The following is a 461373-nucleotide window of genomic DNA, read 5'->3' on the forward strand; positions in this document are numbered from 1 at the left end:
GGTTTTTGTGATCGGTTGGTTGATCTTGGCGTTCCTCCAAAAGGATGAATTCAAGGTTCGCGTTCTGAAACCGCTGACGGTTGTTTGCCTCTGCTTCTTTGCAGGTGTAGGGCTAGGAACGATCATCGAAGCGGCTGCGGAAAACGCTCATGGAAACGGCGAAGCACACGCTTCGGTCGCCCATGGCGAACATGGAGATGAAGCCGGACATGGCTCGCATGATGAGGAAGGTCACGAAGATCACACGGTCGCTGCGGATGGTCCCATTCTTGCCTCCGATGATGACCTGATCGGGTTGGACGTGTTGGCCAAGGACAGCAGCAACCCTGGTGCGAAGGACAACCTTCGTGCTTTGAAGTCTCAGTCGGCTGCCTCGAGTGGGGCTGTGTTAACGGGCGACGAAAAACCCGTTCCGAATGCGACGGAAAAACGAGACATTAATACTCCCAAACAAGCTGGGATCTTCTTCGGCATCTATTACTGCATGACCGGAGTTCACGCGATCCACATCCTGGCTGGGATGGGGGTTATGGTTTGGTTGCTGATTCGGGCGGTTCGAGCTGAGTTCAACGAAAAGTACTTCGGCCCTGTCGACTTTGTCGGGCTGTACTGGCACTTGGTCGACCTGATTTGGATTTATTTGTTCCCTTTGCTATACCTGATTGGTTAATTGATGAGTGCTTCTTCCGAACATCCCGAGCACGGCAGCGACCACGGTTTTGCGCACCCGCAATCGATCTCGTCACTGTTAACCGTATTTTCGGCGTTGGTTATTTTGACCATCATAACGGTGTTGATCGCCAATTTTAAACTTGGCAACGCTGAGATCTGGATCAGTTTGTTTATTGCTTCGATCAAAGCTTCGTTGGTCATGTATTTCTTCATGCACCTTGGGCATGACAAACCGTTTAATGCTTTGATCTTCCTGTCCAGCGCGTTTTTCTTAGCATTGTTTATGGGCCTGACGATGATGGATCGAAATGCCTACCGATCTTCATTGGAACCCATCATCGATGCTCCCTATGTGAACGAGGCTCTTGAAGAGATCGAAGAGGTCGTTCCGGCCTTGGAAGATCCTGCGGTTGCTGACGATACCGGGGCGATAGAAGGACCGTCGGTCGTGGATCCCCCCGAAGCTCAATAGAGCGTCGCATAGGCACCATCGGATTGCTTCTTCGTTTGGTACCATCCCTATTAAAAATGAAACGTCAGCTTCCAATGCTGGCGTTTTTTTTGTGTTCCCTGCTCTTTAATAATCCACTTTCCTGATATCGAGTCATTGCAATGAAAGCGGTCGCTGTCACCCCCGGAAAACCAAATAGCGTGCATTTGGAAGAGATCTCCAGACCCTCATTGGATGACATTTCAGGAGGGACCGGTGTTCTGGTCCGGACCTTGAAAGTGGGCGTCGATGCAACCGATCGAGAAATCAATGAAGCCCTCTATGGGAACGCTCCCGAAGGGGATGAATTCTTGGTGATCGGGCATGAATCGTTCGGTGTGGTCGAAGAAGTGGGACCGAACGTTCGAAACATCAAGGTCGGCGATTATGTCACCCCGACCGTTCGCCGTCCGGGGAATTCGATCTATGACCAGATCGGAACCTACGACATGACCAGCGAAGAAACCTATTACGAACGCGGTATTAACCTGCGTCATGGTTTCTTGACGGAATACTTCGTCGACGATCAAGAGTACATCGTTCGCGTTCCCAAGGGCCTAAAACACCTGCACGTGTTGATGGAACCGATGAGCTGTGCCGCCAAAGCGGTTCACCAAGCCTATGAAGCTCAGCGGCGGATGAAGGTTTGGCGCCCGCGGGTCGCTTACGTGTTCGGAAGTGGGCAGATCGGATTGTTGACCACCTTGATTCTGAGGCTTCGCGGCTTGCAGGTACACACGGTTGCTCGTGCCCCCGGCCCTCATCTGAAGTCATCGATCGTCGAAGGTTTTGAAGCAACCTACGTCAGCACGAAGGAGCGTTCGCTGGACGATTTGGTTGCGGAAACCGGTCGCCCAGACTTGATCGTTGACGCCACCGGACACAGTGGCCTGGCCTTCGATGCGATGAAGTATGTTGGGCACAACGGGGTGGTGGTCTGGACCAGTATTACTGGTGGTGATCGTCAGATTGAAATTCCTAGCGACAAAATCAACATTGATTGGGTGCTGGGGAATAAACTGTTACTGGGAAGCGTCAACGCCAATCGTGACCATTTTGAAATGGGGATCCGCGATCTCGCGTTGGGCGAGATGATGTTCCCCGGCGTGATCGAGAAAATCCTGACAAGTCCTGTCGATGGACTCGATCAGTACAAAGAGATGATGCGGTTATTGGTGGAAGACGACGACGCCCTGAAAGTCTATGTAAACGTCGCTGAAGAGTAGGGCCAGCAAGGGTACGAAGGTGAGTTGAAACGATGAATCAAATGATCCTTCTGTACCTGCTGATGAGCCTGTTGGTTGTGTCCGCGTCGACAATGGCGGGGACATCCAGGCGGTTCCGGCTGGCGGTATTGATTCCGCTTTCGTTAGCCATTGTTACAGTTGGGTGGCTGTTTGGTTTCGGAGCCAAACAGGATTTGCCCGGCCTTGGGGCCCCTGCGGCGTGGGGCTGGTTCCCACTGATCGCCGCTTGGGTTTGGAGCACGCTTGCGAACCCTTCGCGATGGGTCTTTCCTGTATCGATCTTGTTGGCTTGGTTCACCCTGTTTGGGTTTATGGCGGTCAATGAGCCCCTTTCGGTTCGCTTTCTTCTAACGACCTTGCATCACACGCTGATCGCGGCGCTGGCGGCATTGGCTTGGCTGGGGTTTGCTCAGCTTGTGCGACTGGGGGCCGGAGGTTTGGATGTTGAAAATCGCTTTCCCGCGAATCTTGGTTTCCTTGTTAGACTATCTGCAGGACTAGTGATCGGCCTGCTGACTGTTTTGGCTGGCTTGTTCTTAGTTCCGGGAAAGCCACTGCAGTTGCAGTTGCCACTGGCGATGGTGGTTGCAGCGGCAGAAATGTTGGCCGCCTTCTGTGTTTGGCGAGGTTTTGGGGAATTGGCCCGTTCGGGATTCCCACAAACCTCGAAAGCAAAGTGGGCGAACGGGCCGGTTTTGCTGGCCGTCTTTGTCATTGCTGGCTTCAGCTTTGCGTGGATTCCAATCATTCTGACCGGTGCCACGCGGCTAGGTCAGTGAACTCGAGGAGAGAATGGACGTAGAGCGGAGGCGGATTCAAGATGACCTGCGAGGCAACCTGAAAGGAGAGGTGCTGTGTGACGATGTGACTGCACAGTTGTACGCAGGGGACGCCAGTATTTACCAACTTCGTCCGTTGGGAGTGGTGCGCCCGCGTAATCTGCAAGATGTGGTTACCTGTGTTCGGTATGCTTCGGAACATCATCTAACCATCCATGCCCGAGGAGCTGGAAGCGGCGTTTCCGGCGAGTCCTTGGGGCCTGGGTTATGTCTCGATTTTTCTTGTTATCTCCGACGCAGCGAATTGTTGGACGATGGCGCGCGGGTTCGCGTGCAGCCCGGGGTCGTACTGGCAAACCTCAACCGTGAATTGGGGTCGATCGGGCGCATGTTTGGACCCGATCCCGCAACCCGTAGTGTGACCACGATGGGGAGCGTGCTTGCGGTCGATGCGTCTGGCAGTCATTACCTTCGCTATGGATCCGCGCGGGATACGATTGAATCGATGCAGGTCGTTACCGCTGAAGGCGAAGTTCTTGAATTGGGGCAGCATTCGCCAGAGGAACCGGGGACCCCGGGCGTTTGGGCAGCAGGCGTGCGGCGAGTGATTGACCGCAATGCCGCCGCGATGGAAAAACTTCAAATGGAAGGGCGGCAGCTGCGTGGCGGTTATCGAATCGATGACTGCTCCGCAGGAGAGAAAATTGACCTGGCGAAGTTGACCGTCGGTAGCGAAGGGACGCTTGCACTGATCACCGATGCAACCATTCGTACGGAACCGGTTCCCGGGCATCGCGGAGTCGCATTGCTCTTCTTTCATCGCTTGGAATTGGCGGCTCAAGGGGCAATCGCCGCAGTGCCTCAGGGAGTTGTTGCGTGCGACCTGATGGATCGCCGTTTGCTGGAAATCGCACGCGATATCGAACCCCGCTATGAGGAATTGATTCCACGCGATGCCGAGGCGATGTTGCTGGTCGAAATGCAGGGTGATTCATTGTCGGAACTGCGGGATCGATTAGCCGCTTTGGTGAAAGAACTGCGTGATTCGCTGGGGCTTGCGTTTGCCGCGGTGTCGACGGTCCAGCGAAGTGAACGGAATGTTTATTGGCGGCTTTGTCGACGTGTGATCCCACGCGTCTATCGCCTGAAAGGGAACTCGCGGCCGCTGCCGTTTGTCGAAGATCTTCTGGTTCCGCCTGCTTCGTTGCCCAAAGTCCTGACGGAGATTCAAGCGGCGCTTCAAGCCGAACAGACGACGGCGTTCATGTTCGCGCATGCCGGGCATGGGCAGTTGCATGTTCGTCCGTTTCTTGATCTGGCAGACGCACAGGATCGGATTCGCGTGCGGGCGCTCTCGCAGCGAATTTCCGAAGTCGCCTGGAAACATGGCGGGACTTTATCCGGGGAACATGCTTCGGGGCTAAGTCGATCTTGGTTGCTGCCCAAACAGTACGGCGAGTTTTGGCGTGCAATGCCGGAGATCAAGCGCTTGTTTGATCCTCGTAATCGCTTCAATCCAGGGAAGATCACCGGGGCCAGCATGCAGCAGGTCAATGAAAATCTTCGGCCGGTTGAAGCTTGCATTCAAATTGATAGTGAATGGAAAACCGAAGGCGAAGCGGTTGAGGTCGAAACGGTCGCTGAAATCCAGCCTGCCGAACCTCCCAAGCGGTTGCCTGTCCTGCAGGTCTGGACGGGCGAAGAGACCATTGACCGGGCCGCTCGCGAGTGCAACGGATGCGGTCGCTGCCGCACGAACGCTCCTGAACAACGGCAGTGTCCGGTGTTTCGCGCCTTCCCTATCGAAGAGGCTTCGCCTCGGGCCAAGGCGAATCTGCTCCGTGGCGTGCTTACCGGGGATCTGGATCCGGCCGCGCTTTCCAGTGAACGGGGCAAGGAGGTCGCTGACCTCTGTTTTAATTGCCATCAGTGCCGGCTGGAGTGCCCTGCTTCGGTCAATGTCCCCAAACTGGTGAATGAGATCAAAGGGCAGTATGTCGCGACCAATGGGCTTCCGTTGTCGGACCTGCTGCTGTGCCGATTGGATACGTTGGCACCGATCATGGCCCGCCTGCCTTGGCTGAGCAACCGTTTGCTAAGCAATCGGTTGTCACGTTGGATGTTGGAACGAATGTTTGGGCTGTCCGCGGCTAGGCGTCTGCCCGAGGTCGCAAATCGGACGTTCCTGCGATACGCGTCACGCCGCAAACTGACTCGGCCGATTCGGCAAAGTGGACGGAAGGTCGTTTACTTCATCGATCACTTCGCCAACTACCATGACACCTCGGTCGGAAAAGCGCTGGTCGAAGTCTTGCTGCAGAATCGAGTCGGGGTCTATGTTCCGCCAAAGCAGCTTTACAGTGGGATGTCCCACATCTCTGCTGGCGATCTGAAGACGGCCAAAAAACTGGCCGCACAGAATATCCAATTGCTGGCCGATGCCGTGCGGCAAGGTTATCAAGTCATTGTTTCGGAACCGGCCGCTGCGTTGTGTTTGAAGCGTGAGTACCTGAACCTGATCGACAATGAAGACGCACAACTGGTCGCTGACAACACGTTCGAGGCCTGCCGTTATCTGTGGGATATGCACGGCCGCAATGAACTGACGCTCGATTTTCGGCCCGTCACTGCCACCATTGCCTACCACCTTCCCTGCCACATTCGCGCTATGGACGATGGACAGCCTGGCCCGAAGTTGATGGGCCTGATCCCGGGATTGATGGTGAAATCGGTCAACGCGGGATGCAGCGGGATGGCCGGAACTTGGGGGCTGCAAAAGAAAAATTACCGCAAGAGCCTCCGGATCGGCTGGCCCATGATTTCGGCAATGCGTGACGCGAAAGCTCAGATTGCCGCAAGTGAGTGCAGTGCATGTCGAATGCAGATTGAACATGGGGTCAATCAGGCAGCGGTGCATCCCTTGAAACTGCTCGCCTACGCTTATGGGCGGATGCCCGAAGTCGGTAATTTGCTGGTTTAAAAGCGACGTTGACCTTTCTCGGTCGTTTGCGGACAATTGAAAGGGTCGAAAACTCTTACTTTTTACACATTGAATGGGATTACTTAATGGCTACGGCCGCAGCTTCCGATCTTCAGACGCATTGCAGCACCATCGCTCAACGGGCTCACGAAGCCTCCAGAGAGCTCGCAGGCTTAGACACGGCGACCAAGAACGCTTGGTTGCTGGCTTCTGCTGACGCTCTAGTCGCGGGTTCTCCGTCGATTCTGGCAGCCAATAAACTGGATATCGAAGCCGCCCCCTCGTATGGGCTGAGCGACGCACAGGTCGATCGCTTGGTGCTAAATGACCAGCGAATTGCAGGGATTGCCACCGCTTTACGGGAAATCGCAGCCCTGCCCGATCCGTGTGGAGAAATCATCGAGGGGCAAACCCGTCCCAACGGTTTACAGATGGAAAAGGTAAGAGTCCCTCTGGGGGTTGTCTTTTTTATCTACGAAAGCCGCCCCAATGTGACTGCGGATGCTGCTGCCATTTGCGTTAAAAGTGGCAATGCGGTGATCCTTCGAGGTGGGAAAGAAGCGGCCCATAGCAGCCAGGCGATTGTTGAAATTCTGCAGCAGACAGCCGCGACGCACGGGGTTCCCGCCGGAGCTGTCCAGTTGGTCGATACGCCAGACCGCGACGCGGTTGGGTATTTCCTCAAAATGGATCAGTGGATCGATGTGGCTATCCCACGCGGTGGCGAAGGCTTGATCCGGCGAGTCGCTTCAGAAGCGGCGATGCCTGTGATCAAACATTTCGACGGCAATTGCCACGTCTATGTGGATGCCGACGCCGACCTGGAAATGGCGGTGAATATTACTGAAAATGCGAAGTGTCACCGGATGGGCGTCTGCAACGCTTGCGAATCCTTGCTGGTGCACCAAGCGGTGGCCGAGCAGTTCTTGCCGCTTGTTGCCGAGCGATTGAAGTCGCGTGGCGTGGAGCTCCGTGGCGATCAACGCGCATGTGCGATCACTCCGATGACCCCCGCCAGCGAAGAAGATTTTGGCGCTGAATTCCTCGGGCCCGTGATCAGTGTGGCGGTCGTGGATGACCTGCAGCAGGCGATCGATCACATTGATAAGTATGGGTCCCATCATACCGATGCAATTGTCACCAAGGACCTGAAAGCGGCTCGGACCTTTACGGCAGCGGTCGATAGTGCCGCCGTGATTGTCAATGCAAGCACCCGTTTTAACGACGGTGGCGAATTCGGCCTGGGGGCAGAGATCGGGATTTCAACCGATAAATTCCATGCACGTGGACCCTGTGGTCTCCGTGAGTTGACGACCTATAAATATGTCGTTTATGGCGATGGTCATATCCGCGGATAAGGGTGCCTTCATGCTAGATGCAAAGAGACAACGGAATGTCTGAAGAAGAACCACTCAGCAACAGCCAAGTCGAGAGCTTGCTCAAGCAGATGGAAACAGATGCTGGGGAGCCTCCGCGCCCTGGCGCCGGAGACCCCGAAGCGGCCGCACAAGTCGATTCTCCGGAAGAGGCTTCTGCCGGGGTCGGTGTTGCCATGCCCGGGATGCCGCAAGTACGAACCGTTAACTACGATTTCAAACGCCCGGAGCGAGTTGGCAAGGAACAGATGCGAGCGATGCACAGCCTGCACGAGGGGCTGGCTCGTAGCTTTGGGGCCACGGTGTCGGGGATGTTGCGGACCATGTTGGAGGTCAAATTGATCAGTGTCGATCAATTGACTTACAGCGAATTCGTCTTCAGTCTGGATAACCCAAGTTGCTTCAATGTGCTCAAGCCAGAGCCACTTGAAGGGCACTGGATTCTTGATATTTCGCCTGTCTTGTCGTACGCGATCATCGACCGAATGCTTGGTGGTGACCCGCATCCGGTGGAAAGCCTGCGGCGTCCGCTGACCGAAATCGAAACCCGTTTGATTGGGCGACTGGTCACCGCGTTCAGTGTCGAATTAACCGAGGTCTGGCGGAACATTGTTCAGTTGGATCTGACGGTGGAGAGGGTCGAAAGTAACCCGCAATTGGTCCAGATCGTCCCTCCCAACGAGGTCATAATTCTGATCGGGTTGGAGGTTTCACTGGGAAGGAATCGCGGAATGATGAACCTGTGTATTCCCTTTAATACGATCGAACGCTTCAATTCGCAGCTTTCCAACAACGGTTGGGTCGGGTACAGCAAGAGTCGTCCCAGCGATGAATCGCGTCAGCAAGTTTCGCAGTTCATCGACGACGCGGTCGTCGATATTGTGGTCACGCTAGCCAAGTCGCGGATCAAGACCGGCGAATTGTTGGACCTCTCGGTCGGTGACGTGATCACGACCGAGAAGGACGCGCAGTCACCGCTCGAACTGTCCGTCCAGTCGGTGCCGAAGTTCACCGTAAAGCCTGGGGCTCATCGAGGCAAGAAAGCGGTGCGGATCGATTCGATCATCGAAGATTAGTCTGTGGGGCGTTCTGGTTGCCGCAGCGGATCTCGCTTGCTTTTGGGCAGAAAATAGGGTGGGAGATTTGGCAAGAAAATAGGGACAGGAAAATGGTGTCGCCTGCGCCGTGGGGTAGGTGCCTATTGGTCCGGCCTGCATGGTTCCCCATGTCTTGTCGCTTGTTGGGCATGAAAAAACGCTCGCCAGAGAAGTTCTCTGACGAGCGTTTTGGTTGACCGTTGCCGGGTGGCGGGATCGTTATTTGGATCCAACCAGATCGGCTTTCTTCTTGTCTTCGATGATCTTTTCTTGGACGTTCGAAGGCGTCTGAGCGTACTTCAGCAGTTCCATCGAGAAGGTGCCCTGACCTTGGGTCATACTTCGCAGGTCGGTGGCATAGCCAAAGGTTTCTGCGAGAGGCAATTCACACTGAATGATGCTGTTTTCGCCTTGGGTGTCGGTGCTGGTGATCAAACCACGACGCGAAATTGCGTCTCCAACGACGGGACCTTGGAACGATTCGGGGCATTCGATTTCGACGTGCATGATCGGTTCCAGCAGGACGGGGCCTGCCTTCTTGAAGTTCTCACGGAAGAACTCTTGTGCACACGTGTAGAACGACTTTTCCGAACTGTCGACATCGTGGTAGCTACCATCGTCCAGTTCGATCTTCATGCCTACCACGGGGTATTCGGCAATCGGGCCTTTGGAAAGCGAATCGCGGAAGCCTTTTTCGACGGCAGGGATGTACTGCTTAGGAATACGTCCACCGACGACCTTATCTTCGAATTCGAAGCTATCTTCGCTGTCCGATTCGATAGGGATCAGTTTGCCAACGATGTGAGCAAATTGGCCGGAGCCCCCGGTCTGCTTCTTGAACTTGTGGTTAAAGGCAAGTTCTTTGGTGGGAGCTTCGCGGTAGCTCACTTTAGGAGCACCAACTTCGACATCGACTTTGTATTCACGTCGCATACGTTCGACGTAAACTTCCAAGTGCAATTCGCCCATTCCGCTGATGAGGATCTCTTTGGTTTCCTCGTCGGTGAAGACGCGGAAGGTCGGATCCTCTTTGCGGAAGCGTTGTAGGGCTTTGCCCATCTTGTCCGAGTCTGCACGGCTGACGGGGTTGACCGACATCTTGATAACCGGTTCAGCGATGAACATCGATTCAAGGGTGCAGGCGTCGCGCCCGGCTGCGTAGGTGTCACCGGAAGCGGAATCGATACCCATGACAGCGATAATGTCGCCGGCGGAGGCCTTTTCGATTTCTTCCCGTTTGTCCGAGTGCATTCGAACGATACGGCTGAAGCGTTCTTTACGTCCGGTACGTTGGTTGACGTAAGTGCCACCCTTTTCGATCGTACCTTGGTAGATTCGCATGAAGGTCAACTGACCAAACGGATCGTCAGCGATCTTGAAGGCCATGCCAACGAAGTCACGCTCCGGATCGGGAAGCAGTTCGATACGCTTCGTTTCGTCCTTGGGGTCACGGCCGCGGATTTCGCGATCGAGTGGGCTAGGAAGGTACTTGATAACGGCGTCCAGCAATGGCTGAACCCCTTTGTCTTTGTAAGCGGTTCCGAGGTATACCGGAGTCGCACCCGCAAGAACGGCTTCGCGTGTCACGCGTTCCATCAATTCGGTGCTGACTTCTTCTTCGCTGAGCAGCAGTTCCATCAGTTCATCGCTGAACATCGAAAGCGATTCGAGCATGTGAGCGCGAGCGGCTTCGGCTTCTTCTTGCAGGTCAGCAGGGATTTCTTTTTCGGCAACGATTTCGCCGCGATCCCCTTCGAAGTACAGAGCCTTCATTTTCTGCAGGTCGACGACGCCGCGGAAGTTTTCTTCGGCTCCGATGGGGATCTGCATCAGGAACGCTTCGGCACCCAGTTTTTCGCGAACTTGAGCAACCACTCGGTTCGGGTTGGCTCCGGTTCGGTCCATCTTGTTGATGAAAGCCAGCCGTGGAATTTGATAGCGTTTCATCTGGCGGTCGACCGTGATCGACTGACTTTGAACGCCACCCACTGAACAAAGAACCAGTACGGCTCCGTCCAGTACGCGAAGCGAACGTTCCACTTCGACCGTAAAGTCAACGTGGCCCGGGGTGTCAATCAAGTTGATCGGATGGTTTTTCCAGGAAACGCTCGTCGCGGCACTGGTAATCGTGATACCACGCTCACGTTCCAGTTCCATATGGTCCATCGTGGCCCCGTCGCCATCGCCTCGAACTTCTTCGATCTTATGGATTCGGCCGGTATAAAACAGGATCCGCTCCGAGAGGGTCGTTTTACCCGAGTCGATGTGGGCACTGATACCAATATTACGCAGTTTCTCCAGACTCATTCGTACACCTGAACAACATTTGGTTTCCTGGAGCCGTATACCACGCTGGTCACGAACTTCGGTTAACCGGTACTTATAGGGGGTAAGACACGCTAACCGCTGAAAAGTGACGACGGCGCATGAAATTTTTGGGTGATTTATCGGCAATATCGCAAACAAGAGGCCTGTCGGAAAGGGCAAAAACGCGGATTTTTAGGGGTTATTCCATACCTCAGGACCAGCGATTGACGAGTTCCCTCGCTTAGAAAGTCGCGGACCGAGGCGTTTTGTGCGAACGAAGGGGGCGGGGCGGCAGGAGACACGGGGGGATGCCCGTTGTACTGGGCAGCAAAATCCCAGCCCGACGCACTCGCCCGCTTTTTTCGCTTTTCCTCCAGAATGGTCTTGTGGTCATTGCCAAGGAATAGGTACTAACCGCCTGCTGTATCAGCCTACCGTCATCAGGAAAGGAGTCCGGAATGCCGCTCAGGCTGGCGATATCCCTAACGTTTAGTGCGTCCCTATTCTTCCTCGCTACCACTGCGCTTGCTCAGTTCGGTGGAGGTGGTGCTGGAGGAGGAGGCGGCGGAGGTGCGCCTCCGCCAAACGAACGCCCTCGCTTCTCTGACCATGTCAATGAGATGGGAGGACTGCGCGTTCGCCGTGAAAAGGGGACCGCAATTGTGGCGGACGTGCAAATTCGGGGAAACCGATTTGTTAGTACCGCGGCCATTCTGCAAAAGCTGGAAACCCGCGTCGACCGCTTGTTCGATGAAGAGCTTGTCATGAGCGACATTCGGGCACTGCGAGAATTCGGGGCCTTCTCCGATGTCCGCTTCCGGATCGAAGACGCTGCGAACGGCAAAGTCGTGATTTTCGACGTGGTCGAACTTCCCACGGTTTCGGACGTTATCTACTTCGGTAATCGCGGGTTAAATGATCGAGAGCTAAAGGGACGTTCTGGGTTGCAACCGAAGGACCCTCTGAACGAATTCACGATCGAATCGGCGGTTCGCCGCTTGGAAGATTTTTACCGTGAAAAAGGTTTCAATAATGCGGTGATCCAATCGGTGATCGGGCATGATAAGGATCCCCGTGCCGTGATCTTTCGGATCAACGAAGGGGAACTGGAGCGGATTGCCAAAATCAATATGGTCGGGAATGAGATCGAGGGTGACGCTCGGCTGAAGAAGGTCATTCGGTCTCGAGAACCCTTTATGCGTTTCGGGTATTACATCAACAATCCAGCGAATCTGAAACAGATTGATGAGGATGTCGACATCCTCACTCGCTATTACCGAAACCTCGGGTTCCTGCGAGCTCACGTTAGTCGTCAGATCGAGTACGACGATTCTGGGCAGTGGTTAACGGTCACTTTCGTGATTGTCGAGAACGAACGATACATCATCAACGATATTCAGATCGTAGGAAATGAGTTCGTCGATGAAGCTCAGCTTCGCGAACGTTTGACGCTGAAAGCGGGTGACTACTTCAGCGGCATGAAAATGAATTTGGACGTCAGTGAGCTGACTTACTCTTACGGAACGCTTGGGTTTATCTACTGCGAAGTCCAGCCCCAGCCGGTGATGCGAGACGAGCCTGACCGCGTCGATTTGGTCTACAAGATCAGCGAAGGCGATCGCTGGAAGATCGGTCAGATCTTTGTCAATGTGGAAGGTGAGCCGCATCTGATGCGGGAAACCATGTTGCTAAATCAGTTGGATTTGGTGGAGGGGCAGTTCATTGATCGCCGCAAACTGGAATCAGGACGCAATGTCTTGAATCGTTTGCAGCTGTTTGAAAATAACCCAACGCTTGCCGATCCACCGGACATTAAAGTGGTCCCTCAGGAGGGAAGCTTTGAATATTGATATGAATACAGCTCCGACTTCTAAAGCTCCTCAAACCTCTGGTTGGTCACCTGTGCGAACCGCATCGATGTCGCTTCCGTGCCGTCCGATTTCAAGTCGGCTGGTCGTCTGGGGGGCCAGTTGCTTTGGGCTGTTGGTCCTTGCGACCGGCTGTTCTCAGCTGCCGCAGTCGAAGTCTCCGGCGCCGTTCACCAATTCGGTTGGTTCGAGCGGGCAGGTGTCGCCTGCAACCGATTTGGTTGCCCAGGTTGGAACCCCTGGTGTCGTTCAGCCCACCGTTGGTGGGCAAACGGTAGCCAGCGGGCAAGCGGTTCAGCGACCGGCAGATCCGTCGGTTGGAATCGTACGGGCTCAAGGGGGTGGTTATGCCACGCCTCCGTCTTACCAGTCGGGTGACACCCTTCCACCTCCTCAGCCTTACAACGGTGCACCTTACAATGGGCCACCGGTAAGTGCGGTCCCCGAGGCGGCAGGAACCGTGTTTGCCGATCCTGCCTTCCACGGTACGGACTTTGCCCCGCCGCCACCGATGCCTTATGCCCCTCAAGAAAACGTGGCCGACCTCTATATCAATGGAGCTCCGGGACGGACCGGCAAGATTATGATTGGTGGTGCGGTCAACAGTGACGCAGGGGTGACCGGTCAGTTTACGATCGACGAGCGGAACTTTGATATCCGCCGATGGCCGACCAGTTTTCAAGACATGTTTAGTGGGACGGCATTTCGTGGTGACGGGCAGACGTTCCGTTTGGAAGCCGCTCCCGGTACCGAGTATCAGCGTTACAGCGTGCAGTTTGGTGAACCGAACCTGTTTGACACAAACGTCAGCATGAACCTGTCTGGGTTTTTGTATAACCGGCGATTTCAAGACTGGGATGAAGAACGGATCGGAGCTCGGTTAGCACTCGGGTATCGCCTCACTTCTGACCTATCGATGTCGGCCGGCCTGCAAGGTCAAAGTGTCGAACTGTCGGATCCTTTGATCCCGATTCCGGAAATTACGGACTACGTCGGCCAACATGACCTGTTCGCCGGACAGTTCAAACTTACCCATGACACTCGCGACAGCCCTTTTGGGGCGAGCCAAGGTCACATGTTGGAGTGGAGTTTCGAGCAAACGTTCGGCGATTATGTCTATCCGAAGGCGGAGATCGACTATCGGCGTTACTTCCTGGTTCGTCAGCGAGCCGATGGATCTGGCAAACACACCCTCACCTTCGGGACGCAATTTGGCGTAAGCGGCAACGAGACACCCGTTTTCGAGAACTTCTTTGCTGGTGGTTACGCGACGCTGCGTGGGTTTGAATTCCGCGGTGCGAGTCCAATGATTTCGGGAGCTCAGGTTGGGGGCCGTTTCAGCTGGATCAGCTCGGTCGAATATATGGCTCCGATCACGGCGGACGATGCCTTTCGGGCGGTCGCCTTCGTCGACTTCGGGACCGTGGAACGGGACTTCGATATCAATGCTGACAACTTCCGCGTTGCCCCAGGGTTTGGTATCCGAGCCGCGATTCCTGCGATGGGCCCTGCTCCGCTGGCATTTGACTTTGCGTTCCCGGTCGCCTATGCCGAAACGGATGAACGTCAAGTCTTCAGCTTTTACATGAGTGCCGCACGATAATGGGGCATTTGGGGGTCTTCCCTTGGAAGCCGGTTTGGAGGAATCTATGGGATTCCCCTTTCATTGCCATCGGATCGATCAAGTGGGCGGTTTAAGCTCGCTTTGTCCGCTGGCAGATGGCGTTCTAAGTTCTAGGTTTTTGCATGCTCCCTCACAGCGAATTGGCGACGGCCCTTGAAACCGGTGATTTAGTGCAAGCCAAGGAATTGCTTGCTGCACATCCCGAAATGCTGAATTCGGTTGAATGGACGCCCCCACCGCTCCACTGTGCGGTCCTTGCCGATCAGTTAGAGATCGCTGAGCAGTTGCTGGAAATGGGGGCCGATATCGAACTTCGCGATCCGGATCGTGGGACGACTCCACTGCGTTATGCCGTGGTCTACTGCAATCTTCCCATGATCGAAATGCTGATGGAAAAAGGTGCAAACGTCGGCCCGATCGAAGAGGAAGGGACGACCGCTCTCGAATTAGCATTGGCCGGCGCCGACGGTGCCTTTGAAGAATACGATGATCTACCCGCCAAAGGCGAATTTCTCAAAGTTGTCGAATTGCTAAGTCGCTAGTTTCCAAGCACGCTGGTTTTGAAGTGGTGCTGGCCGGCTAGGTCAGCAATTCGTGGACGACTTTTCCGTGGACGTCCGTCAATCGATAATCACGTCCCTGGAAACGATAAGTCAGTCGTTCGTGATCGATTCCCATCTGGTGCAGCAGGGTCGCTTGCAGGTCGTGCACGTGGACCCCATCGCTGGCGACCCCAAACCCTAGTTCGTCCGTCGCACCGTGCTGATGTCCGCCGCGAACTCCACCCCCAGCCATGAAAATGCTGTAGCAGTCGGGGTAGTGATCGCGTCCCAGAACTTTGCTTTTGGCGGTCCGTCCTTCACGGAAGGGAGTCCGCCCAAATTCGCCGCCCCACAGGATCAGGGTTTCGTCTAGCAGTCCTCGTTGGCGCAGGTCTTTGATCAATGCGGCGACCGGCCGGTCCATCGATGCCGACTTGGTCCGCAGGCCGTCACCAAGTCCCGTTCCCGCGCTGGTGCCGTGGAAATCCCAGCCCCAGTCGAACAACTGCACGAAGCGGACGCCCTGCTCCACCAATCGACGCGCCAGCAGGCAGTTGTTGGCAAGGCTGGATCCGCCGACGGTGGCCCCGTAGTTTTCCATCGTCTGAGCGGTTTCTCGCGAGATGTCCATTGCCTCCGGAACGGACGCTTGCATCCGATAGGCTAGTTCGTACTGAGCGATTCGTGTCAGTGTTTCTGGATCTTGAGATTGTTGCATCTGCAACTGGTTCAATTCGTTGAGGGTGTCAAGGCTTTTACGCCGCAAGGATCGTGTCATTCCTGGAGGGTCACTGACGTATAAAACCGGATCCCCTTTCGATCGACACTGGACGCCTTGGAATACGGACGGCAAGAAACCGCTTCCCCAGGCATTTTTTCCCGCACTCGGCTGAGTCCCGCCCGAAATGAGGGCGACGAAACCAGGCAGGTCTTGGTTCTCGGATCCCAAACCGTACGTCACCCAAGAACCCATCGAGGGACGCCCCTGGCGTGGCGATCCGGTCAGCAGCAGCAACTGCGCGGGGGCGTGATTGAATTGATCGGTATACATCGAATGGACAAAACACAACTCGTCGGCCACTTCGCGCAGGTGGGTGACCGTGTCGGACATCCAGTGTCCCGCCTGGCCGACCTGTTCAAATTTGTGAGGCGACCCCATCAAGGTTGGCGTCCCGCTTGTAAACGCGAACTTTCTGCCAGCTAAAAAGGAATCAGGGCAAGGCTGCCCGTCCAAACGGTTTAGCTCCGGTCGGTAATTGAACATGTCTAGCGTTGGAGGTGAGCCCGCTAGATGGATCGAAATGATGTTTTTAACTCGAGGGGGGAAATGGGGGGCACGAGCGGTCAACGGGTTGGTGACCGACGCGACTTCCTGGCCTTGGGCAGCGGGTGCCGGAAGCATCAATCCTTGGGATGCCATATACAGACCTCCCACGCCCAACGCGCCACCGGAAAGGAATTGCCGGCGAGTTTGCTGCAGAACGGAGGCCGAGTGCAGGTTGTGGTTTTGTTTTCCAGGATGATTCATGGTTTATCGTTTTTGTAGGGTTTCATCCAAATTCAACATCACATTTGCCAGCACGGTCCAGGCGGCTAGCTCACTTGACGTCGCGGAAATGTTTGCTGGGATGGGGCCCAGTGGGTTGGTAGCCATCGCATTCGCTTCGGTTTCTCGCGATGCATACCATTCGGCCGTTTCTTTAAAAAGCTTGTTCAGGGCCGCTACTTCGTCATCGGAAGGAGCCCGGATCAGGCACCGCCGAAACAGCCAGGTCAGTCGGTCGTCGTGGGAATTGGACGCTTGCCAAGTCATCCGTGCCAAGCCCTGCGAAGCTTCGATATAGACCGGGTCGTTCATCGTTACCAGGGCCTGCAGCGGAGTGTTGGTGGTGCCGCGGTTTAAAATACAGACCTCTCGGCTGGGCGCGTCAAACGTCGCCATCGAAGGGTACGGCATCGACCTCCGCCATTCGGTATACAAAGCACGTCGGTAGCGATCGCTGCCCACGCTGTCTTTCCAGTCGGTGCTTCCTCCAAACGCAGCCTTCAAGCCCAGCGTTGGTCGAGGCGGTTGCACCGAAGGCCCGAACATCGTTCGTGAAAGCAGTCCGCTAACGGCCAACGCTTGGTCGCGAACCGCTTCGGCAGAAAGCCGGAACCTTGGGCCGCGGGAAAGCAGCCGGTTCGTTGGATCCCGTTCCAGGGACAGCTGCGAGACGTCCGAAGATTGTTGATAGGTTGCGGAGAGCACGATCTGGCGAATCAAATGTTGCAGGTCCCAGTCGCTTTCCATCCATTCAACCGCTAGCCAGTCGAGTAATTCTGGGTGGCTGGGGAGTTCGCCTTGCGATCCAAATTCTTCGCTCGTTGCCACCAGCCCGATTCCGAAGAACTGTTCCCAGACACGATTGACCATCACGCGTGCGGTCAACGGATTTTGCCGATCGACCAACCATTCGGCCAGTCCCAGACGATTGGCGACGTGTTCGTCTGGAAGGTCGTGGAAGACGGCGGGAACTCCGGGCTGAACCGCTTTTCCGGGCGATAAATAGCTGCCTCGAAGGTGAATGTTCGTTGATCTTGGCTCGGGCAATTCTTGCAGTACAGGGACGGTTGCCCGCGGCGTGATGTCGGCGATTTGTTGCTGTATCGCGTCCAGTTGACGCTGCCAAAACACTCGCCCAAGCCGGTCTTGTTGTTCGGCATCCCGCTGGTCGGCAGGGATTGCGACGATCGCAGCCAATTCGGCAGGGAGGCTGGTGATTGCGAATCGCTGTTGCTCAGCGGGTGCCTGCTTAACGGTTTCGCTAAAGACAACCTTCTTGTCAGCATCAAGCAGACTAATCCGGAAACCATCCAGTCGTTCACGCATGCCGGGGCCCGTGCGGTTCCAGATTTCGATCGCTTCAACAGCTTGGGGGCTCCCCAAATCCAATTCCCACCAGGGCGATTTTTCTTGGTTGTTATGGGTGACACTGTTGTTGTCATAGTTTCCGTCTCGATTCCCGTCGATGGCTCGCTTCGCTTCGCCGCCGTAGCCGGTCGAGGATTGTTGGGCCTTTCCAGTAGGGGCAATGTTCTGCCCCGCTTGCCAGACTTCGACTTCGGCGAGTGAGAGGAATCGGTTTTCTCCGGGAAGGTCAATTCGCACGTACCGGCCCTGCGGTTGTTGCGTGCTGATCGACTGTTCCCACTCGGTTTGCTGCGGCGAGGTGGGGATTTTGTCTGCGGAAAGTCTTGTTTCAATGGGACGCCGTTGTGCCGAGAGAACCGATTTTTGTATTTGCTGCGACGCCGTAAAGAATGGCTCGGTCGGCGATTCATCGCGGCGATCCGCATCGGCGGTACTGTTCAAAATGGCGTAGACCTGGAAGTACTCCTCGTGGGTGAACGGATCGTACTTGTGGGTATGGCACTGCGCACATGCCATGGTCGATCCCATCCAAACAGCAAAGGTCGTGTTGACGCGATCGACGATCGCAGCACTGCGGAATTCTTCATCGTCGGTGCCACCTTCGCTGTTGGTCATCGTGTTGCGATGAAACCCGGTCGCTGCGACGGGAACATTGGTCTCGGGAGGCAGTAGGTCGCCAGCGATTTGTTCTACGGTGAACTGATCAAACGGTTTGCTGCCGGCGAAGGATTCGATCACATAATCGCGATAGGGCCAAATGGTTCTCGGTGGGTCGTCGGCGTAGCCAGCACTGTCGGCGTAGCGAGCAAGATCTAGCCAGACGGCCGCCCAGCGTTCTCCGGCGGCGGGTTGGCTGAGTAAGCGATCGACCATCCGTTCGACCTTGTCTGGAGCGGTGTCGCTTTCGAATAGGTCCGCTTCCTCTGGAGTGGGCGGCAAGCCGGTCAGGTCAAGGGAAAGTCTACGCAGCAAGAAAGCGTCGGACGCTGGCGGACTGGGTGGCAGTTTTGCCTCTTGTAAGCGTTTTAAAATGAAAGCGTCGACCGGGGTTTGGGCCCAGTTGTCCGCTAGGTCCGTTTGCAGGTTGAGAGGCGGTTGGGTCGCTTGCGGCGGAATGTAGGACCAGTGCGGTGCATAAACCGCGCCTCCCTCAATCCACCGCTTAAACGCGGCCCGCTCCGATGGACTTAATGGGTCCCCCATGCTGGGCGGAGGCATCACCGCATCGGGATCCTCGGACTGAATCCTGGCCCATAGCTCGCTTTTCTCTAACGAGCCCGGCGTGACCGCTGAGTAGCCTCCAAGGTCCTCGAACGCACCCTCCTGTGTGTCCAACCGCAGGCCGGCTTCCCTTTGCTCTGGATCGGGGCCATGGCAGGCAAAACATCGATTCGACAAAACCGATTTTATGTCTCGATTGAAATCGATATCTTCGGCTGTCAGGCAGAGGGACGCTTGAAAAGCACATCCCAGCAGCATCAGGTAGCGGAGGGCAATCACGATGGTGTAAACGCCGAAAGGAAGGGAGCGATGGAGGCGTCCCTATTGTAACCGATCGATTGCACGGGAGTGGAGAAGTCGAGTTTGTAGAGGACGGTCCGCACCGACTTTTGGGGGGCCGCTTCTTCTTTCCGTGCGTTTACTTTCCGCAAAGCACCTGAGAGGAAACAACGAATCGTGACTTCGGCGAATCTTCAAAACGACTGTGAAATGGACGGAAAATGGCGCGGGCGCTGCCGGCAAGAAGCACGGCAGTCCCAGCAACGGCCAGCATTAAAATCAGCCAACCACGGTAGAGATCCGGGATCGGAAGAGAAATGTCGGTGAAGGCGACCCGGTAGGTTCCCCACAGCAGGCCGCCGCCCACAAGGGCCGCCAGGATGCCGACGAATCGGTGATGGGTTGAGACGCCCCGTAGCGGAGCGCCAAGCAGCGACGCTAAACCAAAACCGAGTGGATTCAGAAGATAAAACCAGCCGACTTGGGCGGGGGACAATGCCCCGATGAAAATAAATCCGATTGCCGTAACCATAATCGCAGGGAACGCCTGAGTGATCGCTTGGACGGCATTGGGCGGTATCGGTGCATGCGAGAGCAAGCTATTGGTATTCAACCCGATTTGCTGCACCGATCCGGATTCTAGGCCGGCGATCGCTTGGTTCGGCTGCGGTGAAATCAATGGCAATACCGATTCCAGTGATCCATAAAGCATGTACAGACCGACCGAGCTTAAAATCAGTCCAATAAATTGACAGGACAGTCCGTTGGAGCGTGACGTGGTCATCGAATTGCCTAGCGTGCCGAAGTTGCAGGAGAGATTTCACAATGCGGTGAAATCTACGACGTAACCTGCAATGCTCGCGATTCCGATGAACGCGCAGCCCGTAAACCTTCACTTTCGAGGATGTCTAGATGACCTGTAGCGTTTGTAGTGAGAGCGGTCCGTGTCGGCGGAAACTTTACTACTGCGTATCGGCTTGCGGAGCGGGCTGGGAACGGTCCTGTTGAACCGGAGCTTCTTCGACTTCGGCAGCCGTTTCGAATTTAAACGACGCACTGTTCATGCAGAACCGTTTGCCCGTCGGTGCCGGGCCGTCATCAAAGACATGTCCCAGATGCGATTTGCAGCGTGCACAATGGACTTCGATTCGAGGAAAGACCATTTTCCAGTCTTTCTTGACGCCGACGACCTGATTGGAAAGCGGAGCGTAGAAACTGGGCCAGCCGGTCCCCGATTTAAATTTTGTGTCGGAGGTAAAGAGGGGGAGTTCGCAGACGACGCAGCGGTACAAACCTTTCCGCTTATTGTTCCAGTACAGGTTTCGGAAGGCCGTTTCCGTACCCGCTTCCTGTGTGACGCGGTACTGCATCGAATTCAGATCGCGGCGTAATTCGCGTTTGCTTTTGGGGCTGTACTCTGGGACCAAAAAGGGAACGTCGAAGTCGTTCGCCTGTGGTTCTTGCGATCCGTCCGAGAGGGAATCTTCTGCAAAGACTGAAATGCCCACTAAACCGCCCGCGCAGGTTGCGGTCAGGAACAACGCGTTGCGGCGAGAGATACGACTGGCACGGCAGGTCATCGGATGATTTCCTTTGAAAGGTGGAATCGGCGAACAAGCGAGGGCAAACAGCGTCGGTCGCGGGGCATCAATGGTGCGTGTCTGGTCTTACAATGGTTCATTGTAGATTTCAGCCGCCTGTTTTTCAGCTTGAATTTTGTCCACCTGTTCCTGGTTTTGAAAGAGTTAGTCGTTTGCGTTCCCTGGAAATCGAACAATTGTCGAAGGAATACGGAAAGGTTGTCGCTCTCGATCAATTGAGTTTGACGGTTCACGAGGGAGAGCGAGTCGCATTGGTTGGAGCCAGCGGATGCGGGAAAACAACTTTGTTGCGATTGATCTCCGGCTTGGAAACCGCCTCGCATGGAAAGGTAAAGATCGCCGGTAAAGATGTCACCAACGCCTCCCCACGCAACCGCGATGTGGCGATGGTTTTTCAAGACTTTGCGCTCTATCCCAGCCAAACGGTGAAACAGAATCTGTCACTGGGGATGCAGTTTCAGCATCAGCCGAAAAAGGTCATCAACGACCGCATTGCGGAGACTGCCGAAGCCTTTAATTTGACCGTTTTGTTGGACCGATACCCCGAACAGCTTTCCGGAGGCGAACAGCAAAGAGTCGCCGTTGCGCGGGCATTGATCCGTCAGCCGTCGGTCCTTTTGCTGGACGAACCATTCTCAAACTTGGATGCGAGGTTACGAGAAGATTTTCGGTTTGAACTTTTGCGACTGCACCAGCAATTTGGCACGACGATGCTCCATGTCACGCACGACCAAAATGAAGCGATGTGGATGGGGAACCGTATCGCGGTGATGGAAGCGGGCAAGATTGTCCAGCTAGGGACCGCCGATGAACTGTACTACCAACCGGCCAGTCGGTTTGTCGCGGCTTTCTTCGGTTCGCCTCCGATGAATTTTTTCGCTTTGAACAGGAACGGCGACCGATGGCAAACCGGAGACTTTTGCTGGCCAATGGATGTTGCTGTTTCTCAAGACGCCTCCGGTGCGGAGGTTGGTATTCGTCCCGAGGCGTTTCAGATTGACTTGCCCGGGGAAGGTTTTTCCGAGGCGGATCCTCTGCTGTTTCACGCGACGGTTGTTTCGGTTCACGCTCTGGGACCACAGTTGTGTCTGCAGTGTGAATGGCAGAAAGAGCAGCTGTGCGTGATTTGCGATCGATCGGCGACAACCCGGCCGCTGCCACTTAGCGGTGACGATGTGACGTTAAGAGTTAGCAAGCAGGACCTGCATTTGTTCGAGGGAGAGCAACCGTAAACGACACTTTCGCAGGGGCGCGAAATCGATTCGTGAATGTTTCCGAACAGGCTGGTTCGTTGGCGGCAAGGCCTCAACAGATCCCAGCCCACTGCGCCGGCCAGGGAACGCGTCCAGTCATTACAGTCCTTAGTTGACGTGTCGAGTCGGAATTTAGTCAGCCTGTGGACCGATTTACTTGCCGGTCGGCGCACGCCGATCGGCAGATTCATGGGATGTCCACCGCCATTGCCGGACGGCTCGCGCCGTTCCGCTTAGAAAGTAGTGGGCATTGGGGGCAAGCCCTGAAACGGAACCCTTTCTGCAGCCTGAGGGCTCAAAGCGTCCACGCTAATGATTCCAAGCCAAGTGGGGCGGAAGCAAACCAAGTTGAATTAGTGACAGGTTTTTATCACTTATGGATTTCATCTCCCGAGCGAAAAGGCGGCACAAAAGAAGGCGACATTAAACGCAAAAGTTTGCTCAGTCTCTTGCGATCGGAGACATGCAGTACCCGAAGATCCCCGCTCCAGTCGGTCGGTGGTTGCCACTCTGCTTTAGTCCGGCCCATGCCTGGCATGAATCGATTTCACTTGGCGTCCGATTCCAGGTCGCGATTCCGGTGGGGACTTGCTTTGCAAACGTGTCAAACATCGTGGGATCGCCACCGAATAGGCTGGCGGCCAATCCGTAATCGGTTGCAGCCGCTCTTTCAATTCCTTGCTGGAAATCGCTAACCCAGTAAAGCTGTAAGAGCGGGCCAAACCATTCTTCATCCACGGGGTCATAACAGTCGGTCATGTCGGTCAGCCCGGGACGGACGAGGGCTCCGCAACCTTCTGCGACGGAGCTTTCAACGAGGGCTTCGCCGCCGTAGGCAAAGAAATTGGCTTCCGCTTGCTGGAGCAGATTGGCGTGCCTGGAGGAAACCAAGGGACCCATCTGGGGCGTGGTCGGTTCTTTGGGCAGACCCGTTTTTAGTTCGGCAATCGTCTGTACAAATGCATCGACGAACTGACGCCCGGCGGCGTCGTCGATAACGATCAATCGACGTGGTGCCAAGCATCGCTGGCCCGCTGTGCGGAATGCGGATTCAGCGATTTCGGCAGCCACTTGCTGCGGCGATTCAGGGGATGCGATGAGGACCGGATTGTTGCCACCTAGCCGCATCGCTAGGAGGACCTCGGGCCGTCCACCCAATTGACGATGGATCGCCTGTCCGGTGGCTCGGCTGCCCGTGACAAACAGGCCGTTTAGACGCGTATCATCGATCGCTGCGCGGGCGACCGTTGCGTCCCCCTGAATCAAATTGATTACCCCCGCTGGCAATCCGGCCGCCAACAAGGAATCAACGATCCGTCTGCCGACCGCCGGGGTGAGCTCGCTCGGTTTAAAAACGACCGAATTTCCCGCGAGGATGGCCGGGATAATTTGCTCAAGAGGAAGGCGGATAGGGTCGCAGTAGGCTCCAATGACCAGCACCACGCCAATCGCCCGAAAGTGAATCGATCCATGCCCAGTCGATTCGGATGGGACATTGGCCATCGTTTTCTGGATCTGCGCGATGGTCTGCAGTAGGTGCTCACTGGCGAATTCGATTTCTGCGTTTGCTTCGCTGGAAAATTTGCCGATTTCGGTTTCGACTTGCTCTGCGATCGCAGTGGCGTCGAGTCTCAACCGGGCGACAAATTCACTCAGGATGTCGGCTCGATCTGCCAGTTTCGTTTGTTCCCAGCCCGCTTGAGCTTCGTGAGCGGCAGCGAACGCCTGCTGAATTTGGTCGCCGTCAGCCGATCGTCCGTCGAAAACTAAAGAACTGTCGGCTGGATTGCGACTGGTCAAAGAATCGCCGCAGCCGTCAACGTCGTTGCCGTTTATCGAAAGCTTGGTATTAATCATCCGCATAGGATACCGAGATATTCGATTCCTAGCAGGTTGGTATGGCGACCGCGGCGAGGGGAAAGCCGATTAAACGGCCCATTCCAGGCCGGTCATGGTGCGCAGGCGGTTTTCGAAGTTTCCGATTAATCCGCCAACCAGTCGCCAATCGGCTTTAGCGCGAAGTTCAATTTCGCCATACTGGTTGACCCGCAAGATGGAGTCGCCTCGGACTCCGGCAGCGTGCAGTTCGCCTAAGTCGATCTCTCCTTCATTGACAATATCCAACAAAGTTTTGCCAGTCAGTTCGATGAAGCCCATGATCACACTCGTAGAAAAGAAGAATCGTCTGCCTCCCATTCTAGTTGCCATTGGGCTGGCGCCATTACCGTTAGCCATTTGTTTTCGCCTCAAAGTGAAGAGCTCTCCATGACCTCCGTTTCTCTAGGACTTGATTTCGGAACCGAATCGGTGCGTGCCCTGTTGGTCGATACCGAAGGAAATCCGTGTGGTATTGGCGAGAGTGTTTACCAGCATGGGCAAATTGTGGATTCGTTGCCGCATCGTGATGTTCCCCTGCCACCTCGATACGCTTTGCAATCGCCGGACGATTGGTTGAATTCGGCTGCCGAGGCGACAGGAAAGGCACTTCTGCAGTCAGGGTTGAATGCGGAATCGGTTGTCGGGATTGGAGTCGATTTTACAAGTTGCACGATGTTGCCGACTTTGCGGGATGGGACGCCGCTCTGCTGTCTGGAACAGTGGGCGGATAAGCCCTTGGCGTGGCCCAAACTTTGGAAGCATCACGGTGCGATTGAGCAGACGGCCCGAATGAACGCGGTGGCGCGAGAGCGGGCCGAACCGTTTCTCCAACGCTATGGAGGGACGATCGGTCTGGAATGGTTTTTTCCAAAAATGCTGGAAACCATTGAACAGGCTCCGGAAGTCGCCGAAGCCGCTCAGGTTTGGCTGGAAGGTGGAGACTGGCTGGTCTGGCAATTGGTTGGTGGCGATGCCGAAAATCTGACTCGTTCGACATGCCAAGCCGGCTATAAGGCGATGTGGTCCGCGGCGGATGGTTATCCGTCGGCGGATTACCTCGCGGCGCTTGACCCTCGGTTGGCCGAAGCGGCAGCCCAGCGGATGCCTGGCATTCTGCGAGCCCCCGGTGAACTTGCCGGAGGATTGGATCCTGCGATGGCCGATAAGTTTGGATTGTTGCCGGGGACTCCTGTCGCAGCCGCCATTATCGACGCTCACGCGGCCGTTCCCGGAGTCGGCGCCGCTTCGCCGGGGACGCTTGTGATGGTTCTGGGAACAAGCAGCTGCCACATGCTAAACGCTACGATCGAGCGAGATGTTCCAGGAGTCGCGGGGATGGTTGCCGGAGGAATACTGCCGGGGTTGGTCGGTTATGAAACGGGGCAAGCGGCCGTGGGGGACGCCTTTGCTTGGCTGCGGAAATTGCTTGGCCTGGATTCGTTTGAAGGATTGACTGCCGATGCCATGCGGTTGCCGCCCGGAGCCGAAGGGGTTCGCTGCGTGGACTGGATGAATGGATGCCGGACCCCGCTGATGGACGGGAACTTGCGAGGCATGTTTGCGGGATTGGGGCTGAATCACGGGCCTGCCCATTTGTATTTGGCGTTGTTGGAAGCCTCCGCTTTTGGGCTTCGCTGGATCGTCGAACTGTTGCGTGAAAACGACGTCCCTATCGACAGTTTTATTGCCACCGGTGGACTGCCGCATCACAACCGTGCGATCGTAGAAGTCTACGCCGACGTCCTCAATGAAACGATTGAAATTCATCCTTCCAAACAGGGCCCCGCGACCGGAGCCGCGGTCCTGGGGATGATGGTTTCGCAATCCGATCAGGTCCATTTTGCCTCGGTAAGCGAAGCGGCGACCGCGATGGCTGCGGTTCCTGAATCCGAACGTGATCTGGTTTCCGCTCGACCCGAAAGAGCGGCTGTGTACGACGACTTGTACATCCAGTATCGTCGCTGGGCAGAGATGTTAACAAAGATGGAATCCTAAACGGAGCGAGATTTCAGGATCGCCTCCTTGCTTTACAATTGAATCCGGCCATCTGTTTGCTGTCGGTCATCAAGTCACTCTTTCGAACAAGATTACTCATGTCAAAACCTCTTTCGCCGGTCACCCTTATCGCGTCCGGGGACCTTCGTGAATCGGCCAATCAGGTTTGCTGGCCCGCACAGCAAGCGATGGAAGAAGCCCTCACCGCAGCGATCGCAAGTCATGGCTGGGAGGTGCACCGCGCCCACGCCTATGACGATTCACGAAAGCATGGGTTCATCGCTTCCCAGCGAGAAGGAATCGACGTTTTTAAAACGATCGATCCCGCGGCGCCTCTGATCGTCGCCGAAGCGGTCTGGCAGTATTCGCATCATGTGTTGGCAGGTTTGATGACCCATCATGGTCCGATCCTTACGGTTGCCAACTGGTCGGGAGAATGGCCGGGGTTGGTGGGGCTGTTAAACCTGAACGGATCGTTGACGAAGGCAGGCGTTTCTTATGATTCGCTATGGAGCAAAACGTTTAGCGATGCCGCATTCCGTGATGCTTTGGGAGGCTGGTTGCGAGGCGAAGGGATTCAGCACGACCTGTCCCACGTTCGACCGTTTCAAGCGGGGACCGCTAACGCGGAGGCTTTTTCGGTTGGAAATGCTGTCGCGGAAACATTGCTTCATGACAAAGCGATCATGGGAGTCTTTGATGAAGGGTGCATGGGAATGTTCAATGCGATCATTCCCGATGCACTCTTGAATCCGCTGGGGGTTTTTAAAGAACGGCTAAGCCAGTCCGCTCTCTATTACGAAACGAAGCAGGTCCCCGATGCCGAGGCTCAGGCGGTTCGTGATTGGCTGGACCAGCAAGGGATGCGGTTTCATACCGGAGCGGTTCACGCGACCGATTTGACCGACGCTCAAATCTTGGACCAGTGCCGGATGTACATCGCTGCTTTGCGGATCGCGGATGATTTTGGCTGTGATACGATTGGCATCCAGTATCAGCAAGGGCTTAAGGATCTGTTGCCAGCGAGCGATTTGGTGGAAGGGATGCTGAACGATTCCTGTCGCCCACCGGTGCGATCAAGAGATGGAAAAAGAACGTTGCATGAAGGCCGCCCCCTGCCCCACTTCAATGAAGTGGATGAATGTGCCGGCCTGGACGGTCTGTTGACGTGCCGCGTTCAAGAGGCACTTGGACAACCTGTCGAAAACACACTGCACGATTTGCGTTGGTCCGATCAAGATGCTTCGGGGACCGTTGACGATGAAGTCTGGGTTTTGGAAATTAGCGGAGCGGTTCCCGCGTCCCACTTTGCCAACGGATGGGCCGACGCCGAGGGATTCCGGCAGCCGGCGATGTACTTCCCCGCAGGCGGAAGTACGATTCGCGGGATCTCCAAACCGGGGGAGGTGGTTTGGTCTCGCGTCTATGTTGAAGAGAATCGCTTGAAGATGGATTTAGGACGAGCGACCTCGGTCGACCTGCCTCGCGCTGAAACGGAACGGCGGTGGAATGCGACCACTCCGCAGTGGCCGATCATGCATGCCGTCTTGCACGGAGTCAGTCGAGACCAAATGATGGCCCGCCATAAGGCCAATCATATTCAGGTCGTCTATGCGAATTCAGCCGCCGAAGCCGATACGGCGATGCAGGCTAAAGCGGTCGCGGCGGTCGCCCTCGGGATGGAAGTCGCGATCTGCGGAGTTTAAGAGAAAAGGAATTTCAATGCCTCAGCAAACACGAAATGTAACGCCGGGACCCCATGAACATGCGGTTCGTGATGGTAGCGAAGTCCTTCTGGTCCCGCGTGACTGGGAACTGCTGCCCCCCGGTGACGCTGGAATGACCCGCCGCGTGAAGGCGGGGGGACCGACCTGGACGGTTCAGGAAAAGAAAGGACGCCGTACCTTTTCGCGAGGGGTGTGGGCGCCTGCCGCTAGGATCGCCGCGGTTAAAAAAGATTTGGAGATCGAGCGAGCGAAACCGGCCTATGCCAAACGACGTCAGGCCGATGCCGTTCGACGCGACAAGAAGCAAACGGCATACGTCGAAGATTTTCATGGAGCGGTGTTTGCGTTCCTGAATTTCGCGTCGGATTATGAATCACTGGCAAATCGATTGGCGACCGCGGTCACAAAACATGCCACGCCCGTCGGCAGTGGCACCGTTGCCCGTACCGAAAGAATCCCGATTGAACGACGAGCGGAATCGGCGGTGATCGCCTGGATGAGGCACCAAACGACCAGCTACGACGACATGAAAATCGCTCGCGTCAAAGGTCAACGACGCGAAGTCCGCCGGATGCTGGCGGAGAAATCTAGACGTTTACTGGTCTCTTATCGGGCAGGTCGGCCCGTTGACGCGAATTCTTGTCCGCTCCAGCAAGCACTCGTTAAGAAATGACTACAATAATGGAGTCCATCCGGCTGACGACCGAATACCCCCGCCTCATTTCTCGAACGAGCATCTGCTGTGCAAGCGAGATTCTTCTCAACGATTGTGGTCATCCTGGTCGTGCTGCCCGTTGCCGCTGAGGACGTTCGGTTTGATCGCGACGTCCGCCCGATCCTTGCCGATAAGTGCTATTTCTGCCACGGCCCGGACGCGGAGCACCGCCAAGCCGACTTGCGGTTGGACCTAGAAGAAGAGGCCCGGGGGGCGGTCGGTGCGGGGGATCCGCAGACAAGTGAATTGATCCTGCGAATCCTGGCTTCGGATCCGGCGGAAATCATGCCTCCGCCCGATGCCCATAAAGAACTCTCCAGCCAGGAAATCGAAATTTTAACCGACTGGGTCCGCCAGGGCGCCGTCTGGTCCAAACACTGGGCCTTCGAGGCTCCGCAGGCGAACGTGAAAATAGAGAAGCCCTCGGTCGATGCCTTTATAAAAGCAAAACTGGCCGAACATTCGCTGGAATGGTTGCCTGAAGCTTCGCGTGAAAAATTGATCCGCCGCGTCACATTCGATTTGACGGGCCTGCCACCGACTATCGAAGAAATTGACCGGTTCCTGGCAGATGATTCGCCGCAGGCCTATGAGTCTTTGGTCGATCGTCTGCTGGCGTCGCCGAGGTACGGTCAGCGGATGGCCGTGATGTGGTTGGACGCGGCCCGATATGGCGACACGAGTGTCTACCACGCCGATGGCAATCGCGATATGTGGGCCTGGCGCGATGCGATTGTCGATGCCTACAACAGCAACATGCCGTTTGACCAGTTCTCAATCAATCAGTTGGCCGGTGATCTGATTCCCGACGCAACTTTCCAGCAGCAGTTGCTGTCCGGTTTCAATCGCAACAACGGGACGACCGACGAAGGGGGAGCCATCGCCGAAGAGTACCGTGTCGAATACGCGGTTGACCGAGTGCGTACGACGTCCACGGTGTGGATGGGATTAACCATGGAATGCGCTCAGTGCCACGACCACAAATACGATCCGATATCGCACGAGGAATATTTTCAGTTCTACGCTTACTTCAATGTCAGCAGCGATACGGGAATGCAGACAAGGAACGGGAACGCCGAACCTAAACTAGATATTCCCGTTCCACAAAAGGAGCAGCGACTTGCCGACGTCGCCAAAAAGCGTGCTCATGTTGAACAGGAACTGGAAGCGGTTTCGAAGCAAAGCCAGCCTGATTATGAGGCTTGGTTAAAGGCCCGTCAGGCCGCAGAAAGAACGCTCGCTTCGTTGCCCAGCGGATCGATTGTGCAGTTGACGCTCAATGAGGGAAAAGGGACCGATGTTGAAGATCTTTTAAATCCCGACATCCATGGGGAGGTCGTTGGGAATGCTGTTTGGGTCGATTCTCGCGAGGATACGGGATTCCAATTTGATGGTAGTAGCTACATCGATTTAAAGGATGTTGGCAATTTTGAACGGACCGATTCCTTTTCCTACGGAGGTTGGATTCAACCGCAAAAAGGTGCCAGCGGTGCCCTCTTGGCGCGGATGGATGATCAGAATGCACACCGTGGTTATGACGTTCTTGTCGGCGATGGAGTGATCTCGGTTCATTTGATTCACACTTGGCCGACAAACGCGGTCAAAGTGGTTTCAAAGAAGAAGTTGAAGGCCGCTGAATGGCAACACGTCTTTGTGACTTACGACGGTTCCAGCAAAGCCGCCGGAGTCAAGATTTATGTGAATGGTGAGGAATGGGAATGGGTAATCGAGCAAGATCGATTGTCCGAATCGATTCAAACCGACAAAACGCTGTTCGTTGGAAGTCGCAATCCGGGGGCGCGCTGGAAAGGAATCGTCGATGAAATTTCTGTGTTTGAACGGTGTTTAAATTCGGATGAAGTCAAAGCCGTAATGGGACACTCTGCAATCGAGTCTCTCTTGGCTATCGATCCCGCCGAGCGATCGCCGGAACAGAACCAAACGCTCCGCAGGTTCTATTTGTCTACGGAGAATGAAGCGTATCAGGAATTAGAAAAACAACTTGCGATACTAGATGCCGAGCGAACCGAAATAGAAAAACCGATCACGTCGGTGATGGTCATGGGGAATATGGACAAGCCTCGTGAAACGTTTGTGTTGAATCGTGGGGCGTATGATGCTCCTACCAAAGTGAAGGTCCAGCCCGGTACCTTGGCGGTCCTTCCCCCCATGGCCGCCGATGCCCCTGCCAATCGTTTGGGGTTGGCGAACTGGTTGTTCCGCGAGGATCATCCGTTGACCGCTCGAGTTGCCGTCAATCGTTATTGGCAGATGTTATTCGGCCGCGGACTTGTGGGGACGCCTGAAGATTTCGGGGCCCAGGGCGAATACCCCAGTCATCCTGAATTGCTTGACTGGCTGGCGGTCGATTTTCGCGAATCGGGGTGGGATGTTAAACGCTTTATCAAACAGTTGGTGATGTCCGAAACCTATCGGCAGACATCTGAGGCCGGTCTGGAAAGTTATCAGCGCGATCCGGAAAATCGCTTGTTTGCCCGGGGAGCTCGCTTTCGACTGCAAGGCGAATTCATCCGTGACAACGCATTGGCGATCAGCGGTTTGTTGAATGAATCCTTTGGCGGGCCGGGAGTCAAACCGTATCAGCCGCCTGGGTTGTGGGTAGAGGTTGGTCTGAGTGGGAAACCAAGTTTCGTTCAGGATCATGCGGACAAACTTTATCGACGCAGTCTTTACACCTACTGGAAACGTTCGGCACCGCCACCATCGATGCAGATCTTTGACGCGCCGACGCGTGAGGTTTGTGTGATTCGAAGGGCGCGTACGAACACTCCGTTGCAGGCTTTTGTGACCCTCAACGATCCGCAGTTCGTTGAAGCCGCACGTCACTTCGCAGAACGCATTCTTGTGGAAGGGGGCGATTCGCCAGAAGCGAAACTGGAGTTTGCCTTCCGCACGGTGACGGCTCGGAAAATGGAAGACCAAGACCGCAGTGTGCTGGACGAAGTTTTACGTGGTGCCCGTGAACACTATGCAGCGAATCCGGATGCTGCAAAAGAATTGGTTTCGATCGGCGAATCGGTGACGCAGTCGGAACTTGATTTGACTGAACATGCCGCTTGGACGACCCTCGCTAGTGCCCTCCTCAATTTGGACGAAACCTTGACTCGTGAATGAGTCTTTGTTTTGTAGAAAATAGAATCATGCATCCATTAGAAAAATACGAACTGCAGATGACTCGGCGACAACTGTTGTCGCGGGGACGTGGGTGTTTAGGCGTAGCCGCCCTGGCGTCGCTTATGCAGCAGGACCAAGCCTCTGCGCTGGCAGGCAGCCAAGGGGTTGTTGGTGGTTCGGGAAATGCTGGCGGGGTGCCCGGATTGCCCCATTTTCCCGGAACGGCAAAGCGAGTGATCTATCTGTTTATGGCGGGAGGTCCAAGCCATATCGATATGTTTGATTACAAGCCTGCGCTGAAAGAGATTCACGGAACAGAACTGCCGGAATCGATCCGAAATGGACAGCGTTTGACCGGTATGTCGAGTGGACAGTCGACGTTTCCGTGTGTGGCCCCGATGTTTAACTTCAAACGCTACGGAGAACGTGGGACTTGGGTGAATAGCGATCTGCTGCCCCATACCGCTTCGGTCGTCGACGAAATGACGATCATCAAAACGATGAATACCGAAGCGATCAACCATGATCCAGCGATCACGTACATCAACACGGGGACTCAGCAGTTAGGTCGCCCAAGCATGGGGTCGTGGCTGAGCTATGGGTTGGGAAGCCCCAACGAAAACCTGCCCGCCTACGTCACCATGATCTCGGTCGGGGCGAGCCCCGGGCAGGCGCTGTTTTCAAGGTTGTGGGGAAGTGGGCCCCTCCCTTCAAAGCATCAAGGTGTGCAGTTTCGCAGCGGTGGAGACCCCGTGCTGTATCTGAATAATCCGGCGGGCGTCGATGCGGGAATCCGACGCAAACTTTTGGATGCCGTTGGCAAACTGAATGAGACTCGCTTCGATGATGTGGGGGATCCAGAAATCCAAACCCGGATTGCTCAGTACGAAATGGCCTATCGGATGCAAACGTCTGTTCCGGATTTAATGGACATTGAATCGGAATCGGAAGCGACCTTCCAAATGTACGGACCCGACGCCAAAAAGCCGGGGTCCTTCGCTGCGAATTGCATATTGGCGCGCCGGTTGGCCGAACGTGGTGTCCCTTTTGTGCAGCTGTTTCATCGCGGTTGGGATCAGCACGGCAACCTGCCGCGTGAACTAAAAAAGAACTGCCAGGGCGTCGATCAACCCGCTGCCGCTTTGATCAAAGATCTAAAGCAACGAGGGATGCTAGAGGATACGGTCGTGGTGTTCGGCGGAGAATTTGGCAGGACGATCTATAGCCAAGGGAAATTAACAAAGGACAACCACGGGCGCGATCACCATGGGCGTTGCTTCACAACCTGGGTGGCTGGAGGCGGTTTTAAGCGTGGCTTCGATTATGGAACTACCGACGACTACAGCTACAACATTGTTGAAAACCCCGTCCATATCAATGATTTCAATGCTACGTTGTTGCATACCCTGGGAATCGATCACCGCCGGTTTACGATCAAATATCAGGGGTTGGACTTGAAATTGACCGGAGTCGAAGAAGCGAAGGTTGTTCGTGATGTATTGGCGGCCAGCTAATGAATACGGATTCCAGTAGTGATGAAACGAAACCTAGCGAATCGGCCGACACCACTCCCGATCCCCAATTGATCGCGACCGCGTTTCACGAAGCCGGCCATGCCGTCATGGCAATCATGTTGGGACGCTCGGTCGAAAAGGTCACGATCACTCCTAAGCGGATGCCTGTCGAAGGAATTCGTTTAGGTGTCTGCAAAATTCAAAAAGGGAAAACCAAAGCTTCGCGAGATTGGATGGAGGATGAAATTCTGATCCTGTTGGCCGGAATGGTTGCCGAAGAGAGTGTGACTGGAAGGTACTGCGAATCGGGCGCCGCAAGTGATTTGCGTATCGTGCGAGGTCTGCTGCGAAATCGTCCTGGAAGCGAACGCCAGTTAGCAAAAATCGAGAAGCGACTGTTGGAGAAGACGGTCTATTTGCTGGATGATGATGAGCATCGCCAGGCTATTGAACGGATCGCTAAAGAGCTGCTGATGAAGACAACCATCAGCGGTCGAGCGGCTCGCCATTTCTACAACATGTCGGTCGCTAGTTAAGCGATACTGTCGGCAAGGCGGCGGGCGGATGAGGCGAAAATTGTTTGCGACGTCCTGTCGGCCTCTAATCAGCTCGGCTTGTTTCCGCTCCGTTAGTTGGGTGACTGCGCAGACTTTGACGATGATACGTGTCTCTGTTGGCGCGGCTGTGCCAGATTTGCCGATAGCAGGAGTTGTGCTGGGAACGATGCGGTTCCTCTGCGGTAGACCTGATGGAGCCCCTGATGCTAGCGAGACTGTCCAACTGGAACTTGGCTCTGAAGTGCCCTTGGGGGCATTTTCAGGTCCGTCCGCTCCAAGGGGATTTCATGCGCACTCAGGGGACGGTTCGGTTCGCGTTATTGGCCCTAATCGTTTGTGTCTACCACGTTTTCGCGATTGGGCAAGAATTCACGGAGCCCCCGCTGACGATTGAGCAGTTGCAGGTTCAATTGAATGAACAAGCGGCCCAGATTAAGGATCTCCATCGACGTCTGGAGGAGAGTGACGGACCGTTTGGCTTGCAGCCTGAATCGCTTGGTTCCGGGTGCACTCCTGGGATGGTCGATCGAGTTCCGTTGGCGGCAGACGTCCCCAGCGAAGCGGAATGCGATACGTCTGAGGATGCCGGCAAAGTTAAAACGCTGAATTTTTATGCCGATTACGACCGTGGTTTTGTGATCCGCCCGTTTGATGCGAAGAAGCATCCATTCGAATTGAAGGTCAAGGGTTGGATTCAGTTTCGTCATCATGGTTTTGCTCGAAACGCGGACTCCTGGACCGACAATTCGGGAGTCAGGCGTCCTATCCGAAACCGCAACGCGTTTGATATTGAGCGGGCGCGAATGACGTTCTCCGGGCATGCTATCGACCCGCGGTTGACCTACTTTCTGCAACTGGATGGCGACACCGATGACGGTCATGTTGTCGATTTTTTTGACTACTGGTGGGCTTGGCAATTCACCGATGCTTTCCAAATTCAGTTTGGAAAACGGAAGGTGCCGGCGGGCCGCCAGTGGTTGCTCGGTGCCCGGCGGACTCGGTTGGTCGACCGTCCGTTGGCGGTCGATTTCTTTCGCCCGGACCGGACCGTGGGAATTTTTGGAGTCGGGAAATTTGCGCAGCACGGGCACTATGAAGTGATGATTGGAAACGGGTATCGAACCGCAAACCTTCCCAATTCCGAAACCGACAATAACTTTACGTATGCCGCGACCAGCTATATCGATCCTGCTGGCGCCTTCGGCGGTCAATTGGTGGATTTCAATCAAACACCGACGTCGCTATGGCGACTGGGGCATTCCTTTTCCTTTTCGCCGCAAAGATCAACGCAAAATGGAAGCTCTCTTGAGGAAGCCGACTTCGTGCGACTTTCCGACGGGACCCGTTTGACGCAGCCTGGTGCTTTACAGGCAGGTGTAACCGTTTCCGAATTCGATCTTTGGCTGTATGGGATCGATGTCAGCTGGAAACGTCAGGGGTGGAGTCTTACCTCGGAAGTCTTCCTGCGATGGTTAGACAATATTGAGGGAAATGGTCCCATCGCTAACGACAATCTGTTTCAGAACGGGTTTTACGTTGAAGGAGGAAAGTTTCTGGTCAAGAAAATGCTCGACTTCAACGTGCGATATTCGTTCGTGTCAGGGGATTATGGAAAATCGAACGAGTACGCTGCTGGATTTAATTATTATCCACTGGCGAAGCCACAGTTAAAGCTGTCGTTTGATGTGACGCAATTGGACGGTAGCCCAAATCAAAATCGTGCCAGCGATATTTTGGTGGGCGACACCGGAACCTTGTTCCGGACTCAGGTTCAAGCCGAATTCTAAGTGTCTGACAGAACGCATCGGCCGTAGGGACTCGGGGCCTGTTGCGGCGATTCGGTGGTGGGCGATCGCTATCGTCTATACAACTGGGATCGCTTTCTGGTGGGGCCGTTTTGGTTTTTGACCACGGCGGCATAAAAAAACCACAGAGGCGGAAACTTGACCGGTGCTTGGTCGGTTCCGGAGCCTCTGTGGCTAAGAGCTGAGTCCGTGCGTTGTTCAAATTTCTCGCTTGTTTAGCGAGGGTTCTTGACCATGTCGAACTTAAGGTTTGAATCCCCTTCGGGCGGGACGGTAACCTTGATCAGAAAATTGTCGGTGTTCCCGTACAGCGGGTGGATTTGGTTGACCGCCCCCACGTCCGCTGCGCTGGAACCTTCAGGGATTGGCGATCCGTCGGGCTGCGTGAATTGCTGCAAGATGACGCCGTATTCCCCCGGTGGAATCCCTTCTTGATCGGGGCTGACTTGAATGGTGACATTCCCGGAGCTGTCGGAGACACCGTATGCCCCTTTGATACCGACATCGGAGATTGGCAGAAGGCTAACCGACACCCCTTCAAGGGGTTTGCCGGCCATGCTAACTATGCCTGCGGCAGGGACCGTTTCGACATTGGTTCCGTCGTCACAGCCTTGCATGACACAGGCGGTTAGTGCAATGAACGCAGTGAATGCTAGTTTCTTCATTATTCAGCGTACTCGTGTAGAAAACGGATTGCTTCCCTTCGCGGGCCGCTAGTGTGGAAAGCGGGGGGGCGAAGGTAAGGTTTTAGGAGTCAAAGGTCCGGCATGGAAAATCCGGAGTGCTACCGGCGTTTTGCCCGTTTCACTCCGGATTCAGAAGTTGTTAAAGGAGAGTGGATCAATACTCGCCGACAGGCTGTCCGTCCCCGATGTAGGTCAGACGCTGCAGGACGGTTAGGTTGATCGTCTCGCTTAGGAATTGAACCGAGCCGTCACCCAAGGTGAAGTTAGCACCCGCTGGATGGATACTTCCCGCGGTTGCCCATTCGCCAAGACGTGATGGCAGCGGGGTCTGGCTGTAAGCAGGCGACTGCCATGCACAACATTCGTTGTCGTTCAGCCCTCGAGCCCATGCTGGGTCGACGCCGTTGCCAACGTGTTTGGTGTATCCCCAAGTTTGGGAGACTCCGTCATAGGTGTTCCGCAAGGTCTCGGCGATCGCAATGGTGTTGCTTAACCCGTCGACGACGGCTGACATTTTGGTGCCATCATCATGTCCAAACATTCGCCGTGTTTGCAGCGAGATCGAACTCCAACGGTCCGCGGAGCTGCTCGTTCGAGCGGCACTGAAGTCATAGTTCGTAAACGCACCTTGCAATGTCGTCGTTCCCGGCGAAATCGAATAGGAAGTTGAACTGATGGTTGCGTACTGTTCCGGGTTTGGGTCGGAAGGACAGAGGAACGCGGCAAGGACGGTGCTGGCAACCACGTCATTGGCATTTCCTACTTCACCTGGAAGTGGACCATCGATCGTATTGGATCCCGACTGGCGAACTCCAGCGGCGTAACGGAAATCAAACAGGTCGTACAGGTTCTGCTGCTCGATGTATGGCAAGACCATCACCCAGCCTTTTTGGTTTCGAGTCTGCCCTGGAGCTGGGGTAGCTGTGCCGCTGGTGATGCCACCCATTCCCGTGACGGCATACGGCATCGTCTTGTGCGTGTCGTGGTAGTTGTGAAGTGCCAGCCCCAATTGTTTGAGGTTATTGGTGCAGGACATTCGCCTGGCAGCTTCGCGGGCCGCTTGGACTGCAGGCAAAAGCAAACCTACCAAAACACCAATAATCGCAATCACTACTAACAGTTCTACTAATGTAAAGCCGAGCCGGCCGTGCAAGTGTCTCTTTTTCATAACATCGCTCCGAATGAGGAAAAACAGCAGATAACCAAACGTATCAATCCGTTCTAGAAAATGCTAATTCATAATTCGTGATTTTTTGTCGCGGGAGAATAAGGTCTGTTAATGACTCGCAGTGCGCGGTTGATCACCCGTATCGAAAAAGTAATTTTCCCAAAGACGCCGTTTCGGACGTCCCACTTCCGCAAGGATTGGGGAAGCCCCGTTTGATTTGCGCAAAAAAAGGGGGCAGGTCTCTTTGGAGTTCCAACTGAAACAAAGAGGCCTGCCCCCTTCTGCTTGGGGCTTCATTTGGGTTAAAGCAGGGGCTGCGGACGGGCAAAGTATCGCCCGTTGGCAGAAATGTATCCGTTCGCCGGACTAGGTCGTGTGGATGCAGAGCACGTAAAGGAGTGCCACTTGGAATCCGAGGACTCCCATCGCGACGGGAAGGACCTTTCGCGATCCTGCCATCCCCATCATTCCGATGACCGAAAGGACGACGACGTTGCCGGCGAATTTCAGCCCGAGAAACAGGCCGATGCGCGTCATGTCAAAATGGTCTCCGTCGAGTCCCATAATCTTCCGTGCGACGAAGTTTTGCTCTAGTTCTGGCAGAGAGCTGAGAGTCGCAATGGTTAAATAAAAGTCATAAGCCGAAACCCATCCGATTCCGAGCATGGCCGCGCCAAGGATGCCAATCCGGTTTTTTGCAAACCAATTGGAGGTTCCAAATGCAATGGTTCGAAACAGTCCGATCCACGTGGCGAGGGGCGAAATTGGACGGCAGTAGCCTTCCATATCAATCATTGCCAAGGTAAATACCTCCGAAATGGGAATGGGGTGCTTTTTCTTCACACCAACCGTTGACATAAACTTGTCCATCGACTTCGAGTTTGAGCACCCTTAAGGAATTGTCAATCGTCGCGTCGATGGCTTTTTGTGTCAAAAATGGCAATGGTAGATAGTTCGCCGCTAAGGCTCGCGGTAAAGCTTCCCAAACACCCCACAAATCGAGACTTCTTAGGATATTTATTTTTGGTTTTTGCAAGCCGGTTGCCAAATAACCGATTGTTCCGCTTCTGGGAGTGAAGGAGTGAAGGAGTGAAGGAGTGAAGGAGTGAAGGAGTGAAGGAGTGAAGGAGTGAAGGAGTGAAGGAGTGAAGGAGTGAAGGAGTGAAGGAGTGAAGGAGTGAAGGAGTGTTTGCTTTGGTGGGTTGTTTGTGGGGGGGACGCGATGGTTGTGTGAGCGATTGATCTTGGCGTTTTGCTTGTCTCGCTGATCGACGGCTGGAGAGAAGGCTTGCTGGCCGCAAGGATGCCGTTTTGGAACGCATTGGGTTGCTGGAAATTTGGACGTGCTGCGGCAATTCGATGTTTGCGTTTAACGCCAAAGAGCTCCTGGTTCGTCGCCCGCTGCTAGGGAGAGTAAAGTCCCACAGTTGCCGCTGCGATGCGGTGGGGGGCCGTCGGAAAACGGTTGTCGGTGCCTGCCTGCATGTGTTGGCTCGGTGGGGCCGCAGGTGGAAGCAGACAAGGACCGTTTGACGCGCCAGAGTGCGTCACTCATCCATTCTCCGTTCCCTTGGTTTTCGTCTTCCGCAGCGTGGTGCCGGCGCAAACGATTTTAGATGGGCCGAGTAGATGTTGGGCTTCTATGGCCCGGGGCGGAGAGCTGGAGGGCCGCCAGCCAGTGGTCTTTGGGGGACCTTAGCTGGGGGCAGAAATCCTTCAGGTTATTCGTTTTTGGGGATGTAGCCGCTGGCGTGGTGCCAGTCGCTGATCGCGATATCGGCTTCATTGTTTCTTGTCGTGAGGATCACCACTGGGATCGATTCCAGCCCCTCGGTTTGTTTGATTTTTCTTGAAACTTCACAGCCATCCTTGCGGGGCATGTTTAAATCCAAGAGGACTTAGCTCGGCCGCGGGGCAGTGGCATACGGAGGCGATTTGCTTAGGAAATCTAGGGCTTCGGTACCATCTTCAACCCGGCGAGCGTTGTTTTTTTGATCAGCCGAACGTCATCATCGTCACCCTTAACCAACAGTATGGTGTGGGTCTGAGGCCGCAAGGAATCCGTTGGTGGATGGTTCCTGTGAGGGAGGAAAGGCGATTGCATGCTTTCGGTCAGGAGGGCTTGGTTTCGGAAGGGTGATCAGGAAAGTGCTTCCTTGAGGCGCGTTCGGTTCAACACGAATCGTCCCCTCGAATCGTTCCACGATTCGTTTGCACACGGCTAAACCGATTCCGGTTCCCGAGTATTCGCGGCGATTGTGGAGCCGCTGAAAAATTTCGAAAATACGTTCTTGGTATCGGGGGGCGATGCCGATTCCGTTGTCCTTGATCGTGATTTCAATTTCCTGTCCTCGGTCGGTCGCTTCGATTTCAATAACCGGTGGCGTCTCCGTCCGGTACTTCAACGCGTTGCCGACAAGGTTCTGAAACAGCATGATCAATTGACTTTGATCGGCGAGGACGGCTGGCATTCGATCAAAGGTGATGGTCGCTTCGCTTTCAGCGATCGAAATTTCCAAACTTTCAATCGCATCCTGAAGGCATTGCGTGGTATCGACCGGCTCCATCGTGTCGCCTCGACGCCCGATCCGTGAAAACGCTAACAGGTCCTGGATCAAGTGCTTCATTCGCGAGGCACCATCGACGATGACATGGATATAGGCTTGGCCATCTTCGTTCACTTCGTCTCCACATTCCTCTTCCAGCAAGGAGGCATAGGAGGAGATTTTTCGCAGGGGTTCTTGGAGGTCGTGCGAAGCGACGTACGCGAACTGTTCCAGTTCACTGTTGCTTTGACCTAGGTCGCTGAGCAGTTTCTCGGTCTCGGCTTCTTGTTCTTTCAGTCGAGAGATGTCACGACTTTCCATCACAATGAAAATGACATCGCCTGCCGCGTTGGTGATCGGCGAAACGGAGACGTCGACTTGGACGGTCGCCTGGTCTGCGGAATCGGCAACGGGGTGGACGGCTTCGAACCGGTCCGCTTCCCCAGCGGTCGCTAACCGGATGGCATCGCGAAGGCGTTCCTGAAGCGCTGATGAATGAGACCACCAAATCGTATTCCAGCAGGGTTGGTAAAGCACTTCCTTTTCGTTGGCGCCAACCAGTTCCAGTGCAGTACGGTTGATTTGAAGTAACGTGCCATCAAGGGCCATCAAACTGATGAAGTTAAAGCTTTGGTCAAAAAGCCCCTGCAGCGTCGTGCGAGATTCTTCCAGCGAAGTGTTGATTTCACGTAGTCGGGCGTCGGTCGCTTTGCGCTCTTGAATTTCTTTTTGCAATTGCTGGTTGTTGACTTCTAATTGCCGTGTCATTCCTTCGGCATAGGAGTGAGCCATTTGGGAGGCTTGGGAGAGGGTGACAAAAACAACCAGTAGCAACAGATCGATCAAAATCCCGGCGATCAAAATGGCATGCGGCTGACTGTCGTTGGCGCTTTTACGAAAGGACTTGGCGCTCCAAATATCAAATTCCCAGGTCCGACCGTACATTTCGACCAAACGGGATTCGGTGAACAGAGGGGAAGGGTCGTAATCCGCTTCGCTGGCAACATGTTCGTCATACAGGATGGTCGTGCCGTCTGTCAGTCGCAGCCCAACCGAACGGTTCTCTTTTCGCAGCACCCCTTCGAGTAGTTCTTTCACGATAAACGGAGCGTAGACCATGCCGGCAAAGTTGGCATTTCTTTGTTCGAGCGTTGCGTGTTGTTGGTCTCGGTAAAACGGGGCGTAGAACAAAAAACCAGGCGTCTTCTCGCTGTTTTGAACCAAGTGAATCGTGCCGGTGACCTGAGCCGCACCCGACTCTTTCGCTTTAAGAGCGGCTCGGAACCGGTTCGGTTCGTGTGCCATATTCAAACCAATTGCCTTGGAATTAGGCTTTACCGGTACTATGAAGCTGATCGGTAATAGCGTCTCTTGGTTTTGCGCTGGGTGGATTTGGAATTGCGGGGTTTCCGCTTTCCGTTTTGCGAGGTAGTTGGGCAAAGATGGGGTGGGGACCGAGTGAATGATTCCCAGTCCGTTAATCCCCGGATACTTGGAATCCAGGTTCAAGCTCTCTACATAGCGTTTCCACTGCTGTAGACCGATTTCCTGGTCCGAAGCGTCCAGCATCGCCACCCCGCTCCAGAGCGCGTCTTCGTATTTCTGCATCCTTTCTTTGACCAATTCAACGGTCTGGTCGGCTTCGCGATCAAACAGTGCCTGGATGCGTGCATCGTGCTGGGATTTTGAGTAGTGCCATGCGAAGAATGTTAGCGCTAACGAGACCCCCAAAACCAGCCAATGCATTCCGCGAATCGCCGTGCTCCGTTTGGAACGCGTCTGCGGAGGAGCGATGGTTGAGGGGCGGGTTGTCATCGGGGGCGAAGGGGTTCCATGTGGCAAAAAGGTAAAATCCGTTGAAGCGTTGCATACGATTCGCTGTGACGATGCAACGCAATGTCTTGCCGGTACCTTGAAGCGAGCGAAACCATTGGTGTTCGTTCTTCTGTGCGGGTCGTTCGGGTTCTGCTGGTTTCGTCAATTCTGAAAACATCCGTGGCGGCAAGGAACGGTTGGGTGCTTGTCGGCCCCGTACGCCTAATGGGGGTGGCCAACGGGCCGGGGATGTCCCGCAATCCTCGCAATCGGCATGATCCGAGTTTTGATGGGCGAATGTGACGAAAGCGACGGTAACTGTTGGTTCGCACGCGAGTGACAACCAATAGTTGTCTGTTCGAATCAGACGCAACAGGAAGACTTTATGCGAATTTCAAGACAGTTTGCCGCGCTGGAGCAATTGATTGCTGCGGATGAAGATAGGAGTGTCGACACAGGTAATTCTTCGTCGCACGGTTTTGTTGGATCCGGCAATGATTCCTCATTTAGTGTTTTGTTGATCGAGGATGATGATGCCGATGCCCTGCTGCTGAAGCGTCTTTTGAAGCGAGCTCCCCATGCAACCTTCACGATCACGCACGAATCGAGTCTGGTCTCGGCACTCAAGCAAATCAAACAGTCTGATTTTGATGTAGCGATTGTCGACATCAATTTGCCGGATGCCCGCAATGCTGAATCCTTTGAACAGATCCGAGCCTTAGATTCGCGATTGCCGATCGTTGTTCTAACAGGCGACGATAGCGAGGAACTAGCGATTTATGCGATTCGATGTGGGGCCCAAGACTACCTTACCAAAGGGGAGGTTTCAGGCCCGACGTTGGCTCGAGCGTTGCGTTTTGCGATCGTTCGGCATCGAATGGTCCTGGGGCTGCAGACCGCTGCGGGGCATGATCAGTTGACCGGATTGCCAAATCGAAGGCACCTCGATTCTCAGTTTGCCCTGGCACAGGTCAGTGCGACGGAGCAACAGAATTTGCTTCCGGTTTGTCTTTTGGATTTGGATTATTTCAAGCAGGTCAATGACCGCTACGGTCACTGCATGGGGGACGCTGTTTTGAAAAAAGTGGCGCAGCATTTAAGCCAGCAGATTCACGAAGAAATGTGGGCAGGACGGTTTGGTGGCGAAGAGTTTATTCTGTTGATGCCCGGGTTAGGGCCCTCCGCGGCCAACGACATGGTCGAAGGTTTGCTAGGGACTTTGGAAGCCATGCCAATCGTCCTGGATGGCGTCTCCGTTTCAGTCACCGCGAGTGCTGGTCTGGCGATGGCCGGCCCCACCGACGCATGGGAAGATGTCTACGCTCGCTGCGACAGTGCCCTCTATCAAGCCAAGCAGAGTGGCCGCAATCAAGTCGCATCCATTGACTTCCCCATGAAACACTCCACACCTGTCGAGTAAATCACTTTCCTGTCGGCCGGAAGTTGTTCAGGCGAGGGGCAGCGAACCTTTCATTCTCTTCGGTGCGTCTCAAGCCTTGGCGGTCGTCATCGTCTGCATGAGTTCGTGCCGCAGTCCCCGCACTTAACTTCGAACGAAAAGGTTCATGCCTTCCGGCCTGAGCTTTGCTTTAGTTTGGAAGGCGTTGTTGGAGGTCGCGGACTATTTCGGGGTGTTCGGCGGCGACGTTTTGGGTTTCGTGGGGATCGGATTGATGGTCGTATAGCTCCTCCGCTAGTAGGTTGCCATCTTCGATCGATGTCCATTGGGTGTAACGCCACCTTGCTGTTCGGACCGAATGGCCCCAGGCTTTCCAGTTTTTGCGGGAACCGTAGAAAGGATGCTGGTGCTGGGTGAATGCCTGGTTCTTTAGGGACTGATTGGGGTCGGTCAGAAGGGAGGATACATCGGTCCCTTGCAGGTCCGGACCGAGGGTGCCGTTGATTCCGGCCAAGCTGGCGAGTGTCGGATACAAATCAACCAGTTCTGTCAGCGACGCGGTACTTTTCCCTTGGCTGTTGGGGGCACGCGGATCGGCGATAACAAAAGGTACGCGAGCATCCAGTTCGAAATTGGTCGTTTTGCCCCAAAGGCTTTTTTGCCCGATGTGGAAACCATGGTCGGAAAGAAAGACGACGATCGTGTTGTCGCGATGTTCGCTTTGGTCGAGGGCGTTCAGGATTTCGCCAACCTGTGCATCTAGGAAGCTGATCGAGGCGTAGTAGCCGTGCCGCAGATGTTGGTTTTGTTCGGCTGACAAATCACCTTCTTTAGGAATCCCGTCGTAGCTACGCACTTCGCTTGAAGAGTGCATCGCAATCTCTGGAACGTTTTCAGGCGGCGTCTGGGGGAAGGGCTGGGAAAGCTTGGCGGGATCGTACAGGTCCCAGTATTTCTTGGGAGCTACAAAGGGGAGGTGCGGTCGCCAGAACCCGACCGCCAAAAAGAAGGGCTGAGGGCCGTCTGGAAAATCGCGGATCATCGCCGCCGCTAGGTTCGCGATCTGGCCGTCGCGATAGGCCACGTCCGAAACGGGAAGCGATTCGGTGACCGGAGCTTTGCTCAGTCGGCGTGTTCGCGCTGCTTCGGGAGTGTTGGTATGGACGGTGTCGGCCGCATGGGTGCCGCGATGAAGCACCTCGTCGATCGACCAAGAACGACGGTCCTGCGTCTCTCCCATGTTATGAAAAATTTTGCCGATGTCTTGGCAGAAGTATCCGTTGTTTTTGAAGTGTTCAGGCAGCGTGACAAGCGTTGATCCATTGGGCGCCGTCTTGCGAAAACTCTTGCGTAGATCGTCCACTCCCACAGTCCCCGGACGCAAACCGGTTAGGAAGGATGAACGCGACGGATTGCAAACCGCTTGTTGGCAGTAAGCGCGTTCAAACACCAACCCACGCGCTGCAAGCGAGTCCAGGTGCGGGGTGACGGCGGAATCATCACCGTAGGGGCCGATCGCACAATTTAAATCGTCGGCGATGATCAAGAGGACATTGGGACGCCGAGAATCGGTCGCTGCGCCCACGTTGCAGAACATCGCGATCGTCAGCGCTATGCAGAGGCCGCAGCACATTTGAAGGCAACGACCTGAGGAGTCCAACCGTTTCCAAAACATCGGCAAAACCACTGAACGAAAGAGAGAGAGGGCCAGCCAGCAGTCCCTTCGGCTTGCGACCGAAGGGAGCGGCAGGCGATTTTGGGGTGTCCGTCCGGCTGGCGGTTAGCTGTTGGCGCGGACGATTTCAGAAACGTCCAGCAGGTGCACTTGTCGCCCGCCTGCGTGAGGGCTGTCGATCGCGACCGTCAGACCATCGTCGCTGCTGCGAGGATGGGTGTCGCAGCGCCACTCGCCGCGGTATTTCAGGCTGGAGGGGAAACGCCCCAGGTCAAAACGTCGTTTGCTTGGAATGTGGTAAAGATAAACCGTCTGCTTGGTCGTCTGTTTGGACGGGTAGGTGTCGTTCAGGATCCAGTCGCTATAGGGAGCCGGCAGGTAGGTGTTGTGTCCATTGGTTGGCATCGCGGTCGCATCGATCAGCGTTTCGCCTGGCTGGCGATCGGTAAAGCGATAGAAACCGCTGGGGCGACCGGCAGGACGCGTCCACATATCCAGTTGCTCGTCATTTTTCCAAATGAAGTGTGACGTGTATCCCGATGGGTCGACGTTATGGAGGTTCTTGCCGTCCATGTCGGCAGAGAACATGCGAGTTACGAACCCGCCTTTGAACTGCAGGGTCTGTGGATCAAATTTGGGCCGATAGCGGTGTAGGAAAACAAATCGATTCCCCGACGGGTTGATCAGCAGGTGATTGAAATAGTGCCAAGCATCGGTGTGGAGTTCGCCATCGGGCCAAGCGATTTTTGTGACGTCGGCCAAAGAGATGATCAGTTGGCTTTCGCCGGTTTGTAGGTCGGTTCGCCAAATACCCTCTTCCGCAGGGGCGCGTTGATCGACGTACGGATCGGCCAGTCCCGCATAACCGTAACCCGGGCGAAGGTTATTGATTCGGCGAAAGTCAGCCGAAAGGCCATAACGTCCGTCGGCGGAAATCGTGTAGATGGGGCGTGGGATGGTGCGAACGGATTTGTCCGCAACCGTCATGATTCGGCAGACAAATTGATCCCCTTGGCGATCATTCCAAAGGACCCTTTTGCCCTCTCCGCCAACCCACTGAAGCATGCAGCCCTGCTGCCAGCCCCAAGCGTTGCTGGTGCCGATTTGCACAAAGCGGTTGTTGTCGTCGCGATCGACCCAGCCGACCTGGATTTGGTCTTCAGCCTTTGGCGATCGGTGTTCGAAATCGACTTGGTTGGTCAGAACTTTGCGGCTGGTCGGATCGAATTCTCGTTTGTCGTAGTACCCGAACCAGTGGTGCTTCGGGCCGCTGGTGATCGTTTCGACGGGGACAAACGTTTCCGGGGTGGTGTTTGCGACCGAATCAGCCGCTTGGGAATCTGCGGCCCATCCCAGGCTGGCGAGCCCCGCCAGCGATAGTTTCTGAAAGGCTCGGCGGGAAAGGTTCGTATTGGTCGTTGGAAGGGATCGCATGGTATTAGTGTCCTCCACCCTCTTTTTTAGCGGCGCGGCGTTGTAGTTCAGCAGCCAGTTCGTCGATTTCGTCGCTGTCAATTTCTTCAAAATCGATTTTGGCCTGCTCTCCAGAAACCGCCAGGATAAACCAAACGGCAGCGGTCCAGTTCCAGATCGCGAAAACTCCGCCGATTACTAGCGGCACAATCCAGCTTTCGATATCGCTGAAATAGAAAAGCAGTCCAAAGGCCAACGGATTGAAAATGAATTCTCCGACCGCAATCATGCATGCGTTGCGGCTGGTTCGGTGCCAGAGATTTAGCGAGGCGATGATCGATTGAATCCCGCCGCCGATGGTGAACCCTGCAAAAATCAGCAAGCGAACCGACAGCAGGCCAATCGCCAACGCCATCCCGTCTTCCCCGGCCAAGGCCGTCCTGACGATTCCGATGATCAGCAGGATGACTAAAACTAATGCGGCCGAGATATTTAGCCCGGAAGCGACCATCCCGACGATCGCTGGAGTTTTATAAAACGAGTCAGCGCGTTTGGCCTTCGCTTTGGCTTGAGGGATGTCCGGGCCGCTGGGCTTTTTCGATTTGAATGGATTGTGGCTGTCAAAGTCCGATTGCGTCAGCAGGTCATCATCCCCAAATTTGGGCTCGTCCGATTCAAACGGCGAGTAAGCATTTGAGGGAGTCGGAGCGGGGGACGCGGGGCGCTGAGCGGGAGGCCGCTTGGCCGCAGATTTGGGGGCAGCGGCTTTGGGGGCAGCGGGACGCTGAGCTGCAGATTTCTGGGCTGGTTGAGCCGCGGGGACTGCAATCACCGTTGCACATTTAGGGCATTTGACTCGTTTTCCTGCCGCTTGATCGGGGGCCTTGATGGCAGTCGAGCATTGAGGACAGCGGATTGAAATCGGCATAGAGGCTGCTGGAGAGGCTGGAAAAGAAGCGAATGAAACAACAAAGGGGGAGGACGTCCGTTGAACCTGCTGGTGGTCTCCTCGGTCCAAGTTCTCCCCGGATGCCGGCGGTAAGACGTCGTTCCGCGGGGCAGCAAGGAGCTTCGGCCCTTAATTTTAGGCCTTGAAGCGGGGCTCGCGGAACTCGACCAGTCGCCCTACTTTAACCAGGACAAGCAACGCGAGGGCACGTCGAGGCGCGTCAACTGACTGATTTCAGATAAAAATCCAGGAGCCTCTTGCCGAAAAGACCGACGATTGGCATACTGCGGAGCTTAGAAAACGTATTCAACCCACTCCCGTCCTGACTATCCGAGAAGTTTATTCGATGGCACCCCGTCCTCTCAGTAATCGTAGCCGGGCCCGCAAACGTTCACGCGTTCGCTCGCGGACCAAGAAGCGTGATCCAATCTTCGTCGATGGCCAACGCCCACGTCCGATGTACATCGATTACAAGGACGTTGAATTGTTGAGCAAACTTGTCAACCGTCACGGTCGAATCGTCGGTCGTCGCAAAAGCGGTTGCACCGCTGTGAGCCAGCACGCCGTATCGGCAGCTATTAAGCGAGCCCGCTACATGGGTTTGATGCCCTTTGTTGGCGAATAGTCTGGTCGCTTGCCGGATGAATCTGCAGGTTTAGCGGGTTTGGTTGCCAAAATGATTGAAGGTAAATGACCAATTCGTCGTTTCCAATTGTCTCGGATGGTTCGGATGAGCCATCCGAGCCTTCGTTTGTGACCAAGCGACGCGTCGAGTTTCGAGATACCGACGCGGCTGGAATCGTCCATTTTTCAGCTTTCTTTCCGATGATGGAATCAGCGGAGCACGCGTTTTTGCGGGCGTCCGGGCTTTCGGTCATGCAGGAACAGGAATCCGGAGGCAGTCTTACCTGGCCTCGAGTCGCCGCAAGTTGTGACTATCTTTCCGCAGCCCGGTTTGAAGATGTGCTGCAGATCGCCCTGTTTGTCGATCATCTGGGGACTAAGAGCGTCCGCTATCGGTTCGAGTTTTCCCGGGATGGTCAACCGATTGCGGTCGGGAAATTGACCGCCGTCTGCTGTCATTTTCTTGCGGGCAAGCTGACATCGGTCGTGATTCCGGATTCGGTACGGGAAGCGATTTCGACGCCAGTTCGCGATTCTTAGCCCTCGCTGGCTGTCGCGGGGCGGTTTCCGTGGAGGGCTTTTTCACGCTTTCTTTGGATGTCGATCGGCTTCGTGCGGAATTCGTCGTTTGCGGCCTCTTTGGAAGTGAACCCTCGCGCGATCGACTGCGTACCAACAGGCAGTACTCCTCTTTCTCTATAGCCTTGGTGACGCTTGATGCTTGACGGCGCTTTGAATTCCGCTCTGCCTTTTGCCATGATTCCGATGGACGTTATGGAGTGGTTACCTGTTTGGATCACTCCATTTTGGTTGATCGCCGTCGGTTTGGCGTCCGGTTTGGCTTTGTTGGCGGTCGTTTACGGTCTGCTTGCAGCCCTCTCGCTCGTCCCCGCGATCGGGACATTGGCTGAGAACCGGCAGCTGGCGACGCCCGTGGCGGGGGTTCTGTCAGCCGTCATCGCTGGGCTGCTCTGCTGGCAATATGTCCCGCAGGTAGAGCCGGCGAAGTATCAACTGCACTTGGTTTTGCCTTTGATCGTCGTCGGCGTGTTGTGCGGCTGGGGGATCGTTTACGGAGCTTGGCGGCGAACGCGTCAGGAGTTCTTTCTGATTGCCAAAGAAGGCCCCCTCCCCTACGTGCTGGGGACCGCCGCCGTTGTCATGGTCGTCGGATTGGCCGGCACAAAATTAGTCGAGAACCCAAGTGGGATCTTGGAATCGGTCAAACAAGTCAATTGGCTGGATGATGGTACCGAGGTCATCTCTGTGCAGCTTGATGGCGTGGGTGCCGATCTGCAGGCCGACGAAGCGATGTTCGTCAAAATTCCCGATTTGCGCTACGATGCAGGCCGATTGACCGAAGTCCGGATCGTTGCGGACAAATTTGTCCGGATCGCGGATGCGGAACGTCCCGCTGATTTTCGTATGGCACCCGTTCCTCTGCAGCCGGGCGAAGAGATTTATCATCGTTCAGGACAGATGGAATCCCCGCCAATTCCGCCAGACAGTGATAGTGTCTACGTCCAAAATACAGAAACCGACCCTGCTACGGTCACGTTTACGTTTGTGCGTAAACCGATCGTATCGCAGGCTTGGACCATTCCGTTTGTGGCAGTCGCGTTTGCGTTGATGATTTCGGCTTACATCACTTTCCGCCAAGCTGCCCCGCGAATTGCGGCCGTGGCAATGTCGACTGCCAAGAGCGAAATGGCCCAGCCGTTGTACCTGGTGCTGTTGTCGCTGGGGATCGTGGTGATCTTGGTTCTTACGATCGTCCCGTTCCATACGATGGGCGACGATATCAAGATGATGAAAGACTGCTGCATGACGCTGATCATGGTTCTCTCGCTGGTCCTTTTTGTTTGGTCGGCCGGTTCGACCGTTTCCGAAGAGATCGAAGGGCGAACGGCGTTGACGGTGCTTAGCAAGCCGATCAGCCGAAGAGGGTTTTTGCTTGGGAAATACACGGGGATCTTGATGACCGTGTTGGTCCTGTTTGTGATCTTGGGAGCCCTGCTCGCTGCGACGGTCAGCTATAAACCGATCTATGACGCACGTGAGAATTCGTCTGAGGATCCGATGTGGCAGGTGACCCATGAAGAGGTGATGAGCACCCTTCCGCCGCTGACGCTGTACTTTATGGAAACAATGGCCATCGGTGCGATTGCGGTCGCGTTGGCGACTCGCTTGCCCCTTTTGCCTAACTTTATCTTCTGCTTCGTGATCTACGTCATCGGTAACTTAACGGCTCCTTTGGTGAGGTCGTCTGCGGGGGAAAATGCGCTTGTCGGTTTTGTCGGCAAGCTGATCGCGGTGGTGGTCCCCAACTTGAACTCGTTCAGTGGCCAGGCGGCGGTCGATGCGGGGATTTCAATCCCCCCGATCTACTTGGCCGGAGCGTTCAATTACTTGGCCTGTTTCTGCGTGATGATTTTGATGTTTGCACTGCTGCTGTTCGAAGATCGCGACCTCGCTTAGGGAGTTTCACTGGTCCTTAGAGCCTTGCGTTTCCTGCATTTTGTTTGGGACAAGAAAATGCAGGGGCACCGTTGCAGGGCTGTAAGGGGGCTGCGGTTTCCGTAGTGATTTCCGTTTTAAACATCATGTGTAAAAAGCTTGCTATGGCCGAATAGTATTAGTAGGCTTGCGAATGACCGAGGAGCGGAGGTCGTTGGAGTGATCCTATCTGGGTGGCTCCGTCCTCAACATGCTCCTGTCCTCTCGACGGGATGTTTGAAACATGGCGACAGAATTATCAGATCGCGTAGAGTTTTCAACTTTGGGGTCACAATTGGTGGCGAAGCTGATGGACGCTCGGATTGTTAGCGGCCGGGTCGCTACTCAAATCCGTGAACGCCTGACGACGGCGCTTGATCGTCAGGGATCCGCAGTTCGCTCGGTTCGTATCGATCTAGCGTGTGTCGAGATGATCGGCAGCGCAGGGCTAAACGAGTTAATCGGTTTCCGAACTCGAGCTCGTGGACAAGGGATGACGGTCGAGCTGACCGATGCCCAGCCTCAGGTCCGCGAAGTCCTGATCATGACTCGTTTAGACAGGGTCTTTGATGTGCCCGATGTCTTCCACGAAGAGGATCAAACCTCTTGAGTCGATCGCGTCCTGAATTTTTCCGACCTTGGCCACAGAGCGGGCGTTCACGTCCTGAGGTGGTCATATTGGGAGTTCCCGGACGCGAGCAGGTTTTGCAGGAACTTCAGCGGTTAAGACCGATCATCGCTTCGCGGGCAGATATCGCCGCGATTGATTTGGAATTCAGCTACGATTTCACCGACAAAGATCACGATCTGGTGATTGTCCTTGGCGGCGACGGTTCGATTTTGCAGGCCGCACGCCAGATGGGCGAAAATCAGATTCCCGTCCTGGGAGTCAACTGCGGAAAATTGGGATTCTTGGCCGCCCTTTCCCCCAATCAATTTTTGGATGTCTGGCCCGAGGTCTGCTGCGGAGGTTTCGAGATCGTTTCGCATCTGATGTTGAGGGCGACCTTAACTCGTGATGGCGAAGTCTTGGGTTCGCATCTCGGATTGAATGAGGCGGCCATCTTGGGTGGGCCGCCCTATCAGATTCTTAGTATCGACATGTTCGTCGATGGGCAGTTGGCGACGACCTATCGGTGCGATGGGTTGATTATCAGCACCCCGATCGGCTCGACGGCTCATAATCTTTCAGCGGGTGGGCCGATCCTGCACCGAACGCTTGACGCGTTCGCCATTTCGCCGATCAGCCCACATACGCTCACCTATCGTCCCGTGGTCGATAGCGCAGACCGCATCATCGAACTGACGGTGGCGGTGCCAAACGAGTCGACCAGCATTGTGGTGGACGGTCGTGTGCTGGGGCGGATCGAGGCGGGGGACCGAGTGGAAGTACGCCGTTCGGATCACGCTTTCTGGATGCTGAACGTCCCCGGTCAAAACGATTACCGCACCTTGCGGGATAAACTGGGGTGGGGCGGCAATACGCTTCCTAAGAAATAGCCACGAAGGGTTGCTGCGTTCAATCCCGGTACCAGAACGTCTTGGTCATTTCGTCGGCATTTCAATCAGGTGAACGTACAGTTCCGTTGGTGCCGTAGTGCCGCCCGGCGAGTCGTCTTTCTTCATGGGGGCAGCGTTTTCGGTGCTCGGTTCTTCTTGATGGATTGCCCCTTCCTGTTTTTGGACGAACTGAATCCATACCTGCCGGAATTGCTTCACTGCGATGGGCGGGCCTTGTACCAAAAAGATGATTGGGCGAGGTTCGGCCTCCAGCGTGGGGGCAGCGGCTTTTTCGGGCATTTGCACCTGGAAACGCTCTACCAGCCAGGTTGTTGCCATCGTCACCCGTCCTGCGGGGAAGTGGCTGATCAAACGATTGGAAGGATTGGAGGGCGGAATGCGATTTGCATTTCCCTGCCCAGGAAACTCCTGGGAAACGAAGGAAACGCGGAGCGGTTGGGCAAGGTTGTCTCCGTCAGCCGGTGCAGCGGCGCCTCTTGCTCTAAGGGCAGGAGCAGCGGCAGCGGACATTGCCGCGCCCGTCGCATCGTCCGCTGCAAACGAAGCGGCCGGAGGTGGGGCGGCACGTTTTTGCGTAGCGGCGGCTCGCTGAGCCGATTTTTGCATTTCCGGTGCGCTGCGATTTTGAGATTGTACGCTCCGCATCATTCGTGACGGTTCGGCGCGGAGGGGGGCGGCGCGGAGGGAGGGCTGCGGGATCGCGGCCGATTCAGGGGCCATGGCAAGCTTGTTTTCAGCCGTCTCGGGCGATGGCATTCCCCTGCCCCCGAAGCCAAAGCTTTGGGCTTCGGGCGCGCTCGCACGCCCTAGCTTAGGCGAGTTCACGTTTTCGCTGTTCTTTGCTTCCGGGGCCGAACGTTGCATTGGCAGGCTTTTCAGCATCGGCGCCGGAGCATCGGAGACGGCGGCTTCGGAGCCTGCGGATTCGGAGGCGACTGCATCGGGGGCAGCCATTCCAGCGGCCATATCGGGTGCAGATAATTCAAGGGAACTGGGCGAATCGGCGCGATCCTGCGGTTCCGCGTTTTCGGGTGGGATCGGTCCCGGAGCGAGGGCGATCGATGTGTTCTTGGTGTTCGGTTTGCTGACGTGCCAGAGCGACCAACCGACCGCGAGTAAAACGGTTGCGGCCAAAGCCAAGGTCGACAGATGCTGAAGCGTCACAATGCCGGACCCTGGTCGTCCAAGGTGGCCCGCCGCCGGTTGCGCATTTTGAGCTTGGGCTTGGGCGATACGAGCTCGAACAGCCTCGCGAATATCGCTATCGAAACTGGGGGTCGGGAGGCTTTGCAGGGCTTGGCGAATCGCTTGGATGTCTTGCAGTTCTGCCCGAAGGTCGGGGGTTTCCTGCAGAGCCGTTTCGACCAGCGTTGTTTCTTCCGCGGTCAATTCACCATCCACGTACCCACTGAGGAGCGAGCGATCAAACGGATTATTCATCGCATGCCTCCGGAGTTGGGAAGGGGGTGGGGAGTGAGTAGCGGGACATCAGCTCTTTCAGGTCATTTCGGGCTCGATGCAGACGGCTGCGGACGGTCCCTTTGGGTATTTTTAGGATTTCAGCAATTTGGTCATAGTCCAGGCCGTCCATATCGCGGAGGACCAGTACGCTGCGTCGGTCGTCTTCCAGTTGGGCAATCGCCTGCCGCATCTGCTGGACCAGTTCTTCCGTTTCCGCCACCGAATCGGGAGTGTCGCCATTGGAGGATGTGCTTGTCTCCTCCAGCGGAATCGACTTGTGGGTCGTTTCGATCCGGCGTTTGCGGTGTTTACTGATCGAGAGGTTAACGGTAATTCGATAGATCCATGTGAAAAACGAGCTCCGCCCTCCAAAGCTATCGAGCTTGAAAAAGGCGTTTGCGAGCGCTTCTTGAACCAAGTCTTCGGCATCTTGATGGTGATTCACCAGCCCATAAGCCATTCGCGTTAAGCGAGGGGCGTAGCGGCTGATCAATATATCAAAAGCCTCCGCCTCACCTTCCAAAGTCCGGGAGATGATGGTTTCGTCGGTCTCTTCGGCACCTAGTGACGACGGGGAACCCGAAGCGTCAGAAGGCTGGTTGGGCGGTCTATTATGGGAGACGCTCACGCGGTTGGCTCAGTTCCCGGAAAAGAGTCCCTGTCGGAAAAGACCTACGGCGAATGCGGGATGTCGCACCGAACCAAGGACAAAACAGGGCGGAATGGATTACATGATCAGTCTATGCATTGTAACGCCCAATGGTGAATTTGGCGCGCGCCGAATGCTCCCCAGTTTCACCAACTTTTGAAGCGGCAGACGATACCGAGTAAACCAGGCAGCCAAAGCCGCTCCGTCCGCTGTATCGCGGGCTGTCGATTTAGCGATTGTCGCCTTTCGCACGTCCCCCGCGATTTATAAATGAAGAAAGGCTGGCTCCCCTCGCCCCTGAGCGAGCTCTTTGTTGCGGAACGGTGTGGGCCGTCCGGCAATCGCATCGTAAACGCAATGAATTTTCCGGTCGGCTTGTGCCGACCGGAAAGGAAATTCGCCCTCTGATGCCATCCCTCGCTTGCTTTGCCGGATGACCCGGTCAGCTCGTTCGGGGCTGCGGCGCGTTTATCGCTCGCGGGCACCCAGGTTGCCATAGCGATGGTAGTCGTGCGAGATCGATTGCTCGCGGACAAACCACAAGCATTCGATACGTCCATTTTCGCTGATCGAGCGTCGGATCGCCGGTACAAAGGCGGTCCCGCAGGCCCGGAGTACCGCTTCTTCGAGGTAGTCTTCGGAGAGCAGACGCAAGCGGTCGATCGCTCCCGATTCGATCGCTTGAATGAGTTCGGCGTTGGATTCTTCCAGTAATTCAATCCGTCCGGCCCAATGTTCCATCACCGTTTGTAAAGTTTTTACGGTCTCCGAACAGGTGTCGGGAGCGTAAGAGAAAACGGCCCGGCAACCGACTTCCGCTGCCGCCATCGCCGCGATCAGTGCCGCGACAGGTCGGTCGCTGTTTTGTAGGCGGACACGCAGATGGGGGACGGCTAGGTAGCGGTGGAGGTTGTCTTGGCCCAGCAGTTTTAGTGGATCATGGACCTGCCCGAATTCCTCGGCGACCGCGCGGCGAATCGATGTAGCGGCGACTTGCAAGCTTTCCCGGTCGTCGGCCGACAGGGTGGCGGCCGAGGTCAATTCGCGGAGAGCTTCGTGCCAGGATTCTAACGGCGATTCCCCGCTGAAGGAGAACGTTTCCGGAGTCGGCAGCACATCGGAAATCGGTTCGCTTGATTCGGCCGTGACGGTTGGTTGGTCTTCGACAGAGCGATCCGCGGACCGTTTGGGGTGTCGCATCAGACCGACGACGTAGTTGGGGCTTCCCGCTTTCAGTCCGGCTCCGAAGGCGCTTGCTCCCATTCCACCAAAGGGTTGTCGCAGCACGATTGCGCCGGTGGTCGGACGGTTGATGTAAAGGTTGCCAGCGCGGATGGTTTCTCGCCACAGTTCTTGTTCTCGGTCATCCAGGCTTTCCAGGCCGCTGGTCAGTCCGTAGCCGGTAGCGTTCACGATCGCGACCGCTTCGTCCAGTCTGCGGAATGGGATGACTCCAAGGACGGGCCCGAACAGTTCGGTCCAGTGCGTGAAGCTTTCCGGCTGGACGTTCCATTTGACTCCGGGCCGGTACATTCGGGGGTTGTCTCCGACATGTTCCGGAATGACCAGCCAAGATTCACCCGGCTCCAGTTCCTTCATGCCTCTGGCAAGGTCGTCGCTAGGTGGACGGATCAGGGGACCCATTTTGTTGGTCAGGTCCCAGGCTTCGCCAACGCGGAGACTTTTGACGGCGTCGCTTAAGGTTTCCCGGAAGTGCGGGTCGTCATAGACCTCTTGTTCAAGCAGCAGCAGCGACGTGGCACTGCACTTTTGTCCGCAGTTGCTAAAGGCCGAATGCAAGACATGTTTGATCGCAAGGTCGCGGTCGGCCATGGAGGTAACGATCGTCGCGTTTTTGCCGCCGGTTTCCGCCAGTAGGTCTAGGTCAGGACGAGCATCTAACATCGCTTTCGCCGTGGAGGTTCCTCCGGTCAGGATCACGCTGTCGATACGTGGGTCGGGGATCAGATGTTCCCCGGCCAGCCTGCCTTGGCAGGGAATGAACTGGAGGGCCGTCCGTGGGATTCCGGCATCCCAGAACGCTTGGCAGATTCGGTATGCACAGAGGACCGTATCGCTAGCCGGTTTCAGGATGACTGTGTTTCCCGCGGCAAGCGCCGCGGCGATCCCGCCGCAGGGAATCGCCAGCGGGAAATTCCAGGGGCTGATGACCGCGATCACTCCACGTGGCTGCGAACCGTTGGGATCGGATTGGTAAGGGACCGCCGTCAGTGGATAGAATTCGGCAAAGTCGATCGCTTCGCTAACTTCGGGGTCGGTTTCCAGTACCGTTTTGCCACCTTCGGCGACGGCGGTTGCGATGAGGTCGCCGCGTCGTTCTCGCATTTTTTGGGCGGCTTCGCGGAGCCGTTCGTGGCGATAGGAAAGCGTCGTTTTTCGCCAGCCGTCCGGATCATCGGCTGCGGTTTGAATCGCTTTGCGGATATCGTCGGCAGTCGCTTCTAGAAAACGGCATGAAACGGTTTTGGGCCGCGAGGGATCGAACGATTCTCGCAGCGTTCTGCCCGCTTGCTCCTTGCTGTCGGAAGCCTCGATTGTTTCGCCGCCAACGACCACGGGGACGGTGGGAGCCATGTCGTTGCAAAGCAATTTATGTTTTGCCAGTAGGCCTGCGATCCACTCGCCGTTCTGCGGAAGAGACCAATCGGTGTCCGGTTCGTTGATGAACGATTCCCAGTTGGGGGCAACCGGCGGCTGGGCGGGAGGTTGGCGACGATCCTGAGTGCGGCGTGGTAGCGCAGAGACCTGATCGATTTGTTCGTATGATTTTAGAAACCCAGCGACCAGTTGGTCCCATTCCGGTGTGTCGGGCTGAAGCTGGAAAGTGTGCCGGAGGAAGTTGTCTTCGCCGGTGTTCTCGTCCAGGCGACGAATCAGATACCCGATGGCGTGCAGGAAATCTTCTTGGCGGCAGGCGGGGGCATACAGCAGCATGCTTCCGGTCGCTTCAAAAAGAGCGCGGCGTTGATGGTTCGCCATTCCCTCCAGCATTTCAAACTGGACCGAAGGGAGGACTCCTGCCTGATTGGCCCAGACCATCGCCAATCCGATATCGAACAGGTTGTGCGAGGCGACGCCGGTCTGGACGGCGTTTGCAACTTCGGGCTGAAGCAGCAGTCTTAGCATCCGTTTGTAGTTGGCATCCGTTTCCCATTTGTGCAGATAGGGAGCCTGAGGCCAGCCTGCGACCGAAGCTTCGACTCGCTCCATTTCCAAGTTGGCTCCTTTGACGACTCGGATCGTCACGGGATGCCCGCCTGCTGCGACCCGTTTTTTCGCCCATTCAACAAGGGTCTGCAGGACTGGATAAGAGTCCGGGACATAGGCTTGGAGTGCGATCCCGGCGCGGACCTGTTGCAATTCTTCGCGGTCCAAAGCTTGCATCAGGCAGTCGGCCGTCAGATGCAAGTCGCGGTATTCCTCCATGTCCAAGTAGACAAATTTTGTTGTTTCCTTGCCGTCGGGGCGAATATGTTTCGTGCGAGCGGCCGCCCGGTAGAGCAATTCCATCCGATCGGCCACGACATCGACCGTATGTTGCCTGGCCAGAGGCGAAATCTGTGAATAGATCGTCGAGATCTTGACCGAGATGCACTCGATTTGCGGGTCGGCCAGAGCCGCTAAGTAGACCTTCAGTCGGCGTCGTGCTTCGCGTTCTCCGAGCAGGGCTTCACCAAGGAAGTTGACATTCATGCGGACCCCCTCCTTGTGGCGTTGGCGGAGATGCTCGTTAAGCAGTTCCGGTTCGGCAGGGAGGATCACATTGGCGGTTTCCCGGCGCATTTTTTCTTTCACCAAGGGGATGGCGACCCCAGGCAGGTAGCTGCCGAAAGACTGGAATCCGCGGAGGAGCGTGCGGTCGAGCGGGCTGAAGAAACGGGGGACCCCTTGGAGATCCAGGATATGCGTCAATTGATCGGCGACGCGGGCAGGGACGTGGGTCCGGAAAGCCTGGTCCGTCATCGCGACCAGCGTCGCCTTGTCCTCGCGGCGACCGATCATGCGGTCCAGTTCGGCCTGCTGGATTTTCTCCGCCGGAGAAAGCAGCGAACGCGAGCGGAGGAGCAGTTGCTTGGCAATTTCAATCGCCGCACCGCTGTCATCCGAAGGGTTTTCGGATCCCTCTCCCGCCTTCAGTAGGTCGTTCTGTGAAAGTGGCGCAGTTGAATCGAACATGACAATACTCTTGCTTGAAGGGCAGGGTAGCGGCGCGGATTGACTAGTTTTGCTCGGTTGGGCTTGCAAGCGGGCCGAATACTGGCATACTAGCCCGTTTTCCATAGCGGAATATACCAAACAACCCCCTTTCGACGACAGAATGACTCTTCCGGGTCAGGATCGTTGCTCGACACCCCGATTTGCAAATAATTGGACAGGCGAAGGAATAGAAAAGACGATGGCTGAGGTTCTTAACGTCGAAAAGCGTGAAGCATTTGGTTCTGCGGCAACAACTCGTATCCGTCGTGAAGGTCGGGTTCCTGCCGTTTTGTATGGGCACGGTCAGGAGACCCAGCATCTATCGATTTCGCAAGGCGAAGTAGATGCCCTGATCCGTCACCACGGACGAGCTGTCGAATTGAAAGGGGCGTTGCAAGATACCGCCATGGTCAATGACGTACAGTGGGATCCATTGGGGATCGATATCCTTCACCTCGACCTTCTGCGGGTTAATCTTCAGGAAGTTGTGGATGTGACGGTTTCGGTTCACCTGCATGGCGAAGCCCCAGGCGTTCGCGAAGGGGGGATCTTGCTAGAATCGGTCCACGAGGTCGATGTTCGCTGTAAAGCGGGTAGCATTCCTGAAAGTGTTGAACTTTCCGTGGCAGAATTGCACGTGGGCGAAAGTGCTACTGCCGCTCAGTTGATTCTTCCTGAGGGAGTCGAACTGATCACCGATCCTGAAACCGTACTGGCTCGAGTTGAAGAGCCTCGTGCTGAGAAGGATCCTGAGGACGAATTGTCGAGCATCGGTGCAGAGCCCGAAGTTATCGGCGCCAAGAAGGACGAAGAGGACGGAGACAAAGGCTAATCCTTTGTTTTTGCTGACTGATACAAAAGTTCCTGAGTTATGAAATTAGTTGTAGGACTGGGAAACCCTGGTCGGCGGTATGATCAGACCCGGCATAACGTTGGGTTTGCAATGGCCGCTGAATTCGCCAAAATGATTGGCGGGGATTCTCCTCGGGGACGATTTGATGGCGACTGGATCGAAGGATCTGTCGAAGGAACTAAAGTGGGCTTACTCTGCCCTTTGAAGTACATGAATGCCAGTGGCCTGAGCGTACGCCAAGCGACTGATTTTTACAAATTATCGGCAGCCGATGTTTTGGTTGTCTGTGATGATATGAACCTTCCTCTCGGAAGACTCCGGATTCGTGCCGGAGGTTCGGCGGGAGGGCAAAAAGGACTTGCTGATGTTATTCGGCACCTGGCGACTGATCGGGTGCCAAGACTGCGAGTTGGGATCGATCCGCCTCCAAGTGGGTGGAATGTGCCGGACTACGTGCTCAGTAAGTTCAAATCAAGCGAACAGGCAACCGTTGATCAAGCGGTTCAGCGAGCCGCCTTTGCTGCGGCAGACTGGGTGCAGCATGATCTTGCGTTTTGTATGAATCGCTACAATGGCAAAGATGAGTCCGATTGACCTGAGGTCAGGTTAGCGGCAAAATTGACAACTTAATTGAGCTGTCGACCGAAACGTTCCACACATTTTTAGACATTCCTGTTGGAGGCCGTGCCACCGTGGCATTAAACGTATACGAAACGCTGTTGATTCTGGACAGCAATAAGTACGCCCGCGACCCAGGTGGGGTTGCGTCCGCGTTGAGTGATCTGATCGCAGGTATTGACGGTGAAGTCCTGGCAAGTCGCCTTTGGATGGAACAGCGTCTTGCCTACCCTATGGACGGACATCAAAAAGGAACCTACTGGTTGCTTTATTTCCGTGCTGAAGGCAAGCGATTGACCGATTTGGATCGGGCACTTCACCTGCACGAAGGGGTTATTCGTCAGATGACCCTTCGCATTGATCCTCGTTTGGTCGAGCCAATGTTGGCGAATGCTCGTGGCGAATATCGTCAAGAGGACGCCGAAGGCGAAGATAAGCCTGAAGAAACGGCAGATGCCGAAGCAGCCACCACGGCTAGCTAAAGCTTTTTAGACCCCCTGCTTGCGAGGATATCTTTCATGGCCAGTTACAACCGAGTTGTATTGGTAGGGAATATTACCCGCGATATCGAACTTCGGCACACGCCCGGTGGGACCGCTGTGACCGATATCGGTATGGCCATTAATGACCGCCGTAAAGGGCAGAATGGAGAGTGGGTCGAAGAAGTTACGTTTGTGGACGTTACCCTCTGGGGACGGACCGCGGAGGTCGCCGGTGAATACCTCGGCAAAGGTGCCCCTATCCTTGTGGAAGGTCGTCTGAAACTGGATACCTGGGAAGTCGAAGGGCAGAAGAAATCAAAGCTACGGGTCGTCTGTGAACGGATGCAGATGCTCGGTGGACGCAGTGGTGGCGGAAGTGGAAGTGGCGGAGGTGGCTATGAAGAACAATCAAGTGCCCCACGCTCAAACCCTCCCGCTAATTCGCCTGCTTCCCAATCCAGTAACGGTGGGTCAGGCTACGGAGAAACGGATATCCCGTTTTAGTATTCTACCGCTGGTCTGATTCAACTTTATACACTCACATTTATTAAACAGCGCCGACTTGTTGTCGATATTTCAAGGTTCCGAACCATGTCCAAAACCAAAACTCGCCGCAGTAGAAACTCCATCTTTAATCACCTCCCACGCGGCGAAAATGGCGGAGTCCAGTTGCTGTTGATTCACAATGTTGAGCACCTTGGAAAGCAGGGCGATATTGTTGAAGTCAAACCAGGGCACGCCAATAACTTTTTGCTTCCACAAGGCTTGGCGACCGTCGCTACCGAACATCACATGCGGATGGTCGAAAAGCATCGTGAAAAATTGCGTCAGTTGGAACTGGAGAAATTGGTCGAGTACCGCTCCCGTGCAGCTGAAATCAGTCGCCAGTCGATCACCATCGAAGCGAATGCAAACGACGAAGGCCTGCTTTACGGTAGCGTCGGACCTCAAGATATCGCCGATGCCCTCAAGGAAGTTGGAATCACCATTCCTCAGGATCAGGTTCGCCTGCAAGGTCCTTTGAAGGAACTTGGTTTGTACACCGTTTCAATTCACCTTCACTCCGAAGTCGATGCAGAATTGAAAGTCTGGGTCGTTCCAACCGTTGGTGCCGAAGAAGAAGCTGCACGAATTTAGAAAGTTGCTCTCGATTTAATTCGGCCTGTAGTGTAAATTACATGCCGAATCGCCCGGGGCTGTGGCGGAACTGGCAGACGCGCTAGATTTAGGATCTAGTTTCTTCGGAAGTGCAGGTTCAATTCCTGTCAGCCCCATCAAGTAGGGATCGCAAACCAAACATGGTTTGCGGTCCTTTTTTTATGTCCGTAAGAGAGAGGGGCTTCGTCTTCTTAGCGGACGTGCGATTTAAAAATGAAGGAAGTCTGGCTCCCCTCGCCCTCAAAACAAGCTCGCTTAAAACAGGTTTGATACTGAATCAACGGTTCGCCAGCTAATGCAATGAGGTGCGATTCAATGGCTTGTTTTGGGGGAGAGGGGCTGGGGAAGAGGGGCTGGGGGAGAGGGGCCGACAGCGTTGGACAAGGTGTGGCATAATCGCTTGAGATCCGAGGCGTTCACCACCTCTTGGCTGCAAAATCGTCGCCTGGAAATCTCCCCCTCTCCCCCAAGCGAGCTCCTCTAAATCAAACAAAGAGGCAGGGATCACGCAATGAGCTAGCAGAGATTTCTTCCGCAATAAGGATCTCGCTTAGGGGCGAGGGGAGCTAGGCTTTCTTCATTTGTAAAACGCACGCTTCTAGCGGATCGACGCAAACTCAATGCCATCAACTTTCTTAGCGGAACGGCGCGAGCCGTCCGGCAAACGGGTATAGAAAACAGCATGAATGGGCCGGACGGCTTGCGCCGTTCCGCTAAGATTTTTGCACCTGGATTGGTTGAGGGCGCAGAGCGGTTGGTGATGGTTTGGTTTTAGGAGACGCTGGCCGGACGGCTTGCGCCGTTCCGCTAAGATTTTTGCACCTGGATTGGTTGAGGGCGCAGAGCGGTTGGTGATGGTTTGGTTTTAGGAGACGCTGGCCGGACGGCTTGCGCCGTTCCGCTAAGAATGTTGATGGCTTCTGGACTGGTTGGGTGGACGCGAGGCGTTCCGCTTGAGGCTCTTTTGGATGCGTTGTTTCATTAAAAAAAGCCCGCGACTTTTGTCGCGGGCTTTGGTGATTGGCCGGTTTGTTGGCTGATCGGTTCTACTTGTCCTGGACCTCGGCGGTTACCAGAGCTCGGGCAGTCATTTGACTGTCTCCGGCGGTGGTGATGACGATCGGGCCGCGGAATTCACCTGCCTGGTTGGTGGCGGTCAATCGGACGCTCAGGAGGTGAGTCGTTTTTGCTTTTTCGGGAGCGTCGAATTCAACTTCCCAGCCTTCGCAGGTGATCGTGTCGATCAGGAAAGGTGTTGCACCGCGAACGACAAGCCGTTGGTCGACCGTTTCGCCCGGTTTGACTGCTCCGATAGCGATCGCTGAAGGAGAGATCGTCAGGCCTGCTTCAATTTGCCCTTCCACTTTGATCGGGACGCGAGGCATCGACTGGTCGTTGGTGACCAAGACCAGGTTCTGCTGGACGTAGCCAACCGGTGCTTCCGGAGTCAAAGTGACGGTGAGGTTGTAGTTGACCCGCTGTCCACCTCGGTTCGCCTGTTCGACGTTCGCTTTCAGGTACTGGGATTCGCCTTCGATGTCGACAATTCGCCAGTCCGATCGGCCTGCGTATGCGATCGATGCTTTCTTTTCGCTCTCGTTTCCTTGCCGTACTTTTCCGAAATCGATTGAACCAGGGTTGAATACGATGTCTTGGCGAATGTAGCCATCGACTCGTAAACGAACTTCGGCGTAGGCCGGTTTGTCGATGACCACGGTCAGGGTTGCACCCTTTTTACCGCGAAACGTTCCTGTATTGAACGTTGCCAAAAGTCCGCCAGTCTCGCCGGCTCGGATCCAGTTGCTTTCGAGCGTCGGGGTCGTGCACCCGCAACTTGCTCGGACCGTGGAAATATGGATGTCTTGTTGAGTCTGATTGACGATCGGAAAGCGGAAGCTGGTGTCCGACGCGACCGCTACTGAACCGAATTCATGTGTCTTGGTAGGAAAAAGACCACTTGCCCAGTCGGCCGCTGTGCCCGCAGAGGCAATCAGAACGCTGCCCGCAAAGACAAGCGAAGTGACAGTGAGGTGTTGGATGGGCTTGATATTCATGGACTTAAACCTTTTGGCGGAAAAGCAACGTGGGGCCGGTGGTGGTCGGCAAACCATTCTAGGGGGTTTGGAAACGCTCGGCAGCGCCTGTTCTGAGGAAAGGTAGTTCTTTCCAGATCAACAAGCGAATCTGAACGCAATGTTTTTTTCCAAGTTACGCAAAAATGGGGCCAAAGGTATGCCGGTTTTAACGATTGCTAGCTATTTGGTTAGGATCAATTTGCCCAGGCGGGTTCTTCGTAAACGATAGAGTTGCCCATCGTGCTCAATCCAGACTTCATCCCCGCATCGAGCGAGGTCGTTAAATCGCACGATCTTGGGCAGGAGGGGCGATTCAGGGGCGGCGGCCGTCTCTTTTTGAGCCACTTCGTCTTGAATTGGTCGGTCTTGAGGTTGGTTCGGCATCGGCCGGGCACGCTGGGTAGGAGGCTAAAATTGCTTTTTGCACATCGATTCTTGCGGAAAACCTTCCGCTCTGCAATACTTAATGAGACTGATTCGCAATATCACGTACGGCGGTTGCCGTGTTTCGGGTTGCGGTCTAGTAAAACGCAGCAAGCCATCGAGGATTCTTTTGCCTCCAGCCAGCCACGTTCAGGAATCTCTGCGCGGCCGATGCCAGCGTAGGTTTTGTCATTGACGCTTTCCATGAACCGGGGAAGCCTCCCCCACTTACCGAGCATTCTGCGAGGAAACAAAATGAAGAAGTTGACGCGTACGTTTTTACTTTGGATCGCCTCCGGCGTTGGTTTGGCCTTCGCCGCATCAACCGCTGAAGCCCACTTTCCCTGGTTGGATAAAGCCGCCGACGGAAAGGTGGTCCTCTTTTTTGGCGAAGACCTGACCGATCGGACTTACCATTTGCCTGAATCCTTGCAAGCCTTTCCGCTTCAGCACCATCAGGATGGGCAGGTGACTGATCTGAACCTGGTGGCTGTCGATACGGATGCAATGGTTGGTTTGCAAAGTGCTGACCAGGCGGCCGCGGGCGGATTGGTTTACGGTGAAAAGGTCTATGGAGATTTTCGAGGATCGACGCTGGTTTATTACGTCCAGCATTTCCTCGGCGCGGACCCGCAGGCTTGGAGCAAATTGTCTGCCGAAGGAGAAGGCTTGCAGGTGTCGTTGGCACCGGCCGACTCCGGTTTGGCGGCAACCGTGTTGTGGCATGGGAAGCCATTGTCGGATGTCGACGTCAAGCTGTTTTGTGCAGACGGGCATGAGGAGGCAAGTAAAACGACAAACGCTAAGGGAATGGTCGCGTTTACGAAGGGCGACCTGGAGAGTGGTCTGAACGCGTTGATGGTAGGATTGACGGAACCGGCTTCCGAAACACCGAAACGTGCAGCTTCGATGAATTATCTGACCGCTACGTTTTACTGGGAAGCTGAATCCGCAGCCGGAGCTGCGGAGAAAGCGGATGGGACAAAAAAAGTGGGTTCGATGAAAAAGAAAGCGGATCCGCCGATTGCCGACAGCGGGGTTGCCGTGGTCGCGTCGGGATTGCCCGAGATGCCTGCTGAGCTGACCAGTTTTGGAGCGGCGATCGCGGGGCGTACGCTTTTTCTGTATGGCGGGCACACCGGCAGCGCGCATTCGTATTCGACCGCCGAGCAATCGAACCAGCTGTGGAGTTTGAATCTGGACAAACCGGCCGCATGGGAAGCGGTTTCGACTGACGAACGTTTACAGGGACTGGCCTTGGTTCCTGCCGGTGCCAACAGTCTGCTGCGTGTCGGTGGATTCACCGCGTTGAACGCTGAAGGTGAAGAGCATCGGCTTCAGTCGCAGGATGAAGTCAAACGCTATGACGCCGAGAAAAACGAATGGACCGTGCTGCCAAGTCTGCCAGAGCCCCGTTCGTCGACGGCGGCCGCGGTGATTGGGAATGAAGTCTATGTGGTTGGGGGGTGGCAGCTATCGGAAGGTAAACCGAATTGGCTGAAGACCGCTTGGAAATTGGATTTTGCGGCGGCCGAGCCCAAATGGACCGCGATCGCGGCCCCCGGATTCCAGCGCCGCGCGATCGCCGTGGCTGCGCATCAAGGACAGATCTACGTTATCGGCGGGATGACAAACGAAGACGGCCCATCGACCGCTACCAACGTCTACGATCCGCAGTCGAACACTTGGAGTGAGGGACCATCGTTGGTGGGAGATTCGATGACCGGTTTCGGTTGTGCGGCCTACGCCGTTGGCGGGCGACTGTACGTCAGCACGGTCAGCGGAAACGTTCAGCGATTGAGTGCCGACGGCAAGAAGTGGGAAATTGTGGCCGAATACGATCCTGGTCGTTTTTTCCATGCCATGCTTCCCGACAGCGGGAACTCGCTGTTAATGATCGGTGGTGCCAACATGTCGGTCGGCAAGTTCACCGAGCTTGACCGAGTCACCGTCGCCGACAGCGAATAGTGAATCGTAAATAGTGAAAAGCCCTCTGCGATTCGGCCCTCCGTGAAAACGAGGGCGAATCGCCGCGAGGGATCGTAGTCTCTCGCTTGGGACGCGAACTTTATCGGGACGCGAACTTTATCGGTGACGAATTAAGCCCTGCCCATCGGAGTCTGAGTGCAGTGCTTTTAGCCCAGCGGGCGGCAGATATTTGCCGTTGGCGTAAGTCAACGGAAACCTAGCGTGCGCAGTTAAGCCCAGCGGGCGACAGACAAGGTTGGTTCTGTCGCCCGCTGGGCTTTCCTTTTGCGATCCGTACTCCGGCGGTTCGCGCCGCCGGCAGGTATCTGCCGGCCTCCGGGCTACCTGTTCACTCGGCCCCATGTAGGACTCGTCGACGGCTGCAAACCCTTCATTTTTAGACTTCACGTCCCCCGCGAAAGGAGATTTAAAGGGACGTTCTTTCGCAGAGCGAGCGGCGACAAAAAAATTGCACGTCCCCGGGAAAGGGACGTGCAAGGTTTGCGTGCTTCTTAGGTTCGCGTGCTTCTTAGGCAGGTTGTCGGCTGGCGACACGTTCCAGCAATTCTTTGCTTTTGCGGATCCCTTCGTATTCGCTCAATCGGCCTCCTTCGTATTCGATACCGACATAACCGTGGTATCCAAATTCGAGGACGATATCCATCATCTTTTCGTAGTCGGTCGATTTCTCGTTGCCAGCTTCATCGAAGTCGTGCGTTTTGGCGCTGACGGCTTTTGCGAAGGGCATCAGTTCACGGACTCCCTGGTAGCGATCGTAAACTTCAGGGTTATCGCCACGGCGGATCGTGAAGTTGCCGAAGTCGGGCAGGGTTCCGCAGTTGTCCATGTCGACCGTTTCGATCACCGACGAGAGCCACTTGCCGTTGCTGCTTAGGCCGCCGTGATTTTCGACGATCACGTTCAGGCCGTGTGGTTTGGCGAATTCGCTAAGTGCACGCAGGCCTGCGGCTGCGCGTTCTTGTTGTTCTTCGTAGGTCCCGTTGGAAGCGGCGTTCACTCGGATCGAGTGGCAACCGAGGAACTTGGCAGCTTCGACCCATTTGTAGTGATTTTCGACAGCTTGTTGGCGGCGTTTAGGATCGCCATCGCCTAGCTTGCCTTCACCGTCGCACATGATCAGCAGGCTTTCGACCCCTTCGTCGGCCGCCCGTTTTTTCATTTCAGCCAGGTACTTCTGGTCGTTGGCTTTGTCTTTGAAGAATTGATTGACGTATTCAATCGCGAGGATGCCGAATTCTTGTTTGGCCGTTTTGGCGAAATCAAGATTGTCCAGTTTGCCGCTGCGGAGCGTACGGTGCAGGGACCATTCAGCCAGCGAGATTTTGAAAGGGGGTTCGCCTGCGGCTGGTTTATCGGCCCAGCTGCTAAGGGCGATGGAGCTGAGGGAGGTCGCGGCGACGGCGGCGGTAGAACATCGAAGGAAATGGCGACGATCCATAACGGTGATCACTTTCTCTATAAAGATATTGGATGGGGTGGGGGGATTGGAGAAACTCCTATTGTAACGACTGCGGGCGGTTCCGGTTGCGGGTTTTGCGGAAAGTAATTGCGGTAGGGAAGGCTTTTGGGTTGCGGGCTTTTTTTCGGGTAGTTGAAGTGTGCGGGAAACGATTGCCGGCCGATTTCATTCAGTAAGCAGCTGGTTCCTATCGGGGGAACCACTGGACGAAAGAGATATTGCGGATGGAACCCCAAGTCAAATCACTCGACAGGAGAAAGTCCGTGGTCGCATTCCGTCAGTTAACTGAAACCTCCCCAAACCTTTCCGATCCGGAGTTCGCTCCGGCAGGTCTCTTGGCCGAAGAAGTCGTCGCCAACGACGAATCGCAACCCCTTTCCGAATACTTGCTCGTATGTGAAGCAATCCCCGCGTCCGACACGGTAGGAACCTGGCGATTTTCGCTGGAAACCGCCGCTGGCGAGTCGTTGTTGGATATCCAGGAAAAGGAGTTCGGCGATCCGAAACGCTTGGCACTACTTGCCATGGTCCGAGGACTTGAAGCGATCGAAGGAGCTGCCAGCGTGACCTTGATCGCCACCAGTCGCTACGTGATCCGCGGATTACGCGATTCCCTCCATCGGTGGCGAGAGAACGGTTTCATGTGGGAGCACTTTGGTCGCATGATCGAAGTGGAAAATGCCGACCTGTGGCGCCGCGTCGACCGTGCGCTTCAGTTCCATCAGGTACACGCCTGCTTGGTGTCGGCAACGAAGGTTTCAGGCTACGAAGCGACCACGGATCGGGCCCCTGCGGCAAACGATTCCCTCCCCGTTAGCCGATCGCGAAGGCCCCTTGTCCCTCCGGCGGACCGTTTACGGCGTTGGTTGCTTTCCCAAAGCGGAAGCAGCAACCATCCGAAACGCCGCTACGGACCGGCTGATTTGGCTTTGGCGTAGTCCATCTGACAGAGCGTCCAGTCGACGGAGTCGCAACCCTCCCGCGTGCTCCGTCGGCTGCCCCCCCTTGCTAGAACCCCGTTTCACCTCCCAAACTCGGTGTAGCTAAAAGCTACGGATTGCCATGCACACGCAACTGACGCTCTCGCAAATTGGTAGTTTAATAGAAGGTCACTGCTCCGATCCCGGTTCCATCCTTGGTCCGCATCATGTGGACTATCAGGGATCTCCGGCCGTCGCGGTACGTAGTTTCCTGCCGGATTCGAGAGCGGCCTGGGTGGTGGATCATGCCGCCGGAGTTCGACGCCCAATGCGTCGTATTCATCCTGGAGGTGTGTACGAGGCGATCTGTCCAGCGAATGTGGCACCCAATATTCAAGGCAAAGAAACGTCCCTTTTTGACTCCTGTGATTCACCCGGCTATAGCCTTCAATTTGCACGACCCACTGGCGAAATCGTTGACATGCAAGACCCATACGCTGCTCCCTCTGTCCTGACCGATTTTGACCGTTACCTGATCGGGGAAGGTAAGCATCACGAACTGTATAACCGCATGGGGGCACACTGCCGTAAAGCGGGAGCCAATTCGCCGGCGGGTGTCAATTTCGTTGTGTGGGCACCCAATGCCCGAACCGTGCAGGTCGTAGGCGATTTCAATAGTTGGGACGGCCGCAAAACGACGATGCGAGTTCACCCGCATCTGGGGATTTGGGAACTGTTTGTTTCCGATGCCAAAGTCGGGGATCGCTATAAGTACCGGATCCAAACCGAGGGTGGAGAATGGGTCGACAAATCGGACCCGGTTGGCTTTGCTGCGGAACTGCCCCCTCTGACCGCGTCGATCGTTGCCGATCTATCGATCCATGAATGGGAAGACCAAGCGTGGATGGAAAAACGGGCCAACACCGATCCGTTGGTCAAACCGTTTAACGCTTATGAAGTTCATCTCGGTAGCTGGCAGCAGGGACCGGGCCGGGCTCACGGTTGGTTGGATTACCGCGACCTAGCACATCGCTTGGTCGATTACTGCCACCGTATGAACTTTACGCATGTCGAACTGATGCCGGTCAGCGAGCATCCTTTCACCGGGTCATGGGGCTACCAAACGGTTGGCTACTTCGCTCCGACCAGTCGTCATGGATCGCCCGAAGATTTCATGTACTTCGTCGACTATCTGCACCAGAATGATCTCGGTGTGATTATCGACTGGGTCCCTGCTCACTTCCCTAAAGACGGGCATGGACTCTACCGGTTCGACGGTTCCCCGCTGTACGAACATGCGGATCCTCGGCAGGGAGAACACCCCGACTGGGGAACGATGATCTTTAATTATGGACGCAACGAAGTCCGTAACTTCTTGGTCGCCAATGCGTTGTTCTGGCTTGATAAGTACCACATCGACGGACTGCGCGTCGACGCGGTCGCATCGATGCTATACCTGGACTACAGCCGTGAAGGGGACAACTGGATTCCCAATCAATACGGTGGCCGCGAAAACTTAGAAGCGATCGAATTCATTCGCGAATTTAATGTCGCCGTCCACGAGAAATTCCCCGGAGCCGTGACGGTCGCAGAAGAGTCGACCGCGTGGCCTGGAGTTTCACGTCCCATCTATGACGGCGGACTTGGGTTCACGTTCAAATGGAATATGGGATGGATGAACGATACGCTGCGGTACATGCGGGATGAACCGATCCATCGCCAGTACCATCAGGAAGAACTGACATTCAGTCTGATCTATGCGTTCACCGAAAATTTTGTCCTTCCCCTTTCGCATGACGAAGTGGTCCACGGCAAAGGTTCGCTGATCTCTCAGATGCCGGGAGACATGTGGCAGAAATTCGCAAACCTGCGTCTGCTGTACTCCTACATGTGGACTCACCCCGGGAAGAAATTGCTCTTCATGGGAGGCGAAATCGCTCAGTGGACCGAGTGGCATCATGACCATGGCCCTCAGTGGGAGCTGCTCGATTTTGAAACGCACCGCGGCGTTCAGAACCTGATTGCCGACCTAAATAAGTTGGTCATCGATAATCCAGCCCTGCATGCCTGTGACCACACGGGCGATGGATTTGAGTGGATCGATTGCAAGAATAAGGACGCAAGCGTCTTGGTCTATCTTCGCAAAGCCGAAGGTTTCCCGACGATGTTGGTATGCTGCAATTTCACTCCTGTCCCTCGCAAGCAATACCGCGTTGGAGTTCCGACCGCAGGGTATTGGACGGAAGTTCTCAATAGTGACGCCGGGTTGTATGGCGGCACGAATGTTGGAAACCATCCAGGCCTTCAGACGACGGGAGTTCCGTCTCATGAACGACCCGACAGTGTGTTGGTCAACATGCCGCCACTGGGCGTGTCGATTTTCCGCCAGGAAGCTTAAAGGGAAGGCCGCCACGCGGCCAGATTCCTCACGGCACCACGAAGCCAACCGGAACGGTGCAAACCGTCCGGCGACAGAATCAAACCTAGCGGAACGGCGCAAGCCGTCCGGCGACAGAATCAAACCTAGCGGAACGGCGCAAGCCGTCCGGCCCGGGCATACGTCCTTGTCCAGGCCGGTCGGACCAAGCCCTGTTTTGTGCGGTGCAAACCGTCCCGCGACAGAATCAAACCTAGCGGAACGGCGCGAGCCGTCCGGCCAACGCGCGAATCCTTGCGTTACTTCACTACGCAGACGTCGAGTAAACAGGCCTGCAAATTGCGGTCTCGTAACGACTAAATATACGACTATTGATTTTTGACAATTTGGTTAAAAGCGTAAGCGAAATGACTCGTGGATCTGTCGCCGTACGGAAAGTAGAGCGAGGGTTCGATCAATTCCAGTTCGATTAATGCGAACCGGCCATTGGCCAAGCGAACCAGATCGACGCGGGCGAACAGTAGTCTCGCTTCGATTTGCGAGAGGATCTGTTCAGCAACCTTGGTCATTTCGTCGGTCGCCGGGACGGCGGAAATTTGGCTGCCATATTCTTCTTGGGATCGGTAGTCACCCGCTTTCGGGCGTTTCAGGATGGCGTGGCTGAATTTTTTGTCGAAGTAGATCAGCGAATACTCGCCTGGATCAAGAATGCTGTCCAAGAATGGCTGGACCATGCAGGGGCAATTTGCAAACGCATCGACAGCAGCCGTGGCATTGGCGATTGCTTCCGGCGTCGTTCGGTCACGATCGATCCGGAACGTGTTGATGGCTCCGGCCCCTAGGGTCGGCTTCACGACGATTTGATCGGTTTTTAAATCGTCGAAAGCCTGGTCCAGTTGACGGGTATCCAGGCGCGAAGGCCACAGGGTCGGGACGATGTCGATCCCGGCCGCTTCCAGTTCGCGGAGGTAGTTTTTGCGAAGGTTCCAGCGGACGGTTGCCAGGTCATTTAGTAATCGTGTGCCGCTGGCGTCGATCTGGGCAAGTACATCGAGGAATTGCTCGTGACTGTGCTGGTAATCCCAAGGGGAGCGGATCACGACGGCTGCAAATCGCGACCAGTCGACGTAGGCTGATTTCCAGGGGACCATTTCCACCTGCCAGCCGTTCGCTGCCATGGGGATAAGCGTCTGCTCGTCGTAGGTGACAAATCCTTCCGGATTCTCCATGGTCAGAAAGGCGACCGGCTTCATGCTTTAAGATCCTGTCGATCAAGCGGTTGCGGCTCGTTCGCCGCCAGGGAACGCGAGCGTCATCGGAGAATCGGCAGCGGTGTCACGGAAATGAGTGCCGGCCGGACGATGCGCTTTATTTACAGTAGGTCTGGCCGATGGAATGGTTCCCAAAGTCCGGCGGACTCCGGCAACCTGTTCTGCAGACAGTTCGATTCGACTCTGTACAAACCATCCGACCGCAGGGCTGAAGGTTTCTTGGCGCATTTCCACCAAGTTTCCGGCCCCCGCGGGATTCATTGCAATCACGGTCCGAGCATGGTCCGTTGCTCCAGGCAGGACAGACAAAATCGTTTCCGGCCGAAGCGTTTGAGCAGAAGCTGGCATTTCCGTAGCGTTCCCTAAAGAATCAAGGCCCAAAAAGATCAGGACCCAAAATCATTTGACTCATCTATTATTGTCAAAAAAGGACTTAAGATCAATCGCTATTGAGACCGATTCTCAATCAAAGCAAGAAAACAAATTTGATTGCGATATTCCGTCAGATGGCACTTGCGGGTTTGCGGACGCTTCCTATAATTTCCGCTTCACACAGCGATTTCTATTGCAGAGAACGCTCCAGAGGGCTCGATCGCAGTGAATCGATTCGTTGCAAGACATCGGATCGAATCATCAGCGGCTGTAGCTCAGTTGGTAGAGCACAACGTTGCCAACGTTGTTGTCGTGGGTTCGAATCCCATCAGCCGCTCTTTTTCCCCTCTGGTATAACGGTCTCTTCTGCGTTTCCGCCCCACACTCCACGCACAAGCGAAAATCCCCGGATGTCGACTACGGACCTTTCAGACGGAATCGATTCTGCCGCCCCAGCTGCGACTCTTCAGTTGGATATTAAGGTGGAAAGCCCACAGGCCTGTTTGCGGCACGTGGTCGTGACCATTCCGCGGGCAGAAGTCGAACGCTATTTGCAGAAGGAGTACGACGAACTGGTGCCTGAGGCTCAGGTCCCGGGTTTTCGTGCCGGTCGCGCTCCCCGTAAGTTGGTCGAAAAGCAGTTCAAAGAACGGGTTATCGATCGTGTGAAGGGCTCGCTCCTGATGGACAGCCTTAGCAAGATCACTGACGACGCTCCCTTTTCGGCGATCAGCGAGCCTGATTTCGATTACGATTCGATCGATTTGCCAGACGATGGCGATTTCCGTTTCGAATTCAAAGTCGAAGTTCGCCCTGAGTTCAAGACTCCAGAAATCAAAGATCTGGAACTGACTCGTTCGGTTGAAGAAATCACCGAAGATGAAGTTTCGGAATCGCTAGACAGCCTGCTGCGTCGTTATGGTTCCAGCGAACCGACCGATGAAGCGGCCATTCTCGGCGACAAACTGTTGATCACTGCCAAGTTCAAGAAAGATGGGCAGGTCGTTACTGAAATGGAAGAAGAGACTGTCGATCTGGTCGACGTGTTGACCTTCTCCGATGCTCGGTGCGATGGTTTTGGCGAACTGATGACCGGAGTCAAAGAGGGCGAAAGCCGCACTGGCAAGGTCACGATCGGCCAAGGCGTCGACGACGAAGAGATGCGTGGTCAAGAGTTCGACGTGGAATTCCATGTTGTCGAAGTGACCCGCTATACCAAACCTGAAATGACTCCTTCGTTCTTGCTCGATCTGGGCGATTTCGAATCGGTTGATGAACTGCGTGATTTTGTCCGCGATTCGTTGACTCGTCAGGCAGAATACCGTCAGCAACAAGATCTTCGTCAGCAGGTTACGCAAACCTTGACTGCCGATGCCGCCTTTGAACTGCCACCCGATTTGGTTCGGCGTCAGACTCGCCGTGAACTGGAACGGAAGGTTTTGGAATTCCGCCGTAGCGGTTTCAGCGAAGATCAGATCCGTAATTTTGTCAACGCACTGCGTCAGAATGCTCAAGCAAGTACCGAATCGGCACTTCGGGAACACTTCATTCTTGAGCAGATCGCTGAAGAGCAGAAAGTGGACGCCGACGAATCCGATTACGATGACGAAATCGAACTGATCGCGGAACAGAGCGATATGCCTCCTCGTCGCGTCCGTGCTCGTTTGGAAAAATCTGGCCAAATGGATGCCCTGCGGAATCAAATCGTCGAACGTAAAGTCGTCGAAATGATCACCGAGCAGGCCAAGATCACTGAAAAGCCAGCCGAAAAAGAAACCGAGAAGAAGGCAAACGAGTTCGCTGTCTATCACAACGTTCTGCGTTTCAAGGATTCCGAAGCGATTCCTGAAGCCAAGTACGACAACAATCCAAATGAAGAAAAGGATTCCAAGGACAAAGATAAGTCCTAGGGATCGCAGGCAGCTTCATTTGAAGAAAAAACAAAAACCCTTCCGGAACCGGAAGGGTTTTTTTATGGCTGGATATTCGCTAGCACGAAGTACCAGCACGAAGCGCCAGCGAGTATTTGGTACAGACGCGCAAGCGATCCAATCGGGGCCGTGTTGGCGAGTCTTTTATTTTGCTCGCTTGCGCTTTTTGGAGTTGCGCTTTTGAGGTGATTGCTGTGGTTAATCGTCGGGATTTCCGTACTCTTGCTGATACCTCAAACCATTCGGCTATTCCAGCACCTTTTTAGCTCCAAGTATCGAGAGTTCCGTTTCCGGGCTTGCCCCGGCGGACTCGCAATTGGCAGCTACCTTATTGGGCGATCAAAAGGCTGTTCTCCGCCAGCCCCAAATCGCCTAGGCGATTTGGGGCTGGCGGAGAAGGATGAAATAGCAAAGAGGCATGGGGGTAGCTGCCAGTTGTTGCCCCGGACCGGGACAAGCCCGGCGGAAGCAAAGTAGCCCACCTCAAAAAGCGCAACATGAAAACTTGCGCTTCGTGCTTGTATTTGCTTGCTCGGTTGCGATTCGAGTGGGCGGCAGGTAGTCCACGCTCTGGAGAGCGTAGCTGCATCTGCCATCGCCTTCGGAATGCCAAGATTGCCCGCCTGGCAGATCATCCCGCTATTTAGGGTTGATCATCTTCAAACGTTTTAGCCAGCTTTCACAAAGACCTGGCCATTGCTTGGCACCTTCGATGCTTTGCGCCAGTCCCAGGCCGTGTCGCCCTTCGTTAAATAGGTGCATTTCGACCGGGACCTTGTTGGCGACACATGCTTGGTAGTACTTCAAGCTGTTTTCTACTGGAACGACCGTGTCTTCCGCTGTATGCCACAAGAAGGTTGGGGGCGTTTCGGGTGTGACCTGAGTTGGATTGTCCAGAGAAGCCAACACTTCTGGATCAGGGTTGGCACCCAGTAGGTTTCGCTGACTTCCTTGGTGGGTGTATGGCTGTCCCATCGAGAGGACCCCGTAGCAGCAGATACTGAAGTTCGGGCGTGAACCGACGCGCTGGACGGGATCGTCGGAATCTTCGATCGGTTCGGCGAAATGCGTCGAAACGGTTGAGCAAAGATGCCCGCCGGCGGAGAATCCGATGACTCCAATGCGATCGGGGTCGATGTTCAGTTCTTTGGCTCGAGCCCGCAGGGTTTGGATTGCGCGTTGGGCGTCCTGCATCGGTACCGGATGCCCGTAGCCTTTGCCGTTATTCCCTTTGCCGCGTAGGCGATAGGTGCAGATTGCCGAACTGATGCCCATCGAATGGAACCACTCTGCAAATGCGTGCCCTTCGTGACCGATCGCATGCCCACCATAGCCGCCTCCGGGCAGGATAACGACCGCGGCCGTTGGTCCTTCGGATTCGACTTTCGTGATGATCAATTGAGGATCGTCTCCTTCACCCTTCCCTTCGACGCCCGGTGCCCCATCCGGCCAAAGCGACTCGGTGTGCGATGGTGGCTGATCCGCAAACAGGTGCGGGTTGCCGATAAAAATGGCAACAATCAGTAGGCTGCAGGAATATCGGAGTTTTGGCAGGAGTTGTGGCATGAGCTGTTGGGTCTAGCAGGTGGGGGATAGGAGGCGTTTAGCGGCGCCGTACCGTAAAAATCACCGTCCGGCCTAAATCCGTCGGGCGAGGGATCGGATTGCCTCGATAGTGTTGGCGACGTACTGTATTGCCATAGAAATGAAATGGGCGATACGGGCGTTGCTCGATCGGAGTCGCTTCAATTTGTTCGCGGAATTCTCCACGAGCAATCACTTGAGGTGACCAGCTAGGTTCGTTGGCCGACGCCGTCGAGCTTTCGCTCCAGATACCGAAAGTCAGCAGTAGAATCCAAATCCCGTTAGATTTCATAAATCGTTGCATTGTTAATTCCATGTGTATTGTAATTGCCAGCTCGGACTACCTTTTGCTCCTACCGGCTTCCTGAGATGAAAAATATACCTGATAAAAAGGCGTTCGTCCGTGGTAAGCGTGCCAGCGGGAAGCGAAAAATGTCGGCGGCAGGGTTGGTTGGCGCAATCTTATTGGTTTTGTATGGCGTCGCGCGGCCGCACATCAATGAACGTTTCGGTTTAGATCTGCCTGCTTTTACCTCGGCGGACGGCCAGCACGATAAAAACCAACCGCCAATCGTGAAACCACCGGTTGTCGTTGCCTCTTCGGGCGATGCGGCGAGTGGTTCGGGGGGGGCTGGTTCCACCGCTTCGGATAGTTTGAATGGATCCGAAACCAATCCTTCAGCTGTGGAGTCGACGCAGACTTCGGCGTCCCCCAAAATCGAGAGCGATTCCAATCTGAAATACGGGTTGCTTCGCGACCTTGGAAAAGAACGTTTTCTCTCGCCAGCAGGACTGCTTTACACGCCGGGAAGTCAGGAAGGGCACCGCCTAAAACACCTGGAACGGCATACCGCAGATCAACCAAGTCGACCGGGAAGCCATGGCGTCTTTGATGGTGGAATGGAAGCAGCGTTGTTGGTCCTTGATACGGCGTATGCCAAAGCCGAGAAAGGAGGTGCGGGAGTGACCAAGTCCGAAGATCAGGACCGTACGATTTACACTGTCGATATGGGGAAACGGATCGGTTACGTGGGAGGTAGGGATGGTAACCGACGACGAAAGCCGATGGCTCGGCGGGTCCGTATTGTCTTGGAAGGCAACCGTGTTATTACCGCTTATCCGCTTTGATTGCTAATCGCTTTAGGTGACTGACTGTGATTCCTGAACACTCCATTGATTATTGTCCGATTTGCGGCGGCGGGTTATGTGGGATTCGTATCTGCGGCATTGATACGAACGCCCCGCATGGGTTGGTTGTTTGCGACGAATGCGAAGCGATCTGGCTATCGCCAAGTATCACCGCTCCACATCAATATCCAGATTCGAGTAATGCCGCCTGTCCGATTTGCCTTGCACCTCTGTGGGGCGACCAAAGTCGTTGGGCGACCTATGAGGATTGTGTTGTCTTAGGCTGGGAACATGCGATCGATCCCGAATTGGACCACGTGAACGAATCTTGACGGTAAACTGGTGCGCAAGGCAGAGTACCTGTTATTGTGCCACGTCAGTCTGCTCAGGCTGATCATATTGTCTTTTTCACTGCATGGACTGCAGTCGGATTCTTTATAGGCTGCGTCGTTGTTATGGAATTGCATTGCTTGGGTACCGCGGGATACCATCCTAATGAAACGCGGCATACGTCTAGCTATTTCATCCCGGAGGCAGGTTTGCTGCTGGATGCGGGGACCGGTTTATTCCGTTTGCCGCCGCTGATCCAGACCGACCGCCTCGATATCTTGCTTAGCCATACCCACTTGGATCATGTGGTCGGGTTGACCTTTCTGTTGGGGATCCTGCATCAGCATCCCGTGCAAACGGTCCGTGTTTGGGCTCGACAGGAAAAGATCGACGCGATTCAAAATCACCTGCTGGATCCTTCTCTTTTTCCTGTGCCATTAGATGTTGAATGGATGGCGTTAGAAGAACACACCCCTGATCTGCTGGGCGGCGGGAAACTAACTTGGTTTAGTCTAGAGCATCCGGGAGGTTCCACCGGGTTTCGGATCGATTGGCCGGGGCATTCATTGGCTTATGTGACCGATACCATTGCCGATCCGATCGCCGATTACGTGGGGAAAATTCGTGGCGTGAATCTTTTGCTGCACGAGTGCAATTTCCGCGATACGCAGCGTCAATGGGCTGAGCTGACCGGACACTCGTGGACGTCACGCGTTGCAGCGGTCGCAAGTATGGCCGCGGTGAAGCAGTTGGTTTTTGTGCATCTTAATCCACTGGAAACCGACGGCGATCCGATCGATCTGCAGGCGGCTCAGTTGCTTGTTCCCGGCGCGATGATCGCCGAGGATAAGCAGGTCCTTCAGTTCTAAGGATTTGCGAAGGCGTGCTTCTGGGCGGTTCGTCCGGTACCGGTTAACAGGCGACACCGGCCAGTAGGTGGTGTTGCGTTACCGTTTTCGTTTCGCGACCAATTTCAGGTCCGGTCCGAATGTCTCGAAGCGGACGTATTCGAATTGCCCCTGTGAAGGGATTTTGGCTAGCCCATCGCCCCCGATCGGTCCGAGTGCCCCGGTTCCTCCAACCAGTTTCGGAGCGATATAGACGTGGCATTCATCGATCAAATCGGCAGCAAAGAAGTTCGCCAGCAGTTCACCACCACCTTCCACCAGCACGTTCGTCATTCCGGCTTCTCCACATTTTATTAATGCGGATTGCAAATCTTCGGTTGGACTGTTTCCGGGAATCGGACAGATGGTTACACCGGCGTCGGCAAGGGCGTTGATGACGTTTCCGTCAGCGGCGGTAAATAACCAGACCGGGCCTTCATCGATTGTCTGGACCAGTTTGGATTCAAGTTTCAAACGACCTGACTTTGAAATCACGATTCTTGTGGGGATGCGAGGCCCTGGCGGTCGCGCGGTAAGTGTTGGGTCATCTTTGCTTGCGGTGCCGCCACCCACAATCACCGCATCGCAGCGTCCCCGAGTCGTATGGACATCGGCGCGTGATTCAGGACCCGATATCCATTGGCTATGCCGCTCTTTGGTTGCAATCTTGCCGTCCAGCGTCATCGCCCATTTGGCGATCACCCAGGGGCGTTTTTGTTGCAGGCGAATCAAATAGGGTTGGTTCAAATTTTGAGCGTCGCTTTCCAGTATCCCGCAATCGGTTTGAATTCCCGCAGCGGACAGCAAACGCAAACCGCCGCCGTCCACCTTGGGAAACGGATCCCGCATGGCGACAACAACCCGGGCCGGGGCGGACTGCAGAATGATGTCGGTGCAAGGAGGCGTTTTGCCGGTGTGGCAACATGGTTCCAGCGTCACGTACCAAGTGGCCCCGGCAATCGCCTGCTTGTCGGCAACCGAAGCAAAGGCAGCCCGTTCGGCGTGTGGACCGCCGAATTTTGCGTGATAGCCCTCTCCGACAACTTGCCCGTCTTTGACGATCACGCACCCAACCATCGGGTTGGGTTCCACAGAACCTTCCCCTTTCGCCGCAAGTTGCAGCGCACGTGTCATCCACCGTTCGTCATCGGATGTTCTCGATGGGGTGGCTTGGGGGGGAGGATTCGCGGTCATGGGAATGGTGCAAAAGCGGGAAGAACTAAATCAATGGATCGGGCGACGTTTTTTAGAAGCAGGTGTCGACCAGTCCGCCTTCGCAGCGCATCGCCGCTCCGGTGGTGGTCGCGGCAATTTCACTACACAAGAAGGCGACCATCGCAGCCACTTCTTCGGTTTGCCCAAACCGAGCGATCAGCGAACCGGGACGCGACTCACTGAAGAAATTCTCTTTGAATGCTTCGATGTCGCGATCGCCGGCAAGTTCTTTAACAAAATCCTGCACCCCTTCGCTCCAGGTCGGTCCAGGAAGGACGCTGTTGACCGTGACGCCCGACCCCGCGAGCGATTTTGCAAGGCCTCTGGAAACGGACAACTGAGCGGTCTTGGTCATCCCGTAGTGGATCATTTCAACGGGAATGTTGATCGCCGATTCACTTGCAATGAAGATGATTCGACCCCATCCGCGTTCCTTCATCGTTTGCGTGACCGCTCGAGATAAACGGATGCCGGACATCACGTTGATGTTGAAGAAGCGTTGCCAGTCGGCATCACTGATTTCCTCGAACGGACATGGTTCAAAGATCCCCGCGTTGTTGATCAGGATATCAATCGGAGCAATCTTAGCGGCTTGTTGGATCAAGGAATCGCACCCTTCGGCCGTCGAAAGATCGGCGGGAATGCCGACGGCCTGATCACCTAGTTGCAGTTCCGCAAGCGTGCGGTCAACCGATTCCTGGCTCCGTCCGTTAATAATGACTCGCGCCCCTTCGGTGGCGAGCGTGTGTGCGATTGATTTTCCGATTCCCGACGTGGAGCCTGAAATCACTGCAAGTTTTCCGTTTAGTTTCAGATCCATGGTTATCGCTTTCGAATATCAGGCGGCAATGGGAAATAAAGTCGATCGGTTCAGGAAAACATAGTCGCCCGCATACCATCGGGAAACATCTAGTATCTCTTGGGACGTGAAATCGATTCGTGACGTATTGCCGGTCTGTCCACGCTCTGTCGAGCGTCGCTACGTGACTTCCGTCGCGACCATCGACAGATGGTGGTTCCTGTTGCCGATATTGTCAAAACGGCACTCGTTGCGACGCTGGCTTGCAACCCCACTGGGAAACCGTCAATTATTGATTTCACGTTCCTTGAGATGGTTTTGCAATCGTTCTTTCCACCGTGGCTCAGCAGGAATGTTCTTCGCGGTTTCGTGTGTCTCGTCGTGATGCTTCTTTTTTGCCGTTGTGGAAAGGGCCGTGGTTTTAGGCTCACTCGTTTTGGTGGTTTTTGAACTTTTGCAGATTGTCCTACTTTTCGCATTGCGCGAAGGGTTACAGGTATTTGCCGGTTTCGCTGTCGGCCGCGTTGCGGATTGTGTCGGGGGGACCTTCGGCGATCAGAAATCCGCCAGCCTCGCCACCGTCGGGGCCAAGGTCGATCAGCCAATCGCATGCTCTTGCGACGTCCAGATTGTGTTCAATGACGATCACTGTGTTGCCTGCTTCGGCTAGCCGCCGGAGGACCGTCATCAGGCGAAGCACATCTTCGAAGTGCAGGCCTGTGGTCGGTTCGTCCAGGATGTATAAGGTCGAACCCGAACTGGAACGCGCCAGTTCCGTCCCCAGCTTGATCCGCTGCGCTTCGCCTCCACTTAGGGTTGTGCTCGGTTGGCCCAACCGGAGGTAGCCCAGGCCGACGTCTCTCAGAGACTGTAAGATCCGGTCGACTTTCGGGATGTTGGTGAAAAATTCAGCCGCTTGATCGATTGTCATTTCCAGGATGTCGGCAATCGTTTGTCCTTTGAAGCGAACCTGGAGTGTGGCTTGGTTATAACGCCGCCCGTTACAGGCACTGCAGGTTACATACAGATCACTTAGAAAATTCATTTCGATTTTCTCTTGTCCGTATCCTTTGCACTGAGGGCACTGTCCGGCGGAGGCGTTGAAACTGAATCGGCTGGAATTGAAGCCTCTCGTCTTGGCTTCGCGTGTGGCGGCGTAGACTTTGCGGATTTCGTCCAGAGCTTTGGTATAGGTTGCTGGGCAGCTCCGCGGTGACCGTCCGATCGGGGCCTGGTCCATCCGGATCAGTTTGTCGATCGACTTAGCCCCGGTCAATTTTTTGTAGGGGCCACTGCGCGGCGTCACCAAGCCCAGTTGTTCAGAGATCGCTGGCGAAAGGGTGTCGTTAATCAACGAACTTTTTCCGCTGCCGCTGACTCCGGTAACCCCGATCAACGTGCCAAGAGGAAAGCGCGCGGTAACTTTTTTCAGGTTGTTGGTTTCCGCGTCGTGGAGCACGATCGCTTGATTGGGATCGAAAACCCGAGCCTCAAATTCGGGTGACTTTGGGGTCTGCCCACTGAGGTACGGGCCGGTCACGGATTGCGGATCTTTGGCGACTTCGGCGGGCGTCCCTTGGCTGATGATATGGCCTCCGTTTTTGCCTGCGCCGGGGCCCATGTCGATCAGCCAATCGGCAGCCCACATCATGGCTTCGTCGTGTTCGACGACGAGGACGGTATTTCCTTGTTGCTGAAGGTCTCGCAGTGCGCCAATCAGGCGGTCGTTGTCACGTTGGTGCAATCCGATCGAAGGTTCGTCCAGCACGTAGCAGACGCCGACGAGTCCCGAACCGATGCTGGTCGCCAAACGGACTCGCTGTAGTTCGCCTCCGCTAAGTGTGTCGGCCGGGCGGTTAAGGCTGAGGTAACCGACGCCGACGAGGTTTAGGAACTGCAATCGTTTAGAGACTTCATCGCTGATCGGTTTGGCGATTTTTGCGTCCGCCGAATTTAGGTCAGGCATCCATGTCGAAAACCAATCTTGGATTTTTGAGATTGGCTGGGATGTCAGCTGATGGATGTTCTGGTCGGCGACGGTGACGCTTAACGATTCGGGCCGAAGCCGTCCTCCCTGGCATCCGCTGCAGAGCACTGAACCGCGGAGTGGCCGCAATTGGTCTGCACGTTTTTCACTGCGAGTCGTTTCCCATTCTTGCTCCAGCAGCGCTAGTAGGCCTGGGAAGCCGGTGGATTCGTCCCCATGCAGAAGACGCTCGCGTTTTGGGGGACGCAGGGTTCCGAGCGGCTGTTGCCAGGAACCACGGTTTGCCACTAGGAAGGGCTCGACCGCTTCACGCATTTTTCGTTTGACTGCCGCGGTCGCGCCTTTGTAGGCAAGTAAGCCCCCCTCGTCGGCCGATTGTTCCCAGTCGACCAAGCTGTCCGGCTCAAATCCTTCTAGGACGCCCATCCCATGGCACTGTTCGCATGCGCCATAGGGGCTGTTGAAACTGAAGGTCCGCGGTTCCAATTCCGCGTAGCTGACTCCACATTCGGGGCAGGCATAAGCGGTGCTGATCAGCCGTTCTTCCCATTCGGTTTTGCCCGGCAACTGCGAAACGGCAATCAGCAGGCCGTTGCCTAGTTTGAGCGTATGGCGGATCGACTCTTCCAGGCGTGACTGGATTTCGTCGCGGATAACCATCCGATCGACAACCGCTTCGATCGTATGGTTGCGCCGTGGTGCCAGGTCGGGCAAGGCGTCCAGCGGATACAGTTCACCATCGACGCGTGCCCGCACGAAACCGGCTTTACCGATTTCTTCAAAGACGTCGGCATGTTTGCCTTTGCGGCCGCGGACCAGAGGCGCCAGCAGCATCAGCTTCGATTGTTCCGGCATCGTCAGGAGTGAATCGACGATATTTTCCGGGGATTGCTGGAGGATGGTGGTTCCGCAGTTGTAGCAATGCGGCGTCCCGATGCGCGCGTACAGCAACCGCAGGTAGTCGTAGATTTCGGTAACCGTTGCCACGGTGCTTCGGGGATTGGTTGTGCCCGGTTTTTGATCGATGCAAAGGGTCGGTTCAAGCCCATCCATCCAGTCAACATCGGGCCGTTGCAGCTGATCGAGAAACTGTCGCGCGTACGAGGAGAGGCTCTCGATGTATTGCCGCTGTCCTTCCGCATAAAGCGTGTCGAAGGCAAGCGAGCTTTTGCCGCTACCGCTGACGCCAGTTATGACGGTTAGACGATCGCGAGGGAGGTCTAGGTCGATCCCTTGTAGGTTATGGGCTCGGGCACCACGGATTCGAATCACTCCCTCGGCGCCAGTGGGATGAAGATTTTTGTTCTGTCTGGGAATGGTTCTGTCCGGGGTTCGTTTCACGACCTAGAATCACAATAAAAGGACCGCCCACAATTCAATCACTTGGCCCCATCGTAGCGGAAGACTTGCGTTTTCCGGATTTTCGCGACCCGACGGTTCGCTTGAATCCGCTAGATTGGTACCTTCAATAGACCGGCAAATGCCGTTCCGTTTGATAGTGGGTGTTGTCCAGTAGGATAGACGACTCGACAACCTGCCCAACTTCATTTCAAATCCATTGATGACCAGCATTCCACAGGCAGCTGAAATCGTACGCAATCCCCCTTCTTTTCGATGGAGCGTGGATGCCCTTGATTCGGTGACGCGCCGCGAGCATTTGATGCTTGCGTCGTACGCGACTTTCAGCCGTGATTCGGGGGGGCGAATTCACGCTGAACCCGAACACACCTACCGCGGACCGTTTCAGCGAGACCGCGATCGTATCCTGCATTCGTCTGCGTTTCGCCGATTGTCGGGCAAAATGCAGGTTTTTACGGGCGAAATGGGCGAGTACCATCGGACCCGCCTGACGCACACCTTTGAAGTGGCATCGATCGCACGAACGATCACTCGAGTCCTTCGCCTGAATGAAGATCTGACCGAGGCGCTCGCGCTGATGCACGATATCGGCCATCCGCCTTTTGGTCACTGCGGCGAAGATGTGTTGGATGAGTACATGGTGTCCGCTGGCGGTTTTTCGCACAATGCTTTTGCATTGGTGATCGCTGAAGAACTGGAGCAGCGTTACACGGGGTATCCGGGACTAAACCTCTCGTCTGAAATCCTGGAAGGGCAAACCAAACGAGCGATCAAACGTGACGGAGTTGTCGAAGCTTCGGCGAGGCTGGAAGTTCAGGTTGTCGATATCGCTGACTCGTTGGCCTACGACGCGCATGATATCGATGATGCCCTGCAAATCGGTCTGTTGTCGATCGAAGCGCTCAGTCAGTTGCGATTGGTCCGCAGAGCCCTCGATCAAATCGAACAACACTACGGACGCTTGTCGAATGCGAAATTGCGGCCAGCCCTCGTGCATGAATTAATCGATTTGCAGGTGGGTGATTTCTTGGATCAGGCGACCGGTCAACTGCAAAGCTGGGGTGGTTGCCGGAGCGATGAACTGAGCATGGCAGGTGTCCAGTTGCAGCACTCGCTTCAGTTACGAGACGAGCAGTCGGAGCTTGAAGCGTACTTGTTTCGCAATGTTTACCGTCACCCGAAATTGATGAGTGTTCGGAAAAAGGCAGCGGATCGATTGGGACAATTGTTTGACCAATTGAGCAAAGACCCCGCAAGGTTGCCGCTTCGTTTTCGGCAACGAATCGACGGCGTCGGACACGTTCGAGCGGTCGGCGAATATCTGGCAGGCATGACCGACCGATTTTGCAACCGACAGTACGAATTCCTTGTCGCCGGAACCGGGCCGCTTGCCGACTGGTAAGGAGAGTGGGTGATTGCGTGCTGGTGATCGCCGCCGCTGCTTAAACCTCTTTCTCTTTTCGACGCTCTTCGATTTGTTCGAGGTTGTATAGTTTGCCGACTCCGCTTCCGGGGCAGACATCACAGGCCTCTTTCCATGCCTTTTTGCTGCTCAGGTTGCTGTCCCAGAAAGGCCATGTGCGGCATTGAATGGGTCTGGATTTATAGACCAAGCAGCGTCTGGATTCAGGGTGTAAAAAAATGCAGTCTCCGTCGGGGTATTCGACAAGGCTTTTTCCTTCCGGTTCCTGACGCACAAATTTGCGTTCAAAGGCTTCCAGATCCATCTCCATCTCTTTGGCGAGCGATTCGATTTCGTGGTCGTCGACCCAGACGTACCCCGGTTCCCCACTGCAGCAATCGCCGCAGCCGGTGCACTCGAATCGAAGCCCTTCTTTGTACCACGGTTTCTTGGAATTGGTTTGCTTCTTGGAAGCGCCTGCCATCGGAGCTTGTCCTGTTGGTTAATTTGAATAGAAAACGTGGTTAGGAAATTTCGCTAGCGATCGCGGATAACGCGTCGATAGCCAAGGCGATTTCGGACGGTTGGGTTTGGTGCCCTGCACTGATTCGAACGGTCCCTGTTGTTTCTGTGCCGAGGTGTCTGTGAATGCCTGCGGCACAGTGTAACCCCGTTCTTGTCTGAATCCCGAATTCCGCATCGAGGATCGCTCCAAGATCGGACGCAGGCAGATTCTGCAGGGTTAGGCTGCGGAGCGGCAAACGGTTGCCTTGCCCCCAGAACTGTACGCCAGGTATTTTACTTAACCCTTCATCCAGTTGGGTTGCCAGTTGTTGCAGTTGCTCCAGCCCATCGTGTTGTTCTTCTAGCCATCGCAGTCCGGCCTGTAGCCCTGCAATTGCCGGAACATTCAGATTGCCCGCTTCCAGCCGACTAGGAAGCCGCGCCGGCATGGTCAGCTCTGCAGAATTGCCGCCGGTGCCGCCCCACTGACTTGCCTGTAAATGGGGATCCGCCTTGGAACTGACCGCCAAAATGCCGATTCCCAGGGGGCCTAACGCTCCTTTATGTCCGGGCGCAGCGAGTAGATCGACATGCCATCGTTGGACGTCAATCGGCAGGTAGCCCCAGGTTTGGGCAGCATCGCAAAGAAATAGTGCGGGATGGTCTGCAAGGGCTAAACCAATCGCTTCGATCGGTTGTTCGGTGGCCGTCACATTGGACGCGTGACCAATCGCGACCAGTTGCGTCTGCGGCTTGAGTGCACGGGCAACCTGGGCGGCTTCGATCTTGCCTTGTCGGTCGCACGGCAGCTGTTCCAGGTCAATCATGTCCGAATCGGCCAACGCTTGCAGTGGTCGCAAGACGCTGTTGTGCTCGGCAGCGGTGGTGAGCACGTGTGGTTTAACCGAGGTCTTGCGGTTTGCAGGGAACAATCCCAGGATCGCTAGGTTCAGCGCCGCCGTTCCATTGCTGGAAAAGATAATTTGCTGGGGGGATTCGGCGTTCAGCGACCTCGCTACGATTGCTCGGGTTTGGGCGACTTGGTCCGCCGCCTGTACCGCGTCGGAGTAACTGCCGCGTCCTGCGGAGGCACCGACCGATTCCATTTGGAAACGCACCGCTTCGTAGACGCTTGCCGGCTTAGGCCAGCTGGTCGCCGCGTTATCCAGGTAGATCCGCTGGGGAGGCGAATCCGATTGGTGGGAAGGTGTCATGGATGCACCCATTCCTCGGCCCCATCCTCGAAGCGTTCTTGTTTCCAAATCGGAACACGCTGCTTCAGTTGGTCCATGATCCAGGGCATCGCTTCCATACAGGCCGCACGGTGTGGGCTGGCCAGGGCGATGGCGATGCTTGCTTCTCCGACTTGGACCTCGCCGATGCGGTGGATGCCGATCAGTTTCCGCAGCGGCCACTTTTGAGAGGCTTCGTACAGAAGGTCTTGCAATTCTTTGATCGCCATTGGGCGAAAGGCTTCGTAGCTTAGGTTTGCCGTTAGCAGAACCTGGGCGGCCTTTTCGGTCGCTCGGCGTGTCCTCCCGACGAAGACCAGTTGAGCTCCACAGTTGGGATCAGCGATCGGGTCCCACAAGCCGTTTAGGTCGATCGCATTTTCAACCAATTGGACATCGATCATCGGTTCGCTGGCATCGGTCGGCATATTGCTTAGCCTCCGCTGACCGGTGGGATCAGGGCAAGCTCCGCCTCGGGGGCGATGATTGAATCCGCAGCCATGTAGGTCTGGTCGGCGACCAGACGGCAGGTCGGCAGCAGTGCCGATAGTTCTGGATGTACGCGCGCGATCACTTGGAGAACTTCGGCGGCCGAAACGTCGCGTCCCAGGCGTACTTCGATGGCATCGCAGCCAGCGGCTTCACTCGCTCCAGCGAATAGCCGAACGGTTCGCAGGGAGGTTTCCTGCTTTGGGGCAGTTGGTTGATCGGGCGCACGGCGGTTCATCGCAAAGGACTCCGGCGGGATCACAACAAGGTTAGGAAGGTAGTCGATCGCGAGTCTTCAGAAGCGTCCGCCCTCCTTAAAAGAAGAGTCTTGCAAATGCAGGACTCTTCTTGGCAGATCCATTGGTAACCAGCAAAAAATCCACGCTGATGGGAGCGTGGATTTCAGTTGAAGGTTGTCCTAGACTTCTTTTTCGTCGATCCAGGTCATCATTTTTCGCAGGCTGCGGCCAACGGTTTCCAGCTGCAGATCGCGTTCGCGGCGACGGGTGGCTTTGAAGCCAGGAGCCCCTGCACGGTTTTCCAGGATCCAGTTGCGAGCGAACGTGCCGTTCTGGATTTCTTCCAGGATACGTTTCATCTCTGCACGGGTTTCGTCGGTGACGATCCGAGGTCCCGAGCTGTAGTCACCGTATTCCGCGGTATTGGAGATACTGTAACGCATGTAGCTGAGGCCACCTTCGTAGAACAAGTCAACGATCAGCTTCAGTTCGTGCATGCATTCGAAGTAGGCCATTTCTGGTTGGTAGCCGGCGTCGACCAAAGTCTTAAAGCCTGCTTTGACCAGTTCGCTAACGCCGCCGCACAGAACAACCTGTTCGCCGAACAAGTCGGTTTCGGTTTCTTCAGCGATGGTGGTTTCGATCACGCCACCACGGGTGCCGCCGATACCTTTTGCGTAAGCCAAGCCGATTTGTTTGGTTTCTTCCGATGCGCCTTCGCCCAGAGCGATCAAGCTTGGAACGCCGCCACCCTTAACGAATTCGCTTCGCACCAAGTGCCCAGGGCCTTTTGGAGCGACCAGCAAGGTGTCGACACCTGCAGGAGGTTCGATCTGGCCGAAGTGAATGTTGAATCCGTGGGAGCACATCAAGATGTTGCCCTTGGACAGATTGTCTCGGATCGATGCTTCGTAGATCGGTCCTTGGACTTCATCTGGAAGCAGGATGTTGATGACGTCGGCAGCTTTCACTGCGTCCGCGATCGACATTGGCTCGAAGCCGTGCTCTTTGGCTAGGTCGTAGTTAGGAGATCCAGGACGTTGCCCGATGATGACATCGACGCCACTGTCGCGGAGGTTTTGCGCTTGGGCATGTCCCTGCGAACCATAGCCGAGGATCGCAACTTTCTTGCCTTTTAGGTGAGAAAGATCGGCATCGGCTTCGTAATAAATCGTGGCGGCCATTGTGTCATTCAGTCCTAAAAATCGTGAAATAGTTACTTCAGAAGTTTGTTAAAAGCTATCGGCTCGGGCGGTTTCACGTCAGAGCAGATAGGAGAGAGTATCGCGAACCCCGAAGGTTCGCATTATTTCGCGTTATCGCATTATTTCGCGTTAGCGGGGATGTCGTGCGTTTGGTCGGAGTCTTGCTGCAGTTTCCCGTTGATGCTGCGAACCATGGCGATACGCCCGGTTCGAACCAGTTCGGTAATCCCGTAGGCTCGCATGCGGTCGATAAACGCTTCGATTTTATTTTCGCGACCGCTGATTTCGACCATGATTTCTTCCGGGCCAACATCAACGATCCGGCCGCGGAAAATGTCCACCAATTCGCGGATCTCGCTGCGGACGCTTCCCGCTGGGGCTTTTACCTTCAGCAGAATCAGGTCTCGTTCAACGAAATCGCTGGCGCTGACGTCTTCTACCTGGACGACCGTGACGATCTTTTTCAGTTGCTTGCGGACTTGGTCCAACACATAGGCATCTCCGACGACGACAAATGTCATTCGCGACAGGTTGGGCAGATCGGTTTCTCCGACTGCCAACGAGTCAATGTTGTACCCGCGCGAGGCGAGCATACCGGAAATGTGAGCCAGAACGCCGGGAACGTTCTGGACGAGCGCTGAAAGCACGTGACGCATAGTAAAAAGGCCTTATCACCGGACGAATACCAAAGCGGCATAATAATTCTGCATCCTCAAACCAACAAGGCCCGCTGTCTCTTGCATTCTCCGCTGGATGCTGCGATTGTGGAGGCATCATGGCATTCCGTATCGAATTACCTGCATATCGCGGCCCCTTAGACCTGTTGCTGTATTTGGTACGGCGACAGGAATTGGACGTTACTGCGCTCTCATTGACCCGAGTTGTCGACCAGTTTTTCGAATATTTGGATGTTTTGCAAGAATTGGACCTCGGCGGAGTCGGTGAATTTATCGATCTGGCCAGTACCCTGGTCGAGCTGAAAAGCTTGGCGGTCCTGCCGACGCCGGTTTCCGAAGAAGAGGAGGTCGTCGAAGATCCGCAGGAAGAATTGGTCCAACGCTTGCTCGAATACAAGCAGGTTCGAGACGCCGCCAGTGTGCTGGATGAAATGGGCGATCGCTGGCAGCAGCATTTCCCGCGTCTGACCGATAGCCTCCCCCCACGCCAGCTCGATCCCGGTGACCAACCGATCGCCGATCTGGAATTGTGGGATTTGGTGAGTGCGTTTGGGCGAATCATGCGGGAGGCGAAAGGGCCCCCCGTGGCTGAGGTCGTTTACGATGACACTCCGATTCACATCTATATGCAGCGGATCCACCGGCGACTGTGCGATACCGATCGAGTCGCCTTGGCAGATCTGTTGGACGGAGGCATGCACAAGTCTTCCCTGATCGGCTGGTTCTTGGCCATGCTGGAATTGACCCGTCACCATGGCTGTGCCGCCGAAGAAGAAGCGGGCACCGGCGATATTGTCTTGGTGCGAGGGACCAACTTCTCGTCCAATCTGAACGTCAACGAAGTCGATAACTACGACGCCTCGGCGATTAAAGACAGCAATATGCCGGTCGCCGGCCGCTAATCATTGCGAGCCGGCTGCCGATTGTCTAACGCGTCACGGGTTGTCGTTTTGTCGCCTTTCACGGCGAACGTAAAAGTAGGCCGGACCAAAGAGCGATAGCGATGCCGTTCCGGCGACCGCCGGCCGCTAATCATTGCGAGTTGGCTGCCGATTGTCTAACGCGTCACGGGTTGTCGTTTTGTCGCCTTCCACGGCGAACGTAAAAGTAGGCCGGACCAAAGAGCGATAGCGATGCCGTTCCGGCGAACGCTCTGGTTCCGGCGAACGCTCTGGTTCCGGCGAACGCTCTGGTTCCGGCGAACGCTCTGGTTCCGGCGAACGCTCTGGTTCCGGCGAACGCTCTGGTTCCGGCGAACGCTCTGGTTCCGGCGAACGCTCTGGTTCCGGCGAACGCTCTGGTTACGCGGGCGTTCTTTCGCGGGGAACCAGCGAGCTGTCGGCTATCCCTCGCCAACGGCTTCACTGTGGGCTTCCCCCATGCCTTCGCTTCGATTTACCTTGGCAACTGCCGCGGGTAAGGCGGATTTTCACTTTTCGGCGGTTCCATCGAATACCGTTCCTGCCACTGCCGACGTTCGACAGCCGAAGCGTAATACTTCAGCCAAGTCGTTTCGTCCTCTTCGTCCAGGCATCGCCAGTGGAGGTAATTCTCCGGCAAGTCCACCTTCTTCTCACAGCGGGGCATGATGTCCCGGTAGATGATGGTGTACAGCTGGCGGTCGGAAAGGTGTTCCGTGCACTCCAATATCACCTGAACCCCATGCAAGCTCTTAATCGTTTGATTTAGAAGCTCGCTGAGGGCCCGATCCTTTAGCGAATCGGGGTGAGGCAGCTGGAGCGGTGGTTGAAACCAATTGGCAATTGGCATCGCGGGAGCTCGCTCCCATGCCAACATAGAGGCCAAATACTCATTCTCGACCGACAAGGGCATGCCGCTCGCGCTGTCTACCGAATCATCGATATACGGCTCCAACTCATCCCGCAATCGGGCGTTGTCTAGCAGTAAATCGACTTCGTCAATGTAGGGTTGCGTATCGCTCATTTTTCGAACGCTTCTCATCATTTGTTGTTCCACAACGGGCCGATCCCATCCATCACGGGCAACACACCCGCGGCGAGCAGCCACGTTTCTGATGTTATCCATCGCAGCGACTTGCTCAAGCTTTTCTGTAGCAAAAAAGCAACATTGGACACCTTTTCAGAAGGGTTACCCTGCCCTGATCGTTACCAGCGGCACGGTTTAACGCAGTCGGCTTTGAGCTAGCTAAATCACGCGTCCGCAGACTCCGTGCAACCGTCAAAGTCGCTTTCGGAGACGAACGATCCGGAGGTAGTTTTTTAAAAACGGTGGCGAAACGTTGTTTGTGACTTAAGGTCGCCGGGCGAAATGAAGGGCGAGACCCAAGACGCGGAATGAATTAGTGTCGAAAGTCTGAATCGCCTCTTTCTCGTACGCCCGGCCTGTTGAAAATCGTTCCACGTTGGATAGCTGGCCAGGTATGGCGGGGTTGGTTGCCATGAAGCTGGCTAGCGGGCGAGGGGAATTGGAAATTGGAAAATGGCTGTCCTCGCTGGGGATTTTGCATTTTTCATTTTGTAATACTCCTTTTTCAATCTGCCGTCTCTCTCACGCTGCTATTCGCATCTCCTGCCACGCAACGCGAGAGAAAGCGAATTCGATCTGTGACGAAAGTCTTGTTTCCTCTCTTCTAAGCCTGGCCTGATGAAAATCATTCCCTATAGGAGGGCTGGCCAAGTGTTAGCGGGGGCGGGGGGCTGCGAAGCTGGCTCGGGGGCGAGAGGAATTGCAAAAGTTGAAGTGGAAAATGGAAAATGCAGAATGGCTGTCGCCGCTGACGATTTTTCATTTTTCATTTTGTAATACTCCTTTTTCAATCTGCCGTTTCTCTCTCTCGCCGCTATTGGCATCTCCTGCCACGCATGCGAGAGGATGCCCGGGGGGGAAAGCACCAGGGGCGGCTCGTGAAAGGATCGCCTTAGGAAGCCGCCAGCGGGCGGCCCTGCAGGTCGGACCGCGTTCCATCTCAAGCATCTTTGAACCTCTCCTTTGGGGGGAGTGGCTGGCTATCTTGCCTAGCTTGCCAAATGGCGGTTTTGTCGTCCGATTTCGCTGCGGTGTTAACAACCCCTGAGGGGCCTCTTTTTTTGCTAGCAAATCTACAAAGTGTTATGTGTTAAGGAGTTGCGATTATTAAAGTCTCGTGAATTTGACTGAAGTCCAAATCTCTCGACAGCTTTTCCACCGAACGTCAAAGTGCCTCTTCAGCTAGGTACCGTCGATTGCCGACCTTTGAAAACTAGGGCTTTGCAGGGTAGAACGCTCCGCCACCATGATCTCTCAAAAAACGATTCGGTCTCAGTTTGACTCCTTTGCTAGCTTCCCTACAATTCCGCCCTGTCGTCACCCAGTACAGGAATCGATTGAGGGCATCATTGCCGCCCAGCGGAGCTCGGTTGTGCGTTTCTAGCCTCCACGCTTTTGGCTGTCCTCTTCCTCAAAACTGGGTTCCTATTTCGCTTCGGGCCATCGTCCATGAGGGAGGGTTGCGCTACCGGTATGCATCAGCTGAACAGAGCAGGTGGCAAGGATGTCGCTGATGAAATCAAGGAAGTCTTGCGCCTGCAGATGGGAGATGGCCGCTACAATTTGTGGTTCGGTCACGATGTTGGGTTGCAAGTGGAGCCAGGGACTGCCGAATCTTCGGCAGTGGTCACCGTTACGGCATCCAGTCCGTTTGCTGCGGAGCGTTTACGAGCGCGGCACGCGGGGGACATTCGCTCGGCATCCAAGTCGATTTGCGGAAACGATGTTGAAATCCATATATTGCATAGCGAACCGGCCGCGGCCGTATCGCCTGCGGCGGATCAAGCTACCGAGAATGCTGCACCGTCCTCAGGGGATTCAGCCTCCCCTATTGAAACGAATAATGGCCTGAAGTTGCGATTTGAAGACGAGTCCTCTGTACCTGATAACCTCCCCGCGGCGGCTCGCCGTTCGGGTTCGGCTGGTGCACGTCCCGTCTCCGCAGGCTCTCGCCGCCGCACAAGGGGGCCTCGCCCGATTGGGAATCCTCTATTCCGGGAAAAACCGGCTGAGGAAGCGGGCGAAACCGCCGGCGATGCATCGGGGGCGGTTCCCGCGCCGCCTCGCTGGGCGATGACTCTGAATCAGTTTGTTGTCGGTTCCTGTAACGAATTGGCTCATACGGCAACAAGAATGGTGGTCGACAACCCTGGGGCGGCCTCCCCGATTTACTTTTGGGGACCTTCGGGGTCGGGCAAAACTCATTTGGTTACGGCGATCCGCGATTCGCTCCGCCGCAAGCATCGCCTTCGCCGGGTGATTCAATTGACGGCGGAAGATTTTACGAACGATTTCACGACCGCTTTGCGTGGCAGTGGTTTGCCGGCTTTTCGTCGTCGTTACCGCGACGTCGACGCGTTGATGATCGATGATGTGCAGTTTTTTGGTGGGAACAAGCGAGCGACGTTGCGGGAATTGCTGCACACGGTCGACGCCCTGCTGCGGACTCGAAAGCAACTGATTTTTGCGGGCGACCGTCCGCCGATGGAAATTGAAGGGATCCCCGCCGAACTGGCGGGCCGTCTGAGTGGCGGGATGATGTGCGGGATCGGGCCGATGGATGTCGCCACCCGGCGGGCCGTTTTGGAACAATTTGCCGCGATGGTTGGCTTGGAATTGCCAGCAAACTTGCTCGACACGTTGTCGGAATCGGTCGCCGGCGACGGACGTGTGATGTCGGGACTGGTCAATCAGATTTGGGCACTTCAGCAGATGCGAGGTAAAATGCCGACCTGGCAGCAAGTCCTCGATTCGGCCGCTGGTGACATTCTGCGAACCTCGGCCCCGATCATTGGATTGGCGGATATTCAGAAAGCCGTTTGTGATACATTTGGACTACCCAAGGGAACCTTGCAGTCGCGTGGACAGCAGCGAAGCGTCAGCCAGCCCCGCATGTTAGCGATGTACTTGGCACGTCAGCATACCCGAGCCGCGTTTAGTGAGATCGGTGATTACTTTGGGAACCGCAGCCACAGCACGGTGATTGCTGCGACCAAACGAGTCGCCGGTTGGCTGGACAATGGCGAGAACGCTGCCGCGGAAACTGCGGAGCGACAGCGAATGAAACAGGCCGCCGCCGCGATCGAGAATTTGCTGCGAACCGGTTAGGCAGCCCTCATTCACTTTTCGGTTTTTAAAGAGGGACGGAGTGTTCGGAGTGTCGCCGTTCGCACGTCCCCCGCGGAAGAACGAGTCCCTACGCATTGCCGAACGAAAGAGGACATTGCTCAAGCGGCGTCCCCCTTCCAATACTCATTACTCTTCACTCTTCAAAACTCTTCAAATTATATTTTCATTGCGATTCCAACGGAGTGGTCAACATGGTTGCTGAAGGCAACGAGCGGGAATTTCCGAACAAGAAGAAGAAAAAGAAAACGACCGCCAGTGAAATCTTGCAGCGCGAGCAACCATTTGACCTGGAAGCGGAGATGGGCGTGCTGGGAAGCATCTTGTTGCTTCCCGATGTTTGCGACGATTTGGCGTCCGTTTTGAGGAACGACGATTTTTATAATGACGCCAATCGGAAACTGTTCACTCATCTGCGCGAGATGCATGATGAAGGGGATAAGATCGATGTGACGTTGTTGGTCGCACGACTCCGCAAAGCCGAAGATTTCGAAGCGATCGGCGGCGCCGCCTACCTCGGCCAGTTAGCGACTTCGGTACCTAACGCCGCCCATGCGGTTTACTACGCAAAAATCGTTGCCGAGAAAGCGACCTACCGGAAATTGATCGAAGCTGGGACCGATATCCTTCGCGATGCTTATGAGCAGTCGCACGAGGCTCGCGACCTGGTGGCTCAGGCGGAGCAACGGGTCTTTTCGATCATGGATGGTCGGTCGACTCAGTCGGTCAATAGCATCAGCGACATCCTGCACCATGCGATGGACCGTATCGATGCACGTATGTGTAATGAAGATACCGAAGGGACGGTCGAAACCGGCTACATCGACTTTGATGCGATGACGGGTGGTTTTCATCAAGGGGAACTGATCATTTTGGCCGCTCGACCCAGTATGGGAAAAACGGCCTTCGCGATGAACATCGCCGAAAATATCTGTACTTCGTCTCGCGAAGCGGTCCTCTTTATCAGCTTGGAAATGTCGGGGATCGAATTGGCTGACCGTATGCTTTGTTCACTCGCACGCGTCAACGGTCACAAACTTCGTGCCGGGGATATTACCCAAGAAGAACGGGGACGGTTGGTTCAGAAGGCAAACGAAATCAGCCAGGCACCCCTGTTCGTGGATGATTCGCCCAGCCGAACGGTCAGTGAGATCGCCGCAGGTGCAAGGCGTATTGCCCGCCGCGATGGCAATCTGGGGCTGATCGTGATCGATTACTTGCAGTTAATCGAACCGGATAATCCACGTGACCCTCGGCAGGAGCAGGTGGCGAAAATTGCTCGACGCCTGAAAGGGATGGCTCGTGAAATTAAAGTGCCGGTCCTCTGCCTAAGCCAATTAAACCGGCAAGCGGAAGATAGCAAGGATCACCGTCCACGTTTGAGTCACCTGCGGGAATCGGGTGCTATCGAGCAGGATGCCGACGTTGTCATGTTTGTTCACCGCGAGGAGTACTACCAGCGTGGTGAAGAACGCGAGCAGTACGCGGGTCAGGCTGAAATCATTATCGCGAAACAACGTAATGGTCCGGTCGGCGAAGTCGAATTGACCTGGGAAAAGAATTACACCCGGTTCCAGAACAAGGCCCCCGATCGCCACGACGAATTCGACGAATACGCCGAGTACCAAGCTCCGAGTGGATTCTAGGGAACGTGCCGTTTGTGAGTGACCTGCTTTTGGGTCGCCGGAACGGTTCCATTTGTTTCCGTCAGAGGTGGGGGCCAGGAGACAAGATGGGCGAAGCCGGCAGCCTGCGTCGATTGCTGGTTGGCACACTGGCTGGCATTTGAGTCTTTCGTTCAAGTGTCGGTCTGCGGAAAATCGTTGTACGTCCGTCGATTTAGCGATTGTCGCCTTTCGTTCGGGACGTGCGATTTATAAATGAAGAAAGTCTGGCTCCCCTCGCCCCTAAGCGAGCTCTTCGGTGCGGAAGAAATCTCTGCTAGCTCATTGCGTGATCTCTGCCTCTTTGTTTGTTTTAGGGAAGCTTGCTTGGGGGAGCTTGCTTGGGGGAGAGGGGGAGATTTGCAGGCGACGATTTTGCGGCCAAGACGCGGTGAACGCCTCGGATTTCAAGCGGTTAAGCCGCGCCTTGTCCAACGCTGTCGGCCCCTCTCCCCCAGCCCCTCTCCCCAAAAACAAGCCTTTGAATCGCCATTAAGTGAATTAGTTGGCGAACCGTTGATCCAGTATCAAACCTGTTTTAGGCGAGCTTGTTTTGAGGGCGAGGGGAGCCAGACTTTCTTCACTTATTCTTTTCAAGCCCCCTGCGAAAGAACGTCCTGTTGGAACCACTTTCGTGGAGCGAAAGGCTAAATTAGCCGGCTGGCGGCAGGTAAATACTGCCGGAAATCCGCGGTTAAGCCTTCTCAATCACTCCGTCCTGAAGGTCCTTTGCACCGGGAAATCTTCCTGTTCGCGATCTCTTCTTTAGTCCTTCATGAAATTACTTCACTTAAACGCTTGCTTCTCACTTGGTACCTCCGGATAATGTCGGTTGTGATGGCGGATGATCTTTGCGATTGGTCATCCTCTGCTTACGTGAACGTTTCCTTCCTAACGTCCCCCGGTTCAGCCGGGGAAACTGGAGAATTTGAAGATGGTACGAGCAATGATGTTTGCAGCGACTTTGGCCGCTGTTTGTTTCACTGGAAATCTGCAAGCTGCGGACGGCGATAGCGAATGCCTCGCTAAAGGTGATCCGATCGGCGCGTTTTACGTAACCAAAGTTGCAGGTGCAAATGAAGATGGCGTCGAGCCAGGTGACGAACTTTGCTACCGCTGCCGTTACGGCCAAAGCCCCATGGTCATGGTATTCGCCCGCAAGAACAGTGACCAACTGACCGCCTTGATCGGTGAACTAGACAAAGCTGTTGCGAAAAACAGCGATCACAGACTGAAAAGTTTCGTAACCCTGGTTGGTGGCGATGGAGCCGCTCTACAGAAAGAAGCTAAGAAGCTTGCTTCTTCCACAACCGTCAGCAACGTTCCAGTTGTCGTTGCCAAAGACGCTCAGAATGGCCCACGAAGCTACAAGCTTGACCCAAGCTCGGACGTCACCGTTGTTATCGCCAACAACAGCCAAGTGGTTGCAAACCACTCCTTTGCCGCTGGCAAAGTTGACGCCGCTGCTGTCCTGAAAGACGTTCAGAACGCTATTCAGTAAGCGACGCAAACTGAATTTGTGAACAACAGAAAACCCTCCATGCGATTTCGCATGGAGGGTTTTTTATGCGCTGGATACCTGCAGCGATCCGTCGTTGCCGGTTTGGATCGTTTTGCCTTTTGCGCCGCGAAGGTATCGTCCGTACACGCCCCTTTCGCGGAGCGAAGGGCGACCCTAGAAGAATCACTACCTCGCACGCTCTGCAGGGGACGTCCTACTGCAGCGCTTTGGCGTTGGCGTCTGGATTCCCCTGTAATTGTAGGATCTGTTTGGCTCGCTCCCGTGCCTTTCTGGACAGCGGGTGATCTGGATCGGGGGCGAGTAAACCGACGCTCAACCACATCGCTAACGCTCGCTCTTGCTCCCCGGCAACTTCCAGTCGCTCGGCGATCGCTGCCATTGGTCCCCAGGCGACCGATGGGGGGAGGCTATCGATTTTTTGCAGCCAACGCTCGACATTGCGTTTGGTCTCGACAGGCGTTGCCATTCGCCACAGCTGAGCATCAGCCATTCTCGCCACCAACGGACGTTTGGCATCAGCCGATAGATCGGTCAGTGTTCGCTGCGCCGTTTGTTGGTGAGGCGTCCCTATTAGCAGGCTGGCGGAGGCGAGCCGGACAAGAGGTTCGGCCGCTTGTAGGTCGTCGTTTGCGGCTGCAACGGCCGCGTCGCCCGACATGCCTCCGACCCATGTAATCGGGAGCAATCCAACGACGGGAGCGGAGAGCGGTTGTCGATCCAGCTGAGCGATAAGTTCTAACCCGGCAGGATAGCGATTGGCTTGGAAGGCGGCATTGGCCAGTAACGCGGACATCCATTCTTGACGCCACACTGGAGGCCTCGCTTTTAAGCCTTGCAGCAGCTTAGCTATCGCCAACGCCCAATCCTCTTCAGCGTAAGCCGTGGCTCCTGCTTGTGCTTCCGATTCCTGCCAACCCGGCCGCAGCCAAACAACTCGATCGACGCGAACGAAGGTTGTTTTGGTTTCGTCCCCGACGCGGATTTCAATTTGTTTGGGATCGAAAGCAACGATTTCCCCGCTCAGGATTAATAGGGGCTGTGGCAACCAAGAATTTTGCGTTCCCGTAGCCGGCGTTGTCCGGACCGCAATCTGGTCTGGCGTTTGCCCGGCAGTCGTCGACGCGAGTAGCAGGCTGCAAACGAATCCGGCAAAGATGGCTGGCAGCGATTTCATGATTCTGGTTGTCCGTCCCATTGCCCATCCTGACGAAAGCTGCGGACATCCAAGTAACGATATTGGCCTCCGTTCTGAGCCGCCAATTCTTGCAGAAAACTATCGCTCGGCGAGGCTCCGTCAGCACCGAATTCAATCGCATGAATGGTCGTTCCCGCTTTGCTTGCTCGGGCGCGAATCGAACGGAGTTGCAAACCGGTCAGCCGGGGGACACGTGCATCGGTAAGGAAGAAAATCACGTCGGGTTTTAGACGCAAGGCAAGTTTGATCGCGTCTTCATGCTGGGTACCGCCAAACGCTCGCATCCCTTTGACGTATTTCTCTGCACTCGCTTTGATTTCGTCGCTGCCGACCAGCATGCTGTTCATCGATCCGATCGGGCGGAATGGTGAAGGGCGATTGTTGTAGAAAATGATTTGGAATTGCTGTTGTTCGCCAAGGGTGCGGAGGCTCTTTAGAAGCTCGGTTTTGGCGGCTTGTAAAGGACGCCCGCCATACCCATTCATGCTGTCGCTGCGATCGAACACATAGACAAACCGAGACCCTGTCCCCGAAACTCCGAAGACTTTGGTTGTCGTTGGTTGGGATCCGCCGTCGCCCAGTGGATTGGTCCCAGGTCGCGTTGCTTCGCTGGCTTGCAAAGCGTCGCCGATCGAACCATTGGAACCGGGCATCGGCGTTGCACTCAGGTCTGCCAGGATGCCTTGCAGGTCCAGTGGCGCGTTCAAACCTGCGGGGGGAGCGGCGGCCGAGAGGGCTGCGACACTGGCGTCGTTCGCTTCGCCTTCGACGGCCACCTGACGTTGTTGGTCAGGCTGGATCTGATATTTGTCGCGGTCCGGCATCGCCTGAACCAAAGCGATCCCGATCGGGCGATCGATTTCCTGTTCCGTTCCCTTTTCGCTGACCGCGAACATCAGTCCTGCGGTCGTCATCAAGCAGACGTGCAAAAAGATCGACATCATCCAGGCGGGCATCCCCCCACGCGAACTGGATGCGAATGGCGGGGGAGCCTCTGCGGTCGTCGGAGTGGCCCCTAAGGACGACATTGAATTCACAGGAAAGAGAAGGAAGTAAAGTGCATAGCGTGCGTCTCCTCTTTATTGTACCTGCAAATCGCAATTACCGATGCTGGTTCAGCAATTGCCGAAGTTCAGCAGGTGGGTCGTCCAGCGTAATCATTCGCTTCTGACCACCGTCGTTGTAGATCACGATCATTTGCTGATCCGCAGCCGTTCCCGTCGGTGCGCCCACCGGGGCAGTGTTACCTGCGTCCATTGGTGATGGGTCAGAGGGGCCTAAGCTTGCCAGTTTGCCGGGGCCTGCCCGGTTTAGTTCTGCCAGTCGGTTGCCGCTGGGGGCCGATTGTTGGTAGAGCTGCGAAAGGTTGACCTGATCAAGTTGCCAGTAGACCGAACGCGGGCCGGTATAGATCCCAACATCCCCTTCGTGGTCGGCTGCATTGCAGACGGCAATCAGTCGGCCTTGCTCATCAAACAACCCGCCACCGCTGCGTCCGTCGATTGGAGCTCCAGCGATTTCGATGTTGGAGGCTCCTTTGTTTTGATTGTATTTGTCGACGCCGGTGACACGGGTGTCGCGACGACTGGGGTCGGCTCCACGGTCGCAGCCAAAACTGAAGACCGACTGACCGTTGCGGACGGTTTCATTTTTAGGAAGAACCTGAATCGGTTCGATGGGAACCCCCGGCTGAATCACGACCAACGCGATGTCACGATCGCCAGCGTCGTAGCTGAGGACTCGCCCTGGGACCGTTTTGATTTGGCCCGCATAAAAAATCTCCGCTTCGACTTTTCCTTTTCCGCCTGAATCGCGGAACAGGTGGCCGCAGGTCAGCACCAAAGCGTCTTCGCCATGCTGGTCGATGATGGTTCCGGTCCCGACGCCAAACCCTTGTTCGTCATGAACGCGAAGGCGAACGGTGGCCGCTTCAGCCCGTTGGACGGCATCGGTCAGAGACATCGATGGCATCGCTTCGGATCCGCCCGTGGCACTCGCCAGCCGGGTTTCCGGGACGGGGGGCGCCGGTGGCTGAACCGAGCGAGTCGGCGTCAGTTGCGGGGAAGCGTGACTATGGAGGGCGCGTTGAAGTTCCTGCAGCGGTTGAGCGCCAACCAAACGGGTTTTTTCCGAGCCACCCGAAACGATCACAAACGTTGGGGTGCTTTGAATTTTGTAGCGGATCGCCAGTTCGCGTTCGCGATTGACGTCGACACGCCGCACCGGCACGCCTTGTTTTTGCAATTCGGCAATCACCGGTTGCATCGTTTCGCAGTGCACGCACTGCGGCGAAGAAAATTCAATTAATATCGCGTCACTCGGGGGGGCAGTGACAGCAGATAACATCAGTAGCAAGGTAGCTTGGACCACGGTTCAAATCCCTCCCTGGATTTGTATCTGGTTGCGGAACGCCTCGGTTCGGGCCGGATAGTCGTCGGAGAGCCGGGTCTGTGCCAAGACCAAGTCACTGCCGGAGCCCCCTTTTCCTCCCTGTTAAGTTCCGGCGGTTTCGGTAACCTACTGTTCTGCCAATAAGTTAGGGCCAGCGAAAGTTTTTCCGTTTTTTATGAACTTAGGCTCAAGTTGGCGTGTCGTTTCGGTTTTTGTTGCGTTCCCTACAATACCCGCTCGCAAATAACTCGCCGCAATTCGTTTCCTTGCCACCGGTCACGGAAGTCCCTCATGAGCTCTCGTCGTATCCTTGTCACCAGTGCCCTCCCCTACGCTAACGGGCCGATCCATATCGGCCACTTGGTGGAGTATATCCAAACCGACATTTGGGTCCGCTATCAGCGTTTAGTGGGCAATCGATGTGTCTACGTCTGTGCGGACGACACCCACGGTACAGCGATCATGATCCGAGCTCGTCAAGAAGGGCGTACCGAGGAAGAATTGATCGCTGCGACGCAGCAGGCGCATCAGCGGGACTTTGATGGCTTCGACGTTCAGTTCGATCACTACGGAAGCACCCACAGCGATGCAAACCGCGAATTGTGTGGCCAGTTCTGGCAAGAACTCCGCAAAGCCGGCCTGATCACCGAGCGGTCGATTGACCAGTTGTTCGATCCCGAAGCCAACACCTTCCTGGCCGACCGATTTGTCCGTGGGACTTGTCCTAATTGCCAAGCGACGAATCAGCCTGGGGACAATTGCAGTAAATGCGGTAGCACCTACAGCCCGGCCGATTTAATCGATCCGAAAAGCACGCTCAGCGGGGCGACGCCCGAGCTGCGGTCGGCAACGCATCTGTTTGTCGAACTGGAGCAGTTGCGGCCCTTCCTGACCGACTGGGTTGCTAATAGCGGAGCCCTACAGAGTGAAACCGCCAATTATCTAAGTGGGTTTTTCTTAAAAGAGGCCCTTCGCGACTGGGATATCTCGCGGCCAGCCCCTTACTTCGGTTTTGAAATTCCGGATGCCCCAGGCAATTATTGGTATGTCTGGTTTGATGCACCGATCGGCTACGTTGCTAGCACTCAGGAGTGGTGTCAGCAGCAAGGGGAATCGTTGGACGATTGGTGGCGAAGCGAAGATACCGAAATCCATCACTTCATCGGCAAGGACATTACCTATTTTCACACGCTGTTTTGGCCGGGCATGCTGAAGACGGCCGGTTATCAGTTACCGACCAAAGTCCACATCCACGGCTTCCTGACCGTCGATGGTGAGAAAATGGCGAAGTCGGTAGGGACACTGGTCACGGCTGAAACTTTTTTGCTGCACCATGACCCGGCCTACCTGCGTTATTTCTACGCGACCAAACTGACCGCAAGGGTGGAAGATATCGACCTTGGGCTGGAAGAGTTTGCCGATAAGGTCAACAGTGATCTGGTTGGCAAGGTCGTTAACCTAGCTAGCCGAACCGCAAAGTTTGCTGGCAAACTTGGGCTTTCCCCAACCTACCCCGACGACGGCGGGCTCTTTGAAGCCGCCGCCAATGCGGGGGACGCGATTTCCGCTGCCTATGAGGCGGGCGACTACGCCAAAGCGATGCGGCAGATCATGGAACTAGCCGATCGAGCCAACCCGTTTGTCGAACATGCCAAGCCGTGGGAAATGAAAAAAGATCCCGCGCGACAAGACGAACTGCGTGATGTCTGCACGGTCGCATTGAATTTGTTCCGACAACTTTCCATTTACCTGTCACCCGTGCTGCCTCGCCTGAGTCAGCAGTGTGGCGAATTGTTGGGGGACCCGATTACAAGCTGGGAGCAAAGTCGCTCTCCGTTGGTAGGGACCCCCGTTGCCCCTTTCAAGCACATGCTCAAACGTGTGCAAATTGAGGATCTGAAGAAGATGATCGAAGAGAGCAAGCCAAGCGAAGAAAACACTCCGGACGTCCCCGCAGTCACTTTTGAAGACAGCGATCAACCGCTCAAGGACGAACCGATGTCCGAAGAGATCACGATCGATGATTTTGTCAAAGTCGACATGCGGGTCGCTCGGATTGTCGCTGCCCAACATGTACCCGAAGCCAACAAGCTGTTGCAGCTGACGCTCAGTCTGGGCGGCGACGAACGTCGCAATGTCTTTGCCGGAATCAAGGCGGCCTACGAACCCGAAGCACTTGTGGGCCGATTGGTCATCATGGTTGCCAACCTAAAACCACGCAAAATGCGATTTGGTTTGAGCGAAGGTATGGTCGCCGCAGCCGGGCCAGGCGGAGCCGAGGTCTTCCTGTTAGGCGTCGACGAAGGGGCTCAGCCAGGGCAGCGAGTCCACTAAGCGACCCGCAAGTCAAGCAAGTCGTGCCGGTTCCCACCGGCCGCCTCAAACCGAAACGGACGCGAGGTCACCGGTCCAGAGCGATCTCCGTCGGCTATCGAGTCGATTCATCCGCCGGTTGCAAGTTCGCTCGGCAACACGCACGGACGAAGCTGCCGGACGGCTCTCGCCCAATGCCATCTGCTTTGGCATCGCCGGGCGGGGTTTCTTAGCCGATCGGCAAATTCATTGTGTTTTCTATGCGATTGCCGGACGGCTCGCGCCGTTCCGCTAAGAAAGAAGATGCATCGGGCTCGCGCCGTTCCACTGCGAACACCCTAATTGCTAATTGCTAATTGCTTTTCTCCGGTGTACTGACTGGATGGTTAAGACCACCAGAGTCACGATCGTTATCGGTATGACAAAGTACAGCATCGCGGTATGGAAAGCTGGAAAAGCTTCGTGCCGTGTGGCCAGCAAGATCGCATAGGTCATGTATGCCGCGTAATAGGCGAACAAGAATCCGCCTTCCCATCGCGAAATGACGCCTCCGGTGAAACAGATGGGTAAGCAGGCGAATGCTACTGCAATCATCAGTGGCAGATCGACGGAGAGGATTGAAGGCACCACCTCAATCGACGTGGGAGCAACGAGGGCGGCCAGTCCAAGGACCCCCAAAATGTTAAATAGGTTGCTGCCAATAACATTCCCAATGGCGATGTCACGCTCGCCACGTAAGCTTGCCACGATCGATGTGACGACTTCCGGAAGAGAGGTTCCCGCAGCGACGACGATCATCCCGATGGTGACATCGCTGACCCCAACGTACTTGGCAAGACTTATGGCACCAGTGACAAGCCAGCGCGATCCGAGCACCAGTAGAGCCAAGCCGGCCAGCATCAATACAACGTTTGCAAACGCAGAATGATTTTCGCGCTTTTTAGTTGCCTCGTCTGCCGCTTCGTTTTCGGCTGGAATCTTGCGACCGTGGTAGATCAGGAACCCTGTGTAAAGAAGTAACCCGGCAAAAAGTATCAAGCCATCCAGGCGAGAAAGACGGTGATCTAGTGCCAATAGAAATGCGAGCACCGAAGCTCCGATCATCAATGGGATGTCGAAACGTATCAATTGCTTGGAAACAACAAGAGGGCAGATCAGTGCCGACAGTCCCAGGATAAACAGGACGTTAAAAATATTGCTGCCGATGACGTTGCCAACCGCGATATTCGCCTGATCGTTGAGAGCCGCTTTCAAGCTGACGGCAAACTCGGGGGCACTGGTTCCGAAGGCGACGACCGTTAACCCGACAATCAGTGGCGGCACACCGAACGAGCTTGCCAGTCTTGATGCGCCGCGAACCAGAAGTTCCGCCCCGCCGATCAGAAAAACCAGTCCAACCAAAAACAAGGCTATATGCATCGAGTGGTCATCTGTTGCTAAAACCGGACAACGAAGGAGCGTGTTGCATTGAATCTATCCTCTTTTGGTCAGAAGAAGCGACGCTTCCTCCGAAAAATGGTGAAAATTAGTTGCTGCAGTACCGACCACCGCCCTGCTTGGATGTTTCGGCAGGAAAATGGGGGCAGGAAAATGAAGAGGGATCGATTGGGCCTGTCAGCCGTGTCCCGCGAAGACCTTGCGACGCTGCCTCTGCGGTCCTAGGTGCCAGACCCCAGGACCGAAGACGCAATCGTATGGAGGCCAAGATTGCGGAATTGCCTCTAATAAGAAAACGATTCCAGGTCTTCTTTGGGGGCAGCTTGGTAGCCGTGCGGTTCCATGCTGCTGCTCGCTCGCCCTTGGCTTAGGCTTCGCACTGCACTGGAGTATCCGAACAATTCTTTCAGCGGCGCGTAAGCGACGATTGTGGTTAAATCGCCGTAGACATCGGTTTTCCCGATCACGCCACGCCGCTGTTGGAGGTCTCCGACGATATCTCCCATGTACTCTTCGGGCGTCGTGATTTCCATCCGCATGATCGGTTCCAGCAGCGTCGGCTGTGCCGCTTCGATCGCTTGGGTGAACGCGTCGCCGGCAGCGATTCGAAAAGCGACCGGATCGCTGTTCTCTTCATGTGCCTCACCGCCGGTCACATTCAACCGCAAACCCATCAGAGGGAATCCCGCGATCAATCCTCCGCCAGCGGCTCGTTCTCGCAGTTCGTCCACGGCGGCCGTCCGCATCTCGCCGACAATGGTTGAATCGGGCGGGATGCGGTCGAAGACCTGCACTGGAGAGGCGGGGTTTTCGAGAGGTTCGACCGAAACGTCTAGGCGCGCAAACATCTGCTGGGCGCCCATCTGCCGGTTGCATTGACCGGTGACCGATGCAGGCTTGGAAATCGTTTCGCGGTAGTTGACTCGAGGCTTATAGAATTTGACTTTCATGCCAAAGTCACGGGTCAGGCGATGCTGGATCACCTCCAGATGCAGTTCCCCCATTCCACTGATCAGGTTCTGCCCGGTTTCTTCGTTCTCGACGGCGTGGAAAGTTGGATCCTGCCGTTTGAGCATTTCCAGCACCTCGTTCAGTTTTTTCCGATCCGACGTGTTTTCCGGTTCGATCGCCATCGATAAAACCGCTTCTGCGAACTTGATGCTGGGCAATTCAATCTGGTCGCGGGTGTCGCAGACCGTGTCACCGGTGATCGCCCAACGCGGCCCGATCACGCAGCAGATGTCGCCAGCGTTGACCTGGTCGATCTGTCCGTCTCGCTCCTTTTTGCTCGCGTGGATTTGCCATAGCTGGGCGATGTTCTCTTTCTTGTCGCGGTTGGGGACGTGGACTCGAGAGTTCTGTTTTAATTGCCCACTGTAGATGCGTATCCAGTAGTTGTCCCCCGTTTTGGCCGGAAGGATTTTGAAGACCAATCCGCAGAAAGGTTCTTTCTCGGAAGGAGCTCTTTCGATTTCCGAATCGGGCTTGTTGGGAATGATCCCTTTTACCGGAGGCCGGTCGGCAGGTGAGGGAAGGTAATTTCCAACCGCATCGAGCAATGGTTGGACTCCCATTCCGTGGAGTGCGGACCCGCATACCAGCGGCTGGATTTGACGCGTCAGGCAACCTTGTCTGAGAGCGGCACGGATCATTTCAGGGGGAACCGGCTTCTCTTCCATCGCCAGTTGCATCGCTTCTTCGCTCAGTTCATAAACCGATTCCAGCAGTTGCTCTCGCCAGATCGTAGCATCATCCATCTGGTCTTCAGGAATTTCGACTGTCGAAACCTTTTTGCCTTCCGATTCCGGATCAAATTCCAGCATTTTCATCTCGATCAAATCGATCACGCCCCGGAAGGGATCACTGGTGTGAGCCGGTCCTAGTCCAACGGGGATTTGGATCGGGATCGGTTTGCCATTTAGGCGTGGCCCGATTTGCTGCAGAACTTTTTCAAAGTTCGCTCCCTCACGATCCAATTTGTTGATGAATACGATTCGTGGAACGTCGTATCGATCGGCTTGCCGCCAAACCGTTTCACTTTGGGCTTCGACTCCTTCGCGTGCTGAAAAGACCACCACGGCCCCGTCCAGGACTCGCAGGCATCGTTCAACTTCGGCGGTGAAGTCAACGTGCCCAGGCGTATCCAACAGGTTGATGTTGTAATCACCCCAGTGAAATTTGACGCAAGCCGAGAAAATCGTGATCCCCCGTTCCTGTTCTTCCGGATCGTCATCGGTGTCGGTGGTCCCGTGATCAACACGTCCAACGCGATGTTTCGCACCACTCAGGTAGAGCATCCGCTCGGTGACGGTCGTTTTTCCCGCATCGATGTGAGCGATAATTCCGATGTTACGGAGATTTGCTATGTCGGAGGGCATAGGAGGGGGCCGAAGGGTGAGTGGATTTTAAGGGGAATCAAGTCCGCAATATTAAAGTCGCCAAGGGAAAACAGCAACGGCGTGCGGAGCGTTTTCGTGACACCGCGGCGCAATCCGCCCGGTAATTATGTGGAGGGGCAAGCAAATGCTCGCGGACGGCGTGCGCCGGGCCACCCGAAAGCCGCTCGATTAAGAACCGCTCGGTGAAGAAAACGTGCATTCGTCGCGCACCCCCAAAATTGACGGCTCCACTCCCCATTCCGAATCCCTGGAAATCATGGTCGGAATGGGAGGTCTATACGACCATTGGAAAGGCCGTTTTAATATCAGCCCAGAATCACTCGCATTTTCTTCGCTCTTTTAGGTGAATCGAAACGATGGCCGGACTCGCTCACTACGTATTTTTTACGCTGCACGACAGCAGCCCCGAAGCAATCGACGCGTTGGTGAATGACTGCAATCATTACCTGGATGGGCACGATGGGTGCACTTCCTTCCTGGTCGGACGCCGCACCCCAGACCTGTTGCGTCCAGTGAATGACCAGACCTTCCACGTTTCCCTGCAGGTGACGTACGAGTCTCGTGAAGCGCACGACGTTTACCAAACGCATCCGCGGCATCTGGAATTCATCGAAAAGAACAAGCCCACCTGGGCTCAGGTTCGCGTGTTCGACAGCAATTTGTAGTTCTAGACGATTCTCGATAGTGGACGGTGGGTGATGGACAACGCACAGATTTCGGCAGTCTTCGATGAATTGGCGGACTTGCTAGAATTCAAAGGCGAAAATCCGTTTCGAATTCGAGCTTACCGCAACGGTGCACGGGCGATCCTTGACCTTGATGAATCGGTCGCCGCCATCCTCGCCGACAAGGATCGAAAGTTGGCAGACCTGCCAGGGATCGGGAAAACCCTCGCGGAAAAATCGCAGGTGTTGCTGGAAAGTGGAAGCCTTCCGCAATTGGATGCACTGCGTGAAGAGATTCCGGTCAGCGTCCTGGAAATGGTCCGAGTTCCCGGACTGGGGGCTAAAAAAGCGGCCGCCCTGCACCGCGAACTGAGAATCGAAAACCTTCAGCAGTTGGGGGACGCCTGCCGACAGGGGAAGGTCAAAGGTCTGAAAGGTTTTGGAGCAAAGACCCAGCAGATGATCCTTGAAGGCCTGGAGATCGCTCAGGCGGCCAACGAACGCTTGCGTTGGGTCAACGCGGACGAAATCGTGCAACGCTTGCTAAGGCACATGAAGAGTTGCCTTGGGTTGGAGCGTCTGGAGCCGGCCGGCAGCTATCGCCGAGGCCGCGAAACGGTGGGCGATGTTGATCTGTTGGCGGTTGCGACTGATCGAGCTGCCGCGATGGACCATCTGGAAAGTTTCCCGTCTAGGACCGAAACGATTCTCCGTGGTGACACAAAAATCTCGATTCGAGTTGGCAATGCGTTCCAGGTCGACATGCGAATCGTTGAAGCCTCTCAGTTTGGAGCGGCGCTGCAGTATTTTACGGGATCGAAAGAGCACAACGTGAAGCTGCGTTCGTTGGCGAAACAACGCGGGATGAAAATCAATGAGTACGGCCTGTTCCGCGATGGAAGCGAAGAACCGATCGCAGGAGAAACCGAAGAATCGATTTACGCTGCCCTCGATCTGCCCTGTTTCCCGCCGGAAATCCGTGAAGCACGTTTTGAATTTCAGTGGGCTGAGGATGGACCGCTGCCCGAATTGATCACATTGCCGCAGATCCTTGGCGACCTGCACATGCATACCACAGAAACCGATGGGCAGGCGACGATTCGTGAAATGGCGGACGCCGCCGTTGAGCGAGGTTTGCAGTACATCGCGATCACCGACCATTCGCAGCGGGTTGCGATGGCAGGGGGATTGGATCCCGATCGCCTGCGAGCGCAGTGGAAACTGATCGAACAGATCCGTCCGGAATATGAGGGCCGCCTACAAATCCTGAAGGGAATTGAATGTGATATTCTCGAAGACGGACGGATGGATTTGCCCGATGATTGTTTGGCGGAAGGGGACTGGATTATCGCCAGTATCCATTACGGCCAGAAACAACCGAGAGAACAGATCACCGACCGAATTCTTGGAGCCCTGGCTCATCCCTCCGTCAATATCATCGCTCATCCGACGGGCCGCCTGATCAATCGTCGACCACCCTACGACGTCGACATGGAAGCCGTCATTCAGGCCGCCGCCGATCATGGCAAAATGCTGGAACTGAATGCCAATCCGGCACGGTTAGATCTGAATGAAGTGCACTTAGCTGCCGCTCGCCGAGCCGGTGTTCCGATCGTCATCAGCACCGACGCGCACAGTATCGATGGGCTGGATGTGATGCAGTACGGAGTCTTGCAAGGCAGGCGTGGCGGATTGGCGGCGAACGACGTCGCCAATACTCGCCCTTGGGATGATTTTAAAGCAAGCTACCTGTCGCCCCAAACAAGCTAAGCTGAGGTGGTGCCGGTTTTGGGGGCCACCAGGAAGCTAAAAATTTGGTATGACTATCAACCACAAGCTCCTGGGGATCATGGATGGCCAAGAAAGCAAAAACGCGACGGGTTTACGATGAAGACTTTAAGCGAGAGGCAGTTCAAATGCTCCTCGATGGGCACTCCGCAAAGTCGGTGGCAGAACGTCTGGGCATTACCTGCCCAACCATCGTCCGTCGGTGGAAACAGCAGCAGTTGACAGCCGCAGGCCCGGTGGCCGACGCGATGGATGATCGGGTCAAAGAGCTGGAGAATCAGTTGCGTCGCGTCGAGCGGGAGCGCGACGTCTTAAAAAAAGCGTTAATCATTTTCGGCCGCAACGAGTAGCCGAAATCTATCCCGCTGCCGCGTCGATTGTCCAGCTGCAGATAGCATCCGAGCGAGAGGTCTGTGATTTCCTATCGCTCAATCGGTCTTCCTTTCAAGCCTGGCAGCGTTCCGGAGGCTCGGAGCGCGATGAGTCTGATGCCGCGTTACTGCCGATCGTCACTGCGGTCTTCCGAAAGCATAAACGCCGCTATGGCAGCCGTCGAATCGTTGAGGAACTGAAGACAATGGACATTCATTGCGGCCGTCGCAGAGTGTCAAAACTCATGGAAGATGCAGGACTTCGCGCGATTCAGCCGAAATCGTTTAAGCCGCGAACCACCGAAAGTCGACATCGGCTTGGGTACAGTCCTAACCTTTTGCTGGATCTGCTAGAACCGACCACCTTTGGTCAACTTTGGGTAGGCGACATTACGTACATTCCCGTCGATGGTATTGGTTTTGGATATCTTGCCACGCTGATGGATCGCTATTCACGCCGGATTGTTGGATGGGATTTCCGCGATGACATGACTGAACAACTCGCTGTGACAGCTCTTCAGCGATCGATTCGAGCTGTGCAGCCTTCGGCAGGATTGATTCACCACACTGACCGTGGTGGCCAATATGCAGGAAAGCGGTATCGTGGAATTCTCTCTCGTGCATCAATGCGACAGAGCATGAGTCGTGCGGGCGACTGCTACGACAATGCATTTATGGAATCATGCTTCGGAACTCTCAAGACTGAAATGGGTATGGCCGAATACCTGAGTATGGCGATCGCAAAACGCGAGTTGACTGAGTACATCCAGTACTACAACACCGATCGCCGACATTCATCTCTCGGCTACCTCACGCCGACACAGTACGAAGCCGCCGCATGAGCGGCGCAAGCTTCCCGGTGGCCCCCAAAACCGGCACCACCTCAAGCCGCCACCGTGGTAGCTACGCTCGCCAGAGCCTGTCGTGGGTCTGGGCGAACGTAGGGCGTTGGCAAGGCAGTTGGTCAGCCACGAAAACTTACTGGCCGGGCTTCGGCATCATCGAACCGACCATCTGCTGGACCGATTCGATCACTTGGTCAAACTGCTCTTGGGTTTGGGCGGCTGCCAGTTGTTGAACAGGAGCCCCCACCACCATCAGTCCCATGTTGATCTGAGCCATTTGCTGCTGACCTTCTGGTGTCTTCAGTTTTTCAGCCGTCGCTTGAGCTTCGGCGATCGATTCTTTCCAGTTGGCCGCCATGTCGGCGGGGACCCAGCGGTTTTCAACCTTGGTGAAAGCCTGTTCGGTCACCTTTTCACCTGCGGTGATTTGGACCATCGCTTCGTTGTCGGTTTCTGAAAGGACGACCACTTTAGGGACGTCTGCCATCCCGGTGAATGGAGTCCCCTGCAGATCACCGGCGGACGTCGACAGTTTCTGGAAGGCCGAGCGGATATCGCTAAAATCTTCAGCCAGGAGAGTGGAAGTATCGAATTCCAGCATGGCTTGACGGTCGGTCAAAGGGCTGCTGGAGATCGCCAACAGCAGATCGCCTGACGCGGCGAGTGTCTGGTTGGTTTTGGGGTCTGCGGGCAAGATTGCTTGAAGCGTCGGATTGTTCATCATCAGTTCCTGCTTGGTTTGCAGGATCGTCCCCAGTTGCTGGATCAAATTTTTGATCCCGTTCCAGGTGTTCGCATTTACTGCCGCGACTTGAAGGCGGACCGTGGCGGCGACATCCTGCTGATAGGTCGGTGGCATGCTGTCCCATAGCGTGACCAGATCGAAATCGGCGGCCGCTTGGCTAACGACCTGAGCGGTTTCGGCAGCGGTTGGGTTTGGCCCCAGTTTTGATTGGGCGGCGGTTGCATTTCCGGCGGGCTTCGTCGCTCCATTTGCGGTTCCAGGATTTGCTGGAGCCATTTTAGCTTGGTTCTGTTTCGCCAGGGCCGCGCTAGCTGCATCCAGCCGGTTCAGTGGAACGGACAGGAGTTTGCCTTCCGGAGTGCGAATATGGACGACTCCGTTTTCAAGGCTCTCAAACGTCCCTTCAACGCGGTACTTGCCCGTGCTGTCGGTCCAGGTATCCGCAAACGCGAGGGGCGCGCAGAGCATCAAGCCAAAGGCAAGCAGGAACGCGGGGCGGCGGTAGGAAAGGTTGTGCATCGTGAATCTCGGGCAGGCTCGGGAAAGGAGGGCGGGTATCAGCGTTACTTTTTCACCAAAGACCAATCGCGTCGCTGACGACTACTGGGGATTCCCATTTTTTTACGGTATTTGGTGACGGTTCGGCGAGCAACGGTCATGCCCGCTTTCCCCAATTCTTCGACTAGATCTTCATCGCTTAGTGGTTTGCTTTTGTCTTCTTTGTCGATGACGGTTTGCAGTTTCAGGCGGATCGTATCCCAGGCAACATCTTCGCCATCTTCGTTTTGGGTCCCGCCGACGAAAAACCGTTTCATCGGCAAGATGCCCCTGGGCGTCTGCACCCATTTATCGTCGACCGCTCGGCTGACGGTGGTCACGTGCACCCCGACCTTGTCGGCGATCTGCTGCATTTTCAGCGGTTCAATCGCTTCGGGGCCTTCATCGAGGAATCGTTTTTGGTGTTCGACGATCGCTTCGGCGACTTTCGTCAAGGTGCTACGACGTTGTTCGATCGAATCGATCAACCATTGGGCTCCGTTGATTTTCTTTTTGATGAATTCTCGTTCTTCATCGGTGCTGGTTGGGTCTTGCAGGCGTTTTCGGTAGTATTCGCTGATGTACAACTGAGGGACGCGGTCATCATCCAAGCGGACTTTGTATTTCCCGTCTTCGTCCTGTTCAACGATGACGTCGGGAGTGACGTTGGGAACGTAGGTTTTGGTGAAGGCGTTTCCCGGTTTCGGGTTCAGTTTGTGCATCGTCTCCCTGGCGGCCTGGATGGCGTCGATCGTCAACCCTGATTTCCGCTGGATGATCGGCATTCGGTTTTCGGCCAAATCCTGAAGATGCCCGCTGATCAGCGTTTTCATCTCTTCGTAGTACGGCAGGTCCGGCGTCAGTTGTAGGAGCAAGCACTCACGCAGGTCGCGGGCAGCGATACCGTTTGGTTCTAGGGACTGCACAACCGCCAACGCTTCCTGAGCCAGTTCCAGGTCTTCTTTGGTGTGGTTGGCTGGCAGCAAGTCATTGAGGGGCATTCTTAAATAGCCACCGTCGCGTGCATCAAGCGTGCTGATGATTCGCTCGGCCATCTGTTCGACGCGATCATCGATGTCCATTTCCGCCAGTTGATGCAGGAGGAAATCATTTAGCGATTCGGGACGCATTTCTGCGTTCGCCATCAGGTCATGGCGGCGATCGCCTTCTTCCTGGATGCGGTTGCTGGACCGTCGAAACGAATCGTCAAAAGTGTTCGGCAGTTCGCCGTCCATGTTCAGCAAACGTTCGAAATCATCTTTGTTGTCGTGGTCGTTATCGACGACCAGTTCTTTTTCCGATTCGGCACGAGTGTCGGCGGAGGGTTCGTTGGAATCGTCGCTCTCGTCCGGAGCCAACGGATCGCTCTCCTGGATTTCAAGCAGAGGATTCTCGTTGATTTCTTGCTCGATTCGCTCCTGCAAAGCAAGCGTCGGGAGCTGCAGGATTTCCATTGACTGGATCATCCGCGGGGCAATCTTCTGAACTTGCAGTTGCCGGGCTTCTAGCCCCATCGACATGCGCATCAGAGTGGACTCCAGTTAAATATTGTGAACACCAATGCCCTTGCGGAAGATTCTAAAGCGATTCGTCCGAGGGCAGAAAAGTGAGGCAAGCGAACTACAGTTTTTGGCGTCCCGTGAGGGCGTCGGCCAAGATTTCTTTGTTGGCATATTCGAGGATACTGCCCGAAGTGATGCCGCGAGCCAGTCGAGTCACCTCGACGGGATACTCGCTTAACAGATTGGAGATAAACAGAGACGTTCCATCTCCCTCCAGGGTCGGATTCGTCGCCATGATCACTTCGTTGAAATTTCCTGTCCGAACGCGATCGATTAGCGGATCGATTGTCAGTTGGTCAGGGCCAATTCCATCCAGTGGAGCGATCCGGCCCAAGAGTACATGATACAGACCTTGATAGACGCCTGCCTGTTCCAGGGACATTAAATCGCGAGGCTGTTCCACAATGCACAACCTGGATTTATCGCGATTCGGGTTGCGACAGATCTCGCAGGCTGGCCCCTCCGATAAATTAAAACAGGTTTCGCAGTAGCGAACGTTCTCACGAACATTGGTGATCGAAGCGGCCAATGCCAAAGCTTCGGATTTGGGGACGCGGAGCAAGTGATAGGCCAGCCTTTCGGCCGATTTGCGACCGATTCCAGGTAACCTTCCAAGTTGGTCGACCAGTTCGACAACGGCTCCCGATTCTTGGGAAAACACAGCCTATTGCCCACCCGTCAAAGAGGCGAGTGCACCATCGAGACCCGGCAACCCATCCAGTTTCAAGCCGGCCGCCACTTCCTGCATCGCAGCGGCATATCGCTGCTTTCCAATCATGTGGCCTTCGCTGGCCGCCGCTTTCACCGCTTCTTGCAATACGCCACTCTCGTGCGCTTGACCATCGAAATCGATCGATACCATCTCGCCGATCCCGTTGAACTGAGCCACGACGATCCCTTGGTCGATTTCGACCTCAAAGCGTTCCTCCTGCAGTCGAGCGGTCATCTCGGTGATCGCTTGTGGCAATTTTTGCAAATTGCCCATCATGGCTGCCAGATTTCCAAACTTAAACATCGACGTCCTTATGGGGTACCGAGCTGCAACTAAGAGGGGCGCGGGTCGTCGACCCGAACGACTTCTAAATCAAACAATTCCATGCACTTCTTGACATATGGGTCCGTCTGCAGTCCCCGGTGTCTCTGCTTACGCTCCGCCGATGTACTGACCGGTTGAGCTCGCGGCTGGGAAACCACATTTTTGTCGAAGCCTGATTCTATCAGCACATGGCGTGCCGCGACGACTGCTAAAGCCTCTTCTAGCTTACTTTTTTGTTCTGGTTTGTCGCAACGGGATTTCGTCAGTTTCAAATCGGCTGGAAAAAGGACCCGGATTCGGCCCTCTTCGACCAGTTCCACCTTGCTGTATTGGCGCGCAAGGTCCGCCGTCAGATCGTCCAGCCTTTCAATTGAACGCTTCCAGAGCACCAAGACTCCTGCGGGGGTCCATTCCGGGGGAGGATAGGACGTGGGCAGCTCTTTGGGGGGCGATGGTGCTTTCGGCGTCTCGCTGGCGGTCGCTGCGGCGGGAGCTGGCGTAGCGGCCGGTTCCACACGGGGTGGAGGTGGTTTGGAGGTTCCAATTGTCTGAGGCGTCGCGCCGACCGGTTCCGAAACGTCCGCGGGCCCAAGATTTTCGATGGAAGGAGGGGGCGGTGCAGAGAGGGCTGCCGGCGGAGTGGTGGGGGCCGGCGGAGTCGTGGGCGGTGCCTGGGTAGCGGCAATCGCAGGTGCGGTTGCCGGAGTTGCAACTGCGGTTTGCGCTGGAGCAGTTTGCGCCGCTGCGGTTTCTGCTGGAGCGGTGCTCTCTGGCTGAGCCTGCGGTTCCTTCGGGATTTCCGCTTGCTGCGATAGCTCTGGAACCGAAGCTGGTGCATCTGCCGCGGCTGGCTGAGCGGTGGCGGGAGTGCTGGCCGCCGGAGCGGCTGCTAGCGGTTCAGACTTTTTTTTTTCGCCTGTCGCAGAAATGCGGGCAGGCGTGCTCTGTTTCACACCCGCCATCAAATCCGCCATCCGCTGCAGGTCGGGGAGCTGACAGATCTGGATCAAAGCGATTTCAAGCAGCACTCGCCCGTGAACGCTTTGTCGAATCCGAACCAATGTCTGATCCAGCAGGGAAACGACAGCGAGGATGGTCGCCACGCCCCACGAGGAACCTCGTTTTTTCAGTTCATCGTGCATCGATTCGCTGCAGAACCGGAGCATTGCGGGCTCGCAGCCCACCGTGGCGATCAACAGGTCGCGGAAGTGTCCGAGTAACTGTTCCCCCAGTTGGCCTGCGTCGACTCCGGCCTGAGTCGCCAAGTCGGCTTGTTCAATCGCCGATTTTGCATCGCGTTCGATGAGGGCGGTCGTCAGGTCGTGCAATCGCTGGTCATCGGCCGTCCCCAGCATGCTGTGGACGGTTTCGACGGTCAGCTTGCCAGAACTGAAGCTTAACACTTGCTCCAGCAGTGACTGGCTGTCTCGCATCGATCCTGCGGCGCGGCGCGACAGCAAGCGGAGAGCTTCGTCATCCGCTTCCGCTTTTTCGGAATCGATGATTTCTCTCAGCCGGCCCATGATCTCGTCGGCATGGACCGGAGCAAAATCGAATCGCTGGCAGCGGCTCAGGACGGTGATCGGGATTTTTTCCGGATCGGTCGTGCAGAAAATGAATTTGACGTGTTCGGGAGGCTCTTCAAGCGTTTTCAGCAGCGCGTTAAACGCCGCTGTCGTCAGCATGTGAACTTCGTCGATAATGTAGATTTTGTAGCGAGCACGGCTGGGGCGGACTCCAACCCCGGCTCTTAGCGAGCGGATTTCATCGATTCCGCGATTGCTGGCTCCGTCGATTTCCAGCACATCGATATCTTCGCCTGCGTCGATTGCCTGGGAGATGTCGCTATCGTTGTCTGGAGTGGCTGTCGGCCCTTCGGGAGCGTTCAGTGCCTTAGCGAAAATCCGAGCGGTGCTGGTTTTTCCGACCCCGCGAGCCCCCGTGAACAGGTAGGCATGTCCGACACGATTGGTTTCAATCGCATTTTTTAGAGCTTGTCCGACGTGACCTTGGCCAACCAGCTCGCCAAAACTTTTGGGCCGGTAACGTCGTGCAACCACGACGTATTTATCAGAATTGGGGTCACTTTGCAGATCGGAATCGGCCATTGGATTTGCTGTCGAAATGCGGACTGCGAAAAAGAAAATTGCCTGCCGGAGGCGACCCCCACACAAAGGTACCCCGCTTATGGCTGCTCCAGTTAAGGCCTGACCAGGTTCACGGTTCCCCATCGCAAGGGCCGCCACCGCCAGGCAATTCAAGCCGAACCCAATCCAAAGGTTGGTCGTTCAGTCTTACGCCGCGCTGTAGGTGACTCGCTTCTGCTGCTTATGCGGCATCGCTTTGCCACACACCAACAGGCTTGATTCTGTACCCGATCCGCCTGGATGTCAAAGGGGGAGGCCCACCTCTTCAGCGACCGAAGTCGCACCAATCGATCGCGAGCCCGCAATTATTAAGGGAAAGGATAGTGAACGGACAATCGGTGGCGAAAAAAAACTTCCAGTTCCAGCAACCAGTTTCCGTCGCGCCACCCGTTGGGAGTTGGGAGTTGGGAGTTGGGAGTTGGGAGTTGGGAGTTGGGAGTTGGGAGTTGGGAGTTGGGAGTTGGGAGTTGGGAGTTGGGAGTTGGGAGTTGGGAGTTGGGAGTTGGGAGTTGGGAGTTGGGAGTTGGGAGTCGGGAGTCGGGAGTCGGGAGTCGGGAGACACGGAGACACGGAGACACGGAGACACGGAGACACGGAGACACGGAGACACGGAGACACGGAGACACGGAGACACGGAGTTGAGTGCTTAGGTCTTATTGAGGGGATAAATCCATAAACGAGCAAATCCCAGCTATCAACGCAGCAATCACAGACTGCAATCCCAACGTCTCAGTGGCACCTTATCTCCTTCTCTCCTTCTCTCCTTCTCTCCTTCTCTCCTTCTCTCCTTCTCTCCTTCTCTCCTTCTCTCCTTCTCTCCTTCTCTCCTTCTCTCCTTCTCTCCTTCTCTCCTTCTCTCCTTCTCTCCTTCTCTCCTTCTCTCCTTCTCTCCTTCTCTCCTTATCTCCTTATCTCCTTATCTCCTTATCTCCTTATCTCCTTGTCTCCTTGTCTCCTTGTCTCCTTGTCTCCTTGTCTCCTTGTCTCCTTGTCTCCTTGTCTCCTTGTCTCCTTGTCTCCTTGTCTCCTTGTCTCCTTGTCTCCTTGTCTCCTTGTCTCCTTCACTCCTTCACTCCTTCACTCCTTCACTCCTTCACTCCTTCACTCCTTCACTCCTTCACTCCTTCACTCCTTCACTCAACTTCACCGATCACCATCAAGGCTGCTACGTACCAAGTCTCTCCCTGATACTTCTCAGGATGCGCCTCTAGGTCTGCTCGATTGCGTTCGAACAGAATCTTATGTTTGTCCAGATTCTCCGGAGTTAACGTGATCTCCACTTTGTGGGTTCCGGGCGTTAACTCGGTCCCGATATTCAGCTTGGACATTCGGTGGTAGGTGCAGTAGCCATCGATTCGATTTCGCGTCGATGGCTCGGCGTCGTCCAGCCGAACGCTCAACGAACCACCATCGGGGCCGACGATATCGAATACGCCGACCGCCGTTCCGGTAAACGTAAACGATAGTTTGGCACCCGGCTTGGTAGCTTGATACAGATCCGGCATGTTGCGCTGGAAACGTTTGGAAAGCGTATGCTCGGTTGGCAATTTCTCCCAACCGCCACTTAACATGTCGGGACGAATCGAAACCAAGTGTGCGTCCTGCCAGTTATCCGTTCGCAGTGGATCTACCAATCGGTGATCGCCCGGTTCGTCACCGACCTGCTGCAATTTGGGCCATGACCGTGCGATCGCCTGCACGTAGAGTGGATGTCCGGTTTCGATCAGCGGATGCACGCCATCGGTGGAAAATAGCAGCGGCTTTTCAGCGTCTGCTTCGGTGTTGGTTTTGGGTTTAGTGCCTTGGAAGATCAGCTCGCCAGCCGCCTCCATCCGCGCGACCTCGACGCCGAAGTGGATGGAGGGAATGCCGTAGTGATCGGCCAGTTCTTCCATGGCACTGGCTGCCCGTGGCATTTTGCCAGCTTGCAGGTCCGGCAACATGCTTTTGTTTAAGGTGTAGACGAAACAGATGTCGGTGCGTGGATTGGCCAACCAGGTTTGCCGCACGATGCCTTCCATCGCCTTGTGAATTTGTTCGGGCGATGCGCTTCCATCATTGACCGCAAATTCCACGAACAGCAGATCGGGGTTGTGCTGTAGGGCGTCTCGTTCCAGTCGATACACGCCAAGATCGGATCCGGTGCCTCCGATCGCGGCAGGGATCCCCGCAAACGATGCCTCGGGGTATTGCTGCTGCATCCACTCAAGCGACTGGACTCGCCAGCCCGGCGCTGCGGTAATGCTGCCGCCCAGGTAAGCCACTTTGACCTCTTCCCCTGCGTCCACTTTGCTCAGGAAGTTTGGCAGACCATCTCGCGGATGGCATTCCACGGCGTTGCGAAGCGGGTAATCTGCCAGGGCAATGGTTCCGCAGGAAAAAATAACTGCGGCAACGAGGGCTCGTAAAGTATGCATGGAATCTTGTGCTGGGAGGGGCGGGCGGTGAGCCATATTTTACTTGCAATTCTGGCTCATGCGGGATGTCGATGGAGGCGATGATTTTTCGCCGCTCTATTTCGGCTGTAATAATCGGGCACGAATCGCTCGATTGTGGCTGTAGATAGGCGCGCGACTCGCTGAAATGTCGGGCATCGATTCGGCCTGTGAAACAGTTAGAATGTTTGCACTAATGGGGGAACCGATTGCAAATTTGAAAGGATGCCAGCCGTGGAACCGGAGAACTCGATGCAGGCGATGGAGATAACGAAAGCGGGTGGCCCCGAGGTTTTCAAACTTTGTCAACGTCCGATTCCAAAGCCTGCCCCCGGCGAAGTATTGATCAAAATCGCATACGCGGGCGTGAACCGTCCCGATGCATTGCAGCGGGCGGGGAAGTACCGTCCGCCGCCTGATGCCAGCGACCTGCCCGGTTTGGAAGCTGCTGGCGAAATTGTCGGATTGGGAACCGGGTGCCAACGGTGGAAGCTTGGTGATTGGGTCTGTGCATTGCTGCCTGGAGGTGGCTACGCTCAATACGCTGTGACTTCCGAGTCCCATTGTTTGCCGGTGCCGACAAACATGGATTTGAAGTCAGCAGCCTGCCTGCCTGAAACCTATTTCACCGTCTGGTCCAACGTTGTGATGCGCGGTGGATTGAAACCGGGTGAACGGTTCTTGTTGCATGGCGGATCCAGTGGAATTGGGACGACCGCGATTCAGATCGCGAAGGCTTTGGGGGCGGAGGTTTTCACAACATCGGGAACCGCTGAAAAATGCCAAGCCTGTAGGGAACTGGGGGCTGATCGGGCAATGGATTACAAGCGAGAGGACTTCGTGGCGATCGTCAAGGCCGCGGGAGGGGCTGACCTTATTCTCGATATGGTCGGCGGCGATTATGTGCCTAGAAACATCGACGCGTTGGCCGAGGAGGGACGCTTGGTGCAGATTGGTTTTATGAAAGGGGCGAAGGGTGAAATCGATTTGATGCGTGTGATGTCAAAACGTCTGACCATTACGGGGAGCACGCTGCGGCCGCAAAGCAAAGCGATGAAAGCCCGCATCGCAGACGAACTATTGACGAAGGTCTGGCCGCTGCTTGATGCCGCCAAAATAGCCCCCGTGATCGATTCCGAGTTTCCGCTGACCGAAGCGGCCGTCGCACACCAGCGAATGGAGTCTGGTGAACACATCGGCAAGATCGTCTTACGTATTTAAACGGCCGATCGTAGCGTCCCGTATGTCGGGTAGCCTATGTCGCCTTTCGCTCGGGAAAGAACGCCCCTTAAGCCTGTTATCGCTCGGGACGCGCGATAAATAAGTTGCGAGTGTGGCAGGGAGAAAAGGCCCCATGCCAGCTTGCCTGGCATGAAGCCAAGATTTGAAATTAGTTCGCATGGCTCTAGAAAAACGCTTCCCGTTCGGATTGCCGCTTTCAGCGGCAATCCGAACGGGAAGCGAAAACCGTGGGGACAACCACCTCTAATTTCAAATCTTGCGTTCCTGTCGGGTAAACCGACGAGGGGACGTGGCGCTTGGATGTCTGGGCAGGTGCCAGCTGCTGTCAAACCGTCAACTTATATATCGCACATCCCGAGCGAAAGGCTACAAAACCGTCCCCTAGAAACTTCACGTCCCTCGCGAAATGCGGGCACTTTCCCGGCGGGCGCATTTGAGGTCGAGGTACCGACCTCAAATTGCGTTAACCAATAGTGAGATAGATCTTAGACGGTTGAATTAAACGCCTTCGATCTCGTATCCGTCGCGGTACTTCCTTGTGAGGAATGCATTCGCTTGATCGTCACCGACGATCTGTTCGTTGGCGGCGTCCCACTTGAGGGTCCGTCCACCGAAGCGAGCGGAGATGCCAGCCAAGTGGCAGATGTTCAACATTTCCATGTGAGAGTGAACGTCGGAGATCGGTTCCAATCCCTCTTTGTGGCAGTGCAGGAAACAAGCCCAGTGGGCGGCACGTGCGTTGCCGACCATTGGCAGGTTTTTATAAACCTTCTGGATGGCGTCTTCGGGCAACGGGTTGTCTTTGAGGGCGTCGACCGGAGCACCAACCAGTTTGCCTCGATTGACAAAGATTCGGCCTTTGTCTCCTTCGATCATGACGCCATTGTCGGTGTCATCGCGGATGATCATTTCGGTGCCACCTGGGAAAGCGACATCGAACTGGAATTTGGTTGCCGTGTTGTAGCGATCGTTTTGCTTCGGGTAACCGTTTTCGTCGAATTCGACAGGGTGCTGCACTGAGCCGCCAATCGAAAGCGGGCCAGCGGTCTGGCCGTTCAATTTAAGAGCCCAGTTTGCGATGTCGACGTGATGGGCACCCCAGTCGGTTAGCTTGCCGCCACTGTACTCGTACCACCAGCGGAACTCGTAATGGCAGTTCGTCGCTTTGCCTTCGTGGCGGTAGTCGACTTTCGGAGCCGGCCCAAGCCAGCGATCCCAGTCGAGGCCTTCCGGGATATCGGCGACCGGGATTGCCTTGCTGGTCGGAGCTCCACCGATGGCAGCTTGAACCTTGTGGATATGTCCCAGGCGTCCATCGGCAACAATCGCCATCGCTTTGGTGAACAGCGGGAAGGTACTTCGTTGTTGAGTCCCAACCTGGACGATTCGCCCTGTTTCCTTTTGGACTTTGCGAATCTGTTTCCCTTCGTCGATTGTCAGGGTCAGCGGTTTTTCGCAGTAGATGTCCTTGCCTGCCAGCATGGCTTCGATCAGCGGTTTGGTGTGCCAGTGATCGGGCGTGGCGATATGCAGTGCCTTGATGTCATCGCGTTCCAGGATTTCGCGATAGTCCGAGTAGAGATCGGCTTTGCCGCCACCGAGGTCTTTGTTGGCTTTTTGAAGACGATTTTGATCCACATCGGCGATAGCGACGACGTCGACCCATTTCGCTGCCGAACGCATGTTTCCCGTGCCCATGCCTCCAGCCCCAATCAGACCGATCGGCACTTTGTCATTTTTCGAAACGGTTTCTTCACCCTGAGCTGTTTGTGCGGTGAAGAAATAAGGGGCAGCCACCGCGGCCGAGGCAGCGCCAGCCGATTTCTTCAGAAAAGAGCGGCGTGATTTATTCGAAGATGGATTCTGTGACGTCATTATTCGTCCAGCCCTGTGCCGAAAAGAGGAAGAGGTGATGGTAAGTAATGGGTTGTTCGAGGCCCAAAATTGGAACTGAATAGTGGCATTCTACACCGTCGGGCACCGCGTTGCACTTTTCGCTTCCTTTGTAAACGCCCAGCAGAAAATCGCGAGCAGGCGTCGGACTTTATCACGCGTGGAGGCCGGAATATGGGGGAGGCAGTCTGCCTGGCGAACCGAGCAGTCAGGCTGCTGACTCCCGGTTCTAAGCAATCAACGGATTTTCTCGAAAGAATCCTCAGCCACTTGTGCGTATGCCCTCGCTTGCTGGTGCGAAACCGGAACGCTGACCCGTTCCGGCCGATTAAATCGTCTCTCCCGGCGGGGCACCTCGTCATTGATTTCGTGCGTGGTTAAACTGGCCCGGACCCGGCTTTTCTTCAGCCAGATATTTTGACCTGGGGCCAGAAGCCTTTTCGTTCGCGTGCCGGATAATTTGGGAAGATTGTAGATGCTTGCTAAACGTGTCATCCCCTGTCTCGATGTTGCTCAGGGGCGCGTTGTTAAAGGGACCAATTTTGTCAATCTCCGCGATGCGGGGGATCCGGTTGAGGTGGCCCGGCGCTACGAAGCGGAGGGGGCCGATGAATTGGTTTTTCTGGATATTACCGCCAGTCACGAGAAACGGGACATCATGATCGATGTCGTTCGCCGGACGGCGGAGCAGGTTTTCATGCCTCTGACGGTCGGTGGGGGGATTCGCACCATCGACGACGTTCGAGCGTTACTTTCCGCTGGATCGGACAAGGTTTCCATCAATTCGACGGCCTGTACCGACCCCGATTTTGTCCGCCGTGCGGCCGATCGCTTCGGCAGCCAGTGCATTGTCGTCAACATCGACCCCAAGCGAATTCAGCGAGACGGTCGAGAGGTTTGGGAGGTCCACATCAACGGGGGCCGCAAACCGACGGGCCTGGAAGCGGTCGCGTGGGCCCAGGAAGTGGAACGATTGGGGGCGGGCGAGATCGTGCTGACCTGTATGGACGCCGATGGAACGCGTGACGGATACGACCTGGAAATGACTGCCGCCGTCAGCGAAGCGGTCTCGATCCCGGTCGTTGCCAGCGGAGGGGCCGGAAAACCGGAACACCTGACCGATGCAATTTTGATTGGAAAAGCCGATGCAGCCCTGGCTGCCAGTATTTTTCATTTTGGACAGTTTACAATTGAAGAGACCAAGCGTTCGATGCGGGCGGCCGGAGTTTCCGTTCGCTTGTAAGCCCGAACGCTTGCAAGACCGGGCGTTCGCTTCCCTTTGCACATAAACAACTTGTTCTTTCATCCTCTTCTGGAGATGTCCCAATATGGCTCACGCTGCCAAAGCCAACGCTGCCCCGAAAACGACCGCTGGTATGGAGGGGGGCCGAGACGCAATTGTGCGGCGTCTGAAGGAAAGTCTGACGGTTAAACGAGATCCGCTGGATATCGACAAGATTTTTCGGGCGCTTGTCAAATTGGAAGGGTCTGACCTTCACATGAAGGTCGACCGCCCGCCGATGGTCCGCGTCGGTGGCGAGCTGAAACCGCTGAACCGAGGACCGGTCGACAATCAAGAAATGATCAACTTGCTTGTTCCGATGATGGATGAGCGGAACCTGCATATCTTTGAGGAAGAGGGGGGGGCTGACTTCGCGTATGTTTGTGACGTCGACGGGGTCTCCTGGCGTTTCCGTGTCAACCTGCTGAAGCAGCTGGGCAAAATCGGGATGGTCGCTCGGCGAATCAATAACTTCATCCCCGACTTCAAGGGCCTCTACCTGCCGCCAAGTGTGGAAACCTTGTGCCACTATGAACAAGGCATGGTGCTGTTGGCTGGGGTGACCGGTTCGGGGAAAAGTACAACCATCGGGTCGATGTTGAATTACATCAATTCCATCTATCGGAAACATATTCTGACGCTGGAGGATCCGATCGAATTTGTTTACACCGAAGACAAGTGTTTGGTGAATCAGCGAGAAATCGGTCAAGACGTGATCGACTTTGCTGTCGGTATGAAGCACGCTGTGCGTGAAGACCCCGACATCATTCTGGTGGGGGAATTGCGAGACGAAGAGACGTTTATGACCGCGATCCACGCGGCCGAAACCGGTCACTTGGTTTTTGGCACGATTCACGCAGCGAGTGCATCGACGACAATCGGCCGTATTTTGGACCTCTTCCCCGAAGAAATGCACGGAGCGATTCGCTCAGCGATCGCGTTTAACATGAAGGGAATCGTTGCTCAGAAATTGCTGCGGAGTATCAAACCGGGCGTCTCGCGGGTTCCGACTTGCGAGATCATGACGTTCAGTCCGATGATCCGAAAACTGGTTCTAGAAGGTCAGGATAGCAAGCTGCCCGACGCGATTCGAATCGGTGCAGAGGATGGGATGCAAGACTTCACCATGAGCCTCAAAGGGTTGATCGACGATGAACTGATCGATCGGCCAACCGCGTTTGCTGTGGCGCCAAACAAAGACTCCCTCAAGATGGCTCTCAAGGGAATCGATGTCAAAGCTCCAGGCATCATCTAGTCTTCCTTGACTTTGAATTGATAGAGCGTCGTCTGCGAATAGGTTTCCCCCGGAACCAAAATGATGGAGGGGAAATCTTCGTGGTGGACGCTGTCGGGGTAGAACTGGGTTTCCAGGCAGATGGCGCTTCGGTGTGCGTAGGTCTTTCCTCCTTTACCCTCCTGTCCTTTTAGGAAGTTACCGCTGTAGAACTGCAGTCCCGGTTGGTCGGTCACCACATGGATCATCCGCCCGTTGCTTGGATGCTCCAGGGTGGCAACTTTGCGGACCCCGCGGTTTTGGTGGTTGAGGACCCAGTTGTGGTCGTAGCCAATCGCGGCCGTTTTATCGACCGCCGCAATCCGTTCTCCGATCACCGTTGGTTCACGGAAATCGAGAGCGGTCCCTTCGACGTCGGCGAATTCTCCGGTCGGGATCAATTCGTCGTCGGTCGGCGTGATCTGGTCCGCATCGATCTGGAGGATATGGTCAAGGACCGTCTCCGCACCTGCTCCGGACAGGTTGAAGTACGCGTGGTTGGTCATGTTGATCGGCGTTTCCATGTCGGTGGTCGCTTTATAGGAAATCGCCAATGCGTTTTTCTCTGTCAGCGAGTAGCGAACCGAAAAATGGACGTTGCCCGGAAATCCTTCTTCTCCGTCGGGACTGAAGTAGGTCAGTTCCACCGTGTTTTCTTGATCCTCCGGAAGAGAAGCTTTCCAGACCACTTTGTCCAAGCTCCTCGCCCCACCACCATGCAGGGTGTTGTTTCCATCGTTGGCATGCAGTTTGTAGGTTTCCCCAAATAGTTCGAATTGAGCATTGCCAATTCGATTGCAGACGCGGCCGACGGTGCAGCTGAAGTACTGGTTGTCTTCTGATTCGTAGCCGGCGACGGAATCAAAGCCAAGCAGGATATCTTCTAGCTTGCCCTCTTTGTCAGGGACGATCAGCGACTGAAGCGTCGCCCCTCGAGTGATGATATTGACGGAAAGTCCGTGCGAATTTGTAATGGTAAATTGCTGAACCTTTTCGCCCGTTGCGGTTTTCCCGAAGGGGGATTCCGTGACCTTTGCGAGGGCCGGCGTCGTTGAGAAGAGCAACAGAAAGCACAATACGGGCAGCATTCTCACGTTTAGGTCTCCGCGAAGGGGGGGCTAGATAAGGTTTCCATTGTATCTCACTCGTGGTAACGATTCGTATCTTTCCGGCTTTGCGGGTGAACAACGGTGCTAGAATTTGGTTTAATAGCTAGGGGCTCTGCCGCAGGGCCCTGTAAATCTCTTAGAAAACATTGACAGGACGGAGTAGCATGCAAGGTCGATCATTTTCCGTATTCGCCAAATTGAGCAGCTGGACGCTTGCGTTTGGTTTGGTTCTGGGCAGTTCGAACCTCTTGGCCCAGGTCGCTATCGACCAGGATTCAAAAGCGGAAGTTCCCGATTTATCCGTTGTGGAAGGAGTCGACCAACCTGCCTTGGTCGTATCGCTTTCCGGGATCGGAGGAATCCGCGACGGTTTGCTGTATGTCAGTGAAGCGGTCGGGCAACCAGCCGTTGGGGGAATGTTTGCTGGAATGGCAAATATCTACACCGCAGGAATCGATCCCGAACGTCCGATCGGGATCACCGTCAATGTCGTTGATGGCGAAATGGTTCCCGTCCTGATGTTGCCAAGTGACGACATCAAGATGTTCCTCAAAAATATCGAAGCTCAGACCGGGCCCGCAGAGGCTTTGGAGAGCGATCCCGACACGTTGGTGATCACCGCCGGCCCCAGCCTTCTGTACATCAAGCAGAAAGGAAAGTGGGCATTTGCATCCTCCAATCGTGATGCCGTCAAAGAACCTGCTAACGATCCCGCAGCCCTGCTGGGGAACCTGCCGGAAATCTACGATATCGCCGTACGGTTGAATGTTCAGGCAATCAGCCCCGAACAACGCAATGCCTTTATCGAAAACTTGAAGCGAGGTTTCGATCAAGGGATGGCTCGTCGCGGTGGTGAGGAAATGGACAATGCTCGTGAGATGGCTGAACGCAGCCTGCAGCAAATCCAGGATCAGATCGCGTTTACCGACACCTTGCTTGTCGGGTTTGCGATTCAGCCCGAACGCGAACGATTGTTCTTTGACATCGTTTCCACCGCGGTTGAAGGAAGTGAATTGGCTGAAACCTACGCCAACACGATGTCACTCCCCTCGAAATTTGCTTCGGTGATTTCCTCGGACGCAGCGATGTACTACCACGCGTCAACTTCGATCAGCCCGCAGGCTGTCGAGCAAGCGGAAGCATCGATCGAACAAAGTCTGCAAGCGATGCAGGCGCAGCTGGATAAAGACCAACGCATGGGCGACATCCAAAAAGAAGAACTGATGTTGTTGGTGCGTCGTTTTGTTGACTTGACGGTCGACACGATGAAACAGGGCAAACTAGATATCGGTATGCAGCTGGATCTGTCGGGCGATCAGCCATCGCTGAAGGGTGGAGCCGTCGTTGCGGATGGTGCGGAGATCGAACGCATGGTCAAAGAGTTGGCTGGGAAAGTTGCCAATGACCCCCGTGCACCCAAATTCACCTTCAACGAATCGAAATACAAAGAGGTCGATTTGCATTCGATCGTTATCGAAATCAACGACGATAAAGCCCAGAAAACACTCGGCCCCAAGTTCGTTATTAAGCTTGGAACCTCAGCCGATGCGTTGTACTACGCCGCCGGTAATGATCCTGAAGCAACGTTGAAGAAGCTGATCGATTCCTCTTCGGAAGATGCTGACGGTGCAAAACGCCCATTGGGGCAAATGTACGTTTCGGTTCTGCCGTTCGCCAAAGCCGTAGGCAAGCAGGTTTCCAATCCTGTGGTCGACGCGGTCATCGATTCTGCAAACAACAGCGAGCAGACCGATCGCGTTTTGATCCTCACGAACATGATTCCTCGCGGTCAATCGAATCGCATTATCGTCGGTGAAGGCGTGCTGCGTTCTGTCGGTGCCGGGATCGAAGCAGCCAAACGTCAAGGTGCAGGTCGCGCAGAGTTCTAGTTCTGCAAAGCGTTCGCCGTTTTAAAAACAAAAACCTCCTTTGCGGTTTGCCGCGAGGGAGGTTTTTTTATGGCCAACGTCGCTGCAACGCAACGCTGTTGTTCGTGGTAGTGCGGTTGTGCTGGCAGGCCGTTTTGACCCGGCAAATTCGATCGGTGGCGCCCGGAAGGGAAGACTATTCTCTTGCCTCTCCCCTTTTTTGCGTGTTCGAGGTCGCGAGTTGGGGGGCGAGGGCGTGCGGTAGATAGTCCTTAGACCACACGATCGATCGGTTCACGCTTGGTTTTTGGGCTGTTTCCGAGTCCGATCCTCGTTATCCGTGTTGAAAACACTATAATGAGTCTGCCCGCCTCCCTTTCCTGCCTTCATTTTTCTAATGGCTTCTATGGATTTGCTTCGCATTCGCATCGCGTTTTCCTGTTTGAGTGCGGCATTGTTTGCCTTTGTCGTGATTTCGTTTGCACCCTGTTCGGTCGCGGAATCGGCAGAACCGGCCGTGGCTGTGCCTCCGACCATTCGTGCATTTCTTAACGATAATTGCCTTGATTGCCACGACGGCAAAGATGGCGAAGGTGGTTTCGACCTTGGCGAATTCGAAGCGGGGCTGACTTTGCGGAATATGGACCGCTGGGTGCGCGTCTTTGACCGTGTCCATGATGGAGAAATGCCCCCTGCTGATTACGGCGAAGTCGACACGCAAGCCCAGGCGGTTTTTGAGCAGCAGACGGAAAGATGGCTGCGGGCGAATCAGCAAGCTCATATTAATCATGTCGGCCGAGTCCAAGGGCGTCGCCTGACGAACCTACAGCTGGAACGCTCGTTGCACCAAGTCCTTGGGATCGATATTCCACTGGCAGCTCGCTTGCCTGACGAGCCGCGGACCGATGGTTTTTCGACCGTTGCCGATGGCCAAGTGATTTCCCATTTCCAATTGGAACAACACCTTCAGATTGTCGATAAATCCCTTGACGAAGCTTTTTCCCGCGCGCTCGGCGAAGAGGAAGACGTACGTCGTGATTTGTCGGTGAAGGATATCGTACGAGAAAATCCCAAACGACGTTGTCGGGAACCCGAACTTCTTAACGATGCAGCCGTTGTCTGGATGGGAGGAGTCATCTTTTATGGGCGGACTCCCGCCACGAAGGCTCGGTCCGATGGCTGGTACCGTTTTAAAATTCGTGCGTCGGCGCTGAATCAACCGAAGGATCATGGCGTCTGGTGTTCTGTGCGAAGTGGGCTGTGTGTTTCAAGTGCTCCGCTGCTAGCCTCGGTTGGCAGTTTTGAAGTAACCAATGAACCTCAGGAGTGGACTTTCGAGGGCTGGCTTCCTAAAGGCCATATGTTAGAGATCCGTCCAGCAGACAGGACATTGAAATCGGCTTCCTTTGGTGGCGGGCAAATTGGAACGGGTGAAGGTGAGCCACAGAACGTCGCTGGTCTTGCCATTCACTCCATCTTGATGGAGCGGATTCACTATGGGCCCGACGACAAAGGAATCGCCAATCTGCTGTGGGGCGACCTGAAACTTCGACGAACCGCGAAGAGCCAGGATTCGAAAAAATCAAAGGATGCGAAGAACCGCAAATCATCAGGCGATTCGAAAGCAAGTGAAGTGGAATTGGTGGCCAAAGATCCGGTTGCGTCCGTTGAGGAACTGGTGCATCGATTTGCCACGCGTGCTTTCCGGCGTGATGTCACCTCCGGCGAAATCAAGCACTACATCGATGCGGCAAAGGCGGACTTGGCCGCTGGCGAACCCCTGCTAAGTACTCTTCGGCGAAGCTATCGAGCCCTCCTCTGCTCGCCTCATTTTCTGTATTTTCACGAACCGCCTGGGCGTTTGGCAGGGCATGATCTGGCGAACCGGTTGAGCTATTTTCTGACCGCTTCACCGCCGGACGATCGGCTCCGCAATCTGGCCGCAGAGGGTCGGTTGGCCGACAATAAAATCCTGCGCAGCGAAGTCGATCGCCTGCTTAGCGACGGTGCCGACGAACGGTTTATGCGTGACTTTGCCGCCCAGTGGCTTGATCTTGCTTTGATTGACGATACTCAACCCGATCGACGTCTGTTTCGTGAATTTGATCGCGTTGTCAAAGAGGCAATGGTCGAAGAGACCGTGCAGTTTTTGACCGAAATGCTGCGTGCGGATGAACCAGCAGCCTACTTGGTTAAAGCTCCGAAAACCTATCTGAACAGTCGGCTTGCTCGATATTACGACGTGGAAGGTGTTTCCGGCGACGAAATCCGCGCCGTGTCGCTCGATCCAGCATCGCCGCGAGGTGGTTTGATCACTCAGGGCGCTTTGTTGAAGGTGTCTGCAAATGGGACGACCACGTCTCCAGTGATTCGAGGTGTTTGGATTTCAGAGCGGATTCTAGGGCAACCGATTCCGCCTCCGCCCCAAAGCGTCGCTGCGATTGAACCGGACATTCGCGGAGCCAAATCGATCCGTGACATGTTGAACAAGCACCTTGCTGATAGTTCTTGTGCCAGTTGCCATGTCAAAATTGACCCTCCTGGATTTGCGTTGGAGAATTTTGATCCCGCGGGACAATGGCGGAAACACTATGGGCAGCTAGGGAATGCGAAGAAGAAGGGGCCGGAAATTGATCCCAGTTACCACTGGACCAGTGGCGAAGGGTTTGATGATTTATCCGGATTTCAGGATCATGTCCTGGCCAATCCCGATCGGTTGGCGACCAATTTGGTGCACCACTGGATCGCCTATGCGACGGGGGCTCCGATTGAATTTGCAGATCGGCCAGAGGTTCGCAAAATCGTGAAAGACTGTGCCGATTCCGATTACGGGATGCGGACACTGTTCTATCGCACGATCACCAGCGACCTGTTTCTGAATAAGTAGAATCGATTACAAATCTCGATAAAGGGGAATACAGATGTCTTTTTTAGCAATGAAGAAATTGCCGCGTCGAACCCTATTGCGTGGTGCAGGGGTATCGGTTGCCGTGCCTTGGCTATCGGCGATGGAAAAGGCAACTGCTGGCGCAAAGGGCTCGGCTCCGTTGGCACCTCAACGATTCGTTTCGATGACGCTCGGTTTGGGATTGTTGGCAAGTGAATTGAACCCCGAGGAAGCGGGACGCGATTACAAGCCTTCGCAGTACTTAAAAAAGATTGATGACATCCGTGACTCCTTTACGGTGATCTCCGGTTCCTCGCACCCCGGTGTGAAAGGGGGCCACCTTGCCGAGGCCAGTTTGCTGACCGCAAACCCTGCCGGTGGGACCGGGGGAGCACGCAATTCGATTTCGATCGATCAGTTGATGGCGAAACATCTTGGAGATGCGACTCGCTACCCTTCGTTGGTGGTTGGTAGTGCGGGCAGCAATAGCCCCTCATACACCGAAAACGGGGCGATGATTCCCGCGGAGACTTCGCCGTCGGCCGTCTTTGCAAAACTGTTCATCGACGATGCCAAAGATGAAAAAGCGCAGCGAGTCCGACGCGTTCGGCATGGACGAAGCATCATGGACTTGGTCGCGTCGGACGCGAAGCAATTGAACAGGCAGTTGGGCGCCGGTGACAAGCGACGATTGGACCAATACTTCTCTAGCGTTCGTGATCTGGAAGTCCGACTGGCAAAATCGGAGGCGTGGGCAAAGCGTCCGAAACCCACGGTCGATCGTAAGCGACCGGTCGATATTGGGAATTCCAATGATTTCATCGGTCGGCAGAAATTGATGAGCGACATGATTCGGTTGGCGTTGCAGACCGATTCGACTCGCTTTATCAGTTACCACCTCGGAGGATCGGGCGGCGTGTTGCCGATCGCCGGAGTCGAAGAGGGATACCATGCCTTAAGCCATCACGGCAAAGACGAAAAGAAGCTAGAGCAGTTGACGTTGATCGAAACGGAAATTGTGGCCACCTGGGGACAGTTTCTGCGTGACCTCGCGTCGGTCGAAGATGCGGAAGGGAATCTGTTGAATAACACTTCGGTGATCCTGACCAGCAATCTCGGCAACGCGTCGAACCACGACACTCGCAATATGCCAGTCCTACTGGGCGGTGGCCGTTTCCGTCATGGTCAGCACTTGGCTTTTGATCAAAAGAATAACTATCCATTGCCCAATCTGTACGTCAGCTTGCTGCAGCGGATGGGGTTGCCAATGGATCAGTTCGCCTCGGGAACCAGCACGATGACCGGTTTGGAAATGACCTAGGAAAAACTGTTGGCAACCATTCGCGAAGTCTTGCAGCACGCTTGGAAACTCCATCAACAGGGGAAACTTGCTGCAGCCGAATCGATATATCGACAGATCCTTGCGCAGGCCCCGGGGAGCGCGGAGGCACATGTCTACTTGGGCATCGCCCTCTTTGACCAGCATCGGTTCGAAGAATCGGTGGCGTCTTACCGAGCCGCATTGAAGATCCAGCCGCAGTTTCCGATCGGTTGGAATAATCTTGGCAATTCTCTGCGGATGTTGAATCAGATCGAGGAAGCGGACGCTTGCTTCGCAACGGCGATTCAGCAGCAACCAGATTACCTCAGTCCCTTTAAGAATCGAGGAACCCTGTGGATCTGGAACGGAGACGTCGAGCGGGGACTGCAGTGGTATGAAAAAGGGTTGCAGTTGTCGCCACAGGAACCGGAACTCCATCGCAATCTAGGAGTGATCTATCTGTTGCTGGGGGACGAGGCGAAGGGCTGGGAGGAATATCGTTGGCGTTGGCAAATGCCCGGCCTGCAACGCCCAGCGTCCGCGGCTCCTTTATGGCAGGGAGAGCCTTTGGAGGGTAAGTCAATCTTTCTATATCCTGAGCAGGGACTGGGGGATGCGATCCATTTCGTCCGTATGGCCAAGCAACTTCGTTCGCTCGGTGCGCGGACCGTGCTGGGGTGCGAATCGAAAATGGTTCCCCTGCTCTCCTCGGCTCCGGGAATTGACCAAGTTTGTCCTAGCGGAATGATCCCCGCAAATGTCGATTTTCAGGCTTCGTTAATTGAAGCTGCCGACCACGTGCGATCGCTCCCAGTGAAACCCGACCCGGCGGTTACGCCCTATTTGTCGGTCAGCGATTCTCTGTTGGAGTACTGGAATCAGAATCTTCCGGCACGATCGAATGAGGCGTCCAAGCGGATCGGGATCTGCTGGCAAGGGAATCCGAACCATCACGCGGATATCTACCGTTCGGTTCCGCTTCAGGAATTTGCTCCCTTGATTGAAAGTTCGAATTGCGATTGGTTCAGCCTGCAGCATGGGGTAGGAAGCGAACAATTGTCGGAGTGCGATTTTGCCGATCGAATTCAACGGCTGCCGGACAGCATCGACCAGACGGGCGGAGCTTTTCTCGATACGGCCGCGATCCTCTGTCAGATGGATCTAGTGATCACGACAGACACTTCCACCGCCCACCTTGCCGGTGCGTTGAACGTGCCGGTCTGGGTGGTTCTGGGAAAAGTTCCCGACTGGCGTTGGGGCCTGAAGGCAGAAACGACGCACTGGTATCCCAGCATGCGACTCTTTCGGCAAACAACCACCGGTGACTGGGGCTCTGTCTTTGCAGCGATTCGGCGTGCGCTCGATGCGATTTGACCGGTGACATCCGCCCTGCCGCATAAATCTTAGCGGAACGGCGCGAGCCGTCCGGCCCTTTTGCGAGCGTTGGTTTCCGGGCCGGAGGGCTCGCGCTCTGCCGCTAGGAGTTTGGCGTCGCTCGTTCTCTTTATCGGGCGACGACTCGATGGAAGTGCAATGCGATTTCGCGGTCGACGACACGGCGGACTCCTTCGGCCAAACAGATTGGTTCGTTTTCGGTTTCGCCTTGAGCAATGATTTGCGGTAGCGGAGTACCTGGATTTACGGAGAAAGTCCGTTGGTTGATGATCTGATTTCCCGCGTCCAGTTCCGGAATGATGAAATGGCATGTCGCCCCGTAGGTCAGCATGCGGACGGCATTGGCGTCGTGGTAGGGACGAAAACCGGGGAAGCCGGGCAATAAGCCGTGGTGCAGGTTGATGATTCGCCCACCGGCAAATTGCCAGCAGGTGCTGGCCGGGAGGACACGCATGTAACGTGCTAGGACGACGTAGTCGACGTCAAATTCATCCAGAGCATCGACCATGGCCGCATCATCGGCCGCCCCTTCGCTGTCGCCGATTAAGCGGAACGGAACGTTGTATTCTTCCGCCAGAGCCTGCAATTTTTTGCGGTTGCTGATCATCACCGAAATCTCGGCGTCGATCCGCCCACTTCGGACGTTTTCCAGGACGGCCCTGGGGGTGTGCGACACATAGGTCCCGCAGAGGGCAATACGGGGTTTTCCTTCTCGTGCATCGCGGCTCCAGACCCGGATCGCTAGCTTTTTATGTTCGCCGATCTGTCGCATCGCCGAGCGAATTTGCTCGTAGGTGGTATGCTGTGGATCAAAATCGGCTCGGCAGAGCATCGCAAATAGCTGCTCTTCATCATGGTCGTCCATTTGGATTTCTGAAATCCGTGCTCCTTGACCGGTCAGATAATGGATGATCGGATCGGCCAGGCCAGCATTGTCGGGGCCAAGTGCGGTGATGACGACTTCCATGGAGTGGTTCAACCCTGTTCGATCGCTGTCGGCTGTGCTAGCCTTCGCAGCGAAACTATAAAGTAAAATCGGATGACTGCGATAAGTTATCGGATTGGGAGCAAACAACACAATGACGATCACGAAACTCCGCCCCGGCGCGGGCAAGCCACGCCGTTCACAGGTCCCAGTGGGGGAAAGCCTGTGTGAACACTGTACGGCCAAATGTTGTCAGTATTTTGCCCTCCCGATCGATGTCCCAGATTCCCGCCGGGATTTTGACTTTATCCGCTGGTATTTGCTGCATGATCGCGCGAGTGTTTTCGTGGACGGAGGGGACTGGTACCTGCTTGTCCACACGACCTGCAAGCACTTGCAGGCCGATAATCGGTGCGGAATCTATGAAACTCGCCCACAAATCTGTCGGGATTACACCACCGACAATTGTGAATATGAGGATGACTGGGTCTACGAAAAGTATTTCGAATCCCCCGAGCAAATTGCAGAATACTGCGACGCTCGCTTTGGCCCCGATTCCGGCCAAGGGTTCCGTAGTCCCAGGCCGACCGCCTTGCCTCTGGCCTAGCCCATTCTCCAACTTCTATTACTTCCCCAATCCACTTACGGCGAATCCGTCGATATGATCACTCCCCGTACGCTGAAAGGTTTTCGCGACTATTTGCCTCAGGTAATGATTCCTCGCGAACAGGCCATGCAAACTGCCCGCACCGTCTTTCGACGTTACGGGTTTGCTCCGATCGATACTCCGGCTTTGGAGTATCTGGAAATCCTGACGGGCAAAGGGAGTGACGAAACCGATCGGCAGCTCTACCGGTTTACCGACCATGGTGGACGTGAAGTGGGACTGCGGTTTGACCTGACCGTTCCGCTGGCTCGGTTTGCCGCCCAGTACATCAACCAATTGGGGACGCCTTTTAAGCGATACCATTTAGCCCCCGTTTGGCGAGGCGAAAACACGCAGGCCGGCCGCTATCGTGAATTTGTGCAGTGCGATTTTGACTGTATTGGCAGCGAGAGTGTTGTTGCCGATATTGAAACCTTGTTGATCATCAATGACTTGATGGAATCACTGGGCTTTGATGGTTTTAAAATTCACATCAACAATCGCCAAATCCTGACCGGGTTGTTGGAAAGCCTTGGCCTTGTTGAACAGTCGGTCCCCATTCTCCGTTCGCTGGACAAACTGGCGAAAATCGGTCCTGAAAAAACAGCGGCCGAAATGGAATCCGCTGCAGGCGTCACCGCCGATCAGGCACTCAAAGTGCTTAAATTGACGGAGTGCACCGGAACCCCTGCCGAAATTTTGGAGCAACTGCCTGCGGTCATTGGCGACGGCCCGACCGCAACCGCTGGAATCTTGCGTTTGCAACAAATCTTCGAGGGCGCGGACGCTGCAGGAGTTCCTGCTAGTCGGCTTCAGTTGGACGTTTCGATCGCGCGAGGCCTGGATTATTATACCGGAGTCATTTTCGAAACCTTCCTTGACGACCTGCCAAAAATCGGCAGCGTTTGTAGTGGCGGTCGCTATGACAACTTGGTTTCGACCTATAGCAAGCAGTCGCTCCCGGGCGTGGGAGCGTCCCTCGGTCTGGATCGTTTGCTGGCCGCGATGGAACAATTGAATCTGCTGCCTGAAGTGAAAACGCCAGCGCCCGTGTTCATCCCCTATTTTGATAAAGACTCTTCTTCCGCCTACATCAAGATGGCGACGCTACTGCGAGCCAGCGGCATCGGCGTTGAATTTTATCCTGAAAGCAGAAAACTGGGGGCGCAATTAAAGTACGCCGACAGCAAGGGCTTTCGGATCGCTTTGATCGCCGGAGGGAATGAACTCTCAAGCGGAGTCTGCCAGGTAAAGGATCTGCAGAATAAAACGGCTGAGGAAGTCGAATACAATGGAGAGGATGCGACCGCCCTGGTGGCTGCGATCCAAACCGTGCTGGGGACTGCGTAACTAAGATTCCCAAGGAGCTCCACCGATGATGAATTCGAAATGTCTGACGTTCATCGTCTGGTGCGTGTCACTTGGTTTCAGTTGTGGCGTGGCGACGGCAGAGGAACTGCGTACATTGCAGGGACGCTGGATAAAAATCGTCACCGATCTTCCGTCCAGCCCGGCAACGGACAGTCTGCCGCAATCGGTCGATGCCGCGGTCCCGCAGTGGATTCGATTTTGGAAACAGCCGGCCAGCTGCGTGGATGGCTGGCAGTTGACGCTCTACTTGATTAAAGATCTGCCAAGGTTTCGTCAGGCGGGCCTGATCCCTCGTAGCCTTCCCGATTTTCCACACGGGTTTCAAAGTGGCAAAGAGGCGTGGGCGATTGTGCAGCCCTCGGACTATTTCACGCGGCACCTTGTTTTGCATGAATCCTTTCACGGGTTTGCCGAGCATGTCTTTGGCGGGACAGGCCCTTCGTGGTTCGCCGAGGGGACGGCTGAGATGATGGCAACCCACACGGGATCGGCCGGCACGATTCGTGTCCCGATTATTCCCGCCAGCCGGGAAGCAGCACCCTACTGGGGACGCTTCAAAATTATCAACCAAAGAAGGGACGAGCATGTCGTTCCTGCGATCGAGACGATTCTTGGGCAACGCAACGCGCTCTACGCCGAAGTCGAACCGTATGTGTGGAGCTGGTCCGCAGCCGTTTTGATGACGATGTATCCGGAATACCGCAGCGCTCTAACCGCCGCTTCAAAGCGTGTAGCGGATCGTTCGCCAGGTTTCGCGTCGGCCTTTCGCGGGGACCTTGAATCGGAATGGCCCGCGCTCCGCACCCGCTGGCAATTGCTGATGGAGGACTTTGATTATGGTTACGACATCGCACGAAATCGAGCCGACTGGAAGACGCCCGATCTAGACTGGACGGGAAGCGTTCGGACGATGAAAGTCGCCGCGAACCGTGGTTGGCATTCTGCCGGAGTGAAGATTCCTGCAGGGGCGGAAATTCAAGTCAAAGCTACCGGCCGGTACTCGCTAGGAAATCAGCCACGCCCCTGGATCTGCGAACCGCCAGGCGTCACCGTTCGCTACCACCGCGGCCACCCGCTGGGAATGGTCTTGGCTGCGTTGGTTCCGATCGCCGACGGTGAGAATGGAGTCGTTCGACCACTGCAAGTCGAGAAAGTCGGAAGCCGGGCAAGCATTGTCGCCAAGCAAGATAGTTGGCTCTATTTCCGAATCGGCGACGATCCCAGCGAACTTGCAGACAATCAGGGCGAGGCAACCGTTCAGTTCGTCCAGCCGGCGCCGTAGCAAAGCCGTAGCATTAATTGACGTAGTGGACGAGGCAACGAGTCCTGCAATGCGGGACTCGTTGCCTCGTCCACTACATAAGTGATGCACTTCATCTCCCTTCCTGGAGCCTTGGCTCGAGCGGAAGGCTTATCCGGTAAACGAGCTGAGGGAAAGCTTTGGGAGTTTGAGCAGCGAGGGAGATCGGTAGAGGTCGAACAGATCCCAAGTGACTCGTTCTGGATGGCGGTGAGTTGAATTCCAGATCGGTTTTGGTTTGGTTTGAAGCGGCCCACGCAAGATGGTTTTCTGAGGCCGGTCCAGCAAATAAGTGTTGTGCACAAAACCGATTCCGCTTTGTGCATCTTGCAGATTGGAACTTGGGTACCCGCCCCATGGCGGTGACATTAACGCGAACGATAACGCCGTCCATTGATTGATCCCAATCGTGCCAAATCGAAGCTTTTGCAACGCGGCATCCAAGGCATCCGCATGCGATTGTTGGAAGGCATCGGTCACGGTCAAACTGGCCGCTAAGGTTCCCCATATTTGGTCGTTCATGACGTCGACGGATTGTTGCAGAAAACTAAGTTCGGAATCGGCATCCAGCACCAGTTCCGCACAGACCGGAGTGAACGATTCCTCTTGCAACAGATAGGGAGCCTCCTGCGGATTGATATCCTTGAGAAGGGTCCAGGGGAGCTGTTCGGTATTCTTGACTTCACTGCCGGTAAACTTCACAAATCGTTCCGCGGCGCCAGGGTAGTAGGCATACCGTTGGGGAATTGAATGAAGTAAATCGTCAAGCAGTTGATGAAATTGCGATCGTTGCGGCCAGTTGCGGGAGGTAAGGATGACCTTCGTGCCAATGCAGTTGAACGAAACGTTATTCGTGATCGAAGTTGCGATCAGTTCGACTTGCGAGCGTAGTTCCGCGTCCGTGTATCGTCCCGGCAGCACTGCCCATGGTGAGACGTTACCGAGTTCGCTTGTGATTGTTTTGTTCAACACTGGGCGATTTTCGCGCCGCCGTTGCTCGCGATCCTCACCGGTTCCCCAGACAATGTTGTCGTGTGAGGCAATCGATCCGGTGATATGCACGCTGTTCGTTTGCGAATTTTCGATCAGGTCTCTTCCTGCATCGACTGCACCGTAGACCAATTGAAGCAGATTGGCTTGGAATAAGGGAGTCAGTCCTTTTTCGAAGATCGGACCAAGGTACTCGTTGACCGGATTCATCTTGAGGGCAACGACATTGTCTTCGATAAAGATTTTGGTTAACGCATCGGTAGCCGGAATCGACGACACGTTGCCAGCGCCCAGGACGGCCACGATTTGTGGATCACGTTTCTCGCCAAAGAGTTTAGCAGTGCTTGCGGAAGTTACGGCGTCTGCTTGAACGTCAGGATGCAGCCACGTTTCGGCGGTCATTGGGCGAAAGAGTAGCGAATCGTACAGGAGCGGCGTCGGGAAGACTTGGATTCGACATTGATCGGCAACACGGTGAACCGTGCCGGGCAATCGAGGGGCCCCGTATCGTTCGAAATCTTTGTACGTTTGAGCGACTAGTTGCAGGAACCGCACGGTTGCCAATGGACCCGCGGTGACTTCTTCCGTTCGGGCGGGACTGGTGCGGGGAATTTGTTTGGCATCGCAGGCAGCTTCGACCCATTCGCGTGCGACGCTGCCAATCCCCTCAATACACTGTTCGATCAAACCTATTCGGTCTCGAATCGACATGGTGGTCAATATCTTCGCACCGCTTGCCAGTCGAGTCAGTGATTCGTCGATTTCCGCGGTGCTTGAGGGAGCGTGTGCGATCGGCAATTCAAATTCCTTTAGCGCTGCGAACCTCAGTCCAAACCGAAAACGAAATTTCGCAAGAGATTCGTAATGTGCATTTTGGGATGCGCGGTAACGTTACGTCGCAACGTCATTGTACCGCGTGCAACCGATGCCGTGACGGCATGAATACAAAGCGTATGAAGAAGCTACTTCTTAGTGGAACGGCGCAAGCCGTCCGGCCCTTTTGCGAAGAAGTGGTTCCTGGGCCGGAGGGCTCGCGCCCTGCCGCTAGGAATTTGGGGCACGCATTCTCTTAGCGGAACGGCGCAAGCCGTCCGGCCTTTTTGCGAAGAAGTGATTCCTGGGCCGGAGGACGCGCGCCCTGCCGCTAGGAATTTGGAGGCACGCATTCTCTTAGCGGAACGGCGCAAGCCGTCCGGCCCTTTTGCGAAGAAGTGGTTCCTGGGCCGGAGGGCTCGCGCCCTGCCGCTAGGAATTTGGGGCACGCATTCTCTTAGCGGAACGGCGCAAGCCGTCCGGCCCTTTTGCGAAGAAGTGGTTCCTGGGCCGGAGGACGCGCGCCCTGCCGCTAGGAATTTGGAGGCACCCATTCTTTTAGCGGAACGGCGCAAGCCGTCCGGCCTTTTTGCGAAGAAGAAGTTGCCGGGCCGCCATGCTATTCAACTGCACAGACCGGTACGTTTACCCGCGTCGCAAGAGGCCGTAATAAAAAATGCACCAGATCGCTCGGACTCCATCTTTCCAGCCGATCTTCTTGCCTTCGTCATACCAACGCGGACGGTAGCGGATGCTTCTTTCGGCGAAACGTAGTTGGAGTCTTGAGAGGTAGGCCGTTGCTTCGATTTCGATACCAAATCGATTCTCTCGAAGCCTCGGTGCAATTTGTTGCCACGCGTCACGGCGAGCCATTTTGTAACAGGTTTCGACGTCGCTTAGTTTCAAACCGATGGCCATGTTCATCAACCGTGTGATGACTCCATTGCCCGTTTGATGCCACCATCCCGATACCTGTTTGTCGACGCCTCCATAACGCGACCCGTAAACCACGTCCGCTTCGTCCGCAACCAATGGTTGCAACAGTCGTCGAAAGTCTTCCGGATCATACTCTAAGTCGGCATCTTGAATCACGACGTAGACGCCCGTGGCGGCTTGCAAACCGGTTCGCACGGCGGCACCTTTGCCACGGTTCTTGGCGTGATGGATCACACGAGCCAAGCCTTCGCCTGCCAATCGATCCAAGACATCCGCACTCCCGTCTTCACTGCCGTCGTCGACGAGAATGATTTCAAGTGGCAAGCCCGTTTGGTTCAAGCGTGAAACAACCGCAGCGATCGTTTCCGCCTCGTTGTAAACGGGAACGATTACCGAAAGTATGAATCCATCGGGCAGCGCAAAGATGCCAAGTTCACGGCAAACCGCAGGCCCCAGTAAGTTCTGGCATTGTTGGACGTAGGCATCGCTCCACTGAACCGTTGGATCGGTAGCGGCAGTCAGAGGTAGATGCGTCATTTCCAATTCAGGAGTGTACGAGTCAATTGCCATTTACCAATGATAAGCCAGATCAGGGGAATGCAACGCGGACTCGCGGTTCAATTCGGAGTCGATCACAAGATGGCAGAGGCCACCGAGTGGCATTGTAGACCATCATTGTGCAGGTTGCGGAGGCGTTGTCTTTGTTACGAAGTCGATAGCATTGAAGTTTCCGTAGACGTTAAAAAACTTTTCTTGCTCAACAACTCCAGGAATCATTAGTTAAAGTTCGTCACCTGTCAAAAAATGCGAGATCGAATTTGTCAAAATGCTTGACAAATCTTTCTCTCGCGGCAGAATCACGCAGGTTGTCACCGCCGTTCGTGCTTTGCCCCCCCATCGCATTGAACACATTTCCGATCATCCGTTAATGCCAGGACGCATGGGATAATTGTCGAGATGAGGAGACAACGGATCCGTGCGTCTTTGGCAGGAAGCCAAAGTCGCCGGTTTTTCTTTCTTGCATTCTGCAGATTTCACCACGCGGCTACCTGCTCCGCCAGTTCGGTTTAACGGTTCGGTTCGACGGTTCGGTTCGACGGTCGATGTAAGCGACACCAAAGTACTTTGTGATTGGGGAAGCGGTGTGTGTACTGGATGTTGCGGCGCGTCATGCGTTGTGATCGCTGCCATGAAATGGGTAACCCGACGTGAACGAGGCGCAGTCCCTTCTGCCTTGCCCGTGCGGTGTGTCTTGCAAAGCGACAGTGCAGGCTGCGCGTGTCGTTGGTCAACGCAGATAAGCCGTTAACATGGCACCAAAGTGAATAACGGTCTGCGTCGTCTGAGTTTCTGGTCTTGCTGGCTACTTTTTCGGTACCACCTGTGGGTGAAAGTCGTGTACGATGGGGGCACACCTGTTCCCGCCAAGTCGCCGCTATGGGCGTCAGGCCTCCCTTCAGTTGAAGGGTAGGTCCTCGAACCTGCCGTCCGGTTTAGGTTCGAACGCTTTAAAACGCTTTCATTCGACCGAGTTTCGCGATGTTCTTTCCATCCGCTCCGTTTCGAACCTCTTTGGGTTGCATTACTTTTGCCTTGAACGCAGCTTGGATTGTGGCTTGTTCCAGCCCAGTCGTTGCAGCGGACAAATCTGAGCGCTCGTCGGCTGTGGGGATGGAGATCTTTGAAAGTAAGATTCGTCCAGCATTGATTGAACATTGCATCCGATGCCACGGCGCCGAAAAGCAACAAGGGGGGCTTCGTTTGGACGCCGCGGAAGGATGGAAGGAAGGAGGCGATACCGGGGAAGCGATTGTTGCCGGGATGCCCGCTGCAAGTCTGTTGCTGACCGCAATCGAATACGAAGATTCCGGGCTTGAAATGCCTCCCAAAGGAATTCTACCGAAAGAGACGATCGAAGCTTTTCGCGAATGGATCCGCTTAGGAGCCCCCGACCCTCGAACAGTGAATGCTAGTGAAGGCGACGGCGATAACCGCAATGAGAAAACAGGCCCGCCCAGCGTGGAAGAGGGACGGCAGTTTTGGGCCTTCCAGCCACTGCGTCATCCGGAAGTGCCTGCTGATGATTCGGACCAATGGTCTGCGACCCCAATCGACCGGTTCATCCGCCGAGGGCATCTTGCTGCAGGAATCCAGCCGGTACCGGATGCTTCGCGTGAGGCCCTGTTGCGACGCGTTAGCTTTGATCTGACGGGCTTGCCACCTTCGGCAGTAGAAGTCGAACAGTTCTTGCAGGATGAATCGCCGGATGCCTATGGCAACTTGGTGGACCGTTTGCTGAATTCGAAAGCTTATGGGGAACGCTGGGGACGGAACTGGCTAGGAGTCGTCCGGTATGCTGAATCAAGTGGAGGGGGACGGACGCTGTTGTTTCCCGACGCTTGGCGGTATCGCGATTATGTGATCGACGCATTTAACGATGACATGCCATACGACCAATTTGTCAAAGAGCAAATTGCCGGAGACCTGCTGCCAGCGGAGAATTGGCAAGACCGGCGTCGTCAATTGATTGCGACGGCATTCTTGCTTCTCGGACCGACGAACTACGAACGGCAAGATAAAGATGTCCTGGAAATGGATGTCGTCGATGAGCAGTTGGACACGCTTGGAAAAAGCATGTTGGGAATGACGATCGGCTGTGCACGCTGCCATGATCATAAGTTTGATCCGATTCCCATGAAGGATTACTACGCGATGGCGGGGATCCTCAAAAGCACAAAAGCGATGATCCATTCCAATGTCTCGCAGTGGAATAAGGTCACCCTTCCTGTTTCCCCCGAAGAAGAAGCTGAAATCTCGGTCCAGCAGAAAAAACTGGATGAAGCGATCAAAGTATTAACTCAGATCGACAAACAGATCGCTGAGGCGAAGGTCGCCCTGGTCGCCGCGGGAGGGACGCTTGAGGAGGAGAACGCTCCGCGAAAAAACCGCAGCTTTTCTCCTGACGAGCTGACCGGATTGGTTGTGGATAATCTGCAAGCTGAATTGATAGGCGAATGGATGGAATCGGCACACATCAAATATTTTGTCGGTGAGAATTATGTCCACGACCAAAATGACGCGTTCGGCGAAAAACGTATCCGCTTTCGCCCTGAGTTAAAACAAGCTGGCGAATACGAAGTCCGAATCGCGTATAACTCCGATTCAGGACGCACGAGGAAAGCTCAGGTGGAAATCGAACACCAAGGGGGCAAGACGCTGATTGAGGTCAACCAACGGAAAACGCCTGAGATCGATGGAGTCCTGCATTCGCTTGGACGTTATTCATTTGATCCTGCGGATGGTCCCTCGGTCACGCTTTGGAATCATGCCAAAGGTGGTGGGGTCTTGATTGGGGATGCGGTGGTCTTTGTTCCTGTTTCACAGGAGGAGCAGGTTGCGGAACAGGAAGCCGTTGAAGTTCCTGCCAGCGAAGCCCTGGTGATGGCGAGGAAGAAATTGACGGAACTGGATGCCGCCCTTAAAAGGCAGCGTTCGGCTGTGGATGCCCTCAAGGCACATTTGCCACGACGCCCCGTTGCGATGGCCGCCGTCGATGGGGAGGACGCTGGCGATATTCATCTAGCGATTCGAGGCGTCGTTCACAATCAGGGGGCGTTGACCCCGCGCGGTGTGATGCAGGTCGCTTCCGATCAGCCTTGCCCCGAAATCCCCAAGGGACAAAGTGGGCGAGTCGAATTGGCTGAATGGATTGGCGATCCGCAAAATCCTTTGACGGCGAGGGTTATGGTAAACCGAATTTGGGGATGGTTGTTCGGAGATGGGATCGTATCAACGGTTGATAACTTTGGCAGCATGGGGCAGTTGCCCACCGATCCGGAACTTCTTGACTATTTGGCGAGCGAATTCATTTCCGAAGGTTGGTCGGTCAAACAGTTGGTCCGGCAAATGGTAATGTCTCGAGTCTACCGACTGGGAACTGCACGCAGTGCAGACCAGCTTGCAATTGATCCAGATAATCGGTTGCACTGGAGGATGGATCGCAAGCGACTGCGTGCTGGCGACATTCGCGATGCTTTGTTGGCTGTCAGCGGGCAGTTGGATTTGACTTATGGCGGCAAAAATATGAAACCAGGCACGTCTTCCGAATATGGGTATCGATTCGAAAGTCCGCGACGCAGCGTTTATGTACCGGTCTTTCGCAATACTCTTCCGGAGATGTTCGAGGTCTTCGATTTCCCCGATCCAAACATTCAGACGGGGGCTCGCAACGAAAGCACAATCGCCTCTCAAGCGTTGTTGTTAATGAACCATCCGTTTGTAATTGAGCAATCACGTTTGGCGGCTGAAAACCTGTTGCAGTCGGGACCTTCGGCAACCGAGCAACGTATCGATCAAGCGTTTCGGCAAGTCCTCGGACGTTCCCCAAGCGATGCGGAGATGTTATTGATGGGCGAACCGCTTGTCGACGCAATCGATGGGGAACAAGCCAGCGACGATGAAAAGAGTCTTGATCGTTGGACAAGTTTGTACCATTTGCTTTTCCAGAGTGTCGATTTTCGATATCTCCAGTAGCCCCAGGGAACCATGATGCTGACGAACTCGCTATCCCGACGTCACGCCTTGAAATCACTCGGCTGTGGATTTGGATTCCTGTCGGCCGCCGCATTGGCCAACCAGCAAGCTCAAGCCAATCCCGAGGCTTTGGCAAAACTGCAGGCAGGCGGCGGACCGCTGAATCCGCTTGCCCCTCAGTTGCCTCATTTTGCCGCGCGTGCCAAGCGAGTGATCTTTGTTTTTATGCAGGGTGGGCCCAGCCATGTCGATACGTTCGACTACAAACCTCTTTTGGAAAAGAAGGACGGCGAATCGCATGTGTTTGACGATGCCAGAGTCCTCGCCAAAACAAAAAAGATAACCAAACATCGTGTCTTTCGGTCTCCTTGGAAATTCAAACAGCACGGGGAATGTGGGCAGTCGGTGTCTGAGTTGTTTCCCGAAATCGCAAAGCACGTGGATGACCTTTGCTTCTTAAAGGGGATGCATACCGACGGGGTTGCCCATGGTCCTTCAACATTGTTTCTGCATACGGGATCGATTAACTTGATCCGCCCATCTGTCGGGTCATGGGTGCTGTATGGTCTGGGAAGTGAAAACGAAAACCTGCCGGGGTTTGTGACCATCCAGCCCTCGATGGGCAATGGTGGCCCGCGAAACTACAGCAACGCCTTTTTGCCCGCGCATCTGCAAGGGACGGCTGTGGGCCGAGCCGGCGTTTCCGCCGAACAAGCGAAGATCCGGAACCTGCAAAATCATATTCTTGCGGCGGACGATCAGCGTCAGCAATTTGAACAACTGAGGCAACTAAATCGCCTGCAGTTAGCCGGCCAGCCAGGGGCGGATGAACTGGATGCGGTTATTCAGTCCTACGAGCTGGCTTGGCGGATGCAGCAAAATGCTCCGGACACGCTGGACATTTCACAGGAACCCGAACATGTTCAGAAAATGTACGGGATCGGCGAAAAGGGAACCGACGATTTTGGCCGGCAATGTCTGATGGCCAGGCGGATGGCGGAAGCGGGAGTCCGTTACATCCAGGTCAATTATGGAGACAACACCAACAACCCTCGGTGGGATCAGCACTCCAATATCGAACGGCATCAGACCCATGCCTTTAATACCGATAAACCGGTCGCAGGCCTGCTTGCTGACTTGAAACAACGGGGGCTGCTTGAAGACACTTTGGTCTGGTGGGGTGGCGAATTTGGGCGTACCCCGTATGCTCAAGCTAATGGAACAGGGCGTGACCATAATCCCTATGGATTTACGATCTTTCTGGCTGGTGGCGGCGTCAAAGCTGGCTTTAGTCATGGGCAGACCGATCCGTTTGGGCATCATGCGATCCAGGGAAAGGTGCACATGCACGATTGGCACGCCACGCTGTTGCATTTATTAGGAATGGACCATGAACGCCTGACCTATATGCACAACGGTCGCCCCTTCCGTTTGACCGATGTGCATGGGGAAGTCGTTCACGAAATCTTGGCTTGATCGAATCGCGCGGTAGACCGCATTGCGATTCGCGTAGGAGTGAACCGCTATGTTGAGTCGACGTGCTTTTTGGGGATGTTGCATCTTTTCGGCAGTCATGGTCTTTGGCTGTGTACCCAAACCTGCCGGGGAGGTCGTTGTTTACAGTGCCCTCGATCGTGAATTCGCTGCGCCTATTCTTAGTGCGTTTCATCGCGAAACGGATAAGCAGATCACCCCCGTTCCTAAGTATGACGTGGAATCGACCAAGACCATTGGGTTGGTCAATCGGATCCTGGCCGAGCAGGAGGCGCCTGTCTGCGATCTGTTCTGGAACAATGAAATCCTGCATACCGTACGCTTGCAAAAAAAAGGATTGTTGCAGCCTCATGACTGGAAAGTCGGTTCCGATTGGCCTCCTTCGATGCAGGCAAGCGACAAAACCTGGTGCGGTTTTGCGGCTCGTGGCAGAGTCTTGATCGTCAATACCGACCTGCTTCCCGATGAATCCGAGTGGCCCAATTCGGTTTCAGAATTGGCCGATCCGAAGTGGAAAGACCGATGTGCGATCGCTCGACCTCTTTTCGGGACGACCGCAACACATGCCGCGATCCTTGACGTTTCGATGGGAACTGAAGCGGCGGCCGAGTTCTTCAAAAAGGTCGCTGCAAACGCCTATGTCCTTTCTGGAAATAAGCAGGTGGCACTAGGGGTTGCAGGGGGGCAGATGGCATGGGGCCTGACCGATACCGACGACGCGATCATCGAACGGGATGCGGGAATGCCGGTCGCTATTGTTTTTCCCGACCAACAGCCGGGGCAGCCGGGAGCATTGCGAATTCCCAATACGCTTGCGATTCTAAAAAATGCTCCTCATCCTGTGGCTGCCGCTAAGTTGGCCGATTATTTAATGCAGGCCAAAACCGAAGATCGTTTGGCCATGGGATTAAGTGCCCAAATTCCGGTATCCAAGGAGGCGGAGGTCCGCCCCCACGTGTTGCCCGACCGTCCTGTTCGCTGGATGGAGGTCGACTTCGAATCCGCTGCCGATCGTTGGGAAGGTCTTGCTCCGCAGTTGGAAGTTATCTTTACTTCCGTCGACGAACTATAGTCGCGATCGCCGCAGCCGGGATTCCCTTTTCCCGCCGGCCAGATGTCCGCGTTTTGAATGTCGTTTTGTTCGGCCTAGCTGATGGAAAAGACTTTTGTCACAATTGGGGATTGGGGCAGGTCGGATATCCGGTAACCAGGGCAGGAACCGAAAATTTGAAATAGCCTGCGGACCCGTTGGTTCGGGGGTCTTGTCCTCGCTGCTGCAGTGGATCGAAACGTCCATTTCGGGCGCAACACTCGAACGAAAAAGGGGTAGCAATGAAGACTTCAGAATCGCTTGACGGTGCGCGGTCGGTGCTCCGTGATCGCTTTGGACTCTCGGATTTTAAACCGGGACAACAGAAGGTTATCGAATCTTTGCTTGCGGGAAGGAGTGCGGCGGCCGTCTTCCCGACGGGAGGAGGAAAATCACTTTGCTATCAACTGCCAAGCCAGTTGTTTCCGGACACCACCGTGGTTGTCTCTCCTTTGATCGCCTTGATGAAGGACCAATGTGACGCCCTGCAGGCCCGAGGCATCTCGGCAGCACGATTGGATTCATCGTTGTCCCAGGAGGAATGGCGGCAGACGATGGAAGGGATTCGCAGCGGGCAAACGAAGATCCTTTATGTTGCACCGGAGCGGTTTTTCAACGAGCGATTTCGCGCCACATTGGAAACGCTTAAAATTTCTTTGTTCGCAATCGACGAAGCCCACTGCATTAGTCAGTGGGGGCATAATTTCCGTCCCGATTATCTGAAATTGGCGGAACTGACGAAGGAAATGGAGATCCCGCTGGTCTTGGCATTGACGGCGACCGCGACTCCGGAGGTGCTGTCTGATATCCAAAACGCGTTTGAAATCAAAGACGTGGATGCCGTTCGAACGCCGTTCTATCGTCCAAATTTACAATTGCGAAGCAACGTGCTGCCTAGCGAACAGCATTACCCTGTGTTGTTGGAACGGATTCGCGGGCGCGAACGAGGCCCGACGTTGGTCTATGTCACCGTGCAAAAGGCGGCTGAGGAGATCGCTGAGAAACTAAGCCAAGATGGATTGAATGCGACGGCGTACCACGCGGGGATGGATACCGCCGATCGGACGCGTATTCAACAACAGTTTCTTGAGTCCGACGATGGAATCGTTGTCGCCACGATCGCCTTTGGGATGGGGATCGACAAAGCGAACATCCGTTATGTCTACCATTACAATCCGTCTAAGTCACTGGAAGCATATGCCCAGGAGATTGGCCGGGCAGGACGCGACGGTAGTGATTCGATCTGCGAAATGTTGCTGGTGCCAGAGGACCGGATCGTTTTGGAGAATTTCACCTATGGCGATATCCCGACCGCCGGTGCGGTACGAATGCTGTTCGAACGGATCGCAGGGCAGTCCGAATCCTTTTTCATTAGCCACTACAAACTTTCCGCTGAAACCGATGTCCGGATGTTGGTCCTGCGAACCTTGCTGACCTATCTGGAACTGGATGGTTACCTCAAAGGAACATCGCCCCGATACGATTCTTACGAATTCCGTCCCAAGGTGACGTCCAAGTCGATCTTGGCTCATTTTGAGGGAGAGAAAAGGGAGTTTATCACCGGGATTCTGGCTTCAAGTGTCAAACGTAAGACATGGTTCGGTTTGCCTCTGGCGGTGACAGCACGGCGATTGAAGACCGATCGCGCCCGGATTGTCAAAGCGGTCGATTTTATGGCCGAACGCGGGTGGATGGAGGTCCGCGTTTCTGATTTGGTCCATGGATATAGCAAGTTGAAACCGATCGAAGATCCCGAAGCGCTTGCGGATCGCTACTACGAACGTTTGCAGCAGCGGGAGGAAAGTGAAATTGGTCGGTTGGGTCAAGTGCTGGACCTTGCTACCGCTCAGGTTTGCCAGGCGCGAACGCTTTCAGAGCATTTTGGAGAAACGCTAGAGGAGGATTGTGGCCGCTGTTCTGCGTGTCTGGGGGAAGGTCCGTTAGCGCTGCCCGTCTCCCAGGCACAGGGAATCGGCAGCAGCGCTTCCGACGCGATTGCCAGGATTGTTGATGAACATCCCGATTTGCTTTCCGATCCTCGCGCCCAGGCTCGGTTCCTCTGTGGCCTTAGTTCACCCAAATTTGTTTCGAAGCGACTGACCAGAGACCCACACTACGGCGTCTGTAACCATGTGCCGTTCGCACGGGTGCTTGAGGCCCTGCGGCAATAGATTTAGATGGTGCTGGCGATTCGGTTCCGTTTTTTGTGGCCGTTTTTCGGGATAGGGAACCGTCCGGACGCGGAGACCCGCTTACCCAGTCATGCGAAACGGAATTATCGTTTCCACTGGACCGGGTGGGAGGTTGTGCCGATAAGGAAGGTTAGAGAAGCAGCGTGGCTGGTTCTCTTGGTTTTACCTTTCGATCCTCTCCGTTTTTGTGGAGTCCTCACCGATGCCCGCTTTGCGCCTTTGCGTTGGATTCCTCGGCGGCTGTTTATTGGCAGCCACGGTCGTGGCTCAGGCTCCACAGCCCGTTCCGCTGGGAGCTCATGCTCCTCAAGGTGCTGGTCAGCCGTACGTGGTGCTAACCGAACCGAATGATTGGCTGACGGCGGACGGGCCGACGGCGCCACGCAGGGTGCCTCACTTGGTTCTTCGTGAGCACGCTCCGGCACGTCCGGATGGCTGGCAAGACCCGACGGCAAAGCACCAGTGTTATCCAGGTCAGCACAAGTTAAAGCACGCGTATCACAAGCATCTTCTGCAGGAAGAGAACGCATACGTGACGAATCCACGGGCTACGGTGCCGCAGGCCAATACCATTCAGCAAACCAAAGTGCCCTATTCGTATGGTTACTTCGGAGCGGGTAACAATCGTCACTGGGCATTGCATTATGGTGCAAAGCAAAATATGACTCGCTGGAGCAAGCGTTAGGCTGGTCGAATCCAGTCGCGGGCATGCCTGCACGGTTTGCTGAGCCAAGTAGGCCGGATCAAAGAGCGACAGCGATACCGCTCCGGCAGTCACTTTTGATTCATCATTTGCCGGAGCTTTGTCGCTATTGCTCCTCGATCCGGCCTACACGACTGGTCGCTATTCCTCGCTTACGCATTTTGATGTTGCGTTATCGAGGTGATTGCTGTGCTCAACCGTCCTGATTTCCGTACTCTGGCAGAGAATGATGAAAGCCAAGTAGGCCGGATCCAAGAGCGACAGCGATACCGCTCCGGCAGCCACTTTTGATTCATCATTTGCCGGAGCTTTGTCGCTGTCGCTCCTCGATCCGGCCTACGCGACTGGCCGCTATTCCTCGCTTACGCATTTTGATGTTGCGTTATTGAGGTGATTGCTGTGCTCAGCCGTCCTGATTTCCGTACTCTGGCAGAGAATGATGAAAGCCAAGTAGGCCGGATCAAAGAGCGACAGCGATACCGCTCCGGCAGCCACTTTTGATTCATCATTTGCCGGAGCTTTGTCGCTATTGCTCCTCGATCCGGCCTACACGACTAGCCGCTATTCCTCGCTTACGCATTTTGATGTTGCGTTATCGAGGTAATTGCTGTGCTCAACCGTCCTGATTTCCGTACTCTGGCAGAGAATGATGAAAGCCAAGTAGGCCGGATCAAAGAGCGACAGCGATACCGCTCCGGCAGCCACTTTTGATTCATCATTTGCCGGAGCTTTGTCGCTGTCGCTCCTCGATCCGGCCTACACGACTGGCCGCTATTCCTCGCTTAGGCATTTTGATGTTGTGTTATTGAGGTGATTGCTGTGCTCAGCCGTCCTGATTTCCGTACTCTGGCAGAGAATGATGAAAGCCAAGTAGGCCGGATCAAAGAGCGACAGCGATACCGCTCCGGCAGCCACTTTTGATTCATCATTTGCCGGAGCTTTGTCGCTGTCGCTCCTCGATCCGGCCTACACGACTAGCCGCTATTCCTCGCTTACGCATTTTGATGTTGCGTTATTGAGGTGATTGCTGTGCTCAGCCGTCCTGATTTCCGTACTGTGGCAGAGAATGATGAAAGCCAAGTAGGCCGGATCAAAGAGCGACAGCGATACCGCTCCGGCAGCCACTTTTGATTCATCATTTGCCGGAGCTTTGTCGCTGTCGCTCCTCGATCCGGCCTACGCGACTGGCCGCTATTCCTCGCTTACGCATTTTGATGTTGCGTTATTGAGGTGATTGCTGTGCTCAACCGTCCTGATTTCCGTACTCTGGCAGAGAATGATGAAAGCCAAGTAGGCCGGATCAAAGAGCGACAGCGATACCGCTCCGGCAGCCACTTTTGATTTATCATTTGCCGGAGCTTTGTCGCTGTCGCTCCTCGATCCGGCCTACACGACTGCGTGCGAAAAACGTAGGCGAAATAGACCGGCTAGAAAATCGCTGGAGATACAATCGAAAAAACGACGTGATTTTGAGGGTGCTCAAAATCTAACTCGCCTGCTTCGCCAACTAAATCGACAGCCTGCTTGCCCCGGCGGAAGCAAAGCAGCCAACGCTAAAAATCGCGACATCAAAACTTACGCAGGGGGTCGGGATATTGGTCTTTTGTTAAACCGCTGCAGGCCGCCCGGAAACCGCCAACTAATAAATCGCATGTCCCCCACTACGCTAAATCCGCTCTGCTGAGAAACACGGATCTATCGCTTAGTTCTCGGGGATCTTGTGTCCCATTTTTTCCCGCTTGGTTTGCAGGTACTTTGCGTTGTGCTCGTTTGCGGTCGGCAGGATTGGGACCTGATCCACGACCTTCAGATCGAAACCTCTCAGATTGAAGGCTTCGGTCTTTTTCGGGTTATTGGTCAGCAAGCGGATTTCGCTTAGTCCCAGGTCTTTTAGGATCTGTAGGCCGACGCCGTAGTCGCGGATGTCGGCTTTGAAACCGAGCGCATGGTTGGCTTCGACCGTATCAAGGCCTTGATCTTGGAGGTGGTAGGCGCGAATTTTTTGTGCCAGCCCGATGCCACGTCCTTCCTGAGGCAGGTAGATCAACGCGCCACGCCCTTCGGCGCTGATCATTTGCAATGCCATTTCCAATTGGTCGCCACAGTCGCAACGCAGCGATTCGATTAAATCACCGGTGAAGCAACTGCTATGCATTCGAACCAGCGGCGGAGGCCCGTCGGCGGTTAGGTCGCCGGTGATCAAAGCGATCGGTTCCTGGGCTTCGTAGTCCACGTCGTAGACGATGATCGTAAAATTGCCGTATCGAGTCGGCAGTTTGGCTTCGGCGGCTCGTTGGACCAATTTCTCACTGACGCGTCGGTGAGCGATCAGTTGTTCGATGCTGATGATTTTTAGATCATTTTTGGCTGCGATTTCGCGAAGGGTGTCGCGAGTCGCCCGTTCACCGTTGGAATCAAGGATTTCGCAAAGGCAACCGGCGGACGTCAGCCCCGCCATCCTCGCTAGGTCAACGGCCGCTTCCGTGTGCCCTGCCCTGCGTAGGACTCCGCCCTCTTTGGCGAGCAACGGAAAGACATGTCCGGGCCGCACGAAATCGGCAACAGCCGCTTCCGGGTTGGCCATTTGGCGGATCGTTTGAGCTCGTTCGGATGCGGTGATCCCCGTTTTCGCTGAGCGGATATCGATTGGCGTCATAAACGCCGTATGCAGGGGGGCATCGTTTTGCGAGGCGACCGGGACTAATTCCAGGCGTCGGCACACTTCGGGCAGTACCGAAACGCATAATTGGCCGCGGCCCGAAAGCATGAAGTTGATCGCTTCCGGTGTTGCTTTTTCGGCGGCGCAGATGAAATCCCCTTCGTTTTCCCGGTCTTCCGCATCGACCACGATAACGACTTCGCCATTGCGAATCGCATCGACCGCTTCTGGGACAGAGCTGAAAAGGCCATCGGACGAATCGGAATTCAAATCAAGCATCGAACAACACAATTGAAAAGATAGAAACAGAGCTGGTCATTGTACCGCGCTGGAAAACATTGGCGAGCCGAGAAGCGATGTCAGGGGGAGAATGGCGGCTGCTAGAGCCTCGCAAGCCGGTATTGGTTCACCCTCTGGCGGACCTCTGGCGACTGGCAAGCCAACCCCTTGTCCGCCGTAGGTCCCCCCGAAAAAACTGGCCGCCTAGCATCCGTTTCCTCGTAAGTGACCGCGAAGAGCGACAAGGCCTTACTCCCCTTCGACGGGCGAGAATTCTGCGTAGATGGGCAGGTTTGGCGTTAGCTCTTCACATTCTGCGAGCGTCAGGTTGTGGATTCGCAGAAAATTGACGATGCCCGCGCCACCCAAGAATTCGGTCGTGGCGCCGCGTGGAATCAGGAGGTTCTGCGTTTGGTGCCGGCCAAAAATATCGGTAGGAGTTGCCTCGACCGCCGCGACCATTCGAGATTCGCCAAGCGTGGGGAGGAGGTAGGCATCGTCGGCTTGAAACAGACCGATCAGCAGGGTGTCGTCTTCGTTGCGGCCGTCTTGGGAGACCGCGGTGTAGACGGCCGGGAGGGCCGCGACCTCACGCCGGGCGGCCTCCACTTCGATCCGTACGTTCACCAAGGTGAAGGTCCAGGCTTTGTCGGGGCTTGGACCAACAACACGGAACCAGCCCACGATCGGATCGTGAGTCAGCGCTTGGCCAGGATCGTCGACGGTATAGAACTGGCTGCGGTCGGTAACGATTTTTTCGGTGTCAAATACGAACGCCAGTTGCTCTTCGGCTCCGTACGGATTGCTTCCTCTGGCGGCTGGTGGACCGATCAGAAAATCGTATCGCCGGCCCGTGCGATTGACATGTTCGATGATTCGAGGCAGGAGGTCACGCTCCCGGCCGGTCAGCTGCTGGATGGCGATGACATCGAACGTCCGTAGGACTCGGGCAAGCAAATCCATCACATGGGGCTTTGCCGCTTTCTCTTCATTGAAACCGCCCAGGCCCCAGGATGCGATCCGGACGCGCCGCGAAAGTCTGCTGCCACCGGTATCGGAGGTGCCAGCGTTTGCGGCGGCAGGCGAGGTGACCGGAGTTCGGGGCGACGAGGAACTTGCTAACCAGTTGGAAGAAAAGCCTTGCTGGTTCGAATCGGTCGAGGTCGTCGGAAAGGCTCCCGAGTTCTGTCCGCCGGCCGCCGGAGTTTGCCCGCCGCTTTGGGCCTGCCATGGTTTCGAACTGGTCAGGTACCCTGTCAGGTCGTCTTGCGGATCGGAGGCCGCAAGTTCGGCTTCACCACGCGACCGTACTTTTAGCCCTTCCAGGCCATCGACCGTGAAGTTTCGAAAGAAGTAGACGCCGGCAGCAATGCAGACGATCAGGACGATTACACTCCGCATGGGTACCTCCTTCCGGCAGCGGTTGTCCGCAGACAGGGGGCCGGCGGCGCATGGTGACCCTCTTTCAATCGTCGAACCATCCGCACCGCATTGAAACCAAACGTGTGATCGATACGAAATTCAGTCACTGGCGGACGAATTGTTCGGTTCGCTCAGAATATCAGGGTCAGACAATCCTACGGGAGGAGGGCTGACGGACGTGAAGGCCGGCTGGGACGTGTCGAAACCGGGGCGAAGAAAAGTTGTGGGGGCCCAACTAAGATTGCGGCTGGACGCACATCGCAGGTCACTGCATTCTGGCTAGTCGATCTTCGAAGTAGGCGCGGGTGTGTTGCAAGACCTGTTCGTACGGGAGCGGTTCGACATCTTCGCCAATGAGTTCGACTTCGTAGTAACCGTCGTAACCCGATCGCTCTAGCATCGTGATCAGTTCTTGCAGCGGAACGCGTCCTTCGCCAAGCAAGCATCGATTCTGTTCACCCAAGGGCGTTTGCCTTGCGTCCCCTAGTTGGACTAGGCGAACCATCGGCAAGACGTTTTCCAGAAGGTCAAGCTCTTCCTGCGAATTGATGTTCATCGCCAAGTGATAGGCGTCCAGGACCAAGCCGACATTCGATTCGGGCATCGATTCAACAACATCCAGCGTTGTTTCGATGTCGCCAACGAACGACCACTCACTGCCGCAGCCAGGATGAATCGGTTCCAACGCGATCGAAAGATCGGTCAGTGCGGCTTCTTCGCAGATCACTTCCAGTCCGTGCCGGAGCAATCGCATTGCATGGCCATGGATATGATTGTTGTGTCCACCGGCCAAGACAATCAATGTGTCGGCACCAAGAATCTCGGCCGCCCGAACCGCTTCGATCGCATCCTCGATCGCTTCGTCGTGGCCTCGCCCATCGCTACCGGTGAAACCACCAGCCCACGATAAACTGGAAACCGACATGCCGTTTTCAGCGAACAGTTCGGCAGTCTTCTCGATCCCCAGTTCGTCCAGTTTGGGGCGCCAGAGACCCGCGGCCGAAAAACCGTGTCGGCGATAGGCTTCAACGTCTTCTTCGGTGGACCAACGTAATGTGGTCAATTGACTGATTGCTAGCTTCATCGTCCGTGTTCGCCATGCTGCGGTGTTCGAAAAGAGCAGCAGCGAAGTATGCAATGCAAGACGCGCCGTGTAAACCTGAGCGGTCGCGGATTTTGTTAGCTAGCAAAGGCAATAACCTGTCGAAACGGATTACAGTTGCCCATCGGCAGCGGGAGCGATTTCGCTGCCCGGACGGTTGTGGCTGATCTTTGCACGGGGGACTTTGCTGGCGGTTCCTGGGACGACAAGCGGTCCGGTGCTGTGTTGCTGAATGATCTTGGTTAGTTCCTCGCCATCGATCGATTCGACTTCAAGCAGTCGCTGGGTGATCGCTTCAAGGGCTTCGCGGCGAGCTGACAAAATCTCTCTGGTTTGAGCAATCGATTCGTCGATCAAGCGACGTACTTCGGTGTCGATTTCTTTCGCCGTTTCTTCGCTATGCAGGCTGGTGTGTCCCGCATCCCCACCGAGGAATGAAGTATCGTTTTTTTGTCGATAGTTGACCCGTCCCAGTCGGCTCATCCCATAGTCCATGACCATGGACCGCGCAATTGCCGTGGCGCGTTCCAGGTCATTTGAAGCGCCGGTGCTAATGTCTTCAAAGATCATTTCTTCGACCAACGTCCCGGCGACCAGGACTCGCAGATCGCTATCCAGTTCACTTCGGGTTCGCAGGTAGCGGTCACCGCCGGAGCGTTGCATGACATACCCGAGGGCGCCGACGCCACGCGGGATGATGGAGACCTTATGGACGGGGTCGGTGTTCGGGAGCGCATCGGCGACCAGTGCGTGTCCGGCTTCGTGATACGCGACGCGGACCTTTTCGTCCTCGTTCATGACATGGTTTTTCTTTTCCAGTCCGGCAGTGACGCGTTCAACCGCCTCGTTGAATTCGATCAAACCAACCGATTCTTTATCACCACGCGCGGCCAACAGTGCGGCTTCATTCACCAGGTTGGCTAAGTCGGCACCGACGAATCCGGGGGTGATCGAAGCCACTTTTCGGAGGTCCAGGTTCTCGTCTAGTTTAACGTTTTTGACATGGACCTTGAGGATCGCTTCTCGCCCGCCGACGTCGGGTCGGTCGACCAGCACGTGGCGGTCGAAACGTCCTGGTCGCAGGAGTGCTGCATCCAAAGTTTCCGGACGGTTGGTAGCAGCGATGATGATGACGTTGGTGTCGGAATCAAATCCGTCCATCTCGACCAGCAAGGCATTTAACGTTTGCTCCCGTTCGTCGTGCCCTCCGACCACGGTCCCACTTCGGCTTTTGCCAAGAGCGTCTAGTTCGTCGATAAAGACAATGCAGGGGGCGCGGCTGGCCGCTTGCTGAAACATGTCGCGGACGCGGGCAGCGCCAACGCCGACATACATTTCGACAAAATCGCTTCCCGACAAGCTGAAGAATGGCGTGCCAGCTTCGCCTGCGATGGCTCGAGCCAGCAGCGTTTTTCCGGTTCCCGGAGGCCCCACTAATAGGACTCCCTTTGGGATCCGGCCGCCCAGTCGTTGGTACTTCTCCGCGTTCTTTAGAAAGTCGACCACTTCGCGAACTTCTTCGACCGCTTCGTCGATTCCCGCGACCGCATCGAAGGTGATCGCCATTTCGTCCTGAGCATACAGTTTACCGCGGCTCCGCGAAAAGCTCATCGGCGAACCGACGCCGCTGATTTTTCGCAGCATCATCAGGCCAAACCCAAGCAGGATCAGCATCATCAACAGCATTAGGCCGTGGTCTGCCAGGAAGGTGCTGGGGCTGTGCTGATCCCAAACAACATTCGACGCTTGCAAGAGTTCCGTGAGGGCCTCTTCCTGTTGGTCGTTGCGAACCGTCCGCTCGGTCGAAAACGTCACTTCGGTTGGCTTGGTTTCGGTTTTTCCATCCGTCCCCAGTTGGCGATAGTGGACGCGGCCGGTGACGCCGGTTTGAGAAACCTTGATGTTTTGCGGAAGGCTAAATTCGACGGTCGCTTTGGGATTGTTTTCCGAGGGGACGACAATGACGCCGGTGGTGTCGGCGACCAGTTCATCGGAGCCATACGCTTCGTATTTTGTGGCTTGGAGAAGGCGTTCCAGGTCGGGATATCGCAGGCGTTTTGTATTGTCGCCGATCAGGTAGGCGCACAGGATTACGACACCAACGATAGCTAGCAGGACAAGCAGGACGCTTCCACCGCGGGATTCGTTGTCATTTGAATTGTTTTTTCGTCGATCTGGATCGGTCATTTAGGGGCCATCCACGGGGCGAATTTTAAAAAGAGGGCTGGCCGTTCGATCAAGCAGAACAGAAGAAATAGCCAGCAAGCCGTTAAAAAAGGTTAGCGAATAAAAAAGGGAAGCGAATCAGCGTGAAATTTCTGTTTCCAGACCTCCCGGGGGGGATCGGTGGTTGGAACAGGCCGATGAAAGTGCTACTTTCCCAGCAGATCTATTCTTGCAGGCAATTGTTCGAGGGGAAGGTTGGCTTGGCAACCCACAGCGAATGGATCCGTTTCCCGGTCAGTCCCTAACGAAAGAAACGACTGTGAGCCCCATACAAGTGTCCATTTTCCTGCCGCCGGAGGATGTTGACTGGCTGGGCACCTTCGATCGGCTGCCCCTAAATGTTGTTGAGGGATCCGCTCTATGAACCGCAATGTCGCGATTTTAGGAGCCACCGGCAGTATCGGCACGGCGACCATCGATGTTCTCGGTCAGTTGGCGGACGAGGGATGGCGTGCGTGGGGAGTGTCGGGGCATGCCAATTTGGACGCTTTGGCGACCGCCTGTGAGAAAATGTCTCTGCCACCGGAATGGATTGTCGGGTCCGATCCGGGCTTGGCCGCTCAGTTCGATTCGCGGCGCTGGCCATCGAGTAGTCGCTTTGAATCAGGGGCCGAGCGATTGGTCGCTTTGGCTTCGGCTGACGAAGTCGGCGTGGTCGTCGCAGCGATCGTCGGTCGTGCCGGACTGGAAAGCACGTTGGCTGCGGTCGAGGCTGGCAAACGGGTGGCGTTGGCAAATAAAGAGACGCTGGTCGTCGCGGGGACCCTGGTTTGCCAGGCTCAGCAGGTCAGCGGAGCCGAAATATTGCCGGTCGACAGCGAACATTCGGCAATTTTTCAGTGTTTGCAGGCAAGCCAGACGCCCGCCGAACGAATCATCCTGACGGCCAGCGGGGGGCCTTTCCGTGATTGGACGCGGGAGCAGATGGAAGAGGCCTCGGTGGCCGCGGCGCTGAATCATCCGACTTGGAAAATGGGGCCGAAAATTTCGGTCGATTCCGCTACGATGATGAACAAGGCTCTGGAAATCATCGAAGCCCGGTGGCTGTTTGATATTCCCGCGGAGTCGATTGAGGTTATGATCCACCCACAATCGGTGATCCATTCGATGGTGGAATTCGTCGATGGGTCGGTTGTGGCTCAGTTAAGTCCGCCGGATATGCGGCTACCGATTCAGTATGCGTTAACGTATCCTGACCGGGTGGCTTGCTCGGCACCACGGTTTGATGTGACGCAACGTTGGGATTTGTCACTGGAACCGGCCGACCGGGATCGGTTTCCTGCGTTAGAATTAGGGTTTGAAGTCGCAGCGGTGGGCGGGACGGCCGGTGCCGTCGTGAACGCCGCAAATGAAGCGGCTGTAGCGTTGTTTTTAGATCAAAAAATTCGGTTTACAGAAATAGTGCCTGCATGTCGCAAAGCACTTGAAAATCATTCATATGAACGGCACCCCACACTCCAGCGATTGATTGAACTGGACGAGTGGGCGCGTGCGGAGGTACAGCGGTGGCATTGTGGTGCGAATTTCTGACTCTTTGGGCCGGATTGTCCGATCCCAGTTTTGTGGCTTGGCTGGGAACTTTGGCGAATTCGCCAACCATTCTGGCTGATACCACCGAACCTAGCTTGATCAGCCGAATCGGTTCCCAGGTCTACATTTGGGGAAGCGTTGCCGTTGGTTTGGGATTGGTCATCTTTGTCCATGAACTAGGGCACTTCCTCGCTGCCAAGTTGTGCGGCGTCAAAGTTGAAAAATTTTACGTTGGATTCGACGTCCCTTTGCAATTGGGGCCGATCAAATTCCCGCGTACTCTGGGCAAATTCCGTTACGGCGAAACCGAATATGGGCTGGGAATCCTGCCGCTTGGTGGGTACGTGAAAATGCTCGGCCAGGATGATGATCCGCGTAATATGCAGGCCGAAGCCGAGCGAATTCGTGGTGAATCCGTCGCCGGCGACGAGGATGACGAACCGACCGAACAAGTGGCTCGGCAAGAACTCGATCCGCGGAGCTATCCTGCCAAATCGGTCGGACAGCGGATGCTGATTATCAGTGCCGGTGTGATCATGAATGTGATTACCGGAGTCCTTTTTGCCGCCTACGCCTACGGCGTTTTAGGGGTCGAATACACTCCGGCGGTTATCGGAGCGACCTCGCCTGGCGATCCCGCATACGACGCTGGGATTGAACCGGGTGGTCGAGTCCTTGCAGTTGACGGAGACGCTCCAGACCCGCAGATGCATTTCTCGCGGATGACGATGAAAATCCTGACTCACGGGATCTCCGATCCTGATTCTCCGGTCAGTTTGGAACTGGAATACCCAGAGGGTACCCGTACCGTCGAATTGCAGACCGCCGTTGATCCTTGGAATCCTTCGCGCCGAGTCGTCGGGATCAGTTCACCGGCGTTGGCACGCCTGGGCGACAAAGTCTTTGCCGAACCGGAAACCCCCGCATCCGATGTTTTCACAGCAGCCGACGCAAACGCTGATATCGTCGCGATCAATGGCAATGAGCTGAAGGTGAATCCGCTACTGGATGTCACGCTGAATGATCAGGTTGCCAAGTACTTGCTGAAGAACAGCGATAAACCCGTGACGCTCTCACTGCGTCGCAAGGACAGCACCGAACTGCATGATGTGACGATCGCACCGCGAGTGATGCGAACCCTAGGATTCGCGTTCTCCGTCGGCCCTATCGAATCGCTTGTTCATGATGGACCTGCGGAAAAAGCGGGCTTGAAAAAGGGTGACCGGATTGTGGCTGTCACCGGACTGGACAATTTGTCGGCGATCGATTTGCCCGCTCAAGTTGCCAAACTGGACGGGACGGTCCATCTGACCGTGCAGCGTGGCGAAGGCGAACAGGTTGAAACGCTGGAGTTCGATGTTGAACCGGAAGCGGTGAATGCAACCCTGGCACCCTTCGATAGTCCCACTGGAAAGATCGCCCTCTATCCACTCGGCTTGGCTTATTATCCCGAACCGATTGTCAGTCAGTCGGCTGTCGATTCCTTAAAACCAGGCGATGTGATTAGCAATGTCGCGGTTGTGTGGGACGGCGATACGGCACCCGAAGCGCTTCAGGACAAGATGCTGCGTCCTTTCATCAGCCGATTGGAAGATGGTTGGGATACTAAGGAGCAGCCAATGTTGACCAGTCTGATCCGCTTGATTCAAAAACTACCTGTCGACACCAAACTTCGTGTCATCGCGGAACGTCCGCCGGAAAAGCAGGTTGTCGATACGACGGTCAAAGTGATTGTCGGCGATTCTTACTGGCCGGACCGTGGAATCGTTTACGCCCCCGTTCGGTTTACCCGGTACGCGGGCTCGACCGGTGAAGCGTTGGCGTTAGGCCTTCGGGAAGGGAAGTGGAAATTGACCGAAGTGGCTCAGTTTTTACGCTTGCTGGTCACCGGGAAAGTCAGCCGCAATCAAGTTGGCGGGCCGCTGAAGATCGCCGACATCGCAGCGTCGCAGGCCGAGCAGGGCTGGTCCCCGCTTCTCCTGTTCCTGACCATGTTGAGCATGAACCTTGCGATTTTAAACTTTTTGCCGATTCCGGCGCTCGATGGAGGACACATGGTCTTTCTGATCGCCGAAGCGGTGATGGGGCGTCCTGTCGATGAACAATTGCAAATGAAATTGACGATGGGGGGAGTGCTGGCACTCCTGTCCCTGATGGTCTTCGTATTTGCAAACGACATCCTGACCTGGCGATAGTCCGGTCAGTGGGGCCTTGGTTGCCTTCGCCGAACCTGTCTCGGTAGAGGCAATCAATCGCATCAGACGAAGCGATAAGTGGTTTCGAGGACAACGCGTCAAATGTTGGTGACGCAACCGATCGATGATTGGGACGCAGCGCTGCTGGCCTGATCAAAACGTGTCGGTTACCGCGACGGACTGACTCCATCGCCGTATCGTTCGATCGCGTTGCTTAATTCGCCGATGAAGATTTGATGAGCGTCGGTGATTCGCTGGACCAGTGGAAGTAGTACCGCCCACTGCTCGCTTTCAGCGGTCTGTTCCAGTTCTTCGCACAGAAGGCGTAGTTGGCCGGCTCCGAACAGATCGACCGATCCCTTCATCGTGTGGGCGGCTCGGCGAAGTTCGGCGGGCGTTTGCTGTGCCAATGCCCGTTCCATCTGTTGCAGTAGTTCGGGCCCCTCAAGTGAAAACGTTTCAGCCAATTGGGTAACGATTGCTTGTTTCCCGCCAAACCGTTTTAGCAGTGGGGCGAGATCAAGGACCACGGCCGTTTCGCTATCTGCAGGTTCCATTCCCGTGGCATCGGCGGCAGGTTCTTGAACGCTCTCCGCAGGGGCCCGCTGGAATTTCACTAACAGTTCATCAAGTAACTGCGGGTCAACCGGTTTCGCGATGTATCCATCCATGCCGGCTTCGAGGCACAGTTGGCGGTCATCGGGCATCGCACGAGCTGTCATCGCAATGATAGGAGTGTGCCGCGACCGATGCTCGTCTTGTTCGAACTGGTGGATCGCGGCGGTCGCTTCAAAACCATCCAGTTCAGGCATCTGAAGATCCATCAAGACCAAGTCGAAATTGCTTTTAGAAAACAATTCGACCGCTTCACGTCCGTCGCACGCCAAGGTGACATTGTGTCCTCTTAGACGTAGTAGTTCGATCGCGACACGCTGGTTGACCAGCCCGTCTTCCGCCAGCAAGATCTGCAGTCCAGGCAGTTTTGCGGTCGCAGAATCGGCGGGGCCTGTCTGGGGCTCGGGTGCATCCGGCTGTGTCTCTTCCGGGGTAAACGTTTCCAAGATCGCGTTCAAAAGTTCCGAATGGACAAACGGTTTCAGGAGGTATCGTGTGATGCCCGCGGCGCGACAGCGTTCCAGGTCGGCTCCATGTGCTAGGGACGAGAGCATGATGACTGGAAGGTCGGCGAGCGAGGTTTCGTTGCGGAGAGTTTCCGTTAACATCAGGCCATCGACATCGGGCATCATCATATCGAACAAGCCAAGCTGAAACGGTTGGTCCGCGTCGACGGCTTGGCGTAGTTCTGCGATCGCCTGAGAGGCACTGCTGACGGCGGTCGGTTTTAGGTTCCAGTACTCCAGCAGTTCGATCAGAACCTTACGATTGGTTGAATTGTCATCGACAATCAAAACCGGAAGATCGACAAGGTTTGTGATCATGCTGGAGAAGTCCGCGTTACCCCCTTCAAGTTCTCCCGGGGTCATCGGCAGATCGAAGTAGAACGTCGTTCCCTGACCGAGTTCACTTTCGACTCGCAGGACGCCCCCCATCAATTGGACGAGTCTGTTGGAGATGGCCAAGCCAAGGCCGGTCCCACCGTAACGTCGGGTCGTTGACGCATCGGCTTGCGTAAAGGCTTCGAAGATATGTTCCAGTTTGTCGGCAGCGATGCCAATTCCCGTATCTCTTACCGAAATCCGTACTCCAAAGGCGCCGGGGATATCGGAGGCTTCGCTTTGCTGGAATATTGATTCCGCGGTTGAGGGAAGTGGTTGAACTTCGACGACAATTTCACCATGTTCGGTGAATTTGATCGAATTTCCCACCAAATTAACAATCACCTGCCGCAACCGATTGGGGTCTCCCAGCATGACGTTTGGCAGTTCGGGATGGACGCGGCAGGCAAGATCGATCTGTTTGGACTCGGCGCGAAAAGCGAGCATTTGAATCGATTTGGCGATCGTTTCGGACATCGTGAACGGAGTCGATTCCAGTTCCATGTGCCCCGCTTCGATTTTGGAAAAATCGAGAATGTCATTCAGTAAACGAAGCAGCGATTCGCCCGATTGCTGGATCAGTTCAACGTAATCTTGCTGCTGTTGGCTGAGCGATGTGTGCGTTAAGAGTTCTGCCATTCCGAGGATACCATTCATCGGAGTTCGAATTTCATGGCTCATGTTGGCCAGAAATTCTCCTTTGGCAGCGTTGGCCGCATTCGCCGCGTCTCGAGCGTCACGCAGTTGCAGCTCAATCAGTTTTTGAGCGGTAATGTCTCGTGACATTCCAAACGTGCCAACCACGTTTTTGTGCTTGTCCAGCAAAGGGAGTTTGGTGGACGAGCACCAGCTATCTTCGCGATCGGCCCATGTTTCCTTCTCGACTCGCGCGATGATTGGATTGCCGGTCTTCATGATGGTCAGTTCATCACGCCGAGTTTTTGACGCATGTTCTTGCGTAAAAATATCGGCATCCGTTTTACCGACGGCGTCGATAGGGGACGCTAATCCATGTTTCTTGGCCATCCCGACATTGATTTTCAGGAAGCGGCTTTCTTGGTCCTTGAAATAGATTGCATCGGGAAGATTGTTTAGGAGGGCGTGCAGGTAGGCTCGTTCTTTGTCGAGTTCCGCTTCGACATTTTTCCGTCGGGTTACATCCCAAAACAGCAACTGGACGCCGATAATGTTCCCGTCCACATCTCGGGCGGGGCCTTTGATGCGTTCGATCCAGCGGTAATCGCCGGCTCGCAGTGGCAGTCGTTCGATGTCTTGAATCACTTCGCCAGAATCGATGACACGTTGATCGTCTTTTAGGAACGCGCGAGCGGTGGCCGCGGGAAAGAGGTCGTAATCCGATTTTCCGACCACATCGGCTTCGCTAACGTCATGGAGGTCTAAGTAGAAACGGTTAACGAAAATCCGTTCCCCTTGCAGATTTTTTACGACCAGAGCTAACGGCAGGCTATCCAGGAGGTTTCGAAAGGTACCGGCGTGGTGCCACTTCGAAGGGAGGACCGGATCACCTGATTCGGGAACGCGATCCTTGTCGCTAGAAGGAGTCATTAGATGCCTTGAAAGCCTTTGCGGACGGACAACGGTCGTCAGCCTTCGTAGCGAGTACGATCAGACGGCTATTTGACGTTGACAGTGCTTGATCATTACCAATTGATGCTGCGAAGGATCGACGGTCACTTCGTCCATGAAACTAGTGATTAACGCGATCTCGTGCCCGTGTTCCTGCTGCATTGCAGATTCGACAGAGGCGGATAACAACGCGGCGTCGAACCCTCGTCCCTCATCGGCTAGAGCGCATTCGATCTTGTCTTCGGAAACTTGAATGTCGACTTTTAGTCGACGTTCATTGTAGGGATGTTCGGCTCGCCGCAGTTCTATCGATTCGGGTTCGACCCCATCGCCGCATGATTCTCGAAATTCGGCGATCTGGGAATCGGATAATTCTAGGTTGCCGTGGAGGATTCCGTGTAGCAGAGCGTGGTCCAACGCATTGCTGAAACGAATCAATTCGTTGTTTGCCATCAGGTTCATCCCCGAAACCATTTGGACCACAAAATCGACAAGCGGGGCGACCAGGAAAGGATCATTTTCCAAGCGAAACTTGAAACGATTGTAGGTCAACGAATCGATCAGCCGCGCGTAGCTTTGGTCGGCGCGTAAAACTCCTAGAACGTCACGAATCGTGGTATGCAGTAGCATCGCCAACATCGTTTTCGGAACATAGGCCGCGGCTCCGCGGCGGAGCGTTTGAACCGCCAAGGTTTCGCTTCCCTGAGCGGTAATCAGAATCGCTGGTACTTGCGGGCATTCGGCCTGCATCGCTTCGACCAATTCCAGACCGGACATCTCGGGCATTTCCAGGTCGGTGACGACCACTTCGGGGCATTCTTCGCGGAGCGATTCCAATGCCGCCTTACCGTTTCCAACAACGGTGACGTTGTGTCCTCGCTCCTGAAGCATTAAGCGAATTTCCATTGCCTGGGTTGGGCTGTCCTCAACCAGTAGAACTCGGGACATCGCAAAGCTCCTTTTTAAGTCGCTGAAAAACCAGGACATGGACGACACGGGACGGCATGCATCTGACTAGCAAATAAGGGAGGTGTCCTCGGTCAGGGGGAACACCGAATTCATTCTATCAGCTTTCAGCCCCCCAGGTAGCTAGATGGTCGCTTCGCGTTGGCTGCGTCGTTTCAGGAAGGCACGAAGAATGGTTGCCATTTCCGCAGACGTCTGAAATCGCTTGTCTGGATCCTCGTGCAGTGCTTTCATGATTATTTTTTCCAGCGTCTTGCTGAACTTCGGGTTCAGCGAAGTTGGGGGCTGAACGTTTCCCTCGGCGATTTGTTTGATCGTTTCCCAGCGTTCCTTGGAAATCAATTTTAGCGGATGCTTGCGGAGCAACATCATGTACAGCACAACCCCCACGCTGTAGACGTCGCTGCGTTCATCGATCCGCTCGTTCTCGCCCCGTGCCTGCTCGGGAGCCATAAACAATGGGGATCCGATCACGGCGCCATCAAGCGTCTCCGCTGAATCCTCTTCGGTGGCAGGCCAGAACATGGTTTTGCTTAAACCAAAGTCGACCAGCAGGGGCTGTTTGTCGGTCCCCACCATGATGTTGGATGGTTTTAGGTCGCGATGAATGACCCCCTGCTGGTGCGCATGCGATAGGCCGTCGCAGACCGAGGCGATTATTTCGATGATCTCGTGTCCGGAAGGTTTGCTTTTTTTGACATATCGATCAAGGGTTTCGCCGTCGATCAAATCCATTGCGTAATAGCCCAGGCGATGATCGATGCGACTGTCATAGACATGGGCAATGTTGGGATGGTCCAAACGTTTCATGACTTCGATTTCGCGAGCGAAACGACCAAACACATCTTCGGTTGCCAGATCGACTCGGAGCACCTTCAGTGCGACTTTTCGGTCGTCTTCGTCGCGTTTCGCTTCCCAGACCGTTGCGAAGGCACCTTTGCCGATTAGACGCTCGACCGTGTAAGAAGGGATCTGCGGTTTTGTCCATTCTTTGGGAGGAACCGCTTCGACGATTCGCCGAGCCGCGGTCAAACGGCTCCGAAGAATGGTGGGGTCGATGGGCTTGACCAAGTAGTCATCGGCTCCGGCATCCAGGCCGGCAACCATGTCCTCCGTTGCACTCCGGCTGGTCAGCAAAATGATGTAGGTAAATCCGCGGTTTTCGTCACGTTTGATCCGGCGGCAGACTTCGATCCCATCCATCTTTGGCATCTGCCAGTCCAGGATGACCAGCCGAGGCGCATCGGGACTGCGCATTAAATCCCACGCCTCCTGACCGTCTTTGGCTTCGTAGTAATCAAAACCAAAACGTGCTAGATGCTGGACGAGGACTTTGCGCCAAACTTCGTTGTCTTCTGCGACAAGAACCTTCATGCGTTTTTCATGTGTGCGGAATTACCTTTCAGTGCCCGTCAAACCCCGCTGCGATACTGGCGATAGCCCAATGCCACTTACTTTAAGTCTATTCGGGGGGTGGAGGTTGTTCGGTTTTTGTTTTTTTCTTCTTGCGCAATGACTTTTGGAACTTGGTGGTTTTGGGGCGGCGCGGGTGGGCGATCCGTGGGTAGTTGCGTGGCTCCTTGCGAACTGGAAGCTTGCGTTTGGAGGCGCTGATTAACGCGCTCGTGAATGCTAGTTGCCACTCCTCAAATGTATCGCAGGACTTGCGCAGCAAGTGATCTTGGAAGCTCAGCCATACGCCGCTGAAGCTCAGACGTCGGGGCGTAACCTTGGCAAGTTTCGCCGCACTTCTTCGGAGCTGAGACACCAAGTTGTACGCGACGACCGAGCCCATCAGCTCTTTCATTACCATGTCCACGCTCTTGGCACGGATGTCCTCAGTGTTCATTGTCACTTTGGCATCCCGTATGTCGAACTCCACGTCGTACCGTCGACGATAAAGTTCTGCCAGGCAGGTCGCGTCGAACTCCAGCGAGCTGACCATCGCCAAAGTCGTGCCTCCTTCGAGCTGGACCTCGTGAATGAATACATCCAGGCATGTCCCCGGAGGGATATCGGGATTGCCTTTCAGATCTTTTTTTGTTGGAGTCCATTTGAGCCGGTAGCTCTTGTAGCCTTCGCCTTCATCGACCAGTTCCGCTTTTTTGCGATACGACTTGTACCGCGTCATCGACAGGCGAAACAAGAAATCATGTTTTGCCACACGTGTATGATAAGCCACGCCATAGATGCCAAAACCACTGTCAGCAAGCACAATGCTGTTACTGGGTAGTTCGCCAACAATCTCGCGAGCTTGCTTGGCTTCGCTGGAATTATTGGGTCCGTACATTGGGTCGATTTTGGGGACCAAAATGCAGCCACTTTGCATCTCGGCAGCGACCATTAGCATCGCCACTGGCCAAACCGATTCGCCGTACTGGTTGGTTGAAGGTGGAAAAGCTTTTTTCAGTTCTGGTGTTGGTGGCAGTGTGATCGTGGTTCCGTCGATAATGAAGACGCGGCGGTCATCGAAAGCTCTTTCGGCAGTGCGTCCTAAGTAGTCACAAACACATCGCGAGAATCGCTGGATCGCTTCGAGCGGCAGACGGGTGCGTGCCTTGGAGAACGTGGAAGTATTCTCTCCCAATGTTCCTTCGCGGACACGTTTATTGTCCGGAAAGAGGTCGGTTTGATGGTTCACGGCTTCGGAGACAACTTGACTCAGCGAAGCGCCACCACGTAACCGCTGGAGTATTAACAGCCAGATGGTCGCAGCTTGGCTGTAGACCATTCTGGTGTTGGGGCGATCATCGATATCGAAGATGTTTTTGAGCTCAGGAACCCGCAGGATCTGATCGAGAAGTGCCCTGGCAGCGACGAATTGCTCATCAGGCGGATCGGAAGGGTTTGGCGGAATAAGCATGACAGACCGTCAGAATGGCAGGGAATTGGAAACCTCCTGCAATAGCGCAAATTTTGTTCCATTCGCTCTGTTTGGCGAAATTTTCTCCAAAGGAAGCGGCATTGGGCGATAGCCCCCTGTTCACTATTCGGCATTATAGACATGCCGCGTGGTCGGTGGGTCGCCGGCGGAAGATTGGACGGCAAGGAAAACGCACTCTCCGTTTTGGCTGGTGGGGCGGGTCTGCCGGGGGGGAGTGTGGGGGCGATAGGAGCTGTTTTCGCTGTGGTGGCTCCGGTCGTAAACAGACGAATCGGTGTCGAGGGTATCGAGTTACAATGTGTAGAATCACGCTTGCCCTGATCTCCGATGGGGCTGGCATCCGAGCTGGCCGTTTGCCGCTTGCCGTATCCTCGCACCGTTTACTCTGTCGCAGAATGGTTATGAAAATGAATCGGTCTGATTCGCTCTATGTCGCGTTCGCAAGGTCCCGAATTTGTCGCTGGACATTGCTTGTCGGCGGGCTGGTTGTTGGGCTGTTAATGGTTCCCAAGGCGGCCGCTGCGGAGGCGACTGCGCCGCCAAATCTGGTCGTGATGATCGCCGACGATATGTCGTGGGATGACTGCGGTGCCTACGGGCATCCAACCATTCAGACGCCGAATCTGGATCGTTTGGCGGCTTCGGGGATGCGGTTCGATGCGGCGATGCTGACGTGCAGTTCCTGCAGTCCCAGCCGAACCAGCATTCTGACCGGACGCTACCCAAGTGCCACCGGAGCACGCGAACTGCATCAACCGGTTCCCGCCGAAAGGACGCTGTTGACGACGCCTCTGCGTGCGGCTGGCTACTACACCGTGGCAGCAGGGAAATGGCACCTTGGCAATGCAGTGGTCGATCAGTTTGACCAGGTGATGCAGAAGGGGAGCGGTCCCAGTGGTTGTGAACGCTGGATCGAAGCGATCCGCGAGCGTCCGAAGAACAAACCCTTTTTTGCATGGCTAGCTGCCTTTGATCCGCATCGTGACTATCAGCCCGGTACATTTGATCCGCCTCATGAACCGGAGGATGCTCGGGTTCCACCCTATTTGCTGGATCATCCGGAAACCCGAGCCGATCTGGCAGCCTACTACGATGAAATCGCACGCTTCGATTCCTATGTTGGTGAAGTGCTTGACGAGCTTCAGCGTGAGGGGATTTTGGATAATACGATGGTGGTCGTCATGAGCGATAATGGTCGCCCGTTCCCTCGCTGCAAGACAACGGTCCTTGATAGTGGCGTCCGCACCCCGTTTATCGTGTCGATGCCTGGAACGGTTAAAGCGGGGACTGTCTGTGAGCAATTGGTCAGCAGTATCGACTTGGCGCCAACGTTGCTTGAAATGGCTGGCACGCACGGCGACACGTTCCAGGGCGTCAGCTTCCTCCCCTTGCTTCAAAATCCAGAAGCGTCGATCCGCCCCTACGCATTTAGCGAGCATAACTGGCACGACTATCGAGCCTGTGAGCGGAGCGTTCGTGGGCCTCGTTTTCGCTATGTCAAAAATTGGTTGCCAGAATTGCCGCTAACCCCTCCGGCCGACGCCGTCCGCAGTCCGACCTACGTGCAAATGTTGAAGGCGGCGGCAAAAGATGGTTTGAACGAAGACCAAGCCAGGCCTCTGCAGCAACCTCGCCCGGAAGAGGAATTGTACGATCTGCGTTCCGACCCTCATGAACTGCACAATTTGGCCGGCGACCCTGCCTACGCGGCGGAACTTGAAAGCTTGCGAAAGGCGATGTCCGCCTGGCAGGCCGAGATCCAAGATCCATTGCTGACCGGGGCCTCGCAAGACGGATTTGACCGGACAACGGGAATCCGCCTTCCTAAAAAGAAGTAAAGGTTGCAGGCCATTTCGTTGCCGTCGTGCGTCGTTTTTTCGGTGCCGGCCTTGGGGATCAGAAGAGCCAGACTTGCGGCAGGTAGGAGCTTCGCGGCCGTACCGGTATGGAGGCCGTCGAAGCTTACTGTTTCGCCGGGGCCGTCGTTGCGATCGACCAGTGAAACGCCAGCGGGCAAGTGAGGACTGCACCCAACCAAGCCAACGCGAGGTCTTTTTGCGGGTCCCACACATCGCCCTGTTGGCCGTTGTAGGCCTCTGCACTTGCTGGCGATAGTCGTTCTGCGAGTTGCCATTCGAGGACTTCATACATTGCCCCGATCGCTAAGATGACGGCAATCGCCATCACTGCGGCGCCGCGAGACTTCATTCCCGTATGGCGTTGTAGTCCTTCAGATGCGGGAAACAGGAACAGCACGCCCGATGCGAAATGGACCAAGCGGTCATAATGATTGCGTTCCCACTGGAAACGCGACGAGAGCGATTCGCCGGTCAGGTGTTCGGTCCATGTGTCATACGGGACGTAGGAGTAAATCCAGCGTGCTCCGAAAATGTGAATCCACAGGAATAACATGATCGAGAAATACGATTGCCAGCTGAGTGGGAATCGTTGGAGGTAATAGGCCAACCCGGCCAATCCCAGCATCGTAGGTAAGTGCTGTAAACGCTGCTCGCTTGGGTACGGCGCGTCCACGAAACTGACGGCGGTCACCACCGCGGTCACGACGATTAGTAAGTGGTACCAGCGATGGGCGTTGGATTGTGGAATGGAAGAATTCCTTCGTAACCGTCGATCGTCTTTGCCGATTGCCGATTGCAAGAAACGCTGGCTAATCGGAATCTTCGTTCGGCTCTGGTTCGGGATCGGGAAAGAAGACCGGTTTTCCGGTCCGCTCTTCAATCAATGCCTTGATTTTCTTGCGCACCTTTTCTCGCTCTGTTTCGTCCCCTTTCTTGAATCCGACTGTCGTGGGGTCAAAGGCAGCGATCGGATGCTCGTTGGCGTCCGCAAATCCAATCTCTTTCAGCGGTACCTTGTAAAGGTAGGCGATCCCAGCCATGGCGACATCGCTGGTGCGAACCTCGAGGGTGGCTTCTTTCATTTCGGCTTGGGTGAGTGGATCGTTATCGGCGAAGAAAGGAATGAGCCAGGAAACGTCATCCGCGGCGCCAAATTTGGCTATCCCCACGATGCCAGCATGGATGTTGACCCGCTCACGTGACTGGAAGGCGGCACGCTGCGCAAGCACCATGCCTTCCGATTCCAGGTTCCACTGCATCGCCAGCATCAAAGTCATTTCAGCGTATTCGACTGGCGAACGCCGGACCCAGCTACCGACCAGGCGTCGGAAAGGAGGCCCCAGTTGTGCATCGGTGCGAAGTTCGTTGGCCGCCGCTTTGTTCATCAACGAGAGGCATAGCTTGTGGACATCCACAGAAATGGGGATCCTCGGATCGGCCAGCGTCCAAATAAGAGGCAGGACGTCTTCTTTTGTGGGGACCTGTGAATTGTCGTACATCTGCGTTCGTAAGCGATGCGCCAGTAGGTCCAGTTCCAAGCGTCTAGCTCGGGAATCCCCATCAAGGGCTTCCATGGCGCGGGGGTGGCGGCGACTGGTTTCCAGAAAAAGTTCACGAAGTTCGGGGCAGTCGTCCATGACGGATTGGACATATTCCCAGCCCGGAAAGTTTTCGCCGATCGGGTCGCCCGCCATGAAAGCTGCCGCACGGGCTTCGAAGTCGCCGTCGACGACGCGGGTGTAAAGGGCATTCGCTCGAGCCCGGACCTCTGGATCGGGGTGCGATTTTGCAGCTTCCTTAAGTGGGCCGATGATCTTGATGCCTTGTTGGCGAGCCCGCTGTGTGGCCTCTTCTCGCTCGGCAAATACAGGGGAACCGAACGCGTCGATCAATTGACGCTGTTCCCCCTCGGTCAACGCAGGCGTCTCCTGCCCGACAGCAATGCCTCTGGTCCCCCCCCACAGAAGAGAGGCTGAACAGATGCCTACGCAGAGCATGAGATTCGGCCAGCGGTGCAACAGAAGCAAAGCAACCATGGAGGGATAAATCGGTTTGAGCAATATAAAAGGGTCCGGCAAGAATAGTCGGTCCTACTACTCTTGTACGCTGGCGAAGCCGATTCGGAAAGGTTTCCCGAACAAACCGTTGTCGTTCTGGTTGGCAGCGGCTAGACTTCAAGGGTACAGGGATTTGCGGCCGCTTGCAGCCTTCACTGCTAAAGAGCCATCCTGCCAGACTCAACCTGATCGTCTTTGCTGACGAACGATCGTCCACGGAACTAGGACAATCGAGGTTAATGTTCAGGCATTTCGGCTTACCTGCGGTTTTCGCGGTCTCTGCACAACGCCCCGTTCTTTGCGATCTTTGCGAAATTTTTTCGTGATGCTTGCAATGAGGTTCCCTATTAAATCGCATTCCGTTCTTTATTGAGGACAGGATTACTATGGCCACAGGACTGCCGACTGAAATGGATTCAAACTCCCCATCCAAACCGGAAGCCACTGGCAAACCTTCAGGTTCCCGCCGCCACGTCCCCTCCAGCACTCAGGGGATGTCGACTTCAAGCGTCCATGCGGGGGAGCAGCGTCAGAAACCGGGGGATTCGATCACCGATCCGATCTTTTGTGCGTCGACATTCACTTTTCAATCGACTGCCGATCTGCTGGAATATGTGGAAGGACGCTCCGAACGCGAAGAGTACGGGCGTTACGGCAATCCAAACGAGAAAAGCGTCGAAGGAAAACTTGCTGCCTTGGACGGAGCCGAATCCGCGATCGTTTACAGTTCCGGGATGGCGGCGATCGTTGGGCTGCTGATGGCCAAACTGAATGCGGGGGACGAGATTGTCTTCTTTGATCAGTGTTACCACCGCAGTCGTGAATTCTGTGCAAAGCATTTGGCTCGTTTTGGTGTCGTGACCCGGCAGGTTCCAACAGGCGATTTTGCGGCAATGGAAGCGGCTATCAACCCTGCGACCAAGATGCTGGTCAGTGAATCCCCTACTAACCCCCATCTGACAACTGTCGATTTAGAACAGTTCGCTGCGGTTGGCAAAGCGCACGAAGTCGAAACCTTGATCGATGCCACGTTGGCGACACCCTACAACATTCGGCCGATTGAATATGGAGTCGACTACGTACTTCACTCAGCGACCAAATACATGGGGGGGCACAACGATTTACTGGCAGGCGTGATCTGTGGATCGGCAGAGAAACTGGAATCGGTCCGTTCGCTGCGAGGCATTTTGGGAGGCGTCAATTCGCCGCATAACCTGTACCTGCTTGAGCGGGGGCTGAAGACGTTTGAACTGCGGATGCAGCGTCACAACGAAAATGGGCAACGTATCGCCGAATTTTTGGAAGCCCATCCACGGGTCGCCCGGGTCTACTATCCCGGACTCCCTTCGCATCCTTCGCACGCGACGGCCGTTGCCCAGATGCGTGGGTTTGGTGGTTTGATCACTTTCGAAGTCGCCAACGCGGACTGGAAAGAAACGTCCAAGATTGTGGATGCCGCCCAGTTGCCGCGGATCGCTCCAAGCCTAGGGGGCGTCGAATCGCTGATTGAACAGCCACTTGTGATGAGCTACTTCAACTATTCCGCAGCCGAACGGAAGGTCTTTGGGATCGCCGATAACATGATCCGCTACTCCTGTGGCATTGAAAATTCTGACGATCTAATCGCTGACCTTGAACAGGCCCTGAAAGCATGAGCACCGAAAAAACGGACCAACTGAAATTTCGGACCCGAGCCATCCACGTCGGCAATGAAGTCGATGCGGAAACCGGGGCTGTCGTGCCGCCGATTCATATGGCCTCCACTTTTCAGCAGCCAGGGGCTGGGGAATGGGGTGAATACGATTACTCCCGAAGCGGAAACCCAACACGCGCGGGCCTGCAAAGAACTTTGGCGTCGCTCGATAGCGGCTGTGGCGCATTGGCCTATTCAAGCGGGATGGCTGCCATTCATGGCGTCATGATGCTGCTGGAACAAGGCCAGCACGTCGTCGCCGGTTGCGATCTTTATGGTGGAGCCTATCGGCTGCTGCACAAAATCTGCAGCCGATCTGGAATCGAGGTTACTTTGGTCGATCTGACCGACCTGGATGCCGTTCGAGCCGCAATCCGTCCTGAAACCAAGCTGTTGTGGGGCGAAACGATCGGGAATCCCTTGCTGTCGATTCCGGATTTAAAAGGTCTGGTGGCAATCGCCAAGGAACAGGACATCCTGTTTGGTGTCGACAACACGTTTGGAACCCCCGCGTTGATTCGGCCGTTGGAAATGGGGGTCGATATCGTGATGCATTCAGCGACGAAGTATTTGGGCGGGCACAGCGATTGTTTGGCGGGATCCATCGCCGTTTCCGATCCCGATTTGTTTGACCGTTTGTATTACATTCAAAATGCAACCGGTGCTGTGCTGGATCCGATGTCTTGTTTCTTGTTGTCGCGAGGGCTGAAGACCCTCGACCTGCGAGTTCGCGAGCAAACGAAAACGGCGGGACAACTGGCCGCTTGGTTGGAAACCGTTCCCGGTGTCCGCCGCGTCCTCTATCCCGGCCTGGAATCGCATCCTCAGCACGCGCTGGCAACCAGCCAGTTCGATGGTCACGGAGCGATCGTCTGTTTTGAAATTGATGGCGATTTCAAACAGACTGCGAAAACGTGCAAGGCAACCGAACTGTTTCGCTTGGCTGTCAGTCTAGGAGCGGTTGAATCTTTGATTGAACAGCCCGCGTCGATGTCGCACGCCAGTTACGATCCTGCAGATCGTGAACGATTTGGGATCACTGACCGGTTGATTCGATTAAGCGTCGGTCTGGAAGCGGTAGAAGATCTGCAAGCCGACCTGCTGCAAGCGATCAAGCAGGGCCTGGCAAGCTAGAAATGCGGTGTGCGATCTATTAGCTGGCGGTTTCCTAGCGGAATGCTGTGGGAGCAAGAAACGTCGGCCCCCCACGTCCCCTCGTCGGCTCGTCCGACAGGGACGCAAGATTTGAAATTAGAGATGGTCGCCCCCAGGTTATCGCATCCAGTTCGGATTGCCGCTTTCAGCGGCAATCCGAACTGGATGCGTTTTTTTAGCCATGCAAACTAATTTCAAATCTTGGCGTCATGCCAGGCAAGCTGGCATGGGGCCCATTCTCGCCGCCAAAACGACCATTTATAAATCGCACGTCCCCAGCGAAAGGCGACAAACACTAGACCGACACCCTGCTTGCCCGGGCGGATTCACCATCGGCGGCCGCTCTCCTGCTCGCGCCAACTACCGTCGCTCGTTTTTAGAAACGGCGTTCGATCGCAAATCGGGCGAAGTCACTTAGCAGTTGTTTGGCTGGAGAGTCCGGGAGGGCGGTCAGCGACTGGAGTGCTTGATCGGCGAACGCTTGGGCTCGGTCTTTTGTGTAGGATCGAGCGTCACTTGCCTGCAGCAACGGTTGCAGTTGGGACAGTCGCGATTCAGCGGGCCCCCGCAAGATTTGGATGATCTGCTGGTGCTGCTGCGGTGAACTGGTTTCAAGCAAGCGGATCATTGGCAGCGTCATCTTGGCTTGCAGTAGATCGGTCCCCAGCGTTTTTCCTGTCCGCTCGCTATCGCCCCATAGATCCAGGTAGTCGTCGGCGATCTGAAACGCGATCCCGAGTGCGTCGCCGTATTCTGCCAAGGCCGTCACATGCTCGGACGGGGCTCCAGCATACGCGGCACCCAGTCGGCAGGCGACTCGGCAAAGTTCGGCGGTCTTGCCTTGCACGATGCTCAGATAGTTTTCTTCGTTCAGGTCCAGTTCGTCGCGGCTGTGAACCTGTCGCAGTTCCCCTTCGCAGACGCGCCGTGCCGCTTCACCGATCCACTGGCAGGCAAGCGTATCTTTCAGGGTGGCCGCCAAGTAAAAACTTTGGGCAAACAGGTAATCGCCGACCAAGATGCTGGTCTGAGAGTCCCATTTGGCGTTGACCGTAGGGACGTGTCGACGGGTCGCCGCAGCGTCCAAGACATCGTCATGGACGAGGGTCGCCGTGTGGACCATTTCCATCACCGTCGCGATTGTAATGTGATCGTCCGTTGGCTCCCCGGCTGCATTTGCGGCCAGAAGTACCAAGGCGGGTCGCATCCGTTTTCCCCCCAGCATGGTCCCATGCTGAAGGATCGGCGTGAGCATCTCGAAGCGGCTTCGCAGTTCCCTGCGAAGGCGGGATTCGACCAGTTGCAGCGGTTGCTGGATCAAATCGAGTGAGACAACAGCCTGCGCACTGCGGAAAAGAGTGCTGGTCGATTTTTCGCTTTTCATCACCGTGTCCATCCGTTTATCCCGCAAGTGGAATGATACCGCCCTGGGGATAACCGAGGATTTTGCGGCCAGGCAACTGCCTAGCCGCAAGAAAGGCGTCCGATACAAATATTGGCGAGCAATTCAGTTGCTCAGCGGTTTTATTCTTTAGCGATTTGACGACCTATCGAGACTTTTTTCGCTTGGTCGGTTTCGCGACGCGTTTGCTAACCGCTTTTTTCTTGACGGAAACCTTCTTTGCAACCTTTTTGGCGACCTTTTTCGAGGTAGCACGTTTCTTGGTTACGGCTTTTTTGGCAGGTGATTTTTTCGCAGCGACCTTTTTGGCAACCGATTTCTTAGCCGCAACTTTGCGAGTGGTTGTCTTTTTCGCGGCCTTCTTTTTAACGCTGGCCTTTTTCGTGGTTGTTTTCTTGGCAGCTACTTTCTTTGACGCTTTCTTTGCCGTTCGCTTCGAGGCAGTTTTCGAGCTGGCTTTGGCATCCGAGAATGCGGCTGCCCAGCCTTCAGAATAAGCAGCATTAGTTCCGGTCCGCAGAATTGTCATCGTGTCGCAGGTATTGGGTTGGAGTTTAAATCGGTTATGGCCATTCTTTGGCCAATGTTGTCAAAGCGGTATCCTCTCAAAAGCATGGTTGTGCTGGCAAGGTGCCTGATGGAGAAAGTACGATGGATGTAGCAAAAAAAACGATGTCGTTGCCAAGATGCCGCTGATTTGAGCGAATAACCGCCGCCGACCCGGTTTTTTTGCCGTGGTGGTTGTTGCGGATGGCTGTACTGCAATGCGATCAGATCCTTATTGTTTCCCTCTTCAACTCTTGCGGATGTTCGTTTGATGCAAACTCCGTTGAACGATTCAGGCTCTTCAGAACGCGCACCCGATGACGCCGTTGCCGACGCCGTTGCCGACGTCGTTGTACACGGCTCCGGAAAGGACGCGTTCCCCGTAAGCAAGCGAAGCCGGTTGGCGAATCGTTTAAAGCCCTTCGCTCAGTGGGGAGTCATGTTCGGTTTGGCGGTGGTCGCAGGCGGCTACGTGGCAAGTGGACTGGGGACCCCCGCGATGCCGTACCCCGATCGATCGGCTGAAACCGAATCCGGTTTGCCGTTAGAAACGCAGCCTGTCAGCGTAAACCAGCAAACCGAGGGAAGTATCCAGGCGACCGCCAACGCAATCGATTCGGAATTTCAGCGACACTGGGCCGAACGAGACGTCCAGGTCGCGGAACCGGCTGACTGGCGAACGGTCTGTCGACGAATCGCATTGGCAACCGTGGGGGCGGGGCTGTCCATTGAAGAACTTCGATCCCTGGAAGGAGTCCCTGTAGAGGATCGTGTCGAGGTCTGTCTGAATCGATTGTTGGCGGATGAGAGGTTTGAGCACTACTGGGGCGAGCGACTGACACGCACCTTTCTCGGAACGGCCGAAGGGCCGCTGTTTGTCTATCGACGGCAGCGGTTTGTCAGCTGGGTCCGAGAGCAATTGCACAACAATCGGCGATACGATGCGGTCATTCGGGACATGGTTACCGCGGGCGGGATCGGCAACGACCAACCTCAGGTAAATTTCCTGACCGTCACGATGCAGGAAGGCGAAGGGGGCCAGCCCGATCCGATCGCGCTGGCGACGCGGACGACTCGGGCATTCTTGGGGATGCGGATCGATTGTTTGCAGTGCCATGACGATTTTCTTGGGACGATGGAATTTGGAAGTTCCAGCGACATCCGGCAGGGGACTCAACAAGATTTCCATCAATTGGCTGCGTTTTACAGTCCCGCACGATTTAGTGGTTTGCAGGGGATTCGCGATAAAGCGAATCCCTATGAGTACCAATATTTAGATAGCGACGAAGTCGAAGAGGTGCCGCCGATGGTCCCTTATGCAAGGGATCTTGTCGACGAAAGTTTGCCTCCGCGAAAGCGGTTGGCCGCATGGATGACGCATCCGGAAAATCGCCAAACCGCACGCTGCGTGGTGAATCGAATCTGGGCGTTGATGACCGGCAAGCCGCTGGTCGATCCGGTTGATGACATTCCGCTGCACGGTCCGTTCCCTCCCGCACTGGAAAGCTTGGCGGACGACTTTATCGCAAATGATTGGGATCTGCGGCGGTTGATCCGAGTGATCGTCGCGACAAGAGTTTTTCAGTTAGATAGCCGAGCCGATTTTCCGGTGACCGAACGGAATGAGCAGGCTTGGGCCCTCTTCCCCGTGACGCGTTTGCGCCCCGAGCAGGTTGCCGGATGCGTGATCCAAGCCAGTCGCGTGAAGACGGTCGACGCGGAAGGGTCATTTATTGTCGAATTGCAGAAGCTGCTTGAATCCAATGAATTTGTAAAGCGATACGGCGATAATGGAGTGGACGAATTTGATCTGGATGCCGTCACGATCACTCAGCGGTTGCTGATGTTAAATGGCAAACTGGTCGATGAGCACGTTTCAGAGAATCCAATCCTCAACGCTTGCACTCAGATCACGATGTTTGCCACGTCGAATGAAAAAGCGGTCGAAGCGGCTTACTTGGCATCGCTGAACCGGCTTCCCTCCGCGGCGGAAAAGAGTCTGTTCGTGAAACGCCTGGAAGAAAATTCAAAGCGGCAAGCCATGGAAGATATGTTTTGGGTGTTGTTGAACAGTAGTGAACTGGGGTGGAACCATTAGCGAAGCCAAGTACGTCAACGTTACTTAGCGGAACGGCGCAAGCCGTCCGGCAGGCTTCTTAGCGGAACGGCGCAAGTCGTCCGGCCTCTTTGATTCACACGTTTTTGCCGGACGGCTTGCGCCGTTCCGCTAAGGAGGAGGCTCCTGACGATGAAATTTTGCCTTGCCGGCTATTTGAATGAACGAACTCGCCCTGTCGTTTTGCGGACGTTTCTCCTCGTTTAACTGCGGACTAAAAATCATGCTTTGCAATCCTCGACAACACCTTTCCCGTCGTTCGCTGATGCGGTTTGCCGGCGGGGGGCTCTTCCTTTCGCCGTTAGCTGACCAGTTGGCATTCGCGGCGGAATCGACAAAGGGTAAGGAGCGTCCTAAGTCGGTGATTCTGCTTTGGATGCAAGGGGCACCAAGCCAACTGGAAACCTTTGACCCGCATCCTGGTACCGCGATCGGTGGCGAGGTTAGCGCTATTGCGACGACGACCAAAGGGCTGGAAATTTCGAATCTGTTGCCTCAAACCGCCGAACAGATGCACGTTGCCTCGTTGGTTCGTAGCGTGACCGGCAAAGAGGGAGACCACAAACGCGCGGTCTATAACATGAAGACCGGGTTCCGTCCGAATCCTAGTTTGACCCATCCATCGATCGGATCGGTCGTTTGTCATCAATCTCAAACCGGGGCCGATATCCCGCGTCATGTTTCGATCCTGCCCGCGGAATTGCCCGCGCGAGGAGGCTATCTAGGGCCGACCTATGATGCCTTTAAAGTCTACGATCCCGCTTCGACGATCCCTGACATCGAACGTCGGACCAGCCCCGAACGTTACCAACGTCGCGTTGAGGATTTGTTGGGAACGGTTGAAAGCGAATTCACGCGAGGCCGTTTGGCCAACATGGAACGCGAACGAACCTTGCACGCCACGGCAACGCAAGCGGCACTGAAGATGATGGACAGCGAGCAATTGAAGGCTTTCGATGTCGCGTTGGAAACGACCGATACGCAGCAAGCTTTTGGAGAGACGCCCTTTGGTCGTGGTTGTTTGGCGGCCGCTCGGTTGATTGAAGTCGGCGTTCGCTGTGTGGAGGTCACGCTGACCGGATGGGATTCTCACATCAATAACCATGAACTGCAGTCGTCCGCTTGCGAGACCCTCGATCCCGCGTTGGCATCCTTGCTGAAAATCCTGCAGGAACGTGATCTGTTGGATTCAACGCTTGTTGTCTGCGGCGGAGAATTTGGGCGGACGCCTGGCATCAACCCCGTCGGTGGGCGAGACCATTGGCCTCACGGGTTTTCGACGTTGTTGGCCGGTTGCGGGATCCGCAAAGGGGCGGTCTTCGGAGCAACGTCGAAAGATCCCGATTTGAAAACCGACAAACCTGTCCAGAAGAATGTGGCCGATCCCGTCACCGTCGCCGATCTGCATTCAACGATTCTGGCCGCGGTCGGAGTCGACCCCGAAAAGGTGATGCAGACACCGATCGGGCGACCGATGTCGCTAAGCGAAGGTAAACCGATCGCCGCAATTCTAGATGCTTGATCACACAATCAAGTTCGCAGCGGCGATGGGTTGGGAGTAGGCAATTGAACCTGGGCAATCGCATCAGGGCAATTGCGACAAGCATTGTGATGAGCGTCGCCCGCCAGCGTCGCTACCGTCGCCAGACGGTGGGATTGCCGGCTTGCCCAAACGCTGGCGAGCATCGCTGCTTCGCCAAGCGGTGGGCTGTCACTTCTGCTGTTGCTTAAGCACGATCCCCTAGACTTCTAGGAAAAGTCTTGCTGGATCTTCCATCACATCTTTGATGGTTTTCAAGAAGGAGACCGCTTCGCGTCCGTCAACGACTCGATGATCGTAGGTCAGGGCGACATACATCATTGGCCGGATCACGACTTCGCCACGTTCGGCAACCGGTCGTTCCTGGATGGAGTGGAGTCCCAGGATGCCACTTTGTGGCGGATTGACGATTGGCGTCGATAGCAGCGATCCGTAGATCCCGCCGTTGCTGATCGTGAAGGTTCCGCCATCCAGGTCGGCTGGTTGCAGTTGGTTGGCGCCTGCTCGTTCTGCAAATTCGGCGATGCTGTTTTCGATTCGAGCGAAGCTCATCTCTTCAACATTGCGAAGGACAGGAACGACCAAACCTTTTCCGCCGCCGATCGCGATCCCAATATCGTAGTAGTGACGCATTACGACGTTGTTGCCGCGAACTTCTGCGTTGACGGCAGGGAAGCGACGCAGTCCTTCAACGGCCGCTTTCGCAAAGAAGGACATGAATCCTAGTTTGACGCCATGCTTGTCAACAAAGGCGTCGCGGTACTTCTTGCGAAGTTCCATGACCGGACGCATGTTGATTTCGTTGAAAGTTGTCAGCAGGGCGGCGGTCTGTTGAGCTTCGACCAAACGGCTTGCGATGGTGCGCCGAATCATCGACATCGGCTTGATTTCTTCGCCTCGGTTGTGCCCGCCAGTGGTCACCAAAGAGGCGTCACGTACGGGTTGGCGAGGGGCCGCAGGAACGGCGGCCGGAGCTGCGGGGGGAGCGGCAGGTTTTCCTTGGCCGCTTCTCAGAAATGCCTGCACGTCTTCTTTCAGAAGGCGTCCGCCGGGGCCGGTCGCTTGGACTTGGGAGGCCTTCAGGCCAAAATCGTCTAGCATCCGCTGTGCGGCCGGCATGATTTTGTCGCCGTCGCCGGGAGCGGAGCTGGCTGCAGGGGCGGGAGCCGAAGCGGAGCCGCTTGCCGCTGGGGTTGCTGGAGCGGAATCGGCCGGGGCTGCGGTGCCGGGGGCTGCGTCGTTCGGAGCGTCGGCAGGTTCGATCGATGCGATGACATCGCCGACAGTCGCGAACTCTTCTTCTTGCTTAAGGACGTTTCGAAGGTATCCGGAAACCGGCGCCAAAATCTGGACAGAGGCTTTTTCGGTTTCGATTTCGACTAGGTCTTCGTCTTTGTTGACCCATTCCCCTTCCTGTTTCAGCCATTGGCCCACTTGGACTTCGCTGATCGATTCACCGACGGTCGGGATTTTGACTTCAATCACGTTAAACACGCTCGTGCTGATGGACTGGGAACGAAAAAACCAATTAATATCAAAAGATACCGGTTTTTGCTCAGCCAGCCCAGCCGTAGTGTTCCGCCAAACCCAGTTGGACGGTTTTCGCGATTTCAGCAAGCCGGAAAGGTTTTCCGATGATCCGAAAGACTCGCATCGCCGCAGCTTCGTGACGAATCGATTCGTCCAGGGCCGCTGACATCAAAATGCAAGGAAGCTGAAGCTGCGATTCACGCAGCCGCTCGATTAACTGCAGGCCCGACAGCCGAGGCATATGCACGTCAACCAAGGCAAGGTGGACAGGTGTGACCGCTAGCACTTCAAAAGCCTCCTGCCCATCGGCGGCAAGGATTACTTCGAAACCGATTCGCTCCATTGCCTCGGCCAAAGATTGGCGAAGCGCTTGGTCGTCGTCGGATATTAAAAGTCGAGGTGTCACGGGCTGACTCGCGGAAAGCCGAAGGGTATCATCGTCGCATGAGACACTGCCGCGATGGCAGGTTCGTTGCCGTCAAAGTGCGGTATGAACGTGAAGAGCAACTGCCGTGCCTTAACCGCATTTGGTATTGGCTCCTAACTACAATAGCCTAACGCTCAGCATGGCGACGTGAATAAATTTAGGAATCCCTTGCCTTGCGAAGCTGTCCGCTTTCTCTAGGATTGGTAACACGATCCTCAATGTCTTTTATCCCGACACCCGTCCTCTGATCTGGTTGCTGACGCGTGACCGAACCTACAAATCAAGATAGCTTTTACTGGCGGCATGAATTTGCCATCCGTCGTTTGCACTCGTTGACAGGAATTGTTCCTTTGGGGGCCTATATGGTCGTCCATTTGGCTACCAATGCCAGCGTTTTGAATGGTGCGGAGACATTTCAGCGAGCCGTTTATGGAATCCACTCGCTTGGCAAGTTGTTGCCAGTCGTCGAGTGGGGATTCATCTTTGCCCCCCTGCTTTTTCACGGGTTTATGGGCGTCTGGATCGCCAAAAACGGGCGGAGCAACGTCAGTAATTACCCGTACACGAACAACCGACGGTATGTTTGGCAGCGAGTCACCGGGGTGATCGCGTTGATCTTCCTGCTGACGCACGTTTTCCATCTGCACGGCTGGACCCATTTCCAATTTTGGCTGGACCAAGTGGCCCATCCGCTGGGGATGGCTCAGTTTCGGCCCTATAACGCCGCCTCCTCGCTAGCAAGAGCGATGGATAACTGGTTCTGGCCCACGTTTTACCTGCTGGGGGTCCTCTCCTGCGTTTTCCACTTGGCCAACGGTTTGTGGTCTTCTGGGATCACCTGGGGACTATGGATTTCGGCGGAAGCTCAACGCCGGGCCACCAAGGTTTGTGCCGTTTTTGGCCTGATTTTGACAGTTGTTGGTGTCAGTGCTTGGTGGGGGGCGATCTCGCTCGATCCTGAGAAGGCTGAAAAGATCGAAAACCGTATGTATCCCGCAGCGGTAGAAGCCGGTTTGGTTCCTTTCTCTGTCGAAAAACGGACTCAGCCCGATCCGGCTGCCGATGCCATCAAAAAATTCGATGGTATCGAATCAGAGGATGCTGCTGAAGAAACCGAAACGGCAGATGACGCCGCTGAGACGGAAAAATCGGCCGAGTAAGTTGTTGCTGTGCTGGCCTGCCAATGGGTGGCCGCACGCTCCTTCGAAAATATTTGTAAATCCATTTCAATCGTTTAAAACCCCCTGTGGGGCGTTCTATGAGTGCTCATCGAGTTGTAGTTGTTGGCGGCGGCTTGGCAGGTTTGTCGGCCACGATGAAACTGGCCGAACTAGGTGTTGCGGTCGACCTGATCAGTTTGACCCCGGTAAAACGCTCTCACAGCGTCTGTGCTCAAGGTGGGATTAACGCCTGCAATGACCAGACTCGGCAGTTGGGTGACACCGAGTGGAAGCATTTGGATGACACGGTTTACGGGGGCGACTTCCTGAATCATCAGCCTCCGGTCAAGGAAATGGCCTATTGGGCCCCCAAGGTCATCGAACTGATGGACCGCTTGGGAGTCCCTTTCAACCGGACCGGAGAAGGGTTCATCGATCGCCGGCGATTTGGCGGAACCCTTTATAAGCGAACCGCATTCTCGGGGGCCACGACCGGTCAACAGTTGCTGTACGCTCTGGACGAGCAGGTCCGTCGCCGCGAAGCCGAAGGCTTGGTCCGGAAATTTGAATTCTGGGACTTTTTGGCTCCCATTCAAGACGAATCCGGACGCTGCCGCGGTGTGGTCGCGCAAGATTTGAACAGCATGGAAATCCGGTCTTTCCCAGCCGATGCGGCGATCGTCGCATCGGGTGGTTGTGGCCTGATTTACGGTCGCAGCACGATGAGTGTCTTCTGTAACGGAAGTGCCGCAAGTCGCTGTTTCCAGGCAGGTGCCAACTATGCCAACGCCGAATTCATCCAAGTTCACCCAACGGCGATTCCCGGATCGGACAAACTTCGCTTGATGAGCGAATCGGCTCGCGGCGAGGGAGGCCGCGTCTGGGTTCCTCGCAAGCCACAGGACAGTCGCGATCCGATGCAAATTCCGGCTGCCGACCGGTATTATTTCCTCGAAGAACATTTTCCGGAATACGGGAACCTTGTCCCTCGCGACATCGCGACTCGCGAAATTTTTGACGTCTGTGTCAATGAAGGGTTGAGCGTCGAAGCCGATCGAATGTGTGTTTACCTCGATTTGACTCACATTGAACGCAAGGAACTGGACCGCAAACTTGGCGGGATCTTGGAAATTTATGAAAAATTCCAAGGCGTTAATCCTCGTGATACCCCGATGAAAATTTTCCCGGCCGTTCATTACAGCATGGGCGGGCTTTGGGCGGACTATGTTCGTTCCGCCGATGGTGGCCTGGAACCGGGCGCGCCGCGTAACCAGATGACCACGATCAATGGTTTGTATGCCATGGGTGAGTGCGATTATCACTACCATGGTGCCAACCGTCTGGGAGCGAACTCGCTTCTTTCCTGCATCTTTACCGGATTGTTTGCCAGCCCCTCGGTAATTGCACACGCTGAAAATGCAGGCGGGTCTTATAAAGACATTCCACAGTCGGTCTTGGATGGTGCGGTTGCCAAAGAAACCGAACGGCATCAGAGCTTGCTGAAAGGCGACGGAGATGAAAACCCCTACCTGATTCATCAGGAATTAGGGGATGTGATGACCCGTGCAGCAACGGTTGTCCGTCGCAATGACCAGTTGCAAGATGCGATCGGCAAGGTCGATGACCTGCATAAGCGAGCTAAACGGGTTCACTTGTCCGATGACGGTTCATGGACCAATCAAAACGTTGTGTTTGCAAAAGCACTGCAGGATATGTTCCCGCTGGCTAAGTGCGTGCTCGAAGGGGCGCTTCGCCGCGATGAATGTCGTGGGGCTCACTTCAAACCGGACTTCCAGAAGCCAAGTTTGACTTCCGAAGAACCAGCCGAACGACGTCGTCAAGCCGAAGAATGGTGCGACGCTTTTGAAGAAAATAATCGTAAATATCTAAAAACGACCGTCGCCAGCTGGAACGCCTCGACCGATAAACCCGATTTGACGTATGAAGATGTTGATACGTCACTGGTTCCGCCTCGGCCGCGCCTGTATGGCTTGGTCGGAGCTGAAGAAATCGAAAAAGTATGGCAGGAACGTGCCGCCAAGAAAGCGGAATCCTCTTCCAATCCCCCCGTCAACGCGGGCTAACAATCGCATGAACGACTCAAATAAAAACGCCCCGAGCGGTGCCAAGGCCCAGTTGCTTAAGGTCCGAGTCCGCCGGCAAGACGGACCTGGAAAAGAACCTTATTGGCAATTGTTTCATGTTCCACGCGAACCTGAAATGAACGTCATTAGCATTCTCCAGCGGATCGCTGCCATGGCCGAAACGGTCGATGGTAAGAAGGTTTCGCCGGTTGCTTGGGAATGTGGCTGCCTGGAAGAAGTTTGCGGCTCTTGCACGATGGTGATCAACGGACGGACGCGGCAAAGCTGCAGTGCGTTGGTTGTGAACCTACTGAAAGAGCAGCCCGACGAGATCGTCTTGGAACCGATGAGCAAGTTCCCGGTCGTTCGAGACCTTCTGGTGGACCGTTCTCGCGTCTTTCAGGCGTTGGAACGCGTTAAGGCATGGGTCCCCGTCGACGGATATTACGATATGGGCCCTGGCGAACGCCAAACAATGGCTCAGCAAGAACAGAATTATCCGCTTAGCCAATGCATGAGTTGTGGCTGTTGCCTGGAAGCTTGCCCTCAGTACGGGAAGATCGAACTGGAGCAAAAGTCGGGTGAATCGGATGAAGATTTTGCCGCTCGCAAGCATGAAGCCAACGACAAGGGATTCATCGGAGCCCACGCGATTTCGCAGGCCGTATTGTTTAACAACAATCCGGTTGGAAAAGTCCTTGCGAACGAACGGGTCGACGCGTTGACCAAAGCAGGGGGCGTTCAGGTTTGTGGCAATGCCCAAAACTGTGTCGCTGTCTGTCCGAAAGAGATTCCGTTGACCCAGTCGATCGCTCGCGCTGGACGTGCAGCAACCGTCCGAACCGTCAAGAAATTCTTCGACCGCTAGGGCGGATCGTTTGTGAAGTTCGCTGGTTTGGCTGTGGAGACACCGCCAGATTGCAATTGTCGCCCTTCGCTCGGAACGTGCGAAAGGCGACAATCGCTGAATCGACAACCCGCTTTGCGCCCTGAAGCAGAACCATTGCAGCAGGCGACGTATCGCTTTTAAGCATGCGAAACGCTGCTCTGGCGTTTCTGGATCGGCTTCTTTCGATCCCTTACGCGGCCGGATTGATCTTGCTTTTTAGTGCGAATGGTGCGATGGAATCCAATCATGGGTTATTGGAAAAATCGCATCGCTCTAATTTTGTTCGCGTTGGTACCGCTGTGCGCGGGCTGCTCACGCTGGACGGTTGGTGAGCGTCTAAGCCGCAGCCTTCCAGACGCCCTGAGAGGCGAACCGCAGCAGAATCGCCGCTGGCAGCCTCAGTTGGCTGTTCTTCCGTATGCGGAAATGACTGCAGAGGGGGCGACCATTCGCAACGTTCGCCAGTGTCGCTGGAAATCGGGTACCGAAGCGGTGGTCAAGCACCGTGACTGGAGAATTCGCTGGGACGATGTGGAGACAACCGATTTCATCATGGTTCCGTTTCCTGATTCGCCTTACCTGGCACACACCATGTTCAGTTTCGGCCTAACCGGTGGCCGTCAGATTGTCGTTTCGGTAGAGGCTAGGCTGGAAAAGGGGGAATCGTTCGGAGCCGTTGCAGGATCGGTTCGGCAATTCGAACTGATGTATGTGGTCGCTGACGAGGTCGATGTCCTTGGTCTGCGAGCCGAACAGCGCCGGGACGATGTTTTTTTGTATCGGACGGTCGCCACGCCAGAGCAATCGGTCGAGCTTTTGCGGAGCATGCTTCGCCGAGCGAACGGGCTGGCGGAATCACCGGAATTTTATGACTCGGTCGTCAATAATTGTATGACCAATTTGGTGGATCATCTGAACGCCGTAAAACCGGGAATGGTTTCGGCGTCTGTTGTCGGTCTGCTGCCTGGAACGAGCGACGCCTTTGCCTACGAGCTGGGGCTGTTGGAAACCGATCTGCCGTTCGAGCAAGCTCGTCAACAGGCAGCCGTTACACTGCGAATCCGTCAGTACATCGACGACCCCGATTTCTCGCAAAAAATCCGCCGTTAAGGTAGTCGCGTCGCTACGCTCGCCATAGCGTGGGCGGTGTGCGGGCCCGAAAGGGGCGACGTTAGAAATCGTCACGAATGAAATTCACCTTCCGAGCGAAGGGCGACAATCGCTAAATCGATGCCCGGGGGGGGCAAACGCATGCAATGTCGTGAAAAAAGCTTTGCAGACGAGCCAAATCATGGTTTTTTGAACCATTTAACTTCGTCATCCGTATAATACACGTGTTCTTGCTTGCGGCTTTGAATTGCTGTAGCACGCTGGCCACAATTGGTCTAATATCCAAAATTATGGATTCCCGTCGTTTCATTGCCGTGCTCGCGCTGAGTGCCTACCTCTTTGGAGGATGGCTGCTTCCGCTGACGCATAGGCATGATCATCAGGCCCATTTTCATGGGGTGGATGGCGTTTGCCTGACGGCCGACGGCTCCGATTCGCATGCGGGGCATTCCCATTCGGCAGCGGAATCCTGTCTGTCCGTTTGCAGTGCGGCCATCGATGATTCTGGGGCGGAATCGTTAGGTTCCGTCGGACAGCAACTTGCATCGCACGCAGCCTGCGAAGGGTTGTGCGTTCTCTGCCAGTCATCAACAAGGCAGTTTGTTGGCTCGCACGCTCTCGCCAGCCATTTTGTTTTGGTTCCGCGAACCGAATTTTGCTCATCTGTTAGCGATTCGGTCAAAATCTCTGCTTTCTCTTGTAGCGATCGACCTCGAGGCCCTCCTGCTCGATTGGTTTGAACTCTTTTGCGGCGATCGTCCGCGCTAACCAATCTGTTATTTTCGCAGGATTTATAAGATGAACTCAGGACCTCGTGCGCGCGGTTTTACTTTGGTGGAATTGTTGGTGGTAATCGCCATTATCGGCATTTTGGTCGGTTTGTTGCTTCCCGCGGTCCAGGCGGCTCGCGAAGCGGTGCGGCGAATCAGTTGCCAGAGCAATATGAAGCAAATCGCTTTGGCGTCGCATAACTATCACGACACCTTCGGGCGTTTTCCCGCCGGTTGGGAATCTGTCGGAACTTCAGGTTCGCCCGGTTGGGGGTGGGCTGCTGCACTGCTTCCTCAAATGGAACAGACGAATGTCCACGACCGAATTCAATTTTCGCTCCCCATCGATCATCCCGTTCATGCTTCGTTGCTTGAACAGGTGATTCCCTCCTATATCTGTCCCAGCGATCCAGGTCCTGACATCTTTTCGATCGGTGAATCCGAAGGGGATGGTCACGGCCATGGCCATGAGGACGAAGACGAACATGAAGAGGAAGGGCACGAGCACGAGCACGAAGTTGAAAACGTGGATCATACCGATCCGTTATTCCGAATTGCCAAAGCGAACTATGTCGGCGTTTTTGGGACCTTCGATTTGCATGACAATCCTTATGCCGGAGACGGATTGTTTTATGGAAATAGTGCTCATAAGTTTCGCGATGCGATCGATGGACTTAGTTCAACGCTGATGTTTGGCGAACGGAGTAGCAAGCTGGGTGGAGTCGTCTGGCACGGTGTGATCCACGAAGCAAATGCTGCGGAGGCTCGTGTCGTCGGAGTTGCGGACCACGTTCCCAACGATGCCGTTGGCCACTTCGAGGATTTCAGTAGCCAGCACCCATCAGGGGCGAACTTTTCGTTGGCCGATGGTGCGACTCGTTATCTTGCGGACACCATTGATTTAGAGGTGTTTCAGGCGTTGTCGACTCGTAACAATTACGAAGTGATTTCGGCAAACGATTACTAAAGAGGCGGCTCGTTCGAAGAAGGCTCTTCCGGGCCGGTTCCGGTCCCCTCGTGGGACAGGTATTGGCTGGTTGGGAGGCGGGTTAAGGGCTGGTTATGTCACCTCATGTGGCATTAATGGAATCCTGCCGGTCCCTTGTTGAGAAAGTTTTGGTTTTTTGAATCAAGAATTTGCTTGACGGCGGGGGTGCGCGACTCTTACGCTGAGGTTCTTGTCTGGGTGCATCCACCCAGGTTCCCGCGTTCGGGTCACCTTGGAGGACTCTTATCATGTCAGTGAAAACTGCCGTTGGAATCGTTAACGCTACGGTCACGGTCAACCCAGCCTTTTTGCAAGAGATCAAAGACAGTAACCTGGATCTCTGGCGGACCCGCGATGAAATCCACGCATGCTTCGAATCGATCGAGCCGCGTGCGAAAGTGGCAAGTCAATTAGTGCGTTTGCTGGATGACCTTCGTGATCATCTGGCTCTTCAGTTTGCACTGGAGGAGGCGTATGGTTTTATCACAGTCGCTCAAGAATTGGCGATGCCTGAAGCGGCCAACGCGAAACGCCAGCACTGCGCTCTCTATCTTGAGATTAGTGAACTCTGTGAGCGCGCCGAGGAATTACAATATCGAGGATTGGCGGCCGAGCAATTCGCGTTGATTGTTGAAGAGACGCGGCTATTTGATGCTCGCTGGGATGCTCATGAGCGTTTGGAGAGGCGGTTGGCGGACCGTTCTTGCAGTCGCGCATCACTTTAGTCCTGTTTGGTCGGCCCCCCGGTTCTCTGGAGACGTCTGCGAATGTTTATCGAATCATCCAACAACAAGCCGATGGAAATCCTTCTTGTTGAAGACGGGTTGTTAGACGCCCGGATCACAATCCATGCATTGCGTCGGAGCGGCGTTCGGCATCGTTTGACGTTGGTGCGTACGGCAGCTGAAGCGACGGCGTTCTTGGAGTGCGAAGGGGTTTTTGCTCGCGCTCCGAAGCCCGACCTGTTGCTGCTCGATCTGACGCTTCCCGATGGAGACGGAATCTCGATACTGCAGGCGATGCGAGACAAGAAAGGGGACCATTTGCCGCCTCCGCCCGTGGTGGTCCTGAGTGCTTCCGATGATGCGGAAACTCAGGCACGTTGTGCCGCGATGGGGGTGGATGACTTTATTGGCAAACCGGTCAATGAGGACAAGTTCCTGGAAGTTGTCAGGACTCACGAGAACCTCACCAAGTTCAGTGAACGGGAAGTTATGAGTGTCTGAGTGGTCGTTTGACACCGTTGGCACGCCTGTCATGGCATAATCGCTATATTCGGCAAGGCCGATGGTCGCTGCGTGATGCCGTATTTTTCAGCCTTTTTGCGAATTCGCTCCTATCGTTTCCAGGGCTGGTCCGTTACTGTATCTCCTCGTAACGAGCCAATCGAAGTATTCACAGCTTCGAGTTGAATCGCGTCTTGGTATGGATCAAGGCCGTTTGACTGATGCGAGACGTTTTCGCATCCACGCACCTAATGGGCTCGCCGGCGACAAGTCTTCTATGCATTCTCTCCGATTTCGGTCGGTTTCAGCATCTCCGGATACCCTCCGGTTCTGCTTGGTGAACGAAGCGAGTCGCTGTTTGTGCAGTGATTCGTGAACCGTGTCCGCTCATCGAGCCGCCAATAATGAATGCTGAAAATACGCCCGTACCGCAACCTGAAAGTGATATCGAACAACTGCTCATCGAGCTGGGACTTCGTGATCCTGTGGAAGTAGAACCTGCCGCTCCGGTTGCAAAACAAGCTGCTGCTCCGGTTGCTGAAGCCGCCGCTCCGGTTGCTGAAGTCGCCGCTCCGGTTGCTGAAGAAGCCGCTCCGGTTGCTGAAATCGCCGCTCCGGTTGCTGAAATCGCCGCTCCGGTTGCTGAAATCGCCGCTCCGGTTGCTGAAGTCGCTGCTCCGGTTGCTGAAGTCGCTGCTCCGGTTGCTGAAGTCGCTGCTCCGGTTGCTGAAGTCGCCGCTCCGGTTGCTGAAGCCGCCGCTCCGGTTGCTGAAGAAGCTGCTCCGGTCGCTGAAGAAGCTGCTCCGGTCGCTGAAGCCGCTGCTCCGGTCGCTGAAGAAGCCGCTCCGGTTGCTGAAGTCGCCGCTCCGGTTGCTGAAGTCGCCGCTCCGGTTGCTGAAGTCGCCGCTCCGGTTGCTGAAGCCGCTGCTCCGGTCGCTGAAGAAGCCGCTCCGGTTGCTGAAGTCGCCGCTCCGGTTGCTGAAGTCGCCGCTCCGGTTGCTGAAGTCGCCGCTCCGGTTGCTGAAGTCGCCGCTCCGGTTGCTGAAGTCGCCGCTCCGGTTGCTGAAGTCGCCGCTCCGGTTGCTGAAGTCGCCGCTCCGGTTGCTGAAGTCGCCGCTCCGGTTGTTGAAGTTGCTGCGGAACCTGAAGGGTTTGCGGCCATCGCCTTGCATCCGTCCGTTCAAGAGGCTGTCGAGAAATCGGGTTATACAATTCCGACCGACATTCAGGCCCAGATTATTCCTTACATGTTGGATGGCCGCGATGTTTTGGCTCAGTCCCAAACGGGAACTGGCAAGACGGCGGCATTTGCACTTCCGATTCTCTCTCGGATCGACACTCAGAAGGGGATCCCGCAGGTCTTGGTTCTGGCTCCAACGCGAGAGTTGGCGATTCAGGTTGCTAAGTCTTTTTCAACCTATGGCAGATTCGTTCAGGATTTCCGTGGCGTCGCGATTTACGGCGGGCAGGACTACGAAGCTCAGTTTCGTGCCCTTCGTCGTGGCGTGCAGGTTGTGGTCGGGACCCCAGGTCGCGTGATCGATCACGTCAAGCGTGGGTCGCTTGATCTAAGCCAGATCGAATGCTTGGTCTTGGACGAAGCGGACGAAATGCTCAACATGGGATTCTTGGAAGACGTCCAGTTTGTCTTGGACCAGACTCCCAAAGATCGCCAAGTCGCTCTCTTCTCGGCCACCTTGCCCGCTCCGATTCGCAGTATCGCTCAGCGATACCTGAACAATCCAGCGAAGGTCACCGTTGAGCGGAAGACGATGACAGCGGAATCGATCCGCCAGCGTGCGGTTCTTGTTCCTGTCCGCAATAAGATCGACGTCCTGCTGCGATTCTTGGAAATCGAGGCGACCGACGGCGTGATTGTCTTTACGAAAACCCGTGAAGCAACGCTTACCGTTGCAGAAGAATTGAATCAGGCCGGCCTGAAAGCGGTAGCTCTTAATGGAGACATGCCGCAGAAGACTCGTGAGCGTACGATCGACCAGCTTAAGAACAAGCAGCTGGATATCTTGGTCGCGACCGACGTTGCAGCTCGAGGGTTGGACGTGCCGCGAATCAGCCACGTCTTCAATTACGACCTGCCGCACGATGGCGAATCTTACGTTCACCGTATCGGGCGAACCGGACGTGCTGGCCGAAGTGGCGAAGCGATCATCTTTCTGACGGGCGGCCAGCGAGGCCGATTGTCCGGGATCGAGCGTTTGACCAATCAGCCAATCGAAATCGTGCAGGCTCCATCGGTTGATGAAATCAACGCTCATCGTATCGAACGCTTTAAAGAACAGATCACTGAAGTTAGTGCTTCGCAAGATCTGTCGCTCTTTAAAAAGATGATCGCTGAGTACGCAGAGGAAACCGAAAAGCCGCTCGACATGATCGCAGCAGCACTTGCTGAAATCTGTCAGCAGGGGCGTCCGTTCCTGATGAAGCCTCAGCCGAAAGCAAAGAAGAAGCAGCGAGAAATGGAAGATCGCGGCGGCCGCTCTGGTCGCGAGCGAGGCGAATTCCGTGGCGGGCGACCTGCAGGGAGACGTGTTGGGCCACCAGCAGCGGGCATGACTCGTTACCGGCTTGAAGTTGGAGCTCGCGATGGTGTTCAGCCAGGCAATTTTGTCGGGGCCATTGCCAATGAAGCCGGGATTCAAGGGAATTCCATTGGGCCGATTTCGATTCACGAAACCTACAGCACGGTTGATCTTCCCGAAGGAATGCCACGCGACATTTACCAAACGTTGCGGAACACTTGGGTCAGTGGCCGGCAGTTGCGGATTCGTGTTGCCGGAGACGAGGGAGCCGAAGGCGGTTTCGCTGGAAAGTCCAGCCATTCAAAGCCTTCCCATCATCAAGGCAGCGGGCATGGCGGAGGTGGCAAAAAGCCATTCCGAAAAAACAAAGCCAAGACCAAGGGACCTGCTCCGCACGCCAAAGCCAAGTTCCAAAAAGGCAAGGCGTAACCGCAGGAGGCCTAGCCTCTTAATCACGCAGGAGAGTCAGGCGGCGTGCCTCCTACTCTCCGCAAGCATCGTCCGGAGCGTCCGGACTTTTGGGGTGGGGGGTGCTGCGGCGCAAGTTCGGTGCCATCCTCTTTCTTAGCGGAACGGCGCGAGCCGTCCGGCCGCGCAACCTTTGATCGCCAGCGCAATCGAAACGTTCGCGCCGCGCAGCCAAGTCCCCGGGAAACGCCCGCTTGCTTAGGGGACGGGGATTTTCGCGAGGCGATTTTGCGGGGAGTGCTTATTTAACGTTCGGTATTTTCAAGCCGTTGAGTCGCTCCTTGCTCTGTCTCTGTCTGCCCCTCTCCCCCTGCCCCTCTCCCCAAAAACAAGCCCTTAATTTGCAGTCGATCGGCCGGGCTGACGAATGGATGGTCCGAGATCAAATCTGATGCAAACGTGCTTGCTTTTAGGGCGAGGGGAGCCAGGTTTTTATCCGTTGTAAATTCCAATAACCAGTCGCGCCACTTCTTAGCGGAACGGCGCGAGCCGTCCGGCCGCACAACCTTTGAACGCCGACGCAATCGAAACGTTCGCGCCACGCAGCCAAGTCCCCGGAAATCGCCCGCTGCTTGGGGTGAGGGGATTTTCGCGAGGCGATTTTGCGGGGAGTGCCTATTTAACGTTCGGTGTTTTCAAGCCGTTGAGTCGCTCCTTGCCCTGTCTCTGTCTGCCCCTCTCCCCCTGCCCTTCTCCCCAAAAACAAGCCCTTAATTTGCAGTCGATCGGCCGGGCTGGCGAATCTATGGTCCAATATCAAGCCTGATTTAAACGAGCTTGTTTTTAGGGCGAGGGGAGCCAGGTTTTTATCCGTTGTAAATTCCAATAACCAGTCGCGCCACTTCTTAGCGGAACGGCGCGAGCCGTCCGGCCGCGCACCCTTTGGTCGCTGGTGTAATCGAAACGTTCGCGCTATGCAGCCAAGTCCCCGGAAATCGCCCGCAGCTTGGGGGGAGGGGATTTTCGCGAGGCGATTTTGCGGGGAGTGCCTATTTAACGTTCGGTATTTTCAAGCCGTTGAGTCGCTCCTTGCCCTGTCTCTATCTGCCCCTCTCCCCCTGCCCCTCTCCCCAAAAACAAGCCCCTAATTTGCAGTCGATCGGCCGGGCTGACGAATGGATGGTCCGAGATCAAATCTGATTCAAACGTGCTTGCTTTTAGGGCGAGGGGAGCCAGGTTTTTATCCGTTGTAAATTCCAATAACCAGTCGCGCCACTTCTTAGCGGAGCGGAGCGGCGCGAGCCGTCCGGCCGCGCAACCTTTGATCGCCGGTGTAATCGAAACGTTCGCGCCACGCAGCCAAGTCCCCGGGAATCGCCCGCAGCTTGGGGGGGGGATTTTCGCGAGGCGATTTTGCGGGGAGTGCCTATTTAACGTTCGGTATTTTCAAGCCGTTGAGTCGCTCCTTGCCCTGTCTCTATCTGCCCCTCTCCCCCTGCCCCTCTCCCCAAAAACAAGCCCTTAATTTGCAGTCGATCGGCCGGGCTGACGAATGGATGGTCCAATATCAAACCTGATTCAAGCGAGCTTGTTTTTAGGGCGAGGGGAGCCAGGTTTTTATCCGTTGTAAATTCCAATAACCAGTCGCGCCACTTCTTAGCGGAACGGCGCGAGCCGTCCGGCCGCGCACCCTTTGATCGCCGGTGTAATCGAAACGTTCGCGCCACGCAGCCAAGTCCCCGGGAAACGCCCGCAGCTTGGGGTGAGGGGATTTTCGCGAGGCGATTTTGCGGGGAGTGCCTATTTAACGTTCGGTGTTTTCAAGCCGTTGAGTCGCTCCTTGCCCTGTCTCTGTCTGCCCCTCTCCCCCTGCCCCTCTCCCCAAAAACAAGCCCTTAATTTGCAGTCGATCGGCCGGGCTGGCGAATCTATGGTCCAATATCAAGCCTGATTTAAACGAGCTTGTTTTTAGGGCGAGGGGAGCCAGGTTTTTATCCGTTGTAAATTCCAATAACCAGTCACGCCACTTTTTAGCGGAACGGCGCGAGCCGTCCGGCCGCACAACCTTTGATCGCCGGCGCAATCGAAACGTTCTCACCGCAAAGCCGGTTCCCCTGGAAGGCACCCGGTATTGGTTCCGTCCGGTGGGAATCGCTCCTGATGGCGAGTCCCTGGTGCGTGGGGCCTGTTTCGTGTGGGCGTAAAAAAAGAGGACGCATGGATATGCGTCCTCTTTTCGTCGTTTGGGTTCATGGCTTGCTCGTTGAGCAGGCTGAACTATTTAGCAGCTGGAGCTTCGACCTTAGGTGCAGCTGGAGCTTCGACCTTAGGTGCAGCTGGAGCTTCGACCTTAGGTGCAGCTGGAGCTTCGACCTTAGGTGCAGCTGGTTTAGCTTCGGCTTTAGGGGCAGCTTTGGCTTCGGCTTTAGGAGCTGGTTTGGCTTCGGCTTTAGGAGCTGGTTTGGCTTCGGCTTTAGGAGCTGGTTTAGCTTCGGCTTTAGGAGCTGGTTTGGCTTTAGCTTCTGGAGCTGGTGCTGGAGGAGCTTCTTCGCTGGTTGCTTCTGGAGCTGGAGCAGCTTCTTCGACGACAACCACTTCGCCTACGATCGTTCCTTCCATGATGACTTCTCCACCGCAGCAGCTTGGCTGTGGTGCAGGAGCAGGTGTGCCGCAGCAGCTGGGTTGAGCAACTGGTTCGCAGCAGCTGGTGGTCACTTCGCAGCAGCTAGGTGCTGGTGCACAAGCGGATGTGTGGCAGCCGCCTTTTAGCAGTCCGCCGCCACAACCACGCTTGAACAAGCCGTGGCTGAATAGGCCGCCGGCTTGAGCTGGGGCGGTTAGGAGGGCTGCAACTGCAAACATGGCGACAAGGGTGAAAGCTTTACGACTCATTGGATTTTGTTCTCCAGAAAGGGAAAAAATTGGCGTTGGTTGCTTGGGCGGCAGTCCGTGCCAAAAATATGCAAGAGCCTGTTAGCGGCTCGCGTCCCTAGAACCTCAGGTGTGCATATGGTCAGTTCCTGAAGTCCAGGCGACCAGGATTCTTCGTAAACTTGCCCTAATGAGGTCAATCCTCGGTAGGTGGGGCAAGATAGGCAGCATGGAACGGCCGTGCTGCCTGTCAGTTAGGTTAGCGGCCAAGTCGTTAAAGTCAATCACGCACCGTTAGGTATTGGAAAAACAACCGAATTTTGAGTTTCTTGGGGTTCGGATGGTCGAATTAAACGTTCTAATTGGAACGCGATGCATAACCCGGACTAGCCGGAAAGTTCTTTGACATTGCTTAATCAACTCGTTACAATGTTCGTGAAACACCTACCAACTGGAGGGCAGACCACGGGAGACTGTCGAAGTCTAAACCACCAAATGCCCCTTCAGAAAAGTGCCCCGCCATACGACTGCGACCCCTTCTCGCAGTAGCCTGCCCAGCCGCTCTGGCAGTTGTCAGCCGCTTCCTTCGACGTAAGGATGCGAATGACCTAACTGAGACGCGGTCGAAGACTGTGATGCTTCTGTTAAGAAGCTTGTCACCGTCTTTTTATTCACAAGACAGCAATCAACAACCCACCTTACGCTGATCTTCTGTTTTCGAGGTTCAGCCCTGCCGACCGTACGGGAGTTTTGACAATGAATCGTTGCTCAGGAAATGTGTTTAGCCGCCGTGGATTTCTAGCCGCTGGAGCGCTCACCGGTGCGGGGCTGACTTTAGGTGATTTGATGATGGCCCAGCAAGCTCGGGCTGATCAGAAAAGTTATGAGTTTATTGAAGCGAAAGCGAAGAACGTTATTCATGTCTTTTTGCCGGGCGGGCTGCCTCAGCATGAGTCCTTTGATCCGAAACCTTACAGCCCTCTTGAATATCGAGGGGAGTTTGGGACGGTCAAGACCAATACGGGCGAAGTCTTTTGTAACTCGGTGCCCGGTTTGGCCAAGCGAGCCGATAAGTTTGCTATCATTCGTTCGATGACTCACGGCGAAGCGGCTCACGAACGTGGGACGCATAATATGTTCACTGGGTATAAGCCCAGTCCCGCGTTGATTTATCCAAGTTTTGGTTCGGTTGTCAGTCACGAGTACGGCCCTCGTAACGATTTGCCACCCTACGTTTGTGTCCCCAATGTGCCGAACGAGTTTGCCGGAAGCGGGTACTTAAGTAGCTCCTATGGCCCGTTTGCCTTGGGGGACGATCCTAGTCGGTCGACTTTTAAGGTTCGGGATTTGAATCTGGCGAGTGGTGTGGATGCTGAGCGTTTTGCTCGGCGGCGTGCCGCTTTGGATGCCGTTAATGGGCGCTTCACCGGGTCGGTGTCTGCGGACAATGTCGATGCGATGGGGACTTTCTACGATCGTGCGTATGACTTGCTCAACTCGCCAAACGCTCGAGATGCTTTTGATATTTCGAAAGAAGATGACAAGCTCCGTGACCGCTACGGTCGTGATGTTGCTGGGCAGCGGATGCTGATGGCCCGCCGATTGGTCGAGGCAGGGTGCCGGATGGTTACTTTGACCTACGGTAGTTGGGACATGCACGCTCAGCTGACCGCTGGGGTCAAGCGAAGCATGCCAGCTTTCGATCGCTCGCTGAGCACATTGCTGGATGATTTGTCTGAGCGAGGTATGCTGGACGAGACCTTGGTGATGGTCACCACCGAGTTCGGTCGTACGCCGAAAATTAATAAAGATGCTGGGCGAGACCACTGGCCAAAAGTGTTCAGTGTGATGATGGCGGGTGGCGGTATTAAAGGTGGTACGATTTACGGCGCTTCGAATGCGACCGCCTCTGAGCCCGAAGATAATCCTGTCACCCACGCCGACCTTGCAACGACCATGTATCACTTGATGGGCATTGTTGCCGACAAAGAACTGATGTCGCCTGGTGATCGCCCAATCGAAATTGTCGATGGTGGCGAAGTGATCAAGGGCATCTTGGCTTAGTCGCTCGCGTCCTCCCCTCCCCCCACTCCCCTCCTTTTGTTGGCGCATGGAGTCATTTATGACACGTATCGCTTTCCTTCTGTTAGTAACCTCGTTGGTGTCGGTTTCGGGCTTCGCGGCTCAACCGGTTGTCACTCGTGTGGAGCCGTTTGGTATCCAACGCGGAAAGACAACCACCGTCGTTATGCATGGCGCTCGTCTGAAGGATGCGGTCCAAGTGCTGGCCGATCTGCCTGGCTTGACAATTGACGAAGTCAAGCCGCTGGATAATGCCAAGGTAGAGGTGAAGATCACTGCGGCTAAAGAGATGGCCCCAGGGCTTTACCCTTTCCGGTTGGTGACCGAAACCGGGATTTCCAGTTTGCGTTTGATCGGAGTGGGGGCTCTGCCTGTGGTGAAAGAAGTCGAACCGAATAGCGACTTCGAAACGCCTCAGAAGATCGAAATGAACACAACCGTTGAGGGTGTGATCACGAATGAAGACCAAGATCTTTATGCGGTAGAACTAAAGGCTGGGCAGACGTTGTCGGTGGAAATCGAGGGCGTCCGCTTGGCTAGCAATCAGGGAAATCGTTTCCTTGATCCTTATGTTGCGATTCTGGATGAAGGGCGTTTCGAGAAATCGACTCGTGATGACATCCCTTTGCTCCAGCAGGATGGACTCTGTTCTTACACCGCGGAAAAAGACGGGACCTACACCGTGTTGGTTCGCGACGCTTCCTTTGGTGGTAGTAACGACGCTTATTATCGCGTTCATATCGGCACCTACCCTCGCCCCATCGCAGTCGTGCCCGCTGGAGGGCAACCAGGTACTTTGTTGACCGCGAACTTGGTCTATCCCGATGGTTCGTCCGCCGAGGCTCAGATTCAGTTGCCAACGGAGCCGAACGATCTGTTCCCTGCAGTCACCGAAACAGAGTTAGGGGTTTCTCCGTCGCCGAACTGGTTGCGAGTCAATGAATTGCCTGTAACCCTTGAGCAAGAGCCTAACGAAGACCTGAAGACCGCCCCGCCAGCCGTCGCTCCAGGGGCTTTTTGTGGAGTGATTGGTGGTCCCGGAGATGTCGACTACTTCGCCTTTGATGGTGTAAAGGGACGCAAGTATCTTGTCCAGGTTTACGCCCGTGAAACACTTCGCTCCCCTTTGGACAGCGTGGTAAATGTCTACGGTCCCGATTCCAAGCGAGTCACAGGTAACGATGACAGTGGTGGTAAACCGGACAGTTATTGTGAATTCACTGCGGCTGCCGACGGCAAGTACTACATCCGTCTGAATGACCAATTGGGTCAAGGCGGCCCAGGGTACAACTATCGCTGCGAAGTGACCGAAGCGAAGCCCCGGATGGATATGGATCTGGCAGAGCTGGATCGCTATCAAGCCGTCGTGTGGCCGGTTCCTAAAGGAGCTCAGATGGCTGTGATGGTGAATGCCGCTCGGAAAGATCTGGGGGGAGAACTGAATATCGAAGCTTTGAATTTGCCTCCTGGTGTCACCGCGACCGCTTATCCGATGCGAGCCGACCGCCCGACGGTTCCCTTGTTGTTGTCCGCCGCAGCGGATGCCGAAATTGGGGGAAGTCTGGTCGACGTTGTCGCCAAACCAAGCGACAAGAAATATGCTCACGTCGAAGGTCATCTGCGTCAGACCCATCAGTTGGTCCAAGGTCAGAACCGTCGTAATATTTGGGTGTGGAATACCGACCGCGTTGCGGTTTCGGTAGCTCAGCCCGTTCCCTTTAAACTGACGGTCGTCCAGCCTGAAGTTCCCATCGTTCGTAATGGATCGATGTCGCTAATCGTTAAGGTGGAACGCAATGAAGGGTTTGAGGGAGAAATCTCTTTGAGGTCGCTGTACAACCCACCCGGTATTACGGTGAACAACAGTCGTAAGATCGCAAAAGACAAAACCGAAGTAGAGGTTCCGATGACGGCCAACGGCAGTTCAGCGGTTGGTGAATGGCCGATGTTTCTGGTGGCGACAACCGCTAGCGATAACGGAAGCGTTCGAATCACCACGGAACCGATCAATGTGGACGTCCAGGACGTCTTCTTTGGTTTCGAATTTTCTAAGGCCGCAGCCGAACAGGGGACGGAATCGTCCATCCCTGTTGGGGTCAGTGTCTCGCGTGAGTTTGTCGGTGAGGCTGAGGTCGAATTGGTCGGCCTGCCAGCTGGGGTTACTTCTTCAGCACCGATCCAAAAGGTAACCGCAGAGACTGAGAAAGTGGTTTTCCCAATTACAATTGCTAAAGATGCTCGGCCGGGGACTCATAAGACCCTGAACGTGCAGGCCCGGATTATCAGCGACAAAGGAGTTATCACCCAGACGCAAGGGACGGGTGAGCTGCGGGTTGATAAGCCTCTGCCTCCTAAGGTTGATGAGCCTAAGAAAGAAGAGAAACCCAAAGCCGAAGCGAAACCGGCACCGAAACCTGCTAAAGAAAAACCGCTCAGTCGCCTCGAGCAACTGCGGCAAGCTCGAGAGAGCAAATAATTTATAAGTTCAGTCCGCCTCGCTAAGCAGCGAGGCGACTGAAAATGATTGCGACAAGCGAAACTGCTTGTCGCCTGCCCCACCTCAGTTCCCCCCTCGCCAGGCCCCGAACGATTATGTCTCATCGAATTCGATTTGCGTTCAGTTCACTCTTATTCGGCTTGATCGCTTCGGTTGCGATCGGTGTTGAACCAGAAGCTTCCGTACCAGCACCCGCCGGTGGTCCAGCGGGATCGTTGGCCGTTTACCCGACCTCGGTTTTGTTGAACTCAGCCCGCGATTTTCAGTCGTTTGTGGCCGTTTTAACGCGAGAAGATGGGGTTACCGTCGATGTGACGGACCAGGTTGATTGGAAACTTGCCGCCGAAGGCTTGGCCAAGCGAGATGGGCATCAGTTGCTGCCGATCGCCGACGGCGAAACCGAACTGGTTGCGAAACTGAACGGACAGGAAGTGCGGGTCCCCCTGAAGGTTCAGAATGCGGCTGAGCGCCCAGCAATTAGTTTCAAAAAAGACATCATGCCTGTTCTGACCCGTAGTGGTTGTAACACGGGCAGTTGCCACGGAGCCGCCCGCGGCAAAGATGGCTTTAACCTCAGCCTGTTCGGGTTCGATCCCGATGGCGATTATTTGCGAATCACTCGCGAACTTGGAACCCGCCGAGTCAATTTGGCGGTTCCTGAAGAAAGCTTGTTTATCAAAAAAGCGATTGGCGCCGTTCCTCATACCGGTGGCAAATTGTTTGACACCGATAGCGATTATTATGCAACCGTTCTTGAATGGTTGGAAAATGGTGCCCCGATTGACCCAGCGGACAATCAACCTCCCGCGGTCGCTTCGGTAGATTTCTATCCTCCACAAGCAGTGATCGAGGGTGCCGAATCAACCCAGCGTTTTGTCGCCGTGGCAAACTACGCTGACGGAACCACTCGCGACGTTTCTCGCCTAGCGGCATTCGCGACCAACAACCCAACGTCAACGACCGTGGATGCTTTTGGAAACGCGGTTGCCGGAGCCCGTGGTGAGGCTTTCATCATGGCACGCTTTGATACCCATACAGTTGGCAGCCAAGTTCTGGTTCTGCCAAAAGGGTTGGAGTACACCGCTCCGGAAATCACGGGGAATTACATCGACCAGTTGGTTGGAAAGAAGATGCAGCAACTGCGAATCCTGCCGAGTGAGATCTGCAGTGACGAGGAATTCCTTCGCCGGGCGACGATCGATATCACCGGGATGTTGCCGACAAGTGAAGAGTACACTCAGTTCATGCAGGACGCCGCTCCTGATAAACGTGCTGCTTTGGTCAACCGCCTGTTAGAACAGAAGGAATTCAGTGAAATCTGGGCGATGAAATTTGCTCAGCTGTTGATGATCAAAAGCAGCAACCAAGTCAGCTATAAATCGGCCTTCCTATATGCCAACTGGTTGACCGACAAGTTTGCCCGGAAAGTTCCCGTCGACCAGATGGTACGCGATCTGTTGACCGCAGAAGGGGGAACGTTCAATACGCCTCAAACCAACTTCTACGAAATCGAACGCGACACGTTAAAGACGTCGGAGAATGTGGCCCAGGTCTTCATGGGGATTCGGACCCAATGTGCACAGTGCCACAACCATCCGTTTGACCGCTGGACGATGGACGATTATTACGGGTTTGCTAGTTTCTTCTCGCAGATCGGCCGTAAGACCGCAGAAGATTACCGCGAGCGAATCGTTTACAACCGCAATAGCGGAGACGTGCGACATCCCGTTGGCAATCGTGTCATGACTCCGACGTACCTCGGTGACGGCGAAGCGGACACCAAGGGGAAAGACCGCCGTGCGGTAGTCGCCGAATGGTTGACCGCTCCGGAAAATCCCTACTTTGCGAAATCGCTTGCCAACCGCGTCTGGAAACATTTCCTCGGCGTTGGTGTTGTCGACCCTGTCGATGACATCCGAGTCAGCAACCCAGCAAGTAACCCCGAATTGTTCGATACTTTGGGTGACAAGTTGGTCGAGTATGAATTCGATTTCCGCCAATTGGTTCGGGATATTTGTGCCAGCGAAGCTTATCAGCGTTCGGTTGTTGCAAATGAAACGAACAAAAATGATACGCGTAACTATACTCATGCATTACCGCGACGAATTCCAGCGGAAAGCATGTTGGACGTCATCTGTCAGGTGACCGAAACCAAGGACAAGTTCCGTGGCTTGCCATTGGGGGCTCGTGCGGTGCAGATTGCCGACGGGAAAACTTCCAATTACTTCCTGACAACGTTTGGACGATCGGCTCGCGATACCGTTTGTGAGTGTGAAGCAACGACGGACCCATCCCTGTCGCAGGCGTTGCATCTCCTGAATGGTGCGACGGTTTCGGGAAAGATCACGCAAGGCAAAGTTGTTGAACGAATGCTGAAAGATGATGGTTTGACACCGGAGCAGGTGATCGACCAGCTTTACATTCGTTGTTTGTGTCGAGTTCCGACCGCTGAAGAAAAGAAGGCGTTGTTGGTTTCGCTTTCCGAAGCGGCCAATGAGCAGCAAGGTCTAGAAGATGTCTTCTGGGCGATTGTTAACAGCCGTGAGTTTGTCTTCAACCACTAGAATTGATTCATGCAAAGCGATTTGATCATGTTGCGATATGCCCTTTCCACTCTGATGATTGCTTCGTTGGTATCCACCGCCGGCGCCGCGGATGCGGCTCCTGCGGAAAAGGCCGCCGCGAAAATCACCTATGAAGATCACATCAAACCGATCTTTCGAGAGAAATGTTTGACGTGTCATAACCAAGGCGACGCCAAGGGCGGTTTGGCGCTTGATACGTATGCCGGCACGATGGAAGGTGGAGGTAGTGGCGAAATTGTCTATGACGGAGACGCTGAAAGCAGTCGTCTTTGGCAATTGGTGGCTCACGAGGACACTCCGGTGATGCCTCCGAACCAAGACAAAATCGATGCTGCGAAAATCGAAATGATCGCCGCTTGGATCAACGGTGGGTTGTTGGAGAACTCCGGATCGAAAGCAAAGAAGAAAAAGAATTCGCTGGCGTTTTCTGCGTCCGGCAGCGGACGACCCGAAGGGGATGCTGCGATGCCGCAAACCGTGCTACAGCAACCGGTGGTTGTTAGTGGTCGTGCGTCGGCCGCTTCGTCGTTGGCCGCCAGTCCTTGGGCTCCACTGGTTGCCGTTGGCGGGCAGAAGCAAATTGTGCTTTACAACACTGACACACTTCAATTGGCAGGTGTCTTGCCATTTCCCGAAGGACTTGTCCATTCGTTGCGGTTCAGTCGCGACGGTGGATTTATCATCGCCGGTGGTGGTGAGGGAGCCGCCCTCGGAATCGTTGCGGTTTATGACGTGAAGACCGGCGATCGCCTGGCGGTCGTAGGCGATGAGCTCGATGCGGTTTTAGGGGCCGATGTAAACGATAAAATGACTCAGATCGCTCTTGGCGGTCCGCAGAAAATGCTTCGTATTTACGATCTTGGCAGCGGCGAATTGCTGTTTGACATCAAGAAGCACACCGACTGGATTTATGATGTTGCCTTCAGTCCCGATGGGATTCTGTTGGCTTCCTGCGATCGCGCTGCAGGCTTGATGGTATGGGAAGCAGATACCGGTCGGAATTACCTGAATCTGACCGACCATAAAGGGCCTATTAACGCGCTGGCATGGCGTGACGACAGCAACGTATTGGCGACCGCTAGCGATGATGGAACCGTCAAACTTTTCGAAATGAATGACGGCAAAGCGATCAAAAGCTTGAATGCTCATGGTGGAGGCGTGATGGATGTTGCGTTCGATCACCAGGGCCGGTTGGTGACCTGCGGAAAAGATAACCGAGTCAAACTGTGGGATGCGACAGGTAAGGAAATTGCGAACTTCCCTGCGATGGCAGAGGATGTTTTGGAAGTCACGATCACCCATGATGGCAAGCGTGTCATCGCTGGAGACTGGACCGGAACCTTTAATGTCTTCAATAGCGATGACGCCAAGAAGGTTGCTGGGGCGGTTGCCGCCAATCCACTCTCTTTGGAGCAGCGTAGTGAAGCTGCTAAAGCGGAAGTCGCGAAACTTTTGCCGCCGGTTCAGGCTGCGGAAGCGGCTTTGGTAGCCGTGCGTGCTCAGGTAGATAAAGTGACTGCCGAAAAATTGGCGATGGTCAATCAGCAGACGGAAAAAATGAAGCAGGTTGCTGCAAAGGATGCGGAAAAAGTTGCCGCTGAAAAACTGGTTGCAGACCTCACCGCCCAGCGCGCTCAGCTTCGTACTGTGGCAGACCAAAAGCAACAGGAATCAGCCGCTGCCATCAAGGCTTTGGCTGAAGGCAAATCGGATGAGGCGAAAGTCGCTGCCGTCGAAACTGCTTTCGCGACAGCCCTCCAAGCCGTCGCCGCTAAACGTACCGAATTGGCCGCGGCACAGGCAAAGGTTGGACCTCTTGTTGCTGCAGCCAAGGCCATGCGTGCCGAAGCGGATAAGCAAGCTGCCGCGATTGCTGCTGTCGATAAAAAGATCGCGGAATTGACCGCGAAAGTGGCTCCCGCAGAACAGACGCTTGCCGCCGCTAAAACGGCTCATCAACAAGCGACGGAGAAACTGCAGCAGGTCAACACCGCACTGGATCTATTTAAGAAGCGTGGTGCGGAACTGAGTGCTGCGGCGGCTGCCGCAGCCGATGATGAAGTGGGAGGCCGTGTCAAACAGCAAGCCGCCCTCTTCTCGACGGCGTACCAGCAGTAAACCACTTTTATCACTCCTTGCGGCACGTTGCTTCGTGCTGCCATTGCTAGGACAATGCGGCCCCCACAGGACCGCATTTTCGCAATGGATTTTTTCAAGGAGTTCTCGATGCAAGTGGACGCTACCCAAGGTCGTTTGAAGCAGTCGGTATGTCAGTGGTGCTACGGCGACCTGCCGCTTGACCAGCTGGCAACCGAAGTCGCACAGCGCGGCATGGCAGGGATTGATCTTCTAGGTCCCGACGATTTTCAAACGGTCAAAGATCATGGCCTGATCTGCACCATGATCACCTCGCACCCCTTAGAGGAAGGGTTGTGTGATCCTCAGTTTCATGACATGTGTCTGCAGAGCCTGACCACATCGATTGAAGCGGCGGCCGCGGAAGGCTGGCCGAATGTGATTTGCTTCACCGGCAACGCGCGTGGTATCGATCGTGAAACCGGGATGCAAAACTGTATCACCGCCCTGGATAAGATTCTGCCGCTGGCGCAGGCAAAGGGGGTGACGCTTGTGATGGAATTGCTGAATAGTCGCGTCGATCATCCGGACTATATGTGCGATCAATCCGCTTGGGGCGTCGAACTGTTTCGCCGTCTGGGGTCGAAGAACTTTGGGCTGCTGTTTGATCTTTACCATATGCAGATCATGGAGGGGGATTTGATCCGCACGATTGGGGATCACCACGAAGCATTCGCTCATTACCACACGGCCGGCAATCCTGGACGACATGAGCTAGATGATCAGCAGGAGTTGTATTATCCTGCGATTGCTAGAGCGATTGCGGGTACCGGCTTTCAGGGATACCTAGCACACGAATTTATGCCGAAACGGGATCCATTGGCTGCGTTAAGTGACGCGGTCCGACAGTGTATTGTTTAGAATATAAACTCGCTCTAAAACGTATTTTTCTTTAATAGGATAGAATAACGATGATGTATCGGTTTCTCGGTCTTTCCAGCATGGCGACCGTCGCCCTGCTGTGGGGCTCGTTTTTTTCCAGCCTTTCTGCTGCCGGGCTAGGGGCGACTCCTGCCGATTCGGTTCGAGTCCCTGAAGGATTTAAGGTGGAACTTGTTTATGAAGTTCCTTCCGATTCAGAAGGGTCGTGGGTCAGTCTGACCGTGGGCCCCGATGGGCATCTGTTGGCTTGTGATCAGAATGGTGGGCTGTTCAAAATCACTCTGGCGACCGACAGTGAACCCGTGAAGGTTGAGCCCGTCGAAGCGGCTATTGGAGGCGCCCAAGGTTTGCTGTATGCCTTCGATTCGCTTTACGTCAACGTCAACGGTGGCAAAGACGAAGGAGGCGTCTATCGTCTGCAAGATAAAGACGACAACGGCAGCTTCGAATCGATCGAACACATCCTTCCGTTGAACAAAGGTGGGGAACATGGTCCTCACGCTTTGATCCTCAGCCCCGACGGAAAGCAGATCTATCTGTGTGGAGGAAACAACACGATTCTTCCTAAGGAAGTTCCTCACAGTCGCGTCCCTCGCGTGTGGGATGAAGATCATCTGCTGGGCCGTATGCCAGATGCTCGTGGCCACAATGCGAACCGATTGGCTCCAGGCGGTTTCGTCGCCAAGATGGATCCTGACGGTAGCAATTTCGAAGTGATCGCGACCGGATTCCGAAATGAATACGACATCGCCTTCAATTCCGTCGGTGAATTGTTCACCTACGATGCCGACATGGAATGGGATGTTGGTACTCCGTGGTATCGCCCGACACGTGTCAATCATGTTGTGAGTGGCGGCGAATTCGGCTGGCGCAATGGAACCGGAAAATGGCCTGAATATTATGTCGACAGTGTCGGCGCCGTTGTGAATATCGGACCAGGTTCGCCGACCGGCATCTGCTTCGGAACCGGAGCCAAATTCCCGGCGAAGTACCAGCAAGCCCTTTATGTCTTGGACTGGAGCTACGGCAATATCTTTGCGGTTTACATGAAACCCGATGGCAGTACCTACACCGGGGAATACGAAACTTTCTCGACCGGTTCTCCTTTGCCGGTTACCGACATCGTGATCCATCCCAAAGATGGCAATATGTATTTCACCATCGGAGGACGGAACACTCAGTCCGGACTGTATCAAGTTAGCTATGTCGGCAAAGAATCGACCGCACCAGCTCCGATCATCGATACCGTTGAAGCCAAAGAACTGCGAGCCCTCCGGCATCGCTTGGAAGATTTGCATTTCCATCCCGAAGCCAACGCGGCCAACGTCGATTTTGCGATTGAAAATCTGTCGAACGCCGATCGTCAGATCCGCTATGCCGCTCGAATTGCTCTCGAGCATCAACCTGTGGAATCATGGCGAAATCGGTTGTCCGATTTGGACTCGCCGAATGCGAAAATGGCTGCAGTGGTGGCGCTCGCTCGAACCGGTGAAAAAAGCGATTCCAAACTCGCTTTGCAGACCTTATTGTCGATCGATGTCGATGGTTTGGATACGGCTGGGAAACTTGATTTGTTGCGGGCCTACAGCCTTAGCTTCATCCGTCTTGGAGCCCCTGATGAGGATCAGAGAGCCAAGATTATCGCTGGCATTGATAGCCACTTCCCAAGTTCGGATCCACGGCTTAACCGTGAAATGGCTTTGGTCCTGATCTACTTGAATGCTCCAAATGCGATCGATCGAGTGGTCGATCAATTGGTCGGAGGTCCTTCCCAGGAAGACCAAATTCACTATGCGTTTGTGCTTCGTGATGCCAAAGAAGGCTGGGATGAAAAGAACCGTAAACGCTATTTCCGCTGGTTCAAAAACGCCGCGTCCTCGCGTGGTGGAATGTCCTTCGGAGGATTTTTGGAAAACATTCGTCAGGCTGCAATTTCGCACCTGGACGATGCAACCAAAACCAGTCTCGGAAAGATCTTAGACAAACCTGAGGTTCGTGATCCACTGGCCGATTTGGAACCTCGCGAGATGGTCAAGCAGTGGCACATGGACGACCTTGTCGATGTCCTGAACGATGACGAATTTGCGTACGATTTTGAGCAAGGCAAGCAGATGTTTGCCGTTGCACAGTGCTATAAATGTCATCGCATTGGCAATCAGGGAGGGGTCCTTGGTCCCGATCTGACGGGAGCCGGAGGTCGCTTTAGTCCCAAGGATTTGCTGACCGCCGTTATCGATCCTAACCAGTCGATTAGCGATCAATATGCAGCGACGCAGTTCCTGACCGATTCGGGGCAGGTGATCGTTGGCAAGATCGTTAACCTGAGCAATAACGACATCCGCGTGATGACCAACATGCTTGATCCCAGCCAATTGGCGACGGTCAAGAGTGACGAACTGGAGTCGGTTGAATTGTCCAAGAACAGCATGATGCCAGCCGGATTGCTAGATTCCTTAACGGAACCTGAAATCCGTAATCTGATGGCTTATCTGCGTGCCGGTGGCAATTCAGAACATCCTCTGTTCAAAGCAAAGAAATAGCCTTTGTTGAATCGGTAGCCGGGCGGTTTAATCCGCCCGGCTATTTTTTTGCGCTCGCAGCCTGCGTCCGTACCCCGCTCAGCTGGAATGGGGCAGCTGGAATGGGGCAGTCTCCATTTCGGGGGGGCTGTCGGTTTCGTGCGTGTTGCCATTGCAGAAATTTGGCTGCCCCGCGTCAGCCCGGTGCCACCTGCCCACCGCGGGCACGTTTTCGTTCGGGTTTACTAGGGCTCCCACGAATGACTGTGGGGGTTTAAAGTAAGGACTAACTTGCTCTTTTCCCCCGCTTCCCGACGATTGCCATGGCCGCCCCTCGCGTACTAATTCTCCGGGCTCCCGGTACAAACTGCGATGAAGAAACCGCCTACGCCTTTGAGTTAGCAGGCGCCGAAGCGGAACGTGTTCACGTAAACCGCCTGATTGAGAACCCCGCACTCGCTGCTCGGTACCAAATCGTCTGCGTCCCCGGTGGATTTAGTTATGGGGATGACATCGCCGCAGGCCGTATTTTGGCCGGACGGATGCAGCGACATCTGTCGACGATGCTGCAAGATTTCTGTGGTGAAAACGATCAGCGATTGATGCTGGGAATCTGCAATGGGATGCAGGTTCTGATGCGACTGGGCGTGCTTGCGTCTCAGTCGGGCGAAGACGAATCGGAAGCCTCTGCCAGTCTTGCCTGGAACCACCACGGTCGGTTTGAAGATCGCTGGGTCCACCTGAGAGTCGATGCCGATACGCCCTGCGTCTTCTTGCGTGGGATTGAGAAGATGTACTTGCCGATGGCACACGCAGAAGGTCGCTTTATCACGGCCAGCCAAGACGTGTACGACCGCTTGCAGCAACAGGGACGCCTTGCCCTTCGTTATAGCAATGACGCTGGAGAGGTTGCTGAGGAAACACTACCCTTCCCTGTCAATCCAAACGGAAGTCAGGGCAACGTCGCCGGAGTCTGTGATTCGACGGGACGCGTTTTTGGGTTGATGCCTCACCCTGAACGCTTCGTTGACCCAACGCAGCATCCCTGCTGGACTCGGCAAGAACCCCTGCCTGAAGAAGGCCAAGGTCTGGCCATGTTCCGCAATGCGGTGCAGTACTTTGCATAAGACTGTCTGAAGTTGCTTCGAACCAACAAGGAATTGCATTGAGCTCCCTATTCTTTAAGAATGCACAAGTCGTATTTCCTGATCGCGTTGCAACCACAAACGTCTTTGTGCGTGATGGTGTTATCGTCGATGTCGATGCTCCCGAATCGACTTCGGCCGATGTAACGGTCGACGCACAGGGACGGTATTTAATGCCCGGCGTCATTGATGACCAAGTTCATTTCCGCGATCCAGGGCTGACGCACAAAGAAGACCTCGCAACGGCTTCGCGGGCTTGCGCCGCCGGAGGCGTCACGACCTTCTTGGAAATGCCCAACACGCGGCCCCCAGCGATCACGATGGATGGGATTCGCCTGAAGGAAAATCTTGCGGCGGAAAAATCGCTGGTCAATTACGGTTTCTACATTGGCGCGACCTCCGAGAACGTTAGTGATTTGCAGCAGGCGACCAATGTGCCGGGGATTAAAATCTTCATCGGCAGTAGTACGGGGAATTTGCTGGTCGACGAACAGCAGGCCCTCGAGCAGATTTTTGCTCAGACCACCTTGCCGATCTGTGCACACTGCGAAGACGAAACAATGGTCCGGGAGAATACAGCGAAGTATGAAGGGGTTCATGATGTTGCAGTCCATTCAAAGATTCGTGACGTCGACGCCGCTGTGACCGCGACCAAGCGAGCGATTGATTTGTCACTGCGGCACAAACATCGCTTTCATGTCCTGCATGTTTCGACCGCAGCTGAATTGCCGCTGCTGGCGAATACGCAGCCTTACGTCACGGCTGAGGTCTGCCCTCATCACCTGTTTTTCAACGTCGATGACTATGAACGTCTGGGAACGTTGATCCAAATGAATCCCTCGATTAAATCAGCGGAGGACAACCGCCAGCTGTGGGAGGGGCTTTTGCAGGGGGCCATCCAGGTCATCGCAACCGATCATGCACCGCATACCTGGGAAGAAAAACAGGCCGAATATCCGAGCAGTCCCTCAGGCCTGCCAGCGGTTGAGAACAGTTTGGCGTTGATGCTAAACCAGGTGAGCCAAGGGAAATGCACATTGACTCAGGTAGCCAGCTGGATGTGTGACGCACCGGCCAGGGTTTGGGGAATCGTCGGCAAAGGGCGAATCGCAAACGGTTATGACGCCGATTTGGTGTTGGTCGATATGGAGCAACGCCGTGAAATCGAAAATGCTAGACAGCATACGAAATCACGCTGGTCTCCGTGGCACGGGACAACCTTAACAGGATGGCCCGTCGCGACTTGGGTCAATGGCCAACAGGTTTACGGTGAGCATGGATTTGACGAATCGGTGCGGGGGGCAAAACCGCAATTTGACCACCAACGTGGCGGTTTCTGGGCTACCCCGGATGGGATTGGATTGCGGTAGCGTTACAAACGCGTGGGAGAATTGATTACAGTAGGGGCTCCCTCCTACATATCCCACCTCACGATCCCAGAGCTATCATGACCCGCTCAGCCTTTTCGGCAGCGCTCGGTTTCTTGCTGCTTCTTGTAGCAGTCACAGGCCACGCTGCTAGTCCCGCGGCCCAGACCGATGCGGCTTCTGCCTCGCAGCCTGAATTGAAATTAGCCCGATTTGACATCGATGCGACCCCGCCTGTCGGATACCGGATGTCTTATGACACGGTTATTCGCGTCGATGCACTTGGCCTTCGTTGCCGGGGAATTGCCATTCTTGGGGCTGGGCAGCCGATCGTCCTCTGTTCTGTCGATTGGCTGGGAATTGCGAACGAAAGCCATGATGTGATGAAAGCAGTCCTCGCGAAGGCTGCAGGTACGACCGCCGATCGGGTTGCCGTTCACACGGTCCATCAGCACGATGCTCCACGGGCTGATTCGTCCGCCGAACGGATCATGCATGAAGCGGGGATTAGTGAAATGTTGGCCTTTGACGGCAGTTTGTTTCGGGACCTGTTGCGGCGTTTGAAACCGGCAGTGACCGATGCGATCGCCGCGGCAACGCCGATCACCCATGCCGGGTTCGCCAGTGCGGTTGTCGAAAAAGTGGCGTCGAATCGACGGATTCTGGATGACACCGGAAAGGTTCAAATGGTCCGCTTCAGCGCCGCTCCTAATCCCAAAATTCGTGCCGCGCCCGAGGGGACGATTGATCCGGAACTCAGTTCTCTCGCTTTTTGGAATCAAGATAAACCGGTTGCCGTCCTCACCTTCTACGCTTGCCATCCCCAGAGTTATTACCGCACCGGAGTCCCCAGTACCGATTTTCCGGGAATCGCTAGGCTGATGCGCGAGCAAGATGTCCCCAATACATTACACGTGCATTTCGCCGGAGCCGGCGGGAACATTGGTGCGGGGAAATACAATGACGGGAAACCGAAAAATCGGATGACTCTTGCCGGACGGTTGGCCGAGGGGATGGAAACCGCGTTTGAGAATACCAAGCCGATGCCGATTTCCGCGAAGGATATCCGCTGGACCGTCGTCCCCGTTCGCTTGCCGCTCGCGCCGCACTTAGCGGACGGCCCGGCGCTCTCGGAGGTGCCCATCGAAAATGAAAAAAGTGAAAACCTTCGTGCCCGTCCACGAAAGAGAGCATGGATTCAACGCTGCCAAAGCGGGCATGAAATGCAACTGGGTTGCCTAGGAGTTGGGGATGCTAGGGTGCTCTTCATGCCGGGCGAGCTGTTTGTGGAATATCAACTGGCTGCCAAGGCGATGGCTCCCGATCTGCAGGTTGCAATGGCAGCTTATGGGGATCTGGGAACTAGCTACATCGGTACGAAGGTCGCCTATGGACAAGGGGGCTATGAAACCAGTCAGGTCGCGTCCAATGTCGCACCGGAATGTGAAGAAGTTTTGATGGATGGAATTCGGAAGCTGTTAGAAAAATCAACGGGAGAAAGCGAATGATTATTGGTCAGTGGATAAAAGGACGACGGGTCTTAGGCCTGCTCGCACTGCTCGGATGCTGTGCAACGCTGAATGCTCAGGAGGATTACTCGTCGGAATTGCCGCGGATTCCCCCGACCGCTCCGGCAGATGCTTTGGCAAAATTTCATGTTGCCGACGGATACAAAATTCAAGCCATTGCAACCGAACCGTTGGTGACCAGTCCGGTCGCCATCGAATGGGATGCCGAGGGCTATCTGTTTGTCTGTGAGATGCGTGGGTATAGCGAAGACCGTGAAGCGGGGATTTCCCGCATCACGCGACTTCACGATACCAATGACGACGGGCTGTTTGACGAACGAACCATTTATGCTGATGGGCTTCTGTGGCCGACCGCTTTGTTTCCCTTTGACGGAGGGCTGTTCGTCGCCGACGCGCCAAACCTCTATTACTTCAAAGATACCGATAACGATGGCGTCGCCGATCAAAAGAAGGTCGTGCTAACCGGTTTCTCAACCTCCAATGTTCAGGGATTGTTGAACTCTCTGCGCTGGGGATTGGATAATCGAATCCATCTTGCATGCGGAACCGTGGGTGGCAAAGTACGCCGCGCGAGCGACCCCGAATCGGCAGCTGTCGAAGTTCGTGGACGGGACTTGGCGTTCAATCCTTGGACCTACGAGTTCGAACGGACCAGTGGTGGAGCCCAGCACGGCATGAGCTTCGATGATTGGGGACGCAAATATGCTTCGTCCAATAGCGATCACATTCAGCAAATCATGTACGAAGACCGTTACATTGCAAGAAACCCTTATCTGCGGGCCCCTTCGTCCCGTTTAAGTATCGCCGCCGATGGCCCTCAAGCCGAAGTTTTTCGCGATAGCCCCATCGAACCTTGGCGTATTGTCCGCACCCGCTTGCGAGTGAATGGAACGGTCCGTGGAGTCGTCGAAGGAGGCGGGCGTGCTGCCGGTTACTTCACCGGAGCCACCGGAGTCACGATCTACCGCGGTGACGCATTCCCGGACGATATGAAGGGAGTCGCTATTGTCGGGGATGTCGGGAGCAATCTTGTCCACCGAAAAACGATCGAAGGCAACGGCGTGCCTCGCTTGGCCAAACGCATCGATGAGCAATCCGAATTTGTGACTTCGGAAGACATTTGGTTCCGCCCGGCTCAGTTCGCCAATGCACCCGACGGATCATTGATTCTGATTGATGTTTCTCGCGAAGTGATCGAACACCCTCTTAGCTTGCCTCCTGAAATCAAGAAGCATCTTGATTTGACCGCCGGGCGTGAATCAGGGCGTCTGTATCAAGTGATTCCAGATGGTTTCAAGCATCGCCCCACGCCGAATATGCGAAAAGCGACGACGGCTCAGTTGGTGCAGTGGCTGGATCATCCTAATTCGTGGCACCGTGAAACCGCTTCGCGGATGTTGTACGAACGTCAGGATCCTGCCGCCGTTCCCGCCCTGCGGAAATTGGCAAAAGATGCCGTTCTTCCTCAAGGACGGCTGCATGCATTGGCTTCGCTGGATGGTATGAAGGCATTGGAGGAGAGTGATTTAATCCCGCGTCTGCAGGATTCCAATCCACACGTGCGGCGTCATGCGATTCGTATGTCTGAATCTAGTTTTGATTCGGAGGCGGTTCGTAGCGCTCTGCTGGATAGGGTCGAGGATGAAGATATCGAAGTCCGCTACCAGCTGGCTTGGTCCCTTGGATACGTTCCCGCACCGCAGCGAACCGAAGCCTTGGCAAAACTTGCAAAGCGCGATTGTAGTAGCCGTTGGATGCGAGCCGCTGTGCTTAGCTCGGTCGGCGATGACGCGGATGATCTGTTGTTGGCATTGCTGAAAGACGATTCATTCCGTTCCCCTGCCGCCATCCAGTTTTTGCAAGAATTGACCCCGCTGGTCGGCCCGCTTAGCGGAGTCGAATCGGCGTTGGCAGCCGTTTCCGAATTGCCTGAATCCGAGGCCGCTTTTGTCGTGCCTGTGATGGGGCAGTTGTTGCGTGGTCAAACGACCAAAGCGACGACACCCGAAAGCGTGGCACAGCAAAAGAAATTTCGGCAGTCGATGGACCGAATGATTGTTGGCCTGATCGCCAAAGCAAGTGATCCGCAGACGCCGCTTAAGGAACGAGTGGCAGCGATCGACGCCTGTCGCTACGGTGCTTTCGATTCGGTCGAAGATGGTTTTGTTGATTGGCTTGAAACGCAGCAGCCCGACGCGGTTCAACGTCAAGCGTTGACGGTCATGGGCCAGTTCAATAATTCGGAAGTTTCCGACATTGTCCTCGACGCCTGGCCTCAGTTAACACCAGGATTGCGAGGGGTTGCGAGTGAAATTTTGTTCGCTCGACCCGAACGGACGCTTGCCTTGTTGGACGCGATCGACGCAGGAGAAATCCAGCCGAGTGCGATCGGGAAATCTCGGTTTCAAGTAGCTGAGAAATCGAAGGACGCCAAGGTTCGCAGCCGAGTAACCGAGCTGCTAAAACAATTCGGAAGTCAAAAGCGTCAAGCCGTGATCGATCGCTATCAAGATGTTTTGAAGATGGCTGGCGATCCTCAGAAAGGCCGCGAAGCTTTCGCAAAGCACTGTGCAAGCTGCCACAAAATGGATGGCGTTGGTCATGAACTGGGGCCAAGCCTTGCGGCGATTCAAACGCGTGGCGCCGAAACGATTTTGGTCAACGTGTTGGACCCCAATCGTGAAGTGAATCCTCAGTTTCTGAACTACGTTGTGTTGACGCAGTCGGGGCAGGCGGTGACCGGAATGATTACGGCCGAAAGCGCCACTAGCGTGACGGTCAGTCGCGCCGCGGCCGCTGCGGATACCGTGCTTCGCAACGAGATCGATACGATGCAAAGCACCGGAATGTCACTAATGCCGGAAGGATTAGAGGAAACCATCGATCAGGATACGTTGGCAAATATCATTGCCTACCTGATGGAACCTCGAACCGTGACTCCGGCCAGCAAGTAGGCGTTTAGTCATCCGTGTGTAGTTTTTCGATGCAGGTCGCGATCAATGCGGTCCAGCCCGTTTGGTGGCTGGCCCCCAGGCCGCGTCCTGTATCGCCATGGAAGTATTCGTAAAACAGCACGTTCTGATGCCAGATCTTGTTCTCTGGTGATTCTCCTTCGCCAGCCAGACAGGCTCGTGGCGAGCTTGGAGTCGGTCTGCGAAACAGGTTGCCCAAGCGACCGTAGATCTCTTCAGCAGCTTGCTGCAGGTTCACTAGATTGCCTGAACCTTTGGGGCACTCCACCTGCAGATCATCCCCATAGAAATCGTGGTAGCGTTCCAAAGCCTCGCATAGCAGGAAGTTGATCGGAAACCAGATCGGCCCGCGCCAATTTGAATTTCCTCCAAACATCCAGCTGTCCGATTCGCCGGGAACGTAGGCGACGCGTAGTTTTTCCCCGCGAAACTGGATTTCGAAAGGTTCGGTTGCATGCCGCTTCGACATCGACCGAATTCCAAAATCGGATAGGAATTCGCTTTCGTCCAAAATCGTCGCAATGACTTCTTTTAATCGCTCTTTCGAAGGAATCGACAGCAGCAGACTGGTCTTACGGTTGTCTTGTTCAGCAAAGCTGATGTGCCGTACCAAGTCGTGGCGATACTTCAGGAACCATGCCAATTTTTCCTTGAATGCCGGCAGTTGATCGATCAGTTCGCGGTCTAATATTTCGACCGCAATCAAAGGCAGCAGCCCCACCAACGAACGCACCTTTAGTGGCAGGCTTTGCCCGTCGACTTGCAGATGGTCATAGTAGAACTGGTCGTCCTCGTTCCATAGTCCCGTTCCGTCAATCGTATTCATCGCATCGGTGATGCGAATAAAGTGGTCCAAGAATTTAGATGCCATTTCTGCATAGGCTTCGTCTTCGCGGGCCAATTCCAGGCTGATCGACAACATTGTTGCACAGTAGAACGCCATCCAGGCGGTTCCGTCAGCCTGTTCCAGTTGAGTGTTCTCGGGCAGACCAGCGGAACGGTCGAAGACGCCGATGTTGTCCAGCCCAAGGAATCCTCCAGCGAAGACATTGTCTCCGTTGCCATCCACTTGGTTAACCCACCAAGTGAAATTCATCAACAACCGTTGGAAGGCGGTGGCCAAGAACCGACGATCCGGTTTTCCTTGTTTGGCGGTGATTTGATAGACCCGTAAACAGGCCCATGCATGAACCGGTGGGTTGACGTCTCCGAAATCAAATTCATACGCTGGCATCTGCCCGTTCGGATGCATATACCATTCACGCAGCAGGACCGTCAGTTGCCGTTTGGCGAATTCAGGATCGATCTTTGCCATCGGAATCATATGGAACGCTAAATCCCAAGCAGCGAACCAGGGGTATTCCCATTTGTCTGGCATGGAGAGGATGTCTCTGGCATACATATGTTGCCAATGGTGATTCCGCCCTTGTTTGCGTGCTTCCGGTGGGTGGTCGATGTCGTCATCACCGTGAAGCCAGTCTTCGACGATGTAGTGGTAGAACTGTTTGGTCCACAGCAGCCCTGCATATGCCTGACGCGAAATTAACCGTTCGTCATCGCTGACGGTTTTAGGGATGACGGTGGCATAGAACTGGTCCGCTTCCGCGATCCTGTCTGTGAAAATCTGCTGGAAATCTTCGTCAAACGGAGTCTGTGATTCGTGGTCGGTCCGCTGCCAGCGGATTCGAATTTCACGGCTCTCTCCCGCCGGGATGTTCAAGCGATACAGCCCCGCAACTTTGGTCCCGCGGCGTTTGGGGTTCACCGCTGCCAGTTCGCCATCGACCACGTATCGGTGGAATGCGTCTTTGGTGTAGGGACTGAAATTCGGAGTATCAAAAAGTTGTTCTTGATTCGTTTCATTTTCGGTGAACAACATTTCGACGGTGTCGCCATCGGGATGCGGTCCAAATTCGCCAGTGAATGGCTCGAGGGTTTCATGTTCCGTCTGAAACTGAAGGTCTCCGCTCGCTTCAATGCGTGGTTTCAGGGAACACCCTTCGTGTCGGCATCCCCATACCCAGGTGTTACGAAACCACAACTGAGGCAACACGCAAAGCGAATGCGCGTCGGGACCGTGATTGGTAATGGTCAGGCGAACAAGAATGTCGTCCGCCGATTTTTTCGCCGTTTCCATCTGAACATCAAAGAAGCGGTTCTCCGCAAAGATCCCCGTATCATTAATCTCGTACTCCAGTTCACTCAGCCCACGATCCGCATTCACACGCTTGAGTTCCCCGTACGGGTATTCGGCGTGCGGGTAGCGGTAAAGCCCTTTGCAGTAGCTATGTGTCGGAGTCGAATCGAGGTAGTAGTAGCATTCTTTGACGTCTTCGCCATGGTTCCCCTCGGGGCCTGTCAATCCGAACAGTCGTTCTTTAAGAATCGGGTCATTTCCATTCCAGAGAGCGATCGAAAAACAGAATCGACACTCTCGATCGGTCAGCCCTAACAGCCCGTCCTCTCCCCAGCGATAGGCGCGGCTGCGGGACTGTTCGTGCGAGAAATCTCGCCAGGAATTGCCGCCCTCCGAATAGTCCTCTCGTACCGTCCCCCACTGTCGCTCCGATAGATACGGCCCCCAACGTTTCCAGTTGACCTCGCGCGCTTCGTTTTCTTGTAGTCGTCGGTGCTCAGGTGTCATGCGAGATCCAGATCAGATGGCAAGCGGTCGTTCCAAGGCATCTTAGCCGATTGCGTCGAATTCTTTCGACGTTCCGGATCAATGCATGTCGTTTAAGATCAACCGGGGGGGCTGGCGTCGGCTTTTACTCGATCCGAAACCGGTTGTAGTGATTGCAAGAATCCGCACGTGGGAATCGTCAATCTACTATGTAATCGGCATTTTTTTCGCCGCCCTCCAAGAGAACGCAATCCATATAGAGATGGTGCATCCGCGTTTTTGTGTGCCAATCAGTTCAAAACCTTTGGGGGACACAGAGCGATGATCAGCAATCAAGAGCGACCAACGACCGGGCGGAAAGCACTTGCCGTTAATCTTGATCCACGTCGATATGGATCGTTTGCGGAAATCGGAGCCGGGCAAGAGGTTGTTCGCTGGTTTTTCCGCGTTGGCGGTGCGGCCGGGACGATTGCGAAAAGTATGTCGGCGTACGATATGGCCGTCAGCGACGCCATTTATGGGCCCTGCGATCGATATGTCTGCCGCCAACGGCTAGAAGACATGTTGGATCATGAGCATTCACTCAATCTAGAACGCTTACGTGAAAGTCGCGGCGATACGACCGCCTTCTTTTCGTTTGCCGATACTGTTTCCGCTCGGAATTTCCGCGGAACAAACGATTGCCATGGCTGGATCGGGATTCGATTCCAGGCCCACCCCCGCGATCAAGATAGCCAAATTATTTTGCACGTCCGGTTGCTGGACAACGAAAACGCTCTGCAACAGGAGGCACTGGGAATCGTTGGCGTGAATCTTCTGTACGGGGCATTCTTTTTGCATCATGAACCCGATCAATTGATCGAATCGTTGCTGGATGGGTTGAGTACTCGGCGAATCGAAATCGACATGATCGAATTTTCCGGGATCGCTTTCCGGCATGTTGATAATCGCGTGATGAGCCTCCGTTTGGTCCAGTTGGGGCTTAGCAGCGCTGCAATGTTCTCGGCAACTGGCGAAGTCCTGCAGCCATCGGAAGTTTTGTACAAAAAGCCTATCCTGGTCGAGCGAGGTAGTTTTCGCCCGTTGACGGATGTCAATTTGGACATGCTGCGAGCCGCTTCGGAAAAATTTGAAGACGAAGCCGACGTCGATGCCAGCGAAGTGGTGACGCTGGCCGAAATCACGATGCGGAACCTAAGAGCGAACGGAGAAATCGACTTGAGTGATTTCCTTGCTCGTGTTGACATCATGGCAGCAAGCGGAATGACCGTCCTGATCTCGGACTATTTCGAATACTATCGCTTGGCTGCCTACCTGGCGCGTCACACAAAAAAGAAAATCGGGATCACGATGGGGGCGGGAAGCCTTGTCGAATTGTTCACCGAAAAGTACTACACCGAATTGGAAGGTGGGATTCTAGAATCGTTCGGTCGACTGTTTAAGAACGACCTGAAACTGTACATCTATCCGCTTCTCGATCCTGATTCGGGAGATTTGACGACTGTCGGTAACCTTGAAGTTGCACCCGAGCTTCGCAAGCTGTATCGCTACTTGGTCGACAAAGGCTGCATCGAACAACTGGATAATCACAATCCGGAATGCTTGAGCACGTTTTCTCGCCAGGTGTTAGCGATGATTGAAGCCGGCGACGATGGCTGGCTGAAGCATGTTCCAGCGGAAGTCGCAAAAGTTATCCAAGACCGTGGGTTCTTCGGATACCGCAGGCCTCTGGAAGCAAAGCTAACCAAGAAAAGCAAAGCACCTGCAACCGTCATCGCCCCGCTCGATTCGCCAACGGGATCCGCCATCATGTCGTACAACGGCGCCTCACAGTAAGGCCGGTTCTTAGCGAGAGCTATCGGCAAGTTTTGCAGACGGCTAAAAGAGTTTCGTTTCCGACCTGGACGATCCCAGCGGAAACGAATCGCGACACAGCGGTTGCCGGATTATTGATTGTCGCCTTTCGCTCCAAACGTCAAATCGAATCTTGACGTATCAACGATCGTCGAAGCGGTTTGTATTGCTTCTGCCCCGCACATAATGCGGCCGACTCTCCGGGCCCGCAGGCCATCGAAATCCCAACCCGCTGCGTCAGCGAGGGATCGCAGACCAAGTCTCCGGTATCGAAATCGCAGCCCGCTGCGTTAGTTTTAATGTTGCGTATTTGGGAGTTGACTACTTTGCTTCCGCCGGGGCAAGCCCGGAAACGGAACTCTCGATACTCGGAGGCAAAAAGGTGCTGGAATAGCCGAATGATTTGAGGCATCCGCAAGAGTACGGAAATCAGCACGATTGACCACAGCAATCAAAGCGGATCGCAACTGCGACAAGAGCAGGGGGCGGTTGAAAGAAGGCACCCTTGCTCTGCAATGCTTACTGCAACACCTATCGCAATCGCTGCAGCACGACTTCTAGGGTCTTGCGCAGGTTCGTTCCGCTATTGCGGATCCCTTGAACCTCTTTGGGCCACAGGTCGATTTCTAGGCGATCGACGACACCTTGGCGTCCGACGATGGTCGGTACGGAAAGGGCTACGTCCCGAATGCCATAACATCCGCGTTGAATCGAGCTAACCGGCAGCAGACAACGGCGGTCCAAAGCGATCGCTTCGATGACGTCGCGAATCGCGATGCCCACGGCGAAGCCAGCGCCCCCTTTGCCCTTGATCACTTCCGCTCCGCTTCCCTTCGTACGCGTGAACAGTTCGTTCGCTAGTCCGGGATTCCAGCCTGGGAATTGGTCCAACGGCAGCCCACCGATCGTTGCACTGCTCCAGATAGGGACCATGGAATCACCATGCTCACCTAGGATCAAAGCTTTGGTTTGCGTCGGGGATGCTTTTAACTGCTGAGCGATCAGGCTGCAAAAGCGGATCGTATCCAGCTGAGTCCCCAAGCCGAGGACTTGTTCTTCCGGCAACCCCAGTCGATGAGCGGCGACGTAGGTCAGAATGTCAACCGGATTCGAAACGACCAACACAATCGCGGTCGATTTCGTCCCAACCTTCTTGATTTCGTCCAGGATCGAGACAAACAGATCGGTGTTTCGATTGATCAGGTCCAAACGCGATTCATCCGGCTTACGCCGAAGTCCCGCCGTGATGCAGATCACATCGGAATCGGGAATGTGTTCGTACCCACCACCGCTAATGCATTGGTCGGCGACACTTGGCGAACCGTGCATCAAGTCAAGGGCTTGGCCTTTTGCCATGTCCTGATTGACGTCCAGCATCGCAATTTGACGAACGATTCCGCCACACTGCAATGCATAACCGGCACAGGAGCCAACCAATCCGCCGCCACCAATAATCGAAACTTTCATCGGAAACCTATCGTGTTGTCTAATCGAGTGAAGGAATTTGTTGCAAATGAAGTGGAGCTTAAGACTTCATCTGACGCATTACTTCGGCGGTGATCAATTTCACCAGTTGTTCTTCATCCATGCCATTGGCACCGGCAGCTTTGGCAGCGGCGGCCTTTAGTGGAGGCGGTGCGTCAAACGCACGGCGTTGGACTCCGGCACCTTCCCAGCTGTCGCGGAAGATATCGTTGGCACAGATGTCGCAGTTCTCAAATTCCTTCGTGTTACGAGGGTCCTTGTATCCCCACTGATCTTTCAGGTCCAGCAACTCTCTTGATTTCTCTTCATTCAGGTAAGCGACGTTTCCTAGCTGGCGAGCCAGCATCAGCATCCGGCAGTAGGAATCGAGGATTTCCGTCCACCAGTAAGCTTGTTCAACCGATTCGCCGTAGCTGACCGTACCGTGGTTTGCCAGAATCATAACATTCGTTTTTTCGACAAATGGGATGATCGTGTCGGCAAACGCCTGCCCACCGGGAGTTTCGTACTTGGTGATCGGAACATCGCCCAAGAAGACTTCAACTTCGGGCAAGACACACTGTGGAATTGGCTCGCGTGCGATCGCAAACGCGGTCGCGTGAGGTGGATGGCAGTGGACAACGCTCTTGACGTCTTCACGCTGCTTGTAGATTTCCAAGTGGAGCAACGCTTCGCTGGAGCGTTTTTTGCGGCCACTGATCTGTTTGCCCGTGCCATCGATCGTTGCGATGTCGTCTGGCTTTAGGAATCCCTTGCAGTGCAAGGTGGGAGTGCAAAGGAATTCGTTTTCACTGATCTTTACAGTGATGTTGCCGTCATTTGCTGCAGCGAACTGCCGGCTGTAAATCCGACGCCCGATGTCGCAGATGTCTTGTTTGATTTGATGGATATTTTGCATGGTGATACTCGTCTTCGGGTCGTAGTGAAAAGGCAAAATGGAAGAATTGAATTTTTGAAAACACTAAAAAGAGACATGCTCTCGTTAGTCGATGTCGTCCAGCACGGCGACGATCGCGGCGTCGACGGGGACGACGGTCGGTAGTTTGGGCGCGGCCGCTTCGGGGCCTTCGGCTAGGGCAACGCGATCCCCGATGCCGGAACCGCAGTAATCCCAGGCGACGATGGTTTCGCCGCCGTAGATCGGTTTATCAACATCGTCGATCGTGGCGAGTTCCTCGACACAACGTAGCGATGCTCCCTTTAAGGATGGATGCATTCTTGCGAGCGTCACCGTACCGATGGTTCGTGCGATCTTCATCGAACGTCTCCTGGTGAAGGTAAGGAATCAGGGGCCTGCATTCGCAGACACCGTCCAGCAAGGAAGACCGCTAGGGGCAGCGTCACCTGGTTCATGTCGATGACCCACAGGTTGGGCTGTAACCCTCTTTCGATCCGTTGTAATTCTGCCAGGGAGCGAACGGCGGCCGCGCAGATTCGGCGGTGTTGGCACGCTTGGTAAACCACCTTCGCCGGCAATTCCGCAAGCACAACAGCACGTTGCAAAGGATGTTTGTCCAGATGCTGGAAGAGGACGGGTAGGCCGATGTTGGCAACCTTAAGCCCGCTTGCCGCTAATTGCTTTTGGACGGAATCGGCTCGGAGGGAATCGTCTGCATCGCTGAACAGTCGGCCCGTGGGGTCGATGACCGAATCGATAGCGATCGCGGCGTCGGGTGACGTTTCGGCGCGGGTTAAGCGGAGGCCACGTTCCTTCAGTAAATCAAAAGCAGCGGGGGTGACCACCGTACCTGGACGCACCACGATCTCTTGCACACCCGCTGGCAACGAGCGAAAGGAATCGCAGGTCACCAGGGTTTCTGCGATCGAAATAACCGAATGATTTGACGCCTTTGCCGCTGGAGCCGCGGCGGAAGTGCCCGCGGATGGATTCTGCAGTCGCGCAATCACTTCACGCACAACCGCTTGAATGCGGTGAGAATCGATCGTGGAAGTGGGCTGAGACATGAAGGCGTTTGGTTCTTTACGAACCGCTGTGATTGGAAATTTCGGAAATCAAAACAGGAAAATAGTGGCGGGTTCGCTAATTGCTGGGATCGACCAGCCCCATCACGGTCCAGCGGGCCGGCGTGTTCTTGTGCCCCAAAAAATCTTGAGCATACGAGCCGTCGCTGGTGATGATGACATGGTCCCCTTTGCGGGCTCCCATCGGATCGATTGCCAACAGCGGAGGTCCGTCGGCCGTGTCATTAACGCCTATTGGCTGCAACACCACTAAACGTTGCCCGGTCAGACTGATGTCTTTGACCGTGGCTCGAGCCTTACCGAGGATGATCGCTGTCTGCATAATTCTTGCGTTGGGTTTATAGGACGTCGGGGCTGCCGACCACGTTAAGTGCATCGATCATGCTGCAGCGTCGTTCGCGGGTAAACGTAACCGGGGTGGTGACCCCTTCGCCCGTTGGCCCTGCGATCGAAAAGGAGAGGTATCCTTCGCCACCAAGACCTAGACCAGCCATCGACGGACCATTTTTGATAAACAAAGTGGTGTCCAACGCGCGTCCCATTTTGGTCATGTTACGAACGTTGCGAGAGTGCAGGATCGCGGTGTGGCGGAAGCCGTGTTCGTACGTCTTGGCCAACGAAATTGCATGGTCCACATCGCGGGCGCGAACAAACGGGAGGAAGGGCATCATCTGTTCGACGGTCACAAACGGATGGTGTTCGTCGGTTTCTCCAAAGACCAGTTCAACGGAATCGGGAACCTGGACTCCGGCTGCAGCGGCAAGTACCGAAGCGTTTTGTCCGATGAAGTCTTTGCAGGCCGCGTCATGATTGTCGTCGCCGACTTGCACGATCGCTTGCTTGGTCAGTTTGGCGATTTGAGCCGCATCCAGTTTGACGGCACCGGCCCGTTGCATTGCAGCCATCATCGCATCGAAGACGCTGTCGACAACAAAGACCTCTTTCTCTGCGATGCAGAGTAGGTTGTTGTCGTATGCGGCACCCTGGATGATCGAGCGAGCTGCCAAATCCAGATCGGCTGTTTCATCGACGACGACAGGAGGATTGCCTGGCCCGGCAACGATCGCTCGTTTACCGCTTCGCAACGCGGCACGTCCGACAGCGGGGCCGCCGGTGACGCAGATCAACGCGATATCGCGATGGGCGAACAGGGCGTTTGCCGATTCCAGGGTTGGTTCGGCAATCACACAGATCAGATTGTCGATTCCTAGTTCGCGTTCGATCGCTTCGTTGTAGCGACGGACCCCTTCGACAGCGACGCGTTTCCCCGAAGGGTGTGGGTTGACCACGACCGTGTTGCCACCTGCCAGCATGCTGACAGAGTTTCCTGTGATCGTTGGAAGACTGTGAGTGACGGGGGTGATCGCCCCGATTACACCAAACGGCGCCCGTTCGATGATCGCTAGACCACGGTCTCCGGAAAAGGCAATTGACTGAAAGAATTCGGTCCCGGGGCTTAATTCACCCAGCGTCTTTAGTTTTTCAATCTTATGTTCCGGGCGTCCGATCTTGGTTTCGTCCATCTCCATCAAGCCCAGTTCTTCGCACTGGCTGATGGCGATTTCTCGAATGATTTCGATCACGCGGCGACGTTGTTCGATTGTGAAACGCGTGAATTGTTCAAACGCGTAACGGGCGGCAGCCACAGCTTCGTTGACATCGGTAAAGATCCCATGCTGTCCGCCACGAGAGCGATGAGGATGGGCGTTGTTGCCGTTGGCCGAAGGCATTGGGCCCACTTCGGACAAAACCTGGGCGACTACATTGCGGATTAGATTCTCGTCGTATTGCATGGTTTTACTCAATTGTGTTCTTAGCGGATTTATTTTCGATGTTTGGTCGGGGATCTTACGCGGCGAAATACAAAGTCCGTTAAAGTCGCTTAGGTGCGATCGTATACGCTTAGTTTGTCGATTCGAACGTTGTCGACGATTCCGATCACGACGGCGTCAATTGGCAGTTTGCTGGTCTCGGGGGTCAAGCGAGCACTGCTGCCCTGGACAACCAGCACATAATCACCTTCCCCTGCGCCAAGCGTATCAACCGCCACAAAAGTGCGACCAGTCGTCACCAAGGCATCACGCGACTGTTCGTCCAACCGATAAGGTTCAACGATCAGCAATTTATGGCCGGTCATCGACGCAACTTTTTGCGTACTGACAACCGATCCGGTCACGCGGGCGATAAACATAAGTTTTCGATCATTACGACAGGGGGAGTTTCGTTTTGAGGCTGCTGATCTACTGATTCTGGTCTTGCAGCAATTGGCAACATTGCCGAGCCACAATCAATTCTTCGTTCGTCGGAACAATCCAGACCGAAGTTCGACTGGAATCGCTGTGAATGGTCGCTTCACCGAGTGCATTGGTATCAGGTTGCGCGTTTTTAACGGTATCGATTTCGATTCCCAGGTCGCTCAACCCTTCACACACTGCGGCCCGAATGGCGTCTCCGTTTTCTCCGATTCCAGCGGTAAAGCAAATCGCATCGGCGCCACCCAGTGCGACAAGCATCCCACCTAAATGCCGACGAATCTCAGCAACGTATACATCCAGGGCTGCCTGGCAATCGGCATCCCCTTCCGCAGCAGCCTGTTCAATATCGCGGATGTCGGCGCTCTTTCCACTTAAACCCAGCAGCCCACATTCATTGGCTAGTCGGCTGAGCGTTTGCTCAAGCGTTTCGCCGGTATGTTGCATGATGATGGGAAGGGCAAATGGATCAAAATCTCCGACACGATTGTTCTGAGGAAGTCCCGTTTGGGGAGTCATGCCCATGGTGGTGGCCATGCTTTCTCCATTTTGGATCGCACATAAGCTGCTGCTGCCACCTAGGTGACAAGAGATCACTCGTGCGTCCGGTTTCCCCAACAGTTCACTCATTCGAGTGGCGATGTAACGATGGCTTGCGCCATGAAATCCCCACTTCTGGATCTTCCAACCATCTGTCCATTCTCGTGGGATCGCGTACGTGCGTCGCGATGCGGGAATCGTCAGATGAAATCCTGTTTCAAAAGCGGCTACTAAAGGAATCCCAGCAACCTTTTCTGCCAGGGTACGCATCGCTGCAATGTAGGGAGGGTTGTGTGCTGGGGCGGCCGAATTCATTTCAGACATCGCGTCTAAAACGTCGTCGTTTACCAGTTGAACACCCGAAACCCGGCCTCCGTGTACGGCTTTGAAACCGATGGCGGATACTTCCGACGGATCCTTCAAACAACCATGTTCGGGATCGGTCAGTTGTCGTAAACAGGCCTCCACTGCAACGCCATGATCGGGGACCGGCATTGTTTGTTCGTCGGACCAATCTCCAATCGCCACGCGGCAGTGACTACTCGCTTCTCCGATTCGATCCACAGCACCTTTCGCTAAACATGACTCATCGGTCATGTCGAGGACTTGGTACTTGAAACTGGTCGATCCGAGATTTGCAACTAAAACTTTCATGGCTTCCTTTCTCGTGAAAAATTCCTATCACAGTGGGCCTGGTTGGCAGACACTTCGTCCGCGCTGCAGGCATCCGGTTTTGAAACAGTTAGGACTACGCCAAAAATGCTTCTGCCAAACCTTCGGCTGGGCGGGCGATCACGTGGCTACTGATCAGGCTACCGACCTGAGCTGCAGCAGCACTGCCTGCTTCGACAGCGGCACGGACACTGCCAACGTCACCGCTGACGACGGTGGTTACCAAGCCACCACCGATATCGATTCGTTTGACAATTTCGACGTTGGCTGCTTTGGCCATGGCGTCGGTGGCTTCGATCAGTGGGAGCAATCCATTGGTTTCGATCAACCCAATTGCTTGATTCATCTTGGTTTCTCTTTTGGTTTCAGTATTGATTTTTGAAGCGGATTTCTGAGCTGTAGCTTTCTTTGCCATGAGAGGTCTCTGGGGCGAAGGCGGCGGACTAAGCGGTTGGCATTTTGGTCTTCAGAACCTTGCCGATGTCATCATGAGGCCGAGCGATCACTTGGACGCTGACGACTTCACCAATTCGACCAGCTGCCGAAGCTCCGGCGTCCGTTGCTGCTTTGACGGCAGCGACATCGCCCGAGACAAACGCGCTGACCAAACCACTGCCAACTTTGTCCCAGCCCAAAAATTTCACATTTGCTGATTTCATCATTGCATCGACCGCTTCGATCAATGTGACGAAACCTTTGGTCTCGATCATGCCGAGAGCCTCGTTGTTGTTAGCCATCAAAAAACCTTTCAAAGGGGAGGGTTAACGGGAAAAATAAAACGTAGTGAGTAAAACTTGAATTCGATTCAAAAAGATGCCGATCAAGGTGTCCGTTACCGGGCAAAGGTGTCCGTTACCAGGATTGGCTTGGGCATCTGCGGGCCACGATAATGAATTAGCCGTGGCACTTGCAGCCGCCATCCTGCGGTTTTAATTCAATCGACTCCGCGGCATCCAGGTGACAGGCATTGCCTTCGTCGGTGTCGATGTGGACTTCTAGTTTGGCCGCTTTGTCGGCCCGCACCAAAAGGTCGTCAAAGGTGACGCTGCAGGAAGGGCTTTTGATCGCCAGTTGCATCATGTCACCGTTCTTGACGCCGTAGTATTCGCAGTCATCAAAGTTCATATGGACGTGGCGAGCGGCGCGGATGACACCTTTCTCTAATTGCACCGTTCCTGCCGGACCGACCAAGACGCAGCCGGGCGTCCCCTCAATGTCGCCACTGTGGCGAGTCGGAGCATCGATCCCGAGGGAGATCGAATCGGTCAAGGCAAGTTCGACCTGGCTGTGATTGCGAGTGGGGCCGAGGACGCGAACGCTGGGAAGCATCCGGCGACGTGGGCCCACCACCATCACGGTTTGCGCCGCGGCGAAAAAGCCGTCTTGATACAAAGGTTTTTCAGGCGTTAGCGTCGCCCCTTTGCCAAACAAGATTTCGACATGCTCGTCGGTAAGATGGCAGTGCCGGGCCGAAATGCTGACACGCAGGTTGGGGCGTCCATCTACCCAGCCCAACGGGGAGGGAGAACTGGACGTATCGCCTGCACCCGAATGCATCGCGGCTTTGACAGCGCGGCGGACAAGTGATTCTATGACGGCTGGATCGGTCATCATGCGGTTACCGTTGCTTACGGTTAGGACGGAAGGATGGGAAATGTTTGGATCGTTGGATCGAAGGAGGGGCGATGGTTTACACCGATTCGTCGCCCCATACTAATTGCGGACCTGCTGTTTGAAGTCTCTCGGCCCACTCAGGTGCTAATTTCTTGTCGGTAACAATGCAGGAGACTTCTCCTAAACCGCACAACCGTGACAAACTGGCTCGACCAAATTTGCTGCTGTCGGCGACGACAATCGATCGGTCTGCCGATGCGATCATCGCTTGCTCGGTTTCGACTAGCAGTAAGTTGCTGTTGTAAAAGCCCCTTGGATCGATCCCCGCGACCGACAAAAAGGCTTGGCTGACATTTAGTTTGCCCAACATCTGATTCGCAAACGGACCGATCGCAACACCCGTTCGGTGATCCACGCAGCCGCCGATCAAAACCAAATCGGAAGCCTCGCTGGCCGCGAACAAGTTGGCGACCGGCAGACTATTTGTCACAACCTGCAAAGGCCGACCCACCAGTTGTCTAGCCAATTCATAGGTCGTGCTGCCGCCGTCCAGCAAAATGGTTTCGTGGTCCGAAACCAGTTTTGCCGCCGCTGCGGCGATCACACGCTTTCGCTGCCAATGGGAATCCTCACGGGTTTCGAATAACCGCATGCTGGTCGGGGATCCGGTCCAGAAAACGCCCCCATGCGTTCGCTTGGCGTCTCCCTGCTCTTCCAAGTAATCCAGATCACGACGGACCGTCGATTCGCTGACGCCCATTCGCTCGGCTAGGTCGCCCAATGCGACAAATCCGTGCGCCTGCAGCGTCCGCCGAAGCTCCTGGCGGCGCGTTTCCAATCGACTCAGATCGTTGCCGTTGACGCTGACCATAAAACTCAAAAGAGACCGTGTATGTTTCGTAGATGTCGTAGCTTACCAGACTCAATCACCAGATTATGGCAGAGAAATGAAAGAAAACAATCGATAAGTGAAAGAATTCTTCCATAACGATGTTCCCTAGGATGCCTACACCGACTATTTGTACAGATGTGGCGCCCAGTGAATGACCAAGAGAGGGGGGCGGGCTGTTTCTGTGAGAGGCCGGAGATGAGGCCCATCCTGTCTGGCGATGGACTCGGTAGGCGCCATACTTTCCCGTTCCGATTCCCGCTAAGAAGCCGCGGGATCGCTTTGGGCGGAAGAGGGGGGAGATGCGATCTGAACGCCCAGTATCAGGGCGATCGGCTGGCCCGTTTGCCATCCATTGGAGCGCCGTTCACCATTGCGTCGAAGATACCGAAGCAAGGCGTGCGTGGCACACGATCTAATTATCGATCGAGCAAAACTGTGGATAGGATTTACACGTTATTGGAATCATCGCTGCCGTCCGCTTTGGATGGCTGTTTAACGTCACTGGAAAGCTAAAAGTAAAAGGTGCTTCCTGCCTCAATGCCTGCTCTCTAAATGGATTTCAATCTCGGAGCCTGGATTTCTCCACTCACGATCAATATCCTTGGACGACTCCTGGTTTTCGCGGAAGTTCTTTTCTTGGTTCCCGCTGAAGTTCTCTCATTGGTTCCCACAGAAGTGCTTGCCGGATCGCTGCCTGTTCCGCTTGGATGGCACGTTCGTGAGGATTGATCCGAGCACAGGTATCGATGTCGTTTAGTGCCCTCTGCAAGGTCGTTTTGTACAGTCTTAGTTTGGTCGGGTCGGCTTGGACTTGGTTTTGGGTTGGTGTGAGTGCTACGAAACATTTGGATCGATTTTGAATCGCGATGATATCGCTGGAATCGATTCGGATCGCCGTGGACAAGACTTCGATGGCATCTGGGTATTGTTTGCGGTGCATGAGGCCCAACGCCAGCATGCGGTAACCGGGGCCGAAATCTGCATTGCTATGAATCGCTTGATCGGCATCTTCCATGCACCGATCGACTTGTCCCGATCGATAGTACGATTCGGCTCGCTTTGAGAGAGCTTCCGCTCTGAAATCTCGATTCGAGTTGCCAACTATACGGAGAGAGATTGAGAAGTCGGCGATGGCTTTTTCGAACGCCTCCGACTGCAACCAGCAATTGCCTCGGTCGAAGTATGGATCTGGATCTTCCGGCCGAATCTCGATCGCTTTGGATAGATAAGTAATCGCAGCAAGTTTTTTTCCCGCGTTGTAGGCTAGGTGACCGCGGAGTGCCCAGGCGCCAAAGTGGTTTGGGTTCAAGGCATTCGTTTCTGCGAAGAGTTTGTTTGCCCCCGCATTATCGCCTTGATCAAACTTCTGTCTCCCCAGTCGAAATTTTTCTTCAGCGAGTTGCGAATTGTCGGGGGGTGGAGGTTTGGGGTTCGGGGCCGCACTGAGGGCTGGTTTCGGGGCCGGATTCTTGGGGCCGACCGGTGGATCCATGGATAGCGGTTGGGGGCGCGGCGTTGTCTCTGGGGTATTGCCCGAATACGAAATGAAGTCGAGAAGCTCCTGTCGGTGTTGGTCCAATGGGAACGGCAGTAGAGATCTGGACGGAGAGCCTGGAGGTTCCGTCGTCCCCTTTTCTTCCATTCTGTTCGCTTTGTTGTTTTTTTCCTCTTCCAAATCCTCAATCTGGGTTTGGAGGTTTTGTTTTTGAGGGTCGTTCGTTTTCGTCAGAGTGCGGATCTGGGTTTCCAGCACCGTCTTCGCTTTTTCGAGCTGAGTGATCCGGACTCCTTTTTCGATGATTTCATGCGACAGGTCGATCGCTTGCTTTGATTTACTTTGCCCATCGCGGCGCAGCGATTCTAATCGAGCTGTTTGTTGCTTGCGTTCCTCGGTCAAGCGGTCGAGTTCTTCTTGTTTGGGATTGAATTCAACCCGCTGGTTTTGAATCGCAGATTTTTCCGTTTGGAGGATGCTCGCCAAAGCGGCTTTTAGCCTCTTCAGTTCGGAATCAATTTCGGTGGCTCGTCGTTGCCAGGCTTGGGCGTCTGGTTCCGAATCCGTTTCGGAATTGGCATTCATCGTTTGGTCCAGCCCGCGATTGAAGGCTACTAGATGTTCTTTCGATAGTTTCCCGCTAATTTGTTTGCGGAGATCGGCAGGTGGGCCGCCCATCAAAAGTCCGACAATGTTTCCCATCCGTTTGGCTGTATCTAGGCTGGCGTGAGTTGGCGTTCGATTGCCATAAAGGCCTGCCAGCCCAACCATGTCCTTAACGGCTTGTGTTGTGTTGTCGGTTTTGACATTGCCCCACAACCGGCCCTCGGCGGCTCGATCCCATACAAATGAGCCATCACGATTACGGAGCGAAGATCCAAAGTGTTGCAAACTCGCTTGCAATTGGGCTTGGTTGGCGAGGACGATTCCCATTGCGTAATCGACAAGCGGTCCTTTGGGGTTCGCTTGTTTAGCTGCTTGGAAATAGGTTTGGGCCGCCTTTGGATCATCCCAGCCTTTTGTCAAAAGCATGTGTAGAGCATTTTCAAAAGCGGCGTTTCGTTTCGTCAACGCTACCTCTAACGGTGGGACACCGGGGATGACTTCGATCGAAAGCATGCTGGAGGCAAACCCTTCGGCCGTCACTTTGACTTTGTAGCGACCGGTGGGTACTTCATTTTGCCGGAATTCTCCTTGATCATTAGTGACCACATTCGGCATCGGGTTGTTCGCGTCATTTTCCAGCGGTGTCAGTGAAATGGTTGCACCGGTAATGGATCGATCACGGTTGCTTGACTCGACGACTTTGCCACTCAGGAAGGTCGCACCCATTGTCTTTGAGCTTAATGGAATCGTTTTGTCGACGTTCGATGCGTTAAACATAACGACGTCACTGTACGGTTCGAATTCGGATGCATTTGCGAGGATCTTGTATTCGCCCGATTGCGGAAGTTCTAACGCGGCTTTGCCTTCCTGGTCGGTTTGGACCGTCATGGCGTCGGAAAAGGATTGCCCTCGTTCAGAACTCCAAACCGAGACACGAACGTTGCTGATCGGTTGTTGGGTTTGACTATCTTCCGCCAGGAAGTTCAGTTGGGGACGAACAGGCTGCATTGTCGCATCCAACACGGTTTTGGAGTCGAGCAAGACGGATCCAGTGGGAACGCGATCTACCGAATACCCGAGCAATTCGATTCGTGCCGATACGGTCGAACCAATCAATGGCTGTCCCTGTCCCAAATTGCCTAGAACGCTTTGCAGTTCGTCTGCGGTCGCTTTGCCAAGGAACCATGTCCATTCATTGGCTGGATAGTTTGCCAATGGAATTCCCATGCCTTTCAGATGGGTTGGCGAAACCGTCGCGATGTTTTCAATCGGAAGTTCCGCTGTCAGCTTGGCATGTTTCTTTCGTTCTCGCATGGTCGACACGGTATACACTTCCCCTTCTGAATTGATCTTTTCGATCGATTCTGGAACCTGTTCTGTAACTTCGAAGGTATTTTCGAATTGGGCGACAATGGTAGGGGATCCAGAGATCGGTGTTTGTGAATGACGGACAGCGACCAACACGTCCAGTGCTCCAAACGGAGTTTTGTCCGGTGCAAGTTTTTGAAGACGAGCGGTGCACGTTTCGCTATGCCCCGCGCGAAGCTGGATACGGCGAGCGTGTTGGTAGGGTTCAAAGCCCTCTTTTTGGACGGAGACTTCCCATCGACCCGGCAGTACATCGAATTCAGCCGGTTGTCCGTAGGTTGTTACGCTTTGTTCGACGCGGCCGGATTCGATACTACGGATGCTTACCGAAGCGTCCGTCACCATTTCTTCGCCAGGCTCGGCCAAGACATTAACGAATAGCTTGCCCGGACCCGTCGATGGTCGGTTGCTGAGTTTGAGTTCGAATGTTGGGGACGTCGCTGCGGTCACGATTTGGGGAGCGGTTTCGTCCCCGCTATATTCGGCTAATGACGCCGTAGCAAAAAAGGTTCCTTCCGTTACCGATGTCTTTGAGCGAGCCCAGTACCATTTGGTTCCCGAGGTATCATCTATGCCCAGACGCTTTGCGGCATCCGAATCAAGTGGATTGACGATTGCATCGATCGGTTCAGGCGAATCGCCAGGGGCTCGACTTTCCTGATGGAATGAAACTTTCGGAAGGTTGTCTGCTGCGGGATAGGTCAATAGCCCCATTAGAGAGTGTCGTGGGCTGAGCAGCAGAGAATAGACAGGACGCGGTGACACGGGCGCGGTATCGTAGACGGTGGAATCGACGCGAACCAACGCCTGGAGGGTGGTCTTTGTGGTATCGCTTTCAGGGGCTAGCGGGATGTCTAGTTGGATTTGGCCATCGCACCCGACGACAAGGCGGATCGGTTGATTCGTTTGATAGCCTGGCGCCGCCGCCGTTACCCAGTACCAGCCAGGATTGATTGCTTGGTCTTCAAAGGATTTCAGGGAGATGGGACTTGCCAGCGGATCTTGGCTAACAAGTTTCACCGTCGCGTCGAGCATGTCACTGGAGCGTAACGCTGCCAGCTGTTGTTCCAGACTTTGGTAAGCCTTGGTGTTGTCTTCCGACCATTGTCGTGTTTCGTAGAATGTATCCTTTGCCAGTTTGATCTGTCTGTACTGTTTGATCTTTGCAGGGCTGGTGGATTGAGCCCATACGCCAATCGATCCCCGGGCAACGGTCCGAGGAAATTCGAAGACCAGTGAAAAAACATTTGGCGTCTGTTCGCTTAGTTGTTTTGGTTGCGACTGTTGCTCCTTTTCGCCAATCGTGGCAACCACCTTCCAGTTTCCCCCGCCCAAAGGAGTGCTGGGGGTTGCTTGAAAGACCTGTTTTTCGTCCGATTCGGATAACTTCTTGATGTTTCCAGGAACCTTTGCGGAATGATCAAGCGATACGAACTGAACAGCCGGCGCCGGCGGCGAGCTGCACATCGGGCCATTGTCATAGACGTCAAGCAATGCAAAAGCGGTAGCCGCGGGCGACTGTTTTTCCAACGGTTTCAGGGCGACTTCGGCAACCGCTTGTTTTCCGGATATTAATTGCACTGCTTGAGGCGCACTGTTGTGAAAACCCTTGGCTTGGGCAATCAGCCAAGCTTCCCCAGGAGGAACCTTTTCGGGACCGGCAATGCCGCCAAAGACATGAATATCTTGACGTTCATAGCGACGGATCAACTGAACGCTGGCGGTTTTAAGAAGCGACTTGCTGCGAGCGTCGACGATTCTTACCAGCAAGCTTGAATCGCTTTTTTGTTCTGGGTGTAGCGTCAGCAAATATCGGGTGGTCCGGCCTGGTGTGACCGCTTGGGCTGCGGTTTTCACCGTTTCAAAACCTGCAAGGTTTGCAGAGGCGGATACCAAGCCCGGCGGCAGAGTGATCTTGGCCGTGTACCACTGATAACCGGTCATCTCGTGGACGCCTAATCGCTCCAGGTCCGCTGCTTGAATTTGCATTGCCGGTCGGGAATAGATCAAGCCATTCTGAGCGGTAAAGGATACGCTTGGCGATGGACTGTCGGTTGACGCAAGAGGGACAGCAACGATTGCAACCAATTCCGGTTTCAGCGGTTTTGTTTCAGCGGAATGAGTAAAGACAAAGTTGTGGGTGAGGTTGGCAGATTTCGGAACGGATATTCGTTTCGGAGTCGCGGAGGTTAGCTGAGCCTTTTCTGCAGGTGGAGTCGCGCGCGCCCACCAGTCACCGGGACCAAGCACAACGGAGTAACGCCCATTGGAATCGGTTGAGACCGATTTTCTTTCCTGATTTTGGATGCTCTCAAATTGAACCTGCGAGTTTGGTAGTAACTGTTTTTCGCCCGATTCGGTCGCCGTCCCCGCTACATAAAATGTCTGGTCCTGTGGTGTCAGGGACAGATGAAAAATTGTCGTTCCGCCGGATGAAATGGTTTGGGTTGAACTGGACGCAAGGGGATAGTTTGCCAGTTTTCCTTCCGCGTGGTAGTCGCCTGGAAGGACCGCGTTTTCCGTCTGTGCCCAATACCAATCGATTGGTGTCCCTGTGTCCAATGTCAGTGCAGCGATGTCCGCTTTGTCGACGGGGGACAGTTTTGTCGAAATGGAAGCCGCATGTTTCCCGTTGGGCACAAGAGCGACACTCGGCTGAGTCGCTGACTTGTCGTCGGTATCTCGTGCCACGCTGACCAGGACACGTGCATCGCTGACCATCGGTTGCAAAATAATTTTTAGCGTGGTCTGATCGCCTTTCCGCAAAGTGATTTGCTGGGCCACGCTGTCTACGAATCCTGGAGCGGACGCTGAGATCGAGAGAACTTCCGGTTTGGCTTCAAACCGATAATCTTGGTGAGGTTTCAGTGAAACGACCTGACGATTGTTGAAGCCTTCGCCGTGCTCAATGACGACAGTGGCGTTTTCGACGCGGGTCGATTCGCCTGATGGACTTTCTTGCCAAACTCCGATCGCTAACTGAGTACGTGTGTCGGTTGGATCCTGTTTGGTCATCATGAAGTCGAGGACTTGAGGTTCCTCCGTCGACTTTAGCTCAAAACCTCGGTCACTATTTTCGCTGGTGTAATTCTTCGCATGCAATCGAAATTTTAGTTTCGCTGAAGGAAGATGGTTGAATTGGTAGTAGCCGTTGGCATCGCTGACCGTCGTAGCCAGGATCACTCCGGTTTCAAATTGCATCAGCTCGATGGTTGCGTTGGCGACCAATCCTAAATATTCCCCCTCAGCGTTAACTCCTTCAACTCTTCCGTGCAGCGATCCGCTATTGGCGGCCAGCGGTGCTGGTACCTTTTTCAGTTGCAGCTGGAAAATCGTTGACGATCCATATTGGACTTGCTGGGATTCACTTTGGACAGGTTGTGAACCGTCGGACGTCCCACGTACCAGAATACGGGTTGCATCGAGTGGTTCGGGGGGCGTTGCCATGAAGTACGTCCATCCGTCGCGATAATCACTTGCCAAACGGGTTGCATTCTCCGCAGATAACGGGTTTAGGTTTGCCTCGGTCCCCTGCTCGTGCTCCGGAGAATGAAAGGTAATCACGGGAAGAGCCGAGCCAAGATTTTCGACGCCAACGATGGCGAACGCATCGGTGGTCAGAGGCTTTTGAGGCATAAGTTCCAGATGGAACGTCGTCGGTTTACCGGCCGTTACATCGATCAGTTTTGCTATGGAAGGGGAATACCCGTCCGCCGTCGCTGTGATCATCCAACGCCCTTCACTGATTTCGGGAAGCGAGAAATTGCCATCTTTTTCTTGGGTAATTTCCTCAGCGGTTTTAGTCAGTGCGAGATGAATTTTTGAATTTGGGATTGGCTGATTCGTCGTGGCATCGACGACCTTGCCAAGGAGAGAGCCACTCGATTTTTGGGGAGCCATTTGCAGGTGGAAGAATACTTGGCCATCACTGGTTTCTTTGCTGCTGGATCGTTGGTCATGATACTTTTCCAGCGTGGCAGCGACGTGGTAGGTGCCTAGACCGAGCGGCTGGACCGGTTCCGTCAAAAACCATGCTTGGCCTCCTGACATGGTGGCTGGAATTCCCAGTTCTTCCAATTGCGCGCTGGTCAACAGCTTTGTGCTCCCATCGATGCGAAGCAGAGACTTCACGTCATCTTCGGGAACCGATTGGTTTGTCGGTTTGGTTGCCGACGGCACCGAGGCGGGCTGGCGAGGCGTGGAGTCGGCGACGAAGGTGACCGTTGGTGGGATCGAAGTGGGGTCTTCGCTATTGCCGTCTTTGGCCGGTAAGCGTTCGACTCCGACAATTGCATAGTGGCCGGATGGAACGATCGATTCGATCGATTGGGAAAGATGGATGTCGTGTGTTGCGTCGCTTCCTTTGCTGGCAAGGATCGGGACGGGAGGTGAGGAAACCAGTTCCCTCGCACTGACAGGCTCGACAGCCTGAACCCACCACAGGCCCGGCGACAACAGCAATTCGTAATCTCCATCTAAATTGCTGGTCGTTTTCCGCGTTGTTTTCTTTTCCGAATGAATGGCAACGATATCCCAGCCAGCCAAGGCTTTCTGCGGGGGCGTCGCGTCACCTTCGCTTTGGGGTTCGGTTTCTGGTGATGGTTCTTCCTCAGAGTCTTCAGGGAGAGCTTCGATATCTTTGGTCAGTCGCCCGCTTAACTTGCCAAGTTCCGATCGTGACTGAAGGGACAGATGAAAAATCGTCAGATCGGAGTAGGAAAGGGATTCGGTTCCACTGGTGGCCGTGGGCATTCCTGCGAGTCTCGCTTCTGCGAAAAAATCGCCCGGCGTAAATCCTTTTCCCTCCGCCCAGTACCACTTCAAACCGTCGACATTGCCGCTGTCAGTGATTTGAGCCAGTTCCGATTGGTCGACGGCGGTGACGGTGGCATCAATGCGAGTCGACCGGTCTTTCGAAAAGAACGTCACTTCGGGGAGTGTCTGTTCGGCTGCGGCCAGATTTTCCGAGTCAAAGTGTTGTACCGAAACAAGCGCGGACGCCAGCGACCCAGGAGTTACGGCAACATGCTGGAACCTCAGTTCGATTTCCTTCAAGTCGCCGGATTTGATTTCAATAGGATTGGGATACTGGCTGACATTGCCATTCCAGGATGCCGAGACATTCCAGGTCCCGGGGACGAGCATCAGGTCCTGCTCGCTTTCCTGTTGAGAATAGGGCGACAGGCCTTGGACCATTTGGCCCGTCGTAACCTCTCGGGCGATCACCACCCCGGAGACCTCTCTGTCGACTGCAGCAAACCGATGGAATAGTTTTACCTTTAAGACAGCGGACGGTTGAATTTTGTCGGCAGGCTTTTTGAGGACAAAGTTGGTTGTCTCGTTGCGAATCGAACGCGTCAGTTGAATGGCTCGTCCGTCTTTCTGTGATTCATACCCCTCCGCCGATATTTCAAATATCACTTTTTCCAGGGGCAGGCCGGAGATGCTATAGAAACCATTGCCGTCGGTTGTCGTCGTCGCAAGCGGCACCGGCTTTTCTGCAACCCGGCCAGCGTTGGAGTTATCAGAAAATAACCGAATGCTTGCTCCCGCAATCGGGATTTGATGTTTGCTATTGGTATTCAGTTCGGTAACACGACCACGGAGCGCGGTTTGCCCGTCGGCTTGTTCGGGTAAAGCGTTGAGTAAAAACGAAACGAAGAGCAGCAAAATGGTTGTGCGAAACATATCAACGCGTCAGGTTGAAGGATTGAAGAAGGAACTGTCAATTTGCTGGAAACTACGGTTTCGGTTCCACGATTTTCCATTGAGAATTGTTGTAGCCGATGTAGTCGTCTTCAATTGGTCCAACTTGTTCTTCTTTCCATAGGGCAATAATCGTTATATAGTCACCAAAACGAATCGCGCTCCCTGGACTTAATGAGCTACCTCGTTTGGTGATTTGGTATCTATAGTCACTTTTACTTTCATCACCTGGGGCATATTGAATGATCGAACGTTTTTGGTACCAAGATCCGTAGGTGCCCCGTGCGCCGCCGTATTTGATTGTAAGTTTGTCGTTTGAATTTAAGTCGCTGCCGTCGCCAAAGAATCGAAGGTTGTCTGCTGCAGACTCGCTTCTGCTCATCTTGGGATACGTGGTCCCCTCGTCCGACGCATAGATCCATCCGCCATTGGAATTTTGGAGTCGAAACTTCCCGTTTCGTTTGACAACTTCACCGTATTCGCTTTCCTTGTGTACGACGCTCTTCGCGATTTCTTGCTTAATTAGTTGTTCAAGTTCGGCTTGCCGAGCGGTTGTTAAACCTGGGAACTTCCACAATGGGATCAGCCCGTTACTGGAGTTTCCAAAATCGACCAATGCTTGTTGATGATCTTTAGCGACTTTATCTTTCCAGTCGCGATAAGACTCTACGTCAATGCTCGATTGTTGGTTAAGTGTGCCTCCGCCTCCATAATTACTGAAGGTCTGGTTCTCTGAAATCGTCTTGGTCAATGTCGAGGACTTTGCCGTAACGTTGGCAGCTGCATTGAAAATTTTGTATGCCGCTTTAACTCCGGTTTCGATGCTTGATGTCGTCGCTGTTTCTGTTTCGTCGATGTAGGATTCAAAGGAAATTCGCCCGCCAAAATCTGCTTCGTTGATGTAATGAGTGCCGTATAAATCGATAATGTTACGCACATCACCTTCTTCGATTTTCTTCAATGCTGCTTTTAAAGGTGTTTTGGTTTTGAGCGTTGCAGCGTAGATTTTTAAGACATCGTTTAACATCACAAAAGAGGTTTTCGTGGATCCCGAATTTGAACTGTTTACGCCAACAGAAACGGATGCGGAAAAAAGACCTAAACCGACGCCTGCTTCTACGTTGGATGCTAATGAATTCGAATATGAAGATGCGTCGGTTCCACTCCGCACGTTGATTTCAGTTGCTCCGCCAGCATACGGTCGGTAGAAGTAATCTTCCCGACTTTTGAGATCAAAAAGCGGGTTTTTAACTGCGGTTGGATCCGCATACTTTTTTGTTGCGTCGTAGCCACGCCCCAAGACCATTTGGATGGTTTCGTCGTGGGCCGTGAGAGGCGGTGTTGGAGCTGGTGTCGGAGCGGTTGGAGTTACAACGGCCGAGATGTCGGGCTGTTCGGAATCATCGACTATTTTCAACCCGAACAAACCGAGAGCTTCCTCTCCTTCGTTTGTTTTTAGTTTCAATGTGAGGCTGACCAATGCTTGCTTCATCGGCTTCAGCGGCAATGTCGATTTGGGATCGATCTGCCAATTGTTCAGCAGCGAATCGACGCCTAGTTCTGTAAGCTTCTTTTCATAGTCTTCTTGCAAAAGCTCCAGTGAAATCGGGATGTCGATCAGCATCATTGGGGTTTGTTCATTCACCTTGGTGTAAGTGATCGGTGCGGACGTTTCTAGCCGTAGTTCTTTCGTCGCAGAATTCGCTTCCGGCGAAATCTCCGTATTCGATCCGTCGGATTCTCGGACGATTAGGCGAACTTCGATGGTGGCTTTGCTTGTGGAGGGCTTGGGGGGCGTTGGCGAGGGCGCAACGCCAACAGGTTTGGCGGCGGTCGCTGACGTCGATGCGTCATTTGCACTTTTTTGCTTGGCATCAACGAACCCCAGATGGCCGATAACACGCAAGTTCTTCGATAGGGAACGCTGCGAATCAAATCGGATGGTTAGATGTTTGATATTGGAAGCGTGACTACTAATCCCTATGGAGTTTGATAAATGGTCAAAAACGCGCGCGATATGGGTTCCCGTTGGTTCATCGAAATACCCGACGTCGGCGCCGTTGCTTTGGAGGATTGGCGAAAGCTTTTGCCACGATTTTTTGGACAGGCTTTCCAGTCCATCGCTGTCACTTTGGAACGCGATTAAGTCGAAGATGGAAGGAGCCAGGTCCGTTACAGACCGCTTGGGGAATAGCGGTACCAGGGGACCCTTGGCCGCGATTCCAGTGCTGATCACCTGGTCGTTGAGATCAAAGGTCATCAGTTCCGGCTGCACGAAGTACTTAGCGTGTTCGGATGCCGGAATATTGACGTCTGCCAAATTGATTGACGGCAGTTCGAGCGATTTCGCCGACGCTTTTTTACCGGATTCAGCAAGTAGGATGGGCTGCGATTTTGTGTCATGAGGCTTGATCCCCCACAGTCGACCTTGAAAGTTCTTTACCTTGTCATCGTTCTTCGCCTGCCACTCCACGACAGGTTGCATCCCGACTCGGAGGCTTGCTGGCGCCCGTTGCAGGCGGGTAAGGGCGGTCTGGCTGACCTCGAGAACATCGGTTGGAGTGATTTGAGGCGGTGTGCCAGTGGCAGCGTTAGTCGTCGAAACGGCTCCGGATCCAGGGCCTGTCGCTGGCTGGTTTGGCTGGCTGCCAGGCCCTTGATTCCCCAGGGACGTGGAGGAATTGCCGTTCAATTTGGCAAGTAACGCAGCGAGGATTTGCTCCACGATGGGATGCGACGCTCTGGACTTCGGTGTATTGGCTAGGGAAGTACCAGACGGAACGTTTCCGCCGCCACTCGGCGTTCCTCCACCGCTCTGCGGGCCACCTGCACCTGGCGGTCTACCGCGAATGGGGATTGGAAAGAATGAAGGCTGATTTCCCTTTGGAGTCGTATTATTGACCAAGGTGGTTGGATCGACGCCTGGACTGCCGTCGTCATCGTCTTCCTTTGGAGGATTCGCTGGCGCTGGGGCGGGTGGTTCGGGGAGTATTGTTTCGGGCTCGGGAGTCGCTGGCGTCGGAGGTACGGTAGGATCGCTGTTTGTAGCTGGCAGTTCCAGGCCTGGGTGCCATTGAAATCGCTGCAATGCCGACGGGGCATTGACCACCACTTTTCCGGTTTCGTCGCGGTGTGCGGGAGGAATCAGACGGATTTCGTTCAGCGAAGTACGGTCCAGTTGGCTGTCGATACTGTCGTAGACGACCACGTCATCGACCTCCAATGTGACTCGCTGCAATGCGGTTCGGTCGGGGATAGCGTTGAATGGTTCATTGCTACCGATCACACCAATTTGAAACGCGTTAAGCTGTCCATCGGCAAGCCCGATTTCCACCGGATCGTTTAGCAGGTCGGCTTCGCTTAATTCAAACGTCTGCATATTGCTTGAATCTTCGAGGACCGAATTTTCTGAAGAGAGCAGAAGTTTGCTTCCACCAAGATCAAGAAACAACGGATTTTTGGTTCCTGCACGGTCGCTTGTTGCCGCAACCAAATGGACTCGCACACGTTTAGCGCGTTTGTCAGCCTGGCGTTGCGTTAACGGGGCGAGCCCTTTGTGGTATTCAACCAGACTTGGGTAAATTCCAATGAATTTGCCACCAATGCTTTGTATCCGGTCGCTTAGAGAAAGGAGAGCTTGCTGTTTGTCATCTAGTTCCCTGGTTTCATCTGGACTGGCTAGTCCCGTCTGAATGAGCGCTTGCAATTGGTCGACTTCATCTGCCAATACATCTCTGGAAGGGAGAAGACTTGTCAGTATTTCTTGGTTGTTCGTGTTTTCCAATTGAGCGCTCTTGTTGAACTGAGCATTCGATGCGAGCAATTGGTCATTGACGTCGATCTTATATCCAGCAATTTCCCAGTCGGATTCTCCTTTGGCGGCAAACCCGATTTGTCGAATGTCACCGACTTTTAATCCCGTTAATAAAGTGGACGAAGTCTTGAGGAGGTCGGAGGAATCAGCCGGGGCCGTTGCTGAAAATTCAAAGATTCGGCTTTCCCCAGCGGGGATGCCCCGTTCCGCCGAGCTTGAAGACGTGTTGGGAAGTGCGGCATAAAAAGGAATTCCAGCGGGGATTTCGCTTTGCAGTCGCAGCGGAAACCCCAGTCCCAGATGCAGATCGACCAGTTCGTCAATCGGTGCATCGGGACCTGCGGTGATAGTCACCCGGATGTTCTCAATAGGTTGATCAAAGGGAACATTGCCAAGAACGAATCCCTGCTTATCCGCTTCGGTTGCTTCGGAACCGCCTGTGGGGACCGAACTGGACAAGCCGTTTCCGGCAATCTGCGAAGGCTGATTCGTTTTGTCAGCGTTCAGTTGTTGCCAGCCAAAGTAACCGCCCGCCCCGATGGCTCCTGCCAATACCGCAGCGCCGCACCACTTCAGCAGTCCACTACCCGATGCTGGGGCAGTGGAGGCAATCGGAGCGGCGGCCTTTGGGGCTCCAGTCGGTCCTTCAATTGGTGGCTGCTGCGGCGATTCCAATCCTCGCGCAAGCTGACTGACAACCATGCTGCAGTCGTCGCAAACGGCGACATGAGCTGCAACTTGAGCATGAGCGGAGGCGTTTAGCTTCTTTGCGACAAATGCCTGCAAGTACTTAGGTTTCGGGCAACGTGGCATTTTTTCAGTCATAGAGAACGCTCTGCAGTCGGATGGGATCCGTTTGGATTTTGTCGGGGCAGTTCTTTCTTGGAGTGTCCTTTGGCCGCAAATCTTTAGCGGCGAAGGGCAGTCCGTCTGAGCTCTACGTGTTTACCATCCGAGGGATGCGAATCGTCGCCCAAGAAATTGGAAAAAAGAATAAAGAATGTGAAAAAATGTTTTCACGTTAAACGCAGAGGCTGATAGTCTCGGTTTGTGAATTTTTCCTCCGGTCGTCGACAGTGAGCCCTGTTTGGTCGTTAAGCTACCAACATGCCAGAGCACAGCCCCACCGCAGAGAGACTACTTCAGCAGGCGCAAGCCGGAGACGATTGTGCACTTGCATGTCTGTTCAATCAGCACCGCGGGCGGCTGCGGAATCTGCTTGCCTTTCGGATGGACAAACATTTGCATGCTCGTTTGGATCCCTCCGATATTTTGCAGGAATCGTTTCTGACGGTCGCCCGGCGGATAGGCGAATACGACCAGGAGACGAAGGTCAGTTTTTTTGTTTGGGTGCGAGCGATTACGATGGATCGGTTGCTATATGCCTATCGCCAGCACATCACCACGCAGAAGCGAGACGCACGCCGCGATCTCTCTCTTGAGTGTCAGGTTGGCGAAAACGCGACGAGCATGTCGATCGCCGTTGCTTTGCTTGCCAATGGGACGTCTCAACTTGGCCAGCTGATCCGGAAAGAGCAGACGGCAAAGCTGCTAGAGCGGTTGTCCGAAATGGACGCGGTGGATCAGGAGATTATTGCGATGCGAGTTTTTGAGGGGCTGACCAACGGCGAAGCGGCCGAGGCGCTTGATATAACCAAGCGAGCGGCCAGCAAAAGATTTGTTCGTGCGATTCGCCGTCTCCGTATTGTGATTTCGGATATTCCCGGAATGAAAAAGGTGCTTTGAGATGTCCACCGCCGGGGATGATTCGGATTTAGAGAACGAAATTGAAGTTCTGGTGGAACATTACTTGGAGATGGCGAGAAACGGCGTTGCGCCTTCGATCACAGAATTCGTCAATAGTCATGCTGAGTGTCAGCCCGAATTGCAGGAGATCTTAGAAACCGTCCATGCTGTTGGTCAGTTGCGGCCAGCCCTCTCCGCTCCGCCACCGTTGCCAATCCCCAAGGCTCCATCACCCGAAGTCGTTCCCGAAATCGATGGATATCGGATTTTGCGCACCGCAGGTCATGGTGGCATGGGAGTGGTATACGAAGCGATTCAGGTCTCCCTTGACCGTCGTGTTGCCTTGAAAATTCTGCCCAGCCGGCTGTTCCAGAACCATCACGCACGGGAACGGTTCCAAGTGGAAGCGAAAGCGGCGGCAGGTCTTCACCATAACCATATCGTCCCGGTTTTCGAAGTTCGCACACAAGGAAGTCATGCCTTTTACACGATGCAGTTCATCGAAGGCGAATCCCTGGACGAAGTGATCGTGCAACTGCGAAATCTACGGGCTGGTGCTGAAGGAAAGCCCAGCCGTGTCGATCGGCGCGAGCCTGCAGGAGCCGTCGATCTGGAGCCCTTAAACGCCGCCGTTACGCTGCGATCGGAAACGTTGGCCAGGACGTTGTTTGCCAAGCCTTTTTCCTCGAATGGGGATGACGCAGAAGTTGCACGTTCAAGTGATCGGAACCGCAAAACGACCGTTTCCCATATCGGCGCGACGACGAAGATCGATCGCCCACCCAGCAGTTCTGGATTGGTTGAACCGAGTAACAATCGCCTTTTCTTTCTAAACGTCGCTCGAATCGGAGTTCAGGTGGCTCAGGCGATTCACCATGCGCATCGACATGGCGTCATCCATCGTGATATCAAGCCATCGAACATCATGGTCGATTTGGATGGGAATGCATGGGTTACCGATTTTGGTTTGGCAAAGGTGGATGAACATGACTTGACCGGCGAAGGGGATATTGTAGGTACCCTGCGGTACATCGCTCCTGAACGATTTGCTGGAGTGTGCGATGAACGGAGTGACGTCTATTCCCTTGGGTTAACGTTATATGAGCTGATTTGCCAGCAGCCTGCCTTTGTGCAGAGTGATCGAATGGAGCTGGTTAAAAAAATCCAAGAAGGGAAATCGGACTCGCTGAAAATACTGAATAGCAAAGTCCCGCGGGACCTGCAGACGATCATCGAAAAATCGATCCATTCTGTACCTTCGCGCCGGTATCGATCGGCTGACGTTTTTGCAGAGGACTTGCAGCGTTTCTGCGAGGGGCGGCCGATCAACGCTCGACGTGTTGGTTCGATCGAAAAGTCTTGGCTGTGGTCTAAAAAGAATAGCGGTTTGGCCGCTGCGATTGTCATCGTCAGTATGTTGCTGGTCGTGGGGACCGTCGCATCGACCATGGCGGCCTTTCACTTTCATCGTCAGGAAGAAATTCAAAGCAATCTGGTCACCGTGACTCAAAAATTGGTTGCGGAAAAGCAATTGCTGGTGGACGCAAAACAACAGGAAGCGAATAAGGCGAGGAAGCTCCGCAATGAAGCACTCCACGATGCTTACATAGCCGATATTCGCCAGGCAAGCGTCGACACGCAAACCGGTCAAATTTACCGCCTGTTGACTTCGCTCAAGGGATACCTTCCCTCTGAATCCCAGCCCGATATCCGTGGATGGGAATGGCATCATCTGATGTCACTTGCCAATCAGGCGGACGCGACTCTTTTCGATTTCGAAGGGGCGGTCACGCAGATTAAATGGTCCGCCGATGGAACAGAGTTTTACAGTTGCGGAACCGATGGCAAATTGAGGACATGGGATCGGAATGGAAAACCGGTAAGGCATATTTCCATACCGGGGTTGAAACAATTCTCCGTCAACGCAGAGAACACTCAGTTTGCGACCGTGAGCGATGATCCTGTCGTACGTTTTTGGGACGTCGAAAGTGGCGAACTAAAACAAACGATTCGCGTCGGCGACCGACCATTGACCAGCGTGGCTTGGAAATATGGCTCCTTGGTTGCGGTGGCAAGTCCTCCGGGAAGCAACCGATCCGCGTCTGAAGTGATTCTGCTTGAACGTCACACCGAAGCGATTCTATTCCGGCACGCAGGGAATGAAACGGAGGTCGATTGGCTGGAAATCAGTCCGCAGGGGACCGGTTTGGCGATCGCCGGACACGGGATGGGCGTCGCCATTTCGTTTCTTGGCCAGAAAACCCCCGTCGTTATCAACGGACCATTTGTCAAACACTGGAACGATACGACCAGCATCGCCTGGCATCCCGACGGACGCCGGTTTGCCGTCGGGTTCGATACGCGCGGAGTCGTCGTTTATGAGATTGATCGTTCTGCGTACCATCCGACGCAGCTGTTTCAGTTGGATGAAGACTCGACGCCCGATGCGTTGGAATTCACTCCTGACGGGAAATCACTAATCGTTGGAACCCGCAGCCAACGGATCGATATCTATGATCTGGAATCAAAACAAAGGACGCGGTCGTTTCCCGGCCATTTGCGCAGTATCTCGGATTTGGCGGTGCATCCAACCGATCCGTTGGTCGTTTCCGCCTCTGGCGATGGAACGATTCGATTTTGGAACCTGGATAACGAACCGGAACGCAACATCGTTGCGGATGATCCAATCGAATATCACAACCAAGGAGAAAGTCCCGACAAGCAATGGACCTGGAAAATCGAAAAGGATGTTCTCTCGGTGTACGAAGCAGGGTCGGATCAACCGGCGTCGCAAATGTTTGTAAGAGCCGATGCCGCGAGGGCGATGTTCTTGCCCGATATCAATCAGGCAGTGTTCTGGGCCGACGGTGGAAGTTCTGGGCCACGATATACCTCGGTGGTCGATTTTAAGAATGATTCCGTCTGGTCGTTGAGTGGGTTCGGCGGAGCAAGGCCGTATGCGGATATCAAAGGTGGTTTTATGGTCGTCGCCATGCATGCAGACATTTATCTTTTTAACCTGCTTGATGGAACGATGAATCAATTCTCTGCGGCAACGACACAGGATGGTGCGGTGTTTACAGACGTGGGGGTCGCATTGAGTCCCCTGGGGAAAATGTTGGTGACCGGTTCGGATGGAGAGGTCAAAATCTGGGACACGGAGGAACGTCGCGTATTGGCTAGCTTGTACGGCCATCAACCCGGAACGCCTATGTCGATCATTGTCTGGAGCCATGGCAGCCCCTTGTTTGCAACGGGTAGTCGGGATCAGACCATTTGTATTTGGGATTCCATGGAGCGGCGGTTGGTGCGAACCTTGCATGGCCTGCAGGGGCCACCCTCCATGGACCTGTTCGGTTTTGATGCCAGCAATACACGTTTTGCTTCGGCGGATGGGACGCATTTGAAAATCTGGGAAATCGCTTCGGGCCGCGAACTTCTTTCGTTGCCGCTGGACGAAGATGCCTCGAGTGTTTTTCATGCCTTTCAGACGCAGCCCGCAGCGGATGCGAAATCGGTCTCCAATGAAAAATTGCAGTTTGCTGTACTCGATAAGTGCGATTCGATCTCGGCCGCTGTCAGTGAACGGGAGGAGTTTGAGTTTCGATCCGCCTATCGGCTGGCAATCAACTTGCTCGCCAAGTCTAGGCTGCCGACCTATGATCCGGTGCGTGGCTTGACGCTTGCAGAACGGGCTTCGGAGCTTCGTCCGCTGCTGTGGCAAACGTGGTTTCTTCGCGGGGTGGCAAATTATCGTTTGGGGCGTTGGGAAGAAGCACGCCGCGTTCTAAAAATGGCAATCGATTCAGATGGCGAACATGACCAGGTCGGATTTTTGTTGGATCAATTGTGTGCAAGTGAACTTCGTAAATCAGAAACCCCGGTCGACGCTGTGGAGATTGCAAGTCGGATGTGGAGCAAGGCGTCAGCCGCAGGCGACGAACTGCGTCCCTTGGTGCAGCACCTTGCACGTGAAATCATTGCAGAGGAGGCGGAGCCCGCCAAGCATTCTGAACAAGTTGTGACCACATTGACGGATGAGCTTGATTTTACGAATGACGATCTGTCGATGCGCGAGGCGTTCTTTTTGACGCCAGAAAATGGGGTCATTACCTTCGGTGTCGAAGGGACCATCGAACTGACGTTGGGAACCATCAAAATGGATCGTTCGGTCGACCTTCTAGGTCCCGGTAAAGATCGCTTGCACATTAGTGGAGCGGGACGCACGACTCTCTTCGAACTGAATAATTTCGACCCTGATGAACTTGCTGAAGTGCGAATGGCTGATCTGCATTTGACAAGGGGCTATTCCGGCGATGCGGTTGCCGGAGAAGAAAAAAACAATATTGGCCGTGGTGTGATTCATGTGCATGAGTCTCTGCAGTTAGAGAATTGCTTGTTGGATGACCATCGAACACCACGCGGTTTGGGAGGAGCGGTTTACGTTTGTAAAGATGCAAAACTAGAAGTGAGCGGATGCTCGTTTCGTAATAATATGGCGACCGCTGGAGGCGCGATTTTCTCATCGACTCAGAGCTCGATAAAAGTGCAGGACTGCACTTTTATCGGCAACAAGGAAGTTCTGAAGCGCGCCGAAGCGGGGAGCGCGATTCGAGGGGGGGGCGACGTCCATCTGGTTAACTGCACCTTTGCACGCAACCATGCTGGAAATGGCGGGGCGGTTAGTTTGACGACGCGGGAAAGTACCGTGCTTATCGAAAATTGCACGTTTTCAGAAAACGTTGGTGGGGGAATTTTTTCGTACCGGTATCCGACTCCGCCTCAGACTTGGGATTTGTCGGCGACAAACTGCATCTTCTATGGGAATGTTTCCGAAGAGGGCGAACCCCTGGATATCTGGTCAAACGATCAAGTGCATGTCAAGGTTTCTTATTCGATTGTTGGTGCAGACCGCGGTGGATTTATCGATGCCGGCGGCAACGTGCGGGATGCCGATCCGCTTTTGCAAGCGTTGGGGGACAACGGAGGATCGACGTTGACCTACGGGTTGGGCAAGGGAAGCCCCGCTATTGATGCGGGAAGCGAGATCCAGCAGAAGTATGATCAACGTGGCTCCGCTTATGCACGCCGGGTCGATGGGGATTTGGATGGTGTTGAAACGACGGATATCGGAGCGTTCGAATATCAACCCGTTGAAGAATCGTCCGACAGGGCGGAAGCGGACGCCCCGTAAAATATCCTGCAACGGCCGATTGCGAGAAGACTGGTTTTGCCACCGAAACGTGCCGCTGGCGATTCCGCTCAGTTGGCAGGCTGCTTAGTGTGCCCCAAGCAGAACCACCCGAATTAAACGCTCGCCCAAACACAAAGCCATTGCGAAACCAATGACCGTGAAACCGGGACGGTCACTGCGTTAACTCGCCTGGGGGGATGGCGTTTGAGAGTCGCTCTTGGAGGAGCCGCAGATCGCGGCCGCTAAATCATCGTCCTGGTTGACGTCGACCCAGCGAAGATCGACCACGATCGAATCGCCATCGGCTTCGGTCAGCAACGCGGGGGACTGCGACATCAGTTGCTTTTGCCATTCCAACGCCGACAGCTGCGAATGTTTCAACCGGAGTTGATAGGAGGGGAGCTGATAAGGTTGTCCGGCAACCAAGCTGGCTGAATCGTTGGTTATCTTGCACTCGCCAATCTTCCCCCCCTCTTGTTCGGTCGACGCGGCAAACCGGATCGCCAAGTTTTGAGCTCGATGGTTAAGGTTTTCCTGGGACACTTCCAACATGTCCGACAATGGAGTTGGCTGTTGCAGCGCCGTTAGCATCATCGCCCACGTCGAGTGGGAGCCACAGACGGCGGGCCACAACGGGGAGGCCGCGAGGTCCTGGATCGCCTGTGCCGAACCGCAGATGAGGCCGCATTCGGGGCCGGAAATCAGGCCGTTTCCTGAAACGATCACCACGTCGGATTCGCCCGCAAGGGTTTGTGCGATCGTGGGTGGGGTTGGCGAAACCGATTCCGGCAGGGGATGCACTGTGGCGTCGGCCAAGATTCGGACGACCAAGCACTTCCGTTCTTTTGCGGGCAGTTCCATTTTGTCCATGTCACCGGCGACGATGATGATGTCCCCTTCTTTGGGGGCGGCTCGCTGCCAGTCCGCTGTTGTCGTTCCTTCGCTGGACCCTAGTTCGCGGACTTGTGTTTTCGAAGCTGCCAGCAGGTCGGGCAGAACAATTCCGCTGGGCATCTGCAGTGCACAGCATCGCGGAATGAAGATCGTCGCACCGGATAAGGAGGCTAGGTTTGCGATCGCTAGGACCGCTCCTTCCACACTGCCCGCTACGAGTAGGTCTTCGGATTTGATTTGTTCGCATGCGCGCTGTGCCTGCATTTTCCAATACTCATGCGCATTGGTCCGAGCCGCCCGGAAAGCTGCCAGCGGTTCCGTTCCAGCAGCGATGACCGCTGGAAGCAAAGGAGGCCCTTCGACATTGCCCCCCTGAGCGATCCCGGATGCATTGATTAAGGTTCCGTCCCCCAGCGAAAACCGCCGTCCCCATTGTTGTTGGACCTCCGATTTCGCTTGGTCCCAGACACGCGTAGCCGCTTGCGGCAGTTCCTGCAGCAGTGAATTCGCACGGGTACGGAATTGCCGGACGGTGTCAGGGTTCGTTAACTGTTCCGCGACGTCGCTGAGTTGGCGTTTCAGTAAATCGACAGTCCAGTGCGGGATCGCCATCGGATTGTGCTCGTCTTTCATGGAGGCCGGAAATAATTCAGTTGCCCGTAAAGGGACTGTGGGGACATCCCATTGTAACTGAAACGGTAAAAAAGACTTCTCCCCCCGTGAAGCGGACGGAGGTAACCGTTGTTCCGGTTGTGAAGTCTTGGTTCTCCCACGGGAGGGGAAGGAGTAAGTGATGGTTGCCGCAGACACCGTTCGTGTGCGGCAAGGCGTCAGAAGAATGATCTGAAATTAGAAGTGCCCACCCTCAGCGTGTTGCCTCCGGTTCGCCCCCCCCCCCGTCTCAAGCCAGCGGAACAATTGGGCCGATTGTTCGAGACTGCTCGTTGCCCGAGCTTTTTGGCTGGCGCATTACGTCGATTCCATTGCGGAAGCTCTCTGTTTTGCCGGAAGCAAGTGACAGGTCGGAAGTGTCCGCCGGAGCGGCATCGCTGTCGCTCTTTGATCCGGCCTACTTTTATGCTTGAGGGAGGGCCAGCCCGCCGGAGCGGCATCGCTGTCGCTCTTTGATCCGGCCTACTTTTATGCTTGAGGGAGGGCCAGCCCGCCGGAGCGGCATCGCTGTCGCTCTTTGATCCGGCCTACTTTTATGCTTGAGGGAGGGCCAGCCCGCCGGAGCGGCATCGCTGTCGCTCTTTGATCCGGCCTACTTTTATGCTTGAGGGAGAGCCAGCCCGCCGGAGCGGCATCGCTGTCGCTCTTTGATCCGGCCTACTTTTATGCTTGAGGGAGAGCCAGTCCGCCGGAGCGGCATCGCTGTCGCTCTTTGATTCGGCCTACTTTTATGCTTTGAGGGAGAGCCAGCCCGCCGGAGCGGCATCGCTGTCGCTCTTTGATCCGGCCTACTTTTATGCTTGAGGGAGAGCCAGCCCGCCGGAGCGGCATCGCTGTCGCTCTTTGATCCGGCCTACTTTTATGCTTTGAGGGAGAGCTAGTCCGCCGGAGCGGCATCGCTGTCGCTCTTTGATCCGGCCTACTTTTATGCTTGAGGAGGGCAATTGGGGCCTTACTCATTTGCTGCCATGGCACTTCAGTTTCCAGCAGCGGTGAATCCGGCGGTTTCGGTAGTCTTCGGGGACTGTCTGTTGACTGATTTCGTGTTCGCTGGCCAGCTGAAACGGAGTGGGATCCCACTTAAAGCCGCGGAAGTTGTTGCTGAAATAGATCGTGCCGCCAGGACGCATCCAGGTGATCAGTTGCTGCAGCAATTGCACATGGTCGCGTTGTACATCCCAGTGTCCTTCGATCCGTTTGCTGTTGCTGAAGGTTGGCGGGTCAACCACTGCGATGTCGTAGCCGTCAACGACCGCTGGATTTTGTTTCATCTGTTTTCGGTCGGCGAGGAATTCAGGGACGCCGATTCGGTGGAACGTGTGATGAGGTTGCTGGAATCCGTTCAACGCCATATTTCTCTTAGCCCAGTCCAGATAGGTCCTGGACCAATCGACCGTGGTTGTTGAAGCGGCTGCCCCGTCGGCGGCGTAGACCGAAAAGGCACCCGTGTAGGCAAACAGGTTGAGGACGTGTTTCCCCTTCGATTCATCGCGGACCATCCCACGGGTGATCCGGTGATCGAGAAACAGCCCGGTGTCAACGTAATCCGAAAGATTAACGATAAACTTCAATCCCGCCTCGCCGACGATTTGTTCGTAGCGTTGGCCGTCGATCACTTCGTGCTGAGTGGTCCCTTCCTGACGCGAACGTTGTTTCAGGAAAGCATGTTCGGGGGCGACGCTCAAGCATTCCGCTGCGGCTAAACGGAGCTGTTCCAGCCAGTGGGCATGCTGAAACGGGGTGCGGGTATGAGGCCGCTCGTACTCGGTGATGTGCAAATGGTCGTCGTAACGGTCGACTACCAACGGAATTTCTGGAATATCTTTTTCGTATAAGCGAAAGCAATGGATGTCGCGGCGGGCTGGCCACCGCCTGAAGTGTCTTGCTCGTTTCACCAAGCGATTCTGGAAAGTCTCAATTTGAGAGGCTGTTTTTGCTTGTAGTTCTGCATTCTCCGAAGCCTCCGCAGAATCTTCGGGCTGGGAGCTGGCGGGTAAATTGGGTGGGTTGTTCGGGTCGTGCACTGAAAAAATCCTAAGAAGCCGAGGAAGCGACGTTATACCCTGCCGCGGCGCCATTGTGTTTCGCATTGTTTTTGTTACCATCCGAGACTCGCCGCGTGGCAGTTCCACGCGATTGCTAGCCAATTTTCCCGGAGACAGATGCTGGTGGGTACAAAACGAACAGGTAAGGGTCGCCGCAAAGTGGGTCGTAAGAAACGTCGTATGCGTGCAAAGATTCGTCATCGCAAGAAATAAGATATTTGTTGGTTAAGGGCTGCCCTGCGGTGGCCCGCTGTCTTTCCGATCGCTTTTGCTTAACGCATTCTGCGTCGACAGTTACTCGCCGCCCTTGTTCTGTTATTTCTGGTGCCTCATTTTATATGGGGTGCCAGCGAATTGCAGGGTGTGCGATTTGGCTGCGCGCTGGCAGGTGTGGTGTTGGCGTCGAGAGCATGTAACTGTTGCGGATTTTTTTGCTGATTTTTCTTTGATGTATGTGAGGGCGCTGTCTCTATCGGCGTCCCTTCCGCCCACTTGATATGTAAGGTGCTGCCCCAGTGAGTTCAGATCCATTTGGTGCCCGCGATACGTTTGAAACTGGTAGCGGACCTGCTGCTATTTACCGTCTTAGTCGCTTGCAGGACGCTGGCCTTGGCGAGATCGATCGCCTTCCTTTCTCGATCCGAATTCTGCTGGAAGCGGTCCTTCGCAATTGCGATGGATTTGCGATCACGGAAGAGGACGTGAAGAATTTGGCGGGCTGGAATGCCGCTTCGCCTGCCAAGCAAGAGATCCCTTTCAAGCCGTCGCGGGTCGTTTTGCAGGACTTCACTGGCGTTCCTGCCGTTGTTGACTTGGCTGCGATGCGGAGTGCCATGCAGCGATTGGGAGGCGATCCTGAAAAGATCAACCCTCTGATCCCCGTCGATTTGGTGATCGACCATAGCGTCCAAGTCGATTTCTTTGGCTCCGACGGAGCCCTTAAGAAGAACGTCGACATCGAATTTCAGCGGAACCGTGAACGTTACGAGTTCCTGAAATGGGGCCAGCACGCTTTTGCGAACTTCCGTGTGGTCCCTCCGAATGTCGGGATCGTTCACCAGGTCAACCTTGAATACTTGGCCAGCGTGGTTTCGCTGCGAGAAACCGGTGATGGATTGGTCGCGATGCCCGATTCGTTGGTCGGAACCGACAGTCACACCACCATGATCAACGGCCTGGGCGTTTTGGGCTGGGGAGTTGGCGGGATCGAAGCCGAAGCAAACATGCTTGGCCAACCGCTGTACATGCTGATGCCCGAAGTGGTCGGTTTTGAATTGACGGGATCGATGCCTCCGGGAACGACCGCAACCGATCTGGTTCTGCAAGTGACTGAAGTCCTTCGCAACGAAGGCGTCGTCGGTAAATTTGTCGAATTCTATGGTCCTGGCGTCTCTCACATGAGCTTGGCCGACCGGGCAACCCTGGCCAATATGGCTCCTGAGTATGGGGCCACGATGGGGTTCTTCCCTGTCGATGACGTCACACTTGACTACCTGCGGATGACAGGACGTGACGAAAAGCAGATCGAACTGGTTGAACGTTACACCAAAGAACAGGGACTGTTCCGTCGGGATTCGGACAAACCACTGACCTATACAAAAACTTTGGGACTGGACCTGGCGTCGGTCGAGCCAAGTTTGGCTGGCCCGAAACGGCCGCAAGATCGTATTGCCCTAAGCAATATGAAGAAAGACTTCAACGATTCGCTGACCGCACCTGTTGGGGCGAAAGGCTTCGGACTGAAAACCGAAGAATTGGAGCGGACCGGAACGCTGGAACAAAGCGGTACGAAGAGCGAATTGCATCATGGAGCGGTTGTCATCGCTGCAATCACCTCCTGCACCAACACCAGTAATCCTTCGGTCATGATCGGAGCGGGAATGGTCGCCAAGCGGGCGGCTGAAAAAGGCCTTCGGGTTCCTGCACATGTAAAGACAAGTTTGGCTCCGGGATCGCGAGTCGTCACCGATTACCTGGATCGTGCCGGGCTGACCGAATCGCTTCAGGCATTGGGTTTCCACACCGTCGGTTACGGATGTACCACCTGCATCGGTAACAGTGGGCCTCTGCCAGAACCTGTTGCAAACGCGATCACGTCGGGAGACTTGGTCGCTTCGGCCGTCCTCAGTGGCAACCGCAACTTTGAAGGTCGCGTCAATCCTCTGACTCGAGCTAACTACTTGGCAAGTCCTCCATTGGTCGTCGCGTATGCTTTGGCCGGCACAACCGATATCGATCTGACCACCGATCCAATCGGGCAGGATCAAGACGGAAAGGATGTCTTCTTGAAAGATATCTGGCCGACCAACGAAGAAGTGACCGAGGCCGTCCGGGCGTCGGTTTTGCCCGAAATGTTCGTCGATGAATATTCCAAGGCCGTTGCCGGCGACGCACACTGGAACGCAATCGAAGTCGAGCAATCGGCTTTGTTCGAGTGGAAAGATTCCAGCACCTACATCCAAGAACCTCCATTCTTGGCGGAATTGACCGACACCGTTCCAGACATTGCTCCGATCCGTAAAGCTCGAGTTTTGGCATTGCTAAATGATTCGGTCACCACCGATCACATTTCGCCTGCCGGAGCAATCGCACAAGATGGACCCGCAGGTCGTTACCTACAAGAAAAAGGTATCGAACCACGTGAATTCAACAGTTTCGGTAGCCGCCGTGGGAATGACCGCGTTATGGTTCGCGGAACTTTTGCAAACATCCGGATTCGAAATCAATTGGCACCAGGCACCGAAGGTGGAGTGACCCGCAAGTTGCCCGGTGAAGAAGTGATGAGCATCTACGATGCGGCACAGAAGTACGCAGAAGAGGGAACTCCGCTGATCGTCCTGGCTGGCAAAGAGTACGGTACCGGCAGTAGCCGTGACTGGGCGGCCAAGGGGACTTTCTTGCTGGGGGTTAAAGCGGTCATCACGGCAAGTTATGAACGTATCCATCGCAGCAACTTGGTCGGCATGGGGGTCCTCCCATTGCAATTTGCCGATGGTCAAACCTGGGAGTCTCTCGGGTTGACCGGGGAAGAAACCTACGACATTCCAGACCTTTCGAATGACCTGGAACCACGTAGTCAGGTCACCGTTACGGCAACCGCTGCGGATGGATCGAGCAAGGCATTCCAGTGTGATGTCCGTATCGATACTCCCGTCGAAATGCAGTACTACCGCAACGGTGGTATCCTGCACACGGTTCTGCGAAGCCTAGCAAAAGAAGCTTAATCAAGCCGCTTTAGCGGTCTGGTTAGAATCTTGCATATCGATTTAAAAACAAATGCCGTCGCATCGCGACGGCATTTGTCGTAGATAGCCTTCCCTGGTCCGCACTGTGAACATTTCTGCCATTCGTCATGTGGTCACCGGACGTTCAGGATTGCCGGCGGAAGAGCCCTGCAGGTTCGCTCTACTCACTCCGGTTGTTCACTGCCCTGCATTCGCGGTCAGTGGTCCTTGATTGGCATTTGCGGCAGTGAAGAACGCTGTCGGGCCCTGTGCAATTGCTGTCGGTGGGGACGTGAATCAATAAGTGACGGTTTCCGAGGGGAATTGCTGCTGTGCGGCAATGCCATCAGAAATCCCAACCCGCTGCGTCAGCGAGGGACCGGGAACACGGTCTGCCCTCGCTCGCTGACGGACTCGTTGATTTGATCGAAAGCGGAATAGTTTGTCGCCTTTCGGTCCGCGAAAGTAGCTTTAAGGGAGCGTTCTTTCACGTCTCTGTTCGTTGAAGTGGTGGGTGCTGGAAGCACTTTCCGTATCATCCATGTAGTTGATAGAAACCGACTAATGTGACTTCACGCCCTGAGATGTGAACACGTTTTGCGTGTTGAATCGCAATGCCCCAGTTAAGGACGTCTGGTTGAACCGGAACCTAGGGCGGTTGATTTGTATATTGGGTTCAAACCTTCTTTTTCGAACATGCGGAGAAGATCAAGTTTTCATTTTGGCAAGGCCTTACTGATAAGAGCGTGCTATTTTTGATGACCGGATAAGACCGATCATGTTATTGGTAGCCCACTTGTTGGTAAGTCATGAATTTTTTGCGTCAACGTTTATCGATTCTTCCATTTGTAGCAGCGACCCTCTTGGGGGCTTTTCTTGTTTTTCAAGTTCAGCCCGTGATCAGTAAGGCGGTGCTCCCATGGTTTGGTGGTTCGCCGGCAGTCTGGACCACCTGCATGCTGTTTTTTCAGGTGGTATTATTCGCGGGCTATCTGTATGCGCATTGGCTGGTCACCTACGTGCCGCGTCGCTATCAAGGAATCTTGCACGTTGGCGTGTTGATGGCCGCGGTCGCTTGTCTGCCGATCCAGCCCAGCGATGCTTGGAAGCCAAGCGGAGACGCTTCGCCGGTTCTTTACCTGCTGGCTCTGTTGGCCGTGCATGTCGGTTTGCCCTATTTCATCCTGGCAAGCACCGGTCCGTTGGTGCAGGCTTGGTGGGCTCGCCGTAGTTCCAGTCAGCGCGTTTACCGTCTGTATGCGTTTAGCAATATTGGATCTCTGGCAGCACTGGTTAGTTATCCGTTCTTGGTCGAACCGCGATTGTCGGTCGATCATCAATCAACAACTTGGTCGCTGCTGTTCTGCACCTTTGCCTTGTTTCAAGGTGGGTTGGCGATTTGGCTAGGGAGCCAAGCCCCAGCCGATTCGACATCAAACGCCGGGGATGTACCGCGGACGTTGGCGTCCGTCGCGCCATCATGGCGTCGCATTCGATTATGGATTTTACTTCCCGCCCTGGCGTCGGCAACTTTGTTGTCGATCACAAATCATGTCTGCCAAGATGTGGCCGTGATTCCATTCTTGTGGGTGCTGCCACTTAGTTTGTACTTACTTAGTTTTATCATTTGCTTTGATCGTCCCGCTTGGTACCGTCCTCGAATGATTGCAAGTTCGGTCCTGGTGATCACTGGTCTGTTGTTTGTTCTGTATCGAACTCCCTACTGGGGTTGGGGCGTTACCGAAGTGGTTCTGCAACTGGCGTTGTTGATGGCGGTTTGTATGCTTTGCCACGGCGAAGTGGCTCGCCTGAAACCGAATCCTGCTCGCTTGACTCAGTACTACTTGTGTCTGTCCGCTGGTGGTGCCGTGGGTGGACTGGCCGTTGGTTTGCTTTGTCCGCTTATTTTTAACGGGTATTTCGAGCATGCGATCTGTCTTGGAATCGCCGCAACGGTGGCCATGGCCGTATGGATCGGGTACCGCGCTTCGCCAACGGGAACAACTTTTTCACTTCGTCGAGTCAAAAGTTTGCGTTTCGGCTTGGTCTGTTTCGCCGCGTTGGTTATGTGGTTGTCGCACGACCATGGGCCTGCGGATGTCAAAGTCGCAGTGCGAAACTTTTTTGGAGTCCTCCGAGTCGCTCACCTTGGTGAGAATGTCGTCATGCTGCATGGCCGAATCATGCATGGAGCTCAGCGTCTTGATGGAGATATGGAACCGACCACGTATTATGGCCGGCAAAGTGGGATTGGATGTGTCTTGACCGCTTTGGGACGTGACGATGAATCGTTAAACGTTACCGGAGTTGGACTGGGGTGCGGGACATTAGCCACCTATGGCCGTCCCGGTGATCAATATGAATTTGTTGAAATCAATTCTGAAGTGATCCGGTTGGCACAAAAGTATTTTGGCTTTATCGGCGACTCGAAGGCGGACGTCCAACTGACACAAGGTGATGGTCGGCTGGTTTTAGAAAACCGTGCGGACGGGCAGGTTGATGTGCTTGCTTTGGATGCCTTTAGCAGCGACAGTGTTCCCGCACACCTGCTAACACTGGAGGCTTTCCAGTTATACAAAAGCTGTCTGAAGCCTTCTGGCGTTCTTGTGGTTCACGTCTCCAACCGCTACCTGGACTTGCCGCCGGTCGTCCACCGTTTGGCGATTGAACAAGGTTGGAAGAGTGCTGGCGTCTACTCCAAAGCGGGTGAGGATACCGATACGATCGCAGCCAAGTGGATTGTGATCGCTGCATCCGATCACGCGATTTGGGAAGCTCCGGAATTGAGTGATGCGTTGATCCCGACGGATGCCGAACGAAAAGCCGGACTGCTCTGGACCGACCGCTACCATGATCTGCTAAGCCTAGTGCGATTCAACGCACCGTAATCGCTTCGTGTACAGCCGGTGGATCGCCGGGCATTGCCACGGCACAGGGGGTGCCGTGCGGCGAAGGCGGGCGAGCCACTGACGTCGCTGCGGCCAAGCGTTAAGACTTTGCATGCTTAATACTCCCGCGACCTCGCCAACCTTGCACTAGCAACAGGCCGTTCAAGCGATCTTATTCGTTACGGTTGCTTTTGCCAGGGAACCGCACCGCCTGCTTGAATGCGGAGCCGCAATCGTGCGGCAAGTCGATGGTAGTCGCTGCGATCTTGATTCTTGCGATCGACTTGTTCTTCGGGATCTTCGTCCAGATTAAATAGTTGCATGGGTTCAAACGGCGTGTTTTGCACCAGTTTCCATGGGCCCGATCGCAATCCTTGGATGGTCAATCCGCCAAATGCCAGTCCCCCTTCGCGGCGGACGTAATAGACTTCTCGCTGGGGCCAATCCGCATTGGGGTCACTTAGTAGGGGGAGTAAAGAGACTCCATCGATATCGTCGGGGATCGTGGTTTGGGTTGCCTCGCAAAGGGTTGGCAGAAGGTCAATGGTGGAACCGATACGAGTGGTTGTCGTGCCCGGTTGCGTATGCCCGGGCCAACGGATTGCTGCGGCGACTCGTAACCCTCCTTCGTACATCATCCCTTTGCCACCACGCAGCGGGCCGTTGTTGGCTCCCACCGAAACCTGGCCTCCGTTGTCACTGGTGAAAACGACAATCGTGTTATCGGCTTGCCCCGAATCTTCCAGAGCTTGCAGGACTTTTCCGATTCCATCATCCATGTGTTCGATTAAGGCAACCAACGCTGCTCGATCGTCGGTGATCCCCGGTTGGCGTTTCTTTACTTTTGCCAGCCAGTCCGCAGGTGGTTGGATCGGAGTATGAGGAGCGTTGTAGGCGAGGTAGAGCATCCACGGTTTGTCGGAGGACGATTGTTCACGAATAAAAGTCGATCCCCATTGCGAAAACAGATCGGTCGCATGTCCTTCTGGATCGATTTCCGTGCGTCCGTTTCGCATGTAGTTGATCCCGTGACGACGATGGTTGAAATAGTCGTCCATCATGTCTCCCAAGAATCCGTGGAAAGACTGGAAACCACGTGAGAGTGGATGGTTCTCCGGTTCAAGTCCAAGGTGCCATTTTCCAACAATCGCCGTATGGTATCCGTTGGCAGCAAGGGATTGAGGCAACGTTTCTCGGTCCTGCTGTAGATAGCCCCAGTTATTGTCTGTTATTGTGCGGATGACTCCGGGCACGCCGACGCGGTCGGGAGAGCAACCGGTCAGCAACGCGGCTCGCGTCGGCGAACAGACGCAGCAATCTGCGTAGAATTGCTGTAGGGCTAGCCCCTCGTCAAATAGTTGGTCGATATGTGGCGTCTGTAAATCGCGGGCGCCATCCGCATGGACGCCTTGGTATCCAAGATCGCCATAACCCAGGTCATCGGCCAGGATCAAGAGGATGTTTGGCCGTTCACCTGAGTCCGCCTTGAGTGATGGTGGATACAGGGTTTGTGTGAAGAGGACCGTGCAAAATGCGAAGGCGAGTACCGTTGTTCGGTGTTGTAAATGACGCGAGAAAGCTCGGCGGCAGCCGAATGTTGCTTTACCAATTGCCAGCGATTTGGCAAAGATTTTGGACACGTTGAATCCCCTTCTTTGAATGGTAGATGCGGTTGCGCATTGAGTAAGTCGTTTCGCCAGCGTAACTGTGGGCCAGCACGAATCAATGCGAAGCAAAAAAATTAGGGACCAGAGCCTACACATGGCGCCCGCCGTGATCGAGAAACGTGAAAAAATGCGTGAGGAATTTTTGCATGCGTTGATTTAGATCGATCGATTTCGCCTTGCCTTTTCTCAAGCCGCGATTTGAAGAGGATAGGTCGATTGGCGAACGTGATTTTTTACCAATTGATTTCGTTACCCACATGTCGGCGAAACGTAGGGGATACCTGGCCGTCGCCGATATTCCGATTTTCGGGGTCGTGAACGATCAATTCGATTGTTGGCGAATCACTGGCCAATACAGCTGTCACGATGGAAAGAGTCGACTGCATGTCGAGCGGTTTTGCAATCAATGCGTTGCCACCAAACTGCTGGATCGTTTCTGCTAGTTGACCATCATGCAAGCTGGTGATGACCAAAACGGGGATTGTCTTTATTTCACTCGAATCGCTTTGACGAACTCTCTTCAGTAGTTCCAAACCGCAACAGTTCGGCATCGAAATATCCGTGAGGATCAAGTGAGGGGGATTGCTCTGGATTTGTCGCCAAGCTTCGTTGCCGTCGGCAGCAATCACGCATTCAAAACCTTGTCGCGTCAACCATGTTGAAACTTTTTCGCGTGATGCGCGGACATCGTCGACGATTACGCATCGTTTGCACATGTTTATTTTGCCCATCGAATTAGCTTTCCATTGAACAGGAACGAAGCGGCCGCCATGCTGATTTCTTTGGTGATCGCAAAGTTTAAAAATTAAACAGCGGCATCAAGACGGACGATTCGCAAGTAGTCGGTTTCTAAAAAGGTCGGTCAGTTTTAACGCTTCGTTGAATCTGTGTCCTATCGCCAAAATACTGAAAAACTTGACGACTTACGGACTGCCGCTCGAAGGCTTTACCCGCTTGAATTCTCGCGTGAAATCAATCTGTGGTAACGGATAAAACCTCTTGGGCCTCGTGGTCGTCGTAGCCGGGGGGACGTGAAATCAACTGATGACGGTTTCCGAGGCAGTCACGTGGCTACGCTCGCCAGAGCGTGGACAGACAGAAAAGTACGTCGCCTATAAATTTCACGTCCCGTCAACGCTACCAGGGAATTTTCTCCAGAAGTCTCTTTCGTGTAAGTTTTACAGGACCGTTCCAGGCAATTTCTATTCGGTAACCTGCGTTCCCGGAGGATCCGCTCGTGTGCCAATGCTGTGATAGTTTCGTAGACGCATTGAGTCGCTCAGGCGTACGCACTTCGCAGGCTCGGAGCCGTGGCCGAACAGCAATGCATCCGTTGATTATGACGTGGTCGTTTGCAACCAAATGATTTCGGAATGAATCACGCATCGTATTGTTTGCTTGGTTTCGAATCATGGTTCTTCCTTTATTGCGACGATGGTTGAAATTGTCCCTCGCGGCAGATCTTTCCGAGCCTTCCGTTCCTTCAACAAATCGCAGTTCTTAGGTCTTTCTGCCTCTTGCTTCCTACTCGATTCGTCCTTGCAATCCTTCCTTCCCGTTTTCCCTTTCCCGTTTTCCCTTTCCTTCCTTGCAATCCCCATGCCGGCGCGGTTTGGATTTTCAAATAGTCGGTATGATTGCGAAAAGTGACGGGGCTCTTGGAATTGCGTCCCCATCAACGTTCAAATCCTTGCTTGGGGGCTATGGATGCTACCTTGGGGTACGGTTGGATGGCGGCCGGTGATTCAAGGCCATCAACTTCGGAATTGCAGGCAATCTTTTCTGGTCGATCGGCGTGAGACGTCGGGTTTATAAGTGAAGTAAATCTGGCTCCCCTCGCCCTCAAAACAAGCTCGCCTAAAACGGGTTTGATACCGGATCAACGGTTCGCCAGCTAATTCAATCGAGTACGATTCAAAGGCTTGTTTTGGGGGAGAGGGGCTGGGGGAGAGGGGCCGACAGCGTTGGGAACGGCGTGGCATAATCCCTTGGAATCCGAGGCTTTAACCGCCTCTTCGCTGTAAAATCGCCGCCTGGAAATCTCCCCCTCTCCTCCAGCCCCTCTCCCCCAAGCAAGCTCCACGAAATCAAGCAAAGAGGCAGAGATCACGCAACGAGCCAGCAATGATTTCTTCCGCAACAAAGAGCTCGCTTAGGGGCGAGGGGAGCCAGACTTTCTTCATTTACAACTCGCAAGTCTCTAAGCCGATCAGCAAATTCTGTGTGTCTTCAATACGCTTGCTCGATGTTTTGCTTCGTTCCGCCTTTTGCGTCGTTCTGTTAAGAAAGTAGAACGCATTTGGTGGGGCCTTTGCATCCACGACTTGAGGTGACGAAGTCCGTCGTTTCGCGGCGTCATCGCGGCGGCCAGACGGGCAAATTGATATTCATTGGAAGTAAATACGATTGCGGTCGCCAAGGTACTGTCCATCGAGGTCACTTCTAATCCGCTGGGCACTCCCTTGCTGCGCCGTGTGAACCGTCCGGAAATGTAGGCTTGTAGGAAATTGTGGAAGGAATTGAACCAAGCAATCAATAATGGGCGACTATCTCTAAGCGTGTCTCCACTGCTTCTGCAAACGCCACAGCCACCAAGTGAACATTCCTAGAATGACCGCTGTGCTTACCCAGCTGAGCGGGCCAGAAAGCTGGGCGTAGTTGTCGCCCAGCCAGTAGCCGATTCCTGCCAATAGCGTTGTCCAGAGAACGGTTCCAATCGCGGTGAAGAAACTGAATCGCCCCAATTGCATTTCAGCGAATCCGGCCGGGACACTGATTAACGTTCTTAGCCCAGGGATCATCCGACAGACAAGCACGGTGACTGCTCCCCATTTATTGAACCAATCATCGACACGATCTAGGTCACGTGGAGCGATCGTCAGCCAACCGCCATGTTTTTCGATCCAGCCTGACAATTTTTCTTTTCCGATCCATCGACCGACGTAGTACCAAAACATGGCTCCAGCAAAGGAACCGGCACTACCCGACGCGACGACCGCCAAGAAGGACGTACCCCCTTGGCTGACCGAATAGCCCGCCCAGGGCATGACGATCTCGGATGGAATCGGAGGAAAGACGTTTTCCACCAGCATCAATGCACCAACACCGGCTGCCCCGAACTGTTCAAGAAAATTTTTGATCCATTCGTCCATCATGTTTTTCTTTTAAAAGAATTTTTTGCGGGCTTGAGTAGGGGGACGCTGCAACCCGCGTTCCACCCTCGCAATTGATGGACGAAGCGAAATCAATAATGCCAAGCGGCATATGATTTGCATCTTGCTTTTAGCTAGAAAGCGGATGGAAGCAATTTTGTCCCTAGGACGCGCCGGTCGGTCCGTATGCTTTAAGCCTGTAGATGGAGAGAGAAAGATGAACGACACAAATCCAGAAATTGAAGAGCAGCTTTCCGCGCTCGCGGAGATTTGTTGTGAGACTCTCAAAGGTGACGATACTGGGTTGGCTGGTCGCAGCGATGCCTTGCTTAAGGCGTTGCTGATGAGCGGCTATGTACGAAAGCATGGTAAGAACATTACTGCCGAATTGGAGGCGCGAGTCAAAAAAAGGTGCCCCGAGCCTGCGATGCATCGTGGCGGCGCGTTATCCGGAATCACTGAAAATTTGCAACAGAAGCTGAACAAACTCGCCCAGTGGGAATCGGAGCTTCCGCAGGAGCGGACGCCGCCCAAAGCAGCAAATATCAGTTCCACAAGCAAAGCCTAGCATGGCGTAATTCCTCCTCCTTGCGATTGCAGGTTAGGCGAGTGAGGGAGTCGCGCGAAATTGGAGCAAAATCATGTCAAACTGTGTGATCGCAGAATACGAAAATACTGCCGCTGCAAAATTTGGTCTGGAGGTTCTCCGGAAGAGCGGGTTTGCCTTGGACCAGGTATCCGTTGTCGCTAGTGCTGACGACCCCGCCGCCAAGCACGTGAGGAATTTGCACGCGGACCCCCAAAGTCAAACGGCTTCCGCAGTCGAAGGGCGTGGTGCCTCGCTGGGGATGCTGATTGGCGGGACGGTCGCCGCGCCGATCGCAGCAGGGACGCTGATCGGTCCGTTCATCATCGCGGGGCCGCTGGCTGGAATTGCGATTGGGGCTGCGGTAGGCAGCCTAGTGGGAATGGAAAGTTGGGGCGTTGCCCACGATGTCAGCGCGGACTACGAGGCCCGCGTTAAGTCGGGATCCGTGTTGGTGATCGTTCACGATGCCGACAAGCTTGAACTTATCCATGCGGAATCGTCGCTGGAAACGACTAATCCAAAATCACTTAAAAGCATACGTCGATAGAATTTTCCGAAAGGCGGAGGCAATTAAAATGGTTTCAGCGCACGAAGTCCGTGGCACGGTATATGTCGAAAAACTTGCACGTTACGAGCAGCGTTTGGAGATCCCGGTGGTTCCGGGCGAATTGATCGATTGGCTTGACGCGGTAAGTCGGGTGGCGACCGATGTTGCAGTCGACTTTCGGCAACGCTTGCGAAAAGCTCATGCAGAACTCTTTGCGGTCATTCTGGAACGTGATCTTGCACTTGCCGCTCGTGTTGAGGAAATGAAACACGAAGGCGTCAGGCTGGCTCAGCAGGCCCGGAGAATTGCCAATGCATTTGAGCGACTTGCCAAAGACTGCAGGGCTGAGGAACCTGATGAAGCGAATTTACTTGAAGAAGTGCAACGCTATTCCGCTGAAGCGTTATCAATGATTATCGGCGTTCGAAAACTCGATTCCGCTGTTACGACTTGGTACATGGAAGCGTTTGACCGTGACCGAGGAATCGTCGACTAGACGCTACGCAAGTCTACACATGAGGAGATCAGTATGAACTTTATCCGGCTTTTAATCGTATTCATTCTACCGCCCGTTTCTGTCTGGATGCAGTTTGGAATCAGTAAGTACTTTTGGATCAATTGCCTGTTGACGTTGCTAGGGTTCGTGCCAGGGGTATTGCATGCGGCCTATATAATGGCTTCTCGCCCGCCAGGGTTAACGAGATTGAACTGATGTTTTTGGCAAGTCAGGTCGGTTCTCCGGCAGCCCTCCCTTTTTTGATACACCACGTCCAATCTCGATCCGCCGTTGGACACGTTGGTTTTCCAATGGTTAAGTACTGGAATGTGGCATCGCGGTTTCTTGATTTGATTTTCGCGAGAACCATTGTGCCTGAAATCCGTGCCACGGCCGTTCCGTGCCACGGCCGTTCCGTGCTACGGTTGAACGGACGACATCGATGCTTGGAGAGTTGTTTGCCGTTCAGCAAGCGGACATCTAATGGCCGTTCCTTTCCACTGTACTGACCGAAGTGAAAGAATCCCCGTTTCATCTGCTCCGGGCCTACATCGCGGCTCAGGCAAGTACGAAACTAAAATGACTCGGTCGACCGGCAAGGAAATCGAAATCGCTAGACTTCCTCGTCCACAAAAATGATGTGGCGGAAGTAGTGTTGTGACTCGAAACTGGCCCCGAGTGCCCCGATCAGTAGCCCCAGCGAACTGCTTAAGATACACATTCGCAGCTTTAACACGAATCCGACTTCGCCTGCGCTTAATTCCGAAGAAGCTGCCCAGGATTTGATTAACGTTGCCCCGAATAGAGAGCTGCTGATCGTCGTACCAATTAGCAGTAGGCACAGCCACATCACAATCATACCGATTAGGACAATACCGTTTGCGGAGGCCATGGTAACGATTGTTTGCTCGCTGGGCCGATGCCCGTGGTTCAGCAGCAACTGTTGTCGAATGATTACGTAGCCTGTCGTTAGTAACCAAGCCGCAGCGGTCAGCAACGCAAGACTGGACCAGGTTTGCGCTAATGCCAAATCCCACGCTTCGGCGGTCATCAGTAGGACAACGACGGTTGATACCGATGCGAGCGTCAACCCGCTCAGTCGACGCGGAAATTGCCAAGGGCGTGCGGCGGCAATCGCTTCGATGATCTCGCGGCGGTTGATCCATCCGGCTCGCATCGCAAAGGCTGGCACACCCATCCGAAGACCGTCCGCATTTGTTTCTTCCAGCCTTTGGTCGGCGACTTCACTGAGTGAAATTCGTTGCTGTTCGATCTGCTTTTCAGTGAGTGAATCCATCGCATCGAGCCTGTCGGCATCGTCAGGGTGTGACATCAGGTTCGTCAGGTCATCGCTGCTGTTGAGACCCGACAAATGCGAGAGCGAGTGCAGCATCAACCGGCTGAGCCGATGAGCCACGCGACGCACCCGCGTTGCTTCATCGGTTGTCTCGCCAAACGCGACCGGATCAATCAACGAGAAAGAAAGCACCGCCGCATCGAGTGGTCGACTGAGTGCAGCCAAACAATGGGGCGTGTAGTAACTTGCAAGGTCAGCGGCTGTCAGCACAAGGGAGTAGTCCCAATGTCGTGAATCGCGTTCTTTGACGGCTTGTTGCAGCAGGACGCTTGGCTGCACGACACTTGCATCAACCAATTCAGGTCTCCGGACAATGAACAAGTTGAAATCGAAGTCAGGAAAGTGTTCTTGCAGATACTCTTTTGAAGTCTTCGTAGCGAAATGGGTTGCCCGCTCGTCGACTTCGTCTAGCAAGCCGGCGATGATGATTCCGATTTCGATTAGCGGCTTGGATTTCGTCATGCTGTTTGGTGGCCATGATTGTCCCGGTCACGAGCGTGTGGAGGGAGCGGGTTTGGTGACAACCTTCCTACACTCGCTCACGCCAAGCGATAGGCGGAGTCGATGCTTCATTCGGAATCAGTGCGATCATTAATAGAAACAGTCCGACGACGATGTGATTTTGATGCTCAAACGGCGGAGGCGTTCCCGCGAATCGTCCCCAAATGATTAAGCCAACGGCGACCAACAAGGTCAATAAATGAGCGTTTCGAGTGGGATGCCAGTAGGATAATCCGGCAAGGAGGGCGATCAGGAACGCGACACCCAGATCGGCAGCCATCAGTAACTGGTCTGAAGATGCGTGAAAAATCCAAGGGCTCATCGCGAGCCAAACCGCTGTCATGATTTCGACCACTCGTCCCCACATCACGCCTCCTCCCTCGCCAACAGCGTTTCCGCTGCTCGCTCAAACGCTTCGTCGCGATATCCCCAAAAAGCGCGCCATAGTAGTCGCCTGTCGTGATTCTGTGTCCAAACGAGCTTCAGATACATTAAAGATGCTCGGACCTCATCCCAAGCCCAATAGACCAGGATCAGCGAGATAAGAGCAGTGACCAAGCAAAGAAAGCACCAATCGCCAACGATGAACGCTTGGCATAACACCAAGATTACGCTGACGATGCCCAGGGGAATCACATCGATACCAAACAAAATTACCAGCCACGGTCGGTATTGCCATCGCCGGGGCGACCCGGCGAAACCAAGGATCGCGTCGCCGAGGTAGGCGATCACGCCGAGCGCCGCATCATGAATTCCCAAAATTCCGTACATCTTTTTCGCTGTATCGGATTTCAGCACGTGATTGCTACCCTCGCCGAAGACCGGGTCCCATGAACTTTCGATTAGGCCCCACTGATACATTGACAGATGTGTCGAAATCGCCGCCGCGACGAATGCAAGCAGGCAAATCGGAATCCGCTGACTCCAAGCCGATGGATTGTGTTTGTAAGGTGGGACGTGTGCGTTAAGGTCGGTCATTTTTCCAGCCCGTTCATCTGGTACCAATGATCGGGGGCATCCATCAGTGATTCGGTGATCTTCGGCAATGTCGTGGCGAGGGCATGCTTTGGTTCCCAGCCGAGCAACTCTTTCGCCCGCGAGATATTGAGAGCGTAGTGGTCATCGGCCATGTCGACCATGAACGGTTTGATAAATGCTTCGCCACCGGACAGCGTGTCGGTGACCGCCGCCCCCGCTTTGGCAACGGGTTTGGGGACATGCAACGTCGTCCACTCGTGTGCGTGTAGCTGTTTCCCGATCAGGTTTTGCAACGTTTGATAGGCGATCGGCTCGGCTTCGCCAATTAGAATGGCGGTCTTCGGGGCGATGGCATCACGTCGCTCGACTGTACGGCCGATAGCGTCCACCACATCGTCAAGGTGGACGACCGACTGTCCCGCGTCGGTATTGCCGGGAAAGAAGTGCCCTTGAAAATCGTTTTCGTAAATCCGTTTGACTTGCTGGACAAGCGTTGGTTGACAGCCGAAGTCCGTATAGATCCCAGCGATCCGCAGAAATACAGAACGGACATTGGGGTGGCCGTCTCGAATCAATCGCTCGGTTTCGATCTTGCTTTGGGGATAGGGCCATTTAGCCTCTTGTGGATCGTCTTCACGGATATGATCGCCGATTGCACAGGGGGCATGTACCAGCATGGTGCTGGTGAAGACAAACTGATCGAATTCAAAATCTTCCAGTTCATTGAGTAACCGGTCGGTTCCATTGATTGTGACTTTTTCGTACAGGTCGCTATCCTCGCCCGAGAAATCATAATAAGCCGCCATATGCACGACGCTTGCCAGTTTGCCTCCCGTCAACCGTCGAACCTTTTCCATTGCCGCTCGAACGGAAACCGAATTGGTGACATCACATTCGATGTCGCGAACATGTTCTTGGGCCTTCGGAGGCTCTGGCCAGCCGACGCGATCGAATCCGAAAACTCGGTACCCCAGTTCGGTCAAGCGAGTGCAGACAGGACGACCAAGCAGACCGGAGCTGCCGGTAACAATTACGGCGGGGCGAGTTTCAGACATCGTTTCCTTCCACGTTTTAAAGAATGAACGTATCCGGTGATTTCGCAAGTTTTATGCCATGTCGTTTCGCTTGCTTCCAGCTTTCGAAACCAGGATTTTCTCAGTCCCGTGCGTTCCGCGTAGATGTCGACGTAGCGACTTAGTTTCGTTCCCGCGAACCAAATAGCGGTGGCTGCGATTGCAAAGACGATCGCATTGGTCGCTAACGATTGCTCGGAAAAGTGCATGGCATTCAACGGTTTAATCGTCTTTCGATCCTTTGGTTCCCGGCTGTCGCTACCGCGTCCCTCCCGGCGTCCGTTCCGGTGTCGCCGCAATCCGTTATCGCCGCAATCAGCGTGCCACACGGCATAGCATTTGCGATGCAGCGATGGCGGTTGCGGTGAAGAACGCCGAAGCGAAGGTTTGCTCTTTGGATATTGAATATTTGCCCTCTGAATAATGAGATGATGATGATGACGACACTACATCATGTTGCTGTTGCTTCGCTCTGTATTGCGATTGCGACGATAGTCGGCTGCGATGGTTCGGCTGATTTGACTGAAGACTCGACTCGGTTGGAGGTCGAGGTGCCCAAGGTTGAAATCGGTGAGGAACCGGTCGACATGGATCTTGGTACTGACGACGACGTAGATATCGATACGCCCGTCAGTGGCGACTCATAGACGCTGGCATGCTTGCAGCGGCCTCGCGGAAAATTTCAATCTTGCGGAAATCGATGTTTCGAGCCCTCTTGTTGGCGCGACGATTGACCGCTTACGCACCACGCCGAACGAAAATCAAACAGCGACATGAATGGTTCGGCGTCTCAGTCAGCACTTGATACTGCGGGGAAGGGTGCGGAGAAAATTTCCGAACTGTTTTACTGGATGGCCGGTGGCGCGTCGGTGATTTGGATCGTCGTGATCGGATTAGTGATTTACGCGATTTATTCGCGACGCGAACATCCCCTGCGGATGACTCGCTGGTTGGTAATCGGCGGCGGTGCTGTCGTGCCGGTAATCGTCTTGACATTGCTGCTGAGTTACGGGCTTGCGCTGCTGCCAGATCTACAGCGCCCCGCACCGGCAGGAAGTCCAGTCATCGAGGTGGTGGGCGTGCGCTGGTGGTGGCGGGTCATTTACCGTGACGCGGCTGGCGATCGTATCGAAACCGCGAATGAAATCTACTTGCCGGTCGATCAACCAGTCGAGTTTCAATTGACCAGTGAGGACGTGATTCATTCGTTTTGGATTCCGACGCTTGGCGGGAAGGTGGATATGATGCCAGGACGCACCACTCGCTTGAAACTCCATCCAACGCAAGAGGGAGTTTTTAGTGGAGTGTGTGCTGAGTACTGCGGTACGGCCCATTCGCAAATGCGTTTCCGAGTTGTCGTCACCGATCAGGCAAGTTTCGAAGAGTGGCTCGTTAAGCAAGGAAATGATCTCGCGGTGCCCCGCGACCGGTCCGGTGGTTCCGGACCAGAGCGTTTGTTGCCTGACGCTACAAGTGCGCCGACGGCCCAGGGCGAGCAAGTTTTCCTGTCGCGGGGCTGTTCCGCCTGTCATGCCATCCGGGGCACATCCGCCGACGGGAGCGTCGGCCCCGATTTGACCCACTTTGGTTCACGGCTATCTATCGCTGCTGGTGTGCTGGATAACACGCCGGAGAATCTTGCCTTGTGGCTTGAGGATACACATGGAGTGAAGCCTGGTGTGGAGATGCCTGAGTTCGAAGCCCTTTGCGACACTGAGATTGATTTTTTAGTTCAATTCTTAGGATCATTGCAATGAACGGACAGGCCCAGCGGTTACTGAATGCGTGGCGTAAACCGAAGGGGTGGCGGTACTGGTCTGCCGTAAATAATTCCGAAGTCGGACTTTGGTACACGATTACCGCGTTTGCCTTTTTTCTGTTCGGCGGTCTGCTCGCGCTAGCCATGCGAATTCAACTTGCGGTTCCCGGCAACGATTTTCTCACGGCGGAGCAATACAACCAAGTTTTTACGATGCATGGCAGCGTCATGATGTTCCTGTTCGCCGTGCCGATTCTTGAAGCGATCTCGATCCTATTGCTTCCCCAGATGATGGGAGCAAGAGACCTTCCGTTTCCTCGTTTGTCAGCGTATGGGTTCTGGTCGTTCTTGATCGGCGGTGTCTTCGTTTGCGGTTCGTTGTTCTTTGGTGCCGGACCACGCGGCGGATGGTTCATGTATCCGCCAATGACGACTCAATATCAAACCGACGTAGGAGCCGATATCTGGTTGCTGGGATTGTCGTTCATCGAAATTGCGTCCATTGCGGCGGCAGTCGAACTGATCGTCGGCGTCCTGAAATGTCGCCCACCTGGAATGCGATTGAACCTGATTCCACTTTATGCTTGGTACATTCTGGTGGTCGCGGGAATGATTCTGTTCGCCTTTCCTCCGTTGATTGCCGGGGACCTCTTGATGGAGTTGGAACGGGCACTCGATTGGCCGTTCTTTGACGCATCCCGCGGCGGTGATCCAATGTTGTGGCAGCATCTGTTTTGGATTTTCGGACATCCTGAAGTCTATATCGTGTTCCTGCCATCGATCGCATTGGTGGCGATGATCGTGCCGACGTTTGCTCGGACACCGATGGTCGGGTACAGCTGGATTGTGCTGGCGGCGGTCGGCACGGGGTTCCTGAGTTTTGGGTTGTGGGTTCATCATATGTTCACAACCGGTTTACCGGGGATCACAATCGGGATCTTCTCTGCCGCATCCGAAGCGGTAGCAATTCCAACCGGGGTGCAAATATTTTGCTTCATCGCTACGCTGCTGGTTGGTCGAGTGACAAAGTCAGTCTGTTTGCTATTCGTATTGGCGGGACTTGCGACGTTCATTATCGGCGGTCTGACGGGAGTGATGGTCGCGGTCGCACCGTTTGACTACCAAGCGCATGACACCTATTTCATCGTTGGACATTTACACTACGTCTTAGTTGGCGGCACGATCTTTCCGATTGTTGCAGGCTTCTACTACTTTTATCCCCTGATCACAGGGAAGCTGCTTTCTGAGCGACTTGGCACGATTGCGTTTTGGCTAATGATGATCGGCTTCAACGTTAGTTTTTTTCCGATGCATCTAACTGGATTGATCGGGATGCCGCGGCGAGTCTATACGTATCCCGCAGAGATGGGATTCGATAACTTGAATTTGCTCTCGTCAATTGGAGCTTTTGTATTGGCGGGCGGTTTTCTGGTTTTCTTGTGGGACCTCCTGCGGCCCAAGCGTAAACAACCTGCCGCGCCCAGGAACGTGTGGAATGCCGGAACGCTCGAATGGTTGGCTGAGGTTCCCGACCAACCGTGGGGCGTCCGCAGCATTCCTGTCATCAAGTCCCGATATCCGCTCTGGGATCAAGAGAACTTCGTTCGTGATGTCGACGAGGGAAAATTCTACCTTCCGGACGCTGAGGAAGGTCTGCGAGAGACGCTTGTGACCTCAACGGTTGAGGCGACGCCAATCCTGTGCCTACGAGTTCCCGGCCCAACGTTTCTGAGTTTTTGGGCGGCAGTCTTCACCGCAGGAGTGTTCGTCTTCAGCACGTTTCATTGGTACGTCGCCGCGGGTGTCAGCGGGGTTTTCGCACTCTTTACCATCCTGCGATGGCTTTGGACCGGCACCGCGATCATTCCCAAAAAGACCGAGAAGGATGTTGGCTTGGGGCTGACACTGCCGACTTACGTTTCGGGACCCGATGCGGTCGGCTGGTGGGCCATGTTCATTACGATGCTTGGCGACATGACCGCGTTTATGTCGCTGGTATTTGGCTATTTTTTCTACTGGACCGTTCACGAAGATTTTCCACCCAAAGGTGTTCAAGGTCCTGGAATTTTCTGGCCGATGATTTCGCTGGCTGCTGCCTTGGCGGCCTGGGGGCTGATGCTGCTCTCGCGAAAACTTAATCGTCGGAAACAAGCTGGCGGATTTTACATCAGTACATTGGCGTCCGTTGCTTTGGCATTTGTGGTTGCCGGTACGCTGGTCGCCGGACCTAGGCTGCACAACATGGACCCCACGCAGCACGTTTATCAAGCCTCCGTTTGCGTCTTGGTTTTATGGACGGTGGTGCATCTTGCGGTCGGGATTGTGATGCAACTGTACTGCATCGCAAGGCGGGCGGCAGGGAAGATGACGGACCGATTTGATGCCGACATTGTCAACGTGACACTGTATTGGCATTTCATGATGTTGACCGTAGGTATCACGGGACTGACGATTGCCTTGTTTCCGCTGGTGGCGTGAGGAGTATGAATATCAAAGATTCGGCTGCAGCAGAACGCAAACACTCCGATCGCACGGAGCGGTACGGTTTGCGCTATACCCCAAATCTATGGTGGCTTACGTACTCGCCACTCTGTTGGGCAGCCCATTTTCTGGCCAGCTATTTGACCGCCGCGATTTACTGCGCCAAGGGTGGTTCGGCGGATGGCGACGCATTGCCGGTCCGGATCGCCGTTGCAATCTTCACCATCATTGCACTGTCGTTGATCGCGTCGGTAGGCAGAAGAAGTTTGCGAGTGCATTGTGTGGGACAGGCGACGCTGCCACATGATGATGACACGCTGCTCGATGAGCAGCGTTTCCTCGGATTTGCTGCGTTGCTGTTGTCGTTGCTGAGCGGTATCGCAACGCTCTACACAGCACTCGTCTTCGTTTTTATGGAGACTTGTCACTGATGCGATTGGCGACTTGGAATCTTGGCTGGATTTTGCTCGCGTTGGCGTGGATGGGGCCACTTCCGCGATGGGCCGAAAGTTCGTTTGCCGCGCACATGACGCTGCATATGTTGATCGTCGCTGTAGTGGCACCGCTCCTCTCCATCGCGATGGCGGGGCTGCGTTTTGATCCTGTACGCAAAGCTCCTGCCTTGTTTTCGCCAATCCCTGCTTCTGTGGGCGAGTTACTGATCGTGTGGGCGTGGCACGCTCCGGGATTACATCACTGGGCACGCCATGACCTGTTCGGACTGATCATCGAGCAGGGAATGTTTCTGGCTTCTGGAATGTGGGTGTGGCTGTCCGCATTCGGTGGTAGTCAGCCACGCAGCCGCGCGCGAGCGGCTGCCGGAGTCATTGGCCTATTGCTGACTTCGATGCACATGACTTTCCTGGGGGCGTTGCTTGCGCTGTCGCCACGTCTGTTGTATCAACACCATCATGCGGCATCAGGACTGACGCCGTTGGTGGATCAACATCTCGGTGGCGCGGTGATGCTGGTGGTCGGTGGGATTGCCTACCTGGCTGGCGGACTTTGGTTGACGAGAGACTTGGTCCGTGAGGTAAATTTCCAGCCAGCTGCCAGGTCCAAAGTGCCCTCAACACAAGCTGGAAGCTTACGCCAGGAGGTGGTTCAATGAAACGACGACTAGGAGAGCTGACAATCTTGCTTGCCTCGCTGGGGATACTTGGCGTGATGGTACTGGTGTCGGGAATCGTGCCGATCAAGGCCAGCAGCGGGCATTGGCCGATGACACGGTTGATATTGGATTTCGCAAGCGATCGATCGGTGGGGTTGCACAGTGCTGGTATCGAGGTTCCGCCGCTGGATGAACCAGGAATGGTCCAGCTCGGTGCGGCAATCTTCGACAACAATTGTCGTTGGTGTCACGGCGCACCAGGTTTCCCGTCGCCGCCCGTCGCCGCACAGATGACTCCTCATCCGCCCAAGTTGGCGGAAGCGGTCGAGACCTGGGACGATGCCGAGTTGTTTTACATTCTGAAACACGGAATCAAGTTTACTGGGATGCCTGCATGGCCGACACAATCGCATGGTGAAGAAATTTGGCCTGTCGTCGCTTTTTTAAGGGAGTTGCCTGATACCGACGCCGACACCTACCTTGACTTGATTCAATCCGAGGTTGCCAAAACCGATGCGATCGAAACGCCGATCGCCTATGAAGTTGCAACGTTGTGTGCTGCGTGCCATGGGATGGCGGACAGCCGACCAACAAGTGATCGAGTTCCTGTTTTAGCCTCCCAAAACGGGGCGTACCTAAAAAACTCCTTGTTGGCCTATGAAGCTGGCGAGCGAGGCAGCGGTGCGATGATGCCGATTGCACATCGCTTAACGGACGACCAAATCAGTGAACTTTCTAGCTACTACGCCGAGCAAATTCGCGAACCGGCGGTGATGAAAGACTCATCTGACGAAGAACTGATTGAAGCAGGTCGTCTACTTGCTGCTAACGGTGATCGGTCCGGCAAAATCCCTTCGTGCGTCGACTGTCACGGGCCAGGTGAAATAATGCGCAGCAGGGATTACCCAAGACTAGCTGGTCAGCCCGCTCGTTATCTGCAACAACAACTTGTGTTATTCGCCGAAGTGAAACGTGGCGGCAGTGACAACGCCTCGTTGATGGACTCCATCGCCGACAAACTAAGCGATGCGCAACGGCTTGCACTTTCTGCGTACTACGCTTCGCTAAACGTCGACCGAAAGGAATAAGCATGCTTTCGTTCACCAAGCCCAACGCTGACAGCATTGCTCGATTCCTGGATCAGCAAGCAAAGCTGGATTTCAACTATCCCGATGTCGGCGCGACTGACGGTGAATTGCCAAGTCACTACGACCACAACTCCATTGAAGAAGAAGTCGGACGTCGCGCGACGGATTTTCAAGAAGCAAAAGCAGCTATGTTGGCGTGGAAACACTTCAACGTTGGATGGGCGGCAGCCTGCCCGACGACCACGCCAATTCGCGAGGGCGAAAATGTTGCAATCCTCGCTCGCATCTCGGGTTTATGGGCGCTGGCAGCCTGCCGAATCATCGAAGTCTTGCATGAAGAATCGCCAACAAGCAAACGCTTCGGATATTCATTCGGCACACTCCCCGGACACCCCGAACAGGGAGAAGAACGATTTGAGGTTCGATGCAGCGCTAACGGTATCGTCACGTACCGCATCACCGCCTTTTTTCGGCCCAATTGCCTGTCCGCGGAAATTGCCTGGCCTTACTTCCGGTACCGTTTCAATCAGTTTCGACGTCAGTCAGTGGACAGGCTACGCCGTCATGTCCAGGATTCATCCTAAGCGGAGTTGAGGCAGCGTGATCACGATTTTGATGCATCGACAACCGTCTTGAATCGACGATGAGGTTCCTCTGCAGCGTGGATCTGATTCGGAGGCCGGAAATCAATGAACCAAATCGAATTGATTGAAGCGCTGCGCCAACACTGATCTGTTGTTTGCATTGCAACGGCACCTTCCTCTTCACATTAACGTCTATGAATTTAATCCGATGAACGGAAATTTGAATCTGAGCTCACACGTCACGTCGCGGTCACCGCTTCTAAAAGGAGAACGATAGATGGAAATCACGCTTGAAGGTAAAGTGGTTTGGGTCACGGGAGGTAGCGAGGGAATTGGTCGTGCGATTGCCGTGAAGGCCGCCGATTGTGGCGCTCGCGTCGTCGTGACTGCAAGAGATGCTGACTCGGTTAACGCAGTTGTGTCTCAAATTGAAGCGAAGGGCCGCACTGCATTGGCGGTGACTGCGGATGTAAGCGTCCCAGACGAGATGGAAAAGGCCGTCAACCAAATCATTGCCGAGTACGGTCGGCTGGATGTCGTTGTGGCGAATGCCGGGACGAACGGAACTTGGGCACCGATTCATGAACTCTCACACGATGAGTGGACGAAGACGATTTCGGTCAACCTGACCGGTACCTACTTGGCGATCCATCATGCCGTCCCACATCTGAAAAACGCCGGGGGAGGAAGTATCGTCATTATGTCTTCGGTCAACGGCACAAGAATGTTCAGCAATGAAGGAGCGTCGGCTTACGCCGCGAGCAAGGCGGGGCAATTCGCTCTTGGACAAATGTTGGCTCTGGAATTGGCGCCGTCAAACATTCGAGTGAATGTGATTTGTCCGGGGGCTATCGAAAGTAATATTCACGGGAAAACGGAGAAGCAGGACTTAGCGACCATCGAAACTCCTGTTGAATTTCCCGCAGGCAAGATTCCCCTGACCGCTGGGAAAAAGGGGAAAGCCGAGGACGTTGCAAAACTAACCATTTTCCTTGCGAGTGACGCTGCATCGCATATCACTGGGACTCCAGTCTGGATCGATGGGGCTCAGTCACTTTTGCAAGGATGAGGCGGTACGAGGATCGGGGAACTGTCGATCCCAAGCGGTTTGCTGGGATGGCATGGATGGGATTTTTTAAAGCGGGAGGCAAGTTGCTGGTAGCGGACTAGGTTCCTTGGTTCACCGAGTCTAGCCAAGACGCCACTTCGCTCGCTTCGGGTCGTTCGCAGAGACGGAATTTTTTTAGGCTCCCGTCGGCATCGTCGTACATCAGCATGGTGGCTGCGGTTAGGTCGGAGGCGATCGGCGTGTCGATCAAATTGGCCGAGTCCGCTGAACTCATCCGTCCAAGCAACCGAATTTCAAGATCATGGTGCACCGAACGTGGCAACCACCGCGTCAGCGTTTCGGCGGTCTGGCAACAGAGGATCGTATAGACCCCTGCTTGCGGACCATCTTTTAGAATGCTTTGGAGGGCATCGGACCCGCTGAGGGTTTGTTGTTCGTTTAGAGAGAACTGATAGGAATCGGATTGTCGTAGTTCACGGAACCGTTCCAGCGGGGTGATGACGATCACCGTAGGTGGTTGATCTTTGATCGCTTCGTCTCCCTCGGCCAAGCGTTTCGCGACCAAGGCGTTCAAGCGATTTAATTCGCTTTCGCAATCCCGCGGCGACACCGATTCGATGGTTAATCCGGTTGCCTGCAACCAATCGCTTGGGCGTTCTCCTCCTTCTTCGGAGATTCGATTTCCGTCCAATAAAACGATTTCAGGGGATTGAGAGTAGCGGTCTTGCCAGTCCGCAAACATCGAAGAGAGGGCTACTGTTAGAACCGACAGCGTTGGTTCCGCGGTCGCGACAACAAGTGCGTTGCGACCGGTTTGAGGCTGAAAACGAAGAAGCGTTGGCGGCCCGATTTCGATCGATTCTCCCAGCAGTCCTCGTAGTTGACGGGCCCCTTCCGGTTTGGATTGGAAAGCGGCCTGAAGCAATCGCGGAGTCCACTTGGTTGGTCGATTCCCCTCAAAAATGACCACAGGTTCGTGATCTTGCTCCGCTTCCCATTTGGAATCCCTGGCGGTGATTTCCGCCAACATTCGTTGTTGCTCGTCGCCCGAAAGCCAAGCGATTTGGAAAGGTTGATTGCCTTCGGTTAACCCTCCGGCATCGTTGTAAATCGCTTCTCCGGGGCGGTTGATCACGCGGGCCGCTGGATTGTCGTCGGCCAGGATTAATGCTGCATCGGCTTCGCTGGACTGCAGGGCAATTCGGACAGCCATTTGTCCCAGCGTTGCCCGTGGCAACGCGTAGGAGCCTGCCAGTGATTGGCTACTGAGGATGACGTGCATGCCAAACGAACGCCCTTGCCGCACCAAGCGGTCGAGGTACATCGCGCAGTCGGCAGCAATTCGATCGTCATGAAGGAAGATTTCTTGAAATTCATCGATTACCAACAGGATTCGCGGTAGCGACTGATGGGTGGCTTTGCGGTAACCGCCAAGATCCTGAACGCGAGCTTCCCGGAATTGTTCGCCGCGTTGTTGTAGTTCGGCGTCCAAACGTTGGAGGACACTGCGTCCGAACTCCCTTTCGCTTTCGATCCCGATAACGCGAGCATGGGGAAGAGGCCCATCCGCGTAGGCTTTGAATTCAACCCCTTTCTTAAAATCCAGTAAGTACATCTGTAGTTCCGCGGGCGTGTAAAGCATCGCTCCCGCGGTGATGATCGTATGCAGCAGCGTGCTTTTTCCCGACCCCGTTTTACCGGCGATCAAAACATGTTGGCGAACGCCTTCCCCTAGTTTCAGTGCAAGGCTGCGGTAGGCGCCTTGGCTGCCGATCGGGATTTCCAAAGTATCGGACGACTCGGACGTTCCCATCGAACCGGCGGGAAGGATTTTTTGCAGAGGGATTTCGACGCGATTGGCTGCGACCGCCGCTTGCCCGATAACCTCGGTCCAGCCCAGTTGATCGGGAATTGGAGGGGGAGCACAGGGGAGGAACGCGTGTTTTGAGAACGAATGGTCTAGGTAGCTCCACTCGTTTTCGGAATCGATCCGCATGCGCATCAGGCGGGGGTCCTCCAACGAGGGGAATTCCTTCGGCCACGGCAGCGTTTCGTCTCGGACAAGAATCAGGAACGTGCCACATCGGCGTGCACTGTCGACCATCGCCCGCAGATGATTCGCCGATTCGGGGGTGATTCCGCCGGGCAGTCCAACCCCGGCGACGATTCGATAAGGTTCGGCGAGGGATCCCGCGATTTGGTTATAATCTTCGATCGTATCGAATTGGTCGCGTAAGCAGGATTGCAACACGTCTTCATTGTGCTGCGTCCATTCGGCTAACCGAGTTTCAATCTGTGCGGGAGCCGTCCAGACGCGGTTGTTTACCAATGTTCCGTCATGATCGGACAGCGCGATCAAACCCGCAAAATGCTGGCCGCGTCCGATGGGGTCAAGCAATGTCGCTTGGCAACGTCCGGGAGTGACGCCTCGGAAGGCATTCCACAGCAGGGAATGAACCAGTTCGACCGCCTTCTCTGTTTTCTCTGGCGGGCAGTCGATCACGATTCCTGCATGCAGTCTGCGATGGAGGGCAACGGGTAACCACTGGGGCAGCGCTTCGGATGCGGAATCGGGTGAACCTTGGACCCCGGCGTAGGTTGCCGACTGCCCCATCACTTGGCGAAGCGGATCGTGGATATCGATCCGTCCGACAGGAAGGTAATCAAGCGTACTGGAACCGGAGCATTGCGGCGGTGTCTGCCAAACGGGAAAACGTTCTTGCCAAATGCGTTGATAGTCGCGGATGCGTTGTAGCCCGCGTTCGACGGTGACCGTGAATCGCTGATTGAAATGTTCTATTTCGCTTTGGTTCTTTTCGAGTAGCCGTTCTTGGCGAACGCTAAAATCTTCTTCAACGCGCTGCAGGCGGGTTTGGATCTGGGCTGTCAGTTCTTCTGCCTGGGTGTGCATCTTTTGATCGACAGCATCCATGTTCCGTTGGAATTCCATCCCGATTTCGATCTGTTTTCCTTGCAGTTGCTCCCGTTCGGTCTTCTCATGTGCTGCTAATTTTTCATTGGTTTCGGCAATGTGTTCACGCTGCCACCGTTCGGCTGCCTTCAGGTGGAAGTCGCGGGTCTTGAGCAGGTCCTGAGCAAAAGCTTGGGCCTTTTTCTTCGCAATCGCTCGCCCTGTTTTTGCCGCGCGTTCTCCCATCGCAGCGAAGTGTTCGGCCGCCGGGTAGTCGCGACGCGTCTGTCGCCGCAGTGGAAACTGCAGGATCGCAAGGACGCTGAAGAACAGAAACAAAGCGGTTCCCAGTCCTGAAAGTAGTGCGATCAGCAGGTGTTCTTCGACAAACAGGAAACAACCGATTGACCAGCAGAGTACAAAAATGGCCGCTCCTAATGGCAGGATCCAAAAAGTATCGACCAGTTTTGAGGGAGTACTGCTGTAGAGTTTGCGAAGGTTTTCGCGGATCATTCGGTTGGCGGTTTCGATCGCATCGACCGCTTCTTGAACCGATTCCGGTGCTGCTTCTTGATCGGATTCCGGGATTGGGGGGACCGTCGGCAAACCGCTTAAACGCCTAGCCGTCACATCGCGGACCTCGTCCAGCGATTCCACTAAGGGGAGCATCGCTTGATCCAGCCGCGATTCATGCTTTAAGCGTTTCTCGGTGGGTAGCGGTTTTTGCGTTTCGTATTGATGTTGTACCGCAGCACACCGAGCACGCACTTTATTGGCGATCGCTTGATGTTCTTCTTTCCGCTTCTGTTCGAAACGGACGGCCAAGCGTTTTAATTCGGTTCGCAGTTCAACGGTTTCTGTTTCGTATTTTGAAATCAACCGTTCGTTTGCGTCGTCCCACGTGCGTAGAAAGTTGTTTCGTTGTTGACGGCAATCTTGAAGCGTTTGTTGTCGCAGTTGTGCCGCTTGCTCTTGCTCATTTTTCAATTCTGCTGCGTGATCTTCTGCTAGTTTCTCGCGTAGCTTGTCTGCATTGGCCGCGCGGTCCATCAGACCGCGCAGCAGTCGCTCCTGGCGCTGAGGGGAAAGCAATCCTGTGGGGGCCGGAAGCGTTTTCGGCATGTTGTTATTCCTGGTTGCGGTCGCGTAGATCTTGTTCGGCCGTCTGCAGTACATCACGCAATTCTGTTAGTACCGCTGACAGCCGATTCAGCGAAACAGGAATGGGAGCTAGGTGTTCGTCTTCAAAGCGAGTGCGTCGCTGGTCCTGCCAGTCTTCTTTGATTTCGCTCCATAGGCGGGCGAAATCGCGCCAGTCGCGGCGACTTCGGTTTTCGCAGTCGGTCAATTGTCCGAGAGTGGTTTGGATGCGGGCGCTCATGGCTCTGGATCGACTGGAGGAAGTTTGGTTTGACTGTATTGCTGGAGGACGGAGAGCATTTGTTGCAAATCGGAACGGGCTCTTGGAATCCCCGTATCAAGCGTCTGTTGCATGTTGCCGATGGGGCCGGTCGCCGCATTGAGTGCCGATTCAATTTGCAGGCGATGGTGGCGGCAGCGAAGCTGTTTTTCGCGACAAAACGCCATCCGATTTTTTGCCGTCGCAACCCGCTTTTTGGCTTCGGTTGCGGGGGCACGATCCCCAGGGCGGGTGGTCGATTGTTTTTGCTGAAGGTCATCGAGCGCGGCGTTTAAGTCCCGCTCGGCTAATGTGGTTTGTTGTTTCCAGTACGCAGGCTGATCGCTGGTGATCCATTCTTGGGCATGCTGTAGGGCGTGGCGAATTTCCTGGACCGATACATCCATGGCGTGAGCCCATTTCAGCAGTCCCCCATCAAGACGCTGTAGAACTTCTAAGTCACGGACATTGCTTTGCATAAGGATCTCAACCGCGCAAATAGGATTCGATCTGATCGGCTTTCCGTACCAGATAGGGAAGGTGTTGCTCGGTGGCCGCAAGCAAACGGTTCATCTGCCGAAGTTGCTGTTCAAATTCAGAGGCAAATTTTCGTTGCTGTTCGTCACGCCAAGTCTGCTCTAATTCGTGCATGTGACTGGCCAAGGCAGCGTGGCGTTGCTTCATATCTTCCGCATAATCGCGCAGATGGCTGGCGAAACGACGCAGTTCGTCGGGGTCGGCAATGGCTTGGTTCATGAACGTGCTGGGGAGTTGGAGTTGGCTGCAAGGTCTCGTTCGGCGAGCGCCATTTTGAGAAAACGTTCGTATCGCTTCAATGAGGCTGGCAGACCGACATGGGACGCTAGGTCGACTGCCGCCTGAAGGGCGGTGATCCGCGTAGGAAGGTCCGCCGGAACCGCACGTCGCATCGCTGCCGCCCGGTATTCGGGGAGGGCTTTCATCGGCTTGCCAAGGGCTTGGTAACATTGTCCCCGCAGCAAATAAGCAGCCGGGGCAAGGGCATCGATTCGGGTAGCCGTTGCCACTGCATCGATCGCTTCTTTGAATTTTTCCAGATCGCGGAGGGCTTCGCCTAGCACAACCCGCAATGCCGTATCTTCTGGCGATCTTGCCAGTCTTCCGCGGCAGACCTCGACCCGTCGCGCCGCCCAATTGACTTTGGCTCGTTCCAGTTCCAGTTCCGAATCGACCGTCTGGTACCGGATCGCAAGTTCACGTGCGGAGCGGAGGTGTTGTAGCGATTGTGCTAATTTGGCTTCTTCGAATTCCCACAATAGCCTGCGATCGTCGGGCTGGACCTGCAGGCCTCGCTGAAGCGTTTTGCGAGCCTCGATGGGGCGATTTTCGGTTCGATAGATTTGTGCCAATTCTAAATAGGCGTCGACGTCCGCAGGATTGGGCTGTAGGAAGCGTTCTAGTTCTTGCCGACGTTGAAGCTGGACCGCTGAATCGACAGGTTGAGGAGATTCATCACTGGGATCCTCGGCAACGACGCCACGGCGGAGCAATTCTTCCGGTTGAACGGGTCGCCACGGTCCACCCTCCAATGGGCTTAATTGGATGGAAGGATTGTTATCAGGGGCGTCTTCAGACATGGCACGCCTCGATTCTGCTAATAAGACTGAAAGAAAAGAGTCAATAATTAAGTGTAACTCGTTTTCCCCAACGGTGTCGAAACAACGTTCGGGAAAACGTCAGGTACCGGTGCCAAATAAAGCCCGCTGCGGATGGCGTCTTGGGGGGCGTTTCACATTGATGGAACTGACGCTGGTCCTGATGATTCCGCCGGTTTGCTGGTTGGAATGCAACAGGGTCGCTGAATGCGAGCAACGCAAAACGGGTTGAAAACCGTTCGCTAACCAGCTGTTTGGGCTATGCCGTTTATAGCGGCATAACGGCAGCGCTGTTTGGTTCGCGTTGCGTGCGTGAAACGGAACCCTCTCGCCGCGTGAATCTTTATTTCGTCTGTTGACTCGTCTCGACGCCCAGAATGCCATCGTCGCCATTTACTGCCGCCCATCGGTTGCTGGGCGGGAGAGTGATCGCGGGGCATTCGAATCAGAGAAACCGACCGGTTACTGTTGTGGGCGGATGACCACTTTCATCTGGCCGGGGTCTCCTGCGTACAGTCGTTCAAACCACTGCGGCCCGTCGGCAAGAGAGATTTGCTGGGTGATCAGGGGGGCAACCTGGATCGCTCCGCTGCTCATCAATGCGATGCAGGCTGGGTATTCGCCGTTGCAGCCACACGTTCCTTTTATCGTTAGTTCGCGCGTGACCACGGACTGGAGAGGCAGATCGATGGTGGGGCTGACATTCCCAACCAAAGTGACATGCCCTCCTTTGCGGACCGATGCGATTGCGGACTGCACGGTGGCGGTGGTCCCCACGACTTCCAAAGCGATATCCGCACCACGGCCGTTGGTTAGTTCTGCGACTCGGTTTGCCACATCTTCATCGTTGGCGTTGATGGTGTATGTGGCTCCCAGTTGTTTGGCGACGGCCAATCGTTTGTCGTTGACGTCAACGGCAATCACGCAGCTCGCGCCCGCCGCTTTAATCGCTTGCACGGTAAGCAGTCCGATCATTCCGGTGCCGACGACAACCGCGGTGTCGCCCAGTTCCACATCCGTCACATTGGCGGCATGGACGGCGACCGATACCGCTTCGACCAAGGCTGCGTGTTCGAAAGGGAGGTCATCAGGAAGGGAGTAAACGATATGCTGAGGAACCGCAATCCGTTCGGCGAATGCCCCGTGCTGCCGGTATTCGCCACAAGAGACGCCAAGGACGCGTCGGTTATCGCAAAGGTTCGCATGACCCTTCCGGCAAAAGTGGCAATTGCCGCAGGAGACCATCGAATCAAACGTGACCCGGTCCCCGATGGCAACTCCGGAATCGACTTGGTCGCCGATCGCAACCACGATCCCCGCCGCCTCGTGTCCCATGACCAGGGGGGGGATGCGGCGGCCGGTACTGCCATCGTATCCATGGATGTCACTGCCACAGATCCCGCATGCTTCGACCTGGATAAGGACATCGTGAGACCCGACTTCTGGCTCTGGAACTTCCGACAATTCCATCTTCTTGTATTCAGTTAGCAGTAACGCTTTCATAGTGTTTTGGTTGGGGCAAGGAGGTGAGGAAGAGGAAGTGTCCTGCAGGTGCCGATCGGTGGCAAAATATATTTGCGACATTCTAGCACTGCGATCACGCGTCTGACGATCCCCGCGTTGCCCGATCGGCTTTGCAGGTTCCGCCAATTTCTGCCGCATTTTGCGTGAGAGTGAATTCCATTTGCCGCTGCTAAGGGCCTAGAATAGAACCCGAAAGTAAAAACCCACCCTTCCGGAGATCCTCTGCATGTCGAAGTATCGTAGTTTTGGCCTCACCATCCTCCTTGCCTTGGCAGCGACCAGCGGGTTTTCAGCGGAGCCGCTAAAAGTGTTGCTGGTCGACGGACAAAATAATCACAACTGGAAGGAAACAAGCCCTCTTATTGTCCAGGTTCTTGAAGGAACGGGACAATTTGCTGTGGATGTTGCGACCAGCCCAGCGAAAGGAGGGGACATGACTTCCTTCCAGCCAGCTTTTAGTGACTACGACGTTGTGGTCTCTAACTACAACGGACAGCCATGGAGCGAGGCGACTCGTAAAGCCTTTGAGGAATATGTCTCCGGCGGCGGCGGGTTCGTTTCCGTTCATGCCGCGGATAACGCCTTCCCGGGATGGGAAGCTTACAACCGGATGATCGGCCTAGGCGGCTGGGGCGGACGAAATGAAGAGAGTGGTCCCTACGTGCGTTGGCAAAATGGAAAAATTGTCCGCCAAGCTGACAAAGGCCGAGGCGGTAGCCACGGACGCCGGCATCCGTTCTTGGTTGTCGTCCGTGACACCAACCATCCAATTACTAAGGGGCTGCCCTCTTCTTGGATGCAGGCGGCTGATGAACTGTACGCGGAACTTCGCGGACCTGCTGAAAATATGCATGTTCTGGCAACCGCTTTCAGCAGTCCCGACACGGGCGGGACCGATAAGCATGAACCGATTCTAATGAGTGTCGCTTATGGCGATGGCCGCGTGTTCCACACAACGCTGGGACACGACAACGAAGCGATGAAAGGGGTTGCGTTTCAGGTCACGTTGCAGCGAGGTACCGAATGGGCCGCCACAGGAAAAGTCACCACGCCACCTGTTAGTGAACAGACTCTCACCAGCGAAAAAGCTGCGTTGCGGGATCCTGCTGAAATCGGGGGCAAAGACACCGCGGCGATCGATTTTGATGCGCCTCCCGCCTTGGATGCCCCGGGCTGGGTAAAAATCTTTAACGGTAAGGACCTGACCGGTTGGTCACAAAAGAATGGCACGGCAACCTATCGCGTTACAGACGGTATGATCATCGGCAAAACCGCTGTCGGTAGTCCGAACTCGTTTATGTGTACCGACAAAGAATACGAGGACTTTGAATTGACGTTCGAAGTCAACGTGGACCACGGCCTAAACTCGGGCGTCCAGATCCGCTCACGCAGTTTGCCTGATTATAAGTCGGGCCGAGTTCATGGGCCTCAGGTCGAAATCGAATCAAGTCCCGGTGAATCCGCTTACATTTACAGCGAAGGAACCGGTCGTGGTTGGATCAGTCCCGAACAACCGATCAAGAACTCTTACAACAAAGACAAGTGGAATCGCTTTCGCGTAAGGGCCGTCGGGGACCGGATTCAGACCTGGGTCAACGACAAGAAAATCGAAGACCTTGAGGATGAGAAATCGTCTCACAAAGGTTTCTTCGGGCTTCAAGTTCACGGTATCGGAAAGGAGCAGGGGCCTTACGAAGTTCGCTGGCGTGACGTCCAGGTTCGTGAACTGAAGTAACGAACGCTTGCTGTCGGGCCTCCGGTCCTATCGCCCCCATTTAACCGTTCCGAGTCCTCTGCCTTATTCAGGCGGATGCTCGGAACGGATTGCGAATTGGGGAGCCTCTTTTTTACGCTGACGCATCCAGGTCGAGCAACGATTTGGCGATCGGTTGCAGGATCTGCTCCTGTTCGGGCGTCAATTCGCTCAGCAGCGGCAGCATCGGGCCCGTTTCTGCGATTCCTGCTAAATCGAGAGCTCGGTGTAGGACGCGAATCGGATGGATCGAATTGCGTTGGTCTTCCAAGCCCTCGAATTCTTGGCGAATCGACTCCGCAGTGTCGTAATCCTTCGCTTGGATCGCCCGGAGCATCGCCATGCTCTTCTTGGGGGCGACGCAAACGCAACCGCTGGTAAAGCTGCCGACTCCGAAGTCACGCATGTGGATGATCGCTGGTTGTTCGCCAATCCCGCTAACCACACGATCGCCGGGAACCGCGTCCAGCAATTCCTGCAAGTATTCGTCTTCGGACGGATCGTCGCGGACGACCGCATATTTGATCCAGGAAACCAAACCGTCGTCCAGCAGGGAGGCGACGGTTTGTGGAGCCAACCAGCGGTCAAATTTCAGGTAGACGACAACCGGTTTGCCCAACGCCTCGGCAGCTTTACGAATTCCTGTTGCGATCCCTTCGGCGTCCGCGACATCGCGGGAGGGAAGGACCATCACGGTTGGAAAATCGAAATCTTTAAGGACTTCGACTTGGTCCATCATGGTTCCGAAGGCTGGTCCGATCGAAGGGACCACGCCGGTTTGAGGACCGGCGATGTCGGTCAGCATTGCCAACGTCTGAGCATATTCCTGCATCCGGATATGGTAGAAAACCGCATTTCCACCATAAAGCAACAGGTTAACCCCACCTGCTTCCAAGTGTGAGACGATCTTCTGATTCTGCGTAGGGCATACCTGAAGCTCGGAATTTCGAGCCATCGGAGGGACGGCAAAGACACTGGCAGCAAGTCGTTCGGGGGTCTGAGGCGAGGTATCCATCAAGCGAATCCGGCGGGAGTAAAAGAGTGCGAAAAAGGACCGTCCACAAATAAGTTATCCATATTCAATTGTAGCGGAAGGGCGTAGGCACGCTGGTGGTTGGTTTGCGGTTTTGTCGATGAGCTGGGGAGGCTGGATGCGGGCTCGAGATTGTACTAGCTGTGTGAGAAGTGAGAAGTGAGAAGTGAGAAGTGAGAAGTGAGAAGTGAGAAGTGAGAAGTGCTTAGCAGGGACAGCCATTTTGTATTTTGCAATTTTCGCTTCTCATTTTGCATTCCCCCCCACACACCCGCCAGCCATCTTCGTGGCGGGCACCTCGTCGTCGCCTGCTCAGCTAGTCAAGGTGGAGTGGTTCTCGCCAGGCCAAGTTGGCGACGGGACCTCTCAGCAGGACTTGTTCGGGTGCCTTTGCTGTTTCGGAGGCTCGGGCGCCAGCGCCCTTTTACGCTAGATCGTGTTAAGGGAGCGTACTTTCTCGCACCGGAGGACGAGGGCATTTACTCGAATACGTTTGCATCGATCATTGCTACAATGGCAGTCGCATGTTTGTTCTTTTTCACTGAGCATTATCGACGCTGAACTGTTCTACTTATGCGATTAATCGACTGCGTTGATACCCATACCGGAGGCGAACCGACTCGCGTCGTCTTTTCCGGGGGCCCCGATTTAGGGACAGGGACCATGGCGGAACGGGTGGTGCGATTTCGCCAGGATTTCGACCATCTGCGCACCGCCTTAATCCATGAACCGCGAGGCTGCGACTGGGTCGTTGGCGCTTTGTTGGTCCCTCCGCGAGAACCCGAATCGGCGACAGGCGTTCTCTTTTTTAATAACCGCGGCTACTTGGGAATGTGCGGCCATGGACTGATTGGCGTGGTTCGTGCGTTGGCCCACCGCGGTTCGCTTGTCGCGGGAAAACATGTCTTTGAAACTCCTGCAGGTATGGTTTCCGCAACCTTGCATGATGACGGTGCGATTTCTATCGAGAACGTGATTAGTTATCGGTCAGCGAAGCAGGTTCTTGTGTCGCTTCCTTCCGGAGAAACCGTCCTCGGAGATATCGCTTATGGGGGAAACTGGTTTTTTCTCGTCTCGTCGCCGCCACTCGACTACGCGACTCGCGATGTTCATCTCGCCCGCTGCAAGGAAATCAAACAAGCTTTGCAGCAGCACGGGGTGACCGGCGATGAGGGGGCTGAAATTGACCATGTTGAACTGTGTGCCCCCTGGCCTGGTTCCCAAGGTCCCGGCAGTCCGCACAGCCAGAATTTTGTGTTGTGCCCCGGCGGAGAGTATGACCGCTCGCCATGCGGTACCGGTACGAGTGCGAAATTGGCATGCTTGGCTGCCGACGGCCATTTGCTGCCTGGAGAAATTTGGCGACAGGCTTCCATCGTGGGAAGTCTGTTTGAGGGGACCTATCGACCGGCAGAGAATGGGATTCGCCCCACGATCACAGGGCGGGCCTACGTGACCGCAGAGATTCGGTTTGTCCTTGGCGAGGACGACCCGTTTCGGCATGGCATTGTTTCGCAGTCTGGCATGCCAGCCAGCCTGCCTGCCGATAACTCCTCAAGAATGCCATGAATTTGGATCGATCCGCGAATCTTGAAAACGCTACGGCTTCCCGCCGAACGGCCATTGTCGTTGGCGGAGGCTTGGTTGGCGGTTGGAGTGCCTTTTACCTGCAGCAGGCAGGCTGGCAGGTTCGCGTCTTCGAGCGTGATACGTTTGGCAGTGGAGCCTCTCATGGAAATTGCGGCTACATCTGCCCCAGCCATGTGCTGCCACTTTCGGGACCTGGAGTGATCGCAAAAACGCTCCCTGCGTTGTTGACCCCGGGGGGCGCATTGTCGATTCCCCCGCGGCTGGATCCCACTTTGTGGAAGTGGCTATATCGGTTTGCCAGAGAATGCACCGAAGCGAAACAAAGCATCGCGGCGGCTGGCCGGCATGCTCTTCTGGTTTCGTCCGGCGATCTTTACAGGCAGTTCCTTGCCGCGACCGACTGCGATTGTGAGTGGCAAGAGAACGGGCTGATGCTGGTCTATAAATCATCGCACGAATTTCAAGCGTACACCACGACGGCTGATTTGCTGCGGGAGAAATTTGGCTTGCGGATCGACGCTTATCCAGCAGAGGCTTTGTCGGAATTGGAGCCCGCTCTGAAAAAAGGGTTGGGAGGAGGTTGGCACTTTCCTGATGATGCCCACGTTCGACCCGACAAATTGCTGAAGGGCCTGCGGCAACAAATCGAAAACGCTGGGGGGCATATTCATGAACACTGCACGGTTCAGTCGTTGCGGATTGAGAACGGAAAACTGCTGGCGATACAGACCAATCAAGGTACGTTCGATTCCGAGGTGATGGTATTGGCGACCGGTGCAGAGGCTCCGGAGTTTGCGAAACCGCTCGGGTGTCAGATCCCGATCCAGCCTGGCAAAGGGTATTCGTTTACGATGCCCGCGTTTGCAGAACAGCCAAGAATACCGATGATTTTTGAAGAAAGCCACGTCGCCGTTACTCCGATGCAGTCCGGATTTCGGGTTGGTTCGACGATGCAGTTCACCGGTTACGATCGGTCCTTAAATCGCAAGCGATTACAACTGCTGCGACGATCGGCTGAAAGCCATTTGGCCAAGCCGCTGCCGACCGAAGTGAGTGAAGAGTGGAGTGGGTGGCGGCCAATGGTTTACGATGGCCTCCCCTGTATTGACCGTGCTCCGGCTGCTTCTAATGTGATTGTCGCCGCTGGCAACGGGATGATCGGTTTAGCCAGTTCGCCAGCGACGGGAAAACTGGTCGCTGAAATCGCTTCGGAAGTGACGCCACACATTGACCCCTATCCTTATTCTCTTTCGCGATTTAATGGCTAGCAATCCATAAGTTGCGTGTTCCTGTTTCTACTCTTTTATTGGTTGTCGCTGATGGATACCACGATCTTTCAAGGCTGTATTCCAGCCATCATGACCCCTTGCCACGAAGATCGTTCGCTGAATTTCCCGGCGATGATTGCGACTGCCCAACGTCTGATGGCGACTGGAATGCAGGCGGTAATCTATTGTGGATCGATGGGGGATTGGCCGTTGTTGACCGATGCGCAGCGACAGCAAGGTGTGCAGGAATTGGCGTCGGCGGGAATTCCCGTGATCGTGGGAACGGGGGCTCAGAACACTGCATTAGCAGCTGCCCACGCTGCCCACGCGCAGCAGGTTGGAGCAAGAGGGTTGATGGTCATTCCGCGTGTTCTGTCTCGCGGTACTTCACCCGCCGCCCAACGAAACCATTTTGCCGAGGTTCTGGGCGCAGCCCCCCGGCTTCCTGCGGTGATCTACAACAGCCCCTATTACGGGTTTGAAACCAAAGCGGATCTATTCTTCGACCTTCGTGCTGAATTTCCAAATCTGGTTGGATTTAAAGAATTTGGTGGGGCACAATCGCTCAGTTATGCCGCGGAACACATCACTAGCGGGGATGATGATCTGTTGCTGATGGTTGGGGTCGATACGCAGGTCTATCATGGCTTCCTTCACTGCGGAGCAAAGGGAGCGATTACGGGAATTGGGAATTGTCTGCCCAACGAAGTTTTGCAGTTTGTCAGACTGTGCCAAGCGGCCGCCGCAGGGGACGCTCAAGCCAAACAATACGCCCAAGAACTGAGCGAGGCTTTAACCGTTCTGTCCAAGTTTGATGATGGCCCTGATTTGGTCCTCTACTACAAACGCTTGATGGTCTTGGAAGGAGATTCCGCGTACGAACGGAATTTGAATCCCACGGACGCCCTCAGTCCAAGCCAACTTGGTTTTGTGATGGCCCAGTACCAGCAATTTAAAACATGGTGGAGCCACTGGGCGGGAAAAGCGTATCGTTCAAGTACAATGGGCTAACGAAGATCGCAAGCAACCGTTCGCGAGGCAGAAGTCCAAGACACTCAACCCTTAAATCCTTTTTTTGCTCGTCGTCCCTCCTTAACCATTGGAAACTTGATGGATTCTCGAATCAGGCGTACCACTTTGATTGATCTCGCGAGCAGCCGAAAAGGGCTTTCCCTTCACTTCTTGTTGGTACCGATAGCGATCGTAGCGAGCGTCTGTTTGCCAGGAGGGCTCCATGCTGAAGAGAGCGAGGCTGCTGCGGTGCCCGTTTTCAAAGATGGCGAAGCTCAAGTCGTCCCAGCGTTCGAGGATCCTGATCGCTGGATCCGCCACGATCTTTGGGTGGAAACCGAGTTCGATTCCGACAAGGACGGGAAACTGGACCGAGTTCACGTCGCTGTCACACGCCCTCAAGAAACCGAAATCGACGGTCTGAAATTGCCCGTTGTCTATGTCACCAGCCCCTACTTTGCGGGTACCGCTGGCAATGACCTTGAGTATTTCTGGGACCCCAAGCATGAGCTGGGCGAAACGCCACCGGAGCATAAAAAGGGGCCTCGATTTGAACGCAAAGGGCTCCGCCCGATCATCGCGAAAACGCACTTGAAAGAATGGGTTCCACGCGGCTATATCGTGGTCCATTCGTCTTCTCCTGGAACGGGGCTATCGCAGGGGTGTCCCACTGTAGGTGGTTCGAATGAATCGCTGGCGCCTAAGGCCGTGATCGATTGGCTGAATGGTCGCGCTAAAGGATTTACGGCTCCTGACGGGGGCGAGCCGGTACTTGCCTACTGGACGACCGGCAAAGTTGGGATGACAGGCACGTCGTATAACGGAACGCTACCCTTGGCGGCTGCCACAACGGGAGTGGAAGGACTGGAAGCAATTATCCCGATCGCTCCCAATACGTCGTACTATCACTACTATCGCTCGAATGGATTGGTGCGCCATCCCGGTGGATATTTGGGAGAAGATATCGATGTCCTGTATGACTTCATTCACAGCGGCAACCCGGAGTTCTGGGAAGCCTGTAACTGCGATGTTCGGGACGAAGAAATGGGCCCTGGGATGGACCGCGAAACCGGAGACTACAACGATTTTTGGGCCGGTCGCGATTACCTGAACCAGTTGGAAAAACTGCGTGCCCCCGTCTTAATGGCTCACGGGTTTAATGACTGGAACGTGGTTCCCGAGCACAGTTACCGGATCACCGCTGCGTTGAAGAAGAAGGGGAATGTTCCCGTGCAGATTTATTATCATCAGGGCGGCCACGGAGGCCCTCCACCAATGAAGATGATGAACCGCTGGTTCACGCGGTACCTACACGGAATCGAAAACAAAGTGGAAGAGGATGCCAAGGCATGGATCGTTCGTGAGGCTGATGAAAAAGGGGAACCGACCGCTTATCCCGATTATCCACATCCCGATGCGCAACCTGTCGAGCTGAAGTTGCAGGGGAATGCACCGGAACAAGGGGCTTTGACGCTTGGATCGGTTTCACCCTCTAGTCCGGCGACGGAAATGTTGGTCGACAATGTTTCATTCGATGGAAAGACGCTTGCCAAGGCTGAATCGACGAACCATCGCTTGATTTACGTCACACCGAAACTAGCAGAGCCTGTTCATCTGTCAGGCGTTGCCCGTATCTCGGTCCGCGTGGCGAGCAGTAAACCGGCAGCCAATCTATCGGTCTGGCTGGTTTCGCTTCCCTGGAACGATGATCCCCAAGCAAAGATCACCGACAACATCATCACCCGTGGTTGGGCCGATCCTCAAAACCAAGAATCGATGCGGAGCAGCCAGCCTCTGCAGCCAGGTCAGTTCTATGACGTCTCCTTTGATCTGCAGCCCGACGATCAAATCATTCCTGCCGGTCAACAGATCGGATTGCTGATTATGTCCAGCGACCGGGAATTTACGCTTTGGCCTAAGCCGGGCACGGAGCTAACGTTTGACCTGCGAGCAACAAAACTGATGCTCCCAGTCGTCGGAGGCGAAGCCGCGATCAAATTCGAGAGCGCCGCCGCGACCGAGTAAAGGCGACAATCACTAAATCAACAAGCCGTCACGCAGCGGGTTGTGAACCTGCCAGGGCCAGCCCGGAAACGGACCTTTTGCTGCGGGCTTGTGCGCTTGGAGTGTCGACGCAACGAGTGTTGTCGTGGCGGTCATGCAGTCGGGCCCACCGGCTGGCGACGGTAGCTACGGCAATGACGGAGCTACGCTCGGCAGAGCGTGGGCAGACCGGCAATGCGTCCCTTATGAACTTACCACTCCAGTCAGTTTTCTATCGGTTCCAGCATTTCGGCCGAGTCTTCCGTGGGGGCGAGCGGACCGATTTCCTCCAGCAGCACTTCCTCCTCTTCAAATTGGTGGACCGGTGGAGGGAGATCAATGATGCGGCCGTCGTCCATCACCAGCTGCACGTTCTCCGTGCCGTCTTCGTCGGTGCCAATGATCAGGGTCCCCTTTCCTTTGGTCCCGATAACCCTGACTTCAAGCGAAGCGTTCTCCTCGTCCGAGGACATCGAATCGAAGTCGATTTCGGTCGATACGACTTCGCCAAGTGCTTCTCGCGATTCGGCGTTTTCGAGATAGCGATCGGCAAGCGAGCCCGACATTGCTTCGGAAATGGTCTCCGATGCCTTCTGAAAGACAAAGTACCCTGCTGTCATGATTCCGCCACATACCAGCATTACCATCAGCAGCAGACCCCCGACAATGATCAGTACGATCTTAAGCGTGTTGTCCGGGCGAGGGGGGGCCGGGGGAATGGAGCCCGGTTCGGAATAAGGGGAATTGGACATAGCGATTGATATTGAAAAGCGGTACAGGTGGGCGACGTACAAGCGAATGGTCAGTCCACAGTCTACCGCTGTCGGTGGGCTAAATCGACCAGATGCAAGTGGAGGGTTCTATCCAGTTTTCGTGATTGAAGCGGACAAAAATCGATTTCCAGCAGAGCCCGAGCGCGGTTGGACCATTAAAAAAACGCCACGCGAAGGTTCGCGTGGCGTTTTTGTTCAGCTTTGAAGGATTCCCCAAAGGGTTCTTTGGGCATCCTATTTTGATTCTAGGAATCGCAACGCTTGTTCAGCGTTTTTTACATGTTGCCGAATTTGGAGACCAAGTCGGCGGTGCGGCTGCTGTAGCCCCACTCGTTGTCGTACCAGCTGACAACTTTGACCAAGCGTCCGGAATCACCCAAAACTTGGGTGAAGTCCGAAGCGAAGATGCTGCTGTGTGGGTCGTGAACGATGTCACTGCTGACGATTGGGTCAACGGCGTAGAAGAGAATTCCCTTCATTGGACCTTCAGCAGCTGCTTTGATCGCGGCGTTGATCGACTCTTTGGTCGCGTCTTTGCCGAGGTTGCAGGTCAGGTCGACAACGCTTCCCGTAGGAACAGGAACTCGCATGGCGATACCGGTCAGTTTGCCTTGCAGTTCTGGGATCACCAACCCGACAGCCTTTGCAGCTCCGGTCGAGGTTGGGATGATGTTCAGGGCTGCGGCACGTGCACGATAGAGGTCGCTGTGCGGTTGGTCCTGGACGTTCTGGTCATTGGTGTAAGCATGAACGGTTGTCATCAGGCCCGATTCGATACCAAACGTATCGTTCAGAACTTTTGCGACAGGAGCCAAGCAGTTGGTCGTGCAGCTTGCGTTGCTGACGCACTTCATGTCGGCGGTCAGTTGGTCGTCGTTGACGCCCAGAACGCAGGTCAGGTCGGCACCGTCTTTGGCTGGAGCGCTAAGGATGACCTTTTTAGCTCCGGCAACCAAGTGACTGTCGTAGCCTGGTTTTTCGCCAGCGGCACGAGCGGTGAAGAAACCGGTCGATTCGATCACGACGTCGATTTTGTGATCGCCCCAAGGAAGATTGCGTGGGTCACGCTCTGCCAAGGCATGGATTTTTTTGCCGTTAACGATCAAGTGCTGGTCGTCGTAGTCGACGGTTCCATCGAAACGGCCGTGGATGCTGTCGTACTTCAGCAAGGTTGCCAAAGTCTTGTTGTCGGTCAGGTCGTTCACTGCGACAACTTCGAATTCGCTTCCGCGTTCTACCAGATTCCGAAACGTCAAACGTCCAATACGTCCAAAACCGTTAATGGCAACTCGAATGGTCAATTTAGTTCTCCCAAGAAAGTATCGCTAAAAAATGTCTTGGCGCCGGTGCGCCGACTGGATTGGCAGAGATTAGGCTGTGGACGGATCGACCGCAGCGGTCTGAATGCGGAGCAGATTATAGCGGCCCGTTTTCCCGCCTAGCCAGCCCCCGACTTTTTGAACTCGAGTTTCCCCTTTGTCGCGTCCACCCCTTTGGCAATTGCCCCCCGGTGTTTCCCCTGGTATCTGGGATTACACCCATAGCGAATCGATCGCGGATAACTATCAACAATTCCTCGCGGAAACTCCGCTGGTTCGCTTAGATTTGGAATTGCTCCCATCGGTCCTGCCGGCTCCAGTGCCGGGTAAGAGGACCTCTGTGGTCGATCTAGGGTGTGGAAATGGCCGTACGGCGATCCCGTTGGCTGGCTTGGGATATCAGGTTTTGGGAGTCGATCTCAGTCAACCGATGTTGGAAAACCTGGCGGCTGAGGCTGCCAAAGCGGCCCTTTCCGTGGCTGCCGTCCGTGCCAATCTGGTCCAACTGGACTGTTTCGCGGACGAGTCTGTGGACCATGCGATCTGCCTTTTCAGCACTCTCGGGATGGTCCAAGGGAAAAAGTATCGTAAAAAATTCTTGACGCATGTCTGCCGAATCCTTCGACCAGGGGGGATTTTTCTGGTCCATGCGCACAATCGGGGGGCTTGGCTGCGACATCCCGGTGGCTGGCGAAGGCTGATGCGGAGCCGTTGGCTTGGCTGGACGACCGCCGATCATGATTTCGGAGACCATGTCTACGGGTACCGAAACCTAGCCGACATGTTCCTGCACTCTTTCTCGCGGCGAGAATTGTTGTCGGCCCTTCGCGGCGCGGGATTCAAGATTGAACAGGTCGAGCGAATCGACATTCGAGGCACACGTTTGTTGTCGCCGTTCGTTCCGACCATCCCCGGTGGCTTCTTCGTGATCGCAAAGAAGGGGTAACGCATGGGCGATTTCCGCGAGACGATTTTGCAGCGCAGATGCGGTGAACGCCCCGTATTTTAAGCGGTTATGTCACGCCTTGCTTGCCTCTGTCAGCCCCCTCTCCCCCAGCCCCTCTCCCCCAAAACAAGCCTTTGAGTCACGGTCAATTGAACTAGCTGGCGAACCGTTGATTCAATATCCAACCTGTTTTAAGAAAGCTTGTTTTGAGGGCGAGGGGAGCGAGATTTTGTTTGCTGACGCAAGTCTGGCTCCCCTCGCCCCTAAGCAAGCTCTTTGTTGCGGAAGAAATCTGAGCTAGCTCATTCCGGGATCTCTGCCTTTCTGCTTGGTTTGGCGGAGCTTGCTTGGGGGAGAGGGGGTATTTCCAGGCGGCGATTTTGCAGCGCAAGCCCAGTGAACGCCCCGTATTTCAAGCGGTTATGTCACGCCTTGCTTGCCTCTGTCGGCCCCCTCTCCCCCAGCCCCTCTCCCCCAAAACAAGCCTTTGATTCACGGTCAATTGAACTAGCTAGCGAACCGTTGATTCAATATCCAACCTGTTTTAATCAAGCTTGTTTTGAGGGCGAGGGGAGCGAGATTTTGTTTGCTGACGCAAGTCTGGCTCCCCTCGCCCCTAAGCAAGCTCTTTGTTGCGGAAGAAATCTGAGCTAGCTCATTCCGTGATCTCTGCCTTTCTGTTTGGTTTGGCGGAGCTTGCTTGGGGGAGAGGGGCTGGGGGAGAGGGGGTATTTCCAGGCGGCGATTTTGCAGCGCAAGCCCAGTGAACGCCCCGTATTTCAAGCGGTTATGTCACGCCTTGCTTGCCTCTGTCGGCCCCCTCTCCCCCAGCCCCTCTCCCCCCAAAACAAGCCTTTGAGTCTCGGTCAATTGAACTAGCTAGCGAACCGTTGATTCAATATCCAACCTGTTTTAATCAAGCTTGTTTTGAGGGCGAGGGGAGCGAGATTTTGTTTGCTGACGCAAGTCTGGCTCCCCTCGCCCCTAAGCAAGCTCTTTGTTGCGGAAGAAATCTGAGCTAGCTCATTCCGGGATCTCTGCCTTTCTGTTTGGTTTGGCGGAGCTTGCTTGGGGGAGAGGGGCTGGGGGAGAGGGGATATTTCCAGGCGGCGATTTTGCAGCGCAAGCCCAGTGAACGCCCCGTATTTCAAGCGGTTATGTCACGCCTTGCTTGCCTCTGTCAGCCCCCTCTCCCCCAGCCCCTCTCCCCCAAAACAAGCCTTTGAGTCTCGGTCAATTGAACTAGCTGGCGAACCGTTGATTCAATATCCAACCTGTTTTAAGAAAGCTTGTTTTGAGGGCGAGGGGAGCCAGGTTTTCGCCCCGCCCCGCCCCAACCTCGCATCCCAACTCCAACTCCAACTCCAACTCCAACTCCAACTCCAACTCCAACTCCAACTCCCACTCCCACTCCCACTCCCACTCCCACTCCCACTCCCACTCCCACTCCCACTCCCACTCCCCACTCCCCACTCCCCACTCCCCACTCCCCACTCCCCACTCCCCACTCCCCACTCCCCACTCCCCACTCCCCACTCCCCACTCCCAACTCCCAACTCCCCACTCCCCACTCCCAACTCCCAACTCCCAACTTCACGTCCCAAATCTCTGTCGTCGCGGCGTCGCTGGATGCGCAATAAAAAACTGCACGGTCTCTTCGCAAGAAGAGTTTCGTGCAGTCTTTCCATTGGGGGAATCACTGGCAAAGAATTCCTCACGCATCGATCGTGATTAGTTCGCGACCAGTTGGCTTCCCATGGTGATTCCAGGGGCTGGCAGGCTGCTGTGCCCACGCAGGTAGATATCGATTGCCCTGGCGGCACCACGACCTTCGTTGATCGCCCAGACAACCAAGCTTTGCCCTCGACGGCAGTCACCTGCTGCGAAGATTCCTGGAATGCTGGTAGTGAATTCGCCGTGTTTGGCTTCGAAATTACTTCGTGGGTCGGTGGAGATACCAAGCGCTTCGGCGATCGGTTGCTCAGGACCTAAGAAGCCCATCGCCAGGAGGATGACTTGGGCTGGCCATTCCTTCTCGCTTCCTTCGACTTCCTTCATGTTCCAGCCGCCTTCTTCCGTTTTGGTCCACTCGACCTGGACGGTTCGGATCCCTGTTAGGTTTCCGTTTTCGTCACCGAGGAACTCTTTGGAGAGAATTTGGTAGGTGCGAGGGTCCGAACCGAATTTGGCTTCGGCTTCTTCGTGACCGTAATCGACTCGGAAGGTACGCGGCCATTCGGGCCACGGATTGTCGCCGGCTCGTTCGGCCGGTGGCTGTGGCAGCAATTCAAAGTTGACCATGCTTCGGCAACCGTGGCGGATGCTTGTTCCGATGCAGTCGGTACCGGTGTCACCGCCACCGATGACGATCACATCTTTGCCTTCGGCGCTGATGAACTGATCGGTCAGGGCGTCGCCGTGGACTTTGTGCTTGGTATTCGCGGTGAGGAAATCCATCGCATAAGAAACCCCTTTGAGGTCTCTGCCGGGGATCGGCAAATCGCGAGGTTTTGTAGCTCCGCAAGCCAGCAATACAGCGTCGTTCGCTTCGACCAATTCTTTTGCATCGACATCTTGGCCGACGTTTGCGTTGGTGACAAAGCGAATCCCTTCGGCGGTCATTTTGTCCAGCCGCCGCTGCAGGACATCCTTATCCAATTTCATGTTGGGGATGCCGTACTGCAGGAGGCCGCCGATGCGGTCGGCCCGTTCGTACACGGTGACCTCGTGGCCGACTTTGTTCAGCTGGTCCGCGGCCGCTAGGCCGGCAGGTCCGCTACCAATAATCGCGACCTTTTTCCCGGTCCGTTCTTTGGGGGCCGAGGGGACGATCCAGCCTTCTTTCCAGGCCCGGTCGACGATCGCGTTTTCGATGTTCTTGATCGTAACCGGTGGGTTGGTGATTCCCAACACGCAAGAACCTTCACACGGAGCCGGACAGACTCGACCGGTGAATTCCGGGAAGTTGTTGGTTTTGTGCAATCGTTCAATCGCTTCTTTCCAGCGATTGTTGTAGACCAGATCGTTCCATTCGGGGATCAGGTTGTCGATTGGGCAACCGGTTCCGGACTGGCAGAACGGGACGCCACAGTCCATGCACCGTGCGCCCTGCTCACGCAGTTGGTCATTTTCTGGTTCGGTATAAATTTCGCCGTAATCTTCCATGCGAACGACGGGCAATCGCCAAGCGACCTTCTTGCGATCAAATTCTTTGAATCCTGTGGGCTTTCCCATGTCAGGGGCTCCGGGCTGTAAGTAAATGTGGGAATGAAATGGCGGGAGCGAGTTAAACCGAAGCGGTTTCACCTGCAGCTTCTTCAGCCATTTGTTCTAGGACTCGTTTGTAGTCGGTCGGCATAACTTTGACGCATTGCTTGAGGAACGTGTCCCAGTTCCCCAGCGCTTCGGCAGCAACCGTACTGTTGGTCAGAGTTTGGTGTTTCTGGATCAGTTCCTTGACTTCGTTTTCTTCTTCGGGGGTACTGATCGATTCCAGGATGACCGTTGCCAGATTGCAATTCAGGTTGAAGTCCCCGTCGCGATCCCAAACGTATGCGATCCCCCCCGACATCCCGGCAGCAAAGTTGCGTCCGGTTCGTCCCAGGATGACCACGCGGCCACCGGTCATGTATTCACAGCCATGCTGCCCGACACCTTCGATAACGGTCCGTGCACCACTGTTACGAACGCAGAATCGTTCGGCCGCCATTCCTCGCAGGAAGGCTTCACCGCCGGTCGCTCCGTACAAACAGACGTTTCCGACCAGGATGTTGTCTTCCGCGGCGTAGGTCGCTTCGGTTGGTGGATAGATCACAATGCGACCACCGGAAAGGCCTTTTCCGACGTAATCGTTTGCGTCGCCTTCCAGTTCGATCGTGACACCATGAGCCAGGAAGGCACCGATGCTTTGTCCGGCTGAACCCGAAAATTTCAGACGAATCGTATCGTCCGGAAGGCCTGCCTGACCGTGACGTTTGGCGATTTCGTGACTGAGGATCGTCCCGACGGTACGGTTGATATTGACGATCGGGGATTCGATGGTGATCGGCGTCTTGTTCTCGATCGCCTCTTTTGCCTGTGGCACCAAGACGGTGACGTCCAGCGATTTTTCCAGTCCGTGATCCTGAGCCTGGGTGCAGCGGATGCCAACGTTGTCGTGAGCTCGTCGCGCCGGTGCAAGGATTGCGGACAGGTCCAGCCCGTCTTTTTTCCAGTGCTTCTCAGCCGCTTCGGTTCGCAGCACATCGGTCCGTCCGACCATTTCGTCGATCGTGCGGAAACCCAGTTTGGCCATGATATGCCGTGCTTCCTCGGCGACCATGAACAGGTAGTTCACAACATGTTCCGGTTTCCCCGAAAACTTCTTGCGAAGTTCAGGGTCCTGGGTCGCGATTCCGACAGGGCAGGTGTTCAGATGACACTTCCGCATCATGATGCACCCCATGGTGATCAGCGGTGCGGTTGCAAACCCAAATTCTTCAGCGCCCAGCAAGGCGGCGATGACGACGTCGCGGCCTGTTTTCAGACCGCCGTCGGTCTGCAGGACCACGCGGCTGCGGAGGTCATTCAGTACCAAGACCTGGTGGGCTTCAGCGATCCCAAGTTCCCAAGGCAGGCCAGCATGTTTGATGCTGGTCAGCGGTGAGGCACCCGTTCCGCCAGTGTCCCCTGCGATCAGGATGTGATCGGCGTGGGCTTTGGCAACCCCGGAGGCAACAACCCCGACGCCAACTTCACTCACCAATTTGACACTGATCCGAGCTGCTGGATTGGCGTTTTTAAGGTCGTGGATTAATTGGGCAAGGTCTTCGATCGAATAGATGTCGTGATGCGGCGGAGGGCTGATCAAGCCGACGCCCGGGGTGCTGTAGCGGATTCGAGCGATCGTCTGGTCGACTTTGCGTCCAGGCAGTTCGCCCCCTTCACCCGGTTTCGCACCTTGCGAAATCTTGATTTGGATTTCGTCGGCGTTGGAAAGGTACTCGATCGTCACACCAAAACGTCCACTAGCGACCTGCTTGATAGCCGATCGTTTGCTGTCGCCGTTGGGCATGGTCTTGAAGCGTTCGGGATCTTCGCCACCTTCACCCGTATTGCTTTTTCCACCTAGGCGGTTCATTGCAATCGCGAGTGCTTCATGCGATTCCGCACTGATGCTGCCGAAGCTCATCGCTCCGGTGCAAAAGCGTTTCACGATCTCTTCACGCGGTTGAACTTCTGATAGTGGGATCGCAGGTCCTGCAACACCTTCGTTGAATTCAAGCAGTCCTCGCAGAGTGCAGCGAACCTGATTGTCATGATTCATCGTCTGGGCGAACTTCCAGTACGCATCCTCATCATTGGTCCGAGCGGCGATCTGCAGGCTGGAGATCGCTTGGGGGCTCCAGGTGTGGTTTTCGCCTTCGGCACGCCAGTGGTACTCGCCCATGTTGGGCAATTCGGCAAGCTTTTCGTCTTGGCGATCGGGGTACCCAAGGGAGTGACGACGCAGTGCTTCTTCGGCCAGGATGTCGAAGTCGACACCGGCGATTCGGCTTGCCGTCCCTACAAAGCACTTGTCAATGACATCACTCTTCAAGCCCAAGGCTTCGAAGATCTGAGCACCTTTGTAGCTTTGCAGGGTGCTGATGCCCATCTTGGCCATGACTTTCAGCATTCCCTTGGCAACGCCCTTGCGATAGGCGGAGACGACTTTGTCGTCCGTCATGGTGTCAGGCAGTAGGCCGTCTTCATGAGCTTGCCAAAGGGCTTCGAAAGCCAGATACGGATTGATCGCATCGGCTCCATAACCAATCAGCAGGCAGTGGTGATGGACTTCGCGTGCTTCGCCCGTTTCGATCACCAAGCCAACTCGCGTTCGTTTGGCTTGCTTCACCAGGTGATGGTGCACGGCGCCAACGGCCAACAAAGCGCTAACGGGAACACGTTCGGCAGAGCATTTGCGATCCGATAGAACGATGATTTGAATCCCGTCGTCCGCTGCCGCTTCGGCTTCGGCTGCAATGCGGTCCAAAGTCTTTTGTAGGCCAGCTTTGCCTTCGCTGCGATCGAACGTGATGTCGATCACACGGCTTTGCCAACCCTGGTAGTTGATGTGTTCTAGAGCGGCCACTTCTTCGTTGGTTAGGATCGGATGTTCGAGCAATAGTCGATGGCAATGCTCCGGAGTCGCTTCCAGAAGGTTTTGCTCTGGGCCGATGTAACACTCCAGCGACATGATCACTTCTTCCCGAATCGAATCGATTGCGGGGTTCGTCACCTGGGCGAACAGTTGCTTGAAGTAGTCATAGATCATCCGTGGTTTGTCGCTCAGGCAAGCCAAGGCACTGTCGTTGCCCATCGAACCGACGGGGTCACGTCCCTGTTCGACCAAGGGGCGAAGCATGAAGGACATCGTTTCCAGTGAATATCCGAACGCCTGCATCCGCTCGATCAATGAATCCGGATCAAAACCGTGCGGTTCTCCATCCGGGTTTAGATCGGAAAGTCGAATGCGTTGATCGCGAAGCCACTGGCCGTACGGTTTGCGTTTGGCAAAGCCCAGTTTCAGTTCATCATCGGGGATTAAGCGACCTTGCGCAAAATCGACCAAGAACATACGACCTGGTTCCAGGCGTCCTTTTTCTTTCACGAGGCCTGGGTCAACAGGCAAGACGCCAACTTCACTGGCCATGATCACGCGGTCATCATGGGTGATGTAATAACGACTGGGGCGAAGACCGTTGCGGTCAAGCGTTGCACCGATGCAGTGACCGTCGGTAAAGGCGATCGAAGCGGGCCCGTCCCACGGTTCCATCAGGGACGAGAAGTACTCGTAGAAGGCTCGCTTCTCTTCCGGCATGGTTTCATGTTTTTGCCATGCTTCGGGAACCATCATCATCATCGCCTCTTGCAATGTCCGACCGTTCATCAGAAGGAATTCCAGGACGTTGTCAAACGTTCCGGAATCGCTCAAGGCAGGTTCGACGACGGGGAACAGCTTTTTCAGGTCTTCACCGTAAAGCTCGCTGGCGGCGGACCCTTCACGAGCCTGCATCCAGTTCTTGTTGCCGCGGAGTGTATTGATTTCTCCGTTGTGGCTCATGAAGCGGAGCGGTTGTGCACGGTCCCAGGAAGGGAAGGTGTTCGTGGAAAACCGGCTGTGGACCATCGCCAGGTGGGTTTTAAAGTCCTCGTCCCGCAGGTCGGGATAGTAGGGAAGGACCTGAGCTGGGGTGAGCATCCCCTTGTAGATGATCACTCGTGTGCTGAGCGAACAGACATAGAACATCAGCGCTTGCTTCAGCGAATCCGAACCACGCAGTTGGTGGCTTGCCTGCTTGCGAATCAAGTACAGCTTGCGTTCGAATTCGGCAGAATCGATCCCGTCAGCGGCAGCGACAAACAGCTGCTCGACGAAAGGTTCGCTGCGTCGAGCTGTCGGACCGATGTCGGCTAGGTCGGTCTCTTGAGGGACGTCTCGCCAGCCCAGCAGAGTCTGTCCTGTTTCGACGATCAGTTTTTCGACCGCTTCTTTACAGATCGCGCGTTCTTTGACATCGGTCGGCAGGAAAACCAGACCGGCAGCGTAGCGATTCTCTTCGGGCAGTTCGATTCCTAGATCACTTTTGGCGACCTTGCGAAGGAAAGGATGTGGCAAACCACACATGATCCCCGATCCGTCGCCCGTATTCGCTTCACAGCCACAGGCACCGCGGTGATCCATGTTCTGCAGGATGACGTCTGCATCCAGGACGATTTGATGGCTCGGTTTCCCTTTGATGTGGGCAATAAATCCAACGCCACAGGCATCTTTTTCGTGCTCAGGGTCATACAAACCGTAAGCCTCTGGAAAGTGGTGGTTCAACACCCTTGGGTCTGGTTGGTTCATCGACATTGCCTCTTCTGAAGTCGCTTGTGGTAGTGATTTCGTTGTGTTCGTTTTGGAATCGGATTCGATTCCTATGGAAGTCGGCAGCGGTGGCGCTGACTTTTTTGCGGTGGAAACCGCAGTACCTGTTGATGGATAAGCCTGCCCGGAGGGACGGCTAAGTCACCGATTTGGGAGGTTCTAGCGGTTTGCCGAGCAGCATTTCTGCAAACTCCGCTGCCGCCAAACTGACCTTCCCGGATCGTCGCCAGACGATCCCTAAAGGTCGCTGTAAAGATAATTCGCTACACGGTACCACTTTTAAGGTACCGCTAGCGGTCTCGCGACGCACCGAGGCTTCCGGGAGGATCCCGATTCCGGCGTTTGCCTGGATCGCACGAATAATGGAATCAAGGTTGTCGTATTCAAGACAGTATCGAGCTCGGACATCCTGTCGCGACAGAAATAGATCGATTTCCCTGCGTACCTTCAAAGTCGTTTCGAAGCCGATCATTGCTAAATTGTGCAAATCGGTTAAATCCACTTCGCCTTTGCCAGCGAGCGGATGTTCGGGGGCAGCAATCAGGCACATCGGCTCTTTCTGCCAGTGGGCACTCCGGATCGATCGAGTCCCTTTGCAGTAACTCATCAAACCGAGGTCGGCTTCCCCTGAGGCGGCCAGTTCTAAGACTCGAGTTGGCGAAGCCGGTTCGATCCGGACTTCGACGTCTGGGTGCAGTTGTTGGAAGGCGGCGGTTGCTTCGGGCATGTAACTTGCCCCGACCGAGTAAATCGCGGCAATTCGCACGATGCCTTGCAATCGACTGGCTAGATACCGAACCTCTTGCTCAAGGGCTCGGTAATCCCCCAGTACTTTACGCAAACCGGTGTGGTAGACGGTGCCGGCGTCGGTAAGACGCAGTGGGCGTTTGCTGCGGTCGACAAGGCGGACACCCAGGTTCTGTTCAAGCTGCAGGACGGCTTGGCTGGCGGCACTTTGCGTCACGGCATGCGCGTCCGCTGCCCGCGAAAATGAGCGGAGCTGAGCGACTGAACAGAAAAGTTCGAGGGAGCGCAGGTGCATGCAAAACCATAAAGAAAACTAATCCTGGGGCGGCCATAAATCGCCGTTCTTGAGAGCTGAGAATAGAAGGCGATCAGCCTCCCGTCAATAAGCAGGATTACGATTCCAATTGAGAGTTATATTTTCGTGTCGGGACGGGTGGAAACAACGCTTTCACCATTGTTGGCCCAGGTTCACTGAGGGTGATTGCAGAAATGCCGTGTTTTGCAGGGTTTCTTGGGTCGTCATTTTCGCGGTAAGCGGTGTTGCGGTGTGTTGTTGTCCCTTGGTGGTGTCTTTGTGTCCGCGAGGCGGCGTTGGTGGCATTAAGATTCCTAATACCAAAACTGTTTTAAAATTTGATGAAGAGTGGGGTGCAGCGGCCGTTTTTAGAGGTGGCTGGGAGCCGCTTTGAATCGCTTACTCAGCCGGGCTCTGGCCCCAGCGCTTCGGCAGGTTGACCGCATACAGGACGACGACGGTTCCGCCGCTAAGCAATCCCCAGGGAAGCCACTCGGCAGGTTGCCAGATTTTGATTTGAGCGGCCTGCGGCATCGTCGAGTCAGCAAACGCGGCCGAGGAGGCCTTGCCCGCTTTGTAAACGGCGGCACTGTCGATTAATAGGCATTCGACCCCCAGGATGATCATCATGATCCCGACAGCCAAGAAAAGTGAACGCCACATGATCGGTTTCCTTTAAGGTCGAATAGCAGACAAGAAGAGCCGCTTCCCTTGCTAGGCTCCTTCTTCATCTTGTATCGACCAGCCCCTGGGATGAACTTCAAAACCGCTGGTCGCCCTATCGTAAACCGCACGCTAAGCACATCCGGAACCAGCAGCGAGGCAAGGATTGGGGGATTGTCGCCTTTCGCTCCACGAAAGAACGCTCCCTCAAAGCTCCTTTCGCGGAGTGAAAGGCTGAAATCTCTCTCCGCTTCCGATTAAAATGGCCAGCCCGATAAGCGGCAAAAGTTTGAGTTTCAAAAGGGATTTTGGTAAGCTTTTCTCTTCCTGCTTCTCTCTCTAGAAGCCTCTGTTGTCTCTTCGAAAGCCATATGCAATGACCGGAAGTCCTACTCCAGAAAATACGAACGTTAACGTGACCTCCGGTCCAACTGGCTCGGGGCCTAGGAGGGAGTTCTTGAAGACATCGGCAACGGTGGCGACCGGGGCCGCGATCACGGGGCTTTCGGCTCGCCAAGCCGCTGCGGCCGAGGGGAGTAATTCCCGGTTGCGAATCGGATTTATCGGGCCTGGGGGCCGTGGTTTTGGGGCTCATGTGAAATCGTTGGCAAACCTTCACAAGGCGGGCCGGAAGATCGATTTGGTCGCCGTCGCTGAAGTTTACGAATTGCGGCGTGACCAGGTCGCGGAATACATCGAAAAAGAAACGGGGACGAAGCCGGCCAAGTACGTCGATTATCGTGACATGCTGGAAAAGGAAAATTTGGACGCCGTATGCATCGGGACGCCCGATCATTGGCATCACAAGCAAACCGTCGATGCGCTGAATGCAGGGCTGGCGGTCTACTGCGAAAAACCGATGTGTAAAACGGTTGAAGAAGCCTTCGATGTTGAAGCGACATGGAAGAAGACCGGGATGGTCATGCAGGTCGGTGTGCAGTCGACCAGTTTGCCGGTTTGGGATCAGGTCCGCGAGATGTTGCAGGAGGGCAAGATCGGCAAGGTCCTCGGGTACCAAACCGAATACTTCCGCAATTCATCGATGGGGCAGTGGCGCTATTACAAGATTGAAAAAGAGATGACCCCCAAGACGATCGATTGGGATCGCTGGTTGGGTGTGGAGGAAGGTTTAGCCGAATCGGTTCCGTTTGACCGTGAAGTCTATCGGCAATGGCGTCGTTTCTGGCCCTTTGGTTCAGGGATGTATACCGACCTGTTTGTCCATCGGACTACCGCCATGTTGAAGGCAACGGGGCTTCGCTTGCCAGGACGCGTGGTTGGGGCTGGCGGTCTGTATATGGAATACGACGGGCGCGATGTGCCGGACGTCGCAACCGTCGCAGCCGATTTTTATGAAGGGGCACAGGGGTTGGTAACCGCGACGATGTGCAATGAAGAGTCCCGGATTCAGCAGCTGATCCGCGGACACAACGGGACCATTGTGTTCGGCAATAACGAGAACTTTGATGGGTTTGATTTCATCCCCGAACGCCCGCAGGTGACTCGGATCCGCGATCAAAAAGAAGAGCGGATCGCCGTTGGAAAAGTCGGAAACACAACGCTGGCTCACTTTGAAAATTGGTTAGACGCGATCGAAGCCGATGACCCCATGATGTGTAACAATCCGCCCGACTTGGGAGCCGCAGCGATCGCCATCGTGAACCTGGGAGCCAAAAGTTATCGGGACGGAGTCGTCTACTTCATCGACAAAAATACTCGCGAGATTAGCACGACCGATCCAGGTTGGGCCAAGCATTGGGAAAAACGAAGCCATGAGCGAGGCGAAGTCTCTCATATTCCGGGCTGGAAAGCTGGGGATACGGGAAGTGTCTTGGAAGAGCCTGAGTACATGAGCCTCGGTGGCCCGTGGATCGATGGCAAGGATCCGGCAAACGGATAGGGAAAGAAGCGGCCGCCAGCGTTACTTCGCCCCAGCAAAAGTAGGCCGGACCAAAGAGCGATAGCGATGCCGTTCCGGCGAACTCGGTGGCCATTGGATCGATGGCAAGGATCCGGCAAACGGATAGGGAAAGAAGCGGCTGCCAGCGTTACTTCGCCTCAGCAAAAGTAGGCCGGACCAAAGAGCGATAGCGATGCCGTTCCGGCGAACTCGGTGGCCCATGGATCGATGGCAAGGATCCGGCAAACGGATAGGGAAAGGAGCGGCTGCCAGCGTTACTTCGCCTCAGCAAAAGTAGGCCGGACCAAAGAGCGATAGCGATGCCGTTCCGGCGAACTCGGTGGCCCGTGGATCGATGGCAAGGATCCGGCAAACGGATAGGGAAAGGAGCGGCTGCCAGCGTTACTTCGCCCCAGCAGAAGTAGGCCGGACCAAAGAGCGATAGCGATGCCGTTCCGGCGAACGCTTCAGTATGTTCATTTCACGTCGCGAAGCGACAGCTTCGCGATAGCCTAGGTAACGATCTCCATATCAAAAACATATCGCGGATCATATTCGATTTCGTGTTTCTTTAAACATTCGAGATATTCTGTCTCGAATGTTTGCTGTTGGTGATGTTCTTTCTGATTGGCAATATATTTCCGGACGGTATCCGCCATTGACTGGCTAACGGAGAACGCGCCGTACCCGCGTTGCCAATGGAATTTTCCCCGAATCTTCCGTTGTTCGTTGATCCATTTGGAGGAATTCGTTTTGATCAGCTGCAGGGTTTTGGAAATCGCAAATTCGGGGTGAATCCGCAGCAGCAAATGAACGTGGTCTTCAATTCCGCCCGCTTTCAACAGGGATCCTTTGTGATCCTTAACGGCTCCACCGATGTAGCCGAACAGTTCGTCTTGCCAGTGTTCTGCAAGGTAGCGTTTGCGATATTTCGTCGAAAAAATAACATGCAGTAATATGCCATGATGGGTAGACATCGGGCAATCTCCTGTTGTCGCTTTGCGACTCTGGTGGAACGGGTAAATCCAGCAACCGCACAGAAGCTCCCCGGCTTTGCGGTTACCTTCATTGTATGCCCTGGCCGGGTGGTATGGTCCTACCGGTCGAGCCCTGCCCATTTCAATCGCGAAGCGACGACATGCGATAGCCTGGGACGCAAGTCCCAGGTCAAGCGGACCGTTTTAGTCGCGAAGCGACGGCATGCGATAGCCTGGGACGCAAGTCCCAGGTCAAGCAAAGAAGTTCCCCGTTCAGTCGCGAAGCGACGACATGAATGGAACGCGCGGGCAATCGATCACGCGGGTTCCGGTTTGACGGTTTGACGGTTTGACGGTTTGACGGTTTGACGGTTTGACGGTTTGACGGTTTGACGGTTTGATTGCGGTTTGATTGCGGTTTGATTGCGGTTTCACGGTTTGATTGCGGTTTTGCGTTCGTCGAATGTCATGCCGTCGCTTCGCGACTTTGCGGTTGTGTGGTGCATGTACCTGGGACTTGCGTCCCAGGCTATCGCATGCCGTCGCTTCGCGACTGTTGTGTCGGTACCTTTTGTGTTTGCTTCCAACCGTCTGCGATGGCCGGATGGTTCGGTCCTTCCGGCCGAGCGCTGTCCGTTTTAATCGCGAAGCGATGGCATGTGAAAGCCTGGGACGCGAGTCCCAGGTCAAGCAAAGAAGTTCCCCGTTCAGTCGCGAAGCGACGACATGAATGGATCACGCGGGCGGTCACGCAGTTTTCCGGTTTGATTGCGGTTTGCGTTCGTCGAATGGCATGCCGTCGCTTCGCGACTTTGCGGTTGTGTGGTGCATGTACCTGGGACTTGCGTCCCAGGCTATCGCATGCCGTCGCTTCGCGACTGTTGTGGTCGGTACCTTTCGCGTTTGCTTCCAACCGTATGCGATGGCCGGATGGTTCGGTCCTTCCGGTCGAGCCCTGTCCGTTTTAATCGCGAAGCGATGGCATGTGAAAGCCTGGGACGCGAGTCCCAGGTCAAGCAGAGGAATTCGCCGTTCAGTCGCGAAGCGACGACATGAATGGAGCGCGCGGGCAATCGATCACCCGGTTTTCGTTTATCGGTTTGATTGCGGTTTGGGTTCGTCGAATGTCATGCCGTCGCTTCGCGACTTTACGGTTGTGTGGGGGATGTACCTGGGACTTGCGTCCCAGGCTATCACATGCCGTCGCTTCGCGACTGTTGTGAACGGTACCTTTTGCGTTTGCCTCCAACCGTATGCGATGGCCGGGTGGTTTGGTCCTACCGGTCGAACGCTGTCCGTTTTAATCGCGAAGCGATGGCATGTGAAAGCCTGGGACGCGAGTCCCAGGTCAAGCAAAGAAGTTCGCCGTTCAGTCGCGAAGCGACGACATGAATGGAACGCGGGCAATCGATCACCCGGTTTTCGTTTTCCGGTTTGCGTTTGTCGAATGTCATGCCGTCGCTTCGCGACTTTGCGGTTGTGTGGTGCATGTACCTGGGACTTGCGTCCCAGGCTATCGCATGCCGTCGCTTCGCGACTGTTGTGGTCGGTACCTTTTGTGTTTGCGTCCAACCGTATGCGATGGCCGGGTGGTTTGGGCCTTCCGGTCGAGCCCTGTCCGTTTTAATCGCGAAGTCGAATGTCATGTGAAAGCCTGGGACGCGAGTCCCAGGTCAAGCAGAGAAGTTCCCCGTTCAGTCGCGAAGCGACGACATGAATGGAGCGCGCGGGCGGTCACGCAGTTTTCCGGTTTGATTGCGGTTTGCGTTCGTCGAATGTCATGCCGTCGCTTCGCGACTTTGCGGTTGTGTGGGGCATGCACCTGGGACTTGCGTCCCAGGCTATCACATGCCGTCGCTTCGCGACTTTGCGGTTGTGTGGGGCATGCACCTGGGACTTGCGTCCCGGGCTTTCGCATGCCGTCGCTTCGCGACTGTTGTGTTGTGGGGGAACGATATCTGGGTTTTGCGTCCTGGGTTATCGTCTGTCGTTGCTTCGCGATTTTTTGTCTTTGTCTTTCAAGTGCTGTTCTAGGAAGCGGGTGACCATTTGCATCATGTGGTGCTCTTGATGCCGTTCGCGAATGGCGTGGGCGGCGCCGGGGTAGATCATTAGGTCAAATGTTTTGCCTGCCATTTGCAGGGCTTTGCTCAGCTGCAATGTGTTGGCGGGGTGGACGTTGTCGTCTAGTTCGCCGTGAATCAATAACAGCTTTCCCTTCAGGTGTTGGGCTGCTGCATTGACCGACGTTGCTTCGTATCCTTCCCGATTCTCGTCAGGTAAGTCCATGTATCGCTCGGTATAGATCGCGTCGTAATTGCGCCAGTCGGTCGGGGAGCCGCCTGCGACTCCGGCTGCGAACGCGTCGCTATGCGTCATCGCGTAGGCGGTCAGGAATCCTCCGAATGACCAGCCTCGGAGCCCGATTCGTTCTTTTTCAACCCAGTCTTGTTTCCGAAGCCAATCGACAGCCGCAAGCGTGTCTTCAAGTTCGATCTCCCCTACCCTGCGATAGATCTGCCATGTGTCGGCAATCCCTTGGCCGGCGCTGGAGCGATTGTCGACGACCAGCACCGCGATCCCGCGGTGCGCAAGCATCTGACGGAATAGGTAGCGTGACCCCTGCCAGCGGTCGACCGCTGCTGGTGCTTGAGGTCCCCCGTAGGTTTCAACCAGGACTGGCAGTCCGGTTGCAGGAGTCTTCGTTGGTCGGATCAGGTAGGCGGGCAGAGGCTGTCCCGCCGCCGACGGTATTGTCAGCCATTTCACGGGAATCTGGGAAGCCGTAAGTTCGTATCCTTTCTGGAGGGTGCGGGGCGAAGGGTTGGGGTTTGCGGCAACGTCAAGGGAAACCAAGTCCAGTCGTGGTGGCTGCGAGACGGTGCTGAATCGATCGACCATCCACAATCCATCGGGTGAAATTTCCGCGTCGTGCCAGCCCTTTTCAGTCGTGATCGGTTCCATCAGGCTGCTTGGCGGTTCGCCCGCTAGATCGTCAAATTTCAATTGGATTCGATAGATCTGTTGACCGACGGAGCCCCTCTCGGCATCTCCGTTTACGTACACCGTTTTTCCGTCGGAGGTCATTCCGATGATGTCGCGAACGTCCATGTCGGCGGGGCTGACGGCGCTGCGCAGGTCACCATTCGCCGAGACCCACCAGACTCGACGACGCCCGACCGGTTGATCGCTCAGCCATAAGAAACTGCCGTCGGGTAGCCAGCGTGGTTCGCCAAGGACTTCGACCCATGCCGCCGATTCGTCACGCAACAAATCTTTGCTGGTTGTGCCGACGGATGATGTTGGGTCGGTCAGGTCGCTGCTTTGACGCAGTTCGATCCAGTTCTGGATTCGGTTGGTTACTTGGTAGACGACATGTCGGCTGTCGGGGTGCCAGCCGACGCGGACAATCAAAGGTTCCTGCTGCTCGATATCCTCCAGTTCAGCGGCGGGATCTGCGATCAGGGTGCGATTTCCAGTCAGGTCGGTTACCCACAACTGTGCGAGAGGAACCGGGTCACCGACTTTGGGGTACCGAGCGGTTAGGACTTTGCCTCGTGGGGTGTCGCTGTCGGCCAAGGTGTAGGTGTGAAGCCGCGAAATGTCCAATCGCAAGAAAGCAACCCGTTGGCTATCGGGGCTCCACCAAAGCGACCGGAAGTTACCGCGGCCGTAGATCTCTTCTTGGTAGGACCAGTCCAGGATTCCATTCAGGGTGGTCGCGGAGCCGTCATCGGTGATCCGTCTTCGCTGTCCGGTTTGAACTTCAAAAAGGTATAGGTCGTTTCCTTCGACGAATGCAATTTTCTGGCCGTCAGGGCTGAGGGTCGGATGGTTCCACTGGGAAGCATCACGAGTGATCCACTTCGCTTCGGCATCGGGGTGAAAAAGGACCAGACCCTTGTCGACCCGTTGCAAACCGTTCGGAATCGATGCTTCACCGCTCCAAAGGGTTTCTTTGCCTGATGCTGGGTTTAGCAGTTGCCAGCCAGTTGGTCGTTGGATCGCTAGTTTGGTCTGGCCGTCGATTTTCACCCACTTGGTTGCCGCAAGGTCGGGCCCGTCGTAATCAAATCGATCGGTCGGGTGGAAGAGGGAGCGCACTGTCAGCGGAGGGGCGGTTGCTGATTGGCGGTTCGGGGGGGGAGCCGGATTGGCATCTTGCGCCACGATCATCGAACAGCAGACTGAGCAGGCAAACGCTCCGATCGCGATGCGCAGTTGGTTCGATTTCATCGGTTTCCGCCTTGGTTGAGAATGGTAGCGCGTCGAACGGCAGTCCGGCGACAAAAAAAAGCCAGCAACGAATCATCGTTGCTGGCTAATCTATTTGGAGCAATGCCGTTAGGCAAATCTGTGTTCCGCAGTAGGCGAACCTAGTTGCCTCGCATCATTTCTTTTTCGCCTGCAACATACTCAGGTTCTTCCAGGGCGGCAGGGTCGTCGTTGCTTTCAACCCCAAGTGGTTCGGTCTCAACGCCACATCCGGCGAATGGCAGAACCAGCAGGCATGCGACAAATGGAGCGGCAATCAAACGGGCAAATTTCGAAATGGACATGTCACACAAGTAAAATCAAGGAAGGCCACTCGCGGAGGCAAGTGGCTGAAACACAATTTTCTAAAACGTATTCGCGACCGGGGATGTCAGGCAAGTTTGCTTGCTTGCCTGACTTTAATCGCAGGCTGTAGAGGCTTACTCGAACTGAGCAGGCACTCCGTCGAAGCTACCACCAAGGGCACGGTAAGTGTCCAGGTTGACGGTTTCCGACATGAAGCGAACGCCACCGTCGCCGACACCGATCAGGACACCACTTGGGTGCTGCGAACGAGCTGCGTACATGGCCCAGCCGGTGTTGCTATGGCAATCCCATTGCTTGGAGTTTGGAGCCATCAGGGTGGTGAATGACATGTCCGATGGGTCATAGCCTTTCATCCAGCTGTTCCCGCGACCGCGTCCGGTGCTGCTGCTTTGGGACCCGGCACAGGTGTTGTCAGTACCAGTGTAGGCAGCCAATTGGGCTGCGTAGGTTCCGGTCCCTGATCCGGTTGGGTTCGCATCGATCCGAGGGAAACCAATCACACCTTCGGAAAGGGCGATCGTGTTGGATAGGCCGTCGGTGATGTTGGCGAAGGAGCCAGTCGAACCGCGGTCGCTGAGGCTTCCTGCACTCATGCCATTGAAGAACCCGAGGCTAGCGCCGTTCCAGCGAGTCTGCGAATCGGGGCCGGTCGAGGCAAAGTAGTTGGTCGCTGCATAGCCAGCATCGGTTGGACGACCTGTGTACCGGGTGCCTGTCGAATCCGTCCAGTTTACGTTCCCGTTGCCACCGTCGCTGGGGCAGCGGAAAGCTGCTAGGACGACGCGAGCTGCGGTACGGTTGGGGGTTTCGCTGTTCCACCAGAGGTAGTTGGAGTAATCGATCTGGTCGTGCAGCGCGTTCTGTTCAATGTAAGGAAGCAATCGTGGACGCCAGCTGAGGGACTGGGTGTTCCAGGATGCTGACGGGTTGGCTGGAACAGTCCGGTCGCGCAGTGGCGGTAGGGCATTCATCGTGTCGTGGTAGTTGTGAATGGCAAGCCCCAATTGTTTGAGGTTGTTGCTGCACTGCATACGGCGAGCGGCTTCACGTGCTGCTTGGACGGCTGGCAAAAGCAGCCCGACAAGAACTCCGATGATGGCGATTACCACCAATAATTCCACCAATGTGAAGCCTCCGCGGCTTCGAAGTGACGAGTTTTTCATGGAACATCCTGGGCGATATGAAAAGAAAGAGAACACTGCAATACATTAGACCATCCGATGCCACCATTCGTTCCAGTCAATCCCCTCAAGGCAAACGAGGTATTGGCGGTTAGGTGTTAAGGACGGCCCCTTATCCGGCTCACAAGGATAGATGTGGCCTACCTTAAGTCAATATCCTAAACACCGTTTCATCCGTCGCGGTTTCGATGATTGGGAAGTGCTGTGCTCTGTTTTCTTGCTTTCTCTCTGCAATCGATGGTGGTTTGAATCGCCTTTGGTTAAGGTGACGTTAAGGCTTGGTTAACGGCGCAATGTGCCCCTCAGTTGGTGATTGAGGCTTGGTGAACGCCCTTTGGTGGCCCAGGTTGGTGGTGGTCATGGCTTAGAGGAGGGGGCTTTTTTGTGCGGCCATGGTGGGGGACGTAAGAGGTTCAGATGCAATGGGTTAGGCCTGTTTTGCTGGCTTGGCGAAGACATCCGCCGTTGAAGCTTGGGTTGTTTGGCCCTGTGGGACGCAAGCGAATGCTAGGCCGTCGGTTTGCAAGACTTTTGCCGGCTGTGCAACCTTAGGACGCTATGAACCGGTCGGCAGTTGAGGCGGTTTACGGTGCCTTATCCACCATCACGCTAGCACGAAAAAACCTCCTGTTCTCCGTGGAGGGAGGCAGGAGGTTCGCAAAATTATTTTCGTGGCAGTTTAGGAAACTGGGTTAGATTCCCTCTTCACCTTCAATGTACTCGGGGTCTTCAAGCATCTCCTCGTCATTGCTCTCGATGCCTATTGGCTCGGATTCAACGCCGCAGCCAACAAAAGGAATTGTCAAAAAGGTGGCCAAAAGAGCAAACATTAACGTCTGGGGTAAATTCGTAAGTTTCATTGCCTGGGAATCTTAAAAGGAAACGAGCTAAAAGCCTCGTGCTCTTCACAAAGACGGTCCCGCCGAAAAGAGTCGGCGGAACGTCGAACTGGTTTTGGACGTTCGATCAATCGAACTGAGCTGGTATACCGTCAAAGCTACCACCAAGGGCTCGGTATGTGTCGTAGTTGACCGTTTCCGACATAAACCGGACTCCGCCATCGCCAACTCCGATTAAAACTCCACTTGGATGCTGCGATCGAGCAGCGTACATGGCTCTGTCGCTGTTTGCGTGACAATCCCAAAGTTTGGAGTTGGGGGACATGTGCGTTGAGAACGAAAGGTCGTTCGAACTATATCCTCGCAACCAGCTATTTCCCCGAGCGTTGCCCGTGCTTGTGCTTGAGCTCGTGCCGGAGCCGGGATTGGGGTCAACGCACAGGTTATCTGTTGATGAAAACAATGCAAGTTGAGCTGTATAGTTCCCGCTGCCGCTGGAGGTAGCATTCACGTTCAGGCGAGGGTGACCGATCACACCTTCGGAAAGGGCGATTGTATTTGACAAACCGTCAGTGATCGCTCCGAAGTCTCTGGTTGCTCCCCTGATCGTTGCACTCTGGCGACGGATCGAATCAAAGAAACCTAGTCCTGTACCGTTCCATCGCAATACGGAGTCAGGTCCAATGCAAGCAAAGTAATTGGTTGTTGCATAGCTTGAACTTGTTGGGTGCCCGGTATTTCTTGCTCCCGAAATATCTGTCCAATTCACGTTTCCGTTTCCGCCATCGCTAGGGCAGCGGAAAGAAGAAATGACAATGGGGGCGATGTCCCAGTTTGAATTAGGGCGGTTACCCGACGACCACCAATTTGGGATCGAATAGTTGACCTGGTCGTAAATCGCCTGCTGTTCCATGTACGGCAGAATTCGGGCACGCCAGCTAATGATTTGCGAGTTCCAAGAATCACCTGGAATCGTGTCATCACGGTCTCGCAGCGGCGGGATCGCATTCATCGTGTCGTGGTAGTTGTGGACCGCAAGTCCCAACTGTTTGATGTTGTTGCTGCACTGCATGCGGCGAGCTGCTTCGCGGGCTGCTTGGACAGCGGGAAGCAAAAGTCCAACTAGGACTCCGATGATGGCAATCACCACCAATAATTCAACCAGGGTGAAGCCTTCGTGGCTCCGTCGTTTCATGACTTTCATATAAAGCCTCCGACAAAAAGAAAATAAGAATAGAAAAGCGGCATCTGCGTTAAGCAGGTGCTTGGGCGGCGGAGTTTTTTGATGTCCGCCATCGACCACTAATTGGCCAAATCCTCTGATAAGGTTTAACGCCTATGGGTACGCCATCAGTCGTTAAGTCCCGGTCATGGTAGGGGAGTCAGGCTTTAAGTCAACAGAAATTTGTTTTGTTAAGTTCTTGTTTAGTTGCTCGGTCAGGAATTTGGCAAACAAGGGCGTCGTGCCCGTTTTGTGTTTTTCCCTTGTTTTTGCAGGGTTTTAGGGCCCGGGGGGTGGCTCCTCCACAGTGCGGTAAGCCGGTGGTGCGCGGGGGGGATTTTTTTGCTGATCTAGCAAAAAAAAGCCAAATCTTGGCAAAGATTTGGCTTTTTGCGAAACTTTTCGGCGGCGTTGAGGTTTGCCGTCCCGCAATTGCAAATGGAGGCGGTCTGCTTTCAAGCTGAGGAACTGCGAAAGCAAATGATTCGCAACGACGGCCAGCTATTCGTGGGACCGTCGGATCCAGTGGTCGGTGAATTCCAGCCCTTCACCGGCTGCTTTTTTCGGCATGTGGCAGTCGATGCATGACGACGAAAGAGGTTGTTCGGAGCAAGGAATCCGCGGGCTTAGCGAATCTTCATCCTGTCCCAGCTGGGGTTCGTGGGGCGTGTGGCATTCACGGCACGTGACGTTGAAGGATTCGGGATCGGAGCGAGTCGGTAAATGAGGATCGTGGCAGGAAATGCAATCGAATCGCGGGTAGTGTTTCTGTCCCTCGGCTGAATTGGATTCAAGGAAACATGGACTGAGGGCCAGACCAACGGGCGCAAAGCGGACGAGGTGGGAATGCTGTGGAGTCAATTCTTCTTCGGTCATCTCGTCGGCTCGGCGGTGGCATTCTCCGCAGCGATTGATCGATTCGAGTGCGGTCAGATCTGCCCAGGAAAAATCGAGCGGTTCGGATCCATCCGATGCGGCGTGCGCCGCCGCTCCGCTGTGGCACCGCGAGCAATCAAGGTTGGGGACCATGTTTTCAAAATCAATCCCACCATGGCCAAAACCATCAGGGCCTGTCACTTCTCGCTGAGGCAGCCAGCTGACGTGGCATCCGAAGCAGCGTTCGGTTTCGTCGGCGTTCTCCGTTCTTCCCAGTCGTAGTGGGGTGGTTCGGATGCGATCGCTGCCGGGCGTCAGATGGATCTGGTTATCGGAATACCAGGAAAGATGCAGTTGGGTTAAGCGGTCGATCCCGTCGGGATCTTTGTCAAGCGAAACCGGAGTCATGGCGTGTTCACCAGAGCCGAACACCCAGTCAACGCGACGGGCGTAGTCCAGGTCGTCTGCTGCGAACCAAAGTTCCTTATCCCGTTGGAAGAAACGGAAGGTCCTCCCGTCAATTTCGGTTTCAGTGTCGACGAACCGGGATTGGACCGTGGGGTCGGTCCCCGGTCGAAGCGTCCTTGAATGGGGGGCGGATTGGAATTTTTCGGCGATTTCCGAGTGGCATTCGTTGCAGGTTTGGGTTTGAACTCGCAGCGTGCCAGCGGTGACGACCGATTCGGCGGGGTAATTCTTTGCGGTGATTGCATACAAAACAGCGCAGACAAGGATCAAACAGACGCAGGCAAAGAGCGATTTCTTCATGCTACTTTTCTCCTTCTTTACCTGAGGTATCGACCGCTGGGGATTCGTTAAATCTTTCCGGTCGGTATTCAATCTCTCTAGCAAGTACCAGTTCCCGGATCGGACTGGCGAGCGGTTGCTGTTTCAGTTGGAGCACCAATTGATCGGCTAGGTCGTATGCCCCGCTTTCTAAGGCGGCACACAAGCAGCCGTAGAGAAACTGCGGTGATGCTTCATTGTAGGCTTCTTCGGCATAGTCGCTCAGCATCGCGGTCGCCCCCGATTGGATGTAGGTGTCGACCAAGATTTGCAGTGGTTCTGCCGCTGCTGGGATGTCATCCGACGTGATTGGTGGATCCGATCCTTCCATGAGTAAAAACGACGAATCGTCCGATGTGGAATTAGGCTGGTCGGTGGTGTCTGCCGCCAGGGACCGAAACCAACTGGCGGATCCGGCATCGATTCTTTCTTGGTCTGCCAGTTCCCGTTGACAGCGAAAGAAAGAAGCTAACAAGAATGGATCGCCAGGAAAACGTGCGCGGCCAACGGTCAGGACTCGGAGGGCCGCATAGTGCAAATCCATTGCCCGGAAGACTTCGGCCTGTTCAAAAATCGCTTGCGGCGAAATGGAATCGAGGGCCCCTCCAAATCGATCCCGGTCGAAAGCGGAGCCGGTCGAAGTCGGCGGTTCATACTGCCAGTACCGGTGTTCAATCGTTTCTCGATTCTGAAGGATTTGGATCATACGGCGGACGTAGCCTTCGTCGCCAGCAAACGCAAAAGGAAGTGTTGCCGAGTCGAGCGAGAGCGGTTTCCAGGGGGTTTCCTCTAGGCCTCGGATCAGATCTAGGTTGTGGTTGGATATGCAGAGAAGCGAGGTGTCTCTTTCGGCAAACGTCAGCCAGTACCCGCCCGCCGATCCGTCGGTGCGCCAGTATCGCATCAGTCGATTGCGTTTCAGATCGCTCAGCAAACGAATGTGTTGCTCAAGGCGTCCTCGGCGGACGGCTCGCAGCGGTATGTCTTGCAGTTGCAGTTTCTCTTGGCCTGCTAGAGGTGATGGAAGTTCGGGAAGGACCCACGCCAACATTGCCGCACTGCGGGTGGTGTCCGCAAACGCAGTCCCATGCGGATGCGTCTCCTGCAGGCTGTTGCGCAGGAGGCGGTAGTCCTGACGTTGATCGACACCCCAGCCAAACGTCGCAAAAAGCCCGCTGCTCCAGGCTGCAGCGAACAGGAGGAGTATCGGGATTCCCATACGCTTTATCACAGACCCGTCCGGCGATAAGTCGCCTGTGCATTGCACGTCCCCAGGCGACGCAGCGACCGTCTCGATCCCGGCGATTGGGCGACGCCAGCGGAAAGCCAGGTTCCCCGTCATCCAGAGAATGGCCAAAGGGAGGTTTTGTAGCGAGGCCCAGGCAAACCACTGGGCGACTGCAAACGAGAGCAGGTCGAAGCGGTTCGTCCGCCGATTATCTGTTGTGTTGATGAAGAGGTCGACGATCCAGGTTGCGGTCAGCGCCAAGAAGTAAAATTCTTGCCATCCCCAAGCGTTTTGCAGCATCGATCCCCACTCAGTGCCCGCAAGGACATACGTTGGGTTTGGGATGAACGGAAGCAGGGCCTGCAGTGAGTCGTTCCAGGCGAAAATTCCGCGAGGATTACAGCAGCCCCCGATGGTGATCGCGGCTAAACACGCGACGAACCATTTGCTGGAGATCACTGTCTGCTTCCATGCATCGAACAACGCCAAAACGCAGAGGATTCCACCGAACGCGATGCCCGCTGCGAGGTTGCTCCAGACCGCGAATGCCAGCAGTAATCCCACAAACAAACTTTGTGGTGGAACATCGGCCGCTGGTTCGTCCGCGGAATCTTTTGGGGCCGTTGTGCGAAATCGATAGAGGATCCAGAGCGGTAAACCTGCGATTCCGATTAAGTCATAAACCACCGGCTGAAGGCTTAGCGATTCGGAGAGCGTGATCGTCGTCAGTCCCAGCAGGACCAAAAGTCTTGGCGTTAGACCTTCCTTCGATCGCTGTTTCTTCCAAAGAAAACCCCCAACGATGGCAAGAAACGCCAAGCGGAATAGCATCCAACCGTTGAATCCTAAGGTTTGTTGGACGGCATAAAGAGGCAGTCCACCCAGCCAGTCAGCTTCGGATCCGGATTCCAGCGAAAGAAGTGAAGCACTGGGCTGGGGCTGCCCCTCCCAAGCCGCACGCCCACGACTCATTTCCCACCAAAGTCCATCGCCACTGATCGGTTGGCAGACGATCAAAAGCAGCAGTGCGACGAGGCATACAAAAGGAAGCCACGCCAAGCGATCGCGAGCCGTCTTGGACGCAAGTGGATTTGCGGACGATGAGGCTTGTTCAGCAGACGGGCCCGAGTGAGCGGAACTTCGAGGCCGTGAAACGCGACGTTTCGACAAAAGAAACCTCCGGCAAAATTCGCAAAGGAAGACAAGAACAAGAGGTTTTAAGAATGCGACGTCAACGGCGCGGACGCGACCATCCATCATCGCACAGATTCTCAGCTGGTTCGAGTCCGCCGCAGAATCTTTTCTGCGCACTCCGTTGAGCGGGAAAGATGCGGTGGTGAATTTAGGAAAAGTAGAAAGTAGGCCGGACCAAAGAGCGATAGCGATGCCGTTCCGGCGAATGATCGCTCCTCGTAGCTCCGCCTCTCCGAGGCGGAGAGATCCGTAAGCACGAGTCTCGGAGAGACTCTACTACGTGCCTGACGTGTAAACCGATGAGGGGATTCCGTGCGATGCCGTTCCGGCGAATGATCGCTCCTCGTAGCTCCGCCACTCCGGACGTGCGATTTATTAGTTGCGGTTTCCTTGCGGAATGCAGCGGAAGCGAGAAACGTCGGCCCTCACGTCCCCTCGTCGGCTTGTCCGACAGGGACGCAAGATTTGAAATTAGAGCTGGTCGCCCCCAGGTTATCGCAATCCGAGCTGGATGCGTTTTTTTAGCCATTCAAACTAATTTCAAATCTTTGCTTCATGCCAGGCAAGCTGGCATGGGGCTGATAAATCGCACTCTCCGAGGCGGAAAGATTCGCAAGCACGAGTCTCGGAGAGACTCTACTACGTGCCTGACGTGTAAACCGATAAGGGGATTCCGTGCGATGCTGTTCCGGCGAATGATCGCTCCCCGTAGCTCCGCCACTCGGGACGTGCGATTTATTAGTTGCGGTTTCCTTGCGGAATGCAGTGGAAGCGAGAAACGTCGGCCCTCACGTCCCCTCGTCGGCTTGTCCGACAGGGACGCAAGATTTGAAATTAGAGATGGTCGCCCCCAGGTTATCGCATCCAGTTCGGATTGCCGCTTTCAGCGGCAATCCGAACTGGATGCGTTTTTTTAGCCATTCAAACTAACTTCAAATCTTTGCTTCATGCCAGGCAAGCTGGCATGGGGCTGATAAATCGCACGCTCCGAGGCGGAGAGATCCGTAAGCACGAGTCTCGGAGAGACTCTACTACGTGCACCCATAAATTTTACGTCCTGAGCGAAAGGTTACACTCTCCGCTGCCGTATTCGATCGACAGCCCGGTTACTCAACGGCTGCGTATTTTCGTTTTCTGTGAAATCTGCCGCAGGCAAATCCTGCGGCTCGCAATTGATCTACAATAGGCAAAACAGCCGCACTAAGATTCCCTCCTTATTATTGACATGGCTCTTACATCATGTTCCTATCTTGTTTACGGTTCGTCAGCGTCACCTGTTTGCTTGTGGTTTTCTGGGGGCAACATGCCCGCGGCGAAGATGCGCTAACGGAAGCCGTCGGAACCGAAACCCCCGAAGTTGGGGTGTCCGCTGCAATCGCTCAGGAAGCTCTGGTCACGCCGTCTGAAGTGAAGGTCGAATTGGCCGCTTCGGAACCGGACGTGGTCGATCCCGTGGCAATTCGCTTTGATGAACAGGGGCGGATGTGGGTCATCGAAATGCGAGACTACCCGCTGCCGATTCCGGGCAAACCACCTACGGGCCGGATTAAGGTTTTGCAGGATTCGGATCATGATGGAATCTATGAAACAGCGACGACCTTCGCGAAGGACTTGGTTTTTCCAACGGGACTGCAGCCTTGGCAGGATGGGGTTATTGTCACCGTTGCCGGGCAGATTCTTTTCCTTGCGGACGAGGATGGCGATCTGAAAGCGGATCGAACCGAAGTCTGGTTTGAAGGCTTTGCTCAAGAAAACGAACAGCTTCGAGCTAATCACCCGGTGGTCGGCCCCGATGGACTGGTCTATGTCGCCAGTGGTCTGCGTGGCGGCTCGGTGGTTAGCAAAAACGAAAAATGGGAATCCGATGCCCCGGTTGATTTGCGTGGCGTCGATTTCGCTTTTGATCCACAGGGTGGATTCTTTGGCCCGGTTTCTGGGAACAGCCAGTACGGACTGACGATCGATGACTTCGGGGTTCGCATCGGCTGCAGTAACCGTCGTCCTGCGATTCAGGCGGTCCTTCCGCTGGACGCGATCCGATCCCGTTCGGGAATGGCTCCGGCCGATGCCCTGCATGACGCCGGATTGTCAGGGGGCGATTCCGAAGTCCGCCCGATCGCTAAGGCTTGGACGACCAGCAACTTGCACGCCGGTCAATTCAGTGCCGCCTGTGGTGTCTTGCGAGGTTGTGGTCCGGGAATGCCAGCGGAGTGGCGTGATTCCTTGTTCGTCTGTGAGCCGACATCCTACTTGGTCCAGCGGCAACAACCGGTGGGAGATCGAGCCGTTTTGCAGTTCGAACGGAGCCCCGGGATCGAATGTCTGGCGAGTAAAAATTCGTGGTTCCGCCCTGTCGATTTAGCTTATGGCCCTGATGGCTGTCTGTACGTTGTCGACATGATGCGTGCAGTGATCGAACATCCGCAGTGGATGCCCGAAGAATTAAAGACACGTGCCGATATGCGATGGGGAGACACCCAAGGACGGATTTGGCGATTAAGTGCCGCCGATTTCGACGGGGCCTCAGCTGGCCGTTTGTTAGGCAATACGAAAGACGTTGAAAGTTTGAAAACGGGGGCGTCCGGTCGATCTGCAAGTGCTGACGGTGAAGCGATGGGTGCGATTGCCAACTTGGGTTCCAATGACCCGTGGCGAAGAGAGTTGGCATCGCGCAAGTTGTGGGAAGCAGCAGCGTCCGCGGATGGGAATTCCCTTGAAGTTCTGATCAGCCATTTGAATCAGTGGATGCTTAGTGAAGCCAACGCTCCGGAAGGGCTGGCCCGTGCGATTCAGTTTATGGATCGGCAAGACCAATTCACGGCCGATTTGCAGCAGCGGTTTTTGAAGCACGATGATCCTCGCATCCGAGCGCTGGTTGTTCGCTTGCTGGAATCCAAACAGGCTTTGCCAGAGGAAATGGCGTTGGCTCTGGCCAGCGACGTGAGTCCGTTGGTTCGGTATCAGGTTGCGATCGCGTTGACAAACCATCAGCCGATGGCTCCAGCGCAAATCGCTGCCTTTTCGGCGATCGCAGCGGAGGACGCCGGCGACGTCTGGTTTGACAAGCTTTGTTTCGCGTTGCCGGCTGAATCGGCTGCGAAAGTTTTGGAAAATCTATTGGCCAATTCCGAGGTCGATCTTCCGTTATCGTTTTGGCAGGGGCTTGCCAAACCAGCCGGTAAGGCTGATCCAAAGTCCTTGGTTTCACTGTTGGAAATCGACGACTCGTCCGCTCCAAAAGGATTGGCTGTCTTTGCTGGGTTGGCGTTGCCCGCCAACTGGAACGCAGACTCTGCCGATGCAAAAAAGAAGATCGAAGGCATTCAGCAATTGGCCGAAGAGCGAGCCTTGGATGCGGAAGCGGACGCCGCGGTCCGCCAGCTGGGGATTACGATTCTGGGACGGGCCGCGGACAAAACGGCAAAGCTTCGTCCGCTGCTAGACGAAAGCACGCCGCCTGCACTGCGGGCATTGGCGCTGGGGCACTTGATGCGTAACGATCAAGCCTGGACGTTGGAATGGCTGGGGGAGAATTTTACTTCGCTTGTACCTGTTGTCCGTTCGGCAGGCATTCAAGGATTGATGCGTAGCTCCGCTGGAATTCAGTGGTTGCTTGACCGAGTCGAAGAGGGAGAGATTCGCGGCAGCTTGATCGGAATCAGCAATATCCAGCGTTTGCAGGCTTCCAAGGATAAGGCGATTTCAAAACGCGCCAAAGAACTGTTCGCGGCCAGCAATGCCAACCGAACGCAAACGATTAAAGAGTATGCGGCATCGCTGATCGGCGACGGGCATGCGTTGAACGGCCGAAAGCTGTTTGTGCAGCACTGTGCCAATTGCCACAAAATCGACGACATCGGGATCGATGTTGGTCCCGATATCTCCGACAGCCGCACCAAGACGGCTCCTTATCTGCTGACAGCCGTGCTGGATCCCAATGCGGCGATCGACGCGGCCTACAGCCGGTACACGCTGTTGACCGTTGATGGCACGGTTCATGATGGACTGCTTTTGTCCGATACGGGGGAGGCTGTTATTTTGCAAATCCCGGGTGGTGAGCGGGTGGAAGTTGCACGCGATGAGATCGAATCGATGACGACCAGCGGCGTTTCTCTGATGCCCGAAGGGTTTGAGCAACTGGTGAATGTCGATCAAATGCGCGACCTGATCAGCTTTTTGAAGAACTGGCGATACCTGGACGGAGCGATTCCGATTTCCGACCGTCGCTGACAGGCATGCTTCCGTGCGATACGATTGATGGAGTCTTGGCAACGGTCTGGCGGACCATGCGGTGCAACCGTTGTCGTCGGGCGAACGATCGGCATGGCAGATGACATCAGTAGTTGACGGTTACGCAGAAATCGACGGAATTCGGCTGAAGCTATCGCATCCGCATACCTCCCCAGCACAGTGGATCGGGCAGCGCGAGATTCTGACCCAGTTATTGGCATGCTGGGTGATGTTGGACGATAGCGATCTGCCATTGACGCCACGTTTGATCGGTTCGCCAGGAATCGGGAAAACGCAGCTGGCGATCGCTGCGGCGCAGACCAGCCAACGGCCTCTGTATATTTATCAGTGCACCGCGGATACCCGCCCCGAAGATCTATTGATCACGCCCGTCTTGGCTCAAGACGGAAAGATCGCCTACCACGCATCGCCGTTGGTCACCGCGATGCTTTGTGGCGGGGTCTGTGTGCTGGATGAAGGGAACCGCATGAATGAAAAGTCGTGGGCCAGTTTGGCTCCGCTTTTCGATCAGCGTCGCTATGTCGAATCGATCGTGGCGGGGATTTCGATTCCGGCGCACCGTGAATTCCGCGCCGCGGTCACGATGAATCAAGACGAATCGACGTTCGAAATTCCCGATTACATCCTCAGTCGTCTGCAGCCAACATTGCCGGTTGGGTTTCCGAATAAGCAAGACGAAATGTCGATCCTGCAGTACCACCTGCCATTTGCCGAACCTGAGATGTTGGCAATGACGGTTGAATTTCTGCAGAACGCTCATGAGCTGAAACTTGATTTTTCACCTCGCGACGGGATCAACCTGCTCCGGTTTGCTTTGAAGCGGATGGCTCAGGATTCCGATCATCCGTTGTCGCGTGATGTCGCCTGGCGTGAGGCTTTGGAGCGTTGTTTGGGAGAAGACGCCGTCGATCTAGAAGCGTTGGCAGAGCGGCAGCGAAGAACTTTGGGAGGCGACAACGTTCCCTTGGGGCTGGGAGACTTCTTTTTTGATGCGGGGGACCCGCTGCACCCCGACTGCGATGACGATGAAGAAGATGACCAGTTAGAGTAGCTTCCTCCGGCTTTTTGCAGCGGCCCTTTCAGGTCGCTATGATAGTCCCTTCCACTGTCCCACCTTTCAAAGTTCCCGCCATGCTAAACCTTTCGTTTTCTGTCACCCGTCGCAAGTCGATCCTGACTTTTCTTGCCGTGGGGTGTGTTTGTGCTGTTGGGCTGGCGCTGAAGCCTGCCGATTCGCCCGCGACGAACATGCAGACCTTTGCCGTTTCTTGGCTTGATTCCCTTTCCAAGGAACAGCAAGCAATCGCTCAGATTCCTTACGATTCTCCAGAACGTCTGGGCTGGCACTTCATTCCAAAACCGGAACGCAAAGGGGTCCCCTTGCGGGACATGAATGACGCGCAACAAGCCTCTGCACTGCGATTGGTTCGCGCTGCATTAAGCGAAATGGGCTACAACAAAGCGCAGCAGATCATGTCTCTGGAAGGCGTCCTGCGTCAGTTGGAAGGTCCCGGCAGCGAGCAACGCCGCGACCCGCGGAAGTATTACGTGACGATTTCCGGCGATCCTCGCAAAACCGATGCCGATACCCCTTGGGGCCTCAGCTTTGAAGGCCACCACTTGTCATTGAATTTTGTCTGCCGAGGCGACCAGATCGTCGACAGCACCCCGCAGTTTTTCGCCACCAATCCTGCCGAATTGAAGACCGAAGTCAAAGGACCGATCCGCAAAGGAACACGTGTGCTGGCCGCGGAAGAGGAACTTGCTTTTCAGCTTTACTTATCCCTTGATGAAGCTCAGCAAAAGTCCGCTTTGATCGCTGAAGAGGCGTTGAAAGAGATTCGTTTCGCCGGCGAACCGCAGGCGGAAGTGTCGGCTCCCGAAGGGATCGCATTTGGCAAACTGAATCCGGATCAAGCGAAGCTGTTGGTAAACTTGGTTGACGTCTATCGGAACGCCGTTCCAGCCCCCGTCGCCGAGAAGCGGCAAGCTTTGATCAACCAGTCGGGTTGGGACAAAGTTCACTTCGCATGGGCCGGAGCAAGTAAGCCAGGAATCGGGCATTACTACCGCATCACCGGTCCGACTTTCTTGATCGAATTTGTCAATACACAGCCCGACGCATCCGGAAATCCCGCGAACCATATCCACTGCGTATGGAGAGATTTGACCGGCGATTTCGACCTGCCGATCAAGTAGAAGCTGTCGCAACGTTTTGAAGTCGCCGAGATTGTCGGGGACTGTTCGGGGCAAGTTCTCTTGCTTGCCCGTACGCTCGAAAGAGATCGCCTGGGGGAGCAGACGCTGCGGATCTTTCGGATCCCAGCCCGCCGCGTCAGCGAGGGATCGCGTCTCGTTCTTAATATTGCTGGCTTACGCGTTTTGATGCTGCGTTATTTGGATGCATTCCCCTCTGTCTTTGTGTCGGCCCTTCGGGCCTTTTCGCTGGCACTTTTTCTCATTCCGGGGGCTTCACCCCCGGCAGTGACTGTGTCGACCCTTCGGGCCTAGAAAGTATGGGAGCCTTTGAGGCTTTGCCGCACGACAGTAATTGCCATTTATAAATTGCACGTCCCGAGCGAAAGGCGACAATTCCTAGCTCAATAAGCCGTGACGCAGCGAGGTGGGATTTCGGCAGACTTCGGGGGCTCCCCTCTCTTTTTGCTAGCAATTATAGGAGTTGTGCTCAGCTTGCCGGTGAGTCTTGGGCGAGCTCGCTTCTTGCGGCGCGTTTTGCTAACGTTCCCTTCGCCGATGCACGATTGGTTGATGATGGGTTGGCAGAATTGGGGTGAACGCATACTAGAGGCTTAATACGTTGGAACCACAAAAATCGGTCATCGCTAAGGGGCCGGGAAAACGGTCCGGTTCGGTTTTGGTTTATGATCCGAACCCACTTTCCCTGATCGCAATGGCCGGAGTGTTAGACTCCGAGGGGCTTGCCTGCCATTGTGCACGATCTGCGGATGCGGCACTCAAAGGAGTCCAGCCTCCTGCTGCGATCGATTTATTGGTCGTGGACGTCGCCGACGACGCTCCTGCGGCGCTGGAGCTGGTCAAGCAGATCCGCGAGAATCCGGCGACCGAGAGCCTGCCTGTGGTTTTGATCGCCGATGCCCAGTGGGCGGGTCTTGAGAAGAAGACGGCCCAGCAGACCGCGGTCCACTGTTTGTTTAAGCCGATCGACCCGACCGCCTTGATGGCGGTCGTGGATCAGGCGATGTGGATGCCTCATTTGGTCAACCAGCATCGCCGCCGGGGAAGTCGTCCTTCGCGTCCCGGTTGGGTTACGCTTTAACGCGTAAACGAACGACATTACCGCAGACTTCTGGCAGCCCTTCAATGGCTGTCGCCGCACGGCCAGCGGCCCCTTCGGGGGCCTCGTGGGTCATCACCACAAGGGGAACCGTCGTTCCATCGCCGCGGCCATCGGGTTCATGCTGGATCACCGAGGCGATCGAGATGCCCTGTTCTCCAAGGGCTCCCGTGATTTTCGCAAGAACGCCTGGTGAATCGGCGACATGCAGGCGGAAGTAGTATCGGCCAGGCAATTCGTCAAAGGCACGCAAGCGAACTCGTGGAGGCCCTGCGGAGGAGAACAGTTCCAGGGTCTGGAATGTCAGTTTGGTCCGTCCGACGGCCGTGTCGATGATGTCTGCAACCACGGCGGAGGCGGTCGGCATTTGGCCTGCTCCCAGTCCGTGGTAGAAAACGGGACCGACGGCGTCCCCAACAACCGCGATCGCATTGAACGCGTCTTGGACTTCGGCCAGAGGCAGCCCTGCGCGAACGAGCGTCGGGGCGACGTGCAGTTCCAGACCCGCTTGATCTAAGTGGGCGGTCGCCAGCAGTTTGATGCGGTAGCCAAGTTCGCGAGCGTACTGCAGGTCGGCGGGGTCCAGTTGGTCAATTCCGACGCGTGGGATGTCTCGCCAACTAACATGAGCTCCGAACGCTAGGTGGGCCAAAATGGCCAGTTTCTGAGCGGCGTCGGTGCCGTCAACGTCCATGGTCGGGTCGGCTTCCGCATACCCTTTTTCCTGAGCGATTTTGACAGCCTGATCGTAGGGCATGCCCAGCCGGTCCATCTGAGTCACGATGAAGTTGCTGGTTCCATTCAGGATGCCTTCCAGAGAGGACAGCTGATTGGCCGACAGGCATTGGCTGATATTTGTGATGATCGGAATCCCGCCAGCGACCGAGGCCTCAAAGGCGATACTGCGGCCAAGCTGTCGAGCTTTTTCGAAAAGCTCGGGGCCATGTTCGGCGAGCAGGGCTTTGTTGGCGGTGACAATATCTTTGCCCGCTTCCAGCAATTGCAGCATGATCGAGCGAGCCGGTTCCAGGCCGCCGATCAATTGGGCGACGACCGTGATGTCCGGATCGTCCAAGACATCTTGAAGATTGTCCGTTAGGACGTCCTCTGGCAGGTCGGCTAGGCGAGCTTTGGATTTGTCGCGTACGACAACTTTTTCCAGCCATAACACGCGGCCGGCGTGACGTGCCGTGCGGTCTCCGTGGTCAAGAAGCAGTTGGGCGACTCCACTACCGACGGTTCCCATTCCGACGATGGCGACTTTGGTTTTTTGCATAGCTTTGACGCGTTCCGAAAATCGAAGCGAGGTGGGCTGAAAAGGAAAGATCTGAGCGAATGCCTGCAATCGTAACGCCTGACCGGTACCTGCGGCACCTCCCATCCGTTCAACCCTTTTTCACTCTTTCGTTCTCCGCTACATTTTGCTCCGCTACTCTTTTCCCTCTCTGGCGGAATGAATTCGATGGACAATCTGGCACATCATCTCTTTACCCTGCTAATGCTGACCCTTTTGCAGGCCGTATTAGGGTTCGATAACCTGCTTTATATCTCGATAGAATCGAAGCGTGTGCAGCCCGATAAGCAGTCCTTTGTGCGGAAATGGGGGATTGGCTTAGCCATTTTGCTAAGAATTGTGCTGCTCTTCATCGTCGTCGGAGCGATCGAGAAATTCCAGGCTCCTTTTTTCTCACTAGCGTACGAAGGGATTGTTGAAGCGGCCTTTAACGTCCACAGCTTTATCGTGCTGATGGGGGGGGCCTTTGTGATCTATACGGCGATCAAAGAAATTTCGCATATGTTGGCGGTCGACGAAATTGAACACGACGACCAGAAAAAGAATTCGGTCGGCAAGGCGATGTTTTGGATTGTCGTCATGAACTTGGTCTTTTCGTTCGATTCGATCCTAAGTGCCATCGCGTTGGCAGGACGCAAAGACGAAGTGACCGGAGCTCCGATCATCGATACCGCGGCCATGGTCGTGATGTCGTTGGCAATTGTGTTTAGCGGATTGATGATGATCCTGATGGCCGACCGAGTCGCAGAATTTCTCAAACGGAATCGACTGTTTGAAGTTCTCGGTTTGTTCATCCTCTTCATCGTGGGGATCATGTTGGTATCGGAAGGAGGCCATCTGGCTCACCTTTCCTTCTTCGGGCATCCTGTCGAAGCAATGGAAAAAAGTACTTTCTACTTCGTGATCGCAGTGCTGGTCGTCGTCGATCTAGCCCAGGGCCGGTTCCAAAAGAAGTTGTTAGCACAAAAGCAACGAGAGATCGCCACAAAGCACTAAACACGAACGCAACAAAGCAAGTACGGCCGGTTCCCACCGGCCGGGTCAACCATCCGACCGGTGCCCCACAAGGAACAGGCGGCGAGGCCGGTGCTTACTGCTTTCTTAGCGGAACGGCGCGAGCCGTCCGGCAATCGCGTTGAATACACAATGAATTTTCCGGTAGGCATGTGCCCGGTGCGATAGGAAAGCCGCTCGCAGATTCCAATGAGATGGTATTGGGCTCGCGCCGTTCCGCTAAGAAGGTTGGCCGTTGGCGGCGCAAGGCCAAGGCAGTCAGGTTCCCACCGGTCAAGTCAACCGCCTCGCAATCCGCGCGGAGCCCCACAAAGTACTAGGCAGCAAGGCCGGACGGCTCGCGCCGTTCCGCTAAGAAGGTTGGCCGTTGGCAACGCAAGGCCAGGGCAGTGGTCAAGTCAACCGCTTCGCACCTCGCTTGGAGCGCCACAGGGAACAGGCAGCGAGGCCGGACGGCTCGCGCCGTTCCGCTAAGAAGGTTCACAAGCATCGAGCCCAGCGGACGACCTAACTGCCCGCCCATTCCACTCAGACGCCCGCAGCCCACAAAGAACTCCTTCACTCCTTCACTCCTTCACTCCGTGTCTCCGTGTCTCCCTGTCTCCCCCTCTCCCCCTCTCCGTAAAATAAATCAGGGGAAAAGGTGAAACCGTTGCCCCGTGGCTTGAATGGGGGGCCGTGGTATGCGATTCTTAGGAACCTAATGTCGCGGGCTATGGCCTGCGGACTCCCGTTCCTGCCCGATCTGCGATCTTTCCAACCATGCGTTCTCTCCTCGCCATCCTGATCGCTCTAATCCCGATGGCCCTTTCGGCCGTTGCTCAAGAGGTGACCGAAGCGGTCGCCACTACGGATTCCAGCCAGTACCCATTGCTAATCTTGGTTGTCGGCATCGTTTCGGTGTTGGGGCTGATCATTGGCTTTCGCATGAACGCCTTCTTAGCGTTGATCATCGCTGCATTGATTATCAGCCTGATGATTGTCGGCGACGATGGGTTTGATATGGCGGAAGCGGGCGTTCGAATGCATGCCGTGGTGAGTGCCTTTGGCGATTCCGCCGGCGGGGTTGGGATCGTGATCGCGATGGCGGCGATCATCGGTAAGTGCATGCTGGATAGTGGGGCTGCCGACCGCGTTGTCCGGACCGCTGTCCGGATTACGGGGATTGAAAAGGCATCCGTCGGTTTGATGGTCAGCGGGTTTGTGCTGGCGGTCCCTGTTTTCTTCGATACGGTTTTCTATCTGTTGGTGCCGCTGGCACGCAGTTTATTTAAACGAACCAACCGCAACTATTTGCGATATCTGATGGCGATTGCGACCGGTGGAGCGATCACCCATACATTGGTTCCTCCCACGCCAGGGCCGCTGTTGGTCGGTGCGAACTTAGGGATCGACATTGGCACGATGATGTGGGTTGGAACTCTGGTGGCGATTCCGGCAGCCATCGTCGGGTTGTTGTTCTCGATTTTTGTCGATCGCTTTATGCCGGTTCCGATGCGGCCTCTGGGGCCCGGGGAAGAAAAGCACGAAACCCTCCGCGACGATCAACTCCCTTCGCTTGCGCTTTCATTGTTGCCGATCATCTTGCCGGTCGTTTTAATCGGAATGGGGACTTTGGCGACCACCCTTGCAGACAAGGAAGATCGTGGTCGACTGGTCGCATCCGATCTATTGGCGCCCGAGGAATTACGAACCGAACTGCGGGCGGATTACCAGTCAGATGCACCTTCCCCTGGCCGGCAATTGTTGGATTCGGCCGTTTTGTCGGAAGATCAACGATCTTTCCTGATGGCCGAGGGGCCGGTCAGTGAAGTCGACCGCCAGCGAATGGCGGACATTTTGAACGAGGTTTTCCTGGCGAAAGATTTCTATTCCGAAGGGGCCTACCTTGGAATTGCGATCTCCGATGTCGCCAAAAGCCAATTGTCTGCGGACCAGGTACGTCTGAAGCCCGTCCTGCGTCGCCGCATGAACCGAGCTCTCTTAGAGGACGCCTTTCCGACGCTGATTAAGCCCCATGAATGGAACTCGCCAAGTCGTTTGTGGGCTAATCGCTTGTCGTTGTGGAGCAATGCAAACTTCGCCCTATTGTTGGCCGCGTTGTGTGCGATTGCAACATTAAAGGTCGTGCGTAATCTGACGCTAAAAGACTTGGGCAGCGAAGTCGAAGAAGCTTTGATGAGCGGGGGAATGATTATTCTGATTACCGCTGCCGGAGGTGCGTTTGGGGCGATGCTAAAAGACGCTCAGGTCGGGACGGCGATTCAAGGCTTGTTCGCTGGATCAAGTGGCGGCGGTATCAATCTGCTGCTGCTGGCCTTTACAATTGCCGCTGTCCTGAAAGTGGCTCAAGGGAGTAGCACCGTTTCGATGATTGTTGCCTCGGGAATGGTCGCCGGAATCGTGACCGGACAGGACCTTGGCTACCATCCGGTTTATCTGGCTACGGCCGTTGGATCGGGGTCGTTGATGGGGAGCTGGATGAACGACAGCGGGTTCTGGGTATTTGCTAAGATGGGCGGATTAACCGAAGGTGAAGCACTACGAAGTTGGACCCTGTTGCTGGCGGTTCTCTCATTGACCGGGCTGGTTTCGACAATCGTGTTGTCAATAATCCTCCCTATGGCCAGTTGAGCAGATTCGCTTGGAACAATTCACAGACCCTCCAGAAGCAGGCCATTCGAATGGAACGCCTGCGAGGCTTGGCTGTTTTCCCGGTTGCCTACCGATTGCCGGGATTACGATCGCCGCTGCCTTGTTGCTGTATGTCAACGGAGGCGTCGTCAAGGCCTGCTACGATGCACTTGCCGAGCAGTACCCAAGGACCTTTGGAAAAGAGGATGTCGCACAGATCGTGATGTTCGTCGCACCGGTCCTCCTGCTGATCGTCGAATGGACCACCTTGGATTTCTTGCGTCGAATGCTCTTTTCGCGAAGAGCATAATGCGTTGGCTTCCGCGGGCGTAAGACGTCCGGTAGCGACGTTTGCCAGGGTGTGGGGTAAACCGCTAGGTTCCACCGTCTGGCGATGGTCGATAGGTGTTGAATCGGGAGCTTTAATTTGCGAACAGCGTGCTGCGGACTTCCTGGTCCAGCGTCGCCCGTTCGCTCATCGCTTGTTGGAAGGATTTAGCGTCCAGCGTGTAAACGACCGCGTCGGTAAGTGCATCGACGTGAGCATTACGCGGTTCTCCTGTCAGCAAAGCGGTCTCGCCAAAGAAATCACCCGGGCCGATAGTCGCGACTGGTTGATTGCCTGGGTCGCGTCGTACTTGTAATTGACCGTCTCGAATCAGGTAAAACGTCTCTCCTGGAGCTCCTTGCTGAATGATTCGCGTTCCCTTCGCATGTTTTTCGACCTTCATCCGGTCTGCCAATTGAGTCATGGTCCGGATGGTGACCCCGGAGAAGATATCGCATCGTGAGAGCATTTCGCCGATTTTGGCAGCTTCGCTAACTCGGGTATCACGGGCGATATGTCCGAAATCCATTTTGACGATCCGGTCGGCAACATCCAGGATTCGATTGTCATGGGTGACAATCACGATCGCGGTCCCGCGTTCTCTAGCCTGTTGCTGGAACAGCGTCACCACTTGTCGCCCCGATTCCTCATCCAGAGCGGCGGTCGGTTCATCGGCCAGCAAAATATCGGGTTGATGAACCAAGCCGCGTGCCACGGCCACTCGCTGTTTTTGTCCACCGGACAGGCTGCCCGGTTTGTAATGAATCCGCTCCCCCAGGCCGACCGCTTCCAACATTTCCTGACACCGTTGGTTTTCGGTACGTCGCGGCGACCGATTCGGCTGCAGTTCCAGAGCCATCCGCACGTTCTGCAGTGCCGTCAAAGATGAAAACAGATTATGGGCTTGGAAGATAAACCCTAACCGCCTGCGTAGCCGATTGATTTCAAGGGTGGTCGAATCATGGAGGGGCTGCCCGAGGACAAACAGCTTGCCTTGCTGGACACGCCTGAGAGTTCCAATCAAGGTAAGGAGTGTCGTCTTACCCGATCCACTTTGCCCCGTCATGATGACAATTTCGCCTGGCCGAACGGTCAGGCGGTTATCGAAAAGCACCTGTTTCCTGGCATCTCCCATTCCGAAATGATGCTGCACGTCGCAGACTTCAATCGCTGGCTTTGTGCCGGCTTGGGCGTCGAACTGCGTGGCAGGAGCGTTTTCTGTCATACTATTTATTCATCATTTCAGTTGCTTACTTTTCCCATCTGCAGACTTATTATGGATCATTGTCCGCTATCGATCGGCAGTCGCTGTCGTACTGTTTATCGTAGCACACATCCAGTTGCGATCGGGGTGGTCCTCGCCATCGTATCGGCTGGTTGTCAACCGAAATCCAGTCCAACGCCCGCTCGCACCGAAGTCGTCCGCTTGTCCTCGTTATCGGCTTTAGGAGCGGCACCAGGAAAGGCAATTGTTTCTCAGGGACAATTGCTTCCAGAAAGTGGATTGATCGCTGTTGCCGCGGGTCCTGGGGATCGTTTGGCCGAACTATCGGTACGAGAGGGACAAGTGGTAAAGGCGGGGGAGTCGATTGGTCGGCTGGCCAGCCAGTCCGCTCGAGAGGGTGAATTGGCTGTCGCGGAAGCTCAATTGGCCGAAGCAGAGCAGCAGTTCGCCGCAGGTCAGGCGGTTGCTCAAGCCGAATTAAGCGTCGCTGAAATTGGTTTTCGACAAGCCCAACTGAAGGTTTCGCAGGCCGAGGAAGAATACGCGCGTGAACAGGCCGCCGGAGGACAGTTGCAAACCTTGACGCAGCAGATTGCTTTCGGCGAAGAAAAACTGAGCCAACTGCGGCGAGCGGCGAATGATCCGGATGCTGGAAATCTGGTGACCGCCAACTCGATCCAGCAACAGGAACTGACGGTCAATCAGGCTCGAGCCAATCTGCTGTCGGCCAAAGCGGAGGCGGAAGATCTGATCAAAGCGGGACGGCTGGCGGTTGAAGCGGCTCAGCAGCAGCTGGAAACGGCCAAGTTGAAAATCGAATCCGCCGAGGTTTCGTCCGCTTTTGAATCGCTTGCTGAGCAAATCAAACTTCTGAAATTGCAGGTCGAAGCCAGCCGACTGCTCAGCCCCATCGACGGGACGGTGGTGACGGTTCAGATGCAGGCAGGTGAACCGACGCGGGGGACGCCGATCGTACAAATCGCCAACCTGGACAAAATGATTTGCCGGGTCGAAGTGAACGTTGCCCAGTTGTCTGAAATTGAAGTCGGATCCCAGGCGGCGATCACCAGCCCCGCCTTGGCAACCGCACTCCGGGGGAAAGTGCAGTCCGTTAGCCGCGTCATCGGATCGCCTCGCTTGCCCGATCCCAACCCGCTTGCTCAGACCGATTTTCGTACTGCCGAAGTCGTGGTTGTGATCGATCCCGAGGACGTTCCTCACGCCGCCGATCGGATTCAATTGCAGGTGGATGTCGCTATTGAGAGTTCAGGTCAATGAGGCAGACGCCGATCGCCTGGAAAAATCTGACGCACCAACCGGCCAGGACGGTCGTATCGATTGGTGGAATTGCGTTTGCGATTCTGTTGATGTTCATGCAACTAGGATTCCTGGGCGCCGTCGGCGATACGGCGACAAAGGTCTACTCGCGGCTGCCTTATGATCTGATCGTTCGCTCTCCAGAATACCTGCACGTCTACGATCCAAGGTCGATTCCGATTGCGTTGGAAATGCAGCTTGCCAGCCTCCCAGCGGTCGCATCGGTGAAACCACTGAATCTGGGCGTGACTAGCTGGCAGAATCCGTTGAATAAGGAATTTCGAGTGGTGGCGGTCGTCGGAATCGATCCCAATGACAGTCCGCTACAGTTGCCGGAACTCAAGCAGCAACTTCATCTGCTGCAGCACCCGGAGCATGTCATCATGGATCGCACCAGTCGGTCCGATTTGGGGCCGCTGGATCAGCATCGTTTTTCCGACGCCGATATCGGCCGCAATCCAAGTATCAATGATCACGTGGCGACGATCGTTGGAACGGTCGAAATGGGGACCGGGTTAGCTGCCAACGGGCAGGTCATCACGTCGGCGGAAGGTTTTCAAGGTTATGTCCCCGGCAGTGATCCGGACCGCACTTCGATGCTGTTGGTGCATTTGCGCGATGGGGTCGAACCTGAGGCGGCTCAACAACAACTGCGTGACCACTTGCAGCGTTTAGGGGGCGAGAACGCTTTCATTCAAGTCCTTACCTGGGATCAGGCCGTGCAAGCGGAACGGACACGCTGGTACTGGGAAACGCCGATCGGAATCATTTTTGCGATGGGAGTCGCTTTGGCGGTCGTGGTCGGAGGCGTGATTTGTTACATGGTCTTGGCCGCCGACGTGTTGGCTCATCTGCCTGAATACGCCACGTTAAAAGCGATGGGCTACAGCAACCGGTTTCTCGGACGCGTCCTGTTGTCCCAGTCCGCACTACTGGCGGCGGCCGCCCTGCCCCCTGCCCTGCTGAGCGCACTTGCACTCTATGCGCTTACTTCGGCTTTGGCGGGTGTGTCGATTCAGATGACCGGGGAAAGGGTCGCTTTGGTCGCCCTGCTATCCCTTGTGATGTGTAGTGTTGCCGGGATTGTGGCGCTGCGAAAATTGGCGAATGCGGAACCTGTGAACCTGTTTTAGTTTCCTTCAACTGATTGTTCTGCAACAAGATGTCGCGCACACCCTTAGCATGGAAGAATTTGACCAGTGACTGGCGTCGGCTGTTTCTGGGCGCTGCCGGAGTCGGTTTCGCCGCCGTCCTGATGTTCATGCAGAATGGTTTTCGAAATGCACTGCTGGATAGCCCAGTGCAGATTTTGAAAGCGGTCGATTGCGATTTGGTCGCGACCAGCCGAGCTCGATTTTCGTTGACCAGTGAGCATCGGTTCTCTTACGACTTGCTGAACCAAGTCGCGGCCGATCCCGACGTGATTTCTGCGATTCCGATTTACATCGAACGGGCGCGTGCTCAAATCCGAGTCGTTGGCAATAAGCGTCGTCCGATTCGAGTGGTTGGGATTCCACTAGATTTAAATCGGTTCTCGCTTCCGGAAATCCATGATCAATTGTCGGCGTTGGAACCGCCCCGCTCTGCTCTGCTTGATCGGCGAACACGCAGCCAATACGGGTTTGCTGTCGATGATCTTGATAAGTTAGCAAGTCAATCGGTTGAACTGCTGAATAACGATATTCGGATGGTCGGAACGTTTGGGCTTGGGACGGACTTCGCCAATGATGGGACGGTCCTGCTTAGTCAGGATAACTTTGCCCACTACTTCCCGTTTCGAGGATCCGGAGATCCTTTGTCGGTCGTCGATCTTGGGCTGATCCATCTGAATCCGGACGCCGATCCGGTGATGGTTGCCAAACGCCTGCAGTCGCTTGCCCCGGATGTTTGGGTGGTCACGCCGCGAGAGGATTTGGTTCAACGAGAAATTCAGTTTTGGAATACGCAGACGCCCATCGGAATGATTTTCTTTATCGGTTCGATGATGGGATTCGCGGTGGGAGTCATTATCTGTTATCAAATTTTGTTCACCAGCATTCATGATGCGATGCCAGAATTTGCGACTCTGAAAGCGATGGGGTATCCCAATCGGTATTTTTTAGGATTGGTGGTCCGGCAATCGTTATACCTGTCATTGATCGGGTTTCTCCCTGCCCTGTTAGTCAGCTGGGGACTGTTCCAGGTGCTGCAAACGACGGTGGGATTACCGATGTTGATGGACCCTTGGCGGATCGGTTCGGTGCTGGGGCTGACCGTTTTGATGTGTTTGGTTAGCGGGATTTTGGCCCTGCGAAAATTGATCACTGCCGACCCTGCCAGCCTGTTTTAAAGGGGAAGATGGAAGCGCCAGAGACTGAGCAAGTAGACGATTGATTATCGCCTTTCGCTCGGGATGTGAAGTTTATAGGAGGCACGTAGCACGAGTCTCTCCGAGACTCGTGCTTGCGGATCTCGCCGCCTCGGGGGACGTGCGATTTATGAATGGTCGAACTTCAGGTATCCATACGGAGTCGGCCACATGCCAGCTTGCCTGGCATGAAGCAGAGATTTGAAGTTAGATCAAGTTCTGAATAGCTCGCGCCTCCGGTTCGGCTTGCCGCTGAAAGCGGCAAGCCGAACCGGAGGCAATGCGATGAGGGGGACCGCTGCTAATTTTAAATCTTTTGTTCCTGTCGGATAAACCGACCAGGGGACGCTGTTCCATCGCGTTTAGGCGGTCAACATTGGTTGCACCTTTTGGGGACAAGCCTGGAAGAAGCAGAATGACCAACTCTAATAATCGCAACTTCAAAACTTGCGTCGTGGAGTGGGATTCCATCGGCGCAGCGAATTTCAAACCTGTCATTTATAAATCGCACATCCCGAGAGGCGGAGCTACGAGGCCCGGTCATTCGCCGGAACGGCATCGCTATCGCTCTTTGGTCCGGCCTACTTTCTGGTTCCCCGCGAAAGGCTTTAATAAACGTCACCTATAAATTTCACGTCCCGAGTGAAAGGCGACAACTTATTAAAACGACAGCCCATTTAGACGCTTCGCACGACGACGCGTGTGCCGCTCTTTTTGATGATTTTCAGTGATTGGTCGGGATCGATAAAATCCCCTTCGGTAACGACGTCGACAAATTGTTCGCCGAATTGGGCTTTTCCTGATGGCCTGAGTGCGGAAACGCTTTGCCCTAGGTCTCCGACTTGCACGATCGACCAGCCGGGAGCCTCTGGGGTCGAAGCTGCGATCGATGCCACACTAAGGTCCTCCGCCGAGGGGGGCTTGAGCGCAAATCGACCGAGCGGCCCTGGCATGTTTTCCGAATACGTCAGCATGAAAATCCCCAGTACCGCACAGGCTAGTAAGGACATGACAACGGTCCCCACGCTGACCCCTAAGTGCTGCCAATCGAATGAATTTTCAGGGATGAAAAAATGCTGTGATGCCATCACCAGCGAAACGAGTAGCATGGCTATCCCTCCCACCCCAGCGATTCCGAACCCGGGAATGACGAAAAATTCTAGCCCGATGAAAGTCAACCCAAGGACAAACAGCAGGACTTCCAGCCAGCCGCTTGTCCCGCCCAAAAAGCGGCTCCAGAAAAAGGTTGTGAAACAAAGCGTTGATAGGAAAGCACCAATTCCAATCCCCGGAGCACTCAGTTCGAACAGCAGTGCACCGAAGCCGACGATCAGCAGCAACGCGGTGACAAGCGGATGGTTTAGTACGACCACCGCAGCATCCCAACGGTCGGGTCGGATGGTGGGGATCGGCGATTCGATATCCAGAAGCGTCGCCAATTCATCCAGGTCTTCTGCCGCGTCATTGGCGACGCCTAACTCCACGGCTCTTCTTCCGTTCAGAGTGAGGAACCTGTTCTCTTTTGCTTCAAAAACCGGTTTTCCTTTGGTCCATTCGTCGGAATCAGGAATCGATTCCCATTCATCCGTAGTGAAGAATGCACGTTTCCCATCGGTCTTGTGGGTCCCTTCGAAAACCGTAACGTCTTTGTCGACCATCGCCTCCGCAAGTGCCGGGGATCGTCCGGAAGCTTCCGCGATCGCGCGAACCTGCGCCACGAAGACGCTTCTTGCTTTGGCATCGACATACCGGAACGCCGAATCACTTCCGGCGACAATCGCTCCGGCATCACCAAAACGAGCCGAGGAAGCGATCACAATCCGATCGGTTGCCAAAGCCGTCAGCGCGGCTCCGCTGATCGCTTCGTTATCGATGTACGCGACCGTCTGGATGTCTTTGGTTTTTTGTAGGCGATCGATCAGTTCCATCGTCGTGCTTAGATAGCCGCCTGGACTGTCGATATGCAGGATGATCATGTCTGGATTTTTCGCGACGGCTTCGTCAAATTTCCGCAGCCAGATCGCACCGCTGAGTGGGGTGATCATCCCTTCGATGCGGATCATCTGTGCGGTCAGCAAAGGTCCCTGCGGTGACGGTGATTCCTCAGCCGCTGGTTCGGTCGCCGGTGTTACATCCGGTTCCGCTGCCCAGGAACCACTGGGCAGCACGATTGCCGAGCAAACAATCAAGACGCAGTAGGCGAACAAATAGTCGATCGAGAGCTTACGCAAACGAAAGCGAACCATGCGAATCTCCCTCTAATAAATGCCCTCGAACAGGACAGAAACAGTGAACAACGTATTTTAGCAGAATTGGCGTGGACGTTTTTTGATTCGGTTTGGCGGCGGAATCAAACTTCACCCTTCCCGTGGCGGCCTGCCGAGCTAATCGAAAGGCGACCATCACTAAATCGACAAGCCGTTGGGCATTGGTGTCGACGCAAATCTTGGGGCCTCGAATCACGCTGGCGGAGAGGGATCGAATGGGGGGAGGCATTCAGGTAGCTGCCAGTTGTTGTACCGACCGGGACGAGCCCGGCGGAAACAAACAAGAGCAGCCTGAACGGAAATCGTCAACTTATAAATCGCACGTCCCCAAAAAAACAGCATTCCACGAAATCAACGCGAGGCCGAGGGGAACGGTAAATTCTAAACATCGGCCGACCAAGCCGGTGCTAACGAACGGCTTCTTCGGAGTCTGTCGGTTCGCCCTTGGGTTCGGGAGCGGGCATCGCTAGTTCGTCCGCCTTTGTGGCTGCTTCGCCATGACGACGATCCGATGCATCTTCTTGTGCGGCGGGTAAGATGGCATCGATGTAATTGTGGATGCTATGATCGCTAAAGTGATCGATCTTCCAACGCCGCAGTCCTCTCGCGAATCCTCTGGCTCGATCCATAAACCGTCGCATTCCGGTTAGTTTTCGGATTATTCCATTGCGGTTCAGGTAGACTTCTTGGCCCGCGTGTCGGTATCCCAACCAGGCCGGTGGGACTCGCGTCACGATATCGTTGTTGTTGACCCAGCGGTAATGGTCCAGTTCGACGTAGTTGACGTAGGCGTTGTCACCGACTCGTGGGCTGCCGTAGGTAAACAGTGCCGAAGGATTGCAGGCGATATGTGAAAGAAAGCAACGGCCTGCCGAAATGGTTGCCATCGCTCCGCCCAACGAATGTCCGCAGAACCATAGTGGAAGATCATTGTCGGTTAAAGCGGTTTCCAGTTCCGGCCATAGATCGTCCACCTCTTTCTTAAAACCGCGATGGACCTTACCGACGGTTTCGGCCAAGACCGCCGTCGCGTCGACGTCGGCTTGGATGTCGTTCCATTCGTTTGGTTCGGTACCCCGGCATGCGATGATGCAATCGTTGTCGTTGCGGAATCGAAAGGCCTGTGAACCGTCATTGTCAAACAGAGTGACATCGGGGAAACCGATCGCGATTGCCGCGCGAGTCGCCTCCGCTTCGTCGTTGTAGGAAACCATTGAAAGTTCGGCGAACAGCAGTGATTTCTCGAGGAACGACAGGTTCTCCACCGGTCCGGTCACTTTGGAATGAACCACCAACGGGACTTCATCATGGTCCTTGATCAGGCTTGGCATGGAATCACCTCTATCGATCCAAAGTGGCTTTGTTGCGTAAAATATGATGGTAGTGCTGAGCGAAACGGTGGGATTCGTCTCGCACGTATTGTAGTAAACGGAGCGCGAAGGCGGACCTGCTAAGTCGTAGCGGTTCGCTTTCACCCGGACGGAAAATCTCTTCTTCCCGTTTCGCCAGGGAAATTAAAGTTGGCGGTTCGATCTGTTGGTCTCGAAAGGCCGCGATCGCCGCATTCAGTTGTCCCTTGCCACCGTCGATAAGGAGGATGTCTGGGAAAGATTCCTGTTCGTCCGCCAGTCGCCGAAACCTTCGCGAGACAACTTCGTGAATACTTCGGTAATCATCAATCCCTTTGACATCCTTAATTCGGTAGCGTCGATAGCCCGGTTTAAAGGGAAGCCCGTCGATGAATTGGACCAAACTGGCGACCGTTTCTCCGCCACCTAAGTGAGCGATGTCGACTCCTTCAATCACACGCGGTGTTTCTTTTAGGCCAAGCACTTTGCGGAGACCGTTCAGTCCCTTTTTCGGATCGATGTAGAAAACTTCGGGTTGGGCGTGTGTTTCCAGTTCGCCACGCTCATCCAGTTTTTCCAACATCTTTAATTCATCGCGCAGGACCGCGGCTCGCTCGAAATCGAGGGCTTTACTTGCGGTCAGCATTTCCGTTTTCATTTCATTCAGCAATTTTTGCTTGCCGCCATCCAGGAAAGTCTGTAAACGCCGGATGTCGCGGCGATAGGCTTCCTTGGTGATTCGCTGGTTGCAGGGGGCGGTGCACTGCTGGATGCTTGCCAATAAGCATGGCCGAAACCACTTCCAACGCTCGTCATCTTCGTGAATGTCGAGCGTGCAGGTGCGAAATTTGAAGATCCGTTGGAGGACTTGAATGGCACCTCGCAGGGAGCCCGCACTGGTGAACGGGCCGTAAAGTTTGACCCCTTTTTCTCTTGGTTGGCGGGTGACTTCGACACGAGGGAATTCTTCGTGCGTCGTGATCATTAGGTACGGGAAGGATTTGTCATCCTTCAAGTCTTTGTTGTGCTGCGGCTGAATGTCTTTGATCAGACGAGCTTCCGCCAGCAATGCGTCGACTTCGCTATCGCAAGGCATGAAGTCAATGTCAGCGATCTCGCCAACCCAGTCGGCGGTCCGTGAATCGGCGGCCGCTGCCTTCAGAAAATAGCTGCCGGCCCGGCTCCGCAGGTTTTTTGCTTTCCCTACGTAGATGACTCGCCCGGCGACATCTTTCATCAAATAGATCCCGGGCGTCTGTGGAAAAGACTTAACCTTTTCCGCTGCGCGTCGGTTGCCAATTCCAATTGGCGGTGTGGGATCCTGGGGTGTCATTCAAAAACCTTTTTTAGGGCTATTATCAGGCAGCGATCCCTAAAGGCAAGGTTTCCCGCTCAGAGAGAGAAGGAATCCGAACCGATTGGCGGGAAGTGACCAGCCCCCAGAAAACGATTTTCCAGCCGCACGGCAGAAGGGCCAAGCGGATTTTTTGACAGCCCCCCAATTCGGTTTAAGGGCTGTCCTGTTTTGCCTAGGTCAGATGGCTAGCAAGCGAATTGATTCCGCCGGCTAGCCACTTCTGTTGGCGTCCGAAGGGTTGGTAGGGGAATGTATTGATAGGAACACCCCCTACCGCTCTATCGTAGCGAACGCGGTCACCTGTCGGTTACTTCTCAGCCTGCGGTGCTTCTGCCGCTTTCTGGAAATCGCCCGCAACGGCGATCACCAATTTGTCGACGTCGATGAATTCGCGTAATGCGGCATTCACCTGGTCGACGGTCAGGGCTTCGATGCTCGCTTCATTTTCCTGGTAATAGTCCATCGTCCGCTGATTGAAGATCGTGGACATTAGGGTGGATGTCAACGATTTGTCGTTGGTGCGTTGGACTCGCTGGCCATCTAAGTAGGCTTTTTTGGCGCGAGCCAATTCATCCTCGGTGACACCTTCTTCCAGGACCTTGGCGATTTCTTCCCGGATGGCGACAAGCAGTTTGTCTTTGTTCTCCGGATTGGTGATCGCGTACAGCGTAAAGTCGGTGCGGTCATCCCGTTTGCGGCCCGAGACCATCGAGCGAATCGTGTAGGACAATCCATCTTGCTGGCGAACGCGGTCGGCCAAGCGGCTGCTTAGCGAACCCCCACCTAGGATGAAATTCCCCATCAACAGTGCAGGGTAGCGTTCGTCATCATCCATCAATTCATATTGTTGTTGAGCGAACAACATGGCATTCGATTTGTCCGGCGTTTCGATCTGAGTGACACTGCCGGGAACTTTAGGGTGGGCAGGTCGGCCGAATCGTTCATAGCGATTCGGGACCGCCCAGTCGTCAAGAACGCTGCTCCATTGCTCAGCGGCTTGTTCAGGATCAAAGTCGCCAACCATGACAATTTCGCCTGCGTGATTGCCGATGTAGCCTTCGTAAAGTTCCCGAATCTGTTTGATGGTGACATCTTTATACATCTGAATTTCTTCAGGGATGGTTCGTACGTAGCGGACGTTATCGCTTGAGTACGGAGACAGCTTTCTTCGGACTTCCGTCGGTGCCAGTGCCTGAGGTTCGTTTTGCGAAGCTTCTAGGCTGGTGACGATTTGTCGCCGGAGGACTTCCAGTTCGTCGGCACTCAGGCTGGGGCTTCGCAGTACCTTGCCAACCAAAGCGATGACTTCGGGCACAAATTCTTTTGTCGTGCTGACGTCAACGGTTAACAGCCCAGGGACCGAGTGAATGCTTAGGTCCGCACGTAGACTGGTCAGTTGGTCCTGCAGTTCGCTGTAGGTTAGGTCCGTGGTCCCACGGGCCATCAAAATTCCAAGCAGTTCCGAGGCGGCAATTTTATCGACCAACTTTGTTTCGTTTCCAAAACGCAAAGTTAGTTTCATGTTGACGCTGCCTCCACGAGTCTTTTTGGGGAGAAACGCGTATTGGATGTCTCCGCTTAAAGTGCCGCGTTCGGTTCGTTGTTCGATAACCGCTGGATCGGGATCAAAGGCTTCGCCTTGTTCGATCACTTCGCGACCTTTGTAATCCGCCAATTCGGCCGATAGATTCGGAGCCGCAGGGATATCGATTCGGTCACTTTTTTCACTTGGGATAAACAGACCCACGGTCCGGTTGTTGCGAGTGAAATATTTCTTGGCAGCCGCCTGAACTTCTTCGGTCGTCATGTTTTCAATGCGGTCGCGGAAGAGGAAGTAAAGCCGCCAGTCGCCCTGTGCTGCCCACTCCGAAAGGGAGACTGCGATTTTGTCGCTGTTGGTCGCTTGCAGTTCCCGGTTTTTTAGGATTTGTTGACGGGCGCGATCGACTTCTTTGTCGGTAATCGGGTTTTGCTGCAAATCGGTTTCGATGATTTCCAGCATCTCGGTGCGAACGGCTTCAATCGAAGCGTCGGCCGGAATCTGCACCAACGTCATGAACAAGCCAGGGTCATGAAACGCATTGGCCATTGCGTAAACGTTGCTGGCCATTCCGGTTTCAACCAGTTTGGTATACAGCCGACCGCTCGGTTTATCACCGAGGACATACGTCAGAATTTTCATCGCCGCGAAATCTTCGTGGGCGCTTCCTGGAATGTGGTAGGCAGCTCCAACCCACGGAACATCGCCAACGCGACGCAATACAACGGTTCGCTCGCCGTCCTGAGCCGGTTCCGTGGTGTAGGTTCCATCGATCGGCGTTTCGGGGCGAGTCAGCGACCCGAAATGTTCCTGAATCATTTCCAGGGTACGCTCCGTATCGAACTTGCCGGCAACCACCAGCATCACATTGTCGGGGCGGTAGTATTTTTTGTAGAAACGACGCAGGCGAACCACAGGTACACGTTCGATATCGCTGCGGTTGCCGATCGTCGATTGACCGTAATTGTGCCAGTCGTAGGCGGCCGATTGAATTCGCTGCATGAGTACGCCCGAAGGGGAGTTCTCGCCGCGTTCAAACTCGTTGCGAACGACCGTCATTTCACTTTCAAGGTCTTCACCTAGGATATTGCTGTTCAGCAGGCGGTCGGCTTCCAACGCGATCGCAAAATCAAGATTCTCTTCGGTGGCAGGAAGGGTTTCGTAGTAGTTGGTACGGTCCATCCAGGTGGTGCCATTGAACGTGGCCCCACGATCTTGCAGCAATTGTGGGATGTTGGGACGCGCGGGGGTCCCTTTGAACAACATATGTTCCAGCAGGTGAGCCATTCCGGCTTCCCCGTAACCCTCGTGACGTGAACCGACGAAGATCGTCATGTTGACGGTGACAAGTTCCTTGGAAGGATCAGGAAAGAGGAGGACTCGCACCCCGTTTTCCAGCTTGTATTCAGAAATTCCTTCTATCTGTGCGACTGGTTTCGGTGCCTGCATCGATGCCTCTTGCGCGCTCAAGCTAGTGGTGAATAAAATTGCTGCAAGCAATACCAACATCTTCCTTCCTACTCGATCTATAAAATAATTGGAGAGATCGATTACAAGATGGTTCATGGCAGCCTCCTGATTGGGTATTTTTCTACACTGGAACAATTTGAATTGTACCGCCCCCAGCACATCCTCAAACCCTACAGCATTCATGACGGCCCCCACCCAGACTCCCGTATGGCGTCGAGCATGCGAAGGTCACGAATTATTGGACTCCGCGGCGATCGAAGTGGTTGTGGAGGGGGCCGTACTGGCGATCTTCCGCGAGCAGCAGACGCTTTACGCTCTCGATGCGATGTGTGCCCACCAAGGAGGCCCAATCGCCAAAGGAGCCGTTCACAACGGTTGTGTGACCTGTCCCTGGCACGGGTGGCAGTATGAATTGGCAACCGGAAAGCAGACGATCCACAATCAGAAACTGCTGGAAACCTATCCGGTTAAAGAAGAAGCGGGGGCGATCTGGGTTCAAATATAAGTGAATCCAGTCGTCCAGCCGTTCGGTGATACCGCGACCGAACGACTTGCTTTTTTTATCGAATGGAAAGCAAGACGGGGCGATTGGCTATAAATCGTTGTTCCGCACGTCGGCCAACTTTTCTTTCATCCGTTTTTTCATCTCCGCGACCACGTCCGCGTGTTCTGGTGATTTCGCTAGATTCGTGAACTGCTTGGGATCATTGTCCATATCGAACAGCTCGATGCCTCCGGAAGCGTCTTCTTTGTACTGGATGTAGGACCAGCGGTCGGTCCGCAGCAAGAACCCTTTTCGCATCGGGGCGACGCTAAACGCTGCATCGCGAACTTGATATTCGGGATTGTCGAACATCGGTGAGATGTCCTTCCCTTGAACATGATTAGGGACCGGTAATCCACAGAGCGACGTGACGGTCGGATAGAGATCAAGCAATTCGACAAAGCTGTTGCAGACAGCCGGTTTTTTTCCGGGAACACGGATGATCATTGGGACCTGAGCCGATTCATCGCGAAGGGATACCTTTGCCCAGAAATCGTGCTCGCCAAGATGGTAACCATGGTCGCTGGTGAAGATCACGATCGTGTTGTCCAGTTCTCCCGATTCACGCAGTGCGGTCATTACTTTGCCGACTTGAGCGTCCATGAAAGCAACCGAAGCGTAGTAGCCCCCAATCGCTTTGCGCTGTCGTCGTTCGTCCATCTTCATGTTGACACTGGTCTTGTAATTGATTCCGGCTTTGGGGGTGTCGTCCCAGTCGCCGGCGACTCGTTCTGGTAATTCCAGTTTGCTGTACGGTTTGAAAGGAGGGAAGTAATTGGCCGGGGCGACAAACGGGACATGGGGGCGAACGAAGCCGACCCCTAGCCAAAACGGTTGGTCCCGTTTGGTTTCCAGTAGTTCCACCGCTTTGGCGGCCGTCATCCCATCGGAGTGGACCATGTCGTCCCCATCGGCTTCGACAACAACAAACGTGTTGCCGCCGACGACAGGTCTTTTGCCATCGGGATTTCCCTCCAAAGTTTCCCCGTCCCCTTTGGCTTTCCATTCGGGGCCCAAGCTATTGAATCGCTCGGTCCATGAATGCACGTCGTCGGCACCATTGCCCCCGTCGTGATCCCGTCCATCGCCCCCGATAAGAACTCCACCAGGAATCCCCATGTGAAAGATTTTGCTCACGCGAGCGGCGTAGTATCCGTTGTCTTTAAATACCTGTGACCAGGTTTGGCGATCGCCGATTTGCGGCCGAGGGTTGGTGTAGCCCAAGACTCCTGTGGCATGGGGATAGTATCCCGACATCAACGATGCGCGAGAGGGGCCGCAGTAGGTGCCCTGGCAGTAGGCCTGAGTAAAACGTGTCCCTTCCGCAGCCAATGCATCGATGTTTGGCGTTTCGCAGACCGTGTTGCCATAACAGGAAAGGGCCGTCGAGGTCAGGTCGTCTGAAATGATAAAGAGGACATTCATCGATTCCTTGGCGAGTGCCTGTCCGGCAAACAGGAGGCCAAAAACGCAACTAAACAACATCGTTCGCATGGTAAAACTCGGCAAGAGCAGCAGGCGTCAAAGGGGCTAACGGTCAAAAGCTGAAATAGAATTATAACGAGAGATGACGCTGGGATCGCGAAAGAAAAGTCTCGCGATATTTTCGCGCCTTTTCGGGGAGAAAACATGGCTACAAGAAAGCATGGCTACAAGAAAATATGGCAACCACCGCATCCCTTTATCGGCATCGTCCAGGGGGGAGCGTGGGACTGGACCGTCAAAAAGAAGGCCGTTTTGGTAAGCACGGTAAAAATTTGGATTGGAAGCTGCTACGAACTTTCGTATTGGTTGGTTACGAAATCTCCCAAAGCGAAGGAACGCAACAGCGATGGCATTATTCACAAATTCTCTCGGTCAGTACAGCTCATCTCTTTATGAAACCGCACGCACATTGCTGCGAAGTCGAAATAATCAGGCTGTCAGGGCTGAACGGATCAAACAAGAAAATCGCCAGTTACGAGCTTCTCTTGAGCAGCAGCAGCGATGCCTCGACCAAGCGAAGCACGATCTGCGAGAGGCTCACGCTGAGATCCAATCACTATGCGAGCAACAGCGGCAATGCCGCAACAGAGTTCCAACGCTTCGGGGCGATCTACCATTGCCAGGACATCAATACGGTGCTGCGACGATCGCCTTGTGCTTGAACCTTGCTCGTCGTATCGGCTTTCGACCAGCGGTGTCCGCTCTTCAAATCGTCTTTGAAGCCTTTGGGATCATCAGTAAAATCCCCACGGCAGAAACCATCCGTACATGGGCGTGCCGCGCCGGAGTGGCAGTTCTCGGGGAACCTCCGGAGGAGGCTGACGATTGGATCTGGATGGTCGATCACTCCAACCAAGTCGGACAAGAGAAGGTTTTACAGGTACTCGCCATCCGGGCCAAAGATTTACCGCCGCCGGGTCAAACACTCGCTCGTGAACAACTTCGACCACTGGCCGTTCGCCCGGGAATCCAGTGGAAACGCGACGACATGCGGCAAGTGTATCGCGAGCTTCAGGCGATCCACGGCACGCCAAAATTCTTGCTTAGCGACGGGGCGGTAGAACTACGTGAGAGTGCGGATGTACTGCAAAACGCAGAAAGATCAACCATCGTACTGGGTGATTTCAAGCACTTCGCCGCCAATGCATTGGAGCGAATTTTGAAAAGCAACGATCGCTTCCAAAGCTATCTGAGCTGGTTAGGCCGCAGTCGCTCTACGGTACAACAGACCGAGCTGTGTCACCTCACACCGCCAACGCTCAAGACCAAGGCTCGCTTCATGAATCTTGGACCAGTTCTGCGTTGGGGACAGATGTTGTCCTACCAAGCGTCGCATCCGCGGTCGAGGTCTCGGCAAGGTGTCACAGCAAAACGCTTCAATGAAAAATTCGGTTGGATTCGTGGCTATCGGGAGGACTTGTCGATTTGGAGTCGATGCCAAAGGGTTATTCAGATCGGCCTGCGATTGATCAACCGAGAAGGGCTCGCTCATGGAACAGCGAAGAAACTTCGCAAGGCGTTTGAAGACGAATGCCAAGATCAGCCAGCATGTGAAGTATGTGACAGATTAATCGAAACGCTCATCGAATTTGTGCTGGCTAACGAATCGAAGCTAGCCACGCGAGATCGCGCCTGGTTATCAACCGAAAACATGGAGTCAAGTTTCGGCGCATTTAAACAACTCGAAGGTCAGCAGAGCAAAGGCGGATTGACCAGTTTGGTATCGGCGATGCCGATGGTGCTTCGTCGCTGGGACGCTTCGTCAGTGCGTACGTGTCTGTCGTCTATTTCAACCAAGCAAATGCGTGCCTGGGTGGAGGATAATCTTGGTCAGACGCTTAATTCGAAACGACGGATCGCCTTTGCCGAAGCATCCCTGGAATCTCTCGGGTAGTGCAAAATGCAGCACCAAACCATTTTTGACAGTCCAGCGTGGGACACCCTAGGAAAGGAGCCCCGTCGATCGCATCCACTCGCACGCCGCTTCGGGGGAATTCAGTTCTTCGTCTAGCTGAGCTGCCCGCACCGCCTGCAAAATTTCGCGAAAACGGGGGCCTGGTCGCAAACCCAATTTCTTCAGCGTTTGCCCGTCGATCAAAGGTGGCGGGTCCAATTGTTCTTGCGGCCAGGAAAGTCGTTGTTCGACAAACCGTATTCCTTCTCCTTTGATGCCGGATAGTTCGTCCGTTGCCCGCAGGCTTGCCGCCGCCACTTCCAGGGCTGTCTTGCTGTCGCGATGAACCAGCAGCGGTTGGACGGTCGACCAGGGAAGTTTGTCGGCTTGCGCGAAGTGGGAATAGTTCGACGCAGCGAACAGGGCGGCGTCCCGTTCGTGAGTCGACAATTTCCAGGTATGAAACAACTGCTGGATGATGGAGGCTGTCTGGTTTTGGTCGTAGGCATGACGATCGGGGATCCCCAGCATTGCAATCGCCGTAGCGGTATCGGGATTGCGGCGGGCCTGTAACCAAGTCAGCCACTCCTGGGAAACTTGCCCGCTGCGTGCTGCCGTCGGAAGCAGATGGGGGGCGAGTTCCAATTCCTCCAACGCCTTGATCGCATGGTTCGCCCTTGGGCTGGCAAGCATGCGCCGCATTTCGGCTCCGATACGTTCCCCGCTGACTTGGTCAATTTGCGGCGCAAACTGTCGAACGGCTTGAGCGGTTGCCGGTTGCAAGCGGAATTGCAGCAACGACGCGAAGCGGACGGCTCGCAACATTCGTAGTTTGTCTTCTGCGAATCTTTGGTCGGCGTCGCCGATGGCGCGGATCACTTGTTCCTGTAAATCGGCTTGGCCGCCAACAAAATCGATTACCTTGTCGGCCAGCGGATCATAAAAGATTCCGTTGATCGTAAAGTCGCGGCGAAGGGCATCTTGTTCGGGATCGCCAAAGTGAACGGAATCTGGGCGTCGGCCATCCGAGTACGTACCGTCGCTGCGGAAGGTTGCGACTTCCACAGGCTGGCAAAGGCTCCCCTTGTCGGGAAGCACATTGATGACCCCAAAAGAAGCTCCGATCGCTAGGGTTCGTCCTTTACCGAAAATCTTCTGGACGCGAGTGGGCGTAGCATCGGTGGCAATATCAAAGTCTTTGGGATGTATCCCTAGAAGTGCGTCACGCACGCAGCCGCCAGCAAGGAACGCAGTGTGGCCAGCGGTTGCCAATTTTTCGAGAACTGCAAACGCGTGCGCCGAGGATTCGTCGCGACGAATAAGCATGGGTAAAACCGATCAACAATTAGCAGCGAAAGAGAAGGGCCGATTTTATCGTGTTTGCCAGTTTTGTTTACCGCAGAGAACCATTGAATCGGCAATAATCTTGAATTATCCCCGCCGCAGTCGGTCGATGAACTCCAGTTTTCGGGCGACCGGCGGGGTGAAAACTTCCGGGACCAAATCAAGCATCCCCATGTCCCGGTTCATTTCGTTTGCGGCGACGCCAACGCGTTGGTAAGCGGTAAGCATCGATTTGAAATCATGGGGGTCAAATTGACTCCAGCCAAAATGCTGCGTCGTGTTGAGGAGTGCGACAATGTCTAAGAAGGTTCCGAACGTTTCAGCGAAATCTTCCCAGGGATGCATGGTCGCATATTCCGACACAAATTCCTGCTGCCAGTGCTCGTTCGTATCGGAGGCATAATACGCATCTTTGGCAACCGAATAGCGGGGCTGTCTCTCGTCCCCAAAGGCTTTACGGAAATCCTCAAGGCAATTGGAGGCGACGACCACTTCCCAGTAGTAATGCCCCAGTTCGTGACGAAGGTGACCGACCAGAGTTCGATGGGGTTCGCGAAATTTCACGCGAATTTTTTCGCGGTGAACACTATCGGCTTCCGCTAGATCGACCGAAACACAGCCGTGCGCGTGGCTGGTCGCCCCCGATTTGAATTCAAAATACAGCTCCGGATTTTGCCCGTGGAGCGGGAACCCTAAACCTTCTAGGTCGTAGAGGACGCGATGCTTGGCCCGCTCAAGTTTACGCCACTTCTTCAGATTTCCTGTGACGGTCAGGTCGGGGAGCACCCGGTTCAGTTGACAGTAATTGCAGAGTTCATTTCCCGCTTGCACGACGCCGCGGTTGCAGAAGGAGTGTTTTAAATAGTTTTTGCATGCCCGCAGTTCGACGGCACAGCTTGGATTCCCGCAAGCCCACGGTCCGTCCGTCTTCCCCGCAGAGGTAATCTGTCGGCAGAGGGGGCACATGCGGACACGGTTCTGGCAGCGTACGCAGTGAGTACTTCCAAAGAAAAGCTTGTTGCCACACTGACAGGGGAACGTAATCATCTGCGAATCGGGTCTTTCAAAATGCGGTAACGGCAATTGCGGAGTGAGCAGCAGGGGGGCGTTCCCTCAGCGGGAATCACATCCCCCGACGGAATCGGCCCTGTCCCGCACGAGCCCGTCGTATACGATGTTGTAGGGGTAGCAGGTCATCTTATACAGCCTTTCTCTTCTTCGACGGTTCACTATGTCTCGACACTCACTTGCCGTGCTGATCGTGGTCGCTGGCGCCATGGTTTGGTCTCCGGTTCATGCTTTCGCTCAACGGGGACAACTTCTGGAAGGTTTGTTTCGCTCGGTCGTCGAAGCGGAGCTTGAACGAGCTCGCGAGCAAGAGGAAGCGGCCCGCAGGCGAGCCGCCGACGCGGCAAATCGTCCGCTTCCCAGCGGTCCGCCGCCCCACCGGCTTCCCGATGCGCCTCCTCCGCGTCCTCGCCCCAATTCTGCAAATTCAGGGCCAGATCGGAAGCGTCTTGAATCTTTGCGGGATTTGCTGGATCGTTTTTCGCATCATTCCAGCGATTTGGCTACCCAGCTTCGGCAGCCGTCGAACCGGATTCCTGGGGTTCGTGAATTGGTTGCCCCTGCCCTGCACCTGCAAGCTCATGCCGACGCGTTGGCCCGCCAAGCCGCTGCCGAAACCAATTATCGAAACCTGATCGGAAACTATGAGGAACTGGACGGCGATTGGCGACAGCTCTCGTTCTCATTGCGATCCTTGAGCGGGTTGTCGGCCCAGACGCGACGAGACGTCGATGCCTTGGATGACTATAGCAATCAAATTTGCCGGATTCTTGGGATCGAAACCCAGTTCAATCGTGAGCGAATGCAGGACTTATTGGTCGCTTGCACCACCTATATGGAGGTGCTGCTGGACGATTTAAGGTACATGCGTTCGGTGCCAGGGCAGGAACGTCTGATTCAGGACGGCCGTATTTTGGAAGAACGTTTACGGCGAGAAGCGACGTTCGTTTCCAAGGGAAGCTTGGGCGAAATCATGCCTCGGTTTCACCAGTTTGTCACCGAATGGCGAGTCTATTCGGCCCGTTTGTATGATTTGAATGACCCGTACATCGATCGTCGATTGGAACGGATCCGCCACTGTGGCAGCGAAGTCTTTGCACTGTTGTCGATGCCTGCCTCGCCTGACATGGGGTACTTCCAGCACATTGCCAATCGGCTTCACTCTGAAGTTTTGCAGCTGATGGATGGGCTTTCGATTCGAGCCCTCGCACGCTTGCCTCGCGAACAGCAGAACCGCATCCTGGCCGATACAAGGCAACTGTACCGAGCAAGTGATGATTTGAAAAAACATGCCGATGAAGGGGACGACGATTTGGCGCATCTTCGTGAAGTGGTTAACGATATCGATCGTCGCTGGCATGCCTTGGAATCTCAGATCAGCGGGCTACCAAGTGTTCAGCCGAACAATCTGGCTGCGATCAATCAGTACACCCATGAATTGTTGGATATTGTTGGAACGCACCAGGCATTGGATCGGGCCCAAGCCATTCAGTTGGCCGCTGCACTGGAAGGGGAAGCGGAGTATCTGTTTGCGGATATTCAGCGGTACCGTCGTTATTACACGCCGGCTAGTTTCGCGAGTAGCTTTTTGGGGAATTCAGACCAGTTTCTGCAGCTTTCCCGTCGCTTGCATTCCCAATTGGCCAACGATGCAAACCTAGGTGCCCTGCAAGAGACCGGGGGCTTGCTGCTAAAGACTTGGGATCAGCTATCGGGCGAAGCGAGCACGCTATCGCAGCATGGATTGGCCGGGTCACGTCCTGCCAGGATTCAGAACGGGATCCGGGAGACCGCAAAAACGATGGCTGATCTGGCGGCGATGTTGATGGAATAAAACCATAACCGGTTTTCGGTCGCCCTCTATGCGGCGACCGTTGCAGGTTTCGGTCCCCTTTTGGTCGCCCCCGCGAACATCTTTACAAAGCTGACGACAAACATCCAAGTGATTGCATAAAATAGAACCAAACCGGTCGTCGCCCACCAAACCGGTGAATCCTTCGGCACGATTTGCAGAACCATTTCCGCAACCGGGTGATGGATCGCATACGCGACTAACGCGTTTTGTCCAAACAGGGCAAACAAGCGGAATCTCATGCTGCCAATGTCGCAGGCCAACACAAACATCGCATAAACCAGACAGGTAAACCCTGTCGAGAACCAAATAAAGCTTTGTGTGACGACTCGTTTATCCATCATCCAGTAGTTCAGTTTTCGTTGCTCGGTTCCCGCCGGGACGGTAAACGGTGGTTCTGCCAGCAGGGAACGCCAGGAACGATCGGTGGCGTTTGCCCAGGGGGGGACGACTGGCGATTGGGCAAATTTGTCGTTCGCCTCATTCGCTACGGGAATCGAATTTTCTGGGCGGACATCGTAAAGCGTCGTGAGGCAGGATGCCGCATATCCCAAAGACATTAACCCGATCCCCCAAAGAACAAGGGTTGTTGCGGCACGTCGAATCGACGCAGCGCTTGTCATCAGGTCGTAGGTTAGCGTTCCCGCAAGCATCACCACGCACCAACTGATAAGCCCAAACAGTCCGCCATCCCAGGCACGGCGCCCCGTGGTCCCCAGCAGTTCGTCCAGCCAGTTTGGTTGCCCGTAGACAAACCAATAGTTGAACCAATCCGAAAGGAAGATGTGCAGCAAGGAAAGAGTGATCGCGATACCTAGCCGCACTTTCGGCGACGTTTCAATGATCGGTAACAGCAGTAACTGTGCGACGCCAATGATCGCCAGAACCTCCCACAGGTCTGCCTTGATCATTTCGGCAACAAATTTTTGCACCGCGGCGGTATCGATCGCTTGCCAGGAATCGAATTCATTGCCAAGTCCGTAAAGCACCAGTGACAGTAGCACCAAGCCTAGGGAGCGGCGGACGATCGCCGTCCAAACCGCGACGCGTCCCAGTTGAGGAAGTTTTCTCAGTACCGATAACCGGAACGAAAACCCACAGGCAAACAGGAAGCCCGGCATGATCGAATCGGCCCAGCTGAAGTGGGTGTTGTTGTGCTTGAGCACCTGATGGGTCACTGCCAACCCGCCCAGGAAGTTGACAATAAACATTCCCGCGACCGCATAGCCGCGAAACTGGTCCATTGACACGACGCGCGAAGGAGAGGCCTCCGCTGTGTTTGGTGTTGGCGGAACGTTTGGTGCTGACGATGTTTTCGACGAGTTTTTCGACGATGTTTTCGATGCTGCGGTCAAAATCGACATGTTGATTTCCGAAGTGGACAAATTCTTGCCGCGTTACAAGCGAAGGAAAATCTTCTGTTTCTCTAAGCTGCGAACAAATGTCCAAGTGATTAGAAAAAACAACAACAATCCCAACGTGACATACCAACCGGGGGAATCTTTGGGGATAAAAGGTTTCACCGCTTCACCGACCATTTCGTGCAAGACATAGGCAGCCAGCGCGTTGGTGCCAAATGTTTGCAGAAAGGAGGAATGGAATCCTCGTTGGTCGCAGGCCATGTAGAACAGCAGATAAGCCAGCACCGACACTCCTGCACTGAAGGTCATGTAGGAGAGCGTTCCTCCACGCTGGCTCATCATCCAGTAATTCCACTTGCGTTGTTCTTGGTCAGGTGGAGCCACAAAGGGGGGCTCTGCAAACCAGTCGCTCCAGTGCTTGGCAGATGCCCAACGCTGGAATTGTGCCTCTGTTGGCAGGACAGGGTCGCTGGCAAGTTTGGAATCGCTGAGGGACGACTGCAAGTTCGGAGGGACATCGTAGAAACGTGTCCCGCAAGAGATCAGATATCCGGCCGCCACCAAGCAAAGTCCCCAGCATGCCAGGCGTCTCCGTGGCACCTTGTTGATGTTGGCAATGATCAGGTCGCAGGTAAACGTTCCCATCATCGCTGGAATCGTCCAGGTTAGGAAAGCCAAGGGCCCGCCGTCGATTCCATTGGGACTGGTGTTTACCCATTCGAAGTTAAACCAGTAGGAAAGCAGCACGTGTAGTATTGCGCTACCGGTCATCCAGAGGATTCGGACCTTGGTTCCTGCCGCAATCACCGGTAGCAGCCACAGAGACGTGACCGCAATGTGCATCAGTGTTTGAAACCAGTTTCGTTTTACCAGTTCCGGAAGGATTCCCCCCGGCCCAAGCGCCACCAGTTCTTCCCAATTACTTGCTCGTGCTGAAACGTTATAAATCACCACGGATACCAGCATCAGGCCAAGCAGTCGCCGCACCATTCTTAGATTGGCGGCGGTCGCCCCGTCACGCTTGATTCGCCGTCCGAAAGTCAATCGAAAGGCAAAGCCAACCGCAAACAGGAACTGCGGCATGATCGTATCGGCATAACTGCAGTAGTCATGACTATGTTTTAGGACCGCTGGGGAAACGGCAAAACTGGCCAAAAAATTGACCAGCAACATGCCAGCGACCGTGTAGCCACGGAACTGGTCAAGCGACAAAATGCGTTTCCTACTGACGTCCTTTTCGGCTTCCGCCGAAGGTTGGTCCTTCGCTGCCATCATTTCTGCGTTCCCTCTGCCCGTGGAAAAAATAGGTCCGCTGGGCGGTAAGGAACCTATCGCGACCAGGAAAGGTTGGTCGGACTTTTACGGCAACTAAGGTGCCGGCTTTGCAGCCGCTTGAATTGCTTTGATTGCGGCTTCGGAATCGGTACGTACTTTGTCATCCTTTGTTGTTTTGATGGCTTTCTGCAGTTCAGGGATCGCTGATTCAGCGGCTGCCCCCATGTTGCCCAGTGAGCGAGCTGCTTGCGCATTTTTCTTTAAGCTGTTCTTGCGATGTAACATTTCGATCAAATATTCGATTTTTTGATCGTCGGTTTTCGCCATCTGGGAAGGCGATTGAGGTTCCGTGGCGGTTGGTTCGGGATCGCCGCCACAGCCCATGATCGAAAGAGTGCTCACGAGAAGAAGTATTGAAAAAACAGATCGCAACATCCACGAATCTCCTGAATGTCAAAAGGTTAAAGACAGTGTCGAAAGAGTTTCGACACTGTTGTGAAAAGAGGTGCCGGTGATCGTTGCTATCGGAACCGGCTGGGATCGATGCCTGGGTTACAGGCCGTTGGTTTCGCCGCCACCGATGGTTGAGCTATTCCGATAGAGCACCATGTCGACGGTTTCGCTGACAAACCGTACGGCCCCGTCGGCGAACACGAACATCCCACCGCTAGGGTGTTGGCTGCGGAAATTGGAAGTACTGTTTAGGCCGCCGTTGGCGCTGCTGCGCGTATCCCGCTGTTGGGATGCGCGGTCGCCGCCAAGCGCCATGTAGCTGTCGGTGACTGGCCACTTGTTTAAACGTTCCATTGTGCAACCGAAGGCGTTGGTTCCCAGTACATCGGGTTGGTCTTCGTCGCCCGGTTGTCCAATCAACCAGCCGGTATTTGCTGGAAAGCGTTGCCCATTGAAAACAGGGTCGGTGCAGTTAACGCCTCGGCAAAGTGGCCAGGCATCGCCGCCTGCTGCTTCCCCAATCGCGAAAGTGTTGCTTGTCCCGTCGGTAATTTCGGCGAACCGAGTATTGGATGCTCGGTTGAACATTCCTTTTTCCGAAGCCGGGATCGGTCCGTTCAGGTAGCCTTTGCGAGCCCCTTTCCCGCGACGTCCGTCGGCGGCCAAAACGAATCCTGCAGCCTGTTGGTCGGCGCGATCCCAGTCGACAGCCCACGAGTCATTAATGCCTTTGCAGAACGCATAGTGCATGGCCCCAAATTGAGGCACACCAACGCCGGGGCTATGGATTTCATCGCCCGAAGGTCCCCATAAATCAACAGGGTTCCGTGGTCCGTTGGTTGCCGATGGGCAGACCGTCGATGGAACCACTGTTAGCTCTGCATCCGAACTTGCCGCTGCATCGTACCAGTCAGTGGAGACGTTTGGCGTGTCCTTGAGATTTGACTGTTCCATGTAGGGTAGCAGTGAGATCAACGCGTGCGATTGGACATACATGTAACCATCGCCTGCGGCACGCGGTGAATCGCCTCTGGGAAAGGCGTTAAACACATCGTGGAATGTATGCAACGTAAGACCTAGTTGCTTCATATTGTTGCTGCACTGCATTCGGCGAGCGGCTTCGCGAGCCGCCTGAACCGCAGGTAGTAGCAGACCGACCAAGACACCAATGATCGCAATCACGACCAACAATTCAACCAGTGTGAAGCCTCGTTTCAGATAACGAGAATCTGCAGCAAGCGCCATAGCATGGCTCCAATTAGAAAAGGACAAGCGCCAACTGAAAGTTAGCGAAAAGCAATCGCAAGCGACGAACGTCACTTCAAATGTGCTAATTCACGTTGTACGGTGCGGCGAACCGCAAGTCAACTTTTTTGTTGCCGTGGAAGTTAGTTATCTCGTTAAGATTTCTAACCGAGGGATAGAGACGTTTCGCGGGTTCGGTGGCGACTGTGCTCCGGTGCCTTCGCAAGGAGCATGCTCCGGTGCCTTTGCGAGGAGTGTCCCCCGGTGCCTTCATAAAGAGTGTGCTCCGGTGCACATCGGGCATCGCTTGTTGGCTGCTTGCCGCTGGCGAATTTGCCACGCTAAAACAAGAAACGATCCGAGAAAGGGCAAACGCATTCGTTTGCCTTGATCGTGGAAACAGCGGTATTCGCTGGAGATAAATCGCTAGGCGATTTTTAAGCGTCTGATGCGCTGGAGGTCATCGTGAACTGAGGTTCAAATGCGGTGGCAAAGTCGTACGCATCGTTAAAATCTTCGCGGCGGTCCGAATCACTTTTTTTCATCTGTTCGATGTCGATCAGGTTGTAGACCAGTTCACCGAAATCGCCGGTGCTGTGCAGGCCCCAGCGATTGAGGACTAGGCGAGCCATATACCCGTATTGGTCCAGGGCATAAATCCGGCAGGCTTCGCAGAGCTGTTGTCCGGAGATGTGTCGGGCTTCGTCTGAATCGGGAAGACCGGATTCGTGCATTCTCAGCACGTCATGAGCGTAGGCAAGGGCCTCGCGAATGAACTGGTACGCTTCAACCTTGTACCTTTGGTCCCGGTCTAACAACTCGGCAATTGCATGAATCGCGCTCATTTGTCTTTATCCTGCGGTTTCTTTTGTTTTGCAACTTTTGCTGGTTTTTTCGAGACGCTTAGGACATCTGCCAGCACTACTAGGACACGTCGATGGTCTTCTGTCTGCGCCAAAATCTGTTGAGAAAGAATCTCGTGCCCCAGAACTTTAGCCCGCCCTTCGGCCGTGACGATTTCACTTCCGATCGGCGGCAATTCTCGCTTCAATTCTTCGTATGTATCATACTCGTACCTCAAGCAACACTTCAGTCGGCCACATCTTCCCGAAATTTTCGACGGATCGAGCGTCGCCTTTTGCAATTTCGCCATTTTCATTGAAACGGGCGGCATTTTGGACAGATGAGTGTTGCAGCAAACCGGTTTCCCGCAGTCTCCGTAATCCGCTAGCAATCGAGCTTCATCACGGACGCCAATCTGTCGCATTTCGACGCGAGTCTGGAAGTCTGAAGCGAGGCGTTTTACCAGTTGGCGAAAATCGACCCGACGTTCGGCCAGGTAATAGACGACGATCAATTCTCCACCAAAGATGTGTTCGACATCGACCAACTGCATCTCCAGCTGGCACTCAGCGATCACTCTCTTGCAGGTCTGGAACTCTTGTTCGGCTTTGGTTTTTAAATGGGCCAGTTCGTTTTCGTCGACTGCGGAAACCTGCCGCATGACCTGCCCCTCGGGGGGGGATTCCAGCAGCGAAGTTGCCTGGGGCGTCGCTTCGCAGAGGACTTCTCCCATTTCCACCCCACGCGGTGTACGGCCGATGACTCGGGCTCCGTACCGCAGGTTCTGCTGGGATTTTAGGATGCAGAGGGTCCGCATCGCACCGCAACGGACGATATAACGCCCGCCTGCCGGTCGTTTTTCAGCCAACTCAGACGCTGCCGGTTCCTTCGAAGTCATCCATCCGTTCCGTGAAATAAGGCGGCGTAGGCGATACAAGAGATCACAGCCTTCATTATACGCTAGATCTCCCTTTCCCGGCGGTCATTGGCACCGAAGTTCGCGGGATAGACGCGTTATTTGGCCTTGGGAGTTGTCCAGTCCCAGGATTGTCGAATGGAGAGCAGTCCATTTTTTCGCGTTCCGACCAATAGTTCGGACCCGTTTTGCCAATGGAGGGACCAGATGCCACTTGGGGCGGCTTCGGGGGAAGCGACGATCGTTCCGTCGGCGGTCATGATGTGAATCTGTCCGTTCAGTTCCGCTGCGGCGACCAAGCCTGAGGAGGAGACCGCGATATCGGAAACCCAGTCTTTCATCTTGGCGATTTCGACCGAATCCCCTTCCCCGTCGGGGCAGCGGAAAACTCGATTGTCGGCGGTCCCTACAATCCATTGATCGCCACTGCGATCGACACACCAAAGGGCTGCTTCACAGACCGTCTGGACCGCGGTGCTTTCCAGGGAAGGAAATTTTAGCAGGTGTAATTTTCCACTGCCGTCGGCAACGGCAAGGTGGTCTCCCTGCGGAGCTAGTTTCAGGTCCATTACCGCTTGCGGGCCTAATTCCACGGAATGGCTTATTTTCTTTTGTTCCAGATCCCAGATCATGACTTTGCCAGCTTCGTTGCCAGCGATCAGTTGCTTGCCATCTGGCGAAAATGCCAAGGCTCGTGTCCAACGTTCAAAAGCTCCTTCGTGGACTTGATCCTTGCTGTCTTTCAAATTGCGGATGACCAGATTGCCACGGTAATCGGTGCTGGCCAGTTGGCTTCCGTCAGGGCTTGCTGCGACAGCCCATACGCTGGCGGGCTGATTGTAGGCAACCGCTCGATCGGACGCATCGGATTTGCCAAGGGCGACGGCACCCTCTCGCAGCAACAGTCCTTGGGCCGTAGCCACCGCGATATCGCCTGTTTTGCCAATGCTGGTGACCGAGGTGACCCACTGGCTGGTTTCGGCTTGTTCCGGAGCCGGATCGGCGGGAGCTTCTGTGGAGTCTTCTGCGATCAAGGCGGACGTGCTGGCTGTCGCTAGCCATCCACAAAGAAGAAAAACAGTAAGGCATTTGGAAAGGGAAGACTGAATCATGGTTTTTTTCTGAGGCATCTAAGGAGGGAAACCAAGTTGAATTGGAACGCTGATTTTTTAGGCGGGATTCAGCATTGACCGAAGAGGCTATTTTAAGCCCTGTTGAATCGCCGATCCAGTTCGAACCGCCCAACGGGTTAAATAGACTGGAATTTCGTCCACCGCTAGGCTTACATCGATGGCATTTCGTTCAACAGCCGCTCGAGGCATCCCGTAAATGATGCAGCTCTCTTCGTCTTGAGCGACCGTATGCCCACCAGCGGCGTGCATGGCAACAATCCCATCGACTCCATCTTGTCCCATTCCTGTCATGATGATTGCCAGGGAAGATTCAGGGCGGGACATCGCCAAGGTGTTAAAAAGGTGGTCTCCGGCTGGTCGGAAGCCACCGATTGCATCGCCGTCGGACAATTCGATACGTGAATGGGGATCGACTCCAACGTGTCGACCATGGGGGGCAATAAAAACGACACCCGGTTCAAGAGGTTCGCGGTCGATCGCCGTTTTGACCGTCAGCGGCGAAACGCTATTCAGCCAATGCACAAAACCGTCGGCAAATGCCCCCACGATGTGTTGGACGACCACGATACTTGCAGGGAAATCCGGCGTCAGCCCTCGCAGTAAAGTCGCTAATGCCGGTGGTCCTCCGGTCGACGCGACGATCCCAATGCAGGGGATTTCCGCCCCGGTTCGCTGTTCCGCAACCCGTTGCACTTCGGCTTCAATGGCCGGTACTGCCGCCGACGGGGTCTCACGCGTACGGTGGTGCCGGATCACAACGACATCGGCAAGGGCTTTCACGTGCTGAATGATTTCAGCCGCCTGGTGTTGAAAATCTGCGTGAAAGACGCCCGTTGGTTTGCTCAGGACCGTCAGGGCACCTGCCTGCAACGCTTGCATGCTGCATTTGATTTCCCTCGCTTTTAGGCTTGCCGAAATGATCACGATCGGGGTTGGACATTCGATCATGATTTCCTTGGTGGCTTGAAAACCATCCAGATCAGGCATGTTGATATCCATGGTGATCAAGTCCGGTTTTAGCCGCATTGTTTCGGAAATCGCCTGCCTACCGTTTGTTGCGAAGCCAACGACCTCAATGTCCGCGTCCGACTGCAAAATCGCAGCCAACATCTCTCGTGCGGTCGGAGAATCATCAGCAATTAGTATTCGAGGCATCTTTCAAAATCTCTAAAGCAACTGGTGAGCGGTCTTAAGTAAAATTTGCTGATCAAAACTTCCTTTTTCAATATAAGCGTTCGCCCCAACGTCGATGCCACGTTGCTTGTCGTGATCGCTTCCTCGGGCGGTTACCAAGATAACCGGAACCTCGGAATGCGAGGGCTGTTTCCGGACCCTATCGGTTAATGTGAACCCGTCCATTTTGGGCATGTCGACATCACTGACAATCAAGTCAAACGACTGTTCCTGAAGGATTTGAAGGGCGTTTTCACCATCGGTGGCTCCGGCAACATCGAAACCGGCTGTCTGGAAAATGTTGACCATCAATGTTCGCGTGGTGACTGAATCTTCGACAACCAGCACTCTTTTGGGCGGAGAGAGCTGCAGGCCGCTGGCAGAGTTTACCACGGAACGCGTTTTTATTCCCAATGCGGTTCGCGTGACATTGGTTGCATTGATGACCAAGGCAACCTGCCCAGAAGGGAGCAGTGTGCAGCCGGAAAAATGACGAAGACGCCGGACGCGAGCCCCCAGGTTTTTCACCAAGACCTCCTGTTCGCTATGGATTTCGTCAACGGCCAGGGCGACGCGATGTTCGCCGACGGCAAGGATTACGGCCAGACGCTTAGCATTTCCAGGGGGAGGCGGTGGCGTCAGTCCCAAAGCGGTTCTCAGGGCGACCAGACGTGTGGGTTTGCGATTTCGAATGAAGACTTCGTTGCCGCCGACCATTTTTAGGTCGCTGGCATCAAAGCGAATCACCTGTTCGATGACGGGCGTCGGGATCGCGAACTGTTGCTGATGCGTTTCCACCAACAACGCCCGGATGGTCGTCAGCGTAAGTGGAACCAGTAGCGTGAATTTCGTTCCTTGCCCCTCGGTGAATTGGACGTCGACAGACCCATGCAGTGATTCGATTTGGTTTTGTACGACATCCAGTCCGACCCCGCGGCCGGATAGGTCGGTCACCATCGGAGCGGTCGAAAAACCTGCTGCGAATACCAGCCGAGCTTGCTCGTGCGGGGCATCGGGGATATCGATCCCGTGCCGTGTTGCCGTTGCGCGGATCTTTTCGAGGTCAAAGCCACGCCCGTCGTCACGGACCACCACCTCCACCTGCCCGCCTCGCAGCGATGCCGAGATCACGATGTTTGCTTCGGGATTTTTACCCGCTGCGATCCGTTCAGGGCTGCTTTCGACTCCATGATCGGCCGCATTGCGAACCAGGTGAATCAACGGATCCTTCAGGCCTTCCAGGACGGAGCGATCGACTTCAACGCCGTCAAATTGCAGGTCCAGGTGGATTTGTTTATTGGAGGAACTGGCAATATCACGCACGACCCGTTCCAGGCCGCTACATGCTGCCGCAAAAGGGAGCATTCGGACATTGTAAATTTCGTCATCAAGGACTTGGCACGTTTGCTTCAGGTGCCGGACGTCGTTGTCAAATCCGCCCGCGAGCGATTCTAGTTTGGAAGTTAATGCTTGAATGCGGTCATGCGTTAATGACAAGGCTTGCAGCGGCTGGCGATTTTCATCGTCGGCGATCGGGTCTTCAAATCGATGGAGGGTTTCCCGTAACAATGCTTCGGATTCACGCCACTGTTTCCGCAGTTCATAGGCTGAATCACGCAATTCCGAAGCTTCCTCGACGCGGCAAGCAAATCGGCCTCGAGCGACCAACAGTTCTCCGCTATGGGCTAGCAGGGCATCCAGTTTTTGTGATGAAACCCGGATGGTTGCGGCAGTCATATCGCGCGACGGTCCCGCAGCGGGAGCGGAGACGTCGGCGGGGGAGGTGGCGGTTTGCTGTGCGGGGGCGAGTTCGGAGGCGGTCGGTTCGTTCGATGTCGCTGAGGGATTAGCGTTCGAATCGACGGACGGATTTTGCGAGAGCTCTGTTTGCTGCGAAGGGGTTTTCTCTGCAGGGGCTTTCTCTGCAGCTGGGGTTTCAGATGGGGCTGAGGTGGCACCTAGGTCAACGGCTTGTTCTTGCTCGATCGACAGTTCGGACAGATCGTTTAACAGTCCGTGAAGTGGGGCTTCTGTCAAACGATCGCCGGCCCGCATTCGTTTCGCGTAGTCTTCGATGGCGTCGACACTCGCCAGCAGAACCGACGTCTGTTGTTTGTTTAGATCGGTTTCCCCTTCACGCAGTTCGCTAAACAGATCTTCCATCGAGTGACAGGCGTCACGAATTGGATCGGCATGGACGACGGCGGCAGCCCCTTTCAGGCTATGGGCGGCGCGGAACAATCGAGCGATCGCTTCGGATCGTTCTTCAGGCGAGGGCTTTTTTTCTAGCGTCAATAGATCTTTGCTGAGGCCTCCAACATGTTCTTGGAGCTCATCTAAGAAGGTTCCCATCAGCAATCGTGCTAGTTCTTGCCTATCCATGGGCTAACGATCGCCCTCGGTCAAGGAAGCGAGTTCGGTGCTGACACCGTTCAGATTTTCTGCAGCAGCTTGGATTTGGCGGATCGATTCGACGCTGTGTTTGATCACCGTGTCGATGTTGCGGACACCGTCGGTCAGTTGTCGAACGCCTGCGGCCTGTTGATTGGCCGAAGCGGAAATCTGAGTCGCGGTACGGACCGATTCGGCAAGCGTGCCGGCGAGTGCATTGATGGTTTCGCCTGCTTGCGTGATAACTTCGTTGGCATCGGCTACCGTTCGCGTTCCATGTTCGGTGGAGAGCACCGCATCGTTGGTCGCTTTTTGGATTTCGTTCAGGATGGTTCGGACCTGAGCGGTCGCTTTCTTCGACTGGCCTGCCAGCGATTTCACTTCCGCAGCGACGACCGCGAACCCTTTGCCATGCTCACCGGCTCGAGCCGCTTCGACGGCAGCATTGAGGGCGAGGACGTTTGTTTGTTCAGCGATGTCGTTGACCGTCGCCGTTATTTCGCCGATCGCCTGAGCTCTTTCGGCCAGCATCAGCATGTTCTGGGCGATCGATTCGACTTGCTGTTTCACATTTTCCATCGAATTGACCGCTCCATCGATCGCGTTACGACCGGCGGTCCCGACTTCGTCGGTGTGGCGTGCGGACTGAGCGACCTCGTTGGCTCGCTGCGCAGCCTGCTGCGCACTTTGGGCGATCTGTTCGGTGGTCGCTACGACTTCGGCGACCGTCGCAGCTTGTTCCTGTGTGCCCGTGGCTTGATCGGAGGTCTGGGTGAGGATCTGTTGACTGGCATTGGCCAGTTTTTGCACCGCATTGCGGATCGATTTGAACAATTTTTCGCGTTGCTGTTCGTTTTCGACTCGGCGCGTAATATCCTGGGCCGTCACGATAAACAGCAGTTCCCCCTGGTAGTTCATCTCGGCGATTCGAACCGCAAGCGGGAAGTGGGAACCGTCACGTCGACGTCCTTCGACCTGCAATTCTTCACCAAGCAGACGGACCTCTCCCGGTTGCAGGATCACATCGTCTTTGCGGTCATCCGAATGTGCCAGGAATGCGGAGAGTCGACTGACGTTTTGACCAACGATTTCTTCTTTTAGATATCCGAAAATTCCGGCCGTCGCGGAGTTGCATGAGAGGATCGTGCCTTGCGGATCGAGCGTGAACAAAGCATCCGCAGCCGAATCGAGAATGGCTTGTGTCCGAGCTTCATCGGCACTCAGACGTGTGATGGTCGTCCGCAGATTATCGGTCATGCGGCCGAACGAGGAACTGAGAGTCGCGACTTCGCCCAGTCCTTTGTTGCTTGGCAGTTCGCACTGCAAGTCGCCTCCAGCAATGGCATCGGCGATCACCGACAGGTTGGTCAACGTGGAAGTGATTCGTCGCGAGAGGAAATAGGTCAGTGCAGCGGCCAAAGCCAAAACCGCCAATCCAATCCATAGGAACCCAGCCGCTAGTCGACGCAAGGATCCCAGCGCCGAAACCGCGTCCTCGCTAACGGCCACGACCCAGTAGCGACTGTAGTCTTCGGGGGCGTTGAAATAGATCCGCCGATGGGTGACGACCAACGGTTCCGACCGGGACAACTTGTTGGCAGGGATGTAGGCTTGGTGCGAGTCATGTTCACGGTTATACCGTCCCGACGAATCGGATTCTTTTAATAGGTTGCCGCGAAACTTTCGCCGAAGATCAAATCGATCGGCACTAAAAGGAGCGACATCACTATTGGGGTTCGCGTAAAGGAACCGCATTTTTTCGTCGGCGATTTCAATCACCAATTCTTGGTCTGCTGTGTCTTCCCCGTCGCTGGCACTGGTGGCGGCTCGCGTGAAGACCTCGGTGGCGTTCAAAACAATGCAGTACACTCCGCGAAATGCGGGTGCCGAAACGCTGGTTGGGGCGGAGAAATAGGGGGTGCAACACCGGATCAACGCGTTCCCCGTTTCCGGGTCTTGATAGGTCGGCGATAGGTAAACTTTTCCTGTCTGGAGACCCGAGGCGGCTACAAAAAAAGCTTCGTTCTGAACGTTGGTGCCGATGTTGGTCTGTTGCCGAGGACCTGCCGGTGTCCGGATCATTTGGAACACCTCGTCGCCATTCTGATCGTAGAGGATGCAGGCCGAACGTTCTTTGGCCAAGTTCATTTGGGCCGCCAAGACCTGTTTCAATTTGTCCAGCCAAAACGCGGTGTCGGTCCCTTCTGCAGTCGGATCGGCACCAGGGGTTTCCTGGTTATCGCGGGCTCGCACAATCCCGGCGATCACGGGAAAGCTGGCCATGTTCAACGCATCGGCTCGCGTCACATCCAGAGTGTGCTGCATGCTGCTGGCGATCTCGTTGGTTTGCGCCATCATGCGGCTGAGCGTCATCTCTGTGACGATCTTGCGGCTTTGCTGGAAAGCCAGGTAACCCATGAACGCAAGCGATGTCAAAATGATAATACAAGTTGCAATCGTGATCTGCAGACGGAGCGACAGCTGGCTGAGGCGATTCTTAATTCCCATGTCGGATTCTCGCGAGAGCACCTATTCGATTTCGTCGATTTGTAGTTTGTCCCACTGCAGTAATTTCATGCCATCCAGAACGATACGTCCGTCCGGAGTACAGCCTAGCGTCCGGTCTCGGAAAACCGATGGACTGCAGTGAAAGGGAAGTAGGTCGTGGCGGTGGAGGCTTTGAACTTCGTCGACCTCGTCTACTACGACCGCTAGCGAGGGCGATTCGGTTCCCAGGACAAGCAGTCTCCAGTCGGATTTGGGAGGCCACGGGACGCCAATTAATTTTGCCAGATCGACGACCAAAACCACGTTGCCACGCAGGTTGGTCAGTCCGGTGAAGTGGGCCGGGACCGCGGGGATAGGGGTGATCGAAGGCATTCGCATGACTTCGTTCACGAATTGAGTTGCGATGGCAAACCGTTGATCCGCGATTAAAAAATGGACAAATTCCAAAATGTCCTTTGGATTCGCCGCGGCTGCGGGAACCTGGGCAAGCCGGTCCGCTCGCGCCGCCAGGATCGCTTCTTCCCGGGATTGAATGTCGGGCTGACGAGGATCAAAAACCATCTAGCAGCCTTCCGGGGTCTCGGGGTCAAATGGGGTGTGTGACTTCGATCTGATCCATCTGACGCTGTGCCGTTTCCATCATTTCGGCAGCCGTTCCTTCGCTAAACGGTAGTATCGCGTCCTTGCCAAGTTCTCGAGATAAGTCTCGAGCATTACGGAACTGGCGCCATGCTGCCGCGTGGTTCCCTCGTCGCTGTTGAATCGTCCCGAGCAAAAATTGGGGATCGACTAACGATCGGTCCAAAAATACGGCCCGTTGCACCGAATAAAAGGCATCTTCGGTACGACCGGAATGAAACAACAAGAGGGCATATCGATAATGTAGCTCGGGGGACAACGCGTGCTCGGCAATTGCTTGGGGAAATTGCTTTAAAGCTTGAGCTACATCTTGAGTCGCCAGCAATTTTAAATCGCGAAGATAGCTGGCCAATGATTGCTTGTTAGAAGCGGCGGCAGAGGAGACGTTTGGATCCGGTGAGGGGGCGGATTGAGCAGGATTGATCGGATTTGCCGTAGGAACCGGAGGAACCGGATCGATTGGCGGCTGCGGATTCCAGAGCGGCGTGGTTTCGGGACTGAAGAAGCGGCTCGGTTTGGTAAGCGTGTTGTCATGCTTCACACCCAGGCTTCGATAGAAAAATCCTCTGTCGTTCGATATCAGTTCGACAGGAAGATCTCTGTCGAGTGGCGGATCGCCCGACGCGGTGATCAGGACCCCGCCGTCCGCTAGGCATTCGACCAATCGCCGGGTCACCATCTTGATCATCGATGGAGAGAAATAGATCAGGACGTTTCGGCATAAAATCAAATCCTGTTGTGCCGTCCCATTTCCGACATCGGGGTAGGGGCTGGTCGCCAGGTTGAGAAATTGGAAACGAATTTGTTTTGCAAGATTCGGGTCGACGACGTACTGGTCGCCCTCCTGGGAGAGAAACCGGCTGGTCCGTTTTTCGGCCTCGCCTCGCAAAGACCACTTTCGGTACCTACCAAGTCGAGCCCGCTGCAAGGCATCGTGGGAAATATCCGTGGCCAGGATTCGTGCCCGGTCCTCCAGTCCCTGCTGTGCCAGAAGCATCGCTAATGAATAGGCTTCCTCGCCGCTCGAGCAGGCAGCGGACCAGATCCGCATCGGACGGTGTACGCTCCTTTCGGGAATGATTTCAGCAAAAACCTCGTCGCGGATAAATTCAAAATGTTTGGGTTCGCGAAAGAAGAAGGTTTCGCCAATGGTTAGCTGTTCGATGAAAGCGGTCATCGAATCCTGGTCGGCAAGCAGGGCTGCGGGGAGGTGTTCGGCTTGTTCGATTCCCATTTGCTGCATGATTTTTACGGCGGCGGTGGTCACCGACGCCTGTTGTTCCGGACGGAATTCCAGCCCACTTTGATCATGGATCAAACGGAGAATGCGGCTGTAAGTTGAATCCGCCCAGGTTAGGTGCACTATCGGGGTTCCTGTGTCGCGGCACGATCGGCCAGTTTCTCATGCAGGCAAGCAAACTGCTCCGCCGATAAGATCGCCTCAGGGTCGGTCAGATAGACAAGTCCGTATTCGGTCTTGGCCACGCCGGTTATCCAGGAGGCATGTTCGCATGGAGTGCTAAAACCTGCCACTCTTTTGTCATCCGATTCCGGTTCCGGAGGCTCGGAATCGCGATTTAGAGCATCAAACCTTAAGGGAACCAAATCGATTGCTTTTGTCACTCGCAGGGCAAGCGACTGGTTCGATAATCTTACGACGACGAAATGTTCCTCCGCAGAAACCGGAGTGACGGTTTGGTCGATCAACTGATTCAACGATACGACGGGAACCAGTTCGCCTCGCAGATTCAGCAGCCCTTCGATAGGGTCGGGGGCTTCCGGGAAGGGAGTCAGTTTCACTGCCCGCAGTACTTCACCGACAATCGAAGCGGGGAAGCCAAAATACTGCTTACCCGCTTTGACAACCAATATCTCGATATCCACAAGCGATACTCCTGTCCCAAAAGAACTTTAGGCATCAGACAAGTTTCTCGCAGAATGCCCCTTCATTGATGGTTGGACGTTCTGGCCGCCCTTTATGAATATAGGTCAGTTCCATATTGCTCAACCCAAGCAAATGCAAGATGGAGGCGTGTAGGTCATGGATGTGCAACCGATCTTCGACAGCATGCAGCCCTAAATCGTCTGTCGCCCCGATCGTTTGACCTCCACGAACACCTCCTCCCGCCATCCACATTGTGTAGCCGGTTGGATTGTGATCCCGACCATTGCCCGCTTCGGACATTGGCGTACGACCAAATTCACCTCCCCAAACTACCAAGGTTTCGTCCAACAAGCCACGTTGTTTAAGATCTTTCAATAAAGCGGCGACTGGTTGGTCGGTCTGTTTGCACAGTTTCGAATGGTTGCGTTCGATGTTGGAGTGTGAATCCCACTTGCTGCCCGCTCCATGGTAAAGCTGGACGAACCGGACTCCACTTTCGGACAATCGCCGAGCCAGCAAGCACATTTTGCCGAATTTCGCCGTTTCTGGCTGATCCATCCCATACATTTTTTCGGTTTCTGCAGTCTCCTGAGACAGGTCGATCGCTTGAGGTGCTTCGGCCTGCATGCGGAATCCCATTTCATAGCTGGCGATTCTCGCTTCCAGTTCCGATTGCTCGGGGTGTCGGTCGGCGAACTGCTGATTGATTTGGTTTAAGAAATTAAGTTTCCCCATCTGTCTGCGGTCGGTGAACCCTTCGGGCGCCGTCAGGTTGGGGATCGGTTGACTTCCCTCGCTAAAGCGGACCCCTTGGTACAGGGCTGGCATGAAACCGGCGCCCCAGTTTCGTGGTCCATTGACGACGGAGGAACGCGTGTCCTGCATGACCACAAAATTGGGTAGGTCAGCATTCTCGCTCCCCAGGCCATAACTAACCCAGCTGCCCAGCGACGGCCGTCCACCGAGGATCGAGCAGGTATTCATTTGGCAGACACCCGAGGAATGGTTAATCCCTTCGGACCAGCAGGATCGGATCACCGCCATGTCATCGACACATTCGGCCGTATGGGGCAACCAGTCGGACACCCAAGTACCCGCCTGTCCGTGCTGCTTCCATTTTCGTTTGGATTCCAGCAAAGGAGAGCGGGATTCACCCATCGCCGTAATCACTTCGCCGAAACTATCGGGAAGCTGTTTCCCATGCAATTTGTTCAGTAGCGGCTTGGGGTCAAACATGTCGATATGGCTGGGGCCGCCTTCCATGAAAAGGAAGATGACCCGTTTCGCTCGAGGCGTAAAATGCGGGCTGCGAGCGGCTCGGTTCAGGTCGGCGACGTTGATCCCAGGTGCAGCCGCTTGAACCTTTGGTCCCGCCATCATGCCTGCCAATGCGACCGCTCCGAACCCCGCGCCGCTTTGAGTTAGGAAGGCCCGCCGAGACGTTGGGATTTCGATGATTGGTTTTGCCATGATGTTTCCTCGCTTTATGAATCGTTTGTTCTGAAAAGTGACCGGTTTCGCGTTCGATAGCGTGGCTAACGAACGTAGAGAAACTCATTGGAGTTCAGCAGCGAATGACAAAAGTCGATCAACGCGGCGTCGGCGGGGGTGCCTTGTCCTGAGTCACTGACGCTGGTTTCCAGGTCAAATTTATTATTAGTGCTGTCTTTCAGGACGCCGGGCTGGGCCTCGAATTTCCAGTAGGCAACCGTTGCAGGGAGTGGATTGGGGGCAAACAGCATGAGCTGCTCTTTGTTGAGGGTTGTGTCCGAAATCCGCACGTCGTCGATCAGGCCATCAAACCGGCCTCCTTTCCCGTTGGTCCGACCGCCGATCGTCAGTGGTTCCGAATTGCCCAGGCCGCCGACAATGTCGTGTTCGATCACGGCGATGTTCATAGGCTCTTCTTCGTTGGAAAGATCCTTCAGGTAGAAGGTCACGGTCCCTTTGGAGTCTTTGGTTGCTGGCTGAAACGCTGCGGCAACGAAGTAGGGTGTATCCAGTTTCACGTCTTGGTCCGAAAAGACCGCAGCCTCACCAAAATCGCCGGAAACTTTCTCGCCCCACATGTGCAGGATCAGTGTCCTTGGTTTTCGACGCGACCCTTCGCCAGAAACTCCAAACGACCATCCCGGCTGCTTACTGTTGGGACTCCATTTGGCCATCAGTGGACGAACCATTCCCGAGGTATAAACGCTGCGTATCTGGAAGAATGTTTCGATGGTCATGTTTTTCATGTCCAGTTCGGGATCGTTGCTGCGACGTGGCAGTAACAGATCCTTTTGGTCCATCAATGCAACCGCTTGACCATCGCGGTAAGGCAGGCGAGCGGCCACCAATGTCGACGTGGATTCCGTATCATCGGCTTCCAGTCGCTTTTGCTGTTCTTTGAGGAACGACAGGGACGCTTCCAGTTCGTCGGTGGTTGGTTCCCGGCCGCTGATCAATCGCCAGGCCAGCCGAACACGTTCGCTCGGGTTCTGCTCGGCTTTGCGGATGCGACTGGCAAACGCGGTCGCATGTTGCAGATAGATGGGGCTGTTGATTAACAACAAAGACTGGATGGGGGTGGTCGTCCGATTTCGTGAGGATTCACTACTGAAGAACTGCGGCAGGTCAAAGACATCCATCAGTGGATCGCGAGCGTTCCGCATCACGCGGGTGTAGATACTGCGTCGTGGGACATCGGAAAGCGTGCTGGGGCCGCCGGCTCGTTCATCCAAACGTCCACTGACCATCAAAACCGAATCGCGAATCTGCTCGGCGTCCAAGCGAAGAACGTTGCCTCGCCAGTACCGTTCATTATGCGGGTCGATTTCCTGAAACGCCTGCATCTGAGGATGTGAGGAGGATTGCCGATAGGTTTCCGACAGCACAATCTGACGGTGAAGCCACTTAAAGCTCCAACCGTTTGCGACGAACTGCGTCGTCAGCCAGTCGAGTAATTCGGGATGGCTGGGAGGACCGCCTAAGCGACCGAAATCACTTGAATTTGGAGCAAGTCCCCGGCTGAAGTGGTATTGCCAGATGCGATTGACGATGACGCGAGTCGATAGCGGGTTATCGGGTTGCGTTAGCCATTTTGCGAAGGCGGTCCGTCGACCTGTCGACTGAAGTTCTGTATTGGGGGTGTAATCGAGCGGCGAAGGATCAAGGATCGTCAGGACGCCCGGTTCAACCGGATCTTTGGAGCGTTTGGGAATCAAGACCGGCGGGGCTTCGGTCCCTAGATCCTCGATCGTCATCGCGGTCGGTAGTGGCTTCGGTTTCTCCGCCTTCATTTTGCCAAGTTGTTTCTTCAGTTCCAGAACTGCAGTCTTGTCTTCTTTCTTGAGGCGTGATTCCAAGCGGCTGTATTCAAACAAAACCTGGCGGTGCACCAGTTCATGGATCTGGTGTTCGTAGGGCGAGCGTTCTTCGCTTGTTTTGTCCATGATCAACTGAACGTCCGCGGGGAATTTGATGATCGCTCGTTTGGCCGCACTCACGCGGTAGGGGGCTTCGATTTTGTCGATTTTTGCTTGGATCGAGGCGGTTTTCTTTTCCCAAATGGCTTGTTGTTTTGCGTGTTCGGCAAGCTCTTCTGGGGAAGCAACCACGGTCCCATCTTTGGGAAGGACCGCGGCAAAGACCGCTCGCAAGCGAAAATAGTCACGCTGCAAAATCGGATCGAATTTGTGATCGTGGCACCGTGCACACTGCATGCCCATTCCTAGAAAAACATCCCCGGTGGTGTCGGTGATGTCGTTCATGATCAGGTCCCACTGACCACGAGCATCGCGGCTGTTGTATTCGTAAATCCAGTGCCGCAGGTATCCCGTTGCGATCAATGCGTCGGGATCGTCCGGGTACATTTCGTCTCCGGCGATCTGTTCGGTGACAAAACGGTCGTACGGTTTGTCTTCGTTCAGCGAGCGGATCACGTAGTCGCGATATTGCCACGCATCGGGACGGTAGAAATCGGCTCGGTAGCCATCGCTGTCGGCGTATCGGACCAGATCCAACCAGTGCCGTGCCCAACGTTCACCATACTGGGGCGAATCAAGCAGCCGCTCGACAAGTTTGGGGTATGCGTCCGGCGAACTGTCTTCGATGAATTCTTGGACCTGCTCGGGCGTGGGAGGAAGTCCGGTCAGATCATACGACAGCCGGCGAAGCAACGCCGCACGATCGGCCGGAGGCGCTGGCGATAGATTGGCGGCTTGCTGTTTTTGTAATATGAACGCGTCGATCGGATTTTTGCTCCAGTCCTCGATGCGATACGAAGCGGCCGCCTGGTCGCTCCCCTGAGTGGCGGGAGTGGGGATTTCGACAACTGTCGGGACCGGCGGGTTGGTCAGCGGCTGGAACGCCCACCACTGGCGATCTTCTTCGGTTAGTTTGGGTTTGTCTGTCCGAACGGGGGCCGACGGATCGGCGCCCGGCCAAGGGGCTCCAAGCGAAACCCAACGCTCAAGGATTTTAATTTGCTTGTCCGGCAATTTCCCGGAAGGTGGCATTTCGAAGCCTTCGTAGCGGACGGCTTCAATCAGCAGACTTTCGTCAATTTTCCCCGGGACCACGGCCGCTCCCGATTCGCCCCCCGCCAAATGGCCACCAAGCGTGTCCAGACGCAGGTCTCCACGCTGTTTCTCTTCGCCGTGGCAAGAAAAACACTTTTCGGCAAGCAAAGGGCGAACCTCCACTTCGAAGAATTTTGCCTCTTCGGGCGAAATGGGCGAAGGTGAGCCGGCGAATGCGGTTAGCCCCCCAAATATTACAAAACAAATAAGGAGGGCTAATAACATTGACAGGGTTTTAGGCGGGATATTCATGCCCTTAGTATGACTGATTTTGCTGGCAATTGCCAACAACGATTGCAGCTGTTTTTGGCTACAATGTTCAATACCTGACCGTAATGTCTCTCACCATGGTTACGAATCCACCGATGAAAAAACTGATATCACACAGTCGCGACCTAAAAGCCAGTCACGGCGCTGAAGTGAATTTCTGGAAGCAAAGGGTCTGTCGAATCGGACTGTGGGCGCTGGCCGTCGCATTTGTTTCCTCGCACGCGATGGCGGCCCCACCGGTTCGGAATTACGACGTTGTGGTTTACGGAGGAACTTCCGCGGGCGTCGCGGCGGCGATTCAAGCCAAGCGGATGGGCAAGACTTCGGTGATTGTCTGTCCCGATCTCCATTTGGGTGGATTGACCAGCAGTGGGCTGGGGTGGACGGACAGCGGGAAGAAATCGGCCGTTGGTGGGTTTGCACGCGAATTCTATCAAAAATTGAAGGCTCACTACGATCAGCCGTCGGCTTGGCGACAACAAAAAGCGAGCGAGTACAGCCGCTACAGTGCTGACCAGGATGCGATGTGGGTGTTCGAACCGCACGTCGCCGAAGCGGCTTACGAAGCGATGATCGCCGAAGCCCAGGTTCCCGTTTATCGTGATTCCTGGCTGGACCGTGAATCGGGCGTCAAAAAGGAAGGAACACAGATCGTTTCGATCCGGATGCTGGATGGGCAGGTCTATGCAGGGAAAATCTTCATTGACGCCACCTACGAGGGTGATCTGATGGCGGCTGCCGAAGTCGATTTCCATATCGGCCGCGAAGCCAATTCGGTTTATGGCGAAACCTTAAACGGCATTCAAAAGGTTCGTACGACAAAACATCAGTTCGATTATGCCGTCAGCCCCTACGTTGTCCCCGACGACCCTCAAAGTGGTTTGTTGCCACGGATCCACGACAAACCGATTGCCGCGGATGGTGAAGGCGACAATGGCGTGCAGGCTTATTGCTACCGCATGTGTTTGACGAATTTCGATGACAATCGTGTCCCTTTTCCGAAACCTGATAATTACGATCCAATGCAGTACGAACTGCTGGCACGCTACCTCGATGGCGGTTGGCGTCAGGTTTGGCGGAAATTCGATCCCGCACCAAATCACAAAACGGATACGAATAATCACGGAGCGTTTTCGACTGACAACATCGGGATGAATTACGACTACCCGGCTGCCAGTTACGAACGCCGCGAAGAAATTTTGCAGGAACACCGGGATTATCAGCAGGGACTGATGTGGTTTTTGGCCAACGACCCGCGGACCCCTGCGGACGTTCGAGAGCGGATGTCGAAGTGGGGATTGTGCAAGGACGAATTTCAGTCCAGTGGCCACTGGCCGCACCAGATTTACGTCCGTGAAGCTCGCCGGATGGTCAGCGATTTCGTGATGACCGAACTTCATTTAACCAAGAAAAAACCGACTCCTAAATCAATTGGTCTGGGATCCTACAATATGGATTCTCACAACATTCAGCGTTACGTCGACGCGAGTGGACACGCTCGGAATGAAGGGGATATCCAGGTCAGCCCCGGCGGACCGTATCAGATCAGCTATGAAGCGATCATTCCCAAGTCCGAACAATGCACCAACCTGTTAGTGCCGGTATGTCTTTCGTCATCGCACATCGCCTATGGATCGATCCGGATGGAACCGGTCTTCATGATCCTTGGTCAGTCGGCAGCGACCGCCGCGGCGCTTGCCATCGATAGCGAGCAAAGTGTTCAGGAAGTTCCCTACGAGCAATTGAAAAAACAGTTGCTAGAGGACAAGCAGGTGCTGGAATACGACATTAAGAACGAACCGCCTGCCGGGTTGCTTCCCAAGGCATTGCCGGGGTCGGTCGTGGACGATACGGCTGCGACCCTGTCGGTCGGTTGGCAGACGAGCGGTTCGGTGAAACCGTACGTGTTGTACGGGTACCTGCACGATGGCAATGAACGGAAAGGCGAATTGGAGGCGACCTATACCTCCGAATTGAAACCTGGACGCTATGAGGTTCGGGTTTCTTACACCGCCAATCCAAACCGTGCTTCCAACGTTCCCGTGGTCGTATCTCACGCCGACGGCGAAACCGAAAAGCAAGTCGATCAGCGGAAGTCGCCGGAATCCGAAAACGGATTTCACTCCGTCGGAACCTATCGGTTTGACAAGACCGGAAAAGTTCAGATCAGCAATTCCGGAACGACGGGACACGTGATCATCGACGCGGTACAGTTTCTGCCCCGCTAGAGGTCTTCGTAAGCCATATCAAAGGTGTCCGCCTGACTGAGGTCACCTGTTTTTAAACCAAGGCTAAACCAGCGAATCCGTTGTTCGCTGGTTCCGTGGGTGAAGAGGTGTGGTTTAACGGTCCCCGTCGCTTGCATTTGCAAACGGTCGTCACCGATCGCGTTGGCGGCGTTAAGGCCTTCGGCAATATCGCCTTTCTCAAGGCTGCCGAATCGCTTCTGTTCGTAATGAGCCCAAACGCCAGCGTAGTAGTCAGCCTGCAGTTCTAAGCGAACCGAAAGTTGGTTGTATTGCCGTTCGCTAAGGCGAGCGCGCTGCTGGTTCATCCAGTCGGTTCGCCCGAGAAGGTTTTGAACGTGGTGTCCGACTTCATGGGCAATCACGTAGGCTTGAGCAAAATCGCCTGACGCCCCTAGTTGTTGGCTCATCTGATCAAAGAACGAAGTGTCCAGGTAAACCTTGGAATCGGCCGGGCAGTAGAAGGGGCCCGTCGCTTTGGTCGCTTGGCCGCAGCCACTGTTGACCAGATCTTGAAAGAGGACCATTTCAGGGGGCTGGTATCGTTGGCCGCTGTCAGCAAATAGCGGAGTCCAGACATCTTCGGTGGATGCCAGGATCACGGTCGCGAAATTTCCGGCCGCCTTTTCTCGTTCGCTTAACGGGGCCGGTTCGGCGCCGGGGCCAACGGCGGCGCCTGGCGGCGGAATATTGTTTAGTAATTTTGCGGGATCCCCTCCCATCAACATGACGATGACCGCCACGACCAGAATTCCAATTCCACCGGTGGCGGCTACTTTGGGCGCTCGTTTTCCGCGGCGATCGTCCACGTTCGAACTTTGCCGTCTTCCGTCTAATCGCATCGCAGCTACCCTTCAAAAATATTTTGGAATTGAGACCGGCTTTGTGATTTCATTATTGTCCCCCACCGGCCGGTGGCACAGGCCCAGTACCTTGTCAAACACTTGGTTTTTGTCGCCAAACGGTGTGGCTGCACAAAAAGGTTTTTTTGTCTGGTGATTGGCCCGAGGCGGTGTTTGCAGCACCATACCCCCGCAAAATCGATTCCTGTTCGAAACGGTTTTCAGGAAAGTTTCCGATTTCTGCCATCGCTAATTGACCCCGAGGATCGGTTTGGCTAAATTCTGGGCTCCGATACGGTGGGTGTAGCTCAGTTGGTTAGAGCGTCGGATTGTGATTCCGAATGTCGGGGGTTCGAGTCCCCTCACTCACCCTTGCTTTCTACTATTTAGCAAGCCATCTAGCGGTGTAACGATGCTGGTGGTTTTTTAGTACGGAAGCGTTGGGTTGGCCGTGGTGGGGTTCGTTGGAATTCTCCCCCGTTTCAGCCGCTGCTCGAGTGGAGGATTCAATGCGAGTCGCAACCGCTAGACGGCACAGTGGTTTAGAGCTGCGGATGACGCCGATGATCGACGTCGTTTTTCTCTTGTTGGTCTTTTTTCTTTGGACCAGCAGCTTTAATGAGCCCGAATTTGATTTGCCCAGTTCGGTTGCTGCTGAACAAACGGCCGCTGCAGAAGCTCGAGGCCAACAAACCAACCAGCCGGAAGCCTTTGATGAAATAATCATCTTGGTCTCTCCGCCCGATTCCCCCAATCCGCTTCAATTGAACGGGCAACCGGTCCAGTCGTTACAGATTCTGCGAGATCAGCTGGCGGAAATCGCTGGTCTAAGTGCCGATCCTTCGGTGATTGTGGACCCCACCGAAACGACCGAGATCGGACGTGCCGTCGCGGTTTACGATATCGCGCGATCCGCCGGTTTTAAGAAGGTTCTGTTCGCTGCGAAGTAACGCCAATACTTGGCGGGTTCTGCCCGACTCGCTAGGTTGCTAGCTTCGCAAATGTCGTTTGCGGCTGCCTGCGGTGGCTTTGGCATTCGGTTATTGACTCCCCCCTTTTTCTGGAGCTCCCCTCGTGTCGGTTGAACTTCCTAACGTCCTTGCTTCTCGCTACGCCAGCGATGCGATGGTTCATCTCTGGTCGCCCGCCAATAAAGTTGTTCTCGAGCGGGAGCTGTGGGTCGCTGTCATGGAGGCGCAGTCCGATCTGGGAGTCCCTCTTTCCGATGACGTCGTTCCCGATTACTTGCGAGTTCTTTCGCAGGTCGATCTCGATTCGATCGACGCCCGCGAACGCGTCACCAAGCACGATGTCAAAGCGAGAATCGAAGAATTCAATGCATTGGCAGGGCACGAGCACATCCATAAAGGAATGACTTCTCGCGACCTGACCGAAAATGTCGAACAGCTGCAAATTCGTTCGGCGCTTTCGCTGGTCCGTGACCGTACGGTTGCTGCTTTGACTCTGATCGGCGAACGGGCGGCGGAGTACCGGGAATTGGCGATCGCTGGACGAAGCCATAATGTTCCGGCTCAGGTAACCACTGTCGGCAAACGTTTCGCTTCGATTGCCGAAGAATTGTTGATCGGTTTGGAGCGGATTGAACAATTGCTCGAACGCTATCCGCTTCGCGGAATCAAAGGACCTGTTGGGACTCAGCAGGACATGCTGGATCTGTTCCAAGGCGACCCTGCCAAGCTCGCCGCATTGGATCAGCGGATCGCTGAGAAACTTGGGTTCAGCAACTGTTTTACATCGGTCGGGCAGGTTTATCCACGGTCTCTGGATTTCGATGTGGTGTCGGCTTTGGTGCAGCTTTCCTCGGCGCCAGCTAATTTCGCTCGGACGTTGCGGCTGATGGCAGGCGCGGAACTGGCAACGGAAGGGTTCAAGCCCGGCCAGGTTGGATCGTCGGCAATGCCGCACAAAATGAACGCTCGGTCTGCGGAACGAATCGACGGTTTTAGCGTGATTCTAAGAGGCTATTTGAGTATGGTCGGTGGGCTGTTAGGCGACCAATGGAACGAAGGGGATGTCAGCTGTAGTGTCGTGCGCCGCGTTGCCCTTCCCGATGCGTTTCTCGCCATCGATGGTCAGTTGGAAACGTTTTTGACCGTTCTTTTGGATTTCGGGGCTTACCCTGCAGTCATCGAGCGTGAACTGCGCCGCTATCTCCCTTTCCTGGCGACGACGAAGATTTTGGTTGCCGCCGTCAAATCGGGCGTCGGACGCGAAACGGCTCACGAAGCGATTAAAGAACATGCCGTCGCTGCGGCACTCGCAATGCGGGATAGCGGGCGTGATGACAACGACGTTATCGAACGGCTGGCGGCCGATGATCGGATTCCAATGGACGCCGCAGCTCTGAGTGCGGCCATCGGTTCACCGGCGTTGTTCATCGGAAATGCGGCAAACCAAGTCGATCAGGTTTTGGGAAAAATCGAAAGTGTCGCGGCAAAGTATCCGGACGCTGCCAAGTATCGTCCCGGTTCGATTCTGTAAGTCGACGCGGCAAATTGTTGCGGTTATTTTCGTGACGGACGTCAAGTGGTTCGCGGTTTGTTGATTTAGGGATTGTCGCCTTTTGTTTCGCGAAAGCACGCTTCTTTTGAAGTTACTTTCGCGGGGGACGTGAAACTTATAGGTGACGATTTCAACCCTGCCCATCCGAGTCTGAGTGCAGTGCTTTCAGCCCAGCGGGCGGCAGATACTTGCCGTTGGCGTAAGCCAACGGAAACCTAGCGTGCGCATGAAAGCCCAGCGGGCGACAGACCAGGGTGGTTCTGTCGCCCGCTGGGCTTTCCTTTCGCGATACCCACTCCGGCGGCTGACGCCGCCGGCAAGTATCTGCCGCCCTCCGGGCTACCTGGTTACTCGATCCCATGTAGGCTCGTCAACGGCTGCAGACCCTTCGTTTATAGATTTCAGGTCCCGAGCGAAAGGCGACAATCTTTCTCCGCTTTCGCTTCAATCGACAATCCGCTCGCCCTGTTCCGTTACGAAGATTTTCCATGACCATGACCATGACTATTGGTCACAATCTTTTGCACTACGTTTCTCGAAACCAGTTTCCGTCATTCGTCGCTGGTTCGATGGTGCACTGCAGGGAAGCGAAGGCAGAGACCAGTTCCTGTACGGCCCAGTCTTCGTCGTCAATTTCCAGCCGATATTCCGGCCAGTCGCCGCCGGTTGGCCACATCTGATGGGGCGCTGGCCAGCGATGTGCCGCGGCGGTTTGCTGTAGACGGACGACCAATCTTGGCCAGTCGGGGCGCCAGGTTCGTTCGGGTTCGTCGGCAGGTAGTTCCTGCCGGGATGGAAGTTTCGGTAGGGAGGCTGCGATCCATGGTCGGTCGGATGGTGCGTTCCAACCTTCGTCTGCACGGTTGAGCCCCGCCGACGACCAGTCGGTTGTGTGAAGACTGTCCGGAGTCGGGGCGAAAACCGCGTTTGGTAAATCCTCTTCATCGGGTACCGATTCGGACAACGCCGAGGCTGGGAGCGACTGAATCTGAAGCTTTTTGGCAACCCTGTTGCAGATGCGATTGCGTGTTTCTAGGTCTCCACCGACAAGAGCCAACGACGGCGGGGCGGCCTGTAGGTGGTCGACCATGCGTTGAATCGACCAGCCGAATCGTGGGTCTTTCCATTCGGGAACAACGTCGCATGCAGGTTTCAAGACAAACATACGGGCGGTGTAGCGGGGATGGGGAACGATCAGGTCGGATCCGCCGCCCGTTAAATCACCGTACAGGACGACGTCCAAGTCGATCGATCGAGCATCCCAGCGGATCTTTCGCGTCCGCCCCAGTTCCGTTTCGATCTGCTGCAGCCAATTTAAAACTTCGCGTACCGAAGCGTCTGTCTGGAAAGCAGCCACCGCATTTAGAAACGGTTCTTGACCGCCTGGACCGCCGATCGGAGGCGTCGTAAATAATCGGCTGGCCCGGAAATTTTTGATTTCTGGATGCTGCGACAGTCGCAGTGCCCCCTCGGACAATAGCGTCAGACGATTGCCTAGATTGGATCCTAAACTGATTAAGCAGTAGGGCATTTCTTAGGATCTTTGCCAGTCATTGAGGAATGCGATTCTTGTCACTTGGCGTTATCGTTCTTTTCGATCGCATGCCAATATTGCATTCGCTGACGGATTTGATCCAGGGGGCGAGGCGGCAAAGAGGCGGCACTCGCTTCACGCACCCCGGGAAATCCATCTGCGATTTTATAAGCCGCTGATTTCAACCGGAGCGTGAGTTCGATTTCTCCACGCCACTCGAAGACCGCATGTTTGCGGCCGAGTGGCTTTTTCTAAGAGCCTTCCGGAAAGGATTTAGAAGGAGGTCGGAGGAGGCGCTTGCTGGCTATTTCCGAGGTATCGTGCATCGCCAAAGCCAAGGATCGGAAAGAAAATCGGCCCCAGGAAGGCAAGTCCCAGTCCAAAAGCCTGACTCTTGCCGAAGTATTTGGCGACATCCAGGCTGACCAAAATGGCGATGATGAAATTCACCAACGGGATGAAAAACAAAACAACCCACCACAGAGGTCGTTTGGCGATTTCAAGCAGGACAATGATGTTGTAGATCGGCACGATTGCTGCCCAGCCAGGTTTGCCAGCTTTGACAAAAACCTTCCACATGCCCGCGATCACCAAGATCAGCACAGCAATATAAATAACGAAGATAACTAGGCCGCAGATTGCGCCCACAATTCCTGCAGCTGCGTCACCGTTGTTTAGTTGTTGGTCCATAATGAAATTCCAGTCGAAAGACTTTAGCGATAAGAGAAGGAGAAGGGGGGTACGATCGCACCATGATAGCAATACGGGGTGCAGGTTTCTAGATCGATCTGAAAAGTCCAATCGAGCGTTCTATGGGCAATGGGCTTGTCGGCAGGTAAGCTTTGAACAGACAGCGAAGCGGTTTTTTAACCGTTGTTTAAGCCTTCCTTTTTTCTGTTGATTATGCGTAACCCCGATCGTTATGACCGCCAGCGGCGATTCGCTCTGGTGGGGGAAAGTGGTCAACGCCGACTGCTGGAATCCCATGTTGCGGTGCTGGGGTGTGGTGCCCTGGGAACGGTTGCGGCTGAAATATTGGCTCGAGCGGGCGTCGGCCGGCTTCATTTGATCGACCGCGACACGGTGGAGTTGACCAACCTGCAACGCCAGAGTTTGTTCAATGAAGCGGATGCCGAAGCGGGCCGTGCCAAGGTGGATGCGGCGACAGAACGCCTGCGAGCGATCAATTCTCAGATCGTCATCGAACCGCATCTGGTCGATGTCCGAGCCGACAATATTGCAGCGTTGCTTTCCGGTGCGGACCTTGTGATTGATGGCACCGACAACTTTGGAGTTCGGTTTCTGCTGAATGATTATTCGCTGGAAACAAAGACCCCTTGGGTTCACGGCGGGTGTGTGGGGGCCACCGGGCAAGTCGCATTTTTCACAGGCCGGGGATCGCCCTGTTTTCGTTGCTTGATCCCTTCGCCACCCGACCCTTCGACCGTTCAAACATGTGACACCGCCGGAGTGATTGGAGCCGCAACGCATACCATTGCCAGTTTGCAGGCGATGCGGGCAATCCGTTTTCTAAGTCACGATTCGGCCGTTGGTGAACAGGACGAAGCGACGTCGGCGGACGCATCGGAAGTCCTCTCGCTTGATATGTGGCGAAACCGCATTCGCACGCTAAATATTGCAGATGACAACTGCCCTGCTTGCAAACAGGGCAAGCGAGATTTCTTGCATGGGACGATGTCTGCGGTGGCGGATCAAAGTGCGGTCCTCTGTGGACGCAACGCGGTGCAGATCCATCCGCAGGGAAATTCGCCAAACCACCGCATCGATTTTGACCGTATGCAGAAGGCTTGGCTGAACATTGGCTCGCTGGACCGCAACGCGTTTTTTATCCGTTTGCACCTTCCGCAGGACCAATCTTTGACGCTCTTTCGCGACGGACGAGCGGTGGTCGGTGGTACGGAAGATCTAGCGATTGCCCGTTCAATCTACGCAAAATATGTGGGAGGCTAAGAAATATGGCAAGCAACCACTTCGGTCCCGATGGGCAGGCACGGATGGTCGATGTCAGCGAGAAAGCGGTGACCGTCCGAACCGCAACCGCCGAGACGATCGTCCTCATGCAACCGAAGACGATGGAAATGATTCAGGCCGGTACGCATCGCAAAGGAGACGTTTTGGCGGTCGCACGTTTGGCGGCGATCATGGGCTGCAAGCAGACCGCCAGTCTGATTCCGCTGTGCCATGCGATCCCGATCGAAGGGGTGGATGTCACCTTCGAACCCTTCGAGGAACCAACGGCCACCGAAGCGAGACTTCGCTGTCAGGTGACGGTCCGCACGACCGCGAAAACTGGGATTGAGATGGAAGCGATGACGGGAGCGTCGATCGCTGGTCTAACGCTGTACGACATGTGTAAATCGGTCGATCGCCGAATGGAGCTGGAATCGATCCGCGTCGTGGCTAAAGCGGGTGGCAAATCAGGCGACTGGTCCGTCGATTAGGTTAGTTTTGCCAATTCGTTTGCGACCAGGGTCGGGTCGTCTTTTTCTTGCAAATAGGCGACTCGGTCGGCTGGCAGCCCTGCTTTTTCCAGGTGTCCCGCAAGCCGTTTCCAGACCGATTCTCGTTTCTTGCCTTCGCTTAAAAATAATTCAGTCACCAATTCCTGCGATTTTTGCAATGCAATCGCATCGCGGTTCTTGTAGTAGTTCTTGATAATCTTCTCTTGGTGTCGAGAATGATTGGCCATGAAAGGGCTCTTCATGAAGGAGATTCGAAATGGGCAAGTTCCGCAGCCAAAACAGACGGTGCGGGGGGCTACGTCATGACGGGACGTGGCTTATAGTAGTCTATCGTCAAATGCCGCTCGGCAATCAAGTTCCTGTGGCCGATTTGCCAGTTCGGCCTTAAACGTACTGAATTTTCCTAAGAATGTCTGTTCAAAACGAACCCTCGCCGGAAAGGCGCTGGATGTGTCGCGGAGTCCGTGGCGCGACAACGGTTTCAGCCAACGATCGCGATGAGATTCTGACCGCGACGCGTCAACTGTTGGCTTTGGTGGTCCGCCGCAATTCGATCCAACCGCGTGATGTCGCCAGCGTCACGTTCACGGTCACGAAAGAACTGGATGCCGAATTTCCCGCGTTGGCAGCCCGCCAATTGGGTTGGAACGACGTCCCCCTGCTCTGCAGCTACGAAGTTGCGGTCCCAGGATCTTTGCCCAACTGTATTCGGGTCATGATCCTCTGGAATACCGATCGGGCGCAACAGGACATTCAACATGTTTACATCAAAGGGGCGAAAGCGCTGCGCCCTGATCTTTCCAAGCTGCCTCCGGTCGACTTTGATGAATTGGAAAGTTGGATCCAGCAGCATATGAACGACAATCAACCCAGCGCCTAAGCAGGCCTTTACACAAGCGTGACATGACGACGATCAAGTGGACCCATAGTGCCCCAGGCAGCGTGCTTTATGCCGCGGGTGCTGTTGCCCTGAACCGGCCGATCAGCGATCCGGAGGTCGATGCCCTTCTGATCGGGCCCGTTACCGATATCAACAGCCAAATCGGTTCGACGGACCTGGAACTGACGACGTTTTGGGAAGCTTTGATCGCGGCCGGATTTGAAGATTCCGACGACCCGAAGCGGTGCGAGCAAGCGCTGGCCGCCGCCGGTTGTTCCCCTCTGGCACTCGATACCTTGGCACGTGCGGTCGCCGGTAAACTGACCGAAATTCGACTTGCCTATAATGAACGGTTTCCGAAGTTAGCCGAACAGTTGCCTCTTCGCGGACGTCCCCTGCAAACGGCTTGGGATGAACGAGGACGTGGGATGTTAGTGCAAATCGGCCAACAAACGCATGCCGATCTGTTGCCTAAGAAGGTGGAGATTCGACTGGTGCAGCCGGTCAGTGGCGGAGGCGGTTATGTCGATTTTCAGCATCAAGCGATCTGGGTCGAAGCGATGCTGACCAACGTCGATCCTCAAGTCCCCGAACTGTTGCGAATCGCCTGGCTGGTCGCCCGTTTGGGGATTGGACAAGGGGGCGCGAACCGGATGGTCGAAGCGACACACCTGCCGGTTGTCGCCGCCCTCGGTCTGATTCCAATCGTGCTACAGGCGGGGCAGAATCTGGACCTTGTGCCGCCGGGAGAATTGCCGATCCAACGGACTTTGGACCTCTGGCAGCAGGGGGCCGCGCCCGCGACAACCCTCGTCCTGCAAGATTGGTGGCGTCAGGTGAACAGCGGTTCAACCCCCTTCCCCGTCGCTTTAAAAGCACTGGACCGGATGCTTGCGTCGGAGTAAATGTCTGCTCCATTGCTCGCCACATCCGATCGCCACATCCGATTGCCAAAAACGCTCGGACGGCCGGCTTTTAAACGCTTTTCTTTTTCATCATGTGGAACAACCATTCCGGTGAACCGTGTCGAAGTTGGTCGACGATCACGGCGATAATGATGATCCCACCGATGATGATATGGGTGTAGGTGTTGGGAATCGCCAGTTGGCTACAACCGCTCCGGATGACGGTAATGATCAATGCCCCGATCATCGATCCCCAGATCGACCCCCGTCCACCACTAAGGCTGCCTCCCCCTAGCACGACCGCCGCGATGATCTCCAGTTCCTTGCCGGTGCCATCGGTCGGGTTCCCGTTTTTGACATCCGCAAAATAGAGCAGTCCCCCAAGTGCCACAAACAAACCGGCCAAGGCGTAGACCGATACGGTCATTGCGGGAACATTGATTCCGCATAATCTGGCGGTTGATTCGCTTGATCCAATCGCAAAAATGTTTCGCCCGAACACCGAATACCGCATCATCAACCCCACCCCAAGCGCCAACAGCCCCGCGATAATCACACTGCTGGGAATTAGCAGTCCCGGAATCAGGTAGTGGCTGGGATCGGAACCGGTGTAGCAAAGGTATTTAAGCCATTCGGGAATGTTCTCCTTCGGCGCATAGACCGTCGAAGAATCGGACAAGATCTGCCCGATCCCCAAAAAGATGGTCATTGTTCCCAGGGTCACAATGAAGGGAACGACTCGGGTCAGGCTGATCAGAAGACCGTTGGCTAAACCACATAGGCATCCTGCAAAAATGGTCGCCGCCAGGGCGGTCCCCATGACCATCGCAAACCCTGGATCTGCAGCGGCCACTTCCGAATTCTTCAGTTGCAGGGCGAGGACCGTCCCGGACAACGTCAACGCGGTCCCTGCCGATAGATCGATTCCTCCTGCGATGATGATGATTGTCATTCCGCAAGCGGGGACGGCAATCAACGCGGCGCTGCTCATCATCACGCGCAGATTTCGCCAGGACAGAAAATAACCTTCACTCCACATCCGGTCCGCCAGAACGAACAGAACGTAAATGACGATCAGTGCCACAAAGGGGCCCATCGCGCCGCCCCATTTTTTTATCAGTCGAAACATAGTCTTCTTTGTCTAAATCGTATCGGTGCCAAGGGCAACGGCAGTGGTCATGATTTCGTCTGCCGTCCAGTCCGCGGCATCGCGAACCTCGCGGACTTCGCCACGTGCCATCACGCCAATCCTGTCGCAGACAGCAAGTAATTCCGGAAGATAGGAACTGACGAAGACGACGGTTTTTCCTTCCGCGGCAAGGTTGCCAATCATTCGGTAGATCTCGGCTTTTGTGCCAACATCGATCCCTTTGGTCGGTTCGTCTAGTAGTAGCAGCTCAGCTCCTTGGTGCAAGATTCTTGCCAGCGCAACCTTCTGTTGGTTTCCGCCGGATAGTTGGGAGACCGGCTGAGTGGCGGAAGCTGCTTTCACTTCCATCCGTTTCATCCACTCGGTCGCCGAGCGGTGTCGCTTTCGCAAATTCAGCCATCCCCAGCAGGAGTAGGGTTGCAGGGCACCCAGCGTAATGTTTTCAAGAATCGATAAATCTTGAGCCAGCCCTTCGCCTTTGCGATCTTCAGAGAGGAATCCGAATCCGGCGGCACGTCTAGCTCTGACGGAATTGCCTACGACTCTTTGATGGACCAGGATCTTCCCTTTATCGGTCGAATCCAATCCAAAAAGGGTCCGCAGCAATTCGGTTCTACCGGCTCCCACCAACCCCGCCACGCCAAAGACTTCACCGCGATGCAGTTGCAGAGAAACGTTTTGAGGAGTTGGGTTGCCGGATAATTCTTGGATTTCGATCCACGGTTCAGCGACCGAATGAGGCACTGCCGGATAAAGCTCCTTCACGTCGCGACCGACCATTAAAGAAACAATTTGATCATCAGAAATGTCGTTGATTGATCCGTCACCGACGTTTTGTCCATCACGTAGTACCGAATAAGTGTCCGTGATATCGCGAACCTCTTCCAAAAAATGGCTGATGTAAACGATGCCGATTCCACGATCTTTCAGCTTGCGAATGATATCGAATAAGCGGGCAACATCCGCTTGGGGAAGGGAACTGGTCGGTTCATCAAACAGAATGATCCGGGCGTTGCTGACCAAAGCACGCGCGATTTCGACCAGTTGCTGCGTGGCAACGGATTGTTCGCCGACAATGGCTCGGGGATCTAGGTCGCTCAGGCCGACCGTCTGTAAGGCTTCGCGGACTTGAGGACGGTCGCGATGTCGCAGCAACAGTCCGAAACCGCCCTGCCCCAGTTGAAGGTTATCTTCAACGCTCAGCTCGGGTGCTAGGTTCAGTTCCTGGTAGATCATTCCGACGCCTTGGCGTCGCGCGTCGGCAGGTCCCGCAGGTCGAAAATCCTTGCCGTCGATTTTCATCTGTCCACGGTCGGCAAAGTGAGCACCACTCAGCACTTTTAACAAAGTGCTTTTACCGGCTCCGTTTTCACCGATCAACGCTAAGACTTCCCCAGCGCGTACCGTTAGTGAAACATTGCGAAGCGCCTCGGTCGGGCCAAACCGCTTGCATACGTTCGATACTTGAAGTAGCTCCGTGGACATTTATTTAACAACTTCCTCGCTGAAAGACTGAGGGATCATCCAATGCTTATTCTAGGATTTTGGGTTTAAGCAATGATTGGATCTCTGGCTCCTTCATGTTTTCAGGGGTCGCAACATGTTCACCGGTATTGATGACCGCTTCGGTCGGCTTGCCGTCCAGTTCGGCTAAGATTGCTTTCACCGCTTGGTAGCCCATCGCGATGGGGTCCTGAAGAACGACGCCGCTGCAAGACCCATCCGACATCGCTTCGATCAGGGCATCGCTTGTATCAAACGCGACAAGTTTGACTTTGCCATTCAGCCCTGCGTTTCGCAGGGCTTCTAATGTTCCGTTTGCGTTTGGTTCACAGACTGCAAAGATTCCGGCGAGGTCTTTGCCATGTTGTTGCAGCAATTGATCAGCCATCTGTTTGGCCGTGGTGGCACTTTCTCCCGCATACTGATCTGACGAGACGACTTTGATTTCTGGGAAGTCTTCCAGGCCGGCAAGAAAGCCTTCTTCGCGCTGTTCGGTACTCTCGCTGCCAGGTAGATAGCGAAGCAGAATCACGTTCCCTTTTTCGTTGATCGATTTTGCCATCTGTTGGGCAGCCAGTTTGCCACCGTGGTAATTGTCGGTTGCGACGTAGCTGATGATTTCGGGCCCTTCATCCAGCCCGCTGTCAAAAATGACGACCGGGATTCCTTCGGCGATCGATTCCTCGACCGCGTCGACCAGGCCTCCTTTTTGATTAGGGGCAAGCACGATTCCGTCAACGTTCATCGTGATCATGTTCTTGACCGTTTCGATTTGGCTGCCGGTGTCGCTTTCGACAACAGGTCCACGCCAAATAATTTCGACGTTCCCTGCTTCGTCAGCAGCCTTTTGGGCTCCGAAGTGAACCGATTTCCAGAATTCGTGACTGGTTCCTTTCGGGATGACAGCGATACGCCGCATGCCGTCCGCGGTTGAATCCGACACTGTGGAGGAGGACGAACCGCAGCCAATAAACAAGAGAGCGGACAGACTGAGCAAGGTGAAACGCAGAGGATTCAAAACAAGGGCTCCGCTGATGAGGCAAAAAGAATGAAGCAAATGGACGTCAAGGGCCGGTTGAGTGACCGAAGCTGCCATAATAGTAATGGATGTTGCCCCTTGCCTGTATCTTTTCTCGATGCGTTTTTGGAGGAATTCCGAATGAATGGCGTCCGACAACCGACAGCGAATCCAACGATAGGCCAATACCTTATCCAACGCTTGCAGGACTACGGTATTCGAGACATCTTCGGGATCCCGGGAGATTACGTCCTTTCTTTTTATGGGCAGCTGGAACAGAGTGATTTAAACGTCGTTGGCTGTACCCGTGAGGACTGTGCAGGGTTTGCCGCCGATGCGTATGCCCGTCTGAATGGAATCGGGGCGGTCTGCGTAACCTACTGTGTGGGGGGATTTAGTGTCGCGAACAGCATTGCGGGGGCGTTCGCTGAAAAATCACCCGTCGTTGTGATTAGCGGTTCGCCGGGAATGAACGAACGTCAGCACGGAACTTTACTGCATCACAAAGTCCGAGACTTTCGCACTCAATTGGAGGTTTTTGAAAAACTGACCATCTGTGCGGTGGAATTGTCGGATCCTCTGGAAGCGTTTGCTTTGATCGATCAGGCGCTTGAGGCAGCCGATCGGTATAAACGCCCCGTCTATATCGAATTGCCTCGAGACATGGTGCATGTCGTCCCACCGATGAATCATGCTTCTCACCGGCCCCCTGTGGAAACCCATCCGCAGGCGCTTGACGAAGCGATTCGCGAAGTGGTCCAGCGACTGCAGAAAGCAGAACGCCCGCTGATTTTGGCGGGAGTCGAAATCCACCGTTTCGGTTTGCAGGATTCGTTGTTGGCGCTGGCCGAGGCGACGCGGATTCCCATCGCAGCGACGATCCTTGGAAAGAGTGTCGTTAGTGAACAACATCCCTTGTTCGTCGGTTTGTACGAAGGGGCGATCGGGCATCCCGAAATCACTCAATATGTCGAGGAGAGTGACCTGATCTTGATGCTGGGGACTTTTTTGACCGACATCAATATGGGAATTTTTACGGCGAATCTAAAACCGGACCAGTGCGTGTTGGCAACCAGTGAGCAACTTCGGATCTCGCATCACTACTTCCACGACGTTCCGCTTGAGCCGTTTTTACAAGCCTTGATCGCGGAGGATTTGTCTCCTACCACTCGCCAGGTTCCGGATCCACTGCGCGCGCTAAGAAGAATGAAAGCGATCGAAGTCCAGCCGAATGAACCGCTGCGAACCAGCCGCATGATGTCGCTGCTAAACCGTTATCTCGATCCTCAGACCGTCGTCATCGCGGACGTGGGGGACTGTTTGTTTGCGGCAACGGAACTGGTAACCCATGATCGAGGTGAATTTCTTAGCCCCGCCTATTACACGTCGATGGGGTTTGGAATCCCTGCCGGCTTGGGGGCAGCGGTCGCGAAGAGCGACCATCGAATTGTGATTCTGGTTGGCGACGGCGCCTTTCAGATGACCGGCCAAGAAATGTCGACTCTGATTCGGATGGGCGCTGCCCCGATTGTGATCCTGTTGGATAACCATGGGTACGGAACCGAACGGTACCTGCACCCAGGTGAATGGAAGTACAACGAAATTCAACCTTGGAATTACGCTCGGTTACCAGAGATCTACGGAGGTGCCCGAGGGACGCTTTGCACGACGGAAAAAGAATTCGAATCCGCCTTGACCGTCGCATGGGATGATCGCTCGAAGTTGCATTTGCTTCAGTGTCGGCTGGCAGAGAACGACGCAAGTGAGACGCTGAAAAATATCGCGGCCCGAATGGGAGAGCGAGTCGGTTAAGGAGAGAGGATCCCGTGCAAATCGAACCGGCAGAACTTACGTCGCTGCGAATGCACCAGCGAGAAAGGGGGGCTGAGGATTCGAAAGCTGCGGCAGATTTCTGGCCAGGCTACACGTCGGTAATGCGCCGGCGAACGGTTGGGGCTGGGCTAGGTGGTGTTTGACGCGTTTCAGTTGCTGGAGTATTGACGTTGAAATGAGGCGCCGGGACCGTGGGCGCTGGTGCCTGCCGAGTCGCTGCGCCATCCATGTCTCCCAGGTATTCTTCGCGGACTTGCGGATGGCGTTTGACTTCATCCGGACTGCCGTCGATCAATACCTGTCCTTTGCTGATCACATAACAGCGATCGACGGTTCCCAAGATTTCGCGAGCCGCATGGTCGGTGATTAAAACGGCAATCCCGGCGTCTCTTAATTGGTGGATCACGCCTTGGATCGATTGCACCGTTACCGGATCGATTCCCGCAAAGGGTTCGTCCAGCATCACGATCCGTGGTTGTGATACCAGGCAACGGGCAATTTCTAATCGTCGTCGTTCTCCACCGGATAGCCCGGACGCCCGGCTCCGGCGGATGTGGGTGATGTTGAACTCTTCCAGCAGCTGATCGGTCCGCATGTTGCGTTCTTTGCGGCCGACGCCCAGCAGTTCGAACAGCGATGAAATGTTTTGCTCGACGGTCAATTTGCGAAAGACGCTGGGTTCCTGTGGCAGGTATCCCATGGCTCCGTCGCGGGCTCGCCGGAACATCGGCCAGTCGGTGACGTCTTGGCCGCTTAGAAATACGCGTCCACGGTCCGGTTCGACCATGCCACAAATCATCCGGAAGCTTGTCGATTTACCCGCCCCGTTGGGCCCCAGTAAACCAACAATCTCCGCTTCGCCGACGTGCAAACTAACGCCATCGACAACGCGCCGGCGGCCATATGTTTTTTGTAAATTGACTGCTTGAAGAATCGGTTCGTGCATCCTGCTTTACCTTACTTATCGAATCAATTTGATCCGTTTGACATTCGGAGTAAACGGGACAGGGCGGTTCCAAGGATGGGGCCAGAAGACCAGCAACGCTTTGCCGACCAATAGATCACGTGGCACAAAGTGGCTTCTGGCAAATTTATAAGCGTCTTCATCGGGGACCGGTGGGAATTGATAGGAGACCCAGCTGCGGGCGTCTTTGCTTTCCGGGCTGTTGTCGCCCATCGGAAAGAACTGATCGGCCTCTAGTTCGAATTCGATGATCCGCCGTTGGCTGAACAGATTGGTTTCGGCCCACAATTGTGGTTCGTCCATAATGCGATGGATTTGATTTGTGCTCGGCGAGCTTTCATAGTCGTTCATCTTCATGCCACCACGACTGGCGATGTAGTACTGGTCGCGGTACAGCCGAAATCCGTCGACCGTGGCGGTTCCCCCGGCAACGGCGATTCCGACAGGGGCTGCGTCTAGTGGATCGGCGGAAGATGTGTGGGGACGGTCTTCGAAGGAGCTGCCATAAGTGGCTGGGTCAAAGGTCGCCAAGCGATCAAATTCAATGGAAGAACCATCGACCCAAAGACGTAGCTGATTGTCGATGTTGGAAAACCGCAAAGTGTGGCTCTGCCCTGCGAGGACGGATGTGGTCGCTGTGCGATTTTTTTCCCCATCGTCGAATGTATAGGGTTCGCTACCATCAATCGAAAGGGTCGCGGTTCCCGAGGTTAGATCGATTGTGCATCGATAATGAACGCCCGCTTCGACGATCTGTAAGACCGCTTCTTTGACATTCGCATCCGTTTCCAAATCGACTTCAAACGTCAGGTCGCCAACCCAGTGCAGTCCGCCTCTCAATAGACCGTTATCTGACGAACCGCGAGGAAGCACCCCGTCGCTGTAACCTAAACTGAAACCGTTGGGCCCGCGGACTTCGCCACGATTGGCGGTAACGTAAGAATCGTATTGATAGAAATCGGTGATCGCTGTGCTGTGATATGGGGAACCGGTAATTTCCCCGCCATCATCTAGTTGGGCTCTCTGTACATCGGACAGGACGTTGTGGAAGTATCGCAACCACTCCAGTTTGTCATTCGCCTGTACCGTTGCCGTCAGGCCCTCTTTCGATTGCTCGATCTGCCACGAATCGGTTGGTGGTTCGGTCGCATCCAGACGCCATGGTTGCAGGCGACTAGGGAAGCCTGCCTCTAACAAGTCGGTCGCCTGGTAGGCCGAATCGTAAACGATATGAGCCGTTGGCATCACCTTGTAGTCTGGTTTCCGAGCGATCGAGAAAACATCCGAGCCCAGTGGACGGGTATAGATGTCGCCGCGGTCGACTCGCAATGTTTCTTCAGGAAGACCAACCAGTCGTTTGATGTAGTTCTGTTTTGGGTTGCCCGGATATTTGAAAACGATCACATCCCATCGTTTCGGCTCTTGGATCGCGTACGCAAACTTACTAACCAAAATTCGGTCGCCGCTAAAAGTGGCATCATTTGCTTCGGCTTGAAGGCTGAGGATGTTCTGTTTCCGACAGATCGGGCAACGTCCGGCGACAACATCTTGGGAATGGCCCATTTGCCCGCCGTAGGTTTGTGGATCCAGGTTTTCGACACTAGCGCCAACCCGGAAATTGTATCCACACTCTTCGCAGAAAAGGTCTTTATGGGCTCCCATCAGGGTCGGAGCCATCGAACCGGTGGGAATCACAAACGCTTCCGCTACGAAGCCGCGAAAGAGCAACGCCAGGATAATGGCGACGCAAACCGATTCGACCGATTCGCGGAGCCCGGCAACGGAACGCTGGTAGCGCTTTTGTGCTGCTTGATCGGTTGCGTCTCCAGCAGTCGACTTCGAGCCGGATTTCGTAGAAGTTGCCATGACAAAACTAAATAATGAAAGGTTAGGGGGAATTGGAAGTTTAGTAAGTTCCCCCAGCGAGCGATACGCCGAAAGAGCTCGATCACGGTCGGTGACCGCGAGACCGGAAAGCGGTGTGGAACCCTTTCCTTTTCTCGCATCGAGGCAAAACCTCCTGAACGGAAATTCCCGTCCGTGCTCGACTATCTCCTGCACAGCCATTCGTAAGTTGCAGATCACATGTTCTTGCGATATTTCGCAAAGCGGGCGATCCATGCGTTGGTTTTGATCAGGTCCCGATTCCGGTCGCAGAGTGCCCCCCACGAGGGGATTTCCGGCCAAGCATCGGTGAACTAACAGGTTCTACCCATGAATGGATTCGATCGCGCGGAAGAAATCTTGGACATTTGCGAAATCTCGATAGACGCTAGCGAACCGAACGTAGGCGACTTCGTCGATCGGCCGCAGCCGGCGGAGGGTGATTTCCCCGATCTCCTGACAGAGGATTTCCTGGGAATTGCGCAGAAGGACCTCGCTCTCGATTTCCTCCACCACCAATTCGATACGCTCGGTGCTGACGGGCCGTTTCCAGCAAGCCCTTTCGATCCCGCGACGGATCTTTTCCCGATCGAACGGCTGCCGGCTCTCGTCCCGTTTGACGACGCGTAGGCTTAGTTCTTCCAGCCGTTCGTAGGTCGTGAACCGTCGATGGCAGGAACCACAGCTCCGGCGTCGCCGGATCATGAATCCATCTTCCATCGCCCGGGTATCGATAACCCGGTCGTTGTCACGTTTACAGAAAGGACATCTCATCGATCAATCCTCATTGCGATTGTCGCTTTGGATCGACGGAGGAATGGGTAATGTGCCCTCGGATTTGAGCGGTTACTTCTACTGGAGAGAGTGTCCCGTCGATGGTCCGCAGGATCCCGTGCCGTTCGTAGTAATCAAGCAGCGGGGAAGTCGTGGTACGAAAAATATTCAGGCGAGCCGAGATGGCGTCCGCGTTGTCATCCGCTCGGCATTCGATCGTCGCCCGCTTAAGCAGTCGTTTGACCAGCTCTTCCTGGGGACATTGCAGATAAAGGACTAGATCGATTGCGTCGTCTAGTTCCTGCAAGTGTTCGTCCAACAACTGAGCCTGAGGAATGGTTCTGGGGAAGCCATCGAATAGACAACCCTTTCGGCAGTCTCGATCACGCAGTCGCTGCTTGACCATTCGCATCACAAGATAGTCGGGGGCAAGATTCCCGCCGTCGATGTAACCAGCGATTTGCCGGCCAAGAGCCGAACCTTGCTGTAGAGTCTCCCGCAGCATCTCTCCAGTCGAGAGATGCGGGATCTGGAGGAACCGGATCAAGCGATCACATTGGGTCCCTTTACCAGCACCCGGCGGTCCGATGAAAACAATCCGCATCACGTACTTTTGAAGCCGAGGTTGTTAATACCGGATCGCCGTCGCCTAAAAGCATTCTAGCTTTCAAGCATGCCACGATAGTTTCGCATCACCAAGTGACTGTCGATCTTCTGGATCAAGTCAAACGCCACACTAACAGCGATCAGCAGTCCAGTACCGCCATAAAAACCGGCGATCGAATAAGGCACCCCAAGGGAAGCGTAGACGATCGTGGGGACGATTGCGACAATCGCGAGGAAGGCCGCTCCGACGTAAGTGATTCGAACCATCACCCGTTCCAGGTGATCGGTCGTGCGTTTCCCGGGACGATACCCAGGAATGAACGTTCCACTCTCCTTCAACTGGTCAGACATTTCCTTCGGATTGAAGGTGATCGCCGTCCAGAAGTAGCAGAAGAAGAAGATCAGCAGAATGTAAAGCATGTTGTAGAAGTAAGACGTTCCGTCGCTCAGCGTTGTGCTGGCACGAAGCATCATTTCACTGGTTCCACCCTCAAACCTAGCCGCCAAGAAACCCAACATCACACCGGGGATCATCAGAAGGCTACTGGCGAAAATGATCGGCATCACGCCGGCTTGGTTGATTCGAAGTGGAAGGAACTGTTTGGTTCCGCCGTAGACGCGGCGTCCACGGGTGAACTTCGCACTTTGAGTTGGGATTCGTCGCTGTCCCAAGGTGATAAAGACCACCCCGAAGACAACACTCACGAACAGGACAACGAGGATGATCAATGTTTCGACACCGATCGTTCCACTGCCAAGTCCAACCAAGTTGTATTCCATATTTCCGATCAGCTCGTAAAGCGCGATCGGCATCTGAGCAAGAATCCCGGCCATGATCAACAAACTGATCCCATTGCCGATCCCGTACTCGTCGATTTGTTCTCCAAGCCACATCAGGAAGACCGTGCCGCAGGTCATCACAAGGACCGCGACGACTTGCCAACCTATGCCTAGACTGCCGTTGACCAGGAAGTCCGGATCGATTCGATCCCCTCCGACCAACATCAGGCTGAGGTAGAGGTAGCTTTGCACCAAACAGATGATCACTGTTAGGTAACGAGTGTATTCGTTCAGCTTTTTCCGTCCCGCTTCGCCTTCTTTCTTCAGTTCTTCGAGAGGTTTCCAGACGCTACCTAGCAGTTGGAAAATAATCGAAGCCGAGATATAGGGCATAATGCCCAGGCCGAAGATCGTTGCGTTACGCAAGTCACTGGCGGCGAAGATACTGACTTTTTCAAAGAAGTCCGCTGCCCCGCCACTAGGTTCCGCGCCATCCGAAGCGGCGATCATTGGGAGAGGGATGTGAAAACCGATCCGATAAATGGCAAGCAAACCAAGCGTCAGCAAGATTTTGCGTCGCAATTCAGGGATTGACCACATGATGCGAAGCTTTTCGATCATCGCAAGTTGTCCATTCGTCCGACGGGAGGACTGTCGCAGCGATCAAGCTACGTGTGAATTATGAATTACAAAAAAAGGCGACCGCCATCGGTCGCCAACAATTTACTGTTTTTCAGCAAACGAAGCGAGACGAGTTAGGCTTGCTTTTGTTCTTCAGCAAGAGCCGCAACACGTTCTTTCGGAGTTCGCTTCGGGGCGATCCGGTTAACGGTACCGCCGGCAGCCTTGATCTTTTCTTCAGCCTGCTTGCTGAAGCGATGGGCAGTCACGGTAAGTTTCTTGGTCAGTTCGCCTTCGCCCAGGATTTTGACTTCGTCAAAAGTTCCTTTAGCGATGTGCTTTTCAGCTAGCAATTCGATGGTGACTTCTGCACCTTCGTCGAACGATTTGTCCAAGTCGCCAACATTGACTGCAAAGACTTCAACGCCCCATTTATTGTTGAATCCACGCTTTGGGATTCGACGAATCATGGGCATGGCACCCCCCTGGAAAATTGGATTCCGGGAGTAACCACTGCGGCTCTTGTGACCCTTGTGTCCACGAGCGGCTGTTTTGCCCGTACCGGACCCAGGTCCACGACCAATTCGTTTGCGCGGTTTGTGCTTCAGAATACCGCGATGGACGTCTTCAAGATTCATTGGATTGTCTTTGGCTTACAAATCTAAAATGGGAACGGGCAATCGCCTAGGCGGATTGTACCGGCGCGGCAGCTTTAACGGGAGCCGACGAGGTTTCGCCTCGAAGCTCATCCGGATCCAGTCCACGCAAAGCAGCAACTTCATCGCGGGTTCGCAATTTGCTGAGTGCATCAATGGTCGCTTTGACCAGAGTGACAGGATTGTTGGTGCCGTAGCTTTTGGTCAAAATGTCGTGGATGCCGCATGCTTCGCAAACCGAACGAACGGCTTGTCCAGCAATGATACCGGTACCAGCACCGGCAGGGATCAACAAAACCTTGGCAGCTCCGAAACGTCCCCAAACTTGGTGAGGGATCGAACCCTCAACAACAGGAACGTTGATCAGACTGCGGCTGGCTTGCTTCTGGCCTTTTTGGACGCTTGGTGGAACTTCGTTGGCTTTACCGTAGCCCCAGCCCACGCGACCTTTGCCATCACCGACGACGACCATTGCTGCGAAACTAAAACGGCGACCACCTTTAACAACGGCGGCACAGCGTTTGATTTTCACAACGCGGTCAAGCAATTCGCCTGGTTGGTTTGATTGCGACACGATCGACTCAAATGTTTGTTGGAGATTGGCTTGTTAGAACTGCAAACCAGCTTCGCGAGCTGCATCCGCAAAGGCTTTCACACGACCGTGGTAACGGTTGTGTCCGCGGTCAAGCCGCACTGATTTAATTCCTGCTGCAATCGCTTTTTCAGCGACAGCTTTCCCGACAGCAGCAGCGGCGTCGCAGTTTCCACCGTAAGGACTTGCGTCCCGGCCGGCTTGATCACGAGTGCTGGCAGCGACCAAGGTCTTGCCTGCGGTATCGTCGATCAATTGACATGCGAAGTGCTTCAAGCTGCGTTCGACCGACATACGCGGCGAATCGGCAGTGCCACGCAACTTGTTACGAGTGTGGCGACGTCGACGTAGCCGACGTTCGTTTAATTTCTTTTGTTTATCCATCGTCTTATCTCGCAGCGAACCGGTTGAATGATCCGTTCTTATTAGGTGCGGGTTACTTACCGGCTGCCTTACCTGGTTTCAGTTTGATTTGTTCGCCTTGGTAACGAACGCCTTTGCCCTTGTAGGGTTCAGGTTTTCGCAGCGAGCGAACTTCTGCGGCAAACTGGCCAACCTGTTGTTTGTCACAGCCGCGAACCACCACGTGGGTTTGATCGGGGCAGGTCACGTCAAGGTGGCCAGGAATCTTCTTGTGCAGTTCGTTAGCATACCCAACTCGCAGCTGAAGGGTATCCCCCGAGATTGCTGCCAGGTAACCGACGCCTACGATTTCCAATTTCTTTTCGTAGCCCTCGGTGACACCGATGAGCATGTTTTGGACCAGAGTTCTAGTCAGTCCGTGGAAGGCACCCGCTTCGCGGGTTTCCGATTCACGGACGACGTTGACCTGGTTGGTTTCGCTGTCAACGTTGACCGAAACTTCGGGTCGGTGTACGTATTCCAGCTTACCCTTCGGTCCTTCAACATTAATCGTGCGCCCTTCGACGGAGATACTTGCTCCGTTGGGAATAGCGACAGGTTTTTTACCTAAACGACTCATAACAACTGCAAAGGTTTATAAGGATGAAGGAGGTCAGTTGAACGATGAACCCATTGGGATTTGCTTAAGCCACTTCGGCCAAGACTTCACCACCAACGTTATCGCGTCGAGCTTCGCGATCGCTCATGACACCACGACTGGTGCTAATGATGCGGATCCCTAGGCCACCCAGGACGGGCTTAAGCTCACGACTGCCGGAATACAACCGACGGCCTGGTTTACTAACGCGTTTGATCGTTTGGATCACGCGTTCACCATTGGGCCCATATTTTAATTCTATTCGCAGGATATTAGCCGGCGACTCTTCGACATCCTTCCAGTCCCAGATGAAACCTTCGCGTTTAAGCACGTCGGCGACACCTCGTTTTACACGACTGGTCGGAATATCCACAAAGCGTCGTTCTACGCGAACGGCGTTGCGGATTCGGGTTAACATGTCTGCAATCGGGTCGGTCATCATGGTATAAGTTCCCCTACCAGCTGCTCTTACGGACGCCTGGAATTAAACCCCGGTCGGCCAACTGGCGAAAGCAAATCCGGCAGAGGCCGAACTTGCGATACACTGATCGCGGACGTCCACAAAGGTTACAACGGTTTTCACGACGAGAGGAAAACTTCGGTTCTCGTTTCGCCTTGGCGACTTTTGATTTGCTGGCCACTGGGCGGCTACCTATCGGTTTCGTATCAAATGATTGGCGGTAAACTACGCTGCGGAGCCTTTAGGCTTCGCTTCGCGGAACGGCATCCCGAGGGCACGCAACAATTCGCGGCCGTGCTCATTGGTCGTCGCTGAGGTGACGACCGTGATGTTCATTCCTTGAGGCCGGGTGAATTTATCCGGATTCAATTCTGGAAAGACCAACTGCTCAAGCAAGCCCATGCTGTAATTGCCACGGCCGTCAAAAGCGTTTGGATTCACTCCGCGAAAGTCACGAACTCGTGGCAGTACGACAGAGATCAAACGGTCCATGAATTCGTACATCCGTGAACGACGAAGAGTTGTCATACAACCGATCGGCATACCTTCACGAAGGCGGAAATTCGAAATCGACTTACGGGACAAAGTAAAGACTGGTTTCTGACCAGCGATCTCTGTCATCGCTTCGTAAGCGAGGTCCAAGTGCTTCTTATCTCCCACAGCGGAACCGACACCCATATTAATGGTGACTTTTTCCAAGCGGGGAATCTGATGCGAATTCTGGAACGCAAATTGTTCTTGAAGAGCGGCGCGAACCTGCTCTTGGTATTTTTGCTGTAACCGTGGTATGGATGCCATGGTTGGGGGTTCTCGTTAATGTGCTCGGCGATAGTGGTCGAGCGGGGTGGAAAACGTGTCTGCCGAAGCAGCCAGCAGGTTTAAGCCTGTTGGGCGTATTTTGGATTGGGAGGGCTGATTTCGCCAAGTCCGGTGTTGGACTTCTTAGCGTAACGTTCTTTGCTGCCGTTGCTAAGGTACCGGATGCCGATGCGAGTCGCTTCGCCGTTGGTTGGGTCAACCAACATCACGTTCGATGCGCTGATCGGCATTTCTTTGCTCAGCCGCCCACCCTGTGGGTTCTTCTGGCTGCGGCGAACATGTTTGTATACCCGAGCCACACCCTCGACGATCACCTTGTTTTTTTGGCGGTCAACCTTCAGGATCTTGCCTTTCAGGCCACGGCTGGCTCCGGCAATCACGACGACTTGGTCATCAACGCGAAACAACATTGCAATACTTGAGGTGAGTAGGGTAATTCTGTGTGGAATACGAACAATCAGGTAGAAGCGTTTTAAACGACTTCGTTGGCCAGACTGACGATCTTCATGTAGTTTTGCTCACGCAGTTCACGAGCGACCGCACCAAAGATACGAGTCCCGCGAGGCGACTTATCTTTGTCGATCAGAACGACGGCGTTGCTGTCAAACCGAATGTAACTGCCATCGGCTCGGCGGGTTGGCGTTTTGGTGCGAACGATTACCGCTCGAACGATTGCCTTCTTTTTAACGTCGCTGCCCGGGATCGTGCTCTTGACACTACAAACGATGATATCACCGATCGTAGCGAAGCGACGCCGCGTACCGCCCAACACTTTGATGCACATTACTTCACGAGCACCCGTGTTGTCGGCGACATTCAGTCGTGTTTCTTGCTGAATCATGGATCTACGCTGCGCGAGGCAACTTCAATTAGTTAAAAATGGTTTAGTATCGTATTTTAGGAGTCGCTGGATTCGCCAGCGGCTTCATCGTCACCGATGTGAGCGGTTTCAATCGCTTCGGCTTCGGCAGCGTTCTTACGAGCGGCACGCAAAGCGGCAACATCGACTGCGGTGCTCTTTTCGATCACGCGAGTCAATTCCCAACGCTTCAGTTTGCTCATCGGTCGTGATTCGATCAGTTCCACCAAATCACCAACCCCGGATGAATTTTCTTCATCGTGAGCGTAACAAACCGAACGTTTTTTGACGAACTTCTTGTATTTGGGATGCTTGACCAGGCGGTCGATTTCGACACGCCGCGTCTTGCTCATCTTGTCGCTGGTGACGACGCCGGTAACAACGCGCTTAGGCATAATGGACTGACTGAATCTATAAAGTGAATCGGAAAACGACCTGGGCAACTAAGCCTTGGTACGTTCGGTTTGGATTGTCTTGATACGAGCGATTAAGCGTCGATTCTTCCGCAGTTCGCTGGGAACATCCAGTCGTTCGGACTGGGATTGGAACCGCAGTCGAAACAGCTTTTCGGCTGTTTCTTTGCTGGTCAGTTCCAGCTGTTCGTCGCTCATTTCGCGAAGTTCAGCGGCTTTGGTCATCGGAATGTCTCAATGTTCACAAATGAATTGGGTTCAAGGCGTTGCCGCCTTGACTTTGCTTGCCTCCAGTTTCTCGCTCCCGAGGGAGACGAGGTCTGGTAATCATCATCGACGTCCGCTACGCGGGTCGTCGACTAACGAATCGCACTTTAACCGGCATTTTGCTGGCGAGTCGTGCAAAACATACTTTTGCTTGTTGTTCGGTCACACCGCTTAATTCATACAGGATCGTCCCCGGTTTTACCGAAGCAGCCCAAAAGTCGGGCTCACCCTTACCCTTACCCATCCGGGTTTCTAGCGGAGTGCTAGAGACGGATTTGTCTGGGAAGATGCGAATGTACAATTTGCCTTCACCGCGAACGTATTGCTGAGCAGCGATACGGCCTGCTTCGATCGTCGTGGCTTTGATCCAACCCGGTTCCAGAGACTGGATACCGAAGTCGCCAAAGACCACGCGATTTCCGCGAGTCGCGCTACCTTTTATACGTCCTCTTTGGCTTTTGCGATGCTTGACCCGTCGCGGCATCAGAGCCATCGGCTTCGTCTCCGTAAGTACCTTGGTTGACCCACACTTGAATACCGATGTGCCCCTGTGGCGTCATCGCTTCGGTGAATCCGTAATCGATTTTTGCGTTCAATGTGCTCAGCGGGATCGAGCCGCTGCTCTGCTTCTCGCGGCGGGCCATTTCTGCCCCACCTAACCGGCCTGCCAACTGGATCTTGATCCCTTTGGCTCCGGCATCCATGGTCTGTTCCATCGATCGTTTCATCGTGCGACGAAAACTGGAACGTTTTGCCAATTGCTGAGCGATATCCTCGGCCACCAACTGGGCTTGCAGTTCGGGACGTCCCACTTCTTCAACCTTAAGGTTGACGCGACGACCGATCAGGTTCTGGACCTCACCTTGCAGGACTTCGACTTCTTGGCCTTTCTTGCCAATGATCAAACCTGGGCGAGCGACGTACAGGATGACGCGAACTTCATCTCGCGTTCGTTCGATCTCAATGCGATCGATTCCTGCATTTTTGTATTGTGTTTTCTTGGGGTGCTTCTTGATGAAGTTACGGATTGTATGGTCTTCCAGCAACAACTCCGCGAAGTCCTTCTTAGACGCATACCAGCGGCTGGACCAGCCACGAGTGACGCCCGTACGGAATGCAATTGGATTGACTTTTTGTCCCATAACCTTACTCGTTCGTTCTTGCCGTTAAGAAAAGGCGGTAGTTTAGCTGAGTTCGCTGATCGGCGTCAGGCCGACAGTGATGTGACTGGTTCGTTTTTTGATCATAAAGGCCATTCCGCGAGCTCGAGGTCGAATTCGCTTGAACATCGGGCCTCCGTCGACGCGGACGTCCGTCAGTACCAGTTCTTCGATTCGAAAGCTCTGGCCGCCGTTCTGATCCGCATCGGCCGCGTTGCCAACAGCACTTTGAATCACCTTCTCCAAGAAGCGAGCTCCGCGTTGCGGTTGGTACCGCAGCAGGTCAAGGGCTTCGTCGGCATATTTGCCCCGTACCATGTTGGCAACTAAGCGTACCTTTTGGGCACTCATACGGGCGTTTTTGTGTCGAGCTGTAAAAGTGGTCATAGCTATCTGCCGCTTACGCGGATGTGTGATTCTTGGACGGGAAGGTGTCTCTAGCGTTTGTTGCCCTTGCCACCGTGACCTCGAAAGGTGCGGGTGGGAGCAAATTCGCCCAGTTTGTGGCCGACCATGTCTTCACTGATCAGCACTTTGACGTGTTTCCTGCCATCGTGAACCATGAAAGTCACGTTGACAAACTCAGGGACGATCGTACAGGATCGAGCCCAAGTCTTAATCGGTTCAGATTTGCCGGTTTCGGCCTGCTTCTGGACCTTGAAATACAGCTTGGGGTCGACGTGGGGCCCTTTTTTCGCGCTGCGACTCATGGCAATTGTGGGTGCGGGTGTAGTTATCTAGTAAATTTCGACTTGGCATCCGGCGGACGTCGGAATGCGGCTTACTTGTGCAGCTTCAACTGACCGTTACGACGGCTCTTGCGGCGTCGAACGATCGAGCTGTTGCTTGGTTTACGCTTCTGGCGAGTTCCGCCACCCTTGGCACTCTTGCCTTGAGGACTGACTGGGTGACGACCACCCTTGGTCCGACCTTCACCACCACCGTGCGGGTGATCGACCGGGTTCATGGCGGTACCACGAACATGCGGACGACGTCCCAACCAGCGTGAACGACCGGCTTTTCCAAGCCGAACCTTGCTGTGGTCCGTGTTGCCAACTCGTCCAACGGTCGCTCGGCATACCGATGGTACGCGACGAACTTCACCACTTGGAAGTGACAGCTGAGCCCAGTCCCCTTCGCGAGCCATAAGCAACGCTTCGGTTCCTGCTGAGCGGCACATCGAAGCACCGCCACCAGGGCGAATTTCGATGCAGCTGACAGTTGTTCCCACGGGAATGTTTTTCAGTGGCAAGCAATTGCCGGTTGTTGCAGGGGCTTCCGGGCCGTTCATGACCTGGTCGCCAGCTTTCAGGTGCACAGGAGCGACGACATATCGCTTGTCACCATCGGCGTAATGCAACAGTGCAATGCGAGCCGATCGGTTCGGGTCGTACTGGATCGAATCAACCTTTGCAGGGATTCCATCTTTGGTGCGACGGAAATCGATGATTCGATATTGCCGTTTGTGACCACCACCGCGATGGCGGGCGGTGATCTTACCTTGGTTGTTGCGTCCACCATTTTTCTTCTTCGGAACCAAAAGGTTCCGTTCCGGTTTCGCACCTGGCGTCAGTTCAGCGAAATCGCTGACCGAAGCGTTGCGTCGCCCGTTGGTGGTCGGTTTGTATATTCGGATGCCCATGGCTTTACCTGTTAGTCAGTCGGAGCGGTTTCAACATTGGCCGAGCAGAGTCCTAAAACCCTGTCAGACTTAGAAGAAATCGATGCGATGCTCCCCGTTCAAGGAAACGATTGCTTTCTTCCAAGCTCCGGTGCGGCCGATCCGCTGCTTAAATCGCCGAGCCTTGCCCTTGCGGGTTTGGGTGCGAACTTTGGCAACCTTAACGTCAAACAGCGATTCAACAGCTGTTCGGACGTCGGTTTTGGTTGCGTCTTTATGAATTTCGAATGCGTACTGATTGTTCCTGGAAGCGCGATGGACGCCCTTCTCGGTAACCAAAGGCCGCAGGAGAACCTGATGCGGTTCAAGCTCGAGCCCGCCTTCGGGTTTCACAGGAGGTTGAATTCTTTTCATTGATTCGTTCCTTAACCTTGGCTGTCGCTTGAGGAGGAAGCGAACGTACCATCTTTAATCTTGTCCAGGGCGTCGCGGGTTACCAACAACCGGCGAGGCTTGAGGACCGAAAGGGCATTCAGTTCGCGAACCGGCGATACGCCGACTCCGCTAATGTTTCGAATGCTTTTGTAAACCATGCCGTCAAGTCCGGCCGTTGCAACCAGCGTGGTGGTGCTTTCAAGGCCAAGAGCCTTGAGGACCGCTACCATCTGCTTGGTTTTTGGCTCGCTGAATTCCAGTTTGTCGATAACGACAACCTGTCCATCAGAGATCTTGCTGGCGATCGCCATACGAGTCGCTAGGCGAATTGCCTTTTTCGGCAATCGATAGCTGTAATCGCGAGGCTTGATCGTGCGAGCAACACCACCACCGCGGCGGATGTTCGTTCGCTTGCTACCGGCTCGGGCGTTGCCCGTACCTTTTTGGCGATACATCTTCTTAGTGCTACCGCTAACCTGTCCACGAGTACGCGTGTTATGCGAGCCCTGGCGTAGGTTAGCCTGGTACATAACGACAACGTCGTGCAGCAATTGCTTGCTGATTTTAGGCGCGATCGCGGCGGGATCGATGTCGTAAGAACCGACACTCTCTCCACTGGCATCATATACCGTCAAAGTGGCCATGCGAACAAAACTCCAAATCCAAATATTCTTAAGCGGGGGGCAATCAAGCCGAAACCAAAACTAGCGAAGACGATTCGTTTCCCGAATCGAAACAAAGCCACCATTGGGGCCTGGAATCGCACCACGCACTAACAGCAAGTTGTTTTCTTCATCAACACGGACAACCTTCAGGTTTCGTGTTGTGATCTGAGCAGCTCCATAATGTCCCGCCATTTTGCGACCTTTGAAGGTCCTTGATGGCGAAGCACTGCAGCCCGTACCACCAGCGTGGCGGTGGACTTTCTTGACACCGTGAGAAGCACGTTGCCCTTGGAAATTGTGTCGTTTCATGACCCCGGCAAAACCGCGGCCCTTGCTCGTTCCGGTAACATCGACGGCGTCGATGCCTTCGAAGACGCTGACGGTAATCTTGGTACCGACTTCATCAGCGGTTTCGCCGCGGAACTCACGAATGAACTTTTGTGGTTCGCAGTCGGCTTTCGCGACAGGCTCAACCGACGCACGACCTTTTTGCCGCTTGCTGTCAAGCTTAGCAACGTGGCCGCGTTCGCTACGGATAGCTAAACGTCGAGGCTTGTCTTCAAAGCCGATTTGCACAGCTTCGTAGCCATCTCGCTCCTGGGTGCGCACTTGCAATACATTGCATGGCCCTGCCTGGATAACCGTTACCGGCACGGCAGTACCGTCTTCCAAAAAGACTTGCGTCATCCCGACTTTACGGCCGAGGATTCCCCGTGGCATATCTAGTGCCTTCAGTAAACAAAGTTAGTGGAGCGAGTCGCCTCCCGAACCTGGCCGACACTGGTGTGTCAGGGGTTATCGGGACGGCTTCCGTTTCAAATGGAATACCGCACTTGCGAAACTACAGTCCGTTAAACCAATATATTGCTAACCCAAGGCCCCTACACAAGGCTTGGGAGGTCATGGACCCTTGCGGATACCATGTGGGTCGAAATCTTAACGTGGAACGTCTGGGCTGATAGCCCTAAAACGGAGTTTCCAGCAAGTTTCGAGTGATTCTTTTGCTCGGCCGCTTTTCAGGGCGGTCGAAATTGACTGGCGAAGACGAAGCGTCTTGGTCGGTCGTAAGTTTATCAGCGAGCTGAGGCTTTGATCTTGATGTCAACACCTGCAGGCAGGCTTAATTTGTTCAGTGCTTCAATTGTCTTAGCGGTTGCCGAAACAATATCGATCAGCCGTTTATGCGTTCTGATCTCGAATTGCTGGCGAGACTTCTTGTCGACAAATGGTCCTGACAAGACAGTGTATTTCTCGATCCGAGTTGGCAGAGGAATTGGTCCATGGACCTCACTGTGAGTACGTTTAACCGTTTCCACAATGTCCTGTGCACTCTGGTCTAAGACCGAGTGGTCGTACGCTTCCATACGGATGCGAATGACTTCGTGCGACCCAGCCGCCACGGCAAATACCTAATTTACAAGTTCTGAAGCGTTCTGAAGCAACGGCACGGTGTGAACTGACCCGGTGGTTCTGGATCGGCCTGAGATTGTCTGGCCGCCAAGAATCCGACATTGCTGTCGGGGATCAGCACCCTTTGTGGACGCTGCTTCGTTAAGAAGGGGAGAATCTAGCCGCACCCATACAGTCGGTCAACGGCTGAACGCTTTTTTTGAACTGAAAATTCATGTTTTTCTTTGCATGTTGGTGAACCTGGCCTGCCGTACCTTCTCTAAACTGCGCCGTCGGTAGAGGACGTCCCGCCGCTTGAGCCCGGTTTTCTACCCCATCTTTACCGAAAAAGGGGCGATAAATGCTAGCAATGGCGATGGGCGGGGCGGCAGGATGTGGCGCGCCCAGAATTTCTTGCGTCGGTCCTGAATCCGCCGATGGTTGGTTGATTAAAAATGTTTACCAGCATCGTTGTTGGTTCTTGATAGGCATTGGATGGCTGCATGGGGAGCCGATTTCGGCTGGGCGATTTTGGCGATCGGCGTGTGATGTCCGTAGAAATCGGGGCCGTTGGTGCGTTGTTTCTTGTTGCCTTGTCTTGCTTTGGTCTGCGCTTGTGGTTTTGAAATGGGCTGCTTTTTTGGTCAGAAACGGCAGGGATTTGTTGCCTTTCGATTAAATCAGCAACCCGGTAAGCGAGGGATAGCGGGTTGCGTTTTCGGTCCCTCGCTTACGCGGCGGGTTGGGATTTGGCGGCCTGTGGCGTTGCTCGCAACTTATTGGTCGCTCGTTCCCCGCGGAGGTCGTGTTGAGGGGCGTTTTTCGTGGAGCGAAAACGGGCATTCACTTGATCGACAGTTCGGCCACGCCTGACGGGGATCGTCCGGGCCTGTTTGTCGTTCGGCAATTGGCGACCGACGTCCCGGTGTGGTTAAACTAGTGGCTTCCTTCCCGGAGATTTCTCCATCTTCGTTTGCCCCCGTTTCGCGAGCCTGCCGATGCCTTTCCTTTGCCTGCCCGATCGTCGATCGATCTTTCCTCTATTGCTCGGCTTTTGCCTGTTCAGCGTTTCGGCGCAAGCTCAGACAACGGAGCCTGCGGAAATTCCGCCAGCGGACAATGGTGAATTGGCTGGAAATGATGAAGTGGCTCGCGTGATGCGTGAATTTAAGGGGCGAGGGGATTTGGGGGATGGTTCGCAACCTGCGACGCCGCTGGAAACTTTGAAGCGACTGAAGACACCGGAGGACGTGCAGGTGGATCTGGTCACGGCTGAATCAACGATCGCACAGCCTTTGCACATCCATTTTGATTTTCGCGGCCGGATGTGGGTGGTTCAGTATCGTCAGTATCCGTTTCCTGCCGGGCTGAAAGTCGTGCGATACGATCAGCATCTGCGAGCCGTTTTTGACAAAGTGCCTCCCGCTCCGCCGCACCATACGCCAGGAGCCGACTGTGTGACGGTGTTTGAAGATACCGACGGGGACGGTACCTATGATTCGCATCGCGATGTTATCACGGGGCTGAATATCGCTACCAGTGCAGCCGTTACACCGGAGGGGATTTGGGTGATGAATCCTCCTTACTTGCTGTTCTATCCCGATGCGGACCAAGATGCGGTCGTCGATGGTGATCCTGAAGTTCATCTAACCGGTTTTGGTATTGAAGATACGCATGCGGTTGCCAACAGTTTACGTTCGGGGCCGGACGGTTGGTTGTACGGTGCGAATGGTAGCACGACCACGGCATCGGTTCGTGCTCCGCTTTCAGAGAATCCAGAGCAAGCGACCTCTTTTCAGGGACAGTGCATCTGGCGGTACCATCCCCAGCAACATCGTTTTGAGGTATTCGCAGAAGGGGGCGGCAATACCTTTGGGATGGAGATCGATGCGGCGGGGTTGACGTTTTCGGGCACCAATGGTGGTTCGACGCGGGGGATGTTTTACCCACAGGGAAGCTATGGGCATAAGTCCTGGGGGAAGCATGGTCCACTAACCAATCCGTATGCGTTTGGCTTTTTCCCTCACATGCGTTTTGAGGGGGACACCCGGCGTTTTACGCAGGCATTGGTTGTTTATCAGGACGATGCGATGCCCGAACGCTATCGGAACCAGATTGTCGCAATCAATCCGCTGCAACGTTGTGTTATCAGCAGTAACTTGGAGCCCGATACATCGACGTTTCGTACTGCTGATTTTGAGCAAACGGTCGAGACCGATGACCGCTGGTTCCGACCGGTTGCGATCGCCGTGGGTCCGGACGGAGGCGTTTACTTGGCGGATTGGTACGACACTCGCTTGACCCATGTCGATCCTCGAGACAATTGGCACAAGACAAGTGGGCGGGTTTACCGGTTGAGCGGAAAAGAGACGCCTGCAGAATCGAAAGCTGAATTCGAAGCGATTCTTCCTTCTCGGACACGTTTCGATCTGTTGGCTATGGAGACTTCCAGTCTGTTGGAACTGCTGAAACACCCAAGCCGGACCATCCGGTTTTTGACGTTGGACGCCATCGTCGATCGCGACGATCAGGCCGCGATCCCGTCGGCGAACGGTACGCAGCAGACGCTTGATCAACAGTTGCAAGCGATCATCGATGATTCGGCGGATAGTCGTCGCCTTTTGGCGTTATGGGCATTGGAACGTCGTGGGGCTTTGACGGAAGCGACATTGGTGGAACGCCTGAGTGCATCGGAGTCCGGTCCGGATCTGCGGCGATGGGCGATTCGAATTCTCGGAGACCGCGGGACGGCAAATGCTTCAGAGCGATCGGCTTTGGTGCGGTTGGCGAACGAAGAGACCGACGTGCGAGTGAGGTCTCAGTTGGCCTCCAGTGCCGCTCGCCTGCCTGCCGATGTGGCGTTGCCTGTGATCGATCGAATGTTACGCAAAGACGCCGACCAGCAGGATTTGCAATTGCCCCTGCTGATCTGGTGGGCGTTGGAAGCCCACTGCGGTTCTTCTGCGGATTCCGTTGCTGCGATGTTCGAGGATCCGGACCTCTGGCAGACCGCGCTCGTTCGTCAGACGATCCTGTCGCGATTGATGCGTCGCTTTGCTGCGGAGGGGACTTCCAAAGCGTATGAAGTTAATGGGCGGTTGTTGGCTCAGGCTCCCGATATGGAGTCCAAAGCAATTTTGATTCGAGGGTTTGAGGAAGCGTTTGCGGGCCGGAAAGTGGAAACGCTGCCAAAATCTCTTCAGGATCAGCTTGCCATCTATCGCAAGGAGCGTCCTGAATCGGATCTGCCGCTTCGGTTACGTCAGGGGGATAAGGAGGCCGTCGCATTGGTGCTGAAACGGATCACGGATCCAAAGGTTTCCATTAGCGAGAAGGTTGAATTGATCTCGATTTTGGGAGAAACCCGAGACAAACAGGCGGTTTCTGGACTGTTGCGTCGTCTGACCAGTGACCCATCGGTCGCGGTCAAGCAAGCAGCCCTGCAGGCCCTATCGCGGTTTCCAGATCCCAGCATCGGGCGAACGATAGCGGGCGCCTATCACAGTGCGATGGATGACAGTACCAATTTGCGAGAGATGGCGATTCGCGTTTTGGGCAGTCGACCTGAGTGGGCCGCGATGCTGCTGAACGAAATCGACGCCGCGAAAATCGCCGTCGAACGCGTACCGGCGGATGTTGTCGTCCAAATGCAATCTTTAGGAAGTGAGCCCCTGAAACAACGGCTTTCCCAGCACTGGGGAACCGTTCGAGCGACTCCGGCAGAAAAGCAGACACTGATCCAAGAAATCGAACAGATCGTAAAATCGCGGCAAGCCGCGGACGATGGTCACGGACAGGCATTGTTCACGAAACACTGTGGAGCTTGTCATAAGATGTTCGGTGCAGGGGGCAAGGTCGGTCCCGATCTGACGGGGTACGAACGTTCCAATCTTGATTTTTTGACATTGGCCGTTGTCGATCCGTCGGCGGCGATTCGCGAAGAGTTTACGAACTATCGATTGCTTACCGTCGATGGGCAAGTCATTGGTGGCTTGCTGGAGAACCAAACACCTGATACCTACACGATTCGGACCGCCGAAGGGCAAGCCATCCAAATCAACCGTGAAGACGTTGAAAGTTTGCAGGCCTCGCCGGTTTCGTTGATGCCTGAAAACCTATTGGCCCCATTGTCTCCCGAAGAGATTCGTGATCTGTTTGCATACCTGCAACGACGCGGCCAACCCTCCAACTGATACAGCAGCCATTTCTCCTCCGACCACTGACATGACGTCTTCCTCGCTGTCCGATTCCACACCGGCAGCGTTTGAGAAACCGAAAACCTGGGAACCGATGCGGTTCCCACTTTTTCGCATGTTTTGGGCGGCTTCATTGGCGTCTAATTTAGGGACGTGGATTCACGAGATCGGGGCCAGTTGGCTGATGACCGACCTGAGTGATTCGCCGTTGCTGGTTTCCGCGGTGAGGACTTCGATGTCCTTGCCGATTCTATTATTAGCACTCCCCGCGGGAGTTTTGGCGGACCGAATCGATCGTCGCCGGTTGTTGATCGGCACCCAGTTCTTGATGTTGGTCGTTGCCGCCAGCATGGCCTTTTTGACCTGGACCAATCAGGTGCATCCCGCCGGTTTGTTAGGTTTGACCACGTTGATGGGGCTGGGGATGGTGTTGCACGTGCCGACCTGGCAGGCATGTACGCCGGAGTTGGTGCCGCGCCGTTTGTTGCCTCAGGCAGTATCGCTGGGAAGCATCAGTTTCAATCTTGCACGGTCGGTTGGGCCAGCAATCGGCGGCTTTTTGATCGGCGTTTGGGGGCCATGGTCCGCCTTTGCAATGAATGCCGTGTCGTTTGCCGGCGTGTTGTTTGTGTTGTTGACTTGGAAAAGGGAGACGACCGAGCAGCATTTTGGGAAATCGTTTTCGCAGTCGATGATGGAGGGGCTTCGGTTTGCCCTTCATGAAAGAATCATGCGGAACGTACTGCTCCGCGTGTTCCTGTTTGTCTTGCCCGCCAGTGCCCTTTGGTCGCAGTTGCCACTATTGGCGCGGTTTCAGTTGCAGTGGGATTCTCGCGGGTACGGATTGATGGTTTGCGGTTTGGGAGTCGGAGCGGTGCTCGCCGCTTTTTCGATCGACCGGCTGCGCTATCGATTCGGTAGCGATCGATTATTAGCCGGGGCGATGTTGCTGTTTTCAGTCTTCTTGGCATTGTTAGCCGCATGCACCGAGCAACTGCCAGCCCTGCTATTGATGTTGCCAATGGGAGCTTGTTGGATGATCGTGTTAACCACTTTAAACGCGACCGCGCAAATGACACTTCCGCAGCCGCTAAGGGCCAGAGGTATGGCTTGTTATCTAACCAGCCTAGCGTTGGCGATGAGCGCTGGTTCAATGATTTGGGGGCAGGTTGCAGAACTGGGGTCGCCCGCCGTCAGTTTGGTTGTCGCCGCCGGTTTAATGGCGATCCTGGTCCTCCCCACAAGGCAAGCCTCCATCGGAACCGCGTTAACCGAAACCGAAGAATCGAACGGATAGACGGTCAATCAGTCGTCATAGCCGGGCTGTCGATTTAGTGAAAGACGCCTTTCGCTCGGGACGTGAAATGTATTGGTGAAGGGTTTGCAGCCGTTGACGAGTCTCCATGGGGCTGAGTGAACAGGTAGCCCGCTGGGCTAAAAGCACGGCACTCAGACTCGGATGGGCAGGGGGGGAATCGTCATCTATAAGTTTCACGTCCCCCGAGCCGAAAGCGTTCGTCCGCAACGCTTTCGGTTCGGAGAACCGAGCGACATTGAATGCTCCGCTATGATTGAAATCCCGCAGTAATAAAATCGACGTCGCGGAGCGAAAGGCGACCATCGAAGATTCACCGCCTTGCACCTGTGCGCACGCTACGGAATTGTCCGAGATACGTTTTGCGTCTGTTGGGATTGGCGGCGGGCTGAGGATTTTGCTTCGAAAGAGTTTCACAATTTGCTTGGTGGTTCGGCTAAACTGGAGAGGAGACGTTCGTCTTGCTTAAGCTTGCCTGATTCTTCGGGAGCCTCGTTTCGTAATGAATTTGCACTTCTTTGCTGCGATTATTGCGTGTCGGAACGCTGTTTCTCTTGGCGTGCTGATTCTGTTTGCCGTCTTGCCTGGCACGGTTCGTGGGGATTGGCAGGATGCGGATCTCGATTCGGTTGCTCGATTTGTTTCGTCGCATTGCGTGGATTGCCATGCCTCGGGTGATGCGGTTGGTAACTTTGATATCGAAGCGATTCCGCTTTCGGTTGCGGAGCTGAATTTGGCCGATTTTGATACGGCCCCCTGGGAACGAATCCTGCGACGGATCGATACTCGGCAGATGCCGCCTCCGGATGCTGATCGCCCGGCGGAGGCGGAATACGTTGCCGCGGCGGAAGCCCTTGGTCGAATACTTGCCGAGCGTGCGGAAGTGTTTCCGCGCACCGGTAAAGTTGCGGCGATCCGCCGGATGACGCGGATGGAATATCAAAATGCGATTCGCGATCTGTTGGGCGTTTCCATCGATGCTGCCTCATATCTTCCCAAAGACGAAGCGAGTCACGGATTTGACAATATTACGGTCGGCGAACTCTCGCCGACGCATTTGAATCGATACCTCTCGGCGGCTCAGGCGATCAGCCGTGCAAGTCTGGGTGGGATTGGTAATGGCCCCAGCGGTGTCACGATCCGTGTTCCTGCCGACCGCTCGCAAGAAGATCATGTCGCAGGGCTTCCTTTTGGGACTCGCGGTGGCACCCGTTTTGAGCATCTGTTTCCGCAGACCGGCGAATATGAGTTCGAACTGAAATTGACGCGGGATCGTGATGAGAAAGTGGAGGGGCTTTTTCAGTCTCATGATATTGACGTTCTGGTGGACCGCGAACCGTTGCATCGCTTTACGGTCCACCCACCGGGCAAAACGGCGGGATCGAATCGCAATGACTATACCCATGTCGATTCGCATTTACGGTGTCGCGTGCAAATCGACGCAGGGCTCCGTTCCGTTGGCGTCACCTTTCCAAAAACATTTGCGTCACTGGTTGAGTCAAAGCGTCAGCCGTTTGATGCTAGTTTTAATCGCCACCGGCATCCCCGCCGGACGCCCGCGATCTATCAGATTTCGATCGTAGGGCCGTTTAACGGGAAAGGCCCCGGCAACACGCTCAGCCGAAGAATGATCTTTGGTGATTCCGGGGTCCCACAAGCGACCGACCGCGACCAAGCAAAGTCGATTCTGGCAAAGGTGGCCCGCATCGCCTATCGAAGGAATCTTGACGAACAGGATTTGACGGTCCTGATGCGTTTTTTTGATCTTGAATCCGATGTTGGATTTGAAGCGGGGATTGAATCCGGGATCGCTGCGATATTGGTTAACCCGAATTTTCTGTTTCGCGTCGAGCAAACGCCGGCGGTTGAAGAGGGGGCGGCGGTCGGATTCATTAGCGATTTCGAATTGGCTTCGCGTCTCTCTTACTTCTTATGGAGCAGTTTGCCGGATGAACGGCTGCTGCAGCTGGCGGAAAGCCAGCAACTGCACAAGCGGGATGTCCTTCGCACCGAAGTGGAGCGGATGTTGTTGGATGATCGCTCTCGTTCATTGGTCGATAACTTTGCTTCCCAGTGGCTCTATTTGCAAAATCTAGAATCGATTACCCCCGACTTACGGTTGTTTCCAGACTTTGACGACAATCTTCGTCAAGCTTTTCAGCAAGAAACGAAACACCTCTTTCTGCAGGTTCTTCGCGATGATCGAAGTGTCTTGGATCTGATTCGATCGAAGCACACGTTTTTGAATGAGCGGCTTGCCACGCATTATGGGATTGCGGGCGTCACTGGCAGTGAATTTCGACGCGTTGAACTGGACGGTAACAGCCATCGCGGAGGGATCTTGCGGCATGGCAGTATCCTGATGGTGACCTCTTACGCGACTCGTACATCGCCGACGATTCGTGGTAACTGGGTTCTTGAAAATATCTTTGGCACCCCCGCGCCACCTCCGCCACCGGACATTCCAAATTTGAAGGAAATGTCATCGGTGAAAGCGTCGACGGTTCGCGAGCGTTTAGCGGTCCACCGTCAGAACCCGGCCTGTGCAAGTTGCCATGATCGAATCGACCCGGTTGGATTTGCGCTTGAAAATTTTGATGCCGTTGGCCGCTGGCGGACTTTTGAAGGAACCCTTGCTGTCGATTCACGCGGAGCGCTGCCGGATGGATCGGAAGTGCTGTCGGTTGACGATCTGGAAAACGGGATCGTGAATCGGCCGACGATTTTTGCTCGGACGTTGACCGAGAAACTGATGACGTTTGCACTCGGCCGATCCGTTGAAGCGGCGGACGGTCCTGCAGTTAGACAAGTTGTTCAGAACGCAGCAAGACAAAACTATCGCTTTTCAAGCCTCCTTACCGAGATCGTGCTAAGCGATCCATTCCGTTTGCGGAGTACCGTTGAACCATGAGAAAGCTATCCATATCCCGGCGAACGATGTTACGCGGTACCGGGACTGCGATTTCACTTCCGTTGCTTGACGCGATGGTTCCCGCAATGACGGCATTGGCCGACACCGTCGCTGCCGATAACCATTTGAAGCGGATCGGTTATATCTATGTTCCGATGGGCTTTAATCCGGCGCACTGGACGCCAACGGACGATACTCTGGAGCAGCTTCCTTCCAGTTTGGAACCGCTTCAGGCGATCAAGGATCAAGTCACCGTCATCACGAATACCGATCTGAAGAATGCCTACCCAGGATCACATGCGACATCGAATTCGACGTTCTTGAGTGCCGCTAGGGCTAAGCAGACGGAGAGCAGCGACTATCGCAGCGGCACGACGGTTGATCAAATTGCGGCCCGCCATATTGGACAGGATTCGCAGCTTCCTTCCCTTGAGCTTTCGATGGACCTGTTGTCGACCGTCGGGCAGTGCGACAACGGATACGCCTGCGTCTACCAGAACAGTTTGTCTTGGTCGTCGCCAACCGCTCCGCTTCCCTCCGAGGCACACCCGCGGATCGTGTTTGAGAGCTTGTTCGGTGAAGGAGGTACGCCCGAGCAACGTCGGATCGCCCTGCAAAAGCGAAGCAGTTTGCTGGATTTGGTTACCGGTGAAATCAAACGGATTAAACAGCGAGTGGGGCCGGGCGATCGAAACAAGATCGACGGATACCTTGATAGTATTCGCGAAGTCGAACGCCGGATCCAAAATGCGGAACGCAATGCTGCTGACAATCCGCTGCCGGATCTGGATCGGCCCGTCGGCGTGCCGACTGACTATGCGGAACATGCGGCGCTAATGTTCGAGCTTCAATTGTTGGCATTTCAAGGTGATATTACCCGCGTTGTCAGTTTCCAGTTGGCTCGCGAGGCAAGTACACGCACCTATCCGGAAATTGGTGTTCCCGAACCGCATCACCCGATTACCCATCACGGGAAAGATCCCGAGAAACTAGAAAAGGTGGCGAAGATCAATCGCTTTCATCTGTCGTTGTTCGCTGATTTTCTGAAACGGATGCAGGAAACGCCTGAGGGGAACGGGAATTTGTTGGACCATTCCCTCTACATGTATGGGAGTGGGATGGGAGATCCCGATAAGCATGACCACACCAATTTGCCGTTGGTGATTGCCGGAGGGGCTGCGGGACAGATGCGCGGTGGAAGGCATATTCAGTACGACGACCCGATGCCGCTGTCCAATGTGCACTTGACCCTGCTGAACAAGATCGGTGTGCCGCTAGAATCCTTTGCCGACAGTACGGGCACGATCGACGAACTGTTTGATCCCGTGACGCTTTAACCCGATTGGACGATTCCAGGCACGCTTTCGATCCTTTGTTTTAAGGTTGTCTGTTTTGTTGACTCTTCTGAACATCCGGCAGGGATTCGTCTTGATGGTCCTTACGATTGCAACGCCAGTGGTGGTCGCTGCGCCGCCTCAAACCCTGGCCGATTTGGCGGAAGGGAAGGACTGGGATCGCGTCAGCGCGATGTTGGAGAAAGGGGAGGACGCCGGTTCGAAGCAGCCGGATGGAACGACGGCTTTGCACTGGGCGGCATTCTACGATCAGGCCGAAATGGTTAAACGCTTAGCAAAGCACGGTGCGGACCTGGACGCATTGAATCGCTATCAGGTGTCGCCGCTGAGTCTGGCGTGCGAATATGGGAATGCCAAAGCGGCGATGGCACTGATCGAATTGGACGCGGATGTCGAATCGAAACGGATTGGCAAAGAGACGCCCTTGATGCTGGCTGCGCGAAACGGAGATCCGCAGATCGTGAAGAGGCTTCTCCAGCATGGTGCCTCCGTCAAATCACAAGAGGTTGGTGGGCAAACCGCTCTGATGTGGGCTGCCGCCGCAGGGAATGCTGAAGCGGCTGCGCTGTTGATCGATGCGGGAGCCGATATCCATCGAACATTGCGGGCGTCTGGGTTTTCTGCGCCCATGTTTGCGGCTCGCCAAGGGCAAACCGACGTGATGATGAAGTTCATCGAATCGGGGTTTGACGTCCACACGGTCATCCAGCCGAAAAGGAGTGGGGCCCGTGATCCGCGGAAGGGGACGTCGGCGTTGCTGTTGGCCGTCGAAAGTGGGCATTTAGACCTTGCCCTTCGTCTGGTGGAAGCGGGCGCGGACCCGAACGACCAACGCAGCGGTTTTGCGCCGCTGCATGCAATCACGTGGGTGCGACGAACCGAACGAGGAGACAACCCGGCGGGGGATCCTGCGCCACGGATTACGGGGGACTTAAGTACGCTGGATTTTGTCAAAGCGATCGTCGCGGCGGGAGCGGATATCAACCTTCGGATTCACAACGGGAAACCTCGCGGAGGCCGTTTGAATCCGAAAGGGGCCACCCCCTTCTTGTTGGCGTCGCGGGGCGCCGATATTCCGCTGATGCGATTGATGTTGGAACTGGGGGCCGATCCAACGATCCCGAACGCCGATGGGACAACACCCCTGTTGGCGGCCGCCGGGGTGGGCGTGATTGCGGTGGGCGAAGAACCGGGGACGGAGGAAGAAGTGAATCTCGCGTTGCGAATGTTGTGCGATCTTGGCCTGGATCCGAACGCGGTCGATCGCAAGGGAGAAACCGCCATGCATGGTGCTGCACTCCGCACTTTCCCAAAAACCGTCGCGGTCCTGGCTGAGCTTGGGGCCGATCCCAAGATCTGGAATCGTGAAAACAGACGCGGGTGGACGCCTCACGAGATCGCTGCCGGGCAGCGTCCAGGCAGTGTAAAACCGTCGCCGGTGACCATCGCGGCTCTCGACGAAGCTCTGTGAGAGCCGAGAGCGATGTGTCTGGTGTCTTCCCTCCTGCCCAAGGCGCAGCTTCACCGTCTGCTGATCCGCGTTCTCAATCAAGGCGTATCGAAAATCTAGCCGTGGCGAGGTGCCGTGGTTCTTCTACCTTGCGTTTCGTAGGGTCCACCATAACTGTCGCAGCGCGACCGCTGGATCGTCGCTGCTGGCTCGCAGATTCTCAGCCGCTTCGCGTTGCTGCTTGCTGGGGGTCCAGTAGCCGGCCGCGTAGAACAGGTGCAAAGCCTGTTCGTCGTAGGAGTCGATCGAATGGAGCCACTGAGCGGGGATCGTTGCCGACGTTTCGTGGGAAGTCGGAAAGGTGGTTCGCAGCCAATCCTCAAGCGATACATCCGGTTTGCGCCGGACGTACGGTTTGGTGTATTCGGTCGCGATTGGCTGGGCAAGCGTGGCAGGTACCGCGTTGATGTTGTTGCCGCCGTTCCACTGCATGGCTAAATCGACCAATCCTTCCAGAGGAAGCGATTCGGTTGCCGCAGGGAAAGCCGCAAAGACGCGTTCTTTAGATTCCGCGTTTGCCAGTTCGACATTGGATGCCCAGATGCCTTCCTGGGAACGAGCGTCCAAAGCTTGTGATTGATGCATCGGTGGAGCCGTCACGATCCAACTGACCAGTTTGGAGATGTTGAAATCATAGGCTCGCGTTTGGCTGGCCAAGTAGTCGCGAATCTGCGTAAATTCCTGCTCACTTGGTGGCGCGTCGGGATCCGAAACCGCTCCCGTCAATGGACGACCGTAGACGGCACTCCATAGACGATTCACCAGCGCCTGCGCCAGGCGTGGGTTGTTTTTCCAGTAGGATGAAACGGCTCGCAATTCGGTCAGCTTTAAATCGGTTTGATTTTCGGGGACCAATCCCAGCCAGGCGGCCGGGATCGCGGGTTCGGCATAGCGTTGGCGGCCGTCGGCCAATTCGTAGAACAGGTCTTTGGGGGAGGTCGGATCTTTGGCAACGCCGCGCTGCAGAACCGAAGCAAACGCCCAGTAGTCCGACTGTTGCAGTTTGCTGTCCAGCGGATGGTCATGGCAGCGAGCACAGCCAGCATCGACGTCCAACAGGCTATGAGCAACCTGCTGCGTCAGTTCCAGTCCGCTGTCCCCGCGGAGGCTTTTCTGCCAGATCCAGGGAGCCGTCGATTTCTCGGGAGCGGAAGCAAACAGTTGTGTGACGATGACGTCAAAACCGGCATCTTCGTTCAGTGCGTCGGAAACAAATTGTTGCAGCGTTTCGCGTTCGGTTTTATCGAGCGGTTTCCAGTCCCGTCCCAGTAATTGTTCAAGCAGCAATTGACTGATTGCGTCTCGAGCCGCCTCCGTTTTCAGTTGAGCCTGAACGGTCGTCGCATTGATTTCTTTTGTCGGATCGATTTCGATCGACAACAGGCTTTCCAGTCGCGACGCAACTTCGTCGGAGTTCGCCAATGCCGTGGGCTGCACGTCGACCTGTTTCCATGCCGCTAAGAAATGTTCGCCCAGTTGTTTCCGAATCACCGGTTCACGGTCCGCGACCGGTGGCAAAACCTTGGCTTGGGTCAATAGTTCCGCGGTGTAGCGGAAACTTTGCTCCGGCGTGAGCGGGCTCTCTTTCGGGTTCGCGAACGGCTCCAGATCGTTGGGGTCGTTAGCGTTTGCTAGATCGGTTGTGGAGGCAGGAAGGTCTAGCGGGTAGGAAGGGTCGACCGCTGTGGAATTTGCCAAATCGTTGCGAAGGGTATCGTCCATCGCCGCTGGATTGTCCGATCTGTTTTGTTCTGGTTCCCCGGTCACTCCGGCGACTTCACTGTTGGGGTCTTGATCGTTGAGGCCGCGAACGGAGACCAGCAGCAATGTTGCAGCGGCGAGCGCTGCGATTCCCAAGATTGCGACGGAGAACGCGCGACGTTTTTTCGATCTGGATGCCCCATCGACGCCTATACCCAACCGATTTTCCGCAAGGGAATCGGCCGGTTCGTTCTGCAAACGCTGCAGAATGATATCGGTCTGGTCCACGGGACGACCGCCACCAAGGATCTCCGTTAGGAAAACCTCTAGCGCGGCATCGTCGACGCTGGATCGGGTTAGATCGTGTTGAGTTGGTTCGTCACGCATGTTTTTAACTGTTGTTTGGCTCGCTGCATTAAATTGCGAGCGCCATGTTCGGAAATGCCCAGTGCATCCCCGATTTCGGCTCGGCTTGCCGAGTCGGAGTAACGCATTCGAAGTGCCTTGCGGGCTCGGTCGGTCAGGGCTGCGAGGCAGTTACGCAGTGCGTCACCCGCTTCGTCCCCCGTTAGATCGGCCCCTGCCCAGCGATCCCAAGATTCATCGAATAATTCAAACGCTGCGACCGGTTGTTCTTTTGCTTTTCGGCGATGCATTGAAACGACCAAGTTATAGGCCGTTCGCCGCAAGTAAGCCGATGTCGCCGCGTCACTGTGTTGCACGAAGGTGTCGCGTCGCAACACCTTTAAAAACGTTTCTTGAGTAATATCATCTGCCGTGCTCGCATCGCATCCCAACACGCGCAGGTACCTCCAGACGCCCTTCTGGTGGCGTTTGATAAGTTCCGCTGGTGTCCGTTCAACGTGTTCGTTAATCGTGGACTTCTGCTTTGAACTAGCAATACTCAAAAGGAAAACCTAAACGATGAGTTCTCGGATTAGTTTTCCACCGCCTGCAATCTTCATCGGACGGCCATTTTTCGAGGTGTAGGTTGTTTCCAAAGAAATTCCCAACCCACGGCAAACGGTTGCCATCAGATCTTCGCTGCTGAATGGTTCGGATTCAACGGTTGAACCATCGCTGCTGGTTTCGCCGACAGCCAAACCACCTTTGAGCCCGCCGCCACCAACCACGCAGCTCCAGGCTCGTGCAAAGTGGTCGCGTCCCGCACCGGCGTTGATGCGTGGGGTACGGCCGAATTCACCCATCCAGATAATCGCGGTGTTTTCCAGCAGCCCACGTTGTTCAAGGTCGGCGGTCAGGGCTCCCATTGCCTTGTCCATTTGCGGCAATTTGGTATCGGCCAGGGTTGGGAAAATCCCCGCGTGATTGTCCCAGCCGCCCAGATCGACTTCGATAAAGGGAACGCTCGCTTCGACAAGGCGTCTGGCCAGCAAGCAACCTTGGCCGAAGCGGTTGGTGCCGTACATCTCTTTCATCGCTTCAGGTTCTTCGTCAACCTTAAACGCTTTCATCTGTTCGCTTGTCATTAGATCAAGCGTCTTCTTCAGTACTTTTTGGTGCTCGGTGGCCGCGGAAGCTCGGGTGCGGCCGATGAATCCTGATTCGATTACATCAAGCGCTGCCATTCGTTGCAGTAAGCGACGCTCTTCCAGTTGCATTTTCAGGTTTCGGATCTGGCCGTTGCTGGTTACCGAGAATGGAGCCCAGGCCATGCCGAGGAATCCTGGTCCAGTGCTGGCGCCGCCGATCGAAACAAACGGAGGGATCGCTAGTCCGTCGCGTTGGCCGTACAGTTCGTGAGCCAGCACGCTTCCGTAGCCAGGGTGTTCGATGTTCGGGTTAGGAACATACCCGGTGTGCATGTAGTAGCGTCCGCGATTATGGTCCGCTTCGCGGGTGCTCATCGAACGAACGACCGACAGGTTGTGCATCTGTTTTGCCGTTTCCGGCATGTGCTCACAGATTTGCATGTCACCAGAGGTGCTGATGGGATTGAACGGGCCACCCGTTGCGGTTCCCGGTTTCATGTCCCACATGTCGATCGTGGAGGGACCGCCACCCATCCACAGCAGAATCGCAGACTTTTGGTTCTTCCGCATTTCTTCCGCATGGACGTTGATGCTGTTGCCCATCAGGGCAGCGGTGCCAGCCATCATCGAGGCACCCGCCATATGTTTGGCGAAGTGCCGGCGGGTCATCCCTGCAGGCGTTGCCCAGGGTAGGTTGGAAGGACGATGCATTGTGAAGCTCCTAAGCGGATTTAGAAAAGTAGTTCAGCGATTCAGAAAAGAGGCTGGGGATTTAGTGTTGCATGATGAATTCGTTGCTATTGAGCAGCGCCCACCACATGTCCTGAAGCATCGCAGCTTCGTCACCTCCTCGAGCCGCCAGCAGCTTAGTAGCCATTGTCTGCTCGTTCCGAGTAGGTCGCCGGGCGACCCCCGTCAGGAAGAGTTTGTCCAACTTTGCTCGAAGCCGTTCGTCCTCGGCACGGATGTCGCCGAGGAAGCTTCCTTTATCGATCGCGGTCGCCTGTTTGATCAGGTCTCCGTTGAACATCATTAAAGCTTGTGGAATCGAACCGTTGAAGGTTGTCGCTTCGTCTCCTTCGTCCGTGCCGAAAGCAACCACAAACTGAGACAGCCATTTTCGCCGTGCCTGTTCTTGCTTTTCGTACGATCCTTTGGCCGAGGCTCCGGATGCGGTTAGCAGGGACTGGTACAGGTCTTCGGCCTGCATTTGGCGAAGGTAAAAATGTGAGAATTTAGGGGATTCGCCCAGAGTCGGATCGTCCAGTTCATTGTTCGAAGTCATCTGTGAACTGAGCTGATACGGACGGCTGAGGGTGATCCACTCGATCAACTGTTTCGGGTCGTAGCTATGTTGCCGCACCTGTTCACCAAGGTACTGCAGCAGTTCAGGGTGGGACGACGGATTGTGTGGACCGAGGTCATCGATCGGTTTGGTGAACCCGTACCCGAGGAAATGTCCCCACATTCGGTTCACAAACATTTTGTCCAGGAATTCGTTGTCCAGCATCATTTTTGCCAGTTCTTCGCGGCGATTAACATCGCTCACAAATCCGCTGGCAGGGATTTCGCCTCCGTCGATAAAGACGGGGTATGCGACCTTGGTCAGTCCGTTGCGAAGTTCGTAGAAGATCATTGCGTCTTCTGGATCGCCCGCTTCGCCTGCGTAGTCTTCGTTTACCAATTCGCCATGATCGATATCACGTGTGCCGTCGACGTATCGGCGGAGCATCCGTGATTGTCGGAAAAAGGCGTTGAATTCCCAGAATTTCTGCTGTTTCCATTGGTTAAATGGATGATTGTGACACTGGGTGCACTGGACTTGTTGGCCCAGGAAAATTCTCGATACGCTGCTGGTCGCCAGGACCCCTTTCTCTTCGTTGACCTTGTCGGCAAGGAAGTTCACGGCGCCGTTGAAGTTCTCGGTTCCCGGTTTGGTCGATCCGGTGGCCGAAACCAATTCGTAAACCATTTGGTTGTAGGATTTGTTTTGGGCAAACGAATCCCGTAGATATTTTTGCATTCCGTCGCGGCTGGTCATCGAGCGGCGGTCGGTGCCGCCACTTCGTCCGATCAGGACATTGGTCCAGATCGTCGCCCAGTTGCGAGCGTATTCTTCGGTGTATTTGTCATCGTGAAGGAGTGTCTGGACCAGTTCGCGACGTTTGTTGCGGTCACGACTTCCCAAGAATTCCGTCAATTCTTCGTACGAAGGAATCCGGCCAAGAACGTCCAGATAGACTCGGCGACACCACTGGGCGTCGTCGGCATCGGGCGATGGGCGAATTTCGTAATCCGTCCACGTTTGCTCGATCGCTTTGTTGATCGCGGCTACCTGAGGCGGAATCGCCGCGGTTTGCGCGAAAACGACTGCCGGCATCAGCAATAGCAGACTGGAGATTATCAACGGTCGAAACATACGACCTATCCTTCGACTAAACGGAAAAGAAGAGAAATGCGACTTGCATTATGTAGTTAGAACGGTTGACAAGCTGCTCTGTACTCAGGATCGAGTCCGCAAAACCACGATCTGTCTCGTTAGGATAAGGATTATGCTTGTTACGAGGCCCCGTTTTTAAGGGCGAAGTCCCTCTGCGGAGCCGCTTGCGAGGCTTTTCGAAGGGAGCTGGGAAGCTCCGGAAAGAAAAACCTAGGTGGGAATAAAGCCTATCAAACGTCCATTTTACCATGGTTTCAGGGTACTTTGCAAGCAAAACTCGCTTCCGTTGTTGGTCTGACTCCTTCGACAAGAATCGGTTTTCTGCTAGTCTTGCGGCGTTTTGGTCTTCTCCGCTGTGGAGAAGGAACTGCTCCTGAGCCGTTGAAGAAAAAAGAATAAGCCGTGCCCCGTCGAGACGATATCAAGAAGATTCTGCTGATCGGAAGCGGACCGATTGTTATTGGCCAAGCCTGCGAATTCGATTATTCCGGAACCCAAGCCTGTAAGGCTCTGCGGGAAGAGGGGTACGAAGTCGTTTTGGTCAACAGCAACCCGGCCACGATCATGACCGATCCGAATATGGCCGACGCAACCTATATCGAGCCATTAACTTGGCAGATGATCGAAAAGGTTATCGCGAAAGAGCGTCCCGATGCTCTGCTGCCTACCCTTGGCGGGCAGACGGGGTTGAACGCGGCAATGGAACTTGAGGCAAATGGCGTCCTTGAGAAATACGGCGTCGAGATGATCGGTGCCAACGCTGCGGTGATTGCCAAAGCCGAAGAACGCGACCAGTTCAAAAAGGCGATGGAAAAAATCGGGCTGGATGTCTGCACCGGGGCGACGGTTCATAATCTTGAAGAAGCTCGCAAAATACTGGATGAAATCGGCCTCCCTTGCGTTGTCCGCCCCAGTTTTACGATGGGCGGAAGCGGTTCGGCGATCGCCTACAATCGGGGCGATTTTGACGCGCTCGTGCAAAACGGACTGGATCAAAGCCCGGTCACCGAAGTCTTGGTCGAAGAATCGATTATCGGCTGGAAAGAATACGAGATGGAAGTGATGCGAGATGTTGATGACAATGTTGTCATCATCTGCTGCATCGAAAACTTCGACGCGATGGGCGTGCACACGGGGGATTCCATCACCGTCGCACCGGCTCAGACCTTAACGGACAAAGAATACCAGCGGATGCGTGATGCTTCGCTGGCGGTTATCCGTGAAATCGGAGTCGAAACAGGAGGATCCAATATCCAGTTTGCGGTCCATCCCGATACCGGTCGGATGATCGTGATCGAAATGAATCCTCGAGTCTCACGCTCGTCGGCACTAGCCAGTAAAGCGACCGGATTTCCCATCGCCAAGATCGCCGCCAAATTGGCCGTCGGTTACCGCCTGTGGGAACTGCCCAACGATATCACCCAGAAAACGCAAGCTTGTTTTGAACCTTCGATCGATTACGTCGTCACGAAGATTCCTCGCTTCGCTTTTGAGAAATTTCCCGAAGCCGATGCGACGCTGACGACGCAGATGAAAAGTGTCGGCGAAACGATGGCGATCGGACGCTCCTTTAAAGAGTCCCTGCAGAAGGCGCTGCGTGGTCTGGAAGTCGGTGCCTTTGGACTCGGCTGCGACGGCAAGGATCTGTGGGGAACCGAAGCACAGCCCGACGCCGAAGAAATTCGAGCTCGTCTGTCGGTACCTGGTGACGGGCGAATCTTCTACATCCGTTACGCGATGAAGTCGGGGATGAGTAACCATGAAATCCACGAAATCACCCACGTCGATCCTTGGTTCCTCGATCAACTATCGCAAATCGTCGAGCATGAAGAAGAGCTGAGAAAAATCGGATCCCTCGAGGAAGTCTCGCCGGAACAAATGCGAGAAACCAAGCGGACCGGGTTCTCCGATCGGCAGCTTGCCCACCTGTTCGAAAAAACCGAAATGCAGGTTCGGCAGTACCGCAAGGATCAAGGGGTGACGCCGGTCTATAAGAGCGTCGATACCTGTGCCGCCGAATTCGAAGCCTACACGCCTTATTACTACAGCACCTACGAAACCGAAGACGAATTGCCGGCTCCGTCAGGGAAGCCACGGGTGATGATTCTGGGTGGTGGTCCCAACCGGATCGGGCAAGGGATTGAATTTGATTACTGCTGCTGCCACGCCAGTTTTGCCCTTCGCGAAACCGGCTGTGAAAGCGTGATGGTCAACAGCAATCCCGAAACGGTCAGTACGGATTACGACACAAGTGACATGCTGTTCTTCGAACCGTTGACGATCGAAGACGTGCTGAACATTCAGGATGCGATCAATCCTCAAGGGGTGATCGCTCAGTTTGGTGGGCAAACGCCGCTGAACTTGGCTCGCGGTCTGGTCGATGCGGGGGCCCCGCTGATCGGGACTTCGGTCGATACGATTGAAGCGGCCGAGGACCGCGAACTGTTCCAACGCCTGATCAACGAATTGGGGCTGAAGCAACCGCCATCCGGGATTGCCCGAACGATGGAAGAAGCTCGACGCGAGCTGGCCGTGATCGGTTATCCCGCTCTGGTCCGCCCAAGTTTTGTCTTGGGAGGACGGGCGATGGAAATCTGTTACGACAAGGCTCAGTTTGATCGGTTTGTCGCCGAAGCCTTTGTCGTTGCCGAAGGGCAGCCGGTCTTGATCGATCGCTTCCTGGAAGATGCGACCGAAGTCGACGTCGATGCCATCGCCGATGGAACCGATTGTGTGGTCATGGGAATCATGGAACATATCGAAGCGGCCGGAGTTCACTCCGGTGACTCGGCTTGTGCGATCCCGCCATTCAATCTGCCTCAGACGGTCTTGGAAGAAATTCGCACGTCGACCAAGCAGTTGGCGATGAAGCTGAAAGTGATCGGGCTGATGAACATCCAGTTTGCTGTGAAGCAAGAGGATGGAAAGCCGGTTGTCTATATCCTGGAAGTCAATCCACGGGCCAGTCGAACCGTACCGTTTGTTGCAAAGGCAACCGGAGTCGCGGTTGCCGGGTTGGCGACTAAAGTGATGAACGGCGCAACGCTAAAAGAATTGGGGATTACGGAAGAACCGATTCCTCGGCACGTGGCGATCAAAGAAGCCGTTTTCCCGTTTCGGAAATTTGCCGGAGTCGACATCGTCCTGGGCCCCGAAATGCGGAGCACCGGCGAGGTCATGGGCGTCAGCGAAAAGTTCTCGATCGCTTTCGCGAAAAGCCAAGTCGCGGCCGGGTCGGTCTTGCCAGAATCGGGGAACATCTTCATCAGCCTGGCCGCCGCTCATAAAGATTCGGTGGTCGACTTGGGAACGCGTCTGACCCAGTTGGGGTTCAAGCTGTTGGCAACCGCCGGCACTGCGGCGCGTCTGAAAGATGCGGGGGTCGAAGTTCGCCGTGTTAAAAAGATCGCCGAAGGGAACCCGAATCTGATCGACTACCTGAAGAATGGCGATGTTCAGTTGATTTTGAACACGCCAAGCGGCAAAGGGGCACGAACGGACGAAGGAAAGATCCGAGCCGCTGGAGTCCAGTATGGCGTTCCATGCATCACCACGCTGGCGGCAGCGGACGCCGCGGTAAACGCCATGCAGGCCCTGCGAGAAGGCGAAATGGACGTCCTTTCCCTGCAAGACCGTTACGCTTCCTTCTAGAGAGCGAAGCCCGTCTCAAGGCTAACACGCAAAAGCAGCGTGTTAGCCGAGGACTGTACGGCGGTGCGAAGTTATTAGCGAGGCATGAAGGATACAAGCTGCGGCCATGCGGTTCGCGCCCAATGCCATCGACTTTCTTAGCGGAACGGCGCCAGCCGTCCGGCAATCGCATCGAAAACAGAATGAATTTGCCGGACGGGTTTTAGCGCGCGCTTTCTTAGCGGAACGGCGCGAGCCGTCCGGCGATCGCATCGAAAACAGAATGAATTTGCCGGACGGGTTTTGGCGCACGCTTTCTTAGCGGAACGGCGCGAGCCGTCCGGCGATCGCATCGAAAACAGAATGAATTTGCCGGAAGGATTTTAGCTCGCGTTAGGTTGGTTGCTAATTTCTGTGCGGCAGCGGTGCTTTTGGTGTTCGTCGCTTGGCGATGGGGAAGGGAGAGGCGCTGCGGCTGGACGGCTCGCGCCGTTCCGCTAAGAAGGGTTTTAGCTCCCGTTAGGTTGGTTGCTAAATTCTGTGCGGCAGCGGTGCTTTGGGTGTTCGTCGCTTGGCGATGGGGGAAGGGAGAGGAGCTGCGGCCGGACGGCTCGCGCCGTTCCGCTAAGAAGGGTTTTAGCTCGCGCTAGGTTGGTTGCTAAATTCTGGGCGGCAGCGGTGCTTTTGGTGTTCGTCGCTTGGCGATTGGGGAAGGGAGAGGAGCTGCGGCCGGACGGCTCGCGCCGTTCCGCTAAGAAGGGTTTTAGCTCCCATTAGGTTGGTTGCTAATTTCTGTGCGGCAGCGGTGCTTATGGTGTTCGTCGCTTGGCGATGGGGGAAGGGAGAGGAGCTGCGGCCGGACGGCTCGCGCCGTTCCGCTAAGAAGACTCCCACCTCCCACCTCCCACCTCCCACCTCCCACCTCCCACCTCCCAACTCCCAACTCCCAGCTAAAGCTGCTGTAACCGCTCGATCGTATGCCAGACGTCTTCGATTGGCAGGGCGTATGACGTGGTTCGCAGGGCTCGGGATATGTTGACTCCTAGTACCTGGCCGTGATGGTCGACTAGGGGACTGCCGCATTCTTCTGGCGGTAGCGGCGTGTCATGCGGGAGGACATGTGGGATTTCGAATCTTCGATCACTGAAGGGGCCTCCGCCCCAGTTGTCGTACTGGTTCCGCTGGCCTGCGGGCAGCGTAAATGCTCCTAAGGTTGCGGTGACTTGTCGAGCTTCCGTGTCTCGTTTTAGGTGGATTTCGATCGTGTCGCCAACGCCCAGCAATGCGATTACCGAAACCAATTCGTCGGCGGAGTGAACGGCTTTACCGTCTAAGCGAAGCACGATGTCTCCGACTTCAAGGCCCGCTTTGGCCGCCCCGGAATCTTCGACCAAGTTGGTGATTCGCACTCCGTCGGCGTCGCCGCTGACGGAGACGCCCAGCATCGCTCGGTTACGGACCAGTGGCGGTTGCCGCAGGCTGAAAGAGCGGGGCGTCGCGCTGACAAAACCGACTAGCGATTTGCCGCCGGTGGTCACCGTTAGGACGGGAACCCCTGGCTGTACCTCACGTGTTTTGGTCGCGTTGACCTCGTCGGTGCTGTCCGATTCGCTTGCCCATTCCGGTTGGTAATCGATCGCTAAGATGGCAAGGTCGGTTCGCGAATCGTCCCCCACCCAGGTCGCTGCTCGAGGCTTTTTTTCGCCTGGCAAGCGAACCGAAATCTGTTGGTTTTGTGGGCGGATTCCCAAGAGCGATGCTTTGGTTGCGATGAACGATTGGTGTTTGGAAATCGGAGCGTCCCACAGCAGAGTCCCGCTGGCCGCTGGAACATCGTCAACCAAGACTTGGCTGGTTACCTTGTGGGCGGCCTGCTGGGCCACTGCCAAGCCCTTTAGATAGATCGCATCTTGGCGGCCCAGCGGTAGCGGCGGAGACCTTCGCCGATTGGTGGTTGCCGGGGTTGCTGGTTTCCTAGCCGCATAGGTTTCGCTGGCGATCTCCCCTGGAAAAGGGATTTTCTGCGCCGCAAGGGATTGCCCGTATCCTTCTTCCCATCGCGGACGTTTGGGAAATAATTTTCCATCGTGGAATTTTGTTAGTTCAACACCTGAGCAAAGTTGCTCCCAGTTGTTGTAAAACCTCGACAGGGGGACGTGCACGTTGTAGTTGATTTTGTCTTGGCAGCGGCTGGAAATCCCAACCAAGTTTCCTTCCAGGTCGAAGATCGGGCCGCCCGAATCGCCTCCCATGATGGGGCAATCGGAAATGAATGCGTCCCCGTGGTCTCTTAGCAGTTGACCAACTCGGACGGCCGGTGGTTTGCCATGCGAAAACGAAACGGGGTAGCCAACTTTCAGCAGCCAAGATCCGACCGGCGGCAGGTCGACTCTGGAAATTGCGACCGAGGGCCAGGGGCCGTCTCCGTTGATTTTGGCTACCGCGATATCCAGTTCATCGCAGGTTCCTAGCACCGATGCCCAAGCTCGCTTGCCATCGGAAAAGGTCACCCGTAATCGGCGACCTGGATGGTTGGCGACATGGGCGACCGTTAGCACCAAGCCGTCGGGGCTGACGACGACGCCGCTACCGCTTCCCAGGCCGACGGTGGCGTGTTGGACTTTGCCGTATGTCTGATGGATCTGGGTTTCAAATCGATCCAGCTGAGTCGATTCGAAATCGGGGGTATCGAGACTGAGGTTCGCAATCGTGGCAGCTGGAGGAGCTGCAACGGCGATTGCTGGGAAGGCTGTTAGAATGGCGAGACCGGCATAGATAAAACCGCTCGCAAGTAAAACGCGTCGATTAAAAACTGCCTGCAAAAGCTGTTGGTGCCCGTTTTTCATTCCTGCTCTTTCCGCTGGAGTGGGTAAACGGCTTCCTGCCATGGCTACTTAACAGACCCATCTCCAAGGCGGTTGGCGAGTTCGCATGGTGGCGAGCTTCGTTCGGATTCCAAAACCGAAATCGATTCGCGTTTGCCATGTAAAGCAATTTCTCGCTCCGTTTTGGCGTTTCACCTTGCAACTGGAACTGGACAACCGGCTTGTATGCGGTCCTTTAAGGGATTCGTCATGAATCAACACGAGGTCGGATATTTTAACCCCGCTGGCAGGCTCCTGTTCCGGAAGCTGCCGAACAATAATGCAGCTGGGGGGCAGAAAGGCAAGTGTTTGTTCCTCCCGCACGCCCGCTTCTCCTGGTTTTTGCCGTGGTCGTCCGCGTTGGTGAAACGTCTCGCGTCAGGCAAATTGAGACAGTTAGGCAAGCGTAGCTACGTGCCGTAGCTACCGTCGCCAGACGGTGGATCCCGCTTTCGCAGGGGGCGTTAAAGCTATTGGTGACGATTTCAACCCTGCCTATCCGAGTCTGAGTGCAGTGATTTTAGCCCGGAGGACGTGCGATTTATAAATGAGGAAAGTCTGCCTCCCCTCGCGCCTAAGCGAGCTTGTTTTGAGGGCTAGGGGAGGCAGACTTTCCTCACTTGATCTTTTCACGTCCCCCGAAAGGCCGGGCGTGAGTGAGACGCTGAAGACGTGACCGATATCCGTCACTTATGAATCGCACGTCCCTCCGGGCTGCGTGTTCACCTGGCCCCCAATAGACTCATCAACGGCTGCGAACCCTTCATTGATTCTCATCGCGTCCCGAGCGAATGGCTGCAAATTCCCACCAAGACGACCGGCTGCGACGCTGCGGGGTGGGTGTCTGTCTGAAATAGGATTGGATTTGCCATTCAGTGCAAATGGGGTTGTTGTACGGAAGGGGAATTTCTTGGCCCTTTCCACTGATTTGGCTGTAATAACCCAATAGAAACGGGAGATCGTAAAAATGATTGCATGAAGGCGATGACGGGGATTGCCAATACGACACCGAATGTGAGACGATACGAAGCATTCCAGTTGATTTCGTTCCTCCAAGCTTGTGCTGATATGTCTTCACGCCGTGGTTCATCGTTTGCCGGACTCTCCGTCGCCATCGCTACCCCTTTCCGAGACGGAAAGGTTGACTATGAGCGACTGAAAGAGCAGCTGGAGTTTCAGCTGGAAGCGGGAACGACCTGTATTGTCCCTGTGGGAACCACAGGTGAATCGCCCACCCTTACTCATGAAGAACATGAGCGGGTCATCAGCGAAACGATCCAGACCGTCGCTGGGCGAGCAAAAGTGATGGCGGGTACGGGCAGCAATAGCACGGCCGAAGCCCTCCGGTTGACAAAAAGAGCCGAAAAAGAGGGAGCGGATGCGACACTTCAGGTAGCTCCCTACTACAACAAACCAACCCAAGAAGGGTTCTTCCAGCATTTCAAAGCGGTTGCCGAAGCGGTTGCGATTCCCGTCTGCGTCTACAACATCCCAGGACGAAGCGCCGCAAATATCGAAGCCACCACGATCCAGCGGTTGGCCGATGTCCCCGGAATTGCAATGGTCAAAGAGGCTACAGGGAAACTGGATGCTTGCTCTGAAATCCTCGGAACGACCGACCTGACCGTTCTCTGTGGCGATGATAGCCTGACCTTGCCAATGATGTCTGTCGGCGGCGAAGGGGTGATCTCGGTGGTCGGAAACCTTGTCCCACGCGATATGCTTCAGCTGGTCCAGTGCTTCCGTGCTGGCGATTTGGCCGGGGCTCAGCAATGGCACCACAAATTGTTCTCGCTCTGCCGAGACATGTTGGGATTGGCGACAAACCCGATCCCGCTGAAAGCAGCCATGCAAATGGTAGGGCGTGACAGTGGCGAACTTCGCCTTCCGATGACCCCTCTGGACGAAACAGAGCTCGGAAAACTGCGAAAAACGCTCCAGACCTACGGATTGCTGAATTAAATAGCGTTTCGGAACTTCGTGGCAAAAACGGGGTTAGAATTAGTAGTGGTGTACCGAATTCGGGAATCTGGATTCGTTTCACGGCTGCTTCGGCCCAAACGCCTGCCATCGAACTGGGATTGAAGCATCCTTTTGTTTTCTTCTCTGGTCCTTTCCGAGCCAAATCGATGTTCCGCATCCAATTGTATTCCTTCTGTAAATCGGTTGCTCTGCTGGTGCTTGCTGGTGGATTAGTCTGTCAGCAGGTCGCGATTGCCCAGCCCCCAGGGCGTGGGGGCGATGATCGTGGACGTGGAGGCGATCGAGGAGGTGACCGGGGGGGCGATCGTGGACGCGGTGGCGATGACCGAGGTCGTGGCGGCGACCGCGGCCGCGGTGGTGATGACCGCGGGCGAGGAGGCGATCGAGGCCGAGGCGGTTTCGATCCGAGCGAATTCCTGAAACGGCTGGACCGCAACGGCAATGGAATGATCGATATGGATGAGCGGGAAGGACCGGCTCAATTCATGCTTGCCCGTATTCAACGCGATCACCCGCAAATCAAAATCGACCGTCCGATTTCGATCAAGGATCTTTCGGAGTCAATCTCCCGCGGTCGAGGTGAAACCAGTTCCACGACCGAGCAGAAATCGGCGCTGGAAACCGAGTTGCTTGTCCCCGGGTTTGGCGAGGAAGTCATGCTTGAACCCATTCCTGGATTTGGGTCCGCAGCTGCCCTGTTTGATGTGACGGTTACCGAAGAGGATGAACGGGCCGCAGCGGAATTGGTGCGCCGCTACGACCGCAACCGAGACGGATTTGTTAACTCCAGTGAATTGAGTAGTCGCTGGGAAGGGAATCCAATGGATTTCGATCGCAATCGCGATGGAAAACTTTCGGCGTCCGAACTGGCTGTTCGCAATGGACGACGACGCGAAGTCAAAGCAACTGAAGAGAATCGCCAAACCGAACGTCGCCGGGATGATCGCCGCCGAGACGAAGACGAAGTGGTCGATATCTACAACGGAGCCAAATCGTTCAGAAATTTAGGGTACCCCGATTCCGGTGACGAATTGCCCGACCTTTTTAAAGAACGTGACGAGAATGGTGACCTGCAAGTCTTGATGAGCGAATTTGCTGCGGAGTGGAGTGAAGAAAAGGTGCGCGAATTCTATGCCCTCGACCACAACAAAGATGGGGCCATTACATTGGCAGAATTCCGCTCTGAAGCTCGCAGCGAATCGATGGAAGAGGAACGTGGTACCGGGGACGAAAGCCGCACCGCATCTAGCAGCAAACGTTCAAGTGGGGGGAGCAGCCGGACTTCGTCGGGGGCATCGTCTAGTGCGGGTGCCGGTGGAGACGACCGGAGCGCGAAATACCTGAGCTATGCAAAACGTATCATCGACAAGAATGACACGAATAAAGATGGTGCCCTTCAAGCTTCGGAGTGGAAGGAAATGCTGATCGATCCTTCTCCCGCCGATAGGAACAAGGACAATAAAATTACGGTGGAAGAATACACCGATTACCTGCTTCAGAAGAAATGATAGCCAACGTGCTGGATACGGAAGAAACCATCTGTGCGGTCGCTTCGGCCCCCTCTGGAGCCGCCCGCGGGATTGTCCGTGTCAGCGGACCGGCTGCCCTGTCTGTCGTTGCCAAATTACTGGTAAGCGACGAACCTTTTCCGGAACGCATGGGAAAGCGGATCGAAGGGGTTTTTCAGTTGCCGGCTCCCTTAGGGGACGTCGCAGGCGCCGCGTTGTTGTGGCCAACGGAGAAAAGCTATACAGGGCAACCGGCGGCGGAATTGCATCTGCCCGGCTGCTTGCCGTTGCTGGATGCTGCCGTGGAAGCTCTGGTGCATGCAGGCGCTCGACCCGCAAGGCCAGGGGAGTTTACACTGCGAGCCTTCTTGGCTGGTCGGCTTGATTTGACTCAGGCCGAAGCCGTGCTGGGGGTTATCGATGCCGATGATCAGCAATCGCTGCAGTTTGCGCTCCATCAGTTGGCCGGTGGGCTGTCGGAACCGCTACAGGACATCCGCCTAGAATTGCTTGGCCTACTGTCGCACCTAGAAGCTGGCCTTGATTTCGTTGAAGAGGATATCGAATTCATTTCGACCCAAGAGCTGGTTGAATCGCTCGGGAGCATTCAGTCTCGCTTGCTGGCCGTTCAGCAGCAAATGTCCAGTCGAGTCTCCTCGAAAGACCTGCCGCTGATTGTGCTCCGCGGGCGTCCCAACGTCGGGAAAAGTCGCTTGTTGAATGCACTCTCGGGGGAAGAGGCGGCCATCGTCGCGGATATCGCTGGAACGACTCGCGATTCGGTACAGGTCGTTTGTCAATTGAATGGCCATACGGTTTGCCTGACCGATACGGCTGGTCTGGAGGAAGGCCGGAATCCAATTGAACGCGAAGCCCAACAGCTGGCTGCGGGAATTGAACAGCATGCGACGATCCGTGTTTTTTGCAGTGATCGCCCGGAAACGGAATCGACGCTGCTGGCCTCGGCCGATTCCATTCCAACGGTTTGGGTAAAAACGAAATCCGATTTAGGCGGGGGGGGAACGCCTGCTGAATCAGGGTGGTTGGAAACGAGCAGCGAAACCGGAAGCGGGATCGAAACGCTTCGCTCTGAATTGGCTGAACTGTTGGATCAGTCGACCGCTGGTGAATTGAAAGGGATCGCCGGAACCGCAGCTCGGTGTGCGGATTCTTTGCAGCGTGGGCTTGTCGCTCTGGACGACGCGGTAACCATCGCGGTGGGCGAAGGAGGCCAAGAATTAGTGGCGGCCGAGATGCGATTTGCACTGGCCGCGATTGGCGAGGTTACCGGAGAGGTTTATACCGACGATATTCTTGATCGAATCTTTAGTCGGTTTTGTATCGGCAAATAGCTTAGGCGGCTCGCTGAAGCGGTATCGCGGATTCTTTGTCGCGAGTCCCCGTGCCGCCGTAATAAATCACGTTTTTCTTCTGTAGGTCACAGATCGCCGTCAATTTGACGTTTCGGGGGCCATGCAGACAAAAATAGATCCCGCATGCTTCTCCCTTCTTAACGACGACTCGCTCTGTTAGGGGGAACGCGTTTGGTTCCAATTGGCCTAAGTCCGCGAGGACGTTGGTGACCAATTGCCTTAGTTCGGTGTAGTCGATCTGGGTTGGTTGCAGTGCGATCATATGCAGTCGGCAAAATCAAATGGTGTGATAGAACAAACGAGCGAACCTTGAATGCGATGTCTATCGGCCTCTGGTCCAGCCAAGATTAACATCCAAAAAAGATCGAAGTTCGACTTTGATGGCATTGTCCCCGAGTTTGTTGATCGTGCGGACAGAACCGTCTGATTGCCGTGGAGATCGCAAATCCTTGGCAGATAGACTCAAGGATCGACCCGTAGGATTCGCGAACGTCGCCGCGGAGAAAGAGGCTGCCATTTCTCTGGCGAATTCACCAAATCCCTTTAAAGAATTCGCAGAAAGCAATCGGCCGGGACGTTCGCATGGATGCGAAAGCGTTCGCGGAGATCGGCCATTAATGATGCAAGATTTTTTTGCGATCGGCTTTGGTAATACGCCCTTGAATATCTTGCAAAATCGATTGTTCCAAAGTGGCGTCGCGTCCCAGCGGAATCCAGCCAAGGGTCGTTTGCGTCGATGGCAAAACGTCATTGGAACGCTCGACGGTACCATCGTTGCGCCGCGATGCTAAACCTTCGGTCGCTTCCATGCCCCGGTTTGTGTCTTCCAGTTCTTTCTGGACGACGACTTCAATCTGGTACCCGGTGCCATTGGGACGGACAAAGACCGTTGCACGGCGGCGAATCGACTGAAGCGTGCTTTGCCATCGTTCGAATCCCTTGGTGCTATCCTTACGCCAAGGTTCAAAAATCGACGCACCAACACGATAGGACGTATCCAGTCGTCCTTCCATCACCAGGCCAGGATGGTTCTGGACAGGTCTTTCGCGTTGCACATGGAAGTAATCGTCGACAACATCAACAACTTGCAGCCAAACGAAATCGTCTGCGACGGGCGGCAATTCCAGCGGATTGGGAACGTAGGTTTGTGGGACGGGAGTTTTCACTCGGTACAGCAGTCGACCACAACCACTCAGCAGCAATACGCTGCATAAGAGGATCCAGATGAGTGGCCTAGTGGGTTGCCAATACCGCGTCACGCAAAACGTCCTTGCTAGCAATTGTTTCGCTCCGCACCGATCGGAGACTCTGCCGGGGTAGATTCGTAAGAAACGGTCCTCGGCCGCAAGACCAATTTGAAAAGCCGTATTTTTCCCATTCGAATCTTCTGCGAGATTGATAACGTTCGTGGTGGCCATTTTTGCTGGCGTTACCGCGACAGAAGGTGATTCTCCTTGCGTCGCGGTAAAATCGACCCTCCTTCGGATCGCCCTTGCCTAAAACAGAGGGAAGTGTGTGCGAGCCAACGGCAGCACCAAAAGGATTTGTTGCCTCAGAGAGCTGGCATCGTCTTTGCGCCGGTGAACTGCCCTGAATCCCCTTCAAAGCAGAAATTGTTTTATTTTTTGACGTCAGGGGTAACGTTGAAAAGTTGTTCGGTGGAATCTAAATCGTCGGACGATTGGCGATAGCTTTCCAGAATGGTGGACGGATCTAACATGCGCCATGCAGGTAGAGAACTGAGGGCGGCTGTCACGAACGCACCGCCGCGAAGGAGCCAAGCGACATATCCCAGGGAGGCAAGGCCTGCACTGACGCCAACGGCACCAATACTGATCGAGACACTGTCAGCATGGTCCTGTCGCATGTAGTCGTCCCATTGATGCCAGGAGATCGCCTGAGCAATGTCTTGTTGCAAAAGGTCTCGGATCTGGGCAAGTTCCAACTCGCTCATTTGTAGGTTCCGCCCCGAATGGGCGTGGGAATCGACGAGTGTTTCCCAAGATTCCAGTTCGGACCTGCGATTGAAAAGCGGTTTTGTGCGGTCGCCATTTTCACGGTCGTGATCCGATTCTGCCAAGCCAACGGGAGCGTCAGCGTCACCGGAATGATGGTCCCGTCTTCCTGAGTTGTCAGGGGCATAGGGATTAATAAGCAGCGGGGTTTCGTTGTTGCCAGGAGAGTTTTCGGTGGAATCGTCCCGGTCACCATTGTCGGATGATTCGCTGTCATTCCCGACACCAATTGGTCCTGGATCTCTCGATCCTAAGGACGATCCTGGATTGGAACTTGCTCCCGAAGCGAATCCGGATCCAGGACCTGCGATCGCTTGGACCCGAATCGTAACGTGCGTCAGATTGCTTTCTTGGTTCCCGTCAAAGGCACGGTAGTACCAGACATCTTCTCCGATAAATCCTGAAGAAGGGGTGTACAACCATTCGCCGTTTGGCGTTTGAGAAAGCTGACCATGCGCGGGGGGAGTAACCATCGTGATGAATAGGTCGTCCCCTTCGGCGTCCCTGTCGTTTGCCAATGGGTTTGGTGAGGAGAGGGTGATCGATGTGCCGTAGTTGGTGGTGTAGGAATCAGGGACCGCCTCGGGCGCCGAGTTATCGTTGATGATCCGCACGGTGATAAATTGTTCTGCCGATAAACCGCCTGCATCGGTCGTGCGGAGGAGGACCTGGTATTCCGATTGACTGGCGACGTCTAGGACTGGCGTTTGGAACAGCAATGTTGCGCCAGCGGCACCTCCCAGACTGAATTCAGCCTGATCAATACCCCCAACTATTTCATAGCGGAAATGATCGATCAGATCCGGGTCGCTAGTGATCAGTTCCCCCAGGACAATTCCTGCCGATGTATCGGTCGTCTTTGAAACGGCAAATTGATTCGGGGTGATGCCTGTCGGAGCATCGTTGACATCGCTCACGTCCACGGAAATGTTTTCGCTGTGAGTGTTGCCTTCGCTATCGGTAACAAGGACCTGTACCTGATACGTTGCCTGTCGTTCATGATCCAGGATTCCGTCCGTTAGGACCAGTTGGTCGCCATCGATCGAGAATTTTGCTTGGTCAACGCCGCCGGCGATTGAATAACGAAACGTGTCACCTGAATCAGAGTCGATGGCGGTCAGAGTGCCAGCGCTGAATCCGCTAGACGTGTCGGTGTTTTCGTCGACGCTAAACGTGGAAGGAAGAATGGCCGTCGGCGCTTCGTTGATGTCGCGTACGTCAACGTCAATGGCTTCACTGTAAGTGTTTCCCGCGCTGTCGGTAACCAGGACCTGAACGTTGTAGGTCGGTTGCCGTTCATGATCCAGGATTCCATCGGTCAAGATCAATTGGTCGCCAGTGATCGAGAATTTGGCTTGATCGGCTCCGCCGGCGATCGAGTACACAAACGCTTCGCCAGAATCTGGGTCGACGGTCGTTAATGTCCCCACGCTGATTCCGCCAGCGGTATCGATGTTTTCGTCGACGTTAAACGCAGTGGGAAGGATTGCGGTAGGCATTTCGTTGCTGTCGCTTACTGCAATGGCAATGTTTTTGCTGTGAGTGTTCCCCGCACCATCGGTCACCAGGACCTGAACGTCGTAGGCCGCTTGCCTTTCATGATCGAGGATCCCATCGGTCAAAATCAGTTGGTCGCCAGCGACCGAGAACTTAGCTTGGTCGGAGCCACCGCTGATCGAGTATGCGAACGTATCGCCCGAATCCGGATCGATGGTTGTCAGTGTCCCAACGCTGTAGCCGCTGGCCGTATCGGTATTTTCGATAACACTAAATGCATCGGGAACGATTGCGGTCGGCGCTTCGTTGATGTCATTCACGTCGACGGAAAGGGTATCGCTGTAGGTGTTGCCCCCGCTGTCGGTTACCTGGACTTGGACGTCATACGTTGCTTGCCTTTCATGATCCAGGTGTCCGTCCGTTAGAATCAGTTGGTCGCCAGCGATGGAGAACTTGGCTTGATCGGCGCCGCCAGTGATTGAATAGGTGAAGGTTTCGCCAGAATCCGGGTCGGCCGCCGTTAAGGTTCCGACACGGTATCCGCCAGCCGTATCGATGTTTTCATCGACATTGAACGCGCTGGGAAGGATGGCCGTCGGTGCTTCGTTGACTTCACTTACGTTAACGTAAATCGTTTCGCTGTAAGTGTGTCCCGCTCCATCGATCACCTGCACATCAACCAGGTAGGTCGCTTGCCGCATACGATTAAGAACGCCGTCATCGAAGATCAGTTGGTCGGCGTTGATGGAAAAATTCGCTTGGTCTGGCCCTCCATTGATCGTGTAGGCAAAGGTTTCTCCTGAATCGGGGTCGACGGTTGTTAGCGTTCCCAGGATGAGCCCACCGGAAGTGTTCGTCAATTCTGTGACGTTAAACGCATCTGGGGTGATATCGGTGGGTGTTTCGTTGATGTCATCAACGTTGACGGAGATGGTTTCTCGGAAAAGGTTTCCGGCACCGTCCGTAACCAGGATCTGGACTTCGTAGGTAGCCTGTCTTTCATGGTCCAGGATCCCATCGTCCAGCGACAACTGGTCGCCACTGATGGAAAATTTCGCTTGGTCGGATCCGCCGCTGATCGAGTACGAAAACGTTTCTCCGGAATCCGGGTCGGTCGTTGTAAGGGTTCCGACGCTGTACCCCCCCGTCGTATTCGTGTTCTCGCTTACGGAAAAGGTATTTGGATTAATGTCGGTGGGCGCTTCATTGATGTCGATGACGTTTACGGAAATTTTCTCTTTGTGACGGTTTCCGCCACTATCGGTGACCTGGACATCGACGCTGTAGCTGTTCTGGTTTTCATAATCCAGGATGCCGTCGTCCAGGGTTAGTCGATCGCCGCTGATAGTAAATTTTGTTTGGTCGGTTCCGCCGATAATTGCATAGGTAAACGTTTCACCTGAATCGGGGTCATCCGCGGTAAGGATCCCTACGTTGACACCGTTATTGGTGTCGGTGTTTTCATCGATTGAGAATGAATGTGGCGTGATGTCGGTCGGTGCTTCGTTGATGTCGGCAACGAAGACCGTCAGTGTTTTGCTGTACTGGCTTCCGCCGCTATCGGTGGCCAGCACGTCGACGGTGTAGTGATCCTTCCGTTCGTGGTCCAGCAGGCCATCGTTGAGTATTAAGTTGTTTGAATTGATGGTGAAATTGCCTGCATCTGCTCCGCCGTCGATGGAGAAGACAAAAGAATCACCTGCATCGGGATCGACGGCCGTCAGCGTTCCGACGACTTGTCCCAAAGAGGTGTCAACGTTTTCGTTAACCGAAAAGGAATTCGGGTTGATATCGGATGGAGCGTCGTTTACCTGTGTGATATCGACGCGAATCGACCCCAGATTTTGGTCGGTTCCTCCGCCGAAGCCTGTGTTTCCGTTGTCTTTGACAGCAACCGAAACGCTGTCGGCATTGTTTCCTGCCGTGTCGGCTGTTTGGTGGAGGTATTGGATATTGCTGATCGTATCGAGATAGCTATTTAGATTCGTCAGTGATCCCGTTAGCGTCAGCGACGATGAACTTGTACCCCCGATCACGACCCCTCCGCTACTTGTTGCATACAAACTGCCTCCTCGGGCCGTTGCAATGGTGACCGTCAATAGTCCGTTGGCATGGTCAACGTCGGCAATCTGTACGCCCGATAAATCGATGTTGCTTTTGACGTCCTCGGTGACCACAACGTTGGCAGGAAGCGTTCCCGAATTAAACGGTGCGTCGTTGATCGCCATGATTTGAATGGTTTGTTCGTTGATGCCGACTTCGCTGTTCGCATCGCCCGTCGTGCCAGGGTCGGAGCCTGAATTTCCATGGTCATTCACGGTGACCGAGATAAGCGTCGATGTCGCTGGGGTATCGCTATCGTTAAGGTAGGAAACCGTTCCAGAGCTTGTGCCTGTTAGCAGTTGATTGATTGCATCGACGGTACCAGTCAGAACGACGGAGGCGGAGGCATTGCCTGATTCGATGACGACTCCGCTGTCGCCCGCGGTGACGTTCAGTATCCCTTCGCCTACTTCGATGGTAGTGGTGACAGAGGAGCCTGCGCTGTCAGCATCGCTGATGCTGAAGCCGATACCATGTAGGACAAGTTTCTGGTTTTCGATGGCGGTTAGAGAGTTGTTCGGCACTACCACAAGCGGTGTGTCGTTTACCGCTGCGGTCGTGATCGTGCTACTAGCAACGACCGAGTCTAACCCGCTAGAATCCGTTACCGAAAACTGAAAAGTCCGATCTCCCTCAAGTAGATTGTCACTGCTGTTTTCGTAGGTCATCGACTGAATCAACCAAGCGAGATTAGTGGCACTGAGTGAGTCACCACTTGCTCGTGTAACGCTAAATTCAGTTCCGTCGTAGACGATCCGGACTTCGGTTCCTAAGGCTGTCGCAAAATCGGTTTTAGGTTCGGTTGCGTTAAAATCGACACCCGCGAAACGGACGATTTCTTGGTTCCCGTTTAGGATCCCACTGAAACGAACCGTCAGGCGGTTGAAGCTGGCATTGTCTAGATCCGAGACGGCTACATCATTGTCCGCGATCGCGACCGGCATCCCATTTTCGATGTAGCTGGTGGTGTATCCGGTTCCGGGTTGAGGACCATTTAGGTCAATGACCGGCGCGTCATTGATCGCCACGATATAGACCGTGGTGATGCCGCTGACCTGCTTCGCATTGCCACTCCCCTGCGAGCTATCGTTTTGGTCATCAAAGGTCCAGGTGATTTCTACCGTCGACGGAGGCGCGTCACTGCGATGAGAGTACGCGATAGACCGGATGACCTGGTTGACTTCAGTCCCTGTGGTGTTGGCAGCGAATGTGATCGTTAGTTGACCGTCTACGTTTACCAAAGAACCGACGATCGATCCGGAAAGTTTTACGTCGGAACCGTCAAACAGAAGATTCCCCGTCGCCGTGAATACATCGTTGATGTCAGGCCCGGTGCTGCGTGAGAGCGTCAGCGTTGAATCGCCAAAATCGTTGGCGTTGGAGAGTTCTTGATCGAAAACACTCCCCTCGGCGTCAAGCACTACGGGCGTGCCGTTTTCCACAAACGCGGCCGTTCCGCCAAGGGATTCGGTTCCGTGAAAGAACGGGTCTTCCGTTCCGTCCGCTGAAAGATGTTGAACGAAACTTTCGTTGCGGCCGCTCGCTGCCGTTCCAACAAGGTATAGAGAACCATCGATCCCTTCGATGATGTCATGGGCGGAGCTTTCGTCGGTGCCGATGTCACTTATCAGCCAGCCGTTGTTCGCAAATCCGGTATCGACGGTTCCATTTTCCAGAAAGCGTAAAGCCATGGCTTCCTCGGTACCCGAGACGTCGGACGAGCCGACCAGGATGATTTTGCCATCCTCAAGGATCTGAAGCCGATGAATGGTTTCCGTTCCACCGGAATCGACGGTGGTGTAGCCAGAGGACCCAAACGAATTATCTAACGCGCCTGAGTGTAGGAAACGAGTAAGTCCAGCATCGCCGTTTCCAAGGTCTCCGGTAAGTAAATATTTTCCGTCGGCCTGAATTCCAAGACCTGTCACTTTTGTGGCCGAACCGTAGATGAAAATATATTTGCCGTCTGTCGAGAAGGTCGTATCTAATACGCCTACATCGGTGTAGCGTGCAATAAATCCGTAATTGCCGTTAGCCAATCCGGCCATCACGATATTGCTACCACCCGTGCCGTCGTCCTCGACTTCTAAGTCAAGCAACTGATCGGTATTGGCTGTCAACGCGATGTCCAGACGTCCTCCGGTTCCAAAACCATTGTCCATCGTCCCTGTGGAATCGATCCGAAATGCCACCAAGTCCGAATCGCCAGATTGAACGAGAGTGCCGCCCAAAACCAATTTGCCGTCGGACTGCAGTGCAAGCGAATTGGCAGATGCGATTTCTGTGTTTGGGTTGAATTCATAGGTCCAAATGCCTCCTCCCCCGAACGTGCCGTCCAGCGATCCATCCACGTTCAGTTGTACGACTGCAAACCGGTTGGAAAGGCTGCCGTCGGTCGCGTCGCCGAAGAGGACAATTTTCCCGTCGGGGCGAATGATCATGTCGACGACCCTGTCTTCACCACCGAAGATATCCAGCGTGACTTCGCCAGCGATTCCGAAGGTGAGGTCTGGAGTGCCGTCGGGGTTGATTCGGGAGACTAAAAAGTCGCCGTCGGATCCCGTTTCAGACTGCCCTGCAAAAACCAATCGACCGTCGGCTTGTCGCTGCGCTACGTGGGCCTCGGTTGCATCAGCGGCGGAATCATTGACTTGCACCGAACTCATCGAATCAAACGTCGGCGCATCGTTGACGCTGGAGATCGTCAGCTGAAAGGTCCCAATTGCCGCGGTACTTCCGTCCTCGCCACCGTCGCTTAAAGTAAACCCGAAAGAGTCGCTTGTGGATTCGCTGCCATAGTGGGCGTATTGAATGTGTCCCGCATCGATGTCCGCTTGAGTGAAGGTTCCGTTTACGGTTAAAGCCGTTCCGTTGTTCGTCAGCACGCCAAACCGGAGACCGTCTGTAATCGTATAGGTGACTTGGTCATCGTCGTCGTCGGGATCTCCCTCCAGCAGCATCGTTTGATTTATGACGTTCCCTTGGGATCCTTCCGCAAACGTAGCTCCCGTATTAACCGCTACGGTAGGTGCACTATTGCTGGCGGCGATCGTCACGGTCGTGCTGGCCAACGCCTCCAGGCTTCCTCCTGTTCCCTGGCTTCGAAGATTGCCGTCCCGAAAAGCCCAGGCTATTTCGATGGAGGGTTCGACCCCGGGATTGCTGTTGTTGTAGGTCAAGCTACTAAGGATCTGGTTGACCGTACTGGTTGTCGGAACTTCCCCTGCCGCATCGGAGAACGTGACCGTCAGCCGACCTGCTTGGGAAACGTTATCGAAGGATGCAATGATCTGGCCATTTTTAACCAAGTCAGCACCGACGAGGGTTATTTCGGCAGAATCGGTAAATCCAAAAACGTCGTCCGGCGAAACGCCCCCTTGTCGGTTTAGAACCAAGCTGGCTCCGGCGTAATTTCCGTTGCCGCCGTTTAGCGAGTCCAGTTCGGCATCGCGAACGATGACCGTCAAATCAAGCGAAACAGCTCCGTTGCCACCTGCAAAGGCGACGGTCGCGTCGGGAAGGTCGGTTACGCCAATATCGCTTTCGAACCAGACAAGTTTATCCGTGGTATCGCCGGTCGCTAACAGATCGCGATCCCCGTCGTTATCGAAATCACCGAAGTCCATTCCCCGCACATGCAGTGACGTCGCAATTTCGCTATCGCGGAAGGATTGATTTCCCTCATTCTGAAGCCAAATAATATTGTCGTCGAATCCTGAACTGACGACGATGTCTTTGTCTCCGTCGGAATCAAAATCGTCCACCACAATCGCTTCGACGCTCGATACAACGAAGGCCAACGTCTGTTCGGTGAAGTTGCCACTTCCGTCGTTTTCCAGCCAAACGATTCGCTCATCCGTTTGATTGGCGGTAACGATGTCGGCATCGCCATCCTGATCGATATCGGTGACAACCACCACCAGATTGTTCGGAGTCGCAGCGTAGTCAACAATCACGGTTTTGGAAAAGTTTTCGTCACCATCGTTCTCGTACCACACGATTTGGTTTTCGACTAACAATCCAGCGGCGATATCGATGTCGTTGTCCCCATCAAAGTCAGCCGCTACCACGCTATACGCTTGCTCTGCGGCGACGTCGATAAGAGTCGAACGAAACGTATTGTCGTCGGTGTCATTCTGCAGATGGAGTGCAATCACACCGGATCCTTGGGATGCGGAGACGATATCCAGACGACCATCTTGATCGACATCGACCAGCTGTAAGGATCGGAGACCATTGGCGTTTGTCCCCGGATTGTTTAACGTCCAGATGCTTTTGCTTGCGTTGCTAAAGTCGGCGGAACCGTCTGTTTCACTTGCGTTGATGTACAGCAAAATTTGATTGCTTTGTGCCGCAGTGACCACGATGTCAAGATGCCCGTCATCATCCATGTCGCCGATCGCAATGTCGGTAATCCCGTTGGCATCGACTGCAATCAGACGTTGAGTGAAGCTGCCGCTACCATCGTTTTCATGCCACGATATTTCCCCTGTAGAGAAATTTGACGTGACAAAATCAATGTCGCCATCGTTATCTAGGTCGGCCGTTTTGACGCTGTCGCCATAGTTAGAAATTGTGGTATCAATGCCGTGGGCGGCCAGACTGATGGTGGGCTGTCCGAAGGTTGGATCGCTATTGGTTTCGCTGACGTCGACGTTGACCGTTTCCGTAAATGTGTTGCCGTCGGTGTCGGTAACCAGGACGCTAAGCGTGTGAATCGAAACCGAATTGTCGGACAATTGTTGCGAGTCTGCTAAGTGAATCGATCCGGTATCGCTATCGATGGAGAAGACACCTTGGACGGTTTGGTGGACCAGGGAATACGAAAGCGGATGGTTGGTTTCGAGGACTGCATCGGCATCCCATTGCACAATCGAATGAAACAGTTCGCCGCCAACCTTGTCAAACCATTGCCCCGAGTTCTGGTCGAGGATCAAGTAGTCGGAATTGCCACCGCTGTCATTTGGTTCGTTCTGAGCAAAATTTGTGTATTGTCCCGTTGGACTGGATCCGGTTCCGTCGCCGACCCAGAAATTTTCAGCCGGCGTATCGAACCAGCGCCATTCCCCTTCCACAACCGAATCCGATCCGCCAAGCCATACACTTGTCGTTCCTTCCTCGGCAAGTTCGTAAAGATATGCCTGCTCCGTCGCCGTTGTGATCGAGGCGAGCTGTCCGGCGACGGATTCCAGAAACATACTGTTTGCATTTGCGGTGGCGGTGGCAAGCGTATCCTCCGTCAGAATCAGTTTGTAAAACTGGTTCAGTTCACGATTGAAACGAAGGTCGGAATCGGTCGCCAGTAGGTTGGCAATCTTTGCTTCACGTTCGATGTCGTCGGCACGAAGTGTTCCAATGACCGAGCCGTCAGCACTTTCCTCGATCGCTCGCAGCGTCAATTCGGGGATGTCTGCCGTGAACCCTGGTTGGGACGCATGACGCAGGGTCAGATTGTTGCCGGCGACCGATTCAAGAAGGATTCCCCCGCGTTCCAGTTGATTGAAATCCCACTGAGCAAGCATTCCCGCTTCATCATCCGGTAGGCTTTTCCTCTGCGAGGCAACGAGATCTTCCGTGGATCGTAGTTCGTCAAAGAACCGTGCGTTGAAGAGTGTCCCAGTGAACGATGTGGAGGGGGTAAATCCTCCTTCGACACTTTCCTGATCCTGTCCAAAGATCAGCGTCCCCCCAGTCCCCAGGGATTGGCCCGTTGCCAAGTTGGTACCGCTGCTGACGACCAACCCTTCGTGAATGATTTGCCAATCACCGGTCGAACTATTCCAAGTGAATGCGAGGGTTTGCAGTGTGCCGTCTGCAAAGGAATCGTAGTTGAAATTGAGGACTTCTAATTGGCTGCCAGCAATTTCGATATTTGCATGCCCCGTGGATGTGATCGACAACGCAAATTCGTCACTGTTCGAAGAGGTCGCATAAGAGACAAGTGGCAACAGATTTGTCGTGTCGGTGGTCGCGAACTGGATTTCAAAGGTCAGTCGATCACGTCCTCCCAGAATCGCATTCCCATCGTCTGCAATCAGGTAGGTGTCGTCGCCGCCACCTTTATTGAATCGAAGGCCTCCGTCGACAGTTTCGGCGATGCTGATTCCTGTCAGGGCGGACCCACCGGCATCGCTATCGGTTGCGACCGTGTACTGAGAAAATTCGGAGGTATTTCCAGTGGAGTCGGTCGCCAGCGCGGTAACCAATGCACCCGGGGACAACGAAATTCCATTCAGAGTTCCAGTGACGGATGTCCCTTCGGCTTGAATGTTGATGATGGTTCCCAGGTATCGCGATCCTTCAACTTGCCCACCTTCCAGTTCGTCGCTGGCATAAAAGTCGATGGAATGGGCACCTGATTTGAAGGTTGATGTGTCCAGACTGTAGGAAAAATCGCCCGCATCATCGATGCTGATCGATTCAAGGATAGGATGGTTCTGCAAAGAATTTCCTCCAGCATCGATGTCCCCTAGATCGTTGCTGTTGAATCCTCTTTCTGTATCGCTGGCTAGGTCGATACCCAATCCGTCATTAAGGAAAATGGAGTTCCTGCGAATCGTATTTCTTTCTGTGTTGTTGCCTGTGACGACGATGCCCGCGCCGCCATTGAATGCGATCGTATTCGCATCGACCAGTTCGCCGCCGATGGTTGTCGTGCTTGCTTCTTCTTGGATCAGGATCCCATCAACTGCGTTGCCACGGTCCAGCAGGCCAGTGGCGTCGGTGCCAATAAAATTGCCGCGTATTGAGTTGTTGATGCTGGAGGCCAGACGGATTTGGATACCGGTCTGGTTGCCCGAGATCACGTTGCCTTCGGTCGCGTCATATAGTCCATCCGCATCGCTACCGATTTGAATCCCGCTTGCACCGACAAGGGCGATACCGATTCCTTGACTGCCAACCAAGGTGCTTCCATCGGCTCCAAGTCCAATCGTGTTACCCTGGATTAGGTTGGTGGTGGCCTGGTCGACCAAGATGCCGTACTCACTGTTTCCAGAGATAACGTTACCGCTTTCAGGTGACCTGCCTCCAATAATCGAGTCGGAGACTCCGCCGCCAAAGTAGATCCCTGTTGCGTTTCCTGCTTCGGTCAGCCCGTCACCGGTCGTGCCAATGAAATTCGATTCGATGATGTAGTTGTCGCCATCGGCGAAGTGGATTGCGGTTCCACTAAATCCTTGGAGAGCAAAACCTCGAATGGTGATGTCTCCACCGTCGGCAACAAGCCCATTGTTGTCGGCACCTAGGATATGACTGCCGTCCAAGACAATGCTTGGCGTCCCGTCATAACCCGATTGCGTGGTTGCATCCAGAGTCAATGCTTCGTTCATGAAGGGGAGCGTTTCATTCAGCTGAATCGTGTAGGTATTGTCGATCGCCGAGTAATTCAGGTCGGTGTTGGCAATCGAGAATTGAATGATGTCGGCGCCCAACTGATTTTCGGCAGCATCCATCGCTTCACGCAGGCTGATCAGCCCGTCGTCCCCCATGTCCGCGCGAAGCGCTGCAAACGACGAGGTGTCGCCATAGTTAGCGTTCAAATCGCTGTAGTCGGCTGTCGTCGTTACGGTGATCTGGTTTGCCGGTTCAGAGTGCTCGATTTGGATTTGTAAGTGATCCAGTCGAAATTGGTTTCCCGCAGCGGTATCAACGCTTCGCACAAGGATTCGGAAATTTTCATTCGCGAATTCTGCGTCATCCCAAGCGTGACCCCATAAATCACCACTGGATCCCACACTTTGAGTTGCGTCGGAATCGTTGTTCCACGAAAGATTTTTGACCGCCGTATAAGATGCCCCACCGTCCCAGGAAAGGGCGATCTGCGTGTTGACCGGCGCCGCTCCCGTTCGGCTTCCTTCCAAAGAGACTAGAATGCCTTGAATGTCATGGTTCAGCGGAATATCAAAATCGAAATTCTGCCAGTCTTGGTTAGCGTTCGCGAAATTTCCACTTGCATAGGTGTTGTCGCTGGAGGATGTTTCGTCGGGATTGTTCCAGTCTTGATAGTCGTCGCTGAACCCGCTGGCTGTCTTCCATCCCGTGTTATCTAGCACTCCGTGCCACTGGGACCGAGCATCCATGGAAAATGCGACTTCGGTTTCGATCGCTCCCGTTTCGAATTCAAGATTCCAGTCGCCACCGCGCTCTTCATGTCCCGTGACGTCATCACTGGCTGCGATATCGGTCTCCGTTAAAACGGCTAACGATTCGATCAGGTCTTGGCCTTCGGCGCTGCTGGCAAGATCGCAGCCATAGATCAAAATATCGCCTCCGGAATCAAAGGCGTCTCGCCAATTGGTAATTTCACCCGCGTGCGCTTCCAACGATTGCTGATTCAGCAGCGTGCTACCAAGTTGGAGACCTTTGCCGTCGCCATGACTTAGCAAGTGGATCGCATCGACGCCGCTTAGGCTTGCCAGGGTCTGAGATATTTGTTCGACGCCGTCCGTGTACGGATTTAGTTCGACAATGATCCACTGTGTCTGTGCGCCTCGGTCCCCGCGCAGATTTTCAACCAGCGTGGCGGAGTCCTCGACGGCGGCGTCGACAAATATGATTTCGATCGGACGGTCTGTGCCGCTCGAGTCCGCAGGTTCGCCGTCCGGTTCGGCTAGGTCGGTCGCCAGCGATGTTTCCGAGCTTTCTAAAAGATTCTGCACGGGCTGGTCGGGAGGAGCTTCCCCGTCTGCCATCAGGGAAGCGACCAGGTCCGGATCGATCTCAACCGCTGCAGCGCCGTCAGGAGCTCCTTCGCCACTCAACAACACGCGGTCTTCAAGCGGGTAGAAATCTAGAGGTCGTTTGATTTTCCCGGGCATCTTCGCCAAACCTATCTCTTGCCGTAATAAGTTTAAATAGGACAGCTTGCCCTGTAGTTAAAACTTACGGCTGTTGAGGGAGCTCAGGAAAAGGAAGCTCAGACGTTTTGCGGCAAATAGCTAGCAAAGATTTAGATAATCGTTAAAAGCCGCATGTCGGGTGATTGTATTTACAGCACAATCGGAGCGATCGTTATCTCCGGTTCGACCCGGCTGTAGAAGGTGCTAGGTTTGAAACTGGCCAACAAAGTCGGATCACAAATCCGGTCTCCGGAGCAGGTGTCTGGCGCCTTTCACCCTCCTTTTCGAGAGGGGACGATCCTAAACGAGGGGAACTTGGCCGGTAGAGAAAGCGGGCGGTCGCCCGCCACCTACTTTCTTAGCGGAACGGTGCGAGCCGTCCGGCAAGCGCACGGGAAACCCAATGAATTGGCCGAATCGGTTTGCGCCGGCTCGGCCAGCAGATGCCATTGGGTGGTCGCCCGCCATCTACCTTCTTAGCGGAACGGCGCGAGCCGTCCGGCAAGCGCACGGGAAACCCAATGAATTGGCCGGCTCGGTTTGCGCAGGCTCCGCCAGCAGATGCCAAAGCAGATGGAATTGGGCGGTCGCCCGCCACCTACTTTCTTAGCGGAACGGCGCGAGCCGTCCGGCAAGCGCACGGGAAACCCAATGAATTTGTCGAATCGGTTTGCACCGGCTCGGCCAGCAGATGCCAAAGCAGATGGCATTGGGTGGTCGCCGGATCGTCGCCTGGTCTTTACTCTCCCCGAGGAGAGAGTAAAAACGGCTAACGTTTAGCGAGCGGCAAACATGTTGCGAACAGGTCGCAGGTCTGATGCAGCGTTAGGAATTTGCCGCCACGGGCATATCGGCCATTTGATAGGCTCGATTGCGGAAGAGGAATTCGATGATGTTTCCTTCGTGCGGCTGCAGCCAATTCAGACGGTTGGTCGCAATCGGTCCGATATTCAGGCGGTCGATTTCGACGGACCGGCTAGCCTCTTCGATCAGTTTTTCATCTCGAGTCAGGACGGTTCCGATCAATGTCGAACCGATCTTCTTGACCATCTGATCTTGAGGGCATTCGACGACGCTGACGAAGGGGAACATGTATTCCTTACTGGCGACTTCGCAGGCGGGCGATTCCGCATGCACGACCATCGGACGCAGGTACGCACAGTGCTCCTTTTCGATCAGCTTTTCGCCGTATTCCGCGGTCAGGTCGGTGACTCCCGATTCCTTCAGGTCTTGTTGAACCATCGCCCAGGTTCCGGTCGCCATCGCTGGCACGGTGAACGCGGCCAATTGGGATTCAGGATCCGCCGGAGGAAGGACGTCGACTGGTCCGATCCGTTCGGCGATCGCTTGACCGATTTCACGGGTGTGGCGACTGGCCCAAATTCCCGAGCAGTTAATGCAGCTCCGTCCGGAATTGCTTAAGACGCTTTCGACCATCAGGTCTAGGAATTGCGGCCAATCATCGACGACGTCATCGCCGATAAGGATTTTGGAAAATCCAGGACCATGGGCTTGCACTCGAGGGTTTCCCGCGTGTTGCTGAAGCGTCTGAGCACTCCCGAAGATCATGCTCTTGGCGGTGTTGGCCATGATCGCTCCACCGGCATCATGCCCTCCCGGATACAAGCTAAAGGCTTCCCGAGGGATCCCGGCTTCGATAAACGCGGAAATCATTCGGTATGGAGTCCATGGTTCCTGGGAACCTGGTTTCAGTGCCAACCCGATTTGAAGGGGAACCGCCGGCAACCACAGTGTGTGAACGCCGGGGGAATTGTTTGGCAGGACCGCGCCCAAAATCGGAGTTTGAGCTTGGTAGCTGACGGTTACACCGCGACCTTCTTCACCGTAGCCACGCGACAAAATGGACAGATCCAAACCGCGGGTAAGGCAATCGATAATCTGATCAATGTGTGCCAGAACAAAGGCATTTTTCCCCATGTTCGAGACACACATGTGCTCGGGCAAACCGGTACTGGCCGACTGCTGATGGACAAACTGATCGACGGTTTGCGTGCCGTCGCCCATTGGCAGTTCCGCCGTTTCGAAAAGGACGGCCGCCTTTTTGCAACGTTCGATTAAGTCACTGATGGGCAGCTGTAGCAACGCTTCGCGTGCTTTGTGGGCTTTCCTCAGGTCACGCTGCACAATCCCGCCGCCGATTTGGCTGACTTCGGCGATCGGTTCCCCGGTCGCAAAGTGAACAACGTTCTGTTTATCCAATGACTCGTATGGCTTGCCCCAGCGAAGGGCTGGCAGATGTAACATGACAATATTCGATCGGATCGGAAGGGATGTTAGTAAACTCCAACGGTCGTGCCGCTGGCCAGTTTGTGATAAGGGCGGACTCCGCTGACACCATCCCATGGGTAGGTGTCGTAGGGAGCTTCACGCTCCCCTTCGTCGCGTTCTAAGAAACCGGGGACGAAGAACTCGTCTGTCAATGTGTACAGTTTGACTCGGCCGGTTTCACCATATCCAACCACCTGTGTGTGGTCATCCATGTCGACCACTTCCGTGACGGCTCGCGGTTGTGGGGCATAGTAACTGATTTTGTAGTTGTCCTCGGCGGTAACCGGCTTGCTACAAGCCAATCCCATCAGCGTATTGCCGTAGGTCGGTGTCATGTAGACTCCGCCTTCTTCAGGGGGGCCGCCCAGCAGTTCTTCAACGGCATATCGCGTCCACTGGGGAGTGAATTCGGTTCCTCCTGAGAAGATTCCGGTGATCCCCATTTCTGGAAGGCTGGTTCCCTTTTCTTCCAACGCTTCGCCGAGCGATTCCAGCAATTTTGGAGTGGCAAACATGCATTTCACGTCGTGATTGGCGGTCAGGACGGTCACCGCTTGGTCGACACAGTGCTGCTTGTAAGCTTCCAGGTGCTCCATCCAGCCCTTCTTGATCAGTTTGACAACCCAGCGTGGGTCCAAGTCGATGCAGAAGCAGATCCCGCCGCGATACTGAGCCAAATGTTCGACGGCCAAACGCAAACGTCGCGGTCCGCTTGGCCCCAACATCAGCCAGTTCGCCCCTTTGGGGAAATACTTTTCTGGCAGGGTGTGGGAGAACAGTTCGTAATCGGTCCAGTGATCTTCGACGACCGCGCGGCTTTTGGGGACACCCGTGGTGCCGCCGGTTTCAAAAACGTAAACCGGTTTGCCGGCCAATCCCTGGGGGACCCAGCGTCGAACCGGTCCGCCTCGCAACCAATCGTCTTCGAAGAGAGGGAATTTTTTGAGGTCTTCGAACGATTTGACTTCCGTCAAAGGATCGAATTTCAGTTCAGCCTTTTTCTCCAACCAAAAAGGACTTCCCGTTTTATCACTGAAGTGCCAGTGGACCATTTTGAGAGTTTGTTCGTTTAGAACTTCGCGGGCTTTGTCAGCCTTCGTCTGCACGCTGCTCATCAGGGCGTTCTCTTACAGCAAGGGAGAATCGCGACGATTAAGGAAAAACCGCCGGAGGGTTGGAATGATGTAGATTCTACCCGAAGATCAACCCGTCGGAGAAGGTGGTCGAGCGGTTTTACCTGGGGACCCGGTACACATACAAAACCCTAATACCATTATAGGAATTGGATAAACCCTAAGGTCCTTTGGGGGCTTGTCGATCCGCGCCGTGAGCAAGGCGGTGTCGGTCCTTAATGGAGCCATGGGAGCCACCCGATCGGCGGATCGTGGTTCGTCCGAGGGGGCTGGACGATGCTCGGCCAGCGTCGCCACCGATCTTGGCATGTTGCGGGCGGTTTTCCTGCCAGAACGACGCGAGCCGTTCGGCAATTGCATTGTGCTTTTCGATACGGCTGCCGGACGGCTCGCGCCGTTCCGCTAAGAAAGCGGATGGTATTGGGCTCGCGCCGATCCGCTTAGGAAGTAGATGGCATTGGTTGTGAGCCTGCCGGTGCAAACCCGGAAGCAGAAATCTTTCTGCAGATTTGGGCTTGGGAGCGTCGACGCAACGAGTGCTGTCGTAACAAGAATGCAGCAGGAACCACCGTCTGGCGATGGTAGCTACGGCGGTTACGCCGCGAATCGATTTCACGTCCCGAGCGAAAGGCGACGACCACAACCACACTACCGCTTCGCACCGCCAGAAGTTTGGCGGGCGAGATAGGGCGGAGCGAAACAAGTCCGTCGGGACGGGCGTTGTTTTACTTCTCTTCCTTGTACAGTTTGGATACATCGTTCGGTAAACGACGGCCTGTATTCTCAGGAGCTTCTGGCGGGAAGTCTTTGCCTCGAACTGCCGAACCGAATGGAGTGGTGCGAGCGTCGCTGATCACCTGGATGTAGTTCATCAGTTTCCAGACAGGGATAACGGTGATCCCTAGTTCCTTCGCTTGGGCTCGGACTTCGCCTAGTTTTCCGGCTTCCGCTCGGACTTCAGCATCGTCGTCGGTGCCCGCTTCTGGAGTGCTGCCTACAACAAGGAACCGAACGCTCGGGTCGAGCTCTTCGACGACTTCTCCACCGGCGGCAAGGATCATGCCACGCAAGACTTCGTTGTCGCTGCGTCGGTCGTCGTCGAAATCGATGTTTCCGGCGAGGGCGATTTTGACGGTGCGTCCTGGAGCCCAGAATGGCGAATAAATCTTATCGCCTGGGATGATCGGGTCGCTGTTTGGAGCCGCATCGATGACTCGGCAAAGAGCCAAATGGTCTCTGCGAATCGCAATCACTTCAATTTTGGCTTTGGGTTCAGCATCGGTGATCCGTGTGGCATCGGAATCGACCACGCTAAAGACAACAGCGTTGCGTAGCGAATCGGCGGAGCCAAGGTTGATTTGAACCAGATTGTTTGAAACGTAAGTGACTTCGCCCTGTGCGACTTCGAATTCCAATTGCTGCATTTCGTTGATGCGGCGTTTTTGTTGTTCAACCACGGTCAGCAAAGAGTCTTTTTCGCTCTTTTGGCTGGCGAGTTCTTGATTTGTTTTGGAGCGGTAATCGTTGAACTGCCGGTCCAGGTTGGTCAGGTTATCCGCGATTTCCGCACTCTTCTGCTTCATGGAATTGCGGGCGGTATCGAATTCAACAATCCGTTCGTTCAGAGTCGCTTCCATCTTCTTTTTGTCAGCCGCTGCATCGGCGGCCGCTTGTTCGGCGATCGAAACGTCCGATTTTGCCTGAACTTCGATTCGCGTCGCTTCTTCGCGAGCTTGTTTGTACTGGACGTTGCGGTCACGAAGCGAATTCACCATGAACTGGGGAATCGCCGGATAATTGCGGTTGGCTGCGGGGATGTTTCGCCCCATTTGACCGACATCTTTGATGAAAGCCGACGCGATCGCATCGATTTCGGCATCGTCGGTGGTCGATTCCTTCAACGCTGTAAATTCGTCATCGGTCAATTCTCCTTGACCGAGAATCTTCTTCAGTGTCGTCAGTTTCGCTTCCAAGTTGCGGATCGAACCGTTTGCATTGTTCAGTTGGTCTGACTTGGATTTCTCCGACGTGGCTTGCCCATCACCCCATCGATAGAGGAAGAAATTCAGGGCCAACGAAAGGACCAACAGAATTAGGGTAGCGATCAAACTGCCACGGATCACGGAATCGTCGCGTGCGGCTGCCATATTTGATTAACTCGCGGGATACCAGAAAAGATTCAAAAAAGAGAAAAAACAGCCGTCAAGGCTGGTAGTGCAGACACGAGGCGAACGCATCCAGGCTTTTATATTATTCGCCTGTAAGCCGAACGCCAGTAAACTTTCTCAGATTCCTTCCTTGGAGGGACTGACACAAGCAATCCTCCCCGATTATACCACGTATAGCAGTCGCGAAGGAGCAAAGAAGTAGCGAAACTTTCTGTCTTGCACTGTGTTACTATAGGTTGGGAATGACCCATCTTTTTACTTTACCTGCGTTAGGAGCCAACCCACGGTGAATCGACGTATCCAAACGAGCCGTATGTCCCGGAAAAGCCGACCTTCTGGTTTTACCTTACTAGAATTGTTGTTGGTTTTGGCGATTTTGGTCGTCTTGGGCGGCTTTGTGCTGACCAACTTCATCGGTGTTGGCGAAAATGCGAACGCCGATGCCACGACCGTCCAGCTGAATTCGCTGAAAAGCAACATTCAGATGTACAAAATCAACACGAAATCGTGGCCAGAATCGCTTGAGCAACTTCGCGACGGACCAACCGATCCCGCTCAGAAAGCACGCTTTCAGCCGATCCTGAGTGAAATTCCTGCCGATGCGTGGGGAAAAGAGATCAATTACACGCTAAATGGCAACACTTTCGAACTTCGCTCCGGCGGAATCGATGGGCAAATGAATTCCGATGACGATTTGATCGTCAAAGGCCCTTAGTTTTTCCTGAATCAGAGCGTGCTTTTTAAGCATCACGCGATCCTTAGGATGGATTTGACGGTTCTTGAAAATCGTTTGTTCCCAAGTCCCAGCAGGTTTTGTCCCCCCCCTTCAATTGATGATGAATGAGCCGCCAAACGAATGTCCGCTGCACGCCCCACGCTGAACGGCTCCGCAAAATGCGCTGCCTGGGGAAGTGCCATCGGCGTCGTGCGGGGCTAACATTGCTGGAGGTCCTGCTGACGCTGGCGATCATGACGGTTCTGGCTGCGTTTGCGCTGCCTCGATTGGACGGAATGCTGGGGGGGCGGCGGTTGGTTCGCGGGGCCGAAGTGGTGCGGGTTCAAATGATGCGCGCCCGCCTGCAAGCGATGCGGACCGGTCGAACGCACATGATGCAGTGCCCGGTGAACGGGACTGCAATCACCACGTACGCCATTCAAAATTTGAATGATCTAACCGAAGCGGCCGATCAATTGGGATCGGGGACCGCACTTTTGCAAGGTGGTCAGCCGATGGCCGCGTCGATGCAATCGGGACCCGAAACCGGCCAGGAAACCCAATCGGTCGAACTGCCCGAAGATATCAAAATCTCGGAAGTCCGCGTCCAAGCGACGACCCGAGCCCTCCTGATTGAAAATCAAACGCAAAGCATGGCTCCGGCCAACGTCGAAGAAGGGCAACCCAGCCAACCCATTCTGTTTTACCCTGATGGCACCACCTCCAATGCGGCGGTGATTGTGACTCAAGCGACCGAGGGAACCGAAGGGGGAGCGAGAATCGTTGTCGTCCTCCGTGGGCTCACCGGCGATGCGACCGTGGGAGACCCGATCCAGTGACAGTTCGCAACCGAATCCTACAGTGGCGTCGCCCCTTGGGGCAGCCTCGCGTCCGATCTTTGCCGGGTAGTCGTGAGCGGCGCCAAGGGTTCTCGCTGTTAGAGATTCTGTTAGCTCTTGCCATTTTGGGTGGATCGTTAGCGATCCTTTCGTCGATCGCGATCACGGGAGCGGATGCCGCCAGCGAAGCGACCGATCTGGCGGTCGCGCGGATGCTTTGCGAAACCAAAATGAACGAGCAACTGCTAAACAGCGAAGTTGCTCCGGTGCCGGTTTCCATGATTCCTGTTCCAGCGGATGGCCTGCCCGATTCGGGGGGACTGGCACGTTTCCTCTATTCGGTCGAGGTCCTTCCCGCCACGATGCAAGGCTTGCTGACGATTCGAGTCACCGTGGCGAGTGAAGAACTGGGTTTCAATGAACAGCCTCGGATCCAGTACTCGCTGATCCGTTGGATCGTCGACCCCGCCTTGGGATTGGAACAGTTGGAACGGGATGCCGAAGCCGAAGCCGAACTGGAAGCGGAGATGGCTGCGGAAGCAAGTGCCGATTCCGGTAGCGGAGACGCACCCTAATGATTTTTCGTAACGCTACTAGCAGCCAGCCAAAATGCCGCGTCAATCGCTTGAATAAGCGGCTTGCTGGGAGAAGTAAGTTTCCAGGTAAACGCCCCGCGTTCACTTTGCTGGAAATGATCCTGACCCTTTCTTTGGCCGTGATCCTGACGGCATTGGTCGGAGGGGCACTTTCGTTTTACGGCAACAATATGGAGACTCGCGATCAAGAGGTGCGCCGAGTCCAATTGGCGACCGCGATCATGAAGATGATCGGCGACGATTTAAAAGCGACTCTTATCATCGAAGAATTCGATGCTTCCGCGCTGGCGTCTGCTTTGGCGTCGACGGGGATGGATGCCGCTTCAGGCGGCGGCGAAGGGGAAGCCGAATCGACGGAATCGGGGTCTGCACTACTTGATATCGATGAAGATTCCATGGGGACCGGTGAGGAGGTGTCGGACGATTTGGCCACCGAAGCGGTCATGCTCCAGCGTCCCGGTTTGATGGGCAATCAATATCAAATCATGTTCGACATCAGCCGGACGCCGCGGTTGGAAGATTTTCAGCAGGTGGCGCAGGACGTCAGCGAGGGGCTGATGGATATTCCCAGCGACTTGAAAACGGTCACCTACTATGTCCAGCAGGAAGGAACGACCGGAGTTCAGGATCCGTTGACTCAAATTTCCGAGGGACTGTCCATTGGAAGTCCCAACAGTGGCGGATTGGTTCGTCGCGCGGTCGATCGGTTGGTGACTCGGTATGCGATGGATTCGGGGAATGTGACAGGTTTGAACATGACCGGAGACCTCTTGGCACCCGAAGTTTTGCAGATTCAATTTGCATACTGGGACGGTTTCATGTGG

The 461373-nt window shown here is 54.8% G+C and carries 329 protein-coding genes, 3 tRNA genes and 1 other RNA gene (2 of these 333 cut by a window edge); 150 read left to right on the plus strand and 183 right to left on the minus strand.

The window, feature by feature from the left end; translation table 11 throughout:
- The 7 genes from FF011L_RS06550 to fliM form a co-directional block, all read left to right on the plus strand.
- Positions 1-670, plus strand: the 3' portion of a protein-coding gene (locus tag FF011L_RS06550) for a cytochrome c oxidase subunit 3 (protein WP_145350861.1). It extends 515 nt beyond the left edge of the window; 670 of the gene's 1185 nt are visible here — the last part of the coding sequence; its start codon lies beyond the left edge, outside the window; the stop codon is at positions 668-670.
- Positions 671-673: 3 nt separating this feature from the next.
- Complete coding sequence (locus FF011L_RS06555; RefSeq protein ID WP_145350862.1) at positions 674-1144, plus strand: cytochrome C oxidase subunit IV family protein; 471 nt, start codon at positions 674-676, stop codon at positions 1142-1144.
- A gap of 140 nt (positions 1145-1284) precedes the next feature.
- On the plus strand, positions 1285-2388 hold the full coding sequence (locus FF011L_RS06560) for a glucose 1-dehydrogenase (RefSeq protein ID WP_145350863.1): 1104 nt from the start codon (positions 1285-1287) through the stop codon (positions 2386-2388).
- 32 nt (positions 2389-2420) lie between these two features.
- Positions 2421-3188, plus strand: a complete 768-nt coding sequence (locus tag FF011L_RS06565; protein WP_145350864.1) for a hypothetical protein — start codon at positions 2421-2423, stop codon at positions 3186-3188.
- Positions 3189-3201: 13 nt separating this feature from the next.
- Positions 3202-6168, plus strand: coding sequence for an anaerobic glycerol-3-phosphate dehydrogenase subunit C (locus FF011L_RS06570; protein ID WP_145350865.1), 2967 nt, complete (start codon positions 3202-3204; stop codon positions 6166-6168).
- Between the two features lie 86 nt (positions 6169-6254).
- Complete coding sequence (locus FF011L_RS06575; RefSeq protein WP_145350866.1) at positions 6255-7526, plus strand: glutamate-5-semialdehyde dehydrogenase; 1272 nt, start codon at positions 6255-6257, stop codon at positions 7524-7526.
- Between the two features lie 35 nt (positions 7527-7561).
- Positions 7562-8620 carry a flagellar motor switch protein FliM gene (gene fliM / locus FF011L_RS06580; protein ID WP_145350867.1) on the plus strand — a complete coding sequence of 353 codons (1059 nt, stop codon included), beginning with the start codon at positions 7562-7564 and terminating at the stop codon, positions 8618-8620.
- Between the two features lie 240 nt (positions 8621-8860).
- Here fliM and fusA (FF011L_RS06585) read toward each other — a convergent pair whose 3' ends face one another.
- A complete protein-coding gene (gene fusA, locus FF011L_RS06585) occupies positions 8861-10948 on the minus strand; it encodes an elongation factor G (RefSeq protein WP_145350868.1) in 2088 nt (695 codons plus the stop codon).
- 458 nt (positions 10949-11406) lie between these two features.
- On the opposite strand from fusA (FF011L_RS06585), the gene FF011L_RS06590 reads away from it, so the two are divergent.
- From FF011L_RS06590 to FF011L_RS06600, 3 genes are all read left to right on the plus strand, one after another.
- Positions 11407-12798, plus strand: a complete 1392-nt coding sequence (locus FF011L_RS06590) for a BamA/OMP85 family outer membrane protein (protein WP_145350869.1) — start codon at positions 11407-11409, stop codon at positions 12796-12798.
- Positions 12799-12850: 52 nt separating this feature from the next.
- Entirely contained in the window at positions 12851-14419 is a 1569-nt protein-coding gene (locus FF011L_RS06595) for a BamA/OMP85 family outer membrane protein (protein WP_246109775.1), read from the plus strand.
- 143 nt (positions 14420-14562) lie between these two features.
- The gene (locus tag FF011L_RS06600) at positions 14563-14982 is read left to right on the plus strand and encodes an ankyrin repeat domain-containing protein (RefSeq protein WP_145350870.1); all 420 of its coding nucleotides are present in this window, start codon (positions 14563-14565) and stop codon (positions 14980-14982) included.
- Positions 14983-15019: 37 nt separating this feature from the next.
- Here FF011L_RS06600 and FF011L_RS06605 read toward each other — a convergent pair whose 3' ends face one another.
- The 4 genes from FF011L_RS06605 to msrB all read right to left on the minus strand — a co-directional run bounded on the left by FF011L_RS06605 (position 15020) and on the right by msrB (position 20976).
- Entirely contained in the window at positions 15020-16510 is a 1491-nt protein-coding gene (locus FF011L_RS06605; RefSeq protein ID WP_145350871.1) for a DUF1501 domain-containing protein, read from the minus strand.
- A 3-nt stretch (positions 16511-16513) separates the two neighbouring features.
- Positions 16514-19396 carry a DUF1553 domain-containing protein gene (locus FF011L_RS06610; RefSeq protein WP_218933053.1) on the minus strand — a complete coding sequence of 961 codons (2883 nt, stop codon included), beginning with the start codon at positions 19394-19396 and terminating at the stop codon, positions 16514-16516.
- A gap of 139 nt (positions 19397-19535) precedes the next feature.
- A complete protein-coding gene (locus FF011L_RS06615; RefSeq protein ID WP_145350872.1) occupies positions 19536-20180 on the minus strand; it encodes a hypothetical protein in 645 nt (214 codons plus the stop codon).
- A gap of 178 nt (positions 20181-20358) precedes the next feature.
- A complete protein-coding gene (gene msrB / locus FF011L_RS06620; protein ID WP_145350873.1) occupies positions 20359-20976 on the minus strand; it encodes a peptide-methionine (R)-S-oxide reductase MsrB in 618 nt (205 codons plus the stop codon).
- 173 nt (positions 20977-21149) lie between these two features.
- Here msrB and FF011L_RS06625 point away from each other — a divergent pair, with 173 nt between their 5' ends.
- Positions 21150-22229 (plus strand): ABC transporter ATP-binding protein, encoded by a 1080-nt coding sequence (locus tag FF011L_RS06625; RefSeq protein ID WP_218933054.1) that lies wholly within the window; start codon positions 21150-21152, stop codon positions 22227-22229.
- 462 nt (positions 22230-22691) lie between these two features.
- Here FF011L_RS06625 and FF011L_RS06630 read toward each other — a convergent pair whose 3' ends face one another.
- Together FF011L_RS06630 and FF011L_RS06635 are read right to left on the minus strand one after the other, a co-directional pair.
- A complete protein-coding gene (locus tag FF011L_RS06630; RefSeq protein ID WP_145350875.1) occupies positions 22692-24113 on the minus strand; it encodes an aldehyde dehydrogenase family protein in 1422 nt (473 codons plus the stop codon).
- Between the two features lie 63 nt (positions 24114-24176).
- Positions 24177-24458 (minus strand): hypothetical protein, encoded by a 282-nt coding sequence (locus FF011L_RS06635; RefSeq protein ID WP_246109776.1) that lies wholly within the window; start codon positions 24456-24458, stop codon positions 24177-24179.
- Positions 24459-24515: 57 nt separating this feature from the next.
- Here FF011L_RS06635 and FF011L_RS06640 point away from each other — a divergent pair, with 57 nt between their 5' ends.
- The 7 genes from FF011L_RS06640 to FF011L_RS06670 all read left to right on the plus strand — a co-directional run bounded on the left by FF011L_RS06640 (position 24516) and on the right by FF011L_RS06670 (position 35558).
- Positions 24516-26123 carry a ribulokinase gene (locus tag FF011L_RS06640; protein ID WP_145350876.1) on the plus strand — a complete coding sequence of 536 codons (1608 nt, stop codon included), beginning with the start codon at positions 24516-24518 and terminating at the stop codon, positions 26121-26123.
- 98 nt (positions 26124-26221) lie between these two features.
- Positions 26222-27829, plus strand: coding sequence for a fucose isomerase (locus FF011L_RS06645; protein WP_145350877.1), 1608 nt, complete (start codon positions 26222-26224; stop codon positions 27827-27829).
- A gap of 16 nt (positions 27830-27845) precedes the next feature.
- A complete protein-coding gene (locus tag FF011L_RS06650; protein WP_145350878.1) occupies positions 27846-28523 on the plus strand; it encodes a DUF2293 domain-containing protein in 678 nt (225 codons plus the stop codon).
- Positions 28524-28592: 69 nt separating this feature from the next.
- On the plus strand, positions 28593-31700 hold the full coding sequence (locus FF011L_RS06655; RefSeq protein ID WP_145350879.1) for a DUF1553 domain-containing protein: 3108 nt from the start codon (positions 28593-28595) through the stop codon (positions 31698-31700).
- Between the two features lie 26 nt (positions 31701-31726).
- Entirely contained in the window at positions 31727-33214 is a 1488-nt protein-coding gene (locus tag FF011L_RS06660; RefSeq protein ID WP_145350880.1) for a DUF1501 domain-containing protein, read from the plus strand.
- Positions 33214-33750, plus strand: coding sequence for a M50 family metallopeptidase (locus tag FF011L_RS06665; RefSeq protein ID WP_145350881.1), 537 nt, complete (start codon positions 33214-33216; stop codon positions 33748-33750). Before FF011L_RS06660 ends, FF011L_RS06665 begins: the two co-directional genes overlap by 1 nt.
- A 224-nt stretch (positions 33751-33974) precedes the next feature.
- Positions 33975-35558 carry a porin gene (locus tag FF011L_RS06670; protein WP_246109777.1) on the plus strand — a complete coding sequence of 528 codons (1584 nt, stop codon included), beginning with the start codon at positions 33975-33977 and terminating at the stop codon, positions 35556-35558.
- 233 nt (positions 35559-35791) lie between these two features.
- On the opposite strand, the gene FF011L_RS06675 is transcribed toward FF011L_RS06670, so the two are convergent.
- The 6 genes from FF011L_RS06675 to FF011L_RS06695 all read right to left on the minus strand — a co-directional run bounded on the left by FF011L_RS06675 (position 35792) and on the right by FF011L_RS06695 (position 41791).
- The gene (locus FF011L_RS06675; RefSeq protein ID WP_145350882.1) at positions 35792-36241 is read right to left on the minus strand and encodes a hypothetical protein; all 450 of its coding nucleotides are present in this window, start codon (positions 36239-36241) and stop codon (positions 35792-35794) included.
- 175 nt (positions 36242-36416) lie between these two features.
- Positions 36417-37430, minus strand: coding sequence for a DUF1559 domain-containing protein (locus FF011L_RS06680; RefSeq protein ID WP_145350883.1), 1014 nt, complete (start codon positions 37428-37430; stop codon positions 36417-36419).
- A 366-nt stretch (positions 37431-37796) separates the two neighbouring features.
- A complete protein-coding gene (locus FF011L_RS06685; RefSeq protein WP_145350884.1) occupies positions 37797-38231 on the minus strand; it encodes a hypothetical protein in 435 nt (144 codons plus the stop codon).
- The gene (locus FF011L_RS26200) at positions 38218-38478 is read right to left on the minus strand and encodes a hypothetical protein (RefSeq protein WP_218933056.1); all 261 of its coding nucleotides are present in this window, start codon (positions 38476-38478) and stop codon (positions 38218-38220) included. Before FF011L_RS26200 ends, FF011L_RS06685 begins: the two co-directional genes overlap by 14 nt.
- A gap of 673 nt (positions 38479-39151) precedes the next feature.
- Positions 39152-39322 carry a response regulator gene (locus tag FF011L_RS06690; RefSeq protein WP_261342559.1) on the minus strand — a complete coding sequence of 57 codons (171 nt, stop codon included), beginning with the start codon at positions 39320-39322 and terminating at the stop codon, positions 39152-39154.
- Positions 39323-39451: 129 nt separating this feature from the next.
- Positions 39452-41791, minus strand: coding sequence for a CHASE domain-containing protein (locus tag FF011L_RS06695; protein WP_145350886.1), 2340 nt, complete (start codon positions 41789-41791; stop codon positions 39452-39454).
- A 385-nt stretch (positions 41792-42176) separates the two neighbouring features.
- On the opposite strand from FF011L_RS06695, the gene FF011L_RS06700 reads away from it, so the two are divergent.
- Entirely contained in the window at positions 42177-43211 is a 1035-nt protein-coding gene (locus FF011L_RS06700; RefSeq protein ID WP_145350887.1) for a GGDEF domain-containing response regulator, read from the plus strand.
- A 169-nt stretch (positions 43212-43380) separates the two neighbouring features.
- Here the strand turns inward: FF011L_RS06700 and FF011L_RS06705 are convergent, their stop codons facing one another.
- From FF011L_RS06705 to FF011L_RS26205, 3 genes are all read right to left on the minus strand, one after another.
- Positions 43381-44787, minus strand: a complete 1407-nt coding sequence (locus FF011L_RS06705) for a sulfatase (protein ID WP_246109778.1) — start codon at positions 44785-44787, stop codon at positions 43381-43383.
- Positions 44788-44970: 183 nt separating this feature from the next.
- Positions 44971-46299: a hypothetical protein gene (locus FF011L_RS06710; RefSeq protein WP_145350889.1), complete on the minus strand. Its 1329-nt coding sequence runs from the start codon at positions 46297-46299 to the stop codon at positions 44971-44973.
- A gap of 4 nt (positions 46300-46303) precedes the next feature.
- Entirely contained in the window at positions 46304-47206 is a 903-nt protein-coding gene (locus FF011L_RS26205) for a hypothetical protein (RefSeq protein ID WP_218933057.1), read from the minus strand.
- A 367-nt stretch (positions 47207-47573) separates the two neighbouring features.
- Between FF011L_RS26205 and rpsR the strand changes: the two genes are divergently transcribed.
- The 5 genes from rpsR to FF011L_RS06740 all read left to right on the plus strand — a co-directional run bounded on the left by rpsR (position 47574) and on the right by FF011L_RS06740 (position 51847).
- Positions 47574-47852, plus strand: a complete 279-nt coding sequence (gene rpsR / locus FF011L_RS06720; protein ID WP_145350890.1) for a 30S ribosomal protein S18 — start codon at positions 47574-47576, stop codon at positions 47850-47852.
- A 65-nt stretch (positions 47853-47917) separates the two neighbouring features.
- Positions 47918-48391, plus strand: a complete 474-nt coding sequence (locus FF011L_RS06725) for an acyl-CoA thioesterase (RefSeq protein WP_145350891.1) — start codon at positions 47918-47920, stop codon at positions 48389-48391.
- Positions 48392-48607: 216 nt separating this feature from the next.
- Positions 48608-50329: an ABC transporter permease gene (locus FF011L_RS06730; protein WP_246109779.1), complete on the plus strand. Its 1722-nt coding sequence runs from the start codon at positions 48608-48610 to the stop codon at positions 50327-50329.
- 262 nt (positions 50330-50591) lie between these two features.
- A complete protein-coding gene (locus tag FF011L_RS06735) occupies positions 50592-50957 on the plus strand; it encodes an STAS domain-containing protein (protein ID WP_145350893.1) in 366 nt (121 codons plus the stop codon).
- Positions 50954-51847, plus strand: coding sequence for an NAD(+)/NADH kinase (locus FF011L_RS06740; protein ID WP_145350894.1), 894 nt, complete (start codon positions 50954-50956; stop codon positions 51845-51847). Before FF011L_RS06735 ends, FF011L_RS06740 begins: the two co-directional genes overlap by 4 nt.
- Before the next feature lie 45 nt (positions 51848-51892).
- Here FF011L_RS06740 and FF011L_RS06745 read toward each other — a convergent pair whose 3' ends face one another.
- The 3 genes from FF011L_RS06745 to FF011L_RS06755 all read right to left on the minus strand — a co-directional run bounded on the left by FF011L_RS06745 (position 51893) and on the right by FF011L_RS06755 (position 58175).
- Positions 51893-53308 (minus strand): anti-sigma factor family protein, encoded by a 1416-nt coding sequence (locus FF011L_RS06745; RefSeq protein ID WP_145350895.1) that lies wholly within the window; start codon positions 53306-53308, stop codon positions 51893-51895.
- Positions 53301-53957, minus strand: coding sequence for an RNA polymerase sigma factor (locus FF011L_RS06750; protein ID WP_145350896.1), 657 nt, complete (start codon positions 53955-53957; stop codon positions 53301-53303). The genes FF011L_RS06745 and FF011L_RS06750 overlap by 8 nt, the downstream gene beginning before the upstream one ends.
- 489 nt (positions 53958-54446) lie before the next feature.
- Positions 54447-58175 (minus strand): bifunctional proline dehydrogenase/L-glutamate gamma-semialdehyde dehydrogenase, encoded by a 3729-nt coding sequence (locus tag FF011L_RS06755; RefSeq protein WP_145350897.1) that lies wholly within the window; start codon positions 58173-58175, stop codon positions 54447-54449.
- Positions 58176-58395: 220 nt separating this feature from the next.
- Between FF011L_RS06755 and FF011L_RS06760 the strand changes: the two genes are divergently transcribed.
- From FF011L_RS06760 to FF011L_RS06785, 6 genes are all read left to right on the plus strand, one after another.
- Positions 58396-59028, plus strand: a complete 633-nt coding sequence (locus tag FF011L_RS06760) for a 50S ribosomal protein L25 (protein WP_145350898.1) — start codon at positions 58396-58398, stop codon at positions 59026-59028.
- A gap of 39 nt (positions 59029-59067) precedes the next feature.
- Positions 59068-59643 carry an aminoacyl-tRNA hydrolase gene (pth, locus tag FF011L_RS06765; protein WP_145350899.1) on the plus strand — a complete coding sequence of 192 codons (576 nt, stop codon included), beginning with the start codon at positions 59068-59070 and terminating at the stop codon, positions 59641-59643.
- Between the two features lie 98 nt (positions 59644-59741).
- On the plus strand, positions 59742-60149 hold the full coding sequence (gene rpsF, locus FF011L_RS06770) for a 30S ribosomal protein S6 (protein WP_145350900.1): 408 nt from the start codon (positions 59742-59744) through the stop codon (positions 60147-60149).
- Between the two features lie 36 nt (positions 60150-60185).
- The gene (gene ssb / locus FF011L_RS06775; protein ID WP_145350901.1) at positions 60186-60653 is read left to right on the plus strand and encodes a single-stranded DNA-binding protein; all 468 of its coding nucleotides are present in this window, start codon (positions 60186-60188) and stop codon (positions 60651-60653) included.
- An 87-nt stretch (positions 60654-60740) separates the two neighbouring features.
- On the plus strand, positions 60741-61286 hold the full coding sequence (gene rplI, locus FF011L_RS06780) for a 50S ribosomal protein L9 (protein WP_145350902.1): 546 nt from the start codon (positions 60741-60743) through the stop codon (positions 61284-61286).
- A gap of 55 nt (positions 61287-61341) precedes the next feature.
- Positions 61342-61423 (plus strand) — tRNA-Leu (locus FF011L_RS06785).
- A gap of 930 nt (positions 61424-62353) precedes the next feature.
- Here the strand turns inward: FF011L_RS06785 and FF011L_RS06790 are convergent.
- Together FF011L_RS06790 and hemP are read right to left on the minus strand one after the other, a co-directional pair.
- Entirely contained in the window at positions 62354-63361 is a 1008-nt protein-coding gene (locus FF011L_RS06790; protein ID WP_145350903.1) for a DUF1573 domain-containing protein, read from the minus strand.
- A 201-nt stretch (positions 63362-63562) separates the two neighbouring features.
- Complete coding sequence (gene hemP / locus FF011L_RS06795) at positions 63563-63766, minus strand: hemin uptake protein HemP (protein ID WP_145350904.1); 204 nt, start codon at positions 63764-63766, stop codon at positions 63563-63565.
- Positions 63767-64060: 294 nt separating this feature from the next.
- On the opposite strand from hemP, the gene FF011L_RS06800 reads away from it, so the two are divergent.
- Entirely contained in the window at positions 64061-65773 is a 1713-nt protein-coding gene (locus tag FF011L_RS06800) for a Kelch repeat-containing protein (protein ID WP_218933058.1), read from the plus strand.
- A 529-nt stretch (positions 65774-66302) separates the two neighbouring features.
- On the opposite strand, the gene FF011L_RS06805 is transcribed toward FF011L_RS06800, so the two are convergent.
- Positions 66303-67232, minus strand: coding sequence for a sugar phosphate isomerase/epimerase family protein (locus FF011L_RS06805; RefSeq protein ID WP_145350906.1), 930 nt, complete (start codon positions 67230-67232; stop codon positions 66303-66305).
- A 284-nt stretch (positions 67233-67516) separates the two neighbouring features.
- Here FF011L_RS06805 and FF011L_RS06810 point away from each other — a divergent pair, with 284 nt between their 5' ends.
- Together FF011L_RS06810 and glgB are read left to right on the plus strand one after the other, a co-directional pair.
- Positions 67517-68191 carry an RNase H family protein gene (locus FF011L_RS06810; protein ID WP_218933059.1) on the plus strand — a complete coding sequence of 225 codons (675 nt, stop codon included), beginning with the start codon at positions 67517-67519 and terminating at the stop codon, positions 68189-68191.
- 124 nt (positions 68192-68315) lie between these two features.
- Positions 68316-70571 carry a 1,4-alpha-glucan branching protein GlgB gene (glgB, locus tag FF011L_RS06815; RefSeq protein WP_145350908.1) on the plus strand — a complete coding sequence of 752 codons (2256 nt, stop codon included), beginning with the start codon at positions 68316-68318 and terminating at the stop codon, positions 70569-70571.
- 347 nt (positions 70572-70918) lie between these two features.
- On the opposite strand, the gene FF011L_RS06820 is transcribed toward glgB, so the two are convergent.
- Both FF011L_RS06820 and FF011L_RS06825 read right to left on the minus strand, forming a co-directional pair.
- The gene (locus FF011L_RS06820) at positions 70919-71803 is read right to left on the minus strand and encodes an ATP-grasp domain-containing protein (protein WP_145350909.1); all 885 of its coding nucleotides are present in this window, start codon (positions 71801-71803) and stop codon (positions 70919-70921) included.
- Between the two features lie 18 nt (positions 71804-71821).
- Positions 71822-72169, minus strand: a complete 348-nt coding sequence (locus FF011L_RS06825; protein ID WP_145350910.1) for a hypothetical protein — start codon at positions 72167-72169, stop codon at positions 71822-71824.
- Between the two features lie 288 nt (positions 72170-72457).
- Between FF011L_RS06825 and FF011L_RS06830 the strand changes: the two genes are divergently transcribed.
- Together FF011L_RS06830 and tig are read left to right on the plus strand one after the other, a co-directional pair.
- Positions 72458-72530: transfer RNA gene (locus tag FF011L_RS06830), tRNA-Gly, on the plus strand.
- 73 nt (positions 72531-72603) lie between these two features.
- Complete coding sequence (tig, locus tag FF011L_RS06835; protein ID WP_145350911.1) at positions 72604-74103, plus strand: trigger factor; 1500 nt, start codon at positions 72604-72606, stop codon at positions 74101-74103.
- A gap of 660 nt (positions 74104-74763) precedes the next feature.
- On the opposite strand, the gene FF011L_RS06840 is transcribed toward tig, so the two are convergent.
- Together FF011L_RS06840 and FF011L_RS06845 are read right to left on the minus strand one after the other, a co-directional pair.
- Positions 74764-75690, minus strand: a complete 927-nt coding sequence (locus FF011L_RS06840; RefSeq protein ID WP_145350912.1) for an alpha/beta hydrolase — start codon at positions 75688-75690, stop codon at positions 74764-74766.
- Positions 75691-75727: 37 nt separating this feature from the next.
- Entirely contained in the window at positions 75728-76012 is a 285-nt protein-coding gene (locus FF011L_RS06845) for a hypothetical protein (protein ID WP_145350913.1), read from the minus strand.
- A gap of 65 nt (positions 76013-76077) precedes the next feature.
- Between FF011L_RS06845 and FF011L_RS06850 the strand changes: the two genes are divergently transcribed.
- Genes FF011L_RS06850 through FF011L_RS06860 form a run of 3 tightly spaced genes read left to right on the plus strand, consistent with a single transcriptional unit; the run spans position 76078 to position 78035 of the window.
- A complete protein-coding gene (locus FF011L_RS06850) occupies positions 76078-76836 on the plus strand; it encodes a hypothetical protein (protein WP_145350914.1) in 759 nt (252 codons plus the stop codon).
- A gap of 26 nt (positions 76837-76862) precedes the next feature.
- The gene (locus tag FF011L_RS06855) at positions 76863-77168 is read left to right on the plus strand and encodes a hypothetical protein (protein ID WP_145350915.1); all 306 of its coding nucleotides are present in this window, start codon (positions 76863-76865) and stop codon (positions 77166-77168) included.
- A 36-nt stretch (positions 77169-77204) separates the two neighbouring features.
- A complete protein-coding gene (locus FF011L_RS06860; RefSeq protein ID WP_246109780.1) occupies positions 77205-78035 on the plus strand; it encodes an MBL fold metallo-hydrolase in 831 nt (276 codons plus the stop codon).
- A 78-nt stretch (positions 78036-78113) separates the two neighbouring features.
- On the opposite strand, the gene ribD is transcribed toward FF011L_RS06860, so the two are convergent.
- The 3 genes from ribD to uvrA all read right to left on the minus strand — a co-directional run bounded on the left by ribD (position 78114) and on the right by uvrA (position 83395).
- On the minus strand, positions 78114-79247 hold the full coding sequence (gene ribD / locus FF011L_RS06865) for a bifunctional diaminohydroxyphosphoribosylaminopyrimidine deaminase/5-amino-6-(5-phosphoribosylamino)uracil reductase RibD (protein ID WP_145350916.1): 1134 nt from the start codon (positions 79245-79247) through the stop codon (positions 78114-78116).
- Positions 79248-79299: 52 nt separating this feature from the next.
- Positions 79300-80088 carry an SDR family NAD(P)-dependent oxidoreductase gene (locus tag FF011L_RS06870; RefSeq protein WP_145350917.1) on the minus strand — a complete coding sequence of 263 codons (789 nt, stop codon included), beginning with the start codon at positions 80086-80088 and terminating at the stop codon, positions 79300-79302.
- A 469-nt stretch (positions 80089-80557) separates the two neighbouring features.
- Positions 80558-83395, minus strand: a complete 2838-nt coding sequence (gene uvrA / locus FF011L_RS06875; RefSeq protein WP_246109781.1) for an excinuclease ABC subunit UvrA — start codon at positions 83393-83395, stop codon at positions 80558-80560.
- A gap of 220 nt (positions 83396-83615) precedes the next feature.
- On the opposite strand from uvrA, the gene dgt reads away from it, so the two are divergent.
- On the plus strand, positions 83616-84815 hold the full coding sequence (gene dgt, locus FF011L_RS06880; protein ID WP_145350918.1) for a dGTP triphosphohydrolase: 1200 nt from the start codon (positions 83616-83618) through the stop codon (positions 84813-84815).
- Positions 84816-84855: 40 nt separating this feature from the next.
- Here the strand turns inward: dgt and FF011L_RS06885 are convergent, their stop codons facing one another.
- From FF011L_RS06885 to ilvN, 6 genes are all read right to left on the minus strand, one after another.
- Positions 84856-85299: a YkgJ family cysteine cluster protein gene (locus FF011L_RS06885; protein ID WP_145350919.1), complete on the minus strand. Its 444-nt coding sequence runs from the start codon at positions 85297-85299 to the stop codon at positions 84856-84858.
- A 40-nt stretch (positions 85300-85339) separates the two neighbouring features.
- Positions 85340-86533, minus strand: coding sequence for an aminotransferase class V-fold PLP-dependent enzyme (locus FF011L_RS06890; RefSeq protein WP_218933061.1), 1194 nt, complete (start codon positions 86531-86533; stop codon positions 85340-85342).
- Positions 86530-86979: a molybdenum cofactor biosynthesis protein MoaE gene (locus tag FF011L_RS06895; RefSeq protein WP_145350921.1), complete on the minus strand. Its 450-nt coding sequence runs from the start codon at positions 86977-86979 to the stop codon at positions 86530-86532. Before FF011L_RS06895 ends, FF011L_RS06890 begins: the two co-directional genes overlap by 4 nt.
- A 5-nt stretch (positions 86980-86984) precedes the next feature.
- Positions 86985-87278 (minus strand): MoaD/ThiS family protein, encoded by a 294-nt coding sequence (locus tag FF011L_RS06900; RefSeq protein WP_145350922.1) that lies wholly within the window; start codon positions 87276-87278, stop codon positions 86985-86987.
- Between the two features lie 180 nt (positions 87279-87458).
- Positions 87459-88463, minus strand: coding sequence for a ketol-acid reductoisomerase (ilvC, locus tag FF011L_RS06905; RefSeq protein ID WP_145350923.1), 1005 nt, complete (start codon positions 88461-88463; stop codon positions 87459-87461).
- A gap of 140 nt (positions 88464-88603) precedes the next feature.
- The gene (gene ilvN, locus FF011L_RS06910; protein WP_145350924.1) at positions 88604-89140 is read right to left on the minus strand and encodes an acetolactate synthase small subunit; all 537 of its coding nucleotides are present in this window, start codon (positions 89138-89140) and stop codon (positions 88604-88606) included.
- A 119-nt stretch (positions 89141-89259) separates the two neighbouring features.
- On the opposite strand from ilvN, the gene FF011L_RS06915 reads away from it, so the two are divergent.
- Positions 89260-90063 (plus strand): segregation and condensation protein A, encoded by an 804-nt coding sequence (locus tag FF011L_RS06915; RefSeq protein WP_145350925.1) that lies wholly within the window; start codon positions 89260-89262, stop codon positions 90061-90063.
- A 493-nt stretch (positions 90064-90556) separates the two neighbouring features.
- Here the strand turns inward: FF011L_RS06915 and FF011L_RS06920 are convergent, their stop codons facing one another.
- Entirely contained in the window at positions 90557-91207 is a 651-nt protein-coding gene (locus FF011L_RS06920) for a hypothetical protein (protein WP_246109782.1), read from the minus strand.
- 1434 nt (positions 91208-92641) lie between these two features.
- Here FF011L_RS06920 and FF011L_RS06925 point away from each other — a divergent pair.
- The 3 genes from FF011L_RS06925 (at position 92642) to FF011L_RS06935 (ending at position 97459) form a co-directional block, all read left to right on the plus strand.
- A complete protein-coding gene (locus tag FF011L_RS06925; protein ID WP_218933062.1) occupies positions 92642-94276 on the plus strand; it encodes a DnaA/Hda family protein in 1635 nt (544 codons plus the stop codon).
- A gap of 212 nt (positions 94277-94488) precedes the next feature.
- Positions 94489-95940, plus strand: a complete 1452-nt coding sequence (gene dnaB / locus FF011L_RS06930) for a replicative DNA helicase (protein WP_145350927.1) — start codon at positions 94489-94491, stop codon at positions 95938-95940.
- A gap of 952 nt (positions 95941-96892) precedes the next feature.
- Positions 96893-97459 carry a hypothetical protein gene (locus FF011L_RS06935; protein ID WP_246109783.1) on the plus strand — a complete coding sequence of 189 codons (567 nt, stop codon included), beginning with the start codon at positions 96893-96895 and terminating at the stop codon, positions 97457-97459.
- A gap of 214 nt (positions 97460-97673) precedes the next feature.
- On the opposite strand, the gene FF011L_RS06940 is transcribed toward FF011L_RS06935, so the two are convergent.
- The 3 genes from FF011L_RS06940 to FF011L_RS06950 all read right to left on the minus strand — a co-directional run bounded on the left by FF011L_RS06940 (position 97674) and on the right by FF011L_RS06950 (position 101045).
- Entirely contained in the window at positions 97674-98654 is a 981-nt protein-coding gene (locus FF011L_RS06940; RefSeq protein ID WP_145350928.1) for a hypothetical protein, read from the minus strand.
- On the minus strand, positions 98651-99703 hold the full coding sequence (locus FF011L_RS06945; protein ID WP_145350929.1) for a vWA domain-containing protein: 1053 nt from the start codon (positions 99701-99703) through the stop codon (positions 98651-98653). Before FF011L_RS06945 ends, FF011L_RS06940 begins: the two co-directional genes overlap by 4 nt.
- A 73-nt stretch (positions 99704-99776) precedes the next feature.
- On the minus strand, positions 99777-101045 hold the full coding sequence (locus tag FF011L_RS06950) for a trypsin-like peptidase domain-containing protein (RefSeq protein ID WP_246109784.1): 1269 nt from the start codon (positions 101043-101045) through the stop codon (positions 99777-99779).
- A gap of 312 nt (positions 101046-101357) precedes the next feature.
- Between FF011L_RS06950 and metG the strand changes: the two genes are divergently transcribed.
- Positions 101358-103400 (plus strand): methionine--tRNA ligase, encoded by a 2043-nt coding sequence (metG, locus tag FF011L_RS06955; RefSeq protein ID WP_145350930.1) that lies wholly within the window; start codon positions 101358-101360, stop codon positions 103398-103400.
- A gap of 324 nt (positions 103401-103724) precedes the next feature.
- Here metG and FF011L_RS06960 read toward each other — a convergent pair whose 3' ends face one another.
- Both FF011L_RS06960 and fusA (FF011L_RS06965) read right to left on the minus strand, forming a co-directional pair.
- Positions 103725-104798 carry a calcium/sodium antiporter gene (locus FF011L_RS06960; protein WP_145350931.1) on the minus strand — a complete coding sequence of 358 codons (1074 nt, stop codon included), beginning with the start codon at positions 104796-104798 and terminating at the stop codon, positions 103725-103727.
- Between the two features lie 302 nt (positions 104799-105100).
- The gene (fusA, locus tag FF011L_RS06965; RefSeq protein WP_145350932.1) at positions 105101-107194 is read right to left on the minus strand and encodes an elongation factor G; all 2094 of its coding nucleotides are present in this window, start codon (positions 107192-107194) and stop codon (positions 105101-105103) included.
- 377 nt (positions 107195-107571) lie between these two features.
- On the opposite strand from fusA (FF011L_RS06965), the gene FF011L_RS06970 reads away from it, so the two are divergent.
- From FF011L_RS06970 to FF011L_RS06980, 4 genes are all read left to right on the plus strand, one after another.
- Positions 107572-107880 carry a Dabb family protein gene (locus FF011L_RS06970; protein ID WP_145350933.1) on the plus strand — a complete coding sequence of 103 codons (309 nt, stop codon included), beginning with the start codon at positions 107572-107574 and terminating at the stop codon, positions 107878-107880.
- Positions 107881-107913: 33 nt separating this feature from the next.
- The gene (gene polX / locus FF011L_RS06975; protein ID WP_145350934.1) at positions 107914-109650 is read left to right on the plus strand and encodes a DNA polymerase/3'-5' exonuclease PolX; all 1737 of its coding nucleotides are present in this window, start codon (positions 107914-107916) and stop codon (positions 109648-109650) included.
- 83 nt (positions 109651-109733) lie between these two features.
- Positions 109734-110018, plus strand: coding sequence for a transposase (locus tag FF011L_RS26775; protein WP_246109524.1), 285 nt, complete (start codon positions 109734-109736; stop codon positions 110016-110018).
- A 5-nt stretch (positions 110019-110023) separates the two neighbouring features.
- The gene (locus FF011L_RS06980) at positions 110024-110881 is read left to right on the plus strand and encodes an IS3 family transposase (protein WP_246109931.1); all 858 of its coding nucleotides are present in this window, start codon (positions 110024-110026) and stop codon (positions 110879-110881) included.
- Positions 110882-111017: 136 nt separating this feature from the next.
- Here FF011L_RS06980 and FF011L_RS06985 read toward each other — a convergent pair whose 3' ends face one another.
- The 7 genes from FF011L_RS06985 to FF011L_RS07020 form a co-directional block, all read right to left on the minus strand.
- Positions 111018-112148, minus strand: coding sequence for an SHD1 domain-containing protein (locus FF011L_RS06985; RefSeq protein WP_145350935.1), 1131 nt, complete (start codon positions 112146-112148; stop codon positions 111018-111020).
- Positions 112149-112192: 44 nt separating this feature from the next.
- Entirely contained in the window at positions 112193-113692 is a 1500-nt protein-coding gene (gene rpoN / locus FF011L_RS06990; protein WP_145350936.1) for an RNA polymerase factor sigma-54, read from the minus strand.
- Between the two features lie 94 nt (positions 113693-113786).
- On the minus strand, positions 113787-114389 hold the full coding sequence (gene recR / locus FF011L_RS06995) for a recombination mediator RecR (protein ID WP_145350937.1): 603 nt from the start codon (positions 114387-114389) through the stop codon (positions 113787-113789).
- 3 nt (positions 114390-114392) lie between these two features.
- Positions 114393-114743: a YbaB/EbfC family nucleoid-associated protein gene (locus tag FF011L_RS07000; RefSeq protein ID WP_145350938.1), complete on the minus strand. Its 351-nt coding sequence runs from the start codon at positions 114741-114743 to the stop codon at positions 114393-114395.
- Between the two features lie 29 nt (positions 114744-114772).
- Entirely contained in the window at positions 114773-116872 is a 2100-nt protein-coding gene (dnaX, locus tag FF011L_RS07005; protein WP_145350939.1) for a DNA polymerase III subunit gamma/tau, read from the minus strand.
- Positions 116873-116916: 44 nt separating this feature from the next.
- Positions 116917-117011, minus strand: an RNA gene (gene ffs / locus FF011L_RS07010) — signal recognition particle sRNA small type.
- A 1033-nt stretch (positions 117012-118044) separates the two neighbouring features.
- Entirely contained in the window at positions 118045-119328 is a 1284-nt protein-coding gene (locus tag FF011L_RS07020; protein WP_145350940.1) for an SGNH/GDSL hydrolase family protein, read from the minus strand.
- Between the two features lie 252 nt (positions 119329-119580).
- On the opposite strand from FF011L_RS07020, the gene FF011L_RS07025 reads away from it, so the two are divergent.
- Positions 119581-120567, plus strand: coding sequence for an NAD(P)H-quinone oxidoreductase (locus tag FF011L_RS07025; RefSeq protein ID WP_218933063.1), 987 nt, complete (start codon positions 119581-119583; stop codon positions 120565-120567).
- A gap of 519 nt (positions 120568-121086) precedes the next feature.
- Here the strand turns inward: FF011L_RS07025 and FF011L_RS07030 are convergent.
- On the minus strand, positions 121087-122463 hold the full coding sequence (locus tag FF011L_RS07030; RefSeq protein ID WP_145350941.1) for a Gfo/Idh/MocA family protein: 1377 nt from the start codon (positions 122461-122463) through the stop codon (positions 121087-121089).
- 493 nt (positions 122464-122956) lie between these two features.
- Between FF011L_RS07030 and hisF the strand changes: the two genes are divergently transcribed.
- Together hisF and FF011L_RS07040 are read left to right on the plus strand one after the other, a co-directional pair.
- On the plus strand, positions 122957-123724 hold the full coding sequence (gene hisF / locus FF011L_RS07035) for an imidazole glycerol phosphate synthase subunit HisF (RefSeq protein ID WP_145350942.1): 768 nt from the start codon (positions 122957-122959) through the stop codon (positions 123722-123724).
- Positions 123725-123857: 133 nt separating this feature from the next.
- Positions 123858-125018, plus strand: a complete 1161-nt coding sequence (locus tag FF011L_RS07040) for a type IV pilus twitching motility protein PilT (RefSeq protein ID WP_246109896.1) — start codon at positions 123858-123860, stop codon at positions 125016-125018.
- Here FF011L_RS07040 and FF011L_RS07045 read toward each other — a convergent pair.
- On the minus strand, positions 125015-126124 hold the full coding sequence (locus tag FF011L_RS07045; RefSeq protein ID WP_246109897.1) for an aldose epimerase family protein: 1110 nt from the start codon (positions 126122-126124) through the stop codon (positions 125015-125017). The two genes, FF011L_RS07040 and FF011L_RS07045, sit on opposite strands and share 4 nt — an antisense overlap.
- 185 nt (positions 126125-126309) lie before the next feature.
- Here FF011L_RS07045 and FF011L_RS07050 point away from each other — a divergent pair, with 185 nt between their 5' ends.
- The 4 genes from FF011L_RS07050 to FF011L_RS07065 all read left to right on the plus strand — a co-directional run bounded on the left by FF011L_RS07050 (position 126310) and on the right by FF011L_RS07065 (position 133595).
- Entirely contained in the window at positions 126310-128034 is a 1725-nt protein-coding gene (locus FF011L_RS07050) for a hypothetical protein (protein WP_145350945.1), read from the plus strand.
- A gap of 385 nt (positions 128035-128419) precedes the next feature.
- Entirely contained in the window at positions 128420-130900 is a 2481-nt protein-coding gene (locus FF011L_RS07055; RefSeq protein WP_145350946.1) for a DUF1592 domain-containing protein, read from the plus strand.
- Between the two features lie 34 nt (positions 130901-130934).
- Positions 130935-132221 carry a DUF1552 domain-containing protein gene (locus FF011L_RS07060; RefSeq protein ID WP_145350947.1) on the plus strand — a complete coding sequence of 429 codons (1287 nt, stop codon included), beginning with the start codon at positions 130935-130937 and terminating at the stop codon, positions 132219-132221.
- A 9-nt stretch (positions 132222-132230) separates the two neighbouring features.
- The gene (locus FF011L_RS07065; RefSeq protein WP_145350948.1) at positions 132231-133595 is read left to right on the plus strand and encodes a tetratricopeptide repeat protein; all 1365 of its coding nucleotides are present in this window, start codon (positions 132231-132233) and stop codon (positions 133593-133595) included.
- A gap of 130 nt (positions 133596-133725) precedes the next feature.
- Here FF011L_RS07065 and FF011L_RS07070 read toward each other — a convergent pair whose 3' ends face one another.
- Positions 133726-134583 (minus strand): formyltransferase family protein, encoded by an 858-nt coding sequence (locus tag FF011L_RS07070; protein WP_145350949.1) that lies wholly within the window; start codon positions 134581-134583, stop codon positions 133726-133728.
- A gap of 112 nt (positions 134584-134695) precedes the next feature.
- Here FF011L_RS07070 and FF011L_RS07075 point away from each other — a divergent pair, with 112 nt between their 5' ends.
- From FF011L_RS07075 to FF011L_RS07085, 3 genes are read left to right on the plus strand one after another with little or no spacing between them, the layout of a single operon-like run.
- On the plus strand, positions 134696-135148 hold the full coding sequence (locus FF011L_RS07075; RefSeq protein WP_145350950.1) for a YkgJ family cysteine cluster protein: 453 nt from the start codon (positions 134696-134698) through the stop codon (positions 135146-135148).
- 54 nt (positions 135149-135202) lie between these two features.
- The gene (gene hisS, locus FF011L_RS07080; protein WP_145350951.1) at positions 135203-136537 is read left to right on the plus strand and encodes a histidine--tRNA ligase; all 1335 of its coding nucleotides are present in this window, start codon (positions 135203-135205) and stop codon (positions 136535-136537) included.
- A 25-nt stretch (positions 136538-136562) separates the two neighbouring features.
- Entirely contained in the window at positions 136563-137840 is a 1278-nt protein-coding gene (locus tag FF011L_RS07085; protein WP_145350952.1) for a hypothetical protein, read from the plus strand.
- A 129-nt stretch (positions 137841-137969) separates the two neighbouring features.
- Here FF011L_RS07085 and FF011L_RS07090 read toward each other — a convergent pair whose 3' ends face one another.
- Both FF011L_RS07090 and FF011L_RS07095 read right to left on the minus strand, forming a co-directional pair.
- Positions 137970-139646, minus strand: a complete 1677-nt coding sequence (locus tag FF011L_RS07090) for an aldehyde dehydrogenase family protein (protein ID WP_145350953.1) — start codon at positions 139644-139646, stop codon at positions 137970-137972.
- A 660-nt stretch (positions 139647-140306) separates the two neighbouring features.
- Positions 140307-141134: a glycosyltransferase family 2 protein gene (locus tag FF011L_RS07095; RefSeq protein ID WP_246109785.1), complete on the minus strand. Its 828-nt coding sequence runs from the start codon at positions 141132-141134 to the stop codon at positions 140307-140309.
- A 289-nt stretch (positions 141135-141423) separates the two neighbouring features.
- Here FF011L_RS07095 and FF011L_RS27000 point away from each other — a divergent pair, with 289 nt between their 5' ends.
- The 6 genes from FF011L_RS27000 (at position 141424) to FF011L_RS07120 (ending at position 150591) form a co-directional block, all read left to right on the plus strand.
- Positions 141424-141546: a hypothetical protein gene (locus tag FF011L_RS27000; protein WP_261342560.1), complete on the plus strand. Its 123-nt coding sequence runs from the start codon at positions 141424-141426 to the stop codon at positions 141544-141546.
- Positions 141547-142268: 722 nt separating this feature from the next.
- Complete coding sequence (locus tag FF011L_RS07100) at positions 142269-145130, plus strand: DUF1553 domain-containing protein (protein WP_218933064.1); 2862 nt, start codon at positions 142269-142271, stop codon at positions 145128-145130.
- Positions 145131-145142: 12 nt separating this feature from the next.
- Positions 145143-146606, plus strand: coding sequence for a DUF1501 domain-containing protein (locus FF011L_RS07105; RefSeq protein ID WP_315851703.1), 1464 nt, complete (start codon positions 145143-145145; stop codon positions 146604-146606).
- Positions 146607-146655: 49 nt separating this feature from the next.
- Positions 146656-147696 carry an extracellular solute-binding protein gene (locus FF011L_RS07110; protein ID WP_145350956.1) on the plus strand — a complete coding sequence of 347 codons (1041 nt, stop codon included), beginning with the start codon at positions 146656-146658 and terminating at the stop codon, positions 147694-147696.
- 260 nt (positions 147697-147956) lie between these two features.
- Entirely contained in the window at positions 147957-149885 is a 1929-nt protein-coding gene (locus FF011L_RS07115) for a RecQ family ATP-dependent DNA helicase (RefSeq protein ID WP_145350957.1), read from the plus strand.
- Between the two features lie 223 nt (positions 149886-150108).
- A complete protein-coding gene (locus tag FF011L_RS07120; RefSeq protein ID WP_145350958.1) occupies positions 150109-150591 on the plus strand; it encodes a hypothetical protein in 483 nt (160 codons plus the stop codon).
- 1720 nt (positions 150592-152311) lie between these two features.
- On the opposite strand, the gene ribA is transcribed toward FF011L_RS07120, so the two are convergent.
- The 4 genes from ribA to ftsH form a co-directional block, all read right to left on the minus strand.
- The gene (ribA, locus tag FF011L_RS07125) at positions 152312-153547 is read right to left on the minus strand and encodes a GTP cyclohydrolase II (RefSeq protein WP_145350959.1); all 1236 of its coding nucleotides are present in this window, start codon (positions 153545-153547) and stop codon (positions 152312-152314) included.
- Positions 153548-153796: 249 nt separating this feature from the next.
- Positions 153797-154948, minus strand: a complete 1152-nt coding sequence (locus FF011L_RS07130; RefSeq protein WP_145350960.1) for an exonuclease/endonuclease/phosphatase family protein — start codon at positions 154946-154948, stop codon at positions 153797-153799.
- Between the two features lie 286 nt (positions 154949-155234).
- Positions 155235-156032 (minus strand): sugar phosphate isomerase/epimerase family protein, encoded by a 798-nt coding sequence (locus FF011L_RS07135; RefSeq protein WP_246109786.1) that lies wholly within the window; start codon positions 156030-156032, stop codon positions 155235-155237.
- Between the two features lie 150 nt (positions 156033-156182).
- A complete protein-coding gene (ftsH, locus tag FF011L_RS07140; RefSeq protein WP_145350962.1) occupies positions 156183-158258 on the minus strand; it encodes an ATP-dependent zinc metalloprotease FtsH in 2076 nt (691 codons plus the stop codon).
- 399 nt (positions 158259-158657) lie between these two features.
- Between ftsH and dxr the strand changes: the two genes are divergently transcribed.
- Positions 158658-159827 (plus strand): 1-deoxy-D-xylulose-5-phosphate reductoisomerase, encoded by a 1170-nt coding sequence (gene dxr, locus FF011L_RS07145; RefSeq protein ID WP_145350963.1) that lies wholly within the window; start codon positions 158658-158660, stop codon positions 159825-159827.
- Positions 159803-162022 (plus strand): site-2 protease family protein, encoded by a 2220-nt coding sequence (locus FF011L_RS07150; RefSeq protein WP_218933065.1) that lies wholly within the window; start codon positions 159803-159805, stop codon positions 162020-162022. The genes dxr and FF011L_RS07150 overlap by 25 nt, the downstream gene beginning before the upstream one ends.
- Before the next feature lie 167 nt (positions 162023-162189).
- Here the strand turns inward: FF011L_RS07150 and FF011L_RS07155 are convergent, their stop codons facing one another.
- The 4 genes from FF011L_RS07155 to FF011L_RS07170 all read right to left on the minus strand — a co-directional run bounded on the left by FF011L_RS07155 (position 162190) and on the right by FF011L_RS07170 (position 168934).
- A complete protein-coding gene (locus tag FF011L_RS07155) occupies positions 162190-165084 on the minus strand; it encodes a response regulator (RefSeq protein WP_145350965.1) in 2895 nt (964 codons plus the stop codon).
- A gap of 60 nt (positions 165085-165144) precedes the next feature.
- Complete coding sequence (locus FF011L_RS07160) at positions 165145-166053, minus strand: response regulator (RefSeq protein ID WP_218933066.1); 909 nt, start codon at positions 166051-166053, stop codon at positions 165145-165147.
- A 141-nt stretch (positions 166054-166194) separates the two neighbouring features.
- A complete protein-coding gene (locus tag FF011L_RS07165; RefSeq protein WP_145350967.1) occupies positions 166195-167445 on the minus strand; it encodes a protein kinase domain-containing protein in 1251 nt (416 codons plus the stop codon).
- 88 nt (positions 167446-167533) lie between these two features.
- On the minus strand, positions 167534-168934 hold the full coding sequence (locus tag FF011L_RS07170) for an IS4 family transposase (protein WP_145350968.1): 1401 nt from the start codon (positions 168932-168934) through the stop codon (positions 167534-167536).
- A gap of 428 nt (positions 168935-169362) precedes the next feature.
- Here FF011L_RS07170 and FF011L_RS07175 point away from each other — a divergent pair, with 428 nt between their 5' ends.
- Positions 169363-170793, plus strand: a complete 1431-nt coding sequence (locus tag FF011L_RS07175; RefSeq protein WP_218933067.1) for a sulfatase family protein — start codon at positions 169363-169365, stop codon at positions 170791-170793.
- 124 nt (positions 170794-170917) lie between these two features.
- Here the strand turns inward: FF011L_RS07175 and FF011L_RS07180 are convergent, their stop codons facing one another.
- Both FF011L_RS07180 and FF011L_RS07185 read right to left on the minus strand, forming a co-directional pair.
- Positions 170918-171613: a DUF2238 domain-containing protein gene (locus FF011L_RS07180; RefSeq protein WP_246109787.1), complete on the minus strand. Its 696-nt coding sequence runs from the start codon at positions 171611-171613 to the stop codon at positions 170918-170920.
- Positions 171614-171623: 10 nt separating this feature from the next.
- Positions 171624-172811, minus strand: a complete 1188-nt coding sequence (locus FF011L_RS07185) for a hypothetical protein (protein WP_218933068.1) — start codon at positions 172809-172811, stop codon at positions 171624-171626.
- Positions 172812-173365: 554 nt separating this feature from the next.
- On the opposite strand from FF011L_RS07185, the gene FF011L_RS07190 reads away from it, so the two are divergent.
- Both FF011L_RS07190 and FF011L_RS07195 read left to right on the plus strand, forming a co-directional pair.
- Complete coding sequence (locus FF011L_RS07190; RefSeq protein WP_246109898.1) at positions 173366-174526, plus strand: trans-sulfuration enzyme family protein; 1161 nt, start codon at positions 173366-173368, stop codon at positions 174524-174526.
- Positions 174523-175698, plus strand: a complete 1176-nt coding sequence (locus tag FF011L_RS07195) for a trans-sulfuration enzyme family protein (protein WP_145350971.1) — start codon at positions 174523-174525, stop codon at positions 175696-175698. Before FF011L_RS07190 ends, FF011L_RS07195 begins: the two co-directional genes overlap by 4 nt.
- Before the next feature lie 397 nt (positions 175699-176095).
- Here the strand turns inward: FF011L_RS07195 and FF011L_RS07200 are convergent, their stop codons facing one another.
- The gene (locus tag FF011L_RS07200; RefSeq protein ID WP_145350972.1) at positions 176096-177103 is read right to left on the minus strand and encodes a polyprenyl synthetase family protein; all 1008 of its coding nucleotides are present in this window, start codon (positions 177101-177103) and stop codon (positions 176096-176098) included.
- A gap of 155 nt (positions 177104-177258) precedes the next feature.
- On the opposite strand from FF011L_RS07200, the gene FF011L_RS26210 reads away from it, so the two are divergent.
- From FF011L_RS26210 to FF011L_RS07215, 3 genes are all read left to right on the plus strand, one after another.
- Positions 177259-177618, plus strand: coding sequence for a hypothetical protein (locus tag FF011L_RS26210; RefSeq protein ID WP_218933069.1), 360 nt, complete (start codon positions 177259-177261; stop codon positions 177616-177618).
- Positions 177619-177938: 320 nt separating this feature from the next.
- Positions 177939-179765 (plus strand): DUF1553 domain-containing protein, encoded by a 1827-nt coding sequence (locus FF011L_RS07210; protein ID WP_145350974.1) that lies wholly within the window; start codon positions 177939-177941, stop codon positions 179763-179765.
- A gap of 241 nt (positions 179766-180006) precedes the next feature.
- Complete coding sequence (locus FF011L_RS07215) at positions 180007-181305, plus strand: DUF1501 domain-containing protein (RefSeq protein WP_246109788.1); 1299 nt, start codon at positions 180007-180009, stop codon at positions 181303-181305.
- 219 nt (positions 181306-181524) lie between these two features.
- On the opposite strand, the gene odhB is transcribed toward FF011L_RS07215, so the two are convergent.
- Together odhB and FF011L_RS07225 are read right to left on the minus strand one after the other, a co-directional pair.
- Positions 181525-182817 (minus strand): 2-oxoglutarate dehydrogenase complex dihydrolipoyllysine-residue succinyltransferase, encoded by a 1293-nt coding sequence (gene odhB / locus FF011L_RS07220; RefSeq protein WP_145350976.1) that lies wholly within the window; start codon positions 182815-182817, stop codon positions 181525-181527.
- A 61-nt stretch (positions 182818-182878) separates the two neighbouring features.
- Entirely contained in the window at positions 182879-183259 is a 381-nt protein-coding gene (locus FF011L_RS07225; RefSeq protein WP_145350977.1) for a response regulator, read from the minus strand.
- A 284-nt stretch (positions 183260-183543) separates the two neighbouring features.
- Between FF011L_RS07225 and FF011L_RS07230 the strand changes: the two genes are divergently transcribed.
- The 9 genes from FF011L_RS07230 (at position 183544) to FF011L_RS07270 (ending at position 194476) form a co-directional block, all read left to right on the plus strand.
- Positions 183544-184440, plus strand: coding sequence for a succinate dehydrogenase cytochrome b558 subunit (locus FF011L_RS07230; RefSeq protein ID WP_145350978.1), 897 nt, complete (start codon positions 183544-183546; stop codon positions 184438-184440).
- A 98-nt stretch (positions 184441-184538) separates the two neighbouring features.
- On the plus strand, positions 184539-186524 hold the full coding sequence (sdhA, locus tag FF011L_RS07235; protein ID WP_246109789.1) for a succinate dehydrogenase flavoprotein subunit: 1986 nt from the start codon (positions 184539-184541) through the stop codon (positions 186522-186524).
- Between the two features lie 7 nt (positions 186525-186531).
- Positions 186532-187392, plus strand: coding sequence for a succinate dehydrogenase iron-sulfur subunit (sdhB, locus tag FF011L_RS07240; RefSeq protein WP_145350980.1), 861 nt, complete (start codon positions 186532-186534; stop codon positions 187390-187392).
- Between the two features lie 267 nt (positions 187393-187659).
- A complete protein-coding gene (locus tag FF011L_RS07245) occupies positions 187660-188523 on the plus strand; it encodes an Lnb N-terminal periplasmic domain-containing protein (RefSeq protein ID WP_218933070.1) in 864 nt (287 codons plus the stop codon).
- A gap of 290 nt (positions 188524-188813) precedes the next feature.
- Positions 188814-189263, plus strand: a complete 450-nt coding sequence (locus tag FF011L_RS07250; protein ID WP_145350982.1) for a hypothetical protein — start codon at positions 188814-188816, stop codon at positions 189261-189263.
- Between the two features lie 58 nt (positions 189264-189321).
- Positions 189322-190260 (plus strand): DUF1559 domain-containing protein, encoded by a 939-nt coding sequence (locus tag FF011L_RS07255; protein WP_145350983.1) that lies wholly within the window; start codon positions 189322-189324, stop codon positions 190258-190260.
- Between the two features lie 269 nt (positions 190261-190529).
- Positions 190530-191006, plus strand: coding sequence for a hypothetical protein (locus FF011L_RS07260; RefSeq protein ID WP_145350984.1), 477 nt, complete (start codon positions 190530-190532; stop codon positions 191004-191006).
- A gap of 42 nt (positions 191007-191048) precedes the next feature.
- A complete protein-coding gene (locus FF011L_RS07265; protein WP_246109790.1) occupies positions 191049-191507 on the plus strand; it encodes a response regulator in 459 nt (152 codons plus the stop codon).
- A 404-nt stretch (positions 191508-191911) separates the two neighbouring features.
- The gene (locus tag FF011L_RS07270; protein ID WP_145350985.1) at positions 191912-194476 is read left to right on the plus strand and encodes a DEAD/DEAH box helicase; all 2565 of its coding nucleotides are present in this window, start codon (positions 191912-191914) and stop codon (positions 194474-194476) included.
- Between the two features lie 2256 nt (positions 194477-196732).
- On the opposite strand, the gene FF011L_RS07275 is transcribed toward FF011L_RS07270, so the two are convergent.
- On the minus strand, positions 196733-197347 hold the full coding sequence (locus FF011L_RS07275; RefSeq protein ID WP_145350986.1) for a hypothetical protein: 615 nt from the start codon (positions 197345-197347) through the stop codon (positions 196733-196735).
- A gap of 735 nt (positions 197348-198082) precedes the next feature.
- Here FF011L_RS07275 and FF011L_RS07280 point away from each other — a divergent pair.
- From FF011L_RS07280 to FF011L_RS07325, 10 genes are all read left to right on the plus strand, one after another.
- On the plus strand, positions 198083-199390 hold the full coding sequence (locus tag FF011L_RS07280; RefSeq protein ID WP_145350987.1) for a DUF1501 domain-containing protein: 1308 nt from the start codon (positions 198083-198085) through the stop codon (positions 199388-199390).
- Between the two features lie 58 nt (positions 199391-199448).
- Positions 199449-201884 carry a PPC domain-containing protein gene (locus FF011L_RS07285; RefSeq protein ID WP_218933071.1) on the plus strand — a complete coding sequence of 812 codons (2436 nt, stop codon included), beginning with the start codon at positions 199449-199451 and terminating at the stop codon, positions 201882-201884.
- A gap of 116 nt (positions 201885-202000) precedes the next feature.
- The gene (locus tag FF011L_RS07290; protein WP_145350989.1) at positions 202001-204469 is read left to right on the plus strand and encodes a DUF1549 and DUF1553 domain-containing protein; all 2469 of its coding nucleotides are present in this window, start codon (positions 202001-202003) and stop codon (positions 204467-204469) included.
- Positions 204470-204478: 9 nt separating this feature from the next.
- Positions 204479-206608 (plus strand): c-type cytochrome domain-containing protein, encoded by a 2130-nt coding sequence (locus FF011L_RS07295; protein WP_145350990.1) that lies wholly within the window; start codon positions 204479-204481, stop codon positions 206606-206608.
- A 108-nt stretch (positions 206609-206716) separates the two neighbouring features.
- Complete coding sequence (locus FF011L_RS07300) at positions 206717-207487, plus strand: hydroxypyruvate isomerase family protein (protein WP_246109791.1); 771 nt, start codon at positions 206717-206719, stop codon at positions 207485-207487.
- A gap of 50 nt (positions 207488-207537) precedes the next feature.
- Entirely contained in the window at positions 207538-210048 is a 2511-nt protein-coding gene (locus FF011L_RS07305) for a c-type cytochrome (protein WP_246109792.1), read from the plus strand.
- A 302-nt stretch (positions 210049-210350) separates the two neighbouring features.
- Entirely contained in the window at positions 210351-211154 is an 804-nt protein-coding gene (purQ, locus tag FF011L_RS07310) for a phosphoribosylformylglycinamidine synthase I (protein WP_145350992.1), read from the plus strand.
- 38 nt (positions 211155-211192) lie between these two features.
- Positions 211193-212542: a dihydroorotase gene (locus FF011L_RS07315; RefSeq protein ID WP_145350993.1), complete on the plus strand. Its 1350-nt coding sequence runs from the start codon at positions 211193-211195 to the stop codon at positions 212540-212542.
- A gap of 77 nt (positions 212543-212619) precedes the next feature.
- On the plus strand, positions 212620-214047 hold the full coding sequence (locus FF011L_RS07320; RefSeq protein WP_218933072.1) for a hypothetical protein: 1428 nt from the start codon (positions 212620-212622) through the stop codon (positions 214045-214047).
- On the plus strand, positions 214044-217022 hold the full coding sequence (locus FF011L_RS07325; protein ID WP_145350994.1) for a PVC-type heme-binding CxxCH protein: 2979 nt from the start codon (positions 214044-214046) through the stop codon (positions 217020-217022). Before FF011L_RS07320 ends, FF011L_RS07325 begins: the two co-directional genes overlap by 4 nt.
- Positions 217023-217026: 4 nt before the next feature.
- On the opposite strand, the gene FF011L_RS07330 is transcribed toward FF011L_RS07325, so the two are convergent.
- Positions 217027-219684, minus strand: coding sequence for an MGH1-like glycoside hydrolase domain-containing protein (locus tag FF011L_RS07330; RefSeq protein ID WP_145350995.1), 2658 nt, complete (start codon positions 219682-219684; stop codon positions 217027-217029).
- Positions 219685-219984: 300 nt separating this feature from the next.
- On the opposite strand from FF011L_RS07330, the gene FF011L_RS07335 reads away from it, so the two are divergent.
- Positions 219985-221499, plus strand: coding sequence for a TonB-dependent receptor (locus tag FF011L_RS07335; protein ID WP_246109793.1), 1515 nt, complete (start codon positions 219985-219987; stop codon positions 221497-221499).
- A gap of 549 nt (positions 221500-222048) precedes the next feature.
- On the opposite strand, the gene FF011L_RS07340 is transcribed toward FF011L_RS07335, so the two are convergent.
- The 14 genes from FF011L_RS07340 to FF011L_RS07405 all read right to left on the minus strand — a co-directional run bounded on the left by FF011L_RS07340 (position 222049) and on the right by FF011L_RS07405 (position 244757).
- Complete coding sequence (locus FF011L_RS07340; RefSeq protein ID WP_145350996.1) at positions 222049-222984, minus strand: lactate/malate dehydrogenase family protein; 936 nt, start codon at positions 222982-222984, stop codon at positions 222049-222051.
- A 58-nt stretch (positions 222985-223042) separates the two neighbouring features.
- Complete coding sequence (locus tag FF011L_RS07345; RefSeq protein ID WP_145350997.1) at positions 223043-223900, minus strand: class II aldolase/adducin family protein; 858 nt, start codon at positions 223898-223900, stop codon at positions 223043-223045.
- Between the two features lie 84 nt (positions 223901-223984).
- Positions 223985-224260, minus strand: a complete 276-nt coding sequence (locus FF011L_RS07350; RefSeq protein ID WP_145350998.1) for a EutN/CcmL family microcompartment protein — start codon at positions 224258-224260, stop codon at positions 223985-223987.
- Positions 224257-224967 carry a hypothetical protein gene (locus FF011L_RS07355; protein WP_145350999.1) on the minus strand — a complete coding sequence of 237 codons (711 nt, stop codon included), beginning with the start codon at positions 224965-224967 and terminating at the stop codon, positions 224257-224259. Before FF011L_RS07355 ends, FF011L_RS07350 begins: the two co-directional genes overlap by 4 nt.
- 76 nt (positions 224968-225043) lie before the next feature.
- Positions 225044-225307: a EutN/CcmL family microcompartment protein gene (locus tag FF011L_RS07360; RefSeq protein ID WP_145351000.1), complete on the minus strand. Its 264-nt coding sequence runs from the start codon at positions 225305-225307 to the stop codon at positions 225044-225046.
- A gap of 16 nt (positions 225308-225323) precedes the next feature.
- The gene (locus FF011L_RS07365) at positions 225324-226778 is read right to left on the minus strand and encodes an aldehyde dehydrogenase family protein (RefSeq protein WP_145351001.1); all 1455 of its coding nucleotides are present in this window, start codon (positions 226776-226778) and stop codon (positions 225324-225326) included.
- An 89-nt stretch (positions 226779-226867) separates the two neighbouring features.
- Entirely contained in the window at positions 226868-227176 is a 309-nt protein-coding gene (locus FF011L_RS07370; RefSeq protein WP_145351002.1) for a EutN/CcmL family microcompartment protein, read from the minus strand.
- 49 nt (positions 227177-227225) lie between these two features.
- Positions 227226-228431: an acetate/propionate family kinase gene (locus FF011L_RS07375; protein ID WP_145351003.1), complete on the minus strand. Its 1206-nt coding sequence runs from the start codon at positions 228429-228431 to the stop codon at positions 227226-227228.
- Positions 228432-228525: 94 nt separating this feature from the next.
- Positions 228526-228795, minus strand: a complete 270-nt coding sequence (locus FF011L_RS07380) for a BMC domain-containing protein (protein WP_145351004.1) — start codon at positions 228793-228795, stop codon at positions 228526-228528.
- A gap of 97 nt (positions 228796-228892) precedes the next feature.
- On the minus strand, positions 228893-229186 hold the full coding sequence (locus FF011L_RS07385) for a BMC domain-containing protein (RefSeq protein WP_145351005.1): 294 nt from the start codon (positions 229184-229186) through the stop codon (positions 228893-228895).
- A gap of 157 nt (positions 229187-229343) precedes the next feature.
- Complete coding sequence (gene pduL, locus FF011L_RS07390; protein ID WP_145351006.1) at positions 229344-230063, minus strand: phosphate propanoyltransferase; 720 nt, start codon at positions 230061-230063, stop codon at positions 229344-229346.
- 76 nt (positions 230064-230139) lie between these two features.
- A complete protein-coding gene (locus FF011L_RS07395; RefSeq protein ID WP_145355087.1) occupies positions 230140-230934 on the minus strand; it encodes a DeoR/GlpR family DNA-binding transcription regulator in 795 nt (264 codons plus the stop codon).
- Positions 230935-231547: 613 nt separating this feature from the next.
- The gene (locus tag FF011L_RS07400) at positions 231548-240112 is read right to left on the minus strand and encodes a carboxypeptidase-like regulatory domain-containing protein (RefSeq protein ID WP_145351007.1); all 8565 of its coding nucleotides are present in this window, start codon (positions 240110-240112) and stop codon (positions 231548-231550) included.
- 52 nt (positions 240113-240164) lie between these two features.
- Positions 240165-244757, minus strand: a complete 4593-nt coding sequence (locus FF011L_RS07405) for an MAC/perforin domain-containing protein (RefSeq protein ID WP_145351008.1) — start codon at positions 244755-244757, stop codon at positions 240165-240167.
- A gap of 294 nt (positions 244758-245051) precedes the next feature.
- On the opposite strand from FF011L_RS07405, the gene FF011L_RS07410 reads away from it, so the two are divergent.
- Together FF011L_RS07410 and FF011L_RS07415 are read left to right on the plus strand one after the other, a co-directional pair.
- Positions 245052-245690 carry a sigma-70 family RNA polymerase sigma factor gene (locus FF011L_RS07410; RefSeq protein WP_145351009.1) on the plus strand — a complete coding sequence of 213 codons (639 nt, stop codon included), beginning with the start codon at positions 245052-245054 and terminating at the stop codon, positions 245688-245690.
- 1 nt (position 245691) lies between these two features.
- Complete coding sequence (locus FF011L_RS07415) at positions 245692-250884, plus strand: protein kinase domain-containing protein (RefSeq protein ID WP_145351010.1); 5193 nt, start codon at positions 245692-245694, stop codon at positions 250882-250884.
- Positions 250885-251064: 180 nt separating this feature from the next.
- Here FF011L_RS07415 and FF011L_RS07420 read toward each other — a convergent pair whose 3' ends face one another.
- Positions 251065-252411, minus strand: a complete 1347-nt coding sequence (locus FF011L_RS07420; RefSeq protein WP_145351011.1) for a PLP-dependent aminotransferase family protein — start codon at positions 252409-252411, stop codon at positions 251065-251067.
- Between the two features lie 995 nt (positions 252412-253406).
- On the minus strand, positions 253407-254474 hold the full coding sequence (locus tag FF011L_RS07425; protein ID WP_246109794.1) for a class I SAM-dependent methyltransferase: 1068 nt from the start codon (positions 254472-254474) through the stop codon (positions 253407-253409).
- A 536-nt stretch (positions 254475-255010) separates the two neighbouring features.
- Between FF011L_RS07425 and acnA the strand changes: the two genes are divergently transcribed.
- A complete protein-coding gene (gene acnA / locus FF011L_RS07430) occupies positions 255011-257719 on the plus strand; it encodes an aconitate hydratase AcnA (protein ID WP_145351012.1) in 2709 nt (902 codons plus the stop codon).
- An 809-nt stretch (positions 257720-258528) separates the two neighbouring features.
- Positions 258529-260607 carry a spermidine synthase gene (locus FF011L_RS07435; RefSeq protein WP_145351013.1) on the plus strand — a complete coding sequence of 693 codons (2079 nt, stop codon included), beginning with the start codon at positions 258529-258531 and terminating at the stop codon, positions 260605-260607.
- 179 nt (positions 260608-260786) lie between these two features.
- Here the strand turns inward: FF011L_RS07435 and FF011L_RS07440 are convergent, their stop codons facing one another.
- The 3 genes from FF011L_RS07440 to FF011L_RS07450 form a co-directional block, all read right to left on the minus strand.
- Positions 260787-262247 carry a sulfatase-like hydrolase/transferase gene (locus FF011L_RS07440; RefSeq protein ID WP_246109795.1) on the minus strand — a complete coding sequence of 487 codons (1461 nt, stop codon included), beginning with the start codon at positions 262245-262247 and terminating at the stop codon, positions 260787-260789.
- A gap of 260 nt (positions 262248-262507) precedes the next feature.
- On the minus strand, positions 262508-263005 hold the full coding sequence (locus FF011L_RS07445) for a response regulator (RefSeq protein ID WP_145351015.1): 498 nt from the start codon (positions 263003-263005) through the stop codon (positions 262508-262510).
- A 1821-nt stretch (positions 263006-264826) separates the two neighbouring features.
- Positions 264827-265426 carry a DedA family protein gene (locus FF011L_RS07450; RefSeq protein ID WP_145351016.1) on the minus strand — a complete coding sequence of 200 codons (600 nt, stop codon included), beginning with the start codon at positions 265424-265426 and terminating at the stop codon, positions 264827-264829.
- A gap of 145 nt (positions 265427-265571) precedes the next feature.
- On the opposite strand from FF011L_RS07450, the gene FF011L_RS07455 reads away from it, so the two are divergent.
- From FF011L_RS07455 to FF011L_RS07470, 4 genes are all read left to right on the plus strand, one after another.
- The gene (locus FF011L_RS07455) at positions 265572-265994 is read left to right on the plus strand and encodes a hypothetical protein (protein WP_246109796.1); all 423 of its coding nucleotides are present in this window, start codon (positions 265572-265574) and stop codon (positions 265992-265994) included.
- Between the two features lie 73 nt (positions 265995-266067).
- The gene (locus tag FF011L_RS07460; protein WP_145351017.1) at positions 266068-266562 is read left to right on the plus strand and encodes a hypothetical protein; all 495 of its coding nucleotides are present in this window, start codon (positions 266068-266070) and stop codon (positions 266560-266562) included.
- Between the two features lie 28 nt (positions 266563-266590).
- Complete coding sequence (locus tag FF011L_RS07465; protein WP_145351018.1) at positions 266591-267058, plus strand: hypothetical protein; 468 nt, start codon at positions 266591-266593, stop codon at positions 267056-267058.
- 33 nt (positions 267059-267091) lie between these two features.
- On the plus strand, positions 267092-267274 hold the full coding sequence (locus tag FF011L_RS07470; RefSeq protein ID WP_145351019.1) for a YqaE/Pmp3 family membrane protein: 183 nt from the start codon (positions 267092-267094) through the stop codon (positions 267272-267274).
- Between the two features lie 397 nt (positions 267275-267671).
- On the opposite strand, the gene FF011L_RS07475 is transcribed toward FF011L_RS07470, so the two are convergent.
- The 5 genes from FF011L_RS07475 to FF011L_RS07495 all read right to left on the minus strand — a co-directional run bounded on the left by FF011L_RS07475 (position 267672) and on the right by FF011L_RS07495 (position 271185).
- Positions 267672-268877, minus strand: coding sequence for a hypothetical protein (locus FF011L_RS07475; RefSeq protein WP_145351020.1), 1206 nt, complete (start codon positions 268875-268877; stop codon positions 267672-267674).
- 67 nt (positions 268878-268944) lie between these two features.
- Positions 268945-269283 carry an SPW repeat domain-containing protein gene (locus FF011L_RS07480; RefSeq protein ID WP_145351021.1) on the minus strand — a complete coding sequence of 113 codons (339 nt, stop codon included), beginning with the start codon at positions 269281-269283 and terminating at the stop codon, positions 268945-268947.
- The gene (locus FF011L_RS07485; protein WP_145351022.1) at positions 269283-269894 is read right to left on the minus strand and encodes a vitamin K epoxide reductase family protein; all 612 of its coding nucleotides are present in this window, start codon (positions 269892-269894) and stop codon (positions 269283-269285) included. The genes FF011L_RS07480 and FF011L_RS07485 overlap by 1 nt, the downstream gene beginning before the upstream one ends.
- Positions 269891-270949 carry an NAD-dependent epimerase/dehydratase family protein gene (locus FF011L_RS07490; protein ID WP_145351023.1) on the minus strand — a complete coding sequence of 353 codons (1059 nt, stop codon included), beginning with the start codon at positions 270947-270949 and terminating at the stop codon, positions 269891-269893. Before FF011L_RS07490 ends, FF011L_RS07485 begins: the two co-directional genes overlap by 4 nt.
- Positions 270925-271185, minus strand: a complete 261-nt coding sequence (locus FF011L_RS07495; RefSeq protein WP_145351024.1) for a hypothetical protein — start codon at positions 271183-271185, stop codon at positions 270925-270927. The genes FF011L_RS07490 and FF011L_RS07495 overlap by 25 nt, the downstream gene beginning before the upstream one ends.
- A gap of 216 nt (positions 271186-271401) precedes the next feature.
- Between FF011L_RS07495 and FF011L_RS07500 the strand changes: the two genes are divergently transcribed.
- From FF011L_RS07500 to FF011L_RS07535, 8 genes are all read left to right on the plus strand, one after another.
- Positions 271402-271614, plus strand: a complete 213-nt coding sequence (locus tag FF011L_RS07500) for a hypothetical protein (RefSeq protein ID WP_145351025.1) — start codon at positions 271402-271404, stop codon at positions 271612-271614.
- A gap of 126 nt (positions 271615-271740) precedes the next feature.
- Positions 271741-272724, plus strand: coding sequence for a cytochrome c oxidase subunit II (gene coxB, locus FF011L_RS07505; protein ID WP_145351026.1), 984 nt, complete (start codon positions 271741-271743; stop codon positions 272722-272724).
- Positions 272721-275204: a cytochrome c oxidase subunit I gene (gene ctaD / locus FF011L_RS07510; RefSeq protein WP_145351027.1), complete on the plus strand. Its 2484-nt coding sequence runs from the start codon at positions 272721-272723 to the stop codon at positions 275202-275204. Before coxB ends, ctaD begins: the two co-directional genes overlap by 4 nt.
- A gap of 5 nt (positions 275205-275209) precedes the next feature.
- The gene (locus tag FF011L_RS07515) at positions 275210-275638 is read left to right on the plus strand and encodes a transmembrane prediction (protein ID WP_246109797.1); all 429 of its coding nucleotides are present in this window, start codon (positions 275210-275212) and stop codon (positions 275636-275638) included.
- Entirely contained in the window at positions 275638-276318 is a 681-nt protein-coding gene (locus FF011L_RS07520) for a cytochrome c oxidase assembly protein (RefSeq protein ID WP_246109798.1), read from the plus strand. The genes FF011L_RS07515 and FF011L_RS07520 overlap by 1 nt, the downstream gene beginning before the upstream one ends.
- Positions 276315-277406 (plus strand): c-type cytochrome, encoded by a 1092-nt coding sequence (locus FF011L_RS07525; RefSeq protein WP_145351029.1) that lies wholly within the window; start codon positions 276315-276317, stop codon positions 277404-277406. The genes FF011L_RS07520 and FF011L_RS07525 overlap by 4 nt, the downstream gene beginning before the upstream one ends.
- Positions 277407-277408: 2 nt before the next feature.
- Positions 277409-277990, plus strand: a complete 582-nt coding sequence (locus FF011L_RS07530) for a DUF1990 domain-containing protein (protein ID WP_145351030.1) — start codon at positions 277409-277411, stop codon at positions 277988-277990.
- A 277-nt stretch (positions 277991-278267) separates the two neighbouring features.
- On the plus strand, positions 278268-279059 hold the full coding sequence (locus tag FF011L_RS07535) for an SDR family oxidoreductase (RefSeq protein WP_145351031.1): 792 nt from the start codon (positions 278268-278270) through the stop codon (positions 279057-279059).
- A gap of 97 nt (positions 279060-279156) precedes the next feature.
- On the opposite strand, the gene FF011L_RS07540 is transcribed toward FF011L_RS07535, so the two are convergent.
- From FF011L_RS07540 to FF011L_RS07565, 6 genes are all read right to left on the minus strand, one after another.
- Positions 279157-283092, minus strand: a complete 3936-nt coding sequence (locus FF011L_RS07540) for an FtsK/SpoIIIE domain-containing protein (protein WP_218933073.1) — start codon at positions 283090-283092, stop codon at positions 279157-279159.
- A 4-nt stretch (positions 283093-283096) separates the two neighbouring features.
- The gene (locus tag FF011L_RS07545; protein ID WP_145351033.1) at positions 283097-283351 is read right to left on the minus strand and encodes a hypothetical protein; all 255 of its coding nucleotides are present in this window, start codon (positions 283349-283351) and stop codon (positions 283097-283099) included.
- Positions 283348-283848, minus strand: a complete 501-nt coding sequence (locus tag FF011L_RS07550; protein ID WP_145351034.1) for a hypothetical protein — start codon at positions 283846-283848, stop codon at positions 283348-283350. Before FF011L_RS07550 ends, FF011L_RS07545 begins: the two co-directional genes overlap by 4 nt.
- Before the next feature lie 7 nt (positions 283849-283855).
- Entirely contained in the window at positions 283856-284125 is a 270-nt protein-coding gene (locus FF011L_RS07555; RefSeq protein ID WP_145351035.1) for a WXG100 family type VII secretion target, read from the minus strand.
- Positions 284122-284985, minus strand: a complete 864-nt coding sequence (locus tag FF011L_RS07560) for a tetratricopeptide repeat protein (RefSeq protein ID WP_145351036.1) — start codon at positions 284983-284985, stop codon at positions 284122-284124. The genes FF011L_RS07555 and FF011L_RS07560 overlap by 4 nt, the downstream gene beginning before the upstream one ends.
- A gap of 480 nt (positions 284986-285465) precedes the next feature.
- Positions 285466-286506, minus strand: coding sequence for a galactitol-1-phosphate 5-dehydrogenase (locus FF011L_RS07565; RefSeq protein WP_145351037.1), 1041 nt, complete (start codon positions 286504-286506; stop codon positions 285466-285468).
- A gap of 247 nt (positions 286507-286753) precedes the next feature.
- Between FF011L_RS07565 and FF011L_RS07570 the strand changes: the two genes are divergently transcribed.
- Entirely contained in the window at positions 286754-288262 is a 1509-nt protein-coding gene (locus FF011L_RS07570; protein ID WP_145351038.1) for a family 16 glycoside hydrolase, read from the plus strand.
- A 112-nt stretch (positions 288263-288374) separates the two neighbouring features.
- Here FF011L_RS07570 and FF011L_RS07575 read toward each other — a convergent pair whose 3' ends face one another.
- The gene (locus tag FF011L_RS07575; protein WP_145351039.1) at positions 288375-289295 is read right to left on the minus strand and encodes a dihydrodipicolinate synthase family protein; all 921 of its coding nucleotides are present in this window, start codon (positions 289293-289295) and stop codon (positions 288375-288377) included.
- Positions 289296-289886: 591 nt separating this feature from the next.
- Here FF011L_RS07575 and FF011L_RS07580 point away from each other — a divergent pair.
- The 4 genes from FF011L_RS07580 to FF011L_RS07595 all read left to right on the plus strand — a co-directional run bounded on the left by FF011L_RS07580 (position 289887) and on the right by FF011L_RS07595 (position 295207).
- The gene (locus tag FF011L_RS07580; RefSeq protein WP_145351040.1) at positions 289887-290882 is read left to right on the plus strand and encodes a proline racemase family protein; all 996 of its coding nucleotides are present in this window, start codon (positions 289887-289889) and stop codon (positions 290880-290882) included.
- Positions 290879-292171: an NAD(P)/FAD-dependent oxidoreductase gene (locus tag FF011L_RS07585; protein WP_145351041.1), complete on the plus strand. Its 1293-nt coding sequence runs from the start codon at positions 290879-290881 to the stop codon at positions 292169-292171. Before FF011L_RS07580 ends, FF011L_RS07585 begins: the two co-directional genes overlap by 4 nt.
- Positions 292172-292222: 51 nt before the next feature.
- On the plus strand, positions 292223-293182 hold the full coding sequence (locus FF011L_RS07590) for a dihydrodipicolinate synthase family protein (protein ID WP_145351042.1): 960 nt from the start codon (positions 292223-292225) through the stop codon (positions 293180-293182).
- A gap of 99 nt (positions 293183-293281) precedes the next feature.
- Positions 293282-295207 (plus strand): Xaa-Pro dipeptidyl-peptidase, encoded by a 1926-nt coding sequence (locus FF011L_RS07595; protein ID WP_145351043.1) that lies wholly within the window; start codon positions 293282-293284, stop codon positions 295205-295207.
- A 242-nt stretch (positions 295208-295449) separates the two neighbouring features.
- On the opposite strand, the gene FF011L_RS07600 is transcribed toward FF011L_RS07595, so the two are convergent.
- Both FF011L_RS07600 and gap read right to left on the minus strand, forming a co-directional pair.
- On the minus strand, positions 295450-295977 hold the full coding sequence (locus tag FF011L_RS07600; protein ID WP_145351044.1) for a Coa1/Tim21 domain-containing protein: 528 nt from the start codon (positions 295975-295977) through the stop codon (positions 295450-295452).
- A 296-nt stretch (positions 295978-296273) separates the two neighbouring features.
- Positions 296274-297299, minus strand: coding sequence for a type I glyceraldehyde-3-phosphate dehydrogenase (gene gap / locus FF011L_RS07605; protein ID WP_145351045.1), 1026 nt, complete (start codon positions 297297-297299; stop codon positions 296274-296276).
- A gap of 175 nt (positions 297300-297474) precedes the next feature.
- Between gap and FF011L_RS07610 the strand changes: the two genes are divergently transcribed.
- A complete protein-coding gene (locus FF011L_RS07610) occupies positions 297475-298263 on the plus strand; it encodes a class I SAM-dependent methyltransferase (protein WP_145351046.1) in 789 nt (262 codons plus the stop codon).
- A 1731-nt stretch (positions 298264-299994) separates the two neighbouring features.
- On the opposite strand, the gene FF011L_RS07620 is transcribed toward FF011L_RS07610, so the two are convergent.
- From FF011L_RS07620 to FF011L_RS07635, 4 genes are all read right to left on the minus strand, one after another.
- On the minus strand, positions 299995-301497 hold the full coding sequence (locus FF011L_RS07620; protein WP_145351047.1) for a glutamate synthase subunit beta: 1503 nt from the start codon (positions 301495-301497) through the stop codon (positions 299995-299997).
- A 52-nt stretch (positions 301498-301549) separates the two neighbouring features.
- Complete coding sequence (gene gltB, locus FF011L_RS07625; protein ID WP_145351048.1) at positions 301550-306133, minus strand: glutamate synthase large subunit; 4584 nt, start codon at positions 306131-306133, stop codon at positions 301550-301552.
- A gap of 157 nt (positions 306134-306290) precedes the next feature.
- Positions 306291-307196: a LysR family transcriptional regulator gene (locus tag FF011L_RS07630; protein ID WP_145351049.1), complete on the minus strand. Its 906-nt coding sequence runs from the start codon at positions 307194-307196 to the stop codon at positions 306291-306293.
- Between the two features lie 399 nt (positions 307197-307595).
- Entirely contained in the window at positions 307596-307859 is a 264-nt protein-coding gene (locus tag FF011L_RS07635; RefSeq protein WP_145351050.1) for a hypothetical protein, read from the minus strand.
- A 376-nt stretch (positions 307860-308235) separates the two neighbouring features.
- Between FF011L_RS07635 and FF011L_RS07640 the strand changes: the two genes are divergently transcribed.
- Entirely contained in the window at positions 308236-309759 is a 1524-nt protein-coding gene (locus FF011L_RS07640) for a Gfo/Idh/MocA family protein (RefSeq protein WP_145351051.1), read from the plus strand.
- 512 nt (positions 309760-310271) lie between these two features.
- Here the strand turns inward: FF011L_RS07640 and tnpA are convergent.
- The 9 genes from tnpA to FF011L_RS07685 form a co-directional block, all read right to left on the minus strand.
- The gene (gene tnpA / locus FF011L_RS07645; protein WP_145351052.1) at positions 310272-310736 is read right to left on the minus strand and encodes an IS200/IS605 family transposase; all 465 of its coding nucleotides are present in this window, start codon (positions 310734-310736) and stop codon (positions 310272-310274) included.
- A gap of 1277 nt (positions 310737-312013) precedes the next feature.
- Positions 312014-312226, minus strand: a complete 213-nt coding sequence (locus tag FF011L_RS07655) for a hypothetical protein (RefSeq protein ID WP_145351054.1) — start codon at positions 312224-312226, stop codon at positions 312014-312016.
- 487 nt (positions 312227-312713) lie between these two features.
- Positions 312714-314972: a S9 family peptidase gene (locus FF011L_RS07660; protein ID WP_145351055.1), complete on the minus strand. Its 2259-nt coding sequence runs from the start codon at positions 314970-314972 to the stop codon at positions 312714-312716.
- Positions 314973-315112: 140 nt separating this feature from the next.
- The gene (locus tag FF011L_RS07665) at positions 315113-315295 is read right to left on the minus strand and encodes a hypothetical protein (RefSeq protein WP_145351056.1); all 183 of its coding nucleotides are present in this window, start codon (positions 315293-315295) and stop codon (positions 315113-315115) included.
- A 135-nt stretch (positions 315296-315430) separates the two neighbouring features.
- On the minus strand, positions 315431-316480 hold the full coding sequence (locus FF011L_RS07670) for a DUF1559 domain-containing protein (protein ID WP_145351057.1): 1050 nt from the start codon (positions 316478-316480) through the stop codon (positions 315431-315433).
- Positions 316481-317190: 710 nt separating this feature from the next.
- On the minus strand, positions 317191-317358 hold the full coding sequence (locus FF011L_RS26215) for a hypothetical protein (RefSeq protein WP_218933074.1): 168 nt from the start codon (positions 317356-317358) through the stop codon (positions 317191-317193).
- 106 nt (positions 317359-317464) lie between these two features.
- Positions 317465-318541 (minus strand): DUF1559 domain-containing protein, encoded by a 1077-nt coding sequence (locus FF011L_RS07675; RefSeq protein ID WP_145351058.1) that lies wholly within the window; start codon positions 318539-318541, stop codon positions 317465-317467.
- A 519-nt stretch (positions 318542-319060) separates the two neighbouring features.
- Complete coding sequence (locus tag FF011L_RS07680; protein WP_145351059.1) at positions 319061-320203, minus strand: hypothetical protein; 1143 nt, start codon at positions 320201-320203, stop codon at positions 319061-319063.
- Position 320204: 1 nt separating this feature from the next.
- A complete protein-coding gene (locus FF011L_RS07685; RefSeq protein ID WP_145351060.1) occupies positions 320205-322619 on the minus strand; it encodes a hypothetical protein in 2415 nt (804 codons plus the stop codon).
- A gap of 1263 nt (positions 322620-323882) precedes the next feature.
- On the opposite strand from FF011L_RS07685, the gene FF011L_RS07690 reads away from it, so the two are divergent.
- The 4 genes from FF011L_RS07690 (at position 323883) to FF011L_RS07705 (ending at position 330192) form a co-directional block, all read left to right on the plus strand.
- Complete coding sequence (locus FF011L_RS07690) at positions 323883-326873, plus strand: PVC-type heme-binding CxxCH protein (RefSeq protein WP_145351061.1); 2991 nt, start codon at positions 323883-323885, stop codon at positions 326871-326873.
- 100 nt (positions 326874-326973) lie between these two features.
- The gene (locus FF011L_RS07695) at positions 326974-327945 is read left to right on the plus strand and encodes an AAA family ATPase (protein WP_145351062.1); all 972 of its coding nucleotides are present in this window, start codon (positions 326974-326976) and stop codon (positions 327943-327945) included.
- An 80-nt stretch (positions 327946-328025) separates the two neighbouring features.
- Positions 328026-329093, plus strand: a complete 1068-nt coding sequence (locus tag FF011L_RS07700; RefSeq protein ID WP_246109799.1) for a DUF3500 domain-containing protein — start codon at positions 328026-328028, stop codon at positions 329091-329093.
- A 619-nt stretch (positions 329094-329712) separates the two neighbouring features.
- Complete coding sequence (locus tag FF011L_RS07705; protein ID WP_145351064.1) at positions 329713-330192, plus strand: response regulator; 480 nt, start codon at positions 329713-329715, stop codon at positions 330190-330192.
- Here the strand turns inward: FF011L_RS07705 and FF011L_RS07710 are convergent.
- Positions 330182-331486, minus strand: coding sequence for a homoserine dehydrogenase (locus FF011L_RS07710; protein WP_145355095.1), 1305 nt, complete (start codon positions 331484-331486; stop codon positions 330182-330184). The two genes, FF011L_RS07705 and FF011L_RS07710, sit on opposite strands and share 11 nt — an antisense overlap.
- A 186-nt stretch (positions 331487-331672) precedes the next feature.
- Here FF011L_RS07710 and FF011L_RS07715 point away from each other — a divergent pair, with 186 nt between their 5' ends.
- The 3 genes from FF011L_RS07715 (at position 331673) to FF011L_RS07725 (ending at position 335462) form a co-directional block, all read left to right on the plus strand.
- On the plus strand, positions 331673-332500 hold the full coding sequence (locus FF011L_RS07715) for a TerC family protein (RefSeq protein WP_145351065.1): 828 nt from the start codon (positions 331673-331675) through the stop codon (positions 332498-332500).
- A 780-nt stretch (positions 332501-333280) separates the two neighbouring features.
- The gene (locus FF011L_RS07720) at positions 333281-335152 is read left to right on the plus strand and encodes a GntP family permease (RefSeq protein WP_145351066.1); all 1872 of its coding nucleotides are present in this window, start codon (positions 333281-333283) and stop codon (positions 335150-335152) included.
- 10 nt (positions 335153-335162) lie between these two features.
- Positions 335163-335462: a hypothetical protein gene (locus FF011L_RS07725; protein WP_145351067.1), complete on the plus strand. Its 300-nt coding sequence runs from the start codon at positions 335163-335165 to the stop codon at positions 335460-335462.
- A gap of 112 nt (positions 335463-335574) precedes the next feature.
- Here the strand turns inward: FF011L_RS07725 and FF011L_RS07730 are convergent, their stop codons facing one another.
- Positions 335575-336705, minus strand: a complete 1131-nt coding sequence (locus tag FF011L_RS07730) for an ATP-binding cassette domain-containing protein (protein WP_145351068.1) — start codon at positions 336703-336705, stop codon at positions 335575-335577.
- 51 nt (positions 336706-336756) lie between these two features.
- Between FF011L_RS07730 and FF011L_RS07735 the strand changes: the two genes are divergently transcribed.
- The 3 genes from FF011L_RS07735 to devC are packed head-to-tail and all read left to right on the plus strand — an operon-like array spanning position 336757 to position 340351.
- Positions 336757-337983: an HlyD family efflux transporter periplasmic adaptor subunit gene (locus FF011L_RS07735; RefSeq protein WP_218933075.1), complete on the plus strand. Its 1227-nt coding sequence runs from the start codon at positions 336757-336759 to the stop codon at positions 337981-337983.
- Positions 337980-339155 carry an FtsX-like permease family protein gene (locus FF011L_RS07740; protein ID WP_145351070.1) on the plus strand — a complete coding sequence of 392 codons (1176 nt, stop codon included), beginning with the start codon at positions 337980-337982 and terminating at the stop codon, positions 339153-339155. Before FF011L_RS07735 ends, FF011L_RS07740 begins: the two co-directional genes overlap by 4 nt.
- A gap of 29 nt (positions 339156-339184) precedes the next feature.
- Positions 339185-340351, plus strand: a complete 1167-nt coding sequence (devC, locus tag FF011L_RS07745; protein ID WP_145351071.1) for an ABC transporter permease DevC — start codon at positions 339185-339187, stop codon at positions 340349-340351.
- A 695-nt stretch (positions 340352-341046) separates the two neighbouring features.
- Here devC and FF011L_RS07750 read toward each other — a convergent pair.
- The 5 genes from FF011L_RS07750 to FF011L_RS07770 all read right to left on the minus strand — a co-directional run bounded on the left by FF011L_RS07750 (position 341047) and on the right by FF011L_RS07770 (position 348448).
- Positions 341047-342615, minus strand: a complete 1569-nt coding sequence (locus FF011L_RS07750) for an NfeD family protein (RefSeq protein ID WP_145351072.1) — start codon at positions 342613-342615, stop codon at positions 341047-341049.
- Positions 342593-342865, minus strand: coding sequence for a hypothetical protein (locus FF011L_RS07755; protein ID WP_145351073.1), 273 nt, complete (start codon positions 342863-342865; stop codon positions 342593-342595). Before FF011L_RS07755 ends, FF011L_RS07750 begins: the two co-directional genes overlap by 23 nt.
- A gap of 178 nt (positions 342866-343043) precedes the next feature.
- Entirely contained in the window at positions 343044-343967 is a 924-nt protein-coding gene (locus tag FF011L_RS07760; protein WP_145351074.1) for a lipase family protein, read from the minus strand.
- A gap of 10 nt (positions 343968-343977) precedes the next feature.
- Positions 343978-345318 carry an excinuclease ABC subunit UvrC gene (locus FF011L_RS07765; protein ID WP_145351075.1) on the minus strand — a complete coding sequence of 447 codons (1341 nt, stop codon included), beginning with the start codon at positions 345316-345318 and terminating at the stop codon, positions 343978-343980.
- Between the two features lie 331 nt (positions 345319-345649).
- Positions 345650-348448, minus strand: a complete 2799-nt coding sequence (locus FF011L_RS07770) for a M16 family metallopeptidase (protein ID WP_145351076.1) — start codon at positions 348446-348448, stop codon at positions 345650-345652.
- Positions 348449-348533: 85 nt separating this feature from the next.
- Here FF011L_RS07770 and FF011L_RS07775 point away from each other — a divergent pair, with 85 nt between their 5' ends.
- Positions 348534-348857 carry a Rieske (2Fe-2S) protein gene (locus FF011L_RS07775; protein ID WP_145351077.1) on the plus strand — a complete coding sequence of 108 codons (324 nt, stop codon included), beginning with the start codon at positions 348534-348536 and terminating at the stop codon, positions 348855-348857.
- 87 nt (positions 348858-348944) lie between these two features.
- On the opposite strand, the gene FF011L_RS07780 is transcribed toward FF011L_RS07775, so the two are convergent.
- Both FF011L_RS07780 and FF011L_RS26220 read right to left on the minus strand, forming a co-directional pair.
- The gene (locus FF011L_RS07780) at positions 348945-350390 is read right to left on the minus strand and encodes a sulfatase (RefSeq protein ID WP_391560921.1); all 1446 of its coding nucleotides are present in this window, start codon (positions 350388-350390) and stop codon (positions 348945-348947) included.
- Positions 350391-350426: 36 nt separating this feature from the next.
- Positions 350427-350741: a hypothetical protein gene (locus FF011L_RS26220; protein ID WP_218933076.1), complete on the minus strand. Its 315-nt coding sequence runs from the start codon at positions 350739-350741 to the stop codon at positions 350427-350429.
- Here FF011L_RS26220 and FF011L_RS07785 point away from each other — a divergent pair.
- Entirely contained in the window at positions 350728-352275 is a 1548-nt protein-coding gene (locus tag FF011L_RS07785; RefSeq protein ID WP_145351078.1) for a hypothetical protein, read from the plus strand. The genes FF011L_RS26220 and FF011L_RS07785 overlap by 14 nt on opposite strands.
- 48 nt (positions 352276-352323) lie before the next feature.
- Here the strand turns inward: FF011L_RS07785 and FF011L_RS07790 are convergent, their stop codons facing one another.
- Positions 352324-353601: a CCA tRNA nucleotidyltransferase gene (locus tag FF011L_RS07790; protein ID WP_145351079.1), complete on the minus strand. Its 1278-nt coding sequence runs from the start codon at positions 353599-353601 to the stop codon at positions 352324-352326.
- A 105-nt stretch (positions 353602-353706) separates the two neighbouring features.
- A complete protein-coding gene (locus tag FF011L_RS07795) occupies positions 353707-354666 on the minus strand; it encodes a putative zinc-binding metallopeptidase (RefSeq protein ID WP_145351080.1) in 960 nt (319 codons plus the stop codon).
- 184 nt (positions 354667-354850) lie between these two features.
- Between FF011L_RS07795 and FF011L_RS07800 the strand changes: the two genes are divergently transcribed.
- Positions 354851-356521: a hypothetical protein gene (locus tag FF011L_RS07800; protein ID WP_145351081.1), complete on the plus strand. Its 1671-nt coding sequence runs from the start codon at positions 354851-354853 to the stop codon at positions 356519-356521.
- Between the two features lie 26 nt (positions 356522-356547).
- Here the strand turns inward: FF011L_RS07800 and FF011L_RS07805 are convergent, their stop codons facing one another.
- From FF011L_RS07805 to FF011L_RS07875, 15 genes are all read right to left on the minus strand, one after another.
- A complete protein-coding gene (locus FF011L_RS07805) occupies positions 356548-357783 on the minus strand; it encodes a heparan-alpha-glucosaminide N-acetyltransferase domain-containing protein (RefSeq protein WP_218933077.1) in 1236 nt (411 codons plus the stop codon).
- A 153-nt stretch (positions 357784-357936) separates the two neighbouring features.
- Complete coding sequence (locus FF011L_RS07810; RefSeq protein ID WP_145351083.1) at positions 357937-359175, minus strand: heparan-alpha-glucosaminide N-acetyltransferase domain-containing protein; 1239 nt, start codon at positions 359173-359175, stop codon at positions 357937-357939.
- A 93-nt stretch (positions 359176-359268) separates the two neighbouring features.
- Positions 359269-359577 (minus strand): hypothetical protein, encoded by a 309-nt coding sequence (locus tag FF011L_RS07815; protein WP_145351084.1) that lies wholly within the window; start codon positions 359575-359577, stop codon positions 359269-359271.
- A 150-nt stretch (positions 359578-359727) separates the two neighbouring features.
- Positions 359728-360873, minus strand: coding sequence for a DUF1559 family PulG-like putative transporter (locus FF011L_RS07820; RefSeq protein ID WP_145351085.1), 1146 nt, complete (start codon positions 360871-360873; stop codon positions 359728-359730).
- Between the two features lie 437 nt (positions 360874-361310).
- Entirely contained in the window at positions 361311-361718 is a 408-nt protein-coding gene (locus tag FF011L_RS07825) for a Minf_1886 family protein (protein WP_145351086.1), read from the minus strand.
- Complete coding sequence (locus tag FF011L_RS07830; protein ID WP_246109800.1) at positions 361715-362614, minus strand: PSP1 domain-containing protein; 900 nt, start codon at positions 362612-362614, stop codon at positions 361715-361717. The genes FF011L_RS07825 and FF011L_RS07830 overlap by 4 nt, the downstream gene beginning before the upstream one ends.
- 116 nt (positions 362615-362730) lie before the next feature.
- A complete protein-coding gene (locus FF011L_RS07835; protein WP_218933078.1) occupies positions 362731-363744 on the minus strand; it encodes a WD40 repeat domain-containing protein in 1014 nt (337 codons plus the stop codon).
- Positions 363745-363831: 87 nt separating this feature from the next.
- Positions 363832-364920 carry a chemotaxis-specific protein-glutamate methyltransferase CheB gene (cheB, locus tag FF011L_RS07840; protein WP_145351088.1) on the minus strand — a complete coding sequence of 363 codons (1089 nt, stop codon included), beginning with the start codon at positions 364918-364920 and terminating at the stop codon, positions 363832-363834.
- Positions 364921-364932: 12 nt separating this feature from the next.
- Positions 364933-367320: a hybrid sensor histidine kinase/response regulator gene (locus FF011L_RS07845; RefSeq protein WP_145351089.1), complete on the minus strand. Its 2388-nt coding sequence runs from the start codon at positions 367318-367320 to the stop codon at positions 364933-364935.
- A gap of 3 nt (positions 367321-367323) precedes the next feature.
- Positions 367324-369837 (minus strand): methyl-accepting chemotaxis protein, encoded by a 2514-nt coding sequence (locus tag FF011L_RS07850; protein WP_145351090.1) that lies wholly within the window; start codon positions 369835-369837, stop codon positions 367324-367326.
- Positions 369838-369858: 21 nt separating this feature from the next.
- On the minus strand, positions 369859-370398 hold the full coding sequence (locus FF011L_RS07855) for a chemotaxis protein CheW (protein WP_145351091.1): 540 nt from the start codon (positions 370396-370398) through the stop codon (positions 369859-369861).
- Positions 370399-370423: 25 nt separating this feature from the next.
- Positions 370424-371839, minus strand: a complete 1416-nt coding sequence (locus FF011L_RS07860; protein ID WP_145351092.1) for a CheR family methyltransferase — start codon at positions 371837-371839, stop codon at positions 370424-370426.
- Positions 371839-372360: a chemotaxis protein CheW gene (locus FF011L_RS07865; protein WP_145351093.1), complete on the minus strand. Its 522-nt coding sequence runs from the start codon at positions 372358-372360 to the stop codon at positions 371839-371841. The genes FF011L_RS07860 and FF011L_RS07865 overlap by 1 nt, the downstream gene beginning before the upstream one ends.
- A 34-nt stretch (positions 372361-372394) precedes the next feature.
- The gene (locus FF011L_RS07870; RefSeq protein WP_145351094.1) at positions 372395-373831 is read right to left on the minus strand and encodes a DUF1501 domain-containing protein; all 1437 of its coding nucleotides are present in this window, start codon (positions 373829-373831) and stop codon (positions 372395-372397) included.
- A gap of 65 nt (positions 373832-373896) precedes the next feature.
- Positions 373897-377175 (minus strand): DUF1549 domain-containing protein, encoded by a 3279-nt coding sequence (locus tag FF011L_RS07875; RefSeq protein ID WP_246109801.1) that lies wholly within the window; start codon positions 377173-377175, stop codon positions 373897-373899.
- 113 nt (positions 377176-377288) lie between these two features.
- Here FF011L_RS07875 and FF011L_RS07880 point away from each other — a divergent pair, with 113 nt between their 5' ends.
- The gene (locus FF011L_RS07880; protein WP_246109802.1) at positions 377289-379421 is read left to right on the plus strand and encodes an FAD-dependent oxidoreductase; all 2133 of its coding nucleotides are present in this window, start codon (positions 377289-377291) and stop codon (positions 379419-379421) included.
- Here FF011L_RS07880 and ypfJ read toward each other — a convergent pair.
- Positions 379418-380281 carry a KPN_02809 family neutral zinc metallopeptidase gene (gene ypfJ, locus FF011L_RS07885; RefSeq protein WP_145351095.1) on the minus strand — a complete coding sequence of 288 codons (864 nt, stop codon included), beginning with the start codon at positions 380279-380281 and terminating at the stop codon, positions 379418-379420. The genes FF011L_RS07880 and ypfJ overlap by 4 nt on opposite strands.
- A gap of 297 nt (positions 380282-380578) precedes the next feature.
- Here ypfJ and FF011L_RS07890 point away from each other — a divergent pair.
- From FF011L_RS07890 to purB, 3 genes are all read left to right on the plus strand, one after another.
- Positions 380579-380652, plus strand: a tRNA-His gene (locus tag FF011L_RS07890).
- 138 nt (positions 380653-380790) lie between these two features.
- Positions 380791-381231, plus strand: coding sequence for an ExbD/TolR family protein (locus tag FF011L_RS07895; RefSeq protein WP_145351096.1), 441 nt, complete (start codon positions 380791-380793; stop codon positions 381229-381231).
- Between the two features lie 124 nt (positions 381232-381355).
- Positions 381356-382783 carry an adenylosuccinate lyase gene (gene purB, locus FF011L_RS07900; protein WP_145351097.1) on the plus strand — a complete coding sequence of 476 codons (1428 nt, stop codon included), beginning with the start codon at positions 381356-381358 and terminating at the stop codon, positions 382781-382783.
- A 547-nt stretch (positions 382784-383330) separates the two neighbouring features.
- Here purB and folK read toward each other — a convergent pair.
- Both folK and FF011L_RS07910 read right to left on the minus strand, forming a co-directional pair.
- Positions 383331-384335, minus strand: a complete 1005-nt coding sequence (gene folK / locus FF011L_RS07905; RefSeq protein WP_145351098.1) for a 2-amino-4-hydroxy-6-hydroxymethyldihydropteridine diphosphokinase — start codon at positions 384333-384335, stop codon at positions 383331-383333.
- A 276-nt stretch (positions 384336-384611) separates the two neighbouring features.
- Positions 384612-385028 carry a DUF5684 domain-containing protein gene (locus FF011L_RS07910; protein ID WP_218933079.1) on the minus strand — a complete coding sequence of 139 codons (417 nt, stop codon included), beginning with the start codon at positions 385026-385028 and terminating at the stop codon, positions 384612-384614.
- A 213-nt stretch (positions 385029-385241) separates the two neighbouring features.
- On the opposite strand from FF011L_RS07910, the gene FF011L_RS07915 reads away from it, so the two are divergent.
- The gene (locus FF011L_RS07915; protein ID WP_145351099.1) at positions 385242-386309 is read left to right on the plus strand and encodes a ThiF family adenylyltransferase; all 1068 of its coding nucleotides are present in this window, start codon (positions 385242-385244) and stop codon (positions 386307-386309) included.
- Between the two features lie 5 nt (positions 386310-386314).
- Positions 386315-386800, plus strand: coding sequence for a cyclic pyranopterin monophosphate synthase MoaC (gene moaC, locus FF011L_RS07920; protein WP_145351100.1), 486 nt, complete (start codon positions 386315-386317; stop codon positions 386798-386800).
- On the opposite strand, the gene FF011L_RS07925 is transcribed toward moaC, so the two are convergent.
- Positions 386797-387048 (minus strand): hypothetical protein, encoded by a 252-nt coding sequence (locus tag FF011L_RS07925; protein WP_145351101.1) that lies wholly within the window; start codon positions 387046-387048, stop codon positions 386797-386799. The two genes, moaC and FF011L_RS07925, sit on opposite strands and share 4 nt — an antisense overlap.
- A 182-nt stretch (positions 387049-387230) precedes the next feature.
- Between FF011L_RS07925 and aroH the strand changes: the two genes are divergently transcribed.
- Positions 387231-387701 (plus strand): chorismate mutase, encoded by a 471-nt coding sequence (gene aroH, locus FF011L_RS07930; RefSeq protein ID WP_246109803.1) that lies wholly within the window; start codon positions 387231-387233, stop codon positions 387699-387701.
- A 23-nt stretch (positions 387702-387724) separates the two neighbouring features.
- Positions 387725-388606, plus strand: a complete 882-nt coding sequence (locus tag FF011L_RS07935; RefSeq protein WP_145351102.1) for a hypothetical protein — start codon at positions 387725-387727, stop codon at positions 388604-388606.
- A gap of 70 nt (positions 388607-388676) precedes the next feature.
- Here FF011L_RS07935 and FF011L_RS07940 read toward each other — a convergent pair whose 3' ends face one another.
- From FF011L_RS07940 to FF011L_RS07950, 3 genes are read right to left on the minus strand one after another with little or no spacing between them, the layout of a single operon-like run.
- On the minus strand, positions 388677-389735 hold the full coding sequence (locus FF011L_RS07940) for an ABC transporter permease (protein WP_145351103.1): 1059 nt from the start codon (positions 389733-389735) through the stop codon (positions 388677-388679).
- A gap of 12 nt (positions 389736-389747) precedes the next feature.
- Entirely contained in the window at positions 389748-391241 is a 1494-nt protein-coding gene (locus FF011L_RS07945) for a sugar ABC transporter ATP-binding protein (RefSeq protein ID WP_145351104.1), read from the minus strand.
- A 46-nt stretch (positions 391242-391287) separates the two neighbouring features.
- Complete coding sequence (locus FF011L_RS07950) at positions 391288-392202, minus strand: ABC transporter substrate-binding protein (protein ID WP_246109804.1); 915 nt, start codon at positions 392200-392202, stop codon at positions 391288-391290.
- A 216-nt stretch (positions 392203-392418) separates the two neighbouring features.
- On the opposite strand from FF011L_RS07950, the gene FF011L_RS07955 reads away from it, so the two are divergent.
- On the plus strand, positions 392419-394089 hold the full coding sequence (locus tag FF011L_RS07955; RefSeq protein WP_145351105.1) for an alpha-keto acid decarboxylase family protein: 1671 nt from the start codon (positions 392419-392421) through the stop codon (positions 394087-394089).
- A gap of 109 nt (positions 394090-394198) precedes the next feature.
- Here FF011L_RS07955 and lptB read toward each other — a convergent pair whose 3' ends face one another.
- The 25 genes from lptB to rpsJ form a co-directional block, all read right to left on the minus strand.
- Positions 394199-395056 carry an LPS export ABC transporter ATP-binding protein gene (gene lptB, locus FF011L_RS07960; protein WP_145351106.1) on the minus strand — a complete coding sequence of 286 codons (858 nt, stop codon included), beginning with the start codon at positions 395054-395056 and terminating at the stop codon, positions 394199-394201.
- Between the two features lie 15 nt (positions 395057-395071).
- Complete coding sequence (gene lepB / locus FF011L_RS07965) at positions 395072-396940, minus strand: signal peptidase I (protein ID WP_145351107.1); 1869 nt, start codon at positions 396938-396940, stop codon at positions 395072-395074.
- A gap of 342 nt (positions 396941-397282) precedes the next feature.
- Positions 397283-397732, minus strand: coding sequence for a transcriptional regulator NrdR (gene nrdR, locus FF011L_RS07970; protein ID WP_145351108.1), 450 nt, complete (start codon positions 397730-397732; stop codon positions 397283-397285).
- Between the two features lie 10 nt (positions 397733-397742).
- Complete coding sequence (locus FF011L_RS07975) at positions 397743-398336, minus strand: adenylate kinase (protein ID WP_145351109.1); 594 nt, start codon at positions 398334-398336, stop codon at positions 397743-397745.
- 56 nt (positions 398337-398392) lie between these two features.
- Positions 398393-399739 carry a preprotein translocase subunit SecY gene (gene secY / locus FF011L_RS07980; RefSeq protein WP_145351110.1) on the minus strand — a complete coding sequence of 449 codons (1347 nt, stop codon included), beginning with the start codon at positions 399737-399739 and terminating at the stop codon, positions 398393-398395.
- A gap of 134 nt (positions 399740-399873) precedes the next feature.
- The gene (gene rplO / locus FF011L_RS07985) at positions 399874-400377 is read right to left on the minus strand and encodes a 50S ribosomal protein L15 (protein WP_145351111.1); all 504 of its coding nucleotides are present in this window, start codon (positions 400375-400377) and stop codon (positions 399874-399876) included.
- 46 nt (positions 400378-400423) lie between these two features.
- Positions 400424-400969 carry a 30S ribosomal protein S5 gene (gene rpsE / locus FF011L_RS07990; protein ID WP_246109805.1) on the minus strand — a complete coding sequence of 182 codons (546 nt, stop codon included), beginning with the start codon at positions 400967-400969 and terminating at the stop codon, positions 400424-400426.
- A 33-nt stretch (positions 400970-401002) separates the two neighbouring features.
- Complete coding sequence (gene rplR, locus FF011L_RS07995) at positions 401003-401371, minus strand: 50S ribosomal protein L18 (RefSeq protein WP_145351113.1); 369 nt, start codon at positions 401369-401371, stop codon at positions 401003-401005.
- A gap of 52 nt (positions 401372-401423) precedes the next feature.
- Positions 401424-401969, minus strand: a complete 546-nt coding sequence (gene rplF, locus FF011L_RS08000) for a 50S ribosomal protein L6 (protein ID WP_145351114.1) — start codon at positions 401967-401969, stop codon at positions 401424-401426.
- A 64-nt stretch (positions 401970-402033) separates the two neighbouring features.
- Positions 402034-402429, minus strand: a complete 396-nt coding sequence (gene rpsH, locus FF011L_RS08005) for a 30S ribosomal protein S8 (protein ID WP_145351115.1) — start codon at positions 402427-402429, stop codon at positions 402034-402036.
- A 13-nt stretch (positions 402430-402442) separates the two neighbouring features.
- Positions 402443-402628 carry a type Z 30S ribosomal protein S14 gene (locus FF011L_RS08010; protein ID WP_145351116.1) on the minus strand — a complete coding sequence of 62 codons (186 nt, stop codon included), beginning with the start codon at positions 402626-402628 and terminating at the stop codon, positions 402443-402445.
- A gap of 44 nt (positions 402629-402672) precedes the next feature.
- Positions 402673-403245, minus strand: a complete 573-nt coding sequence (gene rplE / locus FF011L_RS08015; protein WP_145351117.1) for a 50S ribosomal protein L5 — start codon at positions 403243-403245, stop codon at positions 402673-402675.
- 80 nt (positions 403246-403325) lie between these two features.
- Positions 403326-403676, minus strand: coding sequence for a 50S ribosomal protein L24 (gene rplX / locus FF011L_RS08020; protein ID WP_145351118.1), 351 nt, complete (start codon positions 403674-403676; stop codon positions 403326-403328).
- A 62-nt stretch (positions 403677-403738) separates the two neighbouring features.
- Positions 403739-404107, minus strand: coding sequence for a 50S ribosomal protein L14 (gene rplN, locus FF011L_RS08025; RefSeq protein WP_145351119.1), 369 nt, complete (start codon positions 404105-404107; stop codon positions 403739-403741).
- A gap of 56 nt (positions 404108-404163) precedes the next feature.
- Positions 404164-404520 carry a 30S ribosomal protein S17 gene (gene rpsQ / locus FF011L_RS08030; protein ID WP_145351120.1) on the minus strand — a complete coding sequence of 119 codons (357 nt, stop codon included), beginning with the start codon at positions 404518-404520 and terminating at the stop codon, positions 404164-404166.
- A gap of 48 nt (positions 404521-404568) precedes the next feature.
- Positions 404569-404763 (minus strand): 50S ribosomal protein L29, encoded by a 195-nt coding sequence (gene rpmC, locus FF011L_RS08035; RefSeq protein ID WP_145351121.1) that lies wholly within the window; start codon positions 404761-404763, stop codon positions 404569-404571.
- Positions 404764-404881: 118 nt separating this feature from the next.
- Positions 404882-405298 (minus strand): 50S ribosomal protein L16, encoded by a 417-nt coding sequence (gene rplP, locus FF011L_RS08040; RefSeq protein ID WP_145351122.1) that lies wholly within the window; start codon positions 405296-405298, stop codon positions 404882-404884.
- Entirely contained in the window at positions 405237-405947 is a 711-nt protein-coding gene (gene rpsC / locus FF011L_RS08045; RefSeq protein ID WP_145351123.1) for a 30S ribosomal protein S3, read from the minus strand. The genes rplP and rpsC overlap by 62 nt, the downstream gene beginning before the upstream one ends.
- A gap of 42 nt (positions 405948-405989) precedes the next feature.
- On the minus strand, positions 405990-406352 hold the full coding sequence (gene rplV, locus FF011L_RS08050) for a 50S ribosomal protein L22 (RefSeq protein ID WP_145351124.1): 363 nt from the start codon (positions 406350-406352) through the stop codon (positions 405990-405992).
- Between the two features lie 50 nt (positions 406353-406402).
- Positions 406403-406675: a 30S ribosomal protein S19 gene (gene rpsS / locus FF011L_RS08055; protein WP_145351125.1), complete on the minus strand. Its 273-nt coding sequence runs from the start codon at positions 406673-406675 to the stop codon at positions 406403-406405.
- Between the two features lie 71 nt (positions 406676-406746).
- On the minus strand, positions 406747-407607 hold the full coding sequence (rplB, locus tag FF011L_RS08060; RefSeq protein WP_145351126.1) for a 50S ribosomal protein L2: 861 nt from the start codon (positions 407605-407607) through the stop codon (positions 406747-406749).
- Between the two features lie 69 nt (positions 407608-407676).
- Entirely contained in the window at positions 407677-408000 is a 324-nt protein-coding gene (gene rplW, locus FF011L_RS08065) for a 50S ribosomal protein L23 (RefSeq protein WP_145351127.1), read from the minus strand.
- 11 nt (positions 408001-408011) lie between these two features.
- Positions 408012-408665: a 50S ribosomal protein L4 gene (gene rplD / locus FF011L_RS08070; protein ID WP_145351128.1), complete on the minus strand. Its 654-nt coding sequence runs from the start codon at positions 408663-408665 to the stop codon at positions 408012-408014.
- Between the two features lie 60 nt (positions 408666-408725).
- Positions 408726-409406 (minus strand): 50S ribosomal protein L3, encoded by a 681-nt coding sequence (gene rplC, locus FF011L_RS08075; RefSeq protein ID WP_145351129.1) that lies wholly within the window; start codon positions 409404-409406, stop codon positions 408726-408728.
- Positions 409407-409759: 353 nt separating this feature from the next.
- Positions 409760-410086: a 30S ribosomal protein S10 gene (rpsJ, locus tag FF011L_RS08080; protein ID WP_145351130.1), complete on the minus strand. Its 327-nt coding sequence runs from the start codon at positions 410084-410086 to the stop codon at positions 409760-409762.
- A 987-nt stretch (positions 410087-411073) separates the two neighbouring features.
- Between rpsJ and FF011L_RS08085 the strand changes: the two genes are divergently transcribed.
- From FF011L_RS08085 to FF011L_RS08105, 5 genes are all read left to right on the plus strand, one after another.
- On the plus strand, positions 411074-414268 hold the full coding sequence (locus tag FF011L_RS08085) for a DUF7133 domain-containing protein (RefSeq protein ID WP_145351131.1): 3195 nt from the start codon (positions 411074-411076) through the stop codon (positions 414266-414268).
- A gap of 31 nt (positions 414269-414299) precedes the next feature.
- Positions 414300-415568 carry an MFS transporter gene (locus FF011L_RS08090; RefSeq protein ID WP_145351132.1) on the plus strand — a complete coding sequence of 423 codons (1269 nt, stop codon included), beginning with the start codon at positions 414300-414302 and terminating at the stop codon, positions 415566-415568.
- A gap of 520 nt (positions 415569-416088) precedes the next feature.
- The gene (locus FF011L_RS08095) at positions 416089-418497 is read left to right on the plus strand and encodes a DUF1592 domain-containing protein (protein ID WP_145351133.1); all 2409 of its coding nucleotides are present in this window, start codon (positions 416089-416091) and stop codon (positions 418495-418497) included.
- Positions 418498-418523: 26 nt separating this feature from the next.
- Entirely contained in the window at positions 418524-419834 is a 1311-nt protein-coding gene (locus FF011L_RS08100) for a DUF1552 domain-containing protein (RefSeq protein ID WP_246109806.1), read from the plus strand.
- Positions 419835-419889: 55 nt separating this feature from the next.
- Positions 419890-421323 (plus strand): ankyrin repeat domain-containing protein, encoded by a 1434-nt coding sequence (locus FF011L_RS08105; RefSeq protein WP_246109807.1) that lies wholly within the window; start codon positions 419890-419892, stop codon positions 421321-421323.
- Between the two features lie 123 nt (positions 421324-421446).
- Here FF011L_RS08105 and FF011L_RS08110 read toward each other — a convergent pair whose 3' ends face one another.
- The 4 genes from FF011L_RS08110 to FF011L_RS08125 all read right to left on the minus strand — a co-directional run bounded on the left by FF011L_RS08110 (position 421447) and on the right by FF011L_RS08125 (position 426975).
- Positions 421447-423450 (minus strand): DUF1549 domain-containing protein, encoded by a 2004-nt coding sequence (locus FF011L_RS08110; RefSeq protein ID WP_145351135.1) that lies wholly within the window; start codon positions 423448-423450, stop codon positions 421447-421449.
- Positions 423420-423971 (minus strand): RNA polymerase sigma factor, encoded by a 552-nt coding sequence (locus FF011L_RS08115; RefSeq protein WP_246109808.1) that lies wholly within the window; start codon positions 423969-423971, stop codon positions 423420-423422. Before FF011L_RS08115 ends, FF011L_RS08110 begins: the two co-directional genes overlap by 31 nt.
- 9 nt (positions 423972-423980) lie before the next feature.
- A complete protein-coding gene (locus FF011L_RS08120; RefSeq protein WP_145355114.1) occupies positions 423981-425225 on the minus strand; it encodes a DUF1501 domain-containing protein in 1245 nt (414 codons plus the stop codon).
- Positions 425226-425328: 103 nt separating this feature from the next.
- Positions 425329-426975, minus strand: coding sequence for a DUF1549 domain-containing protein (locus tag FF011L_RS08125; RefSeq protein ID WP_218933080.1), 1647 nt, complete (start codon positions 426973-426975; stop codon positions 425329-425331).
- A gap of 423 nt (positions 426976-427398) precedes the next feature.
- On the opposite strand from FF011L_RS08125, the gene carB reads away from it, so the two are divergent.
- On the plus strand, positions 427399-430647 hold the full coding sequence (gene carB, locus FF011L_RS08130; protein ID WP_145351136.1) for a carbamoyl-phosphate synthase large subunit: 3249 nt from the start codon (positions 427399-427401) through the stop codon (positions 430645-430647).
- Between the two features lie 929 nt (positions 430648-431576).
- On the opposite strand, the gene FF011L_RS08135 is transcribed toward carB, so the two are convergent.
- Positions 431577-433472: a S1C family serine protease gene (locus FF011L_RS08135; RefSeq protein ID WP_218933081.1), complete on the minus strand. Its 1896-nt coding sequence runs from the start codon at positions 433470-433472 to the stop codon at positions 431577-431579.
- A 1086-nt stretch (positions 433473-434558) separates the two neighbouring features.
- Here FF011L_RS08135 and dapA point away from each other — a divergent pair.
- The 3 genes from dapA to FF011L_RS08150 all read left to right on the plus strand — a co-directional run bounded on the left by dapA (position 434559) and on the right by FF011L_RS08150 (position 438333).
- On the plus strand, positions 434559-435452 hold the full coding sequence (gene dapA, locus FF011L_RS08140) for a 4-hydroxy-tetrahydrodipicolinate synthase (protein ID WP_145355118.1): 894 nt from the start codon (positions 434559-434561) through the stop codon (positions 435450-435452).
- Positions 435453-435619: 167 nt separating this feature from the next.
- Positions 435620-436981 (plus strand): EF-hand domain-containing protein, encoded by a 1362-nt coding sequence (locus tag FF011L_RS08145; RefSeq protein WP_145351138.1) that lies wholly within the window; start codon positions 435620-435622, stop codon positions 436979-436981.
- Complete coding sequence (locus FF011L_RS08150; protein ID WP_145351139.1) at positions 436978-438333, plus strand: tRNA modification GTPase; 1356 nt, start codon at positions 436978-436980, stop codon at positions 438331-438333. Before FF011L_RS08145 ends, FF011L_RS08150 begins: the two co-directional genes overlap by 4 nt.
- Position 438334: 1 nt before the next feature.
- Here FF011L_RS08150 and FF011L_RS08155 read toward each other — a convergent pair whose 3' ends face one another.
- The 6 genes from FF011L_RS08155 to FF011L_RS08180 form a co-directional block, all read right to left on the minus strand.
- A complete protein-coding gene (locus FF011L_RS08155) occupies positions 438335-438616 on the minus strand; it encodes a hypothetical protein (protein WP_145351140.1) in 282 nt (93 codons plus the stop codon).
- Between the two features lie 352 nt (positions 438617-438968).
- Positions 438969-439772 (minus strand): hypothetical protein, encoded by an 804-nt coding sequence (locus FF011L_RS08160; RefSeq protein WP_246109809.1) that lies wholly within the window; start codon positions 439770-439772, stop codon positions 438969-438971.
- Positions 439773-439972: 200 nt separating this feature from the next.
- Positions 439973-452788: a cadherin domain-containing protein gene (locus FF011L_RS08165; RefSeq protein ID WP_145351141.1), complete on the minus strand. Its 12816-nt coding sequence runs from the start codon at positions 452786-452788 to the stop codon at positions 439973-439975.
- Positions 452789-453634: 846 nt separating this feature from the next.
- Entirely contained in the window at positions 453635-455074 is a 1440-nt protein-coding gene (locus FF011L_RS08170) for an aldehyde dehydrogenase family protein (protein WP_145351142.1), read from the minus strand.
- A gap of 29 nt (positions 455075-455103) precedes the next feature.
- Positions 455104-456213 carry a phenylacetate--CoA ligase family protein gene (locus tag FF011L_RS08175; RefSeq protein ID WP_145351143.1) on the minus strand — a complete coding sequence of 370 codons (1110 nt, stop codon included), beginning with the start codon at positions 456211-456213 and terminating at the stop codon, positions 455104-455106.
- A 743-nt stretch (positions 456214-456956) separates the two neighbouring features.
- Positions 456957-458378 carry a hypothetical protein gene (locus tag FF011L_RS08180; RefSeq protein ID WP_145351144.1) on the minus strand — a complete coding sequence of 474 codons (1422 nt, stop codon included), beginning with the start codon at positions 458376-458378 and terminating at the stop codon, positions 456957-456959.
- Positions 458379-458685: 307 nt separating this feature from the next.
- On the opposite strand from FF011L_RS08180, the gene FF011L_RS08185 reads away from it, so the two are divergent.
- From FF011L_RS08185 to FF011L_RS08200, 4 genes are all read left to right on the plus strand, one after another.
- On the plus strand, positions 458686-459114 hold the full coding sequence (locus FF011L_RS08185; RefSeq protein WP_246109810.1) for a type II secretion system protein GspG: 429 nt from the start codon (positions 458686-458688) through the stop codon (positions 459112-459114).
- Positions 459115-459239: 125 nt separating this feature from the next.
- Positions 459240-459953, plus strand: coding sequence for a pilus assembly FimT family protein (locus FF011L_RS08190; protein ID WP_145351145.1), 714 nt, complete (start codon positions 459240-459242; stop codon positions 459951-459953).
- Entirely contained in the window at positions 459950-460528 is a 579-nt protein-coding gene (locus tag FF011L_RS08195; protein WP_246109811.1) for a prepilin-type N-terminal cleavage/methylation domain-containing protein, read from the plus strand. Before FF011L_RS08190 ends, FF011L_RS08195 begins: the two co-directional genes overlap by 4 nt.
- A protein-coding gene (locus tag FF011L_RS08200) for a hypothetical protein (RefSeq protein WP_145351146.1) crosses the window boundary here: on the plus strand, positions 460528-461373 show its 5' portion. 213 nt of this gene lie beyond the right edge of the window; the window shows 846 of its 1059 coding nt (coding positions 1-846); the start codon lies at positions 460528-460530; the stop codon falls past the right edge of the window. Before FF011L_RS08195 ends, FF011L_RS08200 begins: the two co-directional genes overlap by 1 nt.

It is taken from the genome of Roseimaritima multifibrata (assembly GCF_007741495.1).
Classification (GTDB): Bacteria; Planctomycetota; Planctomycetia; order Pirellulales; family Pirellulaceae; genus Roseimaritima; species Roseimaritima multifibrata.

Bases quoted from the DNA above. Each gene is read 5' to 3' on its own strand.
- FF011L_RS06555 (WP_145350862.1), top strand. From the start codon at position 674: ATGAGTGCTTCTTCCGAACATCCCGAGCACGGCAGCGACCACGGTTTT.
- FF011L_RS06560 (WP_145350863.1), top strand. From the start codon at position 1,285: ATGAAAGCGGTCGCTGTCACCCCCGGAAAACCAAATAGCGTGCATTTG.
- FF011L_RS06565 (WP_145350864.1), top strand. From the start codon at position 2,421: ATGAATCAAATGATCCTTCTGTACCTGCTGATGAGCCTGTTGGTTGTG.
- FF011L_RS06570 (WP_145350865.1), top strand. From the start codon at position 3,202: ATGGACGTAGAGCGGAGGCGGATTCAAGATGACCTGCGAGGCAACCTG.
- FF011L_RS06575 (WP_145350866.1), top strand. From the start codon at position 6,255: ATGGCTACGGCCGCAGCTTCCGATCTTCAGACGCATTGCAGCACCATC.
- fliM (WP_145350867.1), top strand. From the start codon at position 7,562: ATGTCTGAAGAAGAACCACTCAGCAACAGCCAAGTCGAGAGCTTGCTC.
- fusA (WP_145350868.1), bottom strand. From the start codon at position 10,948: ATGAGTCTGGAGAAACTGCGTAATATTGGTATCAGTGCCCACATCGAC.
- FF011L_RS06590 (WP_145350869.1), top strand. From the start codon at position 11,407: ATGCCGCTCAGGCTGGCGATATCCCTAACGTTTAGTGCGTCCCTATTC.
- FF011L_RS06600 (WP_145350870.1), top strand. From the start codon at position 14,563: ATGCTCCCTCACAGCGAATTGGCGACGGCCCTTGAAACCGGTGATTTA.
- FF011L_RS06605 (WP_145350871.1), bottom strand. From the start codon at position 16,510: ATGAATCATCCTGGAAAACAAAACCACAACCTGCACTCGGCCTCCGTT.
- FF011L_RS06615 (WP_145350872.1), bottom strand. From the start codon at position 20,180: ATGACCACGTCACGCTCCAACGGACTGTCCTGTCAATTTATTGGACTG.
- msrB (WP_145350873.1), bottom strand. From the start codon at position 20,976: ATGACCTGCCGTGCCAGTCGTATCTCTCGCCGCAACGCGTTGTTCCTG.
- FF011L_RS06630 (WP_145350875.1), bottom strand. From the start codon at position 24,113: ATGCGGATGATTAATACCAAGCTTTCGATAAACGGCAACGACGTTGAC.
- FF011L_RS06635 (WP_246109776.1), bottom strand. From the start codon at position 24,458: ATGGCAACTAGAATGGGAGGCAGACGATTCTTCTTTTCTACGAGTGTG.
- FF011L_RS06640 (WP_145350876.1), top strand. From the start codon at position 24,516: ATGACCTCCGTTTCTCTAGGACTTGATTTCGGAACCGAATCGGTGCGT.
- FF011L_RS06645 (WP_145350877.1), top strand. From the start codon at position 26,222: ATGTCAAAACCTCTTTCGCCGGTCACCCTTATCGCGTCCGGGGACCTT.
- FF011L_RS06650 (WP_145350878.1), top strand. From the start codon at position 27,846: ATGCCTCAGCAAACACGAAATGTAACGCCGGGACCCCATGAACATGCG.
- FF011L_RS06660 (WP_145350880.1), top strand. From the start codon at position 31,727: ATGCATCCATTAGAAAAATACGAACTGCAGATGACTCGGCGACAACTG.
- FF011L_RS06665 (WP_145350881.1), top strand. From the start codon at position 33,214: ATGAATACGGATTCCAGTAGTGATGAAACGAAACCTAGCGAATCGGCC.
- FF011L_RS06670 (WP_246109777.1), top strand. From the start codon at position 33,975: ATGCTAGCGAGACTGTCCAACTGGAACTTGGCTCTGAAGTGCCCTTGG.
- FF011L_RS06675 (WP_145350882.1), bottom strand. From the start codon at position 36,241: ATGAAGAAACTAGCATTCACTGCGTTCATTGCACTAACCGCCTGTGTC.
- FF011L_RS06680 (WP_145350883.1), bottom strand. From the start codon at position 37,430: ATGAAAAAGAGACACTTGCACGGCCGGCTCGGCTTTACATTAGTAGAA.
- FF011L_RS06695 (WP_145350886.1), bottom strand. From the start codon at position 41,791: ATGACAACCCGCCCCTCAACCATCGCTCCTCCGCAGACGCGTTCCAAA.
- FF011L_RS06700 (WP_145350887.1), top strand. From the start codon at position 42,177: ATGCGAATTTCAAGACAGTTTGCCGCGCTGGAGCAATTGATTGCTGCG.
- FF011L_RS06705 (WP_246109778.1), bottom strand. From the start codon at position 44,787: ATGTTCTGCAACGTGGGCGCAGCGACCGATTCTCGGCGTCCCAATGTC.
- FF011L_RS06710 (WP_145350889.1), bottom strand. From the start codon at position 46,299: ATGCGATCCCTTCCAACGACCAATACGAACCTTTCCCGCCGAGCCTTT.
- FF011L_RS26205 (WP_218933057.1), bottom strand. From the start codon at position 47,206: ATGCCGATTTCAATCCGCTGTCCTCAATGCTCGACTGCCATCAAGGCC.
- rpsR (WP_145350890.1), top strand. From the start codon at position 47,574: ATGGCACCCCGTCCTCTCAGTAATCGTAGCCGGGCCCGCAAACGTTCA.
- FF011L_RS06725 (WP_145350891.1), top strand. From the start codon at position 47,918: ATGACCAATTCGTCGTTTCCAATTGTCTCGGATGGTTCGGATGAGCCA.
- FF011L_RS06730 (WP_246109779.1), top strand. From the start codon at position 48,608: ATGATTCCGATGGACGTTATGGAGTGGTTACCTGTTTGGATCACTCCA.
- FF011L_RS06735 (WP_145350893.1), top strand. From the start codon at position 50,592: ATGGCGACAGAATTATCAGATCGCGTAGAGTTTTCAACTTTGGGGTCA.
- FF011L_RS06745 (WP_145350895.1), bottom strand. From the start codon at position 53,308: ATGAATAATCCGTTTGATCGCTCGCTCCTCAGTGGGTACGTGGATGGT.
- FF011L_RS06755 (WP_145350897.1), bottom strand. From the start codon at position 58,175: ATGTTCGATTCAACTGCGCCACTTTCACAGAACGACCTACTGAAGGCG.
- FF011L_RS06760 (WP_145350898.1), top strand. From the start codon at position 58,396: ATGGCTGAGGTTCTTAACGTCGAAAAGCGTGAAGCATTTGGTTCTGCG.
- pth (WP_145350899.1), top strand. From the start codon at position 59,068: ATGAAATTAGTTGTAGGACTGGGAAACCCTGGTCGGCGGTATGATCAG.
- ssb (WP_145350901.1), top strand. From the start codon at position 60,186: ATGGCCAGTTACAACCGAGTTGTATTGGTAGGGAATATTACCCGCGAT.
- rplI (WP_145350902.1), top strand. From the start codon at position 60,741: ATGTCCAAAACCAAAACTCGCCGCAGTAGAAACTCCATCTTTAATCAC.
- FF011L_RS06790 (WP_145350903.1), bottom strand. From the start codon at position 63,361: ATGAATATCAAGCCCATCCAACACCTCACTGTCACTTCGCTTGTCTTT.
- hemP (WP_145350904.1), bottom strand. From the start codon at position 63,766: ATGCCGAACCAACCTCAAGACCGACCAATTCAAGACGAAGTGGCTCAA.
- FF011L_RS06800 (WP_218933058.1), top strand. From the start codon at position 64,061: ATGAAGAAGTTGACGCGTACGTTTTTACTTTGGATCGCCTCCGGCGTT.
- FF011L_RS06805 (WP_145350906.1), bottom strand. From the start codon at position 67,232: ATGGATCGTCGCCATTTCCTTCGATGTTCTACCGCCGCCGTCGCCGCG.
- glgB (WP_145350908.1), top strand. From the start codon at position 68,316: ATGCACACGCAACTGACGCTCTCGCAAATTGGTAGTTTAATAGAAGGT.
- FF011L_RS06820 (WP_145350909.1), bottom strand. From the start codon at position 71,803: ATGAAGCCGGTCGCCTTTCTGACCATGGAGAATCCGGAAGGATTTGTC.
- FF011L_RS06825 (WP_145350910.1), bottom strand. From the start codon at position 72,169: ATGCCAGCTTCTGCTCAAACGCTTCGGCCGGAAACGATTTTGTCTGTC.
- tig (WP_145350911.1), top strand. From the start codon at position 72,604: ATGTCGACTACGGACCTTTCAGACGGAATCGATTCTGCCGCCCCAGCT.
- FF011L_RS06840 (WP_145350912.1), bottom strand. From the start codon at position 75,690: ATGCCACAACTCCTGCCAAAACTCCGATATTCCTGCAGCCTACTGATT.
- FF011L_RS06845 (WP_145350913.1), bottom strand. From the start codon at position 76,012: ATGCAACGATTTATGAAATCTAACGGGATTTGGATTCTACTGCTGACT.
- FF011L_RS06850 (WP_145350914.1), top strand. From the start codon at position 76,078: ATGAAAAATATACCTGATAAAAAGGCGTTCGTCCGTGGTAAGCGTGCC.
- ribD (WP_145350916.1), bottom strand. From the start codon at position 79,247: ATGACCGCGAATCCTCCCCCCCAAGCCACCCCATCGAGAACATCCGAT.
- FF011L_RS06870 (WP_145350917.1), bottom strand. From the start codon at position 80,088: ATGGATCTGAAACTAAACGGAAAACTTGCAGTGATTTCAGGCTCCACG.
- dgt (WP_145350918.1), top strand. From the start codon at position 83,616: ATGACCAGCATTCCACAGGCAGCTGAAATCGTACGCAATCCCCCTTCT.
- FF011L_RS06885 (WP_145350919.1), bottom strand. From the start codon at position 85,299: ATGGCAGGCGCTTCCAAGAAGCAAACCAATTCCAAGAAACCGTGGTAC.
- FF011L_RS06890 (WP_218933061.1), bottom strand. From the start codon at position 86,533: ATGACACCTTCCCACCAATCGGATTCGCCTCCCCAGCGGATCTACCTG.
- FF011L_RS06895 (WP_145350921.1), bottom strand. From the start codon at position 86,979: ATGCCGACCGATGCCAGCGAACCGATGATCGATGTCCAATTGGTTGAA.
- FF011L_RS06900 (WP_145350922.1), bottom strand. From the start codon at position 87,278: ATGAACCGCCGTGCGCCCGATCAACCAACTGCCCCAAAGCAGGAAACC.
- ilvC (WP_145350923.1), bottom strand. From the start codon at position 88,463: ATGGCCGCCACGATTTATTACGAAGCCGATGCCGATCTTTCTCACCTA.
- ilvN (WP_145350924.1), bottom strand. From the start codon at position 89,140: ATGCGTCACGTGCTTTCAGCGCTCGTCCAGAACGTTCCCGGCGTTCTG.
- FF011L_RS06915 (WP_145350925.1), top strand. From the start codon at position 89,260: ATGGCATTCCGTATCGAATTACCTGCATATCGCGGCCCCTTAGACCTG.
- FF011L_RS06920 (WP_246109782.1), bottom strand. From the start codon at position 91,207: ATGGATAACATCAGAAACGTGGCTGCTCGCCGCGGGTGTGTTGCCCGT.
- FF011L_RS06925 (WP_218933062.1), top strand. From the start codon at position 92,642: ATGCATCAGCTGAACAGAGCAGGTGGCAAGGATGTCGCTGATGAAATC.
- dnaB (WP_145350927.1), top strand. From the start codon at position 94,489: ATGGTTGCTGAAGGCAACGAGCGGGAATTTCCGAACAAGAAGAAGAAA.
- FF011L_RS06935 (WP_246109783.1), top strand. From the start codon at position 96,893: ATGGTACGAGCAATGATGTTTGCAGCGACTTTGGCCGCTGTTTGTTTC.
- FF011L_RS06940 (WP_145350928.1), bottom strand. From the start codon at position 98,654: ATGAAATCGCTGCCAGCCATCTTTGCCGGATTCGTTTGCAGCCTGCTA.
- FF011L_RS06945 (WP_145350929.1), bottom strand. From the start codon at position 99,703: ATGTCGTCCTTAGGGGCCACTCCGACGACCGCAGAGGCTCCCCCGCCA.
- metG (WP_145350930.1), top strand. From the start codon at position 101,358: ATGAGCTCTCGTCGTATCCTTGTCACCAGTGCCCTCCCCTACGCTAAC.
- FF011L_RS06960 (WP_145350931.1), bottom strand. From the start codon at position 104,798: ATGCATATAGCCTTGTTTTTGGTTGGACTGGTTTTTCTGATCGGCGGG.
- fusA (WP_145350932.1), bottom strand. From the start codon at position 107,194: ATGCCCTCCGACATAGCAAATCTCCGTAACATCGGAATTATCGCTCAC.
- FF011L_RS06970 (WP_145350933.1), top strand. From the start codon at position 107,572: ATGGCCGGACTCGCTCACTACGTATTTTTTACGCTGCACGACAGCAGC.
- polX (WP_145350934.1), top strand. From the start codon at position 107,914: ATGGACAACGCACAGATTTCGGCAGTCTTCGATGAATTGGCGGACTTG.
- FF011L_RS26775 (WP_246109524.1), top strand. From the start codon at position 109,734: ATGGCCAAGAAAGCAAAAACGCGACGGGTTTACGATGAAGACTTTAAG.
- FF011L_RS06985 (WP_145350935.1), bottom strand. From the start codon at position 112,148: ATGCACAACCTTTCCTACCGCCGCCCCGCGTTCCTGCTTGCCTTTGGC.
- rpoN (WP_145350936.1), bottom strand. From the start codon at position 113,692: ATGCGCATGTCGATGGGGCTAGAAGCCCGGCAACTGCAAGTTCAGAAG.
- FF011L_RS07000 (WP_145350938.1), bottom strand. From the start codon at position 114,743: ATGTTTAAGTTTGGAAATCTGGCAGCCATGATGGGCAATTTGCAAAAA.
- dnaX (WP_145350939.1), bottom strand. From the start codon at position 116,872: ATGGCCGATTCCGATCTGCAAAGTGACCCCAATTCTGATAAATACGTC.
- FF011L_RS07020 (WP_145350940.1), bottom strand. From the start codon at position 119,328: ATGCATACTTTACGAGCCCTCGTTGCCGCAGTTATTTTTTCCTGCGGA.
- FF011L_RS07030 (WP_145350941.1), bottom strand. From the start codon at position 122,463: ATGACGTCACAGAATCCATCTTCGAATAAATCACGCCGCTCTTTTCTG.
- hisF (WP_145350942.1), top strand. From the start codon at position 122,957: ATGCTTGCTAAACGTGTCATCCCCTGTCTCGATGTTGCTCAGGGGCGC.
- FF011L_RS07040 (WP_246109896.1), top strand. From the start codon at position 123,858: ATGGAGGGGGGCCGAGACGCAATTGTGCGGCGTCTGAAGGAAAGTCTG.
- FF011L_RS07045 (WP_246109897.1), bottom strand. From the start codon at position 126,124: ATGCTGCCCGTATTGTGCTTTCTGTTGCTCTTCTCAACGACGCCGGCC.
- FF011L_RS07050 (WP_145350945.1), top strand. From the start codon at position 126,310: ATGCAAGGTCGATCATTTTCCGTATTCGCCAAATTGAGCAGCTGGACG.
- FF011L_RS07055 (WP_145350946.1), top strand. From the start codon at position 128,420: ATGGATTTGCTTCGCATTCGCATCGCGTTTTCCTGTTTGAGTGCGGCA.
- FF011L_RS07060 (WP_145350947.1), top strand. From the start codon at position 130,935: ATGTCTTTTTTAGCAATGAAGAAATTGCCGCGTCGAACCCTATTGCGT.
- FF011L_RS07070 (WP_145350949.1), bottom strand. From the start codon at position 134,583: ATGGAAGTCGTCATCACCGCACTTGGCCCCGACAATGCTGGCCTGGCC.
- FF011L_RS07075 (WP_145350950.1), top strand. From the start codon at position 134,696: ATGACGATCACGAAACTCCGCCCCGGCGCGGGCAAGCCACGCCGTTCA.
- hisS (WP_145350951.1), top strand. From the start codon at position 135,203: ATGATCACTCCCCGTACGCTGAAAGGTTTTCGCGACTATTTGCCTCAG.
- FF011L_RS07085 (WP_145350952.1), top strand. From the start codon at position 136,563: ATGATGAATTCGAAATGTCTGACGTTCATCGTCTGGTGCGTGTCACTT.
- FF011L_RS07095 (WP_246109785.1), bottom strand. From the start codon at position 141,134: ATGACGCATCTACCTCTGACTGCCGCTACCGATCCAACGGTTCAGTGG.
- FF011L_RS27000 (WP_261342560.1), top strand. From the start codon at position 141,424: ATGCTTGACAAATCTTTCTCTCGCGGCAGAATCACGCAGGTTGTCACC.
- FF011L_RS07100 (WP_218933064.1), top strand. From the start codon at position 142,269: ATGGAGATCTTTGAAAGTAAGATTCGTCCAGCATTGATTGAACATTGC.
- FF011L_RS07105 (WP_315851703.1), top strand. From the start codon at position 145,143: ATGATGCTGACGAACTCGCTATCCCGACGTCACGCCTTGAAATCACTC.
- FF011L_RS07110 (WP_145350956.1), top strand. From the start codon at position 146,656: ATGTTGAGTCGACGTGCTTTTTGGGGATGTTGCATCTTTTCGGCAGTC.
- FF011L_RS07115 (WP_145350957.1), top strand. From the start codon at position 147,957: ATGAAGACTTCAGAATCGCTTGACGGTGCGCGGTCGGTGCTCCGTGAT.
- FF011L_RS07120 (WP_145350958.1), top strand. From the start codon at position 150,109: ATGCCCGCTTTGCGCCTTTGCGTTGGATTCCTCGGCGGCTGTTTATTG.
- ribA (WP_145350959.1), bottom strand. From the start codon at position 153,547: ATGCTTGATTTGAATTCCGATTCGTCCGATGGCCTTTTCAGCTCTGTC.
- FF011L_RS07130 (WP_145350960.1), bottom strand. From the start codon at position 154,948: ATGCGGAGTGTAATCGTCCTGATCGTCTGCATTGCTGCCGGCGTCTAC.
- ftsH (WP_145350962.1), bottom strand. From the start codon at position 158,258: ATGACCGATCCAGATCGACGAAAAAACAATTCAAATGACAACGAATCC.
- dxr (WP_145350963.1), top strand. From the start codon at position 158,658: ATGAACCGCAATGTCGCGATTTTAGGAGCCACCGGCAGTATCGGCACG.
- FF011L_RS07155 (WP_145350965.1), bottom strand. From the start codon at position 165,084: ATGACTCCTTCTAGCGACAAGGATCGCGTTCCCGAATCAGGTGATCCG.
- FF011L_RS07160 (WP_218933066.1), bottom strand. From the start codon at position 166,053: ATGTCCCGAGTTCTACTGGTTGAGGACAGCCCAACCCAGGCAATGGAA.
- FF011L_RS07165 (WP_145350967.1), bottom strand. From the start codon at position 167,445: ATGAAGGTTCTTGTCGCAGAAGACAACGAAGTTTGGCGCAAAGTCCTC.
- FF011L_RS07170 (WP_145350968.1), bottom strand. From the start codon at position 168,934: ATGCTTATTCCGCCAAACCCTTCCGATCCGCCTGATGAGCAATTCGTC.
- FF011L_RS07175 (WP_218933067.1), top strand. From the start codon at position 169,363: ATGAATCGGTCTGATTCGCTCTATGTCGCGTTCGCAAGGTCCCGAATT.
- FF011L_RS07185 (WP_218933068.1), bottom strand. From the start codon at position 172,811: ATGCTCTGCGTAGGCATCTGTTCAGCCTCTCTTCTGTGGGGGGGGACC.
- FF011L_RS07190 (WP_246109898.1), top strand. From the start codon at position 173,366: ATGTCGACTTCAAGCGTCCATGCGGGGGAGCAGCGTCAGAAACCGGGG.
- FF011L_RS07195 (WP_145350971.1), top strand. From the start codon at position 174,523: ATGAGCACCGAAAAAACGGACCAACTGAAATTTCGGACCCGAGCCATC.
- FF011L_RS07200 (WP_145350972.1), bottom strand. From the start codon at position 177,103: ATGAAAAGCGAAAAATCGACCAGCACTCTTTTCCGCAGTGCGCAGGCT.
- FF011L_RS07210 (WP_145350974.1), top strand. From the start codon at position 177,939: ATGCAAACTCCGTTGAACGATTCAGGCTCTTCAGAACGCGCACCCGAT.
- FF011L_RS07215 (WP_246109788.1), top strand. From the start codon at position 180,007: ATGCTTTGCAATCCTCGACAACACCTTTCCCGTCGTTCGCTGATGCGG.
- sdhA (WP_246109789.1), top strand. From the start codon at position 184,539: ATGAGTGCTCATCGAGTTGTAGTTGTTGGCGGCGGCTTGGCAGGTTTG.
- sdhB (WP_145350980.1), top strand. From the start codon at position 186,532: ATGAACGACTCAAATAAAAACGCCCCGAGCGGTGCCAAGGCCCAGTTG.
- FF011L_RS07245 (WP_218933070.1), top strand. From the start codon at position 187,660: ATGGGTTATTGGAAAAATCGCATCGCTCTAATTTTGTTCGCGTTGGTA.
- FF011L_RS07250 (WP_145350982.1), top strand. From the start codon at position 188,814: ATGGATTCCCGTCGTTTCATTGCCGTGCTCGCGCTGAGTGCCTACCTC.
- FF011L_RS07255 (WP_145350983.1), top strand. From the start codon at position 189,322: ATGAACTCAGGACCTCGTGCGCGCGGTTTTACTTTGGTGGAATTGTTG.
- FF011L_RS07260 (WP_145350984.1), top strand. From the start codon at position 190,530: ATGTCAGTGAAAACTGCCGTTGGAATCGTTAACGCTACGGTCACGGTC.
- FF011L_RS07265 (WP_246109790.1), top strand. From the start codon at position 191,049: ATGTTTATCGAATCATCCAACAACAAGCCGATGGAAATCCTTCTTGTT.
- FF011L_RS07270 (WP_145350985.1), top strand. From the start codon at position 191,912: ATGAATGCTGAAAATACGCCCGTACCGCAACCTGAAAGTGATATCGAA.
- FF011L_RS07275 (WP_145350986.1), bottom strand. From the start codon at position 197,347: ATGAGTCGTAAAGCTTTCACCCTTGTCGCCATGTTTGCAGTTGCAGCC.
- FF011L_RS07280 (WP_145350987.1), top strand. From the start codon at position 198,083: ATGAATCGTTGCTCAGGAAATGTGTTTAGCCGCCGTGGATTTCTAGCC.
- FF011L_RS07285 (WP_218933071.1), top strand. From the start codon at position 199,449: ATGACACGTATCGCTTTCCTTCTGTTAGTAACCTCGTTGGTGTCGGTT.
- FF011L_RS07290 (WP_145350989.1), top strand. From the start codon at position 202,001: ATGTCTCATCGAATTCGATTTGCGTTCAGTTCACTCTTATTCGGCTTG.
- FF011L_RS07295 (WP_145350990.1), top strand. From the start codon at position 204,479: ATGCAAAGCGATTTGATCATGTTGCGATATGCCCTTTCCACTCTGATG.
- FF011L_RS07300 (WP_246109791.1), top strand. From the start codon at position 206,717: ATGCAAGTGGACGCTACCCAAGGTCGTTTGAAGCAGTCGGTATGTCAG.
- FF011L_RS07305 (WP_246109792.1), top strand. From the start codon at position 207,538: ATGATGTATCGGTTTCTCGGTCTTTCCAGCATGGCGACCGTCGCCCTG.
- purQ (WP_145350992.1), top strand. From the start codon at position 210,351: ATGGCCGCCCCTCGCGTACTAATTCTCCGGGCTCCCGGTACAAACTGC.
- FF011L_RS07320 (WP_218933072.1), top strand. From the start codon at position 212,620: ATGACCCGCTCAGCCTTTTCGGCAGCGCTCGGTTTCTTGCTGCTTCTT.
- FF011L_RS07325 (WP_145350994.1), top strand. From the start codon at position 214,044: ATGATTATTGGTCAGTGGATAAAAGGACGACGGGTCTTAGGCCTGCTC.
- FF011L_RS07330 (WP_145350995.1), bottom strand. From the start codon at position 219,684: ATGACACCTGAGCACCGACGACTACAAGAAAACGAAGCGCGCGAGGTC.
- FF011L_RS07335 (WP_246109793.1), top strand. From the start codon at position 219,985: ATGATCAGCAATCAAGAGCGACCAACGACCGGGCGGAAAGCACTTGCC.
- FF011L_RS07340 (WP_145350996.1), bottom strand. From the start codon at position 222,984: ATGAAAGTTTCGATTATTGGTGGCGGCGGATTGGTTGGCTCCTGTGCC.
- FF011L_RS07345 (WP_145350997.1), bottom strand. From the start codon at position 223,900: ATGCAAAATATCCATCAAATCAAACAAGACATCTGCGACATCGGGCGT.
- FF011L_RS07350 (WP_145350998.1), bottom strand. From the start codon at position 224,260: ATGAAGATCGCACGAACCATCGGTACGGTGACGCTCGCAAGAATGCAT.
- FF011L_RS07355 (WP_145350999.1), bottom strand. From the start codon at position 224,967: ATGTCTCAGCCCACTTCCACGATCGATTCTCACCGCATTCAAGCGGTT.
- FF011L_RS07360 (WP_145351000.1), bottom strand. From the start codon at position 225,307: ATGCAGACAGCGATCATCCTCGGTAAGGCTCGAGCCACGGTCAAAGAC.
- FF011L_RS07365 (WP_145351001.1), bottom strand. From the start codon at position 226,778: ATGCAATACGACGAGAATCTAATCCGCAATGTAGTCGCCCAGGTTTTG.
- FF011L_RS07370 (WP_145351002.1), bottom strand. From the start codon at position 227,176: ATGTTTATCGCCCGCGTGACCGGATCGGTTGTCAGTACGCAAAAAGTT.
- FF011L_RS07375 (WP_145351003.1), bottom strand. From the start codon at position 228,431: ATGAAAGTTTTAGTTGCAAATCTCGGATCGACCAGTTTCAAGTACCAA.
- FF011L_RS07380 (WP_145351004.1), bottom strand. From the start codon at position 228,795: ATGAATCAAGCAATTGGGTTGATCGAAACCAATGGATTGCTCCCACTG.
- FF011L_RS07385 (WP_145351005.1), bottom strand. From the start codon at position 229,186: ATGGCTAACAACAACGAGGCTCTCGGCATGATCGAGACCAAAGGTTTC.
- pduL (WP_145351006.1), bottom strand. From the start codon at position 230,063: ATGATGACCGATCCAGCCGTCATAGAATCACTTGTCCGCCGCGCTGTC.
- FF011L_RS07395 (WP_145355087.1), bottom strand. From the start codon at position 230,934: ATGGTCAGCGTCAACGGCAACGATCTGAGTCGATTGGAAACGCGCCGC.
- FF011L_RS07400 (WP_145351007.1), bottom strand. From the start codon at position 240,112: ATGTTTCGCACAACCATTTTGCTGCTCTTCGTTTCGTTTTTACTCAAC.
- FF011L_RS07405 (WP_145351008.1), bottom strand. From the start codon at position 244,757: ATGCCACGTTGCCCGAAACCTAAGTACTTGCAGGCATTTGTCGCAAAG.
- FF011L_RS07410 (WP_145351009.1), top strand. From the start codon at position 245,052: ATGCCAGAGCACAGCCCCACCGCAGAGAGACTACTTCAGCAGGCGCAA.
- FF011L_RS07415 (WP_145351010.1), top strand. From the start codon at position 245,692: ATGTCCACCGCCGGGGATGATTCGGATTTAGAGAACGAAATTGAAGTT.
- FF011L_RS07420 (WP_145351011.1), bottom strand. From the start codon at position 252,411: ATGAAAGACGAGCACAATCCGATGGCGATCCCGCACTGGACTGTCGAT.
- FF011L_RS07435 (WP_145351013.1), top strand. From the start codon at position 258,529: ATGAATTTTTTGCGTCAACGTTTATCGATTCTTCCATTTGTAGCAGCG.
- FF011L_RS07445 (WP_145351015.1), bottom strand. From the start codon at position 263,005: ATGGGCAAAATAAACATGTGCAAACGATGCGTAATCGTCGACGATGTC.
- FF011L_RS07450 (WP_145351016.1), bottom strand. From the start codon at position 265,426: ATGGACGAATGGATCAAAAATTTTCTTGAACAGTTCGGGGCAGCCGGT.
- FF011L_RS07455 (WP_246109796.1), top strand. From the start codon at position 265,572: ATGGAAGCAATTTTGTCCCTAGGACGCGCCGGTCGGTCCGTATGCTTT.
- FF011L_RS07460 (WP_145351017.1), top strand. From the start codon at position 266,068: ATGTCAAACTGTGTGATCGCAGAATACGAAAATACTGCCGCTGCAAAA.
- FF011L_RS07465 (WP_145351018.1), top strand. From the start codon at position 266,591: ATGGTTTCAGCGCACGAAGTCCGTGGCACGGTATATGTCGAAAAACTT.
- FF011L_RS07470 (WP_145351019.1), top strand. From the start codon at position 267,092: ATGAACTTTATCCGGCTTTTAATCGTATTCATTCTACCGCCCGTTTCT.
- FF011L_RS07475 (WP_145351020.1), bottom strand. From the start codon at position 268,877: ATGACGAAATCCAAGCCGCTAATCGAAATCGGAATCATCATCGCCGGC.
- FF011L_RS07480 (WP_145351021.1), bottom strand. From the start codon at position 269,283: ATGTGGGGACGAGTGGTCGAAATCATGACAGCGGTTTGGCTCGCGATG.
- FF011L_RS07485 (WP_145351022.1), bottom strand. From the start codon at position 269,894: ATGACCGACCTTAACGCACACGTCCCACCTTACAAACACAATCCATCG.
- FF011L_RS07490 (WP_145351023.1), bottom strand. From the start codon at position 270,949: ATGTCTGAAACTCGCCCCGCCGTAATTGTTACCGGCAGCTCCGGTCTG.
- FF011L_RS07500 (WP_145351025.1), top strand. From the start codon at position 271,402: ATGATGACGACACTACATCATGTTGCTGTTGCTTCGCTCTGTATTGCG.
- coxB (WP_145351026.1), top strand. From the start codon at position 271,741: ATGAATGGTTCGGCGTCTCAGTCAGCACTTGATACTGCGGGGAAGGGT.
- ctaD (WP_145351027.1), top strand. From the start codon at position 272,721: ATGAACGGACAGGCCCAGCGGTTACTGAATGCGTGGCGTAAACCGAAG.
- FF011L_RS07515 (WP_246109797.1), top strand. From the start codon at position 275,210: ATGAATATCAAAGATTCGGCTGCAGCAGAACGCAAACACTCCGATCGC.
- FF011L_RS07520 (WP_246109798.1), top strand. From the start codon at position 275,638: ATGCGATTGGCGACTTGGAATCTTGGCTGGATTTTGCTCGCGTTGGCG.
- FF011L_RS07525 (WP_145351029.1), top strand. From the start codon at position 276,315: ATGAAACGACGACTAGGAGAGCTGACAATCTTGCTTGCCTCGCTGGGG.
- FF011L_RS07530 (WP_145351030.1), top strand. From the start codon at position 277,409: ATGCTTTCGTTCACCAAGCCCAACGCTGACAGCATTGCTCGATTCCTG.
- FF011L_RS07535 (WP_145351031.1), top strand. From the start codon at position 278,268: ATGGAAATCACGCTTGAAGGTAAAGTGGTTTGGGTCACGGGAGGTAGC.
- FF011L_RS07540 (WP_218933073.1), bottom strand. From the start codon at position 283,092: ATGCCGAAAACGCTTCCGGCCCCCACAGGATTGCTTTCCCCTCAGCGC.
- FF011L_RS07545 (WP_145351033.1), bottom strand. From the start codon at position 283,351: ATGAGCGCCCGCATCCAAACCACTCTCGGACAATTGACCGACTGCGAA.
- FF011L_RS07550 (WP_145351034.1), bottom strand. From the start codon at position 283,848: ATGCAAAGCAATGTCCGTGACTTAGAAGTTCTACAGCGTCTTGATGGG.
- FF011L_RS07555 (WP_145351035.1), bottom strand. From the start codon at position 284,125: ATGAACCAAGCCATTGCCGACCCCGACGAACTGCGTCGTTTCGCCAGC.
- FF011L_RS07560 (WP_145351036.1), bottom strand. From the start codon at position 284,985: ATGTCTGAAGACGCCCCTGATAACAATCCTTCCATCCAATTAAGCCCA.
- FF011L_RS07565 (WP_145351037.1), bottom strand. From the start codon at position 286,506: ATGAAAGCGTTACTGCTAACTGAATACAAGAAGATGGAATTGTCGGAA.
- FF011L_RS07570 (WP_145351038.1), top strand. From the start codon at position 286,754: ATGTCGAAGTATCGTAGTTTTGGCCTCACCATCCTCCTTGCCTTGGCA.
- FF011L_RS07575 (WP_145351039.1), bottom strand. From the start codon at position 289,295: ATGGATACCTCGCCTCAGACCCCCGAACGACTTGCTGCCAGTGTCTTT.
- FF011L_RS07580 (WP_145351040.1), top strand. From the start codon at position 289,887: ATGCGATTAATCGACTGCGTTGATACCCATACCGGAGGCGAACCGACT.
- FF011L_RS07585 (WP_145351041.1), top strand. From the start codon at position 290,879: ATGAATTTGGATCGATCCGCGAATCTTGAAAACGCTACGGCTTCCCGC.
- FF011L_RS07590 (WP_145351042.1), top strand. From the start codon at position 292,223: ATGGATACCACGATCTTTCAAGGCTGTATTCCAGCCATCATGACCCCT.
- FF011L_RS07595 (WP_145351043.1), top strand. From the start codon at position 293,282: ATGGATTCTCGAATCAGGCGTACCACTTTGATTGATCTCGCGAGCAGC.
- FF011L_RS07600 (WP_145351044.1), bottom strand. From the start codon at position 295,977: ATGTCCAATTCCCCTTATTCCGAACCGGGCTCCATTCCCCCGGCCCCC.
- FF011L_RS07620 (WP_145351047.1), bottom strand. From the start codon at position 301,497: ATGGGAAAGCCCACAGGATTCAAAGAATTTGATCGCAAGAAGGTCGCT.
- gltB (WP_145351048.1), bottom strand. From the start codon at position 306,133: ATGAACCAACCAGACCCAAGGGTGTTGAACCACCACTTTCCAGAGGCT.
- FF011L_RS07630 (WP_145351049.1), bottom strand. From the start codon at position 307,196: ATGCACCTGCGCTCCCTCGAACTTTTCTGTTCAGTCGCTCAGCTCCGC.
- FF011L_RS07635 (WP_145351050.1), bottom strand. From the start codon at position 307,859: ATGTGGCGTTCACTTTTCTTGGCTGTCGGGATCATGATGATCATCCTG.
- FF011L_RS07640 (WP_145351051.1), top strand. From the start codon at position 308,236: ATGACCGGAAGTCCTACTCCAGAAAATACGAACGTTAACGTGACCTCC.
- tnpA (WP_145351052.1), bottom strand. From the start codon at position 310,736: ATGTCTACCCATCATGGCATATTACTGCATGTTATTTTTTCGACGAAA.
- FF011L_RS07655 (WP_145351054.1), bottom strand. From the start codon at position 312,226: ATGCACCACACAACCGCAAAGTCGCGAAGCGACGGCATGACATTCGAC.
- FF011L_RS07660 (WP_145351055.1), bottom strand. From the start codon at position 314,972: ATGAAATCGAACCAACTGCGCATCGCGATCGGAGCGTTTGCCTGCTCA.
- FF011L_RS07665 (WP_145351056.1), bottom strand. From the start codon at position 315,295: ATGTCCATTTCGAAATTTGCCCGTTTGATTGCCGCTCCATTTGTCGCA.
- FF011L_RS07670 (WP_145351057.1), bottom strand. From the start codon at position 316,480: ATGAAAAACTCGTCACTTCGAAGCCGCGGAGGCTTCACATTGGTGGAA.
- FF011L_RS26215 (WP_218933074.1), bottom strand. From the start codon at position 317,358: ATGAAACTTACGAATTTACCCCAGACGTTAATGTTTGCTCTTTTGGCC.
- FF011L_RS07675 (WP_145351058.1), bottom strand. From the start codon at position 318,541: ATGAAAGTCATGAAACGACGGAGCCACGAAGGCTTCACCCTGGTTGAA.
- FF011L_RS07680 (WP_145351059.1), bottom strand. From the start codon at position 320,203: ATGAAGAAATCGCTCTTTGCCTGCGTCTGTTTGATCCTTGTCTGCGCT.
- FF011L_RS07690 (WP_145351061.1), top strand. From the start codon at position 323,883: ATGTTCCTATCTTGTTTACGGTTCGTCAGCGTCACCTGTTTGCTTGTG.
- FF011L_RS07695 (WP_145351062.1), top strand. From the start codon at position 326,974: ATGACATCAGTAGTTGACGGTTACGCAGAAATCGACGGAATTCGGCTG.
- FF011L_RS07700 (WP_246109799.1), top strand. From the start codon at position 328,026: ATGCTAAACCTTTCGTTTTCTGTCACCCGTCGCAAGTCGATCCTGACT.
- FF011L_RS07710 (WP_145355095.1), bottom strand. From the start codon at position 331,486: ATGCAAAAAACCAAAGTCGCCATCGTCGGAATGGGAACCGTCGGTAGT.
- FF011L_RS07715 (WP_145351065.1), top strand. From the start codon at position 331,673: ATGGACAATCTGGCACATCATCTCTTTACCCTGCTAATGCTGACCCTT.
- FF011L_RS07720 (WP_145351066.1), top strand. From the start codon at position 333,281: ATGCGTTCTCTCCTCGCCATCCTGATCGCTCTAATCCCGATGGCCCTT.
- FF011L_RS07730 (WP_145351068.1), bottom strand. From the start codon at position 336,705: ATGACAGAAAACGCTCCTGCCACGCAGTTCGACGCCCAAGCCGGCACA.
- FF011L_RS07735 (WP_218933075.1), top strand. From the start codon at position 336,757: ATGGATCATTGTCCGCTATCGATCGGCAGTCGCTGTCGTACTGTTTAT.
- FF011L_RS07740 (WP_145351070.1), top strand. From the start codon at position 337,980: ATGAGGCAGACGCCGATCGCCTGGAAAAATCTGACGCACCAACCGGCC.
- devC (WP_145351071.1), top strand. From the start codon at position 339,185: ATGTCGCGCACACCCTTAGCATGGAAGAATTTGACCAGTGACTGGCGT.
- FF011L_RS07750 (WP_145351072.1), bottom strand. From the start codon at position 342,615: ATGGTTCGCTTTCGTTTGCGTAAGCTCTCGATCGACTATTTGTTCGCC.
- FF011L_RS07755 (WP_145351073.1), bottom strand. From the start codon at position 342,865: ATGCCTCCCCCCATTCGATCCCTCTCCGCCAGCGTGATTCGAGGCCCC.
- FF011L_RS07760 (WP_145351074.1), bottom strand. From the start codon at position 343,967: ATGCCAAGCCTGATCAAGGACCATGATGAAGTCCCGTTGGTGGTTCAT.
- FF011L_RS07765 (WP_145351075.1), bottom strand. From the start codon at position 345,318: ATGACACCCCAGGATCCCACACCGCCAATTGGAATTGGCAACCGACGC.
- FF011L_RS07770 (WP_145351076.1), bottom strand. From the start codon at position 348,448: ATGAACCATCTTGTAATCGATCTCTCCAATTATTTTATAGATCGAGTA.
- FF011L_RS07775 (WP_145351077.1), top strand. From the start codon at position 348,534: ATGACGGCCCCCACCCAGACTCCCGTATGGCGTCGAGCATGCGAAGGT.
- FF011L_RS07780 (WP_391560921.1), bottom strand. From the start codon at position 350,390: ATGCGAACGATGTTGTTTAGTTGCGTTTTTGGCCTCCTGTTTGCCGGA.
- FF011L_RS07785 (WP_145351078.1), top strand. From the start codon at position 350,728: ATGGCATTATTCACAAATTCTCTCGGTCAGTACAGCTCATCTCTTTAT.
- FF011L_RS07790 (WP_145351079.1), bottom strand. From the start codon at position 353,601: ATGCTTATTCGTCGCGACGAATCCTCGGCGCACGCGTTTGCAGTTCTC.
- FF011L_RS07795 (WP_145351080.1), bottom strand. From the start codon at position 354,666: ATGATTACGTTCCCCTGTCAGTGTGGCAACAAGCTTTTCTTTGGAAGT.
- FF011L_RS07800 (WP_145351081.1), top strand. From the start codon at position 354,851: ATGTCTCGACACTCACTTGCCGTGCTGATCGTGGTCGCTGGCGCCATG.
- FF011L_RS07805 (WP_218933077.1), bottom strand. From the start codon at position 357,783: ATGGACCAGTTTCGCGGCTATGCGGTCGCGGGAATGTTTATTGTCAAC.
- FF011L_RS07810 (WP_145351083.1), bottom strand. From the start codon at position 359,175: ATGATGGCAGCGAAGGACCAACCTTCGGCGGAAGCCGAAAAGGACGTC.
- FF011L_RS07820 (WP_145351085.1), bottom strand. From the start codon at position 360,873: ATGGCGCTTGCTGCAGATTCTCGTTATCTGAAACGAGGCTTCACACTG.
- FF011L_RS07825 (WP_145351086.1), bottom strand. From the start codon at position 361,718: ATGAGCGCGATTCATGCAATTGCCGAGTTGTTAGACCGGGACCAAAGG.
- FF011L_RS07830 (WP_246109800.1), bottom strand. From the start codon at position 362,614: ATGACTTCGAAGGAACCGGCAGCGTCTGAGTTGGCTGAAAAACGACCG.
- FF011L_RS07835 (WP_218933078.1), bottom strand. From the start codon at position 363,744: ATGATTCAGTCTTCCCTTTCCAAATGCCTTACTGTTTTTCTTCTTTGT.
- cheB (WP_145351088.1), bottom strand. From the start codon at position 364,920: ATGCCTCGAATACTAATTGCTGATGATTCTCCGACCGCACGAGAGATG.
- FF011L_RS07845 (WP_145351089.1), bottom strand. From the start codon at position 367,320: ATGGATAGGCAAGAACTAGCACGATTGCTGATGGGAACCTTCTTAGAT.
- FF011L_RS07850 (WP_145351090.1), bottom strand. From the start codon at position 369,837: ATGGGAATTAAGAATCGCCTCAGCCAGCTGTCGCTCCGTCTGCAGATC.
- FF011L_RS07855 (WP_145351091.1), bottom strand. From the start codon at position 370,398: ATGGTTTTTGATCCTCGTCAGCCCGACATTCAATCCCGGGAAGAAGCG.
- FF011L_RS07870 (WP_145351094.1), bottom strand. From the start codon at position 373,831: ATGGCAAAACCAATCATCGAAATCCCAACGTCTCGGCGGGCCTTCCTA.
- FF011L_RS07875 (WP_246109801.1), bottom strand. From the start codon at position 377,175: ATGAATATCCCGCCTAAAACCCTGTCAATGTTATTAGCCCTCCTTATT.
- FF011L_RS07880 (WP_246109802.1), top strand. From the start codon at position 377,289: ATGAAAAAACTGATATCACACAGTCGCGACCTAAAAGCCAGTCACGGC.
- ypfJ (WP_145351095.1), bottom strand. From the start codon at position 380,281: ATGCGATTAGACGGAAGACGGCAAAGTTCGAACGTGGACGATCGCCGC.
- FF011L_RS07895 (WP_145351096.1), top strand. From the start codon at position 380,791: ATGCGAGTCGCAACCGCTAGACGGCACAGTGGTTTAGAGCTGCGGATG.
- folK (WP_145351098.1), bottom strand. From the start codon at position 384,335: ATGCCCTACTGCTTAATCAGTTTAGGATCCAATCTAGGCAATCGTCTG.
- FF011L_RS07910 (WP_218933079.1), bottom strand. From the start codon at position 385,028: ATGGACCAACAACTAAACAACGGTGACGCAGCTGCAGGAATTGTGGGC.
- FF011L_RS07915 (WP_145351099.1), top strand. From the start codon at position 385,242: ATGCGTAACCCCGATCGTTATGACCGCCAGCGGCGATTCGCTCTGGTG.
- moaC (WP_145351100.1), top strand. From the start codon at position 386,315: ATGGCAAGCAACCACTTCGGTCCCGATGGGCAGGCACGGATGGTCGAT.
- FF011L_RS07925 (WP_145351101.1), bottom strand. From the start codon at position 387,048: ATGGCCAATCATTCTCGACACCAAGAGAAGATTATCAAGAACTACTAC.
- aroH (WP_246109803.1), top strand. From the start codon at position 387,231: ATGTCTGTTCAAAACGAACCCTCGCCGGAAAGGCGCTGGATGTGTCGC.
- FF011L_RS07935 (WP_145351102.1), top strand. From the start codon at position 387,725: ATGACGACGATCAAGTGGACCCATAGTGCCCCAGGCAGCGTGCTTTAT.
- FF011L_RS07940 (WP_145351103.1), bottom strand. From the start codon at position 389,735: ATGTTTCGACTGATAAAAAAATGGGGCGGCGCGATGGGCCCCTTTGTG.
- FF011L_RS07945 (WP_145351104.1), bottom strand. From the start codon at position 391,241: ATGTCCACGGAGCTACTTCAAGTATCGAACGTATGCAAGCGGTTTGGC.
- FF011L_RS07955 (WP_145351105.1), top strand. From the start codon at position 392,419: ATGAATGGCGTCCGACAACCGACAGCGAATCCAACGATAGGCCAATAC.
- lptB (WP_145351106.1), bottom strand. From the start codon at position 395,056: ATGCACGAACCGATTCTTCAAGCAGTCAATTTACAAAAAACATATGGC.
- lepB (WP_145351107.1), bottom strand. From the start codon at position 396,940: ATGGCAACTTCTACGAAATCCGGCTCGAAGTCGACTGCTGGAGACGCA.
- nrdR (WP_145351108.1), bottom strand. From the start codon at position 397,732: ATGAGATGTCCTTTCTGTAAACGTGACAACGACCGGGTTATCGATACC.
- FF011L_RS07975 (WP_145351109.1), bottom strand. From the start codon at position 398,336: ATGCGGATTGTTTTCATCGGACCGCCGGGTGCTGGTAAAGGGACCCAA.
- secY (WP_145351110.1), bottom strand. From the start codon at position 399,739: ATGATCGAAAAGCTTCGCATCATGTGGTCAATCCCTGAATTGCGACGC.
- rplO (WP_145351111.1), bottom strand. From the start codon at position 400,377: ATGAATCTTGAAGACGTCCATCGCGGTATTCTGAAGCACAAACCGCGC.
- rplR (WP_145351113.1), bottom strand. From the start codon at position 401,371: ATGGATAAACAAAAGAAATTAAACGAACGTCGGCTACGTCGACGTCGC.
- rplF (WP_145351114.1), bottom strand. From the start codon at position 401,969: ATGAGTCGTTTAGGTAAAAAACCTGTCGCTATTCCCAACGGAGCAAGT.
- rpsH (WP_145351115.1), bottom strand. From the start codon at position 402,429: ATGATGACCGACCCGATTGCAGACATGTTAACCCGAATCCGCAACGCC.
- rplE (WP_145351117.1), bottom strand. From the start codon at position 403,245: ATGGCATCCATACCACGGTTACAGCAAAAATACCAAGAGCAGGTTCGC.
- rplX (WP_145351118.1), bottom strand. From the start codon at position 403,676: ATGTTGTTTCGCGTTGATGACCAAGTCGTCGTGATTGCCGGAGCCAGC.
- rplN (WP_145351119.1), bottom strand. From the start codon at position 404,107: ATGATTCAGCAAGAAACACGACTGAATGTCGCCGACAACACGGGTGCT.
- rpsQ (WP_145351120.1), bottom strand. From the start codon at position 404,520: ATGCCTAAGCGCGTTGTTACCGGCGTCGTCACCAGCGACAAGATGAGC.
- rpmC (WP_145351121.1), bottom strand. From the start codon at position 404,763: ATGACCAAAGCCGCTGAACTTCGCGAAATGAGCGACGAACAGCTGGAA.
- rplP (WP_145351122.1), bottom strand. From the start codon at position 405,298: ATGGCTCTGATGCCGCGACGGGTCAAGCATCGCAAAAGCCAAAGAGGA.
- rpsC (WP_145351123.1), bottom strand. From the start codon at position 405,947: ATGGGACAAAAAGTCAATCCAATTGCATTCCGTACGGGCGTCACTCGT.
- rplV (WP_145351124.1), bottom strand. From the start codon at position 406,352: ATGACCACTTTTACAGCTCGACACAAAAACGCCCGTATGAGTGCCCAA.
- rpsS (WP_145351125.1), bottom strand. From the start codon at position 406,675: ATGAGTCGCAGCGCGAAAAAAGGGCCCCACGTCGACCCCAAGCTGTAT.
- rplB (WP_145351126.1), bottom strand. From the start codon at position 407,607: ATGGGCATCCGAATATACAAACCGACCACCAACGGGCGACGCAACGCT.
- rplW (WP_145351127.1), bottom strand. From the start codon at position 408,000: ATGAAAAGAATTCAACCTCCTGTGAAACCCGAAGGCGGGCTCGAGCTT.
- rplD (WP_145351128.1), bottom strand. From the start codon at position 408,665: ATGGCCACTTTGACGGTATATGATGCCAGTGGAGAGAGTGTCGGTTCT.
- rplC (WP_145351129.1), bottom strand. From the start codon at position 409,406: ATGCCACGGGGAATCCTCGGCCGTAAAGTCGGGATGACGCAAGTCTTT.
- FF011L_RS08085 (WP_145351131.1), top strand. From the start codon at position 411,074: ATGCCTTTCCTTTGCCTGCCCGATCGTCGATCGATCTTTCCTCTATTG.
- FF011L_RS08090 (WP_145351132.1), top strand. From the start codon at position 414,300: ATGACGTCTTCCTCGCTGTCCGATTCCACACCGGCAGCGTTTGAGAAA.
- FF011L_RS08095 (WP_145351133.1), top strand. From the start codon at position 416,089: ATGAATTTGCACTTCTTTGCTGCGATTATTGCGTGTCGGAACGCTGTT.
- FF011L_RS08100 (WP_246109806.1), top strand. From the start codon at position 418,524: ATGTTACGCGGTACCGGGACTGCGATTTCACTTCCGTTGCTTGACGCG.
- FF011L_RS08110 (WP_145351135.1), bottom strand. From the start codon at position 423,450: ATGCGTGACGAACCAACTCAACACGATCTAACCCGATCCAGCGTCGAC.
- FF011L_RS08120 (WP_145355114.1), bottom strand. From the start codon at position 425,225: ATGACCCGCCGGCACTTCGCCAAACATATGGCGGGTGCCTCGATGATG.
- FF011L_RS08125 (WP_218933080.1), bottom strand. From the start codon at position 426,975: ATGTTTCGACCGTTGATAATCTCCAGTCTGCTATTGCTGATGCCGGCA.
- FF011L_RS08135 (WP_218933081.1), bottom strand. From the start codon at position 433,472: ATGAAAAACGGGCACCAACAGCTTTTGCAGGCAGTTTTTAATCGACGC.
- dapA (WP_145355118.1), top strand. From the start codon at position 434,559: ATGTCTTCACGCCGTGGTTCATCGTTTGCCGGACTCTCCGTCGCCATC.
- FF011L_RS08145 (WP_145351138.1), top strand. From the start codon at position 435,620: ATGTTCCGCATCCAATTGTATTCCTTCTGTAAATCGGTTGCTCTGCTG.
- FF011L_RS08150 (WP_145351139.1), top strand. From the start codon at position 436,978: ATGATAGCCAACGTGCTGGATACGGAAGAAACCATCTGTGCGGTCGCT.
- FF011L_RS08155 (WP_145351140.1), bottom strand. From the start codon at position 438,616: ATGATCGCACTGCAACCAACCCAGATCGACTACACCGAACTAAGGCAA.
- FF011L_RS08160 (WP_246109809.1), bottom strand. From the start codon at position 439,772: ATGGCCACCACGAACGTTATCAATCTCGCAGAAGATTCGAATGGGAAA.
- FF011L_RS08165 (WP_145351141.1), bottom strand. From the start codon at position 452,788: ATGCCCGGGAAAATCAAACGACCTCTAGATTTCTACCCGCTTGAAGAC.
- FF011L_RS08170 (WP_145351142.1), bottom strand. From the start codon at position 455,074: ATGTTACATCTGCCAGCCCTTCGCTGGGGCAAGCCATACGAGTCATTG.
- FF011L_RS08175 (WP_145351143.1), bottom strand. From the start codon at position 456,213: ATGAGCAGCGTGCAGACGAAGGCTGACAAAGCCCGCGAAGTTCTAAAC.
- FF011L_RS08180 (WP_145351144.1), bottom strand. From the start codon at position 458,378: ATGGCAGCCGCACGCGACGATTCCGTGATCCGTGGCAGTTTGATCGCT.
- FF011L_RS08190 (WP_145351145.1), top strand. From the start codon at position 459,240: ATGAGCCGCCAAACGAATGTCCGCTGCACGCCCCACGCTGAACGGCTC.